This is a genomic window from Maritimimonas sp. 2405UD52-3 (assembly GCF_056591715.1).
On the sequence record NZ_JBWQOL010000002.1, the window covers coordinates 115,343 to 576,715 of the forward strand.

At 33.4% G+C, this 461,373-nt stretch carries 452 protein-coding genes, 5 tRNA genes and 3 pseudogenes (2 of these 460 only partly in view); 199 read left to right on the forward strand and 261 right to left on the reverse strand.

Going from position 1 to position 461,373, the window contains the following annotated elements:
* Positions 1 to 522, forward strand: the 3' end of a protein-coding gene (locus AC1EU5_RS04640; protein WP_480191196.1) for a peptide chain release factor 3. It extends 1,068 nt beyond the left edge of the window; only the last 522 of its 1,590 coding nucleotides appear in the window; its start codon lies beyond the left edge, outside the window; its stop codon occupies positions 520 to 522.
* Here AC1EU5_RS04640 and AC1EU5_RS04645 read toward each other — a convergent pair.
* On the reverse strand, positions 519 to 926 hold the full coding sequence (locus tag AC1EU5_RS04645; RefSeq protein ID WP_480191197.1) for a hypothetical protein: 408 nt from the start codon (positions 924 to 926) through the stop codon (positions 519 to 521). The two genes, AC1EU5_RS04640 and AC1EU5_RS04645, sit on opposite strands and share 4 nt — an antisense overlap.
* A gap of 250 nt (positions 927 to 1,176) precedes the next feature.
* Here AC1EU5_RS04645 and AC1EU5_RS04650 point away from each other — a divergent pair, with 250 nt between their 5' ends.
* Positions 1,177 to 1,410 carry a hypothetical protein gene (locus tag AC1EU5_RS04650; protein ID WP_480191198.1) on the forward strand — a complete coding sequence of 78 codons (234 nt, stop codon included), beginning with the start codon at positions 1,177 to 1,179 and terminating at the stop codon, positions 1,408 to 1,410.
* A gap of 56 nt (positions 1,411 to 1,466) precedes the next feature.
* Here the strand turns inward: AC1EU5_RS04650 and AC1EU5_RS04655 are convergent, their stop codons facing one another.
* Positions 1,467 to 3,086, reverse strand: a complete 1,620-nt coding sequence (locus tag AC1EU5_RS04655; protein WP_480191199.1) for an alanine/glycine:cation symporter family protein — start codon at positions 3,084 to 3,086, stop codon at positions 1,467 to 1,469.
* A 119-nt stretch (positions 3,087 to 3,205) separates the two neighbouring features.
* Positions 3,206 to 4,291, reverse strand: a complete 1,086-nt coding sequence (locus tag AC1EU5_RS04660) for a hypothetical protein (protein ID WP_480191200.1) — start codon at positions 4,289 to 4,291, stop codon at positions 3,206 to 3,208.
* Between the two features lie 76 nt (positions 4,292 to 4,367).
* Between AC1EU5_RS04660 and AC1EU5_RS04665 the strand changes: the two genes are divergently transcribed.
* The 4 genes from AC1EU5_RS04665 to AC1EU5_RS04680 all read left to right on the forward strand — a co-directional run bounded on the left by AC1EU5_RS04665 (position 4,368) and on the right by AC1EU5_RS04680 (position 10,024).
* Positions 4,368 to 5,450, forward strand: coding sequence for an AI-2E family transporter (locus AC1EU5_RS04665; RefSeq protein WP_480191201.1), 1,083 nt, complete (start codon positions 4,368 to 4,370; stop codon positions 5,448 to 5,450).
* A gap of 69 nt (positions 5,451 to 5,519) precedes the next feature.
* Complete coding sequence (locus AC1EU5_RS04670; RefSeq protein ID WP_480191202.1) at positions 5,520 to 6,722, forward strand: class I SAM-dependent methyltransferase; 1,203 nt, start codon at positions 5,520 to 5,522, stop codon at positions 6,720 to 6,722.
* A gap of 217 nt (positions 6,723 to 6,939) precedes the next feature.
* The gene (fdhD, locus tag AC1EU5_RS04675) at positions 6,940 to 7,734 is read left to right on the forward strand and encodes a formate dehydrogenase accessory sulfurtransferase FdhD (protein ID WP_480191203.1); all 795 of its coding nucleotides are present in this window, start codon (positions 6,940 to 6,942) and stop codon (positions 7,732 to 7,734) included.
* A gap of 1 nt (position 7,735) precedes the next feature.
* Positions 7,736 to 10,024, forward strand: a complete 2,289-nt coding sequence (locus tag AC1EU5_RS04680) for an FdhF/YdeP family oxidoreductase (protein ID WP_480191204.1) — start codon at positions 7,736 to 7,738, stop codon at positions 10,022 to 10,024.
* A 55-nt stretch (positions 10,025 to 10,079) separates the two neighbouring features.
* Here the strand turns inward: AC1EU5_RS04680 and AC1EU5_RS04685 are convergent, their stop codons facing one another.
* The 3 genes from AC1EU5_RS04685 to AC1EU5_RS04695 form a co-directional block, all read right to left on the reverse strand.
* Positions 10,080 to 11,633 carry a thiol-activated cytolysin family protein gene (locus tag AC1EU5_RS04685; RefSeq protein WP_480191205.1) on the reverse strand — a complete coding sequence of 518 codons (1,554 nt, stop codon included), beginning with the start codon at positions 11,631 to 11,633 and terminating at the stop codon, positions 10,080 to 10,082.
* 229 nt (positions 11,634 to 11,862) lie between these two features.
* Entirely contained in the window at positions 11,863 to 13,827 is a 1,965-nt protein-coding gene (locus AC1EU5_RS04690; protein WP_480191206.1) for a hemopexin repeat-containing protein, read from the reverse strand.
* Between the two features lie 25 nt (positions 13,828 to 13,852).
* Complete coding sequence (locus tag AC1EU5_RS04695; RefSeq protein ID WP_480191207.1) at positions 13,853 to 14,395, reverse strand: hypothetical protein; 543 nt, start codon at positions 14,393 to 14,395, stop codon at positions 13,853 to 13,855.
* A 298-nt stretch (positions 14,396 to 14,693) separates the two neighbouring features.
* Between AC1EU5_RS04695 and AC1EU5_RS04700 the strand changes: the two genes are divergently transcribed.
* Entirely contained in the window at positions 14,694 to 16,577 is a 1,884-nt protein-coding gene (locus AC1EU5_RS04700) for a hypothetical protein (protein ID WP_480191208.1), read from the forward strand.
* Here the strand turns inward: AC1EU5_RS04700 and hemF are convergent.
* From hemF to hemA, 9 genes are all read right to left on the reverse strand, one after another.
* A complete protein-coding gene (gene hemF / locus AC1EU5_RS04705; RefSeq protein ID WP_480191209.1) occupies positions 16,574 to 17,479 on the reverse strand; it encodes an oxygen-dependent coproporphyrinogen oxidase in 906 nt (301 codons plus the stop codon). The two genes, AC1EU5_RS04700 and hemF, sit on opposite strands and share 4 nt — an antisense overlap.
* A gap of 10 nt (positions 17,480 to 17,489) precedes the next feature.
* The gene (locus tag AC1EU5_RS04710) at positions 17,490 to 18,056 is read right to left on the reverse strand and encodes a GNAT family N-acetyltransferase (protein WP_480191210.1); all 567 of its coding nucleotides are present in this window, start codon (positions 18,054 to 18,056) and stop codon (positions 17,490 to 17,492) included.
* Positions 18,053 to 18,544: a DUF6973 domain-containing protein gene (locus tag AC1EU5_RS04715; protein WP_480191211.1), complete on the reverse strand. Its 492-nt coding sequence runs from the start codon at positions 18,542 to 18,544 to the stop codon at positions 18,053 to 18,055. The genes AC1EU5_RS04710 and AC1EU5_RS04715 overlap by 4 nt, the downstream gene beginning before the upstream one ends.
* Entirely contained in the window at positions 18,544 to 19,287 is a 744-nt protein-coding gene (locus AC1EU5_RS04720) for an EI24 domain-containing protein (protein ID WP_480191212.1), read from the reverse strand. The genes AC1EU5_RS04715 and AC1EU5_RS04720 overlap by 1 nt, the downstream gene beginning before the upstream one ends.
* A 30-nt stretch (positions 19,288 to 19,317) precedes the next feature.
* A complete protein-coding gene (gene hemE, locus AC1EU5_RS04725; protein WP_480191213.1) occupies positions 19,318 to 20,343 on the reverse strand; it encodes a uroporphyrinogen decarboxylase in 1,026 nt (341 codons plus the stop codon).
* A 128-nt stretch (positions 20,344 to 20,471) separates the two neighbouring features.
* Entirely contained in the window at positions 20,472 to 21,761 is a 1,290-nt protein-coding gene (hemL, locus tag AC1EU5_RS04730; RefSeq protein ID WP_480191214.1) for a glutamate-1-semialdehyde 2,1-aminomutase, read from the reverse strand.
* Between the two features lie 57 nt (positions 21,762 to 21,818).
* Positions 21,819 to 22,781 (reverse strand): porphobilinogen synthase, encoded by a 963-nt coding sequence (gene hemB / locus AC1EU5_RS04735; RefSeq protein ID WP_480191215.1) that lies wholly within the window; start codon positions 22,779 to 22,781, stop codon positions 21,819 to 21,821.
* A complete protein-coding gene (gene hemC, locus AC1EU5_RS04740) occupies positions 22,774 to 24,351 on the reverse strand; it encodes a hydroxymethylbilane synthase (RefSeq protein WP_480191216.1) in 1,578 nt (525 codons plus the stop codon). The genes hemB and hemC overlap by 8 nt, the downstream gene beginning before the upstream one ends.
* Complete coding sequence (hemA, locus tag AC1EU5_RS04745) at positions 24,348 to 25,601, reverse strand: glutamyl-tRNA reductase (RefSeq protein ID WP_480191217.1); 1,254 nt, start codon at positions 25,599 to 25,601, stop codon at positions 24,348 to 24,350. Before hemA ends, hemC begins: the two co-directional genes overlap by 4 nt.
* 206 nt (positions 25,602 to 25,807) lie before the next feature.
* On the opposite strand from hemA, the gene AC1EU5_RS04750 reads away from it, so the two are divergent.
* The 5 genes from AC1EU5_RS04750 (at position 25,808) to AC1EU5_RS04770 (ending at position 30,167) form a co-directional block, all read left to right on the forward strand.
* Positions 25,808 to 26,695 carry a helix-turn-helix transcriptional regulator gene (locus AC1EU5_RS04750; RefSeq protein ID WP_480191218.1) on the forward strand — a complete coding sequence of 296 codons (888 nt, stop codon included), beginning with the start codon at positions 25,808 to 25,810 and terminating at the stop codon, positions 26,693 to 26,695.
* Positions 26,696 to 27,202: a TrmH family RNA methyltransferase gene (locus tag AC1EU5_RS04755; RefSeq protein WP_480191219.1), complete on the forward strand. Its 507-nt coding sequence runs from the start codon at positions 26,696 to 26,698 to the stop codon at positions 27,200 to 27,202. It begins immediately after the preceding gene.
* 91 nt (positions 27,203 to 27,293) lie between these two features.
* The gene (hemH, locus tag AC1EU5_RS04760; protein ID WP_480191220.1) at positions 27,294 to 28,325 is read left to right on the forward strand and encodes a ferrochelatase; all 1,032 of its coding nucleotides are present in this window, start codon (positions 27,294 to 27,296) and stop codon (positions 28,323 to 28,325) included.
* Positions 28,326 to 28,880, forward strand: coding sequence for a CopD family protein (locus tag AC1EU5_RS04765; RefSeq protein ID WP_480191221.1), 555 nt, complete (start codon positions 28,326 to 28,328; stop codon positions 28,878 to 28,880).
* Between the two features lie 48 nt (positions 28,881 to 28,928).
* Complete coding sequence (locus AC1EU5_RS04770) at positions 28,929 to 30,167, forward strand: TCR/Tet family MFS transporter (protein ID WP_480191222.1); 1,239 nt, start codon at positions 28,929 to 28,931, stop codon at positions 30,165 to 30,167.
* A 16-nt stretch (positions 30,168 to 30,183) separates the two neighbouring features.
* Here AC1EU5_RS04770 and AC1EU5_RS04775 read toward each other — a convergent pair whose 3' ends face one another.
* Both AC1EU5_RS04775 and recR read right to left on the reverse strand, forming a co-directional pair.
* Complete coding sequence (locus tag AC1EU5_RS04775) at positions 30,184 to 30,351, reverse strand: hypothetical protein (protein ID WP_480191223.1); 168 nt, start codon at positions 30,349 to 30,351, stop codon at positions 30,184 to 30,186.
* 134 nt (positions 30,352 to 30,485) lie between these two features.
* A complete protein-coding gene (recR, locus tag AC1EU5_RS04780; RefSeq protein WP_480191224.1) occupies positions 30,486 to 31,103 on the reverse strand; it encodes a recombination mediator RecR in 618 nt (205 codons plus the stop codon).
* Between the two features lie 117 nt (positions 31,104 to 31,220).
* Here recR and AC1EU5_RS04785 point away from each other — a divergent pair, with 117 nt between their 5' ends.
* Genes AC1EU5_RS04785 through AC1EU5_RS04800 form a run of 4 tightly spaced genes read left to right on the forward strand, consistent with a single transcriptional unit; the run spans position 31,221 to position 34,795 of the window.
* Complete coding sequence (locus AC1EU5_RS04785) at positions 31,221 to 32,696, forward strand: sodium:solute symporter (protein ID WP_480191225.1); 1,476 nt, start codon at positions 31,221 to 31,223, stop codon at positions 32,694 to 32,696.
* Positions 32,696 to 33,343, forward strand: coding sequence for a pyridoxamine 5'-phosphate oxidase (gene pdxH, locus AC1EU5_RS04790; RefSeq protein ID WP_480191226.1), 648 nt, complete (start codon positions 32,696 to 32,698; stop codon positions 33,341 to 33,343). The genes AC1EU5_RS04785 and pdxH overlap by 1 nt, the downstream gene beginning before the upstream one ends.
* Positions 33,344 to 33,391: 48 nt before the next feature.
* Positions 33,392 to 33,895 carry a SixA phosphatase family protein gene (locus AC1EU5_RS04795; RefSeq protein WP_480191227.1) on the forward strand — a complete coding sequence of 168 codons (504 nt, stop codon included), beginning with the start codon at positions 33,392 to 33,394 and terminating at the stop codon, positions 33,893 to 33,895.
* Positions 33,896 to 33,898: 3 nt separating this feature from the next.
* Positions 33,899 to 34,795 (forward strand): Ppx/GppA phosphatase family protein, encoded by an 897-nt coding sequence (locus tag AC1EU5_RS04800; protein WP_480191228.1) that lies wholly within the window; start codon positions 33,899 to 33,901, stop codon positions 34,793 to 34,795.
* Between the two features lie 83 nt (positions 34,796 to 34,878).
* On the opposite strand, the gene AC1EU5_RS04805 is transcribed toward AC1EU5_RS04800, so the two are convergent.
* Genes AC1EU5_RS04805 through AC1EU5_RS04815 form a run of 3 tightly spaced genes read right to left on the reverse strand, consistent with a single transcriptional unit; the run spans position 34,879 to position 37,209 of the window.
* Positions 34,879 to 35,727 carry an alpha/beta hydrolase gene (locus AC1EU5_RS04805; protein ID WP_480191229.1) on the reverse strand — a complete coding sequence of 283 codons (849 nt, stop codon included), beginning with the start codon at positions 35,725 to 35,727 and terminating at the stop codon, positions 34,879 to 34,881.
* 45 nt (positions 35,728 to 35,772) lie between these two features.
* The gene (locus tag AC1EU5_RS04810) at positions 35,773 to 36,372 is read right to left on the reverse strand and encodes a TetR/AcrR family transcriptional regulator (RefSeq protein WP_480191230.1); all 600 of its coding nucleotides are present in this window, start codon (positions 36,370 to 36,372) and stop codon (positions 35,773 to 35,775) included.
* A gap of 51 nt (positions 36,373 to 36,423) precedes the next feature.
* Entirely contained in the window at positions 36,424 to 37,209 is a 786-nt protein-coding gene (locus tag AC1EU5_RS04815) for a sulfite exporter TauE/SafE family protein (protein ID WP_480191231.1), read from the reverse strand.
* Between the two features lie 62 nt (positions 37,210 to 37,271).
* Here AC1EU5_RS04815 and AC1EU5_RS04820 point away from each other — a divergent pair, with 62 nt between their 5' ends.
* From AC1EU5_RS04820 to AC1EU5_RS04835, 4 genes are all read left to right on the forward strand, one after another.
* Positions 37,272 to 37,526 carry a DUF4212 domain-containing protein gene (locus AC1EU5_RS04820; protein ID WP_480191232.1) on the forward strand — a complete coding sequence of 85 codons (255 nt, stop codon included), beginning with the start codon at positions 37,272 to 37,274 and terminating at the stop codon, positions 37,524 to 37,526.
* 3 nt (positions 37,527 to 37,529) lie between these two features.
* Positions 37,530 to 39,218 carry a sodium:solute symporter family protein gene (locus tag AC1EU5_RS04825; protein ID WP_480191233.1) on the forward strand — a complete coding sequence of 563 codons (1,689 nt, stop codon included), beginning with the start codon at positions 37,530 to 37,532 and terminating at the stop codon, positions 39,216 to 39,218.
* Between the two features lie 113 nt (positions 39,219 to 39,331).
* Positions 39,332 to 41,239 carry an acetate--CoA ligase gene (acs, locus tag AC1EU5_RS04830; protein ID WP_480191234.1) on the forward strand — a complete coding sequence of 636 codons (1,908 nt, stop codon included), beginning with the start codon at positions 39,332 to 39,334 and terminating at the stop codon, positions 41,237 to 41,239.
* Between the two features lie 151 nt (positions 41,240 to 41,390).
* Entirely contained in the window at positions 41,391 to 41,672 is a 282-nt protein-coding gene (locus tag AC1EU5_RS04835) for a hypothetical protein (RefSeq protein ID WP_480191235.1), read from the forward strand.
* A 41-nt stretch (positions 41,673 to 41,713) separates the two neighbouring features.
* On the opposite strand, the gene AC1EU5_RS04840 is transcribed toward AC1EU5_RS04835, so the two are convergent.
* Positions 41,714 to 42,616, reverse strand: a complete 903-nt coding sequence (locus tag AC1EU5_RS04840) for a histone deacetylase family protein (protein WP_480191236.1) — start codon at positions 42,614 to 42,616, stop codon at positions 41,714 to 41,716.
* On the reverse strand, positions 42,609 to 43,820 hold the full coding sequence (locus AC1EU5_RS04845) for a multidrug effflux MFS transporter (protein WP_480191237.1): 1,212 nt from the start codon (positions 43,818 to 43,820) through the stop codon (positions 42,609 to 42,611). The genes AC1EU5_RS04840 and AC1EU5_RS04845 overlap by 8 nt, the downstream gene beginning before the upstream one ends.
* Before the next feature lie 205 nt (positions 43,821 to 44,025).
* Between AC1EU5_RS04845 and AC1EU5_RS04850 the strand changes: the two genes are divergently transcribed.
* The 5 genes from AC1EU5_RS04850 to AC1EU5_RS04870 are packed head-to-tail and all read left to right on the forward strand — an operon-like array spanning position 44,026 to position 47,649.
* Positions 44,026 to 45,114, forward strand: coding sequence for an amidohydrolase family protein (locus tag AC1EU5_RS04850; protein WP_480191238.1), 1,089 nt, complete (start codon positions 44,026 to 44,028; stop codon positions 45,112 to 45,114).
* 10 nt (positions 45,115 to 45,124) lie between these two features.
* Positions 45,125 to 46,036: a hypothetical protein gene (locus tag AC1EU5_RS04855; RefSeq protein WP_480191239.1), complete on the forward strand. Its 912-nt coding sequence runs from the start codon at positions 45,125 to 45,127 to the stop codon at positions 46,034 to 46,036.
* 2 nt (positions 46,037 to 46,038) lie between these two features.
* Positions 46,039 to 46,725: a helix-turn-helix transcriptional regulator gene (locus AC1EU5_RS04860; RefSeq protein WP_480191240.1), complete on the forward strand. Its 687-nt coding sequence runs from the start codon at positions 46,039 to 46,041 to the stop codon at positions 46,723 to 46,725.
* Between the two features lie 36 nt (positions 46,726 to 46,761).
* The gene (locus AC1EU5_RS04865) at positions 46,762 to 46,989 is read left to right on the forward strand and encodes a zinc ribbon domain-containing protein (protein ID WP_480191241.1); all 228 of its coding nucleotides are present in this window, start codon (positions 46,762 to 46,764) and stop codon (positions 46,987 to 46,989) included.
* Positions 46,990 to 47,010: 21 nt separating this feature from the next.
* Entirely contained in the window at positions 47,011 to 47,649 is a 639-nt protein-coding gene (locus AC1EU5_RS04870; RefSeq protein ID WP_480191242.1) for a hypothetical protein, read from the forward strand.
* Here AC1EU5_RS04870 and AC1EU5_RS04875 read toward each other — a convergent pair.
* A complete protein-coding gene (locus AC1EU5_RS04875; RefSeq protein ID WP_480191243.1) occupies positions 47,643 to 48,503 on the reverse strand; it encodes a VOC family protein in 861 nt (286 codons plus the stop codon). The genes AC1EU5_RS04870 and AC1EU5_RS04875 overlap by 7 nt on opposite strands.
* Positions 48,500 to 49,075 carry a type II toxin-antitoxin system RatA family toxin gene (locus AC1EU5_RS04880; RefSeq protein WP_480191244.1) on the reverse strand — a complete coding sequence of 192 codons (576 nt, stop codon included), beginning with the start codon at positions 49,073 to 49,075 and terminating at the stop codon, positions 48,500 to 48,502. Before AC1EU5_RS04880 ends, AC1EU5_RS04875 begins: the two co-directional genes overlap by 4 nt.
* A 154-nt stretch (positions 49,076 to 49,229) precedes the next feature.
* On the opposite strand from AC1EU5_RS04880, the gene AC1EU5_RS04885 reads away from it, so the two are divergent.
* Complete coding sequence (locus AC1EU5_RS04885) at positions 49,230 to 50,333, forward strand: helix-turn-helix domain-containing protein (protein WP_480191245.1); 1,104 nt, start codon at positions 49,230 to 49,232, stop codon at positions 50,331 to 50,333.
* Positions 50,334 to 50,356: 23 nt separating this feature from the next.
* Here AC1EU5_RS04885 and AC1EU5_RS04890 read toward each other — a convergent pair whose 3' ends face one another.
* Positions 50,357 to 51,445, reverse strand: coding sequence for a M42 family metallopeptidase (locus tag AC1EU5_RS04890; protein ID WP_480191246.1), 1,089 nt, complete (start codon positions 51,443 to 51,445; stop codon positions 50,357 to 50,359).
* Between the two features lie 122 nt (positions 51,446 to 51,567).
* Between AC1EU5_RS04890 and AC1EU5_RS04895 the strand changes: the two genes are divergently transcribed.
* The gene (locus AC1EU5_RS04895) at positions 51,568 to 52,251 is read left to right on the forward strand and encodes a DUF4294 domain-containing protein (protein WP_480191247.1); all 684 of its coding nucleotides are present in this window, start codon (positions 51,568 to 51,570) and stop codon (positions 52,249 to 52,251) included.
* A 95-nt stretch (positions 52,252 to 52,346) separates the two neighbouring features.
* Positions 52,347 to 52,817: a hypothetical protein gene (locus AC1EU5_RS04900; protein WP_480191248.1), complete on the forward strand. Its 471-nt coding sequence runs from the start codon at positions 52,347 to 52,349 to the stop codon at positions 52,815 to 52,817.
* Between the two features lie 27 nt (positions 52,818 to 52,844).
* Here AC1EU5_RS04900 and AC1EU5_RS04905 read toward each other — a convergent pair whose 3' ends face one another.
* Both AC1EU5_RS04905 and AC1EU5_RS04910 read right to left on the reverse strand, forming a co-directional pair.
* Positions 52,845 to 53,705, reverse strand: coding sequence for a glucosaminidase domain-containing protein (locus tag AC1EU5_RS04905; protein ID WP_480191249.1), 861 nt, complete (start codon positions 53,703 to 53,705; stop codon positions 52,845 to 52,847).
* On the reverse strand, positions 53,706 to 54,602 hold the full coding sequence (locus AC1EU5_RS04910) for a 1-aminocyclopropane-1-carboxylate deaminase/D-cysteine desulfhydrase (protein ID WP_480191830.1): 897 nt from the start codon (positions 54,600 to 54,602) through the stop codon (positions 53,706 to 53,708).
* A gap of 112 nt (positions 54,603 to 54,714) precedes the next feature.
* Between AC1EU5_RS04910 and AC1EU5_RS04915 the strand changes: the two genes are divergently transcribed.
* From AC1EU5_RS04915 to AC1EU5_RS04925, 3 genes are read left to right on the forward strand one after another with little or no spacing between them, the layout of a single operon-like run.
* Positions 54,715 to 54,882, forward strand: a complete 168-nt coding sequence (locus tag AC1EU5_RS04915) for a C1orf53 family protein (RefSeq protein ID WP_480191250.1) — start codon at positions 54,715 to 54,717, stop codon at positions 54,880 to 54,882.
* 3 nt (positions 54,883 to 54,885) lie between these two features.
* On the forward strand, positions 54,886 to 56,922 hold the full coding sequence (locus AC1EU5_RS04920) for a urocanate hydratase (RefSeq protein WP_480191251.1): 2,037 nt from the start codon (positions 54,886 to 54,888) through the stop codon (positions 56,920 to 56,922).
* A gap of 19 nt (positions 56,923 to 56,941) precedes the next feature.
* Positions 56,942 to 57,532: a DUF4136 domain-containing protein gene (locus tag AC1EU5_RS04925; RefSeq protein WP_480191252.1), complete on the forward strand. Its 591-nt coding sequence runs from the start codon at positions 56,942 to 56,944 to the stop codon at positions 57,530 to 57,532.
* A gap of 74 nt (positions 57,533 to 57,606) precedes the next feature.
* Here the strand turns inward: AC1EU5_RS04925 and AC1EU5_RS04930 are convergent, their stop codons facing one another.
* Positions 57,607 to 59,511 carry an ABC-F family ATP-binding cassette domain-containing protein gene (locus tag AC1EU5_RS04930; RefSeq protein ID WP_480191253.1) on the reverse strand — a complete coding sequence of 635 codons (1,905 nt, stop codon included), beginning with the start codon at positions 59,509 to 59,511 and terminating at the stop codon, positions 57,607 to 57,609.
* Between the two features lie 127 nt (positions 59,512 to 59,638).
* Between AC1EU5_RS04930 and AC1EU5_RS04935 the strand changes: the two genes are divergently transcribed.
* Positions 59,639 to 60,007 (forward strand): DUF983 domain-containing protein, encoded by a 369-nt coding sequence (locus AC1EU5_RS04935; RefSeq protein WP_480191254.1) that lies wholly within the window; start codon positions 59,639 to 59,641, stop codon positions 60,005 to 60,007.
* A gap of 18 nt (positions 60,008 to 60,025) precedes the next feature.
* Here AC1EU5_RS04935 and AC1EU5_RS04940 read toward each other — a convergent pair whose 3' ends face one another.
* The 8 genes from AC1EU5_RS04940 to AC1EU5_RS04975 form a co-directional block, all read right to left on the reverse strand.
* Positions 60,026 to 61,069: an NAD(P)/FAD-dependent oxidoreductase gene (locus AC1EU5_RS04940; protein WP_480191255.1), complete on the reverse strand. Its 1,044-nt coding sequence runs from the start codon at positions 61,067 to 61,069 to the stop codon at positions 60,026 to 60,028.
* Positions 61,070 to 61,182: 113 nt separating this feature from the next.
* The gene (gene porN / locus AC1EU5_RS04945) at positions 61,183 to 62,079 is read right to left on the reverse strand and encodes a type IX secretion system ring subunit PorN/GldN (RefSeq protein ID WP_480191256.1); all 897 of its coding nucleotides are present in this window, start codon (positions 62,077 to 62,079) and stop codon (positions 61,183 to 61,185) included.
* Positions 62,080 to 62,119: 40 nt separating this feature from the next.
* On the reverse strand, positions 62,120 to 63,652 hold the full coding sequence (gene porM, locus AC1EU5_RS04950) for a type IX secretion system motor protein PorM/GldM (RefSeq protein WP_480191257.1): 1,533 nt from the start codon (positions 63,650 to 63,652) through the stop codon (positions 62,120 to 62,122).
* A 43-nt stretch (positions 63,653 to 63,695) separates the two neighbouring features.
* The gene (gene porL / locus AC1EU5_RS04955; RefSeq protein ID WP_480191258.1) at positions 63,696 to 64,331 is read right to left on the reverse strand and encodes a type IX secretion system motor protein PorL/GldL; all 636 of its coding nucleotides are present in this window, start codon (positions 64,329 to 64,331) and stop codon (positions 63,696 to 63,698) included.
* A gap of 125 nt (positions 64,332 to 64,456) precedes the next feature.
* Positions 64,457 to 65,863: a T9SS ring complex lipoprotein PorK/GldK gene (porK, locus tag AC1EU5_RS04960; protein ID WP_480191259.1), complete on the reverse strand. Its 1,407-nt coding sequence runs from the start codon at positions 65,861 to 65,863 to the stop codon at positions 64,457 to 64,459.
* A 134-nt stretch (positions 65,864 to 65,997) separates the two neighbouring features.
* A complete protein-coding gene (locus AC1EU5_RS04965) occupies positions 65,998 to 67,155 on the reverse strand; it encodes a formimidoylglutamase (RefSeq protein ID WP_480191260.1) in 1,158 nt (385 codons plus the stop codon).
* A 44-nt stretch (positions 67,156 to 67,199) separates the two neighbouring features.
* Positions 67,200 to 69,674, reverse strand: coding sequence for a type I DNA topoisomerase (gene topA, locus AC1EU5_RS04970; RefSeq protein ID WP_480191261.1), 2,475 nt, complete (start codon positions 69,672 to 69,674; stop codon positions 67,200 to 67,202).
* 114 nt (positions 69,675 to 69,788) lie between these two features.
* On the reverse strand, positions 69,789 to 70,736 hold the full coding sequence (locus tag AC1EU5_RS04975; RefSeq protein ID WP_480191262.1) for a lipid A-modifier LpxR family protein: 948 nt from the start codon (positions 70,734 to 70,736) through the stop codon (positions 69,789 to 69,791).
* A gap of 77 nt (positions 70,737 to 70,813) precedes the next feature.
* Here AC1EU5_RS04975 and miaB point away from each other — a divergent pair, with 77 nt between their 5' ends.
* The 7 genes from miaB (at position 70,814) to groL (ending at position 77,427) form a co-directional block, all read left to right on the forward strand.
* A complete protein-coding gene (miaB, locus tag AC1EU5_RS04980; RefSeq protein ID WP_480191263.1) occupies positions 70,814 to 72,265 on the forward strand; it encodes a tRNA (N6-isopentenyl adenosine(37)-C2)-methylthiotransferase MiaB in 1,452 nt (483 codons plus the stop codon).
* A gap of 107 nt (positions 72,266 to 72,372) precedes the next feature.
* Positions 72,373 to 73,611, forward strand: a complete 1,239-nt coding sequence (locus AC1EU5_RS04985; RefSeq protein ID WP_480191264.1) for a sigma-54 interaction domain-containing protein — start codon at positions 72,373 to 72,375, stop codon at positions 73,609 to 73,611.
* Between the two features lie 40 nt (positions 73,612 to 73,651).
* Positions 73,652 to 74,158 (forward strand): LptE family protein, encoded by a 507-nt coding sequence (locus AC1EU5_RS04990; RefSeq protein WP_480191265.1) that lies wholly within the window; start codon positions 73,652 to 73,654, stop codon positions 74,156 to 74,158.
* Between the two features lies 1 nt (position 74,159).
* On the forward strand, positions 74,160 to 74,963 hold the full coding sequence (locus AC1EU5_RS04995; RefSeq protein WP_480191266.1) for a tetratricopeptide repeat protein: 804 nt from the start codon (positions 74,160 to 74,162) through the stop codon (positions 74,961 to 74,963).
* Positions 74,964 to 74,965: 2 nt separating this feature from the next.
* On the forward strand, positions 74,966 to 75,316 hold the full coding sequence (gene secG, locus AC1EU5_RS05000) for a preprotein translocase subunit SecG (protein ID WP_480191267.1): 351 nt from the start codon (positions 74,966 to 74,968) through the stop codon (positions 75,314 to 75,316).
* Between the two features lie 150 nt (positions 75,317 to 75,466).
* The gene (locus tag AC1EU5_RS05005) at positions 75,467 to 75,745 is read left to right on the forward strand and encodes a co-chaperone GroES (RefSeq protein ID WP_480191268.1); all 279 of its coding nucleotides are present in this window, start codon (positions 75,467 to 75,469) and stop codon (positions 75,743 to 75,745) included.
* Between the two features lie 47 nt (positions 75,746 to 75,792).
* Positions 75,793 to 77,427, forward strand: coding sequence for a chaperonin GroEL (gene groL, locus AC1EU5_RS05010; protein WP_480191269.1), 1,635 nt, complete (start codon positions 75,793 to 75,795; stop codon positions 77,425 to 77,427).
* Between the two features lie 54 nt (positions 77,428 to 77,481).
* Here groL and AC1EU5_RS05015 read toward each other — a convergent pair whose 3' ends face one another.
* Positions 77,482 to 78,576: a DUF3179 domain-containing protein gene (locus AC1EU5_RS05015; protein WP_480191270.1), complete on the reverse strand. Its 1,095-nt coding sequence runs from the start codon at positions 78,574 to 78,576 to the stop codon at positions 77,482 to 77,484.
* An 18-nt stretch (positions 78,577 to 78,594) separates the two neighbouring features.
* Positions 78,595 to 79,536, reverse strand: a complete 942-nt coding sequence (locus AC1EU5_RS05020) for a transporter (protein WP_480191271.1) — start codon at positions 79,534 to 79,536, stop codon at positions 78,595 to 78,597.
* A gap of 263 nt (positions 79,537 to 79,799) precedes the next feature.
* On the opposite strand from AC1EU5_RS05020, the gene AC1EU5_RS05025 reads away from it, so the two are divergent.
* The gene (locus AC1EU5_RS05025) at positions 79,800 to 82,316 is read left to right on the forward strand and encodes a TonB-dependent receptor plug domain-containing protein (RefSeq protein ID WP_480191272.1); all 2,517 of its coding nucleotides are present in this window, start codon (positions 79,800 to 79,802) and stop codon (positions 82,314 to 82,316) included.
* Positions 82,317 to 82,397: 81 nt separating this feature from the next.
* Here AC1EU5_RS05025 and AC1EU5_RS05030 read toward each other — a convergent pair whose 3' ends face one another.
* From AC1EU5_RS05030 to AC1EU5_RS05045, 4 genes are all read right to left on the reverse strand, one after another.
* Positions 82,398 to 82,697, reverse strand: a complete 300-nt coding sequence (locus tag AC1EU5_RS05030; RefSeq protein WP_480191273.1) for a heavy metal-binding domain-containing protein — start codon at positions 82,695 to 82,697, stop codon at positions 82,398 to 82,400.
* A 23-nt stretch (positions 82,698 to 82,720) separates the two neighbouring features.
* Positions 82,721 to 83,071 (reverse strand): heavy-metal-associated domain-containing protein, encoded by a 351-nt coding sequence (locus AC1EU5_RS05035; RefSeq protein WP_480191274.1) that lies wholly within the window; start codon positions 83,069 to 83,071, stop codon positions 82,721 to 82,723.
* 4 nt (positions 83,072 to 83,075) lie between these two features.
* Positions 83,076 to 85,328 (reverse strand): TonB-dependent receptor, encoded by a 2,253-nt coding sequence (locus tag AC1EU5_RS05040; protein ID WP_480191275.1) that lies wholly within the window; start codon positions 85,326 to 85,328, stop codon positions 83,076 to 83,078.
* Positions 85,329 to 85,400: 72 nt separating this feature from the next.
* A complete protein-coding gene (locus tag AC1EU5_RS05045) occupies positions 85,401 to 85,808 on the reverse strand; it encodes an HYC_CC_PP family protein (RefSeq protein WP_480191276.1) in 408 nt (135 codons plus the stop codon).
* A gap of 93 nt (positions 85,809 to 85,901) precedes the next feature.
* Between AC1EU5_RS05045 and AC1EU5_RS05050 the strand changes: the two genes are divergently transcribed.
* A complete protein-coding gene (locus tag AC1EU5_RS05050) occupies positions 85,902 to 86,168 on the forward strand; it encodes an EF-hand domain-containing protein (protein ID WP_480191277.1) in 267 nt (88 codons plus the stop codon).
* Here AC1EU5_RS05050 and AC1EU5_RS05055 read toward each other — a convergent pair.
* Genes AC1EU5_RS05055 through xrtF form a run of 3 tightly spaced genes read right to left on the reverse strand, consistent with a single transcriptional unit; the run spans position 86,165 to position 87,886 of the window.
* Positions 86,165 to 86,884: a heavy-metal-associated domain-containing protein gene (locus AC1EU5_RS05055; protein WP_480191278.1), complete on the reverse strand. Its 720-nt coding sequence runs from the start codon at positions 86,882 to 86,884 to the stop codon at positions 86,165 to 86,167. The two genes, AC1EU5_RS05050 and AC1EU5_RS05055, sit on opposite strands and share 4 nt — an antisense overlap.
* 16 nt (positions 86,885 to 86,900) lie before the next feature.
* Positions 86,901 to 87,344 carry an exosortase F system-associated membrane protein gene (locus AC1EU5_RS05060; protein ID WP_480191279.1) on the reverse strand — a complete coding sequence of 148 codons (444 nt, stop codon included), beginning with the start codon at positions 87,342 to 87,344 and terminating at the stop codon, positions 86,901 to 86,903.
* The gene (gene xrtF, locus AC1EU5_RS05065; protein ID WP_480191280.1) at positions 87,341 to 87,886 is read right to left on the reverse strand and encodes an exosortase family protein XrtF; all 546 of its coding nucleotides are present in this window, start codon (positions 87,884 to 87,886) and stop codon (positions 87,341 to 87,343) included. The genes AC1EU5_RS05060 and xrtF overlap by 4 nt, the downstream gene beginning before the upstream one ends.
* A 52-nt stretch (positions 87,887 to 87,938) precedes the next feature.
* On the opposite strand from xrtF, the gene AC1EU5_RS05070 reads away from it, so the two are divergent.
* The 7 genes from AC1EU5_RS05070 to rodA all read left to right on the forward strand — a co-directional run bounded on the left by AC1EU5_RS05070 (position 87,939) and on the right by rodA (position 95,622).
* The gene (locus AC1EU5_RS05070; protein WP_480191281.1) at positions 87,939 to 88,406 is read left to right on the forward strand and encodes a GAF domain-containing protein; all 468 of its coding nucleotides are present in this window, start codon (positions 87,939 to 87,941) and stop codon (positions 88,404 to 88,406) included.
* A 100-nt stretch (positions 88,407 to 88,506) separates the two neighbouring features.
* The gene (gene purH, locus AC1EU5_RS05075) at positions 88,507 to 90,039 is read left to right on the forward strand and encodes a bifunctional phosphoribosylaminoimidazolecarboxamide formyltransferase/IMP cyclohydrolase (RefSeq protein WP_480191282.1); all 1,533 of its coding nucleotides are present in this window, start codon (positions 88,507 to 88,509) and stop codon (positions 90,037 to 90,039) included.
* Positions 90,040 to 90,093: 54 nt separating this feature from the next.
* Positions 90,094 to 91,125: a rod shape-determining protein gene (locus AC1EU5_RS05080; protein ID WP_480191283.1), complete on the forward strand. Its 1,032-nt coding sequence runs from the start codon at positions 90,094 to 90,096 to the stop codon at positions 91,123 to 91,125.
* A 12-nt stretch (positions 91,126 to 91,137) separates the two neighbouring features.
* A complete protein-coding gene (gene mreC / locus AC1EU5_RS05085; protein WP_480191284.1) occupies positions 91,138 to 91,965 on the forward strand; it encodes a rod shape-determining protein MreC in 828 nt (275 codons plus the stop codon).
* A complete protein-coding gene (mreD, locus tag AC1EU5_RS05090) occupies positions 91,955 to 92,461 on the forward strand; it encodes a rod shape-determining protein MreD (protein WP_480191285.1) in 507 nt (168 codons plus the stop codon). Before mreC ends, mreD begins: the two co-directional genes overlap by 11 nt.
* A gap of 1 nt (position 92,462) precedes the next feature.
* Positions 92,463 to 94,364: a penicillin-binding protein 2 gene (gene mrdA, locus AC1EU5_RS05095; protein ID WP_480191286.1), complete on the forward strand. Its 1,902-nt coding sequence runs from the start codon at positions 92,463 to 92,465 to the stop codon at positions 94,362 to 94,364.
* A complete protein-coding gene (rodA, locus tag AC1EU5_RS05100; protein ID WP_480191287.1) occupies positions 94,345 to 95,622 on the forward strand; it encodes a rod shape-determining protein RodA in 1,278 nt (425 codons plus the stop codon). The genes mrdA and rodA overlap by 20 nt, the downstream gene beginning before the upstream one ends.
* Position 95,623: 1 nt before the next feature.
* Here the strand turns inward: rodA and AC1EU5_RS05105 are convergent, their stop codons facing one another.
* The 4 genes from AC1EU5_RS05105 to proS form a co-directional block, all read right to left on the reverse strand.
* Positions 95,624 to 95,911, reverse strand: a complete 288-nt coding sequence (locus AC1EU5_RS05105; RefSeq protein WP_480191288.1) for a hypothetical protein — start codon at positions 95,909 to 95,911, stop codon at positions 95,624 to 95,626.
* Between the two features lie 127 nt (positions 95,912 to 96,038).
* Positions 96,039 to 96,290 carry a 30S ribosomal protein S20 gene (gene rpsT, locus AC1EU5_RS05110; protein WP_480191289.1) on the reverse strand — a complete coding sequence of 84 codons (252 nt, stop codon included), beginning with the start codon at positions 96,288 to 96,290 and terminating at the stop codon, positions 96,039 to 96,041.
* A gap of 25 nt (positions 96,291 to 96,315) precedes the next feature.
* Positions 96,316 to 96,387 (reverse strand) — tRNA-Glu (locus AC1EU5_RS05115).
* Between the two features lie 78 nt (positions 96,388 to 96,465).
* Positions 96,466 to 97,941 carry a proline--tRNA ligase gene (proS, locus tag AC1EU5_RS05120; protein ID WP_480191290.1) on the reverse strand — a complete coding sequence of 492 codons (1,476 nt, stop codon included), beginning with the start codon at positions 97,939 to 97,941 and terminating at the stop codon, positions 96,466 to 96,468.
* 101 nt (positions 97,942 to 98,042) lie between these two features.
* Here proS and AC1EU5_RS05125 point away from each other — a divergent pair, with 101 nt between their 5' ends.
* The 3 genes from AC1EU5_RS05125 to AC1EU5_RS05135 all read left to right on the forward strand — a co-directional run bounded on the left by AC1EU5_RS05125 (position 98,043) and on the right by AC1EU5_RS05135 (position 101,667).
* Entirely contained in the window at positions 98,043 to 99,323 is a 1,281-nt protein-coding gene (locus AC1EU5_RS05125) for a hypothetical protein (RefSeq protein ID WP_480191291.1), read from the forward strand.
* A gap of 25 nt (positions 99,324 to 99,348) precedes the next feature.
* A complete protein-coding gene (locus tag AC1EU5_RS05130) occupies positions 99,349 to 100,707 on the forward strand; it encodes an OmpP1/FadL family transporter (protein ID WP_480191292.1) in 1,359 nt (452 codons plus the stop codon).
* A 198-nt stretch (positions 100,708 to 100,905) separates the two neighbouring features.
* Complete coding sequence (locus tag AC1EU5_RS05135) at positions 100,906 to 101,667, forward strand: HEAT repeat domain-containing protein (RefSeq protein ID WP_480191293.1); 762 nt, start codon at positions 100,906 to 100,908, stop codon at positions 101,665 to 101,667.
* Positions 101,668 to 101,677: 10 nt separating this feature from the next.
* Here the strand turns inward: AC1EU5_RS05135 and scpA are convergent, their stop codons facing one another.
* Genes scpA through AC1EU5_RS05165 form a run of 6 tightly spaced genes read right to left on the reverse strand, consistent with a single transcriptional unit; the run spans position 101,678 to position 107,754 of the window.
* On the reverse strand, positions 101,678 to 103,735 hold the full coding sequence (gene scpA, locus AC1EU5_RS05140) for a methylmalonyl-CoA mutase (RefSeq protein ID WP_480191294.1): 2,058 nt from the start codon (positions 103,733 to 103,735) through the stop codon (positions 101,678 to 101,680).
* Positions 103,736 to 104,305, reverse strand: coding sequence for a SecDF P1 head subdomain-containing protein (locus tag AC1EU5_RS05145; protein ID WP_480191295.1), 570 nt, complete (start codon positions 104,303 to 104,305; stop codon positions 103,736 to 103,738). It abuts the gene before it with no gap.
* A gap of 5 nt (positions 104,306 to 104,310) precedes the next feature.
* On the reverse strand, positions 104,311 to 105,684 hold the full coding sequence (locus AC1EU5_RS05150) for a methylmalonyl-CoA mutase subunit beta (protein WP_480191296.1): 1,374 nt from the start codon (positions 105,682 to 105,684) through the stop codon (positions 104,311 to 104,313).
* A 1-nt stretch (position 105,685) separates the two neighbouring features.
* On the reverse strand, positions 105,686 to 106,003 hold the full coding sequence (locus AC1EU5_RS05155) for an FtsB family cell division protein (protein WP_480191297.1): 318 nt from the start codon (positions 106,001 to 106,003) through the stop codon (positions 105,686 to 105,688).
* 6 nt (positions 106,004 to 106,009) lie between these two features.
* Positions 106,010 to 106,615, reverse strand: coding sequence for a uridine kinase (gene udk / locus AC1EU5_RS05160; RefSeq protein ID WP_480191298.1), 606 nt, complete (start codon positions 106,613 to 106,615; stop codon positions 106,010 to 106,012).
* A 32-nt stretch (positions 106,616 to 106,647) separates the two neighbouring features.
* Entirely contained in the window at positions 106,648 to 107,754 is a 1,107-nt protein-coding gene (locus AC1EU5_RS05165) for a PQQ-dependent sugar dehydrogenase (RefSeq protein WP_480191299.1), read from the reverse strand.
* 326 nt (positions 107,755 to 108,080) lie between these two features.
* On the opposite strand from AC1EU5_RS05165, the gene AC1EU5_RS05170 reads away from it, so the two are divergent.
* Positions 108,081 to 108,155, forward strand: a tRNA-Pro gene (locus AC1EU5_RS05170).
* A 291-nt stretch (positions 108,156 to 108,446) separates the two neighbouring features.
* Here AC1EU5_RS05170 and AC1EU5_RS05175 read toward each other — a convergent pair.
* From AC1EU5_RS05175 to AC1EU5_RS05200, 6 genes are all read right to left on the reverse strand, one after another.
* Positions 108,447 to 109,529, reverse strand: a complete 1,083-nt coding sequence (locus AC1EU5_RS05175) for a hypothetical protein (protein WP_480191300.1) — start codon at positions 109,527 to 109,529, stop codon at positions 108,447 to 108,449.
* A 10-nt stretch (positions 109,530 to 109,539) separates the two neighbouring features.
* Positions 109,540 to 110,541: a hypothetical protein gene (locus AC1EU5_RS05180; RefSeq protein ID WP_480191301.1), complete on the reverse strand. Its 1,002-nt coding sequence runs from the start codon at positions 110,539 to 110,541 to the stop codon at positions 109,540 to 109,542.
* A 7-nt stretch (positions 110,542 to 110,548) separates the two neighbouring features.
* Positions 110,549 to 111,619 carry a hypothetical protein gene (locus tag AC1EU5_RS05185; RefSeq protein WP_480191302.1) on the reverse strand — a complete coding sequence of 357 codons (1,071 nt, stop codon included), beginning with the start codon at positions 111,617 to 111,619 and terminating at the stop codon, positions 110,549 to 110,551.
* Between the two features lie 3 nt (positions 111,620 to 111,622).
* Positions 111,623 to 112,657 (reverse strand): hypothetical protein, encoded by a 1,035-nt coding sequence (locus AC1EU5_RS05190; protein WP_480191303.1) that lies wholly within the window; start codon positions 112,655 to 112,657, stop codon positions 111,623 to 111,625.
* 177 nt (positions 112,658 to 112,834) lie between these two features.
* A complete protein-coding gene (locus AC1EU5_RS05195) occupies positions 112,835 to 113,833 on the reverse strand; it encodes a hypothetical protein (RefSeq protein WP_480191304.1) in 999 nt (332 codons plus the stop codon).
* On the reverse strand, positions 113,826 to 114,302 hold the full coding sequence (locus AC1EU5_RS05200; RefSeq protein ID WP_480191305.1) for a hypothetical protein: 477 nt from the start codon (positions 114,300 to 114,302) through the stop codon (positions 113,826 to 113,828). The genes AC1EU5_RS05195 and AC1EU5_RS05200 overlap by 8 nt, the downstream gene beginning before the upstream one ends.
* A 176-nt stretch (positions 114,303 to 114,478) precedes the next feature.
* Between AC1EU5_RS05200 and AC1EU5_RS05205 the strand changes: the two genes are divergently transcribed.
* The 3 genes from AC1EU5_RS05205 (at position 114,479) to AC1EU5_RS05215 (ending at position 117,974) form a co-directional block, all read left to right on the forward strand.
* Positions 114,479 to 116,263: a tetratricopeptide repeat-containing sensor histidine kinase gene (locus AC1EU5_RS05205; RefSeq protein WP_480191306.1), complete on the forward strand. Its 1,785-nt coding sequence runs from the start codon at positions 114,479 to 114,481 to the stop codon at positions 116,261 to 116,263.
* A gap of 6 nt (positions 116,264 to 116,269) precedes the next feature.
* Positions 116,270 to 117,010 (forward strand): LytR/AlgR family response regulator transcription factor, encoded by a 741-nt coding sequence (locus AC1EU5_RS05210; protein WP_480191307.1) that lies wholly within the window; start codon positions 116,270 to 116,272, stop codon positions 117,008 to 117,010.
* A gap of 283 nt (positions 117,011 to 117,293) precedes the next feature.
* Entirely contained in the window at positions 117,294 to 117,974 is a 681-nt protein-coding gene (locus AC1EU5_RS05215) for a WbqC family protein (protein ID WP_480191308.1), read from the forward strand.
* Positions 117,975 to 118,059: 85 nt separating this feature from the next.
* Here AC1EU5_RS05215 and AC1EU5_RS05220 read toward each other — a convergent pair whose 3' ends face one another.
* Entirely contained in the window at positions 118,060 to 120,210 is a 2,151-nt protein-coding gene (locus AC1EU5_RS05220; RefSeq protein WP_480191309.1) for a T9SS type A sorting domain-containing protein, read from the reverse strand.
* A 409-nt stretch (positions 120,211 to 120,619) separates the two neighbouring features.
* On the opposite strand from AC1EU5_RS05220, the gene AC1EU5_RS05225 reads away from it, so the two are divergent.
* The 3 genes from AC1EU5_RS05225 to AC1EU5_RS05235 are packed head-to-tail and all read left to right on the forward strand — an operon-like array spanning position 120,620 to position 124,616.
* Positions 120,620 to 121,381, forward strand: coding sequence for a polysaccharide biosynthesis/export family protein (locus tag AC1EU5_RS05225; protein WP_480191310.1), 762 nt, complete (start codon positions 120,620 to 120,622; stop codon positions 121,379 to 121,381).
* Positions 121,382 to 121,391: 10 nt separating this feature from the next.
* A complete protein-coding gene (locus AC1EU5_RS05230) occupies positions 121,392 to 123,758 on the forward strand; it encodes a GumC family protein (protein WP_480191311.1) in 2,367 nt (788 codons plus the stop codon).
* Positions 123,759 to 123,809: 51 nt separating this feature from the next.
* Positions 123,810 to 124,616, forward strand: coding sequence for a phytanoyl-CoA dioxygenase family protein (locus tag AC1EU5_RS05235; protein WP_480191312.1), 807 nt, complete (start codon positions 123,810 to 123,812; stop codon positions 124,614 to 124,616).
* Between the two features lie 102 nt (positions 124,617 to 124,718).
* On the opposite strand, the gene AC1EU5_RS05240 is transcribed toward AC1EU5_RS05235, so the two are convergent.
* The 20 genes from AC1EU5_RS05240 to AC1EU5_RS05335 form a co-directional block, all read right to left on the reverse strand.
* Positions 124,719 to 125,969: an InlB B-repeat-containing protein gene (locus AC1EU5_RS05240; protein ID WP_480191313.1), complete on the reverse strand. Its 1,251-nt coding sequence runs from the start codon at positions 125,967 to 125,969 to the stop codon at positions 124,719 to 124,721.
* A gap of 77 nt (positions 125,970 to 126,046) precedes the next feature.
* The gene (locus AC1EU5_RS05245; protein WP_480191314.1) at positions 126,047 to 127,039 is read right to left on the reverse strand and encodes an NAD-dependent epimerase/dehydratase family protein; all 993 of its coding nucleotides are present in this window, start codon (positions 127,037 to 127,039) and stop codon (positions 126,047 to 126,049) included.
* 1 nt (position 127,040) lies between these two features.
* A complete protein-coding gene (locus AC1EU5_RS05250) occupies positions 127,041 to 127,847 on the reverse strand; it encodes a glycosyltransferase (protein WP_480191315.1) in 807 nt (268 codons plus the stop codon).
* A gap of 5 nt (positions 127,848 to 127,852) precedes the next feature.
* Positions 127,853 to 128,815: an ATP-grasp fold amidoligase family protein gene (locus tag AC1EU5_RS05255; RefSeq protein ID WP_480191316.1), complete on the reverse strand. Its 963-nt coding sequence runs from the start codon at positions 128,813 to 128,815 to the stop codon at positions 127,853 to 127,855.
* Between the two features lie 64 nt (positions 128,816 to 128,879).
* The gene (locus tag AC1EU5_RS05260; protein WP_480191317.1) at positions 128,880 to 129,887 is read right to left on the reverse strand and encodes an ATP-grasp domain-containing protein; all 1,008 of its coding nucleotides are present in this window, start codon (positions 129,885 to 129,887) and stop codon (positions 128,880 to 128,882) included.
* Between the two features lie 8 nt (positions 129,888 to 129,895).
* The gene (locus AC1EU5_RS05265; RefSeq protein ID WP_480191318.1) at positions 129,896 to 130,690 is read right to left on the reverse strand and encodes a glycosyltransferase family 2 protein; all 795 of its coding nucleotides are present in this window, start codon (positions 130,688 to 130,690) and stop codon (positions 129,896 to 129,898) included.
* 1 nt (position 130,691) lies between these two features.
* Complete coding sequence (locus tag AC1EU5_RS05270) at positions 130,692 to 131,756, reverse strand: hypothetical protein (RefSeq protein ID WP_480191319.1); 1,065 nt, start codon at positions 131,754 to 131,756, stop codon at positions 130,692 to 130,694.
* Between the two features lie 69 nt (positions 131,757 to 131,825).
* Positions 131,826 to 132,725 (reverse strand): 6-hydroxymethylpterin diphosphokinase MptE-like protein, encoded by a 900-nt coding sequence (locus tag AC1EU5_RS05275; protein WP_480191320.1) that lies wholly within the window; start codon positions 132,723 to 132,725, stop codon positions 131,826 to 131,828.
* A 17-nt stretch (positions 132,726 to 132,742) separates the two neighbouring features.
* Positions 132,743 to 134,206 (reverse strand): MATE family efflux transporter, encoded by a 1,464-nt coding sequence (locus AC1EU5_RS05280; protein ID WP_480191321.1) that lies wholly within the window; start codon positions 134,204 to 134,206, stop codon positions 132,743 to 132,745.
* Positions 134,206 to 135,249 carry a pseudaminic acid synthase gene (gene pseI, locus AC1EU5_RS05285; protein ID WP_480191322.1) on the reverse strand — a complete coding sequence of 348 codons (1,044 nt, stop codon included), beginning with the start codon at positions 135,247 to 135,249 and terminating at the stop codon, positions 134,206 to 134,208. The genes AC1EU5_RS05280 and pseI overlap by 1 nt, the downstream gene beginning before the upstream one ends.
* Positions 135,250 to 135,253: 4 nt before the next feature.
* On the reverse strand, positions 135,254 to 136,204 hold the full coding sequence (locus AC1EU5_RS05290) for an ATP-grasp domain-containing protein (protein WP_480191323.1): 951 nt from the start codon (positions 136,202 to 136,204) through the stop codon (positions 135,254 to 135,256).
* Positions 136,205 to 136,213: 9 nt separating this feature from the next.
* Positions 136,214 to 136,912, reverse strand: coding sequence for a metallophosphoesterase family protein (locus AC1EU5_RS05295; protein WP_480191324.1), 699 nt, complete (start codon positions 136,910 to 136,912; stop codon positions 136,214 to 136,216).
* On the reverse strand, positions 136,909 to 137,583 hold the full coding sequence (locus tag AC1EU5_RS05300) for an SDR family NAD(P)-dependent oxidoreductase (RefSeq protein ID WP_480191325.1): 675 nt from the start codon (positions 137,581 to 137,583) through the stop codon (positions 136,909 to 136,911). The genes AC1EU5_RS05295 and AC1EU5_RS05300 overlap by 4 nt, the downstream gene beginning before the upstream one ends.
* 3 nt (positions 137,584 to 137,586) lie before the next feature.
* On the reverse strand, positions 137,587 to 138,159 hold the full coding sequence (locus tag AC1EU5_RS05305; RefSeq protein ID WP_480191326.1) for a GNAT family N-acetyltransferase: 573 nt from the start codon (positions 138,157 to 138,159) through the stop codon (positions 137,587 to 137,589).
* Positions 138,134 to 138,829, reverse strand: coding sequence for a pseudaminic acid cytidylyltransferase (gene pseF, locus AC1EU5_RS05310; RefSeq protein WP_480191327.1), 696 nt, complete (start codon positions 138,827 to 138,829; stop codon positions 138,134 to 138,136). Before pseF ends, AC1EU5_RS05305 begins: the two co-directional genes overlap by 26 nt.
* 3 nt (positions 138,830 to 138,832) lie before the next feature.
* A complete protein-coding gene (locus AC1EU5_RS05315) occupies positions 138,833 to 139,462 on the reverse strand; it encodes an LbetaH domain-containing protein (RefSeq protein WP_480191328.1) in 630 nt (209 codons plus the stop codon).
* Entirely contained in the window at positions 139,443 to 140,636 is a 1,194-nt protein-coding gene (gene pseC / locus AC1EU5_RS05320) for a UDP-4-amino-4,6-dideoxy-N-acetyl-beta-L-altrosamine transaminase (protein ID WP_480191329.1), read from the reverse strand. The genes AC1EU5_RS05315 and pseC overlap by 20 nt, the downstream gene beginning before the upstream one ends.
* Positions 140,637 to 140,638: 2 nt before the next feature.
* On the reverse strand, positions 140,639 to 141,649 hold the full coding sequence (pseB, locus tag AC1EU5_RS05325) for a UDP-N-acetylglucosamine 4,6-dehydratase (inverting) (protein WP_480191330.1): 1,011 nt from the start codon (positions 141,647 to 141,649) through the stop codon (positions 140,639 to 140,641).
* Between the two features lie 174 nt (positions 141,650 to 141,823).
* Positions 141,824 to 143,161, reverse strand: a complete 1,338-nt coding sequence (locus AC1EU5_RS05330) for an MBL fold metallo-hydrolase (protein WP_480191331.1) — start codon at positions 143,159 to 143,161, stop codon at positions 141,824 to 141,826.
* Positions 143,162 to 143,218: 57 nt separating this feature from the next.
* On the reverse strand, positions 143,219 to 144,454 hold the full coding sequence (locus AC1EU5_RS05335) for a glycosyltransferase family 4 protein (protein ID WP_480191332.1): 1,236 nt from the start codon (positions 144,452 to 144,454) through the stop codon (positions 143,219 to 143,221).
* Positions 144,455 to 145,254: 800 nt separating this feature from the next.
* On the opposite strand from AC1EU5_RS05335, the gene AC1EU5_RS05340 reads away from it, so the two are divergent.
* Positions 145,255 to 145,329: transfer RNA gene (locus AC1EU5_RS05340), tRNA-Pro, on the forward strand.
* Between the two features lie 278 nt (positions 145,330 to 145,607).
* Here the strand turns inward: AC1EU5_RS05340 and AC1EU5_RS05345 are convergent.
* A complete protein-coding gene (locus tag AC1EU5_RS05345) occupies positions 145,608 to 146,174 on the reverse strand; it encodes a fasciclin domain-containing protein (RefSeq protein WP_480191333.1) in 567 nt (188 codons plus the stop codon).
* A 156-nt stretch (positions 146,175 to 146,330) separates the two neighbouring features.
* On the opposite strand from AC1EU5_RS05345, the gene AC1EU5_RS05350 reads away from it, so the two are divergent.
* The 15 genes from AC1EU5_RS05350 to AC1EU5_RS05420 all read left to right on the forward strand — a co-directional run bounded on the left by AC1EU5_RS05350 (position 146,331) and on the right by AC1EU5_RS05420 (position 156,693).
* The gene (locus AC1EU5_RS05350; RefSeq protein WP_480191334.1) at positions 146,331 to 146,990 is read left to right on the forward strand and encodes a TetR family transcriptional regulator C-terminal domain-containing protein; all 660 of its coding nucleotides are present in this window, start codon (positions 146,331 to 146,333) and stop codon (positions 146,988 to 146,990) included.
* A 3-nt stretch (positions 146,991 to 146,993) separates the two neighbouring features.
* The gene (locus tag AC1EU5_RS05355; RefSeq protein WP_480191335.1) at positions 146,994 to 148,307 is read left to right on the forward strand and encodes an ABC1 kinase family protein; all 1,314 of its coding nucleotides are present in this window, start codon (positions 146,994 to 146,996) and stop codon (positions 148,305 to 148,307) included.
* Positions 148,304 to 148,924 carry a flavin reductase family protein gene (locus tag AC1EU5_RS05360; protein ID WP_480191336.1) on the forward strand — a complete coding sequence of 207 codons (621 nt, stop codon included), beginning with the start codon at positions 148,304 to 148,306 and terminating at the stop codon, positions 148,922 to 148,924. Before AC1EU5_RS05355 ends, AC1EU5_RS05360 begins: the two co-directional genes overlap by 4 nt.
* Positions 148,921 to 150,342 (forward strand): SDR family oxidoreductase, encoded by a 1,422-nt coding sequence (locus AC1EU5_RS05365; RefSeq protein ID WP_480191337.1) that lies wholly within the window; start codon positions 148,921 to 148,923, stop codon positions 150,340 to 150,342. The genes AC1EU5_RS05360 and AC1EU5_RS05365 overlap by 4 nt, the downstream gene beginning before the upstream one ends.
* On the forward strand, positions 150,335 to 151,825 hold the full coding sequence (locus AC1EU5_RS05370) for a cryptochrome/deoxyribodipyrimidine photo-lyase family protein (RefSeq protein WP_480191338.1): 1,491 nt from the start codon (positions 150,335 to 150,337) through the stop codon (positions 151,823 to 151,825). Before AC1EU5_RS05365 ends, AC1EU5_RS05370 begins: the two co-directional genes overlap by 8 nt.
* A 93-nt stretch (positions 151,826 to 151,918) precedes the next feature.
* On the forward strand, positions 151,919 to 152,353 hold the full coding sequence (locus AC1EU5_RS05375) for a hypothetical protein (RefSeq protein ID WP_480191339.1): 435 nt from the start codon (positions 151,919 to 151,921) through the stop codon (positions 152,351 to 152,353).
* Positions 152,353 to 152,625, forward strand: a complete 273-nt coding sequence (locus AC1EU5_RS05380; protein ID WP_480191340.1) for a TIGR03643 family protein — start codon at positions 152,353 to 152,355, stop codon at positions 152,623 to 152,625. The genes AC1EU5_RS05375 and AC1EU5_RS05380 overlap by 1 nt, the downstream gene beginning before the upstream one ends.
* A gap of 3 nt (positions 152,626 to 152,628) precedes the next feature.
* Complete coding sequence (gene folE, locus AC1EU5_RS05385) at positions 152,629 to 153,327, forward strand: GTP cyclohydrolase I FolE (protein WP_480191341.1); 699 nt, start codon at positions 152,629 to 152,631, stop codon at positions 153,325 to 153,327.
* Between the two features lie 12 nt (positions 153,328 to 153,339).
* On the forward strand, positions 153,340 to 153,570 hold the full coding sequence (locus AC1EU5_RS05390; protein WP_480191342.1) for a hypothetical protein: 231 nt from the start codon (positions 153,340 to 153,342) through the stop codon (positions 153,568 to 153,570).
* Position 153,571: 1 nt separating this feature from the next.
* A complete protein-coding gene (locus AC1EU5_RS05395) occupies positions 153,572 to 154,255 on the forward strand; it encodes an SDR family NAD(P)-dependent oxidoreductase (RefSeq protein WP_480191343.1) in 684 nt (227 codons plus the stop codon).
* Between the two features lie 2 nt (positions 154,256 to 154,257).
* Positions 154,258 to 154,719, forward strand: coding sequence for a TspO/MBR family protein (locus AC1EU5_RS05400; protein WP_480191344.1), 462 nt, complete (start codon positions 154,258 to 154,260; stop codon positions 154,717 to 154,719).
* Positions 154,720 to 154,722: 3 nt separating this feature from the next.
* Positions 154,723 to 154,881, forward strand: a complete 159-nt coding sequence (locus tag AC1EU5_RS05405; RefSeq protein WP_480191345.1) for a Lacal_2735 family protein — start codon at positions 154,723 to 154,725, stop codon at positions 154,879 to 154,881.
* A 5-nt stretch (positions 154,882 to 154,886) separates the two neighbouring features.
* Positions 154,887 to 155,366: an SRPBCC family protein gene (locus AC1EU5_RS05410; RefSeq protein ID WP_480191346.1), complete on the forward strand. Its 480-nt coding sequence runs from the start codon at positions 154,887 to 154,889 to the stop codon at positions 155,364 to 155,366.
* Positions 155,367 to 155,368: 2 nt separating this feature from the next.
* Positions 155,369 to 155,917, forward strand: coding sequence for a CIA30 family protein (locus AC1EU5_RS05415; RefSeq protein WP_480191347.1), 549 nt, complete (start codon positions 155,369 to 155,371; stop codon positions 155,915 to 155,917).
* Entirely contained in the window at positions 155,917 to 156,693 is a 777-nt protein-coding gene (locus AC1EU5_RS05420; protein ID WP_480191348.1) for an SGNH/GDSL hydrolase family protein, read from the forward strand. Before AC1EU5_RS05415 ends, AC1EU5_RS05420 begins: the two co-directional genes overlap by 1 nt.
* A gap of 23 nt (positions 156,694 to 156,716) precedes the next feature.
* On the opposite strand, the gene AC1EU5_RS05425 is transcribed toward AC1EU5_RS05420, so the two are convergent.
* A complete protein-coding gene (locus tag AC1EU5_RS05425) occupies positions 156,717 to 157,208 on the reverse strand; it encodes a hypothetical protein (protein ID WP_480191349.1) in 492 nt (163 codons plus the stop codon).
* 215 nt (positions 157,209 to 157,423) lie between these two features.
* On the opposite strand from AC1EU5_RS05425, the gene trxB reads away from it, so the two are divergent.
* Complete coding sequence (gene trxB / locus AC1EU5_RS05430; protein ID WP_480191350.1) at positions 157,424 to 158,374, forward strand: thioredoxin-disulfide reductase; 951 nt, start codon at positions 157,424 to 157,426, stop codon at positions 158,372 to 158,374.
* A 42-nt stretch (positions 158,375 to 158,416) separates the two neighbouring features.
* Here trxB and AC1EU5_RS05435 read toward each other — a convergent pair whose 3' ends face one another.
* From AC1EU5_RS05435 to AC1EU5_RS05460, 6 genes are all read right to left on the reverse strand, one after another.
* Complete coding sequence (locus tag AC1EU5_RS05435) at positions 158,417 to 159,070, reverse strand: hypothetical protein (protein ID WP_480191351.1); 654 nt, start codon at positions 159,068 to 159,070, stop codon at positions 158,417 to 158,419.
* Between the two features lie 431 nt (positions 159,071 to 159,501).
* On the reverse strand, positions 159,502 to 160,209 hold the full coding sequence (locus AC1EU5_RS05440; protein ID WP_480191352.1) for a head GIN domain-containing protein: 708 nt from the start codon (positions 160,207 to 160,209) through the stop codon (positions 159,502 to 159,504).
* A gap of 128 nt (positions 160,210 to 160,337) precedes the next feature.
* The gene (locus AC1EU5_RS05445; RefSeq protein WP_480191353.1) at positions 160,338 to 160,820 is read right to left on the reverse strand and encodes a nuclear transport factor 2 family protein; all 483 of its coding nucleotides are present in this window, start codon (positions 160,818 to 160,820) and stop codon (positions 160,338 to 160,340) included.
* A 1-nt stretch (position 160,821) separates the two neighbouring features.
* Positions 160,822 to 162,624: a PspC domain-containing protein gene (locus AC1EU5_RS05450; RefSeq protein WP_480191354.1), complete on the reverse strand. Its 1,803-nt coding sequence runs from the start codon at positions 162,622 to 162,624 to the stop codon at positions 160,822 to 160,824.
* Complete coding sequence (locus AC1EU5_RS05455) at positions 162,621 to 162,962, reverse strand: PadR family transcriptional regulator (protein WP_480191355.1); 342 nt, start codon at positions 162,960 to 162,962, stop codon at positions 162,621 to 162,623. Before AC1EU5_RS05455 ends, AC1EU5_RS05450 begins: the two co-directional genes overlap by 4 nt.
* 95 nt (positions 162,963 to 163,057) lie before the next feature.
* Positions 163,058 to 163,504 (reverse strand): DUF4870 domain-containing protein, encoded by a 447-nt coding sequence (locus AC1EU5_RS05460; RefSeq protein WP_480191356.1) that lies wholly within the window; start codon positions 163,502 to 163,504, stop codon positions 163,058 to 163,060.
* A 154-nt stretch (positions 163,505 to 163,658) separates the two neighbouring features.
* On the opposite strand from AC1EU5_RS05460, the gene AC1EU5_RS05465 reads away from it, so the two are divergent.
* The 9 genes from AC1EU5_RS05465 (at position 163,659) to AC1EU5_RS05505 (ending at position 170,730) form a co-directional block, all read left to right on the forward strand.
* Entirely contained in the window at positions 163,659 to 164,120 is a 462-nt protein-coding gene (locus tag AC1EU5_RS05465) for a DUF4442 domain-containing protein (RefSeq protein WP_480191357.1), read from the forward strand.
* 75 nt (positions 164,121 to 164,195) lie between these two features.
* Positions 164,196 to 164,879: a hypothetical protein gene (locus AC1EU5_RS05470; protein ID WP_480191358.1), complete on the forward strand. Its 684-nt coding sequence runs from the start codon at positions 164,196 to 164,198 to the stop codon at positions 164,877 to 164,879.
* A gap of 113 nt (positions 164,880 to 164,992) precedes the next feature.
* The gene (bla, locus tag AC1EU5_RS05475; protein WP_480191359.1) at positions 164,993 to 165,721 is read left to right on the forward strand and encodes a subclass B1 metallo-beta-lactamase; all 729 of its coding nucleotides are present in this window, start codon (positions 164,993 to 164,995) and stop codon (positions 165,719 to 165,721) included.
* Between the two features lie 106 nt (positions 165,722 to 165,827).
* Positions 165,828 to 166,754 carry a hypothetical protein gene (locus tag AC1EU5_RS05480; RefSeq protein WP_480191360.1) on the forward strand — a complete coding sequence of 309 codons (927 nt, stop codon included), beginning with the start codon at positions 165,828 to 165,830 and terminating at the stop codon, positions 166,752 to 166,754.
* A 305-nt stretch (positions 166,755 to 167,059) separates the two neighbouring features.
* Positions 167,060 to 167,905 (forward strand): hypothetical protein, encoded by an 846-nt coding sequence (locus tag AC1EU5_RS05485; protein WP_480191361.1) that lies wholly within the window; start codon positions 167,060 to 167,062, stop codon positions 167,903 to 167,905.
* 15 nt (positions 167,906 to 167,920) lie between these two features.
* Positions 167,921 to 168,718: a lipid II flippase Amj family protein gene (locus AC1EU5_RS05490; protein ID WP_480191362.1), complete on the forward strand. Its 798-nt coding sequence runs from the start codon at positions 167,921 to 167,923 to the stop codon at positions 168,716 to 168,718.
* Between the two features lie 238 nt (positions 168,719 to 168,956).
* The gene (locus AC1EU5_RS05495) at positions 168,957 to 169,322 is read left to right on the forward strand and encodes a DUF2200 domain-containing protein (protein WP_480191363.1); all 366 of its coding nucleotides are present in this window, start codon (positions 168,957 to 168,959) and stop codon (positions 169,320 to 169,322) included.
* Positions 169,323 to 169,368: 46 nt separating this feature from the next.
* Positions 169,369 to 169,884: a GNAT family N-acetyltransferase gene (locus AC1EU5_RS05500; protein ID WP_480191364.1), complete on the forward strand. Its 516-nt coding sequence runs from the start codon at positions 169,369 to 169,371 to the stop codon at positions 169,882 to 169,884.
* 45 nt (positions 169,885 to 169,929) lie between these two features.
* Positions 169,930 to 170,730, forward strand: coding sequence for a TIGR00266 family protein (locus tag AC1EU5_RS05505; protein ID WP_480191365.1), 801 nt, complete (start codon positions 169,930 to 169,932; stop codon positions 170,728 to 170,730).
* Positions 170,731 to 170,916: 186 nt separating this feature from the next.
* Here the strand turns inward: AC1EU5_RS05505 and AC1EU5_RS05510 are convergent, their stop codons facing one another.
* From AC1EU5_RS05510 to AC1EU5_RS05540, 7 genes are all read right to left on the reverse strand, one after another.
* Positions 170,917 to 171,606: a DUF4369 domain-containing protein gene (locus AC1EU5_RS05510; protein WP_480191366.1), complete on the reverse strand. Its 690-nt coding sequence runs from the start codon at positions 171,604 to 171,606 to the stop codon at positions 170,917 to 170,919.
* An 89-nt stretch (positions 171,607 to 171,695) separates the two neighbouring features.
* Positions 171,696 to 173,018: a DUF819 family protein gene (locus tag AC1EU5_RS05515; protein WP_480191367.1), complete on the reverse strand. Its 1,323-nt coding sequence runs from the start codon at positions 173,016 to 173,018 to the stop codon at positions 171,696 to 171,698.
* Between the two features lie 80 nt (positions 173,019 to 173,098).
* Positions 173,099 to 175,630, reverse strand: a complete 2,532-nt coding sequence (locus AC1EU5_RS05520) for a M14 family metallopeptidase (RefSeq protein WP_480191368.1) — start codon at positions 175,628 to 175,630, stop codon at positions 173,099 to 173,101.
* Between the two features lie 34 nt (positions 175,631 to 175,664).
* Entirely contained in the window at positions 175,665 to 177,887 is a 2,223-nt protein-coding gene (locus AC1EU5_RS05525) for a DUF5916 domain-containing protein (protein WP_480191831.1), read from the reverse strand.
* A 51-nt stretch (positions 177,888 to 177,938) separates the two neighbouring features.
* Positions 177,939 to 178,109, reverse strand: a complete 171-nt coding sequence (locus tag AC1EU5_RS05530; RefSeq protein WP_480191369.1) for a type II toxin-antitoxin system antitoxin — start codon at positions 178,107 to 178,109, stop codon at positions 177,939 to 177,941.
* A 16-nt stretch (positions 178,110 to 178,125) separates the two neighbouring features.
* Positions 178,126 to 178,638 carry a hypothetical protein gene (locus AC1EU5_RS05535; protein WP_480191370.1) on the reverse strand — a complete coding sequence of 171 codons (513 nt, stop codon included), beginning with the start codon at positions 178,636 to 178,638 and terminating at the stop codon, positions 178,126 to 178,128.
* Positions 178,639 to 178,716: 78 nt separating this feature from the next.
* A complete protein-coding gene (locus AC1EU5_RS05540; protein ID WP_480191371.1) occupies positions 178,717 to 179,577 on the reverse strand; it encodes an SPFH domain-containing protein in 861 nt (286 codons plus the stop codon).
* Between the two features lie 135 nt (positions 179,578 to 179,712).
* Here AC1EU5_RS05540 and AC1EU5_RS05545 point away from each other — a divergent pair, with 135 nt between their 5' ends.
* Positions 179,713 to 180,495, forward strand: coding sequence for a S1/P1 nuclease (locus AC1EU5_RS05545; protein ID WP_480191372.1), 783 nt, complete (start codon positions 179,713 to 179,715; stop codon positions 180,493 to 180,495).
* Positions 180,496 to 180,510: 15 nt separating this feature from the next.
* On the opposite strand, the gene AC1EU5_RS05550 is transcribed toward AC1EU5_RS05545, so the two are convergent.
* Positions 180,511 to 181,572: a hypothetical protein gene (locus AC1EU5_RS05550; protein ID WP_480191373.1), complete on the reverse strand. Its 1,062-nt coding sequence runs from the start codon at positions 181,570 to 181,572 to the stop codon at positions 180,511 to 180,513.
* 222 nt (positions 181,573 to 181,794) lie between these two features.
* On the opposite strand from AC1EU5_RS05550, the gene AC1EU5_RS05555 reads away from it, so the two are divergent.
* Positions 181,795 to 182,493: a M15 family metallopeptidase gene (locus tag AC1EU5_RS05555; protein ID WP_480191374.1), complete on the forward strand. Its 699-nt coding sequence runs from the start codon at positions 181,795 to 181,797 to the stop codon at positions 182,491 to 182,493.
* A gap of 37 nt (positions 182,494 to 182,530) precedes the next feature.
* Here AC1EU5_RS05555 and AC1EU5_RS05560 read toward each other — a convergent pair whose 3' ends face one another.
* A complete protein-coding gene (locus AC1EU5_RS05560) occupies positions 182,531 to 183,043 on the reverse strand; it encodes a YdcF family protein (RefSeq protein ID WP_480191375.1) in 513 nt (170 codons plus the stop codon).
* Positions 183,044 to 183,321: 278 nt separating this feature from the next.
* Complete coding sequence (locus AC1EU5_RS05565) at positions 183,322 to 183,672, reverse strand: DUF6249 domain-containing protein (RefSeq protein WP_480191376.1); 351 nt, start codon at positions 183,670 to 183,672, stop codon at positions 183,322 to 183,324.
* Positions 183,673 to 183,805: 133 nt separating this feature from the next.
* On the opposite strand from AC1EU5_RS05565, the gene AC1EU5_RS05570 reads away from it, so the two are divergent.
* Positions 183,806 to 184,399: an RNA polymerase sigma factor gene (locus AC1EU5_RS05570; protein WP_480191377.1), complete on the forward strand. Its 594-nt coding sequence runs from the start codon at positions 183,806 to 183,808 to the stop codon at positions 184,397 to 184,399.
* Entirely contained in the window at positions 184,377 to 184,766 is a 390-nt protein-coding gene (locus AC1EU5_RS05575) for a hypothetical protein (protein ID WP_480191378.1), read from the forward strand. The genes AC1EU5_RS05570 and AC1EU5_RS05575 overlap by 23 nt, the downstream gene beginning before the upstream one ends.
* A 135-nt stretch (positions 184,767 to 184,901) precedes the next feature.
* On the opposite strand, the gene AC1EU5_RS05580 is transcribed toward AC1EU5_RS05575, so the two are convergent.
* Positions 184,902 to 186,545 (reverse strand): serine hydrolase, encoded by a 1,644-nt coding sequence (locus AC1EU5_RS05580; RefSeq protein WP_480191379.1) that lies wholly within the window; start codon positions 186,543 to 186,545, stop codon positions 184,902 to 184,904.
* Between the two features lie 224 nt (positions 186,546 to 186,769).
* On the reverse strand, positions 186,770 to 188,698 hold the full coding sequence (gene htpG / locus AC1EU5_RS05585) for a molecular chaperone HtpG (protein ID WP_480191380.1): 1,929 nt from the start codon (positions 188,696 to 188,698) through the stop codon (positions 186,770 to 186,772).
* 170 nt (positions 188,699 to 188,868) lie between these two features.
* Between htpG and AC1EU5_RS05590 the strand changes: the two genes are divergently transcribed.
* Positions 188,869 to 189,876 (forward strand): 3-oxoacyl-ACP synthase III family protein, encoded by a 1,008-nt coding sequence (locus AC1EU5_RS05590; RefSeq protein ID WP_480191381.1) that lies wholly within the window; start codon positions 188,869 to 188,871, stop codon positions 189,874 to 189,876.
* A gap of 49 nt (positions 189,877 to 189,925) precedes the next feature.
* Here AC1EU5_RS05590 and AC1EU5_RS05595 read toward each other — a convergent pair whose 3' ends face one another.
* The 5 genes from AC1EU5_RS05595 to AC1EU5_RS05615 form a co-directional block, all read right to left on the reverse strand.
* Complete coding sequence (locus AC1EU5_RS05595) at positions 189,926 to 191,818, reverse strand: DUF349 domain-containing protein (protein ID WP_480191382.1); 1,893 nt, start codon at positions 191,816 to 191,818, stop codon at positions 189,926 to 189,928.
* A 134-nt stretch (positions 191,819 to 191,952) separates the two neighbouring features.
* Positions 191,953 to 192,708, reverse strand: a complete 756-nt coding sequence (locus tag AC1EU5_RS05600) for a shikimate dehydrogenase family protein (RefSeq protein ID WP_480191383.1) — start codon at positions 192,706 to 192,708, stop codon at positions 191,953 to 191,955.
* Positions 192,680 to 193,702 (reverse strand): DUF368 domain-containing protein, encoded by a 1,023-nt coding sequence (locus AC1EU5_RS05605; protein WP_480191384.1) that lies wholly within the window; start codon positions 193,700 to 193,702, stop codon positions 192,680 to 192,682. Before AC1EU5_RS05605 ends, AC1EU5_RS05600 begins: the two co-directional genes overlap by 29 nt.
* A complete protein-coding gene (locus AC1EU5_RS05610; protein ID WP_480191385.1) occupies positions 193,695 to 194,627 on the reverse strand; it encodes a polyprenyl-phosphate transporter in 933 nt (310 codons plus the stop codon). The genes AC1EU5_RS05605 and AC1EU5_RS05610 overlap by 8 nt, the downstream gene beginning before the upstream one ends.
* Before the next feature lie 77 nt (positions 194,628 to 194,704).
* Positions 194,705 to 196,096 (reverse strand): tetratricopeptide repeat protein, encoded by a 1,392-nt coding sequence (locus AC1EU5_RS05615; RefSeq protein WP_480191386.1) that lies wholly within the window; start codon positions 196,094 to 196,096, stop codon positions 194,705 to 194,707.
* Positions 196,097 to 196,257: 161 nt separating this feature from the next.
* Between AC1EU5_RS05615 and pyrR the strand changes: the two genes are divergently transcribed.
* From pyrR to AC1EU5_RS05640, 5 genes are read left to right on the forward strand one after another with little or no spacing between them, the layout of a single operon-like run.
* On the forward strand, positions 196,258 to 196,800 hold the full coding sequence (gene pyrR, locus AC1EU5_RS05620; RefSeq protein WP_480191387.1) for a bifunctional pyr operon transcriptional regulator/uracil phosphoribosyltransferase PyrR: 543 nt from the start codon (positions 196,258 to 196,260) through the stop codon (positions 196,798 to 196,800).
* Positions 196,801 to 197,733 carry an aspartate carbamoyltransferase catalytic subunit gene (locus tag AC1EU5_RS05625; protein ID WP_480191388.1) on the forward strand — a complete coding sequence of 311 codons (933 nt, stop codon included), beginning with the start codon at positions 196,801 to 196,803 and terminating at the stop codon, positions 197,731 to 197,733.
* An 11-nt stretch (positions 197,734 to 197,744) separates the two neighbouring features.
* Entirely contained in the window at positions 197,745 to 198,077 is a 333-nt protein-coding gene (locus AC1EU5_RS05630) for a ribonuclease Z (RefSeq protein ID WP_480191389.1), read from the forward strand.
* A gap of 16 nt (positions 198,078 to 198,093) precedes the next feature.
* Complete coding sequence (locus tag AC1EU5_RS05635) at positions 198,094 to 198,447, forward strand: T9SS type A sorting domain-containing protein (RefSeq protein ID WP_480191390.1); 354 nt, start codon at positions 198,094 to 198,096, stop codon at positions 198,445 to 198,447.
* A complete protein-coding gene (locus tag AC1EU5_RS05640; protein WP_480191391.1) occupies positions 198,444 to 199,400 on the forward strand; it encodes a ribonuclease Z in 957 nt (318 codons plus the stop codon). Before AC1EU5_RS05635 ends, AC1EU5_RS05640 begins: the two co-directional genes overlap by 4 nt.
* On the opposite strand, the gene AC1EU5_RS05645 is transcribed toward AC1EU5_RS05640, so the two are convergent.
* On the reverse strand, positions 199,397 to 199,759 hold the full coding sequence (locus AC1EU5_RS05645; protein WP_480191392.1) for a CoA-binding protein: 363 nt from the start codon (positions 199,757 to 199,759) through the stop codon (positions 199,397 to 199,399). The two genes, AC1EU5_RS05640 and AC1EU5_RS05645, sit on opposite strands and share 4 nt — an antisense overlap.
* Positions 199,760 to 199,886: 127 nt before the next feature.
* Here AC1EU5_RS05645 and AC1EU5_RS05650 point away from each other — a divergent pair, with 127 nt between their 5' ends.
* The 5 genes from AC1EU5_RS05650 to AC1EU5_RS05670 all read left to right on the forward strand — a co-directional run bounded on the left by AC1EU5_RS05650 (position 199,887) and on the right by AC1EU5_RS05670 (position 206,499).
* Complete coding sequence (locus AC1EU5_RS05650) at positions 199,887 to 202,343, forward strand: TonB-dependent receptor (RefSeq protein WP_480191393.1); 2,457 nt, start codon at positions 199,887 to 199,889, stop codon at positions 202,341 to 202,343.
* A 172-nt stretch (positions 202,344 to 202,515) separates the two neighbouring features.
* Entirely contained in the window at positions 202,516 to 204,120 is a 1,605-nt protein-coding gene (locus tag AC1EU5_RS05655) for an alanine/glycine:cation symporter family protein (protein WP_480191394.1), read from the forward strand.
* A 14-nt stretch (positions 204,121 to 204,134) separates the two neighbouring features.
* Positions 204,135 to 204,989: a ComEA family DNA-binding protein gene (locus AC1EU5_RS05660; protein WP_480191395.1), complete on the forward strand. Its 855-nt coding sequence runs from the start codon at positions 204,135 to 204,137 to the stop codon at positions 204,987 to 204,989.
* Between the two features lie 8 nt (positions 204,990 to 204,997).
* Positions 204,998 to 206,164, forward strand: coding sequence for an acyl-CoA dehydrogenase family protein (locus tag AC1EU5_RS05665; RefSeq protein ID WP_480191396.1), 1,167 nt, complete (start codon positions 204,998 to 205,000; stop codon positions 206,162 to 206,164).
* A gap of 14 nt (positions 206,165 to 206,178) precedes the next feature.
* A complete protein-coding gene (locus AC1EU5_RS05670; RefSeq protein WP_480191397.1) occupies positions 206,179 to 206,499 on the forward strand; it encodes a hypothetical protein in 321 nt (106 codons plus the stop codon).
* 1 nt (position 206,500) lies between these two features.
* Here AC1EU5_RS05670 and AC1EU5_RS05675 read toward each other — a convergent pair whose 3' ends face one another.
* From AC1EU5_RS05675 to AC1EU5_RS05710, 8 genes are all read right to left on the reverse strand, one after another.
* Positions 206,501 to 207,610 carry an efflux RND transporter periplasmic adaptor subunit gene (locus AC1EU5_RS05675; RefSeq protein ID WP_480191398.1) on the reverse strand — a complete coding sequence of 370 codons (1,110 nt, stop codon included), beginning with the start codon at positions 207,608 to 207,610 and terminating at the stop codon, positions 206,501 to 206,503.
* 24 nt (positions 207,611 to 207,634) lie between these two features.
* Positions 207,635 to 208,894, reverse strand: coding sequence for an ABC transporter permease (locus AC1EU5_RS05680; protein ID WP_480191399.1), 1,260 nt, complete (start codon positions 208,892 to 208,894; stop codon positions 207,635 to 207,637).
* Positions 208,895 to 208,896: 2 nt separating this feature from the next.
* Complete coding sequence (locus AC1EU5_RS05685; RefSeq protein ID WP_480191400.1) at positions 208,897 to 210,144, reverse strand: ABC transporter permease; 1,248 nt, start codon at positions 210,142 to 210,144, stop codon at positions 208,897 to 208,899.
* A gap of 96 nt (positions 210,145 to 210,240) precedes the next feature.
* On the reverse strand, positions 210,241 to 211,314 hold the full coding sequence (locus AC1EU5_RS05690; RefSeq protein ID WP_480191401.1) for a substrate-binding periplasmic protein: 1,074 nt from the start codon (positions 211,312 to 211,314) through the stop codon (positions 210,241 to 210,243).
* Positions 211,315 to 211,345: 31 nt separating this feature from the next.
* A complete protein-coding gene (locus AC1EU5_RS05695) occupies positions 211,346 to 212,767 on the reverse strand; it encodes a CCA tRNA nucleotidyltransferase (protein ID WP_480191402.1) in 1,422 nt (473 codons plus the stop codon).
* Between the two features lie 6 nt (positions 212,768 to 212,773).
* A complete protein-coding gene (locus AC1EU5_RS05700; RefSeq protein ID WP_480191403.1) occupies positions 212,774 to 213,334 on the reverse strand; it encodes an L-threonylcarbamoyladenylate synthase in 561 nt (186 codons plus the stop codon).
* Position 213,335: 1 nt separating this feature from the next.
* Complete coding sequence (locus AC1EU5_RS05705; protein WP_480191404.1) at positions 213,336 to 214,328, reverse strand: Stealth CR1 domain-containing protein; 993 nt, start codon at positions 214,326 to 214,328, stop codon at positions 213,336 to 213,338.
* Between the two features lie 9 nt (positions 214,329 to 214,337).
* Positions 214,338 to 215,099, reverse strand: a complete 762-nt coding sequence (locus AC1EU5_RS05710; RefSeq protein ID WP_480191405.1) for a glycosyltransferase family 2 protein — start codon at positions 215,097 to 215,099, stop codon at positions 214,338 to 214,340.
* A gap of 83 nt (positions 215,100 to 215,182) precedes the next feature.
* Between AC1EU5_RS05710 and AC1EU5_RS05715 the strand changes: the two genes are divergently transcribed.
* Positions 215,183 to 215,950 carry a lipopolysaccharide kinase InaA family protein gene (locus AC1EU5_RS05715; RefSeq protein ID WP_480191406.1) on the forward strand — a complete coding sequence of 256 codons (768 nt, stop codon included), beginning with the start codon at positions 215,183 to 215,185 and terminating at the stop codon, positions 215,948 to 215,950.
* Between the two features lie 4 nt (positions 215,951 to 215,954).
* Here the strand turns inward: AC1EU5_RS05715 and AC1EU5_RS05720 are convergent, their stop codons facing one another.
* On the reverse strand, positions 215,955 to 216,770 hold the full coding sequence (locus AC1EU5_RS05720) for a 2,3,4,5-tetrahydropyridine-2,6-dicarboxylate N-succinyltransferase (RefSeq protein WP_480191407.1): 816 nt from the start codon (positions 216,768 to 216,770) through the stop codon (positions 215,955 to 215,957).
* A 99-nt stretch (positions 216,771 to 216,869) separates the two neighbouring features.
* Here AC1EU5_RS05720 and ruvX point away from each other — a divergent pair, with 99 nt between their 5' ends.
* The 9 genes from ruvX (at position 216,870) to AC1EU5_RS05765 (ending at position 224,518) form a co-directional block, all read left to right on the forward strand.
* The gene (gene ruvX, locus AC1EU5_RS05725) at positions 216,870 to 217,280 is read left to right on the forward strand and encodes a Holliday junction resolvase RuvX (RefSeq protein WP_480191408.1); all 411 of its coding nucleotides are present in this window, start codon (positions 216,870 to 216,872) and stop codon (positions 217,278 to 217,280) included.
* 121 nt (positions 217,281 to 217,401) lie between these two features.
* Complete coding sequence (gene def / locus AC1EU5_RS05730; RefSeq protein WP_480191409.1) at positions 217,402 to 217,980, forward strand: peptide deformylase; 579 nt, start codon at positions 217,402 to 217,404, stop codon at positions 217,978 to 217,980.
* A 3-nt stretch (positions 217,981 to 217,983) separates the two neighbouring features.
* On the forward strand, positions 217,984 to 218,400 hold the full coding sequence (locus AC1EU5_RS05735; RefSeq protein ID WP_480191410.1) for a DUF5606 family protein: 417 nt from the start codon (positions 217,984 to 217,986) through the stop codon (positions 218,398 to 218,400).
* A gap of 1 nt (position 218,401) precedes the next feature.
* Entirely contained in the window at positions 218,402 to 219,181 is a 780-nt protein-coding gene (mazG, locus tag AC1EU5_RS05740; RefSeq protein WP_480191411.1) for a nucleoside triphosphate pyrophosphohydrolase, read from the forward strand.
* 135 nt (positions 219,182 to 219,316) lie between these two features.
* The gene (locus tag AC1EU5_RS05745; RefSeq protein WP_480191412.1) at positions 219,317 to 219,757 is read left to right on the forward strand and encodes a DUF3052 domain-containing protein; all 441 of its coding nucleotides are present in this window, start codon (positions 219,317 to 219,319) and stop codon (positions 219,755 to 219,757) included.
* A gap of 210 nt (positions 219,758 to 219,967) precedes the next feature.
* Entirely contained in the window at positions 219,968 to 221,038 is a 1,071-nt protein-coding gene (locus AC1EU5_RS05750; RefSeq protein ID WP_480191413.1) for an isoaspartyl peptidase/L-asparaginase family protein, read from the forward strand.
* Positions 221,039 to 221,041: 3 nt separating this feature from the next.
* Positions 221,042 to 222,136, forward strand: coding sequence for a Nif3-like dinuclear metal center hexameric protein (locus tag AC1EU5_RS05755; protein WP_480191414.1), 1,095 nt, complete (start codon positions 221,042 to 221,044; stop codon positions 222,134 to 222,136).
* A gap of 3 nt (positions 222,137 to 222,139) precedes the next feature.
* Positions 222,140 to 222,916: a zinc ribbon domain-containing protein gene (locus tag AC1EU5_RS05760; RefSeq protein WP_480191415.1), complete on the forward strand. Its 777-nt coding sequence runs from the start codon at positions 222,140 to 222,142 to the stop codon at positions 222,914 to 222,916.
* A 249-nt stretch (positions 222,917 to 223,165) separates the two neighbouring features.
* The gene (locus tag AC1EU5_RS05765) at positions 223,166 to 224,518 is read left to right on the forward strand and encodes an FG-GAP repeat domain-containing protein (RefSeq protein ID WP_480191416.1); all 1,353 of its coding nucleotides are present in this window, start codon (positions 223,166 to 223,168) and stop codon (positions 224,516 to 224,518) included.
* Here the strand turns inward: AC1EU5_RS05765 and AC1EU5_RS05770 are convergent.
* The gene (locus tag AC1EU5_RS05770; protein ID WP_480191417.1) at positions 224,495 to 225,145 is read right to left on the reverse strand and encodes a UbiA prenyltransferase family protein; all 651 of its coding nucleotides are present in this window, start codon (positions 225,143 to 225,145) and stop codon (positions 224,495 to 224,497) included. The genes AC1EU5_RS05765 and AC1EU5_RS05770 overlap by 24 nt on opposite strands.
* Positions 225,146 to 225,433: 288 nt before the next feature.
* Between AC1EU5_RS05770 and gcvP the strand changes: the two genes are divergently transcribed.
* From gcvP to AC1EU5_RS05795, 5 genes and pseudogenes are all read left to right on the forward strand, one after another.
* Positions 225,434 to 228,283, forward strand: a complete 2,850-nt coding sequence (gene gcvP / locus AC1EU5_RS05775) for an aminomethyl-transferring glycine dehydrogenase (RefSeq protein WP_480191418.1) — start codon at positions 225,434 to 225,436, stop codon at positions 228,281 to 228,283.
* 72 nt (positions 228,284 to 228,355) lie between these two features.
* Positions 228,356 to 229,351, forward strand: a complete 996-nt coding sequence (gene pdhA / locus AC1EU5_RS05780) for a pyruvate dehydrogenase (acetyl-transferring) E1 component subunit alpha (protein WP_480191419.1) — start codon at positions 228,356 to 228,358, stop codon at positions 229,349 to 229,351.
* A gap of 105 nt (positions 229,352 to 229,456) precedes the next feature.
* Positions 229,457 to 231,109, forward strand: coding sequence for a pyruvate dehydrogenase complex dihydrolipoamide acetyltransferase (locus AC1EU5_RS05785; RefSeq protein WP_480191420.1), 1,653 nt, complete (start codon positions 229,457 to 229,459; stop codon positions 231,107 to 231,109).
* 140 nt (positions 231,110 to 231,249) lie between these two features.
* The gene (locus AC1EU5_RS05790) at positions 231,250 to 231,618 is read left to right on the forward strand and encodes a DoxX protein (RefSeq protein ID WP_480191421.1); all 369 of its coding nucleotides are present in this window, start codon (positions 231,250 to 231,252) and stop codon (positions 231,616 to 231,618) included.
* A 128-nt stretch (positions 231,619 to 231,746) separates the two neighbouring features.
* Positions 231,747 to 233,666: pseudogene (locus AC1EU5_RS05795) on the forward strand (CocE/NonD family hydrolase).
* 103 nt (positions 233,667 to 233,769) lie between these two features.
* On the opposite strand, the gene AC1EU5_RS05800 reads toward AC1EU5_RS05795, so the two are convergent.
* Complete coding sequence (locus AC1EU5_RS05800; RefSeq protein WP_480191422.1) at positions 233,770 to 235,002, reverse strand: MDR family MFS transporter; 1,233 nt, start codon at positions 235,000 to 235,002, stop codon at positions 233,770 to 233,772.
* A 242-nt stretch (positions 235,003 to 235,244) separates the two neighbouring features.
* Here AC1EU5_RS05800 and AC1EU5_RS05805 point away from each other — a divergent pair, with 242 nt between their 5' ends.
* From AC1EU5_RS05805 to rluF, 4 genes are read left to right on the forward strand one after another with little or no spacing between them, the layout of a single operon-like run.
* Positions 235,245 to 235,865, forward strand: a complete 621-nt coding sequence (locus AC1EU5_RS05805; RefSeq protein WP_480191423.1) for a DUF1684 domain-containing protein — start codon at positions 235,245 to 235,247, stop codon at positions 235,863 to 235,865.
* Positions 235,862 to 236,800 (forward strand): pyridoxal-phosphate dependent enzyme, encoded by a 939-nt coding sequence (locus AC1EU5_RS05810; protein ID WP_480191424.1) that lies wholly within the window; start codon positions 235,862 to 235,864, stop codon positions 236,798 to 236,800. Before AC1EU5_RS05805 ends, AC1EU5_RS05810 begins: the two co-directional genes overlap by 4 nt.
* Positions 236,801 to 236,803: 3 nt before the next feature.
* On the forward strand, positions 236,804 to 237,292 hold the full coding sequence (locus AC1EU5_RS05815) for a hypothetical protein (RefSeq protein ID WP_480191425.1): 489 nt from the start codon (positions 236,804 to 236,806) through the stop codon (positions 237,290 to 237,292).
* Between the two features lie 7 nt (positions 237,293 to 237,299).
* Positions 237,300 to 238,031 (forward strand): 23S rRNA pseudouridine(2604) synthase RluF, encoded by a 732-nt coding sequence (rluF, locus tag AC1EU5_RS05820; RefSeq protein WP_480191426.1) that lies wholly within the window; start codon positions 237,300 to 237,302, stop codon positions 238,029 to 238,031.
* Positions 238,032 to 238,038: 7 nt separating this feature from the next.
* Here rluF and crcB read toward each other — a convergent pair whose 3' ends face one another.
* Genes crcB through AC1EU5_RS05835 form a run of 3 tightly spaced genes read right to left on the reverse strand, consistent with a single transcriptional unit; the run spans position 238,039 to position 240,054 of the window.
* Positions 238,039 to 238,410 (reverse strand): fluoride efflux transporter CrcB, encoded by a 372-nt coding sequence (gene crcB / locus AC1EU5_RS05825; RefSeq protein ID WP_480191427.1) that lies wholly within the window; start codon positions 238,408 to 238,410, stop codon positions 238,039 to 238,041.
* Positions 238,410 to 239,507 carry a BT_3928 family protein gene (locus AC1EU5_RS05830; RefSeq protein WP_480191428.1) on the reverse strand — a complete coding sequence of 366 codons (1,098 nt, stop codon included), beginning with the start codon at positions 239,505 to 239,507 and terminating at the stop codon, positions 238,410 to 238,412. Before AC1EU5_RS05830 ends, crcB begins: the two co-directional genes overlap by 1 nt.
* Position 239,508: 1 nt before the next feature.
* Complete coding sequence (locus AC1EU5_RS05835; RefSeq protein ID WP_480191429.1) at positions 239,509 to 240,054, reverse strand: DUF1599 domain-containing protein; 546 nt, start codon at positions 240,052 to 240,054, stop codon at positions 239,509 to 239,511.
* A 298-nt stretch (positions 240,055 to 240,352) separates the two neighbouring features.
* On the opposite strand from AC1EU5_RS05835, the gene folP reads away from it, so the two are divergent.
* The 3 genes from folP to AC1EU5_RS05850 all read left to right on the forward strand — a co-directional run bounded on the left by folP (position 240,353) and on the right by AC1EU5_RS05850 (position 242,616).
* Positions 240,353 to 241,126, forward strand: coding sequence for a dihydropteroate synthase (gene folP, locus AC1EU5_RS05840; protein ID WP_480191430.1), 774 nt, complete (start codon positions 240,353 to 240,355; stop codon positions 241,124 to 241,126).
* A 53-nt stretch (positions 241,127 to 241,179) separates the two neighbouring features.
* Positions 241,180 to 241,761, forward strand: a complete 582-nt coding sequence (locus tag AC1EU5_RS05845) for a biopolymer transporter ExbD (protein WP_480191431.1) — start codon at positions 241,180 to 241,182, stop codon at positions 241,759 to 241,761.
* Between the two features lie 72 nt (positions 241,762 to 241,833).
* A complete protein-coding gene (locus AC1EU5_RS05850; RefSeq protein ID WP_480191432.1) occupies positions 241,834 to 242,616 on the forward strand; it encodes a diadenylate cyclase in 783 nt (260 codons plus the stop codon).
* Here AC1EU5_RS05850 and AC1EU5_RS05855 read toward each other — a convergent pair.
* Both AC1EU5_RS05855 and truA read right to left on the reverse strand, forming a co-directional pair.
* Entirely contained in the window at positions 242,609 to 244,378 is a 1,770-nt protein-coding gene (locus AC1EU5_RS05855) for an ABC transporter ATP-binding protein (RefSeq protein ID WP_480191433.1), read from the reverse strand. The genes AC1EU5_RS05850 and AC1EU5_RS05855 overlap by 8 nt on opposite strands.
* 3 nt (positions 244,379 to 244,381) lie before the next feature.
* The gene (gene truA / locus AC1EU5_RS05860) at positions 244,382 to 245,128 is read right to left on the reverse strand and encodes a tRNA pseudouridine(38-40) synthase TruA (RefSeq protein ID WP_480191434.1); all 747 of its coding nucleotides are present in this window, start codon (positions 245,126 to 245,128) and stop codon (positions 244,382 to 244,384) included.
* A gap of 75 nt (positions 245,129 to 245,203) precedes the next feature.
* On the opposite strand from truA, the gene AC1EU5_RS05865 reads away from it, so the two are divergent.
* Complete coding sequence (locus tag AC1EU5_RS05865; RefSeq protein ID WP_480191435.1) at positions 245,204 to 245,701, forward strand: metallophosphoesterase family protein; 498 nt, start codon at positions 245,204 to 245,206, stop codon at positions 245,699 to 245,701.
* Here AC1EU5_RS05865 and AC1EU5_RS05870 read toward each other — a convergent pair.
* The 4 genes from AC1EU5_RS05870 to AC1EU5_RS05885 form a co-directional block, all read right to left on the reverse strand.
* Positions 245,698 to 247,491: a tetratricopeptide repeat-containing sensor histidine kinase gene (locus AC1EU5_RS05870; RefSeq protein ID WP_480191436.1), complete on the reverse strand. Its 1,794-nt coding sequence runs from the start codon at positions 247,489 to 247,491 to the stop codon at positions 245,698 to 245,700. The genes AC1EU5_RS05865 and AC1EU5_RS05870 overlap by 4 nt on opposite strands.
* A 41-nt stretch (positions 247,492 to 247,532) precedes the next feature.
* A complete protein-coding gene (locus AC1EU5_RS05875) occupies positions 247,533 to 248,207 on the reverse strand; it encodes a response regulator (protein ID WP_480191437.1) in 675 nt (224 codons plus the stop codon).
* Between the two features lie 124 nt (positions 248,208 to 248,331).
* Complete coding sequence (locus AC1EU5_RS05880; protein WP_480191438.1) at positions 248,332 to 248,721, reverse strand: hypothetical protein; 390 nt, start codon at positions 248,719 to 248,721, stop codon at positions 248,332 to 248,334.
* Between the two features lie 661 nt (positions 248,722 to 249,382).
* Complete coding sequence (locus tag AC1EU5_RS05885) at positions 249,383 to 249,814, reverse strand: DUF4293 domain-containing protein (protein WP_480191439.1); 432 nt, start codon at positions 249,812 to 249,814, stop codon at positions 249,383 to 249,385.
* Between the two features lie 197 nt (positions 249,815 to 250,011).
* On the opposite strand from AC1EU5_RS05885, the gene rho reads away from it, so the two are divergent.
* Both rho and AC1EU5_RS05895 read left to right on the forward strand, forming a co-directional pair.
* Complete coding sequence (rho, locus tag AC1EU5_RS05890; protein WP_480191440.1) at positions 250,012 to 251,607, forward strand: transcription termination factor Rho; 1,596 nt, start codon at positions 250,012 to 250,014, stop codon at positions 251,605 to 251,607.
* Positions 251,608 to 251,726: 119 nt separating this feature from the next.
* Positions 251,727 to 251,799: transfer RNA gene (locus tag AC1EU5_RS05895), tRNA-Met, on the forward strand.
* Between the two features lie 256 nt (positions 251,800 to 252,055).
* On the opposite strand, the gene AC1EU5_RS05900 is transcribed toward AC1EU5_RS05895, so the two are convergent.
* Positions 252,056 to 252,415, reverse strand: a complete 360-nt coding sequence (locus AC1EU5_RS05900; RefSeq protein ID WP_480191441.1) for a winged helix-turn-helix transcriptional regulator — start codon at positions 252,413 to 252,415, stop codon at positions 252,056 to 252,058.
* 104 nt (positions 252,416 to 252,519) lie between these two features.
* Between AC1EU5_RS05900 and AC1EU5_RS05905 the strand changes: the two genes are divergently transcribed.
* Both AC1EU5_RS05905 and AC1EU5_RS05910 read left to right on the forward strand, forming a co-directional pair.
* Entirely contained in the window at positions 252,520 to 252,897 is a 378-nt protein-coding gene (locus AC1EU5_RS05905) for a hypothetical protein (RefSeq protein ID WP_480191442.1), read from the forward strand.
* 18 nt (positions 252,898 to 252,915) lie between these two features.
* Positions 252,916 to 253,227: a monooxygenase gene (locus AC1EU5_RS05910; RefSeq protein WP_480191443.1), complete on the forward strand. Its 312-nt coding sequence runs from the start codon at positions 252,916 to 252,918 to the stop codon at positions 253,225 to 253,227.
* A 119-nt stretch (positions 253,228 to 253,346) separates the two neighbouring features.
* Here AC1EU5_RS05910 and AC1EU5_RS05915 read toward each other — a convergent pair whose 3' ends face one another.
* From AC1EU5_RS05915 to AC1EU5_RS05955, 9 genes are all read right to left on the reverse strand, one after another.
* The gene (locus AC1EU5_RS05915; RefSeq protein WP_480191444.1) at positions 253,347 to 253,838 is read right to left on the reverse strand and encodes a hypothetical protein; all 492 of its coding nucleotides are present in this window, start codon (positions 253,836 to 253,838) and stop codon (positions 253,347 to 253,349) included.
* 90 nt (positions 253,839 to 253,928) lie between these two features.
* Positions 253,929 to 254,729, reverse strand: coding sequence for a DUF4138 domain-containing protein (locus AC1EU5_RS05920; RefSeq protein ID WP_480191445.1), 801 nt, complete (start codon positions 254,727 to 254,729; stop codon positions 253,929 to 253,931).
* Between the two features lie 32 nt (positions 254,730 to 254,761).
* Positions 254,762 to 255,694, reverse strand: a complete 933-nt coding sequence (gene traM, locus AC1EU5_RS05925) for a conjugative transposon protein TraM (RefSeq protein WP_480191446.1) — start codon at positions 255,692 to 255,694, stop codon at positions 254,762 to 254,764.
* A complete protein-coding gene (locus tag AC1EU5_RS05930) occupies positions 255,675 to 256,301 on the reverse strand; it encodes a conjugal transfer protein TraK (protein ID WP_480191447.1) in 627 nt (208 codons plus the stop codon). Before AC1EU5_RS05930 ends, traM begins: the two co-directional genes overlap by 20 nt.
* Before the next feature lie 31 nt (positions 256,302 to 256,332).
* Positions 256,333 to 257,163 carry a hypothetical protein gene (locus tag AC1EU5_RS05935; protein WP_480191448.1) on the reverse strand — a complete coding sequence of 277 codons (831 nt, stop codon included), beginning with the start codon at positions 257,161 to 257,163 and terminating at the stop codon, positions 256,333 to 256,335.
* A gap of 5 nt (positions 257,164 to 257,168) precedes the next feature.
* Positions 257,169 to 257,750, reverse strand: a complete 582-nt coding sequence (locus AC1EU5_RS05940; protein WP_480191449.1) for a conjugal transfer protein — start codon at positions 257,748 to 257,750, stop codon at positions 257,169 to 257,171.
* Positions 257,751 to 257,785: 35 nt separating this feature from the next.
* Positions 257,786 to 260,185: a TraG family conjugative transposon ATPase gene (locus AC1EU5_RS05945; RefSeq protein ID WP_480191450.1), complete on the reverse strand. Its 2,400-nt coding sequence runs from the start codon at positions 260,183 to 260,185 to the stop codon at positions 257,786 to 257,788.
* A complete protein-coding gene (locus AC1EU5_RS05950) occupies positions 260,178 to 260,456 on the reverse strand; it encodes a hypothetical protein (RefSeq protein ID WP_480191451.1) in 279 nt (92 codons plus the stop codon). The genes AC1EU5_RS05945 and AC1EU5_RS05950 overlap by 8 nt, the downstream gene beginning before the upstream one ends.
* Before the next feature lies 1 nt (position 260,457).
* A complete protein-coding gene (locus tag AC1EU5_RS05955) occupies positions 260,458 to 260,745 on the reverse strand; it encodes a hypothetical protein (RefSeq protein ID WP_480191452.1) in 288 nt (95 codons plus the stop codon).
* 201 nt (positions 260,746 to 260,946) lie between these two features.
* Between AC1EU5_RS05955 and AC1EU5_RS05960 the strand changes: the two genes are divergently transcribed.
* Complete coding sequence (locus tag AC1EU5_RS05960) at positions 260,947 to 261,567, forward strand: N-acetylmuramoyl-L-alanine amidase family protein (protein ID WP_480191453.1); 621 nt, start codon at positions 260,947 to 260,949, stop codon at positions 261,565 to 261,567.
* A 66-nt stretch (positions 261,568 to 261,633) separates the two neighbouring features.
* Here the strand turns inward: AC1EU5_RS05960 and AC1EU5_RS05965 are convergent, their stop codons facing one another.
* The 34 genes from AC1EU5_RS05965 to AC1EU5_RS06130 form a co-directional block, all read right to left on the reverse strand.
* Positions 261,634 to 264,495 carry a tetratricopeptide repeat protein gene (locus tag AC1EU5_RS05965; protein ID WP_480191454.1) on the reverse strand — a complete coding sequence of 954 codons (2,862 nt, stop codon included), beginning with the start codon at positions 264,493 to 264,495 and terminating at the stop codon, positions 261,634 to 261,636.
* 15 nt (positions 264,496 to 264,510) lie between these two features.
* Positions 264,511 to 266,508 (reverse strand): hypothetical protein, encoded by a 1,998-nt coding sequence (locus AC1EU5_RS05970; protein WP_480191455.1) that lies wholly within the window; start codon positions 266,506 to 266,508, stop codon positions 264,511 to 264,513.
* A 115-nt stretch (positions 266,509 to 266,623) separates the two neighbouring features.
* Positions 266,624 to 268,375 (reverse strand): hypothetical protein, encoded by a 1,752-nt coding sequence (locus tag AC1EU5_RS05975; RefSeq protein WP_480191456.1) that lies wholly within the window; start codon positions 268,373 to 268,375, stop codon positions 266,624 to 266,626.
* A gap of 119 nt (positions 268,376 to 268,494) precedes the next feature.
* Entirely contained in the window at positions 268,495 to 269,172 is a 678-nt protein-coding gene (locus tag AC1EU5_RS05980; RefSeq protein WP_480191457.1) for an ATPase, read from the reverse strand.
* Positions 269,169 to 269,633 carry a hypothetical protein gene (locus AC1EU5_RS05985; RefSeq protein WP_480191458.1) on the reverse strand — a complete coding sequence of 155 codons (465 nt, stop codon included), beginning with the start codon at positions 269,631 to 269,633 and terminating at the stop codon, positions 269,169 to 269,171. Before AC1EU5_RS05985 ends, AC1EU5_RS05980 begins: the two co-directional genes overlap by 4 nt.
* A 68-nt stretch (positions 269,634 to 269,701) precedes the next feature.
* Positions 269,702 to 269,980: a helix-turn-helix domain-containing protein gene (locus AC1EU5_RS05990; protein ID WP_480191459.1), complete on the reverse strand. Its 279-nt coding sequence runs from the start codon at positions 269,978 to 269,980 to the stop codon at positions 269,702 to 269,704.
* A gap of 399 nt (positions 269,981 to 270,379) precedes the next feature.
* A complete protein-coding gene (locus AC1EU5_RS05995; RefSeq protein WP_480191460.1) occupies positions 270,380 to 271,867 on the reverse strand; it encodes a serine hydrolase domain-containing protein in 1,488 nt (495 codons plus the stop codon).
* Positions 271,845 to 272,456 (reverse strand): MarR family winged helix-turn-helix transcriptional regulator, encoded by a 612-nt coding sequence (locus tag AC1EU5_RS06000; RefSeq protein WP_480191461.1) that lies wholly within the window; start codon positions 272,454 to 272,456, stop codon positions 271,845 to 271,847. Before AC1EU5_RS06000 ends, AC1EU5_RS05995 begins: the two co-directional genes overlap by 23 nt.
* A 53-nt stretch (positions 272,457 to 272,509) precedes the next feature.
* The gene (locus AC1EU5_RS06005) at positions 272,510 to 272,773 is read right to left on the reverse strand and encodes a DUF2024 family protein (protein ID WP_480191462.1); all 264 of its coding nucleotides are present in this window, start codon (positions 272,771 to 272,773) and stop codon (positions 272,510 to 272,512) included.
* A gap of 138 nt (positions 272,774 to 272,911) precedes the next feature.
* Positions 272,912 to 273,634 (reverse strand): hypothetical protein, encoded by a 723-nt coding sequence (locus AC1EU5_RS06010; protein ID WP_480191463.1) that lies wholly within the window; start codon positions 273,632 to 273,634, stop codon positions 272,912 to 272,914.
* 68 nt (positions 273,635 to 273,702) lie between these two features.
* The gene (locus AC1EU5_RS06015; protein WP_480191464.1) at positions 273,703 to 273,936 is read right to left on the reverse strand and encodes a thioredoxin family protein; all 234 of its coding nucleotides are present in this window, start codon (positions 273,934 to 273,936) and stop codon (positions 273,703 to 273,705) included.
* A 136-nt stretch (positions 273,937 to 274,072) separates the two neighbouring features.
* Complete coding sequence (locus AC1EU5_RS06020; RefSeq protein WP_480191465.1) at positions 274,073 to 274,567, reverse strand: VOC family protein; 495 nt, start codon at positions 274,565 to 274,567, stop codon at positions 274,073 to 274,075.
* Positions 274,568 to 274,642: 75 nt separating this feature from the next.
* The gene (locus tag AC1EU5_RS06025; protein WP_480191466.1) at positions 274,643 to 275,455 is read right to left on the reverse strand and encodes a DUF6597 domain-containing transcriptional factor; all 813 of its coding nucleotides are present in this window, start codon (positions 275,453 to 275,455) and stop codon (positions 274,643 to 274,645) included.
* 164 nt (positions 275,456 to 275,619) lie between these two features.
* Complete coding sequence (locus AC1EU5_RS06030) at positions 275,620 to 276,342, reverse strand: hypothetical protein (RefSeq protein ID WP_480191467.1); 723 nt, start codon at positions 276,340 to 276,342, stop codon at positions 275,620 to 275,622.
* 10 nt (positions 276,343 to 276,352) lie between these two features.
* On the reverse strand, positions 276,353 to 276,982 hold the full coding sequence (locus tag AC1EU5_RS06035; protein WP_480191468.1) for a LysE family translocator: 630 nt from the start codon (positions 276,980 to 276,982) through the stop codon (positions 276,353 to 276,355).
* Positions 276,983 to 277,025: 43 nt separating this feature from the next.
* Positions 277,026 to 277,400 (reverse strand): DUF1801 domain-containing protein, encoded by a 375-nt coding sequence (locus AC1EU5_RS06040; protein WP_480191469.1) that lies wholly within the window; start codon positions 277,398 to 277,400, stop codon positions 277,026 to 277,028.
* Positions 277,397 to 277,675, reverse strand: a complete 279-nt coding sequence (locus AC1EU5_RS06045) for a hypothetical protein (RefSeq protein ID WP_480191470.1) — start codon at positions 277,673 to 277,675, stop codon at positions 277,397 to 277,399. Before AC1EU5_RS06045 ends, AC1EU5_RS06040 begins: the two co-directional genes overlap by 4 nt.
* A 536-nt stretch (positions 277,676 to 278,211) precedes the next feature.
* Positions 278,212 to 279,177: a DNA alkylation repair protein gene (locus AC1EU5_RS06050; RefSeq protein ID WP_480191471.1), complete on the reverse strand. Its 966-nt coding sequence runs from the start codon at positions 279,175 to 279,177 to the stop codon at positions 278,212 to 278,214.
* A 153-nt stretch (positions 279,178 to 279,330) separates the two neighbouring features.
* On the reverse strand, positions 279,331 to 279,870 hold the full coding sequence (locus AC1EU5_RS06055) for an SRPBCC family protein (protein ID WP_480191472.1): 540 nt from the start codon (positions 279,868 to 279,870) through the stop codon (positions 279,331 to 279,333).
* Between the two features lie 118 nt (positions 279,871 to 279,988).
* The gene (locus AC1EU5_RS06060; protein ID WP_480191473.1) at positions 279,989 to 280,678 is read right to left on the reverse strand and encodes a helix-turn-helix transcriptional regulator; all 690 of its coding nucleotides are present in this window, start codon (positions 280,676 to 280,678) and stop codon (positions 279,989 to 279,991) included.
* A 103-nt stretch (positions 280,679 to 280,781) separates the two neighbouring features.
* Positions 280,782 to 281,624 (reverse strand): RteC domain-containing protein, encoded by an 843-nt coding sequence (locus tag AC1EU5_RS06065; RefSeq protein WP_480191474.1) that lies wholly within the window; start codon positions 281,622 to 281,624, stop codon positions 280,782 to 280,784.
* Positions 281,625 to 281,748: 124 nt separating this feature from the next.
* On the reverse strand, positions 281,749 to 282,798 hold the full coding sequence (locus tag AC1EU5_RS06070) for a hypothetical protein (protein WP_480191475.1): 1,050 nt from the start codon (positions 282,796 to 282,798) through the stop codon (positions 281,749 to 281,751).
* Positions 282,799 to 282,890: 92 nt separating this feature from the next.
* A complete protein-coding gene (locus AC1EU5_RS06075; protein WP_480191476.1) occupies positions 282,891 to 283,187 on the reverse strand; it encodes a 2-hydroxymuconate tautomerase family protein in 297 nt (98 codons plus the stop codon).
* Positions 283,097 to 283,297, reverse strand: coding sequence for a DUF2798 domain-containing protein (locus AC1EU5_RS06080; RefSeq protein WP_480191477.1), 201 nt, complete (start codon positions 283,295 to 283,297; stop codon positions 283,097 to 283,099). Before AC1EU5_RS06080 ends, AC1EU5_RS06075 begins: the two co-directional genes overlap by 91 nt.
* A 3-nt stretch (positions 283,298 to 283,300) precedes the next feature.
* Positions 283,301 to 283,762 carry a nuclear transport factor 2 family protein gene (locus tag AC1EU5_RS06085; protein WP_480191478.1) on the reverse strand — a complete coding sequence of 154 codons (462 nt, stop codon included), beginning with the start codon at positions 283,760 to 283,762 and terminating at the stop codon, positions 283,301 to 283,303.
* A 76-nt stretch (positions 283,763 to 283,838) separates the two neighbouring features.
* A complete protein-coding gene (locus tag AC1EU5_RS06090) occupies positions 283,839 to 284,372 on the reverse strand; it encodes a carboxymuconolactone decarboxylase family protein (protein ID WP_480191479.1) in 534 nt (177 codons plus the stop codon).
* Between the two features lie 87 nt (positions 284,373 to 284,459).
* A complete protein-coding gene (locus tag AC1EU5_RS06095) occupies positions 284,460 to 285,143 on the reverse strand; it encodes a type 1 glutamine amidotransferase domain-containing protein (RefSeq protein WP_480191480.1) in 684 nt (227 codons plus the stop codon).
* Between the two features lie 9 nt (positions 285,144 to 285,152).
* Positions 285,153 to 285,677: a heme NO-binding domain-containing protein gene (locus AC1EU5_RS06100; RefSeq protein WP_480191481.1), complete on the reverse strand. Its 525-nt coding sequence runs from the start codon at positions 285,675 to 285,677 to the stop codon at positions 285,153 to 285,155.
* A 71-nt stretch (positions 285,678 to 285,748) separates the two neighbouring features.
* Entirely contained in the window at positions 285,749 to 286,054 is a 306-nt protein-coding gene (locus AC1EU5_RS06105; protein ID WP_480191482.1) for a YdhR family protein, read from the reverse strand.
* Between the two features lie 102 nt (positions 286,055 to 286,156).
* Positions 286,157 to 286,729, reverse strand: a complete 573-nt coding sequence (locus AC1EU5_RS06110) for a Crp/Fnr family transcriptional regulator (RefSeq protein WP_480191483.1) — start codon at positions 286,727 to 286,729, stop codon at positions 286,157 to 286,159.
* Positions 286,730 to 286,836: 107 nt separating this feature from the next.
* Positions 286,837 to 287,568, reverse strand: a complete 732-nt coding sequence (locus tag AC1EU5_RS06115; protein WP_480191484.1) for an SDR family NAD(P)-dependent oxidoreductase — start codon at positions 287,566 to 287,568, stop codon at positions 286,837 to 286,839.
* Positions 287,569 to 287,610: 42 nt separating this feature from the next.
* Positions 287,611 to 288,471: a bifunctional helix-turn-helix domain-containing protein/methylated-DNA--[protein]-cysteine S-methyltransferase gene (locus tag AC1EU5_RS06120; RefSeq protein ID WP_480191485.1), complete on the reverse strand. Its 861-nt coding sequence runs from the start codon at positions 288,469 to 288,471 to the stop codon at positions 287,611 to 287,613.
* Between the two features lie 274 nt (positions 288,472 to 288,745).
* Entirely contained in the window at positions 288,746 to 289,879 is a 1,134-nt protein-coding gene (locus AC1EU5_RS06125; RefSeq protein ID WP_480191486.1) for a serine hydrolase domain-containing protein, read from the reverse strand.
* Positions 289,880 to 289,962: 83 nt separating this feature from the next.
* Positions 289,963 to 290,466 carry a MarR family winged helix-turn-helix transcriptional regulator gene (locus AC1EU5_RS06130; protein WP_480191487.1) on the reverse strand — a complete coding sequence of 168 codons (504 nt, stop codon included), beginning with the start codon at positions 290,464 to 290,466 and terminating at the stop codon, positions 289,963 to 289,965.
* 242 nt (positions 290,467 to 290,708) lie between these two features.
* Between AC1EU5_RS06130 and AC1EU5_RS06135 the strand changes: the two genes are divergently transcribed.
* The 3 genes from AC1EU5_RS06135 (at position 290,709) to tenA (ending at position 293,293) form a co-directional block, all read left to right on the forward strand.
* Positions 290,709 to 292,202: a serine hydrolase domain-containing protein gene (locus tag AC1EU5_RS06135; RefSeq protein WP_480191488.1), complete on the forward strand. Its 1,494-nt coding sequence runs from the start codon at positions 290,709 to 290,711 to the stop codon at positions 292,200 to 292,202.
* Positions 292,203 to 292,226: 24 nt separating this feature from the next.
* Positions 292,227 to 292,538, forward strand: a complete 312-nt coding sequence (locus AC1EU5_RS06140) for a hypothetical protein (RefSeq protein WP_480191489.1) — start codon at positions 292,227 to 292,229, stop codon at positions 292,536 to 292,538.
* A 95-nt stretch (positions 292,539 to 292,633) separates the two neighbouring features.
* Complete coding sequence (tenA, locus tag AC1EU5_RS06145) at positions 292,634 to 293,293, forward strand: thiaminase II (RefSeq protein WP_480191490.1); 660 nt, start codon at positions 292,634 to 292,636, stop codon at positions 293,291 to 293,293.
* A 23-nt stretch (positions 293,294 to 293,316) separates the two neighbouring features.
* Here the strand turns inward: tenA and hxpB are convergent, their stop codons facing one another.
* The 11 genes from hxpB to AC1EU5_RS06200 form a co-directional block, all read right to left on the reverse strand.
* Positions 293,317 to 293,982, reverse strand: a complete 666-nt coding sequence (hxpB, locus tag AC1EU5_RS06150) for a hexitol phosphatase HxpB (RefSeq protein ID WP_480191491.1) — start codon at positions 293,980 to 293,982, stop codon at positions 293,317 to 293,319.
* A gap of 2 nt (positions 293,983 to 293,984) precedes the next feature.
* Entirely contained in the window at positions 293,985 to 294,680 is a 696-nt protein-coding gene (locus AC1EU5_RS06155) for a nitroreductase family protein (protein WP_480191492.1), read from the reverse strand.
* A gap of 76 nt (positions 294,681 to 294,756) precedes the next feature.
* Positions 294,757 to 296,202 (reverse strand): type IV secretory system conjugative DNA transfer family protein, encoded by a 1,446-nt coding sequence (locus tag AC1EU5_RS06160; RefSeq protein WP_480191493.1) that lies wholly within the window; start codon positions 296,200 to 296,202, stop codon positions 294,757 to 294,759.
* Positions 296,199 to 297,233: a MobB family relaxase gene (mobB, locus tag AC1EU5_RS06165; protein WP_480191494.1), complete on the reverse strand. Its 1,035-nt coding sequence runs from the start codon at positions 297,231 to 297,233 to the stop codon at positions 296,199 to 296,201. The genes AC1EU5_RS06160 and mobB overlap by 4 nt, the downstream gene beginning before the upstream one ends.
* Complete coding sequence (locus tag AC1EU5_RS06170) at positions 297,196 to 297,822, reverse strand: BfmA/BtgA family mobilization protein (RefSeq protein WP_480191495.1); 627 nt, start codon at positions 297,820 to 297,822, stop codon at positions 297,196 to 297,198. The genes mobB and AC1EU5_RS06170 overlap by 38 nt, the downstream gene beginning before the upstream one ends.
* A gap of 342 nt (positions 297,823 to 298,164) precedes the next feature.
* Positions 298,165 to 298,542 carry a DUF6876 family protein gene (locus AC1EU5_RS06175; protein ID WP_480191496.1) on the reverse strand — a complete coding sequence of 126 codons (378 nt, stop codon included), beginning with the start codon at positions 298,540 to 298,542 and terminating at the stop codon, positions 298,165 to 298,167.
* A gap of 72 nt (positions 298,543 to 298,614) precedes the next feature.
* Positions 298,615 to 298,971 (reverse strand): single-stranded DNA-binding protein, encoded by a 357-nt coding sequence (locus tag AC1EU5_RS06180; RefSeq protein ID WP_480191497.1) that lies wholly within the window; start codon positions 298,969 to 298,971, stop codon positions 298,615 to 298,617.
* A 634-nt stretch (positions 298,972 to 299,605) separates the two neighbouring features.
* The gene (locus AC1EU5_RS06185) at positions 299,606 to 300,052 is read right to left on the reverse strand and encodes a nuclear transport factor 2 family protein (RefSeq protein ID WP_480191498.1); all 447 of its coding nucleotides are present in this window, start codon (positions 300,050 to 300,052) and stop codon (positions 299,606 to 299,608) included.
* 39 nt (positions 300,053 to 300,091) lie between these two features.
* Positions 300,092 to 300,754: an ankyrin repeat domain-containing protein gene (locus AC1EU5_RS06190; protein ID WP_480191499.1), complete on the reverse strand. Its 663-nt coding sequence runs from the start codon at positions 300,752 to 300,754 to the stop codon at positions 300,092 to 300,094.
* A 112-nt stretch (positions 300,755 to 300,866) separates the two neighbouring features.
* The gene (locus AC1EU5_RS06195; protein ID WP_480191500.1) at positions 300,867 to 301,703 is read right to left on the reverse strand and encodes an AraC family transcriptional regulator; all 837 of its coding nucleotides are present in this window, start codon (positions 301,701 to 301,703) and stop codon (positions 300,867 to 300,869) included.
* A gap of 87 nt (positions 301,704 to 301,790) precedes the next feature.
* Positions 301,791 to 301,955 (reverse strand): hypothetical protein, encoded by a 165-nt coding sequence (locus AC1EU5_RS06200; protein WP_480191501.1) that lies wholly within the window; start codon positions 301,953 to 301,955, stop codon positions 301,791 to 301,793.
* Between the two features lie 402 nt (positions 301,956 to 302,357).
* Between AC1EU5_RS06200 and AC1EU5_RS06205 the strand changes: the two are divergent.
* A pseudogene (locus AC1EU5_RS06205) lies at positions 302,358 to 302,558 on the forward strand (recombinase); the annotation flags it as partial.
* 263 nt (positions 302,559 to 302,821) lie between these two features.
* Here the strand turns inward: AC1EU5_RS06205 and AC1EU5_RS06210 are convergent.
* On the reverse strand, positions 302,822 to 303,451 hold the full coding sequence (locus AC1EU5_RS06210) for a Pycsar system effector family protein (protein ID WP_480191502.1): 630 nt from the start codon (positions 303,449 to 303,451) through the stop codon (positions 302,822 to 302,824).
* 133 nt (positions 303,452 to 303,584) lie between these two features.
* Between AC1EU5_RS06210 and AC1EU5_RS06215 the strand changes: the two genes are divergently transcribed.
* The 15 genes from AC1EU5_RS06215 (at position 303,585) to AC1EU5_RS06285 (ending at position 314,565) form a co-directional block, all read left to right on the forward strand.
* Positions 303,585 to 303,818: a hypothetical protein gene (locus AC1EU5_RS06215; protein WP_480191503.1), complete on the forward strand. Its 234-nt coding sequence runs from the start codon at positions 303,585 to 303,587 to the stop codon at positions 303,816 to 303,818.
* A 68-nt stretch (positions 303,819 to 303,886) separates the two neighbouring features.
* On the forward strand, positions 303,887 to 304,396 hold the full coding sequence (locus tag AC1EU5_RS06220; protein WP_480191504.1) for an asparaginase domain-containing protein: 510 nt from the start codon (positions 303,887 to 303,889) through the stop codon (positions 304,394 to 304,396).
* A 163-nt stretch (positions 304,397 to 304,559) separates the two neighbouring features.
* Positions 304,560 to 305,378, forward strand: a complete 819-nt coding sequence (locus AC1EU5_RS06225) for a helix-turn-helix domain-containing protein (protein WP_480191505.1) — start codon at positions 304,560 to 304,562, stop codon at positions 305,376 to 305,378.
* Between the two features lie 94 nt (positions 305,379 to 305,472).
* Positions 305,473 to 305,979 (forward strand): hypothetical protein, encoded by a 507-nt coding sequence (locus AC1EU5_RS06230; protein ID WP_480191506.1) that lies wholly within the window; start codon positions 305,473 to 305,475, stop codon positions 305,977 to 305,979.
* Positions 305,980 to 306,006: 27 nt separating this feature from the next.
* Positions 306,007 to 306,189: a hypothetical protein gene (locus AC1EU5_RS06235; RefSeq protein WP_480191507.1), complete on the forward strand. Its 183-nt coding sequence runs from the start codon at positions 306,007 to 306,009 to the stop codon at positions 306,187 to 306,189.
* Positions 306,179 to 306,721: a hypothetical protein gene (locus AC1EU5_RS06240; RefSeq protein ID WP_480191508.1), complete on the forward strand. Its 543-nt coding sequence runs from the start codon at positions 306,179 to 306,181 to the stop codon at positions 306,719 to 306,721. The genes AC1EU5_RS06235 and AC1EU5_RS06240 overlap by 11 nt, the downstream gene beginning before the upstream one ends.
* A 33-nt stretch (positions 306,722 to 306,754) precedes the next feature.
* On the forward strand, positions 306,755 to 307,174 hold the full coding sequence (locus AC1EU5_RS06245; RefSeq protein ID WP_480191509.1) for a DUF2141 domain-containing protein: 420 nt from the start codon (positions 306,755 to 306,757) through the stop codon (positions 307,172 to 307,174).
* Positions 307,175 to 307,176: 2 nt separating this feature from the next.
* Entirely contained in the window at positions 307,177 to 308,079 is a 903-nt protein-coding gene (locus tag AC1EU5_RS06250) for a hypothetical protein (RefSeq protein ID WP_480191510.1), read from the forward strand.
* 9 nt (positions 308,080 to 308,088) lie between these two features.
* Positions 308,089 to 308,814 (forward strand): hypothetical protein, encoded by a 726-nt coding sequence (locus AC1EU5_RS06255; protein WP_480191511.1) that lies wholly within the window; start codon positions 308,089 to 308,091, stop codon positions 308,812 to 308,814.
* A gap of 2 nt (positions 308,815 to 308,816) precedes the next feature.
* Positions 308,817 to 309,923, forward strand: coding sequence for a WD40/YVTN/BNR-like repeat-containing protein (locus tag AC1EU5_RS06260; protein WP_480191512.1), 1,107 nt, complete (start codon positions 308,817 to 308,819; stop codon positions 309,921 to 309,923).
* A gap of 26 nt (positions 309,924 to 309,949) precedes the next feature.
* Positions 309,950 to 311,410, forward strand: a complete 1,461-nt coding sequence (locus AC1EU5_RS06265) for a serine hydrolase domain-containing protein (RefSeq protein WP_480191513.1) — start codon at positions 309,950 to 309,952, stop codon at positions 311,408 to 311,410.
* Positions 311,411 to 311,427: 17 nt separating this feature from the next.
* On the forward strand, positions 311,428 to 311,775 hold the full coding sequence (locus AC1EU5_RS06270; RefSeq protein ID WP_480191514.1) for a YciI family protein: 348 nt from the start codon (positions 311,428 to 311,430) through the stop codon (positions 311,773 to 311,775).
* Between the two features lie 25 nt (positions 311,776 to 311,800).
* Positions 311,801 to 312,331, forward strand: coding sequence for an SRPBCC family protein (locus AC1EU5_RS06275; protein WP_480191515.1), 531 nt, complete (start codon positions 311,801 to 311,803; stop codon positions 312,329 to 312,331).
* A gap of 237 nt (positions 312,332 to 312,568) precedes the next feature.
* Positions 312,569 to 313,102, forward strand: a complete 534-nt coding sequence (locus AC1EU5_RS06280) for a hypothetical protein (protein WP_480191516.1) — start codon at positions 312,569 to 312,571, stop codon at positions 313,100 to 313,102.
* A 38-nt stretch (positions 313,103 to 313,140) separates the two neighbouring features.
* Positions 313,141 to 314,565 (forward strand): serine hydrolase domain-containing protein, encoded by a 1,425-nt coding sequence (locus AC1EU5_RS06285; RefSeq protein WP_480191517.1) that lies wholly within the window; start codon positions 313,141 to 313,143, stop codon positions 314,563 to 314,565.
* A gap of 99 nt (positions 314,566 to 314,664) precedes the next feature.
* Here the strand turns inward: AC1EU5_RS06285 and AC1EU5_RS06290 are convergent.
* From AC1EU5_RS06290 to AC1EU5_RS06390, 21 genes and pseudogenes are all read right to left on the reverse strand, one after another.
* Positions 314,665 to 314,760 (reverse strand): annotated as a pseudogene (locus AC1EU5_RS06290) (single-stranded DNA-binding protein); the annotation flags it as partial.
* Positions 314,761 to 315,085: 325 nt separating this feature from the next.
* Positions 315,086 to 315,853 (reverse strand): carbonic anhydrase family protein, encoded by a 768-nt coding sequence (locus AC1EU5_RS06295; protein ID WP_480191518.1) that lies wholly within the window; start codon positions 315,851 to 315,853, stop codon positions 315,086 to 315,088.
* Positions 315,854 to 315,879: 26 nt separating this feature from the next.
* Positions 315,880 to 316,578 (reverse strand): DUF2490 domain-containing protein, encoded by a 699-nt coding sequence (locus tag AC1EU5_RS06300; protein WP_480191519.1) that lies wholly within the window; start codon positions 316,576 to 316,578, stop codon positions 315,880 to 315,882.
* 218 nt (positions 316,579 to 316,796) lie between these two features.
* Entirely contained in the window at positions 316,797 to 317,699 is a 903-nt protein-coding gene (locus AC1EU5_RS06305) for a pirin family protein (RefSeq protein WP_480191520.1), read from the reverse strand.
* A gap of 3 nt (positions 317,700 to 317,702) precedes the next feature.
* Positions 317,703 to 318,410, reverse strand: a complete 708-nt coding sequence (locus AC1EU5_RS06310; protein ID WP_480191521.1) for a mechanosensitive ion channel family protein — start codon at positions 318,408 to 318,410, stop codon at positions 317,703 to 317,705.
* 201 nt (positions 318,411 to 318,611) lie between these two features.
* Positions 318,612 to 319,109, reverse strand: coding sequence for a Dps family protein (locus AC1EU5_RS06315; RefSeq protein ID WP_480191522.1), 498 nt, complete (start codon positions 319,107 to 319,109; stop codon positions 318,612 to 318,614).
* 234 nt (positions 319,110 to 319,343) lie between these two features.
* Positions 319,344 to 320,411: a magnesium/cobalt transporter CorA gene (gene corA, locus AC1EU5_RS06320; RefSeq protein WP_480191523.1), complete on the reverse strand. Its 1,068-nt coding sequence runs from the start codon at positions 320,409 to 320,411 to the stop codon at positions 319,344 to 319,346.
* Complete coding sequence (locus AC1EU5_RS06325) at positions 320,412 to 320,936, reverse strand: DUF3124 domain-containing protein (protein ID WP_480191524.1); 525 nt, start codon at positions 320,934 to 320,936, stop codon at positions 320,412 to 320,414.
* A gap of 13 nt (positions 320,937 to 320,949) precedes the next feature.
* Entirely contained in the window at positions 320,950 to 322,287 is a 1,338-nt protein-coding gene (locus tag AC1EU5_RS06330; RefSeq protein ID WP_480191525.1) for a TrkH family potassium uptake protein, read from the reverse strand.
* 61 nt (positions 322,288 to 322,348) lie between these two features.
* Complete coding sequence (locus AC1EU5_RS06335) at positions 322,349 to 322,849, reverse strand: mechanosensitive ion channel domain-containing protein (protein ID WP_480191526.1); 501 nt, start codon at positions 322,847 to 322,849, stop codon at positions 322,349 to 322,351.
* Positions 322,850 to 323,238: 389 nt separating this feature from the next.
* Positions 323,239 to 324,540 carry a phage integrase SAM-like domain-containing protein gene (locus AC1EU5_RS06340; protein WP_480191527.1) on the reverse strand — a complete coding sequence of 434 codons (1,302 nt, stop codon included), beginning with the start codon at positions 324,538 to 324,540 and terminating at the stop codon, positions 323,239 to 323,241.
* Between the two features lie 162 nt (positions 324,541 to 324,702).
* Entirely contained in the window at positions 324,703 to 326,373 is a 1,671-nt protein-coding gene (locus AC1EU5_RS06345; protein WP_480191528.1) for an alpha-amylase family glycosyl hydrolase, read from the reverse strand.
* Between the two features lie 16 nt (positions 326,374 to 326,389).
* Positions 326,390 to 328,285, reverse strand: a complete 1,896-nt coding sequence (locus AC1EU5_RS06350; protein ID WP_480191529.1) for an alpha-amylase family protein — start codon at positions 328,283 to 328,285, stop codon at positions 326,390 to 326,392.
* Entirely contained in the window at positions 328,282 to 331,743 is a 3,462-nt protein-coding gene (locus AC1EU5_RS06355; RefSeq protein WP_480191530.1) for a TIM-barrel domain-containing protein, read from the reverse strand. Before AC1EU5_RS06355 ends, AC1EU5_RS06350 begins: the two co-directional genes overlap by 4 nt.
* A gap of 7 nt (positions 331,744 to 331,750) precedes the next feature.
* Positions 331,751 to 334,045 carry a glycoside hydrolase family 65 protein gene (locus AC1EU5_RS06360; protein ID WP_480191531.1) on the reverse strand — a complete coding sequence of 765 codons (2,295 nt, stop codon included), beginning with the start codon at positions 334,043 to 334,045 and terminating at the stop codon, positions 331,751 to 331,753.
* Between the two features lie 3 nt (positions 334,046 to 334,048).
* On the reverse strand, positions 334,049 to 334,705 hold the full coding sequence (gene pgmB / locus AC1EU5_RS06365) for a beta-phosphoglucomutase (RefSeq protein WP_480191532.1): 657 nt from the start codon (positions 334,703 to 334,705) through the stop codon (positions 334,049 to 334,051).
* Between the two features lie 265 nt (positions 334,706 to 334,970).
* Positions 334,971 to 335,996 (reverse strand): LacI family DNA-binding transcriptional regulator, encoded by a 1,026-nt coding sequence (locus AC1EU5_RS06370; RefSeq protein WP_480191533.1) that lies wholly within the window; start codon positions 335,994 to 335,996, stop codon positions 334,971 to 334,973.
* Positions 335,997 to 336,069: 73 nt separating this feature from the next.
* Positions 336,070 to 337,509, reverse strand: coding sequence for a Gfo/Idh/MocA family protein (locus AC1EU5_RS06375; RefSeq protein ID WP_480191534.1), 1,440 nt, complete (start codon positions 337,507 to 337,509; stop codon positions 336,070 to 336,072).
* A 12-nt stretch (positions 337,510 to 337,521) separates the two neighbouring features.
* The gene (locus AC1EU5_RS06380; protein WP_480191535.1) at positions 337,522 to 338,328 is read right to left on the reverse strand and encodes a 3-keto-disaccharide hydrolase; all 807 of its coding nucleotides are present in this window, start codon (positions 338,326 to 338,328) and stop codon (positions 337,522 to 337,524) included.
* 3 nt (positions 338,329 to 338,331) lie between these two features.
* Positions 338,332 to 338,922, reverse strand: coding sequence for a gluconate 2-dehydrogenase subunit 3 family protein (locus AC1EU5_RS06385; RefSeq protein ID WP_480191536.1), 591 nt, complete (start codon positions 338,920 to 338,922; stop codon positions 338,332 to 338,334).
* 2 nt (positions 338,923 to 338,924) lie between these two features.
* The gene (locus AC1EU5_RS06390; protein ID WP_480191537.1) at positions 338,925 to 340,622 is read right to left on the reverse strand and encodes a GMC oxidoreductase; all 1,698 of its coding nucleotides are present in this window, start codon (positions 340,620 to 340,622) and stop codon (positions 338,925 to 338,927) included.
* A gap of 336 nt (positions 340,623 to 340,958) precedes the next feature.
* Here AC1EU5_RS06390 and AC1EU5_RS06395 point away from each other — a divergent pair, with 336 nt between their 5' ends.
* From AC1EU5_RS06395 to AC1EU5_RS06415, 5 genes are read left to right on the forward strand one after another with little or no spacing between them, the layout of a single operon-like run.
* Entirely contained in the window at positions 340,959 to 341,828 is an 870-nt protein-coding gene (locus AC1EU5_RS06395) for a sugar phosphate isomerase/epimerase family protein (RefSeq protein WP_480191538.1), read from the forward strand.
* Positions 341,829 to 341,854: 26 nt separating this feature from the next.
* The gene (locus AC1EU5_RS06400; protein WP_480191539.1) at positions 341,855 to 343,084 is read left to right on the forward strand and encodes a nucleoside permease; all 1,230 of its coding nucleotides are present in this window, start codon (positions 341,855 to 341,857) and stop codon (positions 343,082 to 343,084) included.
* A gap of 8 nt (positions 343,085 to 343,092) precedes the next feature.
* Entirely contained in the window at positions 343,093 to 344,232 is a 1,140-nt protein-coding gene (locus tag AC1EU5_RS06405) for a Gfo/Idh/MocA family protein (protein ID WP_480191540.1), read from the forward strand.
* Positions 344,232 to 345,284, forward strand: a complete 1,053-nt coding sequence (locus AC1EU5_RS06410) for a sugar phosphate isomerase/epimerase family protein (protein ID WP_480191541.1) — start codon at positions 344,232 to 344,234, stop codon at positions 345,282 to 345,284. The genes AC1EU5_RS06405 and AC1EU5_RS06410 overlap by 1 nt, the downstream gene beginning before the upstream one ends.
* A gap of 10 nt (positions 345,285 to 345,294) precedes the next feature.
* A complete protein-coding gene (locus AC1EU5_RS06415; protein WP_480191542.1) occupies positions 345,295 to 346,038 on the forward strand; it encodes a 3-keto-disaccharide hydrolase in 744 nt (247 codons plus the stop codon).
* A gap of 50 nt (positions 346,039 to 346,088) precedes the next feature.
* Here the strand turns inward: AC1EU5_RS06415 and AC1EU5_RS06420 are convergent, their stop codons facing one another.
* The 10 genes from AC1EU5_RS06420 to AC1EU5_RS06465 all read right to left on the reverse strand — a co-directional run bounded on the left by AC1EU5_RS06420 (position 346,089) and on the right by AC1EU5_RS06465 (position 365,057).
* Positions 346,089 to 347,411, reverse strand: coding sequence for an MFS transporter (locus AC1EU5_RS06420; RefSeq protein ID WP_480191543.1), 1,323 nt, complete (start codon positions 347,409 to 347,411; stop codon positions 346,089 to 346,091).
* A gap of 33 nt (positions 347,412 to 347,444) precedes the next feature.
* Entirely contained in the window at positions 347,445 to 348,338 is an 894-nt protein-coding gene (locus AC1EU5_RS06425) for a GyrI-like domain-containing protein (RefSeq protein ID WP_480191544.1), read from the reverse strand.
* A gap of 17 nt (positions 348,339 to 348,355) precedes the next feature.
* Positions 348,356 to 349,714, reverse strand: a complete 1,359-nt coding sequence (locus AC1EU5_RS06430; protein ID WP_480191545.1) for a vanadium-dependent haloperoxidase — start codon at positions 349,712 to 349,714, stop codon at positions 348,356 to 348,358.
* Positions 349,698 to 352,946, reverse strand: coding sequence for a VCBS repeat-containing protein (locus AC1EU5_RS06435; protein WP_480191546.1), 3,249 nt, complete (start codon positions 352,944 to 352,946; stop codon positions 349,698 to 349,700). The genes AC1EU5_RS06430 and AC1EU5_RS06435 overlap by 17 nt, the downstream gene beginning before the upstream one ends.
* The gene (locus AC1EU5_RS06440) at positions 352,939 to 356,289 is read right to left on the reverse strand and encodes a VCBS repeat-containing protein (RefSeq protein ID WP_480191547.1); all 3,351 of its coding nucleotides are present in this window, start codon (positions 356,287 to 356,289) and stop codon (positions 352,939 to 352,941) included. Before AC1EU5_RS06440 ends, AC1EU5_RS06435 begins: the two co-directional genes overlap by 8 nt.
* Before the next feature lie 170 nt (positions 356,290 to 356,459).
* Complete coding sequence (locus tag AC1EU5_RS06445) at positions 356,460 to 358,007, reverse strand: RagB/SusD family nutrient uptake outer membrane protein (protein WP_480191548.1); 1,548 nt, start codon at positions 358,005 to 358,007, stop codon at positions 356,460 to 356,462.
* An 18-nt stretch (positions 358,008 to 358,025) separates the two neighbouring features.
* Positions 358,026 to 361,139, reverse strand: coding sequence for a SusC/RagA family TonB-linked outer membrane protein (locus AC1EU5_RS06450; protein ID WP_480191549.1), 3,114 nt, complete (start codon positions 361,137 to 361,139; stop codon positions 358,026 to 358,028).
* Positions 361,140 to 361,385: 246 nt separating this feature from the next.
* Positions 361,386 to 362,273 carry a carbohydrate kinase family protein gene (locus tag AC1EU5_RS06455; protein WP_480191550.1) on the reverse strand — a complete coding sequence of 296 codons (888 nt, stop codon included), beginning with the start codon at positions 362,271 to 362,273 and terminating at the stop codon, positions 361,386 to 361,388.
* A 2-nt stretch (positions 362,274 to 362,275) separates the two neighbouring features.
* Entirely contained in the window at positions 362,276 to 363,598 is a 1,323-nt protein-coding gene (locus AC1EU5_RS06460) for a sugar porter family MFS transporter (protein ID WP_480191551.1), read from the reverse strand.
* Complete coding sequence (locus AC1EU5_RS06465) at positions 363,588 to 365,057, reverse strand: glycoside hydrolase family 32 protein (RefSeq protein WP_480191552.1); 1,470 nt, start codon at positions 365,055 to 365,057, stop codon at positions 363,588 to 363,590. The genes AC1EU5_RS06460 and AC1EU5_RS06465 overlap by 11 nt, the downstream gene beginning before the upstream one ends.
* 220 nt (positions 365,058 to 365,277) lie before the next feature.
* Between AC1EU5_RS06465 and AC1EU5_RS06470 the strand changes: the two genes are divergently transcribed.
* From AC1EU5_RS06470 to AC1EU5_RS06515, 10 genes are all read left to right on the forward strand, one after another.
* Positions 365,278 to 366,510, forward strand: coding sequence for an MFS transporter (locus AC1EU5_RS06470; protein WP_480191553.1), 1,233 nt, complete (start codon positions 365,278 to 365,280; stop codon positions 366,508 to 366,510).
* On the forward strand, positions 366,507 to 368,369 hold the full coding sequence (locus tag AC1EU5_RS06475) for a trehalase family glycosidase (RefSeq protein ID WP_480191554.1): 1,863 nt from the start codon (positions 366,507 to 366,509) through the stop codon (positions 368,367 to 368,369). The genes AC1EU5_RS06470 and AC1EU5_RS06475 overlap by 4 nt, the downstream gene beginning before the upstream one ends.
* 136 nt (positions 368,370 to 368,505) lie before the next feature.
* Positions 368,506 to 369,105, forward strand: coding sequence for a TetR/AcrR family transcriptional regulator (locus AC1EU5_RS06480; protein ID WP_480191555.1), 600 nt, complete (start codon positions 368,506 to 368,508; stop codon positions 369,103 to 369,105).
* Positions 369,106 to 369,117: 12 nt separating this feature from the next.
* On the forward strand, positions 369,118 to 369,486 hold the full coding sequence (locus tag AC1EU5_RS06485) for a VOC family protein (RefSeq protein WP_480191556.1): 369 nt from the start codon (positions 369,118 to 369,120) through the stop codon (positions 369,484 to 369,486).
* A 5-nt stretch (positions 369,487 to 369,491) separates the two neighbouring features.
* The gene (locus AC1EU5_RS06490) at positions 369,492 to 369,998 is read left to right on the forward strand and encodes an SRPBCC family protein (protein WP_480191557.1); all 507 of its coding nucleotides are present in this window, start codon (positions 369,492 to 369,494) and stop codon (positions 369,996 to 369,998) included.
* A 106-nt stretch (positions 369,999 to 370,104) separates the two neighbouring features.
* On the forward strand, positions 370,105 to 371,586 hold the full coding sequence (locus AC1EU5_RS06495) for a Na+/H+ antiporter NhaC family protein (RefSeq protein WP_480191558.1): 1,482 nt from the start codon (positions 370,105 to 370,107) through the stop codon (positions 371,584 to 371,586).
* Positions 371,587 to 371,603: 17 nt separating this feature from the next.
* Entirely contained in the window at positions 371,604 to 372,485 is an 882-nt protein-coding gene (era, locus tag AC1EU5_RS06500; protein WP_480191559.1) for a GTPase Era, read from the forward strand.
* 22 nt (positions 372,486 to 372,507) lie between these two features.
* Positions 372,508 to 373,866, forward strand: a complete 1,359-nt coding sequence (locus AC1EU5_RS06505) for a TPM domain-containing protein (protein ID WP_480191560.1) — start codon at positions 372,508 to 372,510, stop codon at positions 373,864 to 373,866.
* Positions 373,867 to 373,909: 43 nt separating this feature from the next.
* Positions 373,910 to 374,353: a DUF1569 domain-containing protein gene (locus AC1EU5_RS06510; RefSeq protein ID WP_480191561.1), complete on the forward strand. Its 444-nt coding sequence runs from the start codon at positions 373,910 to 373,912 to the stop codon at positions 374,351 to 374,353.
* An 11-nt stretch (positions 374,354 to 374,364) separates the two neighbouring features.
* The gene (locus AC1EU5_RS06515) at positions 374,365 to 375,366 is read left to right on the forward strand and encodes an NADP-dependent oxidoreductase (protein WP_480191562.1); all 1,002 of its coding nucleotides are present in this window, start codon (positions 374,365 to 374,367) and stop codon (positions 375,364 to 375,366) included.
* Between the two features lie 82 nt (positions 375,367 to 375,448).
* Here the strand turns inward: AC1EU5_RS06515 and AC1EU5_RS06520 are convergent, their stop codons facing one another.
* Entirely contained in the window at positions 375,449 to 376,801 is a 1,353-nt protein-coding gene (locus tag AC1EU5_RS06520; RefSeq protein ID WP_480191563.1) for a UDP-N-acetylmuramate--L-alanine ligase, read from the reverse strand.
* Positions 376,802 to 377,040: 239 nt separating this feature from the next.
* Between AC1EU5_RS06520 and AC1EU5_RS06525 the strand changes: the two genes are divergently transcribed.
* The 4 genes from AC1EU5_RS06525 to AC1EU5_RS06540 all read left to right on the forward strand — a co-directional run bounded on the left by AC1EU5_RS06525 (position 377,041) and on the right by AC1EU5_RS06540 (position 384,760).
* Positions 377,041 to 383,460, forward strand: a complete 6,420-nt coding sequence (locus AC1EU5_RS06525; protein ID WP_480191564.1) for an alpha-2-macroglobulin family protein — start codon at positions 377,041 to 377,043, stop codon at positions 383,458 to 383,460.
* Between the two features lie 185 nt (positions 383,461 to 383,645).
* Positions 383,646 to 383,756 (forward strand): GIY-YIG nuclease family protein, encoded by a 111-nt coding sequence (locus tag AC1EU5_RS06530; protein ID WP_480191565.1) that lies wholly within the window; start codon positions 383,646 to 383,648, stop codon positions 383,754 to 383,756.
* Positions 383,757 to 383,851: 95 nt separating this feature from the next.
* Positions 383,852 to 384,433: a DUF1287 domain-containing protein gene (locus AC1EU5_RS06535; RefSeq protein ID WP_480191566.1), complete on the forward strand. Its 582-nt coding sequence runs from the start codon at positions 383,852 to 383,854 to the stop codon at positions 384,431 to 384,433.
* A gap of 135 nt (positions 384,434 to 384,568) precedes the next feature.
* Positions 384,569 to 384,760, forward strand: coding sequence for a cold-shock protein (locus AC1EU5_RS06540; protein WP_480191567.1), 192 nt, complete (start codon positions 384,569 to 384,571; stop codon positions 384,758 to 384,760).
* Positions 384,761 to 385,092: 332 nt separating this feature from the next.
* Here the strand turns inward: AC1EU5_RS06540 and dnaE are convergent, their stop codons facing one another.
* From dnaE to kdsB, 3 genes are all read right to left on the reverse strand, one after another.
* Positions 385,093 to 389,400 carry a DNA polymerase III subunit alpha gene (gene dnaE, locus AC1EU5_RS06545; RefSeq protein ID WP_480191568.1) on the reverse strand — a complete coding sequence of 1,436 codons (4,308 nt, stop codon included), beginning with the start codon at positions 389,398 to 389,400 and terminating at the stop codon, positions 385,093 to 385,095.
* A 182-nt stretch (positions 389,401 to 389,582) separates the two neighbouring features.
* Positions 389,583 to 390,284, reverse strand: coding sequence for a dipeptidase PepE (gene pepE / locus AC1EU5_RS06550; protein ID WP_480191569.1), 702 nt, complete (start codon positions 390,282 to 390,284; stop codon positions 389,583 to 389,585).
* A gap of 12 nt (positions 390,285 to 390,296) precedes the next feature.
* Positions 390,297 to 391,049, reverse strand: coding sequence for a 3-deoxy-manno-octulosonate cytidylyltransferase (gene kdsB, locus AC1EU5_RS06555; protein ID WP_480191570.1), 753 nt, complete (start codon positions 391,047 to 391,049; stop codon positions 390,297 to 390,299).
* 163 nt (positions 391,050 to 391,212) lie between these two features.
* Between kdsB and AC1EU5_RS06560 the strand changes: the two genes are divergently transcribed.
* The 3 genes from AC1EU5_RS06560 to AC1EU5_RS06570 all read left to right on the forward strand — a co-directional run bounded on the left by AC1EU5_RS06560 (position 391,213) and on the right by AC1EU5_RS06570 (position 393,164).
* Positions 391,213 to 391,722, forward strand: coding sequence for a 30S ribosomal protein S16 (locus tag AC1EU5_RS06560; RefSeq protein WP_480191571.1), 510 nt, complete (start codon positions 391,213 to 391,215; stop codon positions 391,720 to 391,722).
* 64 nt (positions 391,723 to 391,786) lie between these two features.
* The gene (gene rimM / locus AC1EU5_RS06565) at positions 391,787 to 392,311 is read left to right on the forward strand and encodes a ribosome maturation factor RimM (protein WP_480191572.1); all 525 of its coding nucleotides are present in this window, start codon (positions 391,787 to 391,789) and stop codon (positions 392,309 to 392,311) included.
* A 139-nt stretch (positions 392,312 to 392,450) separates the two neighbouring features.
* On the forward strand, positions 392,451 to 393,164 hold the full coding sequence (locus AC1EU5_RS06570; protein ID WP_480191573.1) for a tRNA1(Val) (adenine(37)-N6)-methyltransferase: 714 nt from the start codon (positions 392,451 to 392,453) through the stop codon (positions 393,162 to 393,164).
* Positions 393,165 to 393,167: 3 nt separating this feature from the next.
* Here the strand turns inward: AC1EU5_RS06570 and AC1EU5_RS06575 are convergent, their stop codons facing one another.
* From AC1EU5_RS06575 to AC1EU5_RS06585, 3 genes are all read right to left on the reverse strand, one after another.
* On the reverse strand, positions 393,168 to 394,097 hold the full coding sequence (locus AC1EU5_RS06575; protein ID WP_480191574.1) for an aldo/keto reductase: 930 nt from the start codon (positions 394,095 to 394,097) through the stop codon (positions 393,168 to 393,170).
* On the reverse strand, positions 394,090 to 395,460 hold the full coding sequence (locus AC1EU5_RS06580) for a saccharopine dehydrogenase family protein (protein ID WP_480191575.1): 1,371 nt from the start codon (positions 395,458 to 395,460) through the stop codon (positions 394,090 to 394,092). The genes AC1EU5_RS06575 and AC1EU5_RS06580 overlap by 8 nt, the downstream gene beginning before the upstream one ends.
* A gap of 61 nt (positions 395,461 to 395,521) precedes the next feature.
* Positions 395,522 to 395,743, reverse strand: coding sequence for a putative signal transducing protein (locus AC1EU5_RS06585; RefSeq protein WP_480191576.1), 222 nt, complete (start codon positions 395,741 to 395,743; stop codon positions 395,522 to 395,524).
* 67 nt (positions 395,744 to 395,810) lie between these two features.
* On the opposite strand from AC1EU5_RS06585, the gene AC1EU5_RS06590 reads away from it, so the two are divergent.
* Together AC1EU5_RS06590 and pckA are read left to right on the forward strand one after the other, a co-directional pair.
* Complete coding sequence (locus tag AC1EU5_RS06590; protein WP_480191577.1) at positions 395,811 to 396,188, forward strand: DUF423 domain-containing protein; 378 nt, start codon at positions 395,811 to 395,813, stop codon at positions 396,186 to 396,188.
* 78 nt (positions 396,189 to 396,266) lie between these two features.
* On the forward strand, positions 396,267 to 397,883 hold the full coding sequence (gene pckA, locus AC1EU5_RS06595) for a phosphoenolpyruvate carboxykinase (ATP) (RefSeq protein ID WP_480191578.1): 1,617 nt from the start codon (positions 396,267 to 396,269) through the stop codon (positions 397,881 to 397,883).
* On the opposite strand, the gene AC1EU5_RS06600 is transcribed toward pckA, so the two are convergent.
* From AC1EU5_RS06600 to gdhA, 3 genes are all read right to left on the reverse strand, one after another.
* Positions 397,880 to 398,347, reverse strand: coding sequence for a DUF6146 family protein (locus AC1EU5_RS06600; protein WP_480191579.1), 468 nt, complete (start codon positions 398,345 to 398,347; stop codon positions 397,880 to 397,882). The two genes, pckA and AC1EU5_RS06600, sit on opposite strands and share 4 nt — an antisense overlap.
* A 105-nt stretch (positions 398,348 to 398,452) precedes the next feature.
* The gene (gene dinB, locus AC1EU5_RS06605; RefSeq protein WP_480191580.1) at positions 398,453 to 399,544 is read right to left on the reverse strand and encodes a DNA polymerase IV; all 1,092 of its coding nucleotides are present in this window, start codon (positions 399,542 to 399,544) and stop codon (positions 398,453 to 398,455) included.
* Between the two features lie 101 nt (positions 399,545 to 399,645).
* Entirely contained in the window at positions 399,646 to 400,989 is a 1,344-nt protein-coding gene (gdhA, locus tag AC1EU5_RS06610) for an NADP-specific glutamate dehydrogenase (RefSeq protein WP_480191581.1), read from the reverse strand.
* A gap of 222 nt (positions 400,990 to 401,211) precedes the next feature.
* Here gdhA and pheS point away from each other — a divergent pair, with 222 nt between their 5' ends.
* Genes pheS through AC1EU5_RS06625 form a run of 3 tightly spaced genes read left to right on the forward strand, consistent with a single transcriptional unit; the run spans position 401,212 to position 403,847 of the window.
* Positions 401,212 to 402,231, forward strand: a complete 1,020-nt coding sequence (gene pheS, locus AC1EU5_RS06615) for a phenylalanine--tRNA ligase subunit alpha (protein ID WP_480191582.1) — start codon at positions 401,212 to 401,214, stop codon at positions 402,229 to 402,231.
* Complete coding sequence (locus tag AC1EU5_RS06620) at positions 402,232 to 402,669, forward strand: retropepsin-like aspartic protease (protein ID WP_480191583.1); 438 nt, start codon at positions 402,232 to 402,234, stop codon at positions 402,667 to 402,669. It abuts the gene before it with no gap.
* Entirely contained in the window at positions 402,666 to 403,847 is a 1,182-nt protein-coding gene (locus AC1EU5_RS06625) for an AIR synthase related protein (protein ID WP_480191584.1), read from the forward strand. Before AC1EU5_RS06620 ends, AC1EU5_RS06625 begins: the two co-directional genes overlap by 4 nt.
* A gap of 11 nt (positions 403,848 to 403,858) precedes the next feature.
* Here AC1EU5_RS06625 and nudK read toward each other — a convergent pair whose 3' ends face one another.
* Positions 403,859 to 404,437 carry a GDP-mannose pyrophosphatase NudK gene (gene nudK, locus AC1EU5_RS06630; RefSeq protein WP_480191585.1) on the reverse strand — a complete coding sequence of 193 codons (579 nt, stop codon included), beginning with the start codon at positions 404,435 to 404,437 and terminating at the stop codon, positions 403,859 to 403,861.
* A gap of 260 nt (positions 404,438 to 404,697) precedes the next feature.
* Between nudK and AC1EU5_RS06635 the strand changes: the two genes are divergently transcribed.
* From AC1EU5_RS06635 to AC1EU5_RS06720, 18 genes are all read left to right on the forward strand, one after another.
* On the forward strand, positions 404,698 to 406,170 hold the full coding sequence (locus AC1EU5_RS06635) for a DUF5687 family protein (protein ID WP_480191586.1): 1,473 nt from the start codon (positions 404,698 to 404,700) through the stop codon (positions 406,168 to 406,170).
* An 18-nt stretch (positions 406,171 to 406,188) separates the two neighbouring features.
* Positions 406,189 to 406,884: an ABC transporter ATP-binding protein gene (locus AC1EU5_RS06640; protein ID WP_480191587.1), complete on the forward strand. Its 696-nt coding sequence runs from the start codon at positions 406,189 to 406,191 to the stop codon at positions 406,882 to 406,884.
* A gap of 105 nt (positions 406,885 to 406,989) precedes the next feature.
* Positions 406,990 to 409,260, forward strand: coding sequence for a type IX secretion system periplasmic lipoprotein PorW/SprE (porW, locus tag AC1EU5_RS06645; RefSeq protein ID WP_480191588.1), 2,271 nt, complete (start codon positions 406,990 to 406,992; stop codon positions 409,258 to 409,260).
* Positions 409,261 to 409,287: 27 nt separating this feature from the next.
* Positions 409,288 to 409,713 carry a bactofilin family protein gene (locus AC1EU5_RS06650; RefSeq protein WP_480191589.1) on the forward strand — a complete coding sequence of 142 codons (426 nt, stop codon included), beginning with the start codon at positions 409,288 to 409,290 and terminating at the stop codon, positions 409,711 to 409,713.
* Positions 409,661 to 409,900, forward strand: a complete 240-nt coding sequence (locus tag AC1EU5_RS06655; protein WP_480191590.1) for an AtpZ/AtpI family protein — start codon at positions 409,661 to 409,663, stop codon at positions 409,898 to 409,900. The genes AC1EU5_RS06650 and AC1EU5_RS06655 overlap by 53 nt, the downstream gene beginning before the upstream one ends.
* Positions 409,897 to 410,304 (forward strand): DUF6168 family protein, encoded by a 408-nt coding sequence (locus AC1EU5_RS06660; RefSeq protein WP_480191591.1) that lies wholly within the window; start codon positions 409,897 to 409,899, stop codon positions 410,302 to 410,304. Before AC1EU5_RS06655 ends, AC1EU5_RS06660 begins: the two co-directional genes overlap by 4 nt.
* A gap of 67 nt (positions 410,305 to 410,371) precedes the next feature.
* A complete protein-coding gene (gene atpB, locus AC1EU5_RS06665; RefSeq protein ID WP_480191592.1) occupies positions 410,372 to 411,505 on the forward strand; it encodes a F0F1 ATP synthase subunit A in 1,134 nt (377 codons plus the stop codon).
* Positions 411,506 to 411,543: 38 nt separating this feature from the next.
* A complete protein-coding gene (gene atpE / locus AC1EU5_RS06670; protein ID WP_321234013.1) occupies positions 411,544 to 411,768 on the forward strand; it encodes an ATP synthase F0 subunit C in 225 nt (74 codons plus the stop codon).
* 77 nt (positions 411,769 to 411,845) lie between these two features.
* On the forward strand, positions 411,846 to 412,346 hold the full coding sequence (locus AC1EU5_RS06675; RefSeq protein ID WP_480191593.1) for a F0F1 ATP synthase subunit B: 501 nt from the start codon (positions 411,846 to 411,848) through the stop codon (positions 412,344 to 412,346).
* Positions 412,347 to 412,364: 18 nt separating this feature from the next.
* Entirely contained in the window at positions 412,365 to 412,922 is a 558-nt protein-coding gene (gene atpH / locus AC1EU5_RS06680) for an ATP synthase F1 subunit delta (protein ID WP_480191594.1), read from the forward strand.
* A gap of 19 nt (positions 412,923 to 412,941) precedes the next feature.
* Positions 412,942 to 414,519, forward strand: coding sequence for a F0F1 ATP synthase subunit alpha (gene atpA, locus AC1EU5_RS06685; protein WP_480191595.1), 1,578 nt, complete (start codon positions 412,942 to 412,944; stop codon positions 414,517 to 414,519).
* A gap of 71 nt (positions 414,520 to 414,590) precedes the next feature.
* Positions 414,591 to 415,451, forward strand: a complete 861-nt coding sequence (atpG, locus tag AC1EU5_RS06690; RefSeq protein WP_480191596.1) for an ATP synthase F1 subunit gamma — start codon at positions 414,591 to 414,593, stop codon at positions 415,449 to 415,451.
* An 89-nt stretch (positions 415,452 to 415,540) separates the two neighbouring features.
* Complete coding sequence (locus AC1EU5_RS06695; RefSeq protein WP_480191597.1) at positions 415,541 to 416,347, forward strand: hypothetical protein; 807 nt, start codon at positions 415,541 to 415,543, stop codon at positions 416,345 to 416,347.
* A gap of 62 nt (positions 416,348 to 416,409) precedes the next feature.
* Positions 416,410 to 417,348 carry a 2-hydroxyacid dehydrogenase gene (locus AC1EU5_RS06700; protein WP_480191598.1) on the forward strand — a complete coding sequence of 313 codons (939 nt, stop codon included), beginning with the start codon at positions 416,410 to 416,412 and terminating at the stop codon, positions 417,346 to 417,348.
* A 9-nt stretch (positions 417,349 to 417,357) separates the two neighbouring features.
* Positions 417,358 to 417,771: a response regulator transcription factor gene (locus AC1EU5_RS06705; RefSeq protein WP_480191599.1), complete on the forward strand. Its 414-nt coding sequence runs from the start codon at positions 417,358 to 417,360 to the stop codon at positions 417,769 to 417,771.
* 99 nt (positions 417,772 to 417,870) lie between these two features.
* Complete coding sequence (locus AC1EU5_RS06710; protein ID WP_480191600.1) at positions 417,871 to 418,338, forward strand: DUF4199 domain-containing protein; 468 nt, start codon at positions 417,871 to 417,873, stop codon at positions 418,336 to 418,338.
* Positions 418,339 to 418,349: 11 nt separating this feature from the next.
* Entirely contained in the window at positions 418,350 to 418,814 is a 465-nt protein-coding gene (locus AC1EU5_RS06715; RefSeq protein ID WP_480191601.1) for a DUF1801 domain-containing protein, read from the forward strand.
* A complete protein-coding gene (locus AC1EU5_RS06720; RefSeq protein WP_480191602.1) occupies positions 418,811 to 419,197 on the forward strand; it encodes a VOC family protein in 387 nt (128 codons plus the stop codon). The genes AC1EU5_RS06715 and AC1EU5_RS06720 overlap by 4 nt, the downstream gene beginning before the upstream one ends.
* A 3-nt stretch (positions 419,198 to 419,200) precedes the next feature.
* Here the strand turns inward: AC1EU5_RS06720 and AC1EU5_RS06725 are convergent, their stop codons facing one another.
* Positions 419,201 to 420,712, reverse strand: coding sequence for a hypothetical protein (locus AC1EU5_RS06725; protein ID WP_480191603.1), 1,512 nt, complete (start codon positions 420,710 to 420,712; stop codon positions 419,201 to 419,203).
* A 151-nt stretch (positions 420,713 to 420,863) separates the two neighbouring features.
* On the opposite strand from AC1EU5_RS06725, the gene yiaA reads away from it, so the two are divergent.
* Positions 420,864 to 421,355, forward strand: coding sequence for an inner membrane protein YiaA (yiaA, locus tag AC1EU5_RS06730; protein ID WP_480191604.1), 492 nt, complete (start codon positions 420,864 to 420,866; stop codon positions 421,353 to 421,355).
* A 91-nt stretch (positions 421,356 to 421,446) separates the two neighbouring features.
* On the opposite strand, the gene AC1EU5_RS06735 is transcribed toward yiaA, so the two are convergent.
* The 16 genes from AC1EU5_RS06735 to mraZ form a co-directional block, all read right to left on the reverse strand.
* Entirely contained in the window at positions 421,447 to 422,232 is a 786-nt protein-coding gene (locus tag AC1EU5_RS06735) for a zinc-dependent peptidase (RefSeq protein ID WP_480191605.1), read from the reverse strand.
* A gap of 408 nt (positions 422,233 to 422,640) precedes the next feature.
* Positions 422,641 to 422,714: transfer RNA gene (locus tag AC1EU5_RS06740), tRNA-Arg, on the reverse strand.
* Positions 422,715 to 422,724: 10 nt separating this feature from the next.
* Positions 422,725 to 423,174 carry a GatB/YqeY domain-containing protein gene (locus AC1EU5_RS06745; RefSeq protein ID WP_480191606.1) on the reverse strand — a complete coding sequence of 150 codons (450 nt, stop codon included), beginning with the start codon at positions 423,172 to 423,174 and terminating at the stop codon, positions 422,725 to 422,727.
* 89 nt (positions 423,175 to 423,263) lie between these two features.
* Positions 423,264 to 425,126 carry a cell division protein FtsZ gene (ftsZ, locus tag AC1EU5_RS06750; protein WP_480191607.1) on the reverse strand — a complete coding sequence of 621 codons (1,863 nt, stop codon included), beginning with the start codon at positions 425,124 to 425,126 and terminating at the stop codon, positions 423,264 to 423,266.
* Positions 425,127 to 425,189: 63 nt separating this feature from the next.
* Positions 425,190 to 426,500 (reverse strand): cell division protein FtsA, encoded by a 1,311-nt coding sequence (gene ftsA / locus AC1EU5_RS06755; RefSeq protein ID WP_480191608.1) that lies wholly within the window; start codon positions 426,498 to 426,500, stop codon positions 425,190 to 425,192.
* Between the two features lie 3 nt (positions 426,501 to 426,503).
* Positions 426,504 to 427,223 carry a cell division protein FtsQ/DivIB gene (locus AC1EU5_RS06760; protein ID WP_480191609.1) on the reverse strand — a complete coding sequence of 240 codons (720 nt, stop codon included), beginning with the start codon at positions 427,221 to 427,223 and terminating at the stop codon, positions 426,504 to 426,506.
* Positions 427,220 to 428,569 carry a UDP-N-acetylmuramate--L-alanine ligase gene (murC, locus tag AC1EU5_RS06765; RefSeq protein WP_480191610.1) on the reverse strand — a complete coding sequence of 450 codons (1,350 nt, stop codon included), beginning with the start codon at positions 428,567 to 428,569 and terminating at the stop codon, positions 427,220 to 427,222. Before murC ends, AC1EU5_RS06760 begins: the two co-directional genes overlap by 4 nt.
* Entirely contained in the window at positions 428,566 to 429,654 is a 1,089-nt protein-coding gene (murG, locus tag AC1EU5_RS06770) for an undecaprenyldiphospho-muramoylpentapeptide beta-N-acetylglucosaminyltransferase (RefSeq protein ID WP_480191611.1), read from the reverse strand. Before murG ends, murC begins: the two co-directional genes overlap by 4 nt.
* Positions 429,638 to 430,840, reverse strand: coding sequence for an FtsW/RodA/SpoVE family cell cycle protein (locus AC1EU5_RS06775; protein ID WP_480191612.1), 1,203 nt, complete (start codon positions 430,838 to 430,840; stop codon positions 429,638 to 429,640). Before AC1EU5_RS06775 ends, murG begins: the two co-directional genes overlap by 17 nt.
* Entirely contained in the window at positions 430,841 to 432,172 is a 1,332-nt protein-coding gene (gene murD, locus AC1EU5_RS06780; RefSeq protein ID WP_480191613.1) for a UDP-N-acetylmuramoyl-L-alanine--D-glutamate ligase, read from the reverse strand.
* Between the two features lies 1 nt (position 432,173).
* Positions 432,174 to 433,409, reverse strand: a complete 1,236-nt coding sequence (gene mraY, locus AC1EU5_RS06785) for a phospho-N-acetylmuramoyl-pentapeptide-transferase (RefSeq protein ID WP_480191614.1) — start codon at positions 433,407 to 433,409, stop codon at positions 432,174 to 432,176.
* 11 nt (positions 433,410 to 433,420) lie between these two features.
* Positions 433,421 to 434,884: a UDP-N-acetylmuramoyl-L-alanyl-D-glutamate--2,6-diaminopimelate ligase gene (locus tag AC1EU5_RS06790; RefSeq protein ID WP_480191615.1), complete on the reverse strand. Its 1,464-nt coding sequence runs from the start codon at positions 434,882 to 434,884 to the stop codon at positions 433,421 to 433,423.
* Positions 434,885 to 434,888: 4 nt separating this feature from the next.
* Positions 434,889 to 436,868 (reverse strand): penicillin-binding protein, encoded by a 1,980-nt coding sequence (locus AC1EU5_RS06795; RefSeq protein WP_480191616.1) that lies wholly within the window; start codon positions 436,866 to 436,868, stop codon positions 434,889 to 434,891.
* A gap of 4 nt (positions 436,869 to 436,872) precedes the next feature.
* On the reverse strand, positions 436,873 to 437,193 hold the full coding sequence (locus tag AC1EU5_RS06800) for an FtsL-like putative cell division protein (RefSeq protein ID WP_480191617.1): 321 nt from the start codon (positions 437,191 to 437,193) through the stop codon (positions 436,873 to 436,875).
* A complete protein-coding gene (rsmH, locus tag AC1EU5_RS06805; protein ID WP_480191618.1) occupies positions 437,194 to 438,087 on the reverse strand; it encodes a 16S rRNA (cytosine(1402)-N(4))-methyltransferase RsmH in 894 nt (297 codons plus the stop codon).
* Entirely contained in the window at positions 438,074 to 438,547 is a 474-nt protein-coding gene (gene mraZ, locus AC1EU5_RS06810) for a division/cell wall cluster transcriptional repressor MraZ (protein WP_480191619.1), read from the reverse strand. The genes rsmH and mraZ overlap by 14 nt, the downstream gene beginning before the upstream one ends.
* 236 nt (positions 438,548 to 438,783) lie before the next feature.
* On the opposite strand from mraZ, the gene AC1EU5_RS06815 reads away from it, so the two are divergent.
* Genes AC1EU5_RS06815 through AC1EU5_RS06825 form a run of 3 tightly spaced genes read left to right on the forward strand, consistent with a single transcriptional unit; the run spans position 438,784 to position 440,852 of the window.
* Positions 438,784 to 439,548 (forward strand): alpha/beta fold hydrolase, encoded by a 765-nt coding sequence (locus tag AC1EU5_RS06815; protein ID WP_480191620.1) that lies wholly within the window; start codon positions 438,784 to 438,786, stop codon positions 439,546 to 439,548.
* 9 nt (positions 439,549 to 439,557) lie between these two features.
* Positions 439,558 to 440,166 (forward strand): ribosome biogenesis GTP-binding protein YihA/YsxC, encoded by a 609-nt coding sequence (gene yihA, locus AC1EU5_RS06820; protein WP_480191621.1) that lies wholly within the window; start codon positions 439,558 to 439,560, stop codon positions 440,164 to 440,166.
* Entirely contained in the window at positions 440,166 to 440,852 is a 687-nt protein-coding gene (locus tag AC1EU5_RS06825) for an RluA family pseudouridine synthase (RefSeq protein WP_480191622.1), read from the forward strand. The genes yihA and AC1EU5_RS06825 overlap by 1 nt, the downstream gene beginning before the upstream one ends.
* Here AC1EU5_RS06825 and AC1EU5_RS06830 read toward each other — a convergent pair.
* Positions 440,849 to 442,393, reverse strand: coding sequence for a hypothetical protein (locus AC1EU5_RS06830; RefSeq protein ID WP_480191623.1), 1,545 nt, complete (start codon positions 442,391 to 442,393; stop codon positions 440,849 to 440,851). The genes AC1EU5_RS06825 and AC1EU5_RS06830 overlap by 4 nt on opposite strands.
* 150 nt (positions 442,394 to 442,543) lie before the next feature.
* On the opposite strand from AC1EU5_RS06830, the gene AC1EU5_RS06835 reads away from it, so the two are divergent.
* From AC1EU5_RS06835 to leuB, 4 genes are read left to right on the forward strand one after another with little or no spacing between them, the layout of a single operon-like run.
* Positions 442,544 to 443,716, forward strand: a complete 1,173-nt coding sequence (locus tag AC1EU5_RS06835) for a 2-isopropylmalate synthase (RefSeq protein WP_480191624.1) — start codon at positions 442,544 to 442,546, stop codon at positions 443,714 to 443,716.
* 1 nt (position 443,717) lies between these two features.
* Positions 443,718 to 445,115 (forward strand): 3-isopropylmalate dehydratase large subunit, encoded by a 1,398-nt coding sequence (gene leuC / locus AC1EU5_RS06840; RefSeq protein ID WP_480191625.1) that lies wholly within the window; start codon positions 443,718 to 443,720, stop codon positions 445,113 to 445,115.
* 1 nt (position 445,116) lies between these two features.
* Positions 445,117 to 445,707 carry a 3-isopropylmalate dehydratase small subunit gene (gene leuD, locus AC1EU5_RS06845; protein ID WP_480191626.1) on the forward strand — a complete coding sequence of 197 codons (591 nt, stop codon included), beginning with the start codon at positions 445,117 to 445,119 and terminating at the stop codon, positions 445,705 to 445,707.
* Positions 445,704 to 446,822, forward strand: a complete 1,119-nt coding sequence (leuB, locus tag AC1EU5_RS06850; protein WP_480191627.1) for a 3-isopropylmalate dehydrogenase — start codon at positions 445,704 to 445,706, stop codon at positions 446,820 to 446,822. Before leuD ends, leuB begins: the two co-directional genes overlap by 4 nt.
* Before the next feature lie 73 nt (positions 446,823 to 446,895).
* Here leuB and AC1EU5_RS06855 read toward each other — a convergent pair whose 3' ends face one another.
* From AC1EU5_RS06855 to AC1EU5_RS06935, 17 genes are all read right to left on the reverse strand, one after another.
* Positions 446,896 to 447,183 (reverse strand): hypothetical protein, encoded by a 288-nt coding sequence (locus AC1EU5_RS06855; protein ID WP_480191628.1) that lies wholly within the window; start codon positions 447,181 to 447,183, stop codon positions 446,896 to 446,898.
* Between the two features lie 86 nt (positions 447,184 to 447,269).
* Complete coding sequence (locus AC1EU5_RS06860; protein ID WP_480191629.1) at positions 447,270 to 447,998, reverse strand: Gfo/Idh/MocA family protein; 729 nt, start codon at positions 447,996 to 447,998, stop codon at positions 447,270 to 447,272.
* Positions 447,999 to 448,011: 13 nt separating this feature from the next.
* Positions 448,012 to 448,791 carry a glycoside hydrolase family 16 protein gene (locus AC1EU5_RS06865; protein WP_480191630.1) on the reverse strand — a complete coding sequence of 260 codons (780 nt, stop codon included), beginning with the start codon at positions 448,789 to 448,791 and terminating at the stop codon, positions 448,012 to 448,014.
* 130 nt (positions 448,792 to 448,921) lie between these two features.
* Positions 448,922 to 449,344, reverse strand: coding sequence for a VOC family protein (locus tag AC1EU5_RS06870; RefSeq protein ID WP_480191631.1), 423 nt, complete (start codon positions 449,342 to 449,344; stop codon positions 448,922 to 448,924).
* Between the two features lie 108 nt (positions 449,345 to 449,452).
* Positions 449,453 to 450,391 (reverse strand): LuxR C-terminal-related transcriptional regulator, encoded by a 939-nt coding sequence (locus tag AC1EU5_RS06875; RefSeq protein WP_480191632.1) that lies wholly within the window; start codon positions 450,389 to 450,391, stop codon positions 449,453 to 449,455.
* 55 nt (positions 450,392 to 450,446) lie between these two features.
* Positions 450,447 to 451,730, reverse strand: a complete 1,284-nt coding sequence (gene argH, locus AC1EU5_RS06880; protein ID WP_480191633.1) for an argininosuccinate lyase — start codon at positions 451,728 to 451,730, stop codon at positions 450,447 to 450,449.
* 65 nt (positions 451,731 to 451,795) lie between these two features.
* The gene (locus tag AC1EU5_RS06885; protein ID WP_480191634.1) at positions 451,796 to 452,860 is read right to left on the reverse strand and encodes a M20 family metallo-hydrolase; all 1,065 of its coding nucleotides are present in this window, start codon (positions 452,858 to 452,860) and stop codon (positions 451,796 to 451,798) included.
* Positions 452,857 to 453,633: an acetylglutamate kinase gene (gene argB, locus AC1EU5_RS06890; protein WP_480191832.1), complete on the reverse strand. Its 777-nt coding sequence runs from the start codon at positions 453,631 to 453,633 to the stop codon at positions 452,857 to 452,859. The genes AC1EU5_RS06885 and argB overlap by 4 nt, the downstream gene beginning before the upstream one ends.
* 93 nt (positions 453,634 to 453,726) lie before the next feature.
* On the reverse strand, positions 453,727 to 454,662 hold the full coding sequence (locus AC1EU5_RS06895; RefSeq protein WP_480191635.1) for an N-acetylornithine carbamoyltransferase: 936 nt from the start codon (positions 454,660 to 454,662) through the stop codon (positions 453,727 to 453,729).
* Between the two features lie 2 nt (positions 454,663 to 454,664).
* Positions 454,665 to 455,426 carry a glutamate 5-kinase gene (gene proB, locus AC1EU5_RS06900; protein WP_480191636.1) on the reverse strand — a complete coding sequence of 254 codons (762 nt, stop codon included), beginning with the start codon at positions 455,424 to 455,426 and terminating at the stop codon, positions 454,665 to 454,667.
* Positions 455,427 to 455,428: 2 nt separating this feature from the next.
* Positions 455,429 to 456,622: a glutamate-5-semialdehyde dehydrogenase gene (locus tag AC1EU5_RS06905; RefSeq protein ID WP_480191637.1), complete on the reverse strand. Its 1,194-nt coding sequence runs from the start codon at positions 456,620 to 456,622 to the stop codon at positions 455,429 to 455,431.
* Positions 456,623 to 456,633: 11 nt separating this feature from the next.
* The gene (locus tag AC1EU5_RS06910) at positions 456,634 to 457,761 is read right to left on the reverse strand and encodes an aspartate aminotransferase family protein (RefSeq protein WP_480191638.1); all 1,128 of its coding nucleotides are present in this window, start codon (positions 457,759 to 457,761) and stop codon (positions 456,634 to 456,636) included.
* Entirely contained in the window at positions 457,758 to 457,889 is a 132-nt protein-coding gene (locus AC1EU5_RS06915; protein WP_480191639.1) for a hypothetical protein, read from the reverse strand. The genes AC1EU5_RS06910 and AC1EU5_RS06915 overlap by 4 nt, the downstream gene beginning before the upstream one ends.
* A gap of 2 nt (positions 457,890 to 457,891) precedes the next feature.
* Positions 457,892 to 458,701 carry a pyrroline-5-carboxylate reductase gene (gene proC / locus AC1EU5_RS06920; RefSeq protein WP_480191640.1) on the reverse strand — a complete coding sequence of 270 codons (810 nt, stop codon included), beginning with the start codon at positions 458,699 to 458,701 and terminating at the stop codon, positions 457,892 to 457,894.
* An 87-nt stretch (positions 458,702 to 458,788) separates the two neighbouring features.
* On the reverse strand, positions 458,789 to 459,766 hold the full coding sequence (gene argC / locus AC1EU5_RS06925) for an N-acetyl-gamma-glutamyl-phosphate reductase (RefSeq protein WP_480191641.1): 978 nt from the start codon (positions 459,764 to 459,766) through the stop codon (positions 458,789 to 458,791).
* On the reverse strand, positions 459,763 to 460,950 hold the full coding sequence (locus tag AC1EU5_RS06930; protein WP_480191642.1) for an argininosuccinate synthase: 1,188 nt from the start codon (positions 460,948 to 460,950) through the stop codon (positions 459,763 to 459,765). Before AC1EU5_RS06930 ends, argC begins: the two co-directional genes overlap by 4 nt.
* Positions 460,947 to 461,373 carry the 3' portion of a GNAT family N-acetyltransferase gene (locus tag AC1EU5_RS06935; protein WP_480191643.1) on the reverse strand. 191 nt of this gene lie beyond the right edge of the window, so only the last 427 of its 618 coding nucleotides appear in the window; the start codon falls outside the window, past its right edge; it ends in the stop codon at positions 460,947 to 460,949. The genes AC1EU5_RS06930 and AC1EU5_RS06935 overlap by 4 nt, the downstream gene beginning before the upstream one ends.

The following is a 461,373-nucleotide window of genomic DNA, read 5'->3' on the forward strand; positions in this document are numbered from 1 at the left end:
TTTCCTGGTGATATTGTGGGCTTACATGATACTGGTAACTTTAAAATTGGAGATACGCTTACTGAAGGTGAACAATTAAATTTTAAGGGAGTTCCAAGCTTTTCACCTGAACACTTCCGCTATGTTAATAATGCTGACCCAATGAAGGCAAAGCAATTATATAAAGGTTTAGATCAACTAATGGATGAAGGTGTTGCGCAGTTATTTACATTAGAATTGAATGGCAGAAAAGTTATTGGTACAGTAGGAGCATTGCAATATGAAGTGATTCAATACCGATTAGAGCATGAATATGGAGCTAAATGTTCTTACGAAAATCTGCATGTGCACAAAGCTTGTTGGGTAGAACCTGAAGATGAAAAAAATGAAGAATTTGTTGAATTTAAACGTGTTAAACAACGTTTTTTGGCAAAAGACAAACAACAGCAATTGGTTTTCTTGGCAGATTCAGGTTTTACTATACAAATGACCCAGCAGAAATACCCTAGTGTAAAATTGCATTTTACGAGTGAGTTTTCTTAAAAAGTAAGTAATTCTGACTTGAACTGATCTTTCGAATTTACTACCCTAATTTTAAATGAAGCAAAGAAAGAAATTATTTCTACTGCAGCATGCACAGATAAAGAATCTGTAATTACCCAAAGTGTATCAATTTTATCCTTCGTGTTTTCTAGAAAGTCTTGCAGTTGATTTCTAGCGTCAAGACTATAATCAGACATTTGAAGACAATCCCAAACAACCAATTTCTTCTCTGAATTCGTGCAGATTGATCTAGCAAATTTAGATATTACAGTATTTACATGTTTTGCTTTTAAAAAACCACTAAATCTTACATAAGCAAATTCCTTATTGTGAATTTTTCTCTTATACACGGTAGGATTTTGATTAAAGTTTAAAATTGAAGCATTTTTTATAATTGAAATCATAAACTATTTATTAGTTACTATACAATAAACCACTCATTCAAACTTGTTATTCAACTATTTTGACACAAAGTTTCGTTAAAAGTCACTTTTTAAATTACTTAACCTTTAATTTGGCCTTATTTTTGACGTCTAAAGAATAAATATTAAGAATGAATATAGATTTTCATTATTAGGTTATAAGAATAAAATATTTGGCAAAATTTGCTATTAACAAAAGAATCTCTATATTTAAAAATGCAAACATTTTTTTATGAGTAAAAAAGATCATACACAAATCATAAAAGAGGCCTTAGAGTTTGAAAATTCTAAACCTCGTATTACAAGTACATCAGAACGTGTTATAGTTTCAAGAACAGCTAAAGAGCATATTTTGGCTTTGAATGAAATCTATAAAGAAACGAAGGATGTTGAGATTATGGATATTATGAAACGTTTAACTGCCATGAAACAGAGGGCAGAGAAACGACTAAAGATGCATGTTTAAGTAAATAATTATTTAAACATTAAAATCCTCGATGCTTATTGCATCGAGGATTTTTTTTAGTTTAATTTTCTTTGAATAGCATTCATGTATTTTTTGAGTTCTTGACGTACTTTAGGGAATAAAAACAAAAGCCCTATCATATTTGGAAAAACCAATGCTAAGATCATAGCGTCAGAAAACTTTATGACAGCATCTAATGTAACTGCTGCCCCCAGAATGGTAAATACTAAAAATATGATTTTATAAGTTAAATCTGTCCATTTTCCTCGTCCAAATAAATACTTCCAAGCCTGTAATCCATAATAGGACCAAGAAAGTATGGTTGAAAAGGCAAATAACACAACGGCAATTGCCAACACATATGAAGAGCCGGGTATAGCATTATCAAAAGCCATTGATGTCAGATTCACACCTCCTACTCTAGAACCATCAGCCATTAATGCTTGATTATTAATTACATCTCCATATACAAAGGCACCGTCAACATTAAACATTATGATTACTATGGCGGTCATGGTACAGATAACAACAGTATCAATAAATGGTTCTAATAATCCTACTAGACCTTCTGATGCGGCGTACTTGGTATTTACTGCTGCGTGCGCTATGGCCGCTGATCCAGCCCCTGCTTCGTTTGAAAAAGCAGCTCTTCTAAAGCCCTGGATCATAACGCCTATAAACCCTCCTGTGATGGTAGCCCTTGGCGTAAAGGCTTCTTTAAAAATAAGACCAAAAGCATCATCTACGTAACTGATATTGGAAAGAATGATAAAGAGAGCAGCAGCCACATACAAAACGGCCATAAATGGAACTATTTTTTCTGTTACTTTCGCAATGCGTTTGATGCCTCCTATAATGACAATACCAACAAAAATGGCAAAAATGAAACCAATAATACTACCTGAAGCAGAACCCTCAATTCCAAATCTCTCTATAATTTGAGCAGCAGCCTGGTTGGTCTGGAATGCATTTCCACCACCAAAAGATGCACCCACGCAAAGCAATGCAAAAATACCCGCAAGAATTTTACCTAAAGTTGAAAAGCCATTATCTTTCAATCCTTTTGACAAATAATACATAGGCCCACCAAATACACTACCTTCTTTGTCTATGTCCCTATACTTTACTCCAAGCGTACATTCAACAAACTTTGAAGACATACCCAATAAACCGGCTAAGATCATCCAAAAAGTGGCTCCAGGTCCTCCTATAGAAATAGCTACAGCCACCATTGCTATATTGCCTAAACCAACAGTGCCAGAAACTGCTGTTGCCAATGCTTGAAAATGATTCACCTCACCATGGTGACTTTCATCTTTAATGGTATCAACCAAGTCTCCTTCAACTTCATAAACATTAGATGAAAATTCTGTGTCTAGCTTCTCAAGATCATCATATTTACCCCTTACCACTTGAATAGCTGTTGGAAAGTGTCTAAGGTTAATAAAACCAAAATAGATGGTAAAGAAAAGAGCACCTGAAAGTAATAAGATAAGTACTATTGGAATACCATACCCCATAATATTAATTTCGGTAAAAATGAGATTTTCCCACCATATAGCAATAGGCATAAAAGCATCATTAATTTGCTCATCAAGCCCTTTTGATTGGGCATTTAAATTAAATGAAGAGAAAAGTACACTACATAGAAATAGACGTTTCAATTTAAGATTCATATACGTTGCTTTATAATTTTTTTGCAATTTGAATCTTGATTTGCAAGAAAGTTGAAAAAGTCTGAAAGAAGTAAAAAATGTCAGTAATACACTTACTGACAAATTTTAAAAAAGAAGTTTTAAATTGAAATATTTTCGGGTGGTAATGCCAATCGTATTTTCCGTTCTCTTTTCTCTGACATCTCAAATAATGTATTCTTTAAAGGATTTAAATGGTGATCGCGGGTCCAATTTTCTTTACCAAAAATACCATCCAACAAAGCTGTAATTAATCTTTTAATTTCATTATGATCATTAATGTCATAGTTCTTAGAAATATCAAAGTTCTTTGGTTTTATTTCTAGCCATTTATTATTTTCCTTTTTACGCTGGGCAAACTTTAAAAACAGATCATAAAGAGCTGGGGTTAAAATCACTTTACGATCTTCATTACCAGGCAAACCCTTAAGTAAGACAAACTGTTCTAATTTATCCCTCTCATTTTTCCGCTTGTCAAACTTTACATAAAAATGTTGTGAGTCAGGTATTACATTTTCTGCCAGTTCTTTTACCCAGCTCAGAGCTAATGCGAAAAACAGCATGATTAAGGAAGTTTTAAATATTGACGAAAATAAAGTTAAGTTGATAGATGCATCAGTAAGTTTGTATAATTGTGCAACCAACGTTACAAGTACTGTAACCAAAGAAAGCCAAGCCAGTATCTTTAACCTTCTTTTGGCAAATGATTCCCATAAAACAAAACCTAAAAACCCTAAGGTTAAAAACGCATAATATACATCCAGCTCACTAATCAAACTCAATGTCTTTCCAGAGATCATCTTACTAATGGTAGGTAATAAAGAAAACATAAATGGCAACCCAATTATATATACCCAGTAATTCGATTTGATGATATGCTCAATTGATTTTGGCAGGTATCGAAACCATGGAAGTGCTAATAAAATAAATAGACTATTAAATAATGACAGAATACTGCGCCAACCATCTAAAAGAAAGGCATTATCTAATCCTTGCCTTACAAAATATACTTCCACTACTCCAGAAATACTCCAACATAAAACAGATAAGGCCAACCAAACTTGACCAAAATCGTTTTGTCGTTTACCAATATGCCACCAAATTGCCAGTAGTGCTATGAAGGCAAATAGGCACACCGAAAATTGCCACCATCCGTAAAAAGTTAATATTTCATTTGCAGCGTCCAAAAACAAGTAATTATGAATTCAAATATAACCAAAAACGGACAGGTCAATATTTAGAAATTACCCTATATTTACCGGCATGAACTCAAAAACAATCAGCAACGGGATCTTAAGAGCTCTGGGTATAATTTTAGGCATTGGCCTCCTTATTTACTTTCTCTATCAAGTACGTTCCGTTATTATTTATATAGTCATTGCAGCCGTACTATCACTTATTGCTAGGCCTATTATTCGGTTCTTAAAAAGAAAGTTGAAATTTCCCAATACAATAGCCGTGGTTACCACCATGATTTTATTTTTAGGAATGTTGTTCGGTTTGATCTCTATGTTTGTTCCTTTAATTATTAAACAAGGGCAGAATTTATCATTATTAGATATCAATCAATTAGAATATAGAATTGAAAATTTACTGAATCAAGCTAATGACTACTTTACTTCTAGAGGAATTGACGTATTTGAGCAACTAAAATCAATCGACCTCTTTTCTAATTTTAAAGCTATTCCTAATTTATTTAATACCATTATTGGGGCAATTGGGAGTATAAGCATAGGACTATTCTCTGTTTTATTTATTGCTTTCTTTTTTATGAAGGATAGTCATTTATTGCATAACGCCTTGATGGTTATCGTTCCTGATAAAACGGAAGACAGATTTGCAGCCTCAGTAGAAAAAATAGAAGATCTACTGTCAAGATATTTTATTGGCCTTGTAACTCAAATTACAATCCTTTTTGTATTGTATACTATTATTCTACTCATTTTTGGTGTTGACAATGCCATTGTCATTGCTTTCTTGTGTGCATTATTAAATCTTATTCCATATGTAGGGCCACTCATTGGCGGTGCTCTAATGCTAATTTTAACAATGACAAGTCATTTAGGTGAAGATTTTCAAACACAAATATTACCTACTACTATTTATGTAATGATAGGCTATGTAATTGCTCAACTGGTTGACAATTTCTTTAGTCAACCTTTCATTTTTTCACAGAGTGTAAAATCACATCCCCTTGAAATTTTTTTGGTCATCATTATTGGTGGGTTACTCTTTGGCGTAACAGGCATGATTGTAGCTGTGCCAACATATACAGCATTAAAAGTAATTTTGAAAGAATTTCTATCAGAGAATAAAATTGTAAAATCACTGACTAAAGACCTATAATATTATTTCGAGGATTCCGATAGCTATCGGGAGACGTGGTAATTTCTTTAAAAGATTACTTCATCCCTAATGGGATTCGTAATGACGTATCGTTTTATGAATCAAAAAATTCTGCATACAGAAGTTCAAGATTTTATTAGCGAGAATTTGACTTCTGATATTTCAAAACTTTTGTTTAAAGGAAGCCCTTTTAAGAATATTTCTGTTCAAGAGTTGGTAGTACAAATAGAAACTAAAAAGAAATGCAAGCATAAACTACCCACTTGGTTTCAGACTCAAAACATTTATTATCCAAATAAATTAAACATAGAGCAAAGTTCTTCTGAAATTGCTGCTAAGCATAAAGCCGCTTTAGTTACTGGTGATTCCCTAATTGACCTTACAGGTGGTTTTGGTGTGGATGCTTATTTTTTTGCTCAAAATTTTAAAGAAGTTACGTATTGTGAAATCAATGCAGAATTGTCAAAAATTGTAACCTATAATTTTGAACAATTGAAAGTAACTAATGTAAAAATGATTCAAGCGGATGGAGTAAAGTATTTAATAGAAGAACATAAAAAATATGACTGGATCTATATAGACCCTTCAAGAAGAAATGATATAAAAGGAAAGGTTTTTCTTCTAGATGATTGCCTACCTAATGTTCCAGAAAATTTAAATGTGCTTTTTAAGCATTCTGAAAATATTATGGTTAAGGTGTCTCCTATCCTTGATATTTCAAGTGCCATTGATGAGTTACAATTCGTAAAAGAAGTGAATGTAGTTGCTATAGAAAATGAAGTAAAAGAACTATTGTTTATTCTGAAAAAAGATTTTTTAGGTTCTACTCAAATAAAAGCCATCAACATCAAAAAGAATTCTGAAGAAGTATTTCAATATAATTACGACCGCAATGTTACAGCTTCTTTTTCTAAACCTTTAAGCTATTTATATGAACCCAATTCAGCAATCTTAAAGAGTGGACTTTTCAATGAAGTGTCTAAACAACTCTCACTTCCTAAATTGCATCCTAATAGTCATCTATATACATCAACAAAACTTATTGATTTTCCAGGAAGGCGTTTCAGCATTAAGCATCAAATAGCATATGATAAAAAATTATTAAAACAACTAATTCTAGAAGGCAAGGCCAATATTACGACAAGAAATTTCCCTGAAACAGTTCAACAAATCAGAAAAAAAACAAAGCTGAAAGATGGAGGCCACCATTACCTATTCTTTACGACCAGTCATGACAATAAGCTAATTATATTAATTTGCGAAAAGGTATAAAAAAACCTCAGCGCTATAGACGCCGAGGTGAGCATCATCATAAATGCCTTTTCTCCCTTACTACTATGAGTTCCCTTGCCGAACTATTATTATGACACATAAATTTCAATAAGGTCACAATACTTTTTCATAATTTACTTAAAATATTGATTATCAAATTTTTAAATTAGAAATCATTAATTAAAAAAATACTAACTTTACTTGATTAACAGACATCATGCAATCATCAGTTTACGAAGCCATAAAAACAAAAGCAACTACTTCAAACAAGATTGAAGATGATCTTGTTATAGAAGCCGCTTTGCAAATAAATATAAATGATGAGGCCTATACAGTTGTTATGAGAACCCCAGGAGATGACGAAGAATTGATAAGAGGTTTATTATTTGCAGAAGATATATACAAAGAGCATAACCTATTAAATCTTAAAACTATAGAAATTAAAGAAAACGGATTTGCGATAATGAATGCCCATATTACTGAAAAAGCATTGGGAAAAGGTTATTTAAATAAACGTACTTTGCTGTCTGTTTCATCATGTGGTATCTGTGGTAAAAAAGAATTAGATGACATATACCTTAAAGGGGATGATTTAAAGGTTAAATCAAAACTAAAATTGATAGCTATTAAAAAAATGTATGCTCAGATGAAGCAAGAGCAATTATTGTTTGAGTCAACAGGTGGTTCACATGCCACCGCAGCTTTTGATTTTAATGGTAATTTATTAAGTTTGAAAGAAGATATAGGCAGGCACAATGCTTTGGATAAAGTTATTGGTGATCTTTTAAATAAAAACCTATTGAAACAAGTAGCTTGTATTCTGGTTAGTGGTCGCGTTTCTTATGAAATTGTTTCTAAGGCATTTGTGGCAAAAATTCCTATTATTGCGGCAGTATCTGCTTGTTCATCGTTAGCTGTTGACTATGCAAAAGAATTTGGTATATGCTTAATTGGTTTTAATAGAGATGATAAAGCAACTGTGTATTCAAATCCTAATTATTTAGATTTGTAACATGAGTACTAAACGAACCGATGCACAACCTCCTGAGGAGCTAACGGGAATTGAGTTAACAGAAATTCCTGAAACTGCGGCCGGATTTAAAGCTATTAAATCTACCTTTAAGCATATTAATAAAGAGGTAGGGGTTGCAAAGGGCATTGGTTTATTAGCCAAAATGAATCAGAAAAATGGGTTCGATTGCCCAGGTTGTGCCTGGCCTGACCCAGATGAAAAAAGAGCCTTTTTGACTGAGTATTGCGAAAATGGTGCTAAGGCAATTGCCGAAGAGGCTACAAAAAATAGAGTGACACCAATGTTCTTTGCTACGCATAGCGTATCAGAACTGGCTAAGCTATCAGATTATGAAATAGGAAAAAAAGGACGCATAACGCATCCTGTGATATTAAATCAGGGCAGCGATCATTACGAAAAAATTTCCTGGCAATATGCCTTAAACCTTATAGGAAGGGAATTAAATGCACTAAATTCTCCCAACGAAGCTATTTTTTATACTTCAGGAAGAACTAGTAATGAAGCTGCCTTTTTATATCAGCTGTTTGTACGGCAATTTGGCACTAATAATTTACCTGACTGCTCAAACATGTGTCATGAGTCTAGTGGCTCAGCTTTATCAGAAACTTTAGGTATTGGTAAAGGCTCAGTTACCTTAGATGATTTCAATCATGCAGAAGTAGTTATAGTCATTGGTCAAAACCCAGGAACCAATCACCCAAGAATGCTAAATGCCTTACGGGATACCAAAAAAAATGGTGGCAAGATCATTACTATAAACCCATTGCCTGAAGTTGGTTTAATGGAATTTAGAGATCCTCAAAACCCACTTAAATGGTTTTCCGGTGATCAATTAACCGATATATTTTTACAAATTAAGATCAATGAAGATGTTGCCTTACTAAAGGCAATGATGATTTTACTTCTTGAAAAAGCAGGATCAAATCCTGAAGTTCTTGATCTTGAATTTATTCAAGAAAAAACATATGGTTACCAAGAATTATTGGCAGATTTAAAAAACTACAATGTTGATGAGTTAATTTCAAGAACAGGCATTGATAAGAAGTTTGTGTTAGAAGCTGTTGATCTCATTGCGCAAAACAAGAAGATCATTATCTGTTGGGCCATGGGGCTTACACAGCATAAGAATGCGGTTGACAATATTCGTGAAATTGTAAACTTACTATTACTTAAAGGAAGTATTGGAAAAAAAGGCGCAGGCACATGTCCGGTTCGTGGTCATTCAAATGTACAAGGTGATCGTACTGTTGGAATTTGGGAGAAACCTAAAGCTACTTTTCTAGATGCGCTAGAAAAAGAATTTTCATTTCAAGCTCCCAGAGAACATGGTTATGATGTAGTGCATTCTATTGAAGCTATGCATTCTGGAAAGGCAAAAGTCTTTATTGGTATGGGAGGCAATTTTATTTCTGCCACGCCAGATACTGAGTATACCGCTGAAGCCCTTAAGAATTGCAATCTCACTGTTCAGATTTCTACTAAATTAAATAGAAGCCATTTAATTCATGGTAAAACGGCATTGATATTGCCATGTCTTGGAAGATCAGAAAAGGATATGCAAGCGAGTGGAGAACAATTTGTGAGTGTTGAGAATTCCATGGGTGTGGTACATCAATCTCATGGGCATCTAAAACCACTATCAAAAGAATTATTAAGCGAACCGGCTATTGTGGCTGGTATGGCAAATGCTACTCTAAAAGATTCAGAAGTTAATTGGAGTGACCTAGCTAATAACTATGATTTGATTCGAGACAAAATAGAAGCTACCATTCCTGGATTTGAAAATTACAACGAACGCGTACTGCAAAAAGGTGGATTCTATTTACCCAACAATGTAAGAGAAGGCAACTTTTCACCTACAAAAACCGGAAAAGCCAATTTCACTATTAATGAGGTTTCCGATATTCAGCTCAAAAATGATCAGTTTGTTTTAATGACCATTAGAACTCACGACCAATACAATACAACCATTTATGGATTGAATGACCGCTACAGAGGAGTATTGAATGAGCGCAGAATAGTTTTTATGAATGAACAGGATATGCAGCAACAAAGTTTAAAAAAGTTAGATCAGGTTGACCTCATTTCTCACTTTCAAGGGGAACAACGCATAGCTAAAAAATTCTTAGTTATTCCTTATTCCATTCCTAAACAATGTGTTGCTACTTACTTTCCTGAAGCCAATGTATTAGTACCTATCAAAAGTGTAGCGCATACCAGTAATACACCTGCTTCTAAGACAGTAATTGTAAGTATTGAAAAACATTAAAAAAAAGCGGTTTCCCGCAGCTTATATATGGTTAGTGTTATTATATTAGAATGCATTAATTAATACGCCAAACATAAAAATAGGCGCGCATATCACTTCCATAATCATCTTCCAAGTTTATACGTACATAATTTCGTTTCTCTTTCTTTGTTTCAGTGACATTTTTTAACAAGATTTTTCTATTAACAGCTCCAAAGTAATCATCATTTTTCACGTCCTTTTCACTAAATTTAGCATATAAATTAATATAATCTTTACCGAGATCGGGTTTATACACCTCTACTTCAATGCCTTTTTTAATACCATAAAATTTGTTTTCGTCCACACCAACAAACTTGCTTTTACTTCTACTCCAGCTAACATTCTTTATACGCTTTTTGTTCTGGTATAAACTGGCACTCATACTTCCAAATATTTCTACACGTCCAGTCTCATTATCATTATTAACACAGTTAAAGCCATAAATTTCAATGCCAAATTTTTGATAGGCTTCGTAACACGTTCTAATAGGGTATTCTGATGATAGCACTAATCTTGCAATTGGTGTTCCTTTTTTAATATAACGGAGCTTATATGATAACGGTGCTCCTGGGGAATCCTTAGAATAGTTTCCTCCTTTAGAAATAAACGTATATACGTCCTGTGGTGAATTAATAGCTTGAGCTGCCCCACCACCATCACCTCCAACTATCAAAGCTTTAATAGTTGAGGATTCTAAAGTTTTCTTATGTTTTCCATCAATATCAATACCCCCAGAACTAAAAGAGGCATTAAAAGCAGCATTGATTTCTGTTTCACTCTTATCTGTCTCTATAGTATAAATCACCATGCGTCCGTAAGCAACAGAAGCCACATACACAGGACTTGTTGCACCTAAACTTTCAAAGTCTGGTAACGTGGTAAACAAATCACTAGGTAGACTCGGTGGATCCATATCTATGGTATAGTACTTCTGAATATATTTCAAAAGGAACTTGTTTTTTTTGGTGTTAGAATTAAAATCAAAAGCCGCACTAACTTTTTGCCCTGCCGATTTATAATTAGCACCAATGGCTACATTAATTTGCTCTTCAGAAAATACTTGCTTGATCTCAAAATTAACACTCGCCACAGTAGAACCAGTGACTTCTTGATCCAATAATGATTTAATACCTTCTCTTACAGTTGATAGTTTAGGATCTTCAATTTTTATAACCGGACTACCACTAATATTGGTTAAAGATGCAGATAATGTTATAGGTGCCCTATTAACAGATATGGGTTTGTACTCACCAGTAGTAACAGAAGCGCCATCTAATAATGCTCCGGGAAAAATTACGTCGGTTGTAGGATCAAGTGTGATCATTTCGTTAAAACCTGCTGAAGCTTTATAGGTTCTAACAACACACTCTTGTGCATCATTATCTGGATTGCGAACAGCTTTAGCGCTATCTATTTCTACTGGAGCACTAGTTTCTTCCGGTTGATTAAATAAGCTTAAAGCATCTATTTTAGTATTGAATGCAATGATAGAAGCTTTGTCTTTAACACAACTACTATTTATAACAAATACTAAGAGTAAAATGCTTTTACAAATACGTGTGTAGTGCTTTGAAAAAAAACTCCTCATGATTAATAGTTTTAGCATAATGTTTTTAAATATACGAAAAGTGTAGGCATATACTGTTGGTGTACTTTAAATATGAAGGTTAAATAAAAACCAGGTTTAAGTTCAAAAACAAACTTTTATAGCTATTAATAAAGTTAAAAAAGCCGCAGTCTCCTGCGGCTTAGTCTAGCGTTCGATCAGCGCTAGGGAATCCAAAAAAATTCATTCGGATTTCTTCATGTCTTCAATCTTAATCAAACATTAAACCCTTCCAACCCGACTTACCAATCGATCTTGTTTTCGAAATTAAGCCTTTACCAGGTTGCCAAACGCAGTATTTTTTACCCTTGAAAAAATAAATTTTCTTACTGGCCGTATGACCCAATACACCATCAATATCATTTATGAATTCTTTGGGTAACCCTTTCCAACCGTCTTCTCCTATAATTCTTGTATTTGAAATTAAACCTTTACCAGGTTGCCACACACAGTATTTATTTCCTTTGAAGAAATAAATTTTACCATTGGTAGGATGCCCTAAAACGGCACTTAAATCTTTTTGAAAATCAACCGGTAGCTCACCCCAACCATCAACACCTATGACGCCAACTTTAGTTACTTTTTTCTTAGCAGAATTCCAGACACAATACTGATTTCCTTTAAAGAAATAGATCTTATTTTTATTTGGATGGGTAAAGGCTGCATCGATGTTATTTTGAAAGTCTTTTGGCAATGATTTCCATCCATCATTCGCTAAATTTCTTCTACTCCTATTGGTTTTAATGGTTTCTACACCTGCTCCTGGCTTCCATTTTACATAATTTGATTCGTTAAAGAAATAAGCCGCTTTATTTGGATGCATAAGTACCGCATCTATTTTCTTTATGCTGCTTTTGTATCTCAGCCTGTTCCAGTTCTTCAAGAGTGCATGATAAACTCCATCATCCTCCATACGCAATAAAGTTTCACTATTCTTAAGTTGCGCCGTATTGGTGTAATTTAATGAACCTGCAAATACTAATTTTCTACGTTTTACCTCAGCTCCGTTCGGATAATAAGCATCAACCAACATGTATTTGCTGTGAATTTTCCTATCAGTACCTGTTCCTTTTGGTGAAGCTTTTAAATACTTATACTTTACATTTGAATTTTTGAGCAGTTCTTCCACCTTTAGATAGTTACTTTTCCATGTATTACCATTTTTCCCTTTCGCAGCTTCGGCTTTTCGGTTGAATGTTCTAACAAGGGCCATCACATTATTCTTTTTGTTTTTTGCGATGTCAACCAACTTCTGCGCTGTTCTTACATCTGTAAAGTTACCTATGGCAATACGGATATCAACCGGTCCCTTAGCTTGGTGCTCGAGTACATTGTTAAGAATTGATGGCATTAACCTACCCGACCTCGGAAAGTCATATGATTTTATTCGGCCAAATTTTTTATCATTATCATAAATTGGAAAGGACTCATTTTTAATCTTAGATTTTGTTTTTGCAATATCCTTTTTTAAACGATTAAATTTTTTCAAGTTATAATCATAGAAATTTTTATCGCCATAATAAATGATCATCTGATTGGCCTGACTATATTGTGTATGAACGATGTTGGCCGATGACTGAATCACCACGTAATTTAACTCTTTGCCATTAAGCTCCTTTAAGATATCACTATTGTTAAATCTAAGTTTACTGAATAAAAAAGTTTTATCGTGAAACTTTGGATTCGCCTTTGCTTTCTTTCCAGGAGCTTTAAATTTTGGATAGAAACTTTGAATTCCACCCGCATCAAACTTTGCTGAAAGATCACCAATAATTTTCTTGTCGATATAATCAATATCAAAAGCCACCGCAGCATTGGCTTTCTTTGCTTGCACATTATTCACTAATGATTCAATAAGCGCCACTGGCGTATTTTTTACCTTTGGGGCATTGTCTAAATGCCACATATATATGGCAATATTGACATCGGATTCTTGAGTAATTGCATTAAAACAATCATTATAGGCATCGTGAATAGTAGGGTCAATTCCACTGGCATTATTAAAAGGATTGCTAGTTACAACAAGCATCTTTAATGCATTTTCGGCTATTTCTGGTTTTGATGTCTCTTCTGTAGGTGATGGAACTTGTGGATATACGCCACAACCAATACAGTGTAGGAAAATCCCTAAACCATATAAATAGATCTTTTTGCTAATGTTAAATAGTATTTTCATTTCAATTGGTTTTTGGAGAAACTACTTAACGGATACGCTCAACAGAAAACCACACAAGCATATATATACCATCAAATTCGGCGAGTCCATATCCTATTGGATATGGGTTTCTAACATCAGTCCAATCAATAAACTGTTGTGCTGAAATAAAACCTGATTTATTACCCAAATAATCATCGTCATTACCATCAGGATCTCGATCGTACATTTGCACATAAAAGCCGAACTTGGCACCATTCTGCACTTCTTCTTCTGTAAGGGTAACCGTATACTCAGAACCTTCAGAGTTAATCAAGAATGCTTCTGTACCAACAGAATCAAAAAAATCGCGGTTTCTCTCCCATAAAATGGACTCTTCGCTTTTACCATCAACAGTAATAGTTGAACTGATTCGTCCGTAAAGCTCTAAAGCATCTCCTTCAGTGTCGGGAAATTCACGTACCGTAATAGAATCTGCTTTTATAATAAATGATTCTGTCTGTACTTCTGGCACACTGTCATCACTACTGCAAGCAGTGATTAATAAGAAAAGTGAAAAAATAAAAGAAGTGAATTTTAGTGTTTTCATAATAGTTTGTTTTTTTGGATTCAACACTGCAAACCTAACTATGAAACCTACCTATCACCTAATTTTGACACTAGACAAAGTATAGACAACTTTTAAAAACGCAAACTAGACAGATCTAAAAATGAATTCTATTTTTAATTTTAACTTACTGTTTTTGTGTGCGTTAAAACAAATACAACACGTGTAAATACCTGACAAGGTATAGACATTCACACTTTACTGAATATTTAAGACTAGACATTTGAAAGTATTTCGACCCAATTAATCACTACCTTCGTAAAATCAATATTAATAACAAATGAATCGTACAATTCTAATTTTTGTTCTTTATTTTTTAAGTAGTGTTCAACTTGTTTCTTCTCAAAATCAAAAAAAAGTTGATAGCCTCTTACAAGAATTAAAAAATTCTCCCATTGATTCTTCTAGAACTCCAATATTGGTAAATCTTTGGCGTGCTCATATTAACAGTGATGTAGATAAGGCTATGACGTATGCAGATTCATTGATTAGTTTAGGTCAATTCTTAAAAATAGATGCTGTTCTAGCCACCGGTTACCAACGTAAAGGTATCGCGTATTTCTATTTAAACGACTTCAAATCTTCAACTGAATATTATAAAAAAACACTTGCTTTGAGCATAAAACATAACAAAATACCTCCAGTTGCGGCGATGCAGTTGAATATAGGCATGAACTTTCAGGCGACCGGAAATATAGACAGTGCTCTGGTATATAATAGAAAAGCAAAAGACAACTTTGCGCTCGCGAATGACAGTGCTGGAGTTGGTGCTACTTATAAAACCTTATCTGGGCTAAGAACAGATCAAGGATATTATAAAATGGCTTTAGAAAATGCTATTAGTGCTGCCAATATATTCGAGAAAGTTGGTGACTCATTTAATATGAGTGATTCTAATATACTTATTGCAAATAATTATTTGAAAATAGGAGATACCACATTAGCAATAAAATATTATAAAGACGCACTTGAAGTATATAAAGTAAAAAACGACAAACACTTTCAGGTTCAAAGTATGAATTACTTAGCTGGCATTTATCTAAATAAATCTACAAATTCTGATAAAGCACAACACTTAATAGATGAATCAATTAAAATGAGTAAAGAACTAAAATCTCCATTCTATCTTATACAATCGTATCAAAATCAGGGTCGGTTATTTATGAGACAAAAAAAATACAAACAGGCCGATACATTTTTAAAAAAGGCGCTTTTTATATCTGATTCTATTAGTGACAAATTTAATATTCAAACCTCATCACTAGGATTAAGCAAAGTTCATTTAGCCACAAAGAATGTGTATAATGCTAGAAAAAATGCCAATAGGGCATTACAAATTAGCACTGAAACAAATAGTCTATCTGGAAAAAGGGAAGCTTACAAGCTACTTTCTGAAATTGCCAAACTAGATGGTAATAATAATATGGCCCTAAACTATTTTCAATTATTTAAAGAAAAGAATGATAGTATTTACAACATTGAAAATGGGCAGAGATTGTCAGAATTGCAAATAATTCATGAAACCGAAAAAAAAGAAGCCGCCCTGGTTTTACAAGAGGAAGAAATAAAGACCTTGAATGCGCAAGCGAAAAATGACAAATTAACTAAAACCCTTTACGCCGGGGGTACTGCCGCAGGATTGGCATTATCTGGTTTACTATTTTTTGGCTTTCGGCAGCGTATGAAAAAGAACAAAATAGCACGTGAAAAACAAGAAGAAATCTACAAACAAGAAATCGCCTTTAAACAAAAAGAATTGACCAGTCAAACACTGCATTTGGTTCAGAAAAATACATTTCTTCAAGAATTAAAAGAGAATCTGGAGAAACTGAAAAATTCACCAGACAAGTTTAAAATGGAGTTTCGAAGAATTGTAATGCTCCTTAAAAAAGAAAGCGCCACCGATAAAGACTGGGAGGTCTTTAAATCGTACTTTTCTGAAGTGCATGATAACTTTGATAACAAGTTAAAAGCCATCAATGATTCTATAACTGAAAAAGATTTGCGCTTGGCATCGTTTATTAAGATGAACTTATCTACTAAAGAAATCGCCGCTTTATTGAATGTGCTACCAGAAAGTGTTTTAACCTCGAAATATCGCTTAAAAAAGAAACTTGGTATCGACAAAAAGACCGATGTTTATCATTTCTTGACGAATATTTAGTCTACCCAGTCTCTTGGGTTTCTAAGCACCTCTACGAGCTTCGCCTCTTCACTGTCTGGTTCGGGTTGATGATTGTAGACCCATTGTACATGCGGTGGCAAGCTCATCAAAATACTTTCAATACGCCCGTTGGTTTTAAGGCCAAATAAAGTACCCTTATCGTGCACCAGATTAAACTCGACATAACGACCTCGTCTGATTTCTTGCCAGTTTCTATGGTCTTGGTTATATACCGTATCCTTTCGACGCTCCACGATGGGTAGGTAAGCTTCTAGAAAGCTATCCCCCACTTCTGTCACAAAATCATACCAGTTTTGCATGGTCATTTCGTCTGTCTTTTTGCAATAATCAAAGAACAAACCACCTATACCTCTGGCCTCTCCTCTATGTGAATTGTGAAAATATTCATCACATTTCTTTTTATAATCAGTATAAAAATTTGGATTGTGTAGATCGCATGCTCTTTTACACACTTTATGGAAATGCTCGGCATCTTCCTCAAATAAGTAATAGGGCGTTAAATCTTGTCCTCCCCCAAACCAAGAATCGACAATTTTTCCTTCTTTATCGTACATTTCAAAATAACGCCAGTTAGCGTGCACTGTAGGTACAAACGGATTCTTTGGATGAATTACTAAACTCAATCCACAGGCAAAAAAATCTACATCATCTACCTTAAAGTAGGACTGCATTGTTTTTGGCAAAGGTCCGTGTACAGCAGAAATATTGACACCACCTTTTTCAAACACATTACCATTTTGAATAACTCTGGTTCTACCTCCACCACCTTCAGGGCGTTTCCATACATCTTCTTGAAACTTCGCTTTCCCATCAATTTCTTCTAATCTAGAGGTAATAGCATCTTGTAATTGTTGTATGTAGCTGTAAAATGTATCTTTCATTTTTTATCTTTTAGATGTTGGCTGTTAGCTTTGGTTTTTCTGGAATTTTATAAAGCTCATAGAGTTCCATATCTAAAGCATCTTCACCTGGCGGCGCAAAGCTTTTTAGTAATGTTTTTTTCCAAAGAAAACCATTTTTTTCAGCAACTTTGGTACTACTCAAATTATCTTTATTGACAATGATTTGTAATACTTCTAATCCCAAATTATCAGAGGCATATTTTGACAGCTCTTTTACGGCTTCACTTATGATTCCTTGATTTTCATATTGATATCCGATACAGTAGGCAAACTCACCTTGCTTTTTTTGCCAATTTAACTCCTTTATATAAACCAATCCAACCACACTTTTCGATTCTTTTTCTTTTAGAGTAAATAGAAATTCTTCCTTGTTATTAAATTCAGCTACTTTTTTTTTAACAAATATTTTTGATAAGGTAGGCGTTAAGTTTTGTTCCAATGTTTTTGGAAAATAGCGCTTGAATCTATCTTCATTGGATACCATAAAATTACAAAGATTCCATGTGTCATTCAGGGAAATCTCTTCAATTTTATATCTATCTAATAACTGTATCATTCTTCTTTTATATACACTAATTCAATAGGGTGATTCTCAATTTCTTTAATTGAATTGATCTTTTGAGCGTTATCCATTTTATCTTTAACTTTATCAGAGATTTGATCCAATGAAGTAAAGCTAGATGCTATAAACAAATTCCTCCCTATCTTATTATTATGTAAATCCATTTGTTCATCTAAAGGCTCATTGGGTGAAAGCTGTTCATGCTTGTCTGTGATTAATTTTGCCCAAGCCATAATTCGTCTTCTGTCCTTACTCCACTTATGACATTCATAACAAATGACGGCATTCCAATACGCATGCCTGTAAGCATTCGCTCTTCCCTTTCTTCCATGCGTTTCAGGAAATTCTTTTTTAGCCTTTAAAAAACTATGTGAAGTTGCTTTTAGTGTAGGGTACACATAAATAGGATATTTAATAGACAACAAAAATAACTGCCATAACTGTCCATACTTAAAACGCTTGATAATTTGCCAAACAGTCATTAATTATCTTGTTTATGAATTTCATTTACTGCAATTTTGGTAGCAGCAACCACCGAAAAGGGTAGCACAATAATAACACCAATAACGGGAATCAATAATAATAACATAAATATGATACCATTACCTATGGCTAACCCTTTGCGTTTCTTGACAAAAGAGATACTTTCTTTATAAGTAAAATGACGTTCTAGGGTATAGTCTATATTTCCAAAACCAGCATAGTATGCCTGCACCAAGAACAAGATAGCCGCCGATAAAACTCCAATAATCGGAATCAAGCCTAGTAATAAAATGGGAATAGTTAGGAGAAGTTCCCTGGTTAAATTCCTTAGATTAATTCGAATACCTCGCCATAACTGCTCATTAAAAGAAGTAATTCTGAATTCATGTTGTTCATCTGCAATTAAATGCTTTTCAATCTTTTCTGAAACCGGACTCATAAATGGTGCACTCAGGGCCATTACGATATGCCTGTACAAAAGGAGTCCAATAGCCACAATGGCTAAACCTCCTAAGACATTCCCAATAGTTGTAAATGTATCTTTGCCCCATTCCCAAATCCATATTCGTGAAATAAAGGCTCCTATATTATCAGAAAAACTATAAGTAATTAGACCTACGGTGACCGCCGTCAAAATGCTGATCAATATAGGAATAGCAAAATATCTCCAAAGCTTTAGCTTTGAAATCAATCTTAATGAATTAGGATACGCCTTAAGCCCCGTTATTATGTCTGGAATCATTGCTGATATGACTTAAAAACTCTAAAAATGTTACGCCTTGTATTCTTTTACAGCATCTATAAATGCTTTTGCATTTTCAACGGGAATGTTAGGTAAAATACCATGTCCCAGGTTTACAATGTACTTGTCCTTACCAAATTCGTCAATCATTTGATGCACCATTTTCTTAATAACGGAAGGTGGGGATAATAATCGCGAAGGGTCAAAATTACCTTGCAACGTCTTATTATGGCCTGTTAAATATCGTGCATTTCTTGCAGAGCATGTCCAATCTATTCCCAAAGCTGAGGCATTAGATTTTGACATTTCATTTAGTGCAAACCAACACCCTTTTCCAAAAGCAATGACAGGAGCATCATCTTTTAGTGCCTCAATGATCTGGTTAATATATTGCCATGAAAACTCCTGATAATCGGTCGGTGACAACATACCACCCCATGAGTCAAAAATTTGAACAGCATTTACACCAGCTTTTACTTTGGCTTTTAAATAGGCAATTGTTGTATCCGTAATTTTCTGCAGTAATTGATGTGCAGCAATAGGATTTGTAAAACAAAAAGCTTTGGCTTTATCAAAATTTTTAGACCCTTGTCCTTGTACCACATAACATAAAATAGTCCATGGTGAACCTGCGAAACCTATTAATGGAATTTCATTATTCAGTTTTTCTTTTGTAGCCTTTATGGCTTCCATTACATAACCTAATTCTTCATGCACATCAGGAATGATGACCTTATCAACTCCTTTTTGATCACGCACTGGATTTGGTAAATAAGGTCCAAAATTTGGTTTCATCTCGACCTCTATATTCATAGCCTGTGGAATCACCAAAATATCTGAAAAAAGAATAGCAGCATCCATACCATATCTTCGTATAGGCTGAACTGTAATCTCCGAGGCTAACTCAGGGGTTCTACACCGTGTAAAGAAATCATACTTTTTACGTATCTCCATGAACTCTGGTAAGTAACGTCCTGCTTGACGCATCATCCATACAGGTGGCCGGTCTACCGTTTCGCCTTTTAAGGCTCTTAAGAATAAATCGTTTTTTATCATATTCATTTCCCTAGAAAGCGGGAATCATTTAGTTCATATTTTATCTGTCATTGCGATCCACCAAAGGCGGAGAAGCAATCTGTTTAAAAGAGTGAGATTACCACGTCGCTTCACTCCTCGTAATGACATCACATTTTTGATACTGCTTCCATTCCTTTATCAATAGCATGCGTGGTTTTTTGAATATCCTTTTCGCTTAATGCGGATGACAAGAACCATGCTTCAAATTGTGATGGTGGTAAAAACATTCCATTTCTGATCATTTTCCAAAAGAATGTAGCAAACTTCTTGGTGTCTGATTGCTGTGCCTCTTCAAAATTGGTTACCTGGCCGCCTTTAAAAAACGGATTTAGCATGGAGCCAAATCGATTTATGATTACATCAACATTATACTGTTTTGCTTTCTCTTCTAAGATCACCTGCAGTATAGAACCATATTCCTCAAATTGGCTATAGGGATCTTGTTTCTTTAACTCTTTTAATGTAGCGATACCCGAAGCCATGGCTATTGGATTACCACTAAGTGTTCCCGCCTGATACATGCCCCCAAGCGGTGCTACATTTTCCATAATCTCGTTTCTTGCTCCGTACGCGCCTACAGGGAATCCACCGCCAATCACTTTACCCAAACAGGTAATATCAGCTTCTACACCTAACAACTCTTGAGCACCACCAAATTTTGACCTAAAGCCTGTCATGACTTCATCAGCAATCAATACGGCACCATTTTCATTTGCCAACGCTTTGAGTTCTTGCAAGAATCCATCTTTAGGAATTACAACCCCCATATTTCCACCAACAGGTTCTATAATAACTCCTGCTATGTCATTGTGTTTTTTGAAGTGTGACTTTACACTTTCAATATCATTATAATTGGCAATCAATGTATTCTCAACAGCTCCTTCTGGCACTCCTTTACTTCCTGGCAAACTCAATGTTGCCAGCCCTGAACCGGCTGCCACTAGCAAAGCATCTTGATGGCCATGATAGCATCCTGAAAACTTTATGATCTTATCCTTTCCTGTAAAAGCACGTGCCAAACGAATAGCACTCAATACAGCTTCTGTTCCTGAATTAACAAAACGCACCTTATCCATTCCAGGAAAGGCATCGCAAATAATTTTTGCAAGCTTTATTTCATTTTCAGTTGATGCGCCAAAAGAATAACCGTTTTTCAATGCTTTGGTAACTGCCTTTTGTACTTTCTTATGACGATGTCCTAAAATCATAGGGCCATATGACAGCACATAGTCCACATATTTATTACCGTCTACATCAATAATTTTACTCCCTTTTGCTTTTTTTATAAATAAAGGATTCCCTCCTACTGAGGCAAAAGCACGTACTGGTGAGTTCACTGCACCAACAAGGTTTTCAAGTCCTTTTTTATAAAGTTTTTGTGAGTTTTTGAAATTCATTTTTTTAGCTTTAGGCTCTTGGCTTTTAGCAATTGGCTAATCTCTAAAAGCTAACACTTACTTATTTAACAACTTTGCTGCTTCCTTCGCAAAATAGGTAATGACAATATCGGCACCTGCCCGTTTCATAGACAACAAACTTTCTAACATTACTTTTTCACCATCTATCCAACCATTTTCCGCAGCTGCTTTTACCATTGCATATTCACCACTTACATTATAACAAGCTATTGGTCTATCAAAATTATTTTTTAAATCCCTTATAATATCTAAGTAGGATAACGCCGGTTTTACCATTAAAATATCAGCACCTTCATCGTCATCAAATGTAGCCTCTCGCAAAGCTTCATCTCTATTCGACGGATCCATTTGATAGGTTCTCCTATCTCCAAAGCTTGGGGCAGAATCTGCAGCATCCCTAAAAGGGCCATAAAAGGCAGAGGCATATTTAACTGAATACCCCATTATAGGTAAATTAGGATATCCGGTAGTATCTAAACTCTCTCGGATCATAGCTATAGTACCATCCATCATACCAGAAGGTGCCACCATATCTACACCTGCTTTTGCATGCGAAATTACCTGCTTTGCAATGTTAACTAAAGTAGCATCATTATCTACATCATTCTCATGAATGATTCCACAATGACCATGAGAGGTATATTCGCAAAAGCAAACATCGGTTATTACGTATAAATTGGGGTAATTCTTCTTTATAAAACGTATTGCCTGTTGAATGACACCATTATCATTCCATGTTTCTGATCCTTCCTCATCTTTTTTTGTAGGAATGCCAAACAACAAAACAGCAGGAATGTTCAATTCAACAACTTCATCTAGTTCACTCGATATCTTATCTAATGAATAGCGCTTGATACCAGGCATAGATTCTATTTCTGTTTCAATATTCTCGCCTTCCTCTATAAACAAAGGATAGATAAAATCATCAACCGACAATTTTGTTTCTCGTGTGAGTCTACGAATGCTTTCTGTTTTTCGAAGTCTACGGGTTCTATACATAATATAAGTTTACCAACTCTATTACACTTTCTACTGTAGGTACTTTAGCAACTTCCACACTTTTAAAATGCTTCCTAGCTTCTTTTGCCGTGCTTTCACCAATGCAAAAAGCTATGTTATCTGTCGTATTCTTTTTAATATAACTCTCAACAGTTGATGGACTATAAAACAATACTCCCTTGATATGATCTTTTATATCTGACGGGCTATACATTGTTTTATATGCTTCTATTTCGTTAACCAAAATTCCATTTTCAGCCAATATTTTTGGTAAGGTATCTAAGCGCAAATCACTACAAAAATAAGTAACTTCTTTGCCTTTGATTTCTTCTATTAAAAATTCTGCCAATAGCTGCGCATTCTTTGCAGCATATTCAACCTTACCTATTCGTTGCTCAATTAGTTTCTTGGTACGTCTGCCCACACAATATATATTCTTGAACTGTAATTCATCAGAAGAAAAATTATTCAATAATGATTCAACACCATTTTTACTGGTGATAATGACATTTTCTAAAGATTGTTTTATTGCTTTGGGTGCAATCCTGTTATACCGAATCTTTATAAAGTCACTGCTTTCAATGGCTATATCATTATGAAATAGTTTCTCCTGTGCTTCTGAGAGTTTTTTGGTAGAAAATACAGATACCTTTTTAGGCAATACATTATCATCCTCAAGCATTAAACGCTTACCTCCTCTTGTAATTAAATCTTCTGCACATTGTTTCCCAATACTTCTCCAGCTTTTTAAATTAAAAGTATTGGTGCATTCAATCTTTTTAGTTCCATCTTTACTTAATAGAATGCCTTTAAAATGGACTTTACTTCCATTAATATATGCTAACGCTCCAATGGGTGCGGTACATCCTCCTTCAAGAGTTCTTAAAAAATCACGTTCTATTCTTGTGGTAATTTCACTTTCAATGTCATTCAATTTCTGAGAAGCTTCAACCGCAAATACATTTTCTTCTAAGGCTGCTATCATAATTGCCCCTTGGGCCGGGGCTGGAATCATCCAATCCAATTGAACAGCGTCTTTGGGTTTCTTCTTGATACGTTCTAACCCCGCGGAGGCGAAAATAGCTCCATTCCAATCATTGTTGGCTAATTTTTCAAGCCGCGTATTTACATTCCCTCTTAGATCTATAACGGAATGTGTAGGATATCTATTCAACCATTGTGCTCTACGACGAAGACTACCGGTAGCGACCACCGCTTCTTCTTGTGCTAAAAATTCTTCATTATTATTATAAACCAGTAGATCAGTAGTATTACCACGTTTTAAAACCGCTGTTTGTATAATGCCCTTGGGTAAAGCAGTAGGCACATCTTTCAACGAGTGAACCGCAATATCAATATCTTCATTTAGTAAGGCAATATCTAGATTCTTTGTGAAAATTCCAGTAATGCCTAATTCATAAAGTGGTTTATCTAAAACTAAATCACCTGTAGATTTTATTGGGACAATCTCTGTAGTATAACCTAAATATTCTAGTTGGTGCTGAACAGTTTTTGCCTGCCATAAAGCCAACTCACTGTCACGAGTGCCTATACGAATGGTTTTACTCATGAGTTTGCTTCCTCTAATTGAAACACCTTAGAAATCAGATCGATGCTTTCAGTTGAAGCATTATCTTCTTTAAGATGATTGGCGAAGTGTTTGGTTATTTTTTGAATGATTCTGTCTGAAACTATTTTAGCCTGTTCTTCGTCAAAATCATTTTGCTTTTTGCGCTGATAATCCAATTCCTGTAATTGAATTTCCTTCAGTTTTGATTTTAAAGCTTTAATGGTTGGTGCAAATTTTCTTGTTTCTAACCAAGAACTGAATTCCTGTTGAACCTCCTCAATAATCACTTGTGCTTTTGGCAATTCAAGTTTTCTTTTCTCTAAGGTTTGATCTGTAATTTGTGATAACTGATCTAAGTGAACTAAGCGAATATTCTCTAAATCACCCACCTCACTTGATACATTCTTAGGAATAGAAAGGTCTAAGATGAGCAACTCTTTGTTTTGAGTCAGATGATTCTTAGTAATGGTAGGCTTTTGAGCACCAGTAGCTACTATTAAAATATCAGCAACACTAATTTCATGTGATAACTCTTTGTAATCCTTTACGGTCAAATCAAATTTACCTGCAATTTGCTCAGCCTTATCTTTAGTACGATTGATAAGTGTAATATGTTTATTATCCGTGTGCTTTATAAGATTCTCACAGGTATTCCTACCAATCTTTCCTGTTCCAAAAAGGAGAATATTTCTAGTAGAAATATCTTGAACAGTATTCAAAATATATTGTACCGAAGCAAAAGAAACTGAGGTGGCTCCTGAAGAAATTCCGGTTTCATTTTTAATGCGTTTGCTTGCTTGAATTACAGCATTGATTAAACGCTCCAAAAACGCATTGATGAGATTGTACTTTTGCGATAACTTAAAGCTCTTTTTTAGCTGACTAATGATTTCAAAATCTCCAAGGATTTGACTATCTAATCCTGTACCGACATAAAAAAGGTGACTAATAGCATCTTTATTTTTGTGTACATAAGCTACCTGTTGGAATTCTTCAACGGTTCCAACAGTATTACCACATAATAATTGAATCAATTGAAAAGGATGCTCGGCAAAACCATAAATCTCTGTTCTATTACATGTAGAAATTATAACAACTTCCTCTAAACCAGCACTGGACGCCTGTTGAAGGATATCTTTTTTGGTCTGGAGATTTACTGAAAACTTACCTCGTATCTCAGCATTCGCTTTAATATAACTTAAACCAACACAGTAAAATGAGTTATGTTTTGAAATGTTATAACGCTTCATGTACTTCTAGATTCGCGAACAAAAATATCATTAGCAATGAAAAAAAAATAACGCTAGAAGAACTATAAATGTCGCTTTAGGTGTTTTGACCACTAAACAATGACAAATATCATAAAAAGCCGTAATTTTACAGTTAAATAAGGGCTTTAGAGTATATCTATATAGAATGATTCTAAATAAGAACCCTTTAAAAAGTGAATATTACAATGACAAAAAATGTCGCCGTAAGTACTTTTGAAGAAATAAATCTAGAAAACGGATTTCACCTATTACTGTTTCAAAATGTATCGAATAAAGTACAACGTTTTGAAAAAGATATAGATAGCACGTTCATTCAATTACATTTTTGTGTAAAAGGTCACACTAAGTTTTTATTCAATAATGGCAGTTATGTATTTGACGTTGCTGATAAGCATTCTATTTTGTTGTATAATCCACAGCAAAGACTGCCTATAAACTTAGAAATTCAACCCAATACGTCACTGGTATCTTTACTGGTTTCTATAAAAAAGTTTCATTCTTTATTTTCTAAAGAAGCAGGGTTCATCCATTTTTTACGAGAAGAAAATGCTGATAAAAAATATTATGATGACAGCATAATCAAACCAACAGTTTTAGTGGTATTACAGCAGATCATCAATTCTAATATAAATAGTTCTATCAGGGATTTATACATCAAAGGCAAAATTTATGAGCTTTTAAGTCTTCATTTCCAAAAAGATGAAGCTTCTGTTGGTGAATATTGCCCTTTTTTAGTGGATGAACAGAATGTGTTAAAAATCAGAAGTGCAAAAGACATCATAATAACTAGAATGACAGAACCACCTAGTTTACAAGAGTTAGCAAATGAAGTTGGTTTAACACTAAAAAAACTAAAAGAAGGCTTCAAACAAATTTATGGAGATACTGTATATAGTTTTCTGTTTGACTATAAAATGGAGCATGCCCGGCAATTATTAGAGAGTAATCAGTACAATGTAAATGAAGTAGGGCATAAAGTTGGGTATAGCACTGCCAGTCATTTTATAGCCGCTTTCAAAAAGAAATTTGGCACTACTCCTAAACGCTATGTAAGCTCATTGCAAAATAGTTAAATGAAACAGTTGCATCATAATGAAATACAAAACATGCAGCGAGACTTTCCTATTACTATAGTATGCGATGAACTAAGAACACCCGAAAATATAGGTATGTGTTTTCGTGTTGCTGAAAGTTTTGGTATTCAGAAAATATTTCTTCATGAAAACTCACCCTCAATAGAAAATAGGATTGTAAAAAGAACCGCTAGAAGTACTTTAAATAAAATTCTTCATGAAACCTATTCAGATTTTGAGGAATTAATTGATCAACTAAAAAAAGAAGGGAATACCGTAATTGGCATTGAAATAACTGACCAGAGCATAAAACTTCAAAATTTTGACTTTACCCCATACAAAAAAGTTGTTCTCTTGTTGGGTAGTGAGCGCAGAGGAATTCAAAATACTAGTTTGGCCGATACAAGTATTATGGTACCTATGTATGGTAATAATTCATCCATGAATGTCATCCATAGCCTATCAATAACACTTTATGAAATAACAAATCAATTTATTACTAGATAAAACTGGATGTAAAAATTTTTGTGATTTTGTAGTTAAAGCCATTGCTTAATTTCTATTCAAGAATCGTATTTTTGCAGCTGAATTATTTTTTATGAAAAAAGGAGTATTACTTGTTAATTTAGGATCACCAGACAGTACCAAGGTAAAAGATGTGCGTAAGTATTTGGATGAATTTTTGATGGATGAACGCGTCATTGATATCCCCTACTGGAAACGGTATTTACTTATTAAAGGTATCATTTTAAATACCCGTCCAAAAAAATCTGCCGCCGCCTATAAAAAAATTTGGTGGGATGAAGGTTCACCATTGATTGTTATTTCAGAACGATTTAAGGAGAAAGTGACTGAGAAATTGCATATTCCTGTAGCACTAGGAATGCGATATGGGTCAATGAGTATTAAAAAAGGAATTCAAGAACTAGTTGATCAAGGTGTTGAAGAGATATTGTTAGTGCCTCTATATCCTCATTATGCAATGAGCTCCTATGAGACGGTCGTTGAAAAAGCGAAACAGGTCAACAAAGATGATTTTCCAAATATAAAAATGGTAACACTACCCGTATTCTATAATAATAAAGAATACATTAGAGTGATGGCCGATAATCTTAAGAATCATCTTAACGGATTTGAGTACGACCATATACTTTTTTCATATCACGGTATTCCTGAACGGCATATTTATAAGTCAGACACTACACAATCACATTGTAAAATAGATGGAAGTTGCTGCGAGACTGCTTCAAAAGCACATAGAACTTGTTATAGACATCAATGTTTTGAAACAACTAAAGCTATAGCGCAAGAGTTAGAACTAAAAAAAGGTACCTATAGTGACTCATTTCAATCACGATTATTAAAAGATCCTTGGCTAAAACCTTATACAGATTTTGAATTGGAAAAATTCCCTAAAGAAGGAAAGAAAAAATTAGCGGTGATCACGCCAGCGTTTGTAGCAGATTGTCTAGAAACGCTTGAAGAAATCGCCATGGAAGGAAAAGAAGAATTTTTAGAAGCTGGTGGTCAAACTTATAAACATATACCTTGTTTAAACGATAATGATGATTGGGTAGCCGTCATGGTGGGTTGGATTGAGCAATGGCATGAAAAAACTATTCTGATTTAAATGGATTTTTTAAACCTAAAAGCACTACATATTATTTTTGTGATTACTTGGTTTGCAGGCTTATTTTATATTGTTAGGTTGTTTATTTATCATGCCGAAGCTGAAGAAAAACCAGAACCATATAAAGGTATTTTACAAACACAATATAAATTAATGAGTAAACGCTTATGGTTTATTATCACCTGGCCTTCAGCCATACTCACTAGCATTTTTGCTTTTTGGATGTTATATCAAAATCCAATCTATCTTGAAATGCCATGGATGCATGTCAAGTTAGGGTTTGTGGGGTTGCTTTATATCTATCATCTACTTTGCCACAAAATCTATGGTGAACTACAACAGGATATTGTAAAGTATTCTTCCAATAAACTCCGCATTTGGAATGAAGTTGCTACCATTATTCTCTTTGCTGTAGTCTTTTTAGTGACCTTAAAAAATGCTGTGAATTGGATTTACGGAGTTGTGGGACTTATATTGTTCTCCGTGATTTTAATGCTAGGAATCAAATTATACAAAAGACTTCGTGTCAAGAAAGTTTTGGAAAACGAGAAATAAAAATATCTAATTAATCTTTTCCTTTTCTTTGCAGCTTACAATTGACCAATGAAACAACCTAAAAAGAAATCAGCTGCATTAGGCTTTATTTTTATTACCATGTTGCTTGATGTCATAGGTTGGGGTATTATCATTCCGGTCATTCCAAAATTTATTGAAGAACTTACAGGAGGTACTATTAGTGACGCTGCAAAAATTGGAGGTTGGTTGACTTTTGCTTATGCTATAACACAGTTTGTATTTGCTCCTGTAGTAGGTAATTTAAGTGATAAGTTTGGCCGAAGACCTATCATTCTTATTTCACTTTTTGGTTTCTTTTTAGATTATCTATTACTAGCGTTTGCACCCAATATCACTTGGTTATTTATTGGTAGAATTATTGCAGGTATTACAGGAGCTAGTATCACCACTGCATCTGCCTATATTGCTGATATCAGCACGCCAGAAAACAGAGCTAAAAATTTCGGCTTGATTGGTGCTGCTTTTGGATTGGGCTTTATTATAGGTCCAGTAATCGGAGGGCTTCTAGGACAGTACGGGCCACGTGTACCGTTTTATGCCACTGCTATTTTGTGCCTGCTTAATTTCTTATATGGGTACTTTGTGTTACCAGAATCTCTTACTAAAGAAAATAGAAGAGGTTTTGATATCAAAAGGGCAAATCCCCTTGGCAGTCTTTTAAACTTAAAGAAGTATCCTACTCTTATTGGTTTAGTATTGGCCATTTTTATACTCTACACGGGCTCCCATGCCATACAAAGCAACTGGGCATACTTTACCATGTATCAATTTGATTGGGATGAAAAAATGGTAGGTATTTCATTGGGCGTTATTGGTGTACTGGTAGCTTTGGTACAAGGTGTTTTAATACGATGGGTAAACCCAAAATTAGGTAACGAAAAGAGTATTTATATAGGCATGGCTCTATATGCTATTGGCATGTTCTTATTTGCCTTCGCTACCCAAAGCTGGATGATGTTCTTATTTCTAATTCCATACTGCTTGGGGGGAATAGCTGGCCCTGCATTACAAGCCATTATATCACTGCAAGTTCCTTCAACGGAGCAAGGGGAAATACAAGGTACTCTAACCAGTCTTATGAGTGCATCTGCTATTGTAGGGCCACCACTCATGACTGGTATTTTCTATTATTTTACAAACAAAGATGCGCCCTTTATTTTTGGGGGCGCACCGTTTGTATTAGGAGGTATACTCATGATCATAAGTACCATATTGGCCTACAATTCTCTAAGAGTGAAGGCCAAACCTCATTCTTCTAATAACTAATCTTGTTTTTAAAGCTTTATTTCATTTCAAGGAATAACAGCAAAAAGGCTGTAATAGTTGGTAATGAAAGTAGCAATGCTGAAAAGTATAAAATTACTTCCAGGTTTTCTTTTTTTCTAGCTTCCCTTTTTTTACCAACCAAAAAATCTTGAAATGAATCTTTTCTGTTCATAACACTTTCCATGATTATATAGTTTTAAATTATCCACTGCAAACTTAAGACTAGATAAGAGTGCTAAAAACAACAAAATTAGCGAGTTTTTATGCTATTTTAACCCAACGATTAAAAGTGACTGAAAATGAGAGATTTAAATAGTTTTAAGCTTTCATACTATTCTCAAAAGGTATTCTATTTAATATACTACGGCCAAGAGTGACTTCATCGGCATATTCTAACTCATCACCCACAGCAATACCACGGGCAATCGTAGATACTTTTATATCGTACTTCTCTATTTGGCGATAGATATAGAAATTGGTCGTATCACCTTCCATAGTAGAACTTAATGCAAAGATGATTTCTTTAATCAAACCATTGGCAACTTTATCAACTAACGATTCTATACTTAAATTTTGAGGGCCGATACCTTCAATAGGTGATATTTTACCTCCAAGCACATGATACATACCTCTAAACTGCGCAGTACTCTCAATAGCCATTACATCGCGAATATCCTCAACAACGCAGATAATTTCTTCATTTCTATTCTTATTTGAACAAATCTCACAGATATCAACATCAGAGATATTATGGCAATTCTTACAAAGCTTGATCTCATTTCTAAATTGCTCTAGGGCTTGCGTCAAATAACTAGTTTGCTCTTTAGGTTGTTTGAGTAAATGCAGTACCAAGCGTAATGCCGTACGCTTACCAATTCCAGGTAATTGTGACACCTCATTCACAGCATTTTCGAGCAATTTTGAAGAAAAATCCATAGCTGCGAATTTACAACTTTGAAGGCGAAAAGAAAACCTGTTCAAAGTCTTTTCTCTTGGTTCTTTTGTCTAGTTACTAAATAAACTATATTAGCACAACTAACATCAAAAAAGACAATGCAACCCATTCATATTTTACTGCTCATAGCTGCCTACTTTGGCTTACTGATTCTTATCTCCTACTTTACTGGTAAAGACGATAGTAATGAAGTATTTTTTAAGGCCGAACGTAAGTCACCTTGGCACATAGTAGCTTTTGGCATGGTGGGTGCTTCGTTGTCAGGTGTTACCTTTATTTCCGTCCCCGGATGGGTAGGTGATACCCAATTTAACTACATGCAGATTGTTATGGGCTATGTAGTTGGTTACTTTATAGTGGCCTATGTTTTAATGCCTGTATATTACAGATTGAATGTTACTTCTATCTACCAGTATTTAGAACAACGTTTCGGCATTGTTAGCTATAAAACGGGGGCAGCTTTTTTCTTTATTTCCAGAGTATTGGGGGCCTCGTTTAGATTGTTTCTAGTAGCTTCAGTATTACAATATTTGATTTTTGATAGTTGGGGGGTTCCATTTGAAATCACGGTTGTGCTCTCAATTCTTCTAATCTGGATTTACACCTACCGAGGCGGTATCAAAACCATTGTATGGACAGATACGCTACAGACCTTATTTATGATCTTGGCCTGTGTAGCAGCTATTTATTTTATCAATCAAAAATTGGAGTGGTCTTTTGGAGAATTTTTAGCCTCAGAAGAACTGAAAGGATATAGTAAAACTTTCTTTTTTGATGATATTTTGGCGAAGAATCACTTTATTAAATCATTTATTGGTGGCATGTTTGTTACTATTTGTATGACGGGGTTAGATCAGGATATGATGCAGAAAAATCTAACCTGTAAAAACCTAAAAGATGCACAGAAAAACATGGTTTCATTTAGTTTGGTTTTAGGTTTAGTAACTTTTGTGTTCATGTTACTAGGCGCCTTGCTTTTTATTTATTCTAATAAATTTGGAATTTTAACACCAATAGTTGATGGACAAGTAAAGACCGACTTACTATTTCCGGAAGTGGCTTTAAATAGTGGATTAGGTTTAGGAATAGGCATTGTGTTTATTTTAGGATTAATAGCCGCTGCCTATAGTAGTGCAGATAGCGCTTTGACTTCTTTAACCACATCTTATTGTATTGATTTTTTAAATATTGAAAAGAAGCCTAAAGAACTACAAAAAGGCATCAGAAAACGAGTGCATATCTGGATGAGTGTTTTACTTGTTGTTGTTATTATCATATTCAAATATGTATTAGAAGACAATGTGATTAGTAGCTTGTTGCAAGTTGCATCATATACATATGGACCTCTTTTAGGTTTATTTGCTTTTGGTATTTTTACAAAACACCAAATAAAAGATCAATATGTATGGCTTATTGCTATACTTTCGGTAATTCTAAGTTATATTTTAAACAAGTATTCACAGCAATGGTTTGGCGGTTATATTTTCGGATTCGAATTGCTGGCTGTGAATGGATTGATTACTTTTATAGGATTATTATTAGTACGTAAAGGAAGGTTAGAAGTGACTGTTTAATGGAAAAGGATCTTAGTAATTACCGTCAGTCCTATGAAAAGGATGCTTTGCTTGAGCAAAACACGCCTGAAAACCCAATTGAGTTATTCAGAGATTGGTTTTTATTAGCCGATAAAGCAGAAAACGTGAGTGAAGCTAATGCCATGAATATTGCTACTATTGGCTTGGATGGCTATCCTAAAAACCGCATGGTTTTGCTCAAAAGATTCACTTATGAAGGTTTTATTTTTTATACCAATTATAATTCAGAAAAAGGAAAGGCTATCAGCAAAAATGAAAATGTCTGTTTATCCTTTTTTTGGCAGGCTTTAGAACGTCAGATCATTATTAAAGGAAAAGTAGAAAAACTAGCCGAAAATTTATCTGATGGTTATTTTGAATCGCGACCTGACGGTAGTAAGTTGGGTGCTTGGGCGTCTAATCAAAGTGAGATAGTATCTTCTAGAGAAGAGCTGGACAATACGTTAAAAGCTTACGAAGATAAATTCCATGAAAGCGAAATTCCTAGACCAAAGCATTGGGGTGGCTATTTGGTGAAACCTGTTTCTATAGAATTCTGGCAAGGTAGGCCTAATAGAATGCATGACAGAATTCGATATACGCTGTTAGCAAATTTTGACTGGAAAAAAGAACGATTAGCTCCTTAAATAATGTATATTTGATTGCATAAAAAGTTAATCTTGCTTCGCTAAATAATGAAAACACTTTACATTGTTCGCCACGCAAAATCTTCATGGGAATACCAAGGCGTAAAAGACATTGATAGACCACTAAAAAAACGAGGAATTAATGATGCCTACTTAATATCGGGTATATTACAGAAAAAGATAGAAACACCTGATGTGTTTATGTCTAGCTGTGCCAATAGAGCATTGCATACTGGTATGATCTTTAGTTATACGTTTAATTATCCGCTAGCAAATTTAAAGATAAGTAAAGCCCTTTACAGCTTTAGTGACGGATATCTTATTAAATCTGTAAAAGCCTTAGATGACGGATTTGATTCTGCAATTATTTTTAGTCATGATCATGGCATTAGTACCTTTGTTAACAAATTTGGCAATAAGTTTATTGGTCATGTCCCAACTTGTGGTGTAGTTGGAATAAAATTAGATATTAAACATTGGAAAAATCTGAAAAAAGGTGAAACCTTTATTGTCGAGTTCCCTAAACATCATAAACCACCTAAAAATAAATAGGTTTTGAATATACAAAAATATGCTGCAATTGATATCGGCTCCAATGCCATTCGATTATTAATTGCAAATATTATTACAGCAAAAAACAGAGAGCCTCAATTTAAAAAATCCTCACTTATAAGGGTGCCAATACGCCTAGGTGCAGATGCTTTTGTAAGTGGAATTATTAGTAAGGAGAATACAGAACGAATGATTAATGCTATGGCTGCATTCAAACTGCTAATGGATGTTCATGGTGTTGAAAAATACAAGGCTTGTGCTACCTCAGCTATGCGCGAAGCAGAAAATGGAAAAGATGTAGCTGAAAAAATCAACAAAAAAACTGGTATTGCCATTGAAATTATTGATGGAAAAAAAGAGGCAGCCATTATTTCTTCAACTGATCTTAATGAATTAATTGATAGTAAGAATTCCTATTTATATGTAGATGTTGGTGGTGGTAGTACTGAATTTACCATTTTTTCTAAAGGAAATATTACAGCTTCAAAGTCATTTAAAATGGGTACTGTGAGATTGATGAATAATACTAAAGAACAGAATAAAACCGTATTTGAGCAGGCTGAAATCTGGATCAAAAAAAATACCAAAGGGCTAAAAGGAATCTCATTAATTGGTTCTGGTGGAAATATCAATAAACTTTTTAAAATGTCAGGCAGAATGCCCGATAAACCTTTATCATTTATTTATTTGAAAGCGCACTATAAGTTTTTGAAAAATATGAGTTATGAAGAGCGTATAAGTGAGTTAAGTTTAAACCCTGACCGTGCTGATGTAATAATACCTGCCACAAAAATTTACTTGTCTGCCATGAAATGGAGTGGTGCCAAGAAAATATACGTACCAAAAATTGGACTTTCTGATGGTATTATTAAAAGCTTGTATTTAGGTATATTAAAATGAAGCCATTGCAAAAGTGAGTAGCAAAAATAGTTAACCACAACATTATGAATCTGTTACTCTTATCTTACAATGGCTTCCCCAAATTATTTTGTTCCTATAAAAGATAAGGCATCTTCTACAACACTATCATTCCATAGCATACGATAATGGCCAATCTTATTATATACTTTTAACTCAGCTTTTTCTGTATTGCTTTGTTTTATTTTTTCAGAATTCTTAATGGGTATGATCTTGTCAAACCTGTCATGTACTAAAAGTAGTTTTGAGTACGATATTTTCTTTAACTTCTCATCAACATTTACATTTTTTACATCCTCACTTAATAAGGTGGTTGCTTTACCAAGAACATAGGTAAACGATTTATCAGAAAGACCTATAAACTTCTTAAAATTGTGAAACACTTCAAATAAAGAATTAGGGGATGTTAGAAAAATGAACTTATCAACTTCATAATCTAGTTGAGACAATGTATACGTAGAAACTGCTGAGCCAAATGAATGTGAAACCACAGTAAAAGGTTCCTTAGGATCAACAAATTTTAGTACATCTTTAAAAGCTTCTTTACATTCAAATAAGTTGGTATAATTTGATTTTGTTTTAGCATGCGCGGGTAAATCAAAACTAATAATCCTATAGCCTTTTTCTGCAAGGTCAAATGCAAAACGTGACATACTACCGGCATTCGACTCCCAACCATGAACCAAAAACACTAAACTTCCTTTTACATCACCAAATTGATAACAGTGTATATCTTCTTTCAATGACGGAATCTTGAAATGTTTCGCTTTATTATAAAATTCTTCTTCCCTTTTTCTAACACTTTTCTTTCGTACTTTTTGAAATAATTTAAACGCCTGAAATCCGCTTAACCTAGGAGAAAAAAGTGAAGCTATCTTAAAATAAACACGCAATATTTGTAATTGAAAATTCATATTTATATATTTTATACCAATTGGTATATTTTGTAATAAAAAAATTTACTTCTTTAATTCCGTTTGAATCATATGATCTACATGATTCATCATATCCTTCAAAGACTGTTCATCTTTTGACATCATTGATGTGAATACCGCGCCTTGAATCAATGAATAAATTCGCACTCCATACTTCATAGCGTTAATGTCATCTTTGATCTCACCTTTAAAAATACCATCCTCAATGATGGAAGTAAGACTACCTTGCATTTTATCAATTACATGTTTTACTCTTACAAATAAAGCCGGATTGGTATGATTAGCGTCAACACCAACATTTACAATAGGACAACCTCCATACTCAACGAGTTTATGATAATAATTTCTGTGAAAATTTGTAATAGCAAAAAGCTTAGCTAATGGCGACTCTATAGTATGTATAATTTCCCTGATCTCATCTAACTGATATTGCACCGTATAGTTAAAGGCAGCTACAGCTAATTCCTCCTTATTCTTAAAATTTCCATAGATCGCCCCTTTTGTTAATCCTGTAGCTTCAGTAATATCTGAAAGGCTTGTACCTGTATACCCATTTCTATTAAAAATAGGAGCTGTTTTTTCTATAATAAATTGAGTGGTTTTCTCGGCTTTCGTGATAATCATATACCAAATATATAAAAAATATACCAAGTAGTATATTTTAGATTAAAAAAATTAACTTATATATTTCAATAAAATTCTAACTCCAACAAAAGCAATTAATAAAGCTGTCATTCTTTTAATAATAAATGGTGAAATTTTAGTTGCACTGAGCCTAGAGCCAATTTGACCTCCAAAGAACACGGTAATTAATAAGAGAAATGCAATATTGGGTTCAAAATAAAATTCAGGGTTTTGCATTTGTCCAATTAGTCCGGCCACAGAATTCATCAATATAAAAAAGCTAGCAGTAGCCGCAATTCGTTTGGGAGTATCCCAATTCATCAAGTGCAATACAGGTGCTAAAAAAATCCCTCCCCCTATTCCAACCATTCCAGATAAAAAACCAATACCAGCGCCAATGAATCCATCAAAGATTTTAGGCTTTGCGCCTCTACTTTCTTTGGCATCACTCACAAAATATCTCGACAACCACATCAGCACTGCTGCTACAATCAAAGTCATACCCAAAAGAATAAAAAAGAAAGTCTCGCTAATTTTAAGGTAACCTCCTAAAAATGCCATTGGTACGCTTAATATTACCAAAGGCACAACCTTCTTCCAATTATAATGTCCTTTTTTAGCAAAAATATAAGTACCACCTGAGACTACTACGATGTTGCATAACAATGCAATAGCTCTCAGTTCTACATAGGTCATACCTGTAAAAGCCAAAATAGCAAGGTAACTTGAACCTCCTCCAAAACCCACTGCAGAATATAAGATAGCCACTACAAAAAAGAGGCTTACGACTTCCCAATTATCAATAAGTACTTGTAAAAGACTAGAAAATTCTATCATAGAAAATGTAAGGCGTACTAAAATAGAAAATAAATTTTATCTTGCTTCAAATATCAATTCTGATGGACAAAGAACTGCAAAAAAAATACTGGAAACAAAACTTGAAATATCTCGCCTTGCTGCTTTCAATTTGGTTTTTAGTTTCCTATGTATTTGGAATTTTGCTAGTTGAACAATTAAATACTATCCGATTAGGTGGCTTTAAACTCGGATTTTGGTTTGCCCAGCAAGGTTCAATTTACGTTTTTGTGATACTCATCTTTGTGTATATCCATCTTATGAACAAACTTGATAAGAAGTACCAACTAGATAAATAGACTATGGATATTCAAACCTGGACGTGGGTCTTAGTAGGTATTACTTTTACATTATATATTGGAATCGCCATTTGGTCTCGTGCAAGTTCCACAGGTGAATTTTATGTGGCTGGAAAAGGCGTACACCCTATTGCAAATGGACTGGCCACGGCCGCCGATTGGATGTCTGCCGCATCGTTCATTTCTATGGCAGGAATCATTTCTTTTAGCGGCTATGATGGCTCTGTATATTTAATGGGGTGGACAGGTGGTTATGTATTGTTAGCACTTCTATTGGCTCCCTATCTGAGAAAATTTGGAAAGTTTACTGTACCCGATTTTATTGGAGATCGCTACTATTCTGATATTGCCCGCGTAGTAGCTGTACTCTGTGCATTATTGGTTTCTTTCACCTATGTAGCGGGGCAAATGCGAGGTGTTGGCTTAGTATTTTCACGGTTTTTAGAAGTAAATATTAATACCGGAGTTATCATCGGGATGTTTATTGTATTGTTTTATGCTGTTCTGGGTGGAATGAAAGGTATTACCTACACGCAGGTAGCTCAATACTGTGTATTGATCTTTGCTTTTATGGTACCTGCTATATTTATTTCTATTCAAATGACAGGAAACCCTATTCCTCAATTAGGATTTGGAGGTACAGACGCTAATGGAGTTTACCTGCTAGATAAACTCGATGGACTTCATCGGGAATTGGGTTTTCACGAATATACCAATGGTAGTAAATCAAAAATTGATGTCTTTTTTATTACTGCCGCTTTAATGGTCGGTACTGCTGGACTACCACATGTAATTGTTCGATTTTTTACTGTTAAAAAAGTTAGTGATGCTCGCAAATCGGCGGGATGGGCATTATTGTTTATAGCTATCTTATATACCACTGCTCCTGCAGTTGCTGTTTTTGCCAGAACAAATATGATTGAGACTGTAAATAATAAAACAAGAGAAGAATTACCTGAGTGGTTTAACAATTGGGAAACCACTGGTTTAATTCAATTTAACGATAAAAACAGTGATGGTAAAGTGCAATATGTAGCTGACGCTTCTAAAAACGAGTTAACAGTAGATAGAGATATTATGGTGCTGGCCAACCCAGAGATTGCTAAATTACCGAATTGGGTAATTGCTTTGGTAGCCGCAGGTGGTTTAGCTGCAGCTTTATCAACTGCAGCAGGTTTATTATTGGTAATTTCTTCTTCCATTTCTCATGACATTATCAAAAAAATAATCAATCCCAAGATTTCTGAAAAAGGCGAATTGATTGCTGCCCGTTTTTCAGCAGTGGTAGCTGTAGTCATTGCAGGTTACTTTGGCATCAATCCTCCTGATTTTGTTGCTGCAACAGTAGCCCTAGCTTTTGGGCTGGCCGCAGCTTCCTTTTTTCCTGCCATTGTATTGGGAATCTTCTATAAGCGCATGAATAAAGAGGGAGCTATTGCCGGTATGGTAGTAGGTATTCTTTTAATGTTATACTACATGCTTCGATTCAAATTTGATTGGTTTGGCGGTGGTGCGAAAGATGATTGGTGGTTAGGCGTTTCACCCGAAGGTTTTGGTACAGTTGCTATGGTCGTTAATTTTATCGTATCAATTGTTATATCCTCATTTACGCCAGCTCCACCAAAAGAAGTACAAGAAATTGTAGACACCATTAGAATACCTTCAGGCGCAGGAAATGCTATTGACCACTAGATAACTTTTAACGAATGACTTATGTTGTTCAGAGAAGCTCAAGCTTCTTTTAGCTTCATTTTTTGTGCAATGAAATCAGATGTTATATTTTTAAGCAATCAATTTGTAAAACAATGAGCAACTACCATATTAAACAATTAGAAGAATATTTTCAAGTATATAGAAAGTCTGTTCGTGATCCTGAGACCTTTTGGGCCGAAATTGCTGAAGAGCATTTTTTATGGCGAAAAAAATGGAAAAATGTTTTGAGTTGGGATTTCACAAAACCTGAAGTTAAATGGTTTGAAGGAGCTCAATTAAATATTACCGAAAATTGCATTGATAGGCACTTGACAACTAGAGCAAATAAAACGGCTATTCTATTTGAGTCAAATGATCCTAATGAAGATGCTCAGCATATTTCATATAAAGAATTACATGAGCGCGTGAATAAGTTTGCCAATGTTTTAAAATTAAAGGGTATTAAAAAAGGTGACCGAGTATGTATTTACTTACCAATGATTCCTGAATTGGCTATCTCAGTTTTGGCTTGTGCGAGAATTGGCGCCATTCATTCCGTTGTTTTTGCCGGATTTTCATCTACCGCGTTAGCAACACGTATTAATGATAGCTCTTGTAAAATGGTCATTACAAGTGATGGATCTTATAGAGGTGCTAAAACCATTGACCTTAAGGGTATTGTAAATGAAGCTTTACAGAGATGTGATTGTGTAGAATCCGTCTTGGTAGCCAAACGAATTCATAGTGATATTACTATGCAAGAAGGTCGTGATGAATGGTTACAGCCTTTACTAGATGAAGCCTCCTCAAAATGTGCTCCTGAGATTATGGATGCAGAAGATCCTTTATTCATTTTATACACATCTGGTTCAACCGGAAAACCAAAAGGCATGGTACATTCTACTGCCGGCTATATGGTCTATACTGCTTATACATTTAAAAATGTATTTCAATATAATGAAGAAGACGTGTATTGGTGTACCGCTGATATTGGGTGGATTACCGGTCATAGTTATATAGTATATGGACCACTAGCTAATGGTGCTACTACTGTTATGTTTGAAGGCGTACCAAGCTATCCTGACTTTGGACGCTTCTGGCAATTAGTTGAGAAACATAAGATCAATCAATTTTATACGGCACCAACGGCTATTCGTGCACTTGCCAAGCAAGGATTAGAGCATGTAGAATCATATGACCTCTCTTCAATAAAAGTCTTAGGAACCGTGGGTGAGCCTATTAATGAGGAAGCTTGGCATTGGTACAATGATAATATTGGTAAAAAGAAGAGCCCTATAGTAGATACATGGTGGCAAACTGAAACTGGAGGTATTATGATTTCCCCTATTCCATTTTCAACACCCACGAAGCCTACCTATGCCACGCTACCCATGCCAGGAATTCAACCTGCGTTAATGGATGAAAATGGAAATGAAGTGAAAGGAAATCAGGTGGATGGCCGATTATGTATAAAGTTTCCATGGCCCAGTATGGCGAGAACCATTTGGGGAAATCACCAACGTTATAAAGATACCTATTTCTCAGCTTTTGAAAACAACTATTTTACTGGTGACGGTGCTTTGCGAGATGATGTAGGCTACTATAGAATTACCGGACGTGTAGATGATGTAATTATTGTTTCAGGGCATAATCTGGGTACAGCTCCCATTGAAGATGCTATTAACGAACATCCTGCGGTTGCTGAATCTGCTATTGTTGGTTTTCCTCATGATGTAAAAGGAAGTGCCTTGTATGGCTATGTAACCCTAAAAGACACTGGAGAAAGTAGGGATCATAATAACGTGCGTAAGGAGATCAATCAGTTAATCACAGAACGTATTGGGCCTATCGCCAAGTTAGATAAGATTCAATTCACACAGGGTTTACCCAAAACGCGTAGCGGTAAGATAATGCGTAGAATTCTTAGAAGGATTGCCCATAAAGACACTAGTAATTTAGGAGACACGTCCACACTTTTAAATCCCGAAGTAGTTCAGAATATCATGGATAATGCTTTATAACAATCTTCCTTTATAAATTATTAACACCATCAATATTCTAATTCATTTATTATCAAAGCTTAACCATACTTTGACTATGTTAATTATTTAAAATATGTATGCATTTAACAGGAATTTAAGGAAGATGGTTGTTTCATTATAAAAGGATTAAATGATACAAACAACTACACCTACGTATGTGCTTTTTGGTAAAGAAGCTATTTCACTCTATAAGATTTCTATTAAGTTACTGATCAAATCTGGTGGTGTAAAATATACTACTGGTGCTTATACAGATGTATACTCTTTTGTTGCAGACCAAAATTGCTGGGATGACTTTGCTATAATTAACAAGAGAGATTATGCAAAACTTTCAAAACATTCAGGAGAAAATAAAAACGATTTTCAGTTCATACCATTTTTTGATACGTTGAGAAAAACGTTTTCTTTCTAAACATAATAATGAATCATGTTTATTAGCATTTTTTGCTTCAATCAGAAGAAAATTTCTTGTGCTAATCTGTAGGTGTTTGCGTGCGCTTCAATTATATCTTTGATGTCAGGTGAATAGCTACCACCCATAGAGGCTACTATAGGCGTGTTGAGTCTTTTAGCGATTTTAAGAACGATCTCATCCCGTTGTTTGCAACCATTTAAAGTCAATGCTAACTGACCTAATTTGTCACTAGCAATAACATCTACACCACTTTGAAAAAAGATAAAATCAGGAATAAAATCATTTAGAATCGTATCTAAACTTTGCCTTAATAAATAGAGATATTCTTGGTCTTGCATACCTTTATCTAGAGGTACATCTAAATCAGATTGCTCTTTATAAAATGGATAATTGTTTCTACCATGCATAGAGAAGGTAAATACATTAGGGTTGTTTTTAAAAATCTCCGCAGTACCGTTTCCCTGATGTACATCCAAATCAATAATTAATATTCTTTCCACAAGTTTTTGGCTTAATAAATAATTAGCGGCAACCGCATTGTCATTTAATAAACAGAAGCCTTCACCTCTATCGGTAAAAGCATGATGCGTACCTCCAGCAATGTTCATAGAGCATGCATATTGCATAGCATAGTTTGCACATTGTACGCTACCTCCTACTAAGGTTCGTTCTCTATCAATTAATTGTTGTGATTGCGGAAAGCCTATTCTTCGTATCTCTTGTTTTGATAAAGACAATTCTATTAGCTTTTTCCAATATTCATCAGTATGTGTCAACAAAACGGTATCTTTTGAAACCATTTCTGGGGTAAAAAAGTTATAGTTAGTTAATGTACCCTCCAACAACAATTGCTGCGGTAATAACGAATACTTTTCCATTGGAAATCGATGATTCTCTGGTAACGGATGGTGGTAAATGGGATGTAAGGCAACTTTAAGCATAACCTAATTTAGCTCTGCTACGTTGCACATACAAGAAAATAAAAAATGACACTAACCCAAAAACTGAAAACCCTATAAATAATGGTAAGACAGAATCCTTTACAAAACTACCTATATAATTAGCTATTGGCACTGCCATGACGGTAGAAACAAATCCATTAATAGCGGCTCCTATTCCTGCAATATGACCCAAAGGATTCATTGCCAAAGCACGAAGATTCCCAAATAAAAACCCAATGGCAAAAAATTGAAGTGCAAAAAAAACTAATAATATTTCAATACTCGGGTTCTTTCCTGACCAAAATAAAGCAATGTATGCTAAAGAAATAATTACATAAGCTACACAAGCAGTATAGGCAATCTTCCACATACCAAATCGCACTACCAATCTACTATTTAAAAAGGTAGATAAACCTACTGAAATTGCCAAACTCGCGAAAATATAGGGGAACAATTCAGCCATATCATATTGTTGCTCGAAGATCTGCTGCGAAGTACTCAAATAGACCATAAATGAGCCTGTGATGAATCCTGAAACAAAGGTAAAGGCAATCGCCTCCTTATACTTCATAAACTCTTTAAGACCATCTATAAATAGAGTTCCTGTAAAAGGGATTTTGTTTTGTAGTTTCAATGTTTCTGGTTGCCGTTTCCAAAACCAAAAAACAATGATTAACCCAAAAAGCATATTGATATAAAATATATATTTCCAGTGGTAAAAATTCAAAATAAACTGGCCTAATGCAGGCGCAATGACTGGTATCAAAATAAAAACCATCACCACAACAGAAACGATCTTCGCCATATAATCGCCGCTATATTTATCGCGTATAATTGTAATAGCCATGGTGCGTGGGGATGACAAGCCTACTCCTTGTAATACCCTGCCAAAAATCATCATTTCAAAACTCTTGGTAGTTACACATATAATACTTGCTATAATAAAAAGTACAAATCCAGCATATACAATAGGTTTTCTACCAAAACTATCAGATAGAGGACCAAATAGGAGCTGCCCAAAACCTAAACCTAAAAAGATCATAGTAATGAGCAATTGATTATCATTGGTTTGTAATACTCCTAATGAAGAACCTATTTCAGGTAAAGCAGGTAACAAGGCATCTATTGAAAGTGCAACAATAGACATAAGAGATGCCATTAGTGTAACGAATTCCAGTTCAAGTTTTGGTTGGTTAGATTGCATTGCGTAAATGTAGGTATATTGTGTCATTCCTGCGTAGACAGTAATCTTTTTATCAAATTTTGAATTATAATGGATTCCGCATCAATCCGAATAATTATCCGGACGGAATGACAAATAAAGATGATTTTGCATTGTTAAACATTTATTAAAATCTTCTTTACTAATAGATCGATTGGGTATCTTTAAGAACTATTAATTCACAGCAATGAAATTCAAACTAATAACTACAGTAACTCTTTTATTTTTCTTATTTACTTTTTTAAATTGTCAAAACTTGTCTTTTGAAGAATACAACCCCAAGTCCACCTTGGTAGTTCCAGGTGGAATTGTAAAAAAAGCCAAGTTCCCTTTCATTGATGTACATGGTCATCAATACCAAATGTCTGAACAAGACCTCGCTCCTGTTATAGCAGCCATGGATACCTTGAATATGAGTATCATGGTAAATCTAAGCGGAAGATCAGGAAATGATCTCAAAAAATCAGTTAAAAATATAGCTGACCACTACCCTAATCGATTTGTGGTTTTTGCTAATGTTAATTTTAATGGTGTTGGTGAACCCAAATGGGCAGCAAATGCAGTTGCTCAATTAGAAGAAGATGTAAAAAGTGGTGCTCGCGGGTTAAAAGTCTATAAGAGTTTAGGAATGCATAAAACTGATACTGATGGAAATCGGATTGCTGTTGATGATCCAAGACTTGACCCAATTTGGGCAAAATGTGGTGAATTGGGTATCCCTGTACTCATTCATACTGCCGACCCAAAATCGTTTTGGGATGATTTTGACGCTGATAATGAGCGCTGGTTAGAATTAAAAACCAAACCAAGAAGGAAACGCGGACCTAATAATCCCGCCCCATGGGAACAACTCATCAGAGAGCAACATAATATGTTTAAAAAACATCCAAATACCAAATTTATCAATGCACATATGGGTTGGTTTGCCAATGATTTAGAAAGATTGGGGCAGTTACTAGATGAAATACCAAATATGAATGTAGGTATAGGCGCTATTATTGCTGAATTGGGACGTCAACCTCGTTTTGCAAGGCAATTCTTTATCAAATACCAAGATAGAATTCTATTCGGAAAAGATAGCTGGAAACCAAAAGAGTTCCCAACCTATTTTAGAGTATTAGAAACCGCTGATGAGTACTTTCCGTATCATAAAAAATACCATGCTTTTTGGGCTATGTATGGATTGGACTTACCTGATGATGTGCTTAAAAAAGTGTATTATAAAAATGCCCTAAAACTAATCCCAGGATTGGATAAAAGCTTATTTCCTAATTAAATATTTAACTGTGAAGATTAGAACTGCAACCTTACTTTTCTTGATTACAACTTTTAGCTTGGCTCAGCAGGAACCGGATAGAAGTTATAGTCCTGTCATCAAAGACCCAATGTATTCGTCTGGAGAGGGCCCTGTGATTTTTATTGATGAAGGACATCATAATTTTCATACTAAAGATGGTAATTATTGGGCGTTTGCCAACTTATTAAAAAGGGATGGTTATGTTATTGATGGATTCTTAGGAGAATTCAATAAGAAGAAGTTATCAAAAGGGAAAATACTTGTCATTTCAAATGCATTGAACAAACTAAATATCGAAAAGTGGTATTTACCAAATCCGTCTGCATTTACCAAAGGAGAAATAGAAATAGTGAAGCAGTGGGTAAATGATGGAGGTAGTCTATTTTTAATTGCTGATCATATGCCCATGGCTGGAGCAGCTAAAGATCTAGCACAAGCATTTGGGTTTGAATTCACAAATGGGTTTGTTTTTAATACTAAATCCAATAGAGGTACTGCGCATTTTACCCGAGACAACAACACCCTTTCCAAAAATAATATTACTAATGGCAAAAATGCCAGTGAAACCATAAATAAAGTTGTTTCGTTTACAGGTCAAGGTTTTAAGATTCCAAAGGATGCTACTTCAGTATTAACCTTTGATAAAAATTATGTTAATGTTTTACCAGATACAGCATGGGTTTTTAAAGGTATTCCCAGAACACCTGTAAAAGGTTGGTCACAAGGAGCATATAAAAAATATGGAAAAGGCCGAGTTGTTGCATGGGGAGAGGCTGCCATGTTTACTGCGCAACTGGCTGGGCCTAATAAACGCAAATTTGGTATGAGTCTTGACATAGCCAAAGAAAATTATCAGTTACTGCTTAACATTATTCATTGGTTAGATGGTAAAATTGAATAAACATGAAACGTCTTGAACGTCTTACAGCATTATTATCTTTATTGCAATCGAGAAGATTTACAAGAATAGAAAACATTACGGATCGGTTTCATATAAGTGAACGAACCGCTTATAGAGATTTGAGGTCTCTTGATGAAGCGGGCATTCCTATTTCTTTTGAAAAGGAAAAAGGCTATTTCATACTAGATACTTTTTTTCTTCCACCACTATCCCTTAGCGTTGACGAAGCTAAGTCTTTCATCTTTACTGATCAATTGGCAAAAAAATATATAGATAAAAATATCTATAAACATTTTGAAAGTGCACTTGAAAAAATTAGAAACAAGCTTAAGAATCATCAATTAGAAAGTTTAGAGTACTTAGATTCTAATGTGAGGAGTTATGTAGATTCTAAATACATTAATAAATATTTGCAAATAGCAGAACAAGCTTGTAGCAATAAACATGTATTGTATATTATCTATAAAGACAATTTAGGCCGAGAAACTACAAGAGTCATAGAACCTATAGGTATTACATTTTACAGTCAAAGTTGGCACCTTATTGCATATTGCAGATTGAGGCAAGATTACAGAGATTTTGTTTTAAATAGAATTCATAAAATTAATCCCACAGGTAAAAAGATCACTGAAAAACGATTTGATTTAAATACATATATAAAAAAATTGCAAATGAGCGAAACTAACTGACAATAGGCTGTCAGTAACCTAGACTACATTTGTATTATGAAAACATATAAAAATTGTCAAAGTTGTGCCATGCCCTTAAAAAAGGACCCCAAAGGCGGCGCTAAAAATTTAGATGGTAGTTTAAATACTATGTACTGTAGTTTTTGTTTTGAAAACGGTGAATTCAAACAACCTGATATCACCCCCGAACAAATGCAAGATTTTGTGAAATGGAAAAATGAAAGAAATGGGCTTCACTGGATTTTTAGCTGGATTCTTTACTAGAAAAATACCCAAGCTCAAAAGATGGAAAAAATAAACATTCTTGACAGTATTTCTTCTGCTTTCGGCAGAAGAGATGAACAGCCAAACATTAAACTAGCCAAGCACATAGTAAAGCAGACTGACAAAAGTGCTGTAAAAGTTTTGATTGAAAATCTATTAAATAAGAATAAAGCAATTCAAAACGATTGTATTAAAGTACTCTATGAAATTGGTGCATTAGAACCTAAACTTATTTCACCTTACATTTCTAACTTTTTACAACTCTTACATCATAAAAATAACCGATTGCAATGGGGGTGCATGACAGCTTTGAATTATATTAGTAAAATTAAACCTAGTGATGTTTTTGACAGCAGATCAATAATATTAGAAGCTGCTGAACAAGGATCTGTCATAACACGTGATCAAATGATTAATATTTTAATCAATCTGGCAGCTATTAAAAAATACAAAGATGAAATGTTGGCACTGTTAGAAGAACAAATACTTACTAGCCCAATAAATCAATTACCTATGTATGCTGAAAGAATAGTAGCTGTTATAGATAAAAAACATGCTGAATTGTTCATCAATGCACTTGAACTACGCCTAGGTGACATAGAAAAAGAGAGTAAGCAAAAACGCATTAAAAAAGTAATTCTTAAATTAAGTACTTACTGATGCTGGTCTATTAAAATAGGATTCCCGTCAGGATCTGTGATCATAAAAGATGCCTTGCCAGTGTTTTTATCCATACCTATTGTCATTTGTGTATCAATTTTCCCACTAACGCGTTGATTATAAATTTTCCTGACATCCTTAGGATTAAGTGTAATTGTATTCTTTGGAAACATTCCTTGAAAAAGGCCAATCTTGGCAGCTCCATTTTTTAGAATTAACCATTTTTGATCAATATTACCATCAATGATAGAAAATCCTAAGCTTTCATAAAACTCTTTTGACATTTTAATGTCTTTTACAGCCAATGAAATAGAAAATTCACCTAAATCACCTAGAGGAAGGTGGCGGTGCCATGTATATGTTCTGTTTTTTTTCCAATTTCCAAAACCATCAACTAAAAAAGAACTTGATGTAAAGGCATCACTAGTTAAAGAAGAGCGATGACCGTGATTTGACTGCTTCCCATCTGGAGATGTAAAAACCTGAATCATTTCAAATTGACCTTCACCTTTTGGAGTTACAGGCCCAACACCTATAGTTCCATCCGGTGAATATTGCACTATCATTCCTTTATTCTTTTTAAAATCCCAGTACTGTCTAAATTCCCAAAAAGGACCTACCTTTTTACCTTTTACAAATCCATACAATTCACCTACTATAGATTTCTTGCCAATGGCCCATTTCCAATCCATACCATATGACTCCATATGTTCTTGGTCATTTTGATACTCTTTATTATTTGTTATCCAAGTCCCTAAGGACTGTTCCATATTTTCCTGAAACCATTCAGGGATTTCTTGAGCAACAACCTTATTTGTAATAAAAAGTAATAGTATTAGTAAAAATCGTATCATTTTTTTGCGTTTAAGTTATATCTCACATCTTCTGCCATTTGTTGCCAATTATCTAATAAATAGTCAGCATCTTTTTGAGCTTGTTCTTGTCCCATTCCTAAAAACAAACCTGCGACAAAGGCATTTTTAAATTCGTAACTAAAATCAAGTGTGATCTTCGTTTTATTTTGGGTGATCGAATCTAATTTCCATGTACCGGAAAGTGATTTGAAAGGTAGTGGATAATCTTCTTTTTGGGTGTTTACTTCAAATTTAAATTTCTTGCCTGATTCCCAAATAGTACAGGTTTCCTCCGAACTATTTCCATTAGGATCTGAACAAACACGTTTTAACCCCAACCCCTCTCCAGATATAATTTTCACATTATGAATTCCCTCCGCTGTTACTTTGTGATAGTTTTCAATATCAGAAATAATGCCCCAAACTTTATCCTTTGGAGCATAGATCATTCTTTCAGAAACAAAATGTTGTACTCCTTTCGCTTTAGGGTACTGAATGAATCCGTAAACAAGTGTTAGCCCAATTAGCGTAATTAATACAAGTGATATCCATTTCAAAATTTTCCGAATCATGCTATCAAGATTTTGACTCGAAATTAATTATTAAAGAAAGATATTTCTGCTATAAAGAGGCACACTTTATTAAATGAAACTCATTTAACCTTTTAGATTACATATTGCAGAGTAACAATTAATGTAGGCTTACTATCTTAGCAAAATTATTGTTATGGACAATCTAGGAACTTCATCATTTATACTCACTTTTTTATTAGGAGGTACCATTTTAATAGGGTCATTTGTTATCTTGATATTATTAAAAAATAAAGCCTTGAAAATATCAAGATATTTTTTGGCTGCAGTTCTATTCTTTCTCATGCTGCATCTTGACACCTTTTTACTTTTTACAACTCAATTTATCAGAAAATACCCTCATTTGCTTGGCGTAAGTTTTCCAACCTTATTCTTAATAGGCCCTGCATACTTTTTTTTCATTAAAAGCTTTAACAACCAAAAGTTCAGATTAAAAAAAATGGATCTTTTACATTTAATTCCTTTTTTAATCATGACAGGGTTTCAAGTTTACTTTTACATTAAACCATTATCATATAAGAAACAAGTAGTCGAATACTACTATACCCACATACCCGAAAAAAACTTATCTTTCTTAGATTGGTTTAATGCCAATCTTTACATGTTATTCTTATTTATGTATGCTGTTGTTTCACTTCGATATTTAAATAAAAATGATAAGCAAAATAGTACACTGCTAAAAAAAATCTCTAAAGTATTGATTACTCTATCCTTGGTTTATATGCTTTTACAAACCGGTTTTATCGTTCAAGGAAGTTCAGTAATTATATCTGAAATAGCATTGGCAAGTTTACTCGCAATAACCATATTACTATTAGGTTATTGGATTGTTGACATCAAATCATTACTTCCTAATATCTCTAAAAAATACAAAACATCACCTCTGGAAGAAAGTGAATTAAAAGCACTTCGAGAAAATTTAAATCATGCTGTTATTGATAAAAAACTATATCTAAATCCTAAATTAAAGATCAAAGACATAGCAATTTCTATGCAAACACCATCACATCATATCTCACAGGTTTTAAGTGAACATATGAATACTAATTTCTATGATTTCATCAATACCCTGAGAATTAAAGAAGTCAAAAAGATGCTATTGAGTGGAGCGTTAGAAAAACTATCTATTCACGCCATAGGTCTTGAATGTGGGTTTAGTAATAAAACTAGTTTTTACCGCGCTTTTAAAAAATATACAGGTATAACTCCAAGTGAATTTATTAAAGAAAAAGACCGATAGAAATCTATCGGCTTAAAACTTTTTTATTCAAAATAACTAAAGGTTTCTCCTTCTTTGATATTTAAGAGTGACTCATAAATCAGTCGAATCACATTTTCTACATCATCCTTGTGCACCGTTTCTACAGTGGTGTGCATATACCGTAATGGCAATGAAATCAAAGCTGAGGCCACACCGCTATTACTATAAGCAAAAGCATCAGTATCTGTACCAGTGCTTCTAGATAAAGCACTTCTTTGAAAAGGAATTTTCTTAGCTTCGGCTGTATCAGTAATCAGATCACGTAGCTTCTGTTGTACCGCTGGTGCATAGGCTATAACCGGGCCTTTACCTATTTCACAATGTCCTTGTTTCTTTTTATTGATCATAGGGGTGGTAGTATCATGCGTAACATCAGTTACAATGGCGGCATTGGGTTGAATGCGTTCCGCAATCATTTGCGCACCTCTCAATCCTATCTCCTCTTGTACAGCATTTACAATGTATAAACCAAAAGGGAGTTTCTTTTTATTTTCTTTTAACAAACGAGCTACTTCGGCAATCATAAATCCGCCCATACGATTGTCTAAAGCACGGCAAACAAAATTGGTCTTGTTTAGAATGTGAAATTCATCAGGGTAGGTAATAACACATCCTACATGTACTCCCAATTTTTCAACTTCATCTTTCTTTTTACATCCAACATCTATAAAAATATTATCTGGCTTTGGCGGTTCTTCTTTCGCTCTACTACGTGTGTGTATAGCTGGCCATCCAAAAACACCTTTTACAATGCCTTTTTTGGTGTGGATATTCACTACTTTACTTGGTGCAATCTGATGATCTGAACCTCCATTTCGCACTACGTAAATCAATCCATTATCTGAGATATAATTCACATACCATGAGATTTCATCTGCATGTCCTTCAATAACAACTTTATATTCAGCTTCGGGATTTATAACTCCAACAGCAGTTCCATAGGTATCTGTAATGAACTCATCTACATAAGGTTTTAAGTAATCCATCCAGAGTTTTTGCCCATCCCATTCATAGCCAGTAGGAGAAGCATTATTTAAATATTTTTCTAAAAAAGTAAGTGACTTTTTCGTAAGAATTGTCTTCTTTGCCATCGTTAAAATTTTGGTATACGAATGTACTAATTTATACCTAAATAAACGTTAATCTTTATTATGAGTCTAAGAAATATCCTACTTTTGGAATGGTTATTGAAACCTGTTTTTTAAAAATTAAAATGAAGAGAATTTTATTCATAATATTCCTTATTGCATCTCAATTTACTTTCACTCAAAAAGTAGAAAAGGATACTATTTTATTAGAGGAAATGGTTCTTATTGAAGGGGATTCTGTGACTATACCTTTGGATGAAGTTTTAGTGCTTAAAAAACTCAAATTCAAGACTACAAAAGAAAAGCGTTATTATTACTGGTACTGGAAGAAAGTTCACAAAGCATATCCCTATGCCAGACTAGCTGCTGAAAGGCTACTTCAATTAAACGAACAACTTTCAAAAATACGATCAAATCGTAAGCGAAAGAGGCATACTAAAAAGATGCAAAAATATATGGAAGAAGAGTTTACCGATGAACTCAAAAAAATGACGCGTACTGAAGGTAAAATATTAATTAAATTATTACATCGTCAAACTGGGTTAACTGCTTTTGATCTAGTAAAAGAGTATAGAAGTGGCTGGAAAGCATTTTGGTACAATAGTACCGCAAAGCTTTTCAAATTATCATTAAAAAGTGAATACCACCCTGAAAATGATCCATTAGATTTTCTGGTTGAAGATATACTACAACGTTCCTTCGCTTTGGGAAGATTAGAACCCCAGAAAGCACGATTAGCATTTGATTATTTTGAAGCAACAAACGCACACAAGGATATTGATGTTATTGCCGTGATCAATAACCGATAGTTAAAACTTTGTTAAAGCGGAAAACAATATTAAACCTTCCACTATTACTACTGTCTTAAGATCAAAATATATTAATTGTTAAAAATTTTAAACAAATGAAAAAAGTATTAAGCCTAGCGTTAATAGCATTATTTTCTATTAGTGCTTTTGCACAAGGATCTGAAGATCTTAGACATAAGCGTCCAAATTTTACAACAGATCAAATTACAGAGTTAAAGACCAAAAAAATGACCTTACTACTTGATCTTGACGCTAAGCAACAAGATGAAATCTTTGAGATTAACCAAAGGAAAGCGGTTGAACGCAAACAGAAAATGGAAGATCGTAAAGCTGCTAAAGAAAAAAGAAAAGAACTTTCTAGCGATGAACTTTTTCAACTAAAAAGTGAACGTTTAGATAAGCAAATTGCTCATAAAGCAGAAATGAAAAAGATCTTAACCAAAGAGCAATATGAAAAATGGGAAAAAGCGAGAAAGCATAAAGCGCATCAAATGAAAAAAAGAGCTGCTAAAAAGAAGATGCGCCAAAAAAGAAATCAAAGAAAAGAGTTAAAGAAGAAGGAGTAAATAAAAAGCGCGATTAATTCGCGCTTTTTATTTTATATATAGTTTCTGCCCAATATCTATTTCATTAGATTTTAAACCATTTAACCATTTTAACCGGTCAACAGTCAAATTATTACGCTTTGCTATTGAGTACAACGTATCTCCCTTTTTAACTACTATGAAGGCCCCATTTCTCTTTGGGTCTTGCCGGGTAACTTTTGTAACACTACCAGCATATTTCTTTTTATCGAAAAAATCATCGTATTTATATAACTCGTAATCTTCAATCAAGTTAATCAATTTTACAGGATACTTAGGATCTGTAGCATAACCTGCTTTTTTTAAACCTCTAGCCCATGCTTTGTAATTTTTCAATTTAAGATCAAATAGGGCTGCATAACGTTTACGCTCAAATAGGAATAGAGAATGATCTCTAAACGACTGTAATGGGTGCTCATATTTTCTAAAACATTCTTGTCGAGCATCGTCATCATGATAAATACGCTTGCCTCTCCAGCTTTTATGGCATTTAACACCAAAGTGATTATTTCCTTTTACTGTAAGTCTACTACGCCCACTATTAGATTCTAAAATACCTTGTGCCAAGGTAATACTCGCAGGAATTTTGTAACGAAGCATCTCTGCGATGGCTATATCATTATATTCCTCAATATAATCTTTTGTACTATTACTTAATCTTGGTTTTCGTTTTCTAAGATCATCAATTAGGTCATCTGCTTTATCAACTTTAACCACCTGAATATTCTTATTCTCAATACTATTGTCAGTTGGTTTTGTTGCCACTGTAGGTTTTGATGTTCTATGAGAGGAAGTTACTCTCTTTTTAGAGCCGCAACTGGCTAAAAAAGAAAGTAAAACAACATTTGCAATAAAAAAATAACGTTTCATTTACACTTGAATTAATGGCAAACTCTTTTGCCTTAATTTTTCATTCATTCCTTTTATACCCTGCAATCCCCCTGTATGGATCACAAGAATTTTGCTTTCTTTTTCGAAGTATTTTTTGTGTATCAAATCAACAAGACCGTATACCATTTTTCCTGTATAAACAGGATCAAGAGGTATACCAGTTTGTTCCCTGAACTGATTGATAAACGTAATGAGTTCACTATTTATTTTACCATACCCGCCAAAATGATAATCAGTAATCAACTTCCAATTGTTTTTTGACACAAATCGTTCAATTTCTTCGCTTAGAAAATCGCCCTTTAAAGCAGGGAATCCTATAACTGTTTGATGTGATTTGGATGAATTTATAATTCCAGAAATCGTTCCACCAGTTCCTACTGCAACGCATATATAGTCAAAATCTGTATCTCCTTCAGTTAAAATTTCTTCACAACCTTTAACAGCTAATACATTATTTCCACCTTCGGGTATCAAATAAAAATCTCCGAATTGTTTTTGTAGATTCTTTAAAAAATCTTTCTCATTTTTTTTACGATAGGTTTCTCTGGTGATAAAATCAAATTGCATACCACATTTTTGAGCATAACTTAATGTTGGATTATTACTAACCTTGTTTTTTATTTCTTCACCCCGAATAATTCCAATGGTTTTAAAACCATTTTCTTTTCCAGCTGCAGCCAAAGCAGCAATATGGTTGGAGTAAGCACCTCCAAAAGTTAATAGGGCCTGCTTTCTTACTTTTTTAGCCTCCTTAAGGTTGTACTTTAGCTTCCTATATTTATTTCCTGAAATAATTGGGTGTAGCAAATCCTCCCGTTTAATGGTAAAATTTATTCCTTGAAATACTATTGTTTGATTCCTACTATTCACAACCAGATAAACACAAATGTACTTAAATGCACATAGAGAAAAACGTAGCTAAAGAGTAAAAATCAACAATATTATTAACGCATAATTGCGTAATTTTATGAGCTCAATTCCGTAAAAAATGTATAATCAATTACCTGAACTAGAACCTGATGATTTTTACTTTAATGAGCAAGGATATAAAGTCTTTACAGAAAAATACCATCTAAAACGTGGATATTGTTGTCAAAGTGGTTGTAAACACTGTCCCTACGGATTTGATAAAAAAACCAACTCAATTAAAAAATAGTTCATGACCTTTCAACAGGAAATTTTACAAGGTATTCCTAATAAGTTGCCAACGCCTAAACCGTATGATACTTTTATCAATCACGCACCAAAACGTAAGGATATCTTATCTAAAACCGAAAAGCAACTAGCTACACAAAATGCTTTACGCTATTTTAATGAAAATCACCATGCGGTATTGGCTCAAGAATTTGCACAAGAGCTAAAAGATCATGGGCGCATTTATATGTATCGATTTCGCCCAGATTACAAACTGTATGCACGGCCAATAGATGAATACCCGGGTCAATCTTTACAAGCTAAAGCCATTATGCATATGATTCAAAATAATTTGGATGATGCTGTGGCGCAACACCCTCATGAATTGATTACCTACGGAGGTAATGGTGCTGTATTTCAAAATTGGGCGCAATATTTATTGACTATGCAGTATTTGGCGCAAATGACTGATGAACAAACCTTGGTAATGTATTCAGGTCATCCTATGGGTTTATTTCCTTCACATAAAGAAGCTCCAAGAGTGGTGGTAACCAATGGTATGATGATTCCTAACTATTCAAAACCCGATGATTGGGAAAAGTTTAATGCACTTGGGGTTACGCAATACGGACAAATGACTGCAGGGAGTTATATGTATATTGGGCCGCAAGGTATTGTGCATGGTACTACCATTACGGTCTTAAATGCTGGTAGAAAAATAGCAAAGAAAGATGAAGGTTTGGCTGGAAAATTGTTTGTTACGGCCGGTTTAGGAGGCATGAGTGGTGCGCAACCCAAAGCAGGTAATATTTCAGGGTGCATTACCGTATGTGCTGAAGTAAACCCTAAAGCTGTAGAAACACGCCATTCACAAGGCTGGGTAGATGAAGTTACTTCTGATTTAGATGACTTAGTGAGTCGAGTTCAACAAGCAAAACAAGAAAAAGAAATTGTTTCAATAGCTTATTTAGGAAACATTGTTGATGTGTGGGAAAAATTTGACAAAAGCAATGTATATGTAGATCTAGGCTCTGATCAAACCTCTTTGCATAATCCTTGGGCGGGGGGATATTATCCTGTTGATATATCTTTTGAGGATGCCAATACCATGATGGCTGAAAATCCTCAACTGTTTAAAGAAAGCGTACAAAAAACATTGCGAAGACATGCAGCTGCGATTAATAAACACACCGCAAAGGGTACTTATTTCTTTGATTATGGCAATGCTTTTTTGCTGGAAGCTTCCCGTGCAGGTGCCAAAGTACATCTTGATGCCAATGGTAATTATTGCAGTAAGAGTGATGCAAAGTCGGGTGGTGAAGCATTCGCCTATTCGAGTTATGTACAAGATATCATGGGACCCATGTGCTTTGATTATGGCTTTGGTCCATTTAGATGGGTATGTGCTTCTGCAAAGCCTGAAGATTTGGCTAAAACAGATGCTATTGCTTGTGAGGTATTGGAAGAAATTATGCAGAACTCACCTAAAGAGATTCAACAACAAATGGCGGATAATATACGATGGATTAAAGGCGCACAAGAAAATAAATTAGTAGTGGGTTCACAAGCAAGAATTCTTTATGCCGATGCCGAAGGTCGGATAAAAATAGCGGAGGCTTTTAATAAAGCCATTGCTAATAGTGAAATTGGCCCTGTTGTTTTGGGGAGAGATCATCATGATGTTTCAGGCACAGACTCACCGTTCAGAGAAACTTCCAATATCTATGATGGTTCACAATTTACTGCAGATATGGCCATTCATAATGTGATTGGCGATAGTTTTAGGGGTGCTACCTGGGTATCTATTCACAATGGTGGTGGTGTTGGCTGGGGAGAGGTTATCAATGGTGGTTTCGGCATGGTTCTTGATGGTAGTTTAGAAGCTGATAAACGTCTGAAAGCCATGTTGTTTTGGGACGTAAATAACGGAATCGCAAGACGAAGTTGGGCACGAAATGATGAAGCTATTTTTGCTATCAAGCGCGCCATGGAAGTAGAGCCTAAATTACAGGTAACACTCCCCAATAAGGTTGACGATTCTTTAACACAAGATTTGTTTTAACATAATTATCTACCGAAAAATGAAAATATTAAAACTATTACCCTTGGTGATTTTATTTATTGCCACATCATGTGTCTCTGTACGCGTGACCTCAGATTACGATCAAAAAACCAACTTTAATGAATATAAGACCTTTGCTTTTTATAAAAAAGGTATTGATAAATTGGAGTTGTCTGATCTTGATAAACGCAGGATATTAAAGGCTATAGAAGGTCAATTAGAAGCGAAAGGAATGACAAAATCATCAAACCCTGATGTATTAGTAAATATCTTTACCAAATCACGTGAAAAAGTAAACGTATATAACAACAACTTCGGTTGGGGTGCCTGGGGTCCATGGGGATGGGGTCGCTGGGGCGGTCTTGGATGGGGCTGGGGAGCCTGGGGTCCATGGGGTATTGGTTTAGACTACGGACCTAATGTTTCACGATCAACAGAAGGCACTTTATTTATTGACTTGATAGATGCAGATAAAAAAGAATTGGCTTGGCAAGGAAAAGGAACTGGACGTTTAACGACTTCTGGTGATGTAGCCAAGAAAAAAGAACGCATTCAAGAGTTCGTGAGTGAGATCATGTCAACGTATCCTCCAGGTAGTGGCGGTAATTAATTGAAATTTATATTTTCTGTTTATATAAATCTGAAAATCCCCGAAAGGCAGTAATGCTTTTTGGGGATTTTCTTTTAATCTTGTAAATTTTCCCACTCTTCCATAAATGCTACAATTTTATCTTTTTTAGCCTGATACTTTGTAAAAAAATCAGGATCAGAAGTTAGTTGAGCATATTTATCCGAATCTAGAAGATCTTGATCCAATTTAGAAATTTCCTTTTCCAAATCAGCTATTTGGGTTTCTAGCTTACTTATTTTATTTAATCGCTTCTTTAAAGCTTTTTCTTCTTCATAACTTAACTTATTTGAAGAGGTTTCTTTATTATTGACCTTTTCAACTTTCGTTCTTTTTTCAGCTTCACGAAGACTTTCGTAATTATGCTGCTCTAAATAATAATCTATATCACCCAAATATTCTTTAATTCTTCCATCTTTGAATTCATAGACTGTACTTGCCAAGCCTTGTAAAAACTCGCGATCATGAGAAACTAAGATCAATGTACCTGCAAAATTCTTGAGTGCTTCTTTTAATACATTTTTGGAAGCAATATCCAAGTGATTGGTAGGTTCATCAAGCACCAGCACATTAAACGGTGTCAATAACATTTTACATAAGGCCAATCTGTTTCGCTCACCACCTGATAGTACTTTTACCTTTTTCTCTACATCATCACCACTAAATAAAAAAGATCCTAACATATCACGAACCTTAACACGATTGGTATCATTTGCAGCGTCTTCCATGGTTTGCAAGATGGTCTTACTACCGTCTAAATATTCGGCTTGGTTTTGTGCGAAATAGCCTATCTGCACATTGTGACCAAGTTTTAAATCACCTTCAAATGAAATTTCCCCAACAATCATCTTTGCCAGAGTTGTTTTTCCCTGTCCGTTTTGGCCAACAAATGCAATTTTACTATTACGTTCAATTAATAGATCAACATTACTCAGCACTTTCTTGTCACCATAGCTCTTGGCAACATTTTCGGCCTCTACAACCACTTTTCCGGGATTTACAGAAATAGGAAAACGAACATTCATAACTGAATTATCTTCTACATCAACTGCTATGCGTTCAACTTTATCCAATTTTTTAATTAGTGATTGAGCAAAGGCTGCTTTGCTAGCTTTATAACGGAATTTTTCAATCAGCTGCTCAGTATGTTTTATTTCCTTTTCCTGATTTTTCTGTGCCTGTAGTTGCTTTTCCATCAACTCCTTGCGTTGCACCAAATATTTAGAATAGGCATATTTATAATCGTAGATCTGTCCTAAGGAAATCTCAACAGTTCTGTTGGTTACATTATCTAAAAACATTTTATCGTGCGAAACCAACATGATAGCACCAGGATATGACTTTAAAAACTCCTCCAACCAAATAATGGATTCAATGTCTAAGTGGTTAGTCGGCTCATCAAGTAGTAGAATATCATTATTTTGAAGTAATAACTTGGCTAGTTCAATACGCATACGCCAGCCGCCTGAAAAAGTATCTGTTAGTTTATCAAAATCTTCACGCTTAAAACCTAAACCTTGCAGTATTTTCTCTGTATTTCCCTGATAATTATACCCTCCTAAAAGCTCATAGCGCTCTGTCAATTCATTTAAATCAATGATTAACTGATTGTACGACTCACTTTCATAATCTGTACGCTCGGATAACTGTCTGTTAATTTCATCAAGACTTGTTTCTATTTCTTTAATCTCGATAAAAGCCTCATAGGCTTCTTCTAACACAGTTCTTCCTTTTACAAAATCAATATCTTGCTTTAAAAAACCGATACGGATATTTTTCTCTAAAGCTAGCGTGCCTCCATCAATTTCCTGTTCTTTGGCAATGACTTTTAGTAATGTAGATTTTCCAGCTCCGTTTTTACCTACTAAGCCAACCCTATTACCTTTATCAAGTTTAAAAGTAATACCTGAAAAGAGGTCTTCACCTCCAAAAGAAACAGTTATGTTATGAGCGTTTAGCATAGTGTCTTTTTACTACTGGATTCCTGCATTCGATGGAATAACAAATCAATGGAAACTTCAATGCTATTGCATCGAAGAGTATTTTTTAAATTAACTTTGCAAAACTAAACTATTTTAGCAACCAATCATGTTTAAAAAAGGCACAAAACTATATAGTATTTTCAATAATAAATGTCCGCGTTGTCAAGAAGGAAATTTTTTTGAGGACAACAATCCATACAACTTGAAGAAAGTGATGAAAATGAACGAACATTGCCCAAACTGTGAATTAAAATATCAGATTGAACCTTCTTTTTTTTATGGTGCCATGTATGTTTCGTACGGTTTGACAGTTGCAATATCTATAGCTACTTTTCTGGCTTTGTATTCATTAGGTTTTAATCTTATCAAAATTTTCATTGGTATTATTATAGCTTTAGTGCTATTTACACCATTAACTCTTAGATTAGCAAGATTAATTTATATAAATATTTTCGTTAAGTATATTCGAGAGTAGGTTGTGAAAAAAGAGCTGTTACTTTTTAAATCTTGAAATATTTATTTCTGAAATAAGCTCTTTTTTATGCTCTAGATGATCAAATAATTCTTTAGCCATTGATGGTGATAGCATAACACCTCTAGTTCCTAGACCATTTAAAATTGCAAGTTGTTTATGCCTTTCATGTATACCAACTAATGGTCTTCTATCTTTTACTGTAGGGCGAACACCGGCAACATGATCTACTACGCTATAGTCAGTAGTTATAATCTTATCTAACTTTTTGAGTAATTCTTGCTTTCCTTCTGAGCTTGGTTCAGATGACTTATCATCCCTGTTAAATGTGGCACCAATTTTATAATGATCATCTCCTATTGGTAAAATAAAAACGGAAGATTTAATTATAGTATCTAATTTCAATTTAGGCGCGTGAATTGTAATAAGTTCACCTTTTATACCCGGCAGCGGCAACTCATTAAAGAAAGGGTTCTTTTTAAGCCCATATCCCTCACAAAAAACTATTCTACTTGTCTTTAGGTTGTTATAAACAACTTTCTTATCAATAAACTTTATTTCTTTGTAATTAAATGATTGATTTATAAGCAGCCCTTTATTTATGAGGTAGTTTCTATATTCTGAGATCAATTTTTTGGTAGTAATGATTCCTGTTTTATTTACTTTACCATAACCATATGAGGCATTAATTGCTTTATTTTCGTTCTGAATCACTTTAGAACTCATGAATGGCTTCAATAAGGGTTTGTCTGAAGCTGTAAACCAATTATTTTGTTCTTCAATGGAATTAAACAATCGGAGGATAGGAATTTTTGTATCGAAATGTGAGTTTAATTTTTTTTCTAAAGCAGCGTAAAAAGGGAAAGCTACTTCTAATTGTTGCTGAGCATTCCAGACAGGAGAAAATCGTTTTAAAATTACCGGATTATAGGTGCCGGCAGCCACCAATGATGACTGTTGAGATTCATCTTCAAAAACAATAAATGATTTTTGATTGTTTTCTAACATTTCGGCGAAAGCCATACCCGCCAGGCCCAAACCAACAATTAAATAATCTACTTGCATAGAGCAAATGTATACAATGATTCTAGCCTTTAAAGGATTAACATATAAAAAGATTAAATAAAAAACTCCTGCCTAAGAAGACAGGAGTTTAAAATTTTAAAATAATTAGGAAACTAGTAGTTCCACATATCTAATTCTTTGTTTCTAATATTGTCTTTTAGACGATCAGCTTCAAGAACCTGGAACAAAGCATTTCCTTTAATATACTCTGACACATCTCTATTGCCATAAATATTCTCTTCTCTATAAATGCTGGCTACAAATCGGCGTGCATTTAGCAAGTGGTCATATGATAATGGGTATGCTGAGTTTTGCTGATTGAACACTTTCATGTCATGAGTGATCTCTCTTACGCCTGGGTACCACACCCAGAACATTTCGATTAAATCATCCTCAGCGCCATCAGAACCAATAAAGTTAACATCTGGAGCTACCGGAGCAATACCTAACAAACGGTATTTTAACTCTCCTTGCCTTTTATCAAAGTACCATACGCCTTTGATTTTAAGACCTGCAATATCTCCTGCAGTAATATCTGTTCTGTCAATATATTCTTCTGTTAATTCAGAGCCTTCATTCAGTAATTCAATACCTGCATCACTGGTGTCAACTCTTGATAAACGACCTTGAATATCATTGAACGTCAACTTATTCTCAAAATATGAGTCGTCATACACATCTACAATCTCACCACTTTTTATTCCTCTTAATAAAGTATCATAAAGAGATCTTCTGCTAGAACTTATGTTAGAAGTGTCTACTGGATAGTAGAAAGGTAAATTGATCTTTTCATTTAAATCAACATACTCCCACACTACTTTTGACCATAAGATATCTCTATCATCTATATATCCATAAGGCAACGGTTTGTCATTATCAGCTGCCAACTGCTCAGCAGTTTTCACACCTATTTCCTCAGGAATTTTTGCATTTAATAAGTTGGCTTGAGCGCTGATACTGTTTGTTGCCAAAACTAGAGCACACACAGCAACTAAAAATTTCCATTTCATGATAAATACTTTATTAAGTTTACTAATACTATATTAATTCTTACTTTATCTGTACGTTTAATGGAGCCACTTTCTTTAAACGGTATCCATTACCACCTACTAACGATGTTTTAACATCAAATATTGTTACAACATCACCTTTTCTTGCCTTATTCAATGCTCTGATAGCAGCACCATTGAACTTACGACCTTTAACAATTACTGTTGGTGAACCAGGTACTTTTACGCTAAACCCAGATACATTCAACTTTAAATCGAATACAAAGTCAGGTAGTATTGCACCAATCGTAACTTTTTGCAAAGTAGTTTTAGGCATTTTGATCATACCATACTGACCTCTTGCAGATGCTGACGGCGCAGGAATATCTTTAATTCTAAAGTTCTGACTAGAAGTAACAGGTGTTCCATCTGGTAATGTAGCAGAAACATTAATTCTTACTTCTTTACCTTTACCAGGACTCATCATATATTTTCCTAAACCGCTTACTTTACGCAAGCCAGGTGCAGATGGTTTTACTCTATTATCTGGTACACCAGGAACAGAGATAGTAATTGGGTTTTGTACACCTCTATATACTACATTCATCTTATCAGCTGAAATTACAGCAGAACTAGGTTTTGCAACAACTGCATATGTAGATTTAATAGGAATACTTACGTCTTCACCATTTTCTTTGAAAACAAACTCACCAACTATTTCATTTTCACCTACATTACCTGCAGGAAAGTCTAATACTGCTCCACCATCTTTAATATCTTTAACTTCTTTTCCATTAACGATTACTTTAGATGGCTTTAAACTAGCATCATAACGTCCTAATACTATCTTACCTTTAAAATTACCTCCTTGTAACGTAGCAGGATTGTCTGGTATTAAAATAGTTGAATAGTTGCTCATTGAAACTTCACTTTCTAACTGACCTTGTAACATAGCTGCTAACATTTCTGTTTCAGTAGTTTTTACATCAGCCTGAATTTGAGAAAGATTTGTTAATGTTGTAATTAATGGAAATCCTTCATAACGGTTGTTCAACCAAGGTTGTGTACCGTCTTCAGTCTTTTGATCTGAAGTATCAAAACGCTTATCTACATTTTTAGTAATACTTTTGTACTTATCTCCCAGAATCTTAGAAACCTCAGTTCTATAAGCAGTCATTTTTTCAACAAATGCCTTTCCTTCTGGAGTAAAGCCTTCTCCTTTAAAGAAGTATGTATTACCTTTATCTTCACCGTCCATAGATTCATAATCAGTTTTATCTTCAATATCAGCTGTTAAAGCATCCTTCATTTGCTGAATATGAGATGAAAATTCTGAAGATAACTCTTGAACTTTTTTTGCTTGTACGTTCAACGCTGAATATTTATCAGGTTGATCTGAAGCTTTAGTCGCTAAATTTGCATACGTAGCGATGTTCTTACTTGTCGCTGACAGATTTGAATCTGTCAGTTTTTCATTCATGAAACCAAAAGCAGATAATACTTGTTTTGACATATTCATTGCTAACATCGCGATGAATACCAAATACATCAAGTTAATCATTTTCTGCCTTGGTGATAAATTGCCTCCTGCCATTTCTAATAGATTTTAAGGTTAAAGTTTTGGTTAGTACTTCTAATTAAGCTCTATTATTAGACATTGCAGACAACATTCCGCCATACACACCATTCAATGATGATAAGTTAGTGGCTAATGATTGCATTTGATCTTTTAATTTCTCAGTATTTTCAGCAATAGCATCGCTCATTTGCGCCTGACGCTCAGCGCTGTCATACTGTACTTTATATAAACTGTTCAATGATTCCATTTGCGTAGCAGCAATAGATAATTGCTCACTATACTTACTAGTTGCAGCAACAGAGTTTGCAGCAGGTGCAATATTTTCAGCAGCACCAGCAAAACTTTCAATGCTTGTAGCTAAACGACCCATTTTATCTGAATCTAATTGAGCCTCAGCTAACATTTCGTCTAATTTATCTGATAAACCAGCTCCTTTAATTCCTTTTTCACCAGATTCTCCACCAGCTAATTCTGGGTATACTAAAGACCAGTCTAAATCTTCTTCTACTGGCTCAAAAGCCGAAAGTGTAAAAATAATTGCTTCTGTTACCATACCTACAGTTAACATAACTCCACCAGTTAATGGACCGATGCTAAAGTGTAAGATTTTAAATAATGCTCCAACTAATACGATTGCAGCTCCAAGGCCGTAAGCCATGTTCATCATTTTCTTTTGTCTAAGTGATTGTGCCATAATTTTAAAATTTTAAGTTTTTGGTTAATTTTAATTTTTAGGGTTAATAATTTTATTTGTTTTTATTTTGTTTACGCTTCTAAAACAACTGTCAAGTTTAAATTCCCGAAAATTGTTAATAACTTCTATTTTTCTCTCATTTTAGTACCCATGTAATCCTGTACTGTTCTGAAGCCAATATAACTTCTAGCAGAGTCTCCATATTCATAATCTCTGGTACTTACCTCCAAGAAATATGCTACATCTTTCCACGAGCCACCACGTACAACTTTACGCTTATTAGAACCATCATCTACATTAGGATTCATTGTAGATCCTAGGTAATATGAAGCAGAGTTATATGAGGTATTCGTCCATTCGGCCACATTACCTGCCATGTTATAAAGTCCATAATCATTTGGTGTGAATGACTTTGCTTCCATAGTATACAATGCACCATCAGCAGCATAGTCTCCTCTTTCTGGTTTAAAGTTTGCCAAGAAACACCCTCTATCATTTACAGTATAAGGGCCTCCCCAAGGATATTTAGCATACTCTAGACCTCCGCGAGCAGCATACTCCCACTCAGCCTCAGTTGGCAATCTAAAGTTTGGAATCTGACCTCCACCTTTTGTATTCGATAAGAACTTATTTTTCTTTTGAGTTCTAAAGTCACAAAAAGCTCTAGCCTGTTCCCACTGAACACCAACAACAGGATAATCATTATATGCCTGATGCCAGAAATAATCCTGATGCATAGGGTCATTATATGAGTAGTTAAAGTCTCTTACCCAAACCGTAGTATCAGGATATACTTCAACAACATTCTTCTTTACGAAATCTTTTCTGTTACCACTATTTCTAGCAGCACCTTCTCTATCAAACGTAAAGAATAAATATTTTAATTTTTGAGTATTTATGATACGCTTACCATCATATGTTTCTGAAATTGGTAGGTACATACTATCCATTGCTTCAGCATAATATTGATCAGGAAATGCATTTACATCCCAAATTAGATCAACATCCCAATTCAAAGCTCTACCTTCTGTAGGAGAATTCAAATCACCTAAGCTACCGTAGTTGTCCATCATATACTTATAATAGACATTAGCAGTAGTATCTGGTTCTGCGAATTTATACTTCTGAATTCCGTCTCCTTCACCACCCCCAGCTTGAGCACCTGCACCCAGATCAGCACTTTCTGCACCAAATCCTTGCTCTTCAGCAAGCAATGCTAATTGTGTTCTTACTACAGAATCTCTAACATACTGAACAAACTCTCTATACTCAGCGTTTGTTATTTCTGTTTCATCCATATAAAATGGTCTAACAGTTACAGTACGAGAAGGTGTATTAAAAGCACCTGCAACATCCTCATCTGTTTTACCCATAGTAAAGGCACCACCTGGTATTAATGTCATACCTAAAGGTCTCTCTGGGAAAAATTTCTTTTTTGATCTAGCGCCAACCAATTCTCCTTTGTCGCTAGAACCACAACTTGCTAAAATCACAGCTGCTGTTAGTAATAAAAATACGGTTACTTTTCTCATAAATTTAAAATTTACTTCTCCGTAAAGGGAGCTAATACTATTCGTTTCTTTCTACTCTTTTTTAATTAAAAATAACTTCGATCTCGACGTTGAGATCACTTTAAGAACGCTAAAAAATTATGTTTAGTGTATAACTAATTTAATTTTCTAAACGTTTTATACCACCTGTCTGGAATTACCTGGTTATTTGCATCCAAATAATCTTGGTAGGTACAGGGTATTAACGTGCGTTTTGGGAGTTTAGTATTCTGGTGTGAAACTTCCATCCACCAGCGGTCAGATCTATTACTCTTAAAGAAGTTAATGGTAATATCTTCAACCGGAACTATATACTTTTTATAATCTTTTTTTGAAGTAAACGGATATTCATTTGTTCTGAAGTTGTAGCCTTCAATGAAATACCAAATGATTTGAGAAATTAATTGAGCTGTTTGATCTTGCTCATCATATTTTGAATTGTATTCGTAGATACCAAAAGAGGACACTTTATCACTAATGCCTGCATAGCGAGCTACGGCACAAATGACTTCACCATAAAATCCATTTGGAACAGCATTATTATTTGCCGGTGCTTCCGTTCGTCTTATAGCACCAATATCTATACTCACAATATCAGCATCACGCATAACCGGTTCTACTATTTTTACATCAGTAGCAACTTCGCCCAACCTATAAGCATCAAAATACAATTTCTCTAATAAAGTAATTTCCTCTTGAGAGTTGAAAAAAGTTTGATATCCTATATTATTAAAATTGAAAAGGTTGTTAGGTTTTTCCATAACAATCTTACTCAAATATGATTGAGAAGAAAGATCATCATCTATACTTCCTAAATCAAACCTATTGTCAACAACCGTTAAATTGACTGTCTGCTCAAGATCATCATAAGCTCTATAATTTATATAGGTAAGATCTTGTCCTCCTCCTATAATAATAGGTACTATATTTTTCTTTACGAGTTCAGTTACAACTTCTTTTAAGGCAAAATATGTGTCGTCTATTTGGTTTCCTTGTGGAATATCTCCTAAATCAACAATCTTAGAAAACCAATTACCAGGAAAGAGATCATAGATGTTTTTTCTAACATCAGAAAGGTCATTACCACATCCTATATTATTAATGGCATTTCTATCTTCAAGCACACCAACAATTGCAAGGTGCACATCATCAATATCTGGAACACCAAATTGTTTAGAATGAATATCTATGTATTTCCCTAAAGATTGATCAGGTAATAATTGTGTATGTGCTACTAAAGCTTCACTTACGGGTTGAAGAATTTCAAAACTCATTGCATCTAGGAAAATGCAAAACTAATATAAAAATGCTAATAGTATTACTTTTTTTTAGCTGTTGCTCGTTTCTTCTTAGGAGCCTTCTTTTCTATCATTTCCTTTACCTGATCTAAAGTCAATTCTTTAGCATTAGTAGTCTTAGGTAATTCTATTTTTGTTTTACCTTTTATGATATTAAAACGTCCCCAACGTGCTTTTTCAACACGAATACCTTCTTCTTCCCAATGATGGATAAGTTTGTCTTTCTCTTTTTGGATCTTATCTTCAATCAATTCAACGATATCATTTTGAGAGAGGTTCTCAAAATCATATTTCTTATTAACATTGATGAACATATTGTTCCATTTTATAAAAGGTCCAAAACGTCCTTTTCCTTTTTGCACTGGCAAATTTTGAAAAGTGGCAATTGGTGCATCAGCTTCTTGCTTTGCTTTAATAAGTGCGATGGCTCTGTCCATTTCAACCGAAAGTGGGTCTTCACCTTTATCTAATGATACAAATAATTTATCAAACCTTATAAAAGGTCCATAACGACCGTTTGACACTACTACCTCTTTGCCCTCATATTCACCAATTGTTTTAGGTAATTTGAACAAATCCATGGCTTGCTCAAAAGTAATATTGCTCAAAGTCTGCTCTCCTTGTAAGCTGGCAAATTTTGGTTTTTCTTCATCAGAAGCCTCCCCTATTTGTACCATCGCTCCAAAACGACCCAATCTGGCGTATACATTTTTACCGGAGTCAGGATCAACTCCTAATAGACGCTCTCCTTTGGCACGCTCAGCATTCTCAATAACATCTTCTACACTTGGATGAAAATCATGGTAAAAATCCTTGATCATTTCTGTCCAATTCTCCTTGCCGTCGGCTATGGTATCAAATTCTTCTTCAACCTTGGCGGTAAATCCGTAATCTAAGATTGATTCAAAATTCTCAACCAAAAAATCATTTACTATTTTACCAATATCCGTTGGTACTAGTTTTCCTTTATCTGAACCTACCTTTTCCGTTAGGGAAGTATCAATAATCTGGCCATTTTTTAATTTTAACTGTATGTAATCTCTAGGATTTCCTTCAACAGTACCCTTAACCACATATTCTCTACGTTGTATGGTAGAAATAGTAGGTGCATATGTAGATGGCCTTCCAATACCTAATTCTTCTAATTGTTTTACCAACGAAGCTTCAGTAAAACGAGCAGGCGGACGGGTATACCTTTCTGTTGCAGTAATATATCCATTGGCCACTTGTTCGCTAACAGTTAATTGAGGTAACATACCTGCTTCTTCCTCTTCAGTATCTGTACCTTCAAGATATACTTTTAAGAACCCCTCAAATTTAATTACTTCTCCATTAGCAGTTAGAACTTCACCATTTCTATTGTTGGCTATTTTAACATTAGTACGTTCTAATTGTGCCTCGCTCATTTGCGAAGCAATGGTACGTTTCCAAATGAGATCATACAATCTATTTTGATCATAATCAACAGAAACTGAATGTCGTCCCATATTGGTAGGTCTAATAGCCTCGTGTGCTTCTTGAGCACCTTTAGATTTAGATTTAAAATTTCTAGGTTTACTATACTGTTCACCATATGATTTAGTAATCTCATCTTGTGCAGCATTTTTAGCATCATCTGACAAGTTAACACTATCAGTTCTCATATAAGTAATGAGACCTGCTTCATATAAGCGTTGCGCCATTAACATAGTCTTGGCTACAGGAAATGATAATTTTCGTGAAGCTTCTTGCTGTAATGTAGAAGTTGTAAAAGGTGCAGCCGGAGATTTTTTAGCGGGTTTCTTCTGCAAGTCAGCAATCGTAAATGTGGCATCAGCGCATGATCTTAAAAAATTTTCAGCTTCTTCTCTGGTTTTAAAATTCTTAGGAAGCTTCGCTTTGAATTTTTTACCATTCTTATTAATAAACTCAGCATCTATTCTATAAGAAGCAACTGGGTTAAAATTTTCAATTTCACGTTCACGTTCTACAATTAAACGAACTGCGACTGACTGGACCCTCCCTGCTGACAACCCTCCTTTTACCTTACGCCATAATACGGGAGATAATTCATAGCCCACTAATCTATCTAATACGCGCCTTGCTTGTTGTGCATTGACCAAATTATAATCAATACTTCTGGGGTTTTCAACCGCCCACTTAATGGCTTTTTCGGTAATTTCGTGAAAAACAATACGTTTGGTCTTCTCACGCTCAAGCTTAAGTTGCTCATAAAGATGCCAGGCAATTGCTTCCCCTTCACGATCCTCATCAGACGCCAACCATACCATCTCTGCTTTTTTAGCTAGGTCCTTTAGCTTTTTAACCACAGCTTTTTTATCTGTTGATACTTTATATTTTGGCATGAAATCACCTTCAACATTAATACCTAACTCTTTTGAAGGGAGATCTGCAATATGACCAAAACTAGACTCTACCTGAAAATCCTTTCCAAGAAATTTCTCAATGGTTTTTGCCTTTGCAGGTGACTCAACAATTACTAGATTTTTTGCCATTCTGTGGTTAATTTTAAGGGTACAAATGTATATGAAAAATATTGTATGCTCAAAATCTGCCGATTTAAGAGGTAATTTTTAATGTTAATTTATGACAACCAACAATGCATGAAATTAGAAATTTATACTATATGAAAAAGAACCAAAACCATGAAACGAATTAGTAGCTATCTCTTTTGTATTTAGACTATAAATAAGTTTTAAAGTTGTTCTTCTATATTTATATACAATTCCAAACTTAGGTTTAAAAACATGCTTTACAGCATCCTCAGTGTATAAAATATCATTTCCATCTAAACTACCTTCAATGAGTGTATTATGTTCTACAAAACGATGACCCAAAGAAATAAATCCAAACAACTCATCTGATCTGTTAGAATCTACAACTCCATTTCTGGAAGAATTTTTTAAATTATTAAATCTACCAATATAAAAATTGATAGCATTTTCTATGAAAATATCCTTAGTGCCTACTCTTGATAAATTTTCATACAACAATGAATAATATTTTCCTGATACTATGGTCGTAAAATAATTCACTTCTAAATCAAACAACCACTTGTATTCTATTTGTTCTACCCAAGTTGCTCGTTTACCCAAGTTAAATGAAGTATGTATCCAATTTTGAAAATCTTGAGCTAAAGATTCCTTTCCCGTAATTCCGGTTTCAGCACCTAGAAAGAAAGCTGATTTATCTTTGATTCCCCCAAACCTTAGTTTTGCAAAGAGCCATCCGGCATAAGGGCGATCTAAATCAATTATTTCAGTTCGTTTGATTTTACTTGGAGTATACATTTGCTGCCCTACACTTAACTCATATTGTAACTTGAATGAGTCTTTATTAAAAAGTAAAACTCCATTTTTCAATGCTCTTTTATAGGTCAAGAATATTCCATTCGTGTAATATTGATCCATAAGTAAAAATTGATCATTATCTATCCTCAACTCAATTTGCTGATTATCTTTTTGACTATAAAGGCAATTACTACAAAAAAATAGAAGAATTATAACACGATTTAAAACCAAGTATTTAGCATTTGTAAGGAGCCCTAAATTTAACAAAACTACAACACAAAAAGACTGTCAGTTTGTCAGTATATCTAATTTTTGGTTGTATATTTGCAACCCAATTTGAACCAATGCGCGAGGAAAAAGTAATAGAAGAAAAAAAACAAGGCAAAGCCTTAGTTACAGAACACGTTGAAGGAAATCGTAAAAAGTTATTTATAGAAAGTTATGGTTGCCAAATGAACATGAATGATAGTGAGATTGTTGCTTCCATATTGGCTAAGGAAGGCTTTAATACTACGCAACAATTAGAAGATGCAGATCTTGTATTAGTGAATACCTGCTCTATACGTGACAAAGCAGAGCAAACTGTACGTAAACGTCTTCAGTATTACAATAAGATAAAAGACATTAATCCTACTATGAAAGTTGGAGTTCTAGGATGCATGGCAGAAAGGCTTAAGTCAAAATTTTTAGAAGAAGAAAAAATTGTTGATTTGGTTGTTGGTCCTGACGCGTATCGTGATTTACCCAATTTAGTTCAGGAAGTGGAAGCAGGTCGGGATGCTGTAAATGTTATTCTTTCAAAAGATGAAACCTACGGTGATGTCTCACCTGTGCGTTTGAATACAAATGGAGTTTCGGCTTTTGTCTCTATCACAAGAGGTTGTGACAACATGTGCACTTTTTGTGTTGTACCCTTTACACGTGGACGTGAACGTAGTCGCGATCCTAAAAGTATCCTTCAGGAGATTCAAGAATTAAAGGATAAAAACTTTAAGGAAGTTACTTTATTGGGTCAAAATGTTGATAGCTATCTTTGGTATGGTGGTGGGTTAAAAAAGGATTTCAATAAGGCTTCTGAAATCGCTCAGGCTACTGCAGTAAATTTTGCGCAGTTGTTAAACTTGTGCGCGATGGAATTCCCAAAAATGCGTTTTCGTTTTTCTACATCTAATCCTCAAGACATGACTTTAGATGTTATCCATGTAATGGCTAAGCATAAAAATATATGCAAATACATTCACTTACCTGTTCAAAGTGGCAGCAATAAAATGCTTAAAGCTATGAACCGACAGCATACACGTGAAGAGTATATGCAATTGGTGAATGACATCTACAAAATCATCCCAGAAATGGCATTAAGCCAGGATATGATTGCAGGTTTTTGCGGTGAAACAGAAGAAGATCATCAAGATACATTAGATATGATGAACTTTGTAAAATATAGTTTCGGATTTATGTTTGCTTATTCTGAGCGCCCTGGAACATTAGCCGCAAAGAAAATGGAAGATGATGTGCCTCTAGAAGTTAAAAAGCGTCGCTTACAGGAAATCATTAATCTTCAACAGGAACATAGTTTATATAGAACTAAAGAACACGTTGGTAAAACCCAGGAGGTTTTGATTGAGGGTACTTCCAAGAAATCTGATGCCTATTGGAAAGGACGTAATACACAAAACACTGTTGTTGTCTTCCCAAAAGAGCATTACAAACTAGGTGATTTTGTGAATGTGAAAATTGAAGATTGCACCTCAGCTACGCTGATAGGAACTGCGGTGGGGTACTCAGAAAATAATTGATAATCGATTGCTATTTCGTCTCGATAGTCCCGATAGCTATCAGGATCGGTATTGATACGGAGTCTTATAAAATAAAAATAGATTCCCGTTTTTACGGGAAATAAATGATGGAAAACTTACAAAGCATAAAACAACGGTTTGGTATCATTGGTAACGATGAGTTACTAAATCGTGCTATTGAAAAAACATTGAGGGTTGCTCCTACTGATATTACGGTTTTGGTAACTGGTGAAAGTGGTGTAGGTAAAGAAAGTATTCCAAAGATTATACATCAACTATCGCATAGAAAACATGCAAAATACATAGCGGTTAACTGTGGAGCGATTCCTGAAGGAACGATTGATAGTGAACTTTTTGGGCACGAGAAAGGAGCCTTTACTGGTGCTACCCAAACCAGAAATGGTTATTTTGAAGTTGCTGATGGAGGTACCATTTTTTTGGATGAAGTTGGTGAATTACCATTAACTACTCAGGTGCGCCTATTACGTGTATTAGAAAACGGTGAATTCATAAAAGTGGGTTCTAGTAAAGTGCAAAAAACCAATGTGCGAATTGTTGCGGCTACCAACCTAAATATGCTAGAAGCCATTCAAAAAGGAAAATTTCGTGAAGATCTTTACTATCGTTTAAGCACAGTTGAAATAAATCTACCAGCGCTCAGAAAGCGTAAAGAAGATATTCATTTATTATTTAGAAAATTTGCTTCAGATTTTGCACAGAAATACAATATGCCAACAATTCGCTTGGAACCTGATGCCATTGGTATTTTACAAAATTACGTCTGGAGAGGAAACATCCGCCAGCTGCGCAACATAACAGAACAAATATCTGTTATAGAACAAAACAGGACTATTTCAGCAAATACACTTAGAAATTATCTTCCAGATAGCACTCAGAACTTTCCTGCACTTGTTGAACAGAAATCATCGTCAAGTGATTTTGCTAATGAACGTGAGATCTTATATAAGGTCTTATTTGATATGAAGAATGACATTAATGACCTTAAGAAATTAACCATGGAATTGATGGAAAGTGGTAATGGTGTACAATTCAAAGAAGACAATGAACGACTCATTCAAAAAATATATGGTGATGAACATGAAAATGATGACACTAGCAATCTGGTAGAGATCATTCAACCTCAAAAAAGAGACACTTTTGAAGCTCCGGTTGACCGCTATCAAGAAGTTGAAGATGTAGAAGAAAGCTTATCATTGCAGGAAAAAGAATTTGAGATGATTAAAAAAGCACTTGAACGAAATAATAACAAGCGTAAACTAGCTGCTAAAGAATTAGGAATCTCCGAAAGAACCCTTTATCGAAAAATTAAACAATTCGATTTGTAATTCAGTTAGTTTAATTGTTTATTTGTTGAGGCTCAAATCAATGAAAAAAGTATCGTACTTATTTTTATTATTATTTACACTTACCCTAATTGGTTGTAGTGTAAATTATTCGTTCACTGGTGGTAGTACTGGTGATGCAAAAACCATACAGGTTGATTATTTTCCTAATAACGCTCCTTTGGTTGAGCCAACATTGAGTCAGACATTTACTTTGGCTTTACAAGACCTCTTCCTAAGGCAAACAAATTTGGATTTAGTTCAATCAGGAGGTGATTTACATTTTGAAGGTGAAATAACTGAGTTTAGAACACTTCCCGTAAGTGCTACAGCAGAGCAAACAGCGGCACAAAGTAGGTTAACAATTACGGTTAGAGTACGTTTTTATAATAGACTTGTACCCGATGATGATTTTGACCAATCTTTTACATTTTTTTCTGATTTTGATGCTAACTCTCAGTTAACAGGTAGTGTTTTGGAGGATGCCGTTACAGAAATTTTTGATCGCATAACGCAGGATATTTTTAATGCTTCAGTAGCTAAATGGTAATATGAAATTATCAGAATTCAATCAACTCATCAAAGAACCTTGCTCTATTACCAAAGAGCAAACTAGCACTATTGAAAATATTACGAAAAGCTACCCCTATTTTCAGGTGGCACATGTCATTCATCTAAAAGGTTTAAAAAAGCAGCAGAGCTTTCAGTACAATAAAGCTCTTAAAAAAGCAGCTGCATATACTACAAATAGAACTATTTTATTTGACTTTATTACCAGCGATACGCTTGATGTAGAAAAAGAGCAGCAAAAAGAAGAAACACAGATTCAGGATGCTGAAGTTGTTGATCTTGAAGTTCTTGAAACTGAAACTATAATGCCTGAAGAGGTATATGTAGTAGATGCTGTTCAAATCAAGAAAAAGCCAATTCTTGAGAGTCTTCAAATTGGTGAACCTCTTGAATTCGATAAGTCAGAAAAATATTCTTTTAATGAATGGTTACAATTAGCATCATTTACTCCAATTGAACGAGAAGAAATAGCTGAGCAAAAAGAACATAGTGAAGAATCTGTAGTTCAAAAGAATAAAAACTTTGAACTTATAGAGCAATTTATTGCAACCAAACCTAAGATCAAACCTACTGCAACTACCAAAATTTTTGACATTTCTTTAGAGAGTACTCAAGAAGATGAAAGCTTAATGACTGAAACACTAGCAAGGGTTTATTTAGAGCAAAAAAAGTATGGTAAAGCCATCAAAGCTTTTAGAATTTTAAGTTTGAAATATCCAGAAAAAAGTGGTTTCTTTGCAGACCGAATTAAAGCGGTCAAATTTTTACAAAAAAATAATTCTTAATTATGTTCAACATATTTTTAGTCTTAATAATTATAGTAGCTATATTGTTAATACTTATTGTGATGGTACAGAATCCTAAAGGAGGTGGTTTGTCGTCTTCTTTTGGCGGACAAGGAACTCAGAATTTAGGTGGTGTTCAAAGCACAACCAATTTCTTAGATAGAACTACTTGGACATTGGCAATTTCTTTATTTGCTTTGATCTTATTATCAAATTTTGCAATTGAAAGAAATACAGTTGATACAAATTCGCAGTTGGAAAACACTATAAACGATAGAGAAGTAAGAGATGATGTTCCTACATTAGATGATGTTCAGAATGGAGCTACTTCTCAACCAGACTCAACGAACTAATTCAAATACTTTATATTGATGGAAATGCCAATGTGAAATGACACGTTGGCATTTTTTATTTTCAGAAGAATTACAAAATGTCATATTTCATCAATTGGCATACTTTTAGTAAAAACAAGAAAAGAAAATTAACAATAAACTAATACTAAAATGAGTAAACTAAACATCAAACCATTGGCTGATAGAGTGGTTATAGAAGCAAAGGCTTCAGAAACTAAAACTGCTTCTGGTATTTACATACCAGATTCTGCAAAAGAAAAACCTCAACAAGGTAAAGTAGTAGCCGTAGGTAAAGGCACGAAAGATGAGCCAACTACAGTTAAAGTTGGTGATACCGTTTTATATGGTAAATATGCTGGCACCGAGCTAAAACTAGATGGCAAAGACTACCTTATAATGAGAGAAAGCGACATTTTAGCTATCATCTAAATCTTAAATCAAATCTTAACGAATAACATTAAAACATTTAAAATAAAATGGCAAAAGATATAAAATTTGACATAGAGGCACGCGACGGACTTAAACGTGGTGTTGATGCATTGGCAAATGCAGTAAAAGTAACCTTAGGACCTAAAGGGCGTAATGTTGTAATTGGCAAAGCTTTTGGAGGTCCAGCTATTACTAAAGACGGGGTTTCTGTAGCTAAAGAAATTGAGTTAGAAGACAACCTAGAAAATATGGGAGCTCAAATGGTAAAAGAAGTTGCTTCTAAAACTAATGATCTTGCCGGAGATGGTACAACAACCGCTACGGTATTAGCACAAGCAATTGTAAAAGAAGGTTTAAAAAACGTAGCTGCTGGAGCAAACCCAATGGATTTAAAACGTGGTATTGATAAAGCAGTTGATACTATTGTTTCTGATCTAGCAAAGCAATCACAAGTAGTAGGTAATAAGATTGATAAAATCAAGCAGGTGGCTTCTATTTCAGCAAATAATGATGAGTCAGTAGGAGATTTGATTGCCGAAGCTTTTGAAAAAGTAGGTAAAGAAGGTGTGATTACGGTAGAAGAAGCCAAAGGTACTGACACGTATGTGGATATTGTTGAAGGTATGCAATTTGACAGAGGATATTTGTCGCCTTACTTTGTAACAGATTCAGAGAAAATGATTACAGATCTTGAAAGTCCATATATTTTATTGTATGATAAGAAGATTTCTTCAATGAAAGATCTGATGCCAATATTAGAGCCGGTAGCACAAACTGGAAAACCACTTTTAATTATTGCTGAGGATGTTGAAGGTGAAGCTCTTGCTACATTGGTAGTAAATAAATTAAGAGGTGCTTTAAAGATTGCTGCTGTAAAAGCACCTGGATTTGGTGACAGACGCAAAGCAATGTTAGAAGATATTGCTATCCTTACAGGTGGTACTGTTATTTCTGAAGAAAGAGGATTTACTTTAGAAAATACTACAATTGATATGTTAGGTACTTCTGAGCGTGTTACCATTGACAAAGACAATACTACTGTTGTAAATGGAAGTGGTAAGAAAACTGATATTAAAGGTAGAGTAAACCAGATTAAAGCTCAGATTGAAACGACGACTTCTGATTATGACAGAGAAAAACTTCAAGAGAGACTAGCTAAACTTGCCGGTGGTGTTGCAGTATTATATGTAGGTGCTGCATCTGAAGTAGAAATGAAAGAAAAGAAAGACAGAGTTGATGATGCATTACACGCAACCAGAGCTGCTGTTGAAGAAGGTATTGTTGCAGGTGGTGGTGTTGCCTTAGTGCGCGCTAAAGATGCTTTAAACGAAATAAAAGTAGAAAACGCAGACGAATCTACAGGTGTAAGCATTGTAGAAAAGGCACTCGAGTCTCCTCTTAGAACTATTGTTGAAAATTCAGGTGGTGAAGGTTCTGTTGTAGTAGCTAAGGTTATTGAAGGTAAAAAAGACTTTGGTTTTAATGCTAAAACTGATGAGTATGTAAACATGCTAAAAGCTGGAATCATTGATCCAACTAAAGTAACACGTATTGCCTTAGAGAATGCTGCTTCTGTGGCTGGTATGATCTTAACTACAGAATGTGCTTTAGTAGATATTAAAGAAGATACTCCTCCAGCTATGCCTCCAATGGGCGGTGGTGGAATGCCAGGGATGATGTAGTATCAAATTATTATTTATAATAATAAAACGCAACCAATATGGTTGCGTTTTATTCTAAAATATTTGAGCTCCAGGATAAATAGCACCAATTGAAAACCAATAAGCCATAAAAGAATTAGCTGATTTTAATTTTTGACCTCTTCTTGGTCCAGAAATTGCTTCGCCAAACACATTCCAATTACTACCCATATCATCTCTAAAAAAGGCTTCAGAATCATTAAATATATACTCAAATTCTAAGTCATTATTTTCTTCAAGTTCAAAAGAGATAATGGTCTTTCCGTCACCAATTACCAATATATTTTTACCGTTGAGCCTATCATTAATTACTTTATTATTATTAAAAGCATTTAGTCTATAAACTTTGGCCATTCCATCAACAATCACTGTATGTACTCTTTCTTTTCTAGGAAGTCTCTTATCATCTCTACTTAAAGGGAAAATTAAGTTATTGTGATTAGTACGATAATCACCGTATGGATACACGCCATAGCTTCTATCAAAACCTGTATCAGTACTTAACACTTTAGTACCAGGGTACATATTCTTCCAAATAAACCAATTAGTCTCTACAACTTGAATCAACTTAGGCTCAGTTCCAATTAAGCTTCCATTGACACATTTCAGTTCCAGTTGAGACCAATTACTGTTTGTTAATCTATCAAATGGAATAACATTACCATTGTATAATAAACCTGAGACACCAAAAGTTGTTTTTCTACCATCAACACGTCGATCCCATCCAATAGCACTACCTGTTAAAGGACAGTAGGTAATAGCTACAGATTCACTACCCAGATCATCATTAACTATCTCATGCCAATCTAAAATATAATGTGGATATGCCCTAATATTATTTCCAACCTTGACACCGACAATCCTTGCTTCATCTCGTAATAGCTCTGTTACTTGATCAACTTCAAGAAAAAGAGGATTATCAATTGAAGGTATTCCATCCCTCCCAGGTCCACCATCCCTAACTTGAGATATTGGTATAAGCCATTCATTCGCAGTGCTTCCATCGCCTTGATCAGAATTTGAACCTACGGGATTAGCAACGGTGTTCCCAGCATCCGAATCATCTTCACCAGTACTACATGCTAAAGTAAAAAGACTAACTAAAAGTATTATAAATCTATTAATTTTCATGATCTAGAGTTATTTAAATTAATTTTCTTTTCTTTTTAGGTTGAAATTGATTAAAAAGCCACTTGTTAACCTATACGTTGGGGTCAACTGTGTGCCATCAACATTGCTGATAATAGGAAATTCTCCATTTGCTATAAAAGAAATATTTTCAGAAAGTCTAATAGACAAACCAGGAATTATAAAAAGCCAATTCCCGCCTGTATTATTCAACTCAATTGCATCTATTCTATCTCTTTTTGCATTTCTATATTTAAATGTAAGATTTGGAGACACAAGTGCTTTTTTTAAAAAAAAGAATTCATCTGAAATCCCAAAAAATAGTTGTAGTTCATTTCCATACTCATAGGTCTGGGCACCATTTAAATAATCTGTATTCTTGCCTGTTGCTCTATAAATAAACCTACCAGAAAAAGTAGTGGTGGGTCTAAAATTAAAATTCTTTGCTAACGATGCAAATATAATTGCATCCCATGCTCCGCTTCCAGGCTGTAAATCCGCTATATAAGTTATCCCTATATCATTTGTTTCTTCATGTGAACCTAATGGTATTTTAACTCCTAGACCTAAGGTTATATTACTCGATTTTCCTAAAACTTCAAAAAAGCCATACTTTGCTAAAAAAACTGCATCGCCTATACCATTTGTTTCTTGAAGATCTACATTGCCAAATTGATCAATTCTTCTTCTTTGATTTACCCATGTCAATAAAGTTTCAATTGAAAAATTATCAGTAAACGCATATGAAGAATTGAACAACAATGAATGTGTAATTCTTCTTCTTGAGCTATCATCTAAAGTTCTGGTACCTGCATTTAACGTATTAAGATTATTATAATCATAGTTAACGCTAATAATTAAATTACCTTTATTTAAATTTTCAAACCCTATGTTATTTGATAATGGAATACCCCCAGAACAACAAGTTTGAGCATAACCAAAACCCATAAAAAAAAAAAGCACGAGAAAAGATCTGAAAAACATTTCACTTTCATGTTTACTTTACTAATGGTCGTAATCAAGTCTACTAACTTACTTTAAAAACATATTTTATACATATATGAGCTAAACAAAGCCTACTACTATTATTCAAGAATAATAAGAAATATTCGGTATAGTTATTGATGAATTTTAAAAAATAAAACCCTAGCCATATGCTTTCTCTTCAGGTCTTTAAATTCAAAAAAAAGCTTTTTAATTTGTTATTGATATATATATTTACTCAAATGTTCATTACAGAAATACACGGTATCAATTTAGAGTATTCTTCGACCAACTTCTTCTATCTAGACTCTATAAATTATACAGAAAAGGTTTTTATTCATTTTGACAAACCTTATTATTCTTCAGGAGAGATGATGTGGTTTAAAGTATACCTGGTTAGTGCAAACACAAATAAACCAAATGCCAAAAGCAAAATAGTAAATGTTGAGTTAATAGATACTACCAATAAAATTATTAACTCTCGGAAAATAAGAATAATTGATGGCGGTGGCGAAGGTGAGTTCTATCTCCCTAAACAATTAAATGCTGGTATATATACTATAAGAGCATACACTAATTTTATGCGAAATTTTGATGAGTCATTCTTTTTTAGAAAAAAAATTAATGTAGGTAGTGAAAATAAGTTAAGCAATGACCCAGCACAATTCGTAAAAAACAGTAGCGATAATAATCCTAAAAATGACTTTTATAGTTTAAGACCTGATATACAATTTTTTCCTGAAGGGGGCTATATGGTTCAACGTAAAACAAGTAAAATAGGTTTTAAGGCTATTGATCAAAATGGTAGAAGTATATCAATTTCAGGCGTAATTTTAGACGCAACAGGCAACAAGGTTACAACCTTTGAAACTTCTAAATTTGGGTTAGGTGTCTTTGAATTCACTCCAGATACGAATCAACATTACAGGGCAATTGTTGAATATAACAATAATGATTATACATATGATATGCCAAAGGCTATTGATAAAGGCGTTGCAATGGAAGTTCTAAATCATCAAGATGAATATCAGGTGATTTTACAATCTTCACTACCTAGAGGAGTGCACCGATTGACTTTATCTGCATTACAAAATGGTAAAATGGTTGCTGTTAGACAATTAATAGGTTCCTATAAAAGTGGTTTGATTAAAATTCCAAAAGCTTTTTTAAAACAAGGTATCGTACAGTTCATAATTTCAGATAAAAAAGGAATTCCCTTATGTGAACGATTGGTATTTGTTGAAACCTCTAAACTAAAACCAAAGGTTACTATTTCATCAAACAAAAATAAATATCAAAAAAGGGAATTGATAGAGTTAAGCCTGGGTTTAGATTCAATCACTCAAGCCAATATGTCATTAGCGGTTACTGATTTATCTGTTGTTAACAAGGGTGAGTATGCCTCAAACATAAACTCTTATCTTCTATTAAATTCAGAATTAAAAGGCGAAATAGAAAATCCTGATTATTATTTTAACCCAGAAAATAAAGACAGAGAGGAATTGTTAGATATATTGATGATGACTCAAGGCTGGAGACAATTCATATGGAATTATTCTCAAGATGATCAAACTGATGAAATTAAAAATAAATACGATCATGAAACTGGTATTCGCATTAGTGGAATTATAAAGAACAAACCTGATCTTGAAAAGACTGCGGCAACAGAAGTATCGTTAACATACATGAATAATGATGAATTAGTAGAAGATAAAATGCGATCAACTAAGTATGGGATATTCAAATTTGGTGATTATGACTTTGCAGATAGTACATCTATTATTATTCAAGCCAAAAACTACTTAATAAAGAAAAAAAAGAGGAAAAAAGATATCAAAAAACTTATTATGCAGTATAGTATTGAACTAGACTCATTTGTTCCTCATACTATTTCTCTAAATGAGCCCAAATACAACCTATTAAACCCTGAATATAATGTTGAAAACGACTATATCATACGATCAAAATTGATACGTGAAAATGCGGTCATTCCATTTGATGACGGTGATGCAGAACGACTAGATGAAGTTGCCCTAAAAAATATTCGAATTGAGAAAGAACAAAAAGAAAAATTTAAAAATAGATATTCAATTTATGGTAAACCTTCACGGAGGTTGGATTTTGATGATATACAAACTTTTGGCAACAATAATGTACTTGCTGCTTTGCATGGTAAAGTGCCCGGATTAATAATAAGAGGAAATATTAACAACCCCATAACTTGGACAACAGATTCGGGACAAACAGAAAGAAATTATAGCATAAGGATAGCTGGAGGAGGATTATCAATAAGTGGGGGTATAATACAACCTCTTATTCTTATAGATAATATTCCTGTAAATGATATTTCTGCTATCATAGCAGGCGATATTAGCTATGTTGATATTTTGACTCCTGCTAAGTCGGCTATTTTTGGTTCAAGAGCAATGGGCGGAGTACTTTCTATTCATACGAAAAGGGGTATAAATGAAGTCTCTAATTTAAAAAAAGATAGAGATGGAGTCATCAGTTTTATTCATCCAGGCTATTATAAAGCCAGAAAATTCTACGAACCTAATTATAAAGTCAAAAAACCCGAACATCAAAAGTTTGACTATAGAACAACTCTTTATTGGAATCCAATGATAAAAGTAACTAATAATAAAGTTAGAGTTTCTTTTTATGCAGCAGATATTGATACCACTTACCGAATAGAATTGCAAGGAATATCAAAAGAAGGAGTACCTATTGTGAGCGAAATTAATGTTGATGTAAAGTAGTATATAGTTTAACAGAAAACATACAAAAAATAAAAAACACCTTAAATTCAGCGTTTTTTTACTTAAAAATCTTCTTAAAAATTATTTGACAGAATCTTTTACTTCTTCAGTTTTTTCTTCTAAGTCAACTTTCTTTTCCTTTAGATCCATTTTACAAACCGGGCATTTTCCAGGCTCTGTATAACTCTTTCCCTTTTCACAATCCATTGGACATTGATGCAATACATCATTAGAAGCCAATACTTCTTTTGCTTCTTCCTTTACATCATCCTTAGTGGCTTCTACTTTAGTTTTCACCTCTTCTTTTTTATCCTTTTTACAAGAAGTAAATGAAACTGCTGTTATGCAAACCACAGCAATAACTAACATTAGTTTTTTCATTTTATGTTTGATTTTAATTAATATTAATGTTTCTCTAATTCTCTATATCTGCAACAGTCATCCAAGCTATTATAAGCTTCTTCAGTAGCCTTAATCTCTTTAGTATCATGACCAGCTTTAGCTAGCGCTTTTTTAATAGCAGTCTCAGATGTTTTCTTGTTGTTATAGATACAATATAACTCTTTTGTATCTAGATTCCATGAGGCAAATTTTACGCCTTTAGTCAACAAAACCGTTTTTTCAATTCGGTCTTTGCACATTTTACAAACTCCATCAACCTCGAATTTTACTTTTGAAGTTTTTGATTTTTTTTGTGCTTCCGCGGAAAGCGAAAAAACAATTACTGATATTACAATAAATAGTATTCTTTTCATCTCATTAAATTTTAAATCGTAATCCTGCATAATACATACTTTTCAATATGGGCGCATATACAATACTACTATCAAAATTCGCTCCAAACGGATCATCATTTGCTAAGATAGGATTTTCTTGTATATATCCGGTTAAATTCTCGCCTCCCACATACACTTCAAACTTGTCTGAAAACACTTTATTGATTTGTGCGTTCATTAAAACATAACTCGGTGCGTATTGGCCGAATTGATACTGAGCTGGGTTTGTATTTGTAAAAGGTAATCGTTGTTCACCTAGCCAATTCAAGGTATAATCAAATCGCCATCGAGCACCATTAGCTTTTCTTTTTGTTGCATAGCCTAGATTGGCAAAAAAGCGATGTTCCGGCAATAAGGCTTTTTGTAATTTACCTCTTAAATAGTCAGTTTTTACATCATAATATTTATATGCCAAGCGGACTTCTACACGTTCAAACGGTTCATAATTAAGTTGAACCTGTAAATTATTTGAATACGAATCTCCTTCAAGATTATAAAACAATACTTGTTGTGGACTTTGATCAACATCAACTATTATTTGATTTTCAAAAACAGTACTATAAAAGTCAATGGTTAGATCAGCTTTTTTACCAAATAAATTAAATCCTTGTAAGTAACTTATACCATAATTCCATGCAATCTCTGGGTCAAGCCCATAAATATCACCATCAGTATTTAAAATTGACATATTTCTTGAAGAACCAAATAAGTGTTGGTTTTCTGCAAAAATATTAGCACTGCGCTTACCTCTACCAACTGAACCTCTAATAACTCCTTTATTCCAAGGTGCATATCGCACGTGTAATCTAGGAGTTAAAAATGTTCCTAGTAAATTATGAGCATCAACCCTTATACCGGCAATCAAACTAAAATCATCAAGATTATCATAAGCGTATTCAAAAAAACCTCCAAACGAATTTTCATCTCTCTCAAAATTATTGACGGCATTAGGAACTTGAACAAACTCATCGTAAGTATCATACGTAAAACTGATTCCTGTTTTGAACTTATGCAATGTACTCCCTAAAATAGAATTGAACATAGCATTTGAATAAATACTCTTGTGATTGATGTTATATTGATTTAACCCAAAATAAGATTCCTGTTCATGATCGCTATATGCTATTTGAAACCCAATACTGTTATAAGGTGTCTCAGGGAATACGTAACCTAACTTAGCTGATGCATCAAAGCGTTCGGTATCTATTTCTGATCCGTAAATAGTATTTGTTAACCTATGTATATCAGGATCAAAATCTACCTGACCAGTTTGCTTATCATCTTTCAAATATCTAAGGTTAATAAAGCTAACCAATCCAGATTTGGCATTGGTATATTGCCATCGGTTCATAATATTTACCTGCTGTGCTAAGGGAATATCCAAAAAGTCATCATTGTTATTATCAATTTCAGCACTTCTAAGATTTCCATGAATAAACAAACTCGTGTTCCATCTATCCGAAACTTTTTGGCTGAACTGCGTATTCAATTCCAATCGGCCATTTAAAGATGAATAAGCGTTAATGAATAATTGGTCATCATTTAATGGCTTTTTAAGCTCCGTATTAATCTGCCCAGCAATACTTTCAAAGCCATTCACAACAGAACCAGCACCCTTAGATATCTGAATACTTTCTATCCATGTGCCGGGAGTATAGGTTAACCCAAAAGCTTGTGAAGCACCACGTACATTTGGAATATTCTCTTGCGCAATTAAAATATAGGGGCTAGTTAATCCTAATAATTTAATTTGCTTTGTTCCTGTTAGGGCATCTGAAAAATTTACGTCAATGGAAGGATTTGTTTCAAAGCTTTCAGATAAGTTACAGCATGCAGCTTTTAGTAACTCACCTTCATTAATGGTTACTACATTAGCCGATTGTAAATAAGAAACAGTAGTATTTTTCTTTTTGCCCGCTACAGAAACTTCATCTAATGTTCCTTCTTCTGTCATAAAATGATGAATTTCTCTAGTATTTTTGACAGTTATGGTATCAGTTTTATAGCCAACAAAACTAAATACTAACTTTTTATATTCGGGTTTATATTTAATGGCAAACCACCCATTGTCATTGGTGGTAGTACCTACATTAGTATTCAACCAGTATACCGAAGCTCCCGGTAGTCCTTGATGTTTACCCTCTTTGGTTTTGATCATAGCCATACCTCTAATAACATCTTGAGATGAAGCTAATAGCGGAAAGATGATCAATATTATTTTTGCTATATTTTTCATGATTTGATTTTTAAACTTTTGAGTAATATAATTGTGTTACTTCAGTATTTCACTAAAGCATTAACTCAAAAATCAAATCAAATACGTCTCGTAAAGAATAGTAATGTCTTTGGTAAGTGAGGGCGGCGAATGACCCTTAAAAGGAATATTATTTTCCTGAAGACCTTCAAAAAGATTTATATAAGTATAGAAGAAAGTTGTAATAAACTGAACTTGTTCCAGCTCTAGTTCTTTAACAACCTTCAATTGCGTATTAGTACCCTCTATAGTTTCAGTTACATCACTACAACAGGGTATATTTTCGATTTCATCCTGTAAGTCATTCAAATCATCTTCGCCTGGCATCATACAACGCTCAAGATTTCCTAAAAATGAATAATCAGCAACCTCTCCCATGCATAGATGCTTTTCTATAGTAAAGGAAAATGTAGAAAACAACACTAGAAGTGCCAGGACAACTGATAATATGTTATCAAACATTTTTTTCACATTGCAAAATTATGAATTTCAAGCATGTACCTAATAAACGAAATGTTAAAATAATATTGTATTTTTAAATAAACTAAAAAAATTATGAGTACCAAAAAAGAGATCGTAAATAAAATTAGAATTATATTAACCAATCACTTTGAAACACCTGAAAAAGCTTTTGGTTTTTTTGACAAAAACAGTGATGGAGCATTATCTAAAAAGGAAATAGTTAAATTATTAAAGCAGGCTGAAGTCAGCGGTTTTTTACGTGGCATTGTAGCTTCAAAATTAGTGAGTGGTTATGACTTTTCTGATGACAATAAGGTTGACTGGAAAGAATTCAGAAAAGCACTAAAAGAAATGGGTTAGTATATCATTAACATTACTACTGCCATCACCAACATAACGGAATTCTCAATAAATGTAGCCTTGGTCATTGGTAATTTGAGTGCCGTACCCAAACAAGCACATTGAATACTTTTTTTATCTAACAATACTTTGGTTACACCTGCGGTAGTTATTCCCAAAATTATTAGCGTAATAATAAGTGCTATGTTTATTTGAGTTCTTGTCAAAAATAGAATACCAAGCGCCAACTCTATAAAAGGATATACCCAACCATACATAGGTATTTGTTTTGCCAACGGATCATACATTCTAAAAGAATCAGGAAAACCTTTTAAATCTAAAAACTTGAAGAAGCTAAATACTATATAAAACAACCCCATAAAATCAAGCATAAATCCCGATACAAATTCCGGAGTATTGTAATTGAGTAATATTGAAGCAGCTATTAAGTAGGTGAAAATTAAAAATAATGGAAACAATTGTTGAAAATCACTTTTTGACTCAGCTTCAACTAAAGGTGCTTGAATTGTTTTCTGTACTTTAGAAATGGTATACTTATTCGGTAGACTTTGTTGGAGTTCAGAAATAGGAATATTCTTATTCACTTTGATAGTAGCTCGACTATCTTCAAGGTTGACTTTTACCTCTTTAACACCTTCAATCTTTGCTAAACTTTCTTCCACAGATTTCTTACAACCACCGCAAGTCATTCCAGAAATTTGATACACATGTTTCATATACCAAAATTACAAATTAGCGGTTAGAAGAGCGGACTAATTTTTTCTGGTAGTAAAATGCAGGTAACAACACTAAAACAAATACCGGATGAATTAAAAAGCGACGTATGTAAAAAGCAAAAAGATGTCCATTGGTCATTTCCATTTTAAGTAAGATGAAATAAGTGACACTTAATACAACAAAAGCGGCGATGAAAAATTTAATTGAAAAGCGTACCAATCCTTTTTTCTGAAAAGCTAAATAAATAATAGCTAATGATATTAGTGCGTTTAATATAAATCTTAAAAAGATATTTGCAAAGAGTTTAAATGTATGATACTCCGGCATAGGCTTACTTAAATAGTCCTTTTTGAAATATTCAATAAATGGATCATAAAATAAACCCTCGCCAAAAGCCCTTACTAAAATGAGTGCAAAAAAGAGTAAAATGATTAACGGTATACGTATTCTCTTTTTCATTTTTTTGGCTTTTTTAAATATGAGAATTTATTTACCCAAACAATCCACAATACTAGCACTGTTCCATAAATAATAGCAGGGAAAACCAATCCATGTAAAGTTTCTTGATGTTCAGGAAATAAAAACATCAATTTACTTAAGGCCAATATTCTGAGAATATTGACAAAATATATGATACCAACTCCTATTATACCAAAAATAATGGTCGCTTTTAAACCACCAGAAAAAGCTATAATGAATGATAAAAATAATATTATAACACTTACCGCATTACAACCTTCAACAATTGGTACAGCATATCTTTCTCCTATTATATACATTATTGATAATTCATCATCACTCTGATATAATCTACCTTGAACTCCTATTAAACTAGCTAATTGTTGCACATGTTCTGCAACAGTTCTTGTAATTGGCGAACATTGAAAAACATCACCTTTAAGCTGTGTTTGTTTTAAATAAATGGAATAAATACCCAATAATAAGAAGTAGGTGACAAAAAATTTAATAAGAAATTTTATAATTGTTTTTCGTTTCTTCAAGTGAAAGTATTTTAAATTTGTTCAACAAATATCTCAAATTTACATATTGCTTATGCAGCTCTATTTATTAAAAGAAAAAATTATCAACATAATAGATAACAATTCGTTATATCAAGAAAAATTACAAAATATTTGCGATTATTTAAAAGAAGAAGTAGAGCATTACGATTGGGTAGGTTTTTACTTTAGAAATGGAGATAAAGAGGAATTAAAACTATCTAGATTTGCTGGAGAGCCTACTGAGCATACTATTATTCCCTTTGGCAAAGGTATTTGTGGACAAGTAGCTGTTAGTAATGAAAATTTTATTGTTCAAGATGTGACTGAACAAGAAAATTATATTTCATGTGGTTGGAAAGTAAAAAGTGAAGTTGTCATCCCTATTATTGTTGGTGGTGAGAATATAGGGCAAATTGATATTGATTCTCACACTTTAAATCCTTTTACAGATGCGGATACGGAGTTATTGGAATTTGTATGTAAAAAAGTTGCTCAACTACACTCAATTAAAACAGCATAAGGAGATTAATGTTGATAAATTGTTTATTAATTCTACGGTTTCCTTCATTGATTTAGGGGGTTGGTTTTAGTAGCTTTGCGCGAAACACAGATGGCTACTCATGAACACAACCAAAAAAGCAACTTCCGCATTAATTTCAGTATTTCATAAGGACGGTTTAGCACCAATTGTTAAAAAGTTAGACCAATTAGGAATTACTATATATTCTACTGGCGGAACCGAAAATTTTATTAAAGATCAGGGTATTGATGTTGTACCTGTCGAAGACCTTACCTCCTACCCTTCTATCCTTGGTGGGCGGGTAAAAACATTACACCCTAAGGTGTTTGGCGGCATACTTTCTAGAAGAGAATTAGATAATGATGTTGCGCAGTTGGATGAATATGAAATTCCAGAAATTGATATTGTAATTGTTGATTTATATCCTTTTGAAAAAACCGTAGCTTCTGGAGCTCCAGAACAAGACATTATCGAAAAAATAGACATTGGAGGTATTTCATTGATAAGGGCTGCTGCTAAAAATTTTAAAGATGTCGTATGTATATCCTCAATGGAACAATATGATGAATTCTTAAAAATTATATCTGAACAAGAAGGAAGTACTACACTTGAGCAACGTAAACTTTTTGCTGCTAAATCATTTAATGTGTCTTCTCATTATGACACCTCGATTTTTAATTATTTCAATGCTGATCATAGCATTGCCTCATTAAAAATAAGTGAAACTCAAGGCAAAGTATTGCGCTATGGTGAAAACCCACACCAAAAAGGATTTTTCTTTGGTGATTTTGATGCTATGTTCACCAAATTACATGGCAAGGAGTTAAGTTATAATAATTTGTTAGACGTAGATGCTGCTGTTTTATTAATGAATGAATTTAAAAATGAAGCACCAACTTTTGCTATTTTAAAGCATAACAATGCTTGCGGATTCGCTCAGCGATCAACTATTAAACAGGCATATTTAGATGCTTTGGCTGGAGATCCGGTTTCAGCTTTTGGAGGTATCCTTATTGCCAATACAGAATTAGATAAAGCAACCGCTGAAGAAATTCATAAATTATTTTGCGAGGTAGTGATAGCACCATCATTTACTAATGAAGCATTAGGAATATTAAAAGGCAAGAAAAACAGGATTGTTCTTATCTTAAAAGAGGTTGAACTCTCAAAAACCATTATGCGAAGTTGCCTGAATGGTGCTTTGGTTCAAGATAGAGATTATAAAACTGATAATAAATTAGATTTAAATACTGCAACAAGTTTAGTTCCGTCTGAAACAGAAATTGAAGACTTACTTTTTGCTTCAAAAATTTGTAAGCACACAAAATCCAACACAATTGTGTTAGCAAAGAATAAGCAATTATGTGCTAGTGGTACTGGGCAAACATCGCGTGTAGACGCATTAAATCAGGCCATTACGAAAGCCAAACACTTTAATTTTGATCTTAGTGGTGCAGTCATGGCAAGTGATGCATTCTTCCCATTTCCTGATTGTGTTGAGATTGCTAATAACGCAGGAATCAATGCGGTTATACAGCCAGGTGGCTCAATAAAAGACCAATTATCTATTGATTTTTGTAATGAAAATAAAATGTCAATGGTATTTACTGGTACCCGTCATTTTAAACATTAATTTTATTAACTTTGGCAATTGCAAAAATTCACCTAACCCAAATTTAATAACTCTATGGGATTTTTTGACTTTATGACCGAGGACGTTGCTATCGACCTCGGAACTGCCAACACGCTTATCATTCACAATGGTAAGGTGGTTATTGACAGTCCTTCTATTGTCGCCAGAGATCGCTCTACAGGTAAGATCATAGCAATAGGTAAGAAGGCTAATTTAATGCAAGGTAAAACACATGAAAACATCAAAACCATTCGCCCTTTAAAGGATGGTGTTATAGCCGATTTTGAGGCATCTGAACAGATGATTCGTGAATTCATAAAACAAATTCCTTCCATAAAAAAACGTTTTTTCTTCCCTCCTTCTCTACGGATGGTTATATGCATTCCCTCAGGAATTACGGAAGTTGAAAAGCGCGCTGTTCGTGATTCTGCTGAACACATGAATGCTAAAGATATTTATCTTATTCATGAGCCTATGGCAGCTTCTATTGGTATTGGTATAGACATTATGCAACCCAAAGGGAATATGATTATAGACATAGGTGGTGGTACCACAGAGATTGCAGTTATTGCTTTGGGTGGAATTGTATGTGATAAGTCAATAAAGGTTGCTGGTGATGTATTTACTAATGATATTGCCTATTATATGCGAACCCAACATAACCTATATGTAGGGGAAACTACTGCAGAAAAAATAAAAATTGATGTTGGTGCTGCTACAGAAGATATTGAAGATCCACCAGAAGATATATTAGTACAAGGTAGAGATCTTTTAAGCGGTAAACCTAAGCAAATAAAAATATCATTTAGAGAAATTTCTAAGGCATTGGATAAGTCAATTTTAAGGATTGAAGATGCCGTAATGGAAACACTTTCTCAAACACCTCCAGAATTGGCGGCAGACATTTATAACACAGGTATTTATTTAGCTGGTGGTGGTTCTATGCTTCGTGGACTTGACAAACGTCTTTCAAGAAAAACAGACCTACCTGTATATGTTGCAGAAGATCCTTTAAGAGCTGTTGTTAGAGGTACTGGTATTGCGTTAAAAGACTTAGAGAAATACAAAAGCGTATTGATGAAGTAGTAAACTCCTTCTATGCAACAAATTGTTAGTTTCTTAACCAAGTATAGGTACTTTTTATTCTTTTTGTTGTTAGAGGTTATTGCACTGTCTTTCACTATTAAAAGTCATTCATATCACAATAGTAAGTTTTCAAATTCTGCCAACTTTGTTTCAGGAGGTATTTATAAAAGAATTAATAGGTTTTCTGAATTAGGTGAATTGCGTAAATACAATCAAGAACTGCTTGATGAAAATAGTCGCTTAAAAAACCTTTTGCAGCAGCAAAAAAAAGATACTCTTCTACGAGCTCTTGAGTTTGTTGACACTACAAAATATCATCAGAAATTTCAATTTATCCCTGCCAAGATCATTGCGAATCAGTACCATAGAAAGTTTAATTATTTGTTGATTGATAAAGGAAGTAAACAAGGTATCTCTTCTGAAATGGGTGTTGTAAATAGTAATGGTGTAATTGGTATTACAAAGAATGTATCTAACCAATATACTACTATTTTATCTATACTCAATGAGAATGCCAAAATCAATGTTCGCCTTACAAAGAGTCTACATTTTGGCACACTTGAATGGGATGGTAATGATTATAATGTACTACAGTTGGTTGATTTACCTATACAAGCAAATATTCAACAAGGAGATTCTTTAATCACTGGTGGTAGATCAATTATTTTCCCTGAAGGTATTCCTGTAGGTACAGTTGAAGATTTTGAGGTTGCTAATAATAACTATCGTTTTATTAATATTCGACTTTTTAATGATATGAGTGCTATTGGTCCGGTACATATTATTTCAAATCTTGACAAAACCGAAATAGAAACATTACAACAAGAGAATGACCAGTAGCATATTACAAAATATTACTCTTTTCATTGTACTTGTTCTATTGCAAGTTATTGTACTAAATAATGTATTACTATTTGGTTATTTAAACCCTTTCTTATATGTACTATTTGTCATCCTTTTTCCGTTAAGAAAAGATAGAGGATTAATACTTTTATTAAGCTTTTTAATGGGATTTATAGTTGATGTTTTTTTGAACTCTGGAGGAACAAATGCTGCAGCAACGCTTTTTATAGCATATGTACGATTGCCAATACTAAAATATGTATTGAGGAAATCAGAAATTGACTTTGTAGTTTTTGATATTACCAAACAACCTTTCTTAAAGGTATTATCTTATGTATCAATATTGGTCTTTTTGCATAGCTTGATTGTATTTACATTAGAGTATTTCAAATTTTCACATTTTGGAACGATCATCAGCAGAACAATTACGACCAGCATTTTTACAATTATTTTAATCATGTTTAGTATCACTTTGATGACTCGAAAAAAATAGTATGGAGCGCAAGTATTTGGCATATTTTTCAACAATCATTATAAGTATCATCTTTATATTGAGGCTTTTTTACTTACAAGTTATTGATGACTCTTATAGAGCGTCTCCACTTAATAATTCTGCAGTTGCAGTAAAATATGATTATCCGCAAAGAGGGTTTATATATGATAGAAATGGCAAGTTACTTGTGGCCAATCAACCCTCTTATGATATTATGGTTGTACCTAGAGATGTAAGACCTCTTGATACACTTGAATTTTGTAATCTACTTAAGATTTCTAAAGAAGATTTTATTAAAAAATATAATCGTGCCAGACGTTATTCACCTATTATACCTTCAGTTTTTGTTGCGCAATTATCAAAAGAAAACTATGCATATCTACAAGAAAAAATGTACAAGTATGAAGGCTTTTTTATTCAAAAAAGGTCGCTGAGAGAATACCCAATTAAAAGTGCGCCTAATGTGCTTGGTTATTTAGGAGAAGCTAATGAGGATTTTCTAAAGAAGAACCCTTACTACCAATTAGGAGAAATTATAGGGATTAATGGTATAGAAAAAGAATATGAAGAAATATTAAGGGGTGTAAAAGGTGTAAAATTTGTCCAAAAAAACAGATTTAATAAAGAAATAGGCCCTTATAAAGAAGGAAAATATGATACACTTGCCATTATTGGAAAAGATCTTACTGTAACACTTGATATTAAACTTCAGCAATATGGTGAACGCTTAATGGCCAATAAACGTGGTGGTATTGTGGCCATTGAACCAAAAACTGGTGAAATTTTATCGTTAGTCTCAACTCCAACATACGACCCAAACCGTATGGTAGGTAGAAAGCGTAGGGTCAACTCAACTATTTTACTTGGTGACACCATTAATAAACCAATGTTTGATAGAGGATTACTAGCTCAATATCCTCCAGGTTCTCCATTCAAAATTATTAATGCATTGATTGGTTTACAGGAAGGAGTTATAACTCCTGACACACATTTTTATTGTTATGGAGGGTATCGCTATGGAAGAAGTGCCAATAATTTTATGGGGTGTCACTGCGGGGTTTATGGAGCCCCAATTCGTTTAGATAGAGGTATTTACAAATCTTGTAATGCCTACTTTGCAAATGTATATAGACGAACGATAGAAAACCACGGTAATGCAGCTAAAGGTACAGATGCTTGGAATAAACATGCTGAGAGCTTTGGATTGGGTAATTTTTTGGGTTATGATCTTCCTACTGGTAAGAAAGGATTGATTCCTAATGGTGATTTTTATAATAAGTACTACCCAGGTGGTGGTTGGAGAGCCCCAACCATAATATCAAATTCTATAGGTCAGGGTGAAGTACTAACAACACCCATACAATTAGCAAATATGACAGCTGCAATTGCCAATAAAGGGTACTATTACACACCACATATTTTAAAACAAATAGACCGAAAACCTATTGAAATTGAGGCATTCACAAAACCCAAGTACACCACTATAGACAAAAAACATTTTGAACCGGTAATACAGGGCATGTTTAATGTTTTCGAAAAGGGAACAGCCCTTGGCTCTAAAGTAAAAGGTATTAATATTGCTGGAAAAACCGGAACTGCAGAAAATTTCTGGAGCTTTAATGGTAAACGTTTGCAGTTTGAAGACCACTCTGTTTTTATTGCTTTTGCACCTGTTGAAGATCCAAAAATTGCCATTGCTGTTTTTGTTGAAAACGGCTACTGGGGTTCGCGCTGGGCTGGCCCTATCGCTACTTTAATGATTGAAAAGTACCTGAAAGGAGAAACAACGAGGTCGTGGTTAGAACAACGAATGTTTGATGGAAGTTTACAAGATAAGTATGATGAACAACTGTTGCAGAAGCGACTTTTAATGGAACAAACACTTGCGCAAAAGGAAGACTAACATACTAGCAGGCATTGACTGGGGGTTGATTTTGTTATATGCTATTCTCGTTTTTATGGGATGGGTTAGCATTTATGCTGCTACTGTTTCACAAAATGAAGTTTCTTTATTTGATTTTTCAACATTGCAAGGCAAGCATATTCAAAAGATTATATTTGGGCTTGTTTTAGCTGTTATTACCTTATCTATTGACTCAAAGTTTTATGAGCGTTTTTCAGGAGTTATATATATTCTAACCTTACTTTCATTAATTGGATTATTCTTATTTGGATCAACTATTAATGGGGCAACCTCTTGGTATAATTTTGGAGGCTTCAGCATACAGCCATCAGAATTTGCCAAAGTAGGAACTGCATTAGCGCTGGCTAATTTTTTAGCTGAACCCAATAGAGATTTATCAAACTTCAAAACACAACTAAATGCTTTTGCTATCTTATTAATACCAACAATATTAATTGTATTGCAGCCAGATGCAGGATCAGCGTTGATATTTATCTCATTAATTTTTGTAATGTATCGTGAGGGATTACCAGCCTATTACATACTAATTGGTGTTGCTGCAATTGTATTATTTATTATTACACTGGCGTTAGGTTTAAAGATTACTCTTTTGGTCATATTTGGGTTGATTGCTTTATTTTTTGCTTATCTCTTAAAAACTGGTAATATTAGTATACAAAGAGAGTGGCCAAAAATGTTGGCTGTTTATATGCTTACCGGTTTATTCATTTTCAGTGTTGATTACATTTACAATAACGTTTTTGAGCAACGACATCAAGACCGGTTTAACATTTTACTTGGTAAAACAGCAGACACCCAAGGCATTGGTTATAATACCAACCAGTCTATGGTTACAATTGGCTCGGGTGGTTTTTTGGGTAAAGGTTTTTTAGAAGGAGATAGAACTCAAGGTAAATTTGTACCTGAGCAACATACAGACTATATATTTAGTACAGTAGGTGAAGAATGGGGCTTTTTAGGAACAACCGTGGTAATACTCATTTTTACCATATTCATGTTACGCATATTTACAATTTCTGAACGTCAAAAATCAATCTTTAGCCGGGTATTTGGATATGCCACTGGTGTTATATTTCTCTTCCATTTTATGATAAATATTGGCATGGTTATAGGACTATTACCCACCATTGGGATACCATTGCCTTTCTTTAGCTATGGAGGTTCTTCTCTTTGGGGGTTTACATTGATGCTTTTTATCCTGATTCGTCTAGATGCAGATAGGACTTACGAATGGTAAGTTAAGACTTAAAAAATTTGAATAGAGAGGCTAGCTTTGAATTCCCATTACTTCCCAATTTTCTTAAACTATCTTGATTTTTAATTGCTAAATAATCTTGTTCAGTAATTTCAATAAAGCCATCCCAGCTTTTAACATCTTTCATAAATGACTTTACATCATCATACCCTTCTATCTTGTAATGAAGGTTAGTTGATGAAAGTAACATATCTATAGAAACTTTATATAAATTAATAGCTTCTCTTCCAAATAACACATAGGTATAACCCTCTTCCTTATAAGCTGTCATCGCAATTTTTCTTTAGCATATACATATAACAACTAACACCTAAGAAATTCCCAATAAGAAACTTTTTGAAAACAAAAAAACCATCTGAAATCAGATGGCTTTTTGTGTACTTTAAGAGCGCAGTATACTAGATAGCTGCTACATGTTTTGTTAGCTTAGATTTTAAATTAGAAGCCTTATTCTTATGAATAATATTGTTTTTAGCTAATTTATCAATCATTGCAATAACAAGAGGAAGCTGCGATTCTGCATCTTTCTTCTTAGTAGCTGCACGTAAATTTTTAATAGCGTTTCTAGTCGTTTTGTGTTGAAATCTATTTCTCAAACGCTTGGTTTCGCTACTTCTTACCCTCTTTAATGCTGACTTATGATTTGCCATTTATTTTTTTGTTTAAAAACTTTTGTAGCCCGTAGGGGAATCGAACCCCTGTTACCAGGATGAAAACCTGGCGTCCTAACCCCTAGACGAACGGGCCATTATGTTGCTTTAACTTTGTTAAGCGAGTGCAAAAATAAAACAAATTTTATTCTCTGCAAGTACTTTTTAAAAATTTTTAATATGCCTTTGCAAAAAGTACTTTTCTAGTTGATTTTTCTCCTGAATACACGCAACTTCCTTCTTCCTTTTCTGCATTTAAAGGTATACAACGTATCGTAGCTTTTGTAAGCTCTTTAATTTTTTCCTCAGTTTCAATTGTTCCATCCCAATGTGCTAATACAAAACCACCTTTACTATCAATTACATCTTTAAATTCATCAAAAGTACTTACCTGGGTAATATGTTCGTTTCTGTAATTAAGTGCTTTCTTATATAGATTTTCTTGTATTTCTTTTAGAAGACCTTCAACAGTATCTACTATATCTTCTTGAGAAATCGTTTCTTTGGATAATGTGTCCCTTCGAGCTAACTCAACTGTTCCATTTTCCATATCTCGTTGCCCCATAGCAATTCGTAATGGCACCCCTTTTAGTTCATATTCTGCAAACTTCCAGCCTGGTTTGTGTGTATCTCTATTGTCAAATTTCACCGAAATTCCTTTGGCTCTTAAATCAGAAATAATTTGTTTTGCTTTTACTGAAATAGTTTCTAGTTGTTCTTGACCTTTATATATAGGTACAATTACAACTTGAATTGGTGCTAAGTTAGGAGGCAATACCAACCCGTTATCATCAGAGTGAGTCATAATCAATGCTCCCATTAATCGTGTAGAAACCCCCCAAGAAGTTGCCCATACATATTCTTGCTTTCCTTCTTTAGTAGCAAATTTCACATCAAATGCTTTGGCAAAATTCTGACCTAAGAAATGGGAAGTACCAGCCTGTAATGCTTTACCATCCTGCATTAATGCTTCAATAGTATATGTTTCTAATGCACCTGCAAAACGCTCACTTTCTGTTTTGGTACCTTTTATTACTGGTACGGCCATAAAATTCTCAACAAAATCTGCATAAACACCTTGCATTTGTTCTGCTTCAGCTATGGCTTCTTCTTTTGTTGCATGCGCTGTATGGCCTTCCTGCCAAAGAAATTCAGCAGTTCGCAAAAATAGACGTGTGCGCATTTCCCACCGTACTACATTCGCCCATTGATTCACTAAAATTGGTAAATCTCTGTATGATTGCACCCATTTTCTATAGGTATCCCAGATAATAGTTTCAGAAGTTGGTCGTACAATTAGCTCTTCTTCAAGCTTTGCATTTTCATCAACCACAATGCCTTTTCCATCTTCGTCATTCTTCAACCTGTAGTGAGTTACCACCGCACATTCTTTAGCGAATCCATCAACATGACTCGCTTCTTTACTGAAATAAGATTTAGGAATGAATAACGGAAAGTACGCATTCTCATGCCCGGTTTCCTTAAACATTCTATCCAATTCTGCTTGCATTTTCTCCCATATAGCAAAACCATAAGGCTTAATGACCATACAACCTCTTACTCCAGAATTTTCAGCTAAGTCAGCTTTTACCACTAATTCATTATACCATTTAGAATAATCTTCAGCTCTTGTCGTTAATTTTTTACCCATATTTAATCTTTGGCACAGATATTGTGTTAAATAAATCACAAATTTTAATGCTGCAAAGCTAGTTATAATTTGTAATTTACAATAAGAAAAAGCCATTAGATATGAAAATTAATAATTACGCGATCCGCTCCCTATTTGTATCAGTCATAGGATTGATACTCTTAAGCTCCACAACATCTTGTATTGTATATAGAGATGCAAATACAACTTCAGAAGATGATGGTATTTATGCTGATGATCAAAGGAAAACTAGTGATCAAAGAGAGGTTGTTGTGGTTAGAGAAGAGAAGAAATCATCTAAATATGAGGATTACTTCAAAAATGAAGCTGATAAATATGCGGATATTACTGATGAAGATATCTTTACAGATATAGATTCTTTAGGTTATGGTGATGAAGAGCCTTATGTTGAACAAAAATATGTTGATGGAAATACACCTTGGGAGTATACAGATAATGTAGATGTAAACATCTATAATAATGGCTTCGGATGGGGTGGTTTTGGTAGACCTTTTGGCCTTTGGGGAGGCTGGGGCTGGGGTGCCGGATGGGGCGCTGGCTGGGGAATTGGCGGCATTTACTGCCCTCCTTATTATGGCGGATTTTATGACCCATGGTTTTATGGTGGATATGGATGGGGTGGTTTTTATGGATACAATAGATTTGGACGTGGTTTCTATGGTAGAAATTATTACAGAAGTCCTTACTATAATACAACATATGGCAGACGTTATGCTTTCAATACCAACAGAAGAAGTACAAGAACTGGTGTAAGCAGAAGGTCATCTTTGGCCAGTAGGTATACAAATACATCAGGCCTTTCCAGAAGATCAAGTTCTGGTGTGCGCAGAGGCGTAGCCAGCAACTCATCAATAAGGCGTTCTAGTGGAGTTACCAGAAGAAATAGCTCTGGTGTTAGAAGAAGTACTTCACAAGTTAGACGTGGCTCAGCAGTTAGAAGTTCAAGTAGCATTAGAAGATCTAATACTATTAGACGAAGTACTTCTAGAGGTACGACATCTAACTATGGAGTGACTAGAAGCGGTACAAGAACCTCAAGAGCCGGCACCGCTAATAATTCTAATATTAGAAGAAGTTCATCAAGTACACGAAATAGGGTTTCCTACTCTAGAAGCACTCCTCAAAGAAGAGCTTCAAGTAGTGGAACAACTAGAACTTATAGTAGAAACTACAGCAGGCCTAGTACATCAAGGTCTAGAAATTATAATACCCGAAGTTCTAGCTCTAACAGAACTAGAAGTTACAGCAGACCTTCGTCTCCATCAAGATCAAGATCTTCAGTTAGAAGCGCACCTTCTAGAAGTAGTTCTTCAAGATCAGCAACCAGATCATCAAGTAGAAGTTCATCAAGAAGACGTTAATCGAATAAATTAAAGAAGACATTTTATGAAAAAGCTATTTTTTCTAATAGGAGGAATTCTATCCTCCTTAGCAATGAACGGCCAAGTTTTAAGTAATGCAGATGCCGCAGTACTATTCTCAAGAGGTGATGTAAATGGTACAGCTCGCTATAATGCCATGAGCGGGGCCTTTGGAGCTTTAGGCGGTGATTATTCAGCAATGGATGTGAATCCTGCAGGTATAGCAGTGTTTAAAAAAACGGGATTTGCTGGTACCATAGGTGTAAGAAATACTGATATTGAAACAAATCTTTATGGAGATATATTAGACAACAACGATAATTATTTCAATTTTAATCAAGTTGGTGGTGTATTTGTTGTTGGTGGTGGAAGACATTCACATTTAAGAAAATTGGCAATAGGTTTTAACTATTCGATTAGTAAAGATTTCGAGAACAATTGGTTTGCGGATGGTTTACCAATAGATGATTTTGATCAGCCTATTGCGCCTATTTCTAATTTCTATGACCCTGATGGAGTTTATGAGTTTTTTGAAGGTACAAATTTCAGAAATTTTACCGATGGCAGGAATGATAAGTTGGTATTAGCATTGGCCACTCAACCCAGTGAAAAGATTTATATAGGAGCTTCTGTAACTGCATATGACCTAGATTTTTATCAGTTAACACAAGTTCGAGAGTTTAATAATGATGGTAATGAAAACACATTTGATGCTTTGGCGGAAGAGGAATTGTTTACAACAGGAAACGGCGTTTCATTTAGTGTTGGGCTCATTGCAAAACCATCACAATATATACGGCTAGGTGTCTCATATCAGTCGCCTACATGGTATCAGCTCTCAGAAGAATTTATTGGTTATGATGATACCTTATTTTTCAATGGAGACCCAGATATCGACCCAGGTATAACTGAGAATAGCATTTTTGATTATGATATCACAACTCCTGGAAAATTAACAGGAAGTTTTGCTTACCTATTCGGTAAAGAAGGCCTTATTAGTTTTGATTACATCTATAGAGATTTTAATAATTTAAAACTAAAACCTACTGGCACATTTCAAGATGATAATACTTCATTTTCAAATGATTTACAAGGAACTTCTGAGTTTAGAGTTGGTGCTGAGTGGCGTATTGACAATATAAGCTTACGAGGTGGTTATAATTTTCAGGAAAGCCCTTATAAAGATGCAATAGACTCTGACCATGTTTCAGGTTATTCTGTTGGCCTAGGTTTTAAATTTAAAGGCGGCGCCAAATTAGATTTTGCTTATCAAAGAACTGATAATACTGATTTTTATAATTTCATTGATGATGCATCTGCACTACCTGCTGAATTAGATATTACGAACGATAGATTTACAGCTACATTAGGATTCAGTTTTTAATTTAGAGTTTTAACTAATTTTTAATGTACTGTAAACAATAAAAAAGGATAAAGTCAAGTTATTACTTATAGATTTGATTCCCTTTAATGGCAAATAACGGAAATCACAGTTATCAATATAATTTAGAGTTTTTATACAAAAGCCCGAGTTTTACTCGGGTTTTTCATTTTTCAATTGTTTACTTCTAAATTTGCAGTAATGAAATTCTATGACCTACCTAAAGTAAAACGACTTGAATTAGTTAATAAAATTCATCATGAAATCAACATTGATCTCCAGAAAAATGATTTTCTAAATATTATCAAGTACTTCTCAAATGAAGATACTTATATTAGAAAGACAGCCTATCAAACTATAGGAAAACTCTTTTTTAGTAAACGAGATTTAAGAGCTACCATTATTAATCAACTCAAAGAATTACTAAAGTCTGAAAATGAGCTTATTCGTCAAACTACTATTAATGCAGCAGGAGAAATAGGAAAATTTTATTTTGATAAAGTGACATATTTCTTTGATATAGGCTTATTTGACACACACCATAAAGTTAGAAATGCCGTCATAGGTTCTCTTAAAAAAATGGGAGAGAAAGATCCGGAACCAGTTTTGAAATGGGCTGAACAGTATTTGAAGCATCCTGACAAAGAAATAAGAAGAGAAATATGTCATGGTTTAGAATTAAGAGGCAGAAAGTATCCTCAAGACATTCTTCCATTACTTAAACTTCTAGAATATGATGAAACACCAAGAGTAAGAAACACGTTAATACATGTGCTTGGACAAATTGCATATAAAAAAGGGTGTTTAGAAACGATCATTCAACATTTGAATACCTGGAAAAATAAAGAGCTCGTACAGCATGCCTTAGATGAAATTATTGACGTGCATTCCAGATATGCGAAATTTTCATATTTAACACAAAAGCAAGCCATTCAATATATAGACAAGTACTACTTACCTTAGCCCAATAAGACTATTCAGTACTATCAATTAAAATTTCCAAAATTTCAATGGCTGCTTTTGCAATTTTGGTACCGGGACCAAAAACACCTACTACGCCGGCATCAAATAAGAATTGATAATCTTGAGGCGGAATGACGCCTCCAGCAATGACCATAATATCTTCGCGTCCATAATTTTTCAATTCGGCAATCACTTGAGGCACCAATGTTTTATGACCTGCGGCAAGCGATGATATACCTAAAATGTGCACATCATTTTCTACTGCTTGTTTTGCGGCTTCTTTTGGAGTCTGAAATAAGGGGCCGATATCTACATCAAAACCCAAGTCAGCAAAACTTGTTGCTACTACTTTAGCACCTCTATCATGACCATCCTGCCCCATTTTTGCTACCATTATCCTTGGGCGTCTACCTTCTAAATCCGCAAATTGATCTGCTAAATCAGTAGCTTTTTTAAACGTATCATCTTCTTTTATTTCTCTACTATACACTCCTGTAATTGAATTTATGGTTGCTTTATACCTACCAAAAACGGTCTCTAGTGCATTTGATATTTCCCCCAGTGTTGCCCGTTCTCTTGCAGCTTCAACAGCTAAAGCTAATAAATTTCCACCACCCGTTTCAGCACATTTAGTTAATTCGCTTAATGCCCTATTTACCTTACCAGAACTTCTTTCAGTTTTAAGTGTCTGTAGTCCTTCAATTTGAGATTGCCGCACAGCTTGATTATCTACTTCTAAAATATGTAAAGGATCCTCCTCCTTTAATTGATATTTATTTACACCCACTATCACATCTTGACCACTGTCAATTCGCGCTTGTTTTTTAGCTGCTGCCTCTTCTATTCTCAATTTAGGAATTCCTTTTTCAATCGCTTTTGTCATTCCACCAAGATCTTCCACTTCCTGAATTAAGTCCCATGCTTTGGACGCCATATCTTCAGTTAATTCCTCAACATAATGAGAACCTGCCCAAGGATCTACTGTTTTTGTAATTTTTGTTTCCTCTTGAATATAAATTTGTGTGTTACGCGCTATTCTTGCAGAAAAATCGGTAGGTAGCGCAATAGCTTCATCCAAGGCATTGGTATGCAAGCTTTGAGTACCTCCAAAAGCTGCTGCCATAGCTTCAATAGCCGTTCTTGCAACATTATTAAACGGATCCTGAGCTGTTAAACTCCAACCGCTCGTTTGGCAATGTGTTCTTAAGGCTAGTGATTTGGGATTTCTTGGGTCAAATTGCTTCACAATCTTTGCCCATAACATCCTACCAGCTCGCAGTTTAGCAATTTCCTGAAAATGATGCATCCCTATAGCCCAAAAGAAAGATAAGCGAGGTGCAAAACTGTCAATATCCATCCCTGCTTCAATACCTGTTCTTATATATTCTAACCCATCTGCCAAGGTATATGCCAGTTCAATTTCAGGAGTGGCACCCGCTTCTTGCATATGATACCCAGAGATAGAAATAGAATTGAACTTGGGCATATTTTTGCTGGTATATTTAAAAATGTCAGCAACAATCTTCATAGAAGGAGTTGGAGGATAGATATATGTATTACGAACCATGAACTCTTTTAGAATGTCATTTTGAATTGTGCCTGAAAGTTTTTCAGGAGCTACCCCCTGCTCTTCTGCTGCCACAATATAAAAAGCCATAATTGGAAGCACAGCTCCATTCATGGTCATAGACACTGACATCTGATCTAAAGGAATTTGATCAAATAATATTTTCATATCCTCAACTGAGTCTATAGCAACACCAGCCTTGCCCACATCTCCTTGTACACGTTCATGATCAGAATCATAACCTCTATGTGTTGCCAGATCAAATGCCACAGATAACCCTTTTTGACCGGCAGCTAAATTTCTTCTATAAAAGGCATTACTCTCTTCGGCGGTAGAAAATCCGGCATATTGACGAATTGTCCACGGGCGACGTACATACATAGTTGAATAAGGACCACGCAAGTTAGGAGCAATACCAGCAACAAAATTCTCATGCTCAAAAGTTTTTGACTTTGCATCTTTTGCTTCAATTTGAATATGTTGAATGTCTTTTCTAATCATTTAATTTTTACAATAAATTAATGCATCTATGGCGTCGTACAGCTCATTTACCTCTTCTTGCGTAAAATTCCCAGAAATTTCAACCTTTCCTCCACCAATTGCAGCTAAAATTTTAGGTGCTGCGATCAATTTATCATTTATAATTATCGCTATTTTTTTGTTTATGTTTTGTGTTGTAAACTCTTCAAAAATCAATTTACCATTCTCTGTAAGAGTGACAAGTAGACTAGGGTTTCCCATATAATCAAAGATCTTAGCTACTGTAGCAAAGTCATTACTATTGATCATAGCACTTTCTAAAACTTTAAGGCTATCTTTTTTTGAAGGTGTATTTAACGTAAATAGTTTACCATCTTCTACTGTTTCATAAAAACCATTGTATTTATATTCTAATAATTCAGAACAATCTATATTGCGAACTACGGCTGGCGCAGCAATTGTTTCCGTACTTGAATCTACAGGTGCGGGATCATATGCTGTGTAACTTTTATCATAAAAATCACATCCAAAGGATTGTAATAATACCACAAATGGGAAAAAATATTTTATTAAAGAGTCTGTAGTTTCCATAACTATTATTCTTTTTTTAATCGCTTTTGCTCTAATTTTTCAGCTAGTCGCTTTGCAATTATTGGCTGAATTAATGTTTTTCTAGGTTTTGTTTTTACAAAAGGATACAACTCCAAATTATCTTTCATTTTATCATTAGCATTAGGGTGTTTGTTTGTTCCCAACAAAATTTCCTGTCCAGCATCAAATTGTATTTGTTCCTTTGAAGCGCTTTCTTCTATTTTTCGCTGAATAGTACCTTCAAACAACTGTTTTAAAAATCCACCTGATTTTTCTATATCCTTGAAAAGCTCCAGCGCTTTTTCAGCCAGTTGTTTGGTTAGTGATTCTATATAATAAGACCCTTCTGTAAATCTTGAAGCCTCTTTAAAATAGCTCTCCTCTTGTAATACCAATATTTGATTACGTGCTATACGTTCACCAAATTCATTTTTCTTATGATAAATACTATCATAAGCCACATTAGAAATAGTATTTGCTCCTCCTAACAATGCACTCATACTCTCAGTAGTAGTTCTAAGCATATTTGTATTATAATCATATAAGGTTTTATTCCGTGAACTAGGTTGTGCAAAAATATGAGGCTCAATAACAAGGTCATACTGTTCACATAACAATTTCCATAGATATCTGAATGCTCTCAACTTGGCAATTTCGAAGAAGTAATTGCCACCAATCGCAAAGTTAAATTGGATTGACTTTATAGATTGCTTTGTTTCACTCGCAATGATGTTGAGATATTCATTTGCATGTGCCAAAGCATAGCTAATTTGTTGTACCATATTAGCACCAGCATTTTGATACAAACTCGCATCAACACCTATTACATTTGCGCTTTCAGAAGTTGAGTTTTGTAAATTAACCATCATTTCTAAATCAGTCTGCTTTTTACCCGAGAACCAATTCCCCTGTTTCGCTAAGTTTCCAATGGGGTCAAGATTTAAAAAAACTTTATGATTTTTCGTTTTATCAATTAAATCTGTAAAGAAACTTTCAGACCAGAAACCTAATTTAAAATGGATAGACCCTTCAACTGCGTTCAGGGTGACATCTTGTAAAAGGGTAGTTATATCAAACGGTTCATTTGCTTCAAATAGAAGTGAGTTTGCTCCTCTATTTAGAGCATCTTTTGCTAAAAAATTAGCCGTTTGCTCATCAGAAATGAAAATGAATTGACAAATAGCAGTAAAACCATTAATATCAGGAATATCTAATGCTTGATATTCGTCTTTATGATAAAAAGGTTTTACTTTAATTCCCTCGTTTGATTCCCAGACTAAGGCATCATTATAATCTGCCCCTTTAAGATCAACCTGAATCTTCTGTTTCCATTGCTTTGCTGATACTTCATCAAACTCCTTAAATATAAATGAACTCATATTACTTTTTCAGAGTATCAAACTCAATAATATAGATGTCTTCATCTTTCTTTTTCATCCTATATTCTTCACGAGCAAAGCGCTCTAATGAATCAGGATTTTGTAAGTTCTTAATAATCTTCTTGTCATGGGTGATTTCTTTTTCAAAATACTCATTTGATTTTTCAAGCTTATCAAGCTCTTTATTAAGTTCTCTATGATTCAAAAAAGAATTTTCATCAAAAAACACCATCCATACAATAAAAAGTAAAAGAATAATCACATAACGATTGCTTAAAAACTTCGTTACTGGGTGCTTTAAAATATCTTTCAATGCCATCAGTGGCTATAACTTTTCGTTAATGATCGTCCGTACAATATCAACAGCAACTGTATTGTATTTATTATTAGGAATAATAATATCTGCATACTCCTTCATAGGCTCTATAAATTGCTCATGCATAGGTTTTAATGTTTCTTGATAGCGATTTAAAACCTCATTCATATCTCTGCCTCTATCTTGAATATCGCGCTTTAATCTTCTTATCAATCGCTCATCAGAATCAGCATGCACAAACACCTTAATATCCATCAAATCACGCACTTTACGTTTTGAAAGTATCAAAATACCTTCTACAATAATAACTTTGCTAGGGTGTGTTTTAACGGTATCTTTTGTGCGGTTATGTGTTGCAAATGAATATACCGGTTGATCTATAGATTTTCCTTCTTTTAAATCTAACAAATGTGCTACTAACAATTTAAAATCAATAGCTCTAGGATGGTCAAAATTAATTTTTGACCGCTCTTCATAGGTCAGGTTATCTGTTGCCTTGTAATATGAGTCTTGCGAAATGACAGTAACATCTTTGTCTGGTAACTCATTAATAATTTGGTTAACAACTGTAGTTTTACCACTTCCAGTTCCACCGGCAATCCCTATAATTAGCATGAAATTAGTTTAATAGTTTGACAAATTTACTATTATTTCTTTGGAATAATTTTAACAATTCCTAGATTTTCAACCCCTACATAAACGTAACCGTCCGGACCTTGTTCCAAACTACGCACTCTACCAATTCCATCCAACAATCTTTCTTCCTTTATTACCTTCTCGTCATCTAATTTACAAAGATTCACATACTGAAATTTCAATGAGCCCACCAATAAATTTCCCTTTAGCTCAGGGTATTTATCGCTGGTTACAAATACCATTCCACTAGGTGCAATAGAGGGAGTCCAGTAATGAACAGGTTGTTCCATTCCTGGTAAGTTAGTATTATCAGTTATTTTAGAGCCACTATAATTAATTCCATAGGTAATTTTGGGCCAGCCATAATTTTTTCCTTTTTGAACCACATTGATTTCATCACCTCCTCTGGGCCCATGTTCATGTGTCCAAATTTTTCCTGTCTCTGGGTGTATTTTCATACCTTGTGGATTGCGATGCCCATACGAATAAATAGCCTTCTTAGCATTATTTTTATTTGTGAAAGGATTGTCTTTAGGAATAGAACCATCATCATGTAATCTATAGACCTTACCTCCGTCTCTTGAAATATCCTGAGGATTAACATCTCTATTTCCTCTATCGCCAATAGTGAAATATAAATAACCATCATTATCAAATTCTATTCTTGAACCAAAATGTTGCCCTTTACCAGTATTTGGAGTTGCTTTATATAGCAGTTCTTTTTCTTTCATTTCTGCACCTTCTAATTTAAACCGCATTAGGGCGGTATTTGCACCTCTTCCACCACCTGTATTAGAAGCATAAGTAATATAGACCCAACCATTTTTCTTATAGTTAGGGTGTAGTTCCACATCCATTAAACCGCCCTGCCCTAATACTTCTATTTCTGGTAATCCTTTTATTTTCTTTTTTACTCCATTTTTAAAATGAATAAGTGAACCAGATTTTTCAGCAATCAATATAGACTCATCTGGCAAAAACGTAAACCCCCATGGAATGTATAGGTCAGGCACTACTTCTTCAAAAGAATATTTAGTATTCTTTTGAGTTTTGCTTTGGGAACAAGAAGAAACATAAACAAAAAACACAATTACAAAAGGAAAATAATACAACTTCATTTGATATAAATTACTGATGTGAATTTACTAATTATTCACTAGTATATCTGTTAAGAAAAAGTATATTTGCACGCTTCTTTTTTTAGAATATCTATTACAGATATTTATTCTATGAAAGAAATAAGGTTTGAGTTTAATGAAAGCCTACCCGCTGGCTGGCCCTTTCGTTAAAAATGTCTACTAGACATTTTCTTAACACTCAATTCGGGGTGTCGTACCGTGTCAAGCACGGCATAAACTCCGCCCGGAACCGGGCTACTCAGTTTGGGTTAGTTTTGTGTTTTGGAATTTATTTATTGAAATTTTATAGTCTAAAGACTATTTTTCGGGGTGTAGCGTAGCCCGGTTATCGCGCCGCGTTTGGGACGCGGAGGTCGCAGGTTCGAATCCTGCCACCCCGACAAAGTAAACAAGAGTTCTCATAGAAAATTTATTTTCTTAAGAGGACTTTTTTAGTTTAGAGCAGTCATTAAATTTGATTTGATTAAATATACTCACAAATAAATCAACACATTCAAAAAATTACAAGTATTTATAATTATGAATTAGTAACATCGCGTAGCGTGTTACCCTCTTGCTCTACAATCTAGATATGATTTGTATATCAAAAATCTTAGACAGTCTAACTAAAGCCAGTTCCTTTTAAATAGATAGAATAGGTTTAATTCCAATTATAACATTAAAAATCAAAATTATTTTTTGCTATAGAAAGGGCTTTCTAACGAAATTTCTCCTATTTTTTTTGTTAATTCAATATCCTTATAAAACTCTACTATTGGGTCCTCAAACTGGTACGTAAATTTAAGCTGAGGAGACATAATATTATTTGTTTCTAATTTTTTATAAACAATACGTACTTTAATAGCAGAATAAATAAATTCAGAGGGTCTTCTGTCCGAAAAGCTTATATCTCTATTATTTAGGAAATCTTCTGCTTTATCAGCAGTCATAGGTAATAATACTTTTGGAAATGTGTTCTTAATACTATTCAAATACGTATTTTCAAAAGATTCTTCGGGCAAAAATTCAAAGAAGAAGGCTTCGTCTGATGAATTAAATCCAAAAGGTTTTTCATGATGAGGAGGCAATTTCACCCAAAAACCACCTTTATCAAAATCATATTGCCCAAATTTATGACGTGTAACGAAATAGCCTATTTCATTATCATCTTTAAAAAAAGAAGTACTCCATTTTCTAAGTTCTTCTAAGTTTTTTGCAACAAAAGCTGCATATTTTTCTTGTGCTACAAATTCATCTCTAGTGCCACCCCACATTCCTGTATATCTGCACTTTGGGTTTGTGGAAACTTCACAAAAATAGGCGTGTAAAAGTTCGTTAGAAGCTAAAGTATGCATTAACGTCAACAAATGTTTTTGTGCTGCTGATGAATGAATGTCTTTTTTGTTATCTCGATTTTCTCGTGTAAGCGCAGTTAAATATATCTTGTCTATATCATTAAAATATGAAGCCATATATTTCATTTTAATCATATTGTGATAATTTTTAAAGCCATCACTTAGCAATGTATGTTTGGATTTATCTACTTGTAATCCTCCATATTTACCAATAAAACGGTATTGATTATGTGTTCCAAATCTTGGTAATCCTTTATGCGTTTGAATGTGTATGGACTTAAATTTATATGATGACGACTTAATCGTAAGAACATCAGTCATATCTATACTTTCGCTAGTAGATTGAGCATGTACACTATTTAGTGATATTGTTAATGATAAAATAAATAATAGATAAGTAACTAATTTTTTGCGATTCATAATGTTAATACTATTTAGTGATAAGGTTATCCATAGAGATTTCTCCTATTTTATCGGTTAACGTTTTGTCTTTATAGACCTCAATAATTCTGTCTTCTAATCTAAAAGATAGCTTTAGTTTACTAAACTCAGTTTCAGATGCAGTTATTTTCACTTTATAAACTAAGAAAATTGGACTCCCTTTTTGAAGCTTTAACACTTTTGCCTTTTCGGGAGACATTGGTAAAAAGATACCATTACTGCTACTATACTTTAATTTTTTCTCATTTTCATCAGTCGCTTCAAAACAAGAAGAATGAAGAAATTGTTTACCATTCATTTGGTTAAAAATAAAATAGCCTTTTTTCTTAAAGTCATAAGGGCTTTGACCGTATCTTGCACTTATACCTGCTCTACTAACATAATATGCAATAAGTTCATCCTTTGGGAAAAATGTTTTGCTCCATATCTGTAGTTCTTCTAAGTGATCTTTTATAAAACTGGTATAACTGCGATGTTGTTTAAACTCGCTTACATTAAAATTACGTACACCTCCCCAATAAGATGGTCTAGGGCGCTGTCCATATTTATCGACTGCATAAGAACATGGTTGAGTACTTGAATCATCACAAAAATATTTTTTTAAAATTTCTTCAGAACATACCATGCCAGCCAATCTTAATAAATGACTTTGTGCAAAAACTGAATTATCATTTTTTTTATCACCAGCTTGTGAACGGTCTTTTTTAGTTAGCTTGTTTTTATCCATATCTGCATAAGCTGCAGACATGTATTTCATTTTAACTAGCTCTTCAAACGCCTTTTGAGTACTTAATTCTTTATTTATCTTTTTAAAAAGAAGGTTTCCGAATCTTGGTAAGCCCTTATGAGCTTCAATTTCTACATCTATAAAGTTAGAAGAAGGTGCTTTGAATGATATATAGCTATTATTTGCGTCTTTAGATTGTGCACGTAATTGTATAGTAATAATGCAAAAAATAATAATTTTTAGAAAAAAATTAGCTGATTTCATATTTGATTTATTTAACTGATAAATTTTCGTCTATCAGAATTTCTCCAATTTTAGTTTTTAAATCTTCGGTATCATACAATTCTATAATCGAATTTTCTAAAGAAAAAGATGATTTAATAGCCTCCCTATATGGGTCAATACCCTTTAGTAATATTTTTACTTTAAAAACCATATAAATAGTTTTTGTTTTTTCGGAAAATTTTTCTGCTTTATCTGGTGCCATTTTATATAAAACAGATGAGGCATTAGAATTTGTTAGTTTTCGTTCATGGATTGTATTAGGAGCCAAATCGAAAAAGCGAAGAAAAAACCAACTGCTTTGACTACTATGGTAACTCAACCAAAAACCTTTATTTTTAAAATCATACCTGCCAAGTCTAGATGTTAATACCACATAACCGTTTATGGTATTATCTATAAATAAATCGGCACTCCATTTCTGTAATGGCTCTAGGTACTGTGACACATAGCTTGTGTAACTGTTTAATTTCTTAAACTCATTTGCTCCTTTACCTCCCCAATGATTAATGTTGCGAAAGCCTCTGTAAAAGTTTTCGGAATTATAATTACAGTTATCTATTTTAGAATTACAGAAATACTTAGACATAAGTGGAATACTACTAATAGCATTTGCAAGTTGTAACAATTGTTCTTGTGCTTGCAACGAATTTTTCTCTTCTTTATACATACTACTGGCATGTACTGTAAACGATTCTTTATCTAAATCTTTATACTCATCTACCATATATTTCAGACGAAGTAGTTGTATAAAAGCTTGTCTACTCTCGTTAAGTTTGGTGTTTTTTTTATCGATGCCTTTTGCTTGAACTATTTTATGACTTAAATGGCTTCCGTTCGGCAATAAGGAGTAGCTATTTTGTCTCCCGAATCTTAAAAGCCCTTTATGTGTTTGTAATGTTATAGATATAAAATTTTGAGAAGGCGCTTTGAATATTTTAGTGTCTTCATATCCTATTTTTTTAACAGAGGCGATTGAGTTCTCTTGAGCATTTATGATATTGTAAAACACTAAAAACTGTATTACAAATACTATTTTAAGACTTCTTATATGTGTCATGGTTTAATTTTCTGTAATTAAGTTTTCTAAAGAAATTTCGCCTACTTTTTCTGTTAAAGCTGCATCTTTATATAATGTAATTATTGGACTTTCAAAATGATGCTCAAAATATGGAACATTTGGATTCCCCATATTCTTGTCTACACTAAACTCTTTAAGTATAACTTTTACTTTTGCTGTCATAAATAAGATATTTGCAGTAGGAGCATTTCTAACATTTCCACTATGTTTTGGTTGTATTTTTTCTGCTGCTTCTAGCGATATTTTAAATAACACTTTTAGTGGAGGTGTTATACCTTTTCTATTTTGATTTAAAGGCAGCTTTTTTTCATAACTCATTTTTGGAGTAAAATTTGAGAAAAAACTATGATGACTTTTGCGTTGAGGTCTTGTAGCTAGTGTGATATAAATCCAATACCCTTTCTTATCAAAGTCATAATCTGTTAGGCTTATTCTATTTACCCAATAGCCTGTAATACTATTATTTTTCAGTAATGTACTACTCCATTTTATTAAACCATTTAAATTATTGGCAACAAAGTCTTTGTAATTTCTTCTGCGTTCAAATTCATTTGTGCCAGCATTTATATTTCCTGCTTCTTTCGTGCAAATATTACGTGATAGTTCTCGAAAATGTCGTTGAGCAATAACTGAGTTTTTTTCTTTTTGACTCATATTACTATTAGATGCATACGTAAAAACGTCTCTGTTAAAATCATTATATATAGATTTCATATAATCCATTTGAATTAATCCCATATAACTTGAGTAGCTTTTACCTATTAATTTTGATTTTTCTCTTGTATTAGGTGCTATTTTACCACGAGATATAATATATCTGTTTAAAACACCAAATCTTGGTAAACCTTTATGACTCTGTAACAAAATGTCTTTATAATTTTTTGAAGGAGACTTTATGATAATGACATCATCTATGTCAAAACTGTATGTGTTGGTTTGTGTATTAGCAGAAATACTGAAAAGAAATAAACAGATTATACTATATAACAGCTTTTCTTTGTTGTAATGACGCATCATGATTTTTCATTTTTACAATTCTTACTATGTATATCCGTTTTTTGCCATAATTACTGTCACGTTACCTCGACTTATTTCAGGAGCCCATTTACAAATATTATTTGCAGCACTATGAGATTCAGAAACAAGTTCAGAACAATGTCCTTTCTCACTTTATGAAGTTTTACGGATAATCGATTATTGCTTTTTATATTTTCCTTGTGCATACGAAGCCACAATACTGCTATTTGGTGTTTTACAATTATTTGGAAAATCAAAAAAGTACATACAGTCTGGCAAGCCATTTTTAAAAGTAACTTTTACCCAACCTTTACTTTTATTACCAAAACCACTGTATATATAGTTTGCTTTTAATGCTTTAGCTCTACCATTATTATCTTTTGAAAGTATGGTTACACCAGAGATACTGTTGGGCGTATATTTATTTAAAGCCCATGTTTTTGACTGATTAACTACTAGATCATTAATTAACTTACTAAAATCTTGTAAACCCACAGGGCCTCCTGATTCTTTCATAGTAGCATATTTACTACTCGTTTTCATTCTTATACCGGGCTTATTAAGTGCAAATAATTTAAGATTTTCTTCAAAGCGTTTTACGCCTAAACTATTGCATTTGTTCATCTCAAAAAATTGAATCATGTCGTTATTTAAGCCTTTACGCCTATGCAGTAAATCTACAGAGTTACCCATGGCATTAGGGTTAGTTACCATATCAACAAATGTTTGCATCCCTTTTTGCTTCTGTATATTTTCAAGTTCCATTTTAGCATCATATAAATCTGGTTTTGCAAATAAACCTGTGCCATCCCATCTATACTTTACACAGGTTCTTCTAATGACATCTCCATAAGCGTTATAACCAATCTCCTCTTGAGCACAAACCAGTTCCATAATTTCTACCTTATTTGGTGGTAAATAATTGTGACATTTTGATCCAAAAGTTCTTAAATATTGTTCGAAAACCATTAAAAACGCTACACCTTCTCTTTCAAGTTTAATATTTTCAAAATGTCCCCTAAAAATATAATCGTAAAATTCAGCATAGTAAAGCCCATCTGTATTTAGTTCAATATTTTGAGAATTAACATAAGGCTTCCCTATTGTATTTTCAGCAAATGAAAACACAGTTAAGAGCAAAAATGCCAGACTTACCAATTTAATTTTTCTATTCATTTTCTGCTTTGCTCTTTAATGAAATAGTAACGCTATTTTCTTCAATAGATAAAACCTTAAACTTATTGGTGACTTTTGCGGGTAATGCTTGCCATAATTCGTCTGCACTCTTTTTGTAATTCATTGAAAATGTGGCAGAATTATTTTGATATTTTTTTATTACATTTTTTGTGTTCTTTGCATTTTTAATAGCCTTATGAAGCTCATTTAAAATGGCATTTCCATACGCAACACTATTTAAAGTAATTAGTATCGTTTGCTTAGGTTTGTTTTTTTTCGATTTAAAAATTGAGCCAATATCTTTTAAAGTCTCTTTTGCTGTACCTACAGCTTCTTTAGTTTCAGAATTTGTTTTCTTTACCTTTTCGGATGCTTTAGAAATTTCACTCTTTTCTTCTTTCTGTTGTGTAAAAACAGTATTAAAACATAAAAGGAGAAGAAAACATAAAAGCAATTTAATTGTTTTCATAACTTTTACCTAGTTAGCATTCTAAATTTAGCTATAAACTTTAAGGCTTGTTTTTATAATTAGTATTCGGTAAGTTTCCGTTTGTATTCGGAAAATTAACTAGCTTAAATATTTTCTTTTCCAATTAATAAATTGAAAATCAAAAGGATTACATTTATATTTTATAAGCCGACTTAGTGAAATTCTTAAAAATTAAAATAGTACTCTTAGCACTTCTTTCTTTTCAAGTTGGTTTTACACAGGAAAAAGATTCTATTTCAGACCTTTTAGATAAATACATTATTAAGGACACAGTTAGAAGTCAACAACTAATTAATGCTTCAAATTATTTTACATACAGCAACCCGCAAAGAGCTTTAGAATACATTAATGAAGGCCTAATCATTGCAAAAGATAAACAATGGAAAAATGGTACTGCCATAGCTTTAAACCAAAAAGGAAGTATCTATTATACAATGGCAGACAACCTTAAGGCTTTGGATTTTTTTTTAGAAGCATTAAACATTTCTGAAGATATTAAAAACGAAAAATTAACCATTAATCTATATAACAACTTAGCTAATATTTATGCCGATATGAAGGATTTTGATAAGGCATTAGTTAACTATAACAACTGCCTGAATATATCTGTTCAACTAAAAGACACTATCAATCAAATAAGAGCTTTTAATAATATTGGCAATGTATATAGCGAAACCAATAGCGTTGATAAATCGCTGACTTATTTTGATAAGGCTTTATCTCTGGCTAATAATTTGAATAATACGTTTTTTGTAGCTGCCATTATCAACAATAAAGGGTTGGCTTATAAAAGAAAAAAAGACTACAAAAACTCTTTAAAGTATTACAAAAAAGCACTTCAACTCTCTCAAAAGATTAACAATAAGTACATAGAAGCTTCTGCCTTAAACAGTTTAGGGAAAATTTCTGTATTACTAAATGAACATCAAAAAGCTAAAACTTATGCAGAAAAGGCATTGGTTGTTTCAAAAAGCATAGATGCTGTAGAGTGGCAGGCAGATTCTTGGCAAGTACTAAATAAGGTATATGAAAATGATAAAAATTATGAAAAATCTTTAATAGCTTATAAAAAACATATTCAACTAAAAGACAGTGTAACCACAGAAGAAAAAAAGGCTGAGTTAACTAAAAAAGATATGCAGTATCAGCTCGATAAGCAAGATACGCTTGCCAAAGCCGAAATACAACGTCAATATTTAATAAAAAATACTGCCATTGGCATTGGGAGTTTTTTGTTGCTGTTTTCAGTGATAGGATATTTTTTATACAAACGAAAACGAGATGCAGAGGCGCAGAAAAATATTGCTGAGTTTAAAACAAAAATGGCAGAAACCGAATTAAAAGCATTACGTTCACAAATGAATCCTCATTTTATCTTTAATTCACTAAACTCCATAAGTAATTACCTTATAAATAATGATGTAAAAAAAGCAGACGAGTATTTGGCAAAGTTTTCGAAACTAACACGTTCTATTTTAGAAAACTCCGAAAAGCAATGGATTCCCCTTAAGGAGGATTTAGAGCTTCTAAAACTGTATATAGAAATAGAATCTTTAAGATTAAAAAATAAATTAACGCACAATGTACAAATTGATACATCAATAGATTTAGGCAATACTTTAATACCACCTTTAATTTTGCAACCACTAATAGAGAACAGTATTTGGCACGGTATTTCAAAAAAAGAAACTGGGGGAACTATTTTAATTGAAATAAAAAGAAAAAACGAAAAATTGATTTGCGCTGTTGAAGATGATGGTGTTGGTAGAAATGGATCAACTAAAAATGAAAATGGCAAAAATTCTATGGGAATAAAAATTACCAATCAACGATTGGACATCATTAATAAAACCAAGAAAGTAATGGGAACTATTAATTACATTGATAAAGAACAAGGTTTAAGAGTTGAAATTTCGCTCCCTCTTGAGCTTAAATTTTAAATTTTAATGATAAAAGCAGTAATAGTTGACGATGAAAAGCATTGTACCGAAAGGTTACAGTCTTTATTAGTAAACCATACCCATATATTGGAAATTACAAGTATTTGTCATACAATTGAAGATGCAAAAAATACTATAGAGAAGTTAAGGCCAGATTTAATTTTTCTAGATATTCAATTAAATGAAAAAACGGCTTTCGATTTATTAAGATCTATAAAGAACATAACATTTCAAATCATATTTACTACCGCTTATGATGAATATGCCATTGAAGCTATTAAATTTAGTGCTTTTGATTATTTATTAAAGCCTATTGATAGAAATGAACTTACTGATACATTGAACCGGTTAAATAAGACTCTTAAGACAAACCCATCGATAAAATTAGATGCATTATTTCATAATACTTCGAGCAAAGACGAAAAAAAGATAATTATTGCTACTGAGAAAGAGACTATTTTTTTGGATGTATCAGGCATTATAAGATGTGAAGCAGACGGTAGCTACACTAGAGTTTATTCAACTGGCAACAAGACTATATTGGCATCTAAAACATTAAAATATTTTGATGAATTGTTAAATTCATATAGTTTTTTTAGAGTGCATCAATCTCATCTTATCAATATTAAATTAATAAGCAAATACATAAGAGGGACAAATGCTTATGTAATTATGAATGGTAAAAATGAAGTGCCTGTTGCTAAAAGAAGAAAGGATGATTTTTTAAAAGCATTGGACGGTTTGTAAGACAATAATTTACTGAGATTAAAGTAAGACTATTAAAATAATAGGCGATTAACGAAATTTAATTTTCCATAAACATCTTCTATTATTTGGAGTTTGTTTTATTTACTATCTAAAATTCCTTAGTTTTGCTTAAGTTCAACTGCAAAACCCTCAAGCAGAAATTAATACCAATTAAATCCCCTTTTAGTTGCTAAAAATGATAATTAAAAACCTAGAAAGTTTCTAAATTTAGTTTTTACAACTATCACATCTGTTTATTTAGTTAAATTAAAAGAATATGTAAATGAAAATAAGCATTTCTCAACCTACTCTATTTCCTTGGATAGGTTATTTTAACATGATTAATAATTCAGATGTTTTTGTCTTTTTTGATAATGTAAAATTTCAAAAGCGCTCATGGCAAATGCGGAATAGGGTAAAATCTAGATCTAAAAATAGTGAATCAGAAGTTTGGCTTAGAATTCCTACAAATTTATCAAAAAGCAACACCCTAATTAAAGATGTTTTAATTGATAATACTATAGATTGGAAAGCAACGCACCTTTACACGTTTAAAAGTAATTATGGAAAAAAATATGAAGAAATTACTTTCTTAAAAGAGCTTTATGAAAAGGAATGGGAGAAAATTGTTGACTTTAATATAGCGTTTATCACTAAATGTTGTGAGTATCTTGAAATATCTACAAAGTTGGTTCGTGCATCTGAATTAAAGGTAAATGGAAAAAAAAGCCACCTGTTATTAGACATTTGTAAAAAATTCAAGGCAACTGAATTTATTCCAAATAAGGGAGCTAAAATTTATTTAGAACAAGACAAAGAAATTTTTGAAAATGAAAACATAAAGATTGCGTACCATCATTATGAACATCCAAAATACAATCAAAATGGAGATCAATTCATTGAGAACCTTTCTGTACTAGATTTGCTCTTTTCTGAAAATAAGAATTCAAAGCGTTTTATTTAGATTAAGATAATTTTATCAATAAAAAAAGTACATTACTATTAAAGTGATGTACTTTTTTTATAAAAAGGGAAATCTTAATTTATACTTATTGTTTTATAAGCTTAACCGTACTTTTAGCACTGTTAGATGATGATGTTAATCTTGCAAAATAAACACCGCTGCTAAAGTCTGAAATATCAACAGTTGCTTGTAAAGACTTTGGTTGAATGCTTTTTACCTGTTTTCCTAAGACATTGTAAATTGAAATATCTGTAATTGTTTCTTTTGCTGATATAAAGTTCCAACTACTATCTGAAGGATTGGGGTACACTTTTAAATTTTCAAATTCAACGTTATTAGTACTTAAAACATTGCCTTTATACAGATAAAAATTATCATACCATGCATTAGGTAAATTAGAAGTAATATGTATCTGTGCAATGTCACTTCTTGTCAAGTTACCTGCAACCATGCCACCAAGAGAAGTTATATCAACATCCACCGAAACCCAAGTACTAGTAATTATTCCTGGGTTTGTACCATCATTAAAATTAACTTCTAAACCTGTTGCTCCAGCTTCTGTTGGATTTCCTGCCCAATCAACTAATTTTATATTAAAAACTTTACCTATTAAGTCATCTCCGGATACATCTGTATAAAAATCAAAATGAATATTAGTAAATTCTGACAAGTCTAACCTATTTGTCTCAATGCTTATCCCTTGACATCCAGATCCAAGATAATTTTGTGTTGCATTACCTGCAATCATTACTTCTGATACAGCAAGATTAGGAACACCACCGTTGCACAAACCAAAATCAAAATTATCAATAGTAATAGCAGCATAAGCATCACTATAAATAGAAGCTACATCAGCAGCAGCTCTGGCTGGTGGTGTTGGTGCAGCGACAGTAGGAGGTCCGGTACACGGTGCACAATTTAGCCCGCCACAATCAATACCAGTTTCACCACCGTTTTGTATTCCATCAGAACAAGTCCCACATTCTTCGCAAGGTCCTCCACAATCTATGCCTTCTTCTCCTTGATTTTGAATACCATCATCACAAGTAGGAATTTTTTTATACAAATACAAATTGTCATACCATGCATTCGACAAATTTGATGTAATGTGTATTTGAGCAATATCACTTCTAGTTAAATTACCTAAAACCATACCACCTAGAGAGGTTATATCAACATCTACTGAAACCCATTCATTTCCAACCAATGCAGGATCAGTACCCGCATTAAAAATAACTTCTAAACCAGTTGCTCCAGCCTCAGTAGGATTACCCGCCCAATCAACTAATTTTATATTAAAAACTGCTCCATCTATTGCATCATCTGTGTAAAAATCAAAATGAATATCAGTAAAATCAGACAAATCCAATCTGTTTGTCTCAATACTTATTCCTTGACAACCAGCACCCAGATAATTTTGTGTTGGATTACCAGCAATCATAACTTCTGTTACTGCAAGATTAGAAACACCACCAGTACATAATCCAAAATCAAAATTATCAATAGTAACATCTGTATAAGCATCACTGTATATAGAAACTACATCCCCCGGTTCTCTTGCAGGTGGTGTTGGTGCAGCTACACTTGGAGGTGCTGCACAAGGAGCACAAGTTGCCCCACCACAATCTATACCTGTTTCATCTTGATTCATAATACCATCACTACAAGTTTCAGGAGGTGAAGCCGCTATTGCAGTTATATTATCTACATAAGTTGTGCTTACAAGAATTGGATCATTCCAACCAGAACCTGTCCAATTAGGAAAAAAAAGTATTCTTGAATATACTTCGCTACCCGCTGGAGTATTGTCCTTTGGATTGTTAAAATCGAAACTAAGTGTTTCCCAACCATTTCCTGAATGGCTAGCATCCGTTGCTGATTCAGTTGGCAATCCCCCTGGTCCGTCTACAGCTTTTGCCAGCATCGTAAAAGCAACATCTGAATAAACATCAACAGTAACAGTCTTGTTCGCAGAAGATAAATCTATATTATCACCCTGCAAAAAAAGTTGAGCATTTTGCCATGGAGCGCCAGTAGAAGAAGTAGTTATTTGGCCTACAAGACCATTGGTACCTCCAGCAGCAGGATCAGTAACAACAGTAACTGAGCCTAGCCCATTATCTGCAACCCAATTATTACCAGCTACAATTCCAGACTCAAAGTCTTCGAGGTTGGTTTGAGCAAACCCCAATGATATGGTCAAAAGGATAAGCAGTAAAGTAATTTTTTTCATCATTGTATACATTTATTTAGTTAAGAATGGTAAGAACAATAAAAGTACAACTGTAATGGTAGAAAAGCCTTACAATTTTGATATATAAACTATACAGAAGAATGAAACTATACAATGTAGGGCTCACTAAAGGTTGTAGCTAGTGATTTTTTTCATAAAATGCTTTTATACATAACCTTTCATAAGGGCGAAATTCACATCTATACATCAAAAATGTTGTGGTAATGTTAAGTCAATTATCAGATAGCCTATTAACTATACGTATCGAATCCATTTTTAAAAGAACAATCATTGATACAAAATAGTAAAATATAGTTTACTTTTGCCTTCATTATATCAGTTTAAATACTTGATTTGTTGTTTTTTACAAAATCATAATTTATTTTACACTATGAATACCTATAGGTCATTAATGATATTAAGACAAAATTATATCCGATTATTTTTTGTTAGTATATGTGCACTACAATTTTCAGGTTGTGTATCTGCAAAAAAAATCACCTATTTTCAAGATGAGCAAAATCAAAAAATGGAAGAAGAAATCGTTAATTTTGAGCCTACTCTTCAAATAGGTGATATATTAAATATAAATGTATCTTCTATAACCCCTGAAGCGGCAATACCATTTAATATATATGAAACACAAGGAAATGCTTTTCCTAGACCTTTACCCTACATAGTTAATGCAGACGGGGAAATTAATTTTCCATCTATCGGTAAATTAAAAGTAGCAGGTTTAACAACCAAGCAGGTAACCAATAAAATTCACGAACTGCTCTTGCCATATTTAAATAACCCAATCGTAAATGTTCGTCTTACCAACTTTAAAGTTACAGTATTAGGAGAGGTTAGGTCTCCTGGAAGTTATTCTGTTGAAAATGAACGCATAACTATTGTTGAAGCCATCGGTTTGGCCGGTGATTTGAATATTCAGGGAAAACGGAAATCTATTACTCTTATTCGTGAACAAAACGGAAAAAGAGCATATATTCCTATTGACATAACAAATAAAGACATATTTAAATCACCTTATTATTACCTATCACAAAATGATATTATTTATGTTGCTCCAAACAAAGCTAGAATTAATTCTTCTGGCGTAGGTACAAATACTACTGTAATTATTTCTGCACTATCAATCTTAATTTCAATTGTAGCGATTATCGTTCGATAAAAAAACTAGTATGCAAGAAAAGAGGAAAGTAAATTCAACTCCTTCTAATGAAAATGAAATTAATCTGAGGGAAGTTATAAAAAAGTACAGCTATCACTGGAAGTGGTTTTTATGGGGCATTTTAATTGCATTAGTAAGTGCCTTTTTGTACTTACGTTTTGCCACCTATGAATATGAAGTATCTTCTACTATTTTAATAAACGATGAAGAGAATGATGGTGGTTCAACTTCTGAGATTTCTGTTTTTGAAGATTTGGGTTTGTTTGCCGGACCAAAAACCTCTTTGGATACAGAAATAGGTATACTAAAGTCAAAAACCTTAATTGAAAGGGTTGTTAAAGAGCTTGGGCTTAATATTACTTATTATACTAAAAATGGCTTTAGTTTAAATGAGATTTATAAGAATGAAATACCTTTTAAAATTAATTTATTTGCAAAAGATTCTATTCTAAATAAGTTAGATACTACTTTTTCAATTAGCGCACAATCTAAAACTAAATATACGCTTTATAATAGTGATGGTGACCAAATAAGTGAAGGTTCTTTTGGTGAAAAAGTTTCTTGTGAATTTGGAGATTTAATAGCTACACCTATAGCATTTAATAAAGTTCAAGTAGGGCAAAAAATTCTAATAAAGATAAATCCTGTAGAAGATGTTGCAATTAACTTTAAAAGTCGTATTAAAGTTACCCCAGACAATATTAAGTCTAACCTTTTAATTCTTAAACTTCAGGACCCAATAAAATTAAAAGCTCAGGAGGTCTTAGACAATTTGGTAAATTATTATAATAAAGACGCCATAGAGTATAAGAGTGAGATAGCCAAAAATACCAATGAATTCATTGATAATAGAATTGGTGACATATCTGTTGAATTAACAAGTTTAGATCAGGGTGTGGAAACCTATAAAACACAAAACCAATTAAGCGACCTTGATTCTGAAGCTGGATTAGTACTTGCCTCAAATGCTGAAATAGCAAATCAAATAGTAGAATTGAATTCGCAAATCAAATTGATAGATTATGTAACCAATTACATGAAAACAAATAAAGGAGATTTGATTCCCGCTAATTTGGGTTTATTAAACGGAAATACAAATCAAGATGCTCTCAATTATAACAATCTAGTATTAGAGAGAAATCGATTGTTAAGAGGTGCTAATAAAGAGAACCCTGTTATTGTTAATTTAAATGACCAGATTACGCGTTTAAGAGAAAGTATAGATAGAAGCTTAGTAAACACGAGGTCATCTCTTATAATCTCTTTAAATGAAGCTAGACTTCAGGAAAATAAATTAGGCTCAAAAATTTCTGCTACCCCAAGAAAAGAAAGAGAAATAAGAGATATACAACGTCAACAACAAATTATTGAAACATTATACTTGTATCTGTTACAGAAAAGAGAAGAAAACTCAATTTCTCTTGCTGTAACAGCACCTAATGCAAAAATAATTGACAAAGCTTACGGTAGCAATATACCAGTTGCTCCCAGAAAAATAATAGTACTAATAGCTAGTATGTTGCTGGGACTTTTAATACCAGCATTACTTATCGCTATTAGATCATTATTTGATAACAAAGTACACACAATTAATGATATAGAAAATACGCTTGAAATTCCGGTTATTGGAGATATACCCAAGTCAACATTTAACAATGGTATAGTTCAATTCGAAAGTGATGGAAATAATATTGCAGAATCGTTCCGTTTACTCAGAACCAATGTCAGTCATATGTTACCTGATACAATAAAAGAAGCAAAGACTATTTTCATCACTTCAACTCTAAGAAATGAAGGTAAAACGTTTATAGCTATTAATTTGGCAAAAGCTTTAGGGTTATCCAATAATAAAGTTTTGCTAATCGAAGCCGCTATTAGAAACCCTAAAATTAACGATTACTTAGATATAGAAGAAGGAAAAGGTTTAACAGATTTTTTAACTGATCATGGTCTACAGTCCCCTGAAATTATAAAGTCTTACCAAACGGCCAACTTTGATCTGTTAAAAGCCGGCTCAATAACATCATCTCCTTCAGAATTGATAAGTACTGGTAGATTTAACGCTGTGCTAGAATATGCTAAAGAACATTATGATTATATAATTGTAGATACAACAGCAATAAATGTTGCCACAGATACTTTATTGATAAGTCAACATGCTGATCTTTTTATTTATACCATAAGAGCTAATTACTTAAGTAAAAAAATGTTGGCCATACCAAAAAAAATGTATCAAGATAAACGCTTACCAAACATAACTATTCTATTGAACGGCACAGATTATATTAAAAGTGGGTATGATAGCGTTTACGGTTATGGTCAAAATGGAATAAAAAAACCATGGTGGAAAAGACTTCTACCAAAAACCAATACTTAATATTATTTTGAGTTCTAATACAATACCCAAAAAAAGTAAATTAAAATAATTATGACTAAAAAAGAACAGATTGATAAAAATGGTTGGCTAATTTTTAAGAATGTCTTTTCCAATGAAGAAATTAATACATTTAGAGAATATGCAGAAAAGAGTAAGGATCATAAAGGAGATCTTTTATCTAGTGAGTTACTTTCTAAGATTATATTAGATGAAAGAGTAATTAATATTTTTAAGGAATGTTTAGGAAGAGATAACTTAGTTTATTTTGGTGATAGCGCTTTATCATATAATACGAATCAAAGTGGGTTTCATAAAGACTCTAAAGATCGATTTAAAAAGGATAGCATTGAATTTAAAGATAAAGATTACTCTCTATTAAGGGTAGGTATTTACCTACAAGACCATTCTGAACATTCAAAAGGATTAGCCTTAAGAGATAATTCACATCTACACCAAAGCATTCGTAAAGGAAAAATAGTTAATGTGAAAAGTGAAGTTGGTGATGTTATAATTTGGAAGCTTACCACTACTCATTCTCCAAATGCAGAAATATTATCATTGTTGCCAAATCATTCTTTCAATCCAAGGTTAGTTAGACATTTACCTGACTTTTTAAAGAAAAAATCTATTTCTCCTAGATTGGCTTTATTCATGGGTTTTGGAACAGAAGATCATTACACTGAAGAGTATATTGAGTATCTAAAAACAAGACAATATGCCATAGATAGATGGATGAGTTCAAAGTATAGCGAAGAAGCAATTGCTGCAATGCAAAAACAGAATGTAAAAGTTCATACTGATTTTAATTTAGAAGATATTGATAGAGAAAAACTAAATATTAAGTTTGAACAGGTGTAAACTTACACTGTAAATAGTAAAATATTTATAAGTACAAGCCATCCCAAATTAAAAAATGCTCGTTTAATAAACGAGCATTTTTTATACTGTAATTCTTTAGTATCAATTACAATTTTCTGAATATATTGTAGCGGCATCTTTAACCCAAACATCATAAGGTACTATACCTGCATTTGCATTAACCTCATTATCTACCTGAATACAACCTAGACCGGCATTGCCCGTAACATTAAATTCAGTTATAAGCGCGTTGTTACCATTTTTTGCATTTAGACTTAACAATTCATTTTCAGAAGCTTTCAATGTTGTTAAAGCCATATTTTGACTTAAATCTAAGCTTGAGATTTTATTCTCATAGCATACTAAAAAAACTAAATCTGTATTTTGAGTTACATCCAAATTTGTAAGTTGATTATTAAAACAATCTAGTTTTGTTAAAGATCTATTCTGACTTACATCTAAACTCTGAAGCAGATTAAAAGGAGCATATAATTCTATTAAATCTTGGTTTTGACTTACATCTATATCTGTTAGCTGATTGTTAGAAAGATATAGTTCCAATAAAGATGTATTTTGAGTTACATCTAAACTCGTAAGAAGATTATCATTACAATAAAATCCTGTTAAAGCAATATTTTGAGTTACATCTATGCTTGTAAGCTGATTATTAGAACAACCTAACGTAGCTAAAACAGGGTTTTGAGTTACATCTAAATTTGTAAGTTGATTATCAAAACAAACTAAGGAAGTTAATGCGCTATTTTGACTTACATTTATATTCGTCAATTGATTGCTATGGCAATCTACCTCTCTCAAGTTTGCGTTTTGACTTAAATCTAAACTTGTAAGTTGATTATTATAACAATGTAATTTGATTAAACTTTTGAAATTTTCTATACCAGTTAAATCAGTAATGTTGGCATCAAATACAGGTAAATAAACAACATTACTAATATCAGAAGTTAAAACTCTACCATCTAAAATACCTTCAGAATCAATAGCCATATCAATTAACACCTGTTCAAAATTATCATCAGGAATCAATGTATATTTTATTTGAAAAACTGCAGTAATGTTTTTATTCGTATCCATGGTCAGACTAACAGTACTTGAAATACCTGTCAAACTACCCTCCCATTTTACAAATTCATAATCAGTAGCAGGAGTTGCAACTAATGAAATTTCAGAACCGTCTTCAAAAGTGCCAGATGAAGGTGTTACTGAACCACCATCAGTCGGCACAACCGAAACTGTCAATTGTCTATCATCAGGTGTAATAACCACAAAATCTTCAGAACATGAATTAAATAAAAAAGAAAATGAAAAAATATAGAATATGTATTTCTTTAGCATAGTAATCAATTTTTTGTCAAAACTACAATTATTGATTGAATTATAAAACTTATTGAGATATTCTACTCAGTATTAAGTTATTCGCTAATAAATGTTATATCATCTTTTCTGGGTTCTACAAATTCAAACTGCAATGTTTTGTCAAGTGCCTGTAAAATTGTATTTGTTGCTTGAAAACCCGAATTATGCACGGCGGTTGAATCAAATTGAGTAGTAGCGCAAAACTTTTTGACTCGCACCGAACTAACGGCAAACTTTTTATTAGTTATCTTACTTAAAATATCAAAACCATACCCTCCTAACATACCTAACCAGTATGGCAAACGAGTAGCTGGCACTTTTTTATTTAAACTTTTTTCTACTTGCGCAACTAAATCATTCATATTCAAATCACCTTTGTCTGTATAGTTATATAAATAATAGCCTAAATTATCAGTACTTAACTGGTACTTAATAAATGCCGCTACATTACCCACATAGGCCATAGATTTATAGTTGGTACCTTTTCCAACCATTAAAAATTTTCCAGAACCAATTTGTTTCAACAAATTGTATACATTACCTCTATTACGTTCACCAAAAATAACGGTAGGACGAATAATGGTTAATGAACGATTTTTTTGATCTTTATTATGCCACTCACGTAAAGCTTCTTCTGCTTGCCATTTACTTTTACCATAATGATTAAAGGGGTCAACAGGATGTTGCTCATTTGGATTCTTTTTGTTTAATCCATATACCGCCACAGTACTTATAAAAATTATCTTTTTTATATTGTTTTCATCCATAGCTGATAATATATTCTTTGTACCCAGTACGTTAACATCATAATAAAGTGATGTAGGGTTAACATCATCACGATGTTCAGCAGCAAGGTGAACAACATAATCTTGCCCTTTTAATTCTTGTACCAATATCTCTTCATTTCTTATATCAGCAATAGATGTAATTTCAGGGTGAAAAATACTTTGTTGTTTATCAATGTTTTTAAGTTTAAAATCATTCTTTATAATATTAACTAGGCGTGTTCCAACAAATCCAGATGCACCAATTAGAGCTATTTTTTTCATTTTAACGAGGGTCTATTTTTTTTAATTGTGAAAATAAGAAAGGCGGAACAAAAGCTAAAGCAAGTGATATTAAAGCATAATGGTATTTATACCATGGAAGCCTAATTAATTTGTAACCATCTAATTTAATTTTAAATTCATTTAATCTATATTTAAATGACTTTCTAGAGATATAATCATCATCCATTCTATATTGAAACAATATAATGGGTATATTACATATTTTTAAGCCACTTCCTATTGCTTTATACCATAAATGAAAATCTTGTGATGTTCTATATCTTTCATCATATCCTCCTATTTTCTTTAATGAAGAGGTTCGAAACATGACCGTAGGGTGTGATAATGGATTTAATTTAGGTAACAGTTTTACAATATCACTATGTGAAACAGGAACTTTACGCTCGCCAATAACGGCTCCATTATTAGAAATATTCTCAGAAAAAGTTCCGATAATATCAATACCAGGATGACTCTCAAAGTATTTTATTTGCTCCTCAAATCGTTGGTCAAGAGAAATATCATCAGCGTCCATTCGAGCTATATACTCTCCTTTCGATAATTTAATGAGCTTATTTAAATTTTTTGTTAATCGTAAATTCTCTTTATTAGTAAAGATTTTTATTCTAGAATCTTTTTGAGCATACACGTTTAATATTTCTTTTGAATTGTCATTTGAACAATCATCTATAATCAAAAATTCGAAGTCAGAAAAAGATTGGTTTAAAATGCTTTTTATAGCCTCTTCAAGAAACTCTTGTGCATTATAGACCGACATAATAACGCTTATTTTTGGTTTTACATCCATACTATTCAAGAATCTATTTTTTTTAATAATTCTAAATTGTGATTAGGTGTTGGAAGATCAAGATGAGAGCCTAACAATTCATCAAAATTGTTTTTAACAGGTATTAACGGAAGTAAACCACTACCAGGAAAATAAGTTAATTCACCAAAAATAATTTCATCTGGAGGGTTATAAAAATCAACCCTTACATACGGGAAAGGTGCACTTAATTTTCTTGCAAGTTCTTTCATCTCTTCAAACTTTTGAGGAAGAGGCAAGACGTGACTAGATTGTGCGTAATTTTTATATGTAAAATCAAGCTTATTCCAATTGATGTCATAAAAATCTACATAATGTACACCTTCATAATCATTATTGATTTGTAAAAATTTTGGTTTACCATTAAAACACATAAATTTATAATCAATTAAAGGTTGATGATCAATAAACTTTTCAATAATAATTCTAGGTTTAATGTGCTTATAATTCCACTCTCTTCCAAAGACATATACATTTAACTTTAACCAGGTATTCATTATTTTGGTCCACTTTTCCCAATCTATTTTTGTTTTCTCTTTGCACAATAAATTCCAACCACTTCCATGTGTAGTTTTAGCTACAAAATTATTTGGTAACGCATCAAAATTGATGTCATCTGCATTTTCATAAACACCTATAACCTCATTTAGTAAACTTTGGTATCCTTTTTCCTTTAAATATTGGTGAACCTCATATTTGTCTGTTGTAATAGGCATCTCATTATGTCTATAGAATAATTTCAACCATTGAAGCTTCTCAGTATATGTTTTTGGTTCTTTCAAATTAATGTTTCTTCCAAACCTTTTTTTATAGGTAACTCGTATGCACTGTTCATCATCAAATCTTGATAAAGATATTTTTTCAAATATTAACCGAATACGAGAATATAAATGAATACCAAATGGAGATTTAGAAGCTTTATCTTTTATAAATTCTTTATATTGAGACATATTATAATTTCTTTTTTGTTATGGCATTTTGCCCAAATTCTTTTCCTTATTCAAAGAAAAACTGTTATTCATTATTTTTTATGTATTCATAAATAGCTTCTCCCATATAATGTTCTAACTCATGTACTATTTCCTTTTTTCTCCAATTTCCATTCTCTAATTCATAATAGTATTTAGGGTCTCCCTCTAATAAAGAAAAGTGCATTGTTTGATATTCAAATAGTTTTAAGTCTCCCTTATTTTCTGAAATATCCATAGAAACATTTGGTGAATTTAATTTCCTCTTACAATCTAGAGCAAAATTTAAAATGTTATCTGAAGGATCCTCATCCAACACATATAACTTGCTTCCTGAAGCTCTAAAATCATTTTTTCTAACCAACCTTTTTCCGCCTAAATATCGATTCCCCATAGCAACAACTTTCCAATCATAAGTAAGATCTGGAATGAACTCTTGAATAATAATCTTTCCAAATCTCTTAGGATAATGTTGTCTATTCTTTAATCTTCTGTAAAAATAATAGAGGCTATCAGTATCAAATCTGAAATTTTTATCTAACATTTTATACAGCAATTTTTTACCCTCATTAATATTATTAGCAAGTTTTACATTACGGCTTCGAAATCCAGTTGATTTTTTAAGTACAACAGGGTATTTCACTCCATTAAGAACTTTTACCCCTTCCTCATATGTTCCAACAGGTATACCATAGGGGCTTTTAATTTCTACCCTTATTTTTTCTAACTCTTGAAAGTTTTTGTTTTCGTGCGCAATGAAATGCCTAAGCTCTGGAATTAATATTCCTCCTCTTAATTTAATTTGAATTAGTACATCTAAAATGAAACTCTTGTAAATGGGGTATTGGCTGCTAGCATAAAAAAAATAAATCCCTTCAATATTTTCTTGCTTATTGAGATCTTCAATAAATAGGTTTATATTTCTTTCTTGACATAGAAAACCTTCATCTTTTAGAATTTTTGAAATTATATCTAACTTAAGCCCTTCAATTTCATGATTTCGTTGAGGAATCAAGTTTTTATAATTGGTTAGAAAAATTATTTTTTTCGTCATATTCTAAATTACCTATTTTCTATTTTTCTATATACGGTGATTAAACCAGATGCAAATTCTTTAATCTTAAATCTAAATCTAGTTTCAGCCATAAAAAAAAACTTCAAAATTGAATTATGACAATATTTATTTAATATTCTTTCTTTCTCTAATAAAATTTGCTTTACAATGCCCTTAGAGTTTGATATGCCTCCATCTGTCATTATAACCAGAGGTTTATTAATAAACTCAAAATTATAATTCGCTTTAAACATTCTAAGCATTAATTCAGCATCAGCTGCTATCCTATACTCTAAATTGAATAATCCAATTTTATCATATATAATCTTGGGCACAAACGTTGCAGGATGTCTAACCCCATTTTTATATAGTTTCATTTTTCTCTTGAACCTTTTTTCGCTTGTTTTTAACAGTTGTGTACCAGAGTCACTCTTAAAAATAAGCGCTCCAGTAATTACGCTCTTTTTATCTGAATTTTGATAAACTTCATTAACTATTGATAACGTGTTTTCAAAATAGTAATCGTCAGAATTTAATAAACAAACTACTTTACCCCTTGCTAACGAAATTCCTTTATTCATTGCGTCATATATGCCATTATCTGGTTCAGAAATATGGATAATACCATTCTTAAAATACCCTTTATAGCTATCAATTATGTCATTTGTTCTATCTGTTGAACCACCATCTATAAGAATATATTCATAATTCTTATATGATTGATCCAATACTGATTTAATAGTTTGCTCAATGGTGTTCTCACTATTATATGATACCGTTATTATTGAGAAATTTGGATTCATATTAATCAGTTTTTATCCAATAAAAAGTCGTTATAAGAAATATAAAGTCAAAATTACCTACGAAAATATCACTATCAAAAAAAGCTCTTAGTGTCAGTAACATGAGAAGACTTAGTATAAAATATTTTCTTTGATATATGTACTTAAAAACAGAAATAAAAAAAAGTACCACAAAAACAATACTTCCTAAACCTACTCTAGAATGAAATTTAAGAAAAGAATTATGCGGATTGCTCCCATATATATCATATTGAGGAAGTTTAGTAACATCAACACCTACAAAAAAATTAGTAGCATTTATGTTTTCAATATAAATCCTCCATAATTTATAACGAGAAGTTTCAAGACCTTCGCTTAAATTAGTTTCTTCTGTTAAAACAGAGCCAAATTTCAACCATAAATAATAAGACACCCCTAAAAAAATAGATGTCAAAATTATACGTACTACTAGATTATTCTTAAACTTATAAAAGAAAACAACCAATAATAATATTGAGCTAACTATTATACTAGTTCTTCCAAATAAAAAAAATGATAATATTATTGCTATAATAGCAGGAATAATTAGAATGCGACTATATGTTTCTTTTAAATGAAAAAGTAAAAATATGGTCCAAAAAACAACTGCAAAACCGGCATGATTTCTGCTTAATCCTTCATATATAAAATTAGCAGGCGTTTTTAAAATGAATAAATGATAGCTAATAAATGTAATAGTTATTAAATAAGCTATTACAATCCATAATGTTAGTTTTTTAGTATCTAACTGAAAGTAAAGAAATGACAAGAGTAAGTTACCTATTAATGTTAAAGAACCTCCAATTCCGTTTTGAGTAAAGAAAAGATTTACTAGAGATGTTGTCAGCAGAAAAAGAATAAAAAGCATTGACTCAGAAAATAAGTTCTTATTCTTAATGGGAAAGTAAAAAACAAAGGCCATAATAGCTAATAAAGCTGTAGCGCCAATTAAGCTTTTGGAGCGAGCTATATCACTTAATGCCATAAGAACAAATAGAATACCTGTAAAATGACTTAAATAATTATCCTTATTTATTATAGCTTTCATCAACAAATAAAACGGTTAATATTAGTATTCTTTAACATAATTGAATATATATTGAACACTTTAAAAAAATTAATCTGAAAATAATTTATCATAATCGACACGTGGCATAAAATCTAATGCACCATGCTCTGATGCATTCAGTAATTTTGCGTTTTTTGCTAAAGCATTCTGTTGCATTATTTTTAAGTGTTCAAATGTTTTACCAAAGTTTTTTAAATAAAATTCATTATCAATTTTATGTTTATTTCTAAATTTATCTTCTTTTTCTCGGTCTTCTTGTGATTTGTCATAAAAATGTCCTCCATCCTTATTAATCTTATTATATTCATAATTTTCTAAGAAACCTGTCATGTCTACACCTAACAGATAAATTTCTTCAAACCCCATATAAAGTGCTATATTAATTGCATAAGTGATCACATTTTGAAATGCAGGAGTATTTCGATGCAGAGACGATGCATTTTTCAAGAAAGATGTATAAATTTTATTATTGTTCAAAAAATGAGAATTAAGAGATGGAAACAATTTAATGAAAGTTGATTTTAGACGGTATGAACAAAAACAAATCATTTCTGGGAATAATTCAAGTGATTTTCGTATCGCTCTCATTTTGTTTTTTTCATCTTCATTTTTTGGATTTACATGAAAAAAGAAATTGAAAAAATCTGGGTCAAAGAATAGGTGAAAATTTGGCTTCAATATTTTAAAATTATCAGTTGCCATCATATTATTTACAGTAAAAACATATTCCTCAGACAATTTACTTAAGTCATGATACTTTAAAGAGGGGCCATTACCAATAATGAAACATCGCTTACCTTTATATGCATTTTTAAATATTTTATTTCTTGACATTTCTCTCCTTAAATCCTTATCAAATATCCATTTTAAATAGAACTGAATATCACGTCTATAATTATCAATAAAATTCACAAATGACATAACTACTGTTTCTCTTTTTCCAAACATTGTTGAATGGTTTAGCTCTATATATTAATAAAATCAGGCTTCAAAATGATCGTTCTTATGATATCTTTCAATTTTAACAAAACTTTAAAGTTGAGTATTATAAATAGCATTAATGAAAAAATAAAATAATTATCAGGTAATGAAAAAAGTATTAAGCCAAAACTTAATAGATAAGGTAACAAAAGACGCACTGGATACATATCTTTAATAACTTCTAAAATAGATGTGTTTAATTGTAACATTTTTCGCCCAATATAGCCGAGCATAAAGACATAGATAAAATAGCTAACCATAGTAGCTATTATAACCAGTGTAAATGGTACATGTACTAGTTTTATTAATACAAGTGCTATCGCGATATTTATTATAAGAGCTGAAAATGAAAAAATTCCTAATTTTTTTTCATACCCCTTAGCAATTAGCAAACTAGAATAACCAAAAGAGTTTGTATAAAGCACAACTGATAAAGCAATTAATTTGAAGGCTTCAGATGCGCTTTCATATTGAGGAAATAACAATAAAAATATGGGGAAAAATAAAATGGCAATATGTACTAGTAGATGAGAAGTAGTTACATATGCATTTCTTAATTTCTCTAACAATTCTGCATTTTGACTTTGAGATGCAGAAGCAAAACGATTTAATAATTTTGGTAAAATTAAATACGAAAAAGCCTGTAATAATAATAGAATTACATTCGCAAGTGAAAACGCGAAAGTAAAATATCCGAACTCTTCTACACTATAGAAGCCGCTGACAAATGAACGTATAGAAATAACAATAAAATAAAAGGATGTATTATATATAAACAGGTGCCATCCTCTTACTTGTATTAATTTAAATAAGTGATAGATAAATATTGGTTTTAGCTTTACAGGGCTTTTAATTAAATACAATACAAATGAACATATAAATGCTATGAAATTTGCTATTACAAGTGCCCATAATAATTTTTCATTTCTAAAAAAAATAATAGCAAGAAGCATTAAAACAGGAAATATAGTTTGGTTAAAAGCAATTTCAAAAAGTCTGCCATATACCCTAAAGATATGATTGAATAAGGTATTAAAATAACCCAAAATACCTATTAAAACCACAATGTATGCATAGGTAGAAAAACTATATTTTTGACCTAAATTAAGATCAAAAGCTTCATTAACTGCAAAGAACAGTATAAGTATTATTGAAAGCCCTATGAGCATTGTTAATGCAGTGCCAATAATTTTTTGGACATAAAATTCTTTATCTTTTTTAACAGAAATAATAGCCGTTACTGAATCAGAAATTCCAAAACTTAAGTGATTTATATATTGTGTAACTAGCATAATGAACCCCCATATTCCTAAATAATAAGGCCCTAAATAAACCGCAATAAATAAGGAATTTATAAAATGAATAAAATAAGTTCCATAACGGCTAAAAACAAATAAGATCACTTTATTCTTAAATACAGCCTGAATGGTTGTTGAAAAGCTACCCATTATTTAATTATAGAATCAAAATGCAGAGGATCACCCTTATCTATATTTTTTGCTACTCTTTTTCCAAGTATTTCTTTATAAAATTTAGGGTGCATTCCGAATCCGGGTCTAACAGAGCGAACATTATTTTCTGTTATAATTTCACCAGCCTTTATATTCTCTACAACGTATAGCGAACGTGCAAAGTCTTTGCCTTTTAACTGCTTTTCTGTCAATTTATAGTCAACAGTACCAATAGCGCTTTCGGCTTGTCTAACAGCTTTCACCATCTCTGTAAACTCAACTTCTGTCATAGAAAAAGAGGCATCTGCTCCTCCTACCGATCTATCTAGAATAAAATGCTTCTCAATAATTTTTGCTCCTAAGGCAGTGGCAACTACTGGCACTGTACTTCCAATTGTATGGTCTGAAAGTCCACTAATTACATTATAACGTTGAGTTAAATCTTTCACCATACACATATTAGCCTCTTCAATTGGGGCTGGATAACTTGATGTACACTTTAATAATGCAATGTCATGATTACCCATTCTTCTGCATGCATCTAATGCCAATTCAATATCTTCTTCTTCTGCTATACCCGTAGAAATAATAACCGGTTTTCCTTTAGATGCAACAAATTCTATTAGTGGAATATCTGTAATTTCAAATGAAGCAATTTTATAGGCTGGCACATCCAATGTTTCTAAAAATTCTACGGAAGTAGGGTCAAATGGAGAAGAAAAACAAATTAAGTCTTCTTCTTTAGCCACTTCCATAATCTTTTTATGCCATTGCCATGGTAAATGCGTTGTTTTATATAAATCATGTAAATACTGCCCATCCCATAGCGTACCTTGTTTGATTTTAAAATCTTCTTTTTTAGAATCTAAAGTAATAGTATCTGCGGTGAATGTTTGTAATTTAATACAATCTGCACCCGCTCTTTTTGCCGCTTTTACAGTTTCTATAGCAGTATCTATACTTCCATTATGATTGGCAGATAATTCAGCAATGATGAAGACTGGTGAATTTTTATCTATAGTATAATTTCCTATTTTCATATGCTCATTTTATATATTCTTGGTACCCTTTATAAAACTTTTTACCAGTAGCATTTTGTCTATTGTCAGATAATTCATATCCTAACTTATCTTCAATAGACCATATTAAATCCTCAAAACCAAAGAGGTGTCTGTACAATACTGTACTTGAAAACCTTGGATTAATTTCAAAAACCTTAGGGGTATTTTCTGTTAATCTAAGTTGCACATTAATACTTCCTGTTAAATCTATCTTAATAGCAAGTTTTTCTAAAAGCTCAGTTATATTTTCATTTTCAACAACTTCACCATATCCGCTATAACCCCCATGGAGTTCTCTCTTAAAAATTTGAGATCTTATTTCACCTTTACTGCTACGAAACAAACCACAAGTAAATTCCCCATTTTTATTGGTTACAAATTCTTGAACAATGTAGTCTTCAATAATATGTCTGGTATAAAAAGAAAACTCTTCCATAGAATTTATTTTATGGATATCCTTACTGCCAGAACCTGTTCTTGATTTTAAAATAACAGGGAAAGACTCTATCGTTTTTAAATCTTTTGCTAAGAATGTTTTTGGAAAAGGTAAATTATTAGACCTTAAAAATTCTGCAGTCTTAAATTTATCAAAACCTATTTTCAGTGCTTGAGATGAAGCCGTTATCATTTTTGCAGCACCTATTTGATTTAAAATGTTTTTTTTAGAAAAAAAACGTAATTCAGGCTCGGCAATAGGTATTACAAGGTCAATAGCATTTTCCTTAACAAATAGCTCAAGTTCTTTCAAAAAATCTGGATGTGAATAAGGTAAACCAACCATGAAATTTGGGAAAATGAATTGTGCTGCATTCTTATTTGAAATATCAATCCCGAATAAGTTTTTAGTGTATGGTGACCTTAATAAAATCTTACCGAGACTCTGACCAATATCACCTCCACAACCCGTGACTAATATGTTAAATGCTTTACCCATTACAATGAATCATTTTCTTTTTAAAATTTTTGTAAGATAGGCTATATCACTATCCTTTTCTTCTATTTCGCTTATTAGTTTTTCAACATTATAATCAGTAGTCAACAATTGAAAACAACTATTAGTCGTATCAATTATGACCCAGGAAGCCTTACCTCCTGCTTGTCTTGATTGCCCTACGGAACCAGGATTAATTATAGTGCTATTTTCATTTCTAATTGCAAAAGCATAATGTGAATGGCCTATCAAAACAAAATCGTGATCTTTAGAATCACATCTAAGTACGATTTCTTTTTCACAATCAGGATAAATATAATAATCATTAGACCAAGGGCTTCCATGACACATTAATATAGAAACGCCATTAAATTGTACTGACTTTGTTTCTGGTAAATAACTCAAAAACTCTAATTGTTTGCTGGTTAACTTATTTATAGCTTCTTGATGACCACTGCCATATTTTAGTCTAATAGATTTGCTAAGAGATGAATCTGCTATGAGATCTTCCATTATTTTTTCGTGGTTGCCTTTTATAATGTCAAAGTTCCATTCTGAAAGTACCTTTAATACTTTATCAGGATGATAATAATAACCAACAATATCTCCAAGAATTAATAAATGCTCAACACCTTCTCTTTTAGCTTTATTTAAAACTGCAACTAATGCATCGTAATTACCATGTATGTCAGAAATAATGGCAATTTTCATATGCTTATGATGACTTTTCTTAGTATTTCTTTGGCAACATCAATTGGTGACTTTAATTGTCCATCCCTTTCTAAATTTTTAAAATTTTCAACATCTGGAAAATCGCTTTCACGAAGTGTTTTTTGCATACCCGTATCCATGACACCTGGATCTATATTAAAAAACTGATGTTGTTTATATTCACTCTCGGCTACATTGAAAAACATTTGTGTAAAGGCTTTAGACGAACAATAAAGAGACCAATTATTAATTGGTCTGTTAGCTGCACCAGAGCTCATATTTGCAAAAGTTAACTGGTTAGGTTCAAAGTTTTTCAGTAAAAATTTAGTGATTAATACTGCCGATTTTATATTCACAGAAATCGTTTTGTCTATTGCAGCTTCTGTTAAATTTTCAATCTTTACAACAGGATCAATAATACTCGCATTATTTATAAGGTATACAGGTTCTTCGTCTATTACATCTTTTAAGGCAATGAGTTTTTCTTCAACATTATGCTTTGCAAAATCAATTTCCAAAAAGTGGAATCGTTTTGGGGAATACGTTTGCTGTTCTTTGCTTAGACGCCTTGATATAGATATAATAAAACAGTCTTCGTCTTTGATCAAAACATCAACAAAGGCTTTCCCCAATCCTCTATTTGCACCTGTTATAATGACTGTTTTCTTCATATTTTAAACCGCAGTATTATCATTTACATTAAACTTTCTATGTATAATGACATCTTTATATTCTCCGTTAAACAAGCAATGCTCTTTCAAAGTTGCTTCTTTAACAAATCCAGCATTTTCTATTATTTCATAGATATGAGGTCTTAAATCAAAAGCATAGGTAAAAAGCTTATGAAAGTTTAACTCCTTAAACGCAACCTCCTCAATTAGGTTTAAAAAAACAGCCCAGTGTTTAGAGAAATAGTCTTTTTCTAATTCCGTATTCATAATAAATGAAATCTCTGCGTTTTTGTCTACCCAATTAATGTGAACCAAGCCACCGTAACCAATACAAGCATCATTTTCTATATACGAAAACAATATTTGACTAGGCTTTTCTTGACTAAACAAACCAGCAACTACTGTATCAAAATAAATATCTTGTTCCTCTTTAGTTAATGGTTTATTTTGCCTTAAATGGAATAATTGTTCGTTACGCCATTTCATAATAACATATCGATCTTCCATACGGATGGGGATAATTGAATAATTACCCTGAGCAAATTCCTGCCTATTTAAAACTTTGTACAAGCTCATACTTCAATTCTGCTAATTTCCAATCTATATTAGTATCAATATCTTGACCTTCTATCTCTGAAATGACAATACTCCCTACATTATCTGTTAGTATCGCTTTCTTTTTTAAACATTGTTCTGTATTCATCCAATAAAATTGACCAGCATCATGATATCTTTCTTCAAGATCTTGTGACCTTGTCAAATTAAATTCTGGATGACAACTACTTAATTTATTATTGCTATCCTTTTTTAAGGCTCTCTGAATGGGAGAGCCAAATGCGATTACAGGAAATACCGTATCAAAGTTGCCATTTTGAAGAACTTCAAAAGCCTCAATTAATTTATGAGATGTTACAAAAGGTGCACATGCGTAGAGACAGCATGTATGATCAAAATTCTTATTTATTGCTTTATATTTTAAAACTACCTCTTCAACTACATCATACGTTGTTGCAAAATCATCTGCATTTTCTTGACTTCTTAAAAATGGAACTTCTGCTCCATAACTTTTAGCAGTTTCGGCAATTTCATTATCATCAGTAGACACCATAATTTCATCAAATAAATTTGATTTTAGAGCTGCTGCTATAGAATATGCAATAATAGGTTTACCTAAAAAATCCTTAATGTTTTTTCTCGGTATTCGTTTACTACCTCCGCGAGCAGGAATAATTAACAAATTTGACATGTTTCAACTTCTTTCTTTAATTATCAAATTTGGTGAACTACCAAATACAATTGAATTTTCAGGTATATCTTGATCTTTAATACATGCCCCTGCTCCTAAAATTACGTTATTACCCACTTTAGAATTTCCTAATATAGTGGTATTTGCTGTCATAGTAACATGTTTACCAATAACAGGAAAAATATCATTATTATTACCTACAGTACAGTTTTGACTAAAGGAAAAATAATCCCCAAATTTAGCTCTACCCATTACGGAACCCAAAGGATGATCTAACATAAATATTTCTGGTAATTCTACTTCATAAAACAAATCGCAAGCATTCATAACTCTATTCAAATAATATAGTTTATCAGCTAACCTTCTATAAGTCTTATCCTTCTTAAAAACGGTATTTGAAAAATAATATAAGAAAATGGTGTATTGACCTGAGTGATACGGATTAAAATAAGTCTCACCTTTCTTTGAATAGTATTTATTTTCGTTATTAGAGAAACAAATATCACATCGTTGAAATACATCTTCAACTATTGCATTTATAACGCTAATTTCATCTGTAGAAATACTAAAAAAAGATGTTAATTGGTGTATTAACTGTTGTATTATAGCATCTTTAGGAATTTCTAATATCATTATAAAAAGTGTTAACTTCATTTATAACATACCTTTGTTCTTCATCTGTCAATGTAGGATACATCGGTAAACTTATACAGTGTTCATAATACTTTTCTGAAGCAGGCATATCACCTTGTTTCCACCCAAATTCTTGATAATATGGCATTAAATGGCAAGGTATATAATGAATCTGAGCATAAATATTTTTCGTGCGTAAATAATTATATAATTCTAGCCTATTCTCAACTTCTATTACATACAAATGATAGGCATGACCTTCAATTATACCAGATTGACCTTTTATGAATTTTTTATCTTTAAAAGCATTAAAGTAATTTGATGCAATTTTTCTTCGTCTTTGAACACCATTATTAGCTTTAGACAATTGACTTAACCCTAATGCGGCTTGAAAATCTGTAAGTCTATAATTATATCCTAAATTCTGCATTTCCATGTACCACCCTGGATAGTCTTCTTTTCCACCGGCTAAATCAATTGAATTTGAATATGAATCGGTATTCTTAGTAATACCGTGTGTACGTAATTGTAATAATTTTTTATAAAGAGATTCATCATTTGTAGTGATCATGCCACCTTCACCTGAGGCAATATGTTTTACCGGATGAAACGAAAAAATTGCCAAATCTGCAAATATTCCATTTCCACAATGTTGGATTTGATTCGCACTATCTTTGAAGCTACCTCCCGGAGCATGACAAGCATCTTCTATAATCCAAAGGCCAAATTCATCTGCTAATTCTCTAAATACTTCCAAATCATTTGCTCTACCAGCAAAATCAACTGGAATAATACCTTTATATGTTCCTTTCGGAGCATTTTCCAATAAAGCTCTAACTTTAAGAGGAGCCAAAAGATATGTTTCAGGGTCTATATCAGAAAAAACAACTTCACCACCACAATATCGAATGCAATTCGCTGAGGCCGCAAAGGTTATTGGTGTTGTAATTACATTATGGCCTTTTTGCACTCCTAATGCTAATGCACAAAGATGAAGTGCTCCCGTTCCATTAGACACGGCTATTGCAAATTTACTACCTACATAATTAGCAAAAGCTTCTTCAAATTCGCCTATTTTAGGCCCTTGGGTTAAATAATCAGCTTTTAATGTTTCAACAACTGCTTGAATATCTTCATCAGTAATATTTTGGCGACCATAGGGTATTGCTTTCATTACTACACTTTAAAATTCAAATCTACATGTTCTTTAATTAGAGCACGTAAAGATTCTACTGTTTCCCATTCTGAATTGGTTCCCGAGTTATATGCAAACCCAGCTGGAACCATTTCTGCATTGAAATGAGTTATGAAATCATCAACATTCCATACAGGAGTTTGAGGAATAATAACAAAATACTTCCCTAAATTATAAGTGAAAAATGAATCTGAAGACGTAATCATTTCTTCATGAATTTTTTCTCCAGGTCTAATACCAATAACTTTATGTTCACAATTTGGGCCAATAGCTTCAGCTACATCTGTAATTTTATAAGATGGTATTTTTGGAATAAAAATTTCTCCTCCCCAAGCAGTTTTCATAGCGTGTAATACCATATCTACACCACCTTGGAGAGATATATTAAACCGTGTCATAGTTTCAACGGTTATAGGTAAAACACCTTCGGATCTCTTATTTAAAAAAAAAGGAATTACAGAACCATTAGACCCCATTACGTTACCATATCTAACAACTGAAAATTTAATATCATGTTTACCTCTTATATTATTGGCAGCCACAAATAATTTGTCTGAGGCTAATTTGGTTGCTCCATATAAATTAATTGGAGCACATGCTTTATCTGTAGAAAGTGCAACTACATTTTGAACACCGGTTTGAAATGCTGCGTGTATTACATTTTCAGCACCCGCAACATTCGTTTTCACACACTCGCTAGGATTATACTCAGCAATATGAACATGTTTCATAGCCGCAGCATGAATAACATAATCAATATCTTCAAAAGCTCTTACGAGCCTCTCTCTATCGCGTACATCTCCAATAAAAAAACGTATTTGAGGATATTTTGAAGTAGGATAATCTTGAGCCATCTGAAATTGCTTCTGCTCATCTCTTGAAAAAATTACAAGACGTTTAACATTTGGCCATTTTTTTAAAATATTTTCGGTAAGTGCTTTTCCTAAAGAACCTGTTCCACCGGTAATTAATATTGATTTGTTATTAAGCATTAAATATGTTGTTTTTTTAAAAGCACTTGCTAAATATAATTATAAATATTAGGTAATTCTTTTTTTAATCGTTCAAGAATTAAATCTTATTTTTCTGGCATAGTCAAAACCAAGTTCTATATAAAAATATCATCATTTTCACTTTGAAATTTTATTAATAGTTATATGCTGATCTTATGCATGAAAAAAACACATAGCGTGATAAAGACCACGTTCAAATTTATTTGGATTTCTATTGAATTTAATATGTGAACCTATTTCCGCGTTATTCCAATGTGCAAACCTTGGGCCTTTTAATATTCTTGTTAAAAGCTTTAGGTCAAGGTCGTACATGACATATGGGCTGTATATATGAGTGTTTTTTACTATTTCATAGCCAGTTCCATCCATGCTAATCTTTACAAATGAATTATCTTCCAAACTAACTAACACGCTAGTATCTGTAGAAAAATTAATTTCCTTTCTTTTTTTGTCCATTCTATTGTAAGCCGCGGGTATCAACTCTAATAATTCTTCTTTTGTAGGGTTTACATCATCATCAAAGTCAAACTTTCTTTTTGATAAAATCTCTTCAATATACTTTTCTTTTTCTTCTTTATTGAGAAGTAGATATCTTTTTGAAGGTTTTTCAGTAATAAGATCAAAATATTCATACGTGTTTAATAGTACGCTTTTTGAATTTTTATGATTAATTTCATTAGAAGAATCAAAATAATTCTGAGCTTCCTCTAACTCAGGAATTCCTCTTAAATTTTGCAATTTAGATAGTTTACCTGCAAGTGTATAGGTTCCCGCAAAGGGCATATAAAACTTTGGGGATATGAGATTAATAAATTTTTCTCCTTGACTAAGAAATTGAATTTTCTTTCTTTCTATAGCTTTTTCTCTTTCCTCATCAGACAATTCAAAACATTGTGGGTAAGGTCCTGCTCCACCATAACCAACAAGTAAGAAATCTATTTTATCATAATTTTTTTTCAATGACGTAATTGCTTCTTCTGCTAAATCATATGGGCAATCGTTTGTATTCAAAACGGCATGTTCTCCATCATCTATTACACAAAGAGAATCTATCTGTGTTGATTTAAACTTCGTTTCAACTATACCGCATCCCATAAATTTAGCACACAATTCGGGATCACAATTATCTGCTGCTAATATATTAATAAAAACACCATTCTTTAATTCTGTCCTTTTATTGTGGGGCAACTCGGTTACTTCAAAACCCAATCGTTCAATATTCATTTTTAAGAATGGGCTTGCATATTGATGAATTAATACTGGTATCCTCTTATCTAAAAGTTCAAATGATTTTTTGCTAAAATGATCAGGATGAATATGACTAATATAAATATAATCAATATTATCAAAATATTCTTTGTCAAATTCTAGTTGTGGAAAATGACACCACGACCCATAATACTCTCCATCAACTACCCAAGGATCTGTAAGGATTTTAACATCTTTAGACTCAACAACTACACAGGCCGATTTAATATATCTAATTTTCATTTTTAAATAAAGGAATTTATAATACTAAATATTATAGGAGGTTTTATGATGTTGTGATTAAAAAAAGAATCTAATTGCTCTAACCAAGTATTTAAATTCATTCTCTATTTTGACATTACTTTTAAGTTTATAAAATACACCCAATAGCAATAAAGTGCTGGTAACAAATATCCAAAGCATTTGAAAACTATTGAAATATAACGAAAGAGAAATGAATGCTATTGATAAAACCAAACTCAAAAACCCTAAAAACATACTAACCTTGACATGTGGTAATCCGGAATCAATTAAAATATGATGAATATGGTTATTGTCAGGAGAAAAAGGGCTTTTATTGTTTAATAGACGAACCCCTATTACTCTAAAAGTATCAAATAAAGGAATGTATAAAAGTGCGGCAATGATAAAAAGTTTATTTTCAGGATTAAACGAAAAATCGCTTAATGCAAAAGATTCTAGCGATAAGAATTTAAGAGATAATACGCCAATACAGAATCCTATAATCAGAGATCCTGTATCACCCATAAATATCTTTTTTGAAATCGATAAATTAAAACGAAGATAACCCAACTGCATACCAACTAAACAAACACATAACATAAAATAAAAATGTTCTTTAGCGAGTAAAAAAATAAATCCAAAAACACAAAAAATAACAATACCTACAGTCGATGCCAAACCATCTATACCGTCAATTAAATTATAAGAATTGATAATTGTTAATATCATTAGTGTAATGAATATATAAGAAATTAAAGGAGGAACACTTTGAATACCCAAGAAACCTTCAAAAGAACTTATTTGCATACATTCACATGACAAAATAAATAAAACAGCAAGTATTTCAGCTCCAATTTTAGCTCTTGGTGTAGAAATTACCAAATCATCTTTTAAACCTAATGCAAATATTAATGTAAGCGCAGATATTAGATTTATACCAACTCGATCAATATCCAAATGATCTATAAAGTTTAAAACAAAAACTATAGTTATGAAAAACGATACACCTGCCATCGTAGGTGTTGAAACTTTATGAGAACTTCTATCATCTGGATTATCAATTAACTTCCTGCGCTCAACTATATGTTTGATCTTTGGAATCAAAACTAATACTAGTACAAATGATCCAACCAACGTAACAAGAGCAGTTAAATACAAGCTATTAATCATGCCATTACCTTTAAAAAAGCAGATTGCTGTATTCTCGCTATTTGGGTTAGTGACATTACGGCCTCTGCAATAAACAGAAAAATATTTTATAATTGCATCAAATATAATTTTGTTTTGTTTCACTGCAAAAGTTTATACCCATAGAATAACCATACACTATTCTTTGAACAAGACTAATTTACCTTATCAAATAGTTCAATTTCAATAATGGTTAGGACTACAGCTTATGAAATAGCTTGCTAAAAAGTGTTGGAAACCAGAATGAAACTTAATTAATCGACTTAAATCTCTATAATGTTGTATTAATGTTGTGGTAAATTTTATATATGTATAGTTAAATCAAATCACTAAAATGTTCTCAAATGACCTTTTAGAGAGATTTTCAAGTTGTTAGTCGAAAAATTTGTTATTTTTAATCAAACCTACGTATAGTTAAATTATACTTTTTAAATTTAGATAATATCAACTTGTTTCGCATTTATTTTTGTGAAATCAACTCTTAAAATAAATATGTTAAGTCTTTTACTCAAAAATTTAAATTACTTCTTATAGTTCCTCTAAGATTTGAGATGCCATTTCATCAATTTTGCAATATTATATTATCTCGAATAATACCGTGACCCGCTCATTTATTGTTAACAATATAACTGCTCAATTCATCTGGTAAAAGTTTCAGTGCAGAACCGATCATAGCAAGTAAAATTTGTAATACTGATTAGTGACCAAATATTACCTAGCTCAAGTATTGTGTAACAGACGGGTAATCAATTCCCATTTTTAGGGATTTTGAAAATGAAATATGCAATTATAAAGCTTGAAGTTTTATGCTTTTAAAGGCTTAAGAATGTAATCATAATTTTAGCTTGAAAGTATTCGTAAAAATCTATTTTTAGAAAATAACTTTTACTATTTTTGCCCCCATTCGGGGCGTAGCTTAGTCCGGTTAAAGTGCTGGTCTGGGGGACCAGAGATCGGAGGTTCGAATCCTCTCGCCCCGACAAATAAAAGGCTGATTTTCTGTAGAAAACTTGTTTTCTTAAAGAAATAAAGGCTTTTATTTACGATCCTATTTCAGAAGATCAGCGAACAAAGTGAGCTAATCCTTCAATGCCAACAAGCGAATATTAAGAAGACTTCCTAGAATAAAGACTTTTATAAAGATTGAGTTTTCATAAGATCGGTGAACGAAGTGTACCAATTCTAAAAACAAAAAATAAACCGTCACCATTTGTTTGATAATGATAACGGCTTATCCAACCAACTAACCAGACGCATGTTATGGCATTACTACCGTATCTATGGCGTGAATTATTCCATTTGATGCAGCAACATCAGTTAATACAACCTTCGATGTATTTCCTTTAGTATCTGTAATAATAACATTACTTCCGTCTAAAGACACAGTTAGTGTTCCGCCTTGTACAGTTGTGATAGCAAAACTACCATTATTGTCTTTAATTGCTTTTACCACATCAGTAGCTTTAAATTCTCCAGGAACTACATGGTAGGTCAAAATAGCAGTTAATGATTCTTTGCTTTCTGGCTTTAAAAGTCCTTCTACCGTTCCTTCAGGTAACTTATCAAAAGCAGAATTTAAAGGGGCAAATACAGTAAAAGGACCTGAACCATTTAAAGTTTCAACTAAGCCAGCAGCCTTTACCGCTGCAACAAGTGTAGTAAAATTCTCATTACCTGCTGCTACACCAACAATGGTAGGTTGCTCTTTTTTAATTTCTTTAGCAGATTCCTTTTCAATTTGATTTTTACTTTTTGATTCGTTAAAAGCATATGTAAACACAACAGCAAACATGACCAAAATGACAATTAAATTTCTTTTTTTCATAATAAAATAGAGTTTAAGTTTCCTCAAAGATACATTAGGGGGTACTCATTTTGTTTAATTTTTTGTTAAATAAATTAAACAAAATGTTAAACTATAAAAAACACTACTCTCAAGGAATCTTTATTTCATAAATTTACCATAGTTTAAAACCGTTAAATGTCTAAAAGAAAAAAAGTAGAAAAATTAGAGCTTATTACTCACTACATGGAGTATGTGGTTGAGTATAAAAAAGAGCCTATTTCTATTACTGATTTTGCTACCATTAACGAATTTGATGAAGATGAATTTTACGATCATTTCAGTTCTTTTAAAACATTAAAGCAAGAGATATTCAAAATATTCTTGACAAATACTTTAAGTATTTTAGAACAAAGTGAAGAATACTTCAACTTTGATGCTAGAGATAAGCTTTTAAGTTTTTACTATACCTTTTTTGAAAATCTAACGGCAAATCGTGAATATGTTGAATTTACCTTAAACCAACATAAATATAGTTTAAAGTCGTTAGCAGAACTCTCTTTACTTAGAAAAGCATTTTTGAAGTACGTGAAAGATTTGGGAATCGAAACCTTGAGTTTAAATCAAGAAAAAATAGAAAAATTACAACACAAAACTATTCAAGAATCGACTTGGTTTCAGTTATTATTCATTTTAAAATTCTGGCTAGATGATAACTCCAAAGAATATGAAAAAACAGACATTCTTATAGAAAAAATAGTGAATACAGGCTTTGACCTCTTGGATACTAAATTTTTAAAGAGTGCTTTAGACCTTAGCAAATTTATCTTTAATGAAAAAGTAAAACCCTATTTCTAGACTATGAAGAGCATTGATAAAATACCAACCTCAAAAATTCAAAGAGCTACCAAGCTGGTAAAAACTGGAGCGAAAGTGGGTGTAAACTATTTAAAATATTATGGAGATAAATTGGTTGGTTCTGAAGAAGAAGCGAAAGAACGGCTAGATCAAAATAATGCCGATGACATATATGATAGTTTAAAGCAACTAAAAGGTAGTGCTCTAAAAGTAGCACAGATGCTCAGCATGGAAAAAAGCATCCTGCCAAGGGCATATGTAGAAAAATTTTCACTAGCTCAATTCTCTGTACCTCCTTTATCAGCTCCTTTGGTAAAAAAGACTTTTAGAAAATATTTTGGCAAGTCACCATCTGAAATCTTTGACACATTTAATCCTAACTCGGTAAATGCAGCCAGTATTGGCCAGGTACATATTGCTGAGAAAGATGGTAAAAAATTAGCAGTCAAAATTCAATATCCGGGTGTAGCACAAAGTATTGCTTCTGACCTTGCCATGGTAAAACCCATTGCCATTAAAATGTTTAACATAAAAGGTAAAGATTCTGATAAATACTTTCAGGAAGTTGAAAATAAATTGATTGAAGAAACTAATTATGTATTAGAACTTGAACAAAGTAAGGAAGTAGCAAAAGCTTGCAAAAAAATACCCAACCTTAAATTTCCTGATTATTATAAGGAATTTTCGTCTGAGCGCATTATTACAATGGACTGGATGGATGGCATTCACCTCTCAGAATTTGTTAAGGTTAACAGCAATGAATCTTTAGCGACAAAACTAGGTCAAGCTCTATGGGATTTTTATATGTATCAAATACATATTCTAAAGAAAGTGCACGCAGATCCACATCCCGGAAATTTTTTAATTTCTGAAGATCAAAAATTAATTGTACTTGACTTTGGGTGTATGAAATCAATTCCTGATGACTTTTATATACCCTATTTTGAATTATCTCAAAAAGAAACTATTGACAACCCAAAACTCTTCAAAGAAAAGTTATACCAATTAGAAATCCTTAGAAAAGACGATTCTAAGGAAGAAATTGAATTTTTCTCAGCTATGTTTCATGAGCTTTTGTCTTTATTCACACAGCCTTTTCATCAAGAAATTTTTGACTTTTCTAATGAAGATTTCTTTAATCAGATTAGTGCTCTTGGTGAACGATATAGTAAGGATACAGAACTGAGGAAAATGAATGGTAACAGAGGTTCTAAGCACTTTATTTATATCAATAGAACTTTTTTTGGGCTATATAATTTGATGTTTGACCTAAAGTCAAAAGATGTTAGAATCCATAATTTTGAGATGTTAGTATGAAACGATTTTCATCTAACAAAATACGCGACTTATCAAAACTATTCAGAATAAATTTGATTAATAGCTGCTCTGGGTATAAGTCAGCAAATTTAATCGGAACTATTTCAAAAAATAAGATTGAGAATGTTGCCGTTTTCAGTTCTCTCACACACTTAGGGTCAACTCCTCCCCTTATGGGATTTATCCTAAGGCCTACTTCTGTTCCTAGACATACCTATACCAATATAAAAGATAATGGTAACTATACCATAAATCATATTTACCAAGACATTTTGGTGGATGCACATCACACCTCAGCTAAATACAACAGTAGTATTTCTGAGTTTGATGTCACTAAACTTGAGTCTGAGTATAAAGATAATTTTAAGGCCCCATTTGTAAAAGGAGTACCCGTACAATTAGCAATGCAATACGTTGAAGAATATCATATTAAAGCTAATGATGTAATTCTAATTGTTGGTGAAATTCAAGATATTTATGTTGATAGAACACTAGTCAAAAAAGATGGCTTTATCGATTTATCTGAAGGAAAAATTGCCACAATAAATGGATTAGACGGTTATGCTATACCAGTACTGAAAGAACGATTTGGGTATCAAAGACCAAAAGGTATATGAAGATTCTAGTAACAGGTACTACAGGATACATAGCAAAAAGACTCGCACTTAAACTTCTTGAAGAAGGTCATACTTTAATTTGCTGCGTTCGTGATATGAATCGTATTCCAGATGAAATTGAGAATCACCCATCAGCAACTTTTATAAAAGTTGATTTCTTAAACCCACAAAACCTAGACATTCCAAAAGATATAGAAGTAGCCTATTACCTTATTCATTCTATGGCCACAAACAAGGGGGATTTTGAATCTCTAGAGGAAAGATGTGCCACCAATTTCAAAAAACTAGTATCAAAAACTAGTTGTAAGCAGGTAATTTACCTTAGCGGAATTGTGAATGATGATTCATTATCTAAACATTTAAAATCAAGATTTCAAGTAGAGCATACCTTGAGATCAGAAAACTATGCATTGACCACCTTTAGAGCAGGAATTATTGTCGGTAGTGGTAGTGCTTCCTTTGAAATCATAAGAGACATTGTTGAGAAATTACCAATGATGGTAACCCCAAAATGGCTAAAAACAAAATCGCAGCCCATTGCTGTTAGAGATGTACTCTCCTTTTTGTCAAGAGGTGCAGACAAAAAAGAACTCTTTAATAAGTCGTTTGATATTGTGGGTCCTGAGGTACTGACTTATAAAGATATGCTACTTCAATTTGCGGAAGTGCGTAAACTAAAACGGTATATTCTTACACTACCTGTTCTTACTCCAAAATTATCATCCTACTGGCTCTATTTTGTTACCTCAACTTCCTTTAATCTTGCTTCTGCCTTGGTTGACAGTATGAAAGTAGAGGTTATTGGTAAACCGAGTAATATTAATCAAATTCTTGATATCAACCCAATAACGTATAAGGAGGCTGTTCAATTGGCATTTCAAAAAATAGGACAAAACTCAGTAGTTTCAAGCTGGAAAGATGCCATGAGTAGTGGTGTTTTCAATACCCAATTAGCCGAACACGTAACAGTACCTCAGTTCGGTTGTTTCAAAGATGTACGTTCAAGGCAAGTTAGTAACGAAAGTTATACAATCAACAAAATTTGGGCCATTGGTGGAAAAAATGGCTGGTATAGCTACAATTCATTATGGCGCATTAGAGGATATTTTGATAAACTTGTGGGTGGTGTAGGTCTTAGAAGAGGAAGAACTCATGATGATTATCTCGAGCCCGGTGATCCTTTGGATTTTTGGCGTGTGCTACTAGCCGATAAAGAACAAAAACGATTACTGCTCTTTGCTGAAATGAAATTACCCGGAGAAGCCTGGCTTGAATTTAAAATAGTGAAAAATAAACTCTACCAACGTGCTGTGTTTAGACCTCATGGTGTATTAGGAAGACTATACTGGTATTGTGTATTACCATTTCATGCCTTTGTTTTTAATGGAATGATCAATGCTTTGGTAAACATTGAATAAGGAGAAAAAACATATTAACCTCGTTTGGCTTAAAAGAGATTTAAGATTACATGACAATGAAGCCATTTTTAGTGCTTTAAAGGATGGTAGGCAAGTACTTATACTCTATGTCTTTGAAAATTTACTCTTGAATGATGTGCATTATAGTGAGCGCCATTTTAATTTTATTAAAGAATCTCTAGTAGACGTCAATAAACAATTAGAGCAATATAATACCAAAGTGTTGATTGTGCAATCAGATATTATTGCTACTATTAATAAATTACTAGATAAGTATAGGATTACAGATATTTTCTCTCACCAGGAAACTGGTGTATTGATCACCTATAACAGAGATAAACAATTCAAACGTTTTTGTAGAAATAATTTAATTACCTGGCATGAAACTATTAATAATGGTGTTTTTAGGGGCTTAAAAGATCGTGAGGAATGGATGGAATGTTGGAAAGAGTATATGACTCAAGAGCAATTACATTTTAATCCTAGCCAAGGTCAGATGACCAATATTGAAGAAATTGATATTCTTGAACGCATATTTAACATACCCAGTTTAACTACTGATAAAGATTCACTTTTTCAAAAAGGAGGTAGATCAAATGGGTTGCGATATCTGGATAGCTTTTTATCAGAACGTCATAAACAATATATGTTTAACATATCAAAACCTCATGAATCAAGAAAGAACTGTAGTAGGTTATCTCCATATTTAGCTTGGGGTAATCTTTCAGTACGTGAAGTTTGGCAAAAAGCAAACGAAGTCAAAAAGCAACATAATAATAGACATCTTAGCGGGTTTATATCCAGACTGCGATGGCAAGCCCATTTCATTCAAAAATTTGAAATGGAAGATACTATGGAGTTTGAAAGTGTGAATGTGGGCTATCATAAACTCAAAAAAAAGATTTCTACAACCTATCAAAAAGCATGGCGTAACGGTCAAACAGGCTTTCCATTAATAGATGCATGTATGCGTTGCCTTCAAGAAACGGGTTATTTAAACTTTAGAATGCGTGTCTTAGTAGTTTCTTTTTTTACACATAGCCTATGGCAGCCATGGCAAGATGCTTCAAAACATTTATCAAAGGTTTTTCTTGATTTTGAACCAGGCATTCACTACCCACAACTACAAATGCAAGCCGGTGAAACTGGAATTAATAATTTGAGAATTTATAATCCGATAAAAAATAGTATTGAGCATGACCCTGAAGGGAAGTTCATTAAAAAGTGGGTTCCAGAACTGACCCATTTAGATCTTCCTTTTGTACATGAACCATATAAAATGACGTTGCTAGATCAACAATTTAACAATTTTAAACTAGGCAAAGATTATCCGAAACCCATCTTAGATATAAAAGAAGCCCGAAAACAAGCAAGTGATATTCTTTGGTCTATGCGCTCAGATGAAGAAGTTATAAAAGATAGTGGTAGAATAATTAAAAAGCATACAGTACCGGACAGAAAAAGGATGCTAAAAGGCGACTAATTCACGTTTAATTCTAAAAATTTCGTTAAAATGTTTAACTTTTATAAAAAATAGTTAAACATTTTTTATATTTGAGTGTTTTTAAATGCTAAAATGGTTCTTGACACCTCATACTATAACAAAAACAACACTGAAATCATTAATGATTTAGTGGGGAAGTCATTTCCGTTATTTACTAAGTTCAGAATGGGTGGCGTTGGCTCCAAGCGAATGATTATTGATAGGGTAAGCCCCAATCTATCTTATATAATGAATAAGGTTTCAGATGTGAACTATGCAAATATTGAATTACGACCTGGAGGAATTTTGATCAGAATTAATAAAGGACTTCAAAATTTCACTTGGATTATACCCTACTACCAACTGGTAATTTATAAAACCAATGGTTCAAGCATTCATGCACAAGGTAAATTCATCAACTTTAAAAACAATACGCTATTCAAAGAAAATAAAAAGTTCTTTTACAAGCTTTTAGGGCTCAAAGTAGATTATGATATGGAATATAAATCGCCAACAATGTCATTCTAATGTTTGATCAAGTCAGAAGAATTGATAGAATCATTGAGATGGCATGGGAAGATAGAACACCATTTGAAGCAATTAAGTATCAATTTAATCTAGGTGAACAAGAAGTTATTGCCTTGATGAGAAAAAATTTAAAAAGAAAAAGTTTCAAATGCTGGAGAACCAGAGTACAAGCTAGAAATACCAAACATGTACAAAAAAGAGCATATAGAATAGGAAGATTTAAATGTTCAAGGCAAAAAAATATATCAAATAACCGAATAAGTAAAAGATAACAGATGAAAATAGAAACAGAAACAGTACTTGAAAATGACACGATAAGCTTGAATGGTCTTTCTATAGAATCTATAGGTGATGATCATCTATTCACAGGGTTGGAAACACCAATGAAGGACAATGCCTTTGAATTGTCTAATCAACAAAAAAAAGAAAAAATAGCCTACCTATTTGCTGAGATTATGGATACATTAGGATTAGACTTAACAGATGATTCTTTAAAAGGCACACCAGATCGAGTGGCTAAAATGTATATAGAAGAAATTTTTTCGGGTTTAAACCCAAAAAGTAAACCTAAAATAGCATTGTTTGATAATAAATATCAATACAACCAAATGTTGGTAGAAAAGAATATTACTTTTTATTCTAATTGCGAACATCATTTTGTACCCATTATTGGCAAAGCGCATGTAGCCTACATATCATCAGGCAAGGTAATTGGGCTTTCAAAGCTGAATAGAATTGTACAATATTATGCTAAAAGACCTCAAGTACAAGAACGATTAACAAACCAAATAGCCGAAGAACTAAAACGCGTTTTAGAAACTCAGCATGTTGCAGTTATTATAGATGCAAAACACTTGTGTGTTGCATCAAGAGGTGTTAAAGATGACACTTCTTCAACAGTCACAAGTTATTATGGCGGCTCATTTAGATCACCGTCAAAAATTAATGAATTACAGAATTATTTAAACAATTAAAATTGAGCTATTATGGAAATTATTAACGAAGCACTACAGTTTGAAAAAAGAAAATTTTCTTTAAGAACCACAGATGATAGAATACATATTGGCAGAGAGGCTAAAAAATTAATTCTGGCACTTAATGAAATTTATAAGAGAAATAAGAACCCTGAGATTATGGCTATTATGAAGCGTCTTACTGCAATCAAACAACGTGTTGAAAAGCGATTGAAACGAAAACTCACGCTTGATTCCTTATAACGTGCGAAAAGTACTCATCATAGGTGGAAGCAAAGGAATAGGCAATGCTATTTTAGATAAGATAGTGAATACCCACACTATTATTAATATCAGTAGAACCCAACCTAAGCAATCACATAATAATTTAATGCATATTAATTGTGATATTTTGAATGATGCATTGCCTGAAATTGATTCGGCTGATACACTTATCTATTGTCCAGGAAGTATTAATCTAAAACCTATATCAAGACTTAGTATAGAGGAATTTAAAACCGACTTTGAAATTAATGTATTGAGTGCTGTTAAAGCTATTCAGAAATACCTTCCTTTACTTAAGAATGGAGAAAATCCTTCTATTTTATTATTCAGTACTGTTGCCGTAAAATTAGGAATGCCCTTTCATACAAGTATAGCCGCCTCAAAAGCAGCGGTTGAAGGTTTAGCAAAATCTTTAGCAGCGGAACTAGCACCTACAATAAGAGTGAACGCCATCGCTCCTACTATTACCAATACCGATTTGGCATCTAAATTATTAAGAAGTGAAAAAGCCATAGAAAACATGAAAGAAAGACATCCACTTAAAAACTTTTTAGAACCACAAGAAGTGGCAGATATGGCAACCTTCTTAATTTCTAATAAAGCCAAATCAATTTCAGGACAGGTCTTTCAAATGGATGGTGGCATTGTAAGTATTAAAGCATAAATATGAAAAAGCTTAGCTATATCATTCTTTTTTTAGTCATTAATTTTGGAGCACTTTATCTAGGCACCTTGTTGATGGATGGTGGCCCTTCAAAAGCTTGGTACCTGAACTTAAATAAGGCTCCATGGACGCCTCCAGGGTGGGTATTCGGCGCTGCTTGGACTGCAATTATGATCTGTTTTTCAATTTATATGGCATATCTGGTTACCATAAATAACAATCTAAAAGTACTTGGTTTATTTGGCATTCAGTTTTTATTAAATATAAGTTGGAATTATATTTTTTTTAATCAACATCTAACAAGTTTTGGTTTTGTTACCATTTTAGTTCTAACCATGATTGTATTCTATTTCCTAATAGCTTATAGAAATCAGCTTAAATTAAAAACACTATTAATAGCTCCCTATGCCATTTGGCTTTGTATTGCTACCTCTTTAAATCTGTATATAATTCTATATAACTAAATGATGTTTAAACTATTCAAAAAATCAAAAAAAGAAATTTTAGAAAAGAAATATAAAAAGCTTTTGAAAGAAGCTTTTGATTTGTCTAAAACAAATAGAAAATTAAGTGATACCAAGTATGCGGAAGCAGAGGTTGTTATGTCTCAAATTGAAAAATTATAGGTGATATGCCTCTTTATCAATTACATAAAGAACAGAAAATTAATGCTTCTATTGATGAGGTATGGGATTTTATTTCTTCACCTAAGAATTTAAAAAAAATTACACCTGATTATATGGGCTTTGATATAACCTCTAAGAATCTACCTGAAAAGATGTATGAAGGAATGATCATTAGCTATAAAGTGAGTCCTCTTTTAGGCATTAAAACCACTTGGGTTACAGAGATCACACACGTAAGAGATAAAGAATACTTCGTTGATGAACAGCGAGTAGGACCTTACAGCATATGGCATCATCAACATCATATTGAATCTATAAAAAATGGAGTATTGATGAAGGATATTGTTTCTTATAAACCTCCAATGGGAGTTTTAGGAGCTATTGCCAACACATTAATTATAAAAAATAAGCTAAAAGAGATATTTGACTACAGAACAGAAGCTGTCATTAAAAAATTTGGATCATACCAAGAACACATTAACTAAAAATGAAAATAATAACCTTTATATTATTATTTATGATTTTAAACGGTTCTTCTAAACTTACGATTAATTTTGGAAAAGAAAAATCAGGCTCAAATTGGTACATAGTCAATGATGGCGTTATGGGAGGCCTATCAAAATCTAATGTTACTTTTAAAGACAATAGCATTATCTTTAGTGGGGAGGTTTCGTTGGAAAACAATGGAGGTTTTGCTTCCGTTAGGAGTGCTAAAAAGAAAGTTGATCTTTCACATTATAAAAAAGTAAAGATCAGATTTAAAAGTGAGGATACCAATAGAACATTTTCTTTGCGGTTAAATACAAATGATCGTTACTATTTACCCAATTATAATTATCGTTTTACACCTATAAAAGATGATTGGCAAACATTAGAATTTGATTTAAATGATTTTGAAGAAACTGTTATGGGAAAGATTACAGGAAATAAGATGAGTGATGAAGAATTATCAGAAGTTATAAGAGTAGGTATTATGTTAAATGATAAAAAGGCTGGGGCTTTTGAAATAGAAATAGATTTTATATCTTTTGAGTAATGAATACAAGCTATATACTAAACACCATTTCTAACATTCCGTATTTACCCCTATTATACTTTCATGGAGTACAAATACGAAAAAAAGTACCTAAACTACCAGAGGCCAAACTACCTTATGGCTATGTAGATGTAGAAAGTACTAAAAGTTTGTCTATAGTTACTATTGGAGAAAGTACTATTGCCGGTGTAGGCGTAGCAACACATGAGGAGGGTTTTACCGGAAGTTTAGCTCAAGAAATTGCTGAAACAAGTAACGTAAATGTAGACTGGAAAGTCTATGCCAAAAGCGGTTATACCGCTAAACAGGTTGTTCAAAAAATCTTACCTAAAATAAATGATAAGAACGTTGATCTTTTTGTTATTGGTTTAGGCGGAAATGATGCTTTTACATTTAACTCACCTTATTTTTGGAGGAAGAATATTCAGAAACTCATTTCTACAATACGACTAAAACATAAGAAAACACCCATAGTTTTTGTCAATATGCCACCAATAAGAGAGTTTCCTGCTTTTACAAAACTTATTAAGAAAATATTAGGCACCTTGGTAGAAACACTTGGTAAAGAACTTGGCAAACAAATACAAGGTCAGAAGAATGTTTACTATAACTCTGAGGTAATTACCATAGACTCCTGGACTAAAAAATTTAATATTGCCAATAACCCTCAAGATTTTTTTAGTGATGGTGTTCACCCTTCTAAATTCACCTATCAAGTCTGGGCAAAAGACACCGCAGATTTTATTTTTAATAAGAATATTATAAAAAAAGCCTAGCAAGAATGCCAGGCTTTATTATATTAAAATTGATAGCGTATACTTAATGCTAAATCAAGATTTAGATCATCATCTGTAAAATCATTGATGATTCCTATTTCCGGTCTAAAATCAATAGCAATCAATAAGGGAATATTAAAGTTATACTCAATGCCAACATTCCCATTGGCATTTAAGAAGAAACCATCATCATCCTCTCTTACTAGGTAGTCATTTATATTTACATTTCCAATACCTGCACCAAATCCCCAGAACCAATTAAATCTGCCATCTATAGGCCATACCCATTGATGCACTCCCGTTAACTTCCATGCTTCATAATTTCTATTATCTCTAAAACCTAAGTCAACTTGTAAGCGTCTATTGTCACTCAACTTTCTTTGATAAGAAATTTCTGCTCCAAAACCATCATTGTCACCAAAGCGAAGACCAATCGCATTTTGTGAAATTTCCTGAGCTTCACTCGTAAATACAAAACCGCAGATTGCTATTACAACTAAAGTTAATCGTTTCATACGTTTCATTTTTAAGAATTTTTAATGCTAATTCCTTGTATGAAACAATTACTGTGCCTTAGTTTATCATTTTGTAATTAAATACTTTTTTTTCGACTAAAACCGAGCTTAGAATATATAATTAGGTTTACCTATTTGTTAATTATTAAAAGTTATCAGGTAGCCTTTTTTAATAGTATAAATAACATAAATTTGCGACCAAATAAATTAAGAAGATGTCAGAAACAATAGAACGCGTAAAATGCTTAATCATAGGTTCAGGTCCTGCCGGTTATAGTGCAGCTGTATATGCTGCAAGGGCAGATCTTCATCCGGTAATGTATACGGGAATGGAACCAGGTGGCCAATTAACTACCACTACTGAAGTTGATAATTATTTAGGGTATCCAGATGGTGTTGACGGTACTGCCATGACCGAAGATTTTAAAAAGCAAGCCGAGCGATTTAACACAGATGTACGCTTTGGTTTAGTTACCAAAGTAGAGTTTAGTAATGAGCCCGGCGGCATTCATAAAGTACTAATTGATGGTTCTAAAGAATTAGAAGCTGAAACCGTAATTATTTCTACAGGTGCTACTGCCAAATATTTAGGATTAGAAAGCGAAGAACGCCTAAAGGGTGGTGGTGTGTCTGCATGTGCTACCTGTGACGGATTCTTTTACAAAGGTCAGGATGTAGTTGTAGTAGGAGGTGGTGATACGGCTGCTGAGGAAGCAACTTTTCTTGCTAAGCTATGTAAGAAAGTTACCTTGTTAGTAAGACGTGATGTAATGCGAGCTTCTAAAGCGATGCAACACAGAGTGAACAACACACAAAACTTAGAAGTGTTATACAATACTGAATTAGATGAAGTCTTAGGTGACAATGTAGTTGAAGGTGTTCGTGCAATCAATAATCAAACTAATGAGAAACATGAAATTCCAGTAACTGGTGTATTTATTGCTATTGGTCATAAGCCTAATACTGATTTGTTTAAAGGTATTTTAGATATGGATGATGTTGGCTATATAATTACCAAAGGTAAGTCTACAAAGACTAATATTCCTGGTGTTTTTGCTTCTGGTGATGTTCAAGATAAAGAATATAGACAAGCAATCACCGCGGCAGGAAGTGGTTGTATGGCTGCTTTAGATGCTGAGCGCTACTTAGCAGCTTTAGAAGCTTAAGCTACTTTTTAGAAAAATGAGAAAGCCTCCAGATGGGGGCTTTTACTTTTTTACCAATTTCTCACCATGGTATGGGCAGAAACTCCAAGAACCATTTAATAAAGCATTGTCTACAGCACATCTTTTTGGTGGTAATAGTGAGCCTAAGGGTAGCTTAAATTGGAAGTTTTCTTCATTTATTTTTACCGTGAACTGTTCATCTTTTTTGGGGTCAACTATTTTATTGAGCGGGTCATTTTTACGTTGAAATAAAAAGAAATACATGTTCTCCCCCACTTTTCCTAACATATTATTTAAAACCGGTTTCATAAAAGTGATCAAACGCTTGGTGTCTAAATCAATTTCATCCTCGTATAAAGGGCTAAATTCTTCTGTGGTATCATTAATAACTTTTAGCTTTTCAAAAATAGCATCCTTAGAGGTATAAGCTATATTACCAAGTTCATCAATGTCTCCATCTATTGCAGCGATCATAGTATACTTCTCAAACTGACTTAACATAATATCAGTCTGCTCTCTTGAAATAGATTGATCTTGTGAGAGCATGGCCTCCCAAAAATCAGTGGGTATCCACCAAACCAATCTCATCTTATCAGGTGATTCTGATAATAGCTGTGTTTCCTCTGTAAGTTTATTGATGTTTATTTTAAAATCTTGAGCATATATTGCAGTGGTCAAAAATAAGTATATGACCATTAATAAACATTTTTTCAACATAATCCGGAATTATTTAATGGTATTACAACTCATTTAAGAGCTATTTTATTTTAATTACATGCCACTTTTTGTTCTTGTTATTCAATTTTATCACATAATGACTCCCTAAACACAATATTAATGTAAATTTAATGTTAACTAAATGTAAATTAATTGTAAATATATTGTATATTTACACTATTAAAAGGGTATTATGTTAGTAAAAAAAATTCAAAAACTATTTGAAATTTCAAACAGTAAGTATTCGGATTTAATGATTCGTTTAAAGGTCTATGCATCTAAATGCAGAAAGGCTTATGAGGTACCATACTTATAATATAAGTAAGGAATTAGTTGAACAAAAAATGGCTGCCCTCTCGGGCAGCCAACCATTTAACAAAAAAATGGAAAACAACTCAATTTTTATATTTTTAAGTGCTAATACCGCCTCCTGAAGAACTGCTCTTTCTTACAATTTCTGGATCTCCTGAACAATTAATATGTCCGCCACTTGTGGCTCTGGCGTCTAACTCATCGGTAACATAAACTTTAATATTGGCACCACTTGTTACTGAAGCATTACACGTTTTAGCTTTTAGGTCTCTGGCTCTAATATTACTACCACTGGTAGATTTAGCTGTTAAGTTTTGTGCTCTACCCTCTAGTCTGGCTTCTGCTCCACTGGTTGTTGAACAAGAAAGGTTCACCACGTCTAATTCAAGATTTACATGAGCACCACTGGTAGTTGAAACGGTTAAGTCTTCTGTAGAGATCTCATTTTCTGTACGTATATGCGCACCACTTGTGGCTCGTATTGAAGTAATATCTTCAGCAGTTAAGTATACTTTTCGCTTTTTTGCACTCCAAATATTTCTATCAGAATAAATTTTAAGCACACCATCTTCAACTTCTGTCATGATATGATCATGTAAGTTTTCATCTGCTTCCACTGTGAGTGAAACATTATTACCCATCCGTAACTCTACATCTATTCCTGTACTTACTTTAATGGCGTCAAAATCATCAGAAATATTTCTGTCTTGTGTTACTACATTTCTATTGCCTTTTACACCATCAAGAAAACACGAGGTTGTTAAAAACAGTAGAAATACGGCTGAAATTTTTAAGAGATGTTTCATAATTTGCTAGTTTTTTGTTGTTGTTAATTTTGGTTGATTCTTGGTTTGGTTAATCTTAGGTTTGGTTTGATTTTCAGTTCAAATGTCTTTTATTGCTATCAATTCTTAAACTAATATATACTGAACTGTCATTTTTTAGGGATGAATGGTTGATGGTCATAACTTAAGACTCTTTTTAATAGCCATTGCTTATCTTTTAGAATCCACAAATGATTAAATTTCGCCACACCTACCTTCACACCATTCTCATGAAAATAATGCATTCCCTTTTGAATTGCAGCATACAAACTTCCATCACTTTTATACATAGGGTACACCTCTAAACTATTCTCATCTAGTTCTCGTTTTAATTCATTTTGCGATTTACACAAACCATTCTTGGTGATCTCTATAAATGTGTCCTTACCTTCTTGAAACCCACCTTTATCATGATAGAACTCAAAGTCATCATTAATCAATGTTGCTAATGCTTTTAAGTTGCAGGTTTCAAAACTTGATTTGAAAATAACACTGTCATTCTTTTTTAATATTGAATACAATTCTGATGATCTTTCTACCTGTGAAAATCCTATAAAAGGGATTAAAAGTATGGCAATAATTAATGTTTTCATTTTAAACGGTTTGGTTGTTTGAAACACTATCCGTTTCGATTTTATCTTCTTCCTGAAGAGTTTCAGTTTCTTCCTCGTTAATCTCTTTAGTTTCCTCTATCTGCCACTCATTTTCTTCAGTATTCTTCTCCTTTTTATCCTTTTCTTCTTCTTTACAATCCAGACATGTTAAGCCTTTGTCTGTCATTTGCATCAAATGACCTGACAATTCATAGCTTTTCAAACCACTAGTATTCTTTGCAAATCGTAAGTACCTAGAAGTGTTCTTATCAAGTTTTAAATATTGCCCTTCTTTCAGAAAAAGATCTATACGAACGCCAGAAGCTCTATAACCTAAGCCTTCATCTATTACAAGCTGGCCATCTAATAATAATTTATTAAATTCTTGATTGCTGTTATATACTATTTTTTCAGCATTTTCTCTTGCTTTTAAACGGGTTCTACCAAAAGCTCTTTTTCTAATTCTAAGATCAGAATCATCCTCATTAGCCAATTTTATATACAAATCAACATTGTTTGAGTAGAACTTCTCTTTGTTATCATCATCTATGAATTTTTTAAAAGCAAAATCAGAATGAAAATAACTGTTTTCAGGAATGTTGGTATTAAATTTCATTTTGACACTCAATGTGTCATTTGGTTGGATTACCAATTCATTACTTTCAGTAAACATTTCTTCCTTAGCGAAATGAGATCCTGTTCTTAATCCAATATATATAGTTCCTAGCAAGGCCAAAAGCCAAATACCTAACAATACCAATTTACCCGTTCTACTAATGGTTTTTGTTTTACTGGAGATGATGAATAATCCTAAAAAGAATAACATCAATAGTGGAATTCCGGCAAGGACTAAAATCAACAAAGAAATGATCCATGTGGGTACTCCGGTAGGATTGATGATTTGAATATCTTCATCAAACATACCTTCAATACCCATAAAGTCAACAGCACCGGCCGTAAATACGCTTACAATAACCGCTATCAAAGCAACGGCAGCAGAAAATATAAGGATGACCCCAATAAACTTGCCAATGATCATAAAGAACGTAACGATGATCTTTCCTAGAACATCTATAAGGTCTTGAATACCTGAACGGGTTTTACTCCCGTTCCCTATTCTCTTTTTTTTTAAAGAGCTGGTTACATTTTCATAGCCTTCTTTTACAGCTTCAGAAACTTCGGTTGCTGCACCTTTAATGCTCTCAGACGCACTTTCAAATTCTGCACGCACTCTTTTCTCTATATTGCTGATGTTCACTGGCTCACCTTCCATTTGTAATTTGTCTGCAGTGGTCTTTGCTTCAGGAAGTAAAATCCATAGTACGATGTACAATAAGATTCCGAAACCAAATCCTGCAAATACACTGATCAAGAAAGCAATACGTATCCATATAACATCAACATCAAAATAATACGCAATACCAGAGGCTACACCTGCTAAGAATTTATCTTCACCATCACGAAATAATTTTTTAGAGGTTGAACCATAATTAGACTTGGTATAACTCTTTCTGTCTTGCTCATTGAATAGTTCTTCATCAACCAGATAATCTTCAGGCTGCCCCATAACAGTAATCACCTCGTCAATATCAGACTCGCTTATGACTTGGCGAGCATCCTTAACTTTTTCTGACAACAATTCACCAATACGCAATTCTATATCAGAAATTATCTCATCTCTGCCTTTTGGGTCATCACTTAATGATCTGCGAATAGCATCTAAATATCTTTTTAATTTTTGATAAGCGGTTTCATCAATATGAAAAAAGATTCCTCCCAGGTTTATATTTATTGTTTTGTTCATTTTTTTGTTGGTTTTTTGCTAGTTACGGTCTTTACTGCACTTACAAGTTCACTCCAGGTAGTATTTAATTCTTTTAAAAACAAGATACCTGTTTCTGTTAAGGCATAATATTTTCTTGGCGGCCCAGAGGTAGACTCCTCCCATCTATAGCTAAGCAGTCCGGCATTTTTAAGGCGGGTAAGTAACGGATATACTGTACCCTCTACCACCAGTAACTTAGCGTCTTTTAGTCGCGATAGAATTTCAGAAGTGTATGCATCTCCATCTTGTAAAATAGAGAGTATGCAAAACTCTAAAACTCCTTTACGCATTTGCGCCTTTGTATTTTCTATCTTCATAATTATTCGGTTCTTTTAGATTGTTGCGAATAGTGTCATGAGTACATTCATGACAAAAACGATAATGGCGGTTAGTATTGACAACATAATTTGGTTTATTTTATAAATTTTATGGTTAAAGGGTAGTTATATTCTTCTCCTCTACTGGCTTTAACAGCAGCTACGATGGCTAATACAAACCTGATGAATATAATAGCTGATATAATAGTACCTATACTGAGGATACCAAACAGATTATCAAAACCATAACTTAAATCAAAGTGAAAGTCTAAATGATCTAGATCATCTATATGGCGAATATTACTAAAGATGGTTCCTAGTGCAAACGGGAATGCCAAAATACCCAAGGCAAACACATACAATACATAGCTCAGGTTAAAATTCACTGCTTCTACTCCACTTTTGTCTATAAATTCACTTCTTTCTTTATTTATAGACCACATAATCAATGGTGCAACAACGCCCCCAAATGGAAATGCAAAACTGGCAAATGCCGATACGTGTGTTAAAAAAGCTGTATTTTTTTCTCTTTGAGTCAACATAATTTTAATCTTTATAATACTTGACAATGCAAATATATAAACAAAAAACAGTATTATGCAATACAAAGTACTATAAATTTACAAAATTTAACAATTCGTTAACATTTATAGAGTCATATATTTTGGTTAAATTGTGGCATTATTCTTATGATATATGCCTAAATACACTGTTAGTAATCTCAATAAGTTTTTACTGCTAAAACTGCCCTCTGCCTATCTTTCCGGAGTGCGCGTTAAGTCAATTTCTGATAATGAAGCAGTAGCTACTGTTAAGCATAGATGGATCAATCAAAACCCTTTTAGATCTTTATACTGGGCTACGCAAGGTATGGCTTCTGAATTGGCTACAGGTGTCTTGGTGATGAAGAAAATACGTGAAAGTGGTCACAACATATCAATGCTGGTGCGTGAACAAAAAGGAGAATTTACTAAGAAAGCTACGGGTCGTATCAATTTTGTATGTAATGACGGGTACCTAATCAATGAAGCTATTCAAAGTACTATTGAAACGGGTGAAGGGCAGACAGTCATGTTGACAGCAGAAGGTATTGATGAACAAGGTGATTCCGTATCAAAATTTACCTATACATGGGGGATAAAAGTGAAGAACAATTAAGTTGTTCTCAAAAATGCACTGCGTAGAATTATGAATAATCGATTGCCCTTATGATAATAACAAATAACCATTAAAATGAAACAGATTTTAGTAATCATTGTTTTTACAGGAGTTTTAATCTCTTGTAATACTTCCAACAAAACCAAAAATACAATTGAAGAATCCTCTAAGAAAGAAACCGTAAAGGATAGTACATCTGATGATGTCAAAAAACAACTAATTGCAATTGATACGGATGAAGCATTAATTGCTACTGCCTTAATGGCTGCTCCTGAAGCAAGTAGGTCCGGATGTAAAGTAATAGGCTATAATATGGCTGGTGAATTTGTGACACTAAGGGAAGGAAATAATGAATTTATTGTTATTGCAGATAATCCTAAAAAGAATGGATTTAACGCTGCCTCTTATCACAAAGACCTGGAACCTTTTATGGCAAGAGGACGGGAACTAAGAGCAGAAGGAAAAACAGCAGCAGAAATCTTTGATATCAGGGAAGCAGAGGCAAAATCAGGCAAGCTAGATATGGGAAAACCAGGCTCTACTTTACATATTTATTATGGACCTGATCAATTGTACGACCCCATGACTTCTGAGGTAGAAGGAGCGCAATACCGGTACGTTGTCTATTTACCTTTTGCCACCGCTCAATCTACGGGTCTACCAGAAAAACCTATTAGTTCTAACCACCCTTGGATAATGAATCCCGGAACACATAGAGCTCATATTATGATTACACCTTTATCCGAAAATAGAAAATAACTTAAAAAGTAACAAAAACGAGCACCATACATAATTAGCTATCCCAGACTACAACAGAATATTATTGTGAATCATATCAATACGAAACAATACGCTCATCTTCGCTCGTAATTATGAAAAACCTAGCGCTCATAGTATTAATTGCTATTCTTTTGAGTAGTTGCAAATCAAAAACATCTGAATATGACAACTACACATCTGACACATTAAAAATTAAAAAGGTAAGTGAAAACACTTTTAAACATATTTCTTATTTAGATACCAAAAGTTATGGAAAATATCCTTGTAATGGAATGATCTATCTTAACGGAAATGAAGCCATCGTTTTTGATACGCCAACTAATGGTAAAGCATCAACTGAATTAATCAATTGGATAGGAAAAAAGCGAATAAAAGCAGTTGTTGTTACCCATTTTCATATTGACTGCCTAGGTGGGTTGCAAGAATTTCACTTAAACAATATTAAATCGTATGCTAGTAATAAAACAATCAGGCTAGCTAAAAATGATCATAAAATTCTACCTCAAATTGGCTTTGATGAAAAGACAGAGTTTGTAATAGGAAATGAAGTTGTTCGAGCTAAGTTTTTTGGAGAAGGTCATACAAAAGATAACATTATAGGTTACATTCCAAGCGAAAAAATTATGTTCGGAGGGTGTTTAATAAAACATATAAATGCCACAAAAGGAAATTTGGCAGATGCAAATACTGATGATTGGCCTAAGACTGTTGAGAGAATAAAAAGAGAACTACCTGAAGTAGAAACCGTAATTCCAGGACATGGAGATAATGGTGGAGTAGAGCTTTTGGATTACACAATTAATCTTTTTAAAGATAATTAAATATATTTTTAGAGGCGTACTTGAAATTTAAAAGAGTCTAACTTTTTGAAAATAAAACACCTATATGAAGAGCACTATTTCTAATTCTTATTATGAACGATAACAAATGAAACTATCAAAAGAAAACTATTCTAAAGCAAGAGATTTTATATTGACAAATGCAAGAATGATAGAACGGCGTTTGTTTGAATATCACTTTGTAAATGGAAATAAAGAAGGGGTTTTTCATGCTGTATATGCTTACAGAAATGCTGATGGTGGTTTTGGGCATGGCATGGAACCTGACACCGCATCACCTGAAAGTCAACCACTCTTTAGTATTATGGCGCTCGAAATACTTGATGAAATTAGTTATTTGACCAAAGAAATCATACTAAAAGACTTTATGCCCTATTTTGAAAGCATCACAACAGAAAAAGGTGGTATTCCTTGGATGTTTAGACCTAAAAATGATTATCCATGTGAAGGACATTTTAAGACGGTTAAAGAATGGGCAGCTCTAAGCACTACTGCACCACTACTTGGAATTTTGGAGAAACACAATATTGAGATCCCTTGGATGCAAAAAGCTGAAGAATTTATTTGGAATGAATTTGAACGAATTCAAGACAAACACGTTTTTTGTTATTTGTGTGTGCCAAGATGGTTAACATTTTTGACCAATACTAAAAGTAAAGAGAAAGCAAATAAAAGAATCAATAACTTAAAAAAGTGGATATTGGCAGATGGTGTTATGTGTAAAGACACTTCAGGTGAAGGTTGGGGACTCTATGAAAAACCACATAGCCTAAATTATGCACCTTCACCAGAGAGTATTTTAAGCTCAATTTTTTCTAAAGAAACGATTGACTCTGATTTAGAAGCCTTAATCAAACGTCAACAACGTGATGGAAGATGGGATACCTGGTATGGTATTAGTGAAGGTACAAAATTAGAATGGGCAGGTATACAAACCTTGTGGACTTTGAAGGTTCTGAAAAATTATGATAGTATTGAAAAGCAAAAAACTATGCAAAACAACACTTTGCAATAATTACATTTAATTTTCCTTTAAAGAAATTATTTACAATGTATTTTATTTTCTAAATACTGCTAACAATACAAGTCAATCACAAACTATTTTAATAAAAGGCAACTTCTCTAATGCCGCCTCACCCTATTTCACTATATTTCCATAAAATTGCTTAGCTCATCACAACTACCAAGGTAATTGAGAAAAATTCTATTGAAAAAATGAGAAAATTAATTACCAAATTTGATTCCATTCTATTTAACAAATTATATTCCTTTATTAAAAGAAAAAAACAATTGTTGACTTCACAATCTAGGTTAAAAATTATGCAAAGAAACGTTACTCGTTTTAAACATGATATGACATTAAATGATTTAGTTGTCAAGCCCAAAACTGATGTTTTGAGATGTTCACAACTTCTAAAAGAGAATGGAATTGTAGTCATAGAAAACTTCTTAGATCATAAATTGGCACTTAATGCCGGTAAGGAATTTTTAGAATTTATAAGAGTCAAAAGAATCAAAGAGAAATTAGAAGATACAAGCTATATAGAAACAGAAGATTTTCTGCTACAAAATGATATTTCTAAACTGAAAGGATATCATGAATTTTCTAATTACCATAAACCAGTAATTGTGCTAAGAAGAAAAGAAAAAAATGAAATAGATGGGGGAATGCTGGATGCATTTGGATTTGACAAATTACTTATTAAAAAATTTCCTTATTTGTTAAAGTGTTATTCAAAAATTTCAAGTGATTATATTAAATCTATTATTTCGGGTCAATCAAGAAAAGGAATTCAACAGCAACAATTAAATATCTATTTAAATGAATCTGTAGAGAATACAAGAAGTTGGCATATTGATAGTCTATTTGAGTCATACAAAGTATTCTTATACCTAAGAGATTGTGAACATACAGAAGATGGCCCTTATGGGTACGTACCAAAATCTCAAATAAAACGTAAGAAAATTAAATCTAATATAAAGAATAACCTGAATTACAATGGGCTTTATTCTCATGAGGACATTCTTTTACCAGATACAGCTGGAATTCCAATTTTAGCCAAAGCTGGCACATTAGTAATATCAGCACAAAATGGAATTCATAGAGGGTTTAAACAAGCAAATGGCAAATGTAGAATAGTAATGGTAGACAGTTATTATAAATAGAAAAATGAGTAGCAAATGACTATACAAATAGTACTTGTACTTCTTCTTACATTTATTATTCATTTGATTGGTACATTGTCTTATTCTGTAAGAATTGCAGGAACTAGGACCCGGAAAATTGCAGTTTCATTAGCTGTTTTCAATATCATGGTGCTTATTTCAAGAACTTCAAATTCTTTTCAAGCTCCTTTATTAGCAAAATGGATTGAAAATAATATTAATCAGAATATTAATCCCGGAACCTTTGAAATAAGATTGATTTTATTAGTGACCTCAGTAGCTACAGTTTTTGGAGCACTTTTAATTCCAACTTTTCAAAGAGTACTATCTAAAGCTGTTTTAAAATTTAGTGTTCATAAATCAATTCCAAAATTAATTTTACATAGCTTTACTAAAACTGGAATTAGGCAATTTGCTAGTGAAATCAGTTTACCAAGCAAGAAGAATTTAACGGTACATACAGCTGGGAAATTTCCATTAAAAATGTTTATTTTTAACTGTATTGCAGTTGCCCTTTTTACCGTTGGTGTATTATCGGCACTCTATGCAGGGTTTATTACTCCTGAATTAAGAACCACAGCAAGTTCATTGTCAGCTATTGTTAATGGGCTTGCGAGTATCTTAATATTTGTAATAATTGACCCTTATTTATCCATTCTCACTGATGAAGTTGTAGAGGGAAAATATAGCGAAACTGAATTTAGAGCAAACATAAGGTATATGGTACTTTCCAGATTAATAGGCACTGTTTTAGCTCAATTTTTATTAGTGCCATTTGCTAACTTTATTGCATGGGTAGCTGAAATAATCTAAGTGCAAAGCATAACAAAATCTAAATTAAGATACATTTATCAACGGCTCCATAATTTATTACTACAGTTATTTTATTGGATTGTTGCAGAATTTCAAAGCTAGAAATTCATATGCTAAAGAACTATTAGCCGTTTTATTTATTAAATTAGTCGCAAAACCCAATGCTAGAAATCTTATAAAAAAAGTTTGTTTCGGATAGAGCCAAAAAATAATACAACAAGCTTATAAATAAAATACCATGAGTAACACTAGCCACCACGATGAACGTATTGCAACTATGAGTTTCACTTCAGTATACCCTCATTATGTAACAAAAGTCGAAAAGAAAGGTAGAACCAAAGAAGAATTACATCAAGTAATTGAATGGCTCACCGGTTATAATGAGAAGAAGCTGCAACAACTTATTAAAGAAAAAACAACTTTTCAACTATTCTTTCAAAATGCCAAGCTGAACCCTAATGCACATCTTATTAAAGGTGTTATCTGTGGCTACAGAGTAGAAGAAATTGAAAACCCCTTAACTCAAAAAGTCAGGTATTTAGATAAGTTAGTGGATGAATTGGCAAAGGGGCGCAAAATGGAAAAAATATTACGGACAGTGTAGTCATCTTATATTTAAAGAACTGTCAAACAATATAAAACCGTATTCATTGAATTTTAAAAAACTACCAACAGAACGGTTATTGTTAAGAACACTAAAAGAAATGGACTGGAAAGCCCTTCAATTTTTGCGTTCAGACCCTAGCGTAAATGAATTTGTAATACGTCCATTAACCCGTTCAAAAAAAGAAGCTTTAGCATTTATTCAAGAGAAACAAACTGGTACAAATAAACAAGAGTATTTTTATTGGGTGATTACACGTAAAGGAAATGATACAATGATTGGTAGTATTAGTCTTTGGAATTTTTCTAAAAACAGAAAAACAGCAGAAGTAGGTTATGACCTGCATCCTGATCATCACAAGAAAGGAATTATGAATGAAGCCTTACAAAGAGTGATAGTTTTTGGTTTTAATAAGCTAAAATTGGATACTATTGAAGCTTACACGCACAAAGAAAATATAGCTTCTAAAAATTTATTGGAAAGAAATGGTTTTGAATTGGTTCCAAATAGAGCTGACCCTGAAAATGAAAATAATATTATATATTCATTGAGGAGAATGTAACAAAACAATAAACGCATCAACATATAAATACTAAACTTAAACAAAATGACAGCACACGAAATTGACTATACCATCTACGGTGAAGAAATGCAATACGTAGAAATAGAGTTAGACCCCCAAGAAGCCGTAGTGGCTGAATCAGGTAGTTTTATGATGATGGAAAGCGGCATTAAGATGGATACCATTTTTGGCGACGGTTCAGGGCAAACAAAAGGTGTATTAGGTAAAATATTCTCTGCCGGAAAACGTATACTAACTGGTGAGAGTTTATTTATGACTGCTTTCTTAAATGTTGATCAAGGGAAAAAGAAAGTTTCATTTGCATCGCCATATCCTGGAAAGATTATTCCTTTAGACCTTACCGACTTTGGTGGTAAATTTATTTGCCAAAAAGATGCTTTTTTGTGTGCAGCAAAAGGGGTTTCTATAGGCATAGAATTTTCTAAAAAACTAGGTAGAGGACTCTTTGGTGGTGAAGGATTTATCATGCAAAAATTAGAAGGTGATGGTATGGCCTTTATGCATGCAGGCGGTACTGTTGCAAAGAAAGAATTGCAAGCAGGTGAAACATTAAAAGTTGATACAGGATGTATTGTAGGCTTTGATCAGACTATAAACTATGATATTGAATTTGTAGGCGGTATTAAAAATACAGTTTTTGGTGGTGAAGGGCTCTTCTTTGCTACCTTACAAGGACCAGGTACAGTTTATGTACAATCACTACCATTTAGTCGTTTGGCCGGTAGAATCATTATGTCTGCACCCCGCACAGGAGGAAGAGATAAAGGTGAAGGAAGCATTCTTGGCGGACTTGGTGATATTTTAGACGGAGATAACCGATTTTAGAAACTGAATATCATTCTGAACTTTTGGGACAAAAGTGTGAGAATCTGTTAAAGCAGAACTAGAAATTGACAGGTTGGTACGCTTTACTTGAAATGACAAATATTAAATAACTGTTATCTTGAACGAAGTGAAAGGTCTCAATTCAGATAATTTTAACTCATTTATATGTAATTGCACCCATTGATATTATTCCTTACTCTTAATATCAGCGATAAATTTCTCTAATTGCTGACCATATTTAGAGGCTTTAACCTCATCGGTCAAAGAAGTATTTATAGTATCTAATAACTTAATATTTGCGTTATACAATTCAGAGATGGCCAAATAAGGTGCCAATTCAGAGTCTGCATTTGTTACTGCAAAATTAGTAGTGTATAAATATCTTCTCTTTATCAGGTTATTCTTTAAATTAACAATAGAGTCCAATTTTAACGAATCATCTCTACTTTCAAATTCTGCTTTGATAAGCTCAAGATTCTGTTCACTAAATTTACCTACTATACCGTTGTACTCATCTAATAACTGCTGATTCTTTTGGCCTTCAATTTTTGCCGCAACTACAAACTTATCCAATTTAGTATTGATCTTAATCTCACCTTGTTCACCAAAGAAAGGAATTCGTTTTTTAGTATCTGAACCTAGTGTTAAGTAGTATACTTCAGGGCTTTCAATTTCATCGTTTAGATTAAATACACCAACACCATCTAACGTAATTGAGTCTACTGAAACTATGGTTGTATCTTTCATTTTTTGTAGATACAAGGTCCCTTTTTTCAATCCCTTTACCTCACCTGTTACCAACATTGATTCTTTTTTATCAACACCACAGGCAGTGAAAAGAATAGCAATAAGAACTAAACAAATTATATTCCTCATCATCAAATTTTAATGGTTGCGAATATAGAGATTTTATAGATTCCTGCCTACGCAGGAATGGCAAGCTTTACAAAGAATTTAATATTAAATTACCCTCCAGCAGCAATTTGCATAAGGATAGTACACCCTATAGCAGCAACAGTACCAACAGCATAGCCAAATACAGCCAATAGTACACCAACTGTTGCTAATGAAGGATGAAAAGCCGCAGCAACAACCGGTGCAGAAGCTGCTCCACCTACGTTTGCCTGACTACCTACAGCTAAGAAGAAATAAGGTGCCTTAATCAATTTGGCTACTAAAATAAGTAACAAGGCGTGTATTGCCATCCAAACAAATCCAATTGCTACGAGGCCTAGATTATCAAATATTAATCTTAAATCCATTTTCATACCAATACTTGCTACTAAAATATAAATGAAGACACTACCAATTTTACTTGCTCCTGCACCTTCATATTTACGCATATTCGTAAATGATAGTGCTATAGCTATGAGTGTTGAAATACTTACCATCCAAAAGAATTGTGAACCTAAAAATGTAAAAATATTTTTAGTTGTTGCGTTTTCAATACCAGCAACAAAGGTTTCAAAATAGGTGCTCAAATAATTTGCTGCAAAATGAGCAATACTAACAGACCCAAACGCAATAGCCGCTAATATCATCATATCAGATAAACTTGGGTTCCGTTCTACCTTTTTAGAAAAACTAGAGACCTTTTCTTTTAATTCTTCAATTGCCGTAGTATCTGCTTTTAACCATGTATTAATTCTTTTTGATTTGCCAATCCCTATAAGGATAATAGCCATCCAAACATTAGCTACAACAATATCAACAAAGACCATCCCTCCATATAGTTTTTGATTATAACCATAAATCTCCAACATGGCAGCCTGGTTTGCTCCGCCACCAATCCAACTTCCTGCAAGTGTAGATAACCCCCTCCAAACTGCATCTGCTCCTACTCCACCAACTGTTTCAGGTGAAACCAAAGAAATCAATAAAATAGCAATTGGCCCTCCAATCACAATGCCAATAGTTCCTGTAAAAAACATAGCCAGCGCTTTCCAACCCAAGTTATATACCGCCTTTAAATCAATGCTCAAAGTCATCAATACCAAGGCTGCTGGCAACAAATAACGGCTCGACATATAGTATAAATTAGTTTTATGCTTGGTTACTTCTCCTGCTTCATTTACCGTTTCCCAATCTGGAGCAATTAACCCCAGTGTAGTGAACAAGGCCGGTATCATATAAGCCAAAAACAAAGCAGGTATTATACTATAAAATTTCTTCCAAAAACCATCTTTTTGAGAGGAAGTGTAGAAAATAAAGCCCAATGCAACCATTAAAAGACCAAAGACTATGGTGTCTTGTGTAAATAAAGGAGATGTATCTTTAGTTTGAAGCATGCTTAAAGAAATAAATACCGAATTTAAAATCATAATTTTAACCTAAAAATATATCTCTACTCTAATTAATATAATCTGAATTATTGACCTACAAAGAAAATAGCATTACAAAATGCCAATTTACCATTTTCCCAAAAACTTCTGAATAAAGGATTGTCTGCCAAATAAATTACTTCTCCACTACCTATAGATTCAACACCAAACACTAAAGATTTATCAACATTCTTAAGCGCATTAGCTCCCGCAAAGCCGCTTACTTGATCTTTCTTATCTTTAATAACACTTACATTTTGTCCATCTTTTAAATAGGCATAGTGATTATTATTTAAACGTAGTGTATGATAGTGTTTATCATATCCAAATCCTAAAGGATTTGTATTGTCCATTATAGCTTTAAAAACACTCCCTGTAATTAGATTAGAAATAGATTGACGCTCTAGATTATCAAAAGCTTCCAATTCCAATTTTTCTTTCAGTTCTTTCTCCTTTTTCTCAACCGCTTTTTTCTCATCATCATCTTTAAACTTAGAAAGTTTAAATTCTTTACTTGAAGCAAATTTATTGAGCGCTCTGTCAACGGCTATAAGCCTGCCACCTTGCTTTACCCATTCTTTTAATGATTTTAACCTACTTTCACTCAATGTATTACCATACCATCCATTTGGTAAAATAAGCACATTATATTTATTAAGGTTTATGCTGCTAAAATAATCAGCATCTAAAACGGTTACAGGGTACTGTAATTGTTGCTCAAAGAAATGCCATATTTCTCCAAAACTTAGTGTAGATACACCTTTACCAGATAAAAGTGCCACTTTAGGAGGTTTTATATATCGAACCGTTGATGAACCAAAATCTTTTCCTTTACTTACCATTCCTGTGGAAACAGCATTTAAATTTCTACCATGTTCTTTTGCAATTTTTCTAACTTTTTCGTCAAATTGGTCACCCAATTTTTCATTGCCTGTTCTAGTTATAATTAATGACCCAGGTTTATAATCCTTACCTTCGACACTAAACGCCTGTGATGCGAAGCGAACCTTAATCTTATGTTTTAACAAGTCTCCTAAAAAGGAAGCATCTGCAACACTGCTCCATTTGGAAATGTAGGCATACGGTTTTGAAACACCATCGACTTTTCCTTCAATATCTATTTCAGTTGCATCTTTTACTGCCACTGTATTCTGTAAGGCATAGGCTTTTAATCCACGTGCATAAGGTAAAGACCATGCTGTTATATCATAGGTTAATGAATCCTTTAATTTAGCTTGAGGTTCAAATAATGATTTTATCAAATTTGACTTCGGTTGATTCATATTAATCACCAAATCGTTACCGGAAAGTTTAATCGTCTGGTTTTTATTTGATACATAGTCAAATCCTTTTACTGAAGATGTTGAAGTAGAGTTGCCATATTTTATATCATGTCGGTCTAATAATTTTCGCAAACTATTAATCTTATCTATATCATTTGAACCACTTATAACAAAACTCTTATACTTTCCTTTAGGGCTGCTTTTCGCCTTACTGAAATAATCTTTATATTCTTTTTTTAATTTATCCGCTTTGGTAGATGCTACCTCTATGGTAGATAAACCAGTTGTATAATGATGTTGAATTCTATCTTTTAAGGATAACTCATTCCCTTCTGAATTTGTAATTCCCAAACCTGCTCTACCATGACCAGCTTGCTCATAGGTCATACCTATAGCTCCGTTAAAAGTAGGATAGGTATCACCATAACTAGGGTACAGTAAATCAAACCATTCTTTTGTAAAATATAACCACCCGTTCTTGTCAAAATACTTTGCATGATTTTGACCAATTGTCTTTTGAAAATCACGTTGAAACTGTGTAATCACTTCGTGGTATGGCTCTGCAGCTGGCGCAAAATAATATGGATTATCAACGCCTTGCTCATGAAAATCAACATGTATATGGGGTAGCCATTTATTATATTGCTTTATGCGTTGTTGTGATTCTATCTGAGTAGCCCATGCCCAATCTCTATTCAAATCAAACATATAATGGTTAGGTCTACCGCTTAACCAAGGTTCATGATGTTCTTTTGCATCAGGATTCACATTATAAGGGCTATTTCCATATTGGTTGTACCAATTTGCATAACGATCTCTCCCGTCTGGATTGATACATGGGTCTATAATAATAATGGTGTTTTTCAACCATTCTTTAGTTTGCTGATTATTAGGGTCTACTAAAGCGAATAATGTTTTCATAGAGGCCTCAATACTAGAGGCTTCATTACCATGTACATTATAACTTAACCAAACCACTGAAATATCATCATTCGGTGTTCCTTCTATAACTCCAGCATTCTTCAAATGATTTTGACGTAACTCTTCTAACCTTGAAAAATTTTCTGGTGCAGTGATATAAGCCAAATATAAAGGGCGATGCTCATAAGTCTCCCCATATTTTTCAAGCTTTACATTACTATTGGTCTCCGCAACATGCTTAAAATAATCTACTACTTGATGATGACGTGAAAAGCGTTCACCCAATTCATAACCTAAAAATTCTTTTGGTGATTTGGTTTGAGAAAAAATTGCAAAAGAAACTAATAAGGTAAATAGAAAAGAGAAGTTTTTCATTGTAAAATTGAGTTAGAAATTCAAAGATATTGAATTATATATTCAACCAATAGGTAAATTTTAATGTAAGTGATCTGGTTTTAGGTGCAAAATCATTCACAAAATAATTGTCGTTATAAACAATAAACAGATCAGATAAAGGTCTAAAACGCCATTGCAGACGACTGTTAATACCAATATTATCTCGTTGATTGCTATACTGCACCAAGGTTGTCCAGAATAACTTTTTATTAAAAGTTACATCAAACCGTGGTCCTACCAACCAAATGGAAGCATCTGGGTAAGGTTCTGGCAAGTCTATATTATCATAATTAATTTGTGCTGACGCCACAAAATAGGGTTGTAATCGCAAATTTAAATTTCCTTCAAAAGAAAATCGTTCCCCATTGAAGAAAGTGCCATAAGAAGGATTTAAAGAATACGAAAATTTCTTACGCATATCTGAACGGAATTCGATTTCATATTGTGTGTAATCATATTCTGATCCTTGAGGCAATTCAATAGCATCATCAGTGTCAGTGGGGTCAAAAGAATCATTTACCAATTTGGTAAAACGATGATTCATTGAAAATGAAATTTCGGATTGATTGTTAAAATTACTCTCCCATCTCAAAATATGTAAGCGGTCTGAAACCCCAAAGTTCAGTGCATCTGGTCTAAAGATTGTGATGGGAACAAAAGCTAAACTATGCCTGTTAAAAATTCCTTTTTTAGGCCAAAATTTTACTTCTAAATCTAAGACGGTTTTGAAAATATCGGTACGCCGCACAAATCCCAATTCAGACCGATAATCATCGCCAGTATAAACTCCGCTCAATCTCGCATCAAAATAACGGCTGTTAAATTGTGTAGTAGCACCAGCTGAAAGGTCCTTATTTCTGGTATTTGGTGTGAATGATTTATGTAAAAAATACTTTCCTGTCCATGTATTATCTTTTGAAGCTAAATTATAATCTAATCCTATTACCCTATTGTAAGAATTATTATCAGTCTCATCATCATTATCATTTAAGAAGTCATAGTTCTTGGTTGCTTGCTTATTGATGAATAAAAAACTCAGGTTAGACCTGCTAAATAATTTATGTTGTAGCGCAATAACCGCATTATTGGTAGCCGCAATTTCGTTCGTTTCATCTTCTTCAGTTTGCATATTTAATAATCCAATTCTAAAATCGTTCGTAAGCTTTCCACTTAATCGTGCACCGGCAATAATATCGTTAACTATGGTTTCATCATCTATGTCCTCTGCAATTCCTATTCTTCTTGAAAAAAAGGCTCTTGATTCTCTAAAATCACCAAAACTCCCAAAAAGATCACTATTTTCTATAAAAAACTGACGTCTTTCAGGTAAAGCAACACTGAATCTGGTTAAATTTGTTATTTGCCTGTCAACTTCTACTTGAGAAAAATCAGGATTAATGGTCAGATCTAGATTCAAACTATTACCTATTGTAAACTTAGCATCACCGCCAATTTTAAAATCAGTGCCGTCTGTATCTTCTTCAAAATCTTGAATTCCGCTAGAATTGATGTAAGGAATAATTGCTATAGGCGATTTAGATTTACCCAAAGGTTTTTCAAAATACATATCACCCATATAGGCCAGATTGAAAATAAATTGGTTTTGAGGAATATTAATCCAAGTATTTCGCTCATTGTCTTGTGTATCAAAATGATAACTATTGAATCTCCATTTGGTTTCACCTTCTCTATACTTAAATGCATATAATGGTATTGACCATTCACAGATGTAATAATTCTCATGAATCTTTGACTCTCCTTGCCACTTTACATCCCATGAACCGTCAAAATCACGTACATCAGTACCACCATTAGCTAATAAAATTTCACGCAATACGCCATAAGGATTAGAACCAAAAATAAAGGCGTTGGTGGCATCATTAAAGGTGTCAAACATCAAGGTAATATTATCACTACCTCCTGCCCTAAAATCTCGCCGCAAAGAAGGTACTATGAAGTCATTGCCTTTAGCATGTACTTTTATACCTACATATAGATTGTCATCATCAAACAGCATTTTAATTTCTGTCTGAGCCTTTGCTTGTAGAGAATCTGTTGGAAATTGTTGCCAAAAATTGGTAGCGATATCAGCTGTTTTCCATACTTCTTCGTTCAGTACGGCATCCACCTCAATTGGGGCGTTAATATATTTGACAGTAAACTTCTTTTCTTGAGAAAAAAGCTGGCAAAAAGTAAGGAAAATGGCTATGTAAAGGAAATGATATTTTCTAAGCATTCCGCAAATTGACTTCAATCAAATATAGAATATTTAATTGTTAAAGAAGTCTTAATTATCTTCTGTTTTCCTCTTAGGTTCACGCCTTGCCTGTTTCAAACTTTGGTTCAGCATCCACTCTATTTGACCATTGGTACTGCGAAATTCATCTGCAGCCCATTTCTCAACAGCTTTTAACATTTCTTCATTTATGCGTAGAGCAAAAGCCTTTTTCTTTGCCATCTATATTTTAGATTTATCAATTGTAAGAAACGATTTTGTCATAATATGTTTCTAACACTTTTTTCGCTTCATGTTCTTTTTGTGTTCCGATCAATATCTTTTTTCCATTTTTTAATATGAGTTGTATCCCTATATTTCCTTTTATATTATACGCAATACCTTTATTCTTATTAAATAGGTTTACAGATCGTATACCCCAACCCCAGAACTCAGAGATAGGGCTATATTTTCTAACATAAACTTTTTCTATAGCATTCCATTCAACTAATTTTTCCTTGAAATGAAATGGCAAGAAACGAAAACTGATACCTTTTTCATCAATTCTGGTTCTTAATTTCAAGGAGAAAACAACAACAAGCGAAAATGCTACTGTTAATAGGGTAATCATTAATCCAATCAATGCCTCAGATTTATTATCAGAACTTATATAATCATTGATCATAAATATAAGAGATATAAATAATGAACCTCCTAGTAAAAATAAAACCCAAACTTTAATAAATTGTTGTTCTTCTACAAAAACCTTCATTAAAATATATAATTTATTATACCCAATAATAGTAGAATTATATTCAGAATTAATAAGATCATCATTTTGTATTATTTTCTAGTGATTTAATGTACCTGCATTCAATACAGGTGTTGCATCCTTATCGCTACAAAGCACCACCATTAAATTACTTACCATTGCTGCTTTACGTTCTTCGTCCATATCCATTATTTCATTCTTCGCTAACTCTTCTAAAGCCATATCAACCATACTTACAGCTCCTTCTACGATTTTATGACGAGCAGCTACAATAGCTGTAGCTTGCTGTCGCTTTAACATAGCATTGGCTATCTCTTGAGCATAAGCCAAATAACCAATACGTGCTTCAAGTACTTCAATTCCCGCAATAGACAAACGCTCTTCAATTTCTTTTTCTAGGGTTTCACTAACCTCATTTACACTAGAACGAAGTGTTATATCTTCTTCAAGACCTTCATCAGCAAAATTATCATAGGGATACATGCTGGCTAATTTTCGTACTGCGGCATCTGTTTGAACACGTACAAAATTTTCATAATTATCTACATCAAATGCCGCTTTATAGGTGTTAGTTACCCTCCATACCAAAATGGTACTGATCATCACCGGATTACCTAATTTATCATTTACTTTTAAGCGTTCACTATCAAAATTACTTGCCCGCAAGGATATCTTCTTCTTTGTATAAAATGGGTTTACCCAATAGAAACCATTTTTCTTCACTGAACCCACGTACTTTCCAAATAATAACAACACACGTGAGTTATTAGGTTGTACCATGATAAATCCAATAGCCAGTAGTATGCCAGTAAAAATTGCAAGAATATATAAAGGATTTTCAGTTCTTATAAGTGTTGCAATGCCACCAAAAAATAAAACCAAAGTAACCAATAGCATTACATAACCATTGGTAGGAACAATTATTTTCTCTTCTTTCATTTGTTATTGTTTTTGTTTGTTAAATATGATTTTGAATTGATATCATTTTAATATCATAAAGATATAATAAAAAAAATTAAATTTCCAAATTTTTAACAAACAATTTTTATATTTTAGCCGGAAATCAAAAAATTCATGAGGATTTTAATTATCTATTTATTCGCATTCACAATAAGTACTTCTTGTTGGGCAAATACAGTTAACATTTGGGGACCAACAGGGCATAGGGCTACAGGACAAATAGCAGAAAAGCATCTAACTAAAAAGGTCAAAAAGAAGATAGAAAAACTGCTAAAAGGTCAAAGTTTGGCTTTTGTATCTACCTATGCTGATCAAATAAAGTCTGACAAAGCTTATGATAAATACTACACTTGGCACTATGTAAACATGCCTTTTGATAAAACGTATGAAGAATCAGAAAAAAACTCAAGGGGTGATATTATAACTGGAATCAATAAATGTATTGAGGTTTTAAAGAGCGAAAACAGTTCTGATGAAGACAAGGCCTTTTTTTTGAAACTATTAGTTCACTTTATTGGTGATCTGCATCAGCCATTACATATAGGTCGTGCAGAAGATAAAGGTGGTAATGATATTCAAGTGCGCTGGTTTGATGAAGGTACCAATCTTCACAGGGTTTGGGATGAAAACATGATTGATGAATGGGATATGAGCTATCTTGAATTAGCAGATAATGCTGATGATTTATCAAAAGAACAGATAAAAGCAATTCAAAAAGGTACTATATTAGACTGGATGCGTGATACCAGAAAATTGACTAAACCAGTGTATGAATCGGCTAAGGTTGGAGAAAAATTACGTTATAAATATTCTTATGACCATTTTGAAACTGTAAGGAAGCAATTACAAAAAGGAGGGTTGCGTTTGGCTAAACTCTTAAATGAAATTTTTGGTTGATCTTATCTCAATAAATTAACTAATAATGTAGGGATTTACATTCTTATAATTTCTGATTATAAAATCTAAAGCGCTATCTAAAATATCTCCCATATTTTTAGAGCGTTTGAAATTAACATCATTCGTTAGCTTATAAAGTCCCATTTTTAATTCCCTTACTTTTTCAGGAGGCGAGATCACATCTTTTTTCATACAGTCTAATAACAAATTCAAACGATCATCTTCACTAGAAGCACGCTTGGCAAGTAACGAACGTTCTTCTATTTTATATTGCTCTATCGATTCTTTACGTAGCATATTCATGGTCATTTCTACCAATTTATTATTATCTTTTAAAAATTGTGGTTTGTATACTTTAGGATTCCCTTCATAAGATTGTTGATCAAAATCAATGGCTCTGATTCTATATTGAATTCTATCAAAATCATGCGTAACAACCATAACATAGTTATAGGCGCGCATATCACCTAATAACCGTACAAAAGATCGTTCGTTGAACTTTACAAATTCTTTGGCAATTGCAGCTTTATCCTGTTCAGAAATGGTATCAAGCTGCTCATTAATAAAAATATCACCAGGAATACCAGAAATATGCTCTTCAATGAGCGTGTCTTTATGAACCAAAAAATTAATATGATTTGGAGATAACATATGTTCTAATTCTAAGCCATAAATTCGCGACGCGTCTGCTTTTTTTATATAGAGATAGATATAATTATCATTTAAGATGTTTCGAACTTTAATTCTGAAGGGTTTTGAATTTCCAAATGTGCAGAAATCAATAGCGTCTATACTCAAAAAAGGAAAAGCTGCGTCACTACCATCAGCATGTAATATGGTATACATTTGTTTTAAGCTATACTCTATTTCCGCTCGCTCATGTTCTGCGAAATAAGTACTTATCCATAAAGTATCATTTCCTTCTTTGTCATAGATCTCTACAGCCCCTTGAAAACGTAAGAGATCCTCATAATAAATGGGAATTTTAATATTCCTACTATGATCAGTTAAATATGAAGATAACTGCTCAGTAATGGGATAGGCAGGCTTCTTTTTTGATATTAGTTTTTCATTCATGCATTCACTTATTAACTACTGAAGTACTAAAAATACTACGATTTTATTAACTACATTTAAAAATCTGGGAATTTGTCTGTTTCATTTGTTTTTAAGCTGCTTAAATATTAATTATACAGAATATTTAAAGAAACTCTACGTTTAGTATGTGTAAAATTTTTAATACGAAGCAAAAATTAGTACTTTTATCAATTGTAAAGTGTTGCTAAAAAACCCTGCATAATGAGAACATTAAAATTTATAAAAGCTATATTGGTTTTTACTTTTATAACTACTCTTAGCTCCGTTAATGCTCAAGAGGCTTTGAAAGAATTACCGGAAGGTTTTGTATATGCTAAAGAGGTAATACCAAATCTAAGATCAGATTTGCGCTATTATTCTTCTAATAATTTTCTTGGAAAGCCAGTTGATGGCTATATAAAACCTAAATGTATATTGACAAAACAGGCCACTGAAGCTTTAAAAAATGTGCAAAATGAATTAGGACGACTAGGTTTTGGTCTCTTAATTTATGATGCCTATAGACCACAAAAAGCCGTAGATCAGTTTGTAGCATGGACCAAAGATTCTGCAGATACTGCTACCAAAGAACAATATTACCCAAACATACCTAAGAAAGATTTAATTACTGAAGATTATATTGCCGAAAAATCTGGTCATAGCAGAGGAAGTAGTGTAGATTTAACCATTGTTTCTTTGACTACTGGTCACATTTTAGATATGGGGAGCCCTTATGATTTGTTTGATGAAAAGTCAGGTATAGCCTATCAAGGGATTACTAGAAACCAAAGGGCCATACGTCTACTTTTAAAAAGACGCATGGAAAAACATGGGTTTAAATCACACCCAAAAGAATGGTGGCATTTTACATTAGCTAAAGAGCCATATCCTAATAAATATTTTGATTTTCCTGTGGAATAAATAATAAAACTTCTAAGTCGCTTAATGAGCGGCTTTTTTAATTGCCACTTTTTCTTCTTTCAAGATAATCAGACTCAAAAGTTAAAAAGGTTTCATACATATAAATAGGGAACTGTTTTATGAATCCAAAAAAAGTTTGATCTGTTGTTTGTACAATAAAATCAGAAATAAAGTAAGAAAACGTCTTTTTACTTCTCATTGCATGTACATGCGACGTAATAATTATAGGCTTTCTAAGTCTTAAATCTTTTAATAATTTAGTTGAATACAAGGCATTCTCGTATGTATTTCTTGCTTTGTCTTCTATAATTATTCTGTTAGACGGAATACCATTATCTATAAGGTACTCTTTCATTACTTCAGCTTCAACAAATTCATTATGTACTGCTGAGCCAGTCACAATTATACTAGAAATGTTATTTTTTTCATAAACCTGTAAAGCTTTATCTAATCTAGATTTAAGTATTTTACTTGGCTTACCATCTTTAGTTGCCGGGTTGCCTAATACAATCATCGTGTTTTCTGAAGATGTTATTTTTTGCTGTTTCACATTAAAGATTATAAAACTAAATAGCATTATACATAAATATACTAAAGGAGTTAAAATCAGCGCCTTTTTAGCAGTAGAAAATTTTGATGAAATTTTTACTTTTTTGACCTTCTTTCTAAAGTGAAGTATCAAAAAAATAATGATAAACAACTTTATGTTCAAGCCAATGAAACTTATCCAAAACAATTGTTCCATAAAAAAGGTATCTACTTCAAGAGTTAACATAAAAAAACCGCTCTAATTTAATTAAAGCGGCTGTAGACAAGGTTAATCAGTTGTTAATTTTCTTTATCTAAGTTTTTGGTTTGATTAAAACCTATTAATAAACCTACACCAGCCATAGTAAATATAACGCCAGGATATAAGGCTTCTTCATCTAATGTAGTATATGTTTCCAGAATACTTGCTATAAAAATACCTATACCTACCCCCATAAGTACTAAGGCTAAATTCAAAATCAACACCTTCCAAACGGGAGCTGTTCTTTGAATTCCTTTATTAAATATACTAGCATCTGCACCTTTTTCTATGAGCGACATTCGTTCTTTGTGTCTGGTTGAAAAATATAAATAGATAATTCCAAAAAAAGTGGCAAATACTATTGGTATAACAATTACTTCTGATCCCATAATTTATGTTTTGAATGATTAATTAATTATTGTTGTTTTGTCTTATGACGATCGTTTTTTAAATCAGGTTACAGATTTTTATATTTTTTTAATTCTTGTAACCTATAATACTTTTCTATCGTCTTACTCATAAATGAACCTCAACCAAACTGACCATATTTTAATAAAGGCTATTGTATCTGGTGATACACGCGCTTTTGAAACGCTGATAGAACGCTATAAAAATTTAGTGTACAACTTAACGTTACGTATGGTGAATGAAGAAGACGCACAAGAAGTTGCACAGGATGTATTTTTAAAAATATATCAGTCACTGGAGAATTTTAAAGGTGAGTCAAAACTTTCTACGTGGATTTACAAAATAACGTACAGAAAGTGTTTAGATGCTATCAAGAAAAATAAAAGAAAACAGAATATCATTGAAACTAATGAATTGAGCGATTATAAAATTGTGGATTTAGATAATGCTTTTGATCAATTGGAGTATGAAGACAAACAGCAATGTATACAACAATGTTTAAAAAAATTACCAGAAGAAGATAACTACCTTATCAATTTATATTATTTTGAGGAGTTATCTTTAGAAGAAGTAGCAAAGATTATTGAAATATCTCCTAATAATGTAAAAGTAAGATTATTTAGAGCCCGTAAGAAATTGGCAATTGTATTAAAACAATATGTAGCACCTGAAATATTAGAAGGTTATGGAAGACAACAACACAGATAAAAAATTAGATCTACTCATAAAAAAAATGGCTAATAGGCTGGAAATAAAAGAAACTCCAGTGGATTTTACAAAAAACATTATGAGCAAGGTCAGAGCTCAAAAGACTAGTGTAGCACAACCATTAATTGCAAAACACAGCTGGTACCTCATTGCTATTTGTTTATTAATACTAGTAGTTTTTGGGTATTACAACATAGAAAGTGCCGGTTGGTTTTCTTACATAGAGATGCAAAGCAAATTTAATTTTGAAATATCTCTTCCTACCTTAGAGCTATCAAACACCTTGGTATGGAGTATTGCTTTAGCAGGACTTTTTATACTAGTTCAGATTAGTTATTTAAAACATCTATTGGACAAGAAAATTTAAAAGTGGCTGTCTAAAAAGATTTAAAATTGTCATTTTGAGCGTAGTCGAAAAATCTCAATACGCTGTAAACCATGCAATTGTACAGCATAAGATTCTTCATATGCATTCAGAATGACACTTTTTAGACAGCCTCTTTTAATTCTTCCGTTTTCCTGGCATTTTTTGTCCGTTTTGATACAAGAAACAAGAGCTATAATTCCCTGCGTTATCTTTTACAAACTCAACTTTTGCTGGAACTTCTTTTAAAAAGAATATTTCATTAGATTCTGCATGCAATTGCAACTTTGGTTGCCCGGTAGCCTGAATAAATAATTTTTCATCTTCTACGGTAATATTTAAGTCAAAACCTGGCTGTAGCTCATAAGCCCCAATATAATTCTTCAGAATGTCTTCATTCACATTAATCCCTTCACGTTCAGAAGCTGGTTTCTTATTGGTCTCTATTCCTTTCGTTTCATTACTCATATTGGTCATGTTAACTTGTTTCTTACCAGTCTTATCTTTAGAAAAATGATAGGCAATTGTTCCTTCATCAAAAATAAAATGAGTTTCAGACAGTGGGTAAATATCAAAAGGAGTACTACCATCACGCTGACTAACCAGCTTACCGTCTTTAAAGGTGATTCTTCTGATTGCTCCTCCTTCAAACTCATAAGCACCGGTCCATTGTTTTAATTTATCTTCAGAAAGTGAAATAGCATCCTTTTTATTTGGGAATGGCTTTCCTAAAGCCACAGCTGCCACACGCTGCGTAAGAGCGCCTACGTCATTACAGCTACAGTTACTCAAACCTATAACATATATATCCTCCTTAGGAAAATAAATACCATTTGTTGAATACCCAAAAATACCTCCACTATGCATATATAGTTTAGATCCTTTTAAATCACCTTTTGCTAGACCATAACCATAATCAATTTCTTCACCATTGTTTAATTTTGATCCATTAATGGCTTTTGCTAATGTTTCTTTTTTTATGAGTCTATTATCCCGTAGTGCTAACTGCCATTTCAGCATATCATCAACCGTTGACATTAATGAGCCTGCGGCATAAGGCAAGGTTAAACTTAAATAATCAGCGTTTCTAAAACCATCGTCATTCGTCATATATCCTGAAGCACGGTTGGGTATGATATCTACCATGTTTCCGTAACGAGAATTTGTCATCTCTAAAGGTTTGAAAATTTCTTGCGCTATAAAATTTTCATAGCTTTTCCCTGAAACCTTTTCAATAATATAACCCAATAGTATATAACCAGAGTTATTATATAAGAAACGCTCCCCCGGGTCAAAATCCATTGGTTGATCTTTAAAAATATCAATGATTTGCTTCGGGGTTTTATCCATTCGAGCTAGGCTATCAATGTTCATAGAGGTATAGCTCTTAATACCAGAGGTATGGTTTAATAATTGATGAATAGTGATCTTCTTATCTTTGGTAGGGTAGTCTGGAATAAACTTTGTGATCTCATCTTCTACTTTCAATTTTCCTCGTTCTTCAAGCATTAAAATGGCTACCGAAGTAAACTGCTTGGTAATAGAAGCCAATTCAAATACATTTTCAAGTTTCAAAGCCACATCTAATTCTAAATTAGCCATACCTGCTGTACCTCGATAGATGGGTTTACCGTTTTTAGCAACTAATAAGGCTACCCCAGGCTCGTTAGCTTTATAACTAGACTTTACAATTTCATCTATATCTTTTGCTAAATCTTGTGCGTGAATTGAAAAGGTAACGCTTACTATAAAAAGTGATACCCAAAGTTTAAGATGTTTCATAAGCTATAATATTTGTGTAAAGATAAGACGATCTTTATATAAATCGGTTACAGTTAATTATTGGTTTCGTAATTTGTAATTTTAATACAAAGCAAATCTCATTTGACCTATTTTAGTCAACAACAACAAGTTTTTTCTATTTTCTTTATTTAAAAAACCACTTCAAAAATTTGAAGTGGTTTTATTATTTATGCGATGCTGAAACAAGTTCAGCATGACGTAATTTATTTCATAAGCTCAAAACTGCGCTTGATAAAATTTGTTAAATCTTCACCTTGCAATAGGTTCTGAGATAGCTTTGCTAAATCTAATGCTTGATTTACATATTCTTCCTTCTTTGTTTTGGCTTTCAAAATTTTCTGCATTAAATCATTATTAGTATTCACTACAAGATTATACATTTCAGGAAAGCCTCCCATCCCCATGAATCCGCCACCACCTGTCTGCTGCATTTCTTTCATTCTGCGCATAAACTCAGGTTGTGTAATGATAAACGGATTGTTACTGGAATCTAATGCTTCTAACTGCACTGTATATTTATCCTTTGGCACAATACCTTCAACAATCTCTTTTAACTTCTCTTTTTCTTCATCAGATAATTTTGAAATTTGCTCTTCATCTTTCTTAATCAAATTATCAACATGATCAGAATCTACACGGGCAAATTTAATAGGCTGTTTAGCATCAGATAATTCCATATTTTCACCTTCAATTTTTTGAATTAAATGCGAAATTATTGGAGAATCAAGTGACAATACTTCATATCCTTTATCTTTTGCCGATTGAATATAACTGTGTTGCTCTTCTTTACTTCCTGCATAAAGAATTACTATGTTTTTATCCTTATCTGTCTGTGCAGGTTTGATCTTTTCAATTAATTCATCAAAAGTTAAATACTTTCCATCAACTGTTGGGTATAAAGCAAACTTCTGAGCTTTCTCATAAAACTTCTCTTCAGAAAGCATTCCGTATTCAATAACAATTTTGATATCATTCCATTTCTTTTCAAACTCTTCGCGGTCCTTTTTGAATAGCGACTGTAATTTGTCAGCTACCTTCTTAGTGATATACGAAGAAATCTTCTTTACCGCACCGTCTGCTTGTAAATAGCTACGAGAAACATTTAATGGGATGTCTGGTGAATCAATAACACCTCTAAGCATCTGCAAGAAATCAGGCACAATACCCTCTACATTATCTGTTACAAAAACCTGGTTCTGGTATAATTGAATTCTATCCTTTTGAACATCTAAATTGGTCGTTAACTTCGGAAAGTATAAAATCCCGGTAAGATTAAATGGATAGTCTACATTTAGGTGAATATTAAATAATGGCTCTTCAAACTGCATTGGATACAACTCTCTGTAAAACGATTTGTAATCCTCGTCTTTTAAATCTTTAGGTTGCTTTGTCCAAGCCGGATTTGGATTGTTGATGATATCATCAACAGTAATTTTCTTTTGTGGCTCTTTTGTTTCCTTGCCATCTTCTCCTTTAATTGTTTTTGGCTCATGATCCGGATCATCTACTTCTTTCGTTCCAAACTTAATTGGAATTGGCATAAACTTGTTATACTTGGTCAATAGCTCTCGGATTCTATGTTCTTCTAAGAACTCTGTAGAATCTTCAGCTATATGTAAAACAATCTCTGTACCCCTATCTATCTTATCTGTTTTCTCTAAAGTGAACTCCGGAGAGCCGTCGCACGTCCAATGAACAGCAGCTTCTTTATCATTATGAGACTTCGTTATAATCTCTACTTTGTCTGCAACCATAAAAGCAGAATAGAAACCAAGACCAAAATGACCTATGATACCTGCGTCTTTTGCAGCATCTTTGTATTTATCTAAAAACTCTTCTGCACCTGAAAAAGCAACTTCATTGATGTATTTCTTCACCTCTTCTTCACTCATACCCAGACCTTGATCAATAATATGCAGTTTTTTTGCATCCTTATCAATCTTTACCTCTATTTTAGGATCTCCATATTTGGCTTTAGAATCACCTACTGAAGTCAAATGCTTTAGTTTAAGAGTTGCATCTGTTGCATTTGAAATGAGTTCTCTTAAAAAAATCTCGTGATCAGAATACAAGAACTTTTTAATTAATGGAAATATGTTTTCAACTGAAACATTAATTGTTCCCTTTGCCATAATTTATATTTTTAGTTTTTATTGATTTTCAAAATTTAATAGTCAAAAAAAATACCAAGTCTATTCGTTCTGACAAGATGACAGCATTTGCGCTTTCTATTAATGAATACTATTCGCTGCATAATAAAATTCTATATATTTGATTAATTAAACTGACTACAGAAATAACTATGTATACTTCAAAAATTACAGGACTGGGCTACTATGTTCCTGAAAATGTTGTGACCAACAACGACCTTACAAAATGGATGGATACGAGTGATGAATGGATTCAAGAACGCACTGGAATTAAAGAACGTCGTTGGATAGACCCAAAAACAGGTGATAATACTTCTTCAATGGGAGCGAAAGCTGCCCAAATTGCTATTGAGCGAGCAGGATTAACAAAAGATGATATTGATTTTATTGTGTTTGCAACCTTAAGCCCTGATATGTATTTTCCCGGCGGCGGTGTGCGTGTTCAAGATATGTTGGAGATGCCTACCATAGGTGCTTTAGATATTAGAAACCAATGCTCAGGGTTTATCTATGGATTGTCTGTTGCCGACCAATTTATAAAAACTGGTATGTATAAAAATATATTGGTTATAGGTTCTGAAAACCACTCTGGTGGTTTAGAACGTTCTACTCGAGGACGTGGGGTGACTGTTATTTTTGGTGACGGAGCTGGTGCTGCTATACTGAGTAGAAGTGAAGAAAAAGAAAAAGGTATTCTATCATCGCATTTACATTCAGAAGGCAAACATGCAAAAGAGCTTTCATTAGAAGGCCCTGCCACAGGACGCTGGGTGCCTGAAATCATAGAAGCCAATGACCCGGATGACACTTCGTATTTTCCGCATATGAATGGGCAATTTGTTTTTAAACATGCTGTGGTGCGATTCTCGGAAGCCATTATTGAAGGCTTACAAGCCAACAACTTAACTAAGAGTGATATTGATATGTTGATTCCTCATCAGGCGAATTTGCGTATCTCACAATTCATTCAGAAAAAATTTGGCTTAGATGATAGCAAAGTATATAATAACATTCAGAAGTATGGAAATACTACAGCTGCATCAGTAATTATTGCTTTAACTGAAGCTTGGGAAGCAGGAAAGATAAAAGACAATGATCTTATTGTTTTAGCCGCTTTTGGTAGTGGTTTTACCTGGGGGAGTGTCATGATACGGTGGTAAAATAAAGCTTTTAAAATACAAATAAAAAAGGCACTAGATAGTGCCTTTTTTAATACTCTAATTTTGTTAAGTAATCCAATTTTTGTTTCCAGATATCTAAGTCTTCAGAGTGGTTTTCAATATTACTTTGTACGTTTTTAAGCAATGGGTTGTCATCTGAAGCGCTAGAAATAAAACTGATATTATTTTCAAGCTGTTTGATTTCTCTGGTCAATTCATCAATCTTCTTACGCACAAATAACTGTTCATCATTTAACTTTTTAATTTGATTAGAAGCCATATAACCATCTACAATATTTTTAAATTTTAGCATGGCTATTTCTTCTTTACCTAAATTCAACTGTCCATATAACTTATCAGTTAGTTTATTAAACTTAGATTCTATATGACGCATATTAAACGGAACAGCACCCAATCTTTTCCAATCATCTATATACGATTGAATCAATTCTAAAGACAACACCTTATTATCATCAGCTTGACTTTTTAAATTTTCAAGCAGGTCTTTCTTTTTATTGAAGATTTCTATTTGCTCTTTATTTGCTTCATCCTGTACATTATGTAATCGGTCAAAGTAATGATTGCATGCATCTTTAAAACGTTTCCAAATCGTATCAGAAAACTTTCTCGGCACATGACCTATACGTTTCCAATCAGCCTGTATCTGTTTCATGATAGGTGTTGCACTTTCCCAATCATCACTATCCTTTAATGATTCGGCTTGTTCTACCAAGGTTCTCTTTTTGTCCAGATTATCTTGCTGTTGTTTTTTTACTCCTTTATAAAAGGTGTTTTTCTTTCTGTTAAAATCAGAGGTAGCACTTTTAAAATCACTCCATACAGTTTCATTCTTAGCACGCGGAACTTTACCAATCTTAAAGAATTTTTGGCGCAAGCCTTCAAGCTCTTGAATTTTCTTTTGCCAACCACTATGTGAATCGGGCAAACTATCATTTAGCATGTTCTTAATTTCATCTATGACCAAATACTTCTTACCTACATTCTCTTCATATCTACTCTCTAGTGTCTTTTGAAACTCATGGCGTCTTTCATGTATTTTCTTTGTAGCTGTACTAAACTTTTGCCATACATCTTCTCTCAATTCTTTTGCAACAGGACCAATATCTTCTTTCCATAACCTGTGTAGAATTTGCAATTCCTTAAAGGCTTTATTTATATCAGATTCTTCTATTAAGGCCTCTGCCCTGCCAACAAGCTTTAGTTTCTCTTCAAGATTATGCTTAAAATCGAGATCCCTAAAATCTTTATTTAAATGTAACAAGTCATAAAAGCGTTCTACATGATGATGATAGGTACGCCAGATGTTGTTGTAATTGGCATAAGGTATCTTACCAACTTTTCGCCATCTATCTTGTAAGTCTCTAAACTTATTATACATACTTGAAGGCTCAGCAGTATTGATCAAACCTTTTAGTTCATCAATCAACTCACGGCGCTTTTCAAGGTTGGCTTGTTGTTCGACTTTTTGTTGCTTGTAATACTTCTCTCGTTTTACTTTATACTCAAAAAGCAAATCATTGTATTGAGATTTTATAGGATTTCGATATTGAAAATCTACTTCCTCTCCTCCTCCATCAATAAACGCTTTTTTCTTTTCCTGTAAAAGTTCACCAAATTTTTTATTGAATGACATTTTTAACTGCTCTACATCATTTTTAATTGCATGAATAGCATCTGTCTTAAGTAGTTTTTGAAGTTCTTTGACCAATCCTTCTAGGTCAAGCTTTGAATAATCTGTTTTTAGAGCTACAGATTTTACTTCAGAAGTTGAAGTTTCTTCGGGCTGTTCTTCCTTGGTAATTTCTTCATTGACAACATTATTTTCAGGTATAGCTTCTTCTGAATGCGGGTTATCAATATTTTCTAGTGCGTCATTGGTATCAACATCCTCAACAGGATTTTTATCAGTATCGCCTAACATATAAAAAATGTTTAAAGTTCCTCTTTTGGTAGTAAAAGTCTTGAAAGATACTAATAGATATACAATTAATCAAAACTTGCCTACGCTAATTGGATGCAGAAATTAGCAATTAGTTGCTTTTAAAAAGGTTAAAATTATGCATTCCAGATTTTCCAGGCTTTTTCCGCTTGCAATTCCAGCATACGTAAACCATTACAAATGGTTGCATTCTCTTCTAGACCCTTACTTAGAAACAATGTCTGAGGCGGATTGTAAATAAGATCGTACATCAAATGTTTTGAGGTTAAATGTTTATATGGAACATCAGGACATTCGTCTAAATTAGGATAGGTACCTACGGGAGAACAGTTCACAATAATCTGGTGTGATTTTAATATTTTTTTCGATAGTTCTTCATAAGAAATAGTATGCTCATTCTTTAGATTTCTGGAAACAAATAGTACTTCAATTCCCATTTTTCTGAAGACATATTCTACCGCTTTTGAGGCACCCCCTGTGCCTAAAATCAAGGCACTGTTATGACGCTTTTTCAGAAAAGGTTTGATAGATTGCTCAAAACCATACACATCTGTATTAAAACCTACTAGCTTCTTTTCTCTAGTAATCTTGATTGTATTTACAGCACCAATCTCTTGCGCTTCTTCATCAATTTCATCCAAAAATTTAATGACATCTTCTTTATAGGGAATGGTAACATTCAAACCTTTAAGGTTTTTTTCTTTTAACACCTTAGGAAACTCTTCAATTGATTGGATATCAAAATTTTCATAGGTATAATTTGGCAATTCTAATTCCTTAAACTTCTCTGAGAAATATCCTCTGGAAAAGGAATATGAAATATTCTTACCTATTAAGCCAAACTTATACTTTTCTTCCATTTCTTCTTGCATAGTTATCAATCAGTAAAATAATTCCAATTCCAAATAGTATAAAAAGGATAGCTATCCAATTTTGAGTATCTCCTAAATCAGGGAAAAAACGTTTATAGTTTTCCAATACCTTATTTCCTTGTGAGTCTAATAAAAAATCACCTGTTTCACTTTTCTTAAAAATTTTCTCCTTCCATGGCCAGACAATCCCTAAAGATCCTGAAATAAATCCTATAATAAGAGCAGTTACTATCTGATGCCATCGTTTTAAAACAAAACCTAAAATCTGAGAGGTAACAACCAATCCAAAAGCTGACCCGGCACCAAAAGAAGCAATAATTTTCAAATAGCGAATTCTATCAGGGTCATTCAAAAAATCAAAATTTCCTGTTAAAACATCTGTAATAGAACGGTATAGCATATTTACCGAATCTACCAAAAGAAGCACGTAATTACCCATTAAAATCAAGATAAAAGAACCTGATAATCCCGGCAGTGTCATACCTGAAACACCCACAATACCGCAAAAAAACACAAACCAAAGGTTATCATTTTCTTTGGCAGGATTCATAAAACTAATAGCAACACCACACACAATACCAATAATGATAGCTATAATATTTTGCCTACACCAATCATTAAAACCTCTTGATATATAATAAATAGAACCTATGATCATCCCAAAAAAAGTAGACCAAACCAAGAGTTCATAATTACGAATTAAATAATCTAAAAGGAGTGATACACTAAAATAGCTGAAGATACTACCTGCAAAAAGTATAGCAATGAATTTACCGTTAATATACCTGTAAAAACTCTTGAACCTGCCATTGAAAAGTAATTTAAATGCTTTACCATTGATCTTTTGAAACGAATAGATCATCTCTTCATAAAAACCAACTACAAACGCAACCATACCTCCTGAAACACCTGGTACTTTGTTTGCTGCACCCATAGCTACTCCTTTTATAAAAAGTAAGACTCTATCAGTAAGTGTTCTTGTCTTTTCAGGCATGTTGTGATGGTTCTTTAACTGCTAATTTTTCAAGAAGTAAGATCAACAAAAAACCTATAACCATAAAAACAATAGCCATTAGCACTTGTGGATCACCCTCAAACTGACTCGGTAAGATACTTTTATCAGTAACAGGAACCTCAACTCCTTTTGAATTCGTTCTCCATGTTAACACTTCTTTCCAAGGCCAAATCTTATTTAAGGAACCAATAATAAATCCGGTTAAAGCAGCTAATGTAATATTCTGATGATTATCAAACATCCACTTTAAAATTCTTGAAAAGGTAAGTAGACCAATAATAGCACCCAAGCCTAACAGTGCAATAGTTTTTAAGTCGAATTCTTCAATAGCATCTACGGCCGGTTTATAAGCTCCTAAAAGCAGGAGAATAAATGCTCCTGAAATACCTGGCAAAATCATTGCACAAATAGCCAAACTACCTGCAAAAACTAAATACAAACTAGAGTCATTTGTGGCTAGTGTAGGCAATGTGGTAATGTAAAATGCTACTAAAGCACTAATGAGCAAAGCGATGATGGCACCTATACTCCACTTTTTTATTTGACGAGCTACATAAATAATACTGGCAATTACAAGACCAAAAAAGAAAGCCCATAACAATACTGGTTGGTTTTCTAATAACCACTTAATTAATTTTGCCAGTGTCAAAACGCTAATGGCTATACCCACAACAAGTGCCAATAAAAAATTGCCATTAACCGATTTCCAAAATGAAATAAAGCCATCCTCTTGTAATACCTTCAAACTTTTTAGGTTTACTTTATTGATAGATTCTATCAACTCTTGATAGATGCCAGAAATAAATGCGATAGTTCCACCAGAAACTCCAGGAACAACATCTGCTGCTCCCATTGCCATACCTTTAAGTGAAATGATTAAGTAATCAAGAAATGATCGGTTCATTAAAATTGAAATTGCCCATCAAATATACCAATCAAAATTGGGATGAAGACACAACCTCTAATTTTAAATTATAGAAGTTATTTTTGATGTTTCTTGATAAGTTCATGTACCTCTCTGGCATCAAACATAGAAGGGTACAATTCTTTAATAACCTGATGATATTCAAAATCAAGTTGTAATGCATTTTTGAGGAAGGTTAATGATTTCTGATGTTGCTGTAATAAAAAATGAATTCCGCTTAAGCGATATTCTATTTCAGCAAACTCTACATATAATTTTTTAGCTTTTTTCAAGATTTCTAACGCATCTTTAAAATCACCAATAAAATGCAATACATCAACTAGAGCCACAAAGATATCAAGTCTAAAATCTTCAAGGTCTATACACTTTTGAAATGCTTCTGAAGCCTCTTCAAAGAAGTTCAATTTTAAATTTATCTGGGCAAATACGGCCCAATATTGAGCATTTTCATCATCAATTTGAATAGCCTTATTTATAAAATACAGTGCCTTTTGATAATTCTTCTGCTCTATGTATAAATTAGTCAAGGCAAGCCAACCTTTATCCAATAACGGATCTTCTTTAACAGTTAAATTATAATACTTTAAAGCGGTTTTGTTATCATCTATTTTTTCATAGCACTTACCTAAACGCAAATATGTAAAAGGTGTACCATCATCTAAATGTATAGTAATCTTATAATTATTAATGGCTTCTTCATACCTACCCAATGCTTCCAAGGTCTTGGCTTTCTCGAGATAAGCACCAATAAAGCCTTCATCTATCAACACAGAATAGTCAAAAGCATTTAAAGCCTTTTTGTACTCTTCTATAATATAGAACTGACGACCCAATTGATGCCATGCTATCTCACAATAAGGGTCTTTTTCAATATAGTCTTCTAAGTAATTAATTGCTTCAATATGTTTGTGTTCCATATCATAGCAATAGATCACATTGTATAAAGAAGAATAATCATCATATTCAACTTCAAGGCATTTGGCAAAATTGAGTCTTGCTGTTTCAAAATCATCTAAGAAAAGATACTCCATTCCAATCAATGCCAGTATGTCTACTTCATCATCGGTAAATAATAGAGCTTGATTTAGTGCATTAATAGCCTCTTTATGCAAATCTTTTTTTGAGAGTAATGAAGCTTTTTGGAGGTATAATTTGTCATTTGATGGTTCTATTTCTTGAAGCTCATTAAGTAACCTTTCTGCTCTATCTAGCTTGTCTTCAAAAATCAACAATTCAACCGACACTAATTTTAGTGCTACTGATGTTGGATGCTGCCTTAAACCCAGTTCAATAGCCTTTTTAGCGAGTGAGATTTTACCAGTATCCATGTAATACGAAACAATGTCTTCAAACTCAGTTGCGTCAAAGAAATAAACATCATTTGACTTTAACATAGATTCGAATTTGGTTAAAGGCAAGTTCTCATTAGGATCAGAAAATTGATGCATAAAAAAAGCTTTCGGTTATCTTGTACTAAAAGTATGAGATGCTTCTTTTTCAATGAGCATGTTACAGAAATGTTTTTAACAAATTAATTAACAGCAACTAAAACAAACGAATTTTAAAAAATAATGTACTTTTGTACCCCAAACAATGTTTGGATAACTGCATGGCTCAAAAGACCTTATTAAACTCGAATGATATACATATTATCCTTCAAAGATTAGCCTGCCAGCTTCTTGAAAACCACCTTGATTTTTCTAACACTGTCTTAATCGGTTTACAACCAAGAGGTACTTTTTTAGCCAACAGAATTGCAGCTATTTTAAAGGATGACTACAAAATTAAAAACGTGCAATTAGGTCAGTTAGATATTACCTTTTTTAGGGATGACTTTAGAAGGCGTGATGAACCTCTGGAAGCCAATTCAACCAATATCAATTTTACCATTGAAGATAAAAAAGTAGTCTTAATTGATGACGTCTTATTTTCTGGTAGAAGCATCCGATCAGCACTTACAGCTATTCAATCTTTTGGAAGACCTGAATCTATTGAACTAATGGTGTTGATTGACAGAAGATTCAGTAGGCATTTACCCATTCAACCTAATTATAAAGGAAGGCAAGTAGACGTTATTAATTCTGAAAAGGTGAAGGTAACCTGGCAGGAAAATGATAAAAAAGATGCCGTTTATATCATAAATAACAACTAAATGAAGCGACTTAGCGTAGATCATTTATTAGGAATTAAATACCTCAACAAACAGGACATAAACCTTATTTTTGAAACAGCAGACCATTTTAAGGAAGTGATCAATCGTCCCATAAAAAAAGTTCCTTCGCTTAGAGATATTACCATTGCCAATTTATTTTTTGAAAACAGTACTAGAACCAAACTTTCTTTTGAACTAGCAGAAAAAAGACTTTCTGCAGACGTCATCAATTTTTCAGCGTCACAGTCATCCGTAAAAAAGGGTGAAACACTTATTGATACGGTAAACAATATCCTATCTATGAAGGTTGATATTGTTGTGATGCGACATCCAAATGTTGGTGCTGGAGTCTTTCTTTCAAAACATATTGATGCCAAAATTATAAATGCGGGCGATGGTGCTCATGAGCACCCTACGCAAGCCCTACTAGACACCTATTCAATTAAAGAAGAATTGGGTTCCGTTAAAGGAAAAAAAGTGGTGATTGTTGGTGATATTTTGCACTCAAGAGTGGCACTTTCAAATATATATGCGCTAAAATTACAAGGAGCAGAAGTTATGGTTTGTGGCCCTACTACCTTATTACCTAAATATATATCAGGTCTTGGTGTAAAAGTAGAGACGAACTTAAAAAACGCTTTACAGTGGTGCGATGTGGCCAATATGTTACGAGTTCAACATGAACGCATGGATATTAAATATTTTCCTTCCGTTCGTGAGTATACACAACTTTTTGGTATTAATAAGGCTCTACTAGATAGTCTTGGCAAGAAAATTGTTGTTATGCATCCGGGGCCAATAAATAGAGGTGTTGAAATTACCAGTGACGTTGCAGATTCTGACCAGTCTATTATTTTAAACCAAGTTGAAAATGGGGTAGCCATTAGAATGGCTATCATTTATTTATTGGCACAGCAAATAAAACCTAATTAAGATTTTTGCAAATGATTGTAGAAAAAAATAATGATGAAACCCTTTTAAAATGTGATGAAAAGAGCGTTTCAGATTTTTTTGTTGCATTTAAAGAAAATTATACTACTTTTAACTCGGATAATTTAATTTTAGACTTTTCTGGTTTACAAAGGGTTGAAACAGAAGATATCTTAGTATTTTTGCAGCATGCAACAGAACATAAACAAAATGGCATGTCTTTTGTGATAGTTGTAAATGAGATAGATTATAATAATTTACCAGATGAATTGGTGGTTGTACCCACAGTTTTGGAAGCCAGAGACATGATTGAAATGGATAAAATTGAACGAGATCTAGGATTTTAATGAACCAAAATTGCGTATGATAAAAAAGCTACTATTTTTACTTATTGTTACACTTTCAACTACTGTTCTGGCTCAGCAACAGGAGCAAGATAAGATAGTTAAAGACACTACCTTGGTGTTGAAAGATATTGTAGCATCTCCAAACCCTTTTAGCGTTACTACTAAGATAAAGTTTCGCGCTTACAAATCTTTTGAGTTAGAATTTACTGTAAAAGATTTGATAGGTAATACTGTGCATTATAAAAAGTATACCACTAAAAGAGGATTGAACTATATTCCATTCTACAGAGATAAGCTAGATTCAGGAATTTATATATACTCTATTAAAACAAATAACGAAGTAATTTCTAAACGGATTGTCATTAAATGAGCTTACAGTTAACCATATTAGGATGTCACTCAGCTACTCCTAGAACTTTTGCTCATCCAACATCACAATTTTTAGAAATTAACAATCGCCATTTTTTAATAGATTGTGGAGAAGGAACACAGGTGCAACTGAGAAAATACAAGATCAAATTTTCAAAGATCAATCATGTATTTATTTCTCATTTGCATGGTGATCATTTCTTTGGATTGATTGGATTGATTTCTACTTTTGGTTTGCTCAATCGCCAAAATGATTTTCATATTTACGGACCTAAAGGCATTCAGGAAGTTATTGAAGTTCAACTTAAAGTTTCTAAAAGCCTGTTAAAATACCAATTGATCTTCCATGAATTAAGTTCTAATGAAAGTGAACTAATTTATGAAGATGAGAAAGTTGAAGTCTACACTATTCCCTTAGATCATAGAATTTATACTAACGGTTTTCTATTTAAAGAAAAGACTGGTGAACGTAAATTAAACATTGATGCTATTAATGAAGTTTCTGAAATTGAAATATGTGATTACCAGAATTTAAAAAACGGTAAAGACTATATATCAGATAATGGTACCATCATAGAGAATAATGTGCTCACCTTTAACCCTCCAAAGCCCGTGAGTTATGCTTATTGTAGTGATACGTATTATAAGCCAAGCATTACAACAATTATAAAAAATGTTGACCTTTTATATCATGAATCTACCTTCTTAAAAGATAAAGAAGAGCTAACAGTAACTACAAAACATTCTACGGCTGAGCAAGCTGCTTTGATTGCAAAAGAAGCGAATGTCACAAAATTACTATTGGGGCATTATTCAAGTAGATATACTGACCTAAGTTTATTTGAGAAAGAGGCCAAAACACAATTTAAAAATGTAGAGCTGGCTATAGAGGGTAAATCTTTTAAGACAGAAAATAAAGTATCAGAAGAGCTCCTCATCGCTCACCAAAACTAATAAGCTCCTATAGATAGTAACACTAATGTACAAGCTACTTCGGCTATAATCTTATTTTCCCTCAATAATCTGATGAATTCTTCATTTTCGGTTCCCGGATTAAAAATAACACGTTTTGGTTTTAATGATAGAATATAGTTGTAGTAAGCTTCTTGCCTTCTAGAATTGAGATATAATGTAACTGTATCAATATTGTCAAAATTTGGCTCTCCTTTAACTATTTCTACTCCCGCAACCATACCTTTAGTAAGACCTACTGCCACAACTTCATGATTCTTTTCTACCAATCTATGAATAGCAATATTTGAGTATCTATTGGGCTTTAGTGAAGCACCAAGTACCAGTGTTTTTTTGTTCATGTGTTAAAGATATGTTAAGCAGTGTTAAAAGTTGTTACGAATAATTTTTTACGGCGTCTTTATGGTATTACTAAAAAGTGGCAAAACAACTCAACAAGTAATACTAAACTAACAAAAATCAAATCTAATGAAAAATGCACTGTATGCACTTTGCTTTTTAGTAAGCATGTCTTTATCCGCACAGCTCGCCAAAGATAAACTTCCAAGAAACGGAAGTGTTTCTGGAAAAGTAATAGATGCCAACACAAAAGAACCCATTCCATATGCCACCATAGTCATTAAAGATACTACCGGTAAAACGGTAACGGGAGGAATTAGTGATGATAAAGGGATGTTCAATATCACAAAAATTCCTGAAGGGAAAAATATGGTTGAAGTTCAATTTATTGGCTATAAAACACATGCTCAAGAGGTTAATTTGGTATCAGGAAAACTAAAGCAAAATTTGGGCACAATAGGTTTAAGTGAAGACAGTACTACTTTAGAAGAAGTAAACGTGGTTGCAGAAACTTCAACTATAACTCAAAAAGTTGACAGAAAAGTAATAAACGTTGGTAAAGATTTAACTGCCGCTGGAACCACAGCTTCAGAATTATTAAATAATGTACCCTCAGTAAGTGTAGACTCCCAAACAGGAAATATTAGTTTAAGAGGTAATGAAAATGTTCAAGTGTTTGTTGATGGAAAACCTACTAATATTGACGCTTCACAATTATTGCAGCAAATTCCCTCAACATCTATTAAAACAGTTGAATTAATAACCAACCCTTCAGCAAAATACAATCCTGAAGGTATGTCAGGTATTATTAATATTGTATTGCATAAAAATGCGAATCAAGGATTCAATGCTAGCATCAATACCGGTGTTGAAGCAGGTCACTATGTTAGATATAACGCATCTACTAATATGAATTACAAAACCGGAAAAGTAAACTTTTTTGGCAATTACGGTTATAATGGTGGGGAGCGTTATAATTTCGGGTTTGTAGATCGCCCTGGAGCAGATATATTTCAAGATTTTGTATTCAGCAATGACAATCAATCGCATTTAGCCAAAATAGGTGCCGATATTTACATAAATGACAAAAACACCATATCAATTTTTACAACACAAAATTGGTTCACAAATGATGGTTCAGGAAGAACAATCGTTTCGGAGAATCAAGACATCACAAGTTTTGCAAATAACATTCAAAATATAGAAAGCCATGCGCAGACCTATAACTTTAATTACACACGTGATTTCAAAAAAGAAGGGCATAATATAGAGTTTGAGGTTAATTATACAGATACTGATGCACCTGAAGATGCTGAAAATACTGACCGTGAAGATAATATTATCGACTTTGATTATAGGTTAAGAAACTTTGTGAACTTCATAGAAAATGATAGGGAGAATGTCTTGGTAAATCTTGATTATACGAATCCTGTTTCAAAGAATGGAAAATTAGAATTGGGTGTTGAATACAGATTAGATAAAACAGTTAATGACAATTTAACCAATCAGGAAAGATATGTTTTTGATGATGACTTTAATATAACAGGCACTACACGAATAGGAAATTCATCTTTTGATTACGATAGAAATATTTATTCAGCCTATTTTAATTACAATCATAAGTTCGGTAAATTGAGTGCACAAATAGGTGCTCGTTTTGAACAGTTTGAAATTGAAGGTAATTTCAGACAAGAAAATCAAGATAATGAAGGCGTTACTGATGAGATTTTCTCAGTTTACCCTTCAGCCTTTTTTACCTATTCCCCATCAGAGAAGAATCAATATCAGTTAAGCTATAGCAGACGTGTTGATAGACCTTCTATTCGTCAGGTAAACCCTATTCGTGAATGGAGTACTCCGTTAATCACATCCATTGGTAACCCCGAACTAGTACCACAGTTTACAAATTCAGTAGAGCTAAACTATACAAGAAAAATAAAAAATGGCTCGTTAACATTTGGCGCATTCTACAGAAATATTAATGATGTTATTTCAAGAATAACTTTCAGTGATCCAGCCGATCCCGAAAATGTTCAACAAATTCTGACATTCACAAATTTTGAAGATACTGATGCTTTTGGGTTAGAGTTTTCAACCAATTATAAAGTGGCTAAATGGTGGAGAATTAATGCCAGCATGGATTTCTATTCTCAGAAACAGTTTGGCATTGTTGACCCCTTTAATCCTAACGCTACTCCTATTGAAGTTACCAATGAGGTTTTTAATGCACGAATCAGTAATAGTTTTAAAGCAAGTAAAAAATTACGCTTTCAACTCTTCGCTATGTATAGAGGCCCAAGAGAAGACATTCAATGGGATGTGGACGAGATGTGGATGATTAATGTAGGAAGTAGTTTAAACGTATTAAAAAATAAAGGAACTATAACCTTGAGAGTAAATGATATCTTTCAAGGAATGAAATTCGCTTTTAACTCAGTAAATCCTTATGTACAGAATGGTAGATTTCAATGGGAAAGCCGTACTACCTACTTAGGGTTCAACTATAGGTTTGGCGGAGGTAAAAATAAAGCAAAGAGGCGTAGAAACCGAGATAGCAACGAAAAACAAAGTAGCGGATTCTTCTAAAAACTTTTTCATTTTTTGGTTATGTAAAACTCCTGTAACATCCTTTTGTTCAGGAGTTTTATTATTTTAACAAATTCATTCCTCATTTATATTTAACTGGCAAAATTTGTGATGCCACCATTTTTTTATGATATTGCATGTCTGAAAAAAAGTACTAACTCAATTATTATTTATGAATAAGCGACTACTGTCATTATTACTTTTGGTAATTCCCTACATGACATTTGCCCAAGAAAAAGGTCTAGATCAACGTATTGATGAAGCTTTTAAGCCTGTTTCTGATTTTTTTAATAACGTAATTTTCTTTCCCGTATGGAAAGACCCTGACATACCTTTTGTACTCTTCCTATTAGTAGGTAGTGCCTTGTTTTTTACATTATATTTTAAGTTTCCTAATATTCGTCACTTTTTTACAGCTATTAATGTAGTGAGAGGAAAGTATGATGATGTTGATCATCCTGTTTTAGAAGCTGCTTATGGCGATGTTACACCCGGTGGTGATGCCATTGAAACTATTAGAGATGAAAGTCAAGAAGGCGAAGTATCGCATTTTCAAGCATTGGCTACAGCCGTTTCGGGTACGGTAGGTAATGGTAATATTGCCGGGGTTGCTTTAGCAATTGCATTAGGTGGGCCAGGCGCCACTTTTTGGATGATTGTCTGTGGTCTTTTGGGTATGTCAACAAAATTTGTAGAGTGTACCTTAGGTGTGCAATATCGTGATGTTGATGGAGAAGGAACTGTATATGGAGGACCTATGTATTATATTAGTAGAGGGCTTAAGGAAAGAGGCTTTGGCATGCTTGGAAAAATTGCAGCCGTGTTGTTTGCCGTTTTCTGTATTGGTGGTTCTTTTGGTGGTGGAAATGCTGCTCAATCAAACCAAGCAACAATTGTGGTAAAAGAATTATTAGGCCTAGAGAGTACCGGTGCAGGTTTTTGGATTGGTGTGGTAATAGCTATAATAGTTGGTATTATTATTATTGGAGGTATCAAACGTATTGCTTCAGTAACGGAAAAAGTAGTGCCTTTTATGGCATTATTGTATTTAATTGCTTGTCTATACATTATCCTTAGTAATTTCAGTTTGATTGATAATGCATTCGGCTTGATCTTTACTGAAGCATTCAACCCAAGAGCAATTGGTGTGGGAGGCGTTATTGGTGTATTATTAGTTGGTTTTAGGCGTGCAGCGTTCTCAAATGAGGCTGGTGCTGGTTCAGCTTCTATTGCGCATTCAGCAGTAAAAACAAATTACTCTGCTTCAGAAGGGTTGGTAGCATTATTAGAGCCATTTATTGACACTGTAGTTATTTGTACAATGACGGCATTGGTAATTATCATCTTTAACTTTGGCGGTTATTTTGAGTATGGTGGTGATGGAACAGGTACTGTGATGATTGACGGACTTCCTTATGAAGGGGCTGGTATCACTTCAAAAGCATTTGCTCAATATATTCCTTACTCAAATGTATTCCTAACTGTAGCTGTTTTCTTATTTGCTGTATCTACAATGATCTCTTGGTCTTATTACGGTTTACAATCTTGGAAGTTCTTATTCGGCCGTGGTAAAACTGCTGATCTAGTATATAAGCTATTATTCTTAACTTTTATTGTAATTGGTGCAGCCGCAAGTATGAATTCTATCTGGGCCTTTTCAGATGCAATGATCTTTGCAATGGTTTTCCCCAACATGGTAGGATTATACTTCTTGTTCCCAGTAGTTCAAAAACAACTAAAAAGATATTTGGCAGCTATAAAAGCCAAAAAAGAGTAATTAATTCAAGTATTATGTTTAAATCCCATTTCAGGTATACTAAAAGCCAACGAAATGGGATTTTGTTTTTAACCTCCATTATTATTCTTTTACTATTCCTGAACTTCTTTATAGATTTTTCATCAGAAAAAACAATCGATTTAAATAGTTCTGAAATTACTGAATTCCAGCAAAAAATAGATTCTATTAAGCAGGTAAAATCGGAAAGTCAAAAACCCAAGATGTATCCTTTTAATCCAAGTTTTATTACTGATTTTAAAGGGTATCAACTTGGTATGTCTATAGATGAAATTGATAAACTATTAGAGCATAGATCAAAAGGAGAATACATAAATTCAACTAAGGAATTTCAAGAAATTACTGGTGTTTCTGATAGTCTACTAAATGTAATTTCTCCGCATTTTAAATTTCCGGATTGGGTTAGCACTAAACAAGTAAGGTTTAAGAATAAGAAATTAACAAAGGTTGGCATTCAAGATTTAAATTCAGTTTCAGCCAATGAACTTAAAATAATTAATGGTATTGGAAATAAACTTTCTGAACGGATTATAAAGTACAGAACGCACCTCAAAGGATATTCTTTTAACGATCAGCTTTATGAAGTTTGGGGATTGAAAAGAGAAATTGCAGATAGAGTTTTAGTTAATTTTAAAGTACTTTCTATACCTAGAATCAGCAAACTAAATGTAAATACTGCTTCTTTTAAAGAAGTCTTAGCACTACCCTATATTGATTATGATTTAACAAAGAAAATCTTTGATTTTAGAGACGAAGTAGCAGAGTTACAATCACTAGAAGAATTAAAGCAAATAGAAGGTTTTCCCCTAGATAAATATGACAGAATAGCCGTATATTTGTTAGCTAAATAAACATCTTCATGCAAAGCTTATATTTTACCGAAGAGCACGATTCTTTTAGGCAAAGTTTTCGCGAATTTCTACAAAAAGAAGTGGTGCCTCATATTGAAAAATGGGAAAAGGAAGGCACTATTGAACGCTTCATCTGGAAAAAAATGGGTGAAATGGATTATTTTGCGTTAAATGTACCTGAAGAATATGGAGGCTTGAACCTTGATTTTTTCTACACCGTTATTTTCTTAGAGGAGCTACAAAAGATAAATTCAGGAGGTTTTGCCGCCGCCATGTGGGCACATGCATATCTAGCAATGACCCATCTGAATAAGGAAGGCGATGACCGTATTAAACAAGAATATCTAGTGCCAAGTGTTGAAGGTGAAAAGATAGGTTGTCTTTGCATTACAGAACCTTTTGGCGGTTCTGATGTGGCTGGAATGCGAACAACAGCTATAAAAAATGGTAATCATTATATACTTAATGGCTCTAAAACATTTATCACTAATGGGGTCTATGCAGATTATATGGTAGTGGCTGCAAAGACACAACCTGAATTAGGCAATAAGGGTTTAAGTATTTTTGTTCTTGACAGCAATTTACCGGGAGTTACAGCTACCAAATTAGATAAACTTGGTTGGCGTGCTTCTGACACAGCTGAAATTGCTTTTGACAATGTAAAGGTACCCGTTGAAAATTTGATGGGTGATGAAGGCAAAGGCTTTGCTTATATCATGCAACATTTTGCTTTAGAGCGTTTATTAATGGGCATCAATGCCCATGCACGTTCTGAATATGCATTAGAATATGTATTGCAGTATATGGGTGAACGTCAGGCTTTTGGAAAAACTATTGACAAATTTCAAGCTTTACGTCATAAGGTTGCTGACATGGCTAGTGAAGTTGAGGTATGCAAAACCTTTAATTATACCGTAGCAAAACGATTAAATGATGGCGAATATGTAGTAAAAGAAGCAAGTATGTCCAAATTAGTTTCCACTAGGGTTGCTGATGAAGTCGCCTATGATTGCCTACAACTTTTGGGAGGTTACGGTTATATGGAAGAATATCCGATGGCGCGTTTACTTAGAGATAGCCGATTAGGTCCAATTGGTGGCGGAACTTCCGAAATACTTCGTGAGATTATTGCTAAAATGATCATTGATAAAAAAGAATATAAACCTGCCACTTAAGCAAACTTCTCAACTTGCATTTCATTTTCAAACACAAAAAAATTATTGCAGCAAGCATTGCTGTTGTTATCTATTTCTTTTTAACCTACGGAGTTCAAATACAAGAAAAAGCGATTGAGCAAGAACTTATTGAACTAGACAAAAACAATGATGGCATCTACAGTGAAAATGAAGTGACTAAGGAACAAAAAGAAACTATTGACAAAATACAAAATGATGATAGCCGAAGTGCGGCGCCTTATACACTTATTCCTTTTGCTTTTTTTTGTGGTATTTTTGTTTTCTTTGGATTAAGAGCCCTAGAAAATTTTAAGAAAAAGGATTCAAATAAATAACTTAGCCATTATTTTCTTCTTCTTTGATCTTATTCCATACTTTTATTTCATCACCTTCGGCAATACCCTCTTTAATCTCTACATGTATGCCATCACTAATACCTAGCGTAATATCTTTTCTATCAAAACCTTCACCGTTTTTTATCTCCACGTAAGGGGCTTTGGTTTCTTTATCAAACTGTACTAAAGCCTCCTTAATAGCCATTACACTATCTGCTTTTCCTAAAATAATAGATGCATTGGCACTTAAGCCTACTCTAACAAAAGTAGTATCTTGTTTATTCAGCGTACCTTTTATCTCAAACTGTATAGCTCCATTTTCTAAAACACCTTTTGGAGCTATATAATCTAAAACAGCATCAAAAACAGTATTCTCTACAGCTCCAACAGTAATCTCTAATGGTAAACCTTCTTTTACTTTTCCAACATCAGACTCATCAATCTTTCCTTCAAAAATTAACTTGTTGACATCTGCTAAAGATGCTATAGTAGTACCTTCATTAAAATTATTTGCTTGAATTACCTGATTCCCCACTTCAACTGGAACATCTAAAACCATACCTGATACAGTAGCTCTAATGAGTGTTTGAGCAGCATTACCTAAACCTCTTGTTGAACCCGTTCGAACAATATCATAGCTTCTATTAGCAGCATTATAGTCTTGTTGTGCTTGCTTATAGTTTACATCTGCTTGTTCCAGGTCTTGCCTTGAAATAACTCCTTTGTCAAACAAGGCTTTTTGACGATCGTAATTACGCTGCTGATCATCAAGTGCAATCCTTGTAGTTTGGATTCTATTTTTAGCATTATTTAGAGAATTAAGATCTGGAATCACTTTAATTTTAGCAATCAAATCACCTTTCTTTACATTATCACCACCTTTAACATATACTTCTTGAATAACACCAGAAATATTAGGCTTGATTAAAACTTCCTCTAGAGGTAAAATACTTCCGGTAGCAACCGTCTTCTTGACGATATTCTTTTTTTCTGGTTTTTCAGTTTTATATACTACAGGATCTTCTGCATTTTTTGTGTACAAATAATACATAGCGCCTGCAAAAGTGACAACTATAAAAATTAATATAAAAATGGTTACTGATTTTTTCATTTGTGTTTGTTTCTGGTTTATATATTAATCTGTTCTTAATGCTTCAATAGGTCTTATTTTTATGGCATTTTGAGCAGGAATAAAGCCTGCTAATAAGCCTGAAATAATAAGTATGGTTAAAGCTATAGATACTATACCTATATTTACGCTTGGATTGGCAAACATGTCTACAGGTCCACTACTATCAATAGCCAAATTAATTAAGTAAATCAGTAAAGAGGAAAATACAATTCCTGCCATACCTGATATTATTGTTAGGAACACTGACTCTGTTAAAATTTGACTTCTGATGTTCCACGGTGAAGCTCCTAAAGACCTTCTGATACCAATTTCTTTGGTACGCTCTTTTACCACAATCAACATTATATTGCTTACACCAATAATACCTGATAACAAGACCAATGTACCTACAAAATAAGCAATAACTCTAATGGCCACAAAAAGACGTTGCACCCTACTATATTCTTCATGAAGATCAAAATGACCCACTGCTCTTTCATCATCAGGATGAATTTTGTGGTTTTTCTTTACAATGTTAAATATCTTCTTTTTAATATTGGTAATAGGCGTTTCATCCACCGCAGTAATAGCCATCCAACCTACTTTATCTCCTCTATTAAAGGCTTGTGAAAATGCCGTAAAAGGCACAAAAACCTGCTTCTGATCTTCTTCACCATCACCACCACTATTTTTCTTTTTATAGGTACCAATCACCATAAAATTAACACCTTGAATTTTTACATAAGTGCCTAAAACCTCTTCATCTTTATCATATAATTCATTTCGCACCCCTTCTCCAATTATTGCAACTTTTCTATTTTGATTGATGTCATTATAGTTAATAAACCTGCCAGAAGTTATATCCATTGGCTCCTGCTTAATAATCTCAGGATAATCTCCGTAAACATCATATGCTCCCGTCTTAATTCCGCGTACTACATTGTTAGATCCATTGAAGCCTCCTAATTGATTTCGTGGTGATATAAATTGTAAATCAGATACATTTCTTCGAATATCTTCTACATCAGAAAGGCGATAACTGAAGCGTCTATCTTTAGGCATACCTTGATAGGCTTTGGTCGCTGTGCGCGTCCACATAAACATGGTATTAGTTGCTGTGTCACCAAATTCCATGTTTACACCATTTTCAAATCCTTTTCCCGCTGCCAATAATATGATCAGTATGAAAATGCCCCAGAAAACACCAAAGGCCGTCAATACAGTTCTGAACCAATTACTTGACAGTACTTCTATTATTTCTTTCCAACGATCTCTACTAAACATATTTATTCGTCTCTTAACGCTTCTATGGGTTGAACTTTCGCTGCCCTCCAAGCCGGGAAAAATCCTGCAATTGCACCAGCAATAATTAATAAAATGACCATCGTCATAGCTATGGAAAAATTCACCGTTGGGTTTGACACATAATCAACTTCAACGTTAGGCCCAACTAATTCTAATAAACCCATACTAAATATCAACCCCGCAAACCCTGAAACTGCTGTTACAAAAATTGCTTCATGTAATATCATACCAATTATTGACCAGGGTTTAGCTCCCAAAGCTTTGCGAATTCCAATCTCACGTGTTCTATCTTTTACAATAATTAACATGATATTACTAACACCAACAATACCTGCTATAATAGTACAAATACCAACAAACCAAAAAAACATAGCTATATTATTAGTTAAAGTAAAATAACGTTTTGCCTCTTCTTCTGCGCTGTAAACATTAATTGCACTATTATCATCAGGTGCTACTTGATGTGAATTCTTTAAATACTTCTTTAGCTTTTCAGTAAATCTATTAGCAGCAAAAACGGATTCATCAAACGTCTCTCTTGGGGTTAATGTAAAAGACATATTTGCTAATTTATTTTGACCGTTGAACACATTCTGCGCAGTGGTCATAGGTATGTAAATCCTATTTTCTTCACGTTCTCCACCTTCGTCAGCATATACACCTATAATTTTAAAGTTGATACCCGATAGTTGCAAATATTCATTTAACGGATTCTCAACTTCCTTCATCATCTCTCGTTTAATCTTTTTGGAAATTACCACCACTTTTAGGCTAGCATCCATATCCAATTGGTTCAGATAACGACCAGATATCATTTTCATATTTTCAATTCGTTGATAATCAGGACTCACACCTTGCACCCCATAAGCACCAGATTCTTTCTTATAGTTTATGGTTACCCCACGTACTCTGAACACACCAGAATTATATTCTAAATCTTCCGCAAAAGCTTGATTAGAGTATTCAAGATTTTCATTTTTTAACTGTATTGTCCTTCCTGGATTCAATCCGTTGTGTTCTTTAGTAGTAACCTGTGTCCAAACCCAAACACGATTTGTAGCATCTGCTTCAAATTCTTTTTTGATACCATTTTGAAAACCTTGACCAAAACCCAATAAAATAACCAGAATAAAAATTCCTGAAGCAACAGAAAGACCTGTAAGAAAGGTACGAAGCTTGTTCTTTCTGATAGTATCAAATATCTCTTGCCAACGATCGATATCGAACATAAGAAGGGGTTATGGTTTTAAAATTGAAGAGTTGTTTTGCTAATAGACGAGTTCAACTATTACTTTGTTACAGTTTTCATAAATAAAAATGAAAATTTATAATTCATTAAGTCCGTGCTCATTTAAAACTACTCGCCATTCATGGCTTTCTGTAATTTCTAATATTTTTTGCGAAATCTTTTGTTCTAATACAGCTCTTTTTTTAGGAAGACCAAATGCGTAGAGTTGTAAGTCAAATTGAACAGGTAACAACTTAAGATTATTGAACGCTTCATTTTGTTTAATGCGATATTTCAAAATAGGTTCATCGTATAAAAAAGCATCAATTTTCTTAACACTTAAATCTTCTAAACCATCTTCAACACTTCTATACAATTCTATTTGTTTGAAAAAATGATCCTTTAAAAAACCTGTAGAACTAGAATTCTTCACACTGCCAACCGGACGTTCTTTATATTCGTTGAAATCTTCAGTAGAATTCGATAATCTGTTTACCGTCAAACTAGATGCTACACTTGCAGTTAAACCAGATATAAATAACAACCCACAAAACATCCAAATTAAAGCTACAATTTTGCCCCCTCTGCTCTTAGGGTACTTGTCTCCATAGCCTACAGTGGTCATTGTAACAACCGACCACCACATACCATCAAAAACACCTTTTAACCCTGGACGAAAATGATGTGCATTCTCCTTTCGCTCAAAGGTCCAAGCTAACAAACCGAATAGCATAATAATAAAAAGCAATACTAGTAAGCCTCTTAAAAAATCAACGCTAAAAAAAGATCGTAAAAACTCAAAAAATCTTGTAAAAGAACCTGTTTTAGCTACTGCAATAGTAGAATTAGAGGCAAAAAATGAATGAGTGAATTCCATAGTTTTACTCCGTTCACTAGTAATGGTCAATGGATTGATACTCACATCAACGCTACCATCTCTAAGTCCTTGGAGCATTTCTGCAAATCCCATTTCAACAAATCTATATTCTATATTAAGATCATCAGCCAAACGTTCCCAAAGCCATATATTAATACCAGATAATTTATCTTCATTTTGAATAATAAAAGGGGCTGCAGGTGTATAAGCAATAAGTAATGTGTCTTTTAGTTGTTGTGAGGAAGTTGGTAAAATATTAAAAACGAAAAAGAAGAAAAATATTAGTTTTTTCATTGATGATTTATCCTAATAAAGGCTAAATATACTATTTTTTTATACCTAATTGTCTAGCTTTTTCTAACATAAATTGGTAAGAAGCTTCGTAGTCATTAGGTATTTTGCCGTCTAAAATTGCATTTTTGATTGCTTCTTTTATTTGACCAATCTCTCTGCAAGGTTTCAGATCAAAAGTTTCCATAATCAATTCACCAGAAATGGGAGGTTGGAAATTACGAATGCGATCACGTTCTTCTACTTCTTTTATTTTTTGACGAACACGTTTAAAATTATTTAGATAGCGTTGTTGCTTTTTAGGATTCTTAGTGGTGATATCTGCTTCGCAATGTGTCATTAGATCATCTATATCATCGCCTGCATCAAATAACAAACGACGAACTGCAGAGTCAGTTACTTCATCTTCAGCTAAGATTACTGGGCGAGAACTTAACAATACCATTTTCTGAACGTATTTCATTTTGTTGTTTAATGGCATATGCAATCGTTTAAAAATTTTATATACCATTTTAGAACCTACAAATTCATGTCCATGAAATGTCCATCCAATTTTTTTCTGAAACTTTTTTGTTGGCGCTTTCCCAATATCATGCAGTAAAGCAGACCATCTTAACCAAATATTATTAGTGTTTTTTGAGATATTATCTACAACTTGTAAAGTGTGATAAAAATTATCCTTGTGTTTCTGACCTTCAACTTCTTCAACACCTTTTAAAGCAATAAGCTCTGGCAATATTCTTTTTAATAACCCCGTTTCTTCCAATAATCGAAAACCAATGGATGGTTTTTCAGACAACAATATTTTGTGCAATTCATCTACAATACGTTCTCTGGTTATAATATCAATACGCGCAGCATTTCTTGAAATTGCTTTCAAAGATTCTTCTTCTATCTTAAAATTAAGTTGAGTAGCAAAACGAATGGCTCTCATCATTCGTAAAGGATCATCAGAATACGTTATATCAGGATTAAGCGGTGTGCGGATAACCTTATTTTTTAAATCTTCAATACCGTTAAATGGATCGAGTAATTCTCCGAATGAATTTTCATTTAAATTTAACGCTAATGCATTAATGGTGAAATCCCTACGATTCTGATCATCCTCTAATGAACCTGATTCAACCTCTGGATTACGACTATTCTCTGAATATGATTCTTTACGTGCACCTACAAACTCTAATTCAATATCTTCATAGCGTAACATTGCCGTTCCATAGGTTTTAAATACCTGAACTTTAGGAGTATTTGGTAATAAAGAAGCAACTTTTTGAGCTAATTTTATACCACTACCAACCGTTACTACATCTATATCCTTAGCACCTCTCCTACCTAAAATATAATCACGTACAAATCCTCCAATGACATAACTCTCTAAAGCCAACTCTTTAGATGCTCTAGAAATGATCTTAAAAATTTGAGGCTTTAAAGCTTCCTTATAAAATATTTGTCGCATGTAATTTCAAGCTCTTATCACTTCTATTTCTCCATTTTCAAGTACTCTTAAAATTTGAGAAGATTTATTAGACGTTTTTTCGCAATGCAAATTTACCACATAATCAACGGCCTCCAAAATAGCAGTATCTATTTCTTGAAATGATATGGGAGTAGCAAGGCCACTAATATTAGCTGATGTAGAAACTATAGGTTTACCGAATTCTTTAATCAATTTTTGACAGAATTCATTTTGTACTATTCGTATAGCTACTGTATTATCCGAAGCAAATACATTTTTTGCCAGCCTTTTAGGATTACTATAAATAATGGTAGTTGGCCTATCTTCATTTATTAGAATTTCAAGTGCTTTAGCTGGAATTTTTGAAATATAAGTACTCAGCATTTCAATTGAGTCTACCAAAATGATTAAGCTTTTACTCTCATGACGTTGTTTAATTTGGTATACTTTTGAAACAGCTTCTTCGTTGGTAGCATCACAACCTATGCCCCAAACAGTATCCGTTGGATATAAAAGCACACTTCCTTTACGGATAGTTTTTAATGATATTTTAATTTCTTGATCCAATCTATTTCAATCTATTTTCAACCCAATCTAATATATACCTCTGTGTTTCTTCATCAGCCAACTCAAGACTTTGAAAAGTCATAAATATGTCTATTTTGTTTTTCAAAAATTGTGAAAGTTTCTTTCTAACCTTTCCTGGCTTTTTATATGATCTAAAATAGGTTAACTTAGTATCTTTCTCATAAACAAATGTACCATTCTTAACTTCCAGATGATTTGCTAAAGATTCAACCAGAAACTGCTCATTACTTCTAAATCTATGTTTTATATTGTTTACTAAAAGCTCTTCATTTGTATTTAAAAAAGCAGCTATAGTGGACCTGCGAATTGGAATAGGGTTGTGAAATCTTCTAATATATTTTTTTGCACCTGCCAGTTTAGCACTTTTTTGCATTGCCTCTTTAAAGCCTACTTTGTCTTGTTTATTATTTTTACCTATTACTGAGAGAAAATCATAATATATTTTACGTAGTTTTTGATCTTCATAAAACTTCTTCCATTTCCCTCTTAAGATGGGTAATCCGTTTTCAAAATAATCATTAATTGAAGTCTCTCTCATTATAAAGGTATCATCATTGAAGATGATGAAATGCTCAGAGAGATTTGGTATTCTATATAAAACCGTGGCTATTGATCGCGAATTAAAGCATGGCAAATACTCTTCAAACTCCCTAAATATTACTTTATGGTCTACTATCTCTAAATTTATATTCTGCTTTTTAGCTAATATTTCAAGCTTATCGTAAGTATCAGGAACTTGCTCATCAGTTACTAAAAAAAGATTTCTTATAAATGGGGCAAACTTAATAATTGATCGAATCGCTATATCTATTTCGCCGATTGAATTATAGCGTATGCTTTCTTTTTTCTTTTGAAAATCAATTTTAACATCTGAATATCTGTTAATTTTCTTTTGCCATTCAATATCATTACCATTAACCCACATTATAACAATATCAACTGGGAAATAGTTTACATCTTCTTCTAACAACATATTAAGACATCATTTTTCATCTCTATAAAGCAACCATAACTTAATATAGCGTGACATTACACCGTAAGAATGATGAGCAGCTAAAACAAAACCAGGAAAACCGTCGAGAAATCCTCTACGAATTATGTAATGTGAAAAGAACCTAAATATAGGTTTAATGGTAACGTGAAAAATAGTTACCCTTTTTCTTCTCTTGTACAAAGCTTGGGCTTGTAAAGAAGTATATTGATCTAACTTACTAGAATAGTAATCATAATTCTGATACGAATAATGATCTACTTTGTTCTTTAAAAAACCTACTTCACCCTCGTATGCAATCAACTCATGCACTAACTTGCCATCATATTTGCATTTATCTTTTCTAAAAAGCCTAATCACTTTATCACGTCCCCAACCTCCATGAGTGATTTGCTTATTAAAAAAATAAAATGTGCGATAAATATAAAATCCAACAAAACCTCCAGGGTTGTTAACGAATTTAACAATTTCATCCCTTAATTCATCATTTACGCGTTCATCAGCATCTAGTATATATATCCAGTCATTCTTTGCTTGATTAATTGCGTAGTTCTTTTGGGAAGAGAAATTGTCAAAATCTCGCTGTATAATTCTTACGTCATGTTTTTTAGCTAAATCCACTGTATTATCATCACTAAAAGAGTCAATAATTATAATTTCATCTGCAAATCCTACGGACTTTATTGCAGCTTCAATATTTGCTTCTTCGTTTAAAGTTGGAATTATAGCAGTTATCTTTGCGGAATTAATCAAATAGCCTTTTTTCAGTTGGTAAATTTACTATTTGTTTTAGTATTCTAACTGCAGAATTATAACATAAATAGTATTTTTGTCTAATGACAATTCATTTTAATAATCAATACTCAAATTATAAGGATGGGCTTTTATCCATCCTTTCTAATTTTGATACTTATAACGCTTCATTTGATACAGGCAAACGCAATTCCATTAAAAAGATAACTTCTAATGAAAAAATATTCGTTATCAAGTCTTTTAAGAAACCCCTTTTTATAAATCAAATTGTCTACAAATACTTCCGTAAATCAAAAGCTAAACGTTCATTTGAATATGCTAACATTTTATTGACTAAAGGTATAAACACACCTCCACCTGTTGCATATATTGAAAATTTTAACAGTATAGGCTTACAAAAAAGCTACTACATTAGCGAGTTTGTTAATTATGATCTTACATTTAGAACATTGATTGATGAACCCAACTATAAAGATCATGAAAAAATTATTGAGGGGTTTACCAATTTCACATTCAATCTACATGAAAAAGAGGTAGAGTTCTTAGATCATTCGCCTGGTAATACGCTCATTGTAAAAAAGGAAAATGACTATAGTTACTATCTTGTTGATTTAAATAGAATGAAATTTCATTCCTTGAATTATCAGCAAAGACTTAAAAACTTTGCAAGACTAACGCGTAAAAAAGAACTTATAGAAAAAATAAGTAAACATTATGCAAAGCTCATAGATAAACAACCTTCAGAAGTTTTTGATCTTATGTGGTTTTTTAACAAGCAGTTTCATAAAAAATTCGATAATGAAAAACGAATTAAAAGTATATTGTTTAATAAAAAATATGACTTAAAATAGTTTGCTATACTGCAACATCATATTCACGTAAAGCGTCGTTTAATGAAGTTTTTTTATTGGTACTTTCTTTACGCTTGCCAATGATCAATGCGCACGGAACCTGGTATTCTCCCGCCGCGAATTTCTTCGTATAACTTCCTGGAATTACAACGGATCTAGCAGGAACTCTTCCTTTCATTTCAATAGGCTCATTTCCTGTAACATCAATAATTTTTGTACTCATTGTTAGCACTACGTTGGCGCCAAGTACAGCTTCTTTTTCTACTCTAACGCCTTCCACCACAATACATCGAGAACCAATAAAACAACCATCTTCTATAATTACTGGAGCCGCTTGTAAAGGTTCTAGCACCCCACCAATACCAACACCTCCAGATAAGTGTACATTTTTACCTATCTGTGCACATGAACCCACTGTTGCCCATGTATCTACCATAGTACCTTCATCAACATAGGCACCAATATTTACATAACTAGGCATTAAAATCGTACCTTTTGAGATATACGCTCCATGACGTGCTACAGCATGCGGTACAACGCGAATTTCTTTTTCTTGGTAGCCTCGTTTTAACGGAATCTTATCATGATACTCAAAAATACCAGCCTCTAATACTTCCATTTTTTGAATAGGAAAATACAGTACTACGGCTTTCTTTACCCATTCATTTACCTGCCAACCATCACTTTTTGGTTCTGCAACTCGCAACGTACCCACATCCAATAAATCAATTACTTTTCTTATAGCTTTTTGGGTTTCCCTTTCTTTCAATAAATCACGATTTTCCCAAGCAGATTCAATAGTTTCTAGTAAAGCTGTCATATCAAATTTTAATTTTAAGCAAATATAAAGGCTTACTAATTATTGGCACAACTTTAGCTAAGTAAAAACAGAAAACTTACTTTTGTTTAAATTTTTAATGTGGCAAGAATACTGGCGATAGATTACGGAGAAAAAAGAACGGGTATAGCTGTTACTGATGAATTACAAATCATAGCATCAGGTCTAACTACTATTCCTACTACAACTATTTTTACATTCTTAACAAATTATTTAAAAAAAGAAAATGTTGAATTGATTTTGGTTGGCGAACCAAAGCAGTTAGATAATACCCCTTCTGAAAGTGAAATACTTATCGCTCCTTTTTTAGAAAAATTGAAAACAACATTTCCTGATATTCCGATCAAGAGAATTGACGAACGATTCACTTCAAAACTAGCCTTTCAAACTATGATTGATAGCGGACTTAAAAGGAAAAAACGCAGAAATAAAGGGTTGGTTGATGAAATAAGTGCAACTATTATTCTACAATCATATCTTTACAGTAAATAACCAAAAACTTTAGTAACTAAAACATAAATTCCAATCGTAAGAATGAAAACTTTGGATTTTGTTATTCTATGTTTGCATTTTATTATTTGTACTTTTGCGACCTATAATTTAAAAGAACTATATGGTTTTACCCATTGTTGCATATGGCGATCCTGTGCTACGAAAAGTAGCCCAAGAAATAGATAAGGAATACCCCAATCTCAAAGAGCTTATAGAAAATATGAAAGATACGATGAAGAACGCTCGCGGTGTTGGTTTGGCAGCTCCTCAGATAGGCAAAGCTATCCGTTTATTTTTAGTAGACACTTCTCCTTTTGCCGAAGATGATGAATTAGATGAAAAAGAGCGTAATTTTTTAAAAGACTATAAAAAGATATTCATCAATGCAAAAATCTTAAAAGAGGAAGGTAAAAAATGGGCATTTAGTGAAGGATGTTTGAGCATACCAAATATAAATGAGGACGTCACCAGAGAGGATAGAGTAACCATTGAGTATTTTGATGAAACCTTTAAAAAACATCAGGAAACTGTAAAAGGTTTAGCCGCTCGGGTTATTCAACATGAATATGATCATATTGAAGGCATTTTATTCACAGATAAGTTATCTTCACTAAAAAAACGCTTGCTTAAGAAAAAATTAGATAATATTTCAAAAGGAAAAGTTGATGTTGATTACAGAATGAGATTTCCTAAAAAATAAGATATGAGTTTAGAGAAAATTGTTGCCGTTTCAGGAAAGCCAGGATTATTTGAGATTGTATCTCAATCAAAGTCAGGATTGATTGTTGAGTCATTACTTGACAAAAAACGTCTTCCTATCAATGCTATGCATAATGTAAGTGTATTGAATGACATAGCGATTTATACTTACGAAGAAGAAGTTCCTTTGCGAGATGTATTTAAAAATATTGCGGAAAAAGAAAGTAATAAAGAAACTATTAGCCATAAAGAAAGTAATGACAAGTTGCTTTCATTTTTTGGTGAGGTACTTCCCAATTTTGACGATGAACGGGTATACCCTTCTAACATCAAAAAAGTGGTACAATGGTATAATATCTTAGCTAAAAAAGGATTCGATTTTACAGAGATAGACAAAGATAATTCAGAGGAAGAAGAATAAGGTGAATTCTCGAAAAGAACAACTTGCTGCTTTTGAAAGGCTTTTAGATATAATGGATGAGCTCCGTGTAAAGTGTCCTTGGGATAAAAAACAGACATTACAATCGTTACGTCATCTTACTATTGAAGAAACCTATGAACTTGGCGATGCTATTCTTGATAATGACTTACAGGAAGTAAAAAAAGAATTAGGTGACTTGCTATGCCATATCGTCTTTTATGCCAAAATAGGTTCAGAAACTGATGATTTTGATATTGCCGATGTTGCTAATTCCATTTCAGAAAAATTGATAGATCGTCATCCACATATTTATGGAGACATAGAAGTAAAAGATGAAGAAGAAGTCAAACAAAACTGGGAAAAATTAAAGCTGAAAGAAGGTAAGAAATCTGTTTTAGAGGGCGTTCCAAAAAGTCTACCTGCTATGGTAAAAGCGAATAGAATTCAGGATAAAGTCTCCGGAGTTGGGTTTGACTGGGAAGAACCACATCAAGTATTTGACAAGGTAAAAGAAGAACTTTTTGAGTTGAATGATGCTATTGAATCTGGTGAACAGCTAAATACAGAAAAAGAATTTGGCGACGTCTTATTTTCTATGATCAATTATGCCCGTTTTATTAAGGTAAATCCTGAAAATGCCCTGGAACAAACAAATAAGAAATTCATCAAACGCTTTCAATTCTTAGAAGAAGCTGCCAAAAAAGAAGGAAAACAACTTGCAGAAATGACCCTCGCTGAAATGGATGTGCATTGGAATAATTCAAAGAAATTATTCCAATAGTATTAATTTGGAAAAATCAAAAGATTTTTCCAAATAGAATCAACTGGAACGCTTCGAAAAAGCATTTTAAATAATTTGTCATTCCGCACCTGATGGGGAACCCAAGAGATTAAATGGATTCCTGCTTTCGCAGGAATGACAGATATCTTTCGTAATTTTAGCTCCATGGCTGGCTATTCACAAACTCCACTTGCAAAAAAACTAGGTATTAAAGAAGGCTTCACCGTAAAATTGTTGAATGAGCCGAATTATTATCTAAACCTTTTCTCAGATTTCCCAACTTCTATTGACCATATAGAGTCCGAAGAAAAACACAGTATTGATTTTATTCATCTATTCTGTAAAACTTTTGAAGAGTTAAAGAATAATGCAGAATTCCTAAAAGAACAATTGAAAACGGATGGGCTTTTATGGGTGAGTTGGCCCAAAGGAAGTTCTGGCATTAAAACTGATTTGAAGAGAGACTTAATCCGTGAACATTTACTTGATCTTGGTTTGGTTGATGTGAAAGTATGTGCTGTAGATGAAAAATGGAGTGGACTTAAATTTGTATATCGACTCAAAGACCGTCAATAAAAAATTTCTTAAAACAGTCCTATTTCCAATGAAATTAGGGTAACACAATATTTAATCCCTTCATTTTGAATACCAAAAATTGAAAATTGAAATTTTGTATTTGGATTCCCGTTTTCACTGGAATAACAATTTTAAGGAAATCTTGAGGCTTAACCTCAATGAATTCTTTTTGAGTAAAATATTCAGTAATTTTAGCTGAAATTCTTGACCATGAAACGTATTCTATTTTTTACTTTAATCTTAACTCTCTTTATAATTTCTTGCAAGAAGGAATCAGTTGAGAATCAGACTTCTGAAAATACTACTTCTATAATTGAAACTCCTCAAGAAAGAGTTTATGCAATTGTCATTCACGGAGGTGCTGGCACTATCAAAAAGGAAAATATGACTCCAGAACAGGAAGTCGCTTACAGAGAGAAGTTACAAGAGGCACTTAATGCAGGTTATAAATTGCTGGAAGAAGGGCAGTCAGCTATAGATGCCGTTCAAAGAGCAGTAAATATCATGGAAGATTCTCCACTCTTTAATGCAGGAAAAGGAGCGGTATTTAATAGCGCGGGTAAGAATGAATTAGATGCTTCCATTATGGATGGAAACACTTTAAATACAGGCGCTGTTGCTGGGGTTAAACGTATTAAAAACCCCATTAATGCCGCAAGAATTGTTATGGATAGCACTAGACATGTACTAATGGCTGGAAAAGGTGCTGAAGATTTTGCTAAACTCAATGGAATAGAATTTGTTGACGATAAATACTTCCATACAGAAAAAAGGTACAAGCAATTATTAAAAGCCCAAGAACAGGAAAAAGTGATGTTAGATCATTCTGCTATGATAATTGAAAATAAAGAACTCATAGATGACCATAAATATGGAACTGTAGGTGCAGTTGCTATAGATAAAAATGGAAATATAGCTGCAGCCACTTCAACCGGTGGTATGACTAATAAAAAATATGGTCGTGTTGGTGACTCCCCCATTATTGGTGCAGGCACCTATGCCAATAACAAAACTTGTGGGGTTTCAGCAACCGGAACAGGAGAATATTTTATAAGAACTTTAGCCACTCATGAAGCATCGAACCTCATGCAATACAAAGATCTATCCTTAAAAGCATCACTTGATGACGTCATGCAGCAAATTGGTGATTTAGGCGGTAGCGGCGGTCTGGTAGCTCTTGACAAAGATGGAAATGTAGCCTGGTCTTTTAACTCTTCTGGTATGTATCGTGGCTATAAAAAATCGAGTGGTGAAAACGTTGTGAAATTTTACGAAGAATAATTAATGAAAATTAAAGACATTACTACCGCTATTGAAGAAATAGCACCCTTAAAGTATGCTGAAGATTTTGATAATGTTGGGTTACTTATTGGAGACTATCAAACTGAAGTTACAGGAGTTCTAGTGACATTAGACACTTTAGAAGAGGTTGTAGATGAAGCCATTGATAAAAAGTGTAATCTCATTATAAGTTTTCACCCCATCATCTTTTCAGGCCTTAAAAAAATTAATGGTAAAAATTATGTTGAGCGTGTTGTTTTAAAAGCCATTAAAAACAATATTGCCATTTATGCCATTCACACCGCATTAGACAATTCCATACAAGGAGTTTCAGCTAAAATGGCGGAAGTATTAGGATTACAAAAAACCAAAATCTTGCTACCAAAAAAAGGGTTGATAAAGAAACTGACCACCTATGTTCCTGAAAAAGATGCTGAAAATGTAAGAAAAGCCTTACATGATGCTGGCGCTGGAGATATAGGAAATTATAGTCATTGTAGCTTTAATATTCAAGGTCAAGGTACGTACAGAGGTAATGAAAACTCAAATCCTACTATAGGCAAAAAAGGCAAATTGCATACTGAAAATGAAACTTTTATCAGTGTGATTTTTGAAAGTTATCTTGAACAAAAACTACTTAGAGCATTGTTTGATGAACATCCATATGAAGAAGTAGCCTATGATATTGTTGCTACGGACAATACACATCAACATATAGGTATGGGCATGGTTGGCGAATTAGAAAATAAAGTTTCTGAAAATGAATTCTTTACGCTATTAAAAGAGAAATTTAATTTAAAAAGCATTCGTCATTCAAAATTCTTACAAAAATCGATTAAAAAAGTGGCTGTTCTTGGTGGTTCGGGTGCTTTTGCTATTGAAGCTGCAAAGCGTTCTGGAGCAGACATTTATATTTCTGCCGATTTTAAATATCATGAGTTCTATAAAGCCGAAAATAAGTTTATTATTGCTGATATTGGGCATTATGAAAGTGAGCAATTTACAAAAAACCTATTAGCTGATTTTCTTACAAAAAAATTCCGTAATTTTGCAGTCGTTTTATCGGAAACCAATACAAATCCTATCAATTATTCATAAGAGATGGCTAAGAAAACAGAAGTTACAGTTGAAGAAAAATTAAGAGCTTTATATGATCTACAACTGATTGATTCTAGAATAGATGAGATCAAAAATATGCGAGGCGAATTACCTCTTGAGGTTCAAGATTTAGAAGATGAAATAGAAGGATTAAATACCAGACTTGCAAATTTCAACAACGATATTGAAAATTTAGAGACGAGCATTAAGAATAGAAAGCAGACTATTGAAGAAGCAAATGCGCTTGTAAAGAAATATACTACGCAACAAAAAAATGTTCGCAACAATCGTGAGTTTGACTCTTTAAGCAAGGAAATTGAATACCAAGAGCTTGAAGTGCAATTGGCAGAAAAACATATTAAAGAATTTTCGGCTAAAATTGAACAGAAGAATGAAATCATAGATGCTGCTAAAGAAAAAATTAAAGAAAAGGATACGCATTTAAAGTTAAAGAAAGAAGAGCTTGATGAAATCATGGCTGAGACAGAAAAAGAAGAAAAACTTTTAAACAAAAAGTCTGAAGAGTTCAGCAAGTTGATAGATGATCGTTTATTATCTGCTTATAAAAGAATACGAACTAAAGTTCGTAACGGTTTAGCTGTTGTAGCAATTCAACGGGGCGCATCTGGTGGTTCTTTCTTTACAATTCCCCCACAAAAACAAATGGAAATTGCTAATCGTAAAAAGATCATTGCTGATGAGCATAGTGGTAGAATTCTAGTTGATGCTCAGTTGGCCGAAGAAGAAAAGAAAAAAATGGAAGAATTATTTACCTCTTAAGAAGCAAGTATTTTTTTAATCAGTATACAGAAAGCCTTTCAAAAAGATTATACTGTATGCATAACCTGCATACCTATGAATATTTCCAGAATACTTCTTTGTACAATACTTATAAGTTTATTTTCATGCTCTCAGTCAACCCAAAAAAAACAAGAGGCACTTTTTCAAAATCAATGCGCAAGCTGTCATATTGCTCCATCTATTGATCATCTTACTAAAGAAGTTTGGGCAACTCAAATACTGCCCGATATGGGTGCAAGAATGGGTATTAAAGATTCTACCTATAATCCTGTAAAAGGATTACCATTCGATGAAATAGAAGCTATCTATAAATCAGGAATTTATCCAATTAGACCTACCATATCAAAAGAAGACTGGAAACTTCTTAAAGACTATATTATTTCATTGGCCCCTGATACTTTAAAAGTAATTGAGTATGAAAAGAAAGCAAACAGACTAGATCAGTTTACAGCAAAACCTATATCATTAGATAGTATAGGTGGTTCGTTTACCACTTTTTTAAAATATAATATTAAAGAAAACCAGCTTATAAATGCTGATATTAGAGGTAACCTTTTTAAATACGATTTCAGCAAAAATGTAAACACTCCTATTAAACAATTAAGCAGTGCTATTGTAGATTATAGTGAAAGAGAAAATGCTAACTATATAACCACCATAGGAAAGCTAAACCCAACCGAGTTATCATCTGGTCAAGTTTTCATGGTTAAAAATGATTCAATAGAACCAATCTCTAACTTATTACATAGACCCGTTCATAATTTGGTTACTGATTTAAATAAAGACGGTATTGATGAATTTGTAATTTCTGAATTTGGTAACCTTACGGGAAAATTATCAATGTTGGTGAAATCTAAAGACTCGCAATATGAAAAACAAATTCTTCTGAACCAACCAGGTACTATAAGGGTTCTTGCAAAAGACATGAATAAGGATGGTAAAGAAGACCTTATAGCGCTTACCTCACAAGGAGATGAAACCATTACAATTCTTTACCAACAAGATGATCTAAGTTTTATCCCTGAAAAGGTATTGCGTTTTAGCCCAATTTATGGGAGTAGTTGGTTTGAATTAGTTGATTATGATAGTGATGGTGATCAAGATATTATTACTGTAAATGGAGATAATGCTGACAAGTCATACATACAGAAGCCTTATCACGGGTTGAAAATCCACATTAATGATGGTAATAATGAATTTAAAGAAGCCTATTTCTACCCATTAAATGGTGCAACTAGAGTGATTGCAAAGGATTTTGACCAAGATAATGACATTGATTTTGGAGTAATTTCTACATTTCCTGATTATAATAATTATCCTGAACTTTCATTTGTATATCTTGAAAATACAAATTCTAAAACGTATGATTTTGAAACCTACACATTAGAAAATGCTAACTCGGGTAGGTGGTTTCTCATGGATTCAGGAGATATTGATAAAGATGGAGATGAAGATATTATCTTGAGTACATTTACATATGTTTTTACACCTGTACCCAAAGAATTATCCGAACTCTGGAGCAAAGAAAATGTGGATATTATGATTTTAGAGAATAAATTAAAAAACAATCATCAGCAATAGCCAGATTATTGGTATTGATTCCACAAAAAAAGCGCTATAATATTTGTTTTGGTTATCATTAGAGCGAATTAAAAAGAACATTGTAATAAGTGCAATCACAAATTCCACTCTCATTTGCTGTATATCTAATCCCTTTTTTAGAAAATTCAGTCCTACAAAAAGCATTAGTAAAAAAATGCCAAATCTTTTTGCTTTAGGCAATCCAATCAATTGAGGAATTGTCTTTAGCTTGTCACTATCAAACTGAAGATCTCTAATATCAAAAGGAATTGTTAGTGCTATCACAAATAAAAATCGTTGTAAGAAAATTAGTATCTGATTCCTACCGATTGTATATTCTTCATTTAATAATGGTAATAGAACAGTAATACCAGCCCAGCAAAAAGCAATTAAGAAAATTTTTAACCCAGAAAGCGTCCTCAGAGATTTCCTTTTATTAGCAAGTTGATTAAACGGAATTACATAAAAAAATGTCAATAAGATAAAAGGGATCAAGTATATATATAAAGAAGTCTGTAGTTTCAAGCCAAAGTATAAGGCGCCCGTACCAGAGATAAACATCAAAATATATAGATACTTCTTATTTTTTGCAACCCATTCAGATCTCCAAGACTTAATCTCAGACATTCTGGACAATCTAATAAAATTGTAAGCTAAAATTGTGCTAAAGAAAACGAAGAACGGAAACACTTCTGAACTAAAATTCGCCTGTATTAATGTGATATTAGTTAATGAAAATACTGCAATAGCCACATGGATATTCCCAAAAACATAAAAATCAAAGCATCTTTTAAGTAACCGCATCCTACAAAAGTAACTAAAAGAGGTGCTAAAATATTCTTTCAAGCGCGTATTTTAATCGCTGCTTTTTGTGTATTTTTGATATCCATATTTGACTACTATTATTTTGCTTAAATGAACACAGATTCTTTCGCGTTAAGGCATCTTGGACCCAGAGAAAAAGATGTAGATAACATGCTAACTACCATAGGTATAGATTCATTAGATGAGTTAATTTACAATACCATTCCTTCACATATTAAATTTAAAAAAGACCTTGATTTGCCTAAGGCAATGAGCGAATATGAATTCAGTGCACATGTTGAAGATTTAGCATCAAGAAACAAACTATATAAATCGTATATAGGTTTAGGATATCACCCAACAATTTTACCAGCTGTCATTCAAAGAAATATTTTTGAGAATCCAAGTTGGTACACTTCTTACACTCCGTATCAGGCTGAAATTTCTCAAGGTAGATTAGAAGCATTATTGAACTACCAAACCATGGTCACAGAATTGACAGGAATGGAATTGGCAAATTCCTCTTTATTAGATGAGGGTACAGCTGCCGCCGAAGCAATGGCTTTATTATTCGCTGCACGTTCAAGAGATCAAAAAAAGAGGGATGTTAAACAATTTTTTGTTGCAGAGGATGTATTACCCCAAACCATATCTATTCTAAAAACAAGGGCTTTGCCTATAGGCATAGAATTGGTATTTGGTAATCATGAAACCTTTAATTGTAACGATAAAGTTTTTGGAGCTCTTGTTCAATACCCAAATAAAAATGGGCAACTTTATGATTATACAGATTTTATTTCTAAAGCAAATGAATATGGAGCAAAAGTTGTAGTAGCTGCTGATTTGTTGAGTCTCACAATTTTAAAAGCTCCAGGTGATATGGGAGCTGATGTGGTAGTAGGAACTTCTCAACGTTTTGGTATTCCTCTAGGATATGGAGGGCCGCACGCAGGCTATTTTGCTACGAAAAAAGAGTATAAAAGATTAATTCCCGGACGAATTATTGGAGTGACCAAAGATGCTAATGGGAATCGTGCTTTGCGTATGGCTTTGCAAACAAGAGAGCAACATATAAAACGTGAAAAAGCAACATCTAATATTTGCACCGCGCAGGTATTATTGGCTGTTATGGCAGGTATGTATGCTTGCTATCACGGCCCAGATGGACTAAAATATATTGCAAATAAAATACATTCACTAACGAATGTGTTGAATGGAGCAGTTCTACAAATGGGATTTGAGCAACTCAACACTTCAGCATTTGACACCTTACAGATCAAAGCAACTTCTGCAGAAACTGTGAAAAGAATTGCTGAAGAAAATGAAGTTAACTTCTATTACCCTGATGACACCACAGTTTGCATTTCATTAAATGAAACTACCTCTTTAAAAGATATCAATCAAATTATTGATATTCTAGCCAAAGCTGAGGGTAAAGAGCCAGTAATAGTAAACGAATATGTTTTTACTTCCTCTATTCCAGATGATTTAAAACGTAAGATATCGTTTATGTCAAATGAAGTTTTTGAAAGCTATCATTCAGAAACCGAGATGATGCGTTATATCAAAAAACTCGAACGTAAAGACATTTCATTAACAGACTCTATGATATCATTAGGATCTTGTACTATGAAATTGAACGCTGCATCAGAAATGATTCCATTGAGTTTAAGTTCATGGAACAACATCCATCCTTTTGTTCCCATTGAACAAGCTCAGGGTTATCAAGAAATGCTGCAAGAATTAGAACGATCATTAAATATCATTACTGGTTTTCATGCTACTTCATTACAGCCTAATTCAGGTGCTCAAGGAGAATTTAGCGGACTCATGGTTATTAAAGCCTACCACGAATCAAGAGGTGACCATCATAGAAATATTTGTTTGATTCCTGCATCCGCACATGGTACGAATCCCGCTTCTGCTGTTATGGCCGGCATGAAAGTGGTCGTAACAAAAACCTCAGATGATGGTAATATTGATGTAGAAGATTTGAAAGAAAAAGCTGAACTTCATAAGGGGAATTTAGCGGCTTTGATGGTTACGTATCCATCTACGCATGGCGTTTTTGAAAGTGCCATTCAAGATATTACGAAAATCATACATGATAATGGAGGACAAGTGTATATGGATGGTGCTAATATGAACGCCCAAGTTGGTTTAACAAACCCTGCAACTATTGGTGCAGATGTCTGTCATTTGAACTTACACAAGACATTCGCTATTCCTCATGGTGGTGGTGGCCCGGGTGTGGGCCCCATTTGTGTAGCTAAACATTTAGCTGAATTTTTACCAACCAACCCTATTATTAAAACCGGAGGTAAAAATGCTATTACTGCCATTTCAGCAGCTCCTTGGGGGTCTGCATTGGTTGATATCATCTCTTATGGTTATATTAAAATGTTAGGCGCCGACGGGTTGAAAAAATCGACTATATATGCCATCCTAAATGCAAATTATATAAAAGCAAAACTCGAAAAACACTATAAGATTCTGTACACAGGTGAAAAGGGCTATGCAGCGCATGAAATGATTGTTGATTTTAGAGAGTTCAAAGCAAAAGGGGTGGAAGTTACTGACATAGCTAAACGTTTAATGGATTTTGGTTTTCACGCCCCTACTCTGTCATTTCCTGTTGCTGGTACTTTGATGATTGAGCCAACGGAAAGTGAGAGTAAACAAGAACTTGATCGTTTTTGTGACGCCATGATCCAGATCAAAACTGAAATAGATGCCTATATAGAAGGTGAAGATTCAGTATTGAAAAATGCACCGCACACACAGGCCATGCTAACCACAGACGATTGGTCATTTAATTACTCAAGACAAGAGGCTGCTTTTCCATTAGATTTTGTTTCAGAAAATAAATTCTGGCCACCCGTTAGACGTGTTGATGATGCTTACGGAGACAGACATTTGGTATGTACTTGTAATCCCATTGAAGATTATATAGAAGCTTGATAATAACTTGTTTTTTGAAAAAACCTAAAACACTATATTTGTATTTCATTTTTCTTAACAGAAAATTACATTATGAAAAAAATCACTAAAGAAACCTACCTACAATGGTATAAGGACATGTTGTTCTGGCGTAAGTTTGAAGATAAACTTGCAGCTGTTTACATTCAACAAAAAGTAAGAGGTTTCTTACACTTATATAATGGTCAGGAAGCTGTATTAGCAGGCGCACTTCATGCCATGGATTTGACCAAAGATAAGATGATCACAGCTTATAGAAATCATGTACAGCCTATTGGAATGGGTGTAGACCCTAAGCGTGTAATGGCAGAATTATATGGTAAAGCTACAGGAACCTCACAGGGTTTGGGTGGTTCAATGCATATCTTTTCTAAAGAGCATCGTTTTTATGGTGGTCACGGAATTGTTGGTGGACAAATTCCTTTAGGTGCTGGTCTCGCTTTTGCGGATAAGTATAAGGGTTCTGATGCCGTAACCCTAACTTATTTTGGTGATGGTGCAGCTCGTCAAGGGTCACTACATGAAACATTTAACATGGCTATGTTATGGAAATTACCTGTGGTTTTTATTGTAGAAAACAATGGCTATGCTATGGGAACTTCAGTAGAAAGAACAGCAAATCATGAGGATATCTGGAAATTAGGATTAGGTTATGAAATGCCTAGTAAACCGGTAGATGGTATGAATCCTGTTAAAGTGGCAGAAGCAGTATATGAAGCTATTGAACATGCTCGTAGAGAAGGACCTTACTTCTTAGAAATGAAAACCTATCGTTATCGTGGGCATTCTATGAGTGACGCGCAACATTATAGAACAAAAGAAGAAGTTGCAGAATATAAAAAGATTGATCCTATTACCCAGGTGTTAGATATCATCAAAGCAGAAAAATATGCTACCGATGAGGAGATTGATAAAATGAACAAAGAGGTGAAAACAAGGGTTTCTGAATGTGAGAAGTTTGCTGAAGACTCTCCATATCCTGAAAAGAATGTGATGTATGACGTGGTTTATGAACAAGAAGACTATCCGTTTTTAAAACATAGATTGTAAAAAAATTCAAAATTTCAAACACCAAATTTCAATAATATTAGTTGTGATTTGGCCCCGATAGTTATCGGGATTGAGATTTATTTAATTTTAAAAAATTAAATTCTTATGGCTGAAGTAATAAATATGCCTCGACTGAGTGACACCATGGAAGAAGGTGTGGTTGCAAAATGGTTAAAAAGCGTTGGTGATAAAATTGAAGAGGGAGATATTTTGGCAGAGATTGAAACTGATAAGGCCGTTATGGAATTTGAGTCTTTTCATGAAGGTATCTTACTACATATAGGTATTAATGAAGGTGAGTCAGCTAAAGTAGATACACTTTTGGCTATTATTGGAGATAAAGGAGAAGATTTTTCAGCCCTCTTAAATGCAGCTCCAGCTGCTGAACCTACTCCAGAGGAGAAGAAAGAGAACAAATCTACACCAGAAAATACAGGAACTGAAGAAGTATCTGAATCAGCCGATAAAGATTCTGGTTTTGACCTACCAAATGGTGTAGAGATTATTACTATGCCACGATTAAGTGATACAATGACAGAAGGTACAGTGGCTTCATGGCTAAAAAAAGTAGGAGATAATATTAGCGAAGGTGATATTCTAGCTGAAATTGAAACTGATAAGGCTACAATGGAATTTGAATCATTCTATGAAGGCACATTATTGCATATTGGCGTAAATGAAGGAGGATCTGCAGCTGTAGATAGTGTACTTGCCATTATAGGCAATAAAGGCACAGATATATCAGGTGTAGTTGAAGCCATTAAAAATGGAGCGTTTTCAAAAACAGAAGAAAAGACTGAAACAAAAAAGGAACAAATACCTCAATCGCAGCCAGCAACTGTCAAAAAAGAAGAGCCAGCACCTATTATTGCAGAACCTATAGTATCAAAAGCAAATGATGGAGATAGAATATTTGCTTCTCCTTTAGCCAAAAAAATTGCTCAGGAAAAAGGAATTGATTTAGCCCAAGTAAGAGGTTCTGGTGAAAATGGAAGAATTGTAAAAAGTGATGTAGAAAACTTTACTCCTAATACTGTAGGGTCAGCCTCTGGCATTCCATTTACTCCTAAGGGTCAAGAAAGTTCTGAAGAAGTACCAAACTCACAAATGCGAAAAGTCATTGCGCGTAGGTTGGGTGAATCTAAATTTACAGCACCACATTATTATTTGAATGTTGAGTTTGATATGGATAATGCAATCGCCTTTAGAAAGCAGTTCAATTCTATACCAGATACTAAAATTTCATTTAATGATATTGTTGTTAAAGCAACTGCCTTAGCTTTAAAGCAACATCCACAAGTAAATTCCCAATGGTTTGATGATAGAATCAAAAAGAATCATCATGTACATATTGGTGTGGCGGTTGCAGTTGAAGATGGCCTATTGGTTCCTGTGGTTCGTTTTGCCGACGAGATGACCTTACCTCAAATAGGTGCTCAAGTAAAAGAATATGCAGGTAAAGCGCGTAATAAAAAGCTAACACCTCAAGAAATGGAAGGTAGTACTTTTACCATTTCTAACTTAGGGATGTTTGGTATAACCGATTTTACCTCAATTATCAATCAGCCTAATTCTGCCATTTTATCTGTTGGTACTATTGTACAAAAACCTGTTGTTAGAGAAGGACAAATAATAGTTGGAAATACTATGAAATTGACTATGGCATGTGATCATAGAACTGTAGATGGGGCCACAGGTGCACAATTTTTACAGACATTGAAAGGATATATTGAAAATCCGGTTACTATGCTGGTCTAAATATAGACTTAAAACAATCTAGAAGCCACTCTTTTTGAGTGGTTTTTTTATTTATAAAACTGAGAGTTTATAAATTACTTTGTCAGATTTGCTTAAATTGTACCTCAAATAATATAGTATTAACTAAATTTTTAAGTTTTATGAGTTCAAAAGTTAATATGATCCTTAGGGTCATTTTAGGTTTGTTACTGGTCGTTTTTGGCGCCAATAAATTTGGAAACTTTATGCCCATGCCTGAGTTAACAGGTGATGCTGCCGAATTTATGGGTGCTTTAGGTAAAGCTGGATATTTTCAATTATTAGGTATACTTGAAATTGCCATTGGTTTATTATTAATTACCAATAAATGGGTAGGATTAGCATTGGTTGCTTTAGCTCCGCTAGTTGTAAACTTTTTAATTTTCCATTTAAATTATGACATTGCAGGAATTGGAGGTGCCGCCCTTTCCGCCGTATTAACAGTAGCATTATTTTATGCCAATTGGGGTCGATTTAAAACCCTGTTTTAGTTTACATCCCTACAAGTTTAAAAGCAAAACTTTTGAACTTATTAATTAGAAAAACCGCTGCAATAGTAGTGGTTTTCTATTTTATATAAATTTATACCTTTATTTAGAACTATCTTTTTTCTTAATGTATGAAATACTTAATTAGAATTACACTTTTAGTCATCTTAGTCTTTTTGACTTTTAATTGTCGAAAAAAAACTACTCAAGAGAAATCTAAAAATTATGTAGCAGAGAATTACAATAAGGAAGAGGTATACATCACCATGCGAGATAGTGTGAAATTATTTACTACTATCTATTCACCCAAAGACAAAAGTAAAGAGTATCCTATTCTATTAATGCGTACGCCTTATAGTTGTAAACCATATGGTACTGATACATCTAAGGTGAAAATTGGTCCTAACGAACATTTAATGAAAGAAGGTAATATTATTGTCTATCAAGATGTTCGTGGCAGATGGATGAGTGAAGGCATCTATGACAATATGCGCGCATACATTCCAAACAAAAAATCAAATAAAGATATAGATGAAGGCTCAGACACTTATGACACTATTGAATGGCTTGTCAAAAATATTGAAAACAATAATGGCAATGTTGGTACATGGGGTATTTCTTACCCAGGATTTTATACCACATATTCCGTTATAGATGCACATCCTGCATTAAAAGCAGCTTCACCACAAGCATGCATTGGTGATTTTTATTTTGATGACTTTCACCATAATGGAGCTTTTTTATTAAGCTATTTTAGGGCTATCTCGCTCTTTGGAACTCCAAAGGATGAACCCAGAGATTCTGCTTGGTACAAATTACCTGAACTAGGTACACAAGATCAATACCAATTTTTTCTGGATGCAGGACCTTTAAGTAATCTCAACCGTTATTTTCAGTATGAATCATTAGACAATCCTAAACTAAAAAGTAATGATGACATAGACGATTTCTTTTGGAAAGAAATTGTAGAACATCCTAATTATGACAGTGTTTGGCAGAGCAAAGGTATTATTCAACATTTAAAAAATATTAAACCTTCGGTCGCGACTATGATTGTTGGTGGTTGGTTTGATGCAGAGGATCTTTATGGACCACTAGAAACTTATAAGGCTATTGAAAAAAATAATCCTAATAACTATAACACGTTGGTTTTCGGTCCTTGGGATCACGGTGCGTGGGCACGCTCTCGGGGTAAAAACATAGTTGGTAATTATTATTTTGGAGATTCTATATCAGAATTCTTTCAAGAAAAAATTGAAACTAAATTCTTTAATCATTTCTTAAAAGATAATGGTAAAAAGGAATCTGGATTACCAGAAGCTTATGTATATGATTCTGGTAAAAAAGCCTGGAAAACTTATGAAAGTTGGCCTCCACCTAATACTTCCAAACAAACCATGTACCTATCAGAAAATAAAGAATTAACAACAACTTTTAAATCTAACACACCCATAAAATTCATTAGTGATATTGAAAGACCTGTCCCCTACTCAGAAGATATTAAAACAGTTTTTACACCTAGAAAATATATGACAGACGATCAGCGTTTTGCTTCCAGAAGACCTGATGTTTTGGTTTTTGAAACTGATATTTTAGATGAAAATCTTACGCTATCAGGAGATATTATTGCTAACTTAAAGGTAGCAACTACAGGTACTGATGCTGACTGAATTGTTAAGATAATAGACGTACACCCTCCAGATACCAAAGAGCATGGAGAAGGAATGCAAGATCACCTAAAAATGAGTAACTATCATTTGATGGTTAGGAGTGAGGTAATGCATGGTAAATTTAGAAATAGTTTTGAAAAACCAGAACCTTTTGTACCCAATAAACCTACAGATGTAACTATTAAATTACAAGACGTTTTTCATACTATTAAAAAAGGACATAAACTCCAAGTGCAAGTACAAAGTACATGGTTTCCTCTAATTGACTTGAACCCGCAGACCTACGTAGATAATATTTTTAAAGCGAAAAAAGAAGATTTTAAAACGCAAACGCATACTGTGTATACATCATCAAAAATTGCGTTTTCTGTTTTAAAATAAAATTAGCCCCATTCACTCTTAGGAAAATCACCCAAGCAATTATAAAAAATTAATAAATCTTATTGAAGGTTCTAAGCCGTTGCAATGCAACGGCTTTTTAATTCTAATTAATTTTTACCAATTCCTTTTTTGTAACGCTTCCTAGTCGTAATAATAAAAGAATACATAATAAAGAAAGTGCTGTCATTAAATACCAAGTGGCTTCATAACCAACTTTATCCACTAATTGCATTCCAGCATTATGACCAAATATATGCGCAATTGAAAATGAAATGGTATACAAACCCATGAATTCTCCCTGTTTACCATTTTTAGCTCTGTCCATTACAAATGAATTAGAAAATGGGAATAATATCATTTCACCAATGGTCATCAATAACATACCTATGATTAGAATTCCTATCCATCCACTGAAATTCAATACAAGAAAGCTAGCCCCAATTAAAATTGTACCTACAATCATTAAATAGATCTTTGACCTTTTTCCATCTTCTAGCTTTTTTATAAAAGGCATTTCTAAAAGAAATATTAAAAATCCGTTCATTCCCATCAATAATCCTATTTCAAATTCTGTTAATGATTGATCTTTATAATAAAGCGGTATTGTTGAAAAATATTGTAGGAACACAAATCCAAACAATGTCATAGCGCCTAAAAAAATAATAAAAGGCTTATCCCCATAAGCTGAACTTGGGTTTTTAACCTTGATATCATCTTGAATTCTTGCTTTTTTAGGGTGTAAAACATTCAATAATAAAATTCCCGCCAAAAAACAGGTAATGCCATCTATCCAAAATAAACCGTTATATCCTATAGAAGTTATGATTAAACCTCCAACCGCTGGGCCAGCTGAAAAGCCCAAATTGATAGCTAGCCTAATTAAGGTTACAGACCGTGTCTTGTTTTCCGATTTACTATAAGTGCTTAATGCCACAAACATTGCAGGTCTAAAGGCATCAGCAACCAACATAACGGTAAAGATTCCCAAAATTATGGTTTCAAATGTCTCAATAAATTGTAAACCTACAAATAGAAATCCGGTAGCAATCAAACTAAATACCATTACCTTATAATAGCCAATTTTATCAGTTAGTTTTCCGCCTAACCACGAACCAACTACAGATCCTAATCCAAATGCACTCATGATCCAACCTACCTTACCAAGGCTAAAACCAAGGTGCTTGGTTAAGTATAGTGATAGAAAAGGAATGACCATTGTACCTGCCCTATTAATAAGTGTAATTAAGGCAAGCCACCAAACTTCTCTTGACAAACCTTTAAATGTATTAAAATAAGGTTGTATAACTTTTCTATTTAAAAAACTTACTAAAACCATAGTTCATTAGGTTACTTCTAAAAATAAAAAACCCGGCGTTAAGCCGGGCATCTATTCTATTGTTAATACTTATTTCTATATAGCTACAACAAATACATACCCGTATATCTCGGCTTCACCGAAAATTGAATGTTCATGGTACGATATGTTGTTCTCATTTTTTACTTAATTTGATTCAAAGCTACAAAATATTTTAAAACCTAGACATTATCTAATTCTTATCTTTGAATAAATTATTATACATGCAACGATTTATTGGTTTTTTATTTTTTATTACTTACTTGTCGGGATGTTCTCAATCTGAAACTCCAAGATCTTATATAGATCAAATAAAAAAGCATCGATATGAGCAAAATGTGAAGTTTGCTGATAAAAAGACCACTATACTTACCAAAAAAGATTTTAAAAAATTTTCTTCTTTGGAGTACTTCCCCATAGACTCAAATTATAATATCAAAGCTCAATTTATCCTCAATGAGAACCCTATTCTTTTTGAAATGCCAACCACAACAGATAGATTACCTATTTATAAAACTTATGGAATAGCCCGTTTTGAATTAAATGGCAAAAAATATGTACTTCAGGTTTACCAAAATCAAGAACTCATTAAAAAACCAGGATATAAGGATTATTTGTTTGTTCCTTTTATGGATACTACAAATGGTAATGAAACTTATGGTGGTGGAAGATACTTGGATGTTTCTCAATCTAAAAATGGCATTATTGAGCTAGATTTTAATAAGGCATACAACCCATATTGCGCTTACAATGATGCATACTCCTGCCCTATTCCTCCTAGAGAAAATCATCTGGATGTAGCTATAAAAGCAGGAGTAAAAGCCTTCAAATCAAAGATCAAATGAAAATTGAAAAAGACATTTTAGCGGCTGCTGAACGTTTAGCTCCTTATATGCATAATACACCAGTATTGAGCTCACAAGCTATCAATCAAATGGCTGGTGCTGATCTATATTTTAAATGCGAGAACTTTCAAAAAATGGGCGCTTTTAAAATGAGAGGTGCTACCAATGCGATTTTGCAATTATCAAAAGAGCAACAACAAAAAGGAGTTGTTACACACTCTTCAGGAAATTTTGGTCAAGCTTTAACCTTGGCCGCCAAAAACATTGGAATCACTGCTCATATTGTGATGCCAAATGATGCACCACAAGTAAAAAAGGATGCTGTTAAAGGCTATGGTGGTCAAATCACAGAATGTGAGCCTACATTGGATGCTCGTGAAACAACAGCACAAAAAATTCAAGAGAAAAAAGGAGCAACTTTCGTACATCCGTTTAATGATTTTAATGTGATATTAGGTAATGCAACTGCTGCTAAGGAATTTTTGGAAGTGTATACAGATTTAGATTATATAGTTGCTCCAGTTGGTGGTGGGGGATTGATATCTGGCACGGCGTTGAGTACTTTAGCATTTAGCACTAATTGTAAGGTCATTGGTGCTGAACCTTTTGAAGTAGATGATGCCTATAAATCAATACAAAATGGACAACTAGAAAAGAATGCAACTACCAATACTATTGCTGATGGATTAAAAACCTCCTTAGGAGATATTACCTTTAGTATCATTCATCATTATGTTGAGGAAATTATTAGAGTAACCGAAGAAGAAATTATAGATGCAATGCAAATTATCTGGGAGCGAATGAAAATTATTGCAGAACCTTCTTCTGCTACCGTGCTTGCTGCAGTTTTAAAATCAGAATCTAAATTTTCTGGTAAAAAAGTAGGCTTAATCTTATCAGGTGGTAATGTAGATTTAAAAAATTTACCCTTTTAGTCTATGGGGAAAAAATCGCTCATTACAAAAACAACTAAAACTGTAAAAGATAGTACTGATCAGGTTTTAGAACAGCTTAAAAGCGGGCTTTCAAAAATTGGAAATATAGGAGCGAGTACAAAACGAAAGTTTGTAAATTACGTTAAAAGTGTATTTGATGTACTTCCTATCATAGAAAAAGCCGGATTTAGAACAAACAGACTCATTGTTGGTATTTCAGTGCCTCCATCTATAGAAATTCACGTAAATAGATTTAAAGAAGTAGATGACGAAACTATAGAAAAGCTTTATGCTGAATACAAGAACAAAAAGATGTTTAAACTATTATTAAAATCATTGCTAACGGCAAATGACTTTCAGTCTAAGCTCTCGTCAGAAAGTTTAGTTTTTAGTGAAATTTGTGTAGAAATCTCGATTCCACCCAAAGTAAGTATTAAATACCTGAACAAAGAAATTGCTAATCTCACCAAGATTGAACTAGATTTTAACTAATACATCTATGGAACAAAATAAAGAAACCCGTATTAATAAATATCTCAGTGAAGTAGGTTATTGCTCCAGAAGAGCAGCTGACAAATTAATTGAACAAGGACGGGTAACTATTAATGGTGTTATTCCAGAAATGGGTACTAAAATAAATGCTCAAGACGAGGTACGAGTAGATGGGAAACTAATCTCTGAGTCTAAAGATAAGGCCATTTATATTGCTTTTAATAAACCAATTGGTATTGTGTGCACAACCGATACACGAGTTGAAAAAGACAATATTATTGATTACATCAATCACCCTAAACGTATATTCCCTATAGGTAGATTAGATAAACCTAGTGAAGGTCTCATTTTTTTGACGAATGATGGAGATATAGTAAATAAAATTTTGCGTGCACGTAACAATCATGAAAAAGAATACATTGTTACTGTAAACAAACCTATTAATAAAGATTTTGTTCAAAAAATGAGTAATGGTATTCCTATTTTAGACACGGTTACCAGAAAATGCAAAGTAGAACAAATTGGTAAAAATAAATTTAAAATTATCCTTACGCAGGGCTTAAATAGACAGATAAGAAGAATGTGCGAGTATTTAGACTATAGAGTGACCAAGCTCAAGCGTATTAGAATTATGAATGTTTCATTAGACATTCCTGTTGGAAAATGGAGAGATCTAACCAAAAATGAGTTAAAAGAGATCAATAGACTTGTTACAGACTCATCAAAAACCTATAATTAACTTAGCCCTAAAAGCTTTTTACTAAGAACATCCCTAAAAAAACTGCTGCAAATCCAAGTACAAAACTTCCTACAGCATACATAAAGAAATTCAGAAAATCACCTGACTTTAGAAACACATGGTTTTCATATGCAAATGTTGAAAATGTTGTGAATCCACCACAGAAACCTGTTGCCAATAGCAACGTTTGACTTTGTGATAGAGTATCATTTTTAGCAGCCACCCCAAGGATAATACCTATCAGTAAACTACCTAACACATTAGCTAAAAAAGTACCATAAGGTATACCGCTAGCCTCACTATTAAAGTATTTTGCCAGTATATATCTGGCTATACTACCAAACCCACCACCAACAAAAACCAATAGCACTTGCTTCATTATAGTTTTATTTTATCAGCATCGTTTATGTTCCATTTACCAGTAATTGTGCCTTTACTTATTGTTACAATTCCTGGGTTAGAGCGTACAATAGTTTTTAAGGTAGTTTCATCGCAAAAAAGCAAATCAAATTCAAGCCCATATTCCTGCTTTACTTTTTCATAATATGCTTCCGTTGAAGCTGAAAAAGCAAACACATCATACCCTTGTTGCATTGCCTTTTCTGCAATGGTATTTAACTCTTTAAGACCTTCTTTATCTGCTTTTTCTAAATTGTACATCACGAAAAGTAATAGCTTTTCACGTTGCATTAATTCTTCAGTAAGATCTTTTCCACCCCTCTCCATTGTAAAATCATGAATAGGAGGTTCATAACCTTTTTCTATAAGTTTTGTTTTTCTATTCACGAAAGTGGCACCCTCAATCTCCCAAGGTTTTTCTTCAGTAGTAAACTCTTGATCTACCCCATTCACCTTATAAATCCAAGTGTCTTTATATACCGCCTGTTTTGCATTTTCAGGATAAATCATTCCCTCAGGGATATTCTTACCAATGGCATAAGCTCTAAAATCTATTGGTGGTAAATGCTGCAAGGCATAATAGGTGACAAACAGAAAAATTAATAGTGAGGCGTAGGTGATCGCCTTTGTAATTTTATCTGAAAAAACAGATTTTATATCCGTATAACGAACTACCAATAATATAATTAAGATAATTAAGACTATGTTTTTATAAAAAGTCTCCCAAGGTGTTAAGGTAATGGCATCACCAAAACAACCGCAGTCAGTCACTTTGTTATAATATGCAGAATACCAAGTTAGGAATAGAAATATAAGCGTAATAAAAAAAAGACTATAGGTTGTAAACTTTGGTTTGAATCCTATTAACAATAGTACCCCCAGCATAATTTCAGCGATAATCAAAAAAATAGAAAAGGCTAATGCATACGGAGTTAAAAACTCCAAATTCAACACATCGGCTCCAAAGTATTCTTCGAACTTATAAGCTGAACCCAACGGGTCTACCAATTTCACAAAGCCAGAAAAAATAAAAGTAATGGCTACCAGAATTCGTGCTACCTGAACTAAAAATTTCATTTTAATTTTGATTTTCTTCAATAAGAATTAATGCAAATACAGCGTAGTTGATCATGTCTTGATAATTGGCATCTATACCTTCTGACACTAATGTTTTGCCTTCATTATCTTCAATTTGCTTTACACGCAATAATTTCTGCAAAATCAAATCAGTTAATGAACTTACGCGCATATCTCGCCAAGCCTCTCCATAGTCATGATTCTTATTTTCCATCAAGGTTTTGGTTTCTAACACATGTTTATCATATAATTCAGTAGCTTGTTTGGTATTTAAATCTGGCTGTTCTACTACACCTAATTCTAATTGAATCAAAGCCATTACTGAATAATTAATGATACCAATAAATTCCGAAACCTCATCTTCATCTACTTTACGTGCATCATTTTCCTGAAGTTGACGGATACGTTGAGCCTTGATGAAAATTTGATCAGTTAAAGAAGGTAAACGCAAGATACGCCATGCACTTCCATAGTCTTTCATTTTATTAATAAACAGCTCTCTACATTTTGCTATTATAGCATCATATTGAACTTTGGTGTTATGCATATAGGCTTATTTAAATTATCGACGAATTTATAAAAAACAAGCTACTTATTATGGAGTAAATAAGTATTTTTACTGAGGTATGTAAGCGATTCAATAAAAAAAGGCTACAATAATGTAGCCTTAAGTATTATATGTCGCTAAACATTTATTCTCTCACGATAGGAGATATGAGAAGAATACTCAAATTTACAAAAAAAATGAGTTCTAGCTGTTAATTTTTTCACAAAAACATATAATAACCCCTATGTTATCAATTAATTGCAAAGGAAATCTAATAAACCTTTCAACCCCAAAAGTAATGGGGATTCTAAACATCACCCCTGATTCTTTTTATGATGGAGGAATCTATAAAGGTGATGTTAGCATTTTAAATCAGGTAGAAAAAATGTTACATGAAGGAGCAACATTTATAGATATAGGTGCTTATTCTTCCAGGCCTGGAGCAGAACATATTAGTGAGCAAGAAGAGAGTGAACGCATTTTACCAGTAATTGAATTACTCCTAAAAGAATTTCCTGAGATATTAATCTCTATTGACACCTTTAGAAGTGGTATAGTAAAAAAATGTGTTGATATGGGTGCCAGTATGATCAATGATATTTCTGGTGGTTCTCTAGACACCAACATGTTTCAAACCATTGCAAACTTGCAAGTACCTTATGTTTTAATGCATATGCAAGGCACTCCTCAAAATATGCAATTACAACCTAACTATGATGATATGGTGAAAGAAGTATTACTTTATTTCTCTAAAAAGGTTGCTGAATTACAAAAATTTCATGTGCATGATATCATTATTGATCTTGGTTTCGGTTTTGGAAAAACGTTAGCGCATAATTATGAGCTACTGAGTAAAATGGATTTCTTCAAAATATTAGAACTACCCATACTCACTGGAGTTTCTCGAAAATCTATGCTCTATAAATTATTAGATATTACTCCAAAAGAAGCATTAAATGCAACAACAGTTGCAAATACAATTGCACTACTTAATGGAACCAATATTTTGCGTGTTCATGATGTAAAGCAAGCAATGGAAGCAATTAAGATAGTTGAAGCTTTAAAGGGATAATGCTTCGGCATCGTTTTTGCGCGATTTGTAGTATAATCTTAATTTTCTATACTATGAGTGCAAGAAATAATCCTGAGATAAATGCTGGTTCTATGGCTGACCTAGCTTTTTTACTATTGATCTTCTTTTTGGTAACCACTACAGTTGATACAGAAAAAGGTATCCTAAAGAGAATTCCACAAAAAATCAATTCACCTATAAAAGATGTAAATGATCGCAACGTCTTAGAAATTAGTTTGAACGCAAACGATGAGGTACTTTTAGAAAATCAAAATATAATTCCATTAGAAAAGTTGAAACAATATGTAATTGATTTTATAGATAATGGTACAAATTGTGACTGGTGTTTTGGCAACAAAGACCCTCTATATTCTGACTCACCTAAAAAAGCTATTGTACAATTAGAAGCTAGCAGAAATACTTCTTATAAAACATATATAGCTGTGCAAAATGAAATTTCAACAGCATATTCAGAATTAAGAGATAAGTTATCTATAACACTATATGGAGTTTCCTTTAAAAACTTGAAGAACCAATTCAAAAACGATAGGAAGAATTTAGTTCTTAAAAATAAAATTAACCATATAAAATCAAAATATCCAGTCAATATATTTGAGCCAGAACCTGTGAATTAAATGGTTAATTTCTTTAAATTTTTGCAAAAAATGTACTCATAAAATATTAGTACATTTACCAAAACCTAAGACTTGGACGCATTCGATTTTTTAAACTTTAGAATTTTAGACATTCTCGATATCGTTCTTGTAGCCCTTCTACTCTACTATGTCTATAAACTTATTCGTGGTACTGTAGCCATTAATATTTTTTTAGGAATTGCCATTATTTACCTTATCTGGAAACTGACTGAAGTACTTCAAATGGAATTACTCAGTGATATTTTGGGTAAATTCCTTGGCGTTGGTTTTATAGCCATGATTATTGTTTTTCAACAGGAAATTAGAAAGTTTTTATTGATGATAGGCTCCACCAATTTCGCATCCAAAAAAGGAGTGTTAAAAAATTTAAACTTTTTAAAATCTGATGATTTCACCATTACTGATGTTGAAAGTATTGTCAACTCTTGTTTAGATATGGCAAAAACTAGAACTGGTGCCCTCGTAGTTATTGAACGAAATAATAGTCTTGACTTTGTAAAACATACGGGAGATCAAATGAATGCCGAAGTAAATATGCCATTGTTGAAAAGCATTTTTTATAAGAATAGCCCGTTGCATGATGGTGCTATTATTATTGAGGACAATATCATTACGGCAACAAGAGTGATTTTGCCTGTAGAAGATAATTTAAAGATTCCTGGAAGGTTTGGTTTACGTCACAGAGCTGCATTGAGTATTACTATGAAGTCAGATGCGGTAGCATTGGTTGTTTCAGAAGAAACCGGGCAACTATCTTATATAAAAAATGGAGAATTTGTTTTGTTTGATGATCCCAGTAAACTTATTGAGATCATAAAAGAAGACCTTAGCTAGCTAATGCAGTTGTAAACTGAATTTCGTATAACTTACTGTAGTATCCTTTTTGTGCTAATAATTCTTTATGCGTTCCTTGTTCAACAATCTTACCTTTTTCCATTACGATAATTCTGTCAGCCTTTTTTATAGTGGCCAATCTATGCGCAATAACAATAGATGTTCTACCTTTTGTAATTTTATTCGTAGCCGTTTGAATAAGTTTTTCAGATTGAGAATCTATTGAAGATGTTGCTTCATCTAAAATTAATATGGCTGGATTACTAACATAGGCTCGTAAAAATGAAATTAGCTGTCTTTGCCCAGCAGAAAGCATCACACCCCTTTCTTTTACATTATAATTATAGTTGCCAGGTAAACTCATAATAAAATCATGAACTCCGATAGATTTGGCAGCTTCTTTTACCTCATCAAGAGATATATCATTGTTGTTTAAAGTAATATTGTTGTAAATGGTATCTGAGAATAAGAATACATCTTGAAGCACTACGGCTATATTATCGCGTAAGGATTCCAACGTGAAATCATATACATTTACATCATCAATTAATATCTGACCTGAGTCAATATTATAGAATCTATTTAGCAAGTTTATAATGGTAGATTTCCCTGCTCCGGTAGCTCCAACAACGGCAATAGTCTCTCCTTTCTTAACATCAAAAGAAATACCTTTCAATACAGGTTCATCTTTAATATAACTAAAGTGCACATCCTTGAATGCGATATTTCCATTAATAGTTTCAATTTGTAAAGTACCTTCATCAACCTCCTGAACATTTTCATCTAAGATCTTAAATACTCTATCTGCAGCCACCATACCCATTTGTAGTGTATTGAATTTATCTGCTATTTGCCTCAATGGTCTAAACAATTGCTGACACATGGTTATGAATGCAATAATATCACCCGCTTGAATAGAGGTATCTACCATGAGTATTTGTAAACCACCATACCATACAATTAAACCAATCACAATAGATGGAATGATCTCCGCTATGGGGAAGAAAATAGAATTGTACCATATAGTACGTACCCAAGCTTTTTTATGTTTGTCATTGATTTTTTTAAAAGTTTCATATTCTATCTCTTCACGTGTAAATAGTTGTACTATTTTCATGCCTGTTACACGCTCTTGTACAAAACTGTTCAAATTAGAAACTTCATTACGCACATCAGTAAAAGCCGATTTCATAGCCTTTTGAAATACTTTAGTAGCGTACACCAAAATAGGCAAGGCAACAAAAGCAATAAGCGCCAAGCGCCAATCCATCCATAACATCACTCCGGCAATGACAATCATTTTTAGTAAATCACTAATGATCATGAACAAGCCTTGTGCAAAAATACTGGCGACAGTTTCTATATCAGATACCACTCTTGTTACCAATTTCCCTACTGGAGAATTATTAAAATACTGCATTTTGAAGCGCAGCATATGACTAAAAAGCTGTGTTCTGATATCTTTAATAATATTCTGTCCTAGCCAATTGGCAAAGTAGATGAATAAAAACTGAAATAACACTTGAAATAAGAGTGCTAACAACATCAATAAAATGAAGTTTAACAAACCTTGTGCATCCTTATTCGTAATAAAGTTATTAATAATCTCCCTCAATAAAACAGGAGTAACTGCCGTAAGCAGAGCCCCTAAAATGACGGAAAATGAAGCAATAAAAAAGTATAATTTATACTTCTTGGCATAATTCATCAATCTTTTGAATAACTGATAATCAAATATTTTACCTGTTACTTTTTCTGCCATGGGTTATATAAATAATTCACTATCATAAACAACTTCTGTAAGGAATAATCCTTGAGGTGGTACCGAAAATCCTGCTTGCCTTCTGTCTTTACTTTTAATTATATCTTCAAAATCTTCGACTGATTTCTTTCCTAAGCCAACATCTATAAGGCTACCAACAATTGCCCGTACCATATTACGTAAAAAACGATCAGCGGTAATATAAAATATCAATAAGTTGTCACTCAATTTCCACTCAGCATTTGTCACTTTGCAATTGTAGGTCTTGACATCGGTTTTAGATTTAGAAAATGACTTAAAATTGTCATAGCTCAATAACAATCTTGCTGCCTTATTCATACTCCTGATATCTAAATTCTTTTGATACAGTTGCCAGGTAGTTTCCAAAAAAAACGGACTTCTACCCAAATAAATTCGATACTCGTAACTTCTACTGCGAGCATTAAACCTTGTATGTGCATCTTCTTTCACAGAAGAAATTTGCTTTATAACTATGTCATCTGGTAAAAAGGCATTCCATTTATCTCTTAGCTCATTGACATCCACTTCGGTATCCAAATCCATATGAGCAAACATTTGCTCTGCATGCACCCCAGTATCTGTCCTACCAGCTCCAACTAAATCAATCGCAGTTCGTAGAATGGTTGAAATTGTTTCTTGTAATACTTGCTGAACTGAAAGTGCATTTGGTTGTACTTGCCAACCATGATATGCTTTTCCGTTATAAGACAGCTCAATAAAGTACCTCAAGAAATCGTATTTTTACCAACAGACAAAGATATGAAATAGCCATTTTCTAAATCTTAATTATACTATAAAATACCTTTGACCAAAATACTACTACTTTCTGATACACATGGATTCATCAATGAACAAATTTTAAAGTTTGTCCGTCAAGCGGATGAGGTCTGGCATGCAGGTGATATAGGAGACCTTAAAGTGACAGATGCAATTAAAAAACTAAAGCCACTAAGGGCTGTGTATGGCAATATTGATAATGCTCAAGTTAGAGCAGAATTTCCTTTGGATAGTGAATTCATGGTAGAAGGTATTTCTGTTTTTATAACGCATATAGGTGGTTACCCCAGAAAATATTATGCAAGAGTTAAGGAAAAATTAGAAAAATTAAAGCCTGACCTTTATATCTGCGGACATTCACATATTTTGAAAGTTATGCGTGATAGAAAGCTGAATTTGTTACATATGAATCCGGGAGCTTGTGGAAAACACGGTTTTCATTCAGTTCGCACAATGCTTAGATTTACGATTGATAAAAAAGAGATTAAGGATCTAGAAGTTATTGAGCTAAGTAAACGAGCTTAAATCTCTCTCGGTACAATAGGTACCAAAATAAAAATACTGGTACCATTATCTTTAGAGGAAACGATATTAAAAACACCTTTCATTACTTTGATACGAGCTTCAATATGATTCAACCCCAAACCACCATTTATTTTTGCTTTTTCAGCATTAAAACCAACTCCGTCATCATTCATACGTATACTTAACATATCGTTTTCACGATGTGCCAACATAATGGTTGCATTCTTTGCTTTACTATGCTTTAATATGTTATTGATTAACTCTTCAATGATACTATGGATCTTGATTTCAAAATCTTGTTCATAACGTTTGATTCCATCGTCATCACTTAACAAAGTAATTTCAGAATTAGAATATTTCTGACACATATCATGAACTGCAAATGCCAGTCCGAATTTTAGTAGCACTGATGAAATAAGATCGTGCGATAAATCACGAATTTTTACAGAAGCTTCATTTACTATGGTTTGTGCCTTTGTAATTTCTTGAGGATAGCCAGATTTTAACTGTGCCTTAGTAGCCTGTAAATGTAAATTTGCAGAAGATAATAATGCACTTACACTATCATGTAAAATTTCGGCAATTGATTTACGTTCTTTTTCTTTCGCATCAATAGTAGCGTTAATAATCTTTATCTGATTTTCATTAATGACTTTATCAAACTTTTGCTGCTGTTTTAAACGGTAGTTTCTATAGAAAATGTAACCCAGCGCAAGTAATGTTATAAATAAAAATAAAGTGCTATAGAAATAGAATTGTGTCCGTTGGCGTTTTGATTTTTCTTCTTCAAATTTTTGCGCTTCTTTAGCTACATTGTATTTAGCTTCAATTTCAGAAATGTTTTTTGCAACATTGGCTTGAGACAAACTATCTGTTAAATCAGTTGCCCTTTCCAAGTATTTATAAGCTTCTTCAAATTTTTTAAGTTCCTCATTAACATATGCCAAGTTGTAAAGAGCAAACTCTTTTATATTTAAGCCCTCTTCAGTCTTTACATTTTTTATATAATCATAAGCTTCTAAATACGCTCTCTTAGCAATATTAAATTCACCTTTTCTATAGTATACACCACTCAAATTAAAAAGAACCTTTACTCTTCCTATAGTATCTTTCTGTCTCTCTTTAATTTTCAATGACCTAGCACCATACTCATTTGCTAAATCGTATTCATCTTTTAAAACATGTATGCCGCTTAAACTAAGTAAAGATTGTGCAATAATATCTTCATTCAATTCATTTATCGGGTAAGAAATTGAATTTTCATAGTATATTCTCGCACTATCAATTTCTTCATAATTATTAAGTGCTTTGGCTATAAGAAAATTTGACTCTATAATGTTAAGGGTGTCTTTTAAATCTTGAAAATTCTTCAAAGCTAACTTGAAATAATGGATAGCACGGTTATAATTTTTATCTTCTTGAAATATCTTTCCCAGATATTTTGCATATTCTCCGTATAACTCATTTTGTTCAGACTTTAACTTTCCAAAAGTTGTCAATAAAATATTCATCGCTTTCTCTTGATTACCACTCTCAAAATGAGCTTTAGCTTCTTTCAAGTTTAAGCTATATAAATTATCATTTTGCGAAATATACTCTTCATAAGTTTTTAGTAGTTCAATTTTGCTTAGAGCAATTTCATTTCTTCCCTGTTGAATATTACTATCGATTGACTTTAGCTCTTTTCTAATATGGCCTTTTAATTCATCACTTTGAGCTGCTGAATAATTTGTGTTTATGAGTAAACATAGAAAAAGAAAAATTAGGAAGTAATTGTTGATTAATTTCATTTAAAGGTAAAAATTCAAATATTCTTTGCTCAACTTAACCGTTAAATAATCTCGTTTCTCATCGCAAAGATAGCAAGGCCCACACTATTTTTTACATTTACTTTTTTGATCAGGTTTTTACGATGTGTTTCAACAGTGCTATGACTAATATGAAGTGTTTCGCTTATTTCTCGTGTTGTATATTGCTGGGCAATTAATTTTAATATTTGATATTCTCTTCGTGTTAATGAATTAATGAGCATACCCTCAACATTCGATTCATCTTGCTTTAAAGGTTTACTCATCAATGTTTTCATCATTTTCTCTTTGATCTCATCACTAAAGTATTGTTCACCGTTATGTACTTTACGGATGGCCTTCACAATATGTTCTCCAGCCGATTTTTTGGGTACAAATCCGCTTGCTCCCATACCCAATACTTCTTTTACCAATTTAATATCATCATAACTGGATAGTATAATTACATAAGGTACATCTTCCATTTTGGCAAACTCCTGCAAAACCCCTATTCCATCTAACTTGGGCATATTGATATCTAAGATTAATACATCCGCACTATGTTCGTTAAACCAATCAATCACCTGAGTACCATTTAATGAAAAACCGATCACTTCTATACCTTCCTCAATCTCCAAGACGGCCATCACCCCATCGATCAGTATTTGATGGTCATCTGCAATATGAACTGTTATTTTATCATCAATCAAGTCGTCCATTTATTAATAATCTTATTTTATAATAAACAATAAATATCAATATATATTGTACAAAAAAAATCGAAGTTTTAAACTTCGATTTTTCAAAAAATATTTTTAACCAAGTGTTATTATTAAGCATAGTTTATTTAAATACCCTGGGCTTATTTTTCTTAAAATATAGAGAAGTAAAAGCTTCAAAGTTAGAATCATTGCTAGCCACATCATAATAAGATTCAAAATAATGATCGAAACTCAAGCTTGAAAATTCATTAAACTTCAAAGTATGTTTTATACTTTTACCAGAATTGCCATTTTCAATCAAAAATACCTTTACGGTACCATTTATTATTGTTGATGATACTGTAGTATTTGCATCCGTCTCAAATGTTACAGTATTCAATTCGTCATCAATTACAACATACGATTGTAATAGTGTACCTTCAATATCTTTTAAAATAATCTTTTCACTTTTATCGGCCGAAAATGAAGCCAATAATACAACAGCAACTAAAGCGAGTAATGCTTTTCTCATGATTAGGGGATTTTAGGAGTTATTAATTGTTTAGAGTTATTCAGTAAATTACCTTGAACTTACCGTTCAAAGGTATTTTAAAGAGTACCTGTAAAACAATAGTGAAAACAAGGATTTTTAAAAATACCCAGAAACCATGAGTCACTACCCAGAAACCATGAGTTTTCCCTTCCTTTCTTGGCAAAGAAAAGAAAAAATTGTTAATAACTTGAGTTATTTGTTGATAAAGTCGATCAACTAAATATTTAAATCGTTGAAAAACTGACATTTAGCCTTTTACTAAATTTGTTAAAAAAAAGACATTAAAAGTTAATTTAAGTCAAATTATTTAGTAATTTAGCCAATGAGATTAGGAAACTCCTAATTATGCAAAGGAGAAAAGCTAATGTATATTAGTTTTCCCCTTTCTCCCCTTCCTTTTCTCCCCTTATTAAGGAGTGTATTATAAATGTTTAGCGACGATTAATACTCCAAATGTATTGCAAAACATGAATACCAGTCAATAGTTGATTCAGGTATTTTTAAAAATCATGGAAAACCATGAGTTTTGCAAAAATCTTAAGACCTTGAGAAATCAAGGTCTTTTACTTTTAACACAAAGCATAAAAAAGCCACCTTTAAAGGTGGCTTTTACACACATAATATAACTAAGATGTTAGAACTATCGTAATCTATCAACAGATTTCACAAGGTTTTCATCTTTCTGAATAGCCTTATTTGCCAAAACCAACAACAAAACATTCACTATTGGAAGAAACACCCCAATACCCTTCTCAGAAATTTTACTCTCTCCAGGTAACATTAGTAAATAGTATAACAACACTCCTAATAAAAAAAGGTTGATCAAAATATTAATTCTATTTAGCACAAATTGCAACTTTCTATTTTTAAACAAAAAAATAGTTATAAAAGCTAAAGCAGCCGAGGCAGTAAATAAAAAGGGCACAGTTTTCAATAATACTTCATCTGAAGTCAATAAATCAAATGCATATAACTCACTGTCATTTTGATTCCATAAATTAAGCACAAAAATTAAGCCGCCAGATACAATAGCACTTAACAATAAATATACAGACTGTATTCTTTGAATCATTTTTACTAAATAGCGGCACAAAAATACATCAATCTTTTTAAGATTTAAAGTTTCTATTTTAAAATAAATTTGTATACTTGCAGCATATTGTACATGAATACTTCTATACAATAATTCAATTACAACTCAAATTTAAGTTTACATTATAGGCCTTTTAAAAGGTTATTTTACGTTTTTAATCACATTTACACATTCTAATGTTCGAAATTGAAGCACTGAAAGAAAAAAAGCTTCCTGAGTTACAGGAAATTGCAGAAAAAATTGGCGTTCCTAAATTCCGCCAACTAAAAAAATTGGATTTAGTTTATCAAATTCTAGATGTTCAAGCTAGCAATCCAGCTGTCAGAGAAAACACTCCAAAACCAAAAAGAACTCCCAGAAAAAGAATCCATAAGGCAACTGTTCCTTCAAATACTAAAGAAGAACAAATAGAAAATACAACTTCTAAAGAAGAAACAAAATCTCCTCCTGTGGTCGTTGAAGAAAATAAGCCAACGGAAAAACCCAAACAGAACTCTGAAAACCCTAAACAAAATACCGAAAACCCTAAGCAGAAACAGAAAACACAACAATATCAGAAAAGAGAGCATAGAGACAACAGACAACATCAAAATAAACAAAAAGGTAATACCGGAAATGGAAAACGTCATGGTAGATACCGTGATCCTGATTTTGAATTTGATGGCATTATAGAAAGTGAAGGGGTATTAGAAATTATGCCTGACGGCTACGGCTTTTTACGTTCTTCAGATTATAATTATTTATCATCTCCTGATGATATTTACGTGTCGCAATCACAAATAAAATTATTTGGTTTAAAGACAGGAGACACTGTAAGAGGAAATGTTCGTCCACCAAAAGAGGGTGAAAAGTATTTCCCATTGATTCGCGTTTCTTTAATTAACGGGTTAAACCCGAGTATTGTTAGAGATCGTGTTGCATTTGAACATTTAACACCTTTATTTCCAAAAGAAAAATTTAATCTTGCTGAAAAGGGAAGTTCAACATCTACCCGAATTATTGATTTGTTTTCACCCATAGGTAAAGGACAGCGTGGCATGATCGTTTCACAACCAAAAACCGGTAAAACAATGTTATTAAAAGACATTGCAAATGCCATTGCCGCAAATCATCCTGAAGTATATCAAATTGTTTTATTAATTGATGAGCGACCTGAAGAGGTTACTGATATGCAGCGCAATGTAAGAGGTGAAGTTGTTGCTTCTACCTTTGATGAACCAGCAGATAAGCACGTGCGTGTAGCTAATATTGTGTTGGAAAAAGCAAAACGTTTGGTTGAATGTGGACACGATGTAGTGATTTTATTAGATTCTATTACACGTTTGGCAAGAGCCTATAATACAGTTGCACCCGCTTCGGGTAAAATTCTATCGGGTGGTATTGACGCTAATGCATTGCACAAACCAAAACGTTTTTTTGGTGCCGCTCGTAAAATAGAAAATGGAGGTTCACTTTCAATTATTGCAACCGCATTGACAGATACCGGGTCTAAAATGGATGAGGTCATCTTTGAAGAGTTCAAGGGAACTGGTAATATGGAACTGCAATTAGATAGAAATATAGCGAATAGAAGAATTTATCCTGCTGTTGACCTTGTTAAATCAAGTACGCGTAGAGATGATCTATTACTAGACGAGAAAACTATTCAACGTATGTGGGTAATGCGTAAATACTTGGCGGATATGAACCCTATTGAAGCAATGGAATTTATTAGCGAAAAAATTAAATTCACTCAGAATAATCAAGAATTTTTGATTTCTATGAATGGATAATCATTAAAACATACTAATTCAAATTACTGAAGACCAGACATACTATATATGTTTGGTTTTCTTTTTTTAGTAAAAACTTGCAATATATAGATAAATGTATGTATATTTGCCACCCAAATCGCGGGATAGAGCAGTAGGTAGCTCGTCGGGCTCATAACCCGAAGGTCACTGGTTCGAGTCCAGTTCCCGCTACTAGTAAACAAAGGGCTTTCAGAAATCTGAAAGCCCTTTTTAATTCTCAGGTAAAACATAGGTAAAACATTTTACCTTTTAAATTTAATTTGCATCTTTCTACTGCCTTTTAATTCTTTAAGCTCAATTTTCATGTTTTTACTGTTACTCACAATACTTGACTGAGTAATACAAACTAATAGATTTAATTGTTTATTCAAGGCTAAAAATCAAATAAACGCTAATTCACTAATAAAATCATCTTAACTTAATATGATTACTTTTGGATAATTTCTATTCTGTGATTTTGTCCCCAATGAATAATTTCTCCTATCAAGTTATCTAATGTTTTACCATGTTCAGTCAAAGAATATTCAACAGTAATTGGTTTAGTTTCTTTAACCGTACGAGTAATTAGTTTATTTAATTCAAGTTCTTGTAAGTCGTTTGATAATTTTTTTGGAGCAATCCCATTTAGGCTTCTCTTTAATTCCATAAATCGCATTGTTCCACCACGAAGTAATGTGCCTATTATTTGTATTTTCCATTTACCAGATAATAATTCCATCGTGTCCCTAATAGCTAGTAATTGTGCAACACATTCTTTTGATAATGGTTCTCTTTGTTGTACTTTCATTGCTAATTAACAGTTTCCTAAATGATACTAGTATCTTTTTGTTAATAAGTATCAAAAGTAAACTAATCTTTTTTAAATTTGTAGTGTAAAACAAAAATATAGATATGAATACTAAAACTTTTTTAACAATTCATGGAACTATTTATGCCATTTTTGGGTTAGCTTTATTTTTTATTCCAAAACTCTTATGGCCTATTTATGGGTTGGAGTTAAATGATGAGTATGCAGTGTTCTTATCGCAACACACTACCATATTTTTAGGAGGAATCGCAATTATTAGTTTATTATTTAGAGATGTTAAAGAAAAAAGTATTCATGCAAGGAAAATTTTAATTGGGTTATTATGGACAAATATTTTAGGCGTAGTAATTACACTTTACGCTATTTATAAAGGAATTTTTTACGGTTTTGGATGGTCAGATCCAGCTTTTTTTGCCTTACTATCTATCTTAAGCTACTTACAATTAAAGAAAAATCAATAATCTTAAAAACAGTATATTATGAGTACACAAAAAATTTGGGACTTACATTTAAAGTATGATGGTCCTGTTACACAAGAGTTTATGGATGGTAATAAAGCTTTAGCCGAAAGTATAGCCGAAGAGGAAGGCGTTATTTGGAAAATATGGACATATGAAGAAGGTACTAATCATTATGGTTCTACATATTTATTCAAAAACCTTGAATATTTAAAGAAATATAGAGAAATGCATATCAAGAGATTAAATGCTATTGGTATAACTGATATCACAGATCATACTTTTGATATTTTTGAAGATTTAAGTAAAATTGATAATGCTCCTATTGGTTAGAGCAAAAGATTAGAGTTAATCCTCGAATTTCAATTTCCAAACCTTACGATGGGCTTTTCAATTTAAAAAGAGAATTTAGTTTGCGCCCAACGTTGGTGTATGGTTTGTTGTTTATAGTTTTATTCGATTACCAGTTCAACTCTTATTTGTCCGTCTTGGGCTCTAAAATCCCGATTAAATACTTTTTTTCCAATAATTTCTTTTGCCTCTATCATCTTATCGAGATACCCTCCGAATTCAAAAATATACTTATTAGAGTTCAGCTCATTTTTAGATTCCAAAAAATCCGAAACGTGCATTAAATATTTGTCTAAAATATCCTCTAGAGGATATTGGTTGTTAGTTTCATCAGATTCCAATTCATAAGATAAAGTCATTCTATACTTGGCTTCATGTTCATCATTTAAGTCCATATAAATACCATCCTCAATTTGTTTGTACCGTTTTTGATTTTTATATTTCTCAAGTTTCACCAATGTAATGTTCTTCATCACACTATATTCTAAACGCAGCTCTTGATTAGCTGAAGAGTTGGAATCTTTTTTTTCCGATTGCCCAAATAGATTACTGAATAGCCCCATAGTAATAATTAAAGCTAATATTTTACTCATTATTCGTGTTTTCAAATTACACACAACTTATTATATCTCTAACAAATATACTATTACTCTTTAAATTTACGGAATAAGAGCAATAATACATTACTCATATCTCAAAATCAGTTTTCGATTTCCCCTCGACTCTTTTATTTCCAATACCAACTTCTCATTATCCCCCAATACAAACTTTGGAAGTACAAAAACGAACCTCTTTGATTGTTTACTATTAAGAACTGATGGGAATTCATATCTATAAATAACATCTTGCTGTAGTTTTTGATAAGATGCCTTACGCTTTTTGTTACCATTAACTCGGTAAACGTTTAGGAAATCAATCTCAAAATCAATTCCAGAATTGTTGGTAAATTCCATTACCAAATAGACTTCATCGCCTTGATATACCATTCTTTGTAATCGTAACTTTAAACCTTTATTTCGTTTTGTCTTTAGATTCTCTGGCTTTAGTTTTAAAAGATATTTACTGAACTTTTCAAAGAACAAAACTCTTTTCTGTTCTTCAGATATAGACGGAACACTTGGTTTTTCCTTAATTGTTTTTCTTACTTCATTGCCAATACTTTCAACTCCTGCTACAAAGTAATTCAGCTTGTCGAGCTCTTTTCTATATTTTAAAATATAGGAATATACTTGTCCATCATTAGTAACTGCGAGCAAATTACTTTCTACTCCTTGTTGTGCTTGTAGCAATCCGAAATATTGTTCCTTTTCACGATTGTACGTGAACACAAAATGTGAAGCTCCAGTTATTCCTTGCCGTATGGGTTTTGGAAAAAACAGTGCTACATTTTTATGTTCATTGGCGTAAATGGTGTCTAATTTTTGCTGTGCATTTAAAGAAGTACTAACAAGTAGTATTGCGAATATGTATAAAAACCTTTTCATAAGAGTGAGTTTAATAAATGCCTTTTAAAGGCTCATTGTTTTAGCTTTAAGATTAATTGATAGTTGTCTGTAATCGTAACTTTAACATTGCGATTATTACGTTGAAATAACTTTTTGATACCAGAAACTTGTGGAACACCTGCGATATTGATATCGTTTATGGCATCACCAACCAATTGTTGTCTGACTTCAGCTCTAAAACTGTTTTCGATATAAATGCCCTCACTACCATCTTGATAATCATGTGCTGTTAGTTTTACGGGTTGATGATTGATATGCTCAATAGAAATCATGGTGCGATTGGGTTGAAACTTTACAAAACCATAAATTGATGTGTTCTTGGGTAAACGTTTTCCGTTTATGGTAGCTTCTTTTATCAATCGCATTTCTAACCTGAAGTTCTGTTGAACAGTTTGTTTGCCGTCAACTCGAACGAAAATTTGAGCATCAGTATTCTGATTTATGAGGATGTCATTCTTTATAGGATTAGATGCAAAAAAGAGTTGATGTTCTAAACCCAATTCTTTCGCTTCAACTAATGTTACCTGCTTCTCAATTTTTGAAGTTGTTTCTTTTTGTTCTTTGATTACAGGCTTAATATTGAGCTTCGGTTTTCGATAGGAAGCTTCTGTATAATTGATTTTTCCTTGATTATAGATACTATCAATCATTCGCATCTTCTCTTTCTCTAACAAATCTTCATCATACACTCCTGTGGAGTCCAGTAAGCGTTCATCATAAATACTGGGCGCATTGGTTTGGCGTACTTCTTTTAAATCGTCCAGGGCTTCTAATTTGGACTTGTATTCTTTCTGTTCATCTTCCAATTCAGGAACTGGAATTTGACTAGTATCAACAGTCGGTTCTTCATTATCGCTAAAATTGATGACATAGTACGAACCAATGAACAATACCACGCAGAGTATCAATCCCGCAAAGACAATTTTATTCTTTTCTATCTTCATAGCTTTCTATTTTTTTAAGTTGATTTTCAAAAAAGTTGGTAATGAGTAATCCGTGTGTGTTCTTCGGAAAGTTGCGATTGACGTGGATTAGATTTCCCGATGTTGTTAACTCATAAGTATCAACAACAGATCCTCGATTTATTTGAAAAATAGTTTTGGTTTCGAATTGATATGGCTCTTGCTGAATGTCAATCTTAGAATCAACACTAACCACTTTTTGAACTAATGAATATTGTAATAAACGATTGTAAACACCGTCGGCTTTTTTCTGTCTATACAAGGCATCTACAGAACTATTCCCTAACCACAATGCCTTTTCTAAATTCTTTTCATAATTACTGGCATCGATGTTATAGAAATAATTGTGAAATACGTCTAAATGAGCAAGTGCTTCCACGCCTAAATTCTCCAGTTGGGAAACCATTTTAAGAGGAATCACACTACCATCACTATTTACTACAAAGGCATTATTGACAGCTTCCTTATGCAGCTTCACAACCATCAGTACAGAAACAATACAGGTAGCAACTGTTGCAATTACTACAGTCAACACAATGAAGCGATTTAGCTTCAGAACGTTGTAAATATTTTTATAAGGTGTTTTCATATTTGAGTTGAGTTTTGATGCCAAATGCACTTTAAGTGCCAAAAAGCCTAAAGACAAAAGAAGTAGCACGGCGATAGAGTTTGAATTTTAGGAACACGATAAATCCTAATGAACCAAATTCAATGAGTGGTGCAAAGAATTCACTTCCCCAATTTGTTCCGAATAGGTCATTCCAGAAATTGGTATTGATTTCCGTATAGAGATTATTGACAAAGACATTCACCAAAAAGAATGCAGGAACGAGCATATACACTCCAGCATAGAGCTTAAAAAAGTTATAGGCTAATCCTCTGAACTTTTCAAACACAGCCAAACTAATTACCAATGGAAAAAAGGCTTGCATAATCCCTAAAAGGAAGAAACGCTCTGCCAGAAACAATGGATAGATAAACAAGTCTATCAACCAAAGGAAGATTGCCATGATAAAGGACAAAACCTTAAGCCCATACAAAGGTGTTACCAAAGCTTCATATAACATTGCTAATGCTTTTTTGGCGGCTTCCAAGGCACCCACATCCTGTTCCAAATCTATATCCTGCATCTGCAAAGGAAGGAGTGCCGGAGCCGTGTCTCGGTATTGAGCTTCGATAGCTACTAAAATGGAATCGAAAACACCCAATACCTGTGTTGAAAAAATGACTATAATGACAATAGCGAAGTTCTTCGCCAGTTCGGTTGGTGTTAATCCCCAGGTATGCCCATCTGTTGAAGCAATGCCCTCGTTGTACTTCTTTAGGATATTGATTAGGAAAAATAGAATAGCCAAAGTCTTCATCCCAGTAATGGTATACTGCGAGAAGTCACTATTTTTAATCGTAGTGAAAACCGTGTCTATATATTCTAACCCTATTCCTAAAAACATCTTTTTTAATAGCCTGTTTCTCTGTTATTGATGATGTCTTGCATTTTTCTGAAGGAAATAATCTCACGATAACGCTTTGTTTTCGCTTGTACTTCGGCTACCATCTCCTGTGATTTTAATTCGTGTTCTTTTAAGACTTCCGCACGCTCGGCATCTGTCATTTTCATGCTGCCACTTGATAATATCTGATTGATATAATCTACAGTTGACATCGAACTTTCAATGATTTGGGTAAAAGATTCTGTCACGCGATTGACTTCTTCAGGTTTGATATATTCCGAGTTTAAAATCTCTTGTAAATCGCCTTGAACCATATTGAATAATTGCTGATTATTCTGAATAATGTCTTGCACCGCATTTAGTTGCTGAATAACATTACTTACTTGTTCAATACGTTCTTTCTGTTGCTTTAAAAAGTCAACCGTTTTCAGTAATTGAGACGTTTGCTTGCCAGCTTCAAACAGCTGCTTTGCTAAACTGATAAAATTGGTATTGTCATAAACTGGCATTCCCTGGGCAGTGCCAGTGGCACTAACAAGTATGAGCAACGCTGCGGATAAAATTGTTTTCTTAATTCTGTTCTTCATTTTTTTACGTTTTAAAGATTAATACTAAATGCAGTCTATGACTGCTTAATAAATATTTGAATGGCTTTTTCCATTGAGCCATATTTTTCGAATAATGCCATTATTTGCTCGCTTTCCTTACCATCTGTGAGGTATGCAGCAAAGACTTCTTTAGGTACTTCTAATCGGAAAATGTTACTTTCCTTTCCAATCTTGATAAACATTTCGGTGTATTTACGTTCACCTGTTAGATTGTTTCGGATGGACTTTAATTGGTTTAAATCGTGACTAGAGAGGTTCAATCGCTTCTGTAATTCGGCATAGCCTTTTTCATTCCGAAGACTATAGACTACTTGTGTGTTTTCTAGAATACTCGCTGATGTAGAGTTATTTGGAAGCTGATTTATTGATTGCAGAATAATACCAATCGCCCCATTTTGTTTTCTAATAGCCTGGTAATAGAACTCTACACTTTCAAGAACGTTATCGAATTTCAACTGTTTGGCAAACTCATCAAAAAGTATAATTCCACGTTCGGAACGATTACGCCAAATGGTACGCTGAATAGCCGATTTAATCAGTTTTAACATTACTGATAAGATTTCTTTATTGTCCTTAACTTCATCGAGTTCAAAGACAATCATTTGTTTGTCTTCAATTTTATAGGTTTGGTCTTCACTTACATTGAATAAGAAACTGTATAAACCATCATCTACATATTCTGAAAGGATGTGCAAAAAGTTATAGACACTAAAATGCTCTTCCTGTATGCCAAGAGTCTCAATGAGACTGTCTTTTTTATCATCGATAAATTGATACAAAGAAGCCAGGGAATAATTCCCATTTATCATTTGATAGTAATATCGAAGTACCTTTTTAATAGCCACTTCATGCGCTTTGGTAGCACCCTTTAGAGCTAACAACTCCAATAAGAACACTCCTAAATCCTCTAATCGTTGTGGTGTTAGGTCTTCTAGTGAAGAAATATAAAAAGGATTGATACCAAGGTTCTTTCCTTGCTCGTAACGTAATATGATATGGTCGTCTGGATAAAGCTTTGCAAATTTGGAATATGAGCCTCCCAAATCGATAATCACCAAGCGAACTTGTTGTTCAAAATACTGGCGTAGAATATTGTTTGCTAAAAAGGATTTTCCCTCACCCGTAGGTGCAAAAATTGCAAAGTTTCTTGCCTTGATGCGTTTCTTTTTTTCATCCCAAACATCTTTTAAAACAGGAATATTGTATTGTCTGTCGTTAAAGATAATTCCTGTTTTGTCGGACTTGTAATTGCTGTTATTGATGTATAAACACAGTGCGTGTTTTAAATCCGTGACGTACAAATCCTCATTAGAAAAGTTGGATGAAAAGCAGGCATAAGAGTTTAGGAAAAAGTTCTTTCGCTCTTCGCCTTTTGGATAATACGGAACAATGTCCAATTCCTTAAACTCTGTTTTGATTTTGGATGCAATTCTGCCTAACTCTTCGGCTTCCTTACTCCAGAAAATGACGTTTAGATGTCCTCTTATGATTCTTGAAGCATCATCCTCATTAATTTGATTTACGATATGCTGAATTTTCTTCAGAACTACTTTGTTCTGTGAACCAAAATTGGAGCTTTTATTAAGTTCTTCGATTTTCTTATCGAGTAGTTTTCGCCATTTATGTTTGTCATCCAAATAGATGATTTGATTAACAATGTGATTTTCATTGAGATTCAATCCTAAGCCATCAATAAAACCTTGATGGAACACAAAATCATCTGATGTAAATTTGTCGTTGGTTTTACTGCTCTGCACCACTTCACCAAAACAGAGTTCACTATTTACAGCCAATACATCAAAACTATAATCACCAATATCAATGTGTTTCTTCTTTAGTTGTACATCCGTATCAAATCCTTCATTGAAACCATTGAAATAACTATTGGTGTATTCCAATATTTCATCTTGATTCATGGGCTTCATCAGCATCTTTCGGCTATTATTAATAAAGGACACAGCATCATTTACCGAAGCCATAAACTCGGTAATGCTGTGGTCCATTTTTTTATGGATGCCTTTTTCAACTTTCCGGAAAGGATTCACAAACTTGGCATTGTTCAATGCCTTATTGAGTGGCATTATGAAGAACAAATAGCTTTGATGCTTTAAGTAATCTCTTCCTTTGAAGTGGTTGTATGTCGCCTCTTGAAGAAAAGTATTTTTGGGTAGCCTATCTGCCACATAGTGGCCTTTTTGATATACATCTTGTTTATGAATAATGATGCTAGTGGGCAAGGATTTAAAAGCTTGAAACCAGGCTCCGTGAATGTCCTCAAAGTCTTTTTCAGACAAGGAATAGATTTCTGGCAATTCCCCCTTAAAGCATAATACCACATTACCATTGTTGGCGAACACCAAATGGTTTTGAATATCTAATATGGGGTGGTATGCAGATAGGTTTATCTTACTCATAATAGAGACGACTTTCTTTTTTATTACTAATGGTTAGCGGAAACACCTTTTTAATGTGAAGTAATGCTGGGTTTCTGGTGATACGCGTAAGTGCCACATATAAAACAGCATTAATGGTAAATACCGAAATGATAACAGCAAAGCTGAACGAAAAGATGATGAATAATAGCGAACCTATTACGGATGTCATCATCATAGCGAACAATGAAATGGGTAAACCCATTATCATTGCACGCTTTCGTATGTTTTTATAGACTTCGTAGCGTTTCATACTAAACTACGATGCTAATTAGATAGGTAAAGATGCCAACTACTGCGCCTGCAATAAGTACAAACACTAAGACTCGTGTGATTCCCTTTTTAAGGTCTGCGTTTTCGCCAAAGAAATGTCCTGCATTAAAGAGGAAGCCAACGAGGAAAATAACACCTAAAAGAATTGGGAAAATAGAACGAATGGTATCTGAAATGTCATTTACCGAATCTTCAATACCACCAATTTGTGCAAAAATGGTATTTGAAATAAGCAATAATAGTAAAGTGATATACAGTGATTTTTTCATATCGAAATAGATTTAAAATTTGCTTGATTTTACTTTTCTGAAAATACTGTATATTGTATTTCAAATAATTGATAATCAGTTATTTGTTAATAAAATAAATATTGAATTTGATTGTCCCTTTTTGATGTCAAATGGCATCAAATAGTATGAAAAAATGAAGTGACTATGTTAATAACTCAAAAACTTTTAAAGTATCGAAGATTGAAAAACGTCGTTTTTGTGATTTTACTACTAAAAATCTGTCTGATTTTTGGTCAACAGAAAGTAGTTGTAATTGATGTTGGACATGGCGGAAATGATACTGGTGCAATCGGTATTAATGGTACAAAAGAAAAGGATGTGGTTTTAGCTATTGCCGAACAAATAATACAGCTAAACAAAACTGTTTTAAGTAATGAGTTTGATATCTATTTAACCAGGTACACTGATACGCTGATTCCATTGGGTGACAGAAATAAATTGGCTAAAGCTTTGTATGCTGACGTGTTTGTATCGTTGCATTGTAATGCTTCACTAGTTGTATCGAAAGGTGTTGAAGCTTATGTACACAATTCGGATAGAAAAAATACCAAAGACTCAATTGGTTTGGGATTGTCAATCTTAAATGAAGCAACTGAAAAATTAGATTTTAAAAAACGAGGTGTAAAGTTTGCAAACTTTCAAGTCTTACGAGAAGCTAAAGATTATCCTGCTGTTCTTGTTGAAATGGGGTTTATGACAAATGCAGATGAAGCAGAATATCTTAAACAGCCTAAAAACTTAAAAGCCATGGCGCTTTCAATATTAATGGGAATTACTAATTACTTAAAACTGGAATTATGAGGGAATTTTTTGTTGAGATTGTGAAAAATTTAAAAGATTTATTTCACCTACTATATAAAACACTAGTTAAGACTCGTAAGCCTTGAATAGTTCAATTTTTTCTTTCATTAGAGTTTCTTTTTCTTCTAAATTTAGGTATCTATATAAGTTTATAGAAATCTCATACATTGTAAGCAAATAGCTGCTATTATTTAATCCCATATCTTCCAAAATTTTAATTCCTTTTTCTTGGTGGTCTATTGCTTTATTAAGCTCATTTGCCGTAAGGAATAAATTAGACAATTCATTATGGTAAGCAGCTAAATAGAAATCATTTCGTTGGTTTTTATTTAAAGACTCATGTAATTTTATCCCTTCCCTTAAAAATTTAATAGCTTTTTCATAATCGCCTACAAGTGAATATGATTTTGATAATATTCGATATTCTATGCTTAATTGTTGATCGTCATAAAGCTTGTATTGCCTTCTTATTTTTTGAACTTTTTTAAAGTTCTCAGCCATTTTTGGTAAATCATTATCAAGGAGATAGATATTTGATAAGTTATTTAAGGTAACAATTCTATATCCTGAAATACTTCTATCTTTATCAGCATAAGATTCTAGCGCTTTTTTAAAATATAAAATAGCCAAATCTTTTTCATCATTTTCCGCATAACAAAGTCCTAAGTTATTATAAATTACTCCTAAGCTGTTTTTATTTAAAGGTGGATAATTTGATGCCCTCTTTGCTAAATCGATCAACCTATCTAAATTGCTCTTTGCCCCTGTATAAAAGCGTTTGGCATAAAGAAATTCGTTCTCTAACAACAAAAGAGGTTGATATATACTTTGTCTATATTCCTCTTTTATAGAATCAAGAATAGATTCAGCATATCTTAAATATTTGAAAGAGTTTTGAGGCTCATTGTAACCCTCTTCAATTCTCCTGATAAGCCAATTAATGGAAAACATATTTGAAATAAATGGGCTTATTCCTTCTCTCTGCTTATAGATGATTACCTCTCTTATAATCTTGTGAATATCAACTTTTTTTCTATTCTCACTTACAACTAAAATTCCTTTTTTATCTAGTGAATTAATTATGTTAATTATTTCAACTTTATTCTTTTCGTAAAAATCTTTACCGTTAATTAGAATTAAATCCTCAATTATTATATTGTTTGAGGGTAGAAGTGCTAAAAAATCAAGATAATTTTTCTCATTGCTTTTAAGATTTGGCAAGCTAAATTTTTCTAATAGATAACTAAATATTTTAATAGGCTCGTCTTCACTGGAAATATCTATATCTATCTTAAATTTTGTCTGATTTAGGCTTTGTTCAGAATATGATTCCAAAAATGATTCTAGAGTTAAATCAAAACTATTGTGGATTGTTTTGGCTATTAATTCTACAACTAAGATATTATAACCTACTAGGTCAAATAACTTTTTAAGCAATTCATCACTCGATTCTGACGTGCAGTTCTTTGAATAAATTTTCTTCAGATTAGAAAAAGTAATCTTAGGTAGCTTTATATTGGGAATTGTCTTAAAGTTAGTACGAGTTAATATGAGCTTTTCCCAATTTTTAGAAAGTCCTAAGTTTTGAAGTTCTCTTATCTCATTCACTGAACTTTGGATATCTAGAATGAGCAGATTAGTTCCTTCTAATGTATTTAGTTTGCTCAAAATGAGTTTAAAAACCTCTCTATCATTTTCATTCTTGGTTGCCTTTATTTCTTGCAAATTCTGTCTTAAAGTGTTATCCAATATGAATGAAGATTGAATAGAACCTTCAACACCAAGCCATATAATATGATTATATTTCTCATAATATGCCGACAAAAACTTTTTCCCAAAAGTGGTTTTCCCCATTCCTCCAGGAGCACTAATTGAGAGTATTTTTTTATCCTTTAAACTTAGGCTAACTTCATCTAAAAAGTTATTCCAATCAAAAACCTCAATAGATGAAAAATCAGGAAGAATATTTAATTCTTTGATTTCATTAATTCTTTTTGATTTAAGATCCTCTTTTAAAGTTTTTATTTCCTCAGATTGAAGGTCTTGTGTTTTGCGTATTTCATTGACACTTAATTTTAAAGACTCTATTTCAATATTTAGAAGTTTGATAAATCTTTTATCTATCAGCTCGGTAATTTCATCATTTGTGCGGCTTAGAATTTGATCAATAAAATCGTTAGTCAAAAATCTGTCAACCTTATCCTTTCTTTGAGATGCTCGATAAATTTCTGACAATAAAGAACTGAATAGTAAGTGTCTTGGAATCTCCCCGAATCTTGAGTTTTCAAGTAATTCATAAATTTCGTTTGTAATAGAGTCAATAGCAACTTCTGGAGGTTTACTTTTAAAATCCCATTTGATACTTTTCACAAATGATTCAGTGCTATTATTATTTATTTCTTGAATCACTGATTCATAAGCAGTTTTAATTTCTTCTTTTTTATTACTTGTAGTAGCCTTAGAAAATACTTTGTTCTTTCTTATTTTGAATTCTTTACTAAGAATCATCCTAACTTTATTAGTGCAAAGTGCAAAAAGTTCATCATCTCTAAGAGGAATTTCTTGAACCCATCTTGATAAAAGCTTTTCTTTAGTAGATATTTTTGAGTTGGTAGTAAAATGAAAGGATGTTTTTTCATTTAAATCTAAATGCTTCAAATAAAGCAAATAAAAATTAAATAATGTTTTTTTAACTTCGGCAGAATGTAAACTCAATGAGGAAGTATAACACTTAACTTGTGTAAATATGAGTTCTTCTCCTACCTCTTTAATATCATCGTCAACTTCTGTAGCGGTAGAAATATCTTTATTATTTATATAATTGTTAATCCACTTTTTTAATACTACTAAATATTGATAATAGAAACCGCGATTAGTTGCAATCGCATCTGTATTTACTTCAAATATTTTTATAATTTCTTTAGTCATATTGAATTGTGCAATCTAGTATATCGGTTTATCGGTCCAATAAAAACTTAATCCGCTTACTTTTTCTACAATTTTGTGCACATCGCTATCTAAAAATTTCGAATACGGACTTTCACTATATTCAAGATTCGTTTTACTGCACGTTTGTTTATCTATAATATAAGCCATTACTGGTCTTATACTCCCGTCCTTCAATAAAGAATACTTTTCTTCTTCTTGGTTAGGTATTCTATATTCACATACTAATGAATTATCTTGTTCTTTTGGAATTGGGTTAAATTCTTCTCCAACTATTTGCCTTTTTAAATAGATTACACCGTCGAACTGTACAATATCTAATATTCTTGGCTTATCTGTTACTGGTTGAAAATAAGAATTCAAATACTCTCTCTGCTTTTCAAGCCATTTTTTAAAATCATTTCTAATAGTCGGTATACTGCTAAAATTAGAAAGCCATTGATGAAGTAGCTCTATATGTCCATACACGCTAACTCTAACTTCTTTATCTTCCATATTCCATGCTAGCGTAAATGAAATAATTGAGTCCAATTCTCTTTCAATCATTCTAGAGAATACCAATTTCAAGGCTGAAATTGTGAGTTCTAAGTCTTTTTGAGGATTCTTGTCGCTATGAAAAATGCAAGGAATGTTCCAGTAGCTATCTTTAATATTTCCAAATAGAGTGTCTTCTTTTATGTGGAGGTTTTTGCCCAAACGTTTTAGTGCCTTTTGTATTTCAAGAACATCAACCTCTAATGTAGAATAACTAGTATCTCCCATTTGTACAACATCATAAATAGAGACATTATGTGAGCTACAATAATTATCTTTATTTTCTTTATGGTAAGTAACCAATAAACGAATGCCATCTTCCTTCTCTAAGGTATGTGGCACAAGTTCTTCTATCAAGTTTTTTGATTTAGGTAGCTTATCAAATTGAGAAGCTGGTTTTTCAATTTTAAAATATTCATAGACGAGAGGGTTTCCTTGCATATATTTAGTGATAAGGCTTTTCCAGTCTTTTAACTCTAAACTACCATCAATTCTGAACAACTTTTTATAATTACTTCTTCTACCAAACTCTGTCAATTTCTGTTCTATTCTCTCAAAATATAGCTCAGTGCTATAACCGCGAATTGCGCCATCAAAATGTACAAATGTCCTTTTGTTCGTATCATAAATAGAATGAACATATCTACATCCATAAAAATCTTCGATCATCGGTGCTTCATTTTCTTTTAACTCCTCTAATTCGAACTCCTTGTAATTATTATTATTCTTCCAATAAAACTCAGTTGAAGAAACCTCATAATAATACTTTTCAAATTCACTACTAGAATGTTTAGTCAGCCCTGGTGAAATCTTAGAAATATCATCATTGTACTTAGGTCCAAACCAATATTCAAATTCAAGGGTTTGTCGAAAGTCAGGAGCATAACCAATCATATCACGATCGATTGCAATTCTGAGCATGACATTTTCTTTTCCTCTATGAGACATAAATTCATCCAAAAACAGATGATGAAAATTATTTAGCCTAGAAAGGGATTTTCTAAAATAATCATGTGAATAAATACAAAGAGGTAATTCATTATGAATGAATACTCCATGATACTTATAAGTAAACTTTTTTTCAATATCGGATATCTTAATTAATCCGTTTTTGTCTGTTTCATGAAAAAGTTCGGGAAAGTACTTACTCGTAATTTCTTTATCACTTATGGCCAATGTTCCCGCTCCAACATATTTAAAATCGTCTGATAGTTTATCCTTTAGTAATTCCAACAATTTTCCATCGTTTTTGGTAATGTCTTCTTTTAAATTTTGGAGCTGAGAATACTGTTTAAAATCAATTATTTCCTTTGATTCTTCATCAGATTCAGGAGCTAAGGAAAGTCCTAATTGCCTAACTAAATGAGGCTTAAAATATAAACCATATGGAATCATGCAACCGATAGGCCTATGCATATTATGTCCAAGATGCATTGGTACACCAACGTGGCCTTTTCCCACATCATATCTTCCATTACAGAAACGGGAATTAGGTATCCATATTTATTGACTTGATCAGAATTGAGTATTGAAAAGGACTTGCGCATTGAGCTTAAATTTAATTTTTGACTTGTTATTATGACTCAAACAAACCATATGTTTTTTCTTTAAACTCTATTGGAACATCTCTTAACCCTTTTCGGTCAATCAAATCATCTAGATATTCTCCAAATGGAATTAAAGAATTTTTTTGAGCTTGAGTTGCTTCTTCTTCACTTCTATATTTCTTTCCTTTAACAGAAAAGTTTATATAATTTTCTTGATAATATTGCAGTACTTTTTCTAATGATATTTTTCTTCTACTAAATACATCTTTATTAAAAATAAGAGTATCAATATCAATTAACACCAATGGTTTTATTTTTGAGATGTTGAAACCTTCTTGCTTTAAGTTATAAAGTTCATCTTGAAACCAATAGTTAATCCATTTATTAAGCCCCGCTGTGTTGAATATTCTATAATGAAGAACTAAAATCGGATGGACTATAACATTTCGGGAGTTATAATTAGAATCAAAGTCTAAGGTTTTAGATAAAATTTTTCGTACGTTATTTATCAATTGCAAAACAGCTTTCGGCTTCCCTTTTTCATTCTGAAAAAGCTTTATAGATAATTCTTCATTGATAGCATTGAAATCTGATGATTGCTTTACTTTAGCATTTATTAAAATATCTTTAGACTCAAACAAAAAAACTCTTTTACCATTTCTCACATAGTAATCTGGGGCTCCTTCAAATTTACCGTCTAACTCATCACCGTTTCTTTGAAAGTATCTATTCCCAAAATATTGTTTTAAGACTGTGTGTAAAATATATTTCTCCGAAAATTGATAAGTCTTCAAGCCATATAAATCTTTTACTCTTTGGGCTTTTGGAAGTTGGTCATTAATAGACTTAAACTTAAAATATAGTCCATTGCCAATTAATTCAAGAACAAATAAGGGATATGTTATTCTAAATGTGTTCTCATCTACTTGATAGATTGGACTAGCTCTCATATTTCTAAAATCAAAGTCTTCAAGTAATTCGGACTCAACAATAGAAAATTTTTGTAAAAATGCTATGCTGGAGTCTCGATTCTGCTCATCCGAAATAACTATATCTGTATGTGCATCTCGTTCCTTTTTAACAACAGCCAATTTCACAGGAAGGAACCCTTTAATATATTCTTCATACGAAGAGACTTCATAGTATCTATAGAATTTCTTAAGTAATTCTTTTGCTTCTTCAATTGACTCTAAAAAATTGAAAAACGAGATTGCCCTTATCGTCTGGGTTACAAAAATCTTACCCATATCATAATTTGAAAAGTCTGAGCTATTTAAAAACAAACCTAAGCAATATGCTACAGCATACTTGGAAATATCTTTTTTCAAATGTTCGGTTGTTCCATTTAGAATAGGTGTTCTATCTGTCGTGTTCTTTTGATTAAAGAGTAAGTACGCTTTAAAAATCCTAATTTCAATCTCTTGATTCGTATAGTTTTTTGATTCCCCATATTCTTTATCGTACGCATTTTCAAAAAAGGATAAGCTACTTACTATAAATGGAAAACTGCATGTATCAATATCATATTCGGCTTTACTTACAAAGTTTTTCAATCCTTCAAATACCTCTTCAACAAACTTTGAATTTTCTCTTGAAAAAAACATATTCAAAAACACGACTGGGTTCTCATATTCTGAGTTTCTTGAGAAACCCATTATAAAAGAACCAAACTTGAGAAGCATTTCTTTATCTATACCTTCAAGATAATCGTTAATGGCTAGAGATTCTTCCTCAGGGAATATATCTTTAAATGTTATGACTATTTTGCCTGTTAATTTCATTTTTAACCAATAAAAAAGCCAATGAATTAACATCAGCCTCTAGTATTTCGATGTAATTTGCAATTATTTTGAAACTTAAAGATACAAATTATGCAGTTAGTTTCTTACGGAAACCCATATTACTTCCTCTTATCTTTACTCCTCTTATCTTTACTCCTCTTATCAAACCCAATTAAATTAAATAGCTCACGCATTCGTGAGCGTACTCGGTTACCATAACGTTCTTCTAGTTCCTGGGCATTTAGATTGGTTGTTCCATGTGTTTTTATACGATGATTTAATAACAAATCGTGGCGAGAGAGTAGGACTTCACCCATTACATTACAATCTTTCCCAAAGAAGCGTCCTGTGGGTTCAACACCTAAATCGTCAAAACAATAAAAACGGTTATCGCCATATTGCTCGATTGTGGAATAGCCAATATGATTAAAAACAAACGTTACATTGCGAGTAGGAATCATTTCATAGGCTTTGTAATGTGGTGTGATATGACGAATGAGTTTCATTAAACTGGTTTTGCCACAGCCTACTGGTCCAGAAAGTAAAATGCCTTTTTTAAGGCTAATGCCTAATTTTTTACACGTATGGTAATCTCTAATTTGATAATTGCAGAGTTTGTAAAGTATGCTTCTATCTTCTTTGTAAATCTTGAACTTGTCACCAAACAACAATTTTCCTTTGACATCCAAATAGACTAAAACTTTATCAAAGTCATACAAGATTTGATTGCCTTTTAGCTTACCAAGTTCATAATATTTGTCGGCTTCAAAAATGATATGTGGTGTTGGACTTTTCATAAAGGTTCGTTGTAATTCTTGTCGGTACTTGTCTTTAGGTTGTCCTGATATGGCACAGTTGTTTTAAGTTTCTCACTTTTATCAAAATTCTTTTTTTTAATATTTTTTTGTTTTGAGTTGTTTGTACTGTTTCTTCCTGTTTTGATAAGTTTATCTTTAGATACCACTACTTGTTCGTAAGTTGCCTCGATATTGGTATGGGAAGCGTCCAAGGGTTGTTCAGAAGTTGTCCCGAAATAGAACATCCTAATTTTACTACCTCGAAAAGGGTTGTGTGATGGTTCGTATAAGATGTATTTCCAATGACTTAATTCTTTGATACATCTATGATAAGTGGTTTTTGAACCTAACTTGGATAAATCCATTGTTTCGGCACGATTGATATAAAAAGAAGATTTAAAATGATAATCATTCCATATTTGAAACAATGCCATATACAGACTAATATGACTTGGATTCAATCGATTATCTTTTGAAAATAAAGCTAAGACACTATTAAGGTGCTTGATGTAGTTTATACCTTCCAAAATCAGAATTTATTATGTACTCTGTTCTTTTCCAGCACTTCCATGATTTCCTGATAATCATAATACAACACACCACCAACTTTGGTGTAAGGTATTGTACCGTTGATTCTTAAATTTTGTAGAGTACCTGGTGAAATGCCCAGTAGTTCACGTACTTCTGGTGATTTCATCCACTTCTTGGTTACGTTACCTGAATTTTGATTGAAAAGTTGTTTGATTTCTTCTATAAGCTCCATTTTGAACTCATACAAATCTTCTGTAGTTATAATTGTTGCTGCCATAGTAAAACGATTTAAAATGGTAAAGCTGCCAAGGTTTATCATTTTTAAATGACAGCTTTACCACGATTTGACTTTCGTTTTACAAAGTTGAAGTGATTTGGTGGGTTTTATTCACAAGATTTGTCATCTTGGGTGTTATTTTTTACTCGTTTTCAAGGCATTACATTATGTAGATTTGATTTACATGATTCTTTGTTTAACTAAAAAACAAATCAATAAAAATTAAAGAAGTAGTTATAAACCGAAACACCCAAGATATAGAACTTGGGTGTTTTTAGTTATTAAGAGGATTTAAAATTTATAACAAGCTTAAAGCTGTAACAGTAAATTAATTCAAGTAAATTTTCGAGAAAGGCACTCCTCTTCATTTAGTTATACTCCTAGTAAATACTGTTCTATTTACCTTATTTTTTTATACTCTCTTTTATTATTTACGAGAAGCATAGGGCTATTGCTTTCTTGATCAATAGTGAACTTATACTCATTTAAAGTAGATGTATCTAAAAATAAACTATCTGAAATTTGAGTTAGATAAGAAAAATTTCCATTCCAATTTCTTTTCATTAACAATAAACTATCACTGGGTTCTATAGTAATAACATATTTATTTTTGGCATATTGATATTTACCTTTTAAATAATTTAAGCTTCTTCTATTCCTTATGTCTTGTCTGAATTCGACTATATCTTTTGCAAAAGGGTATCTCCAATCATGGTGATTAGAAACCGATCGTAAAACTTCTTGAATTAAATATCGACTTGCATAAGAATTTGTCATTATTACCGCACCATTACTATTACCATTTTCTGTAAACCCGATAAATTCACAGCGATACCCTTTATTTGTTCCTCTAAAAGAAAAAACTGTCGGGCTTTTCTTAGTATCTATAAAAAGCCCTAAGTCTAGCATAGCATTTGCACTTTCGACAGTTAGGGGGCTATCCTGTTTTTTATTTAACGATTCATTGATTGCCTTGATAAACCTTACTATATCTGATGGGATTGTCCATAATCCTGCTGCTGCTGATTCTGGGTAGAATCTCCAGCCATTATTAACCAAGCTCTTATCATAGTTATATCCTTGAGCTACATTTTTTGTTTTATCATCAAAAGTTGGATCAAAAAAACTTGAATTCATTTTTAGAGGTTTAAATACTATCGAATCCATAGCATTTTCGTATTTCATCTCTAATACATCTTCAATAAGTTTTTGAACAACTACATATCCTCCTCCTGAATATGCCCAATCTGTACCCGGCTCGAATTTTAGCTTCACGGCATCGTTATTTGCCAGACTAGTCCCGTTTAATATATTTATTATATCAGGCAAACTATCACGATTTTTATACCCTTGAAATCCGCCAACAGTTAGCCCAGATTTATGGGACATTAATTGACGAAGCGTAACTTTAGCAGAGTCTGAATAATTGGAATAATCTATTTTCCAGTTTTTTAGATACATATTCACGTCGGTATCTAAATCGACAACATTTTTTTCTGCCAATTTTAATATGGCAAAACAAGTAATTGGTTTACTAACAGATGCAGCTTGAAATATAGTATTGGTATCGATAGAATCTTTTAGCAAAACACTCTTAACTCCATACCCTTTTTTTATTCGAATGGTGTCATTTTCTAGTACCGCTATGCTCACTCCCGACACACCATAATAGTCCATTCTGTCGTATATGTTATACTCTCCATTTCTACCATTTACAGTTGCTGTGCTTACTAAACTATTTTCAATTTTTAATGCATCAAGGTTAGCTTGAGGATTAATTATGTCTTTACATGACAAAATTGTTAACCCAAATATAAATATCACTACTTTGATAGATATTTTCATATTCAAATTGGTGCTATAATTAGTAACTGATTTTTTCTTCATATTCCGGGCAATCTAATCGGATTTCTTGTGTCATTAATTCCTTTTGAAGTAAGTTACAATAGTTAACTTCTTGATGCTTTTCGTAAAACTTACATCCATAACAAGTTCTCTGAACGTTTAAAATACCACTGCGATTTAGCTTATAAATTAATTGACTCAAAGTCTCGAATAAGCTTTCTAATTCTGGTTGCGAAAAATTATCAATTTGCTTTTTTAGCGGATTTGAAAAATCATACGTTTGAGAAATTATATCCCGTCCTGAGTCGGATAATACTATTGAATAACTGCGACTGTCTGAAGATGAAAAATCTTTTACAATCAGCCCTTTTTTGTCCAAAGCTTTTATAGCATCACTTACCGTTGGTTTAGTAACATTAAATTCTTTGGCAATATGGCTAACATTACACAAGCTCTGCTTATGATAAGCTATAAAAATAAGTATCTGAATTTGAATTGGACTTAAGCCAATCGATTTCGCTTTTTTCCATAACAGTATTTTAAAAACTTCTGATATGCGTTCCAATCCGGCAACGATTTTATCTGAAAGGTTCTTTTCTTGTTGTTGTGGGTTAAATGTACTTTCTTTCATAAACGAACCTGCCGAAATTTGTTCGACAGGTAAAGTTAGTAATCCTAATTAAATTAATTGCAATTTTCCATTTCTATAATGAAATATCCTTTTTGTTCAATTGACAAAGTAATCTCTTGGGTTGCTTGTTCTATATGACAAAAGCGACACTCATTTGCTGATAACACACCCGTTAGAAATGGTTTCTTTTTTAGATAAGCCGCACCATAACCAAAAATAATTTTTTCATCTGTTACACTATTTGGTACTAAAATATCAAAATGCATTACTTTGCCATCTTCTCTTGTTACATAGGTATCCCAAACTGCTATTTTCATCTGTTTAAAATTTTGTAAATTACTGTAAATGAAGTTATTCCAAAATTTATCATAGATGGAACCACTTCGCTTTTGTATAAACTATTTTAATCTAGTCGGTAGGATATGCTCAAAATAGTTCATACGCATTTCATCATCTTATTTTTTTACTTTATAAGGTAATGATAGATCGCCACTGGCAACGCTAAAAACTTCGTAAACGCCCAACATTGGAAGATTTTCTTTACTCGTATTTACCTGCATAAATGCTGTTACGCCATCATAGTTAAAATCTGTTTTGTTATTCATTCGATAATCTGGAACTATAACTTTTATCGTATTATTTTTAGTGGTAACAGGATAACCAGGTGAATCCATATACATTTGCATTCCTGGGTTGGTTGGTGGTAAAACAACGGTTTTGTCTGCCTTTTTAAATTGTTTAACCGAGAGTCCTCCCGCAACACGTTTATCTTCGTGCAGTATTACCCAATGTGGATGCCAAACAACGCCATCGTTATTGTATATGTTGTCGCTATTTTCATCCCAAAGCGGTGTATCATCAAAGTCTGGATGTGATGTTAAAGCGAGGGCTACAATTCCCGCTGTTTGATTAAATCCAACATCAGTTGGTTTTAAATTTGTTGGAAATACATACCCCAAAACCGGTGCTCCATCCAATTCTCCTGCTTTTGTCGGTGTTGTTTTTCCTGCGGTTCCGTTTACGCTTATTTCCCAAATAGTAATTCCTAAATCGGGTTTGTGGGTTACACTAACTTTTTTAATATTAAAATCGTCATTTTTGTATTTACCATCTTGTGCACTAGCAAAGTTTGCGCTTAAAAGAATGGTTGCTGTAAATAATAATAGTATTGATTTCATTTTAAATTGATTTAAAAAGTTAGGATTCTGTTCGTAAATTAGGAATCCTAACTATAGAGTTTAAAAAATTAACCTTTTACATCTGCCATAGAAGCGCCAAAATTAATATGTAATGCGTTGCCGTTTGGTGTTACTAAAGCTGGAACCGATGTTACGCCTGCTTTCTCAGCTTCTGCAATTCGTGCTCTGTTTTCACCAATGTTGACAACTTCTACATTGTCTGCTCCTACTAAATTAACTATGTCGTGCTCTGCGCTTACGCAAACAGGACATCCTGCGTGATAAAAAATTGATTTACTCATGTTATTAAATTTTATGTTGTTGCATTATTGCAATGCAAATATAGTAAGGATTCCTAACTAAGTATAATTTTATAAGACTTTTTTTTGATGCATACTATAAAATCGTTGAAGTAGGAGTTTAGCTTTTTCCTGAAAATTAGTTAGGCGAATTCAGTCCCAGCTTGTTTCCTTCTGTATCTAAAAACAGAGCAAAGTAGCCACTTTCGTCTGCGTGAGCTGTTTTGGGAACAATAATTTTTCCTCCATTTGGCTCAACTTTGTCAAGTATGGTTTGAAGATTATCCCCTCCGTTTAGATATATAATTACACCATCAGCAGAAGGTTTATACCCTTCTACTTTTGATATAACTCCTGTAACCATTTGATTTTCATACGGGAGAATTCCCATTTCCATTCCTGGCATTTCCATTTTTTCAATGTCAATACCTAAAATCGCTTTATAAAAATTAATTGCTCTTGAAATATCTGTAGCTGGTATTTCAAAAAGGGAAATAAAACTATTCATATCACTTATATTTTCTTTAACCTGTAAATTTTGCTTTTCTGTTTCTAAATTGGATTTACTTTGCTTATTACAAGCAATAAAACCCATAGCAAACAGCATGGAGACACCTAGTAGTATTCTTTTCATTGATCTTAACTGGTTTGAAACAGTAAAACTATTTTCAATGAGTGACATGAAATTGTAAAAATGCGACACTTAAATTTATTTATAGAAAAGGGTAGATAGCGCCATATTTTCATTTCCTAAAAACTCTTTTGGCGTGGTTCCGATAAATTCTTTAAAGTCCTTAATAAAATGTGCTTGGTCGAAGTAGTCACTTTCATAAGCAATATTTGTTAGGTTTTTATTATTATTAAGTAACATGTTTAAAGCTGTCTGTAAACGCAATACTTTGCCTAACTGTTTTGGGCTAATGCCTATCTGTTTTTTGAAGTTTCTTTCGAGTTGTCTTCTTTTTGATAGGTTATCTTTTAATATTTTAGTTATTGAACTACTTCCGTTAGTCGCAAGAAGGGAATCTACAGTGGTTTTTACCAAATTTTCGATAGTTGCGTTTTGATTCAATTTATCTAAAAGAAATGTTTCAATGATTTCTATTCGTTCTTGAGTGCTGACAGCTTGAAGGATTTTTTGCTCTAACTCTTTTGCAGGAACTTCTCCAAACAAATTTTCGATTGGCGTTTCAATATCTACCAAATTTTCAAGAGGAGTACAGACAAAGTTTGCGAATCCGTAAGGATAGAAGCAAATTGCAAATGAGTCAACATCTCCTAGAGGTTCTATATAGTAGGATTTTGTTCTTTGCCCCATTACCATAGCGCATGGATGCGTAACAAACTCATTTTCTGATATGTATCGCTTAATTTTATCTTTAAGATTAAATGTCATCTCTATACATCCATCAGGAATAATTTTCTGCTTCTGATTATTTGAATCAAAAGGGACTTCTAGAGTCCAATAAAATTTAACAAATGCTCTTAAATCTGGATGTGGTTGAAATGTTTGATAGTTCATTAATGGTTTGTTTTTCTAAGCAATACATAACACTAGATGTAAATGTCTGTAAGGAAAAAATATACTAGTTTTTTTGGATGACGCATCTAATTTAGCGAAACGAGTTGAATTTTAGATTAGGAAATTCCGGCGTAACTAATTATACAAACTGTTAGTAGTAGTTATTATTCATCAGTGCATAATAATTCATAGTCATCTGCAAGTTTTCTTAAATTCTTACCATATCTTGGAAAATAAGCACCGTCATTAATTTTTTCTAGAATTTTTGGGCACTTTTTAAAGAGTCGCTTAGCAGAGCGTTTAAAAGCTTTATGATTATTGTAATTTAAATAGTAGGTGTTACTTTTATAAATAGGTAACTCTGTAGTTTGAAAGAAAACCAGTGGGTGAGGCACATAGTAATTTTCCCACACTATAGCGCCAAATAACCTCACTTGCGCATTTTTATAAATCAAAGTATTTAATCCATTGGCAACACCACTTCTCATCTTTCTTAACTTATAAATTCTTAGTGTGTCGAATGCTGTTGATTCTTTAGGAGTATTGTTTTTTATCTTAAGAGAATCTTTGTTGCTTTTTGCCTTTAATAACCTTAGTAGTCTATTTGAAGATTTATCTTTATATATTTCAACGTATTTTACAACTAATTCTGTCCAATCTCTTGTTTTATCTCCTGTAGGCTTGTCTTTAGAAAAAACGATTGAACTGTAGTTTGTAGGGTTTGGGAAACCGTATCCTGTCCCGATACTATCATTAAGAGTTTGATATTTAAGTTTAAAAAATGCATCGCTAGATTGTTCTTTTTTTAAAACTCTATATCCAAATTGTGCGTTCGATTTCCCAATCCAACAAAATGATATTAATAATACAATATATATTTTATGCATTCTATTCACTTTAATTATTTGTTCTTTTCACCATTGATAACATTATTCCGCTTAAAATGAGTAAGCCACCAACAATTCTATTTTGCAAGTGCACCTTCTCCTGATTTTCAAGATAGGATTTTAGCTTTTCGGCAAACATAGCATAGCTAAATAATGAAAGTCCATCTATTACTAAAAAAGTACTTGCCAGAATAATTATTTGCGGAATTATTGGATACGTTTCATTTAAAAATAATGGGAAAAGTGCTGCAAAGAATACTATGGCTTTTGGATTTGCCGCCGACATTAAAAAGCCTTCAATAAATAATTTTGAGAAACTCCTATCCTCAAGTTTATCAGCTGTTAATTCTATATGCGGTTTGGCCATGATCTTTGTTATTCCCATATATATAAGATATACCACCCCGAACCATTTGATTAACTGAAATAATTCACCAGAAGAAATTATTATTGTAGCTAGTCCAACCGAAGCAAGAATTATTTGACACAGATTTGCAGTCAAATCTCCTGCAATTGTTCCAACAGTTTTAGTTTTACCATACTTCATACTATTTGCAGTTGCCAATAGAACACTTGGGCCCGGCGTAATTGCTAAGACAATTACCGTACCAATAAATGATAACCATGTTGCTATTTCCATAATTTATTCATTTACTTTTTCCTAATTATACATAGTTTCATTTTCATTTTGATTTCCTTTTTGACTCATAAGATTTGGTTTCGTCAAGTAAAATTGCCTCTTGAATGATTTCATTTATTTGTTGAGTTGGTATTTCAGAAACTTTTTCAAATTCAATACTGTAGACTTGTTTTCTTCCTTTATTATCTAAAATCCCCTGATAGTTAGAAAGTTCATTCCCTCTGACAAAAGCAAACTCAATTTTATCATTTTTAATAGGATTTAAATAACATATCCAACTTTTTCCATAATAAAAAGGAATTTTAAATCTTATCTTCTCTGTCAGATTTAATTCTGTTGTCAAAATCTTATGAAAATAAAACATGACGTCACGTTGATTATTTTCGTACTGATAAATGAAATCTTCAACTTCTGTCATTTTAATTGTTTTTTTCGATTAATCCAAAGCCCAAATATAATAGTGTAAATCAAAGCAAATATTCCTCCTAAATACATTTTATCTTGAATCAATTCGTCCACTCCATATTGGTATAAATACAAACCTATAGAAATAAAAAACACAAATATTCCGTACGCAATATTCGATTTTAAGCTCTTGCCAAATGGATTTAAAACTTTCACTTTCCAAATAGCAAAAGAAAGATGAAACAAACTACCCATTAACATTATACCGATAACAAAGTCAATAATCATATCATTTTTTTATTTATTACCGTCAATGTGCTTGTATATGAGTCGTATCGAATTAAAAGCATTACATTTAGGAAAGTAAATTACAAAATAAAAAAGAATAGCGACTTGAATTAAGACTTAACACCCTATTACTTATAGGGCATTCTGTTAGTCACTGGTTTTGTTGGCTAATAGAAGAAGGTTAGCAATTTACATACAATGTTAGCAAATCTTTTAATCTGCAAATTGCACTCTCATAAGAGGACTCTTTAAAAGCCCGTATACTATTTTCACATTCATATGAAAACTACATCGTGCTTTATTGGTGGCTCTAATTTTGGCATCGGCCACAATAACGCTGTAATAACAATTATAATTATTAATAGAAATATTGCAGATAATATTTTAAGAAATTTAAATGTTTTCTTTTTCATACTTAGAGGAATAGGTTAGAAAAGGATGACGATTAGGATAGGAAATTGTTACCAGAAATTCTTAACATGTTTACTAACCAATTATGACTATAATAAAGGCTTCAACTCCTTTGATTTCAGTTCTTACTTCTCATTATTAACCAGTTCAAATTTCTTTTTCTCGAATTCTTTCCCGTTTATAATAATCGATACTTGATGTTCTCCAACATGGAACTTTCGAGTTGTAATTACTTTAAAAGATTGTTTTCTACTGATTTTAGTCTTTGAGTTTTCGGCGTAGTCTTTCTCACTTATTTTAAACACTTTTTTTGATAAAGAACCATTTGCCTTTTGATAATACAAACCATATTCTAAACGGATTTTTGATGCTGAGTTATTACTATTTATAATATAAAACGAGAATTTCAAGATTCCGCCTATTTTAACTTTAGGTGCAAAGACTTTAAAATTGGATATTTTAATTTTATCGATGGAACCGAAACCAAACAATTCCATTATTTCTGAGTTTCCTTGTTTTAAGAGCGTTCTACAAGCATGCTTAATCAAAGCGTCAGTTTCTTTTGTTTCACCCTTCCATTTTTTAACAAGACTGATTACGATTTGTGGATTGTCTTTAGAAATGTCATTTAGGTTATTTGCCACACTTCTTCTTACCGATTCACAAACGTCATTTTTTAGATTTTCTAGAATTGGTATTATGGGTTGGGCATTTTCTTTTAAAATTGGTATTCCTATTGCCCAAGGAAGTCGTGGCCGGCAACCTTCGGTGGCCAATCGTCTTACCATTGGGTGCTTGTGGTTAGTCCAATCGAGCATCTGCCTCATCATTTCTTTTTCATTATTAATAATAAAAGGTCTAATAGCGAACTCACAACTTGTAAACTGAGTAACTCTTTCCATAAGCTTAATAGATATGTCAAAATGGTCTATCCCGAACACTTCTATAAAATCTGGAAGGAACATGAATTCCACACTTATTTCTTTATAACCTTTTTGTTCTAACTTGTTAATTAGTAATTCAATATAAATGGCAGATTGATGGAATTCTTTTGGAAAAAAATCGCCAAGAACAACGGTCGTATGTCGCATTCTTTGTTTTAGTTCCAGTTTATTCCAATCATAATTGAAAATGCGGTTTATAAATGCCTTCTTGTTAAAGCTTGGTAGAAACTCATTTAAACAATCGGAAAGGTTGTTGAAAAATGTCTTGGAGTATATATTTTTGAGTGCTGTACTCATTTATTACTTTGATGGTTCCACATAATTCTCAATAATTTTTCCATCAAATTTTGCAATTAATTGTTTCGCTATATCGTTAAATACTTCTACTAATGTATTTTTGTTCATTTCTAACATTTCTATATTGTCGTGATTATAATGCATAAACCATTTTAGTATGGTTTTACCATCTTTGTCTTCAAGCATTGTTAACGAAAAACTTTCGGTAAAGCCAAATTCTGTCGCATCTATTTTCGCTGAAGCCCACCCAAGATTAGTTTCTTGCCAAACAACTTCTTCTGAATGAACAACACCTTTTTCGCCTTCCGCTAATGGCTTAAAATAGCATGTATATGATATGCATTTTCCATTTTCCATAATAGTTTCTACTTTTTCTAGGCCAGCACTAAATTTTGGCATATTAGCGGGGTCACCTACTAATGCATAAACTTCTGCACGAGACTGGTTTAATTCTAATATCATACGGTTTCTTAAGGGGCTTTTTACAAAGTCAATTGCTTTTGGGAAAATTACTATTGTTTTGATTTCTTTTTTCTGATTCATTTTTACTTTGCTTTGTTTACCGCAACTAATTAAAAGTATTAGTATCATTAATAATCGTCTCATTTCTGTTAAAAAAATATTTGAAACAAAGGTAAATTAGACAGGTGACAACCCTATGTCAACTATGGCTGAGTAATTCGGTAAAATAATCTGAAATATTAAATTCTTTTTGATAATCAAAGGTTTGAGAAGTAATATTTAATTCTAAAATTCGGTCGGTTCTAAATTCTCTAACTTCATTCCTCAATCTACAATATGCAATTACAACCCATGCTTTTTCTGTAAAGTAAATTCCTAAGGGTTCTATTTGCCTTAGGGTGACTTCATCTTTATAAAGTGAATGATACATAATTCGTACGACTATATTATTCGTGATTGCTTTTTGAATTATCGATAACGAATTACTTTCGAACGATTCTCTTTCATAAGAAGGCGTTATTCTACTTTCTAGTTTGAGAAGCTTATCTTTCTGAAAATTTCTTAGTATAGATTTTATCTTTAAAAGTAACGAGTTGAAATCTTTTTTAAGCGAGGTATCTCCTTGATTTAAAATTAGCTTTTCTGAAATGATTAGGGCATTGGCTTCTTCTTCTGTAATCATTAGTGGTGGAAGTGAATATCCGTCAACGATATAATATCCTTTACCATTTTCTGAACCAATTGGAACTCCGGATTCTTGAAGTGTTTTAATATCTCTATAAACGGTTCGTAAACTAATTTCAAATCTATTTGCAATTTCTTTAGCAGTTACAATTTTTTTAGATTGCAAGTGAATTAAAATTGATGTGATTCGAGTTAGTCTATTCATCTTTTGTTATTAACTAAAATTACTTATTCTATAATTGATAAACTGTAAAAATAATGCCCTATAATTTAGTAACTACGTTTCACTATTTTCAAACTTTATTATTTTAATTGTCTATTTCATTCATTCGTTTTTCGAGATTCTCTTTTAGTAAATCGAGAAACTTAGTTCTTCCTTTTTTACGCATTCGTATTTCTAAGAATGCCCGATAATAATCTCCCAAATCTATTTTAAAGATGCGTTCAACCACACGCGCTATGTCCTTAATATCTACAGTACCATTGTTTATCACATCTGTACTGTGAAGTGCATAAATCAATTCTATTAAGTTTACTTTTTGACTAGTCCAGGTTATTCTTGATTGCTTCTGTAATTGATTAAGACTCATATCGAAATTGTTATCTTCTAGTTTGTCTATTTCTCTCTTTAAATAGACAATGAGCACGTCATAGGCCATAATTGTTGCGACAATTTCATCATGGCTTGTAGAAAATTCATCATCTATAAAAGAATGGAAGGATTCTGGATGCATTCTAACGCTACCCTTACCACGAACGAAATAATACTCATCGAACATAGTAGCGCCTCTTCTATAATAGTGGTAGAAATCTAAATTGTCGTTAAAGAAAACCTGCAATTTTTCTACCTGACAATTAAAGTATTTTATTTGAGTCTTTCGTGAGCCTCTTGGATGCTTGCTCTCAATGTTGAAAAGTTTGATATAATAAATGAGCTTGCTGTATATTAAAGGTTTTATTGTTTTGAAGAATTGAATTTCTTCTTCAACACTATTAAAACCGTTGTCATAAACTATCCTTTTTACGGAATCTATTGCTACTTTACAGGCTTTAACACATCGCTCGGAAATCAACAAAATATCGTCATATTCCAGCTCGATACTTTGTAATTGTTGTTCGAGCTTTTTAACAATATTTAAATACTCTTTCAACCTTTATTGCTTTTCTAAATAACATATGTTACATGTATGTCTCTACCTGTTGATAGTAGTATTACTTCTAATTTGCTTTTTAATAAGTATTTTACTTGTCCGAGGTGATAAAAGTTCTGTATAATTAATTATCATTTTTGTATAAATAATCCGCGGCAGCTTTACTCATTTCTCTGAAATCGTGGCCTATGTTTGGAACAATTTCAATTTGCCAATTGAATTCAGTATTTAATTCTGATGCAATTTTCTTTGATTCATTGTAAAAATAGATTCCCCTTTCTAATCGATGAAGCCCTTGTTTATCAACCTCTGGCGATCGTCTTAAGCTACCCCTCTTCTCATCGGCATTATCTTTCTCTCCAAGAAATAAGACTAGATTTTTACTGAAATCCACATCCTTTCCTGATTTATAACTACCTCTTAGGCCAGTGGGAAAGTCTTCGTTATCATCGGGAACAGTATACCAACCTGAATTTGATGATAAAATTCTTCTGACTTTACTATCCGACTTAAAAATTGCAAGTCTATGTAAAATTTGTCCACCAGCTGAATGCCCAAATAAATCGTAAGTGTCCGTTTTTAGATTAAGGTTTTCTTTAACTGTTTGGAAAATTCGGTCAAAATCATTGAAAATCCATTCATTAGGGTTTTTACTTATTTTAAAACTTTCCATAGCCGTTCTTTCGTCATTTATTTTCACGTCTTTAATCATTCCTGCTAGATTATAGCTCCAGAATTCCGGATAATATTTATCAGAATATTCAGGTGAGACTACCATTATATTATACGTTTCTGCTTTTTCAATCCAAGCATCTCGATATTCATCCCCATCTCTTCCAGCACCAGGTATAACTAATAAAATCGCAGATTCTGGCTTAATGCTTTTAGGTTTATAATAATGAATGATTATTCGCTTCTCCTTTTGTAAACCTCCGTCAATTAAAAATTTCCCGCTTCCATTTTCAATTTTTATTTCATTAATGATTAGTTTCTTTTCAGAAATTGCCTCACTTTTTTTAATTAAGTCCATTTTACAATGAGAGCAAGTTCCTGGGGCATTGAAAATCATCTGGTCACATGGTAAATCACAGGGTTTACAAACATATTCTTCCGTTTTGTTTTTACAAGAAATAAGAGCAAATAGAATTAGAATAGATAAAAGTTTTGATTTCATTGTTGATTTATTTTAAATAATTGTTGTTCTAATTCTAAATTATGTACAAGTTTCTTCTTAATATAATTACAATAACCACAATCTTAGTTTAATTAGCCCTTTACTTTTCTCCTTACGGTAACTTGTTCACCTTGTATACCCCAATTGTCAGTATCCACTTCTTCTATTATGACAATAGTCGTTCTGCTGTTAGGGGGTAAAACGTTTTCTATTATTTCTGTTGTGCCTTTAATGAGTTCAGCTTTTTGTTTTTGTGTCAACTCTTCTTTGGTAACTTTAATATTTACGTATGGCATAATTACATTTTTAACTTTTTCCTTACAACTGGTGAAATTAAAAGTAGAGAAGGAACTGCTAGCAGATAAGTGATTCCACTGCTTCTTAGCCATAACGATAGAAATCTATGATTATAACCAGCATTTTTCAATACTAGAATCAGACTTATATAACTCGTAATAATAAAGGCCGTTATTAGAGCAAACTTAAGGTTTTGTTTCATATTTTATTTCTTAACAGAATTTTGATACTGCTGTAATAACTTTGGGTTTTCTATAGAGCCGTGATGTTGTAACTGTTTCCAAACACTATTTTGTTTTATAAATACAGGTGAAGTTCTAATAGCTAAAGAAATTGTACGGTTAGCTGTTTTGAAGTGTCCACGTTCTCTTCCAGTAGCTAAAAACATATTGTCAGTTTTATGTATAGTGAAATCATAAAACTCAACATAAACATTTGCTTTCCCATTAAATATATTGTCATACACCGTTTTAATTTCATTCCAAGTACGCATAATTCCACCTAAAGGATTGTTCATTGAAGCTTCAGAGGTATTTAACCAAACAGATTGCATTAAATTAATATTTCCTTCATTAAATGCTCTATAAAATTTATGTAAAGCTATTAACTCACCGTTTTTTAAAGTATCAGACTCTTTTCCTGTGATGACTAAATTTTCGGTATTCATTTTTTCTTGTTTTTGACAACTTACTATAGTCAGTCCTACTCGCAATGTGGTATAGAAGTGAAATATGGTTTCATAATTATATTTCTTTTACTAGGGGAAAATCTATAGGTACTTTCGCTAAAGCGAATAGATAATTGGTAATGATTTTGTCGCCTACTATAAATACAACATCAATCAAATTTTCTGTGGTATAGCCAGCATTAAAAAAGTCAGACTTAATATTCTCAGATACTTCTCCTTTATGTTCTGTTATAGCCTTTGCAAATACCACGAGTGTATTTAATTTTGAATTAAAAGAAGCAGTTCCTTTTCTAATTTCAAGTATTTGCGCCTCTGTAAACCCTATCATTTTACCTATTGATGAATGGGCAGACTTACAATAACGACAGTTATTTAGTTCACTTACTACTAAGTTTATAGCTTCCTTTTCCTTATTATCTAAAGATGTTTTTCTGTTCTGAAATGTGAGATAATCTCCTAAAGCCGAAGGTGAATTAGCCATAAAAGCATACATATTAGGCACAAAACCTACTACTTCTTCTAAGTTGTCAAAAAGAGATTGATTATTTTTCGTCACATTTTCTCTTGCAGGTACTGTCATTTTTTCCATTTTTATTATTTGATTTTTGCTTAAGTGTATTGATTTTACAAAAATGCGATGTTATTCCGCTTATTAAATTAGATATTCTTCTAACTCTTACTTGCCATTCTTATCAATAAGAATAATCATTGCTTTCGCTACTCCTGCAGCCGATGCTGGGTTTTGCCCAGTAACCAGTTTTCCATCAACAACGATTTCAGGCTCAAAAGGTTTAGTATGTATAAATATTGCACCTTGAGTTTTTAATGCATCCTCTAACATAAAAGGAATAACTTCGCCCAAATGATGTTTTTTTGCTTTTTCTTCTGCTTCTGTAAATGCGTTTACATTTTTGCCTTTTAAAAGATATTCACCATTTGACAGCCTAACATTTAATAAGGCTACGGGCCCATGGCATACTGCACCAACAATTCGTCCACTTTCATAAACTTTTTTAATGGTATCATTCACAATTGAATTGTTCAACATATCTACCATAGGGCCTAGCCCTCCTGGAAAGAAAATTGCATCATATGCCTCAATATCGACATCTTCTAATCTGTGACTAAAATTCAGCCTTTTAAACCCATTACTTTCTTTAAATCTATGACTGTTTTTATGTGAAGCGTCATAACCATCTTCAGGTGGTTTTCCTCCTAAGATACTTGCGAAATCAACTGTAAACCCTTTTTCGGTAAACTCGAAATAAGGGTCGGCTATTTCAGAAAACTCGTAGCCTGTAGAATGTTTGGCACTACCTACTTTAGCAGCGCTTGTTACTATAAATAAAATATGTTTCATTTTAAAAAATTAGCTTAGGAATTGAACGTTAATGTTTTCTCTGTCAAGTATTGCTACATTTACTCTTTCATTATAATGTTTGGCTAATCCTTTAACAGTGCCGGCGAATAATTCTGTCAAGTCTCGAGGTGATTTATAACCTACAACAACGGTATTCTCATCTTTCCATTTGTAAGTCAACTTTGGGGGTTTTGCATTGGGAATTCTTTCTCTTATTTCACTATGAATATCATCTAGTTTCACTAGAAACTCTTTGGCAGAGCTTACGCCTTCATAAAATTCCGGATAATGCTTCTTAGTATAATGACTAACCCAAAATTCACCAAAAGCTTCACAAGCTTGTGTAAATTCCATACCAGCAGTTTCGCAAGTACTTCCAAACATTTTTAGAACAAGATCGTCTTCGACATCTTCGTTCATTGCAAAGCTTTTAATTGGATCTACTTCTGATTTAACCAGAATGTTATACCACATTCTTGATCCAAAATTTGTTATTACCAACTCTTTTAGGCAATCTACTACTAAACCTTTCATATGTATTTGTTTTTAAACAATTGAATTGAAGCCAATGCCAAGTATTTGACATTGACTTCAATCAAACGCTATTAATAATGAGGTGAATTCATATCTCTACTTGCTTCTTCAGCTACGTCACCATCAAAAATTTTGGTTTGAAAACTTACGCCAAATCCTCTAGGCTCATTAGGAAAATAATCCCATGCGAATTTTTGTGCGTTTTCTAAAGAGTCGAATTCATAAAAACCACCTACGCTATTACTACCTACACCTGACAACCATGTTTTACGTATAAAACCAGGTTGCTTTTTAATACCCTCATTAATTTTTTGCCATGGAACGCTATCAAAAGGAACCGCGGCTTGTAATTCTGTATAAACAAAAACCTTACTCATTGTTGTATTTTTTTAGATTAAACAATACATCAAAATTGGGGTATATATAAAAAATAAACGTTGTCATATGACAACGTTTTGTATAGCGTAAAGAAGTAAAAACTACTTGAGTTTAGCTCGTAATTTGCTGAGTGTAGAATTAGTCATTCCTAAATAAGAGGCAACCGCTTTGCTTGAAATTCTTGAGAGTAGTTTGGGTTCGTGTTCCATTACCCATTTTAATTTATCAATGCCTTCCATACCTAAGAAACTATAGATGCGCATTTGAGAATGGATAAATGCAAATTCTAAAAATTGGTGATATACGCTGGCAAAAGCAGGAACTTCATTTACCAACTTATAAAAATCATTGCGCCCAATGACTAATAACTCTGAAGGCTCTAAAGAAACCAAACAATCTCTTGATGGTTTTTGGAGCATAAAACTAGTATTAGCAGAAATAATACTATTCTCTAAAGCAAAATAACCTGTAATATCGTTTCCTTTTTCGTCAATTTCATAGAGTCTTAAACATCCTTTTTTCACAAAGTAGAAATGATTACATACTTGCCCAATATTACAAAGCATTTCATTTCTTACTGTTTTTAAAGGCTCGAAATATGAGGTTATCTGTTCAAGGTCTTTTTTAGTAACCGTGACTTGCCCTTTTATATAATCTTCTAGTTCTCTATACATTTTATAACTTTAATAAAACTCAACGAAATTAGTAACCTTAAATTTTTCAAAAATTGTTTTATGACAATGTTTTCATAATCGAAGATAAAAATTAAAAAAAATCATTTTTATTCTGCGTAATACATGTTATAAAATATATTATCTAATCTCGAGGGATCGTCTTTGAATGACTCATACATACCAATTCCCATTTTATCAGGTATAATATCTAATTCATTCGCCTCAACTTTGTTCAATATTATTTCTGCTATTTCATCTGAAGTTGGCATATCCCAATCACTGCCTTTGTTCATATCTGTATCTATTGCTCCAGGATTTACACTATGCACCTTAATACCTTTTTTTGCTAATTCTATTCTAACAGATCTTGTGGCAGAATGAAGGGCAGCTTTGGAGGCAGCATATCCAGCTATAAACGGTAATGGTGAATATGCTGCAATAGAAACGATATTAACTATTCTGGATGGTGCATTTTTCTTTAAAGTTGCTACAAAAGCACGCATCATATTAACCGTTCCATAATAATTGGTGTTCATGTTAAATTTCATACTATTTATTTGGCCATCTAATATATTTCCGTCATATAATACACCAGCGTTATTAATAAGTATTTCCGTGTCTTTAGTTCTTTTAACAATTTTGGAAATTTGAGACTCTTTAGTAATGTCTAGTTCAAGCCAGATTATCCTGTCATCATCGAATACGGGTATTTTAGTACGATCTCTTACAGTAGCATAAATCTTGTTTACACCCTTTTTAAGGGCTACTTTTACCAAAGATTTACCAATACCTCTATTCGCTCCAGTAATTAAAACGGTTTTATTTTCTAAACTTTCCATTTTTATAATTAAATATATTTTTATATTACGATTTAAAACATTTCAAATGATATCAATTCCTCGAGAGTTAATTTGCGATGCTTCCCAACCCATAATTGCAGTTTTTCTAGTTGATCCCCACATATATTCACCTAAAACGCCAGTAGATTTTATAACTCTGTGACATGGTATTAAGAAAGCAATCGGGTTGTAACCGATAGCAGTACCTACAGCTCTAGATGCCTTTGGTTTTTGAATTGATTTAGCTATTGTTCCGTAGGTAACTAAGTTGCCTGTTGGTATTTTTAGGAGGGTTTCCCACACCTTTAGTTGAAAATCTGTTCCTTTTAAGTGCAACTTTATTTTTTCCAATTTATTCCAGTCTCCAGCGTAAATTTTTATAGCATTAAGCTGAATTTGATCTGTTTGCTGAATAAAGTTAGCATTAGAAAATCGATTTTTTAAATCAGATAAAGCTACATCATAATCACTCAAAAACCCCATGAAACAAATACCTTTATGAGTGGAAGCAACCAGAATTTTGCCAAATGGACTATTGTGAAAGCTGTAGTTTATAGAAAGGTTTTCTCCTTTGTTTTTATATTCACCAGGTGTCATTCCTTCTATCTTCACAAATAGATCATGCAACCTACCTGTACCAGAAAGTCCAATTTCGTGGGCGGTGTCAAATAAAGTGGTGTTTGAACTTCTTAAAATCTGTTTTGCATATTGTACACTTATATATTGCAGAAACTTCTTGGGACTTACACCAGCCCAAGTTGTAAACAAACGCTGAAAGTGGTATGGGCTCAAATGTATTTTTTCTGCAATATCTTCTAATGATGGTTGATCAGGATAATGTTGCAGAATATAATTTATGGCATCAGCTATTCTCCTATAGTTAACATTAGATTGTTGGTTCATTGAAAGTAAAAAATTAGAATGGTAAATATATAATGGGTATATATCCCTCAAAACCCAAAACTTGCTAAATGTTTACAATAAAATATGTTGGATTCAACTATCCGTTTTGAGATGCGTCATCATTTTTTTAAGTAACTTTGAAAGCTCTTTTTTTTCTTTCGCTGTAAATATATCAATGGCATCTTCAGCTTCTTTAAAACGAACAACGATGGCCTCATCAATAATCTTTTTACCTTTTTTAGATAAACAAGCGAGCTTTATACACAGATCGGGTTTATTGAGCGCTCTTTTCTAATACACCTCTTAAAACAAAACTAACAACCGTACTCCATTCTAATCCATTGTACTTGCCTTGTCCTTCGTAAAGTCCAGCATTAGAAAGTACAATCATTAAGTTTCCATTATCGTAGAACCTGATCATACTATTATGTCCTACACTTGCATCTTCGGCACCACCATGTCTGGTTTCTATAAGCTTGCCCTCCTTAAATTGTAAAAACCAACCATATCCGTATAGTGTGCCATTTATTGTATCGCCTCTAGCAGCAATGTAAGGTGTCAATAGTTGCTTAGTGCTTTCTTGATGTAATAACGAATCGTTATGTATTGTTTTGATCCATTTATATAAATCTTCAACTGTACTGTAAATTCCTGTTGCTCCTTTATATCCATAATTTTGAACGCTCTTTCCTTGGCTATAAATTGTTTCCGGAAACAAATGCATGGAATCAACATTTTTGAAAGACGCTACATTTTTAGATTTTTCGTTGTCAACACCCCAAAATCCTGATTGCTTTAAACGTGCTGGAAGAAACAATTGTTTAGAAACATAGTTTTCGAACGAATCACCTGAAACCAATTCGACTATAATTGCCAAAAGGTTATAACCTTCAGCAGAATAACTAAATTTCTCTCCCACATTATATTTTAATGGCGAAGATAAAATTACGTTTATTGCCTCGTTTCTATCTGTAATACCATCTACTATATAGTTGTTTGCTAGTCCAGAGCTGTGCGTAAGAAGATGATGAATGGTTACTTCTTTTTTATCTGCTGGTACATTATCGATGAATTTGGATATGGAATCGTGTATAGCTAGTAAACCATCTTCTTGAAGTTTAAGTATAGCCGTAGCCGTAAACTGTTTGGATATAGAGCCAATCCAAAATGGGGTTTTAGTTCTGTTATGATAATCACCAAAGATTTTATTGAAAATGACAGTATCTTTTTTAGCAACCAAAACAGCCCCCTTAAAACCTTTAGTATTATATTGACTAACAAGAGAGTCAATTTTTAAAGTTAACTCGTTATCTGAACTTTTAATTTCGGATTGTTTTTTTTGAGCACAAGAGGTGAAAACAATTGCACTTAACAAAATTAGTTTTATTATGACATGAAGTTTTTTCATGTAATCTTCTTTATGAATTAGTAAAATGTTCGCAAAATATAGTGTCTTTATCTTTAAAAGTTTGTCATATGACATTATTTCAATTAATTTTCCTTGAGATGAAACACCATTTTTTTAAGCAATTTTGAAAGCTCTTTTTTTTCTTTCGCTGTAAATATATCAATGGCATCTTCAGCTTCTTTAAATCTAATTGCAATGGCCTTATCTATAATTTTTTTTCCTTTAGCAGATAAACATGCCAATTTTATACGTCCATCGGTAGCATCAGGTGCTCTGTGTATTAGTTTCATCTTAGTAAGTCTATCAAGCAAAGCTGTCATAGCGCCCGAAGTAATTAACACAGACTCCATAAGCTGTTTTGGGGATAACGTGTAAGGTTTACCCGAACGCCTTAAAGTAGCAAGAACATCTAAATCGGTATAGTGTATTTTACTGCTAGACAGTGCCTTACCAGCTCTTTTTTCTAAAATTCTTCCGAGCTTTAAGATTCTACCAACTATCAACATAGGCGAAGAATCTAAGTCTTGACGCTCACGTCTCCATTCATTGACTAAAGTATCAATAATGTCTTGCTCTGATGGCTTCATAAAAGGTTAGTAATAATAATTTGAGTAAAAATATAAAAAATATCTTTATATGAAGATAAAATTGTATGTTTGCATAAATATCTTGATGTAAAGATAGTTTTTAAAAGTACAACTGCTTGAAATTTTGATAACACATTGTTTAAAAGATTGTCTTATGACAACATTTTATTATTTAAAGCTAGATAAACTTGCACAAAACTTCTTTATACCCTGGTAAGTATAAATTTGAGAAAATAAAAAATATGAAGCTTTTTAAATTAATTGGTATCGTTGTAATACTGATAAGTTGCAAAACCCAAGATAACTTAAAATCAAAACAAATCACAACGTTCATAGAGAGGGCTATGGATAGCGTGAAAGTAGTACCTGGCTTAGCAATCGCAGTTGTAGATAGTAGTGGTGTCGTTATGAAAAAGGCTTTTGGATATGCAGATACAGAGAAAAATTTATTAGCAACAGAGGCCACTAATTTTTACATCGCTTCTACCACCAAATCTTTTGTTGGATTATTGGGAACTATATTGGATTACGAAGGTCTCATTGATCTCGATAAAAATATTAGTGATTATAAACCCTTCAAAAACTTTAATAGAAAGGACGTGTTTAAAAATATTACTGTTCGAGATTTACTCACTCATCAAACAGGTATAGATAATGACTTCTTATCATTTAGATTGTCTTACACCGGTAGTTATACTCGAGAAGATATATTAAGAATCATAGAAGATTATACTTATTTTAAAGAAGAGGGTAAGGAATTTGAGTATACTAATTATGGATATTATCTCTTTGGCGTTCTATTACAAGAAGAGCTCGGTAGAAAATGGCAAGATCTTCTTGATGAAAAAGTATTTACACCTCTACAAATGGATAAGGCTTCTGCCTATATTTCTGAGAGTGAAGAAGGGTTATTTGCTCAACCTTATTATGGTACTTTTACCAATACGGTTAAGAAAGCCGTAACGCATAAAACTGACGCCACAATGCACGCTGCAGGTGGTCTAATTATGAATACTGATGATGTAGCTAACTTTTTACTCTTTTATTTAAATAATGGTGAACTAAATAATAAACAAATATATCCTGTAGATGTAGTAAAAAACAGTTATAAAAAGTATGCGGATACTGGTGATGATATCCCCGTTTTTAATACTCATGGTTATGCCATGGGATGGATACTTGGCACTGAAAAAGATCAAGATATTGTAAACCATCAAGGGGGGTATATTGGATACAAATCTACGATCACTTTTTTTCCTAAAAATAAATTAGGTGTTGCCGTATTTGCGAACCATCAGGAGTTAGGACGTACTTTAGGTAATACCATTGCAGATTACGTTTATGAGCTCTATCTGGGTGATGCCAAGAATATAAATAACTATGCAGATAGTTTAATGGTAAAGCTAAATGAACGCATTGTAAAAGTTCAAAAAAGAGAGTTGGATGAAAATGAGGAATGGGGAAATCCTGAATGGAACCTTTCTTTACCAAAAGAGGCCTATACTGGTGAATTTTATAATGATAAAGATGGTACTTTGACTATTGCTTACAACAATAACAATTTTAAAATTTCTAACGGTAATTTAGCCTGCATAGCAGAGCCCTACAAAGACAGAGATTGTTTTAAAGTAGAATTAATATCTACTTCAAGAAAAACCATGTGTTTTACCATAGAAAACGACGCAGTAGAAAGTGTTTATTTTAGGGATAAGGTGTTTAAAAGGGTAAGTGAATAAGTAAAGTTTTCCAAAATAGTTTTTATGATAAATTCAGAAAGAATTTTTGATGATATAATAGAAAAAATACCGAATGCTTTAGAGAGCAAAATGTTTGGTGCAAAATCTATAAAAGCAGAAAACGGAAAAACTGCTGCTTTTTTGTGGCAGGATCACATGACTTTTAAATTAGATGAAGCTTCTCAAGAAGAGGCTCTTAAATTAGACGGTGCTAAAGTTGGTACACATCTTTACGCCAAAGATCGAATAATGCGAGGATGGATTTTAATATCACAGAGACATTACAGAAAATGGGAATATTTTACTATAAAAGCACTTGAATTCGTTAATCAATAAAACTAGTTTCTTAAAACGGATTATAATTGAGATAAAAATCAATAAGTGAAGCTTCTGAGTTAATTTAATCCTATTAAGAAAAAATACCCCGCCATATGACTTGGTCTACATCATCTTGGAAAACAATTCGTCCAATTTTCAACTCTATTTTAGAAATGCCATTTATTTCTGAATTGATGGATGGAACATTACATAAAGAAAAGTTTAAATTCTACATGCAACAAGACTCTAAATATTTAGAGAATTTTGGAAAAACCCTATCACTTATAGCTTCAAAAAGTTATGAAATTAGTGAAACTATTGCCTTTATAAATTTTGCTGAAACCGCCATCGTAGCTGAAAGAAAATTACACGAATATTATTTTAAGGATTTTAATATTGTACCTAGCCAGGTGATTGAACCTGTATGCCACCATTATACAAGCCATATTAAATCTGTTGCCGCCTATGAATCAGTAGAAATTGCAATGGCTGCCGTATTACCCTGTTTTTGGCTCTATAAGAAGGTTGGTGAATATATTTACGAAAATCAAACTTCGGTAAATAATCCTTACATAAAATGGATTGAAACGTATGCTGGTGACGATTTTGACTTATTAGTTAAAGAAGCTATAGGAATTTGTGATAACGCTGCATTAAATGCTTCCACAAGAGTTAGAAAACGTATGACAGAAGTCTTTGTTATTTCCACACGATTAGAATATGAATTTTGGGATTCGGCATACCAAATAGAAAAGTGGAAAACATTTAATTAGAATTCGCAATAAAATAGAAAACGTTAATTCAATAATAATTTTAGGTAGTCATCATTAAAACTACTTAACTCAGAAATTCTTAAGTCGGCTAAATTAAATTTGTCATCATAAAACTCTTCTTCTAAGCAAAGAACCACTGCTTTCATATTTGCATTTTTAGCAGCGCTTAAACCTGAAGGTGAATCTTCAAATACCAGGCATTTATCTGGTGATACTCCTAATTTTTTTGCTGTAGTCAGATAAATTGAAGGGTTTGGCTTCCCTTCTTTTTCAAATTCGGAAGATGAAATTACATCGAAGCAATCAGCTATCCCAACTTTGTTTAAAACAAGCGGAATAAGTTTATAAGGTGAGTTGGTTGCTAAACCTATTTTAAATCCTTTTTGTTTAAAAAAGTATAGTAATTCTCTAATGCCATCTATTGCTTTACCCTGGGTACTTATTAAATTACTGACTAAATCTATTACTTCGTTTTCAACTTCATTTTGTGTTTTACCTTCCCATGGCATATAATTATACCAAAAGTCAGTTACTTCTTTAGTGGTTAATGATTCTGTGATTTTTGATAATTCTTTATCTACTTTTACCCCCACAGCACTAAACACTCTTTCTTCTGCTAGCTTCCATAAAGGCTCAGAATCGATGATGATTCCATCCATATCAAAAATTACAGCTCTTTTAGTTTTCATAATCATTCATAAAATACACCAACTTCATCTAGCTTTTTTCTTTTTAAGTCTGGAACGTAAGTAGGATATTTTGGATAGCCAACCGGAAACAAGATGTATGCACGTTCATTATTTGGCCTGTTCAAAAGTTTACCTAAAAAATTCATTGGGCTAGGTGTATGAGTCAAAGTAACCAATCCTGCATTGTAAATGGCTGTAATCAAAAATCCGCAAGCAATGCCCACAGATTCATTCACATAATAGTTATTGTGTTTTGTTCCGTCTTCATCGAGTTCATATACTCTTTTAAAAGCAATAATTAACCAAGGTGCCTCCTCTAAAAAAGGTTTGTGCATATCGGTGGCTAGTGGTGCTAAATCGCGTTTCCAACGATCGCTCATACGAGAGTTATAGTTTATCTCTTCTTCTATTTCAGCGGCTTCACGAATTTTCTTTTTTAATTCTTGGTTTGAAATTGCACAAAATGTCCATGGCTGTTTATGTGCTCCTGATGGCGCGGTGGAAGCCACTTTTATTAAGTTTTCAATTACTTCCTTTGGCACATCCTTATTAGAAAAATCGCGTACCGATCGTCTACCATCTATCCAAGAATAAAACGCCTCGCTTTTGGCTTTCATTTCTTCATTTTCGTATGATTTATCGGAACGAAAACTATTATGCTTGTAGCCATTTATAAAAATATGTTCTTGAAGTTCCATATCTATAATTTTAGATACTAAAAATAATAAAATCGTTGCGCTTTACGTCTATATGAATCACATCATTTAAATAATTCTATATTGACGTACCGATTTTTTTAACTAATAAATAAAAGTTATTGTAGATACTCAAGATATCCTCATCAGAATAATTAATCTTCAATGGAATTGCTTTCTTAGAAATTTTCTGTAGTTTAAATTGTATTTTTTTATCCTTACCGTCAGCAAAAGCAATAAACTCACCTTGTTTTAATTTAAAGAATATTTCTGCTCTACGTTTAGGAATCTCTTTTTCACCTTTTGTAATTCTCGCATCCCAAGAAAGCCCTGTACCTTTACTAACACTTCGTGTAGGATTCTTTATAATTTCAAAGAAACGTTCATAGTATTTCGCGGTGTCTGGGTCGTTTACCTTACCAAAGAATTGGTAAGATAGATTACTTAAAATAGCTTTACTTGCTTTATCTCCGTAGAGCATATCGTTCTGTATTTTATCCTGCATGACATAAATAGTTGCAATATCATAACTACGTAATGTTGCCGGAATGCGGTGCATATTGAGTAATTTTATAGTTGGTGCTTCTTCCATCAATACAAATGATGATTCTCGGTTTCGAACGCTCATTTGTTTGATTACAGTATGAATTATGGTCGCAATTATTGGTGAATAAGCAGATTCATATTGAGGATTATTTACGATTGAAATAACAGCTTTATTGTCGGGGTTGTTTATATCCAATGGTACTTCATCTACAGACAACACCATGAATATTTTTTGAGAACTTATCTTTTTAAAAGCATTTGCCAGTGTACTTTTTACACCAGCGGTTTGTTTTTCCGATTCTACACCGTTAATGAAAGCACTTGCCATAGCTCTAGAAGTAAAATCTGAAGATAAAAAAGCTACTAGTTTTTTGGTATTCATCGTTTGAAACAATGCGATTAAATGAGGTAAGGTGCAATGTTTTGGGTAGGCTGTTTTTAGTTTCCAAATGAGCCCACTTAATAAACCCTCAACAGCATCAATAAAAAACTTTGAACTTCCTGAAGTGTCAGAAAAATTCTGTTCCAGTAAATTTTCAATTAAAACTTTTGAAACTTCATTAACACTTTCTTCATTGGGTAAATATCTTGGTGCTATTGGATTTACACAATGTTGAATTTTATCAAACGAAATTGTGTAGAAATTTACGTCTTTATCCTTGAAAAGGGGATAGGCAATTTCGGTGAGTTCAAAATCTTTGTAATCGTGAATGATTCCGCAGAAGTTATATTTAGCAAAATGTTGTAATAGATTGTAAACAACACTTTCTGTTTTGCCACTTCCTGCCGAACCTATTATAGAAACACCACGCCTAATATTATCAATTTTAAACTTCCCATTCTTCAATTTAAAATGAACTTGATATTTTTTATTTGAAGTAACAGGTGTTTCAGTGCAATAGAATACATAGAAAATAATTCCTAGGATGATTATTGGAATGATGATATATAAAATGATATGTGCCAATGTCCAACTCATATTCCTATAGAACTTGACTTAATGGCAACATCAAAGCCTCGCTTCAACTGCTTAATCGTCTTTAAAGCGAGTTGTACCTTATTGGTTGGAATACTCATTAAAGATGTATTAACTCCTGTTTTACCTAACAGTTTAAACGCCATCGCTTTTTGATGGGTTGGTAAACCCGTAATGCTGGCAAAGTATTTCTCGGGATGTTTGATGAATGTCTTTCTAGCCTTATAAGTTTCTACATAATTGCGTTTATAATTAAATAATCTGTCAAATGCCTTTTCAGAATTTTTAAAGAATTTGTCTCTATTAAAACCTCGCTTTATGTTTTTACCATGCATTTCAACTTGTGAAGCTTTATGTTTACTTCCAGGTGACAAGCTGTATTTGTTTGTCATGTCTTTTCTGCTCACAATAATATGAATATGAGATTGCGAACCCTCTTTTTGCATTCCTCTAACAATGCGTTTACCATTAATTTGGTGTGGCGCTTCTTTTTCTAGCTTCGCTATTTGCTTTTTAAGAGTTTTTATATTCCCGTTTAAGTCGCCTTCTTCAATTTTTCTAATCTCATTTTTTAATTCCAAAATTTTAGTTGCATAAGGTTGATTTTCGACAATCGCTTTGTCTGTTCCTTTGTAGGTACGTTGTTGTTCTATTTTGGCATAATACTTAATATCATCAACTGTTACAGCCCGTCCATTAATCTCTCTATTAAAAGCTTTGGCATACTCTTTCATGAGTTCCCGAGTATATTGTTTTAGTTCTTTAGAGTGATTCTGTAATCTTTTCAATTCTCGTGCACTTGGATTTACCGTTATAGAATAAAATCGAGGCTCCGTTTTTTTGAGCTTTGCTGCATTACCATCAATTTCTCGTATAACTTCTTCAGAAGAAATTTCCTCGCCATACTGATTGAAAAAAAGTTCTTGTTCATCAATCGTTTTTCCTTCATTTTCCTTTTCGAGATAAGAGACAAAGTCCGAAGAACTTTGCACATAATTACCTCCCATTTTCTGTGCTGTTATGGTTATGTACATTGTTTATTCTTTGTTTTAATTCTTCGAATTCCTTGGTTGTCATTTCTAATTTGAAATAACTATTTCCAAAACTTCCTTTTACATATTTTATGTTATTTAAAACCGTTTCTAATTCATTATTGACTGAATTCAGTTTCTGTTGATATTTATAATATTCCTCTCTGTAATAGGCGAGTTCTTCATTCTCAGTTATTAAAGTCGGTGTCCCAAAATCATAGGTTTCCTCTTCTTCAATGTTGCTTTCTGAAGTACCTTCAAGCAATGCTTGTAAAATGGCAGTTGTTGGTTTGGTTTGGCTTTTTTCAATGTCTCGAATAATGGCAATAACTGCATTAAATCGTTTTTGCATTTGATACTTTAAACTTGAAATTGTTTCACCCAAACGTTCATTTGGTGATACTTCATTGACTTCAAAAAAGTCGAGCATAGCCAATAATGTCATGGATTGCGATTTAGAAAATTTCTTGCTGAATTTTCTAAACCGTTTAGCAACAGACATCTTAATTCGCATTCCTGCGAACTTCTCATTTTCATACCCTACATCCATTTTTTCATCAAAAATTCCTTGATTATACTGAGTTGAACACATTTTTTCATAAAAAACGAAGCATTCAGCTTTTTTCCGAAATCTTTCAATCCCTTATTTTTAAAGGAATTTCGAGATAAATAGATATCGTAACACCGCGTGAGCGTGTTACCCTCTTGCTCTTCGATTTTCGTCCCACAGGGACAAAAATTTTCAGACAATCTGATTCTAAAATCAGTTGCCAGATTTCATATGATATGGAAATTTTAGGCTGTTTTTGAAAGTCAAAAAATGAAAAATGACAACCTAAAAATGATGCAGGAATATTACACCGTAAATATACGAATAGACGCCCTAGAATCAACAAAAAGACTCAACATTTAATTTGAGCCTTTTTGGTTTCATTTAGTACTCACTTGGCAGCATCAACGTATTGTCAACAAAGAATAATCGCAGGCTATCCAATGGAAAATCGGTGACATAGTATTTATGGGTTTCAAAGACTTTACCATTACCATCGCTGTATGTGATTTCGGCTTCATAGCCCTTTTTCTTTCTTATTTTTTCAGGTAGTCGCTTAAAATCAATAGTGATAAATGGACTTCTATTCATTAAACTTTTTGCAATCACGGACGTATCGGTAATCAGCCAAAAACACTCGGCAGCATTTACCAAATATTTCAATCCGTTTGTAAATCGCGTACGTATTAATGGAATTTGATACAACATTTCCGAACCTTGAAAATGTTGCAATCCAAGTTTTATTTTGTTAGCTTTAACCATCTTTAAATTCATTATAAACATGATGAAAAAGAGGGCAAGACTTTAGACAGTAGTGCCCTCTTTATTTTTTAATTATACTGCTTTTGATAAAGTAGTTTTACTTCCTAGTAGTAGTATTTCGCTTGCCACCACTTCCGTTACATATTTTTTAACACCCTCTTTACCCTCATACGAACGAGAATTGAGTTTTCCCTCAATGGCGATTTCCTTACCCTTATCGGCATATTTGTCAATAATCTCCGCGGTTTTACCCCAAGCCACTATAGTATGCCATTGTGTGCTTTGCACTTTTTCGCCTTTGGCGTTCTTGTAAAATTCATTTGTAGCCAATGAAAAACGGGTTACTTTCTTTCCGCTTTCCAATTCCGTTGTTTCTGGGGTTCTGCCCACGTTTCCAATTAACTGTACTTTGTTTCTAATCGTACTCATAACTTAAAGATTTAAAAAATTAAACATTGATTTACTTATTATATCCAGAAGCGTTTTCCTTTTTGTTTTTTTAGTGTCACTTCCTTTTTGGATATTTTGAGATGATTTCATAATCTGTTGTTTTTGATTTACTTCCCATAGAGCCGTCAGCCGTTACCTTTTTTGTTGCTTACACGAGTTCAATATTTAGGCTTGATAAGGACTTATAAAAAGAGCGAGGGTAGCCTGCGCTGAGCGCAGTCGAAGTGAGCCTGATTATGCAGTCTGTTCAAGGTTAAATGTTGGTGTTTTGGTGGCAAAAAAGGGAATAAGAGCTGTTCGGCTCGAGAGTAACTCAAAAATGGATTTCGAAGAATGGAATAATATTAGGAAGTGAGACTAATTAAGAAATTGAAATTCCGATTAAGCGGACTCTATTCACAATTTTGTGTAAAATGTAATGTTCCTTTCCAGCGCAGCGGCAAGGGTTAATGGAATGGAATGCCAAAATTGTGGATTGTGTCCAAGACTTCTTTAAGGGAAGCTCTTTTCCCGAAATGAAGAACAACGAAATGTAGGGAAATGTGCTTAACGAAATCTGACTAAAGATTTTAATTTAGTAAGAATGTAATACTTTGACAAGTATTACGAATATTTATAAACTACTTAAATGTGATGCAATTACTTGCCATTTACCATCTTTAAACAAATAGGTATCTGTATAACGTCGCCTTTGGTAAAACTTATCGTTGCCACCATCACATTCAGTTGTAACTACACCACGTAAAATAATAACATTTCCATAGTCTTTCGCATAGGTTTGAGTAGTATATAACTTCATATTTTTACAAGAATCATCATCACTCTTTATATACTCTATAATATCTTGCTTTTTTTGGTTGTAACCGTTCGGATATGTGATTTCAAAATCATCATCAACTATGGTATTCATTTGCGACGTGTCTCTTTCTTCATAGGCTTTTAACCAATCTTTTTCAAGTTGTAACACTTTCTTTATTTTGTCTGATTGTTTGTAAGACGGTTCTTGAGAGGCACAAGAAGTTTGAAAGATTACAATGATTATTGCTAGAATTATTTTCATTTTCATTTTGATTTGAAGACGTTTTAACTTATACTCAACTTATTTCTTAATCAAACCAGATAAATATTCTTCCACTTCTTTATGCTTCTCTTTTTTAGCAATATCTAATACTGTATCTCCATTTTTCATTTTTAAAGAAATATCTGCACCATTATCTACTAACAGCTTAATCATTTTTAGATTGTTGCGATGAACAGCTGAATGAAGTGCCGTAACGCCGTCCATTTGTATGGCATTTACATCAACATTATTTTCTATAAATAGCTTGCAGAGTTCTAAATTCTCTTTTGCAACAGCCGAATGAAGAGCATTTACTTTTGAAGCATTTGTTGCTGGTATATTGGGGTTTGCTTTATGTTTAATTAAGAGTTTGCCTATTTCTGTTTGACTGAAGAAAGCTGCAAGTGAAAGGGGCGTAAAACCATCATTAGAGTAGGTGTTTACAATATTATCTTTTTTGTTTTTTATGTAATCTTCAACCACATCAATTTTACCACAAACAATGGCCTCGTGAAAGGAAAAGTTTTTCTTTAGACTAACTGCTTTGGATAAGGCTTCATCCAACCCGCTGTATGCAATAAGCATTAATCCATTACTTCCGTTAGCATCCTTTAACTCTAAAACTTCAGGGCTGTCTTGAATTAATTCAATTACTTTCTCAACTGCTTTGTTTTTAATATGTGTTTTTAATACCTCTATCATATTGTCGTTTTTAGCTGTGAAACAGATAGTTGCACAAAAAATTAATGTAATTAGTGATTTCATAAGAAAAATATTTTCAACAAATGAAATAACAAATTGTAAGTCTTACTTACTATATATCACTTTTTCTAAAATCAGTTGGCGATTTACCAGTAATCGATTTAAAAAAATGGCTAAAATTACTCATACTTGAATAGCCAACACCTGTTGCTATTTCTGCAATTCCTTTGTTAGTGTGCATCAATTGATTCTTTGCTTCAGTAATTCTTTTATTAGACAAATATTGAAAAGGTGTTATACCAAAAATCTGGCGAAAATTGCGCAACAAATGATTTTCAGAGAGCAAACTAATTTGTGCTAAAGTTTTTAATGTGAGGTTTTTGCTAAAGTTACTATCGATATAGTCTTTAGAGTATAACACTCTTTGATAAATTTCCTCTCGTGTAGATTTCTTCTTTGAATTTAATAGTGAAGCTTGGTAAAAATTGCCATTGTTTTGTTGTAAAATGGCTTGTAAAAGGTAGTGATAATACTCTTCTTTTTCAATGTCCTCAAAACCTAATTTAGATTTTATTCGGCCATACTTTAAAAGTTCAGAAACTAATCCGTTGTGATAATAGTTTCTTTCATAAAACTTAAAACCTTGATTAATTTTTGTTTTAAAATCTAATAAGTTCTCATCAGAAGTTTTTAAGGATGAAATGAAATTTGACACAAAATCTGGCGAAAAAAACACGCAGAAAGATTCGGTTTCTTTTAAAGTATCGATTGTCAATCGATATTTAGTGCACTCGTTTAAAACTAAAAAATTACTTTGGTTTACGTTGTATTCACGTTGTTTAACTTTATAGTTTGCCTGTCCATCATAAAAAGATTTGACAGATAAAAAACAATCGCCATACCACTCGTATTGCTTTGCTTTTTGATGTATTATGAAGTTTTGTATCACATAATAAATATATATAAAAACTTCTTTAGTAATTCTTATATCAAAATTGAGCTGAACTTTATGCTAATTTTCCATAATACCTGAATTTTATTTGTTGTATTTGATTAATAATTTGAAGTATAAAGGATGTTTATCCTTGTAATACGCCAAATGGCTTTCGCCACTTTCAATATCATAATTAGCTCTGCTTAATTGATAGTGTGCTTCCAGAGCCTTTGGTGAAATGTCTTGATTTAAGGATTCTCGCTTCATAATTGTAAGTTTTGGTTAAACAATATTTTAAGCTACAACCAAACGAAAGCTAAAATCACAGCTCAAAAGGAAACGGAATAAATAAGCAGTGGAAGCAGCGTGGACTTTATGCCGTAGTCTTTTGATGGGTGATTTTACGTGTTTAACTTGCTGGGATATTGTATGATAATAAACTCTCAATCGAAGAACTAAGGTTGAAAAAACGTAAAATTTATTAATCCCTATTGGAAGAAATAAGGTTTGATTTTCAAATGAAAGCATACAGCATCAATCTATAATTCGTCTTAAAAAAAGTGAAAAATATTGTACTTATGTTGTACCTAAAATGGCTTATTAATTACTACCTTTTAAATAGGCAAAAGATATACTTGATTTGACTTTCGCAATTAATACTAATCAATGATGTCATCAAGTGCAAAAATCAATAAGAAAATAACAATGCATATAGCACATCATTCTTTTAGAAATATTGCTAGTGATTCCATTCACCCTTTGATGCTCCAAAAACTCTATCGTCATAGTGATTTAAAAACCACTATTAACTACCAAGCCAATTTTATACATAAAGAGGCAGATGATGCTCTTGAAAGTATTTTAAATTTCTTACAAAAACAATTCCGCATTATACAAAAGAAGCTATTCTTAATACAGTACCTGTTATTTTAAAAAAATGGATATCTTAAATGTAGATATCAAAGTAATCCAATATAATCTAGGTTCGTTTTATAATTTCTTCAAACCTAAAGAGAACTTTATCAACAAATTGTTTATGTAATTATCTTTAAAGTAATTTAGGCTTTGTCAATGACAAAGCAGAACAATTTATAAATTTTCACCAAAGTCAGTAGTTTTTAATTCTGTTTGGTTTAAAAGTAATTCATGTAGATATATGAAATCGTAACTATTAGAAAGGTAATTAAAAAAGCTGTATACGCTATTTCCAATTGCACATAATTTCTTGAAATGCTTTTACTCATAAAATAGTTAAATCTTGTCAGGTTACCTATTTGTAAGTTTTGACTTTTCAAGACTTCTTTCATTGAGGATTCGTATTCTTCGAATTCAGGTAATTCAAACAGCATAAAGTTATTTTCTTCTAAATTTGGATATTTTTTCTTTATGGTTTTATTAAATACTTTATACATAGTATAGCTAAAAGGTTTAGCCGCAAGAATTGCAAAAATTAATGAAATAGAAAGCCCAATAATTAATATCGGAATTATTTGATGGCCGAAAGACGAATTTCCTTCAAAATAACCTTCAAAAACTATCAACGCCGAAATTATTGCAGTATTTATTCTAATCAATATTGCTGCTTTTTTATCAGCAATAGCAATCGAACTCATTATTAATCTATTTTGATTCTTTAAATAAACTCCGAATGATTTTCTTGGCTCTTTTTTTGTATCATAAGTAAAATTATTTTTCTCTTTTGAGATAAACTGCTCACGATTCATCTCATTAGTTATTGGTTTTTCATTTTCCATTGTTTTCATAATTTGAATTGCAAAATAGCTTTTTAGGAATTCTTAAACCAAACATTAATATTATAATTGAAAATTAGACGTAAATATTTTTCTTAGATTATGGTAAAAGTTCAAAACGGATACATTTTTTAAAATGACACTTTTGCCGAAATTTTTGGCTTTACTTGAAAAGTATCAATACTATCGAAAAATCTTTCAAAATGAAAGTGGAATACTTAAAAGAGATACAGACTTTTTGGCATCAAAAAAACCTACCTTTCATATGTCTAGATATGTATTTTCCACCACTCAAATTTATACCCATGTTTTAGATAGAAAACTGAGCGATGATATGGATATTTTAAGAGCCAAATTAGGGAATCAAGAAAGTGTTTGATTTGCTAAATTTAGGATAATAGGAAAAATAGTAACTTATCGACTTTAAACCAATTTTTAATAAATCATTTGAAAAAGGTCAAAATTTTTACAACAGGTGGTACTATAGTAGGACTTGAATATACTGACGAAACTGAAAGACAAAATCAGAAATCGATAAGTATTGAGAATTATCTCGTCCGAATGAATATTCAGTTTAATTATGAAATAGAGTCTCTTTTTAGTAAGGATAGTCGTTTAATAACAAAGAATGATAGAGATTTTTTGACAAAAAAGATAAAATCCACGGAAGCGAACCACGTACTAGTTACTCACGGTACTTTCACTATGGCAGAAACAGCAATTCATTTGGGCAAATTGAGTTTAAAAAAAGTCATTGTTTTAACGGGGGCTTTTGTTTTAGGCACTCAACCAGAAACTGATGCAATATTTAATCTTGGCTTCGCTTTATCTGCCATCCAATTTTTAAACGAAGGTGTTTATATCTGTATTAATGGAAAAGTCTTCAATTGGGATAATGTTAGAAAGAATACTTCACTTAATATTTTTGAATCCATTAGACCTAATCTAAGAAATTAAGTAAACTCAGGGATACAATTTTTTAAATCTTTGAAAGGAAGAGCTCGTCAAATCGTTGATAAAAAAGTTATTTGTAACTTACTAGGCAAAATGAATGCGTTTTATAAGTTTAAATAATCACTAAATTTTGAAAGTTTTTAATAGGAGTGTTAATGGTGTCCATATGTCCGAGGTTAGAACTTCGTTAGGTGATATAAATGTATCAACTTCATTTTCAAAATCGGTAATCGGTAGGTCTACACCTGGCTTAGCAATTAAGTATGTTAAAAATGGTAAAGAAAAGTATAGTGTAAAAAACAAAGTCTTATCTGTAAATAGAGGTGAATTTATTGTTTTAAGAAATGACACCCACTTTCAAGCATATAACGAAACAAATAAATTAGGCACTAAAGGGTGCTGTATAAACCTTAATATAAATCATTTTTCTTCTATAGATAGAATTTTAAATAACGATATATTATTTGAAATTCCCTTTTCTACTTCAAACTCTACCAATATAGGAAAGAACTTATTCGAAATATCCAATGATAGTCGTTTTTATTCTAGTAATATTCATCAAAAAGTCACAGATTTTTCTGATTTACTAGAGTTTTTCAGTGAAAGAATTTACGAGTTTGACGAAAGGCTATCTGCATCGCAGAAAAAACTAATTACAAGACAAAATATTCTTAAAGCATTATTTAAATCTAAAGACTATCTGTATAAAAATTACACAAAAAAAATTACTTTGGATGATTTAGTATCTGTTTCAGGAATTTCAAAATATCATTTTCAAAGGTTATTTTCGAGATGCTTCGGACAAACACCTTTGCAGATACAACAAGATTTAAGAATAGATAAAGCAATTAGTATGATTGGTCTACAAACTTACAGCCTTTCAGATATAGCATTTCATTTAGGATATAATGATTTAGCCTCTTTCTCTAATCATTTTAAGGATAGGCTAAATACTTCGCCATCAAATTATCTAAAGTCACTTTAGAAATTAGCAAGATTTTACAAATTCTTCCTTTCACATCAATTTACATTTGGTTATAGCGAGAAATGTTTCTTGCCTTAATCAATAATTGATGACTATGAACAAATATTTTTCACTAATTCTTTTGCTTACTGTTGTAGTAGGCAATGCACAAACTGATACTACAGCTGTAAAAACTATCAAAGGCATAACGGATAAAATGCTAGAGCTTATATCCGTGCCTATTGGTGAAAATCCTGATTGGGAAGAGTACAGAAACCTCTTTCTGCCTACCTCACAGAAATATTCATTAAATCCAAATGCTAGGCCAGGACGTGAGGTGCGCGCATGGAATTTAGAGGAGTTTATAAGAAATGTGGGGCCATTATTTGGACGCGATGGGTTTAAAGAAATTTCAATTGGCTTAACTGTGCATGAGTACAATGGTATCGCCATAGCGTTCCAAGCTTACCATTCAAAAAACTTGAAAGGTACTTACGAAATGCGAGGTGTCAACACTTACCAATTAGTTTACAAACAAAATCGTTGGTGGATTGTTAATGGTCTTTTTGTCAATGAAGACCCTAAAAATAAAATCCCAGAAGAGTATATAAAAAAGAAATAAAAATATAATATAAAATGAATGCGCATAATGAATAGTAAAACAAAATCAACAAATCTAATAGCAATAGTCATAGGATTCATTAGTATTTGTATTGGTATTTACAACGTACTCAAAGGTGATGCGTTTAGTTTATATTTCTTTCCGTTGTTTTTAGGAATTTCATTAATAGGAACAGGTTTAATAAATAACAGTGACCAAAATGCTAAATAAACGAGATTGGTTTGAGATTTTTGAAACCGCCATTACGTGGATTGTAGTTTTAGGAATGCTCGTTTATGCTGCTGCCAAAATAGTACAATTTGACAATGGTAAAATACCAGATGTTAAAGTCAGCGAACTTACAGGGACGCAGTTAATGTGGACGTTCTATGGCTACTCAAAACCTTTTGTATATGTATTGGGAACCTTTGAAATTATAGGAGGGTTACTCTTGTTCTTTAAGAAAACTCGTTTGTTAGGTTGTTTATTTACAACAACAATACTTGTTAATGTCATTCTTCAAGATGTTTTTTATAGTGTCCATCTTGGTGCACTAAAGGCAGCAATTATCTATCAAACAATTATCATAGTAATTCTTTGGATACATAAAAATAAGGTTCTAAAAATTATTAAAATACTAACTCAAAACACATCTATAAAGCAGACCAAAAGTAAGTGGTTTCTGAAACTTGCATTAGCATTTAATGTGTTTGCAATTTTAAGAATCTTAGAATACTACATAACTACTAAATGGAGTAATTAAAAATCTATAAAACACATATCAAATATGATATATATGATTAGAATATTAGTGTTATCAGTTTTTGTACCTGCAATACCATTTCAAAAAGGTAATACTGAAAAGATAATACAAGGGCATACACTTTCTATTCAATTTTCCAATCTAAAATTGGAGGGAACTATTTATTTAGAATTGCTTAATGACAACGAAGAAACAATAAAAGAAATTAAGCAATTAGTAGATGGTAAAGACTGTAAAATTAGCATTAGCGGAATACAGAAAGGTCAATATGCAATTCAATATTATCATGACCAGAACAACAACGGTAAAATGGATACGAATATGTTTGGTGTACCAAAAGAGGGCTATGGTTTTTCTAATAATGCGAGAGGTTTTATGTCTGCGCCAAAATTTGAAAAACAACTCTTTCTTATAGAGAATGATACTACCATAACGTTAAAAACTAAATATTAAAAATGAAAGTAAAAGTAAAAGTTACAGTCACGCTACTTCTGGTTATTGGCCTAAGTTTAAAAGCACAAGAAATTGACATAAACTATTATCCGGATTACAATGGTGAAGTCAAAAAATCAGAATACAACAGAGGTTTAGAGATTTTAAAAAACTCATATCGACAAATAATTGAAATTAGTAATCGAGAACCTAATTATGCCGATTATTGGAATGTCGCAACTGCATTTGCTATTATGCAGGTGAATAAAGAACAGGTTTGGGAGTTTTTGAAAAAATCAAAGTCTATGAATAATGAAAGCTTCTGCATCGTCGCCAATTCTTCGACCGCAACTAACGATGGATTAAAAGGCACAACATTTTATAAGTTTCTAGGTGATGAATATGTGGAGTTTATTTCAGACTGTGAAGGAATTACAAATACACCTGTATCCATCGAGAAGAAGATGAAAATAAAAGAAAGTTTAGACCTTAAAAAATTAAATGAAACCCTTATAGATAAACTAATTGTTCTTTCAGAAAAAGACCAAAGATATAGATACGATAGAAAAAAATATTATGATAATGTAGAAAAACAAAGACGCTTAGATAAGGAAGTACAAGAAGAAATGGTACGTATTCTAGATGAATATGGTTATCCAGGTAAAGACATGGTGGGCGAACCTTTTATGAATCAGGCATGCATGTTTATAGAACATTTTGTATCGCTTGAATATCTTGAAAAATACCTACCTATGGTTGTAGAAGCTTATCATAATAATCAATTGGAGAAGAACTATGTAACAATGCTTATTGACAGAAAATATAATAGAAAAAGAGGAAAACAAATATTTGGCAGTCATGCAGGTGTGCCATTTGAGTCACCGGAAGAATTGAAGCGAATTAAAGCTAAATACGGACTGGATTAAAGGTAAATCATGAATAATAAACAAAGCTTCATTGTTTTTTTTGCTTCGATACTCATAACATTTGTTTGTCTCTACATAGTGTTTAAAGAAAAATCATACGACTTATCAGAATTAGATAAGGAAGAATTAAAAAAAGAGCTAAATGTAATCGTAGAAGCCGACCAAAAATACAGAAGTTACATGGCTGTAGGCACTTTAAATGATTCGATTATAAAACTAGATAAGGATAAGGGAAATACTTTGCCTCTCATCGAATATTTAAAGTTTAGAAAATCTATAAAGAGAGAACTTACAGAATATCAAATCGATTCTCTTTGGGAGTTGCAGCATCAAATAGACTATGATAATTATATAAAAACAAAAAGCATTATTAAAGAATACGGATATCCATCGAAAGAACGTCTAGCCATGGAAAGCGATAAACTTTTTCCGATTCTCTTGCATCCGCCAAAAAGTATAAATCCACAAGATTATTTGGATGAAATGGTTAAAATTTTAAAGCCTGAAGTTTTAGATAAAAGAATGGCACCTAAAAGCTATGCTATGTTCTATGATGATATTATTCATAAAATATTAAAACAACTTCAATTATACGGCACAGGCAAGGAGTTTAATGAACAAACAATGACTTTAGATTCACCAACAATAGAAGATATCGAAAAAACGAATAGAGCACGGAAAGAAATAGGTTTGGAAGCATTAAGAGAAGGTGAATATCGATTAAAAAACAAATAACTATGAATATAAAAACCAAAATCACCATTTTAATCAGTTTATTATTACTTATCGTATCGTGTGCAACTGTACAAAATAAAAAAGCTGACAGTAACCAAAACCTTAAATGGCAAATTCTCGAAACTGAGCCTTACAGAGGTAAACAAGACGACATCATTTTTACAGACAAAAACACAGGTTGGTACGTTAATGGCTATGGAAAGATTTTCCATACCAAAGATGGTGGGACAACTTGGGCAAAGCAATTAGAACAAAAAGGTACATTTTTTAGAACCATTGCCTTTATTGATGAAAATGTAGGTTTTGCAGGTACAGTAGGTACAGAATATTTTCCAAACGTAACCGATACCATTCCATTATATGGAACAAAAGATGGAGGCAAAACATGGAAACCAATTAATTATTCCGGTCCTTATGTTAAAGGTTTATGCGGAATGGATATAATTGAAGAAGAATACATCAATCATGGCGTATTAGATACAAAGTATCACATCTATGCAGTTGGCAGAGTAGGGAGTCCTGCAAACTTTATGGTATCTCACGATTCTGGTAAAACATGGACATCAAAGTCCATGATGGACGATTGCAAAATGTTATTTGATATTAAAATGTTTAATAAAAATGAAGGCATAGCGTGTGCTGGTACCAATGCAAATGTAGCTGAATCTAATGCATTAATCCTTAAAACCTATGATGGTGGTGAAACTTGGAAAAAAGTGTATCAATCTACTAGGCCTTTCGAAGGGACTTGGAAGGCATCCTTTCCAACAGATAAAGTGGGTTATGTGACCATACAATCTTATAACAGAGACCCAGATGTGGTACAGCAACGTATTGCAAAAACTACAGATGGTGGTGAAACGTGGACAGAAATCAATTTAGTTAAAGATAACGCAGCACGACAATTTGGGATAGGTTTTATTGATGAAAATCATGGCTATGTTGGTACGTACAATATTGGTTATAAAACTACAGATGGTGGAAAAAGTTGGGAACGCTATGACTTAGGGCAAGCCTGTAACAAAATAAAAATTTATGAAGACGAAAAAGGAAAACCTTATGGCTATGCTATTGGTGTAAATGTGTTTAAGCTCATTACAGAAAATTAAATACTGGTAAAGTCATATTAAAAGACATGAAAGAAGCACTTAAATTATTACTCATTCTATTACTTACAAGCCACCTTAGCTGCAGTGATAACGATAATACTATAGAAAAAAGAATAGACGCTTTATTTTCAGAGTATAATTCTAAAACGCCTGGTGTGGCCATTGGAGTTGTAAAGGATGGTGAATTGATTTTTAAAAAAGGGTATGGTTCTTCATCACTAGAATATGATGTGCCGATAACATCAACCACAGTGTTTCCTATGGCGTCTGTTTCCAAGCAATTTACGGCATTCGCAATATATCTTTTAGAAAGTGAAGGTGAACTTTCGTTAGAAGATGACGTTCGTAAATATATTCCTGAATTGCCAGATTATGGAACTACTATAAAAATTAAGCATCTATTGGCGCATACAAGTGGTTTAAGAGACCAATATGCATTACTTACTTTGGCTGGTTGGAGAATGGACGATGTCATATCCACAAGGCAAATTACGAACTTGGCCTTACGGCAAAAAGCTTTGAATTTTGAACCGGGAACAGAATTGGGATATATCAATACAGGCTATACATTTTTGGCTATAATTATTGAGAAAATTACTCGAAAATCCTTTGCAGAATATACAAAAGAGCAAATTTTTAATCCTTTGAAGATGTATGATTCTCAATTTTATGACAATTATAGAAAGGTTGTTAAAAACCGAGCGCATCCTTACGAAAAAACTAATGACACAACCTATTTAAAACAGGATATCAGCTACCAGAATGTTGGCCCAACAGGCTTATATACAACCGTAGAAGATTTGGCAAAATGGGTTAACAATTTTGAAAATCCCATTGTTGGTGATAAAAAGGTATTTGATAGATTCAACGAGTTCTCAAGATTAAATAATGGTGAGAAGGCAGTTATTAGAGTTATGGCAGATGGTGACACACTTTTTCATGCCAAAGGTCAATATAGAAGAAAATATAGAGGTCTAAAGTTGTTAAGTCATGGAGGGCATCATGTTGGTTTTAGAACATTTTTAGGAAGATTACCAGATGAAAACTTGTCGATAATAGCTTTAAGTAATGACGAACATTACGATATACTAGAAAAGAATTTTGCAATCGCTGATTTTTATCTTGAGGATATACTGCTTCCAAAAAAAGAAGAAAAAGTAGCTAACCAGCAAGTTACTAACAATACACCACCAAAGACATTTACAAACGATTTACAACAATTCGAAGGTAATTATTATAGTGATGAATTAGCCACAAACTACAACATAAGGGTTAAAAATGGAAAATTAGTAATGCAGCATAGAAGGTTGAGTGACATGGTATTATCTCAAAGTGATGATAGTGTATTTTCTGGCGCGAATTACTTCTATTTTCAATTAAAATTCATCAAGGAAGAAGCTGTTGTATCTGGTTTTGAAATATCAACTTTTGGTATCAACAAAATGAAATTTAAAAAATCACCTGAAACTGTAAAAATTGAATATTAATCTAAAATTTAAATAAAATGAATGAGTCAAAAGAATTTATGCTGCTGTTTAGATATGAACCAAGCAACGAAGAACCAACACAAGAACAATTACAAGAAATGCAACAACTTTGGGGAGAATTTATTGGAGGAATTGCAGCGCAAGGCAATCTTGTAAGTACGCATCAATTAGGATTTGAAGGCAAAAGAGTTTCACCAGACCTATCTACACAAGATGGATTCTATATTTCAGATAATCAGATTATTGGTGGAAATATGATATTAAAAGCAGCATCTTTTGAAGCCGCATTGGAATCAGCTAAAAACTGTCCGATACTTAAAATGGGAGGCAACATAGAAGTAAGAGATATTATACCTATGAACTAATAACCACTCAAAAATGAATAAAAAAATGATATTTACAATAATCGCAATTGTACTTGGAGTATTTATAGCTCTAGGACTTTTTAAGGCAAGCAAACTACAAACCATTGAAATCAAAAAATCGGTAACAATAAATGGAAATATGGAAGAAGTTTTTGATATGGTCAAATACCTTAACAACTTTCCAAAATGGTCACCATTTTTAGCGCAAGACCCAGAACAGAAATATGAAGTCAAAGGGACAGATGGAACAATTGGCGCACAGTATCATTGGGATGGGAATAAAGGAAAAGACCTTGGTTATCAAGAAATTGTAAAAATTATACCCAATAAATTTATTGGAATGAAATGTGATATTCAAAAACCCTTTAAAGCACAGCCTACATTCGATTATAGTTTTGAAAAAACATCAAATGGTATTAAAGTTACCCAAGATTTTAAAGTTGAATCAGGAATGATGGATGCATTTTTTATGTGGCTATTTGGCGCGAAAAAAGGAATGGAAGAAACCAATCAACAAGGGATGGAATTATTAAAGAAAGCTGTTGAGAATAGTTAAATTTAAAATAATTAACGCAGAAATTATATGAATATGTTAGAAGAAGCGATAAACCTATATTCATATAAATAAAAGACTCTCTTCATACATTTTTTTGGATTTTCAATAATATTTTGGAATTAGCATTAAGGTTTTTTATGGTTATCAAAATTTTGTTAAAGGCTTTTTCGTGTGGTATAAATATAATCACGACAATTAAAGGAATTTTAAATGGTTTTATATATAAGACAGTATGATATGAGAAAATTAACGTGTTGCTTTATTTTATTAATAAGTTTCTACTCTTGTAATAAGAATGATACTTCAATTCAAGAAAATTTGTTTGCAGGATTTTATACTATCGAATCTATAAAATCAAAAGAGTTTGTGGATTTAAATGGTGATTTACAACAATCTATAGATTTAAAAATTGAAATTGACCAATACTTCATTGATGAGGATTACGATTTAGAGATTAGACCCAATTTTACAAACGATTCTGAGTTTCAATTAATTTTATTGTCTTTACCAGAACCCTATCTTTCATTTGATTATCCTAGTCATCCAGATGGATATGTGGAGCATGCGCGAGGTGGTTCAGCCTTTCAATATGAGTTAAGAAATGAAAATATTTTAATTTACGAACCTACCAATGAATTTGTTACTATCGATAAATTTCAAATGGAAGAAACAGGAGCGATTAATGCAACTATTTTAAAAAACTATTACGATTTTGCTACTCAAAGTTGGAGAGAACTAGAAATAGATGTCATTTATAAATTATTGCAATAACCTTATGTTGAGTAGTAAGTTTAAACATTACATGCCGCATGATTAGAATTATAAATATTGTCTTATATATAGTAGTTTTTGCGCCAATAGTTAGTTTTTCACAAAATGAGCTTACAATTAATGAAAATTTCCCTAGTGGGAAGCAAGGTGAAACGATTAATAAGTTTATTGATTGTGTTAATTATGACACACAATTATTTTCTAAAACTGATACTCTATTATTAAAACAAATTCATCAATTAAAACGATTAACAGGCGGTATTGTATTTAAAGGAATTTTTAAATCAAGAAGACTAAAAGAAAATCAAACAATACTTATAGTTGAAGATAAGAATTATAACCTCTGGAGAGGTGTCACTATTGAGTTTAGTAATGATGATAAAGTGAAAATTGAAAGCATACAATCCAGACTTTTTCCTAAACCCATTTCTACCTATAAAATTTCAGAAAAAGAAATGCTAAAGCGTTTATCTCATAAGATTCAAAGCCTAACACAAAACGATTTGTTTTCTGGTACTATTCTTATCGCAAAAGGAGACAAAGTATTGTATAAAGATGCAAAAGGTGAAGCAAGTAAACGTTTTAATGTTAAAAATAAACTAGATACCAAGTTTAATATCGCTTCAGTTGGTAAGATGTTTACCGCAGTTTCTATTATGCAGTTAGTAGAACGAGGTAAGTTACGTATAGACGACACTATTCATAATTATATTGATAAAAGTTGGTTAGCAGAAGAGATTGCCAAGAAAGTTACAATTCGTCATTTGTTAAGTCATACCAGCGGATTAGGAAGTTATTTTAACGACAAGTTTTTTGATAGTTCTAAAGAAAAATACATAACACTAAATGATTTTAAACCTTTAATAGCAAATGACTCTTTGCAATTTACACCTGGTACAAAGCACAGTTATAGTAATTCAGGCTTTATGTTACTAGGTGTAATTATTGAAAATATTACCGGAAAGACCTATGAAAACTATGTGAATGAATTTATATACAAGCCATCAGGAATGATTAATTCTGGTTTATATAAAATGAATACACCTGTAGAAAACTTGGCAATTGGTTATATAAAAAGTGATATCGATAAATCTACTTGGGAGAACAATTTGTATAAACATGTCATTAAAGGAGGCCCTGCAGGTGGTGGATATTCTACAGTTGAGGATTTATATAAATTCATATTAGCATTAAAGCACAATAAACTAATAACCAAAAAAAGTAAGGATATCCTTTGGACCAAACCATCAAACATAAGAGCATCATACGGATTAGGATTTTATGTTTTCGAAAATCCTTTAGGTAAACAAATAGGGCATTCGGGTGGAGCGCCTGGAGTTAGTGCCTCAGTACTGTATAATTTAGATAATGATTACATCATAATAATTTTATCTAATTATGAACAAGGTGAACAGTTTTCTTTCTACTTAAAAGATATGATTGAACAAACTAAGGTTGAATAGAATTTTAATATCAAAGTGAATGTTAATTAGTATAATATGTTAAAATGATAATTTTTTACAATTTCGGCAGTCTTTGTAATACTCATTTGTCGCCTATTAAAAACGGGCTACTTTCTTTCCGCTTTTAAGGTTTGTAATTGTTGATTCTTGTTCAACGTTTCCAATTAACTGTAAGTAATTTTTAATGGCACTTATAATAAAAATTAATATTTGTTTGATTTATTATATCCAGAGCATTTTCCTTTCGTGGTTTTTTTAACTTTTGTTCCGCTTCTTTTTTGAAGTGCAAAAGTATTGAAAATGGTTAACGGAATGGAAAACTAAAATTGTGAATTATGTCCAAAATTAGCGCAGTGGAGCTTTTTTCCCGAAATGAAGAGTAACGAAATGTAGGGAAATGTGCTGAGCGACAACTAGAAAACCTAACTTTGTTATTAATGCACTTTAATAAAACAAAAAAGCGGTTTTAGAACTCAAACCGCTTTTATTATGAACTACTTTATATCTATGATTCAAATGATTAATCATTATTGAAAACAACTTCTCCACTCTCCATATCATAAACCGCAGAAACTATCATGATTTCCCCTTTATCTTCCATGTTCGCCATAGTTGGTGAGGCTGTTCTAATGTTTTTTACTGTTCTCATAGCGTTATTAGTTATTACATCATTTGTAAATGCAGTGTTTTTTGAACTACGAGTTCCTTCAAGTTTTGTTTCGACTACAGCTGGTTCAATTTCTTCCATTAAATCTGCCAGCGATTGCATACCTAAAGATTTGGCGTCTACTTTATCAATGGTTGATTTTACGGCACCACATGCAGAATGTCCCATTACGATTACAACTTTTGAGCCGGCTACTGCAGTAGCAAATTCCATTGAACCAACGATATCTTCATTCTCAATATTACCAGCTACCCTGGCGACGAAAATGTCACCAATTCCCAAGTCGAAAACGTCCTCAACAGGTACGCGACTATCAACACAAGACAAAACTATAGCTTTTGGAAATTGGCCAATCATTGCCTTTCTGCGTTGCTCGGAATGGTCGCGTTGGGTAAGGTTGTTATTCATAAAATTTTCGTTCCCTTTTTTTAAACGTCCAATTATTTCTTGGGGCGACATATCGGCTTGTTCTTCAGCAGTTAAAATACTTTTGACTACTTTTTCTTCAACAAGTTCTTGCTGCGAATTTTGTGTTTTGGATTGTTCTTGTTTTGTCTCTTGACAAGATATTAATAGCAATACTATTGATAATGTGATTAATGGTAAGCTAAATTTTCTCATATATCTATTGTTTAAAGTTAAAATTCTTAAAGTGTATGGTGCAGACTGAATTGTAATTGTCCTTTTTGCCAACTTACAGTCGTTTGTTCCATCCATCCTAGCTGCACTCTTAATTTATTATTTATAGGATAACCAAGTCCTAGATAGGTTCTATTACGGTCAAAAAACTGTACTTCACGTCCATCTCCAATCTTAAGCTCGCCATTGATAAATAATTCATTGTAAAAAGCGAAATATGGTGTGCCCTTGCTTAAAGTGGTTCCTTTAAAAGGCACATTTATAAAAAGATTGTAACGATAGCGTGTTCTGAAGTCTTGATTTTCTACCCATCTTTGCTCATAACGAAACCTGTGCGTCAGTAGTAGTTTTTTCAGAATAGTATTAGAGAATAATGCCTCTTGATATATACGATTCTCTGATACTGGATTGTCAATGTCTGTTCCAAATTGCCCTGTTTTAATGTTAGCAAAACCGAGAGTGAATTTTACACCAGAATCCGTTGGCTTGTACGTAATACCAGAACGTAATAATAACTGTTCTCTATCACCAAGTCCACGCCAATCACGATATTGAAAATCCCCTTGAATTCCCCAGTTTGAGTTTTTGAATGTTGTATTGTAAAAATACATGTACCAAGCTCCCAGTTGATTTTCATCTGGTCCTTGCGCACTGGTAATAGTTATGGTTAAAAAGCAAAATGTAAATAAGTAAAAAAATTTCTTCATATTGTTTAATTATTTTCAGTAAATATTAAACAAAAATCTAGCCAAGTTATAAGCCCATGATTAGTTTTAACAAAGTTTTAATAGTAATATTATTAAATATTAATGTCTTACTATTAAAATAAATATTATGGTATTAGTTTAGCTACGTAGATAAAATAGAAAACAAAAATTTAGGGTGGAAAAGACGAATATGGTATATCGAATTGAATTAGTTCGCACTATGATTTTCCTAATTTAGGCTCGGGCAATGGTACATATTCTTTATGGTCATCTGGTATCCTTGGAAACGCATCAAGGTTTTGTTGTTTCCAATTTTCTTTGGCTTCTTCAATTACAGCCTTATCACTTTGAACAAAATTCCAAAAAATAAATCGCTCTTCAGGAAAAGGTTCACCACCAAAGAGATATAACGTTGTATTATCATTCGTTTGAAATTCACACAAAGAAGCGCTTTTGGCGACAAGTAATTGCTTGCTTCCATATTCATTATTTTCTATGGTAACGGTTCCCTCTAGAACATACATACCAACTTCACCAAATAGCTTATCGCCTATAGCTATGGTTTGTGCGGCTTTGATATGTATTTCAATAAAAAATAATGGACTGTGGACATCAACTGGTGATTTCTTTCCTTTTATATTTCCAGCAATGAGTTTGTAATAGACGCCATTATCTTCCCATTGAGGAATCTCTTCTTTATTGTAATGTTGAAAACTAGGCTGCGCTCCTTCAAGGTGCTTTGGTAGTGCTATCCAAATCTGAAAACCATGTAGAAATTTATCGTTTTTCCGTAACCGTTCAGGTGTCCTCTCAGAATGTACAACACCTTTGCCTGATGTCATCCAATTCACTTCACCAGGTAAAATTTCAACCGTGTTACCCATACTGTCACGATGCATAATAGCACCATCCAATAGATAGGTCAGGGTGGAAAGCCCTATATGTGGATGTGCTGGTACATCTAAATTTTCAAACTCCTCCAGACATGCAGGCCCCATGTGGTCAATAAATACAAAAGGGCCAACGGCACGCTTTTGGCGAAAAGGTAATAGTCTACCTACCATAAAATTGCCAATATTTCTGGCACGCTCCTCGATTATTAAGCCTATATTAGATTGCATTGGCTATTCCTCATTTTCATTAGTATTAGCATGTATAAGCGTACGTATCGGAAAAGGAATATTGATATTATTTTCATCAAAAACCTCTTTTATTTTTATGATAGCTTCACTTTTCACTTCTAATGCAGTTAAATTTTCCTGTGCATCTACCCAAAAACGCAATAGAAAATCTATTGAACTTCCTCCAAAATCTGTGTAATAGAACTCTATTTGCTCACCCATGGTCGGCGGATAAATTTCCCTTATGGCATCCATTGCGAGAGTTCTTACTTTCTTTAAATCTGAGCTATAGTCTACACCGCAAGTGATAGTAGTACGAATTCGTTTAGTTAAGCCATAGTTTTTAAAGGGGTTTTCTAAAATTAATTTGTTAGGAATAACGACTATGTTATTATCTGCTTCTTTAATTTTCGTATTACGCAAGTCAATGCCTACTATCTTCCCTGAATAACCATTTGTTTCTATCCAGTCACCAATGTTTAACTCATCTTTAATGGCTATGAAGACACCAGAAAATGTATTAGATAGCGTTCCTTGTAAAGCCAAACTTATGGCAAGTCCAGCGATTCCGGCACCTGCAAGTAAAGATTTTAGCGTGCCATCTAAATTCAATATAGCCAACGCCATTATAATCCCGAGCACAATCATTACAATTGATGATACGTTTGCAATAAGTCCTCTTATCGCTGGTTGTTTTATTAACTTTTTCAAATATTTGTTTATCCAAGCATGTAAATTTCTAGATAACCAATAAATCGTGACAAAAACTATTAGCGCCAATAAAAAATTCGGTAGATTAAGTATTAATGAATCTAGCCAACCCGATAATTTTTCCAATAAATTTGTCCACGATGATTCCAACTGTTTCTCCATATTTAAATTTTGTTGTGCATTTCCTCTAAATTACTATTCTTATTTCATCCAAGATGTATACATCCAGTTTCTTTTTTCAAGGCTTCTCATAAAGTCAGTAATAATCTGTTCAGTTACATTATCACCAGAGTCCAAGGCAGAGTTTACAACATCAAGCATTTTATCATGCAATATATCATAGTCTTTTAAAACTTCCGCTACCATAGCTACTGGCGACATTTTCTTTGATTCTACTTCATTAATTTCAGCCATTTCAAGAATTTCTTTTATGCTCATTGATGGCTTCAATCCAAAGGCTCGAATTCTTTCAGCAAGGACATCTATTTGTTCTTTTGTTTTATTGTAATCATTTTCGAACTCTTCGTGTAATTCAAAAAACTCTCTACCCTCAATATTCCAATGAAAGTTTCTCAATTTAAAATAGTGAACATAAAAATTCGCTATTAATTGATTGATATTTACAACAATATCTGCTGTTTCTAAATAAGTAAATCCTAATTTTCGATAAGATTTTTTAGTTTTATGTAAGGTTTCCATATTATATGTTTTTAATGTTAATAAAATGAAGTATGCCCCAAAAAATTGAGGAATACTATTGTTTAAAAAGAATTTGATTGTGTGTAATTAGCAGCACAGAAACTATAGGCCCTATTAAAGCCTAGATAACCGAAGAATTATGTGATGATATTAATTTCATACTCTATTTAATATAAGAAAATTCTTATAAATTCCAAATCTTTAACTTATATTAACATTATTTAAAAAGCTAGACTAAAGCCATTTTTTGTGACGAAAGTAAATCAAAAGTGATACAAAAATTACTATCATAAACCCCCAAACAACAAAATAACCATTATCTGATTGTAGCTCAGGCATGTTTTTGAAGTTCATGCCATAAACACCCACTATAAATGTTAATGGAATGAAAATGGTTGCTATGATAGTCAACACTTTCATTATAGTATTCATCTTATTACTGATAGTGGTCATGTACATGTCCATTAGTCCCCAAATCATTTCACGATATACATCTATATTCTCGTTTATATGGACAATATGGTCTTGTAGGTCTCTAAAGTAGTCTTTGGTCTTATCTTGAATTAAATCTGTTTCTGATTTTACAATCCTGACTATTACCTCTCTTGAGGGAACAATACTTCTTCGAATCCTCAGAATTTCATGCTTTAATAGTTGTATGTCCTTAGTAATTGCTTCGGTATGATTTTCGGTAAATAATTTATCTTCAATCAGCTCTATTCTATCACCCATCTCATCAACAACTGAAAAATAATTATCTACAATGGCGTCCATTAGGGCAAAGGCCAAATAATCTGCACTAGAATTGCGCAATCTGCTTTTTTCGTTTTTCAATCTCTGTCTAATGCTGTTAAAAATATCATCTTCGGATTCTTGAAAGGTAAGTACGTAGTCCTTACCCAAAACAAAACTAACATGTTCTATAGTAGACTTCTTGTCTTTGTCGAAATAGAGCATCTTAAGGACAATAAAAAGATAATTATCATACTCGTCTATTTTTGGCCGCTGGTCAGTATCAACAATATCCTCCAAGATTAGTGGGTGTAATTTAAAATACTCACCAATCTTTATTATTTCTTCGGTGTGTCCGAGGCCATCAATATTTATCCATGTAACTTTATTATTACCCTTAAATTTAAAGACATCTTCAATTAAGTCTGTTTCTAAAGACTTTATGGAACTTCCATCATAATCATAAACTTCAAGTTTAGTAGGCTTTGACTCTTTTTCACCAACATATATCACCTGTCCAGGTGCCTTACCTAGGCTTTTATTTACCTTCCTTTTTTTTGTTCTTTTCATTTATTTTACTGAATAGCCGTCTGTAGCAAAAGAGAAAGATTTATTACTATACTGACCAATCATGATGGCTTGTATAATTGGTTTAACATTATTTGTCCTAGCACTCAATTCAACAACAAAATTTGCGCCAGAGCCACCAGAATTATCTTCCTTTTCTATCACGTAATTGATAGTTGCCATTGGTGGTAAGCTTATGGTGCCATCAATAAACTTCTTTACAAGGTCTCCTTTAGTATTAAAGTAGTCAATCTTAGAAATGAAAAGCGAATCTTGAAAACTGGAATTTCTTATGCTGAGTGTTGCGGACAGTAGATGATTTTGATTTTGAGAGTCTATGTAAATGTCAGAATATATAGGTACGTAAACCATATCATGAAATTCAACATCTTTTTCATTTAAAGGTTCTGAAACCTCCAGGGATTCCAGTTCATCTTGTCCGGTAGCATCTACATTCGGGTCTTTAGTGTCAATGCAACTAATGCATATTAAAAAAAGAGAGAGTAAAAGTAAATTTTTTAAGTTCATGGTATTCTAAATATTATATAGCTATATCTTCAATTTTTATGTCATCATTTAATAATGGGGCTTCGGAAATAAGTGCAAATCCAAAGGTCAGCACGCCTAAACGTCCAATAAACATCAATATAGCAATTATTATTTTACTACTATCAGACAGGTCTCCAGTAATTCCGGTAGATAGTCCTACAGTGCTTAGAGCAGAGCTACATTCAAAGACTATTTTATCTAAAGTGAAATTAGAACCATCAAAAAGTAAAATGCTCCATATACCTAAAGCGAGTATTACTGTATAAAAAATTCCTGATGCCACAGCGAGGTATATTTTAGAAGCTGGAATTTGTCTCGTGAGAAAAGTGATGCGTTTTCTCCTTTTTAGAATGGCAACAAGAACAGCCCATAACGCTGTAATCGAGGTAGTCTTTATGCCACCACCTGTGCCAGCGGGTGAGGCACCAATTATCATAACAATTATGAAAATAAAAATCGCGGAAGTACTTAAAATACTAAGATCATAATTATTAAATCCAACAGTACTATGCGCCGATAAGGCCTGAAAAAAGGAAAATTTAAAACCATCCCAACCATTGAGCATCAAAGTTGAATCAGATAAAAAGATTAACACTGTTGGAATTATTATAAACGCCAATGTGGCAATTAATATGATTTTTGAGGTAAGCGTAATCTTATTTTTCTTTCGAATGATACTGAGCCAAATATCAAGTAAAACGATAAAGCCTATAGAACCTAATAGCGATAATATTAGAATGGTATTCGTAATTAGATTATTATGACTGAAACTTGACATCGAATCTCCAAATAGACTAAATCCTGCAGTGCAAAAAGCCGATACACTATGAAAAATAGCATTCCATAGTGGTTGGGCAATACCTTCTTGCTTAAAGCCGAAGTAAAGTATGATTGCACCTGCTACTTCAATTAGAATTGTAAAAATAAAAACGCTATATACAAAAGCCAGTAGTGGATACTTTTGAGGTAGATTAAACTCTAACCTCAATAGTTTTGCAGATATTGTGGGTACTCGACTAAGCTTTTTAAGAATAATAAATGAACTCAGTGCCATATATCCTATACCACCAAGTTGAATAAATATCAGACTAATAATTTGTCCAGTCAACGAATACGTTTCGGCAAAATTCAAGGGCGCAAGTCCTGTAGTACTTACCAAAGACACTGAAAAGAATAAATGATCAATGAAGGTTATTGAATCATTTCTTGAAATAGGAAGAATTAGTAATAAAAAGCAAATCAATGTTAAGAAGAAATAACCGCCTATCAAAAAGAGAATGATTGATTTGTCACTCTTACTTAGTCTTTTTAAATGGGATGTTATCTTCAATGGTGAAAACGCTTTTGTTTAAAATTAATAATTAGGCATTTTATCGATGTGACAGTCAGACTCATAAATTAGTATTTTCCTCCTTAAGAATTTCTATTCCTTTTTGAATAACAATGGAAGTAGGAATGGAAATATCTTTGCCATTATCGGTTTTCATAAAAAGATAAAAGCCGGTTATATCTTTAACTTCCCCAGTCCAGTCAAAATCTTTCTCGAAAATTTTAATACGATCTCCTATACGTAAAGGATGATTAAAAAACAGTATGACACTTGCCGTTAAATTGGACAATATACTCCATTGCGCAAAAAAGCCGACTCCTAAAATTGCCAATACTGACGAAATAAAAACAGTAAATTGCTCTAGATTGATTCCCCAAATAATGGCTAATCCTGCAATACAAATTAGATAGAATAGAAGATAAACAAGATTCAAAATGATCTTTCTTCTATTAATATCTATTTTATTGATTATAGTAAATCGTCTTAATATAAATTTTAAAATTTGGGCTACAACGACAAAACTTACTAAAAGAACTAACGTCTGAACAATTTCGATTTTCATTACTTAATAACTTAAAAAGTAAATTTAAAGAAATTGACTATAATTTATGTAAATGGAACAGTAATAAAAAAATTGGGACTAATCAAATTAGTTCCGTTTGAGATTAATTGGTTTTAAATGAAATGAAAGGTCTGAAAATACCAAAATGTTGTACCTACGTTGTGCCTAAGATTTTTTTGAGAAGATTTTTAAACAAAAAAAGCTCTCAAAAATTTGAGAGCTTTTAGTGCGGATGAAGGGAGTCGAACCCCCACGCCTCGCGGCACCAGATCCTAAGTCTGGCGTGTCTACCAATTCCAATACATACTCATTTAATAGTTTTATGAACTTTTTCTTACTTAATTCCTAAGTTTAAAAGTATGATTAATAAGTATGATTAATAAGTATGATTAAAAATTTACAACTTTATCTAATGCTGTATCTGCAGATTTCTTCATAAAATTCGCTTGATAAGTTATAGTCGTAGTAACTGAAGAATGGCGATATAATTTTTGAAGCATTTGAATTGGTATCTTATCACCCGAAATATTGCCAAAAGTGTGTCGGGCTATATGCATGCTAATTTTTTTATTGATTTTTAGCTTATCTGAAACTCTTTGTAGTTTTCTGTTTACATTCCTTGTAACGGATTGCGTTCTTGATAAAAGAACTCTTTTATCATTTAAGTTAATAGCTCCTAAATCTGGGAAAACTAGATTGTTTTTATTTGATTCTTGTCTATAAATTTTAAGAATTGCTTTTGCTTTTTCAGGTATTTTTAAGGAATCAAATTTTTGGTTTTTATTCATTCGATAGTATAACCTATCGTCTTTAAAATCAGTCCATTTTAGTTGTAATAAATCTCCAATTCTAATTCCTGCAAAATAAAAGCTAAACAACCATAGATTTACGGCATGTTGTTGTGGTGGACTTAATTCTTTGGTATTTTCAAGAAGTTTGACTTCTTCAATACTTAAACCTACTTTTTCAGATTGAGGAAACTTAATTTGAATCTTACCTTTACCAAAAGGATAGGTCTCTTTATTAATTATGGAATCAACAACGGCACGATTATAAACAGTCCTAATAATCATTAGGTAATTCACAACGGTTCGAGGGGATTTGTTCTCTTTGTGTAAAAGATGTGTTTCAAACTTTCTTAATAAAGAAACCGTTATGTCTTTAAATTGTAATTCTGATTTACCAACAAAGAGCTTAAATTTTTCAATTCTACCTTTTTCAGTTTTATATTGGCGATACTTTTCGCTTTTTTCTAGGTTGTCTAAATATTTATTTGCAATTGCAAAAAAGTCAATCCTATCTCTTTTTACTATTCTTTTTTTTATACTTGAAATAGGTTCATATTCATTTTTAGTTTCTGCTTCTAAAATTTTGTCGTTTGCCTCTGCAAGTTTTGTTAGTATTAATTGATTCAATCGAGTAGCATTAGGATGAGATTTGCGAACTCTTCTGTTTCTCTCATCCCAAAATTTTTCATCGATATATTGTCCAGTATATATATAAGAAGGTTTCCTATCCTTTGTTATTCTTATAACAATAGGATGAGGGCTAGGGCGATTCTTTTTTTGCCATAATAAAACTTTAACTGAAGCCATATACCATATATCTAGTATAAAGGTAAGATAAATTTGGTAAAACATAGGTAAAACATTTTGTGCTTTTACTTGCTTTATTTTGATTTTATTTGACATCAAAAAATATGTAACTAATTGATTTTAAGATGATTTATGTTTTTATGATTATGATAGATAATAGCTCATAACCCGAAGGTCACTGGTTCGAGTCCAGTTCCCGCTACTAAAAAAGCCTCATAAATTTATGAGGCTTTTTCTATAATATATCTATTAAATTTTCTATTCCTTCTCTAAAAGCACAATATCAAAATCAGATGTTAATTTAACTTTACCATCTTTTACCTCAGTACTTACATTTGAATAGGCATCGTGAACTTTACTACCATCTTCAAATACTTTTGAAACAGCGACAGTTTTTTCACCTTTTGGTAAATTCAACCCTACGACTACGATATCTTGAAAATTGTCTTTACTGAACTTTCTACTAAATATGTAAGGTGATTCAGACATAAGCTCATGTCTTCCAGCACCAACAGCAGGGTGCATTGCTCTAAATTTTCCTAATTTTTGCCAATGTGCTAGCACTTCTTTCGTTTTAGAATCTTTGGCTATACTATCCCAGTTCATAAAAGAACGTAATGTGGCATCACCTTCGGTTCCTTCTATAACTAAAGAACGTGCTGATTCATCTCCATAATATACTTGTGAAGTTCCAGGAGTCAATAATAATAATGTACCCGCTTCAAAAGGCTTTTCACGCTTCGCATCAAAAGGTTGTCCATCATCATGAGAACTTAAATAATTAAGTGTACCATAGTCTTTTAAATCCGTACTTAAAATAGTATCGTATTTTTCAAATACATCATTTATAGGCATCTGCCTGGCATTCCATTTAAGCTCAAAATTGATCAAACTATGAAATGCCTTATCAAAATAGTTTACCTTCTTGTCACCAAAGTCAAAGAACTGACCTCCTGAAATATTATAATTATAGACTTCACCTACCAAGTAGAAATTATTATTATCTAATACTTTGTCGGGATTGCTTTCTTTCCATTTTGCAAATGCATGATCACATTCTACTTTAAACTCCTGCCATACGTTTTCTTCTGTATGTTTTACAGTGTCTACACGATATCCATCAATGCCGAACTCAGTGATATAATCTGTTAACCATTTCATGATATAAAATCGAGGGGCTCTTGGATATCCTGTACGCTCAAAAAATTCATTTAATTCCTTTACTTCCTGTTCATAACGACCTTCAGCTTTCCATTTGTCAACCAATTGCGGAGGAAGCTCAACATTGTCATTACTTTCCGTTAAAATATCCGGTAGGTTCTTCACCAAAGTACAGCTAGTAGTATTCTCGTAATTATCATAGGTACACTCTGGACCTGTGCGCACCCAATCACTAGGCCAAACAGGATCTTTCTTTGTAACGGGTCCTGTATGATTGATCACCGCATCTAGTAAAACTCTAATACCTTTATCATGTGCGGCTTCTACCAATTCTTTTAAATCTTCTTTAGTACCAAAATTCGGATCAATATTTGTCCAATCTTTTGCCCAATAGCCATGAAATCCGTACGAAAGACCCGTTCCTTCATCTGTACCCCCATGAATTTGTTCAACAACAGGTGTCATCCAGATAGCATTAATTCCTAAATCAGTAAAATACCCTTCATTTATCTTTTGGGTGATTCCTTTCAAATCTCCTCCTTCAAAACCTCTTAACTTGCCAGGCTTTTCAGTTCTATCAAAATTTACATCGTTTGACTCATCACCATTATTAAATCGGTCTGTTAGCAAGAAATAGAGGTTCGCACCTTCCCAAATAAAAGGAGTCTTCACTTCAGGTTTTTCATTTTGAGCTATCTGTTCTGTCTCTTTTTTCTCTTGACATGCCATGAGTACTATTACTAGGATGATAAATGCTATTTTCTTCATGATTAGGTTTTGAATATTATTCTATTTTTAGGATGAACGATTCTAGAGATTTTATATCAATTCGCACCCTTGCCTGACCATCTTTTACTTTTAAGGTAGATTGATAGGTATTATATAATTGATCTTTCAATTGATATTCCCCTTCCTTTAAATCCCATTTTTTAATAATGTCTTGAGGTAACTCTAATTCAAATCCAAAGGTGTTTTCTGCATTAAAGTTAGAAACTATAATTAATTTTTCTTGATTATTCCATCGCACAAACGAGTGAACTTTATCATTATACCATTCTGTATTTTGCTTATTGAAAGCATGTAAGTCTTGATATTCACCCGTTAAAGCCGGGCTGTTGATTGTAAAATTGAGCAGTCTTTTATAAAAATCTCGCAACGACTTTTCAGCGTCAGTTGATTGGCCGCCATCAAATTGTTTGTTGTTCACCCAACGCTGTAAAGTAGGAACACCTATATAATCAAAGATAGAAGTACGTGTAGGTTTACCAAAACCAGCATTCTCTGCTCCAGGTTCTCCAAATTCTTGCGCAAAGTAAATCATGGTTGGTGAAGTACTTATTGTTGCTGAAGTCACCATTGCAGGTTTTCCTTTTTCTGCACTACCTGCAAAGTCAGGACTCGCAATACGTTGCTCATCGTGATTCTCTAAAAAATGTAACATATGATGTTCAATATCTTTTAAACCTTCTTGAATGGGAGCAATGTGATCTGTAGAACCATGACCTTGCATCACCTTTTTTATAGTATCATATAGTTCAACTTTATCATAGAGATAGTCCATTTTACCTTTACGTATATAATCTCTATATAAATGTGGTTGATACACTTCCGCCAATAGAAAGGCTTCAGGATTTTTCATTTTGATATGAGAATTCATATAACTCCAAAATTCAACGGGCACCATCTCAGCCATATCAAACCGAAATCCGTCGACACCTTTTTCAATCCAGTATAAAGCGATATCCTTAAATTTTACCCAAGAATCAGGCACAGTTTTATTTCTCCAGAATTCGCAATGTTTTTTATAATCTTCATTGCCAAAACCCTCTGGCAATTCGTCAAAATCCTTGCTACCTTCCGGTGAAATACCATAGTTTACCTTTACCGTTTCATACCAATCATAAAATCCGGGTTGCGAAGCTCGCGAGCCGTTACCTGTCCATTTAGCTGGAGTTTCATCAAACTTTTCGTCAGCCATTGGATGTTTTTCTCCTCCCAAAGGAAGATAGTTTTCTTTCCATTCGGGCACCTTAAAACTTTGTCCAGGATTGTAATAGAAATTATTATTGACATCATAAGTAACTTCTGTATTATCATTTGCTCCAAAATCAACAACACCTTCAGGATTTGTCAAACTTTTGTAATTTCTAGCAACATGATTCGGCACGATATCAATTAATAATTTTAATCCTGCCTTGTGCGTGCGATCGATTAATGCTTCAAATTCTTCCAATCGCTTTGACGGATCAATCGCCAAATCAGGATTGACATTATAATAATCTTTTACGGCATAAGGAGATCCAGCACGTCCTTTCACCACATCAGGATCATCATTTGATATCCCGTATTGCGTATAATCTGTAATAACATCATGATGTGGCACACCCGTATACCAAATATAAGTAACACCTAAATCTTTAATTTCTTGTAAGGCCTTGTCAGTGAAATCATTAAACTTACCTACTCCATTTTCTTCTAAGGTACCCCATGGTTTATTTGTAGTATTAGTATTTCCAAATAGCCTTGTAAAAACCTGATATACAACCTGTTTTTGCTTCATCTTTGTAGTACTTGAATTTGTGAGCACTTCATTTTGTTTTATGTCTTTACCATCTCGTTTGCAATTCCAAATAAAAATGGATGCCAGTATCAAGAGCATACTTATTTTAATTCGTTTCATAATCGGATGATATTAATTTGCATGGTCTTTTCTTTTTTCCAATTGAAGGTTATCGTAGCCTTTTTTTGTAAATCATCCCAAATAAAATTTGCTTTCTTTTTATTGATCTTAATTTTTTTGGGCTTACGCTCTAAATTATGCAGTACTAATTCAATTTTTCTGTCTTTTTCTTCATAGGATTTTCCACCTTCATTACTAAAACTTAAAAAGGTAAAGTTTCGGTAAGTATCGTTGGTTAATTTCAATAATTCATAATTTCCTTTTTCATAAGCATTCGGTGTTTTTCCATCGTCATTATAAACTATTGCATTACTTTTAACAACATTAGGGTCATAATAAAAATGCACTATCAAATTAGAAGATTCATACTCTTCTGTTGATTGCATTTTTTTTGCCATGGGAATAAAAGCGCCACCACGTACATAGGTAGGAATGTACTCAGGTTTGGTAGCAATCTCTTTTACTTGCCCTCCTTTAATCTTTTCATCAGAATAAAAGTCAAACCAATTATTCCCTTTCGGAAAATGAACTATTACCTTTTCAGATCCTTTATTGGTTATTGGTGTCACCAAAAAGTCTTTGCCCCATAAATAAGTTGTTGCTAAATTTTGATAGGTTTTATTCTCAGGCTCTTCAAAAAAAAGAGGCCGCATCAAAGGTGTGCCCTTTGTATGATTTTCAAAGGCTAGTGTATAATTGTAAGGCAATAACTGATAGCGAAGTTCTATTGATTTCTTGGCTAACTCTTTTGTTTCTGCCTCACGATATACAGGTTCACTAGGCACTGATTCTTGCGCATGCGGCCTGTAAATAGGTTGAAAAACGCCATATTGCAACCATCTGGTATACAATTCATCATCTAGGTTGGCTCCGGCAAAGCCTCCCAAGTCAGAATGCATATAACCTAAACCTTGCATTGCCATCTGTAGTGCTATTTCAGTTTGTGACTTTAAGCCTCCCCATGTTCTATTAACGTCTCCAGACCAAGGAATTAAACCGAAACGTTGAGAACCTGAATATCCAGCACGCATCAAAATAAAGGGTCGCTCATTTGGAAAATCCTTTTGATATCCTTCATATACCAATCTTGCCCAGTCATGACCATATGTATTGTGAACCTCATCAGCAGTTCCTGTGGCATGTATCAAATCAGAAGGGTGTACTTCTGGTTCACCTAAGTCACCCCAAACACCATCAACTCCCATTTCGGCTATTTCTTTATAGACATTCCAAAACCAGTTTTTCCCTTTTTTACTGTAAACATCAATCAAGCCTGTATTACCAAAATAAAAATCATAGGTATATGGATTTCCTAATGAATCTTTTGCCAGCACATCTTGACTGACTGCTTCATCCCATTTTTTTGAAGTTGTTAAGACAAAAGGCTCTGTAATTAAAACTGTTTTTACATTGTTATTTTTAAAATCTTGAATCATCTTCTTTGGGGTAGGAAATGAATCTTTGTAGAATTCAAAATTTCCCATAGCACCTTTAATGTCTTTACCAAACCAGAAGATATCCAATATTACAGCGTCTAAAGGAATCCGCTCTTCTCTGAATTTTTCAACCGTTGAACGTGTTTCTTCTTCTGAACGGTATCCAAACCTACTGGCAAAATTACCCAATGCCCATCTTGGCGGTAAGGGTTGCTTTCCGGTAAGGTCCGTATAGTTATCTAGTAGATCATACCAAGAATCACCTACAATAACTTGATAGGTTTTTCGTCCAGAAATTGTTTCATAGGTCAAAGTATTTTCTTGATAACTATCTAGGTCTAAAAAGCCAATAGGTGCATTGTCAAAATGGATCATGTATTGATTTGAAGAAAGTACAATTGGCATACTATAATTCAATAATGTAGAATACGATTCATAGCCGTAATCTGCCTTGTTATATAATCTCAGCTTATGGCCTCTGCGATTCATCCCCAAAGCTCGCGCTCCTGCACCGTATAGAACCTCATCTTCATTTAAGCTAAACTGAATGGTCTCAAGATCACCTATTGTGCGATAGCCATTCTTTTCTGAGGTGATTTCCTTTCCTTTATAGTTATACGAAATCTTGAAAGGTTGTTTTTGAATATTTACGGAGACCCCATCTGTTTTGATAGAGTATAAATTAGAAGAATTATTGAGTGTTGTATTTACAAATTCTGGTTTTAATATAACAGCATGAGATTCTTTTTTAGGTTGCTGTCCTTGAGGAATAAATGTAGTTTCTACAATTTCTTCATTATAAAACTTGATATAATATGTACCATCACTAACTACAATATTATAGATACCATCTGAAATTTTTGAAATGCTTTTAAAACTCCTAGCGTCTTTTTTTGCTTCAGGGAAAAGCCATAGAATGGCTTCTTCAAATTCTTGTTGCCAAAATTGTTCATTATGATTAGCCTCTGAAACAATCTTTTTATACATATTCGATTCTTTAAAGCCTTCAGACTTCATAAGATCAAACATCTTGTTCATGTCAGATACCATTTGAGGGCCTTCTAATCCACCCATTAAAAAGTACATCTTTGAGTTACTCTCTTTACTTTTTGAACGTGCCAGTTCAAAAGCCTCTTCTGAATACCAAAAAGAAGGTGAAAAAATGCCAATTTTTCCAAAAACTTTCGGATACTTCAGACCTGCATAATGTGAAATGAACCCCCCCATTGAACTACCTAGAATACCAGTGTGCTTAGCATCCTTCAAGGTTCTAAAATTCTCATCAATATGAGGTTTTAAATTTTTGATTATAAAATCAACATATAGTTCACCTTCACCTTTACCAAAGCGTTCATTATTCCAAGGAGAATATTCTGTCATACGATGATCTCCACCATTATCTATTCCAACAATAATGAGTTTAAAATTATCGGTTCTAAACAAGCTATTTAGTGTTTCATCTACACCCCATTCATCTGCATATGAAGTGAGTTTATCGAAAATATTTTGCCCATCATGCATGTAAAGCACTGGATAGCGCTCGTTAGAATTAGTATAACCTGGTGGAAGATAAATCCAAATACGTCGTTCTCTATTTAATTGAGGAATTTTAAATGCTTCTGAAATGATAGATACATTTTTAGCAGCGGTTGATTTATTACCTCCACCCTGGTCGTCCCAACTTGCAATTTTTACAAAAACAGTGTCATTTTTTTTCTCAAATTTATGCGTTCGATTATCTGTTTGATTACCATTTTTATCGCGTTCAACTTCTTGCCATGAACCCAATGTAAACTTAAAAAGCATTGTCTGATCTTTTTGAGGTAAAGAAATTGAGTAGATGTTATCTTTCAGTTTTAATTTATAAGCATCTATACCACCTGACCAACCTTCAAAATCACCTGAGATATATACAGACTTTTCATAATCATGATTTGCAGGTAACTCATCAACAACAAAAGTTACTTGACTAAAAGTAAATTGAATAAAAAAAAGAAAAGAAGTAAAGAGAACTTTTCTCATAAAGTGATTACATTTTGGGTCTTACAGTTAATTTTTTACCATTTACTTTAATATCAATCACCTTGTCACCTTCTAATTCAAATTTAGTGTCGTCTTGGGTAACACTAACTTTAAGAATTTGTCCTCTGAAATTTACCTTAAACGAATAACCTTGCCATTGTTTTGGTATTTGTGGTGTAAAACACAACGTATCATTTTTAACACGCATACCTCCAAAACCTTCCACTATACTCATCCATGTGCCAGCCATAGAGGTAATATGCAATCCCTCCTCAACTTCCTTATTATAGTCGTCTAAATCTAGTCTTGAGGTTCTTAAATAAAAGGTGTATGCTTGTTCCATTCTACCCAATTTTGCAGCTTGAATACTATGTACACATGGTGACAACGAACTTTCATGTACTGTAAAAGGCTCATAGAAATCAAAATGACGCTCTAACTCTTCTTTTGAAAAATGATCTTCAAAGAAATAGAATCCTTGTAGCGTGTCAGCCTGCTTAATATAAGGAGAACGTAAAATACGATCCCAACTCCATTTTTGATTGATAGGACGTTCCGATCTATCTAGCTTATCTACAGTAATCAACTCTTTATCTAAAAACCCATCTTGCTGCAAATAGACATCGTGTTTTTCTGAATATGGGAAGCACATATTATCAGCCACTTTCATCCAATGATACATCTCTTCTCCTTTTAAATTTGTGGCTTCAATAATGCGCTTAAAATCATCAGGGTAATCGCTCTTTACTTCCCCTATACATTCTACAGCATACTCTAAACACCATTTAGCAATATAATTAGTATACCAGTTATTATTGATATTGTTTTCGTATTCATTAGGGCCTGTCACCCCTAAGATGACATATTTTTCTTTGTGTTTAGAATAGGTCGCTCTTTGGTTCCAGAAACGTGCTATCCCAATTAACACTTCTAACCCTTTTTCTGGGATATAACTGAAGTCGCCTGTATGACGATGATAGTTGAAGATAGCAAAAGCAATAGCTCCGTTTCTATGAATTTCTTCAAAAGTAATTTCCCATTCATTATGACACTCTTCACCATTCATGGTTACCATAGGATAAAGAGCAGCACCATCTTTGAAACCTAATTTCTCAGCATTTTCAATCGCTTTGTCTAACTGATTGTATCTATACGTTAATAAATTTCTGGCCACTTGTTGATCTTTAGTAGCCATATAGAAAGGAATACAATAGGCTTCAGTATCCCAATAGGTACTACCTCCATATTTTTCACCGGTAAATCCTTTAGGCCCAATATTTAATCTAGAGTCTGTCCCAAGATATGTATGATTTAATTGCAAGATATTAAAGCGGATTCCCTGCTGAGCTTTTATATCTCCTTCAATGGTAATATCTGCCATCTCCCAAATCTTTGCCCAAGCTTCTTTTTGTTTTTCTAATAAAGTATCAAAACCTAACTCAAGTCCTTTACTTAAAACCTCTATTGCTGCATTCACCAGCTCAGACTTATCATGATTTCTGTCAACAGTATAGCCCGCATATTTTTGAATACTTAAAGTTTCACCTTTAGCAGTTTTACGCTTGTATGTAAATGAAACCCTGGTTTCTGAAGCGTTTGATTCTGGCGTTAACGTTAATTTATTTCCATTTAAATATACTTGAGATTGCATGAACGTACAGGTATGAAAATTAGTTTTCATTGTATGCGCCTGAACAAATGCTTGTTCTCCTTCAATAGTAACATCAAAGGTATTCCAGAACTGATCATCCCAGTTTGAGTCTTCATTGTGAATACCACTATCTAAGTATGGTTCAAAAGTTATTACTACATCTTGATTGACCGGAGTAATACTATAATTAATAACACCTAACTCATCTAAGTCAAGACTTAAAAATCGCTTAACTTCAATTTTTACTTGTATATCATTGGGTAAAGTAGCAGTAAAGCTTCTTGATAACCAGCCTTCTTGCATATTTAGTTCACGACGGAAATCGGCTACTTCTTTACAGGTGTTTAAATCCAATACCTCGTCATTTAAATGAACGTTAATACCTATCCAGTTTGGAGCATTCAACACTTTTGCAAAGTATTCCGGATACCCGTTCTTCCACCAACCTACTCTGGTTTTATCAGGGTAATAAACCCCAGCAATATAACTTCCCCGAAAAGTATCACCAGAATATTGTTCTTCAAAGTTAGCACGTTGTCCCATAGCGCCGTTACCAATACTAAATAAACTTTCAGATGATTTTACACGCTCCTTGTCAAAACCTTCTTCAATAATTGACCATTCGTTTGGTATGATATAATCTTGATTCATTTCTTAATTAGTTATTAGTTGCTCAATAAAATTAGCTTCAAATTCGGTAAAATCTTTATATACTTGGTTGGCATGCCCTAACACATCTTCGCTTCCTATACCAATAGATATCATACTTGCCGCATTAGCAGCTGTAACTCCGGCTACAGAATCTTCAAATACTATACAATCTTCTGGGGCAACTCTCAATTGTTTTGCACCAATCAAAAATACCTCAGGGTCTGGTTTAGCCTTGGTTACACTATTTCCATCTACAATGGTATCGAACATATGTAATAAGCCCACTTTTGCCAAAATAGTAGTAGCATTCTTACTTGCTGATCCTAATGCTATTGGGTGTCCTTGCTTATTAAGCTTATTCAAAAAATCTTCAACACCCACAAGAATATCTTTTGTGTCCATGTTATTAACATACGTTAGATATTCTATGTTTTTTTCGGCTGTAAGTTTATCAAACTTTTCTTGCTCAATAGAAACCCCTGCCCAGTCTAATATTTTTTGTAAAGAACCAATTCTACTTACACCTTTTAACTGCTCATTTAATTCTTCAGTTAAATTGAAACCTAGCTCAGCTGCTGTATTCTTCCAGGCTAAGTAATGAAAGTGTGCTGTATCTACGATGACACCATCTAAGTCAAAAATAAATCCCTTTTTATTCATTAATTTTATGTTTGTTTTACATTTAATTAAATTGATTCTTAATAGGAAATCAGTTTTTAATTTTCTTTGTTTAAATTTTGTTTTTTGAAGAATACTAATTTAAAATTTCTTTAGAGAAGGCTTATAATTTAGATTCAGATTTTTTCACACGAAAACGGAATAGTGCTATTTTTTAGTTTTAATTACATTATCATATTATTTTCAAGAATCTTTGAAAAGCCTTATCAATGCTTTCCTATTAATAATACAATAAAGCCCGCATTATTTATTTTGTAGACTGTCTCAATTTTAAGTTGGTAGACAATACCTTTTTTTGAAAAGCTATTTCTTCTTCTTTGTTTTCTATTCTATGTATAAGTAATTCTACCGCTTGTTTACCCATTTCAAAACCGTGTTGAACCAAAGCTGTCAGTGGCGGAGAAGAGTATTTAGAAATCAAACCATCAGTAAAAGTAATAATGCTTATATCATCAGGAACTTTCAGACCTTTATCCTTTGCTAATTGCATAGCCGTACTTGCAAAAATTTCTCCATTAGATGCCAATATGCCATCAGGATATTGTTCAATATTTTCAAATAGGACAGAAATTTTTTCCTGAATATTTTCATCCTCACTGACATCTATGATCAATTCTTCATCAAAAGAGATATTGTGTTTTGTTAAGGCTTTCAGGTATCCTTTTTTACGTAAAGCTCCTATTCTAACATAATCAGGAGACTTCAACAATGCAATACGTTTACAACCAGATTCTATCAATTTCTCAGTAGCCTTTTGTGCGCCACCCTCATCATTGATAATTACTTTATCACAAACCAAATCTTCAACAACATTATCAAATAAAACCACCGGAAACTTCTCGTCAAGCAGTTTTTGTATATGTCTGTAATCTTTTTTATGTTGTGTTTCTAGAGCCGTAGATAAAAGCATACCATCTACACTACCATCCAATAGCGTTTCTATACTTTTTACTTCTTTTTCATGTGATTTATTAGAAAGACATATCATCACATTATAGCCTTTACTATTTGCAAAATCTTCTATTCCTCTAAGTACTGTTGAAAAAAAATGATGTACAATTTCAGGAATAATTACACCTATCGTCAAGGTTTTTTGACTTCTAAGCTTCAGTGCTAGACTATTTGGTTTGTAATTGTGAAACTTTGCAAAAGCTTTGATACGTTCACGAGTTTCTATACTTATTTCATGGCTATCTTTTAATGCTTTTGAAACAGTAGAAATAGAAACATCAAGCTCACGAGCAATATCTTTAATCGTTAATTTGGGTTTCATCTATAGATTGGTGCTTGAGTACATAAACCTGCCCCAAAGTACGAAACATTTTAGCAATACTAAATTAAAATTATCATAAACTCCATCCTTCTCTATACTCGCGTTTTACAAACTGATTGGCAGCATCAAAATTCGTGATTTGCATGTTTTTACCATCCCATAACAGCTTTTTTCTACCCGGATAATTATGGCCTCTACCATCCCTTCTTGGTTTACGCACCAAATAACTTCTAATAGCCAGATTACCCATTAAAACTGACTCTGTTAAAGGGCCTGCAAAATTAAATGAAGAAGTTAGTGCTTTATGTTTTGACTTACCAAAACCTTCTTTACAAGCTTCAACCCAACTGACTTGATGACCGTGCTCAGGAAGAGCACTCTCTTTGTGTTCATAAGTTAAAACTTCACCATTATTAAAGTATATTTTTGGATTTTTTCCATATGTACCACAAGTCATAATACCCTTTTCACCAATCATGATCACACCATTAGTACTATTATTATCTCCAATAGAATGATCAGCTGGAATCAGTTCCGGATGGAAAGGCCGTAACCCTCCATCAGTCCAAGTCATCGTAACATCCACTGGATTTTTATCCGTAGCTTTAAACTTTAATTGCGTCCTAGATGATAGTGGGCACGATTCGGGTAAATACTCAGGCACCCAATCTTTAATATAGACTGCTGCTACACTACTTTCCACTTCTGTAGGATACCCTAATCCTAAAACTCGATATGGCGGATCGATTAAATGACAACCCATATCTCCTAAGGCTCCAGTACCAAAATTCCACCAACCCCGCCATTTAAATGGATGATATAAGGGATGGTAATCAACCATTTTGGCTGGGCCTATCCATACGTCCCAATCTAACCCATCCATCATTTTTGATGTATCAGTTGGTGATGGTATTCCTTGTGGCCATACGGGTCTATTTGTCCATACATGCACCTTTTGCACATTGCCTAATTTTCCTTCATCAAACCATTTTATCATCTGTTGCACCCCATCACCTGAGGCTCCCTGATTGCCCATTTGTGTTACTACTTTATATTCATTAGCAGCTACGGTAAGTTTTCGTGCTTCATAAATATTATGGGTTAACGGTTTCTGTACATATACATGTTTTCCTAATTTCATAGCAGCAATAGCAATGACAGCATGCGTATGATCTGGAGTAGAAATTGTTAAAGCATCAACTTCCTTTAACTCGTCTAATAACTTTCTAAAATCTTTATACTTCTTGGCTTTAGGGAATTTCTTAAAAGCGTTTGCAGCCATATTCCAATCAACATCGCAAATAGCTACCATATTTGATGTACCATTATTCCATGCATGAACAGCATCAGAAAATCCTTTACCTCCACCCCCAATAGCTGCAATATTTAGCTTATCACTTGGCGGGATGAATCCTTTACCTAAAACATGCCTTGGCACTATACTAATTCCTGCAAAAGCTAATGAAGCACTTTTAATAAAATTCCTTCTTGAAGTAGTATCTTTTTTCCGCATAATGATATCTTATTAATCAAGCTTTAGCAGCTCTATATTTCTAAATTCTATAGGGTGACTTTCACTTTGTAAAGCAATATATCCATGTTGAAGCGGTTGCCCATCTCTAACTTTCCATTGCTTTTTGTCAGGCGTAAAGTCTCCGCCATAAACAGGTTTAGAATAACGTATGACTTCTTTACCATCAACGGAATGAGTAATCAAAGAATCACCTAAAACCAATGCTTCCATTTGCACCCAGCGACCATCGTAAATGGTTTTTGAAGAAGAATTAATACAATGTTCAGTAATCTGTATGTCATCTATTTCCACATGCGTTCCAGGAGTACATAAATTTGCAGTAGGTCTTTCCTTACCTTCCTCTACTCCACCTAAAAATTGTGCTTCTAAAGAAATTGGAAACCCTTGATTTAAACCCATGCTTTCAGGAGATTGCGCATGCAACATCACTCCACTGTTTTTTGTTGCCCAAGCTTCTCCTCCTGGAGCTTGATCACTCACAAATCGATATTCTAATTGTAACTTGTAATTTGAAAATGGTGTTTTATAGAAAATATGCCCATATAATTCACCAAAATCTTGGTAATTTTCGTATGATACTTTCATCACCCCATTCTCAACTTGAAATGTATTAAATACATTTTCCCCAACAGGATACCCGTTGATCTTTACTACCCAATCGGTCAAATCTTTACCATTAAAAAGGGAAATCCAATTTTCAGAAGTGCTTACTTTTTCTGCAATAGTACTTTCATTTTTCTCTTTGCAACCCCAAATGAATATTAGAAAAGAGATTGTTATGAGAGAAAAGTGTTTCATTTTTTAAGATAATGACCAAACTTTACCTCCGGTAGCTTCTTCTAATGAAACACAACCTATATACTCACCTGGTACTGGGTCATATGGTAATATTTCCATTCCTACTTTCTGATTTGTCTTATAACCCCAGATAGAGATTTCTCTGAGCCCAATTAAAGCTTCAAAAACAGCTTTTTCATCTTCGTTTTCTTGAAATGCTTGTATTTGCTCAGGAGTAGCTTTCAAATATTTAGCTAATAATTTATTATAGTCGTCATCAGATGCCTTGCCAATAGGTTTACCCGTGGCTTTAGCTATTGCTATTAGACCTTTCTTAAAACCTTCTTGATCTTCTTTACTAGCAACCTGTGAAGCATATTTATCAATAAATTCAGGTACATTCACATCAGTAGCTCCGGGTAAAACTTCCGTTTTCGGTAAAATCAACTCAACCAATTTCTTAATAGTTTGTCCTTCTTCAGGAGAGAAAAACTCAGGAGTCCAATCAATTTTTGGCTCGCTTTTACAACTTTGTAGTAGGCTTATCACTGTAGGAGTAGCAACCACCAAACCAAATGACAGTCCTAAACCTTTTATTGCTTCTCTTCTATCCATAATTATGCTTTCATTTTTTTGATTTGTTTCGCAGCATGGTCGGCTGCTCTGGCCGTTAAGGCCATGTATGTCAATGAAGGATTTTGACATCCTGCAGAGGTCATACAGGCACCATCAGTAACATAAACATTAGGAACTGTGTGTACTTGATTAAATTCATTTAATACAGATGTCCTGGGGTCTCTACCCATTCGAGCCGTTCCCATTTCATGAATTCCCAATCCTGGCGCTCCTGGTCTATCCATAGGTTGTATATCTTCAAGTCCTGCTTTTTCAAGCATTTCTATAGCTTGTTGAATCATATCCTTACGCATTTCCCATTCGTTTTCTTTCCACTCAGCATCAAAGGTAATTGTGGGTAAGCCCCATTCATCTAATTTATCATAATCTAATGTCATTTTATTTTCATGATAAGGCAAACATTCACCAAAACCGTTCAAGGTCATTCTCCATTCTCCAGGCTTTAAGATTGCTTCTGTAAGTTCAGGGCCATAGGCAGCTTCAGCAACATATTCTGATGCTCCCCAACGTCCGGCACCACCTTGATAACCATACCCTCTAGAAAATTCTTTCTTGGTATCCTCATCACCTAAGTTTCTAAAACGAGGAATGTAAATGCCATTGGCTCTTCTACCCTTATAATATTTATCATCAAAGCCATTATACTTACCCGAGGCACCAGCTGTAAAATGATGATCCATAATATTGTGACCTAACTCTCCTGAATCATTCCCCAATCCATTAGGGAAACGCTCTGATTTAGATTGCATTAAAATAGAAGCAGAGGCAATAGCAGAGGCGCACAAGAAAATAATTTTTGCATTAAATGTAAGTTTCTCCTTAGTTTCTGTGTCAATAACACGCACTCCTGTAGCTCGTTTTAATTTATCATCATAAATAGCCTCATAAACAATTGAGTTAGGGCGCAGTGTCATGTTACTTGACCTCTCTGCTGCCGGTAAAGTACAAGAATTACTACTGAAATAACCTCCAAAAGGGCATCCGCGTATGCACCTGTCTCTGTATTGACATTTTCCACGGCCTTCGTATTCTTTATCACCTGTAATATGAGCGGTTCTTCCGATAGTAAGCACTCTGTCTTTATAATTTTCAGCAATCTTATCCTTTACATGCGTTTCTAAACAATTCAATTGCATAGGTGGACCAAATTTACCGTCAGGTAACTGTGGTAATCCTAAATTTTCTCCACTTACTCCTATATATTCTTCTACATAATCATACCAAGGTGCAATATCTTTATAACGAATAGGCCAATCAACAGCAATACCTTCCTTTTTATTAGCTTCAAAATCAAGGTCACTTAATCGATAGCTTTGTCGCCCCCACATAATTGAACGACCTCCTACATGATATCCACGCATCCAGTCAAAACGTTTTGTTTCGTTATAAGGGTGTTTTACATCATCAACAAACCAGTGTTTGCTCGCTTCTCGTGTAGTATACCCTGTTCTACTTTGCTTTGCTTTTCGTTCCCTGGTCTTCTCTGTAATAACATTTGCACCAGGCTCAAAATCCCAGGGGTCTTTATTCATTGTTGGGTAATCTTGAATATGCTTTACCATACGACCTCTCTCTAACACGAGGGTTTTCAAACCTTTTTCACATAATTCTTTAGCAGCCCAGCCCCCACTAATACCTGTTCCTACTACAATAGCATCATACTCTTGTTGAATGTTCATTTTTATTTAGTTATTCATTAGTTAGTATATTCCAAAAACTATTATTTTTGCATTTTTACCCAACTATAATTGTCAATGTGTAAAAATTCAAGCCTAAATGTAAAGAATATTCCAAAAAATACCGCTTTTTTTAACAGGCATTTTTTACTAAAACGTTTTCGTAATTCGTATTAGACGTTCTTTATATAAATAGTAACTTTAGTACCTCTACTAAATAATTTAACACTTATGAAATTATCCATAAATTATCTTCGAAAATTTTGTTGTCTTTTTTTGCTAAGCTTCTTAATTTTTGCTTGTAAACAAGATAAAAAAACAGCAAAAAATGAAGAACCAATGAAAAAAGAAACAATCAAACCATTTTTCAAACTATCACTAGCACAATGGTCATTAAACAAGGGCATTAGATTTGAAGGAGCAGATCCCACAGATTTTGCTCAAAGGGCAAAGGAGTTAGGTTTTGAAGGATTAGAATATGTTAGTCAGCTTTATAATAAGCAACTTGAATCTATTGGTATGGATTCATTACTGGTTATGTTAAAAGTAAAAAGTAAAGAACACAACATGAAGAACCTTATTATTATGGTGGATGGTGAAGGTGATCTCGCTGCTATTGATGAAAAAGAGAGAGATCAGGCTGTTGAAAATCACAAAAAGTGGGTGGATGCTGCTGCACATTTAGGGTGCCATTCCATACGCGTGAACACCTTTGGCACCAATGATTCTGACATATGGTTAAAAACTGCTGAAGATGGCTTACGAAAATTATCTACCTATGCTACTACCAAAAATGTAAATGTATTGGTAGAAAATCACGGTTGGTTATCTTCTGATGCACCTAAAGTAGTTCAAGTAATGAAAGCGGTAAATATGGAAAATTGCGGCACACTACCTGATTTTGGCAACTGGTGCATCAAGCGAAAGGATGGTGAAAAATGGGGTGAGTGTGTTGAGGAATATTCTGATATGTATAAAGGGATTGAGCTTTTAATGCCATTTGCGAAAGCAGTAAGTGCTAAGTCATATGATTTTGATGAAAATGGAAATGAAACCAAGATTGATTATAAAAAAATGCTACAAGTAGTAAAGGATGCAGGTTATACTGGCTATATTGGTGTGGAATATGAAGGTAGTAGACTCAGCGAAGAAGAAGGTATAAAAGCCACTAAAGATTTACTGCTAAAAGTTGCTAAAGAATTGAATTAACCCCCTCATATAACTAACTCAATATAATGAAAAAAACTATACAATTTCAGCTCTCTTTTATGATGTTCCTTGAATTTTTTATTTGGGGAGGCTGGTTTGTAACGCTAGGTTCTTTTTTAGGAAATAATCTTAAAGCCACGGGAGCAGAAACAGGAATGGCATACTCCACCCAATCTTGGGGAGCAATCATTGCGCCTTTTATCATTGGTCTAATTGCTGATCGTTTTTTTAATGCTGAAAGGATTTTAGGAGTACTCCATTTAGTAGGTGCAATTCTAATGTATCAAATGTCTCAAACAACTGAGTTTAGTACATTTTACCCATATGTATTAGGTTATATGATTGCATATATGCCCACATTGGCTCTGGTAAATTCAGTATCATTTAATCAAATGAGTGACCCTGCAAAACAATTCCCTTTTGTCAGAGTTTTTGGAACAATAGGTTGGATCGTAGCCGGTTGGATCATTAGCCTTGCTTTTAAATGGGATTCCATTGAGAATATTCAACAAGGTCAATTGTCAAACACTTTTTTAATGGTGGCTATCGCTTCAGCTATACTAGGATTATTTAGTTTTACATTGCCAAAAACGCCTCCAAGTGTTAGAAAAGGTGAAAAAGTTACCATTTCAGATATTCTAGGGTTAGATGCACTCAAACTATTAAAAGATAAAAATTTCTTAATCTTTTTTATCTCTTCAGTACTTATCTGTATTCCTTTAGCTTTCTATTATCAAAATATAAGCTTATTTCTAACAGAAAATAAAGTTGAAAACTCTACAACATGGGCGTCATTAGGGCAGATCTCAGAAGTGGCCTTTATGTTACTATTACCTTTTTTCTTTAAAAAATATGGGTTTAAGAAGACTATTCTATTCGGTATGTTAGCTTGGGGCATCCGTTATTTATTGTTTGCTTATGGAAATGCAGGAGATCTATTCTTTATGCTTGTAATAGGAATAGCATTGCATGGTATTTGTTATGATTTCTTTTTTGTGTCTGGACAAATCTACACCGACTCGAAAGCTGGAGAGAAAGTAAAAAGTGCTGCACAAGGGCTAATAACATTAGCAACATATGGTGTGGGTATGCTCGTTGGTTTTTGGGTTGCCGGAAAAATAGTTGATAGAAATCTGATTTCTGAAGGAATTCATAATTGGAGTGGCGTTTGGATTTTTCCTGCAATATTTGCTGTTATAGTACTTATTTTGTTTGCAGTATTATTTAAAAATGAAAAAGTTGAATATAAAGAATAAGAAAATCAATGAGTAATAAAATACGTTTAGGTATTCTTGGTGGTGGTGGTGATTCTCTAATTGGTGTTCTGCATCGAGTGGCTTCAGCCATGTATGATAGGTATCAAATTGTTGGAGGTGTTTTTAACCCGAATTTCAATGATAATGTTGATTTTGCCAAGAAAATTGGCCTAGCTACAGATAGGGTTTATAAAGATTTTGATACACTAATAGAAGAGGAAAATAAGCTTCCTATTTCTGAACGAATGCAAGTTGTCTCTATACTTACACCCAATTTTTTGCATTTTCCTATGGCTAAAAAGCTTCTTGAGAATGGGTTTAGTGTTATTTGTGAAAAGCCTATGACCATGAATTTTGAAGAAGCAAAAATACTTCAAGAAACTTTAGCAATGACAAAAGCTGTTTTTGCAGTAACATATACCTATACCGGCTATCCAATGGTACGGCAGATGCGTAAAATGATTGAAGAAGGAAGACTTGGAAAGCTTCAAAAAATAGATGCACAGTATTATCAAGGTTGGATCAACCCTATTATTCACGACAAAGAAAAGCGTTCTACAACATGGCGTTTGAATCCTGAAAAATCTGGTATAAGTTGTTGTATAGGTGATATTGGCACACACGCTTTTGATATGTTAGAATATGTTACACAACTGAAAATAGATACTGTACTTGCAGATTTGAATTATTTATACCAAGACAACAAAATGGATATTGATGGCACTGTTCTAATTAGATGTGAAAATGGTGTAAAAGGCACGATCTGCACGAGTCAAATTGCTACAGGTGAAGAAAATAGTTTTATTGTTAAAGTATATGGTGATAAAGGTGGGTTAAAATGGGAACAAGAGAATCCTAATTATTTATATTTCCTTGAAGAAGATGGAGTGCAACAAATAATGAAGCCTGGCCATAGTTATAATAGCGAACTTTCTTTAGAAGGCACAAAGCTACCACCAGGGCATCCTGAAGGCATCTTTGATTCAATGGGTAATATTTATAAAGGTGTAGCCAAGGCTATTTCGGGTGAACCTTATGATCATGGAGAATTTCCAACGCTATTAGATGGACTTAGAGGTATGAGTTTTATAGAAAAAGCTGTAGAATCTCATCAAAAAGGAAATATCTGGATAAAAATTGAAGAATAATGAAGACTATTAAAGGACCTGCGGTTTTTCTTGCTCAATTCATGGATGATAAACCACCATTTAATTCTTTAGATGGTCTTTGTAAATGGGCATCAGAGTTAGGGTATAAAGGTATTCAAATTCCTACTTGGGAATCAAGATTGATCGACCTTGATCTTGCCGCCAATAGTAAAGACTATTGTGATGAACTAAAGGGAAAAATAAACTCTTACGGTTTAGAAATCACAGAACTCTCAACACACTTACAAGGACAATTGGTTGCGGTGCATCCTGCCTACGATATCATGTTTGATAATTTTGCTCCTGATAATTGTAAAGGCAATCCTAAAGCTAGAACAGAATGGGCTATACAAACTGTAAAAAATGCTGCCACAGCAAGTAAACATTTAGGATTAAAAACACATGCCACATTTTCTGGGGCTTTATTATGGCATACTTTTCATCCTTGGCCGCAGCGCCCTCCTGGACTTGTAGAAATGGGCTTTGAAGAATTAGCAAAGCGTTGGCTGCCAATTTTAAACCATTTTGATGAACAGGGTGTTGATGTTTGTTATGAGGTACATCCTGGTGAAGATATTCATGATGGTGACACGTTTGAGCGCTTTTTAGAAGCAACAGGCAATCATAGACGTGTAAACATTTTATATGATCCATCACATTTTGTATTACAGCAGCTGGATTATATTGAATACATAGATCACTATCATGAGTTTATAAAAGCGTTTCATGTAAAAGATTCGGAATTTAATCCTACAGGAAAAAAAGGAGTTTTTGGTGGCTATAATGACTGGGGGAATCGCGCTGGGCGTTATCGTTCTCCTGGTGATGGGCAAATAGATTTTAAAACCATCTTCTCAAAACTCACACAATATGGTTGTGATGTTTGGGCTGTTATGGAATGGGAGTGTTGTATTAAATCACCTGAACAGGGTGCACGCGAAGGTGCTAAATTTATTCAAGATCATATTATTGAAGCTACAAAAAAGGCTTTTGACGATTTTGCAGGTGCTGAAGTAGATAAAACACAATTAAAAAATATATTAGGACTCTAATTTTAAACAAATGAAAAAACTTATTGGCTTAAGTATCCTTTGCATAGCTTTTATTGTATCCTGTAAAAAGGATAAAAAAGAAAGTGTAGCAGAAAAGACAGATGAAAGAATTGAACAAAAGATGGAAAAAGAAAATGATTGGATAGTACTCTTCGATGGTAGTTCCTTAGACAACTGGAGAGGTTATTTATCTGATAGTATTTATAAAGAGTGGACGATAGATGGTGATGCTATGAAATTTACACCAAGTGATAAAGGAGGTAAAAATATTATTTCAAAACAGAAATTTAAAGACTTTGTGCTGTCATTAGAATGGAAAGTATCAGAAAAGGGAAACAGTGGTATTTTCTGGAGTGTTTTTGAAGATGAAAAATTTCCTGAAGCCTATCAAACAGGCCCTGAAATTCAAGTTTTGGATAATGAACTGCATCCTGATTCATTTGTAGCTGAAGGTACACATAAAGCAGGTTCTCTATACGATATGATTGCCTGCCCAGATGATTTAATTAAACCTGCGGGAGAATGGAATGAATGCATTTTAAAAGTCGATCATAAAAATAATGTAGCTTCTGTTACCATGAATGGGGAGGAAGCATTTACATTTCCGGTTCATGGAGAGAAGTGGGATGCTATGGTGGCCAATTCAAAGTTTAAAGACTGGGAAGGTTTTGGAAAATACCATAAAGGACATATAGGTTTACAAGACCATTCTGACATTGTTTGGTTTCGAAATATTAAAATTAAAAAGCTATAAAATAAAAGGGCATACTGCTACATAAGTGTGCTTTTTCATGATTACCTTTTTTATGCTTCAGATTCTGCAGTTTTAGGGATATTCAATCTCATTGCTAATATTGCCGCTATGGCAAAAAATACACCTGCGAATAACATCGCGTTGATTGCATTGCCTCCTAGTAAAAATTTATAAATAGGTCCAAATGTTAAGGTTTCTATACCCATTGGAATAACAATCATCATATTCAAAATTCCCATATAGACACCTCTTCGCTCTTGTGGAACCACTTTTGAAACCATAGTATATGGAATTCCCATCATAGCTGCCCACCCGATGCCAAACAAAACCATTGGTGCCAATACTAACAGTGGATCAGTTATGAATGGAATTGAAAATAACGCAATTGCCGTTCCAACTAAGCTTAATGCATATACCTTTTTCCCACCGTACTTCAACGTTAGAGGAACCAAAGCTAAAGCAACTAGCATTGTTACAATGTTATAAGTAAGGCTCATTTGAGCTGACTGTGAAGCTGCTTCTGAGGTAGAATAACCCATAGTTAACTTAAATAGAGGCGTTATATATTGCCAATAAACAAACAAGGCATACCATTGAAATAAATATACAGCAGCAACCTTCCACATAAATTTCGGCATTTCTTTAATGGCATCAGCTATTTCTTTAAATGGTTTACCAATACGAACTCCCAATGGTTGGGCCTTATTATGATTAATCTCCGCCAATTCTTCATCACTTGGTGGTATTTCTGGAGTTTTAAGAACGGACCATAAGATGGTTGTTATTGATAGAATACCTCCTATATAAAACGAATAATACAACCATTTAGGAATAGAACCAGCTACTTCAATTGACTCATCACCTAATAACTTTTGAAAAAGCACAATAGAGCCATTAGCTAAGAGAATACCAGCTCCTACAAACAGACTTTGCATTTGGTAACCTAAACTCAATTGTTTTTCTGGTAGTTTATCACCCACAAACGCACGATAAGGCTCCATGGCCATATTATTACCAACATCTAATATCCATAACAATCCTACAGCAAACCATAAAAATGGGCTTGTTGGAAAAGCAAATAAGCATAAACTGCCAATGATAGCTCCTATCAAAAAATAGGGTTTACGTCTTCCCCAACGAGCTGACCATGTTTTATCAGACATAGCTCCAATAATAGGTTGAACGATTAAACCGGTTACCGGACCTGCAATATTCAAGATAGGAAGCATTTCTTCAGAGGCACCTAAATAAAGAAAAATTGGATTTATCGCGGTCTGCTGTAAACCAAAACTATATTGAATCCCCAAGAATCCAACATTCATATTTAAAATTTGCCAAAAGGAGAGTTTAGGCTTTATAGGGCGTAAGTTCATTTGAGTTAGATTTCTTTTAAAAGTAGGAAATTTTTACCGAATTGGCATATAAACCTCTGTTTTCCAATTTAATTCGTCACCCATACTTGGGTTATTATTATAAACTTCTATTATTGGCGGCGGCACAACCTCTATTTTCTTCCGTTCAGCATAATCCATAAGAGCATACCAAGTTCTGTCCGAAGTGATATAGTTACCGATATATTCTGCCTTCAAAGCAGGCCCGCTATTTAATTGTTTATATTTTATGATATCATGATCTGGCAAAGAATCTGATTTTACAATTGGATAGCAAAAGTTGTAGTATATACTATCTGTATTTTGATCCCATTTTGTAATTTCAACCATGGGAGTGCCATTTAATTCAATACCATTTTTGGCAACAAAAGCACTTAAAAAGGCATAATTCTGTTTCATTCCATTTGCTTTGTGTAACTGAATATTTTTTATAGGAACATAAGCACAATAGGTGCCAGCAAAGGTATCCTTGCCAACAATGCTTAGCTTAATCTTGTTAAGATGATCTCTAAGTTGATCATTGAATTTTAATAAAGTTTTCTTAGTTGTTTTTTCAAAATCAGTCTCAAAAAAAGGGATTCTAATTTTGTTGATAAGACTATTTTCTACATCTTTAACATATACTTTTATTTTAGATGTAGAATCAGTTAGTGCTTGTAATTTCCAGTTGTAAATATAAGTTGTATCATTGATTGTTAACTCTTGGGTGATTCGTGTTATATCATTTGGTAATTGAGTGACTTTCGAATCCTTCAATGTTGTGTTCCAGGCTTTTATAGATTGATTAATTGTTCCTGGAAACGTATTGGCATTAAATCTCACCAAATAATCATAGGGCTTCACAAATAGATACCAGATCAATAATACAGTTAAAATTATACCTATAGCTAGCGAAATTTTTTTCTTCATGCTCTAAATGAAATTTGTTAATTAGAAGTTTGAAGCATAGTTAAATTATCAACCACAAATTTCCCTAAATCTCTACCTTGTTTTACACCAATTTCAACTGCCGCTCTATAGTGAATCCCACCATACATTCGACTTATTGCTGCTTCATCGGCAGCGTCAGCAAAAGAATTAAATCTTCGGATAGGTAACCCGTAAGCCAACTCTGTATCATCAGCAAAAGCAAAATTGTCACCAAAAATTTCTGTTAAAGCAACTGAAGCTGCCCCTGAAACCACAGAATGACCACTTACATATTCAGGAAATGGGGGTGTTTGTAAAATGGGTTTCCAATTTTCGTCAATATGCTGATTTATCAATGTTTCTGGCCTAATCAGATTACTGCGGTATTTTTCATCCCAACAACTAATAAATGCATCTGCTATCGCCATTGAAGTCTTAGTATAAGCATACACAGTTTTGTCAAAATCTGAGTTTGTTTTTCGTGAAGCTATCTTTACAATACCTATCCAATGTGCACCAGGTGTTATCTTTTTGGTTGCGAACATCAAATGTCCTCGTGTTACCGAAACATAAGGATTACAATCCCAAAACTGAGCAATTTCTATTTCTTCAGATTCATCACCATTTTTAGTGATATCGACACTTATATCATATACTTCTTTAAGTTCTTTATAAAAAAGAGATTTTTCCTCCATGGAGAATTTCGGTGGAGGTTCGGGCTTAAATTGTGCTGCTGAATCTATAACAAAAGGTCTAATTTTATTCCAGTGAGGTTCTATACCATCCATATATGATGGAGGAGTGGGCTGCCATCTAGACGGATCGTTCGTGTTCACCGTAAATTTGGGCATGGTACGTGTTTGTTTGTAATTGTCTTCGTCCATCCAAGAAGCAATGTATTCGGCAACTCTTAAACCATAGGCCTTTGCAGTCTCAAACTCGGTGGCATTTTTATTCTCCCAAATCTGGTACAGGCTGTCTCGGTAAGTTTCAATTCTGTCTTCAGAAAAAATTAATCTTTTACTTATGTCCAAATGAGCAATCAAAGCCGCTAACCGATAATTTAATGATTCAGAATCATTTTTAGGAATAGCTTTTAAATCTGTCAATTGATTCTCAAGAGATTTATAAGTATCATTTTGTTGTGCAATAATTTCATATGCGGCAATGTTAGGATAGGCATATATTCTACTTGCAACCGGTGGCGAGAAAATATCATGAACCATAATTTCTGTTACCTTGTCAACCGAATAATGGTAGTCATCAGGAGAAATTTCTATCGAATCATTTTTAGTTGTACATGATATTGATACGAGTAAAAATACAGCAATTAGTGGTCTGATCATTTTTTCAATTGTTTTACTTGCTAATTTCATATACCTGAACCTTATCATTATTAAAAGTGATCATTAAGTAGTTTTTACTATTCAAAGTAATAATATTGATATGTCTAGCTGATTTTTGCGTGAGATCTAAACCAAGTTTATTTCCCAAAATTACATTATTTTCATTTTTTATCAATGCTCCGGAAAAGGAATCAAAGCGTCCGTGATAGGGTTTTACACCAAAATAATTACCAACAGCAAGAACTTCTTCTTTACCATCACCATCAAAATCAAAGTTCAAAAATGCTCTAACAGGGGCTACCTGTAATTCTTTTTGAAACGCTATAAATTCGTACTTTCCATTAATATTTTTTAAATAACCTGATGCTAAGGTATTTACTTTAAGGATGTTTGAGTTCTTTAATTGTTGCTTGTTTAAGACTTCTTCGATAGTTTTTCCTGTATAATCTTTATATGAAGGAAACTTCTTTTTTAAGCTAACCATCTGTTCTGATAATGCATCTAGGCTTGCTAATGGGTAATACTTGCCATTTTTTTCAGTAGTTACTATCGTTTCCGTAGTACCATTTGAATCAAAATCAGAATAATACATTTTCATAGGATACTTGTCCGTAGCTTTGAATTTAGTATTGATTCCCCAATTCCCTAATAAATAGTCTTGGTCTCCATCATTATCAATATCAAATGGAATAATAGCCTGCCATAATCCATTGAGATTTTTATTAAGTAGCTTGGTTTCTATGAAAGTACCATTTTCATTTATAAAAAATGTGGGTTCCATCCATTCACCCACAACAATTAAATCATTAGTACCATCGTCATTGAGATCATCCCAAACAGCGTCGGTGATCATTCCTTTATTTTGAATGGATTTATTTTTTGTAATGGAGAACTTACCATTATCATTTTTTAATAAGTATGAATTTGGAATCTTACCAAAATCATTTGAAACAGCGTTGCTCGCAACAAATAGGTCTAAATCACCATCATTATCAAAATCATAGGGTTTGATCACTGAGGCATTTTCAAAGTAATCGGGTAATGCTGCAGTCACAAAAATAGTGTCTTGATTAATATAGTAAGAATCTAATAACGGCTTCATTTCATTATAGAAATCTGCTCCTCCGGAGCCTAAGAAAAGATCATTCTTTCCATCTGAATTGAAATCTTCTATTACAGCGGAAACATCCTCTTTAACGGAATCTTTAGCGATTGAAGGGATTACTTGTTCACTGAAGGTGGTATCTTTTTGAATATAAATTTTCGAGGGTTTAAATTTTGATCCGCCAAAGAAAATATCATGCTTCCCATCATTATTTATATCACCTATTGCTAGCGCAGGGCCTCTATCCGAAACCTGATATGGAATGAGTTTTTGACGATTAAAATCTATATAGTTGTCTTCTATATGTGTGAAGTCAATACCTAAATTATTTTCAGCTTTTTTGAATATAAGGTCTAATTTTGGCTTTAAAGATTCGTAGTTAAATGGAACCGTATTTTCAGGTGAAATAGTTAAGGTTTGGTTAACATCAATATTCTTTACTACTTGAAATTTTTTATCCGGCCAAATAATTTTTAATGAATCAACGGTTTCTACTTCACCATAACCAAAATGAACAATAGGTTCTGATGATGCTTGAAACCCCCTCACCGTATAAAGCTCTTTATACTGTTGATTACCATTATGATAAGAAAATACTTTAGTACCTATACCAAATCTATTTTTACCAGTGTAATTAAATTTTAATTTTAAATAGTTACTGTTTGAATTCGTTACATTTACATATAGCGAGGCTGGGCTATTAATATTATTTGATATGATATCTAAATCACCATCATTGTCTAAATCGGCCAAGGCTGTGGCTGCTGAAATTAATGTATCCTGAGTAATCCATTCTTTGGATTTATCTTCAAATTTTAAATTTTGATTTCCTTTAAAAATATAATTGTGTATGGCTCCTGAGGGCATTAATTCTAAAGCTTCTTGATCAACTAATTTTGTGGTACTGATCTTTTTTCGAATTTCATTGCTCGAAACAAACTTTATGTAGTCGATATCATTCGGCCTTTTTGGAATACCATTTGAAATAAATAAATCTTGCCATCCGTCTTGATCATAATCTGCAAACAAACCACTCCAACTCCAATCTGTGGCGGCTATGCCGTTCATTAGCGCGGTTTCATGGTAGGTGCTATTTTGCTGATTTATGAACAACATATTTCGAGTAAACTGGTAATGGTAACCGAACCGTTCTATACGTAATTTTTGCGTTTGAATATTGTCATCTCCTTCAGAAGATTTCAATACCTTCTCATCTTCGGGTAACATATCAAGAGACAAAATGTCTTGCCAACCATCATTATTTACATCAGCAACGTCATTACCCATTGAGAATCTTGTTGTATGCCCAAAATAATTTTTAAGGCTCTCGGTAAAAGTACCGTCACCATTATTAAGGTAGTAGTAGTCATCTTCATGAAAATCGTTACCAACATAAATATCAGGGTATCCGTCATGATTAAAATCTGAAATAGCGATGCCTAGTCCATAACCATTAATACCACCATATATACCTGCTGCTTCACTTACGTCTGTGAATTTATCTCCATCATTACGCATTAATTTGTCACCGGTTTGGTAATTTCGATTTTCTCTTAGATCGGCATGGCCAAAAGATTCTTGCGTATGTACCGCATGATTTAGAATATAAATGTCCAAGTCACCATCAAGATCATAGTCTAAAAAGGCAGCATTAGAACTATAGGAGTCAAAATTTAGTCCATATTTTGCAGCGCTTTCAGTAAAAGTCGTATCTCCATTGTTTATATAGAGTTCATTAAACCCAACAAACCCTTTCATACCAACTACTGCACAAACATAAATATCTAAAAGTCCATCGTTATTGACATCCCCCATTACAGCACCGGTGTTCCAGCTACTATTTCCTGCCACATCTGCCTTTTCTGTAATATCTTCAAACTCAAGATTTCCTTTATTGAGGTATAATTTATTTTTTACTTGATTTCCGGAAAGGAAAATATCGGGTAAACCATCATTATTGATATCACCAACGGCTACACCACCACCATTATAAAAATATAGGTAATCTAAAATATTCAGTTCATCAGTTTCTGTAATTGTGTTTGTAAATGCAATTCCCGTTTCTTCAGGTCCTGGGTTTTTAAATAAGCTACCTTGTTTTTTTGTGCAGCCTATTAGAAGAATAAGAGATATTAGAAAAAAGAGGTATTTATTCATTGATCTCGTATATTTTTGGCTTACCATCGTTAATAGCTGTAATAATATAGGTTTTACCGTTTTTATCTTTAAACTGACCAATGTGTTTAATTTCACCTTTGACAAAAAAGCCACTTTCGTCATAATTTTGCCACTTAAAATTTAGTTTTCCGTCATTAAGTAAAACGCTACCATAATTGGCGTCTAGGCGAGAATACTGGGGTTTAAATTCAAAATTATTTCCGCCTAAAATAATATCCAGATGGCCGTCGTTGTTGACATCTGCACAGGTAATACCGCAAACACATGAGAGTTGTACCCTGGCTGGCAATTTTTTTATGGTAAAGTTTCCATCACCATTATTAATTGCAATCACTGACTCTGCAATAATTGCTTTTTTCTCAATAGAGTTTTTGAAAATATCTTCCGGAAATAATTGATCAACAGTTTTTTTAGCATATTCAGAAGCCTTTAAATTTTGTTTTTTAAGTGATACCATTTGATTCGTCAGCTCCTTTTTTTGATGGATGGGGTAATCTTTACCATTATGATGCTGCGTAACTATTTGCTCAATAGTTCCATTATTATCGAAATCATTGATCCACATTTTCATAGGATTCGTTTCTGATGCTTTATAGTGCGTATTACTGCCTTCATTGCCAATGATAAAATCTAAATCACCATCCTTATCCAAATCAGCTGCTTCAATAGTATTCCACCACCCATGCAAATCGTTCAAGTTGGTCTTAAAATTAGACAGCCGTCTACCTGAATTTTTATAGATAGTTGGTACACCCCATTCTGAAACCGTTACGAGGTCTTTCTTATTATCGTTATCAATATCTATCCATTTTGCATCAGTGATCATTCCGGCATCTTTGAGGCTATATGCTATTTTCTCAGTTGCATCTGCAAAAACTCCGCTGCCACTATTCTCTAAAAATAAATGATTGGGGCTTACCCCATAAGTTCCTACAACACTTCTTGAGCCTATAAAAATATCGACATCTCCATCATTATCAACATCATATGGAGCAATGACCGAAGTGTTTTTGAAGTTTGAAGGGATCTTATTCGCGGATTTAGAAAAATTACCTTTTCCATCATTTAAATAAAGGCGTATTTTATAATTTCTTTCTTCTTTTACTTGGTTACCACCACTTCCCACCATTAAGTCTAAATCTCCATCTCCATCTGCATCAAAAAATGCCGAAGCTGTATCTTCAAAAGACGCCTCATTCTTAAAAATATCCTGAGGTTTTACTTTTAACTTACCATTGCCATAGTTTAGGTAAAGTGATGCTTGCTGTTGCTTAGCTCCACCTATGAAAATATCTTCATTGCCGTCACCGTTTACATCAGCAATTGCGAGTGCTGGCCCTTCTTGAGATATTTTTTTTGAGATCAAACCTTCATAATCAAAATCATTATACTCATTTTCTTTGTGCGCAATGAGTTTAGCATTACTTACTTCTTTAAGTAAGGGGCTAGTGTTTTGTTTTTTTATTGGGATGTATTTGGTTTTGGCTTCATCTTGATTGAATTTTAACGTTTGATTGACATCTATATTTGTGAGCTTTTGGGTGGTGTCATCGGGCCAAATAATTCGAATCGAGTCAATCGCTTTAGCTTGCCCCAGCCCAATAGTCATAGTATGTTCCATTGACGACTGAAACCCTCGAGAAGGTATGAGCTCTTGAAGTACCGTATGGTCTTCATAATATAATTTTACTATTGTTCCAATGGCAAATTTATTATTGCCTTTTCCTTTAAATTTTAGTTTAATATAGTTGTTGTTGGTAATGGCTTCGGCATTATTTCTATAGACAAATGCTTCCATATTCACGTTGTTAACCACCATATCTAAATCTCCATCATTGTCCAGATCCCCATATGCAACGCCATTCGACTGACCCGGTAGTTCTAACCCCCAGTCCTTCGTTTCATTACTAAAAGTGATGTCCCTATTATTCTTGAAAGCGTAATTTGATTGCGGAGATACGGGCATTTTATTAATAATGGAGTCAATTGCCTGCTTTTTACCGGTTAACACCATGTCTTGGATAATTTCATTAGCAAAGAAGTCCACAAAATCGAGATCAGTCAGATCATGGTTGATTCCGTTTGTGACATAAATATCTCTGAAGCCATCATTATCCATGTCGAATAAAATTCCTGCCCAACTCCAATCGGTAGCGTCAACACCACTATAATAGGCTATCTCAGAAAAAGAACCATTACCATTATTTAGTTGTAATGTGTTTTGAATATACTGCTGATAAAAATCTTTACTTTGCTTTAGTTTAAAAATGTTATATCCTTCAAATTCCATCACAGATTTTACTCGCTGGTCTTCTTCTGGTAGCATATCTGTAATAAAAATATCGGCATTACCGTCATTGTTAATATCAGCTATATCAACACCCATAGCCGAAAGGCTTAGGTGAGAAGTCCACTTTTTTATTTCCTCTTTAAAAGTTCCATCTTGGTTATTAATATAAAGATAATCTCTCTCATAAAAATCATTGGAGACATAAATATCAGGGTATAGATCCTTATTAATATCTGTGATCATCACCCCTAGTCCAAACCCTATAAGGCTACCATAAATTCCTGCTTTTTCACTAACATCCACAAAATTTCCATTATCATTTCTGAGCAACATATCACCCACCCCTCTGAATATTTCAGGAACACCTTCCCAATCTTGTGCTCTTACCTGACGTTGCTCTGCGTAACCAAGACTATTCACCGGAATGTTACTATTATTTAAAATGTATGCATCTAAATCTCCGTCTTTATCATAATCGAAAAAAGCTGCATGTGTACTAAAACCGGTTTTTGCGAGATTGTATTTTTCCGCACTTTCGGTAAACGTAAGATCACCATTATTTATATAAAGGTCATTATCATGATTGTTACCCTTCATGTTTCCTGCATTACTTACATAAATATCTAAAAGACCATCTTGGTTTATATCTACCATATTTACACCAGTAGACCAAGGCTTATTTCCTGTTACGCCTGCTTTTTCAGAAATATCTTCAAAAGTAAAATCACCTCTATTTAGGTAGAGCTTGTTCGCATCCATATTACCTGTCATGTAGATATCTGACAGGCCATCATTATTGATATCACCAATAGCAACACCACCGCCATTATAAAAATTGCGATACATGAAAATATTGAAGTCCTTTTGATTTTCAACTCTATTTACCATATCTATTCCTGTTTGTTCAGAACCCATTAATGTAAATAGCTTTATTTCATCTTTTGGGGAAGACTTATCAGTATTTTCGGTTTTCTTACAGTTTACAAGCATCAATAATAAAACTATTGAAACTATGATTCTTGATGTATTCATCAATTTATTAATTTTATAAAAGTTTGTTGTAATTATCCAGCAGGTTTCAAATCTACTCAAACAACTATTAATTTCATAGATAAAAGAGTAAAAAAGTGTGTTAAAGTTACAATTAAAAAACGCCTTTAGTAAATTACTAAAGGCGTTTTTAATTCAAATAAGTTTAGTCGTTAGTATCCTGAATTCTGATTAAGATTAGGATTCGATAATATAGCCGTAATAGGTATCGGGAATAAATTTCTATCAGGATTACCTACAGCTGCAGGATCTTTAAATTCCCAATCTTTTGTGAACTGCCCAAAACGTAATAAATCATTCCGTCTCCAATACTCAGCATACAATTCACGTACCCTTTCATCCAAGAGTTCATCTAAGTCTAATGAAGCTAAAGGAGATGCTTCCCTTAAGTCTCTTAAGTCATTAACCATTGTTAAAGGATCACCTGTACCTAACCTTAATAATGCTTCAGCCTTCATTAAATAAGCATCTGCATATCTAAATAAAATCATATGTTGTCTTCTAGAACCAGCATCACTACTTGGGTGATACTTTATTACTCTTACGCCTGTTCTTTCATTATTACCAACTAACCCTGGGAAATCTTTTGTAAACACAAGAGGGTTTCCAGGTCTGTCTGTTAAGGGTGTACCATCTTCCTCATACTGTTGGTTAATTAAAAAACCGTACCCAATACCTAAATTATCGGCACTTGCCGTAGTAGCATCAGGAACCCATCCTCTTCGTTCTTCTTGACCATCCCCTATATAATTAGAATTTGGATCCCCTTCGAATAGATCATAAATTTCTGCTAAGGTTGCAAATCCATTCCAACCACCTCCACCATTATCAGGCGAATTAAGATTATAGTGCAATGTATTCCAAATTCTTGTTCCAACATCACCTCTAATCACAAAAACACTCTCGGTATCCGAAGTAGGTTCAAAAATATCAAAATAGTCATCTTCTAATGCGTAACCATCAGCTGTTATAGCATCAACAGCATCTATTACACCTTGATAATTTGCCGATTTACCATATCTATCCGCATTAAGATATAACTTAGCCAATAAGAAATTAGCAGCTGCCTTAGATGCTAAAAATGGGTCTCCTCCAGGTGTAATTGTTGGTAAATTTGGCAATGCCTCATTTAAATCTTGAAGCACAAAATCATACGCCTCTGAAGCACTTAACACCGTTGGGTTTATTTCTGGTCCTTCATCAACTTCTCTAAAAGGAGCTTGCCCCCAAAGGTCTAGTACAAAATATACATTCAAGGCTCTTAAAAACTTGGCCTCAGCACGTTCTAGGTCAGTTGCTGAAGTTCTACTATCAATAATTTCAGAAGCTCTAAAAATAGCCTGATTTAAGTTGTTCCAAGCATCTAAAATAAAACCATGGTTAGAATCCCAAGTATGATTATGATATGATCTCCATATACCATTGTCTCCCCAATCAGTTCCCCTTGTAGGCACTAACATTTCATCTGAACCTACGATACTCATACCGTACATACGCTCTTGATTTCCAAAGTTCCCTCCTACATCATTGTAGAGCTGGCTCAATGAACTGGAAGCATTTGCTAAGCCAGAGAAACCGCCTTCACCTCCTTCAGAGATGATAGAGTCTGTACCTTCTACTTCTAAATCAGTACATGATACAAAAACTAGAACCGCAAAAATCGATAATGTCCATTTAATATATCTTAACATTGTTTTCATCATTAATAAATTTTCTAATTAAAATGTTGCATTAATACCAAAAGTTATGGTTCTTGGTCTAGGAAAAGCCGTGTAGTCTATACCTGCTACCGGCAAACCATTTAAAAGATCATTTTCAGCTCCATCTGGTATAGGAGACACGCTTACTTCAGGGTCTAGACCACTATAATCAGTAATTACAAATAAGTTCTGCCCCGTAAGTGATAATCTAATACTGTTAAATGCACTCTTCTCTTTAAGAGGCACATTATAGCTCAAAGAAGCTGTTTGTAATCTTACAAAGTCACCTTTTTCCAAGAAGCGCGTTGATACAGCTGCTTCAGCATTTCCAGATTCACCACTTGTAAGAACATCTGAAGTAACATTTCTTGCATTGGCAATAGCACCAGCGGTAAAGAAGGCATTGGCTGTGTTATTATAAACATAATTACCAAATTGACCATTAAAGTACATATTAAAATCCCAGTTTTTGTAGTTCACGCTAGTAGATAGACCACCTGTAAAATCTGGTAATGCACTTTTATCTACGAAAGTTTGTATGTCACCTATTGGTTGTCCATTTTCATCAAACCCTTCAAACTCTCTCACAAAGAAAGCGAACAAAGGTTGTCCTCCCGCTAAAATTTGAGAAAACGCCCGTGAAAGTCCCTGACCCCTAATAGTACCTGCAGGAATTAAACCATCAAAATCTTGGATTTCATTGTCATTATAAGCAATATTGAATCCGGCTGTCCAATTTAGGTCGTCAGATTGTATAAAATCATAATTCAAGGCCAATTCAAATCCTTGATTTATTACTGAAGCATCCAAATTTTGAAAGAAAAATGGTTGTGGTGAAGGCTGAGCTGCATTTACACTCAATAATAGATCTTGAGTATCCTTATAATATACGTCAAAACTACCATTTAAACGATCATTGTTAAACCCGAAATCAATACCTGCGCCATATTGCGTAGTTTCTTCCCATTTTAAGTCTGGATTTGCGAAAGCTACAGCGGTTAGACCAGGTGGATTAATATTTCCATTGTCCTGAATTGTAGCACTATTTCCCGCAAATCGTTCTCTATTAACAAAATTGGCATACCCTAAACCATCTTGGCTACCTGTAAGACCATAATTCAATCTTAATTTAAGCGTGGAGACAGCATCACCAAAAAAGCCCTCCTCGTTAATCTTCCATGCAAAAGCCGCGGAAGGAAAATAACCATACTGATTATTCTCACCAAATCTAGAAGATCCATCCGCCCTTACCGTAGCGGTAAATAGATATTTGTCTGCAATCGTATAGTTAACCCTAGCAAAAAATGATTGTAACTCATCTGTAAAATCGAATGTATCAGCAAATATAGATTGCACACTTTTATTAACACCTGCTAAAGCGACAGTCTCAGAAGTTGCTTCGGGAAACAACCTATTTATAAATACATCAGTAGCCCCAACCTGACTTCCGTACTGCTGATAACTCCCTGAAATAAGTCCTTCTATAGCGTCTGCAGTTCCTCTAAGATCACTAGCCATCTGATCAAGACTATTGGTGTTATAGCCCCAACCATAAACAGTCCGTCCTCTTCTATTGAAATCTTGAAATGAAAAACCGACAAGAGCATCCAACTTAGAATTTTCAAATTCCTTATTATAATTTAATGTGACTTCAAATAATCTGTTCTCAGTAATTAAGTCTGCCAAAGCACCCCTACCGTTATCTTGAGCACCCCTATCTACGTTTCTTGCAAGTGGAGATAGTGATCCCTCTCTTTCCGAATCAGAATTATCATAACCTACATTCAATTTAGCAGCTAAATCACTTGTAATATTATATTCTGCTGAAAAATTCAATAAGAATCTTGTTGCTCCTGCTTCGTCCTGAAAATTAGCCAATAAGTTTGCTGGGTTAGTAAGGTTTCCAGAATCAAAATTAGGGTCATTAGGCCAAGTCGGATTTGCCGAATAAGCAGCACCAAGAAGATCTCCTCTAAATCCTGCGCTACCGCTTAACGGAGCTGATTCGTCATTTATTCTTGAAACTGTAGTTTGAAGGCCTAACTTGAGTTTATCATCAAAAAATCTATGATTTAAATTTAATCTCCCTGTTATTCTTTCTTGCGAAGTATTCTCAATAATACCTTCCTGATTGGCATAATTAATAGTAGCTCTTACCGAACCAGCACCGTAATTTCTAGAATAGGCAAAATTTGTGTTCGATGAGACTGTATTTCGAGTAACTACATCCTGCCAGTCTGTGTTAGCACCAGAATCTTGAGCTGCAGCATCACCTCCAAATTGGGCAACACCATCAAGAAATTCATTTCTATTTAGTAGATCATATTCGTCGGCAGGTGAAGAGAAACTTATATCAGTAGAAAATTCAAAATTATTACCACTACCTTTACCCGACTTAGTAGTTATAATAACTACACCATTTGCGCCCCTAGATCCATAAATAGCCGTCGCAGAGGCATCTTTTAAAACACTTATACTTTCGATATCATTAGGATTCAAGAATGCTAAGGGATTTCTATTGGTACTTGAACCAACACCAATATTTGCACCTCCTCCTGAAGTATCATCTCCAGCTAATGGAACACCATCAACTACAAACAGAGGATTGTTGTTAGAACGTATTGAGGAAGTACCCCTAATCCTAATGGCAACTCCAGCTCCAGGCTCACCACTTCCTTGTACAATTTGCACACCTGCAGTTTTACCCTGAATTAATTGTTCTGGAGAACTAATAACCCCCTTATTAAAATCTTCTGATGTTACCGCAGCAACTGAACCAGTTGCGTCCTTAACGGTGGTTTGACCATAACCAATGATTACAACTTCATCTAATGCTTGCGCATCTTCTTGTAATTGCACATTAATAGTACTTTTACCGTTAACGGGCACTTCTTGAGTTGAATAACCCACAAAACTAAATACCAGAACGGCATCTGAGGGTACATTTTCAATTGTGTAGTTACCATCAAAGTCGGTAGTAACACCTTGAGTTGTACCCTTTACAACAACATTTACCCCAGGCAAAGGCCCGTTTGCATCTGTTACCGTACCACTTACTGTTTGTGCAAATAAAATGCCTGAAAAAAGCATTGCACTTAAAAAAAGTAATTGTTTAAGTAATTTGAATTTCATAATTATTAAAATTAGTTAATTGTTCGTGTTTAAGAATTATGTTGATTTTTAAAACTTCATAAAAGTGAAACATTTAACAATGCAAAAAAACTACACTTCTAAAATGCTGCATTCTTAATTAGAATTAATAAAAACTATCGAATTCTTAAAAATCTAAGTTGAAAGATAGTTTAATTTCATGTTCGCTTCACATTTTTTTAACACACGAAAACGTTTTCGTGTTAATAACTTTATTACGAAAACGATTTAGCTATAATTAATGAATATTTCTTCAATTTCGAACTGATCAAGTAAAGCATTGGCCCCTTCTTTACTAGCTACTAAAGAACCAACAGCACAAGCAAAAGAAAGTGCATCATTGGGATTTTCATTTGAAAATAACTTATAGATCAAGGATGCTAAGAAAGAGTCACCAGCTCCGACAGTGTCCTTCACTACAACTTTATAACTTGGGTGATTATAAAGTTTACCATTCCATAAAAGTGAAGCTCCATCGCCTCCTTTAGTGACACAAATAGTTTTAGTCTTTGTTTGATCAGACAAATACTCTATCATTTCATTAAAACCCGAACCTTCAAAATTTAAATGCTTGCAGACCTCAACTAATTCTTCATCATTTAGCTTAATAAGATCAGCTTTCTTCATTAATTGCAGCAGTAAGTCAAAAGAATAATGCGGTGGTCTTAAGTTAACATCAAATACTTTAAACGAAGCATACTCCAAAAGCTCAAAAAGTGTATTTCTAGATACCTCATCTCTGCAAGCTAAACTTCCATAGACAAAAGCACTTGATTCTTTAACCATATTAATAGCTTCCTCTGTAACTTTGATCTTATCCCACGCCACAGGATATTTTATTTCGTAAGATGCTGAACCTTTACTATCTAATTCAACATTAACTACTCCTGTTTCGAATTGTTTGTTAACCTGAATGGTATTCGTATTTAATCCTTTATCCTGGATATACTTTATGGCATTCTCACCGTTATTATCGTTCCCAACTCTACTTATGATTGATGCATCAACTCCAAAAGAATTCAATCGTAACGCCACATTTAGTGGAGCCCCTCCAATATTCTTTCTATCAGGAAATACATCCCATAAAATTTCACCAAAGCAAGTAACTTTTAACATAACTAATCTTTTAATAATTGTTTTTGTAATTCTTCCAAAGGAACTCCCTTGGTTTCAGGCATCATAAAATGTACAAATATCAATTGCAACACCATCATACCAGCAAATACTGAAAACACAATACCAGGACCAATGCTAGCAAATAGTAATGGTATGAGTCCAGGAATTAACCATGCCAACACCCAATGTGTAGATGATCCAAATGCTTGACCAGATGCTCGTAAATGATTCGGGAAAATCTCAGAAATAAATACCCAAATAACAGCTCCTTGCCCAATGGCATGTGCTGCAATAAATATGAATAAAAATATAGGGACCTCTAGTCCCTTCCAATCCAAAAAGAAGGCTGATGCAACCAAGGATAATGAAATAATATATCCTAAAGAGCCAATGTACATCAATTGGCGTCTACCCAATTTGTCAATTAAAGCAACACCCAACAATGTAAATATTAGGTTAGTAATACCTATACCTATACTACTGAGTAACGCTGTGCTCTCTCCAAGGCCGGCTTCTTCAAAAATTCTTGGCGCATAATATAAGAAGGCATTGATACCCGAAAACTGATTGAAGAATGCAATCAAAAATGCTAAGAGCAATGGAAATCTATATTTTTTTATGAAAATGGACTCTGAGCTTTCTTTTGCTTTGCTTTGAACCTTATTTAAATTAGCAATTAACCCTTCTATATTTTCCTTTGGGTTTGCCAATTGCAATACCTGCTTTGCTTCACCAATCTTACCTTGTGTCAATAACCAACGAGGACTCTTAGGAACGGTAAATACTAAAAACGTATATATAATTGCAGGTAAGGCTTCAACACCCAACATCCACCTCCAAGCATTTGCCCCAATGCCATTCAACAAATAATTAGATATAAAAGCTATTAAAATACCCAACACAATATTGAATTGATATAAAGCCACTAATCTTCCTCTATCTTTTGCAGGAGCTATCTCAGAAACATAAGCTGGTGCAGCAATAGTGGAGGCACCTACGCCCAATCCTCCTAAAAATCGAAATATAGCAAATGCGTAGGGGTCATTGGCCATAGATGACCCTATTGCAGAAATGGTGTACAAAACACCAATCCATATCAATGTTTTCTTTCTACCTAATTTATTTGTAGGAACTCCGCCGAAGATGGCTCCGAAAACGGTTCCAAAAAGTGCTGTAGACATTACTATAATACCGTGAAAAGCATCCGACGAACCCCATAAGGTTTGTAATTTCTTATCAGCACCTGAAATTACTACAGTATCAAACCCGAATAGAAATCCGGCCAAGGCAGCAACTATAGACCAAAAAAGTACCTTATTTTTCATTCCAGATAGATCTTATTGGCTGAATTTTAAAATTCTTTAATTGTTGACTTATAACACCTTTGATAAAAATCTTATTGAAAGGTTCGTTTGGAAAAATCTGATCAGTCATCGAGTATAGCCCGTTATCAATTAGTAGTTCCACAGATGATCTATCAAAAAATATTTGTACGGTTATTTCTTCATCATGAATATCAACAGGCATAAAATGTCTAGCTGCAAAACTGGACTGAAAATCTATCTTGCCACAATGAGTTCTATCTAAATACACTTGTTGTTTTTCAGCATCAAAGCCAAATACTAATTTGTCTTTTTTATTATTTGTGAACTCCAATTCAAAATCATTGGAGGGATTTACAGAAAAAGTGACTAATGACTCATTAATATTTTCGTTTTCAATACTCTCCGCAGCGTCTGTTGAAAATGTAATTTCCCTCTCAAAAACAGGAGCATCTAAATAATTACTTATAGAATTAAGAATCTCCGTTTTAATTAAATAATCTTCGTCTTTTTTCACTAAAGAGAGCTTACGAGGAAGTGTCATTGCACCACGCCAATTTTGGGTAGGTGTATCTCTGGCATAATCCCAATTACTCATCCATGCAATAAAAATCCGATCACCATTAGGCACATTATTATAGGTGACACCAGCGTAATTATCAGTACCATAATCTAGCCATTTGATATCATCATGGTCAGCAGTAAACGTTTTACCATCAAAATCACCAACAAAATATTGTGTACCTGAACCTCCATTAGGAGCACCAGGATTGATACTAATGATTAGCACCCATTTTTCTTCATCAGTGCCATCAACTGGTAATTTAAAAAGATCAGGGCACTCCCATACACCACCGTGTGCGCCTTTATCTTTTCCGAAATCACTCAAGAACTTCCAATCTTTCAAATTTTGAGAGCTATAAAATTTGGCATGATCTCCCGCAACCAATGCCATAACCCATTTATTAGACTCCATATCCCAAAAAACTTTAGGATCTCTAAAGTCTTTCATACTGCCATCATTGCCAATCACAGGATTACCACCATACTTTTCCCAGGTATCTCCATTATCTAAGCTATAGGCAATTCCTTGTGTTTGAAAATCTGTTCTTCCTGCTTCCTCGCCCTCCATCAAGTGATAGGTGAAAAAGGCAACAAAAGGTGGATTTTCCTCAGTACCAAGACTTGAAGTATTATTCTTGTCAACTACGGCACTCCCCGAAAATATAAGTCCATGTTCATCAGGGTACAGTGCAATAGATTTATGTTCCCAAGAAATCATATCTTTACTTACAGCATGACCCCAATGCATGGGACCCCAAACAATATCATCAGGATAATATTGATAGAACAAGTGATATACTCCATCATGATATACCAATCCATTTGGGTCATTCATCCATTTTTTAGAAGGTGTAAAATGGAATTGAGGTCGGTATTGTTCATTATATTTTTTGGTCATAGAATTTGAAGCTATTTGATTGATTTTTTGTTGTTTTTGTCTCTTATTTTCTGAACATGAAAATAACAGGAAAATCATATTCAAACATATCATCTTGACGAAATTTTTGTGCATTAATAGATGATTAATTGATTAGTTAAGCTTGCTAAAGTTATCAAATTTTTGATACTGTACTTAATTGTTATGTTATATTTGTTAGACTAACTAACTCGTTCTTACCATGAAAAACCTCGGTATAAAAGCTTCTATTTATATCAATTATTTTGTGTTTGCCATCTTATTAAATAGCGTAGGAATTGTCATTGCAAAATCTATTAATGTATATGGCGTAAGTGAATCACAAGCGTCTGTTCTAGAAGCTTTCAAAGATTTACCTATTGCCATCGTTTCTTTTTTTATTGCTTCTTTTTTGCCAAGATTTGGATACAAAAAAGCAATGCTTACCGGATTAGCTATAGTATTTGCAGGATGTTTATATATGATTTTTGGTAACACTTTTTTTCATACCAAGGTTCTTTTCTTATCAATAGGCGTCAGTTTTGCACTCATAAAATTATCTGTGTATTCTTTAATTGGAATTATCACAAACTCTAAAAAAGAACACTCTGCATTGATGAGCTCAATAGAAGGATTCTTTATGGTTGGTATTGCCATAGCTTACTTTTTATTTCCTGCATTTTATTCAGATACCAACCCTGATGCTTGGTTAAATGTTTACTATGTATTATTAGGATTGATAGCAGCATCATTTATTTTTCTATTATTTTCAAAAACGGAATATGAAGTAGAGTCCGCCGGTTCAAATTTTAAAGAAGACCTCCTATTTTCTTTAAAACTCATTATCGTTCCGCTGGTACTGGTTTTTTTGGCTTCAGCCTTCTTTTTTGTCATGATTGAGCAAGGCATCATGACTTGGTTACCAAGATTTAATGAGAAAATATTCATGTTTACAGATACATTAAGCGTTCAAATGGCATTTATTTTTGCATTGTCTCTAGCGTTGGGGCGCTTTATGGCAGGGTACTTAACCAAAAAATTCTCATGGGTATATCTCGTTATTGTTTGTATCATCATTTCAGGTGGTATTTTACTGAGTGTATTACCACAATTGAAAGAAGGAACAGGTAATTTATCAGAAATTTCTAGTCTAGGTGATGTTCCCATGCTTGGGTTTATACTGCCCTTAATAGGATTGTTTATTGCACCTATTTATCCTTTACTAAATTCTACTGTATTAAGTTCTTTACCCAAAAGTTTGCATTCACCTATGTCAGGTTTGATTATCATTTTTTCGGCCTTGGGAGGTACTTTAGGATCAAGGATTGTGGGTGAATTATTTGAAAGTATAGGTGGCGCCAATGCTTTTTATTTTCTTTTGATTCCGATGGCATTGCTAATTGTTTTTGTATTGTTGATTGATAAATTATCTAAAAAAGAAATCCAGATTCAATGAGTCAATTCAAAATAGACATTGAACAAACATTACAAACACTTCTAAAGCAAGAAGATACTGATGGTGATAAAAAAATAACTTCAGAAGATAAAGGGCCGAAATCTTTTTTAGTTACTTGTATAGAGAGTGGTAATAAAGTTATAATTGAAGGGACATATCACCTTTCTAATTTATTACAGGAATTAATCCTTGCCAAAGAAGCAAACACAAACTTAATTAATACCAAACTTATTATTGAAAAACCTATTGTCCGCTTTAAGCGAATGATAGAAGAGTATTATTGGGATGGATTGACTAGGACTATTGATAGAAATGGGTTGCAAAAAGTGTTGGCAGATGAAAAATCTGATTCTGAAATTCAGCGAATCTATGTCCCGTTTCAAGATGAAGTTGGCTACAACTACTATGAGGATTTGAAGTCAGAATTTTCTAATCTAGAAGTGGTTCGCCTTCCGGAAAATATAACTCCAGAATACGTGTCAAGTATTAATGAAAAACCAGGTATTCTTTCCCTAAAATTAGAATATAATAACAACGAATTAAAAGGTGTACCTTTTGTTGTTCCCGGTGGGCGATTTAATGAAATGTATGGCTGGGACAGCTATTTTGAATCAGTTGGACTACTCCTTGGTGCAAAGAAGCATTTAGCCAAAACTATGGCTGATAATTTTCAATATGAAATTGAACATTATGGAAAAATCTTGAATGCAAATAGGACTTATTACCTTACCCGTACACAGCCTCCTTTTTATAGTTCCTTAATCAGAGAAGTTTTTGAAACGGGTGTTGAAGGAGCAGATATTAATTGGTTGTCCTCACATCTTAAAACAGCAATTAAAGAATATGAAACCGTTTGGATGGTTCAAGGAAAACGGCAAACCGAAAACGGATTGAATCGTTATTTAGCCGAGGGTATTGGTTTACCCTCTGAAGTGGAAGAAGGACATTATAATGCTGCTATAAAACCACACGCTGAAAAAGCTGGAAAGTCAATCACTGAATATGAAAAAGCTTATTATAAGCGTGAGTTAAAAAATGCAGCTTTAGATGATTATTTTATTCATGACAGAAGCGTTCGTGAAAATGGTCATGATACTTCCTATAGACTTGAAGGTAGGTGCGCACATTTGAACTGTGTGGAATTAAATACATTCTTGTACAAATACGAGTTAGACTTTGCATATCTAACCAAGAAATATTTCAGCGATTCCTTTGATTCCAAAAACAGTACTTATTGGGAGCAAAGAGCAGCTGAAAGGAAACAATTAATTGATCAATTTTTATGGAATGAAAATGATGCTTGCTATTACGATTATGATATTGCTGAAAAGAGACAAATCCCATTTATAGCTGCCACTTCTTTAGTGCCTTTATGGGCAGGCATACCGAGTAAGAATCAAGCAGAAAAATTAGTGCAAAATATACTACCAAAACTTTTATGCTTAGGTGGTGTTGCCGGGTGCACAGAAGAAGCTAGAGGTAAATTATCAGAAGATCGACCTGCCCGTCAATGGGACTTTCCCAATGGTTGGGCTCCTCATCAAATGATGATCTGGAAAGGTTTATTGAATTATGGATTTGAAAAAGAAACTCAAGAATTGATTTATAGATGGCTCTGGATGATCACCAAAAATGCAGTGGATTATAATGGTACAATTCCTGAAAAATATGATGTCATGACTGCTACGCATAAAGTATTTGCAGAATATGGAAATGTGGGAACCGAATTTGAATACATCACCCGAGAAGGTTTTGGCTGGATGAATGCTTCTTATATTTATGGATTAAGTTTGCTAAACGAAGAATTGAAAAGTCCACTAAATGAATTGACACATCCAGATAAAGCGTTGTATAATTAATTTATCTTAATTTCTCATTTTCTAAGTAGTATCATATAATCGCTTTTCTTCTTAGCTCCTAATTTATGAATTGTTCAATTTCATAAAATTTCTTGAAATAATTTGTAAATTATACGAACGTTCGTATATTTGAATCATGAAGAAAAAAATTTCTAATGAAAAAATGCTAGAAATAGCGTTTAAAACCGTCTTAATAAATGGCTATTCAAATACAAATGTTCGTAGTCTCATGGAAGCCGCCGGTTTAGGAAAAGGATCATTTCCAAATTATTTTAGCTCAAAAGAAGATATGGTAATGACCGTTTTAGACGCATTCATTACAAAACAAAAAGATTGGCAAAATGAAGCTTTAAGCGATAAAGATTTATCTCCTCTAAACAGAATCAAAAAATATTTTGCTGCGCTCATCACTTTTTTTAAGGAGACCACAAACTGTAGAGGTGGGTGTCTTGCAGGAAATCTAAGCCTAGAGTTGGCTGACTCAAATGAAAAGTTTAGAGATAAGCTTAATTCATTTTTCACAGATTTGAATTTTGCATTCTCTAAATGTATTGCCGAAGGTCAGGAAATTGGTGAAATATCTAATGTTATGCATGCAGAAGATTTCGCTGAACTTGTTATGATAACCTGGGAGGGAACTCTTTTAAGAATGAAAACCATGCAATCAGATTATGCTTTAGACATGTACATTAACAACTTCTTTGATTTGATTAAAAACCCTAATTATAAACATTAAAATTTTAAACTTATGAAAAACGCTATTAATTGGTTTAGTATTCCTGTAGAGAACTATCAACGTGCAAAAAAATTCTATGAAACTATTCTAGAAATTAATTTACTTGATGTCCCTATGGGAAATGAAAAAATGGCATTCTTTCCTACAGAAAGTGATGGCGTGGGTGGTTCACTAAATGAAAAATCTGAAAATTTTGTTCCATTAACAAATGATCATATTTCTGTGTATCTTAATGCTAACAACTTAGATTTTTCGCTAGATTCAGTGGAAAGCGCAGGAGGTAAAATACTAGTTAACAAGACGCAAATTTCTCCTGAGTTTGGGGCTTTTGGGGTAATTATTGATACTGAAGGCAATAAAGTAGGGCTCCATTCAAACTAGTATCAATGAAAAGGAAAATTATAATTACATTGATTGCCCTTTTTTCAATTATCACTATTTATATGTTCTCAAGTAAAAAATTCTACACAGTTCAAGTTGTTGATTCGATAGATGCTCCCATTGAAAAAGTTTGGCATGTTTTAGCTGAAGAATATGGTAGTATTCATAAATATTCAGAATTTGTTGCCGATGTTGAAATTTTAGGAGATAAACCTGTAGGATTGGGCTGCGTGAGAAAATGTACATTAGAAGATGGTGGGTTTATAAAAGAAGAAATTCAAATATGGGAGGAAAATGAAAAGCTTGAAATAGTAATTCAAGATTCTAGCATGCCAATGGTACCTGGCACTAGCGTATCATTTCATTTAAACGAAAAAGATGGCAAGGTACAGATTACCGCTATTGGAAAATATAGGTTAAAGTATATAGGGCCCTTATCTCCTATTATTGCGAAGTCTAAGTATACAGATCTTATAGCGTACCTCGTTGATATCGTAAAAAACAATGTCTAATTAATCGTAAAAAATGCCTTTTAAATTTATTTAAGGGGCTTTTTTATTTCTTAGCTAGCTATTCTTTTTAATATCTTTAGTCTCTCCAAATCTAGCCAAATAATCTATGGATAATTACGGATTCCTATCTATTTTACCACCAGTTGTTGCAATTATTTTAGCATTAAGAACCAAACAAGTTTATATATCGCTGTTATTTGGAATTTGGTTTGCCTGGATTATTTTAAGTGATTGGAATTTCTTTGCAGGTACTTTAGCCTCCATTGAAGCCATAATTAATGTTTTTAAATCAGCAGGAAATACCCGAACCATTATTTTTAGTGCCTTGGTAGGAGCTTTGCTCCTATTAATTCAATATTCCAGAGGTGTAGAAGGCTTTATTCTCAAACTTAATAAGATTATTCAATATTTTGAGAAAAAAGAGGCAGGTTATAGTAGAGTGATCATTCAATTATTGGCATTACTTACTGGAGTTTTATTATTTGTAGAAACTACCATCAGTTCCTTAACGGTAGGCACTCTTTTCAGACCTGTATTTGATAAACTCAAAATACCACGTGAAAAATTAGCCTATATAGCAGATTCTAGCTCATCACCTACATCTATTTTAATTCCTTTTAATGCTTGGGGCGCTTTTATTATGGGATTGCTATTAACACAAGGATTAGAAAATCCGTTTGGATTATTACTATCATCCATAAAATATAACTTCTACCCTATTCTTGCGCTAATAATTCTTTTCCTAACGATTGTGTTTAAAAAAGATATTGGTTTCATGGCAAAAGCTGAAAGGCGCACAAGAGAAACTGGAAAATTAATGAATGATGGATCAAAACCTATGCTTTCAGATACAGTGACCTCCCTTGACCCTAAAGAAGGTATTCCGGCTAAAGCCAGAAATATGATTATACCATTAGCAACCATGGTATTTTTAATGCCTGTTTACCTAGCCTATACGGGTTGGAACGAAATAGAAAATTACACTTCTTTTTCTGATCATTTATTTCAATCAATAAGTGCAGGATCAGGATCATCAGCAGTTTTATACGCAGTGATTACGGCCATCTTGGTTTCTTTTGTTTTCTATAAAATCCAAGGGATTATTAGAACCAAAGAGATGGTTGACATTACCTTGAAAGGCATTAGTGAATTAATGCCACTGGCTTTATTAATGTTATTCGCATTTGCTATTGGCGATGCTTGTAAAGCCCTGGGAACTGGAGAGTTTGTAGCCAATTGGTCAAAAGATTGGCTCTCGCCTACTTTTTTACCAGCAGTCGTTTTTGCTATCAGTTCATTCATTGCATTTTCTACAGGGACTTCCTGGGGTACCTTTGCAATCATGCTGGCTATTTCAATTCCTATGGCAGAAATCCATAGCGCTCCCGTTACACTAGTAATAGCAGCCACACTGGGAGGTGGTATTTTTGGCGACCACTGCTCCCCTATCTCAGATACATCCATTATTTCTTCTATGGCATCTGCTAGTGATCACATAGATCATGTAAAAACGCAGTTGCCTTATGCATTAATTGGGGGCGGAATTGCTCTGATTTTATATCTTATTCTTGGTTTTACCCTGATTTAAAAACATACTTTTGCAATATGAAGCACAAAGCAGGTTTTGTAAATATTATTGGTAATCCAAATGTGGGAAAGTCTACCTTAATGAATGCCTTTGTTGGTGAACGATTATCTATTATCACATCAAAAGCACAAACTACACGTCATCGTATCTTGGGTATTGTAAATGGTGATGATTTTCAAATAGTGCTTTCAGATACACCGGGTATTATTAAGCCAGCATATGAATTGCAATCATCAATGATGGACTTCGTAAAGTCGGCTTTTCAGGATGCCGATGTTTTGGTTTACATGGTTGAAATAGGTGAAAAAGATTTAAAAGATGAAGAATTTTTCAAAAAAATAACCAACACAAAAATCCCTGTGATTTTGTTATTAAATAAAATTGATAAATCATCACAAGAGCAACTAGATAACCAAGTGGATTATTGGAAGGAAAAAGTACCCAATGCAGAAGTATATCCTATTTCAGCATTAGAAAATTTTAATGTGCAGAATGTTTTTAATAAAATTGTGGAATTACTGCCAGAGTCGCCTCCTTTTTATCCGAAAGATCAATTAACAGATAAACCTGAACGCTTTTTTGTAAATGAGGCCATTCGCGAAAAAATCTTGCTGCACTACAAAAAAGAAATTCCATACTCAGTTGAAATTGAAACCGAAGAGTTCGTTGAGGAAAAAAATATCATTAAGATCCGTTCAGTGATTATGGTAGAACGTGATTCTCAAAAAGGTATTATTATCGGCCATAAAGGTTCTGCATTAAAACGCGTTGGCGCAGAAGCAAGAAAGGATTTAGAAATATTTTTTGATAAAAAAATCTTTCTTGAATTGTATGTGAAAGTGAATAAAGATTGGCGCTCAAATAAAAATCAATTGCGTAGATTTGGGTATCAAGAATAATCAAATTCTACCTAGAATTGTAATGTCTACGCGTGTTATAACCTTACTTTTTGCATTTCTGTTTTTTAATTGTCTTCTGGCACAAGATTCAACGCTTGTAAAAAAAGTAGATTCTATTAAAGGAGCCATAAACTCTCTAGATGACAAGGTGTCTAAAACTCCATTCTTTGTAAGCCCGAATTATCAAAATAAAAAGGAGCGCTATGAAGTTGACCAAGTACCTCATCCAAAAAAGAATGGTGCCAATGGTTATATTTCAGATCCTAACGACTACCTATCAATAATTGATGAGCATGAAATAAATACAATGATTTGGCAAATAGAGCAAAAAACTACAGCTCAAATTGCTATTGTAATGCTTCCGAGCATAGGCAATGAAGTTCCTAAAAGTTTCGCCGTAGATCTTTTTGAAGAATGGGGCATCGGCCAGGCAGACACCGATAATGGCTTATTGATTTTAACAATCATGGATCAACGTCGTACTGAATTTGAAGTGGGCTACGGACTTGAACCCATACTAACAGATGTGGTATGTTATAAAATTGGTACTGATGAAATTGTACCTCATTTTAAACAGACGCAATTTGGACAAGGAATTCTTGCCGCTTTGCAACGTATTCAACAATTTCTTGAAGACCCAGAGGCTATCAATGAGATTTATTCATCAAGTGTAAGTCACACAAATGAGTTTAAAATAAATCCGATATTCTTAATTATTCTGCTCACTTATTTGCTAATCACGGCTATTTTATCCATTTGGAAATATGGTGTTGCCTATGACATTGAGCGCTCAAAAGATGATTATTATGATAAATATCAACGCCTTAAAAAGCAGAAAGTTGGATGTTTGGCTTTTCTATTTCCGCCACCGCTTTGGTTTTTCAGCAAAATGGTACAGAAACGATTAAAACGATACCGCTATGCTAAACGTTATAGCAAGGTAAATGGAAAATTACTCTTCTTAAAAGATGAATGGGCAGAAAACGAATTTTTGGAGCAGGCTCAAATATTAGAAGAAAAATTAAAATCTGTTCGTTATGATGTTTGGGTAACTGCAGATGAAAGTGATATTTTGATTTTAGAATATGAAGGTTCTAGTAGAAAGTACTCAGATTGTAAGGAATGTGGTTATAAAACCTTTGGTAGAGAAAAAACATTGGTACTTATAACAGCCACATATAACAGAAGTGGCAAAAAAAGAGTGCATTACAATTGTAGAAACTGCCATTATAAAGAGCAAATAGAAAGTATTATTCCACAATTGGTAAAAAGTAGCTCGTCATCCTCTAGCTCTTCTTTTGGAGGTTCAAGCTCTGGTGGGGGATCTTCAAGTTTTGGTGGGGGCAGTTCAGGTGGTGGTGGAGCTGGTGTTAGTTGGTAATGTTTAATTCCTTAAATTTGAAATTAACTCTAACCTTCTTTTCATGAAATCTCTTTTTGATCAGGATGCTTTCTCGGAAATTGAGCGACGAATAGATAAACTCACACCAGACACCAAACCGTTATGGGGCAAAATGAATGCTGGGCAAATGCTTTGGCATACTCAAGGTCCATTAAATATTATGCTCGGCAAAAATGATTATGGTTTAAAACCAAATTGGTTTTTAAAAATTTTCTTCAAGAAATCTTTTTATAACGATAAGCCTTGGAAGAAAAACTTACCTACAGTTCCTGTACTAAGAGCTAAAGAGTCAAAAGATTTTGACAAGGAAAAAGGTCAACTAAGAGAGTTGTTGAATGAATTTGGATCTCAACGAGAAAAAAATGATTGGGGGCCTCATCCAGCATTTGGCCATTTTACTAAAGAACAATGGGGTAAAATGCAATACAAACATTTAGATCATCACTTACGTCAGTTTGGCGTCTAAACCATTTTAATTTGAAAAACAAACAAGTAGTACTTAAAGAACGTCCGGTTGGTTTACCTACAGAGGATACCTGGCAATTAACTGAAATCGAAACTCCAAAACCTGGCGAAGGTGAATTTTTGGTGCAATGCGAATATATTTCATTAGACCCCGCTATGCGTGGATGGTTGGATGACAGACCTTCTTATATTCCACCTGTTCAGATTGATGAAGTCATGCGTGCAGGAGGAGTGGGCAAAGTCATTGAATCAAATCATCCTGACTTCAACGTTGGCGATTGCGTATATGGTCAAACAGGTGTACAACAGTATATAGTTTCTAACGGAAAAGGATATCATAAGGTTGATCCCAATTTAGCGCCTCTACCCATGTATACCGGTACTTTAGGAATGACGGGCATGACAGCCTACTTTGGCATTTTAGAAGTAGGTGAACTTAAAGAAGGCGACAATGTTTTTGTTTCAGGAGCCGCTGGTGCAGTAGGTAGTGTGGTAGGACAAATTGCAAAGATCAAAAATTGCAATGTCGTTGGTATTGCCGGTGGACCTGAAAAATGTAAATACTTGGTTGAAGAACTTGGTTTTGATGCCGCCATTGATTATAAAAATGATGATATTTCCGCCAAGTTAAAGGAATACTTTCCTAAAGGAATTGATGTCTACTTTGATAATGTTGGTGGTGACATTTTGGAATTAGCCTTAAGTAAATTAGCTATGCATGCACGCATTGTAATTTGTGGTGCCATTTCTCAATACAACAACACCAAACCTGTAAAAGGTCCTTCTAATTATCTTTCATTATTAGTTAACCGGGCTTCTATGAAGGGGATGGTTGTATTTGATTATGCCAAAGATTATGAAAAAGCTGCAATGCAAATGGGACGATGGTTACTGCAAGGAAAACTTAAATCTAAAGAGGATGTGTATGAAGGTATTGAAAACTTTTACGACACATTCTTACGGTTGTTCTCAGGTGAGAAATTAGGAAAGTTAGTATTGAAAGTGAGTGAGTAAACTTTCTCTGTCATTGTGAACGAGTTTACGATGTGAAGAATCTTTCAATAGTTAGATTCTTCGCTTTGCTCAGAATGATAAGTTAAATTAAGTTTTTGATTTCTTCAAAATCGAGTCCACCATAATTACCTGAACTCATCAACAGCAAAGCTGTATTTTCTAAATTTTGAGAAAACAGAAATTCTTTGAATTCAGTGGGCTCAGTATAAATTAGTAGATCATCTCGTTCAAAAGCCAGCGCTATTTGCTCAGAAGTAACTTTATCTAGTTTCTTGATTTCTACTGCATGCGGTGAATAAAAAACAACAGCTCTATCTGCTGAGTCTAAAGCACCTTTATATTCTTTTAAAAATTCAGCATTTAAACTACTATAGGTGTGTAATTCTAAACAAGCCAACACTGTTCTTTCTTTGTATTGTTCTTTTACAGCTTTGGTAGTGGCGGCAACTTTACTTGGTGAATGCGCAAAGTCTTTAAAGACAACCATTGAATTATTTTCTATAATCTTCTCTAAGCGTTTACTAGCTCCTTTAAAACTAGCAATGGCTTCGTAAAAATCGTCCTCATCAACGCCCATGTGCTGACAGATCCATTTAGCACCAGCCAAATTTTGCAAGTTGTGTTTTCCAAAAATTTCTAAAGGTAGCATTCCATCAGAAGTATCTAAATAAGTCGTTCCGTTTTCAATAGTATATTCAGGTGTTTGGTAGGGATATCTCTTTATATGATTTGTACTCTCTTCTACCACTCTTTTTACTTCGGTATCCTCGGTATTGTAAACCATCGCTCCACCATTGGTGATTGAATCTACAAAAATTTTGAACTGCTCCACATAATTCTCATAGGTAGGAAATACATTAATGTGATCCCAGGCAATACCACTCAGCAAGGCAATATTAGGCTTGTATAAATGAAATTTAGAGCGTCTGTCTATTGGTGAACTTAAATACTCATCACCTTCTAAAACAATAAACTCATTCTCTTTAGTCAAATGTACCATCGTATCAAAACCATCTAGTTGTGCACCTACCATATAGTCTACTTCCCTTTCATGGTAATGCAATACATGTAAAATCATAGAAGTAATAGATGTCTTTCCATGAGAACCACCAATGACAACTCGTGTTTTATCTTTAGATTGTTCATATAAAAATTCAGGATACGAATAGATTTTCAATCCTAATTCTTGTGCTTTTAACAATTCAGGGTTATCCATCTTAGCGTGCATCCCTAAAATTATAGCGTCTAAATTTTTGGTAATTTTTTCAGGAAACCAACCAAATATTTCCGGTAATAAACCCTTTGATGCTAATCTAGATTTTGAGGGATCATGAATGGTATCATCACTTCCTGTAATTTGGTATCCTTTTTGGTGTAAAGCTAAAGCGAGGTTGTGCATGGCAGCACCACCAATAGCAATAAAATGTATGTTCATTTGAATAACATTACGTCATAACGAGTAGAGAGCGGTTATCTCATAAAACAGATTGCTCCACTAAGTTCGCAATGACGATTAGATCAACCAAAAATACAAAATCAATGCACAAAAAATCGGTATCTTTAGATCAAACTCAACGAAAAAAGGCTTTTACTTCTAAATTTAGATCATTCCCTAACTTTTAATTGGAATGTTCCTTTTTTTAAAAGTAATTTGAGTTTAATAAATAGAAAGTTATGCAAAAATCAATCACTATAACACTCATGACCATCCTGTTCTCATTGTATACGAATGCTCAAACCGACAAATTTGATAATTATCAAAAGGAATGGAAAGTGGTGGAGCAATTTGAGATCAAAGGATTACCAAAATCTGCCTTAGAAGAAGTGGAGAAGATCTTTAAAAAAGCTAAGAAAAAAAAGAACCATCCCCAAATCATAAAGTCATTGATTTACAAGTCAAAATTTGCATTAGCTCTTGAAGAAAATGCACAGTTAAAAGTGATCAATAAACTAAAGGATGAAATCAATGAAAATTCATTTCCCACAAAAAATATTTTAGAAAGTATATTGGCCGATCTCTATTGGCAATATTTTCAACAAAACAGATGGAAATTCTATAATAGAACTAATACTGCCGAAAAAGTAGATTCTACCGATTTTAGAACTTGGGATCTACAAACCATCTTTGAAGAAGCACATACCCATTATCAAAAGTCATTAGATAATACCTTGGTGCTGCAAAAAACTTACCTAGGAACATATGGTGAACTTCTTAATGCCCAACAAGGATCTATAAAACTAAGGCCAACACTTTATGATTTTTTGGCACATAGAGCCATAGACTTTTATAAAACAGGAGAGCAAAATTTACAGCAACCTGAATACAAATTCGAAATAGAGAATAAGGGTTTACTGGCGGATAATACCGTCTTCATAAAACAAGAGTTAACCTCAAAAGACAGCCTATCACAGCAGTTAAATGCATTGAAAATCTATAAGAACTTGACATTGTTTCATTTAAAAGATGAATATCCTGATGCATTGGTTTACCTTATCCTACAGCGTTTGGAATTTGTAAAAACCAATGCCATTTTTAATGATAAAGAAGATATCTATTTAAACACTCTAAAAAAACTCTTTGAACATCATAAAGATCATGAAATTTCAACAGAAGTAGCCTATCGAATTGGACTTGCTTTACATGAAAAAGCAAATTCCTATATCCCTTTAGAAAAGGAAGAAAATCGTTGGAAAAATAAGGAAGCATTAGAGTTTTTAGAAACTGCTATTACCAAATTCCCAAAATCATCAGGTACAAGAAAATGTAAAAGCCTGCAACAGCAAATTCGTAATAAAAGTCTCAGTCTTACAAATGAGAAATTTGCAACTATTGATGTTCCCTCGCGATTATTGGTTAGCTATAAAAATATGGATGAGTTGTATTTTAAAGCGTATCAAATTAATGAAAAACAGAAAAAAGTATTTCATGAAATTTATAATGACTCTGCAAGAGTAGCCTTTATCAATGAATTGAAGATAGCGAAAACTTGGAGTGCTAAACTTAAAAACGAAAAGGATTATCAAACACACAAAACGGAAGTCGTTGTTCCAGCATTAAATCAAGGTCAATATATCATCGTTGGCTCTACCAATGACACTTTAAACAAAGATAAAACCTTCGGTTATAGTTTTGTACAAGTAACAAACATTGCATTGATAGACAATTCAAAGTATGGTAATTATTCCTATCAGGTTGTGGACCGCACTACTGGGAAACCTATTCAAAATACTACTGTTCATATTAAAAATTACAATGTAGGCAGGTATAACAAATCTTATGAAAATACATTAATCACTAACAGTAATGGGTTTGTTTCCTTTAAAGTAGATCAGCGATATAGCAATGTAGTGGTAACAGTCACTAAAGATAAGGATAAAGCCATTTTTGGTGACTATTATTTAAGTAAAGGATATAAACCAAAATACGATAATAAGACCTACGGCAACATATTTCTATTTACAGACAGAAGTATTTACAGACCCGGTCAGACGGTTCACTTTAAAGGAATTGCCGTTGCTATGAAGGCTAATAAATCTGAAATTATTGCAGATAAAAAAGTGACTATTACACTTAAGGATGTCAACTACCAAGAAATAAAGACATTGGAGTTAGCAACCAATGAATTTGGTTCGTTTAGTGGTGAGTTTATATTACCAAATACGGGTTTAACAGGAAACTTTTATATGGAAGCTCAAGGAGCTAGTGGTTTATTTAACCGGTTCATGAACGGCAGTACTTATTTTTCTGTTGAGGAATATAAACGCCCTAAGTTTGAAACTGAATTTAAACCTGTAACTGAGACCTACCGCATCAATGATAGTATTACAGTCAATGGATTTGCAAAAGCTTTTGCTGGAAGTAATATTACAGACGCTAAAGTAGTTTACAGAGTATATAGAACGGCGCAATACCCAAAATGGTATTGGTATTACAGGCCTCAAATTTCTTCGGAAAGTCAGGAAATTATGCATGGAGAGAGCGTCACTGACGCATTAGGTAATTTCAGTATTATGTTTAAAGCTATTCCTGATTTAAAGGTAAACTCTTCAACCCAACCTACTTTTAATTATAGAGTTACTGCTGATATAACAGATGTAAATGGCGAAACACGTAGTGCTGAAACCACGGTAAACGTGGGTTATCATGCCTTAGATATTTCAATGACTATTCCTGATAAATTGGATAAAGCTAAGAATCATAAATTATTCCTTTCTACCAATAATTTAAATGGTGAGTTTGTACCTGCCAAGGGAGCCTTAAAAATTTACAAGCTCAAAGCCCCAGAGAACGTGCTGCGAAAAAGACCTTGGATTGCACCTGATTACCAAACTATTCCTAAGGAGGAGTTTAAAAAGTTATTCCCTCATGATGCTTATACTGATGAAGATAATATACAGAAATGGGAAAAAGGAGAATTAGTCTTTGAAACGAAAATAGATACTGAAAAATCAAAAGAAGTTGATTTAAAGTATATTTCAAAATGGCTTTCTGGTAAATATATTGCTGAATTTGTTTGTAAAGACAAATTCAATCAGGAAGTGCGTGATGAAGTCCTGTTTGATGTTTATGGAACGAATGACAAAAAAGTAGCTGACAACCAACTATTTTTCATAAAAACCAATAAAAATGAATACAAACCTGGTGATTATGTTCGAGTTACACTGGGGTCAGCTTCAAAAGACGTGTATATTACTTTACAAGTAGATAAAAATTACACAACAGTAGATACAGAGGTTATCCATTTATCTAATGAAGTAAAAACTATTACAATTCCAGTTAAGGAAAAAGACCGGGGTGGATTTGCAATTCAATATCAACTGGTGAGTTACAATTCATTTGAAAACGGAATGTTGCCTATATCTGTTCCCTATCCTAAACATGAGCTGGAAATCGAAACCGCAACATTTAGAGATAAGCTGCAACCGGGTCAAGAAGAAACATGGAGTTTTAAGATTAAAGGTAGTAAAAATGATAAAGTAGCTGCTGAGATCTTAGCATCTATGTATGATGCGTCATTAGATCAGTTTAGAACACATCAATGGGGTATCAATGCCGTAAATTATAGATACTATTATCCTTACAATGCAAGCAATGCTAACTATAGTTTTGGCACTACTAATTTTAACGTGTTTAATCTAAATAATGCGTATTACGGCTTTAGTCAACAAGTTTATGACCAATTAAATTGGTTTGGATTTTCATTTGGTAATAACCATTGGGCTAATAGAAACTATATTCAAAATTTAAAACAAGATCGCGATAAATGGGATAAGATAATTACCGGAAATGTTACAGATGAAAGTGGGCCTTTACCAGGTGTTAATATCATTATTAAAGGTACAACCTACGGTACTGTTACTGATTTTGATGGCAACTACAACATTAAAGTAAAAAATAATGATGTGCTTATTTTCAGTTTTGTTGGAATGAATACTCAGGAAATAAAAGTTGATCGCAAAAAAAGTATAAACGTTAGGCTAGAAACAGATCATGAATCTTTACAAGAAGTAGTTGTAACCGCTTATGGAAATGCCAAACGAAGAAAACTAGAAAGAAGTGCTGCTCCTATGCAAAGCTTAGAAGGAAAAGTGGCAGGAGTGCAAGCTGAGGCGGATATGGCTGAGATGGTTGAGGAGGAAGCGGCAGGTGCGCCGTTTTCCATATCTCAAAATGGGCCTAGAAAAGAAATTGAAAAGGTAGACTTAAAACGCATTGTAGCTCGTAAAAACCTGCAAGAAACTGCCTTTTTCTATCCCCATTTAATGACAGATACCAAGGGAAATGTGAGTTTTAATTTTACCATTCCTGAGAGTTTAACACGATGGAAGTTACAATTATTAGCGCATACTAAAGATTTACAAACGGCTACACAGCAATTCACAACAGTTACACAAAAAGATTTGATGGTGTTACCAAATCCACCAAGATTCTTTAGAGAGGGTGATCAAATTGTTTTCGTATCCAAAATTGCAAACCTATCTGATAAAAAATTAGAAGGTATTAGTGAATTGCAATTGTATGATGCGTTAACTAATAAACCTATTGATAGTAAATTAGGCAATAGTGAGAATCAGAGATCATTTACTGTTAATGCCAAAGGAAATACCAGCGTAAGCTGGAACTTGCAAATACCAGATGATGTCCAAGCAATAAAATATAAGATCGTTGCCAAAGCAGGAGATTTTACAGATGGTGAAGAAAATGCCTTACCTGTGCTTTCTAATAAAATGTTAGTGACTGAAACCTTACCTATGTGGTTACGTTCGGGTCAAATCAAAACATTCACTTTAGAGAAGTTAAAAAATAATACCTCTGCAACATTAAAAAATCATAATCTAACGTTGGAGGTTACTTCCAATCCGGCATGGTATGCAGTGCAAGCACTGCCTTATTTAATGGAGTATCCTTATGAATGTGCAGAACAAACGTTCTCAAGATATTATGCCAATGTATTGGGTAATCATATTGCGAATTCAAATCCTAGAATTCAAGAAGTCTTTAACCAGTGGAAATCGAGTGATGCGTTGCTTTCTAACTTGGAGAAAAATCAAGAATTAAAATCATTGATCATTCAAGAAACACCTTGGGTGCGTGATGCACAATCTGAAACTGAGCAGAAAAAACGAATTGCTTTGTTATTTGACCTAAATAAAATGAATAATGAATTGTCTTCTGCATTGCGAAAGTTGAAGCAAATGCAAATGAGCAATGGTGGCTTCCCATGGTTTAAGGGTGCTCGTTATCCTAATAGATATATCACACAACACATCGCTTCAGGCTTTGGTCATCTTAAAAAATTGAATGTCACCCTGAGCGGAGTCGAAGGGTCTATGCTTACAAAAGCTGTAAAATTCTTGGATGACGAAATCTTGGAAGACTATCGTAAGCTTGAAGAGCAAGCCAGACGCATTCGCGAAAGTGCAAAAAACAAAAAAGTAGGCACCAAAAAAGAAGCTGAATTCTGGAAGCAAAATCACACAGGCAATTATCAGATTCAATATCTGTATATGCGTAGTTTTTATAAAGACATTGCCATAAATGACAAGGTGCAAAAAGCGGTAGATTATTATACCAAACAAACTTACAACTTCTGGTTAGACAGAAACCTATATACCAAAGGTATGATAGCACTAATTGCAAAGCGAAATGATAATGCTGTTGCTGAAAAAATATTGACTTCGTTAAAAGAAAATGCGGTAACCAGTGAAGAATTAGGTATGTATTGGAAAGAAAATACTGCTAGTTGGTATTGGTACCAAGCACCAATTGAAACGCAAGCTTTATTAATTGAAGCGTTTAGCGAAATATCTGATGATACCAAAACCATTGATGAATTAAAGGTTTGGTTGCTAAAAAATAAACAAACAAATAGATGGCAAACCACTAAGGCAACCACAGAAGCAGTGTATGCTTTGTTGCTGCAGGGAACCAGCTGGTTAGAAGTGACCGATTTTGTGGATGTGAAAATTGGTGCTCAAAAGATTGATCCGTTGGCTTTAGAGGATACAAAAGTAGAAGCTGGTACCGGTTATTTTAAAACTTCATGGAAAGGCAATGAAATTGAACCTGAAATGGCAGAAGTAAAACTAGCCAAAAAATCAGATGGTATTGCCTGGGGAGCATTGTATTGGCAATATTTTGAGGATTTAGATAAGATTACTTCAGCTGAAACTCCTTTAAAGTTAAAAAAGAAACTTTTCTTAAAAAAGAACACCGATAAAGGTGAAGAACTAACGAAAATAGATTCAAGTACTGATTTGAACTTAGGGGATCTGGTTCGTGTTCGTATAGAATTGCGCGTAGATAGAGCCATGGAATTTGTACATATGAAAGATATGCGCGCTGCCGGGTTTGAACCTGTAAATGTATTGTCGCAATACAAATGGCAAGATGGTTTAGGTTATTATGAAAGTACAAAGGACGCAGCTACCAATTTCTTCTTTGACTATTTACCTAAAGGTGTGTATGTTTTTGAGTATGACTTACGCGTCAATAACAAAGGTGATTTCTCCAATGGTATTACTACCATACAAAGTATGTATGCCCCAGAATTTAGCAGTCATAGTGAGGGATTAAGAGTTAAGATTGATTGATTGTTAGGTGTTAGGTGTTAGGTGTTAGGTGTTAGGTGTTAGGTGTTAGGTGTTAGGTGTTAGGTGTTAGGTGAAATTATATATTTTGCCATGACGAAGTAATTTGTTCAATTGGTACTAAAAATAAACAGATTGCTTCTCCACCTTTGGTGGATCGCAATGACGGTAAACATTATAATTAGAAAATGAATAAATCATTTGTATACTTTGTGACTAATAAAAATAATACTGTCATTTATATAGGAGTTACAAGTGATTTAGTAAAACGAGTATATCACATAAAACAAAACATATAAAAACAACGTCATTACGAGGAGTGAAAACGACGAAGTAATCTGTTTATCCATAGTGAGATTGCTTCACTATGTTCGCAATGACGAAAAAGAGAACTATGAAGAAAATATATTTAATCTTATTCTTGATCGCCAGTGTTAAAGGCTTTAGCCAAATAACTACTCAAACGCTAAGTTTACCGGATGCAGCTTTAGAGCTTACCAAGGATAAAGTAGTGTACGATGGTAGTTATTTTTCCATTGGTTACCCAAATGGAGATGTGCCAAGCGACAAAGGCGTATGCACAGATGTTATAATACGCGCCTATAGAAAACTAGGTGTTGATTTACAAAAGGAAGTACATGAAGATATGAAAACGAACTTTAGCGAGTATCCAAAAATCTGGGGATTAAAATCAACTGATAAAAATATAGACCATCGTCGTGTACCCAATTTAATGACCTATTTTAAACGAAAAGGAGCTTCAAAAACCATTACCCAAAATGCCACTGACTATAAACCAAGTGACATTGTCGCTTGGCGATTAGCAAACGGACTTACTCATATTGGTATTGTTGTGAATAAAAAATCTAGAGATGGTAAACGCCATTTAATAGTGCATAATATTGGTGCCGGGCAAGTAGTAGAAGATTGTTTATTTGACTTTAAAATTATAGGGCATTATCGATATCATCCATAATACTTGCCATTCCGCGCTTGTTGCGGAATCTGGAAATGCTCAAAATCTAGATTCCTGCCTGCGCAGGAATGACGCAATAATTTCTTGGCACCATTCTTGACTACTACTAAGTAATTAATAATTAAATTTTTAAAAATGAGTAAAGGAACAGTAAAATTCTTCAACGAGTCAAAAGGATTCGGATTTATAACAGAAGAAGGTTCAAACAAAGAACATTTTGTTCACGTGTCTGGTTTAATCGATGATATTCGTGAAGGTGATGATGTAGAATTCGAATTAACTGAAGGACGCAAAGGATTAAACGCAGTAAATGTAAAAGTTATTTAACACTATATTGAGTTCAATTTTTAAGAAAGCTTCTCTATTGAGGAGCTTTTTTGTTTTTATATCTCTGTCATTTTGAGCGCAGTCGAAAAATCTCTTATAAATAAGATTCTTCCCCAAAAAACTCGGGTCAGAACGACAAGTAAAATTCATTTTTTATTTTTGACAAAGTGAGGAACGAACCACGAGAAATTTTTCTAAAGATTCTTCACATTCGTTCAGAATGACACTTAAAATCCCTTTGTCATTCCATCCCGATAGCTATCGGGATTGATGCGGGAATCCATTTACACTTTAATGTGATCCTGAATCAAGTTCAAGATGATATAATCTACCTAATTCAGCTTATATAATACCTGTTGTGTTTCTAATGTGCTCAGCAATTCTTGAGATATCTTTACTTTAGAAGTACGACTAGGCATGGTTAATTTCATTTTTTCTTCAACGTCATAAACCACAAAATTCAACACATCCTTGCCTTTATGGTCTTCTACAATTCTTTCTATTCTACCTATCTTTTCATCATTCAATTCATCAATATTTAACTGTAGCGTCAGTTTTTTCGCCATCGTCTCTAAAATATCTTGTAACATCTGCACTTGATTGAATTGAATACGAATATCACCTTCACGCCATCCGGGTCTTACAGACATTTTGATATGTAAAAATGAATTAGGAATTAAAAAGTGTTTGAACTTTAAATAGTCTTCGCCAAACATTCTAAATTCATGAGCTTCGGTATAATCTTCAATAGTAAATGCCGACCAACCTTTTCCATTTTTAGAAATGCGATGCTGTACATCGGTTATGATACCTCCAATAGATAGGTCTTTACCTAGTAAGTCTTCTTCATTGGTAAAAGCACTGATGGGCGCATTACAGAAGTATTTTATTTCTGTTTTATAATCATCTAACGGATGACCAGAAATATACATACCAATCACCTCTTTTTCCTTGGCCAGTTTTTCCATGATACCCCAAGGTTCACAATCTGGAAGTGAAGGTTCTTCAAATTGCACTTCAGAAGCTTCACCAAACATAGAAATCTGTGCTGAATTCTTGTTCTCCTGGTATTTATTACCAAAACGGATGGCACGTTCTATAAATGTTTGTCCGCGTTCATCAATTTCAAAATACTGTGCTCTATTAGAATCAAAAGAATCGAAAGCTCCTGCAAGTATTAATCCGTCAAAAGCCTTTTTATTGGCTGATCTTAAATCTATACGCTTAGCAACATCAAAAATGGATTTATAATTTCCATTTTCTTTACGCTCTTTAACAATAGCCTGAACAGCACTTGCTCCTACTCCTTTTATAGCACCCATTCCAAAACGTATCGCACCTTGTTTATTTACTGCAAATTTGTAGAATGACTCATTAATATCTGGACTCAATACTTCAATACCAGCACGCTTACATTCATCCATAAAGAAAGATACCTGCTTGATATCATTCATATTATTAGACAGTACTGCAGCCATATATTCAGCAGGATAATGTGCTTTTAAGTAAGCCGTTTGATAAGCAATATATGCGTAACAGGTGGAGTGTGATTTGTTAAATGCATATGCAGCAAATGCTTCCCAGTCTTTCCAAATTTTTTCTAATATTTCTTCAGGGTGTCCATTACTTTTTCCTCCTTCAATAAACTTTGGTTTTAGCTGTTGCAGTAAAGCAAAGATTTTTTTACCCATGGCTTTACGAAGTACATCTGCTTCACCTTTGGTAAAACCGGCAAGCTTTTGAGACAGTAACATTACTTGCTCTTGATAGACCGTAACACCATAGGTTTCTTTGAGGTATTCTTCCATTTCCGGAAGGTCATACTCAATAGCTTCTATACCATGTTTACGCTGAATAAAAAGTGGAATATACTCCATGGGACCCGGACGATACAAAGCATTCATAGCAATGAGATCAGCAAACTCAGTTGGTTTGAGATGCTTCATATGCTTCTGCATACCTGGAGATTCATACTGGAATATACCAACTGTTTCACCTCGTTGGAATAATTCATACGTCTTAATATCATCTAATGGAAACGAATCGGGATCAAGCTCAACATCATGTAATGCTTTTACTATCTTACAGGTATCTTTTATTAAAGTCAAAGTTTTTAATCCCAGAAAGTCCATTTTTAGGAGACCGGCATCCTCAACTACATAGTTATCAAACTGAGTAACATACAGGTCGGAATCTTTGGCCGTTGCTACCGGAATCAAATTTGTAATATCTTCAGGAGTGATGATCACACCACATGCATGAATGCCTGTATTACGCAGTGATCCTTCCAGCTCAACCGCTTGTTGAATAGTCTGGGCTTCAATACCCTCTCCATCAGCCAAATTTCTTAATTCATTGACTCTTAAAATCTCATCTTTACGAAGCTCTTCAATCTTCTTGACACTTTTTTCGTCTTCACCAAAAATAGTCTTCAGCTTAGTATTGGGAATTAACTTGGCGATTCTATCTGCATCGGGCAAGGGTAAATCTAATACTCTAGCTGTATCGCGAATAGAAGACTTAGCTGCCATGGTACCATAGGTTACGATTTGTGCTACCTGATTAGCTCCATATTTATTAATTACATAGTCCATGACCCTACCTCTTCCTTCATCGTCAAAATCAATATCAATATCTGGTAGCGATACGCGATCTGGATTGAGAAAACGCTCAAAAAGTAAGTCATACTTAATAGGGTCTATATTGGTAATCCCTAAACAATAAGCTACCGCAGAACCTGCTGCAGATCCACGACCAGGTCCAACAGAAACATCCATTTTACGAGCCTCAGCTATAAAGTCTTGTACAATCAAAAAATAACCCGGGTACCCCGTATGCTCAATAACGCCTAATTCAAAATCAAGACGTTCTATGATCTCATCGTCTAGCTCTCCCCAACGCTTCTTAGCACCTTCATATGTTAAATATCTTAAGAATGCATTCTCCCCACGTTTACCGCCATCATTGGCATCTTCCTTATGAATAAACTCATTTGGAATTTCAAACTCAGGTAGTAATACATCACGCGCCAACTCATAGGGTTCTACCTTATCTATGATCTCTTGAATATTGATAATGGCTTCAGGAATGTTCTTGAACAACTCCTTCATTTCATCAGCACTCTTAAAGTAGTATTCTTCATTAGGCAAGCCGTAACGGAAACCTCTACCTCTACCTTTTGGTGTGGCCAACTTTTCTCCATCCTTAACACACAGTAAGATGTCATGCGCCTGGGCACTTTCTTTATCAACGTAATAGGTATTGTTAGCAGCAACCACTTTTACATCATGCTTTTTTGAAAACTCAAGCATTGTTCTATTGACATTTGCCTCATTAGCTTGCCCATGATCATTCAATTCCAAGTAAAAATCATCTCCAAAGGTTTCTTTCCACCAAAGAAGAGCATCTTCCGCTTGCTTTTCGCCTACATTTAATATTTTACTGGGAATCTCACCATACATATTTCCGCTTAAAGCGATAACATCTTCCTTGTATTGCTCAATAACCTTTTTATCGATTCGAGGTACATAGTAAAAACCATCTATATAAGCGATAGATGCCATTTTTGCTAGATTGTGATAACCCTTTTTGTTCTTAGCCAGTAAAACTATCTGATAACCATTATCTTTAACGGACTTATTCGTATGGTCTTCACAAACATTAAATTCACAACCAACAATCGGTTTTAGAGGATGCTCAGTATCTTTATTATGCTTTAAAATCTCCTTTACAAAATTGAAAGCTCCCATCATATTACCGGTATCCGTCAAAGCTACTGCAGGCATTTGATGTTTGATAGCCGCATTAACTAACTTAGATATACTAGCGGTTGACTGTAAAATGGAAAATTGAGAATGATTATGTAAATGTGCAAACGCAGCATCGGCTAGGTCTAAAGCTGCACCTGTTGAAATTGCATCAGAAACTACCTCTTCTTTCTTTTGGAACTTTGCACTTTCTTTCTTGAGATTACGATGTTTTAATCCTACTGATTGAATTGGTTCTGGGTGCTCTTCTTGAAAAGACTTAAAATAATCTTCCGTAACATCCAGCTCATCTTTTGTATAAATTTCTTGACGTATCAATTCAAAGAAACATCGTGTTGTAGCCTCAACATCTGCTGTAGCATTATGCGCTTCGGCAAAAGGAACTTTGAACAAATGTTCATGTAATTCTGTTAGTGTTGGTAATTTGAATTTACCCCCACGACCTCCTGGAATTTTACATAATTCAGCAGTGGTTTCTGTACATGTATCTAAAACTGGTAGGTCATTTAATTTAGTTGTGATTCCCATTCTATAGAATTCGCAACCCATTATATTCAAATCAAATTCTACATTTTGTCCAACTACATAGTCCGTCTTTGCTAGAGCTTCATTGAACAATTGCAATGCCGTTTCTAGAGTCTCACCTTGCTGCTCAGCCAGTTCGGTTGATATTCCGTGAATCTGTTCTGAATCATAAGGAATATTAAATCCATCTGGTTTAATTAAAAAATCTTGATGCTCTATTAATTCACCATATTTACCATGCAATTGCCAAGCTATTTGCACACATCTTGGCCAATTGTCTGTATCGGTAATTGGTGCATTCCAGCTTTTAGGTAAACCTGTGGTTTCGGTATCAAATATTAAATACATCTAAGAATTTTTAAGTAGAAAAATAAAGTTTAAAAGTACATAAAGAGGTACTTTAATACAGTATAAGAAAGCAGCTTTTTATTAACAGTATTTAATAAATAGAAATGATAATTATGACAACAATCTAAATCTTTAGAAAGGAGATTTACGGAATAGTAAAGTGATCAAAACGAACTTGTTAACTAAATCTTAATCAAACTATTGCTTGTAATTTCTGAAGGTTCTTCATTTTTAAAGAATAAGCGTGCAGATAATTCTCCTTTTAGATAAATAGTAGTATCTAAAACTTCAAGCCAACTTCCTTCTCGTAATCCCAACACCGGTGTGTCATTGAAAACATGAAATTCTTTAATTCTAGTTTCTCTTGTTTCCCCCATATGTTTCAAGCCTTCAATGGGATCTAAGTAATGTGCATTAATATTAAATGGAATAAACTCCAACGTATCAAAACTTGGAGGATACACAATAGGCATGTCATTTGTGTTCATCATAGTAACTCCAGCTATATTACTTCCAGCACTTGTTCCCAGATAAGGAACTCCTTTTTCAACAGCCTCTTTTAAATCTGGAAAAACATCTTGTTCATATATTTTTCTAACAAGCTCAAAGGTATTACCTCCTCCAATATAAATTGCCTCTGCTTCTTGTATGGCTTTTTTTTCATCCTGTAGTTCATGTATACCAATTACGTTCTTATTAATTTTCTCAAAAGCAGCCCTAGCAAATGAAGTATACTCATCATAAGTTTTACCGCCGGGTCTTGCATACGGAATAAACAAGATGGTCTTACTTTCAGTAAAGAAATCTTCTAAAACTGGAAATAGGTATTCTAAAAAGCCACTTCCGTAGATTGTGGATGTACTGGCTAAAATTAACCTTTTCAATAGATTTTTGAATTACGAATTATTTTTTTGCAGTAGAGCTCTCACTTTCTCAACGTCCGCCTGAGTATCAACCCCCAGAGTTTGAATATGTGTTATTTCTACTCTTATTTTTTTTCCATTCTCTAACCATCGGTTTTGCTCCAAAGACTCTGCTTTTTCTAATGAAGTTTGTTGCAGACTGGCAAATGCATTTAAGGCTCTGGGTTTAAAAGCATACATACCAATATGTTTATAAAATGTATGCTTTTTGGTCCAATCAGTTTTTTTTGCATCACGCAGAAAAGGAATAACCGAACGACTAAAATATAAAGCATTTTTCTGTTTATCAATAACAACAAATACACCCGTTTCTAGGTCTTCCCCTTCTTTTACGGGAATCACCAACGTCGCCATCGGAATCCTGCCATTATAAAAACAAGAAACTAATAATCGTATTTGCTCAGGGTCTAATAAAGGTTCATCACCCTGAATATTAACAACTACATCAAAGCTAACATCAGCCCTTTTCTTATAAACACGGTATGCTTCTAAACATCTATTTGTACCAGTATTATGATCTGGTGATGTCATCACAGCTTCACCGCCAAACTCTTGTACAGCTTGTACAATTCGTTTATCATCTGTAGCCACAACAACATGGTCCAATATTTTCTTTGCCTGTTCATACACATGTTGAATCATAGGTTTGCCATTTAAATCAATAAGAGGCTTACCTTCTAATCGTGTTGAACCGTAGCGGGCAGGGATGATTCCTAATACATTCATCAAGTCATTTTTATTAAGACAAATATCTACAAAAATCAATCAAATAAATAATAGATTGCTAGCTAGTTATATTTAAAAAACATTGTATCTTTGCGCCCACTTATCACGAGATGGTAAGATTTTTAATAACCGAGGTCGTGTACCTCAAATAATTAACAAAACAATGTCAGTAAAAATTAGACTACAAAGACACGGAAAAAAAGGAAAACCATTTTATTGGATCGTTGCTGCTGATGCACGTGTAAAAAGAGATGGTAAATTCTTAGAGAAGTTAGGTACTTATAATCCTAATACTAACCCTGCAACTATTGATTTAAATGTTGATGGTGCTGTTAAGTGGTTACAAAATGGAGCACAACCTACAGATACTGCCAGAGCAATTTTATCTTACAAAGGTGCTATGCTAAAAAAGCATTTAGCAGGTGGCGTTGCTAAAGGTGCTTTGACTGAAGAACAGGCTGAAGAAAAATTCCAAGCTTGGTTAGAAGAAAAAGCAGGTAAAATTACTTCAAAAGCTGATGGATTAGCTAAAGCTAAAGCTGACGCTAAAGCAAAAGCTTTAGAAGCCGAAAAAGAAGTAAATGAAGCACGTAAGGCTACTGCTGCACCTGTTGTAGAAGATGCCGCAGAAGAAGTTGCTAAAGATACTGAAACTTCTAACGAAGAGGAATAAAAAAATTTACTTTTTTATAATTTTGAAACCTGACTAATTAGTCAGGTTTTTTTATATCCGACTTATGCAAAAAAAAGATTGTTTCTTTTTAGGGAAAATTTCAAGAAAGCACAGCTTTAAGGGTGAATTAGTGATCTCATTAGATACCGATGAGCCCGAGTTATATTCAAATATGGACGCAGTTTTTGTTGACATGGGTAAAAGTTTGTTACCTTTTTTTATCGAAAAAAGTTTATTGCAAAAAGGGAATAAACTTCGTGTAAAATTTGAAGATGTAGATTCTGAAGGTGATGCTGAAGCACTCTTAAAACATGATGTATACCTACCATTAGATTTATTACCTAAACTAGAAGGTAATAAATTCTACTATCATGAAGTCATTGGGTTTACTGTGAAAGACACCAAGTATGGCTCTGTTGGTGAAATCGTTAGTATTAATGACAGTAGTGCACAGCCACTCTTTGAAGTCAAAAAAGGTGATATAGAATTATTGATACCCATGATTGATGATTTTATAAAAAAAGTAGATAGAGATAACAAGACGATTATAGTTGAAACTCCTGAGGGGCTTATAGATATGTATCTTTAGGTGTTAGGTGTTAGGTGTTAGGTGTTAGGTGTTAGGTGTTAGGTGTTAGGTGTTAGGTGAAAAATAAAAAATCTGCCAAGTTGGGGGCATTTCAGTACTAACTAAAAATAGATACCCGTCTTCGTAGGAATGACAAAAAATGAACAAGCCATTTAAATTCAAAGAGTTTACGGTTCTTCAAGATAAATGTGCTATGAAAATCGGTACTGATGGTGTGTTGTTAGGAGCCTGGACCTCTTTAAAAAACAACCCAGAATCAGTTTTAGACATTGGTACGGGCACTGGTGTTATTGCTTTACAATTGGCACAACGAAGTACTGTACCAACAGTTGATGCAGTAGAGATTGATGATAATGCTTATGAACAAGCGGTAGAGAATTTTGAAAATTCAGATTGGGGAGATCGCTTATTTTGTTATCATGCTTCTTTACAAGCGTTTGTAGAAGAAATAGATGATAGCTATGATTTAATTGTTAGCAATCCACCTTTTTACACTGATAAATTTAAAAGTAATAATAAGGCACGTAATAAAGCGCGATTTACATCTTCACTGTCGTTTGAAGATGTAATTGATTCTGTCAATAAATTATTATCCAAAGATGGAATTTTCGCTGTCATAATTCCGTTTAAGGAAGAAGAAAATTTTACAATGCTTGCGAAGCTAAGGAAGCTTTATCCTGTACGGATTTGTCATGTAAAAGGAACACCAAATTCGGAGGTTAAACGTAGTCTACTAGAGTTCTCTTTTAATAAAACAACCATTAAAAAAGAGGAATTAGTTATAGAAACAGCTAGACATCAATACACGCCAGAGTATATTAATTTAGTTCAAGATTTTTATTTGAAAATGTAACAATTAGGGTATTTTCTCGCCACGCGCGGTAACCCATAAGTTATACCAATCTTTTCTTGTCAATTCAATAGTAAGAGACTCAGCACAGGCTTTAATTCGATCAGGGTTTGTAGTGCCTATTACAGGTTCTATAGCTCCGGGGATTTTAAAAAGCCATGCCAGTGCAATTGCTTCTTTAGAAGTGTTATATTTTTCAGCTAAACTTTTTACCAATTTTCTGGTTTCATGATCCTCTTTAGAACTATCATTGGTAAATCTTCCTCCATCTAATGAGCTATATGCTTGAATAGAAATATTGTTTAATCGTGAAAATTCCAACAAACCTTCAACACCATTAAAACCAACATTATTAACCCTATCCACCAAAATACCTGTTTCTAAAAGCAAAGGGTGACCCAGACTCAGTTGTATTTGATTTGTAACCAATGGATCGTCACAATACTTCTGAATAAATTGAATTTGGTGTAATGACATATTACTTACACCAAATTCTTTAACTTTTCCAGCTCTTTTCAGTTTCCTAAACGCATCTGCAATCTCCTCAGGTTCCATTAGTGGATCTGGTCTATGCAATAAAAATGTGTCTAGATAATCTGTTTGCAATCTTTCAAGAATGATATCAACTTGTTGCAAAAGATACTCCTTACTTAGATCATAGATACTTGAGTCACCAAGCTCATGATGTCTTATTCCAGCTTTTGATTGTATAGTTATTTTATCTCGTAATGAAGGGTTGTTCTTTAAGATTTTTCCAAAAACTACTTCAGCCTTGCCCTTTGTATAGATATCTGCATGATCAAAAAGAGAAATTCCAACTTCCACAGCAGTTTCTATAGCGACTTCAGCCTTAGCTAAATCATTTTTGGTAATAGGGTTAGTATTCCAACTTCCTCCAAGCCCCATACAACCATATATTAATTGCTTTTTAGCCATTTACATTATTTGGGTTATATCCTAAATAAGGCACCTGTTTTTCTACAAAACGAATACCATGAGATTCTAACTCTTTTAAAATGGGCTCATATACTTCCTTGGTAATAGGAATTTGAACTCCTGGCGTAGTAATCTCCTTATTCAAAATCTTTAATGTCGCGATTGCAACCGGCAATCCAACAGTTTTTGCCATTGCAGTATAAGTTTGATCATCACCAATAACTACCAAACTACTATCAATTTGTTTCTGTTCACCTTTATACTCATATCCAAATTTGTGTTGCATCACAATCATGTCTTTATCATCTTCTTTCAGCGTCCAGCTATCCATCAATATTTTTTGAAGCATTTGTGCAGGAGTAGCATCTTTAATACCAATCTTCTTATCGGCATTAAAAATATCAAGTTCTAATAACTTTTCCCACATAATATCGTCTTGATCAATCTTAAGATATGAGCGCAACTTCAACTCTACCGAATCACTCGGGCTATAGGCCAAAAATAAATTAGTAAAATCGCGATAGCTCATATTTTCTGAGTTCTCAACAGTATAGGTATCATCGGTCATACCCAGTTGTACAAATACATTCCATGCCCTAGAAAATCCTATTTTTCTGACAGTACCCCTATACATTGTAGGAACAGTATCCAATCCATACACACTTCTATATTTCAGTGAATCTCTATTTGCATAGGCCTCAAATTTTCCTGCACCATTTATAGTTAAAAATTCGGTTCGTCTGAATAATTTATGATAGGGAATATATTTATACGTGCCTTCCTGAATGAATTTAGCTGCACCACCCTGTCCAGCTACAACCACATTTCTCGGGTTCCACGTGAATTTATAATTCCATAGATTATCATCGCTTTCTGGAGCTACTAGTCCTCCGGTAAATGATTCAAACAGTAATATCTTAGCACCATTATCCCTAATTTTATCTATGACTTGCATAGCACTCATATGATCTATGCCAGGATCAACACCTATTTCGTTCATAAAGACTAAGCCCTTAGCTTTGACTTCAGCATCTAAGGATTTCATTTCTTCAGACACATAGGATGCCGTAACTAAATTTTTACCAAATTCAATACAATCCTTTGCTACCTCCATATGAAATCTTGCCGGCAGCATTGAAATAACAATATCTGCATTTTCAACAGCAGCTTTTCTTGCTTTTTCATTAAAAATATCTAAGGCAATAGCTTCACCATTTTCATGTGAACCAATTCTATCTTGAGCTGTTTCTAAAGCAACATCGGCTACTACAACTTTTAATTGCTCACTATTAGATTTCTCAAGTAAATATTTAATTAAAGAAGATGAAGACCGACCGGCTCCAATGACTAGTATTTTTCTCATTAGATGCTAAAGATTTACACAGCGAATGTATAAAATAGCAATGGTAAAACGCAAAAAATTATCAGGTTTTATACAAACTTAAAATGGTTCTTGCATTTTCATAATCTGTATTCGCTACGTTTAATTTATAACCTTCAACTAAGGCAGTACCAATGATTGAATTTAAGTTTTCATCTATAATATAACTCTCAATACCTTTACTTGCTAATTTAGCCTTGGCTAAATGGATTTCATGAATGAACGTAGCAACAAAAACTGTTTTTAAACTCTTATCTTTATACATTAACAAACACTTTTTGTAAATATAAAATTTATCCATACAAGCAAAAAATCAACTTATAAAATTTTGAATGAAAAAATATTTAATTATAGCTTCCTTTTTGGGAGTAATCGCCATCCTTTTAGGTGCTTTTGGTGCACATGGTTTAAAAGATAAACTAACTCCAGAGTCTTTAAAGAGTTTTGAAACTGCAGTCGATTATCAGGTTTACCATGTCCTAGCCATTCTTTTTGTAAATAGTTTTCAAAGATTCTCAAATAAATCTAAGGCACTAATTAGTCAACTTTTCATAATAGGCATACTCTTATTTTCTGGATCTATTTATCTCATTACCACCGGAAATATACCCGCCAAAACTATTTGGTTTGTAACTCCAATTGGCGGTATAATTCTTATTTCAGGATGGTTATTACTGTTGTATTCAGTATACAAATTAAAAGAAGCCTAATTCTTAAAAACTTTATTTCAAACGTTTGAGTTATAAAATAATGTGTATTTTTGGTCCCTATTTACAGAACACAACCAAATGGAAAAAATTGCGAACACCGTAGATAGAACTTTAGAAAGCTACGGTATAAAAAATGCCAAAACAAATTGGAATCTATCTCCTGAAACTTTGGCGCAAATTACTGTTGAAAGAGAATTAGGAAAATTTGCAAATACTGGCGCTCTAGCTATTAATACTGGAGAATTTACTGGTAGATCACCTCAAGATCGTTTCATTGTAAAAGATAATATTACTAAAGATAAAATTTGGTGGGGTGATATTAATATCCCTTTTGATACTGATGCTTTTGAAAAATTGTACAATAAGGTTACTAATTACTTATCAAACAAAGAGCTTTATGTTCGCGATGCTTATGCTTGTGCAGATGAGAATTATCGTTTAAATATTCGTGTTATCAATGAGCTACCATGGTCCAATATGTTTGCTTATAATATGTTCTTAAGGCCTACTGAAGAAGAACTTGAGAATTTTGAACCAGAATGGACTATTGTAAATGCGCCAACCTTTATGGCAGATGCTTCAATTGATGGAACACGCCAGCATAATTTTGCGATTTTAGATTTCACGCGAAAAATAGCTTTGATAGGCGGTACAGGATATACTGGTGAGATGAAAAAAGGCATTTTTTCAGCCCTGAACTTTATTTTACCAGTATTTAAAAATACTTTACCGATGCATTGCTCTGCCAATGTGGGAGAAAATGGTGAAACGGCCATCTTTTTTGGATTGTCGGGAACCGGAAAAACAACATTATCTGCAGACCCTAATAGAAAATTAATTGGTGACGATGAACATGGCTGGACAAGTGAAAATACTATTTTTAATTTTGAAGGAGGGTGCTATGCAAAAGTGATTAATCTTTCACAGGAAAATGAACCAGATATTTATAATGCAATTAAATCTGGTGCCCTATTAGAAAACATAATTTTCAAAGAAGGAACCAATGAGGTTGATTTTGCTGATACATCTATTACACAGAATACGAGAGTTAGTTACCCTATTCACCATATACAAAATATACAAACACCTTCATTTGCTGGTAATCCGAAGAACATCTTTTTCTTAACGGCGGATGCTTTTGGAGTACTGCCACCTATTTCTAAGTTATTACCCAATCAGGCAGCCTATCATTTTATTTCTGGATATACGGCTAAAGTTGCAGGTACAGAGGCTGGAGTTAATGAACCCTTACCTTCTTTTTCAGCCTGCTTTGGCGCTCCTTTTATGCCATTGCACCCTGCAGTATACGCTGAAATGCTAGGTAAAAAAATGAAAGAAGCTGGTGTGAATGTTTGGCTTGTAAATACCGGTTGGTCAGGTGGACCCTATGGCATTGGTAAGCGTATTAAACTGAAATACACACGCGCTATGATTAATGCTGCGTTAAACGGTGATCTTGGTGAATACTCCTATGAAAAATATCACTTGCATTCTGTATTTGGAGTAGCGCAACCAAGAGAATGTCCAGGCGTTCCAACGCAAGTATTAAGCCCTAGAGCTACATGGAACAATGATGAAGCTTATTATAAAATGGCTTTCAAATTGTCGAATGCATTTAGAAAGAACTTTGATAAGTTTGAATCGTTTACCAATGAGGAAATTCGTCGCGGCGGACCACAACGGTTTGCATTTTAATTATTGACAAAAGCTGGTGATACAACGGTACCTCCGGGTCCATACACTCTAAAAGGCCCCAGGCTCATGCGATATTTTCTCTGGGCAAATTGAAAATACCAGAAAAGTTTATAGTTTACATCTAAACCATAATCTACATGTGGCTGATAGTCTATAATGTTCTCATAAATCAACGGATTGAATTGAGAAGGATTCCGCGCTCTCATATTCCAGTTAGTAACATAAATCTGGTTACGGTTTTCAAGAAAACTTTGTGAATAGTAAGATTTTGGAAGCGCCACACTATTTAAGTATGTATAAAAACCAGGGTCGATAATTATAACCTCATACTCTAAACTATCATTAGCTACTCTTACTGGAGTTTCATCTTGTGAATTTTCACCTGATGCCACAGTTTTATTCTGAGTACCACAGCTAAAAATTAAAAAACTTATTACTGTTAAAATGTATACTATGTTTTTCATTTTATAAATTTTTTGTTACATCAAAATTACCAAACTCAACCGCCTAAAATCAAACATGATTGAGTAATAGTTCCTAAATACATGGTGAAACATACTTTTTACTTACTAAAACTCAAATTTTAGCTGTACATTCATCACTGGTTCTTTCTTTTTTGTTTGGGTATTTAGATTTGTAACAGAAATACCCAACAATCGTACCGAATTTTTCACTTTTTCCTGATAAAGCAATTCTTTTACAGTTTCTAATAAAAGACTTTTATCTGTAATAAAATATGGTAGTGTCTTACTACGTGTCTGCAATGTAAAATCACTATATTTTATCTTTAAAGTTACTGTTTTTCCTGCTACTTCAGATTTTTTTAACCTTTTTTCTAATTCATCAGCTATTTTTTCAAGCTTTTCAAGCATATAGATCTCTGAAGTCAGGTTTTCCATAAAAGTACGCTCGGCTGCAATAGACTTTCTAATCCTATCTGTTTTAACTTGACTTCTATGAATACCTCTTACAATATTATAATAGTACCCTCCTGATTTTTTAAAGTGCTTAGTTAAAAATTCTAATGACTTTTCCTTAAGGTCACTTCCTTTAAATATTCCTAGATTATACATCTTTGCTGCTGTTACTTTACCAATACCATAAAACTTAGCGATGTCTAATTCCTCTAAAAAAGAAATAACTTCTTCAGGTGGAATGGTTTTTTGCCCATTAGGCTTATTGATATCTGAAGCTACCTTAGCCACAAACTTATTAATAGAGATTCCTGCTGACGCCCTTAAGCCCGTTTTTTCATAAATAGCATTGCGAATTTCTGTTGCTAATAGAGTGGCCGAAAGATGTCCTTTTTTGTTTTCAGTAACATCTAAATAAGCCTCATCTAACGAAAGTGGTTCTACTAGTTCAGTATATTCATAAAATATACTTCGTATTTCTTTAGAAATTTCTGAATAACGTTTAAAATTTGGACGTACAAAAATAAGGTGTGGGCATTTTTTTCTTGCTAAGACACCACTCATTGCAGAGCGTACACCAAACTTCCTGGCTTCATAACTTGCTGCTGATACCACGCCTCGCTCTCCTCCTCCACCTACCGCTATTGCTTTACCTTGAAGTTCAGGGTTATCCAGCTGTTCTACAGAAGCATAAAATGCATCCATATCTACATGAATGATCTTTCGGTATGGTGGCTGTAAGTCCATACTCAAAAATATGAAAAGCTCATCTTAATCTTCAAGATATTGAGAAACAAAAAAGCACACCTAAAAGGTGTGCTCTCTATAGTTTCATTAGCGTTTTTGATCTAAATAACCCCTTGCGCTAACATTGCATCTGCTACTTTTACAAAGCCAGCAATATTTGCTCCAGTAATATAATCAACAGAACCATCTTCTTTAGTTCCATATTTTACGCATGATTCATGAATGTCTGACATGATCTGTTTCAGTTTATCATCAACTTCCTTTCTACTCCAACTTAAGCGAAGCGAGTTCTGACTCATTTCCAATCCGGAAGTAGCTACCCCTCCTGCATTTGACGCCTTACCTGGTGCAAACAAAATATTTGCTTTTTGAAATTCATGAATAGCCTCTGGCGTAGAAGGCATATTAGCCCCTTCAGCTACACAAATACATCCGTTTTCAACTAATACCTTTGCGGCATCTCCGTCTAATTCATTCTGCGTTGCACATGGTAATGCAATATCGCATTTAACGCCCCAAGGCTTTTCTCCTTTAAAGAAAGTAGCAGACGAATATTTTCCTGCATATTCATGAATACGTCCTCGCTTTACATTCTTTAACTCCATTATAAATGCCAATTTTTCTGCATCTATACCATCGGCATCGTGAATGTAACCAGAAGAGTCAGACATCGTAACTACTTTTCCACCTAATTGTGTGGCTTTCTCACAAGCATATTGTGCCACATTTCCAGAACCAGAAACCACAACCGTTTTTCCATCAAATGAATCACCCTTCGTTTCTAACATATTTTGCGCGAAGTACACATCTCCATAACCAGTTGCTTCTGGACGAATTAATGAACCTCCCCAAGTAGCACCTTTACCTGTTAATACACCGGTAAAAGTGTTGTTTAATTTTTTATACATACCAAACATAAACCCAATTTCTCGGGCACCCACACCTATATCACCTGCAGGCACATCTGTATTGTGACCTATATGCCTAAATAATTCAGTCATAAAGGCATGACAAAAACGCATAATTTCATTATCCGATTTCCCTTTTGGGTCAAAATCTGAACCTCCTTTACCACCACCCATAGGAAGTGTAGTCAACGAATTCTTAAACACCTGCTCAAAAGCCAAGAACTTAAGAATACTTGCATTAACTGTAGGGTGAAAACGTAAACCGCCTTTGTATGGGCCAATTGCTGAATTCATTTGAACTCTGTATCCTCTGTTTACTTGAATTTCTCCACTATCATCAACCCAACTTACACGAAATGAAATCAAGCGTTCAGGTTCAACCATGCGCAGTAAAATGTTTTTACCGTGATAGATATCATTCTTAACAATATAAGGTATTACCGTTTCGGCTACCTCTTGTACTGCTTGTAAAAATTCTGGTTCATGGCCGTTACGCTTTTTAACTAGATCCATGAAAGCATTAATTTTCGATTCCATAAATTGTTATGATTTTTTATAGTGATTTTTAACAAATATTCAATGCAAATGTAGGTAAATTACCATTATAACAATTTAAAAAAATAGTTTATTTAGCTTTGAAATAATGTGAATCGAAAACGTTTGAATTAAGGCAGCTTATGATTCTTGTTTTCCTACTAGTTTCTGGGCTATTTTCTGATGAAAAAGATGTAAATTTGCCGCTTACTATTTTGATTTTGCATGCTAGATAAAGTAAAGGAACTGATTGGCGAAGTAGAAACATTTAAAGTTTCCAATGCTGAAGAAATTGAAAATTTCAGAATTAAATTTTTAGGCTCTAAAGGGATCTTAAAAGGATTGTTTGCCGAGTTTAAAAATGTTTCTAATGATCAGAAAAAGGAATTTGGCCAAACCATCAATCATCTAAAGAAAGCTGCTGAAGAAAAAGTTGAAGCTTTAAAGGAATTGCTTGAAAGTCAAGTTGAAGAAAAAGGTGTATACGGAGACCTTACTAGACCTGCTGAACCTATTGAGCTTGGAGCAAGACACCCTATTTCTATTGTAAAAAATCAAATTATCGATGTGTTTTCACGGATTGGATTTACTGTTTCTGAAGGTCCAGAAATTGAAGATGACTGGCATAACTTTACAGCTTTAAACTTGCCGGAATATCATCCGGCAAGGGATATGCAGGATACTTTTTTTATTGAAAAAGACCCTGATATTTTATTACGTACACATACCTCATCAGTGCAGGTGCGTTATATGGAAAATAACACCCCGCCAATTCGCACTATTTCTCCCGGGCGTGTTTTTAGAAATGAAGATATTTCGGCTAGATCTCATTGTATATTCCATCAAGTGGAAGGTCTTTATATAGACACTGATGTTTCTTTTGCCGATTTAAAACAGACACTTTTATATTTTACAAAAGAGATGTTTGGCAAATCTAAAATTAGATTGCGCCCTTCGTATTTTCCGTTTACAGAACCGAGTGCTGAAGTGGATATTTATTGGGGATTAAAAACGGAAACAGATTACCGAATCACTAAGGGCACCGGCTGGTTAGAGATTATGGGATGCGGTATGGTAGACCCCAATGTGCTTCAAAACTGCAAAATAGACCCTGAGAAATATAGTGGATTTGCTTTTGGTATGGGTATAGAACGAATTGCTATGCTGCTATATCAAATACCAGATATCAGAATGCTATTTGAAAATGATATTCGCTTCTTGAGCCAGTTTAAATCCGCCCTTTAAATGGCATTACGAAAGCATCTTAAAAAGCAAGGTTATCATAGTGTTAAGCTTAAGAAAACAAAGACCAACCACTTTGAGGTAAAAGCAAAAATTAATGGTGTAAAAGGCAGTTTTATCATAGATACCGGGGCATCAAATTCTTGTGTTGGTTTTGAAGAAATTGAAAAATTTCACCTTGAAACTGAAGAATCAGATCATAAAGCCGCAGGAGCAGGTACCACTGAAATTGAAACTCAATTATCTACGCACAATAAACTGGAAATTGGCGATTATAAGCTCAAAAAAGTAAACCTTATTTTGCTAGACTTAGCTCATATTAATAGCGCACTGGTAAAACAAAAAGCAAAACCGGTAAACGGGATCATTGGTGCTGACATCCTTGAAAAAGGAAAAGCTATTATTGATTATAATAAAAAACGAATTTACCTCTACAAATGAGCCAATCAGCTGACAATCGGTATAAACTACGAGGCGTATCTGCTGCTAAAGAAGATGTGCATAATGCCATCAAGAACATAGATAAAGGTCTTTTTCCGAAAGCTTTTTGCAAGATTATTCCTGACTACTTAACAGGAAGTGAAGAGCACTGCATTATCATGCACGCTGATGGTGCCGGCACAAAATCTTCACTAGCTTATATGTACTGGAAAGAGACTGGAGATTTATCTGTTTGGAAAGGTATTGCTCAGGATGCCTTGATTATGAATATAGATGATTTGTTATGCGTTGGGGCTACCGACAATATTTTACTTTCCTCTACCATTGGTAGAAACAAAAATTTGATTCCGGGTGAAGTACTTTCTGCTATTATTAATGGAACAGAAGAATTGCTAACCGATCTTAAAAGATTTGGAGTAACTATTCATTCTACAGGAGGTGAAACTGCTGATGTAGGTGATTTGGTACGCACGATTATTGTGGACTCTACAGTAACAGCTAGAATGAAACGTAGTGACGTTATAGATAATGCCAATATTCAAGCTGGCGATGTCATTATTGGCTTGGCTTCCTTTGGACAAGCTACATATGAAAGTGAATACAATGGTGGCATGGGTAGCAATGGTTTAACTTCTGCACGTCATGATGTTTTTCATAAATATCTAGCTTCAAAATATCCAGAAAGTTTTGATGCTGCTGTTCCAGAAGATTTAGTATACTCCGGAAATATAAAGCTGACCGAAGATATTGAAGACTCACCCATAGATGCAGGTAAATTGGTACTCTCTCCTACCCGAACATATGCACCTATCATTAAAGAGATTTTATCAAAATATTCTTCCAAAGAAATTCATGGTATGATACATTGCAGTGGCGGAGCTCAAACCAAAATCTTACATTTTATTGACAAGCTGCATGTCATTAAGGACAACCTATTTGAAATGCCTCCTTTGTTCAAACTCATTCAAGAGCAGTCAAATACAGATTGGCGAGAAATGTACCAGGTATTCAATTGTGGCCATAGAATGGAACTTTACGTGTCTAAAGAAATAGCTGATGACATTATAGCTATCTCGAAAAGCTTTGATGTGGATGCGCAAATAGTTGGGAGCGTAGCATCTGCATCAAACAAAAAACTCACTATTAAAAGTGAGTTTGGAGAGTTTGTGTATTCATAGGAAGAATTCAGTTACAAAATCTCTTTCAGCTTCATATACTGCAACAACATAATTGTTTTACCATCTTTAATTTCTCCAGTTTCAATCATCTGTATGGCATCATCTATATGATATTCTAGTACTTCTATTTCTTCTTGCTCTTCCTCAAGACCACCTCCTAATGTTCTTTTCATAGAAGCATCATATTCAGCAATAAAAAAATAAATCAACTCAGTAACTGAACCTGGAGACATATACACTTCAAAAACTTTTTCTACTGAACTTAAATGAAAACCGGTCTCCTCTTCTGTCTCTTTTTTGATACATTCTTCAGGATTTTGATCATCTAGCAAACCGGCACAGGTTTCTATCAACATTCCTGTTTCGTTACCGTTAATATAAGTTGGTGCTCTAAATTGTCTGGTTAAAATAACCGTTTTCTTTTCTTTGTTATACAATAAAATAGTAGCTCCATTACCCCTGTCATAAGCTTCACGCTCTTGAGCTTCCCAAGTTCCGTCTTTTTTTAAATAATCAAAATACAATTTGCGAAGTGTATACCAATTGTTAGATAAGATTTCTTCTCGTAAGTTCTTGACCTTATTATTCATAGATGTTTTTAAAGCGAAGTAAAGAAATATTTTAAAACTAGCTATTCTATAAACAAGCATACCAGGTATTTTACTTATTTTTTGACTTTTAAGCAAAAAATCAATATTTCTTATACTAGATTCCTGCCTTCGCAGGAATGACAGATTTAATGGAAACCTTGATGCTTAGCATCGAGGAATACTTTTTTTATTTATTATTAATTTTAAACCTTCTGTAACAAAATTAGCTTTATCCGCACTTATTATTCAAACAACTCAACATGATTCTGAAATTCTTATCACTAGAATGGAAGCAATATTTCCGTTCCTCCTACTGGCAAAAAGGTATTGCTATAAAATTGCTCATGGGTTTCTTTGCCTTATACCTAATTGTATCTTTTTTATCCATTGGCATAGGCGGGTACTATTTATTAAAAAAAGAATTTCCGAATCTGGATCCACTACAAATAGTAAACTCCTATTTGACCTTTTTCTTTTTAGGTGATCTTATTTTTAGATACCTCATGCAGAAATTACCCATTATGAATATTAAGCCAATGCTTATTTTACCTATTAAAAAAAGCAAATTGGTTCATTTTGTCTTAGGTAAATCAGTTTTTTCATTTTTCAATATCGCCTCGCTTTTCTTTTTCATTCCTTTTTCGTTGGTATTGATAAAGGAAGGCTATTCAATCCCAAACATTTTAGGATGGTTGGCAGCAATGCTTTTGTTAATTCTATCAAACAACTTCATCAATTTTTTGGTCAATAAAAACAATACAGCATTCATTTTAATAGCAAGTCTTGTTGTGGGGCTGATTTCATTGCAATATTTTAACATCGTTGACATCAAAAGTTATAGTCAGCTAATATTTGATACAATTGTAGTTAATCCTTTATTGGGAATTACGCCAATAGTATTAATACTAATTACTTACTATTTGAACTACATTCAATTAAAAGACAAAGTTTATCTAGACGATGCTGTTCAGGTAAAAGCAAAAGAAGCAAATACCTATAGTTTATCATGGGCTGATAGACTTGGAGACGTTGCTCCTTTTATAAAGAATGATATTCGTTTAATTTGGAGAAATAAACGAACAAAGACCGTTTTCTTAATGTCTTTTCTTTTTTTGTTTTACGGACTGATATTTTTTGACAATCCTGTTTACCGCGAAAAAATGCAGGGCTTTATAGTTTTTGCTGCATTATTTGTTACAGGTGGATTTGCGTTAAACTATGGTCAATTTATTCCTGCTTGGGACAGCTCTTATTACAAAATGTTAATGAGTCAAAATATACGTTATCGTAAATTTTTGGACAGCAAATGGTTTCTGATGGTGACCATGACTAGCATTCTATATGTACTCAGCATACCTTATATATTATATGGTTGGGATATTTTTTTGACTATTTCGGCTTGTGCAATCTTTAATATTGGTTTTAATTCCTTATTCTTACTTTTTGCAGGCTCATTTAACAGAAAGCGTATTGATTTAGAGAAAAGCGGGTTTTCAAATATGCAAGGCACAAGTGCCACACAATTTATAATCATTATTCCTTTAATGCTGTTTCCAGTCTTTCTATTCTGGATTTTCAATAAATTTTTTGGATTTAATGCAGGTCTGCTGGCAATAACTGTTGTAGGACTCGTTAGTTTATTCTTCAAAAATTATTTCATGAACCTTATTGAAAAAAAATACATTAAATATAAGTATGCTACCATTCATGCTTTTGACCAAAAAGCATCATAACCAAAAACAATGCAACTCATGATACAAACAAAAAATATTTCAAAAAAATACGGACAAACTGAAGTCTTGAGTATTCCATCACTAGAAATTCCTACGGGAGAAAGTTTTGGATTGGTGGGAAATAACGGAGCAGGTAAAACTACCTATTTCAATATGCTACTTGACCTTATTACACCAACCTCAGGAGAAATTAGTAACAATAATATTATAGTTAATAAAAGTGAGGATTGGAAACCATTTACCAGTGCCTTTATTGATGAAAGTTTCTTAATAGGTTATCTTACTCCTGAAGAGTATTTTTATTTTATTGGTGACCTTCGTGGAATGAATACAGCTGATGTTGATAATTTCTTACATCAATTTGAAGAATTCTTTAATGATGAAATTATAGGCAAAAAGAAATATTTAAGAGACCTCTCTAAAGGAAACCAAAAAAAAGCAGGTATTGTGGCTGCTTTAATGGGTAATCCTAAGGTAGTTATATTAGATGAACCTTTTGCCAATTTAGACCCAACCACACAAATACGTTTAAAAAAGATTCTAAAAGAAATTACTGATAATCGGGAAGTAACGCTGTTAGTTTCTAGTCATGATCTTAATCATGTAACTGAAGTATGCGAGCGCATTGTGGTATTAGATAAAGGATTGGTTGTAAAAGACATTCAAACTTCACAAAAAACATTAAAAGAATTAGAGGATTACTTTGCTGTATAACACCTTTTATTTTAACTATATCAATAGTAATTAATTCGTACTTTTACCACCCCAATTGACAATATTCATTGTAAATTGTAGTTACAGTATAAAATAATATCAACGTTGAATAAAAGGCTTTTAAAAGGTAGTTCATTTCTTAGCATACTTGTGCTTTTTTTAGCCTGTTCTACACAAAAAAATTCTGTTGTCAACAGAGGCTTTCACTCTCTTACCACAAAATACAATGTACTTTATAATGGTCAGATAGCTTTTGATCAGGAAAAGCAGCAAATTGATGATAATTATAATGATAATTGGTGGGAGCGTTTACCTATAGAACCTTTAAAAATTGAGGAAGAGAAAATAGAACTCCCTGCGTTACCCGGACAAAAGAAAGAGCCTGAGGAAGAGTCATTACAGGGTTTCGAAAAAGCAGAGCAGAAAGCTATAAAGGCCATCAAAAAACATTCAATGGATATTGATGGTTTTGAGAGAAATAGGCAAATAGATGATGCATACCTTCTATTAGGAAAGACCAGGTATTATCAACAGCGTTTTGTCCCAGCATTAGAAGCCTTTAATTTTATTTTAGGTAATTATACTGATGCGCGGTTACGTGATGAAACTAAAATATGGCAGTCCAAAACCCTGGTGCGTTTACAAAACGAAAAGTTAGCCTTAGAGACCTTAGATATCTTATTGAAAAATGATAATCTTCCTTTAGAGACTATTGAAAATGGCTATACCACCAAAGCCATGGTTTATGAGTCATTAGATAGTACTCAAAGAATTATTGAGAACTTAAATCAAGCCGTTTTATATTCGGTAAACCCAAAATTAAAATCTAGAAATCTTTTTATTCTGGGCCAACTGTATAGGGAGCAAAATAAAATTGATTCTTCAAATATTGCCTTAGAGGCATTGATCAATTACAAAAAAGCTCCTTATAGATATAAGATTCATGCAGAAATTGATCGCGCTAAGAATTATAGCAAAACAGATAGTGCTTCTTTAATGCTAGAAAAATTATACAAGCTCATTAAAGATCGAGACAACCGACCTTATTTAGATGAATTATATTATCAGGCGGGATTAATAGAACTTCAAAATGATAGTGTAAAAACCGCTATTGAAAATTTTAACAATTCATTAAACACACCAGACGCAAAATTGTATCAAAAAGAATTATCATATGAGCAATTGGGTAATATCAATTTTGATAGGGCAAATTTTAAAGTTGCGGGTGCTTACTATGACAGTGTTCTGACCGCTGCTGTTGAAAAAAATAACAAACGAATTAGACGGCTAACGCGTAAGCGGAAAAGTTTAGACGAGGTTATTAAGTTTGAAACCATTGCGCAAAGCAATGACAGTATCTTAAGAATAGCTGCCATGAGTGAAGATGAAAAAAAGGTCTATTATCAGGAATATGTAGATAAATTGATAGCAGAGGCCGAAGAAGCCAAACGTAAGGAGGAAGCTCTTGCGCAGACTACTGGATTTGGAAACTTTGCATCTTCAAACAGAAACAATAATACAGATGGTAGTTTCTATTTTTATAACGTGCAAGCCGTAGGTTTTGGCGAGCAGGAATTCAAACGTATATGGGGAAACAGGCCTCTTGAAGATAATTGGCGTTTATCTGATAAACAGTCGTTTACTATTTCATCTAATGACGTAAATACAAATTTGGCCACAAACAACACCTTAGTTGATTCCCTTAAATTTGATGTGAATTACTACATCAGTAAGATCCCAACAGATCAGAAAGTATTAGATAGCCTAAAAGCAGATAGAAATGATGCCTATTATCAATTAGGATTAATCTATAAAGAACAGTTTAAAGAATATGAATTAGCAGCAGATAGATTAGAGACATTATTGACATTTCCCCCAAAGGAAAATCTCATTTTACCCATCAAATATCATCTTTTTAAAATCTATGAAAATTTAGATGTTACCAAGAGCAATAAATACAAAGATGAAGTCGTTACTAATTATCCAGATTCAAGATATGCAGCCATTGTTTCGAATCCGGAAGAAGTTCTTTCATTTGATGATAAAAGTCAAACACCTCAAGGGGTGTATAATGAAATTTATTGCCGATATGATTTTCAGCATTATGAGGAAGTTGTTGAACGTATTGAATTGGCTATTAAGCAGTTTGAAGATTTACCAATTATTCCTAAATTTGAACTCCTTAAAGCCTATTCTTTAAAACAAACAACAAGTACAGATGTCTTTAAAGATGCCTTGAATTACATTGCATTAAGTTATCCAAATACAGAAGAAGGCAAACATGCAATTGATATATTAGATAAAGGAAAAGAAAAAGAAAACGCTACCGATAAAGAAAAAAGAAATGCTCCCCTACAACCAAAGAACAAAAACTAAATGGAGTATTAACTAAAAACTTAAACTATGTTTTCTGAAAAAAGATCAACACCAGGAGCCCAAACATTAGAACGCAACATTATCGGTAAAAACACTTCTTTTGTAGGTGACGTAACTTCTGAAGGCGATTTCAGAATTGACGGCCATGTAAAAGGTACCATTAAAACTTCAGGCAGAGTTATCATAGGTCAAGCCGGAACTGTTGATGGTAAAATTGAATGTACAAACGCAGATATAGAAGGAAAATTTTCTGGCAACCTGAACGTTGATCAGTTATTATCTTTGAAATCAACAGCTAACATCTCTGGTGAAGTTATCTTAGATAAGCTTTCTGTAGAGCCGGGTGCTACATTCAATGCTACTTGTTCAATGAAAGGTTCCGTTAAGGCATTGAAAAATAATGAGCCAAAACCACAGCAACAACAACAAAAAATCGCAGAAAAAACGGCTTAAGAACTGGGCAGTTTTTTCAGGTATCGGTCTGCAAATGGGACTTACCATTTTTTTAGGAAACAAACTTGGATCCTGGATTGACGGTAAGTATCAAACTACATATTGGGAAGGAATCATCACTATTTTTGCAGTTTTTGGCGCTATGTATATGATTATTCATCGGGTAAACAGCATGAATAAACAATGATTAAGAAATTGCTGACTTACGTTTTTACGTTCATTGTAATTACACTTATAGTATATTTTTTTCACACTGAATTTTTTGAAGATTTTGCCACAAATTCCAGTATACCTTTAGTAAAGGTATATTTCTTTTTGGCAGGATTCTCCTTACTTCTATGTTTGGCCCTTTTTTTTGTTTCTAAACGTGAAAAATTCAAAGACCAAGTAGGCAATTTTTACCTACTTAGTGTAGCCTTAAAAATTATTCTGTTTTGTTTGATATTTAGGCACTATATTTTTACTCCCACTCCCTTTACCACCCAACAAAGCGCTAACCTTTTGATTCCTATATTATTAACCTTATTTCTAGAAGTGATTTTCGTTGTTCAAATACTTAAGAATTCAGACCCTTTAAAAAATGTAAAATAAGGTCTTTTTAGTCAAAAAATAATATCTATATTTGCGCCGAATTTTAGACCTCATTATTTTAATAAATATGAACTTTAGAGGAGCGAACGTAGTTTTGAGAACCATTACCACCTTAAGCCTTATTTTTTTAGTATGCTTCGCAACTTTTGCAGATAATAGCAAAGGCGATGAACAAACTGGTGAGATAAATCCGGTGAATACTATGGAAGAAGTTAAAGAGTATATACAACATCACGTAAAAGATACTCATGACTTTCATTTATTTACATATTATTCAGATAAAGGTGAACATCATATCGGGTTCCCGCTTCCAGTTATTGTATGGGGTAAAAATGGCTTAACTGCATTTATGTCTTCGGCATTTCATCACGATGATAGCGGTCAAGTTGTTGTTGAAAAAAATGGCAGCCGTTTTGTGAAAAATCATGGTGTCATCTATGAACTTGAAAGTGGCGCTGAAACTGTTAAATTTGATGAAGAGCACCATCCAGTAAATGCTGCAAAGCCTTTTGATTGGTCTATCACCAAAAGTGTTTTTGGAATTTTCGTATTCGGATTATTGATGTTTCTATGGTTCGGAAGATTGGGTAGACAGTATAAGAAAAAAGCAATACCCACAGGTTTTGGTCGTGTACTTGAGCCATTGGTTATTTATGTAAGAGATGAAATAGCAAAACCTAACATTGGCCCTAAATACAGAAAATTTACTGGTTATTTAATGACAGTATTTTTCTTTATTTGGATCTCTAATTTAGTTGGTTTAATGCCTTTTGGATTTAATATTACAGGTCAATTGGCCGTAACCGCTGCATTGGCACTTATCACTTTAGTAATTTACTTATTTAGCAGTAATGGTCATTTTTGGAGTCATCAATTATGGATGCCTGGTGTACCTTATCTTATTAGACCATTATTAGCCATTATAGAGCTAGCAGGAACATTGTTAATCAAACCATTTGCTTTAATGGTTCGTTTGTTTGCTAATATTACTGCTGGACACATTGTGGTAATGAGTTTAATTGCAATTGGTATTACAAAGCAACATGAAATGACCGCATTTGGGTCTACAACATTATCATTAATATTATCATTATTTATAACGCTTATTGAGGTGCTTGTTGCATTTCTGCAAGCCTACATATTTACAATGCTTTCAGCATTGTTTATAGGTATGGCTGTAGAAGAGCCCGAGCATCATTAATAAATTTTAATTTTTTGTTTAACTATATATTTTAAATTATGGCTTTAGCAATGCTTCAAGAGGCTACTTCATTAGTTCCAAACTTAGTTGGTGCTGGATTAATTGTAATCGGTGCTGGTATCGGTTTAGGACAAATTGGTAGAGGTGCCATGGAAGGTATCGCTCGTCAACCTGAGGCTACTAACAAAATACAAACTGCAATGATTATTATTGCAGCTCTTTTGGAAGGTCTTGCGTTTGCGGCAATTTTCTTAGGAAAATAATACTTAAAAGCTCATTTTCCTGCAACGGTTGGTTGCAGGAAAATGTTTTAAATTAAAATTTAATTACAACATTATATATGGAACAATTACTAGAGAATTTTTCATTAGACTTATTCATAAAGCAGACAATTCTTTTCGTGGCACTTTTACTTTTAATGGTGAAATTTGCCTGGAAACCTATTCTAAATGCATTAAATGATCGTGAGGAAGGAATTCAAGATGCTCTTGATAAAGCAAAGAAAGCTAGAGAAGAAATGCAAAATATCAATGCTGATAATGAACGCATTTTAAAGGAAGCGCGTGCTGAAAGAGATACTATGTTAAAAGAGGCAAGAGAAATTAAAGATAATATGGTTTCTGAGGCAAAAGAGGAAGCAAGAGAGCAAGCTAATAAAATGATAGAACAAGCAAAAGCTACTATTCAAAATGAAAAACTTGCTGCTATTACTGACCTTAAAAATCAAGTTGCTGACCTTTCTATAGATATAGCTGAAAAAGTTGTAAAGAAAGAACTTTCTGGTAAAGACAAGCAGCTAGAGTTGGTTGAGGAAATGTTGGGTGATATTGAATTGAACTAATCTTTTGATTAATTATAAATGAAAGAAGCAAGAGCAGCCCTTAGATACGCCAAAGCACTTCTTAAATTAGCTATAGAGCATAAAATGGCTGATGAAGTAGATCAGAATATGATTCATATGTCTGAGACTATAGAGGGTTCTAAGGACTTACAGATAATGTTAGGGAGTCCTGTTATTAAATCTGACGCTAAAAAGAAAGCTCTCACTACAATTTTTAAAGATGATATTAACAATATCACAAAAGGATTGATTGAACAATTAATCGAAAATAAAAGGCTTCCTATTTTAAATGATATAGCAAAGCAGTATGTAATTATATATGATCACTATAAAGGTACTGAAGCGGCTAAAGTTACAACAGCCGTTCCTTTAACAGATGATCTTAGAAATAAAATACTTGTTAAAGTAAAAAGCTTGATTGGTAAAGAAGTTCACTTAGAAAGTGTAGTTGACCCTTCTATTATTGGAGGATTTATCTTACGTGTAGGTGACAAGCAATTTGATGCGAGTATTTCAGGAAAAATGAACAATTTACGTAGAGAGTTTGAAGATAACTTATACGTACCAAATTTTTAAAATAGCATAATTTAATAAGATGGCAACAATAAAACCAGCTGAAGTATCAGCAATTTTAAAACAACAACTTTCAGGTTTTGACAACAAAGCTACATTAGATGAGGTTGGTACCGTATTACAAGTAGGTGATGGTATTGCACGTGTATATGGTTTGGCCAATGCGCAATATGGTGAATTAGTTCAATTTGAAAACGGCCTTGAAGGGATTGTATTGAACTTAGAAGAAGATAATGTAGGTGTTGTATTATTAGGTCCTTCAACTTCAATTAGAGAAGGCGCAACTGTTAAACGTACTGAGCGTATTGCATCGTTGCGCGTAGGTGAAGGCATTGTAGGTAGAGTTGTAAATACCTTAGGTGAGCCAATTGATGGTAAAGGCCCTATTGAAGGCGAAACGTTTGAAATGCCATTAGAACGTAAAGCACCGGGTGTAATTTATCGTCAACCAGTAAATGAGCCTTTACAAACGGGTATTAAAGCTATTGATGCCATGATTCCAATCGGTAGAGGTCAGCGTGAATTAATTATTGGCGACCGTCAAACAGGTAAATCTACAGTTGCGCTAGATACCATCTTAAATCAAAAAGAATTTTATGATGCTGGTGAGCCTGTTTACTGTATCTATGTTGCCATAGGTCAAAAAGGTTCTACTGTTGCTGCTATTGCAAATATGTTAGAAGAAAGAGGTGCCTTAGCGTATACTACTATTGTTGCCGCAAACGCTTCTGATCCAGCTCCAATGCAGGTATATGCCCCTATGGCAGGTGCTTCAATTGGTGAATATTTTAGAGATACTGGTCGTCCTGCTTTAATTATCTATGATGATTTATCAAAGCAAGCGGTTGCATATCGTGAAGTATCATTATTATTAAGAAGACCTCCAGGACGTGAGGCTTATCCTGGTGATGTATTCTATTTACACTCTAGGTTACTAGAGCGTGCTGCTAAGGTCATTAACGATGATACTATTGCGGCACAGATGAATGATGTACCTGATGCTCTAAAAGGAAAAGTAAAAGGTGGTGGTTCACTAACAGCATTACCAATTATTGAAACTCAGGCAGGTGATGTATCAGCATATATTCCAACAAATGTAATTTCTATTACTGATGGACAGATCTTCTTAGAATCAGATTTATTTAACTCTGGTGTGCGTCCTGCAATTAATGTGGGTATCTCTGTATCACGTGTGGGTGGTTCTGCACAGATCAAATCAATGAAGAAGGTTGCAGGTACGTTGAAGCTAGATCAAGCACAGTACCGCGAACTAGAAGCATTTGCTAAGTTCGGTTCTGATCTTGATGCTGCTACAATGAATGTAATTGAAAAAGGGAAGCGTAATGTTGAGATCTTAAAGCAATCTCAGAATGATCCATTTACGGTTGAAGATCAAGTAGCAATTATCTATGCAGGTTCTAAGAATTTATTAAGAAACGTTCCTGTTGATAAAGTGAAAGAATTTGAGAAAGATTTCTTAGCTTATTTGAATGCTAAGCATAGAGATACATTAGATACGTTAAAAGCGGGTAAGCTTACTGATGAAACTATTGCTGTATTAGAAAATGCTGCTGAAGAACTATCAGCTAAATACGCTTAATTAATTTTGAATTTTAAGTATTGAGTTTTGAATTACTCATCACTTGACACTTATAACTCATACCCTGAAAAATGGCAAACTTAAAAGAAATACGTAACAGAATTACATCTATTGGTTCAACCATGCAGATTACAAGTGCTATGAAAATGGTATCTGCCGCTAAGTTGAAAAAAGCCCAAGATGCAATTACTGCTATGCGTCCATATTCAAATAAATTAACTGAGTTATTACAGAACTTGAGTGCTACTTTAGATAGTGATTCAGGTGGAGTTTATGCAAACGAACGTGAAGTAAACAAAGTTTTACTGGTTGCGGTTACTTCAAATAGAGGGTTATGTGGTGCTTTTAATTCTTCTATTATTAAAAAATCTATTGACGTTATAACAAATGACTTTGATGGAAAAGAGGTAGATGTATATAGCATCGGTAAAAAAGGAAATGATCTGTTATCAAAAGAATATAATGTTGTTGGTAACAAAAGTGAATTGTTTGATGAATTAACATTTACCAACGCTGCTACTATTGCTGAAGAATTGATGCATTTGTATGCAGAAGGAAATTACGACAAGATTATTTTAGTCTATAATAAGTTTAAGAATGCTGCAACACAAATAACAACTGTTGAGCAATTCCTACCGATCGTTCCTGCGGAAAAAGATACCAGTGCTAACTTAGATTATATTTTTGAGCCTTCTAAAGAAGAAATTGTTCAAGGATTGATTCCTAAGTCATTAAAAACACAATTGTACAAGGCAGTTCGTGACTCTTTTGCTGCGGAACATGGCGCGCGTATGACTGCCATGCACAAGGCAACAGATAATGCTACAGAAATGCGTGATGAACTACTATTGAGTTATAACAAAGCTCGTCAAGCTGCTATTACCAATGAAATTTTAGAGATTGTTAGTGGTGCTGAAGCATTGAACGGATAAACAAAATCAAAAAATAATTCTTAAAAACCCAAACAATCAATTGTCTTGGGTTTTTTTATTTTATTTGTCTAACTTTTAGATAAAACGCTATGAAGAAAACTCTATTTATATTATTTGCTCTATCACTATTTTGTTGTAATTCAGATGAATCTATTTCTGAAGAAAAAAGTTGTGAATTAAAAAACTCTCATTTTTCTTTTCTCGAACTTACGGATAATGGTTCTATTCTTAATAACCCAGAGAATGATGGTTTAATAGAATTTATTCGAGATAAACATGGTAAAATTACAAGAACAAATGGTGGGATTATCTCATTAGATCCTTCATTAGGATTTAGTAGTTTTTTTTCAAAAACAATCTATGACTCAATTGCACATTTCAAAGATTCCATTAGAATTTATAAAAAAGAGCTTGGTGACCCTTATTTTTATAGTGACATCTCTTTCAAATTAAATGACCTTGGAAGTGTTATTGAAATGAACAGAACTTTTCCTTATAAATCTTTCTCTTTTAAATATTTAAACAATAAAATTGTTGAGGGTGTAGATAAAAAGTCAAACGTTATACATTCATATGAATATATAAACGATAATTTGATAAGAATTGAAGCTATTCTTTATGACCGAACTTTTCAAGATAATACGAGGATTGTTAGGAGAGCTGTTCACACTTTTGAAGAATATGATGATAAAGAAAATCCTTTCGAGGGTTTATTTTACTTGAGAGGTGCCTTCTACAGGTCTTTATCTAAAAACAATTACGGAACTCATAAATATGTAGTAGAAAGCCAAACTAATAATGAGGATTGGCACATTGAAGAAAGTTATTTTTATACTGTTAATTTTGAGTATGAAGAAAACAACCTTCCAAAATTCGGTGAATATGATTGTAACTAAATATAACTTAAATTTTTAACACCCAGAGTTTCTTAACTTTGGGTGTTTTTATTTTTAATAAAATGAAAGTACTCCTACTTGACACCAATCATGAAATTTTAAAAACCGGATTAGAAAATCTAGGCTTTAAATGTGATGAAGATTATGCTTCCTCAAAAGATGTTGTTCAACAAATAATTGCTGATTATGATGGTATTATTATTAGAAGTCGATTCACCATAGATAAAGCTTTTTTAGACAAAGCGACAAATCTAAAATTCATAGGTCGCGTAGGTGCAGGGTTAGAAAATATTGACTGTGATTATGCTAAATCTAAAGGAATAGCATTAATCGCCGCTCCTGAAGGTAACAGAAATGCCGTGGGGGAGCATGCATTGGGACTGTTACTGTCACTATTTAATAAACTCAATAAAGCTGATAGAGAAGTTCGTGAAGGTAAGTGGCTACGTGAAGATAATAGAGGTATGGAACTTGACGGAAAAACTATTGGCCTAATTGGCTATGGAAATATGGGTAAAGCTTTTGCCAAAAAGCTTCGTGGTTTTGACGTTGAAGTACTTTGCTTTGACATATTGCCTAATGTTGGAGATAAAAATTGTAAACAAGTTTCTTTAGAAGAACTTCAAGAAAAGGCAGATATTGTCAGTTTGCACACACCTCAAACCGAGTTGACCATCAATATGGTTAACACCAACTTTATTAATACTTTTAAAAAACCTTTTTGGTTAATTAATACCGCACGTGGTAAATCTGTTGTAACAAAAGATTTGGTTAAAGCTTTAAAATCAGGTAAGGTTTTAGGAGTTGGCCTAGACGTACTCGAATACGAAAAAGCGTCCTTTGAAAATTTATTTACAGATGATGCACTACCGGAAGCATTTGAATACCTGATTCATTCTGATAAAGTGCTTTTATCACCTCATGTTGCCGGATGGACAGTTGAAAGTAAAGAGAAATTAGCACAAACGATTGTCGACAAAGTAAAAACAAAATTTTGCTAACTTTCTGGCATGAAGAAAACGATTCTTGTTTTCGGTTTACTTATCCTAGCATTGCTGCTATTGTTTCATTTTAGTAAATATGCGCTGATTTCAAATAATTTAGAAATAGAATTTGTTATTGCTTTTATTGCCGTTGTTTTCTTTTTTGTTGGTACATATATTAACAAGAAGAGTCTTAGTAGTTCTATCGTAGAAACTCGTAAGGAAATTGATCATCAAAAAATTAAAGAATTAGATATCAGTTCTAGAGAGTATGAAGTACTCCAAAAAATTGCAGAAGGACTTTCTAATAAAGAAATAGCCGATTCCTTGTTTTTATCAGAAAGTACGATTAAAACACACGTTTCAAATGTACTCTTAAAACTGAATGCAAAACGACGTACTCAAGCTGTACAAATAGCTAAATCAAATCGTATTATTTAATTTTAAACTAAAGTATGAGTAGTTTGGTACTTTAGTATGAGTATTAAAAGTAACCATAAATCTACTTTAGCACTCATTAAACGTTAAAAACAAATTTCAATGAAAGCAACAGTTTTAAAATATGGTGCTTACGGATTAATAACCGGATTCATTATTTTCACCCTACACCTAGTTTTAGGAATTGACAATTTAGATTTTAAAACAAACGAAATACTGGGTTATGTTTCTATACTATTATCACTTTCATTTATTTTCTTTGGTATTAAACATTATAGAGATCATGTAAATAATGGTAGCCTAACAATCGGAAAAGCAATCGTCATTGGTGTTCTTATCTCATTACTCGTTGGTCTGGGAATAGCAATTGCCGATTTCATCTATACCAAATTTATAGATCCTTCTTTCTTTAGCAATTATGAGCAGATGCTTATTGATCAAGGAAAAGAAGATGAAATTATTGAGATGACGAGCACTACCGCTGCACTATTTATGTTCGTTCTTGTTACGATTATAGGATTTATTATATCTTTAATATCAGGATTAATTCTACAACGTAAACCCTCTTAAAATCAAATAATATGCAATACGAAGCAACATCAGTTGATCATTATATAGAGCAAATTCCGGAGGAAAGGCAAGCTGCTGTAAATAAATTAAGAAAGACCATTTTAGACAATCTTCCTAAAGGATTTGAAGAAGGCATCAATTATAAAATGATTGGCTATTATGTGCCTCATTCTAAATACCCTGAAGGTTATCATTGTGATCCGAAGCTACCCCTGCCTTTTATGAATGTAGCTTCACAGAAAAACTCTATAAATCTGTACCATAGTGGTATTTATGCTGATAAAAAACTGCTAGATTGGTTTGTATCAGAATTCCCAAAACATAGTAAGCGTAAACTAGATATGGGTAAGAGTTGTATTCGCTTTAAACATATTGATGAAATCCCGTATGAATTGATTGCAGAGTTAGTAACAAAAATGACAGCTGATCAATGGATTGATCTTTATGAAACAAATGTAAAAAATAGAAAAAAATGAAAAATAGAGTTACCGGTATAGGTGGATTATTCTTTAAAACAAAAGATCCAAAAGCGGCGAAAGATTGGTATCAAAAACATTTGGGTTTCAACACAGATGATTGGGGTTGCACCTTCTGGTGGAAGGATAAAGAAGGAAACGATTGCTCAACACAATGGAGCCCTTTCAAAGATGACACAACTTATTTTGAACCTTCAAAGAAAGATTTCATGTTTAACTATCGCGTAGAAAACTTAGTTGAATTACTAGAAGAACTCAAAAAGGAAGGTGTTACAATTGTAGGAGAAATACAAGAGTTTGACTATGGAAAATTCGGTTGGATCGTTGACCTTGACGGTAATAAAATTGAACTATGGGAGCCTAAGGATGCGGCATTCTTATGACAATTATAGTTCCTGTGCTTTTCTCACAAGATTCAGCGTAGTTTTATAAATTGAATTTTGTTCCATTTTACTTTTGAGCCAAGCGTAGAAACTCATAACAAAAATATCTTCACGTTTCGCGCCTATCCAATCAAAAGAAGATTCTACAGTTTTATAGAATGTAGGTGTATTAACTATTTCTTGGTTCTTATAATACATTTCAACTAGTTTCAAGAAAGTAAGCACGCGCTCTTGATCAATTTCTTTTAAATAATTGGAATAGTTCCTTTTGAAGCTCAGGAGTTGTGATTCAAACAAGTCAAAATATTCTAACTCAAGAGATAAAAGAATAGCAATTAAGTTCTTTTTAATTACCCATTCTTTCCCTGCTTTCTCTATATACCATTTATCAGTGTGGTACAACTTAGATAACATACTATATGCCTTGGCTAATTCCTTTTGTTGAAAGTAGAAAACCAATAAGCTCAAATAAATGTCTAAATGTGTTTCTAGGTGTTTGTATTTTTTACCAATAAAAGAGCTCAATAGTTCAATTGCCTCTTCAAAGTTTCCAGAATAATTAAGATTCAAAGCTCTAAGTAAATTATATTTAGTTAAGAATCGTTTGTAATATTTGCCTTTCCCTTCTTGCATTTCTTGCAGCATAAGATTTAAGTAATATTGTGACTCATCAAACTTTTTATTTCTGAATAACATGTTCGCCATGATATATAGCACCTGTATGTGATAATATGGTTGCCTATTCCTTCCTTTATTATTCTTTAATAGGTTATAGATTTCTAGCATAAAAGATTCAACCTGAAGATAATCCTTGCTCACAAAAGCTGAAATATTAGCTATGGTTAACAATTGATACAGAGATTTGAAAGAAATGGAGTCATTTAAGCTAATATTATGTTCATTTAATACTTGTTCTAAAACAACTTGAAAATTTATAACCTCACCTTCATGCATTATATTTTTTAAACTCTTTCTGACTTTAGCATATACTAAATTGAGCTCTTCTTCAAGATAATAGAGCTTTTGGTTTTGCTTAAACTCTGATATGATTGCGTCTATTTCTTCAAAAGGATAGGTATGGGCGAACTGAATCTTAATATGATATATTTCATTCAAATAGTTATAGAAATACTCTTCCTTTGCTATAGCCTCAACTTTATTAAGCAATTTAAAAGCTAATTTATGTTGACCTTGCTCAAGGAGAAATCGTGCCGTAGATATATACTTAATGGTCTGCATCCTTTCAGAATTCTCTTCTTCAAGGTTCATGATAGCAATAAAATCAATAATCGAATTCAATAAGCGCTTCCTTAAAGCATGATAGGCATCCTTATTTCTACTGCTCCCGTATAAGATTCTAAAAGTCTCTTTTGAACTAGTATTACTACTTGCCAATAAGCTAAAAAGTTGAATATTTTTAGTACTCTTTCTTCGATTCTTTTCTTTTAAATATTTTACAAAACGCTTCTGTTCATCCTCTGAAAATGTAGAAACAACCGTTTTAATATCAATCATTATATCATCAGTTTTAAAACATATAAATTGTTTATTATTAATAAATTAAAAATTTATAAAATAATTTTATTCATCAGTTTAAATATAAAAAAATATTCTTTATCAACTCACTTCATCACATATTTGCTCCATAATCATTAAAAAATAAAAAATGAATTATCAAACTACAGTCACATTAAAAGAAGACTCAAAACAGAAAAAGAAGCAAGAGACTAAAAAAAGCTTTGATCAAAAGCCAACTTCAGCATTTATTGGAGCTTCATGGTTTGTACTTTTAATAGGAATAACCTCATATTGCATTGGTTTATGGAATGCAGATATGTTACTCAATGAAAAAGGCTATTATTTCACCATACTTTTATTCGGTTTATTCTCTGTAATCTCGGTTCAAAAAGCAGTACGTGACAAACAGGAAGGTATTCCGGTAACAGAAATATATTACGGAATAAGTTGGTTCACCACAATTACCTCGGTTTTATTATTAGTCATTGGTTTATGGAATGCTGATTTATTATTAAGCGAAAAAGGATTCTATGGAATCTCATTTGTATTAAGTATGTATGCTGCCATAGCCGTTCAGAAAAATACGCGAGACATAGCCTACATAGACAGCAAGAAAGAAGAAACTACAGAAGAGGAATAAAGCTGTTTTTTAATGATTGGCTTTTGCCAAAAAAACCCGATACTTTTATAAAAGTATCGGGTTTATCTTCCATAACAATTAACTTTTCTACTTATGCAGAACTCAGTAGTATGCTCTTAAAAAAAACCACTTTTTTAGAATATTCAGCCGTATCTAGGCTCAACATCCCTTTTACATGTTTATATAGTTCAGGTAGCTTTTCTTTAAACTCTTCAGGTGTCTCAAAGAAATGCTCCACCGTTACCGCTAAGAATTCATACTTATTTCTAAATCCGTATTTTCTCAGATAGCCCGTTGCTGCTATTTTACGTTGTAGTTTTCTATCCTTCAACTCTTCTAACATAGCATCAAACTTTTTCATAAAGTTGATAGCTGTAATGCTTCTTCTCCTGGCAAAAGTAAGGTGCAATGCATGTGTCAATTCATGCAAGCCTAAGTTTAAATTATCATTTTCAACTTTAATACCATCCATAAAGTCTTCCCATGAAAATACGATAGTTCTATATTTAGGGTTTGCTTCTCCTTTATGTCTTAGTTTGGTAACCTGAGACAAGTAATTTTTAGGATAAATGATAATATTATCAAACTGAGAAAACAGATAACGGCGCATACCAAACGTCAGCATAATAGCAGAAGAAGCTATTAACAATTTCATCTTCTCGGTAACCACAACACCTTCCCTACCTACAAAGTTATGCTTATCTATAAATTTACGTACTCTGTGTTCAAATCTTCTCTTATCTGAATCTGAAAGTTTTTTGTAAAATGCAAAGTAACGCACAATGAGCCCTCGTTGAAAATCATTCAACTCTCTTTGATTTATAGCCCTGTCAGCTAAATCATTTCCTTTAACCCATAAGTTGAATAACTTAAACATATTTCAAGAGTTACGTTACAATGATAGCCTCAAAAAGTGAACCATTTTAAAAAAAGGCCTAAAAATACGGTTAGTTTAGTTAATGGGGTTTAGGGGCTATTCTCACCAAATATAGCAAAAATAGCCTTAAAAACAAGTTAAAATCAATAAAATGAGCTTATTGCTAAATAAATGGTCAGGATATACGAATTAACCTCAATTAACTTTGCTCACTCTACAAAACCCTACTCGATAGTTATTGGGATTGAAAATAGTTCAAGTAAAAAACACTCAAGCAAACACCAAGTTTAATTTCAAGAATTAACATCGCTTCGCTCGTTGATCCATCAAAGCGCAGCTTTGAAAATCAAAAAGCCGCAAAAACAAAAAAGCAAGCTTTGTATTTTTGCTCGCTTTTTGATTTATTCGTGACCACGGAGGGATTCAAACCCCCGACCGCTGGAGCCGAAATCCAGTGCTCTATTCAGCTGAGCTACGTGGCCTTTTCTCTCTTTAAGATAAATTCTTCTTGACTATTGTTGATATAGTTTTGCCGTCTGCCTGACCTACCAGTTCATTGCTCACTATCCCCATTACCTTACCCATATCTTTCATACCTTCTGCTCCTATAGATTCTATGGTAGCTATTATAACACCTTCTATTTCTTCTTCACTAAGAGCCTCAGGCAAAAATTGCTCAATAACCTCGGCTTCACCCAATTCGGGCTCTGCCAAATCTTTACGGTCTTGAGCTTCATAAATTGCAGCACTGTCCTTACGCTGCTTTACCAACTTCTGAAGAATCTTCAGCTCTTGTTCTTCTGTTAACTCACCACTAGCACCACTTTCAGTCTTTGCCAATAAAATAGCAGATTTCACAGCTCTTAATGCTGTTAAAGCAGTTTGATCTTTAGCTTTCATAGCTTCTTTCATTGCTATGGTAAGCTCTTGTTGTAAACTCATTTCTTATTTTTTGAGGAAAGCAAAGATACTAAAAAACCCAAACCTGCAGAACGCAGATTTGGGTTCTAACAAACAAAAACTAAATAGTGTTAATCAACGTTATCATGCAAAAATGAATTGTTTGATCGCAACTGAATATCATTATTATCATCAGTACCTAAAGAGGTTCTTGATTGACTAGTAGATGTTTCTGATGAAGGTTCAACATCTTCTAGATCAACACCCATTCTCTTATACGCGGGCTGACTTTCAATTTCTTCTATATTTTTATTCATCCTATTAATGAATTTGTAATTGAATTCTTTCATTTTCTGTCTCCGCTCATCTGCCTTTTTCTCAAGTTCTGCAATTGTTAAATTTAAAGGAGAAATTTCTTCTTCAGGAACCTCATTGGCATCAACAACAGGTTTCTTCTCAACTCGCAGGTCAAATTGCAATTCTTCATCCTGCATTTCTTGTTTAGGGGCTTGAGTCACTTTTTCATTTTCATTGACCATAAAATCCTCTAAACCATATCTAATTTTACCATCGTCTGTATGCTCAGCCTTCACCCTGATAGGATCAACCACTTTTATCTCATCAATATTAGAAATTAACTCATGTGTTGTTACTTGATGCTCATTATCCTCTACGACGCTTTTCTTAGGTGTTAACGGAAGATCAAATGTTAATGTAATTTGATTTTCTTCTTCTATTTCTTCTTCCTGAATTTCTTCCCTTTTTGTTACCGGAGTAATGATAAAATCATCAACATACTCAGGAACTACTTCTTCATAAACTACATCTATATTATTGATCAATTCTGTTGTAGGAATCAAGTCTAATGGTTGTTCATACACTTCATCCTCTAAAACATGTTTGATTACTTTTTTTTCAGACTCAGGCTTTTTTAACTCAGCAATAGACTTTGAAGGTTCATCCTCTAAAGTATGAATGACTCTTTTCGACTCCGTAGCGCTTATCTCCATTTGTTGTTCCATATTAAACCCCGTTGCGATTACTGTAACAGCTATGGCATCACCTAGTGAATCATCTTCACCAACACCCATAATGATATCAACATTACTCTTAGCTTCACTTTGCACATAATCATTGATCTCACCTATCTCATCAATTGTAATTTCAGTAGTACCTGATACAATTAAGAGCAATACATTCTTAGCACCTGTTATTCTATTATCATTCAATAATGGAGAATCTAATGCATTGGTAATAGCTTCCTGAGCTCTATTTGATCCCGAAGCAGTAGCAGACCCCATAATTGCAGTTCCACTATTAGCTAATACTGTTTTCGCATCTTTTAAGTCAATGTTCTGAGTATAGTGATGTGTAATTACTTCTGCAATTCCGGTAGCCGCTGTAGACAGCACTTCATCTGCTTTTGAAAAACCAGCTTTGAAACCAAGATTACCATAGACTTCTCTAAGCTTATTATTATTAATAACAACCAATGAGTCAATATGCTCACGAAGTTTTGCAATTCCGTTTTGTGCTTGTTCATTACGCATTTTGCCTTCAAAAGAAAATGGAATTGTTACAATCCCAACTGTTAATAAATCCATTTCTTTTGCTATTCTTGCAATAACAGGAGCAGCACCGGTTCCTGTTCCACCACCCATGCCTACGGTGATAAATACCATTTTAGAATTTGTGCTTAGCATGGCTTTAATATCTTCCATACTTTCCATAGCGGCTTGCTCACCCACTTCAGGATTTGCACCTGCCCCTAAACCTTCAGTTAATGAAACCCCTAACTGAATTTTAGTAGGCACCGGACTATTATGTAAGGCTTGTGCATCTGTATTACATACCACAAAATCAACACCTCTGATACCTTTTTCATACATGTGATTTACGGCATTACTACCTCCGCCGCCTACACCAATAACCTTGATAACGTTAGATTGGTTTTTTGGCAAGTCGAATGAAATACTTTCAAATTCTGTACTCATAACTTATTTTTTTGGGATTGTATTTATTATAATTTTCGTTTGTCTTGTTTCTTTTCCTCAGTCCTACTCTGCGTTATCTAAAAACTCTCTAAACTTCTCTGCCCATTTCTCAAAAATAGACTTACGTTCAACAATAGATTTTTCCTTTACTTTCTTATCTTCTTGATATTCAGTGGTGTCAAAATTTTCAGCTGGAGCTTGATATTCTTTCTGCTTTTGATTCAAGCCTTTCATCAACAGACCTACTGCCGTTGAAAAAGAAGGGCTTGACATATCTATATCAGAATTTCCAGATAAATGCTCATTAGGATAGCCTATTCGCGTATCCATACCTGTAATATATTCTACAAGCTGTTTGATATGCTTTAATTCTGCTCCACCACCTGTCAAGACAATTCCAGCAATTAGTTTTTTCTTAGCCTCTTCATGACCATAATTCTTAATTTCCAGATAGACCTGCTCAATAATCTCAACTACCCTTGCATGAATTATCTTTGAGAGGTTTTTCAAAGTAATCTCTTTAGGCTCCCTTCCGCGTAAACCAGGAATAGAAACAATCTCATTTTCTTTATTTTCTCCTGGCCAAGCAGAACCAAATTTGGTTTTTAATAATTCCGCCTGCTTTTCTATAATAGAACATCCTTCTTTAATATCTTCAGTAATCACATTTCCTCCAAAAGGAATAACAGCTGTATGACGGATAATACCATCCTTAAAAATGGCTAAGTCAGTTGTTCCACCTCCTATATCAATTAAAGCCACACCCGCTTCTTTCTCTTCTTGGCTTAATACTGCATCAGCTGAAGCAAGTGGTTCTAATGTAATATTGGATAATTCTAGACCCGCACTTTTAATACATCTACCAATATTTCTAATAGAAGACACCTGACCAACTACCACATGAAAATTAGCTTCTAATCTGCCGCCATACATACCAATTGGCTTTTTGATCTCAGCTTGCCCATCAACTTTATAATCTTGTGGGAGTACATGAATAATTTCCTCACCTGGTAACATAACCAACTTATGAACCTGACTAATAAGCTTTTCTATATCAGCATCATCAATAACTTTTTCTGAATTAGGTCTGGTGATGTAATCACTATGATGTAAGCTTCTTATATGTTGACCGGCTATACCCACCACAACATCTTTGATCTTGTATTCGGCAATACTCTCGGCTTCCTCTACAGCCTGTTGTATAGACTGAATGGTCTGGGTAATATTATTTACTACACCTCTGTGAACACCTAAGCTTTTGGCTTTACCAATACCAAGCACTCCTATCTTGCCATACTCATTGGCCTTACCAATCATAGCAACTATTTTTGTGGTACCTATATCAAGACCTACTGCTATATTTTCGTGTTCCATGGTTTAGTTTTTTGTACAAACAACTTGATTGTAATATTTCAAGTTGATCGTTTGGTATGTATCTAATGTTTTATCTTTTAAAACCTTTTTATAAAAAGCTTCTAGTTTCTTAAATTTTGCATCAATGTTATCTAAGCTTCCTAACTCAATAGATTGATTGCCCACTCTTGTTCTTAATATGAATTCATTTTCAGGATTCGCTTCAATTGCAATTATTTGCTTTTGTAAAAAAGGGTCTCTAAAAATTATATTTGCTAACTCATGCAAATCTTTAGCGTTATTTGAATTCAAGCCACTTACCAATGGAACTCTGGCGGAATAGTTAGATGACAATGGCATTTTACCGCCCTTATCGTCTAAGTAATAAGCCACACCCTCGTCTACAACTCTGGCTATGGGAGTTTTTTGAGTAATGGTAGCGCACAACTTATGATCAACCGTTAAGAAAACATTAACACTTTCAATCATTTCATTTGATTGCAGCGTTTCTTCCAAATGTCTCAAAATTATAGTTTCTTTTGGCTGGGTTTTAAGCGCGCCATAATTTTGTATTAACAATTTATTAACCGTTTCATAGGTAATAAAAAGGTTGTCTCCGTTGGTGAATTTTATGTCTATATCGCTTACTTTTTTGATGTTATTTCTATAAGAGGTAAATCCAAAAAGGAAAACCAAAACACCTACAAACAAAATGATTTTGATATAAATAAAATATTTTCTCATGATGCTCTTTTCAATAAAATTTCTTTAACCGGATCGACTAACTCACCTATATCACCTGCACCAAGCATTACAATTATCTTTGATTTTAATTCTAATACTTCATCCATCAAATTTTCCTTACTGGCTAATTTCTTATGAACAGTGTTAATCTTACTCAGCAACCAAGAAGATGTTACTCCATCTATCGGAAGTTCCCTTGCCGGATAAATATCTAACAACACTACCTCATCAAAAACTTCAAGACTTCTGGCAAAATCATCAATAAAATCTTTTGTTCTGCTAAACAAATGCGGTTGAAACACAACTGCTATACTCCTTTTAGGATATAGTTCTTTTACAGCATTCGAAACCGCATTAATTTCTGTAGGATGATGCGCATAATCATCAATCAATACTAAATCTTTTGTTTTAATTTTGAAATTAAACCTACGCTTAATCCCTTTAAATGTTTTTAAAGCTCTGGCAATATCCTGGAGTTTTATTCCGTAATCATGAGCCATTGCCAGAGCTACCAAAGTATTTAGCACATTATGTTTTCCTGGTAGTGTTATTTCAATATTTTTGAGGCTTTCAGCTGATGTAAAAACATCAAAATAATAGCTACCCTGTTGTATTTTTATATTTTTTGCCACGTAATCAGCTTCCTCATCTATTCCATATGTAATGCCTTCAATGGGCAACCCTTTTTTAACAAAAATCTTATCTGTTACTAATTTTGAAAAGTCTATAAAAGATGCATCTAACTCCTTTGATTCTCCATAGATATCTAAGTGATCTGCATCCATAGAGGTGATACAGGCAATGTTAGGTGATAGTCTTAAAAAAGAGCGGTCAAATTCATCAGCTTCAACTACACTAATTTCATCACCCCCTAAAATCAGGTTAGAATTATAATTTTCTGAAATACCTCCTAAGAACGATGTTGCATTAATTCCACATTCCGTTAAAATATGACCTAAAATAGTTGATGTGGTTGTCTTGCCATGCGTACCAGCCACAGCAAAGCAAAATGTATTTTTTGTGATCTCGCCTAAAATTTCTGAGCGTTTGAAAATTATAAATTTCTTTTCTTTAAAATAATTAAGTTGTTTGTGATCCTCGGGGATGGCGGGTGTATATACCACCAATGTATTTTTTACATCCAAAAAAGAATCTTCAATATGACGCATCTCATCTTCATAATTGATCTTCACTCCTTGGGTTTCTAAAGCATCTGTTGTAATGCCATGTATTCTGTCATAGCCAGAAACATGCTTACCATTTGTATGAAAATAGCTAGCTAAGGCACTCATACCAATACCACCAATACCAATGAAATAAATGTTATGTATATCCTTTAAATTCAATGAATCAATTTTTCTATTTCATTTACAATGTCCCTCGTAGCATTAGGCAATGCCAATTTCTTTATATTTTCACTTAAAACTGATTGCTCCTCTTCATTACCTATTAAATTTTCAAGTACCGATTGAAAAGAATTGAGTTCAGATTCTTTAACCAATAATGCAGCATTTTTATTTACCACGGCCATTGCATTTTTAGTTTGATGGTCTTCTGCTACATTTGGTGAAGGAATAAAAATGACAGGCTTTCCAACAATACATAATTCAGAAATTGAACCTGCCCCAGCTCTGCTAATAACAATATCTGCAGCAGCATACGCTAAGTTCATATCATTTAAAAAAGCATGTGTTTGAATAGCATTTTTATGATACTTTTTATACTCATCATAATAGAGCTTACCCGTCTGCCATATTAACTGAATATCATTTTTATAAAACCAATCAATCTGGCTTTCTATTAATTGATTAACAGCTCTGGCACCTAAACTTCCGCCTAAAACCAATACGGTCTTTTTATTGGGGTTCAACCCGAAAAAATCTTGCCCTTTGGTACGATGATGATCAATCTCCAACAAATCCTGACGTACAGGGTTCCCAGTTTTTACAATTTTTTCTCTCGGGAAAAACCGTTCTAATCCATCATAAGCCACACAAATAGTCTTTGCTTTTTTTGACAACATTTTATTTGTAATTCCCGGATATGAATTTTGTTCTTGTAACACCGTTGGAATACCTTTTCTATTTGCCATTTGCAATGTGGGCCCAGAAGCAAACCCTCCCGTGCCAATAACCACATCAGGTTTAAACTTTTTCACAATACCTCTTGCTTTCCATAGACTACTCATCAACTTAAATGGAAATAGTAGGTTCTTTAATGTTAACTTTCTTTGAATTCCCGAGATCCAAAGACCTTCTATATCATAACCTGCCTGTGGTACTTTTTCCATTTCCATTCTATCCCTAGCACCCACAAATAAAAATTTAGCATTCGCATAGCGTTGCTTGAGTTCATTTGCAATAGCTATGGCAGGGTAGATATGCCCTCCTGTGCCACCACCACTTATTAATATATTAACCGATGGCTTCATGCAATATTTTTAACGGATTATCATCATCCAATTTCTTATGCTTGCTCATGTCTACCTCTCGTTTTGCACTCACACTCAGCACAATACCAAGAGCGAAGCAAGTCATCCATATGGAAGTACCTCCTGCGCTAATAAGCGGTAAAGGCTGTCCCGTAACCGGAAACAATCCCACCGCAACAGCCATATTGATAAATGCTTGAAACACAATGGGAATACCTACACCTAAGACTAAAAGCGTTCCGAAAATGGATTCTGTTTTATTCGCCACAATAATTACTCTAAAGAGTAACCCTAAGTAAGAAATCAACAAAAAGAATGCTCCAAAAAGTCCAAATTCTTCGACAATAATGGCATAAATAAAATCTGATGAAGATTGTGGTAAAAAGTTCTTTTGCACACTTTTACCAGGACCTTTACCCTGGATTTCTCCAGAAGCGATTGCAACCTTAGCTTTTTCAGCCTGATAATTTGCTTCTTCATCTGGTTCTGCAAAATTTTCAATCCTATTCACCCAAGTATCTATTCTACTTCCTTCAAAAGCATCAGGAAAGGCTTTGGCAGTTAAAATGAACAAAGCAAAGACTAAAACGCCTAAGCCTATTATTGATGCTAAATATTTTATGGGGTATCCTCCTATAAACGTCAAGATTAAAACAGAGGTAAAAATGATTGCCGTTGTTGAAAAGTTAGCGGGTAAAATAAATATCAAAACCAGGGCTACCGGCAACCATAATTGAAAAATACTTTCTTTAAATAATATTTCTTTATTCTTATTTTTTGCAAGATAGCGAGCCACATACATCATAATAATCACGCCTGCCAAAGTAGAAGTTTGGAAACCTATCCCCACAAAAGGGATTCGTATCCAACGACTTGCATTCACCCCACTTATGGTCTGGCCTTGCATTAATGTATAAATAAGTAGCAGTATAATGACAGGTATCAATAAAACAGAAAGGCCACTAAAATATCTGTATGGAATTTTATGGGTAGCATACATAATAACAAACCCTAGCACCAATAACATTCCATGCTTCAATAAGTGGCCCCATGTAGTACCATTTTCTACTACATATACCAAATTAGTACTTGCGCTATACACTGGGAGAAAGGAAAATATTGCTAATAAAGCAACTATAGCCCAAATAGTTCTATCACCTCGTATGTTTTTGAGGATTCTGGTCATTTACAACTGTCTTACTGCTTCTTTAAATTGTCTACCTCTATCTTCATAATTATCAAATAAATCAAAACTGGCACATGCAGGAGATAGCAAAACAGCATCGCCTTTTGTCGCCAATTTATAAGCTACTTTTACAGCTTCTTCAGCGCCTTGTGTCTCAATCATAAAATCAACCACGTTACCAAAAGCTTCAATAATCTTAGAGTTATCTACTCCTAAACAAATTATAGCTTTCACTTTTTCATGTACAAAAGGCAAAAGATCTGAATAGTCATTACCTTTATCTACCCCACCAACTATCCAAACAACATCTGTCTGCATACTATCTAAGGCATAAAATGTTGCATTTACATTGGTGGCTTTTGAATCATTTATGTATTGCACACCATTGATCTTCAAAACCGGCTCCAGACGGTGCTCAACACTCTCAAAATCTTCTAAACTCTCTCTTAAGGTTTCATTTCTAACCTTTAATAATTGTGCCACCATACCAGATGCCATAGCATTCTTAATGTTATGACTTCCTTGTAGTGCTAGATTTGTAATACTCATTGTAAATCTGTTTGAATTGGTTTGTATTATGATGTTATTATTCTCTTTATATGCTCCTTTACGGAATGATTTTGTTAGTGAAAAAGGAAGAAGTTCAGCCTTGGTTTCATTTTTTTTCAACCAATTTGTTATGGCTTCATCATCAGCATCATAGATTAAATAATCAGATGCCTTTTGATTCATGGTAACCCTAAATTTTGATGCGATATAATTTTCATACTTGTAATCATACCTATCCAAATGATCGGGAGAAATATTGGTGATAATTGCTATATGCGGTGCAAAATCAACTATACCATCTAACTGAAAACTACTGAGTTCTAACACGTAGTTTTTATGATCATTTTCTGCTAATTGCAAAGCAAAACTGTCGCCAACATTTCCAGCCACCCCCACATTTAATCTTGCCTTTTTCAGGATGTGATGCGTCAATAATGTTGTGGTAGTTTTACCATTACTCCCTGTTATCCCAACTACAGTAGCATCTGTAAATTTGCCTGCAAATTCAATCTCTGAAATCACCGGAATACCTTTTTCTTTTAGCCGCTCTATTAGAGCCACTTTATCAGGAATACCCGGGCTCTTCATGACCACATCTGCATCAAAAATCTGTGATTCTGAATGCTTACCTTCTTCAAAAACTATTTCATTATGTAAAAGAACTTTCTTGTATTTATCCGCAATTGTTCCTTTATCAGAAACAAAAACTTTATAATCTTTTTGTTTTGCCAATACTGCTGTACCCACACCACTTTCTCCTCCTCCTAATACAGCTATCTTCATGCTATCTCACTTTTAAAGTGATGATTGATAACACTGCCAACATGATTCCAATAATCCAGAACCTGGCAACTATTTTACTTTCATGATATCCTTTCTTTTGAAAATGATGATGCAAGGGTGACATCAAGAAAATACGCCTGCCTTCACCAAACTTCTTTTTGGTATACTTGAAATAACTCACCTGTAATACCACCGATAAATTTTCTGCTAAAAAGATGCCCGCAAGGATGGGAATCAATAATTCCTTACGAACCGAAATGGCCAACACAGCAATGATTCCTCCTATTGTCAAACTGCCTGTGTCTCCCATAAAAACCTGAGCGGGATATGTATTGTACCATAAGAACCCTATCAAGCCCCCTACAAAAGCACTTATAAAAACAGTCATTTCACCGGAATGAGGTATATACATTACATTCAAATAATTGGCAAAAATGAGGTTACCCGATACCCATGCAAAAATGCCTAGTGCCATTACCATAATCGCTGAAGAACCGGCTGCCAATCCATCAATTCCATCCGTCAAGTTGGCTCCATTAGACACTGCTGTAATGATGAATACAACAATAATTACAAACAATATCCAGCTGTAATTTTCAGCTTCATCACCTAACCAGCTTACCAACGACGAATAATCGAATTCGTTATTCTTAACAAAAGGAATGGTAGTCTTTAACGATTTGTGTTCTTTTTCAAATAAATCTGATGGGCTTTTTTGTTGGATTTCGGCTTGAACCGTCGCCGGCAATTCTTTCTTCTCTTTTACAGTAACACTTGGTGAGAAGTACAACATACAGCCCACAAAAACTCCTAAACCAACCTGTCCTAAAATTTTAAATCGCCCTTTTAAACCTTCTTTATCTTTTTTGAAAACTTTGATATAATCATCAATAAATCCAATAAGACCCATCCATAAGGTAGACACCAATAGTATGATGATATACACATTACTTAGTTCTGCAAAAAGCAACACAGGAATCACTGTTGCCAGAATGATAATGATACCGCCCATTGTTGGTGTACCTGTCTTTTCCTTTTGCCCTTCTAAACCGAGATCGCGAACGGATTCACCCACCTGCAATCGACGCAACTTATCAATGATACGACGCCCAAAAATGGTTGAAATGAGTATTGAAAAAACAAAAGCTGCAGCAGAACGAAAGGATATATATTGAAATAGTCCCGCTCCAGCTAGGTCATAATGTTTTTCCAAGTATTCAAATAAGTAATACAACATGGTTTAGCGCCTTATTTTTCTAATTCTTTTAAAATGTCTTGTACTATGGTATAGTCATCAAAATCTGTTTTTACACCATTGATTTCCTGATAGGTTTCATGTCCTTTACCAGCGATCAATACGATATCTCCTTTTTCGGCCATTTTACTGGCAGTTTTGATGGCTTGTTTTCTATCTACAATAGAAATGGTCTTTTTATAATTCTGAGGTTGAACACCCGCTTCCATATCCTCAATGATGATCTGCGGATCTTCAGTGCGCGGATTGTCTGAAGTAAAAATGGCCTGACTTGATAGTTCAGAAGCAATATGTGCCATTTTAGGACGTTTCGTCTTATCTCTATCTCCTCCGCAACCAACTACTGTAATCACCTTTTCATTGTGCGTTCTGATAGTATTAATGGTTTCTAGCACATTTTTTAAAGCATCTGGTGTATGTGCGTAATCTACAATAGCTGTAATACCGGAATCAGAGACCAAATACTGAAAACGACCACTTACGCTTTCTAGCCCGCTCAAAAGACGAAGGTTTTCTATCTCTTCAATACCCAGAAGATCAGCTGTGGCATAGATTGCCAATAAGTTATATGCATTGAAATTGCCAATAAGCTTGGTCCAAACTTCATTGTTATTAATATTTAGTAGTAACCCACTAAGTTGATTCTCTAAAATTTTTGCTTTGTAATCTGCTATCGTTTTCAAAGCATATGTGTATTGTTTAGCTCCCGTATTTTGAAGCATTACCTTACCATTCTTATCATCAATGTTTACCAAGGCAAACGCTGATTTTGGTAGGTCATCAAAGAATTTCTTCTTTACATCTCTATATTCAGCGAAAGAATTATGATAGTCTAAATGATCATGTGAAAGATTTGTAAAAATCCCTCCCGTAAACTGTAATCCTTCAGAGCGCTTTTGATCAATACCATGAGAACTCACTTCCATAAAACAGTATTCAATACCTACTTCAACCATTTCATTTAAATAGCGATTGATAGTAATTGAATCTGGTGTAGTATGAGTTGCGGAAAATTCATTGTCACCAACCATCACTTTTACTGTTGACAAGAGTCCCGTTTTATACCCTGCTTTTTTAAACATTGCATAAAGCAATGTGACAATTGTAGTTTTGCCGTTAGTACCTGTAATACCAATCAGCTTTAATTTACTTGAGGGATTCTCAAAATAATTAGCTGAAAGAATTGCCAATGCTTCATTTGAATTAGAAACTAATACATAGGTAACTTTCTCATCTCTATGAGCAGGCATTTCCTCACAAATGATTGCAGCAACATGTTTAGACGTAACTTCTTCAATAAATTTATGCCCATCAACAACAGTTCCTTTAATTGCCACAAACACGTCGTCTTGAGATATTTTTCTAGAATCAAAGTGAATTTCAGAAACATTAATATCCGTTGGGCCATAAACAGCTTCGACAGATACTTTATATAATATGTCTTTTAAATTCTTCAACTACTTATGATAAATTGAGTTTAATGATTGACCCTTTTTGTATTTGTTTACCTGATTTTATGGATTGTCTTTTTACCGTTCCCACTCCATTTGTTTCTACACGAAATCCTAAGTTTTCCAATAATGCCACTGCATCCATACCCGACATGTTCTTTACATTAGGCACTTTCACATGACTTTTTCTGGCAACCTCCATGTATTTTTCAAAATCCTTTTCTACAACCGCATATTCAAATTCATTGTGATTTACCTCATCTAATAAAGGTGTGTCTGTATAAATTTTCTGTGCAATCTTTTTGAATACAGGAGCCGCCACCACATTACCATAGTACCCTTTCTTTTTATTGGGTTTATGGATAACAACAATGCATGAATACTTAGGATTATCAGCTGGGAAGTATCCTACGAATGACGAGATATATTGGGTATTGCCAGTCCAGTAATCTGTTTGGCATGTTCCTGTTTTACCAGCCATAGAATAGTTCTTATCATAGATATTAGCAGCTGTGCCTCGCTTCACAACATTTTCCATCATTACTTTCAGCTTATCTATGGTTTCTTGAGAACATACTTGCTGCTTAATAATCTCTTTGTCAAATTGCTCAATAACTTTATCTTGTGCTTTTACCTCTCTGATAAACCGAGGTTTTACCATTTCACCATTATTGGCCACTGCGTTGTAAAGTGCTAGTGTTTGTAATGGGGTTATATGCACACCATAACCATGTGTCATCCAAGCCAATGACGTACCATACCATTGTTTCTTATTCTCTGGATTGGGAATCACAGGTAAACCCTCACCTTTAATAGGCACATTCAATTTATCTCCTACGCCCATTTTATTCAATCCAGCAATGAACTTTTTAGGGTTGTTTCTGTAGTTTTCTTCAATAATTTTTACAATTCCCACATTTGATGATACTTCAAACACACGCGCAGTAGATATTTTTCCATACCCACCTCTATGTGAGTCTTTTACCCTTCTATCATAAATTTTAAGCGTTCCATCTTCAGTATCTATGACCTTACCTGTATCTACTACCTTATCTTCTAAAGCAACGATCATACTCATTAATTTGAATGTAGAGCCCGGTTCATGAGACTCGCCTACAGCATAATTCAAACGCTCATAGTACTTACCTTCTTTATTTCTACCAAGATTAGAAATGGCTTTTACTTCTCCTGTCTTGGTTTCCATCACCACAACACTTCCGTGATCCGCACTATACTTTTCCAGCTGCTCCAAAAGTGCATGGTGTGTAATGTCTTGAATATTTAAATCAATGGTAGTGTAGATATCTTTGCCATCAATAGGCTCTACCTCATTGTTATCATTCAAAGGTTTCCATTGTCCTTTTGCAATTTTTTGTTTGAGGCGTTTTCCATTTTTACCCTTCAAATAGCTATGAAAATTACCTTCAATACCTACTCTCCCTCTATAATCGTCATAACCTATATAGCGTTCTGCTATTTTACCTATGGGATGTTCACGCACGGTGCGTTGTTCAGTTATTAATCCACCTTTATAGGCTCCCAATTTGAAGATTGGAAACTTTTTAACACGCTGGTATTGGTTATAACTGAGATTTCTGGTGATAAATAGATATCTGTTCTTATTCTTTCTAGCTTTTCTTATTTTGTTTTCCCATTTACTAGAAGTAGCACCCAGCATACTCGCAAGCTCTTTACTCAATCCTTTAATACCCTTTTCAAATTCATCAGATGCTACCGTTACAGGGTCCATTCTGATATCAAATTTTGAAACCGATGTTGCTAATAAACTACCATCTGCTGTGTATACATTTCCTCTATTAGCAGGAATATCAAAATCACGAATGGTACCCTCCTGAGCCTTTTGCCGGTAGAACTCTCCTTTTAGGAACTGAATATCGACAAGCTTATAAGTAATTGCCAGAGCGAACAAGAACATAAAAGCTGAAATGAGATAAAGTTTGTTAAGTATGTTCTTTTTTTCTGTTGCCAATGAGTTAGTTTGTTACTTTAATTTTTTGCGGTGGATTTTCTGAGATATACAATCCTTTTTCTGCTAATTTTTTGGTGATTGATGATTCCATTTTTAACTTCATCAAATCTGAACGTGTTGCTACAAATTGTGACCGCAACTCACGTTTCTTTTTATTTAATTGCGCAATCTTCTGTACCTTATTATCTATGCTGTGTGAACTGGCAATCATGATCAAGGCTAGAAAGGCTAGAAAGATGAGTAAGCGCCAATTTTTTGGTGCATCTTCATCCACTAAAAATTTTCCTTTTAGCAGATCATACATTCGTTGTTTTACTGATGCCATTTATAATTTGGTTGCTATTCTTAGTTTGGCACTTCGTGCCCTATTGTTCATTTTTATTTCTTCTGCTGATGGTACAATGAGCTTTCCCTTTTTAAATGGAACTTGCACATTACCGTAAAAATCTTTCTCAGGCTCTCCTTCAAATAATCCACCGCGCACAAACCGTTTTACTAACCTATCCTCAAGGGAGTGGTAAGAGATAACACTCAACTTCCCTCCTTCTTTTAACAAGTCAACCGTTTGCTCTAAAAACTCTTTTAACACTTCTAATTCTTCATTTACTTCAATTCGAATTGCCTGAAATACCTGCGCTAATATTTTATGTTCTCTGTTATTAGGAAGGAATCGTTGCAACACTTCTTTTAATTGGAAACTGGATTTAATTTCTTGATCACTCCTAGCCTCAACGACTGTTCTTGCCATTGCTTTCGCATTTCTTAACTCGCCATATAAAAACAGTATACTTGCCAGCTTTCCTTCGTCATAATCATTGACCACATCATATGCTGAGATAGCGCCTTGCTGATCCATGCGCATATCTAAGTCTGCTTCAAAGCGAGTAGAAAAACCGCGCTCAGCTTTATCAAACTGATGTGACGACACACCCAAGTCTGCAAGAATACCATCCACTTGTTTTATTCCATGAAACCGTAAGAATCGTTTGATATACCTAAAATTCTCACTAATCAATGTAAATCGAGGATCATCAATAGTGTTTTGCAACGCATCAGCATCCTGATCAAAGGCAAATAGATGACCATCCTCACCCAACCTTTTCAAAATTTCTTTTGAATGACCACCTCCGCCAAAAGTGACATCCACGTAAATTCCGTTCGGATTAATTTCTAGACCATCAACACTTTCAAAGAGCAATACCGGATTATGATAACTCATCATCCGTCATATTTTCACCACCCATCACCTCTTCAGCCAATTCGGCAAAATCAACAGCTGCATCATCAATGGCTTTTTCATATCGCTGCTTATCCCAAATTTCAATGATGTTGACTGCTGATGACAACACCACTTCTTTAGAAATACCAGCAAACGAATGCAAATCTTTGGGTATTAATAACCTTCCGGCACCATCAAGATCTACCACTTTTACCCCTGCTGTAAATCTTCTTATGAAGTCATTATTTTTCTTCACAAACCGATTCAGCTTATTCACCTTTTGCATTAGGGTATTCCATTCCCTCATCGGATACAATTCCAAGCAGGGCTGAAAAACCGCACGCTTTAATACAAAGCCATCTTGAAGCACCGTAGTTAATTGTTTCTTTACCGGAGAAGGCAATAACAAACGTCCTTTTACGTCTGCCTTACATTCATATGTTCCAATAAGATTTACCACTTAATTACTTTTTGCTGAAGATTTTAATGACAAATATATAGATTTTTACCACTTTTTACCATATTTTACCACTTTGTTAATAACTTTTTATTTTGAGAAATATTGTACTGATTATGAAATAGTTAGAGAAGTTGTCTTTTAGGGAGAAGTAAAAGGCTTTCTATATTTAGATAAAATCTGTACTTTGACCCAAAATAGTTACTTTTGCCACTGACCACTTAACCGAGAAATATTTAATGGGAGACAACTACAAAAAAGAAGGTAAATTCAGTTACTTAGAATCTGGTGAAGGAAGACCTATTATTATTCTCCATGGCCTCATGGGCAATCTGAGTAATTTTGACAGTGTTTTTGATACTTTTTCTCAGAAAGGATATCAAATTTTAATGCCAGAGTTGCCTATTTATTCGTTGCCTTTGTTGAACACTAATGTAAAGAACCTAGCCAAGTTCATTAAAGAATTTACCGCATTCAAGCAACTAGATGATTATATACTTCTAGGAAATTCTTTAGGTGGTCATATCTCATTGTATTACGCTAAAAATTATCCTGAAAAAGTAGCAGGTATTGTCCTAACAGGAAGCTCTGGATTATATGAAAATTCTATGGGAGAAAGCTACCCAAAAAGAGGAGATTATGAGTACGTAAAGAAGAAGGCACAAGATGTTTTTTACAATCCAGAAATAGCCACGAAAGAGATCATTGATGACGTATATGATTCTATTAATGATAGAAATAAATTGATTAGAACATTAGCCATAGCTAAAAGCGCCATCAGACATAATATGTCAAAAGACTTACCAAATATGGAAATGCCCGTTGGTCTTATTTGGGGTAAAGACGATACGGTTACACCCCCTGACGTAGCTGAAGAATTCCATAAACTGTTACCCAATGCCACTCTGTATTGGATAGATAAATGTGGGCATGCCCCTATGATGGAACGCCCTGAAGAGTTTAATGTCTTTTTAGAAGAATGGCTTACTAAGGAACAACTCTAGTTTCTTCCTATGAAAATAAAATCTGCCGAGTTTATCATTAGCAATACTGATGTTGCTAAGTGCCCAAAAGAAATGCTGCCTGAATATGCCTTTATTGGTCGGTCCAATGTGGGAAAATCTTCGCTTATCAATATGCTGACAAATAGAAAAAACTTAGCAAAAACATCAGGCAAACCAGGAAAAACTCAACTAATCAATCATTTTAAAATAAATGGTAATTGGTTTTTGGTGGACCTGCCTGGTTATGGATATGCGCAGACTTCAAAAGATAAACGTAAAGTTTTTCAGAAGTTCATCACAGAATATTTCTTGAAAAGACAACAACTTAGCTGTGCATTTGTATTAGTGGATTGCAGACATGAGCCTCAGAAAATTGACTTAGAATTCATGCAATTCTTAGGTGAAAAAGGCATTCCGTTTTGTATTATTTTTACAAAGTCTGATAAACTAAAACCCGCACAACTCAACAAAAACCTTCAGAAATATCAGACGCAAATGCTGCGAAGTTGGGAGGAAATGCCCCAGTACTTTATTACTTCATCAACAGCAAAAGCAGGTCGAGAAGAATTGTTAGGCTTCATTGAGGAGATCAATCTTGATTTAAATTCTAATGAATAATGCCTTCATCGGTTTCAAATCTTGAAGTGCTTTACGAAGACAATCACTTGATTGTAATCAACAAGAAAGTGGGCGATATAATTCAGGGCGATAAAACAGGAGATACTCCGCTCAGTGAAGTCGTTAAATGTTACATTAAAGAAAAATACAACAAACCAGGAAAAGTATTTCTAGGTGTTGTACATCGGCTCGACAGACCGACAAGTGGTATTATTATTTTCGCTAGAACTTCAAAGGCGCTAGAACGCCTCAACAAAATGCTACGTAACAAAGAAATTAAGAAAACATATTGGGCAGTGGTAAAAAACCAACCACCAAAACGTTATGATTCCCTAATTCATTATTTAAAAAAGAACCCTAAAAATAACAAATCAACTGCCTATAGTAGAGAGACTGAAGGTAGTAAAAAAGCCACTTTGCAATATAAAATTATAAAAGAACTTGACAACTACTACTTATTAGAAATTGATTTAGAAACTGGTCGTCACCATCAAATACGTGCGCAACTTTCATCAATTGGGTCTCCTATAAAAGGAGATTTAAAATATGGTTTTAATAGAAGTAATAAGAATGGTGGTATTCATTTGCATGCACGAAAAATAGCCTTTACACACCCAGTTTCAAAAGAAAAAATATTTATAGAAGCTCCTTTACCAAAAGACCCTATTTGGGATAGTTGCACTTAATTTTTTAGTTTTTTAGATTTCTCTCTTATGATCTCAGCTACAGGTTTATTATCTATTTTACTCTCTAGCCATGATAAAAAATCTAAATACAAAAATGATCTTCTTTCATAAGGATCATTTTCAAACTGCTTTAATTTATTATATAACTTAACAAATTCTCCTTTCAGTTGATGCGGATAAATATCACCCAGTCCTCTTAAAAAAGAAATGATCTCTTTTTGAACATCATGCAAATCGTTCATTTTGATGAGAAACTTATAAGTGCTTTTTAGTTGAACTTCTAAATGATAATCAAGTCCTGCTTCATAATGAGCAATCAAACTTAAAATCCTAGAAAAACACATTAAGTCTTCACGCATTTTTAAAGTCCGGTTATTGATAATGATTTCCAGATATTCAATACACTTTTTGTAATCTCCCAATCCAAAATATAAACTCGCTATTTTATAATAGAAGAGCATTACATGATGTTCATCTATCCTGTTTCTGTATTTCTTTATTTTCTTTATAACATCTGGCACCAAAGCAACACCCTCTTCAAAAGCTCCTTGTAAAAAATAGAGATGAAACTTATTATTATATATGTATAGAAAACTAAGTACTTCTACATTGTCATCCTTTGGAAGTTCATCAGAATCTGTAATCGCTTCCATCTCTTTAAGTGCTCGCTCAAAGCGCTTAGGATACTGCAAAAAGAATAATGATTCTAACAAATAATTATTACCTTTTAAAAAGAAAACCGGATTCAAATTTATCATTGCTCGGTATTCATAAAATAAATCTACCCACTTGCGTGCGTATTTATAGCTAGAGAGAAAATCCTGCGTTAAAAAGCTATACCATAAATGCGATTTATAGAGCCACAATTTTTCTCTAAATCCTAGTTCGCTAAAAGTATATTTTGGTAATCTATCATTAAAATAATTAGTAATTACCTGATATTCTTCATCATTCTTTACATAGCCTTGCTTCAACAAGATACCATAGAGTTGCAATGACAAGTTTGAAAGTTTACTAGCAATTACATTCTGCATGCTCAACTCTTTAGCTTGTATTGTTAGTTCATCTGCCCTACCGCTAATACTTCTAGTAATGTATTGCGATTCAATAATTTTCTCAAGTTCTACTATTTCATAGGCTATATTTTTCTCTTCATGATCAACAGCCATGTTCTTAGCCTTATCTAAAATTTTCAATGCCTGTTTATACAACCCCTTGTGATATAAGATGGTTGCAAAATCTAACTGCTCTCTAATTTGAATCCTAATATTCTGATGTGATGGATTCAGACGCAAACTAATAAGAATTTGCTTGTACAAGTGCGCCTTTAGATTTGAAAGTTGTGCTTTTTTGACAATTCCTGCCTTTAAAATCTCAGCTTCATTGTACTTAGGTATCTTTTCTAAAAGATTAAACAACGCCAAAAATTTTGATTCAGCATTTCCCCCAATCCTATTGACATATAGCTTAAATTGGCGTTTTTCTGACTTAGAAAGCGATTTTACCAATACAAACAAATTATCTTTTTGTGTATTAATCATTGTACCAATTAAGAGGTTAAAATATTGACAAACAAAACGTTAAATAAAGGTAAACTTAGTTAAGCATTGTAAAAAAAATGAAGCTCCTAAGAGCTTTCATAAAACCAAAATATAAATTCGTACTCATAAAAAGAAATATTTCTTTAACTAATGAATACAGATAAGGTTCAAATTTTTGATACCACCCTACGTGATGGTGAGCAAGTACCCGGCTGTAAATTAAATACAGAACAAAAATTGGTCATTGCCAGAAGGCTTGATGAATTGGGTGTAGATATTATAGAGGCAGGATTTCCTATTTCAAGTCCTGGTGATTTTAACTCAGTCGTTGAAATTTCAAAAGTGGTAAATAATGCCACTATTTGCGGGTTAACGCGATCAGTAAAAAAAGACATAGAAGTTGCGGCAGAAGCACTAAAGTATGCTAAGAAACCAAGAATACATACAGGTATTGGCACTTCAGACTCTCATATTCAACATAAGTTCAAGGCTACAAGAGAAGAAGTTCTAGAACGTGCTGTTTCAGCTGTAAAATATGCTAAGTCTTTTGTGGAAGATGTAGAGTTTTACGCTGAAGATGCTGGAAGAACTGATAATGAATTTTTAGCACGTGTTTGTGAGGAAGTCATAAAAGCTGGTGCAACTGTTTTAAATATTCCCGATACTACTGGTTATTGTCTTCCAGAAGAATATGGCGCTAAAATGAAATATTTAAAAGAAAATGTAAAAGGTATAGATAAAGCTACTTTGTCTTGCCACTGCCATAATGATCTTGGTTTGGCTACTGCCAATTCAATTTCGGGTGTTATTAACGGAGCTCGTCAAATTGAGTGTACAATAAATGGCATTGGTGAGCGCGCAGGAAATACCTCTCTAGAAGAAGTAGTTATGGTATTGAAGCAACATCCATATCTTAACTTAGACACCAATGTTAATACACAGCTATTGTATAGTACTAGCAGGTTAGTTTCTGAAAGTATGGGTATGATTGTTCAACCTAACAAAGCTATTGTAGGTGACAATGCTTTTGCGCATAGTTCAGGTATTCATCAAGATGGTGTGATTAAAAACCGCGAAACTTATGAAATCATAGATCCAAAAGACGTTGGTGTTACTGAGTCGGCTATTGTTTTAACAGCAAGAAGTGGAAGAGCAGCTTTAGCATACAGAGCCAAAAAAGTTGGATATGAATTGACCAAGGACCAATTAGATGAAGTCTATGCAACCTTCTTAACTTTTGCTGATAGAAAAAAAGAAATTCAAGACGTAGATATTCATGAGATCATGAAGGTCTGTGAAAGTGTAAACTCAATACCTGCTTAACATGGGTAAGACATTATTTGATAAGGTGTGGGATAGTCATGTGGTAGACACGATTGAAAATGGACCACAAATCATCTATATTGATAAACATTTAATTCACGAGGTCACCAGCCCCCAGGCATTTCAGGAATTGGCACAGCGTAATATTCCAATATTCAGACCACAACAGATAGTAGCCACCGCCGATCACAATACTCCTACTATAGATCAACATCTTCCTGTAAAAGACTTACTCTCAAGAAATCAACTAAAACAACTTACTGAAAACTGTAAAAAGAACAGCATAGAACTCTATGGTTTAGGGCACCCTAATAATGGCATTGTGCATGTTATTGGTCCTGAATTGGGCATTACGCAACCAGGCATGACCATTGTTTGTGGTGATAGTCATACTTCTACACATGGTGCTTTTGGCACTATTGCTTTTGGTATTGGTACTAGTCAGGTAGCTCAGGTTTTTGCCAGTCAATGTTTATTGATGAGTAAACCTAAAAAACTGAGAGTTAATGTAAATGGCTCACTTAAAAAAGGTGTTTTACCTAAGGATGTAATCCTCTATATTATTTCAAAACTAGGCACGAATTCAGGTACCGGTTATTTCTGTGAATATGCGGGAAGTGTATTTGAAGAAATGTCTATGGAAGGCCGTATGACCGTATGCAATATGAGTATAGAAATGGGTGCCAGAGGAGGTATGATTGCCCCTGATGAGACCACTTTTGAATACATTAAAGATCGTGAGTTCGCCCCAAAAGGTTCTGAATTTGATAAAAAAGTAGCCTATTGGAAAACGTTGAAAACGGATGAGGATGCTGTCTTTGACCAAGAATATCATTTTGATGCCAAAGATATTGAACCAATGATTACCTATGGTACAAATCCAGGTATGGGTATAAAGATTTCCGAAACAATTCCACAGGAATCTGATGCTTCTTTTGAAAAGTCATTGGCCTATATGAATTTTGAAAAAGGTCAATCTTTATTGAATCATCCAATTAATTATGTATTCATAGGTAGCTGTACGAATTCAAGAATAGAAGATTTTAGGATTGCTGCAGAATATATTAAAGGTAAACAAAAAGCTGCGAATGTTACTGCCTGGTTTGTACCGGGCTCAAGGCAGGTAGCTAAACAGATTATAAGCGAAGGCTTAGACACTGTTTTTACGGAGGCTGGTTTTCAATTGAGGCAACCAGGCTGCTCTGCTTGTTTGGCTATGAATGATGATAAGATTCCTGAAGGTGAATATTGTGTATCTACCTCTAACAGGAATTTTGAAGGACGGCAAGGTCAAGGTGCTAGAACCATTCTGGCAAGTCCGTTGGTGGCTGCAGCAACGGCTGTGGCAGGAAAAATAGTAAATGTATTAGATGAAATTGAAACTTTAGAATTGGTGTAATATGGAAAAGTTTAAACGATTTACATCAACAGCAGTGCCCTTATCAACTGAAAATGTAGATACTGACCAAATCATTCCGGCACGTTTCTTAAAAGCAACCGATAAGAAGGGATTTGGCGACAATGTGTTTAGAGATTGGCGTTTCAATAAAGATGGTAGTGTCAACACCTCTTTTGTCATGAATAATCCGCTATATGGTGGAAGTATCTTAGTGGCAGGCAACAATTTTGGTTGTGGTTCGAGTAGAGAACATGCTGCATGGGCATTAGCAGGATATGGATTTAAAGTAGTTATAAGTAGTTTTTTTGCTGATATCTTTAAAGGAAACGCTTACAATAATGGCATTTTACCCATTCAAGTATCTCCTCATTTTTTGGCAACTCTATTCTCTGAAATACAAACAAGCCCAAAAACTCAGTTAGATGTTGACCTTGAAAATCAAGTAGTGAGCATTGTGGGTAAACCCATTCTAGAAAAGTTTGAAGTAGATATGTATAAAAAATTATGCCTCATCAATGGTTATGATGATATTGACTATTTAGTGAGTAACAAAGAAAAAATAGAGGCATACGAAAAACAACGAAGCATATGAAATTAGATATTGCAGTATTAGCAGGTGATGGTATTGGTCCTGAAGTTACACAGCAGGCAAAAAAGGTATTAGAAGCCATTGCTTTTAAATTTGATCATACTTTTTTGTATAAAGAAGCTCTGGTAGGTGCCATTGCAATTGATAAAACAGGTGACCCCTTGCCGTCAAAAACACTAGATGTATGTAGCAATGCAGATGCTATTTTATTTGGTGCTATTGGCGATCCTAAATATGATAATGATCCTTCAGCCAAGATACGACCTGAGCAAGGATTATTAAAATTACGCAAGTCACTAGGGCTGTTTGCAAATATTCGTCCTGTAAAAGCATATGAAACCCTATTAGACAAATCTCCACTAAAGAAAAATATCATAAAAGGAACAGATATTAGTATTTATCGTGAGCTAACAGGAGGCATCTATTTTGGGGAGAAGAAATTAAGTGATGATGGCCAAATGGCTTCTGACCTTTGTATGTATACCGCTGATGAAATTGAACGTATTTCACATTTGGCATTTAAAGCAGCGCAAAGTAGACGTAAAAAATTAACATTGGTAGATAAGGCTAATGTCTTGGAAAGCTCTCGTTTATGGCGCAAAGTGGTGACAGAAGTTTCAAAAAAATATACAGATGTTGATTTAGATTTTCTATTTGTAGACAACGCCGCAATGCAATTGATATTGAACCCTAAGCAATTTGATGTGATCTTAACAGAAAACATGTTTGGCGATATTATTTCTGACGAAGCCAGTGTTATTGGGGGCTCCATAGGATTGTTGGCTTCAGCTTCTGTAGGTGAAAAATTTGCCTTATTTGAACCTATTCATGGATCTTATCCTCAGGCTAAAGGTAAGGGCATTGCCAACCCTGTAGCTTCTATATTATCGGCTGCCATGTTATTAGATCATTTTGAATTGTATGAAGAAGCCGATCTTATAAGAAGAGGTGTAGAGCGTTCATTAAAATTAAAGATCTCTACACCTGATATTAATACGGAGCATGATAATGTGACCACAGATAAGGTAGGTGATTTTATTGCCGATTTTATTGAGCACCCAGAAGATACAAACATTAATTTTAAAAATATTCACATAGGACAATCCACCATTATTTAATTGATTATTTGAATTAGTACGTTAGATAGTAGTTGATTTTAAAGAAGTACATGTTGACTCATGTACTTCTTTTTCATTCAGCCAATTTTACTGTTTTTTGAAGCTTTGCACTTTTGATAGCAGCTTCCAGTATTTCCATAACCAACATATTATTTTCTAAAGAAGATAAATCATAGGGTTTGAGCATTACTTTTCCTCTTACGACTGCTGCCAATAAAGAAAAAGGATCATTATATGGACTCTTTAACTCTGGTAATTTCTCTTTTTCTTCCTGAAAACCATCATAACCTTTAGCAATACGAATACGCAAATCATTTCGATTATCAGCATATACTGCACCAGTAAGGCCATACACTTCCATATCCTTTCTTCCTATAGGCCAGTTCCAGGAAGCTTGAATAATGACTTGACTATCATCATAAGCAACAATGATCGTTGCTTCATCATCTACTTTAGGTTATTTTCTTTTTGCAATTGTTGGGTAATTGCAGTAACTGAAATCGGCCGCTTTCCACCCTGCAACCAGGTCATCAAGTTGGCACCATAACAACCAAAATCCATTAAGGCTCCTGCTCCATTTTCTTCAGGATCTAATAACCAATCTAAAAACTCTTGATTAATCCCTAGTTTAACGGGACCTCTATGACCATCCCTAACAATCACTTTTCTCAAATCACCTATGCTTCCAGATTCCAAAATATCTTTTACTTTGTGATTGGAAGGATACCAAGTGGTTTCGTAATTAGTCAATAAATGAATATTGTGCTTTTGAGCTAAAGCTTTCATTATCTTAGCATGTTCTAAACTGACTGCCAATGGTTTCTCTACCATTACATGAATGCCTCTGGGAGCACAAATTTGTACTACTTCCAAATGTTCTTTAATACTTCCAAAAGCCGTGATTGCCTCAGGTTTCTTAGCTTTGATCATTTCCTCTAAGGAATCATAGACCAAGTCCATAGAAAAACCATGTTGCTTGGCATAGCGTTCGGCAAGAGCGCGATTGGGTTCAGTAATACCTACAATTTCTATATGTCCTATATCATCACGGCCTAGGATCCAATGAACATGGGTATGTGTAAGTCCAGCAATACCAACTCGCAAAGGTTGTTCTTGAGCAAAGTTGATAGCACTCGTTAAAAGAACTATTAGAACAATTATTCTTCTAGGACTCATAAATTAACGTAGATTATTCATTCTTTTGATATACTCGTATCCAATCTACATACATATACTGAGGAAAGGTAGTAGTATCATCAGGATAATCTGCATAAGTACCTCCAACAGCAATATTTAGCAACAGAAAAAACTCATGATGAAATTCAGAGAATTCATCAGAAGTAATAGAAATTGACGCATACTGTTTTCCATCAACCGACCAACTGATTTTTTCTTTATCCCATTCCAATTCAAACACATGAAAATCATCGGAGAATTTGCCTTTTGGTAATTTGTAGCCTTTTGCTCCCATCATAGCATGAGAGCCCGATTTGTCAGCATAGTGTAAATTGGCCTCTATCAGCCCATTATCTTTAGAACCGTAGAGCTCTAAAATATCTACTTCACCACAAAATGGCCAGGGTGTATCACCTCCATTTTCATCAATGTTGTTACCCAGCATCCAAAAGGCAGGCCAAATACCTTGACCCTCAGGCAACTTGATGCTAGCAACTATCTTACCATATTTCCAAGCCTGTTTATTAGCAGTATTTAAGCGTGCTGAAGTGTACTGATTAAGACCATGGGTATCACTTTCATGAATGGCTTTAATGACCAGCTGTCCATTTTCTACATAGGCATTTTCGTCACTGTTGGTGTATCGCTGCCATTCTTCATTAAAACGTCCAGCTTTTTCAACTTGAAAATTCCAATTATTGCTATTGAGGTTACCTTTTTCAAACTCATCTGACCATACTAATCGCCATTCTGAATCAGAATTATGAAAGTTATTTTTCTTTTCTTTTTTCATGCAAGATATAGTAAGTATTAATAGCAATAATGCAAATGCAATAGAGAACCTTTTCATTTCATTGTTGAATTAAATATAAAGATAACACTAAAAACATTTTAAATTTAGACAAAGATTCCTCTTTTTGTAATTAGTGATTATAACTATTCTTTTCTTCTACCACCTCACTTAGGTATTGCACAAACTCATACTGGTTTCCATCAGCATCAGCAAAATAATCTCTAATCCTGAATTGTTCAACTTGTTTAGGATAATCTCTCTTATAACCATTTTTTAATAAGTTCTCAGCAATTTCTTCAACGTCCTGAACTACAAAACCCAGGTGGTTAATCCCAATTTTATCATAGTTTTTTTCAACTTTTAAATCACTTAGTTTGGCTTGGTTAATTGCGATATACGTATTATCATCACCTAGATGAACCCACTCTCTCATATCATTACCACCCCCTCTTATTTTGAAATGTGGAAATGCTGTTTGAAAAAACTTTATTGTTTCCTGCAAATCATTCACTGTAATGTTTGCATGTTCAAGGTATATTTTCTGTGTTCTCATAATAGTTTATTTGAGTACAAATATCACTACTACGCATAAGGTGTAAAACGAACCTAAGTACAGATTAATACCTGTACTAACGTACAGCAATAGAAGAGTTGACGTAAACTAAATACCAATAAGTCCTCTTTTTAAACCTATATCAACTGCCTCGGTACGATTGCTAGCATCAAACTTGGATAGAATTGAAGTAATATGAAATTTAACAGTTCTTTCGGTAATGAATAATTGCTCACCTATCTGTTCATTAGTTAGTCCTTTTTTTATAAGGTTAAGAACTTGAAGTTCACGTTTTGTAATGGGTTGTCCAGGATAATTAAACTCATTAATTGCCTTATTATCCTCTTGAGATTTTCCTGTTTCCTGGATAAGAGTTATTAATTCTCTCTTAAGGTCAACTATTTTTTCATAAGCTTCGGTCATCTTATTTTTATCGCTCTTTGAGCCTTCCAGATCAGAAATTATGGTTTCTATTCTTGGAAACAATACCGTTTCTAAAATTCTACCAAAAGCTGTTTCTGACATCAGATTTTTGCTCACATAAGGACGTTGTATACTTGTTCGCTGAATAGCAGTTCCAACCAACTCGCTAATAGTATTCAGAATAGTTAGTTCCTTTTCATCTAATTTTCGAGTTTCTTTACTTAATAAGTTTATGAGCCCCACCTTTTGATCACTAACAATAATAGGAATAGTTGCGTGAAACTTAAGGCCTTTTGTTCCTGAGCTAATGTCCTTCAATCGTGAGCAAGCAATTTCACTAATGTTCAGAGCCTCATTTATATCATCAGACAAGTATTGTTTTATACAATAACACCAACCGGATAGTCGTTCAGGATGTTTACTTAAGGCGGGAGGAAGGTTATAGGAAGCTGCTAAATACACGGATTTATTGCCTGGTTCCGTAAGCCAAATCCAACCTGTTTCTACGGCTAGTATTTCTGCTGTTTTTTCTAAAGACTTTCTAAGAACAGCATGAAGAGTGAATTCCTTGTTTAATAGACTAGCAATTTCATAAAGGTGAAACAAGTATTCTTTAGTATCCATTTGTATACTATTATTCCGGATTTATGTTATCGCCAATATACCTATTTCTTATTCACTATTTTGTAATAGTTGGGAATTTACTTCGTATATCATCCAAACACAATTTATGAATACTGCCCACATGACTATGCTTTTTTGAAGTATCTGGTGTATAAATTCCTTCTTGTACCTGCTGCCCTATTTGTTGGTAGGCTTCTCTAAAAGAAAGCCCGCTCTCTACTAATGTATTAATATTATCAACAGTAAAGAGATATTTATACTTTTCATCATATACATCCACATCCTTAACAACAACTTGCTGAATGCTATAATTAAAAATATCAAGGATATGCAGCATATCTACAATTGCATTGATCATGTTTTCTTTGAGTAGCTGAAAATCTCTATGATAACCACTAGGTAAGTTATTTGTAATGAGAATCATCTCGATTTGTAATGCTTGTATTTTATTACATTTCCCACGAATCAACTCAAACACATCCGGATTCTTTTTGTGAGGCATAATACTGCTTCCCGTTGTTAACTCATCAGGAAAAGAAATAAAGTCAAAATTCTGACTCATATACAAACAAATATCCATAGCAAATCTACCTAGTGTATTCGCAAGGCTTCCCAAAGCGGCAGCAATGGTACGTTCATTTTTACCTCTACCTAATTGTGCGGCTACTACATTATACTTTAAGGTTTCAAAACCTAGTTCTTTAGTCGTAAATTCTCTATCAATGGGAAAAGAACTACCGTAACCTGCAGCCGAACCCAGAGGATTTTGATCTACCGTTTTTTGAGCTGCCTGTAATACATAGACATCATCAATCAACAACTCAGCATAAGCAGAAACCCATAAACCAAAAGAAGAAGGCATAGCAACCTGTAAATGTGTATATCCTGGTAATAATTTTTCTTTGTGAGTTTCTGCTAAATTTAATAAGGTATCAAAAAGATCTTTTGTTTTAGACTTAATTAATTGCAGATGTTCTTTATAGTATAATTGCAATGCAACCAAAACCTGATCATTTCGAGAGCGTGCCGTATGTATCTTTTTTCCAACTTCGCCATAATGTTTAGTCAGTTCAAATTCTATTTTTGAATGTACATCTTCAAACTGATTTTCTATAGTAAATGTGTCATTTTCAATTTGCTCTTTTAGCTCGGCCAAACCTTTTTCTAACAAAGACAATTCATTATTAGTGATGAGTCCAACATGCGCTAGCATTTTGGCATGTGCTAAAGATGCTTGTACATCATATTTAGCAATATGCAAATCAATCTCACGATCATTTCCAACGGTAAATTGTTCAATTTTTTGATCTATAGAGAATCCTTTATCCCAGAGTTTCATTTTCTAAATGTTTATTTGTTCATATGTTAAGTTGTTGAATCGTTCATTTATATGATCTTATGCATTTAAACAATTACACGATTTAACAAATCAATATAAATCCGTATGCCTTCCTTTATTTCATCTATATAAATATACTCATCGGCAGTATGTGAACGCGTGCTATCTCCCGGACCTAACTTTAGAGACGGACAGCTTAGGGCTGCTTGATCAGATAGTGTTGGTGAACCATAAGTTTCCCTTCCTAATGCAATTCCAGCTTGCACCAAGGCATGCTCTTCCGGTATTGATGAAGAATTCAAGCGTAAGCTTCTTGGTTCAATACTGTCACAAGGTGATTCTTTTTGCAACAGTTCTGCTATCTCAGCATTTGAATATTGATCATTTACACGAACATCTACCACTAATTTAACATCAGCAGGAACTGCATTATGTTGTTTTCCTGCACTGATTTGGGTAACCGTCATTTTCACATCGCCCAACACTTTTGATGTTTTTTCAAATTGATATTCCTGAAACCACTTCAACACATCTATGGTATTGTAAATGGCATTATTATCATTAGGGTGCGCTGCATGACTAGGTGTTCCTTTTACCACAGCGTCAAAAACCACTAATCCTTTTTCAGCAATAGCGAGTTGCATTAAAGTAGGTTCACCAACAATAGCAACATCTATCTTTGGAATAACAGATAACATGCTATTCAAGCCATTTTCACCACTGCTTTCTTCTTCAGCAGAAGCCACATACACCAAATTATATTTCAAATTAGGACTTTCATAAAAAAAAGTAAATGTTGCTAACAAGGACACCAAAGCACCACCTGCATCATTACTTCCTAAACCAAATAGTTTCCCCTCTTCTACTACTGGTTCAAACGGGTCTTTAGTATAACCATTATTAGGTTTTACAGTATCATGATGTGAATTCAGCAGTAGGGTAGGCTTTGAAGTATCAAAATATTGATTGGTTGCCCACACATTATTTTGATTTCTCTTGTATAAAATATCATGTTTTACAAACCATTGTTCAATTAATTCAGCTGTTTGATCTTCTTCAGACGAAAACGATTGTGTAGCAATAAGCTCCTTTAATAGTGAAATAGCTTTTTCCGTGAGTTCCTTGATCATAGTTGTATCGTTGTATATTTTTCATTTGTTTCAAACAACATTGCTGGTTTACCTATACATACCTTTTCTACCTTGTTTTCTAACGCATGAAAGCAATTGGTCATTTTAGGGAGCATACCATCAGCAATTATTTTTTGTTCTAATAGTGATTCATACGATTTGGAATCGATTCTTTCGATCACAGAATTTTCATTTGCCACGTCAGTCAATACACCACTCTTTTCAAAGCAATAATACAATTCCGTTTTAAATGATCTGGCCAATCCAATGGCTAATTCAGCAGCAATAGTATCAGCATTGGTGTTTAAGAGCTGTCCATTTCCATCATGTGTAATAGCACAAAAAACAGGTGTGATTCCAGTATTTAATAAGAGCGTAAGTACCTCAGGGTTTACCTTGGTAACATCTCCTACGTAACCAAAATCGATATCTTTAACAGGACGTTTTACTGAAACAATGCTATTACCGTCAGCACCCGTAAATCCAATAGCATTGCTTTTATACTTTTGTAATTTGGCGACAATATTTTTATTGATCTTGCCTGCATATACCATAGTAATAATATCCAAAGTATCTTCATCAGTAATACGTCTACCATTCACCATCTTTACTTCTACACCCATTTGATCAGCCAATTTGGTAGCTAATTTCCCACCCCCATGTACTAATAACTTCGGTACAGGTAGATTTGCAAATTGCATCAGAAAATCATCCAGCGCTTTTTCATCATTAATGATGTTTCCGCCTATCTTTATAACCTTTAGTGTTTTCATTTTATCGTCAAGCTGAACTTGTTTCAACTTCTCATTTATATATCCTTCTGTTAATAAGATGTTACCCTGAAACAAGTTCAGGGTAACAGTCATTTATAAATTTTCTAATATTTTTTTAAGTACAAGCTGTGCAGCGTAAGTTCTGTTATTAGCTTGTTGAATTACAAGTGAGTTTTCACTATCTAAAACTGCATCTTCCACAATTACATTTCTTCTTACTGGTAAGCAATGCATAAATCTTGCAGCACCCAATTTTTCTTTCGTTACCATCCAGCTCCTATCTTTAGACAGCACTTGACCATAGTTGGTATAACTACTCCAGTTTTTAACATAGACAAAATCTGCATCAGCAAAAGCCTCTTCTTGATCATAAACTATAGGAGTTTTGCCTGTAATTTTAGGATCTAATTCATATCCTTCCGGGTGTGTAATTTTAAAATCTACATCCATTTTTTGCATGGCTTGTACAAAACTATTGGCCACAGCATGCGGAAGCGCCTTCACATGAGGTGCCCAACTTAAGACCACTTTGGGTTTAGTACTCTTCGCATGCTCAGAAATGGTAATCGCATCTGTCAAGCCTTGTAAAGGATGTCCAGTGGCACTTTCCATGCTAACAATGGGTACAGTAGCATATTTCATAAACGAATTGATAACATGCTCACTTTCATCCATCTCCTTATTCGTTAAGGATGGAAAAGCCCTGACTGCAATGATATCACAATATTGAGATACCACCTTGGCCGCTTCTTTAACATGCTCAGCAGTTGAGCCATCCATAATAGTTCCATCTTCAAACTCTATACCCCATGAATCACCATATACGTTCATAACGATAGGATTCATTCCTAAATTCAATGCCGCTTTTTGAGTGCTTAATCTAGTACGTAAGCTGGAATTAAAAAATAATAAACCAATAGTTTTATTCTTTCCTAGCGCATTATTATTGAGTGGATTTTCCTTTAGTGTTTTAGCTTCTTCAATCCAATCATTTATATTGTCAATATCATTTATAGAAGTGTAATTCATAGCTATCTTATTTTCGTAAATGGCATAGTATTACTGAAAGCATTTTTTATAAAATTATCATTCAACCCATTGACAATCCAAGTTTCAATATCTGCTTGTTTTGTAAGCGCAATGGCATCAATTTTAGATTGCATTCCGCCAGTGCCATGCGTCGATTTATAGTTTACCACCTGATGTATTAATTGATTTAAATCTGATACCTCCTCAATGGTTTTTGGATACTTCTCTTTAATCGATTCTTTGGTATAAATACCATCCGTATTTGTCGCAATGATACATAAGTCAACTTTTAGTAATGAGGCTGTTAATGCAGCTAATTTATCATTATCTCCAAACTTTATTTCATCAGTAGCCACGGTGTCATTCTCATTAATAATTGGAATGTAATTATTTTGAACAAGCACATTTATGGTATTGACGATATTGGTTCTACTTTCCTCTTTTTCAAAATCTGAATATGACAATAAGCATTGTGATGTCAACAACCCATATTCTCTGAAAATTTCTTGATAAATCCTGATAAGGTGCGGCTGACCTATTGAAGCTAACGCTTGCTTCACAAGTACCTCTTGTTGCTTACTCTCTAATTTTACAAATTGCTTGGCAACAGCTATTGCACCTGAACTTACAATTATAAATTCACAGGTATCTTGAAGCTGCGCAATTTGGTTTGCAATATCTTCAATCTTACCTCTTGAAATGTTATTAGTTTCTTTGGTAAGCGTATTAGACCCAATTTTCAATAAAACTCTTTTCTTTTTCATAGCTACCTTATTTGTCCCTCGCCGTGAATGTACCATTTGTTAGTTACCAAATGTTGCAATCCTATAGGGCCTCTTTGATGTAATTTATCAGTACTTATAGCCAGTTCACCTCCCAGCCCTAGTTGACCACCATCAGTAAATCTGGTAGACGCATTATGGTATACTGCAGCAGCATCTACATTCTCCATAAACAGCTGAGCAGTTTCATTATTTTTTGTGATAATAGTTGAAGAATGCCCTCCGGAATACTTGTTTATCATTGCAATAGCATCATGACTTGACTCAATCTCGCCAATCAAAATTTTATAATCTAAAAATTCTTTATACCAAATATCATTACTTGTAATGGCCTTCACTTCATCATAATTTGATACCACCATATCTCCTAAAATCTCCACATCAAATCCTTTTAATTTAGCAATTAGGGTCTTTATAAAGCCTTCCTTTCCCGAAAGGTATTTATCAACGAGTACTTTATCAACTGCATTACACGCTGATATTTTAGAGGTTTTACCGTTAACAATTATGTTCAATGCCATTTCTAAATCTGCCTCGTTATGAACATACACGAAGTTATTTCCACGTCCGCTTACAATGACCGGGCAGGTAGCATGTTGCTTCACAAATGTAATGAGCTTCTCACCTCCTCTTGGAACAATTAAGTCTACACTTTGTGTAGGGTTTTCCAAAAATGATTGTGTTTCTTCTCTACTAAACTCTAAATATGTAATCCAGTCTTTTGAAGCATTATTTTCTTGTAAGGCTTGGTGCCATAAATCAACTATCTTAAGATTAGATTTCAAAGATTCTTTACCGCCCTTTAGCAAAATTTTATTTCCAGATTTAAATGCAATCCCAGCTGCTTCAATTGTTACATCAGGCCTTGATTCGTAAATAATCAATACGGTACCAAAAGATGCAGTTCTATTATACACTTGCATTCCATTGTCATGTTGAAAATGAAAGCGTTCAATACCCACAGGATCCTTCTGAGCAGCTAAATGTTTCACAGAAGTAATCATGCCTTCAATTTTTAAATCATCAACTTTTAAGCGATCATACATAGCAATATCACCACCATCATAATTCGTCAAGTCCTCCTTATTAATCTTGATAATATTCTCTCGCTCCTGACCTAGTAAATCTGCCATTTTTAGCAGTACCGAATTTCTTGTTTCTATAGATAATTTATTCATTAGAAATACATTTATAAGGCTTCTTTTAATGCTTCAAAAAATTGATCAATATGTTCCTTTTGAATGGTTAACGGCGGTAAAATTCTCAACACCATAGGGTTTTTAGAACTGCCTGTAAATATTTTATGATCATAAATTAGTTTTGCCCTTAATTCCTTAATTGGAAAATCAAATTCTAACCCCAACATTAACCCTCTACCTTTTATTCTTCTTATCTCTGGGACTTCCTTTGCTTTTTGAACAAAATACTCTGAAATCTCAGCAACGTTTTTCATCAAATTTTCCTTTTCTAAGGTCTCAAGAACTGCTAATGAAGCTGCACAAGCCAAATGATTACCTCCAAAGGTGGTTCCCAATAATCCATGTGATGCTTCTATCTTAGGGTGAATCAAAATTCCTCCAATAGGAAACCCATTACCCATCCCTTTGGCCATAGAAATAATATCAGGTTGTATATTATGTTTTTGAAAAGCGAAAAAGTCACCTGTTCTTCCAAATCCACACTGAATTTCATCAGCAATCAATAATACACCATACTTTTTTGTTAATTGAGCTAAACCTTGGTAAAATTCTGACGTGGCTTCATCCAATCCACCTATCCCCTGAATTACCTCAATAATAACAGCACAGACATCCTCTTTGACCAATTCTCTTTCAACACTTTTTAAATCATTAAACTCTAACAAAACAACTTCCTGTTGTGCATTGATAGGAGCTATGATTTTTTGATTATCTGTAGCCGCAACGGCTGCCGATGTACGTCCATGAAATCCATTTTTAAACGCAATAACCTTACTCTTATCTGTACGAAACGAAGCCAATTTTAAAGCATTTTCATTGGCTTCAGCTCCTGAATTACATAAAAATAATTTATGGTCCTCACATCCAGAAAGCTTCATAAGTTTAGTGGATAATTGTAATTGTAAAGGATTCTGGATGGAGTTACTATAAAAACCAAGTTTTGACACTTGATCACTAATATATTTTACATATGCTGGATGCGAGTGCCCAATAGAAATTACCGCATGACCACCGTATAGATCAAGGTATTCTACACCTTTTTCATCATATACAAAGACATCCTTTCCCTTTACAGGAGTGACATCAAATAATGGATATACGTCAAACAAATTGCTCATTTCTTATCTTCTCTTTCTTTATAATTCTCCACAAAGTGTGGCATCGCTTTTTCTGCTTTACTATGTTCTTTCACTTTTAATTTAGCATCAGCTTTATCAAAAGAAGCTTTAAATATGAAATGACTCATCATCATAATTGATTCGTTTTTATGGCATTGATCTTTTCAAAAGATGTTACAATGCCTTTAATAAGTGATGAACTTAACCCTTGATGCTCCATTTCATTTAAGCCTTCAATGGTACAACCTCTTGGTGTGGTTACACGATCTATTTCTTCTTCTGGGTGTTTTCCTGATTCTATTAATAAACTTGCTGCTCCAAAACATGTTTGCATAGATAATTCATGCGCCTCATGCGCTTCAAATCCAAGTTGTATAGCTCCTTGTGTTGTTGCTCTAATTAAGCGCATCCAAAAGGCAATACCACTAGCACAAATTACCGTAGCTGCTTGCATAAGCTCTTCCTCTATACACATGGTTTTACCTAAAGCTTCAAAGATCATTTTAGTTTCTTCTATTTTCTTCTTCCCTTTTTCATTTGCACTTAAACAAGTCATTGATTGCCCAACAGAAATAGCAGTATTAGGCATGCACCTTATTACCGCAACATCTTCACCAACGTTACTCTCTATTTGATGAATTTTTCTACCGGTAACTACAGATACAACTGTATGACGTTTAGGGTTTATAAAATATTTTATCTCCTTTAAGACTTTATCTAGTTGACTAGGTTGAACTGCAATTATTATTAGCTCAGACTTTTTAACCGCTTCTTTGTTATCTGTTGTAATATGCACTTTTGGCAGCTCTTTCCAAGCAGTTAAAGAACCTACATTACGCTTTGATAAATACAATGATATGTATGATAGGTTTTCTTTACTCAAAATCCCTTCGGCTATTGAATAGCCTAAATTACCTACGCCTATTATTGCTATTTTCATCTGTTTCCTTTTGTTGTCATTACGAAGGAGGTACGACTGAAGTAATCTGTTTGAAGAGATTGCTTCGTTATACTCGCAATGACGTTGTTAAAAATAATTCGCTTTTAGTTTTAATCCTTCTTTTTCTTCAAATCCAAACATGAGATTCATGTTTTGAACTGCTTGTCCTGAAGCTCCTTTTAGTAGGTTATCAATACAACTTGTTATTAATAATTTGTTTTGGTATTTATGTAAATGGATCAAACATTTATTCGTATTTACCACCTGCTTTAAATGCAATTCATTCTCTGAAACAACAGTGAATTGCGCATCTTTGTAATAGGATTTGAATAACTCTTTTGCTTCTTCGACATCCCCTTTAAAATCAGTATATGCAGTAACAAAGATGCCTCTAGAGAAATTTCCTCTATTAGGCATAAAATAAATTTCATTATTAAAACTACCTTGTAATTGTTTTACCGATTGATTGATCTCACCTAAGTGTTGATGCACAAAAGGTTTGTAATATGAAAAATTGTTATCACGCCATGTGAAATGCGTTGTTTTTGATAACGAAACACCTGCTCCCGTGGCTCCTGTCACAGCATTCACATGAATATCGCTCGCAAGTAAATTTCCATGTGCTAATGGCAACAAGGCTAGTTGAATAGCTGTAGCGAAACACCCTGGGTTTGCTATATAATTGGCTTCTTGAATCGCTTCTTTTTGTAATTCAGGTAAACCATAGACAAATTCTTTTTCTTGAAACTTCTTTCCAGATTCCAATCTGAAATCGTTACTCAAATCAATAATCTTGGTATGCAATGCAAACTGATTCTTTTCTAGGAATACTTTTGAATTACCATGCCCCAGGCATAAAAACAATACATTTACCTCGGGGTTTATTTCATTTGTAAAGTAAAGATCCGTAGAACCTACCAAATCTTGGTGAACCCTGTCTATTCTATTTCCTGCATTGGATGTACTAAATACAAAGTCGAGTTGCGTCTCACTATGAAATAGCAGTAGTCTAATCAGCTCACCAGCAGTATAGCCTGCACCACCTATAATTCCTACCTTAATCATTTTGTTGAATTTACTTGTTGATAGATCTTATTTTGATTCCCCAAAATCTTAATAAACCCTTTGGCTTCATCAGCCGTCCAACCTTTATTCATTTCTCCATAGCTTCCAAATTTGGCCTGCATCATATCATGATCTGAAGTGATCCCATCCAATGAGAAATGGTATGGCTTTAAACTAACAACTACGTCTCCATTAACCTTTTCTTGGCTACTTTCTAAAAAGGCCTCAATATCTCTCATAACAGGATCTAAATACTGTCCTTCATGCAAGTGCATTCCATAAAAGCTAGAGAGGTATTCTTTATGCTGTAATTGCCATTTGGTAAGTGTATGTTTTTCCAATAAATGATGTGCTTTAATGGTGATCAGAGCGGCAGCCGCTTCAAAACCTACTCTACCTTTAATGCCTACAATGGTATCTCCTACATGGATGTCTCTACCAATAGCATATTGAGAAGCACTATCATTCAGTAATTCAATATTCTTTTCTGGTGTATTCTTTGCTCCATTAAAAGCAACTAGCTCTCCTTTTTCAAAAGTCAACACCGCCTTTTCCTCATTCTTTTTTTGTAACTGTGATGGATAGGCATCATCTGGTAAAGGTTTCTCAGAAGTCAGTGTCTCATCACCACCAACACTGGTTCCCCAAAGCCCTTTATTCACAGAATATTTAGCTTTTTGCCAAGACATATCAACTCCATTTTCAATGAGATAATCAATCTCTTCTTGTCTAGATAATTTATTATCTCGTATAGGGGTTATGATCTCAATTTCTGGCGCTAATGTTTGAAAGATCATATCAAACCGAACCTGATCATTTCCTGCACCGGTACTACCGTGTGCAATACAATCAGCTTTTATACGCTGAGCATATTCTACAATCTTAATAGCCTGTACAATTCGTTCTGCACTTACAGATAACGGATAGGTATTATTCTTCAAAATATTGCCAAATACCAAATACTTTATCACCTTTTGATAGTATTCTGAAATGGCTTCAACATTTGTATAAGAAGCTACACCCATTTGTATGGCTTTAGCTTTTATTTCTTGGATTTCCTGCTCAGTAAAGCCACCTGTATTTACGCTTACAGCATGTACTTCATATCCTAAATCTTTTGAGAGGTGCACAGCACAATAAGATGTGTCTAATCCTCCACTATAGGCTAATACCAATTTTTTCATTTTTTATTCTTTTTTAAAAACCTAGCTTGTTTTATTTTTTTCAATCTTTGAAACACATTAGGTTTCACTTCTTCAACTTTACCATTCCTTTTGGAATTTGGATCATATAGCATTCCGGTACATAAACACATCGTTTGTTTTGTACGTTGTAAGACATCATAATTTTTACAGGTTTGACAACCTTTCCAAAATGTTTGGTCGTCCGTTAACTCAGAAAAAGTAACAGGCTTATATCCAAGATCACTGTTCATTTTCATTACTGCCAATCCTGTGGTAATACTAAAGACTTTTGAGTCAGGAAACTTTGCTCTGGAATGTTCAAATATCTTTTGTTTTATCTTTTTTGCATACCCTTTTCCTCTATAGTCAGGATGCACAATAAGTCCTGAATTAGCCACAAACTTGCCATGACCCCAAGCTTCA

Bases quoted from the DNA above. Each gene is read 5' to 3' on its own strand.
- AC1EU5_RS04645 (WP_480191197.1), bottom strand. From the start codon at position 926: ATGATTTCAATTATAAAAAATGCTTCAATTTTAAACTTTAATCAAAAT.
- AC1EU5_RS04650 (WP_480191198.1), top strand. From the start codon at position 1,177: ATGAGTAAAAAAGATCATACACAAATCATAAAAGAGGCCTTAGAGTTT.
- AC1EU5_RS04655 (WP_480191199.1), bottom strand. From the start codon at position 3,086: ATGAATCTTAAATTGAAACGTCTATTTCTATGTAGTGTACTTTTCTCT.
- AC1EU5_RS04665 (WP_480191201.1), top strand. From the start codon at position 4,368: ATGAACTCAAAAACAATCAGCAACGGGATCTTAAGAGCTCTGGGTATA.
- AC1EU5_RS04670 (WP_480191202.1), top strand. From the start codon at position 5,520: ATGGGATTCGTAATGACGTATCGTTTTATGAATCAAAAAATTCTGCAT.
- fdhD (WP_480191203.1), top strand. From the start codon at position 6,940: ATGCAATCATCAGTTTACGAAGCCATAAAAACAAAAGCAACTACTTCA.
- AC1EU5_RS04680 (WP_480191204.1), top strand. From the start codon at position 7,736: ATGAGTACTAAACGAACCGATGCACAACCTCCTGAGGAGCTAACGGGA.
- AC1EU5_RS04685 (WP_480191205.1), bottom strand. From the start codon at position 11,633: ATGAGGAGTTTTTTTTCAAAGCACTACACACGTATTTGTAAAAGCATT.
- AC1EU5_RS04690 (WP_480191206.1), bottom strand. From the start codon at position 13,827: ATGAAAATACTATTTAACATTAGCAAAAAGATCTATTTATATGGTTTA.
- AC1EU5_RS04695 (WP_480191207.1), bottom strand. From the start codon at position 14,395: ATGAAAACACTAAAATTCACTTCTTTTATTTTTTCACTTTTCTTATTA.
- AC1EU5_RS04700 (WP_480191208.1), top strand. From the start codon at position 14,694: ATGAATCGTACAATTCTAATTTTTGTTCTTTATTTTTTAAGTAGTGTT.
- hemF (WP_480191209.1), bottom strand. From the start codon at position 17,479: ATGAAAGATACATTTTACAGCTACATACAACAATTACAAGATGCTATT.
- AC1EU5_RS04710 (WP_480191210.1), bottom strand. From the start codon at position 18,056: ATGATACAGTTATTAGATAGATATAAAATTGAAGAGATTTCCCTGAAT.
- AC1EU5_RS04715 (WP_480191211.1), bottom strand. From the start codon at position 18,544: ATGACTGTTTGGCAAATTATCAAGCGTTTTAAGTATGGACAGTTATGG.
- AC1EU5_RS04720 (WP_480191212.1), bottom strand. From the start codon at position 19,287: ATGATTCCAGACATAATAACGGGGCTTAAGGCGTATCCTAATTCATTA.
- hemE (WP_480191213.1), bottom strand. From the start codon at position 20,343: ATGATAAAAAACGATTTATTCTTAAGAGCCTTAAAAGGCGAAACGGTA.
- hemL (WP_480191214.1), bottom strand. From the start codon at position 21,761: ATGAATTTCAAAAACTCACAAAAACTTTATAAAAAAGGACTTGAAAAC.
- hemB (WP_480191215.1), bottom strand. From the start codon at position 22,781: ATGTATAGAACCCGTAGACTTCGAAAAACAGAAAGCATTCGTAGACTC.
- hemC (WP_480191216.1), bottom strand. From the start codon at position 24,351: ATGAGTAAAACCATTCGTATAGGCACTCGTGACAGTGAGTTGGCTTTA.
- hemA (WP_480191217.1), bottom strand. From the start codon at position 25,601: ATGAAGCGTTATAACATTTCAAAACATAACTCATTTTACTGTGTTGGT.
- AC1EU5_RS04750 (WP_480191218.1), top strand. From the start codon at position 25,808: ATGACAAAAAATGTCGCCGTAAGTACTTTTGAAGAAATAAATCTAGAA.
- AC1EU5_RS04755 (WP_480191219.1), top strand. From the start codon at position 26,696: ATGAAACAGTTGCATCATAATGAAATACAAAACATGCAGCGAGACTTT.
- hemH (WP_480191220.1), top strand. From the start codon at position 27,294: ATGAAAAAAGGAGTATTACTTGTTAATTTAGGATCACCAGACAGTACC.
- AC1EU5_RS04765 (WP_480191221.1), top strand. From the start codon at position 28,326: ATGGATTTTTTAAACCTAAAAGCACTACATATTATTTTTGTGATTACT.
- AC1EU5_RS04770 (WP_480191222.1), top strand. From the start codon at position 28,929: ATGAAACAACCTAAAAAGAAATCAGCTGCATTAGGCTTTATTTTTATT.
- AC1EU5_RS04775 (WP_480191223.1), bottom strand. From the start codon at position 30,351: ATGGAAAGTGTTATGAACAGAAAAGATTCATTTCAAGATTTTTTGGTT.
- recR (WP_480191224.1), bottom strand. From the start codon at position 31,103: ATGGATTTTTCTTCAAAATTGCTCGAAAATGCTGTGAATGAGGTGTCA.
- AC1EU5_RS04785 (WP_480191225.1), top strand. From the start codon at position 31,221: ATGCAACCCATTCATATTTTACTGCTCATAGCTGCCTACTTTGGCTTA.
- pdxH (WP_480191226.1), top strand. From the start codon at position 32,696: ATGGAAAAGGATCTTAGTAATTACCGTCAGTCCTATGAAAAGGATGCT.
- AC1EU5_RS04795 (WP_480191227.1), top strand. From the start codon at position 33,392: ATGAAAACACTTTACATTGTTCGCCACGCAAAATCTTCATGGGAATAC.
- AC1EU5_RS04805 (WP_480191229.1), bottom strand. From the start codon at position 35,727: ATGAATTTTCAATTACAAATATTGCGTGTTTATTTTAAGATAGCTTCA.
- AC1EU5_RS04810 (WP_480191230.1), bottom strand. From the start codon at position 36,372: ATGATTATCACGAAAGCCGAGAAAACCACTCAATTTATTATAGAAAAA.
- AC1EU5_RS04815 (WP_480191231.1), bottom strand. From the start codon at position 37,209: ATGATAGAATTTTCTAGTCTTTTACAAGTACTTATTGATAATTGGGAA.
- AC1EU5_RS04820 (WP_480191232.1), top strand. From the start codon at position 37,272: ATGGACAAAGAACTGCAAAAAAAATACTGGAAACAAAACTTGAAATAT.
- AC1EU5_RS04825 (WP_480191233.1), top strand. From the start codon at position 37,530: ATGGATATTCAAACCTGGACGTGGGTCTTAGTAGGTATTACTTTTACA.
- acs (WP_480191234.1), top strand. From the start codon at position 39,332: ATGAGCAACTACCATATTAAACAATTAGAAGAATATTTTCAAGTATAT.
- AC1EU5_RS04835 (WP_480191235.1), top strand. From the start codon at position 41,391: ATGATACAAACAACTACACCTACGTATGTGCTTTTTGGTAAAGAAGCT.
- AC1EU5_RS04840 (WP_480191236.1), bottom strand. From the start codon at position 42,616: ATGCTTAAAGTTGCCTTACATCCCATTTACCACCATCCGTTACCAGAG.
- AC1EU5_RS04845 (WP_480191237.1), bottom strand. From the start codon at position 43,820: ATGCAATCTAACCAACCAAAACTTGAACTGGAATTCGTTACACTAATG.
- AC1EU5_RS04850 (WP_480191238.1), top strand. From the start codon at position 44,026: ATGAAATTCAAACTAATAACTACAGTAACTCTTTTATTTTTCTTATTT.
- AC1EU5_RS04860 (WP_480191240.1), top strand. From the start codon at position 46,039: ATGAAACGTCTTGAACGTCTTACAGCATTATTATCTTTATTGCAATCG.
- AC1EU5_RS04865 (WP_480191241.1), top strand. From the start codon at position 46,762: ATGAAAACATATAAAAATTGTCAAAGTTGTGCCATGCCCTTAAAAAAG.
- AC1EU5_RS04870 (WP_480191242.1), top strand. From the start codon at position 47,011: ATGGAAAAAATAAACATTCTTGACAGTATTTCTTCTGCTTTCGGCAGA.
- AC1EU5_RS04875 (WP_480191243.1), bottom strand. From the start codon at position 48,503: ATGATACGATTTTTACTAATACTATTACTTTTTATTACAAATAAGGTT.
- AC1EU5_RS04880 (WP_480191244.1), bottom strand. From the start codon at position 49,075: ATGATTCGGAAAATTTTGAAATGGATATCACTTGTATTAATTACGCTA.
- AC1EU5_RS04885 (WP_480191245.1), top strand. From the start codon at position 49,230: ATGGACAATCTAGGAACTTCATCATTTATACTCACTTTTTTATTAGGA.
- AC1EU5_RS04890 (WP_480191246.1), bottom strand. From the start codon at position 51,445: ATGGCAAAGAAGACAATTCTTACGAAAAAGTCACTTACTTTTTTAGAA.
- AC1EU5_RS04895 (WP_480191247.1), top strand. From the start codon at position 51,568: ATGAAGAGAATTTTATTCATAATATTCCTTATTGCATCTCAATTTACT.
- AC1EU5_RS04900 (WP_480191248.1), top strand. From the start codon at position 52,347: ATGAAAAAAGTATTAAGCCTAGCGTTAATAGCATTATTTTCTATTAGT.
- AC1EU5_RS04905 (WP_480191249.1), bottom strand. From the start codon at position 53,705: ATGAAACGTTATTTTTTTATTGCAAATGTTGTTTTACTTTCTTTTTTA.
- AC1EU5_RS04915 (WP_480191250.1), top strand. From the start codon at position 54,715: ATGTATAATCAATTACCTGAACTAGAACCTGATGATTTTTACTTTAAT.
- AC1EU5_RS04920 (WP_480191251.1), top strand. From the start codon at position 54,886: ATGACCTTTCAACAGGAAATTTTACAAGGTATTCCTAATAAGTTGCCA.
- AC1EU5_RS04925 (WP_480191252.1), top strand. From the start codon at position 56,942: ATGAAAATATTAAAACTATTACCCTTGGTGATTTTATTTATTGCCACA.
- AC1EU5_RS04930 (WP_480191253.1), bottom strand. From the start codon at position 59,511: ATGCTAAACGCTCATAACATAACTGTTTCTTTTGGAGGTGAAGACCTC.
- AC1EU5_RS04935 (WP_480191254.1), top strand. From the start codon at position 59,639: ATGTTTAAAAAAGGCACAAAACTATATAGTATTTTCAATAATAAATGT.
- AC1EU5_RS04940 (WP_480191255.1), bottom strand. From the start codon at position 61,069: ATGCAAGTAGATTATTTAATTGTTGGTTTGGGCCTGGCGGGTATGGCT.
- porN (WP_480191256.1), bottom strand. From the start codon at position 62,079: ATGAAATGGAAATTTTTAGTTGCTGTGTGTGCTCTAGTTTTGGCAACA.
- porM (WP_480191257.1), bottom strand. From the start codon at position 63,652: ATGGCAGGAGGCAATTTATCACCAAGGCAGAAAATGATTAACTTGATG.
- porL (WP_480191258.1), bottom strand. From the start codon at position 64,331: ATGGCACAATCACTTAGACAAAAGAAAATGATGAACATGGCTTACGGC.
- porK (WP_480191259.1), bottom strand. From the start codon at position 65,863: ATGAGAAAAGTAACCGTATTTTTATTACTAACAGCAGCTGTGATTTTA.
- AC1EU5_RS04965 (WP_480191260.1), bottom strand. From the start codon at position 67,155: ATGAGTTTTGAAATTCTTCAACCCGTAAGTGAAGCTTTAGTAGCACAT.
- topA (WP_480191261.1), bottom strand. From the start codon at position 69,674: ATGGCAAAAAATCTAGTAATTGTTGAGTCACCTGCAAAGGCAAAAACC.
- miaB (WP_480191263.1), top strand. From the start codon at position 70,814: ATGCGCGAGGAAAAAGTAATAGAAGAAAAAAAACAAGGCAAAGCCTTA.
- AC1EU5_RS04985 (WP_480191264.1), top strand. From the start codon at position 72,373: ATGGAAAACTTACAAAGCATAAAACAACGGTTTGGTATCATTGGTAAC.
- AC1EU5_RS04990 (WP_480191265.1), top strand. From the start codon at position 73,652: ATGAAAAAAGTATCGTACTTATTTTTATTATTATTTACACTTACCCTA.
- AC1EU5_RS04995 (WP_480191266.1), top strand. From the start codon at position 74,160: ATGAAATTATCAGAATTCAATCAACTCATCAAAGAACCTTGCTCTATT.
- secG (WP_480191267.1), top strand. From the start codon at position 74,966: ATGTTCAACATATTTTTAGTCTTAATAATTATAGTAGCTATATTGTTA.
- AC1EU5_RS05005 (WP_480191268.1), top strand. From the start codon at position 75,467: ATGAGTAAACTAAACATCAAACCATTGGCTGATAGAGTGGTTATAGAA.
- groL (WP_480191269.1), top strand. From the start codon at position 75,793: ATGGCAAAAGATATAAAATTTGACATAGAGGCACGCGACGGACTTAAA.
- AC1EU5_RS05015 (WP_480191270.1), bottom strand. From the start codon at position 78,576: ATGAAAATTAATAGATTTATAATACTTTTAGTTAGTCTTTTTACTTTA.
- AC1EU5_RS05025 (WP_480191272.1), top strand. From the start codon at position 79,800: ATGTTCATTACAGAAATACACGGTATCAATTTAGAGTATTCTTCGACC.
- AC1EU5_RS05030 (WP_480191273.1), bottom strand. From the start codon at position 82,697: ATGAAAAAACTAATGTTAGTTATTGCTGTGGTTTGCATAACAGCAGTT.
- AC1EU5_RS05035 (WP_480191274.1), bottom strand. From the start codon at position 83,071: ATGAAAAGAATACTATTTATTGTAATATCAGTAATTGTTTTTTCGCTT.
- AC1EU5_RS05040 (WP_480191275.1), bottom strand. From the start codon at position 85,328: ATGAAAAATATAGCAAAAATAATATTGATCATCTTTCCGCTATTAGCT.
- AC1EU5_RS05045 (WP_480191276.1), bottom strand. From the start codon at position 85,808: ATGTTTGATAACATATTATCAGTTGTCCTGGCACTTCTAGTGTTGTTT.
- AC1EU5_RS05050 (WP_480191277.1), top strand. From the start codon at position 85,902: ATGAGTACCAAAAAAGAGATCGTAAATAAAATTAGAATTATATTAACC.
- AC1EU5_RS05055 (WP_480191278.1), bottom strand. From the start codon at position 86,884: ATGAAACATGTGTATCAAATTTCTGGAATGACTTGCGGTGGTTGTAAG.
- AC1EU5_RS05060 (WP_480191279.1), bottom strand. From the start codon at position 87,344: ATGAAAAAGAGAATACGTATACCGTTAATCATTTTACTCTTTTTTGCA.
- AC1EU5_RS05070 (WP_480191281.1), top strand. From the start codon at position 87,939: ATGCAGCTCTATTTATTAAAAGAAAAAATTATCAACATAATAGATAAC.
- purH (WP_480191282.1), top strand. From the start codon at position 88,507: ATGAACACAACCAAAAAAGCAACTTCCGCATTAATTTCAGTATTTCAT.
- AC1EU5_RS05080 (WP_480191283.1), top strand. From the start codon at position 90,094: ATGGGATTTTTTGACTTTATGACCGAGGACGTTGCTATCGACCTCGGA.
- mreC (WP_480191284.1), top strand. From the start codon at position 91,138: ATGCAACAAATTGTTAGTTTCTTAACCAAGTATAGGTACTTTTTATTC.
- mreD (WP_480191285.1), top strand. From the start codon at position 91,955: ATGACCAGTAGCATATTACAAAATATTACTCTTTTCATTGTACTTGTT.
- mrdA (WP_480191286.1), top strand. From the start codon at position 92,463: ATGGAGCGCAAGTATTTGGCATATTTTTCAACAATCATTATAAGTATC.
- AC1EU5_RS05105 (WP_480191288.1), bottom strand. From the start codon at position 95,911: ATGACAGCTTATAAGGAAGAGGGTTATACCTATGTGTTATTTGGAAGA.
- rpsT (WP_480191289.1), bottom strand. From the start codon at position 96,290: ATGGCAAATCATAAGTCAGCATTAAAGAGGGTAAGAAGTAGCGAAACC.
- proS (WP_480191290.1), bottom strand. From the start codon at position 97,941: ATGGGTAAAAAATTAACGACAAGAGCTGAAGATTATTCTAAATGGTAT.
- AC1EU5_RS05125 (WP_480191291.1), top strand. From the start codon at position 98,043: ATGAAAATTAATAATTACGCGATCCGCTCCCTATTTGTATCAGTCATA.
- AC1EU5_RS05130 (WP_480191292.1), top strand. From the start codon at position 99,349: ATGAAAAAGCTATTTTTTCTAATAGGAGGAATTCTATCCTCCTTAGCA.
- AC1EU5_RS05135 (WP_480191293.1), top strand. From the start codon at position 100,906: ATGAAATTCTATGACCTACCTAAAGTAAAACGACTTGAATTAGTTAAT.
- scpA (WP_480191294.1), bottom strand. From the start codon at position 103,735: ATGATTAGAAAAGACATTCAACATATTCAAATTGAAGCAAAAGATGCA.
- AC1EU5_RS05145 (WP_480191295.1), bottom strand. From the start codon at position 104,305: ATGGAAACTACAGACTCTTTAATAAAATATTTTTTCCCATTTGTGGTA.
- AC1EU5_RS05150 (WP_480191296.1), bottom strand. From the start codon at position 105,684: ATGAGTTCATTTATATTTAAGGAGTTTGATGAAGTATCAGCAAAGCAA.
- AC1EU5_RS05155 (WP_480191297.1), bottom strand. From the start codon at position 106,003: ATGGCATTGAAAGATATTTTAAAGCACCCAGTAACGAAGTTTTTAAGC.
- udk (WP_480191298.1), bottom strand. From the start codon at position 106,615: ATGCTAATTATAGGGATTGCCGGTGGAACTGGAAGTGGTAAAACTACA.
- AC1EU5_RS05165 (WP_480191299.1), bottom strand. From the start codon at position 107,754: ATGAAGTTGTATTATTTTCCTTTTGTAATTGTGTTTTTTGTTTATGTT.
- AC1EU5_RS05175 (WP_480191300.1), bottom strand. From the start codon at position 109,529: ATGAATCGCAAAAAATTAGTTACTTATCTATTATTTATTTTATCATTA.
- AC1EU5_RS05180 (WP_480191301.1), bottom strand. From the start codon at position 110,541: ATGAAATCAGCTAATTTTTTTCTAAAAATTATTATTTTTTGCATTATT.
- AC1EU5_RS05185 (WP_480191302.1), bottom strand. From the start codon at position 111,619: ATGACACATATAAGAAGTCTTAAAATAGTATTTGTAATACAGTTTTTA.
- AC1EU5_RS05190 (WP_480191303.1), bottom strand. From the start codon at position 112,657: ATGATGCGTCATTACAACAAAGAAAAGCTGTTATATAGTATAATCTGT.
- AC1EU5_RS05195 (WP_480191304.1), bottom strand. From the start codon at position 113,833: ATGAATAGAAAAATTAAATTGGTAAGTCTGGCATTTTTGCTCTTAACT.
- AC1EU5_RS05200 (WP_480191305.1), bottom strand. From the start codon at position 114,302: ATGAAAACAATTAAATTGCTTTTATGTTTTCTTCTCCTTTTATGTTTT.
- AC1EU5_RS05210 (WP_480191307.1), top strand. From the start codon at position 116,270: ATGATAAAAGCAGTAATAGTTGACGATGAAAAGCATTGTACCGAAAGG.
- AC1EU5_RS05215 (WP_480191308.1), top strand. From the start codon at position 117,294: ATGAAAATAAGCATTTCTCAACCTACTCTATTTCCTTGGATAGGTTAT.
- AC1EU5_RS05220 (WP_480191309.1), bottom strand. From the start codon at position 120,210: ATGATGAAAAAAATTACTTTACTGCTTATCCTTTTGACCATATCATTG.
- AC1EU5_RS05225 (WP_480191310.1), top strand. From the start codon at position 120,620: ATGATATTAAGACAAAATTATATCCGATTATTTTTTGTTAGTATATGT.
- AC1EU5_RS05230 (WP_480191311.1), top strand. From the start codon at position 121,392: ATGCAAGAAAAGAGGAAAGTAAATTCAACTCCTTCTAATGAAAATGAA.
- AC1EU5_RS05235 (WP_480191312.1), top strand. From the start codon at position 123,810: ATGACTAAAAAAGAACAGATTGATAAAAATGGTTGGCTAATTTTTAAG.
- AC1EU5_RS05240 (WP_480191313.1), bottom strand. From the start codon at position 125,969: ATGCTAAAGAAATACATATTCTATATTTTTTCATTTTCTTTTTTATTT.
- AC1EU5_RS05245 (WP_480191314.1), bottom strand. From the start codon at position 127,039: ATGAAAAAAATAGCTCTAATTGGTGCATCTGGATTTGTTGGAACACGC.
- AC1EU5_RS05250 (WP_480191315.1), bottom strand. From the start codon at position 127,847: ATGGATGTAAAACCAAAAATAAGCGTTATTATGTCGGTCTATAATGCA.
- AC1EU5_RS05255 (WP_480191316.1), bottom strand. From the start codon at position 128,815: ATGTCTCAATATAAAGAATTTATAAAAGATAAAGCTTCTAAATCTCCA.
- AC1EU5_RS05260 (WP_480191317.1), bottom strand. From the start codon at position 129,887: ATGACGAAAAAAATAATTTTTCTAACCAATTATAAAAACTTGATTCCT.
- AC1EU5_RS05265 (WP_480191318.1), bottom strand. From the start codon at position 130,690: ATGAATCCAAATTTCTCAATAATAACGGTATCATATAATAGTGAGAAC.
- AC1EU5_RS05270 (WP_480191319.1), bottom strand. From the start codon at position 131,756: ATGAAAGCTATAATAAATAAGGATAATTATTTAAGTCATTTTACAGGT.
- AC1EU5_RS05275 (WP_480191320.1), bottom strand. From the start codon at position 132,725: ATGTTTGGAAAAAGAGAAACAGTAGTTATGTCATTTGTGAATTTTATT.
- AC1EU5_RS05280 (WP_480191321.1), bottom strand. From the start codon at position 134,206: ATGGGTAGCTTTTCAACAACCATTCAGGCTGTATTTAAGAATAAAGTG.
- pseI (WP_480191322.1), bottom strand. From the start codon at position 135,249: ATGAAAATAGGAAATTATACTATAGATAAAAATTCACCAGTCTTCATC.
- AC1EU5_RS05290 (WP_480191323.1), bottom strand. From the start codon at position 136,204: ATGGGTAAAGCATTTAACATATTAGTCACGGGTTGTGGAGGTGATATT.
- AC1EU5_RS05295 (WP_480191324.1), bottom strand. From the start codon at position 136,912: ATGAAAATTGCCATTATTTCTGACATACATGGTAATTACGATGCATTA.
- AC1EU5_RS05300 (WP_480191325.1), bottom strand. From the start codon at position 137,583: ATGAAGAAAACAGTCATTATAACAGGTGCAAATAGAGGATTGGGGAAA.
- AC1EU5_RS05305 (WP_480191326.1), bottom strand. From the start codon at position 138,159: ATGAGCTTGTACAAAGTTTTAAATAGGCAGGAATTTGCTCAGGGTAAT.
- pseF (WP_480191327.1), bottom strand. From the start codon at position 138,829: ATGTCAAATTTGTTAATTATTCCTGCTCGCGGAGGTAGTAAACGAATA.
- AC1EU5_RS05315 (WP_480191328.1), bottom strand. From the start codon at position 139,462: ATGATATTAGAAATTCCTAAAGATGCTATAATACAACAGTTAATACAC.
- pseC (WP_480191329.1), bottom strand. From the start codon at position 140,636: ATGAAAGCAATACCCTATGGTCGCCAAAATATTACTGATGAAGATATT.
- pseB (WP_480191330.1), bottom strand. From the start codon at position 141,649: ATGCTTAATAACAAATCAATATTAATTACCGGTGGAACAGGTTCTTTA.
- AC1EU5_RS05330 (WP_480191331.1), bottom strand. From the start codon at position 143,161: ATGAAAATTAGATATATTAAATCGGCCTGTGTAGTTGTTGAGTCTAAA.
- AC1EU5_RS05345 (WP_480191333.1), bottom strand. From the start codon at position 146,174: ATGAAAAAAAGAAATTTAATTGTCATTTTGGTCATGTTTGCTGTTGTG.
- AC1EU5_RS05350 (WP_480191334.1), top strand. From the start codon at position 146,331: ATGTCTAAAAGAAAAAAAGTAGAAAAATTAGAGCTTATTACTCACTAC.
- AC1EU5_RS05355 (WP_480191335.1), top strand. From the start codon at position 146,994: ATGAAGAGCATTGATAAAATACCAACCTCAAAAATTCAAAGAGCTACC.
- AC1EU5_RS05360 (WP_480191336.1), top strand. From the start codon at position 148,304: ATGAAACGATTTTCATCTAACAAAATACGCGACTTATCAAAACTATTC.
- AC1EU5_RS05365 (WP_480191337.1), top strand. From the start codon at position 148,921: ATGAAGATTCTAGTAACAGGTACTACAGGATACATAGCAAAAAGACTC.
- AC1EU5_RS05375 (WP_480191339.1), top strand. From the start codon at position 151,919: ATGGTTCTTGACACCTCATACTATAACAAAAACAACACTGAAATCATT.
- AC1EU5_RS05380 (WP_480191340.1), top strand. From the start codon at position 152,353: ATGTTTGATCAAGTCAGAAGAATTGATAGAATCATTGAGATGGCATGG.
- folE (WP_480191341.1), top strand. From the start codon at position 152,629: ATGAAAATAGAAACAGAAACAGTACTTGAAAATGACACGATAAGCTTG.
- AC1EU5_RS05390 (WP_480191342.1), top strand. From the start codon at position 153,340: ATGGAAATTATTAACGAAGCACTACAGTTTGAAAAAAGAAAATTTTCT.
- AC1EU5_RS05400 (WP_480191344.1), top strand. From the start codon at position 154,258: ATGAAAAAGCTTAGCTATATCATTCTTTTTTTAGTCATTAATTTTGGA.
- AC1EU5_RS05405 (WP_480191345.1), top strand. From the start codon at position 154,723: ATGTTTAAACTATTCAAAAAATCAAAAAAAGAAATTTTAGAAAAGAAA.
- AC1EU5_RS05410 (WP_480191346.1), top strand. From the start codon at position 154,887: ATGCCTCTTTATCAATTACATAAAGAACAGAAAATTAATGCTTCTATT.
- AC1EU5_RS05415 (WP_480191347.1), top strand. From the start codon at position 155,369: ATGAAAATAATAACCTTTATATTATTATTTATGATTTTAAACGGTTCT.
- AC1EU5_RS05420 (WP_480191348.1), top strand. From the start codon at position 155,917: ATGAATACAAGCTATATACTAAACACCATTTCTAACATTCCGTATTTA.
- AC1EU5_RS05425 (WP_480191349.1), bottom strand. From the start codon at position 157,208: ATGAAACGATTAACTTTAGTTGTAATAGCAATCTGCGGTTTTGTATTT.
- trxB (WP_480191350.1), top strand. From the start codon at position 157,424: ATGTCAGAAACAATAGAACGCGTAAAATGCTTAATCATAGGTTCAGGT.
- AC1EU5_RS05435 (WP_480191351.1), bottom strand. From the start codon at position 159,070: ATGGTCATATACTTATTTTTGACCACTGCAATATATGCTCAAGATTTT.
- AC1EU5_RS05440 (WP_480191352.1), bottom strand. From the start codon at position 160,209: ATGAAACATCTCTTAAAAATTTCAGCCGTATTTCTACTGTTTTTAACA.
- AC1EU5_RS05445 (WP_480191353.1), bottom strand. From the start codon at position 160,820: ATGAAAACATTAATTATTGCCATACTTTTAATCCCTTTTATAGGATTT.
- AC1EU5_RS05450 (WP_480191354.1), bottom strand. From the start codon at position 162,624: ATGAACAAAACAATAAATATAAACCTGGGAGGAATCTTTTTTCATATT.
- AC1EU5_RS05455 (WP_480191355.1), bottom strand. From the start codon at position 162,962: ATGAAGATAGAAAATACAAAGGCGCAAATGCGTAAAGGAGTTTTAGAG.
- AC1EU5_RS05460 (WP_480191356.1), bottom strand. From the start codon at position 163,504: ATGTTGACTCAAAGAGAAAAAAATACAGCTTTTTTAACACACGTATCG.
- AC1EU5_RS05465 (WP_480191357.1), top strand. From the start codon at position 163,659: ATGCCTAAATACACTGTTAGTAATCTCAATAAGTTTTTACTGCTAAAA.
- AC1EU5_RS05470 (WP_480191358.1), top strand. From the start codon at position 164,196: ATGAAACAGATTTTAGTAATCATTGTTTTTACAGGAGTTTTAATCTCT.
- bla (WP_480191359.1), top strand. From the start codon at position 164,993: ATGAAAAACCTAGCGCTCATAGTATTAATTGCTATTCTTTTGAGTAGT.
- AC1EU5_RS05480 (WP_480191360.1), top strand. From the start codon at position 165,828: ATGAAACTATCAAAAGAAAACTATTCTAAAGCAAGAGATTTTATATTG.
- AC1EU5_RS05485 (WP_480191361.1), top strand. From the start codon at position 167,060: ATGCAAAGAAACGTTACTCGTTTTAAACATGATATGACATTAAATGAT.
- AC1EU5_RS05490 (WP_480191362.1), top strand. From the start codon at position 167,921: ATGACTATACAAATAGTACTTGTACTTCTTCTTACATTTATTATTCAT.
- AC1EU5_RS05495 (WP_480191363.1), top strand. From the start codon at position 168,957: ATGAGTAACACTAGCCACCACGATGAACGTATTGCAACTATGAGTTTC.
- AC1EU5_RS05505 (WP_480191365.1), top strand. From the start codon at position 169,930: ATGACAGCACACGAAATTGACTATACCATCTACGGTGAAGAAATGCAA.
- AC1EU5_RS05510 (WP_480191366.1), bottom strand. From the start codon at position 171,606: ATGAGGAATATAATTTGTTTAGTTCTTATTGCTATTCTTTTCACTGCC.
- AC1EU5_RS05515 (WP_480191367.1), bottom strand. From the start codon at position 173,018: ATGCTTCAAACTAAAGATACATCTCCTTTATTTACACAAGACACCATA.
- AC1EU5_RS05520 (WP_480191368.1), bottom strand. From the start codon at position 175,630: ATGAAAAACTTCTCTTTTCTATTTACCTTATTAGTTTCTTTTGCAATT.
- AC1EU5_RS05525 (WP_480191831.1), bottom strand. From the start codon at position 177,887: ATGCTTAGAAAATATCATTTCCTTTACATAGCCATTTTCCTTACTTTT.
- AC1EU5_RS05530 (WP_480191369.1), bottom strand. From the start codon at position 178,109: ATGGCAAAGAAAAAGGCTTTTGCTCTACGCATAAATGAAGAAATGTTA.
- AC1EU5_RS05535 (WP_480191370.1), bottom strand. From the start codon at position 178,638: ATGAAGGTTTTTGTAGAAGAACAACAATTTATTAAAGTTTGGGTTTTA.
- AC1EU5_RS05540 (WP_480191371.1), bottom strand. From the start codon at position 179,577: ATGAAAGAAGAGAAAATAATTGTTCCTACCAATGGTTATGTAATGCTA.
- AC1EU5_RS05545 (WP_480191372.1), top strand. From the start codon at position 179,713: ATGAGGATTTTAATTATCTATTTATTCGCATTCACAATAAGTACTTCT.
- AC1EU5_RS05550 (WP_480191373.1), bottom strand. From the start codon at position 181,572: ATGAATGAAAAACTAATATCAAAAAAGAAGCCTGCCTATCCCATTACT.
- AC1EU5_RS05555 (WP_480191374.1), top strand. From the start codon at position 181,795: ATGAGAACATTAAAATTTATAAAAGCTATATTGGTTTTTACTTTTATA.
- AC1EU5_RS05565 (WP_480191376.1), bottom strand. From the start codon at position 183,672: ATGGGATCAGAAGTAATTGTTATACCAATAGTATTTGCCACTTTTTTT.
- AC1EU5_RS05570 (WP_480191377.1), top strand. From the start codon at position 183,806: ATGAACCTCAACCAAACTGACCATATTTTAATAAAGGCTATTGTATCT.
- AC1EU5_RS05575 (WP_480191378.1), top strand. From the start codon at position 184,377: ATGGAAGACAACAACACAGATAAAAAATTAGATCTACTCATAAAAAAA.
- AC1EU5_RS05580 (WP_480191379.1), bottom strand. From the start codon at position 186,545: ATGAAACATCTTAAACTTTGGGTATCACTTTTTATAGTAAGCGTTACC.
- htpG (WP_480191380.1), bottom strand. From the start codon at position 188,698: ATGGCAAAGGGAACAATTAATGTTTCAGTTGAAAACATATTTCCATTA.
- AC1EU5_RS05590 (WP_480191381.1), top strand. From the start codon at position 188,869: ATGTATACTTCAAAAATTACAGGACTGGGCTACTATGTTCCTGAAAAT.
- AC1EU5_RS05595 (WP_480191382.1), bottom strand. From the start codon at position 191,818: ATGTTAGGCGATACTGATAAAAATCCTGTTGAGGATGTTGATACCAAT.
- AC1EU5_RS05600 (WP_480191383.1), bottom strand. From the start codon at position 192,708: ATGCAAGAAGAAATGGAAGAAAAGTATAAGTTTGGCTTAATAGGTAAG.
- AC1EU5_RS05605 (WP_480191384.1), bottom strand. From the start codon at position 193,702: ATGCCTGAAAAGACAAGAACACTTACTGATAGAGTCTTACTTTTTATA.
- AC1EU5_RS05610 (WP_480191385.1), bottom strand. From the start codon at position 194,627: ATGAACCGATCATTTCTTGATTACTTAATCATTTCACTTAAAGGTATG.
- AC1EU5_RS05615 (WP_480191386.1), bottom strand. From the start codon at position 196,096: ATGCATCAATTTTCTGATCCTAATGAGAACTTGCCTTTAACCAAATTC.
- pyrR (WP_480191387.1), top strand. From the start codon at position 196,258: ATGGCTCAAAAGACCTTATTAAACTCGAATGATATACATATTATCCTT.
- AC1EU5_RS05625 (WP_480191388.1), top strand. From the start codon at position 196,801: ATGAAGCGACTTAGCGTAGATCATTTATTAGGAATTAAATACCTCAAC.
- AC1EU5_RS05630 (WP_480191389.1), top strand. From the start codon at position 197,745: ATGATTGTAGAAAAAAATAATGATGAAACCCTTTTAAAATGTGATGAA.
- AC1EU5_RS05635 (WP_480191390.1), top strand. From the start codon at position 198,094: ATGATAAAAAAGCTACTATTTTTACTTATTGTTACACTTTCAACTACT.
- AC1EU5_RS05640 (WP_480191391.1), top strand. From the start codon at position 198,444: ATGAGCTTACAGTTAACCATATTAGGATGTCACTCAGCTACTCCTAGA.
- AC1EU5_RS05645 (WP_480191392.1), bottom strand. From the start codon at position 199,759: ATGAACAAAAAAACACTGGTACTTGGTGCTTCACTAAAGCCCAATAGA.
- AC1EU5_RS05650 (WP_480191393.1), top strand. From the start codon at position 199,887: ATGAAAAATGCACTGTATGCACTTTGCTTTTTAGTAAGCATGTCTTTA.
- AC1EU5_RS05655 (WP_480191394.1), top strand. From the start codon at position 202,516: ATGAATAAGCGACTACTGTCATTATTACTTTTGGTAATTCCCTACATG.
- AC1EU5_RS05660 (WP_480191395.1), top strand. From the start codon at position 204,135: ATGTTTAAATCCCATTTCAGGTATACTAAAAGCCAACGAAATGGGATT.
- AC1EU5_RS05665 (WP_480191396.1), top strand. From the start codon at position 204,998: ATGCAAAGCTTATATTTTACCGAAGAGCACGATTCTTTTAGGCAAAGT.
- AC1EU5_RS05675 (WP_480191398.1), bottom strand. From the start codon at position 207,610: ATGAAAAAATCAGTAACCATTTTTATATTAATTTTTATAGTTGTCACT.
- AC1EU5_RS05680 (WP_480191399.1), bottom strand. From the start codon at position 208,894: ATGTTTAGTAGAGATCGTTGGAAAGAAATAATAGAAGTACTGTCAAGT.
- AC1EU5_RS05685 (WP_480191400.1), bottom strand. From the start codon at position 210,144: ATGTTCGATATCGATCGTTGGCAAGAGATATTTGATACTATCAGAAAG.
- AC1EU5_RS05690 (WP_480191401.1), bottom strand. From the start codon at position 211,314: ATGAAAAAACTAATATTTTTCTTCTTTTTCGTTTTTAATATTTTACCA.
- AC1EU5_RS05695 (WP_480191402.1), bottom strand. From the start codon at position 212,767: ATGCGACAAATATTTTATAAGGAAGCTTTAAAGCCTCAAATTTTTAAG.
- AC1EU5_RS05705 (WP_480191404.1), bottom strand. From the start codon at position 214,328: ATGTTGTTAGAAGAAGATGTAAACTATTTCCCAGTTGATATTGTTATA.
- AC1EU5_RS05715 (WP_480191406.1), top strand. From the start codon at position 215,183: ATGACAATTCATTTTAATAATCAATACTCAAATTATAAGGATGGGCTT.
- AC1EU5_RS05720 (WP_480191407.1), bottom strand. From the start codon at position 216,770: ATGACAGCTTTACTAGAAACTATTGAATCTGCTTGGGAAAATCGTGAT.
- def (WP_480191409.1), top strand. From the start codon at position 217,402: ATGGTTTTACCCATTGTTGCATATGGCGATCCTGTGCTACGAAAAGTA.
- AC1EU5_RS05735 (WP_480191410.1), top strand. From the start codon at position 217,984: ATGAGTTTAGAGAAAATTGTTGCCGTTTCAGGAAAGCCAGGATTATTT.
- AC1EU5_RS05745 (WP_480191412.1), top strand. From the start codon at position 219,317: ATGACAGATATCTTTCGTAATTTTAGCTCCATGGCTGGCTATTCACAA.
- AC1EU5_RS05750 (WP_480191413.1), top strand. From the start codon at position 219,968: ATGAAACGTATTCTATTTTTTACTTTAATCTTAACTCTCTTTATAATT.
- AC1EU5_RS05755 (WP_480191414.1), top strand. From the start codon at position 221,042: ATGAAAATTAAAGACATTACTACCGCTATTGAAGAAATAGCACCCTTA.
- AC1EU5_RS05760 (WP_480191415.1), top strand. From the start codon at position 222,140: ATGGCTAAGAAAACAGAAGTTACAGTTGAAGAAAAATTAAGAGCTTTA.
- AC1EU5_RS05765 (WP_480191416.1), top strand. From the start codon at position 223,166: ATGGGTGCAAGAATGGGTATTAAAGATTCTACCTATAATCCTGTAAAA.
- AC1EU5_RS05770 (WP_480191417.1), bottom strand. From the start codon at position 225,145: ATGTCTGAGATTAAGTCTTGGAGATCTGAATGGGTTGCAAAAAATAAG.
- gcvP (WP_480191418.1), top strand. From the start codon at position 225,434: ATGAACACAGATTCTTTCGCGTTAAGGCATCTTGGACCCAGAGAAAAA.
- pdhA (WP_480191419.1), top strand. From the start codon at position 228,356: ATGAAAAAAATCACTAAAGAAACCTACCTACAATGGTATAAGGACATG.
- AC1EU5_RS05785 (WP_480191420.1), top strand. From the start codon at position 229,457: ATGGCTGAAGTAATAAATATGCCTCGACTGAGTGACACCATGGAAGAA.
- AC1EU5_RS05790 (WP_480191421.1), top strand. From the start codon at position 231,250: ATGAGTTCAAAAGTTAATATGATCCTTAGGGTCATTTTAGGTTTGTTA.
- AC1EU5_RS05800 (WP_480191422.1), bottom strand. From the start codon at position 235,002: ATGGTTTTAGTAAGTTTTTTAAATAGAAAAGTTATACAACCTTATTTT.
- AC1EU5_RS05805 (WP_480191423.1), top strand. From the start codon at position 235,245: ATGCAACGATTTATTGGTTTTTTATTTTTTATTACTTACTTGTCGGGA.
- AC1EU5_RS05810 (WP_480191424.1), top strand. From the start codon at position 235,862: ATGAAAATTGAAAAAGACATTTTAGCGGCTGCTGAACGTTTAGCTCCT.
- AC1EU5_RS05815 (WP_480191425.1), top strand. From the start codon at position 236,804: ATGGGGAAAAAATCGCTCATTACAAAAACAACTAAAACTGTAAAAGAT.
- rluF (WP_480191426.1), top strand. From the start codon at position 237,300: ATGGAACAAAATAAAGAAACCCGTATTAATAAATATCTCAGTGAAGTA.
- crcB (WP_480191427.1), bottom strand. From the start codon at position 238,410: ATGAAGCAAGTGCTATTGGTTTTTGTTGGTGGTGGGTTTGGTAGTATA.
- AC1EU5_RS05830 (WP_480191428.1), bottom strand. From the start codon at position 239,507: ATGAAATTTTTAGTTCAGGTAGCACGAATTCTGGTAGCCATTACTTTT.
- AC1EU5_RS05835 (WP_480191429.1), bottom strand. From the start codon at position 240,054: ATGCATAACACCAAAGTTCAATATGATGCTATAATAGCAAAATGTAGA.
- folP (WP_480191430.1), top strand. From the start codon at position 240,353: ATGGGGATTCTAAACATCACCCCTGATTCTTTTTATGATGGAGGAATC.
- AC1EU5_RS05845 (WP_480191431.1), top strand. From the start codon at position 241,180: ATGAGTGCAAGAAATAATCCTGAGATAAATGCTGGTTCTATGGCTGAC.
- AC1EU5_RS05855 (WP_480191433.1), bottom strand. From the start codon at position 244,378: ATGGCAGAAAAAGTAACAGGTAAAATATTTGATTATCAGTTATTCAAA.
- AC1EU5_RS05870 (WP_480191436.1), bottom strand. From the start codon at position 247,491: ATGAAATTAATCAACAATTACTTCCTAATTTTTCTTTTTCTATGTTTA.
- AC1EU5_RS05875 (WP_480191437.1), bottom strand. From the start codon at position 248,207: ATGGACGACTTGATTGATGATAAAATAACAGTTCATATTGCAGATGAC.
- AC1EU5_RS05880 (WP_480191438.1), bottom strand. From the start codon at position 248,721: ATGAGAAAAGCATTACTCGCTTTAGTTGCTGTTGTATTATTGGCTTCA.
- AC1EU5_RS05885 (WP_480191439.1), bottom strand. From the start codon at position 249,814: ATGATTCAAAGAATACAGTCTGTATATTTATTGTTAAGTGCTATTGTA.
- rho (WP_480191440.1), top strand. From the start codon at position 250,012: ATGTTCGAAATTGAAGCACTGAAAGAAAAAAAGCTTCCTGAGTTACAG.
- AC1EU5_RS05900 (WP_480191441.1), bottom strand. From the start codon at position 252,415: ATGAAAGTACAACAAAGAGAACCATTATCAAAAGAATGTGTTGCACAA.
- AC1EU5_RS05905 (WP_480191442.1), top strand. From the start codon at position 252,520: ATGAATACTAAAACTTTTTTAACAATTCATGGAACTATTTATGCCATT.
- AC1EU5_RS05910 (WP_480191443.1), top strand. From the start codon at position 252,916: ATGAGTACACAAAAAATTTGGGACTTACATTTAAAGTATGATGGTCCT.
- AC1EU5_RS05915 (WP_480191444.1), bottom strand. From the start codon at position 253,838: ATGAGTAAAATATTAGCTTTAATTATTACTATGGGGCTATTCAGTAAT.
- AC1EU5_RS05920 (WP_480191445.1), bottom strand. From the start codon at position 254,729: ATGAAAAGGTTTTTATACATATTCGCAATACTACTTGTTAGTACTTCT.
- traM (WP_480191446.1), bottom strand. From the start codon at position 255,694: ATGAAGATAGAAAAGAATAAAATTGTCTTTGCGGGATTGATACTCTGC.
- AC1EU5_RS05930 (WP_480191447.1), bottom strand. From the start codon at position 256,301: ATGAAAACACCTTATAAAAATATTTACAACGTTCTGAAGCTAAATCGC.
- AC1EU5_RS05935 (WP_480191448.1), bottom strand. From the start codon at position 257,163: ATGTTTTTAGGAATAGGGTTAGAATATATAGACACGGTTTTCACTACG.
- AC1EU5_RS05940 (WP_480191449.1), bottom strand. From the start codon at position 257,750: ATGAAGAACAGAATTAAGAAAACAATTTTATCCGCAGCGTTGCTCATA.
- AC1EU5_RS05945 (WP_480191450.1), bottom strand. From the start codon at position 260,185: ATGAGTAAGATAAACCTATCTGCATACCACCCCATATTAGATATTCAA.
- AC1EU5_RS05950 (WP_480191451.1), bottom strand. From the start codon at position 260,456: ATGAAACGCTACGAAGTCTATAAAAACATACGAAAGCGTGCAATGATA.
- AC1EU5_RS05955 (WP_480191452.1), bottom strand. From the start codon at position 260,745: ATGAAAAAATCACTGTATATCACTTTACTATTATTGCTTATTTCAAAT.
- AC1EU5_RS05965 (WP_480191454.1), bottom strand. From the start codon at position 264,495: ATGACTAAAGAAATTATAAAAATATTTGAAGTAAATACAGATGCGATT.
- AC1EU5_RS05975 (WP_480191456.1), bottom strand. From the start codon at position 268,375: ATGAAATTAACAGGCAAAATAGTCATAACATTTAAAGATATATTCCCT.
- AC1EU5_RS05980 (WP_480191457.1), bottom strand. From the start codon at position 269,172: ATGAAAAGTCCAACACCACATATCATTTTTGAAGCCGACAAATATTAT.
- AC1EU5_RS05990 (WP_480191459.1), bottom strand. From the start codon at position 269,980: ATGGCAGCAACAATTATAACTACAGAAGATTTGTATGAGTTCAAAATG.
- AC1EU5_RS05995 (WP_480191460.1), bottom strand. From the start codon at position 271,867: ATGAAGAAAAAATCAGTTACTAATTATAGCACCAATTTGAATATGAAA.
- AC1EU5_RS06000 (WP_480191461.1), bottom strand. From the start codon at position 272,456: ATGAAAGAAAGTACATTTAACCCACAACAACAAGAAAAGAACCTTTCA.
- AC1EU5_RS06005 (WP_480191462.1), bottom strand. From the start codon at position 272,773: ATGAAAATAGCAGTTTGGGATACCTATGTAACAAGAGAAGATGGCAAA.
- AC1EU5_RS06010 (WP_480191463.1), bottom strand. From the start codon at position 273,634: ATGAAATCAATACTATTATTATTTACAGCAACCATTCTTTTAAGCGCA.
- AC1EU5_RS06015 (WP_480191464.1), bottom strand. From the start codon at position 273,936: ATGAGTAAATCAATTTTTTATCACGCAGGATGTCCTGTTTGCGTAAGC.
- AC1EU5_RS06020 (WP_480191465.1), bottom strand. From the start codon at position 274,567: ATGAAAAGAATACTACTAGGTGTCTCCATGCTGTTTGCTATGGGTTTT.
- AC1EU5_RS06025 (WP_480191466.1), bottom strand. From the start codon at position 275,455: ATGAACTATCAAACATTTCAACCACATCCAGATTTAAGAGCATTTGTT.
- AC1EU5_RS06030 (WP_480191467.1), bottom strand. From the start codon at position 276,342: ATGCATAAAATATATATTGTATTATTAATATCATTTTGTTGGATTGGG.
- AC1EU5_RS06035 (WP_480191468.1), bottom strand. From the start codon at position 276,982: ATGGAAATAGCAACATGGTTATCATTTATTGGTACGGTAATTGTCTTA.
- AC1EU5_RS06040 (WP_480191469.1), bottom strand. From the start codon at position 277,400: ATGACAGAAGTTGAAGATTTCATTTATCAGTACGAAAATAATCAACGT.
- AC1EU5_RS06045 (WP_480191470.1), bottom strand. From the start codon at position 277,675: ATGATTATTGACTTTGTTATCGGTATAATGTTAATGGGTAGTTTGTTT.
- AC1EU5_RS06050 (WP_480191471.1), bottom strand. From the start codon at position 279,177: ATGCGACATACGACCGTTGTTCTTGGCGATTTTTTTCCAAAAGAATTC.
- AC1EU5_RS06055 (WP_480191472.1), bottom strand. From the start codon at position 279,870: ATGAATCAGAAAAAAGAAATCAAAACAATAGTAATTTTCCCAAAAGCA.
- AC1EU5_RS06060 (WP_480191473.1), bottom strand. From the start codon at position 280,678: ATGAATAGACTAACTCGAATCACATCAATTTTAATTCACTTGCAATCT.
- AC1EU5_RS06070 (WP_480191475.1), bottom strand. From the start codon at position 282,798: ATGAAATCAAAACTTTTATCTATTCTAATTCTATTTGCTCTTATTTCT.
- AC1EU5_RS06075 (WP_480191476.1), bottom strand. From the start codon at position 283,187: ATGGCTAAGAAGCAGTGGAATCACTTATCTGCTAGCAGTTCCTTCTCT.
- AC1EU5_RS06080 (WP_480191477.1), bottom strand. From the start codon at position 283,297: ATGAAACAAAACCTTAAGTTTGCTCTAATAACGGCCTTTATTATTACG.
- AC1EU5_RS06085 (WP_480191478.1), bottom strand. From the start codon at position 283,762: ATGAATACCGAAAATTTAGTCATCACAGGAAAAGAGTCTGATACTTTA.
- AC1EU5_RS06090 (WP_480191479.1), bottom strand. From the start codon at position 284,372: ATGGAAAAAATGACAGTACCTGCAAGAGAAAATGTGACGAAAAATAAT.
- AC1EU5_RS06095 (WP_480191480.1), bottom strand. From the start codon at position 285,143: ATGAAACATATTTTATTTATAGTAACAAGCGCTGCTAAAGTAGGTAGT.
- AC1EU5_RS06100 (WP_480191481.1), bottom strand. From the start codon at position 285,677: ATGAAAGGTTTAGTAGTAGATTGCCTAAAAGAGTTGGTAATAACAAAT.
- AC1EU5_RS06105 (WP_480191482.1), bottom strand. From the start codon at position 286,054: ATGAGTAAGGTTTTTGTTTATACAGAATTACAAGCCGCGGTTCCTTTT.
- AC1EU5_RS06110 (WP_480191483.1), bottom strand. From the start codon at position 286,729: ATGTATAGAGAACTAGAAGATTATATAAAAGGGCAAGTCACGGTTACT.
- AC1EU5_RS06115 (WP_480191484.1), bottom strand. From the start codon at position 287,568: ATGGAAAGTTTAGAAAATAAAACCGTTTTAATTACTGGAGCGAATAGA.
- AC1EU5_RS06120 (WP_480191485.1), bottom strand. From the start codon at position 288,471: ATGAACCAACAATCTAATGTTAACTATAGGAGAATAGCTGATGCCATA.
- AC1EU5_RS06125 (WP_480191486.1), bottom strand. From the start codon at position 289,879: ATGAAAAAACTTCATGTCATAATAAAACTAATTTTGTTAAGTGCAATT.
- AC1EU5_RS06130 (WP_480191487.1), bottom strand. From the start codon at position 290,466: ATGAAGCCATCAGAGCAAGACATTATTGATACTTTAGTCAATGAATGG.
- AC1EU5_RS06135 (WP_480191488.1), top strand. From the start codon at position 290,709: ATGAAGCTTTTTAAATTAATTGGTATCGTTGTAATACTGATAAGTTGC.
- AC1EU5_RS06140 (WP_480191489.1), top strand. From the start codon at position 292,227: ATGATAAATTCAGAAAGAATTTTTGATGATATAATAGAAAAAATACCG.
- tenA (WP_480191490.1), top strand. From the start codon at position 292,634: ATGACTTGGTCTACATCATCTTGGAAAACAATTCGTCCAATTTTCAAC.
- hxpB (WP_480191491.1), bottom strand. From the start codon at position 293,982: ATGAAAACTAAAAGAGCTGTAATTTTTGATATGGATGGAATCATCATC.
- AC1EU5_RS06155 (WP_480191492.1), bottom strand. From the start codon at position 294,680: ATGGAACTTCAAGAACATATTTTTATAAATGGCTACAAGCATAATAGT.
- AC1EU5_RS06160 (WP_480191493.1), bottom strand. From the start codon at position 296,202: ATGAGTTGGACATTGGCACATATCATTTTATATATCATCATTCCAATA.
- mobB (WP_480191494.1), bottom strand. From the start codon at position 297,233: ATGTACATAACCATAACAGCACAGAAAATGGGAGGTAATTATGTGCAA.
- AC1EU5_RS06170 (WP_480191495.1), bottom strand. From the start codon at position 297,822: ATGTGTTCAACTCAGTATAATCAAGGAATTTTTGATGAAAAAATGGAT.
- AC1EU5_RS06175 (WP_480191496.1), bottom strand. From the start codon at position 298,542: ATGGTTAAAGCTAACAAAATAAAACTTGGATTGCAACATTTTCAAGGT.
- AC1EU5_RS06180 (WP_480191497.1), bottom strand. From the start codon at position 298,971: ATGAGTACGATTAGAAACAAAGTACAGTTAATTGGAAACGTGGGCAGA.
- AC1EU5_RS06185 (WP_480191498.1), bottom strand. From the start codon at position 300,052: ATGAAAATAATTCTAGCAATAATCATTGTAATCTTTCAAACTTCTTGT.
- AC1EU5_RS06190 (WP_480191499.1), bottom strand. From the start codon at position 300,754: ATGATAGAGGTATTAAAAACACATATTAAAAACAAAGCAGTTGAGAAA.
- AC1EU5_RS06200 (WP_480191501.1), bottom strand. From the start codon at position 301,955: ATGAAGCGAGAATCCTTAAATCAAGACATTTCACCAAAGGCTCTGGAA.
- AC1EU5_RS06210 (WP_480191502.1), bottom strand. From the start codon at position 303,451: ATGAAAACAATGGAAAATGAAAAACCAATAACTAATGAGATGAATCGT.
- AC1EU5_RS06225 (WP_480191505.1), top strand. From the start codon at position 304,560: ATGTCCGAGGTTAGAACTTCGTTAGGTGATATAAATGTATCAACTTCA.
- AC1EU5_RS06230 (WP_480191506.1), top strand. From the start codon at position 305,473: ATGAACAAATATTTTTCACTAATTCTTTTGCTTACTGTTGTAGTAGGC.
- AC1EU5_RS06235 (WP_480191507.1), top strand. From the start codon at position 306,007: ATGAATAGTAAAACAAAATCAACAAATCTAATAGCAATAGTCATAGGA.
- AC1EU5_RS06240 (WP_480191508.1), top strand. From the start codon at position 306,179: ATGCTAAATAAACGAGATTGGTTTGAGATTTTTGAAACCGCCATTACG.
- AC1EU5_RS06245 (WP_480191509.1), top strand. From the start codon at position 306,755: ATGATTAGAATATTAGTGTTATCAGTTTTTGTACCTGCAATACCATTT.
- AC1EU5_RS06250 (WP_480191510.1), top strand. From the start codon at position 307,177: ATGAAAGTAAAAGTAAAAGTTACAGTCACGCTACTTCTGGTTATTGGC.
- AC1EU5_RS06255 (WP_480191511.1), top strand. From the start codon at position 308,089: ATGAATAATAAACAAAGCTTCATTGTTTTTTTTGCTTCGATACTCATA.
- AC1EU5_RS06260 (WP_480191512.1), top strand. From the start codon at position 308,817: ATGAATATAAAAACCAAAATCACCATTTTAATCAGTTTATTATTACTT.
- AC1EU5_RS06265 (WP_480191513.1), top strand. From the start codon at position 309,950: ATGAAAGAAGCACTTAAATTATTACTCATTCTATTACTTACAAGCCAC.
- AC1EU5_RS06270 (WP_480191514.1), top strand. From the start codon at position 311,428: ATGAATGAGTCAAAAGAATTTATGCTGCTGTTTAGATATGAACCAAGC.
- AC1EU5_RS06275 (WP_480191515.1), top strand. From the start codon at position 311,801: ATGATATTTACAATAATCGCAATTGTACTTGGAGTATTTATAGCTCTA.
- AC1EU5_RS06280 (WP_480191516.1), top strand. From the start codon at position 312,569: ATGAGAAAATTAACGTGTTGCTTTATTTTATTAATAAGTTTCTACTCT.
- AC1EU5_RS06285 (WP_480191517.1), top strand. From the start codon at position 313,141: ATGATTAGAATTATAAATATTGTCTTATATATAGTAGTTTTTGCGCCA.
- AC1EU5_RS06295 (WP_480191518.1), bottom strand. From the start codon at position 315,853: ATGAGAAAATTTAGCTTACCATTAATCACATTATCAATAGTATTGCTA.
- AC1EU5_RS06300 (WP_480191519.1), bottom strand. From the start codon at position 316,578: ATGAAGAAATTTTTTTACTTATTTACATTTTGCTTTTTAACCATAACT.
- AC1EU5_RS06305 (WP_480191520.1), bottom strand. From the start codon at position 317,699: ATGCAATCTAATATAGGCTTAATAATCGAGGAGCGTGCCAGAAATATT.
- AC1EU5_RS06315 (WP_480191522.1), bottom strand. From the start codon at position 319,109: ATGGAAACCTTACATAAAACTAAAAAATCTTATCGAAAATTAGGATTT.
- corA (WP_480191523.1), bottom strand. From the start codon at position 320,411: ATGAAAAGAACAAAAAAAAGGAAGGTAAATAAAAGCCTAGGTAAGGCA.
- AC1EU5_RS06325 (WP_480191524.1), bottom strand. From the start codon at position 320,936: ATGAACTTAAAAAATTTACTTTTACTCTCTCTTTTTTTAATATGCATT.
- AC1EU5_RS06335 (WP_480191526.1), bottom strand. From the start codon at position 322,849: ATGAAAATCGAAATTGTTCAGACGTTAGTTCTTTTAGTAAGTTTTGTC.
- AC1EU5_RS06340 (WP_480191527.1), bottom strand. From the start codon at position 324,540: ATGTCAAATAAAATCAAAATAAAGCAAGTAAAAGCACAAAATGTTTTA.
- AC1EU5_RS06345 (WP_480191528.1), bottom strand. From the start codon at position 326,373: ATGAAGAAAATAGCATTTATCATCCTAGTAATAGTACTCATGGCATGT.
- AC1EU5_RS06350 (WP_480191529.1), bottom strand. From the start codon at position 328,285: ATGAAACGAATTAAAATAAGTATGCTCTTGATACTGGCATCCATTTTT.
- AC1EU5_RS06355 (WP_480191530.1), bottom strand. From the start codon at position 331,743: ATGAGAAAAGTTCTCTTTACTTCTTTTCTTTTTTTTATTCAATTTACT.
- AC1EU5_RS06360 (WP_480191531.1), bottom strand. From the start codon at position 334,045: ATGAATCAAGATTATATCATACCAAACGAATGGTCAATTATTGAAGAA.
- pgmB (WP_480191532.1), bottom strand. From the start codon at position 334,705: ATGAATAAAAAGGGATTTATTTTTGACTTAGATGGTGTCATCGTAGAT.
- AC1EU5_RS06370 (WP_480191533.1), bottom strand. From the start codon at position 335,996: ATGAAACCCAAATTAACGATTAAAGATATTGCTCGTGAGCTTGATGTT.
- AC1EU5_RS06375 (WP_480191534.1), bottom strand. From the start codon at position 337,509: ATGCGGAAAAAAGATACTACTTCAAGAAGGAATTTTATTAAAAGTGCT.
- AC1EU5_RS06380 (WP_480191535.1), bottom strand. From the start codon at position 338,328: ATGAAACACTTTTCTCTCATAACAATCTCTTTTCTAATATTCATTTGG.
- AC1EU5_RS06385 (WP_480191536.1), bottom strand. From the start codon at position 338,922: ATGGATAGAAGAGAAGCAATAAAAGGTTTAGGACTGTCATTTGGTTTG.
- AC1EU5_RS06390 (WP_480191537.1), bottom strand. From the start codon at position 340,622: ATGAACATTCAACAAGAGTATGATGCTATTGTAGTAGGAACAGGTATT.
- AC1EU5_RS06395 (WP_480191538.1), top strand. From the start codon at position 340,959: ATGAAAAAAGAAACAATCAAACCATTTTTCAAACTATCACTAGCACAA.
- AC1EU5_RS06400 (WP_480191539.1), top strand. From the start codon at position 341,855: ATGAAAAAAACTATACAATTTCAGCTCTCTTTTATGATGTTCCTTGAA.
- AC1EU5_RS06405 (WP_480191540.1), top strand. From the start codon at position 343,093: ATGAGTAATAAAATACGTTTAGGTATTCTTGGTGGTGGTGGTGATTCT.
- AC1EU5_RS06410 (WP_480191541.1), top strand. From the start codon at position 344,232: ATGAAGACTATTAAAGGACCTGCGGTTTTTCTTGCTCAATTCATGGAT.
- AC1EU5_RS06415 (WP_480191542.1), top strand. From the start codon at position 345,295: ATGAAAAAACTTATTGGCTTAAGTATCCTTTGCATAGCTTTTATTGTA.
- AC1EU5_RS06420 (WP_480191543.1), bottom strand. From the start codon at position 347,411: ATGAACTTACGCCCTATAAAGCCTAAACTCTCCTTTTGGCAAATTTTA.
- AC1EU5_RS06425 (WP_480191544.1), bottom strand. From the start codon at position 348,338: ATGAAGAAAAAAATTTCGCTAGCTATAGGTATAATTTTAACTGTATTA.
- AC1EU5_RS06430 (WP_480191545.1), bottom strand. From the start codon at position 349,714: ATGAAATTAGCAAGTAAAACAATTGAAAAAATGATCAGACCACTAATT.
- AC1EU5_RS06435 (WP_480191546.1), bottom strand. From the start codon at position 352,946: ATGAATAAATACCTCTTTTTTCTAATATCTCTTATTCTTCTAATAGGC.
- AC1EU5_RS06440 (WP_480191547.1), bottom strand. From the start codon at position 356,289: ATGAATACATCAAGAATCATAGTTTCAATAGTTTTATTATTGATGCTT.
- AC1EU5_RS06445 (WP_480191548.1), bottom strand. From the start codon at position 358,007: ATGAAAACAATGTTAAGATATATTAAATGGACATTATCGATTTTTGCG.
- AC1EU5_RS06450 (WP_480191549.1), bottom strand. From the start codon at position 361,139: ATGAAATTCAAATTACTTAAACAATTACTTTTTTTAAGTGCAATGCTT.
- AC1EU5_RS06455 (WP_480191550.1), bottom strand. From the start codon at position 362,273: ATGTTAAAAGTTACTTGCTTTGGTGAAATTTTATGGGATGTATTTCCT.
- AC1EU5_RS06460 (WP_480191551.1), bottom strand. From the start codon at position 363,598: ATGAAAAATAAGGTACTTTTTTGGTCTATAGTTGCTGCCTTGGCCGGA.
- AC1EU5_RS06465 (WP_480191552.1), bottom strand. From the start codon at position 365,057: ATGACCAAAAAATATAATGAACAATACCGACCTCAATTCCATTTTACA.
- AC1EU5_RS06470 (WP_480191553.1), top strand. From the start codon at position 365,278: ATGAAAAACCTCGGTATAAAAGCTTCTATTTATATCAATTATTTTGTG.
- AC1EU5_RS06475 (WP_480191554.1), top strand. From the start codon at position 366,507: ATGAGTCAATTCAAAATAGACATTGAACAAACATTACAAACACTTCTA.
- AC1EU5_RS06480 (WP_480191555.1), top strand. From the start codon at position 368,506: ATGAAGAAAAAAATTTCTAATGAAAAAATGCTAGAAATAGCGTTTAAA.
- AC1EU5_RS06485 (WP_480191556.1), top strand. From the start codon at position 369,118: ATGAAAAACGCTATTAATTGGTTTAGTATTCCTGTAGAGAACTATCAA.
- AC1EU5_RS06490 (WP_480191557.1), top strand. From the start codon at position 369,492: ATGAAAAGGAAAATTATAATTACATTGATTGCCCTTTTTTCAATTATC.
- AC1EU5_RS06495 (WP_480191558.1), top strand. From the start codon at position 370,105: ATGGATAATTACGGATTCCTATCTATTTTACCACCAGTTGTTGCAATT.
- era (WP_480191559.1), top strand. From the start codon at position 371,604: ATGAAGCACAAAGCAGGTTTTGTAAATATTATTGGTAATCCAAATGTG.
- AC1EU5_RS06505 (WP_480191560.1), top strand. From the start codon at position 372,508: ATGTCTACGCGTGTTATAACCTTACTTTTTGCATTTCTGTTTTTTAAT.
- AC1EU5_RS06510 (WP_480191561.1), top strand. From the start codon at position 373,910: ATGAAATCTCTTTTTGATCAGGATGCTTTCTCGGAAATTGAGCGACGA.
- AC1EU5_RS06520 (WP_480191563.1), bottom strand. From the start codon at position 376,801: ATGAACATACATTTTATTGCTATTGGTGGTGCTGCCATGCACAACCTC.
- AC1EU5_RS06525 (WP_480191564.1), top strand. From the start codon at position 377,041: ATGCAAAAATCAATCACTATAACACTCATGACCATCCTGTTCTCATTG.
- AC1EU5_RS06530 (WP_480191565.1), top strand. From the start codon at position 383,646: ATGAATAAATCATTTGTATACTTTGTGACTAATAAAAATAATACTGTC.
- AC1EU5_RS06535 (WP_480191566.1), top strand. From the start codon at position 383,852: ATGAAGAAAATATATTTAATCTTATTCTTGATCGCCAGTGTTAAAGGC.
- AC1EU5_RS06540 (WP_480191567.1), top strand. From the start codon at position 384,569: ATGAGTAAAGGAACAGTAAAATTCTTCAACGAGTCAAAAGGATTCGGA.
- dnaE (WP_480191568.1), bottom strand. From the start codon at position 389,400: ATGTATTTAATATTTGATACCGAAACCACAGGTTTACCTAAAAGCTGG.
- kdsB (WP_480191570.1), bottom strand. From the start codon at position 391,049: ATGAATGTATTAGGAATCATCCCTGCCCGCTACGGTTCAACACGATTA.
- AC1EU5_RS06560 (WP_480191571.1), top strand. From the start codon at position 391,213: ATGTCAGTAAAAATTAGACTACAAAGACACGGAAAAAAAGGAAAACCA.
- rimM (WP_480191572.1), top strand. From the start codon at position 391,787: ATGCAAAAAAAAGATTGTTTCTTTTTAGGGAAAATTTCAAGAAAGCAC.
- AC1EU5_RS06570 (WP_480191573.1), top strand. From the start codon at position 392,451: ATGAACAAGCCATTTAAATTCAAAGAGTTTACGGTTCTTCAAGATAAA.
- AC1EU5_RS06575 (WP_480191574.1), bottom strand. From the start codon at position 394,097: ATGGCTAAAAAGCAATTAATATATGGTTGTATGGGGCTTGGAGGAAGT.
- AC1EU5_RS06580 (WP_480191575.1), bottom strand. From the start codon at position 395,460: ATGAGAAAAATACTAGTCATTGGAGCCGGTCGGTCTTCATCTTCTTTA.
- AC1EU5_RS06585 (WP_480191576.1), bottom strand. From the start codon at position 395,743: ATGTATAAAGATAAGAGTTTAAAAACAGTTTTTGTTGCTACGTTCATT.
- AC1EU5_RS06590 (WP_480191577.1), top strand. From the start codon at position 395,811: ATGAAAAAATATTTAATTATAGCTTCCTTTTTGGGAGTAATCGCCATC.
- pckA (WP_480191578.1), top strand. From the start codon at position 396,267: ATGGAAAAAATTGCGAACACCGTAGATAGAACTTTAGAAAGCTACGGT.
- AC1EU5_RS06600 (WP_480191579.1), bottom strand. From the start codon at position 398,347: ATGAAAAACATAGTATACATTTTAACAGTAATAAGTTTTTTAATTTTT.
- dinB (WP_480191580.1), bottom strand. From the start codon at position 399,544: ATGGACTTACAGCCACCATACCGAAAGATCATTCATGTAGATATGGAT.
- gdhA (WP_480191581.1), bottom strand. From the start codon at position 400,989: ATGGAATCGAAAATTAATGCTTTCATGGATCTAGTTAAAAAGCGTAAC.
- pheS (WP_480191582.1), top strand. From the start codon at position 401,212: ATGCTAGATAAAGTAAAGGAACTGATTGGCGAAGTAGAAACATTTAAA.
- AC1EU5_RS06620 (WP_480191583.1), top strand. From the start codon at position 402,232: ATGGCATTACGAAAGCATCTTAAAAAGCAAGGTTATCATAGTGTTAAG.
- AC1EU5_RS06625 (WP_480191584.1), top strand. From the start codon at position 402,666: ATGAGCCAATCAGCTGACAATCGGTATAAACTACGAGGCGTATCTGCT.
- nudK (WP_480191585.1), bottom strand. From the start codon at position 404,437: ATGAATAATAAGGTCAAGAACTTACGAGAAGAAATCTTATCTAACAAT.
- AC1EU5_RS06635 (WP_480191586.1), top strand. From the start codon at position 404,698: ATGATTCTGAAATTCTTATCACTAGAATGGAAGCAATATTTCCGTTCC.
- AC1EU5_RS06640 (WP_480191587.1), top strand. From the start codon at position 406,189: ATGATACAAACAAAAAATATTTCAAAAAAATACGGACAAACTGAAGTC.
- AC1EU5_RS06650 (WP_480191589.1), top strand. From the start codon at position 409,288: ATGTTTTCTGAAAAAAGATCAACACCAGGAGCCCAAACATTAGAACGC.
- AC1EU5_RS06655 (WP_480191590.1), top strand. From the start codon at position 409,661: ATGAGCCAAAACCACAGCAACAACAACAAAAAATCGCAGAAAAAACGG.
- AC1EU5_RS06660 (WP_480191591.1), top strand. From the start codon at position 409,897: ATGATTAAGAAATTGCTGACTTACGTTTTTACGTTCATTGTAATTACA.
- atpB (WP_480191592.1), top strand. From the start codon at position 410,372: ATGAACTTTAGAGGAGCGAACGTAGTTTTGAGAACCATTACCACCTTA.
- atpE (WP_321234013.1), top strand. From the start codon at position 411,544: ATGGCTTTAGCAATGCTTCAAGAGGCTACTTCATTAGTTCCAAACTTA.
- AC1EU5_RS06675 (WP_480191593.1), top strand. From the start codon at position 411,846: ATGGAACAATTACTAGAGAATTTTTCATTAGACTTATTCATAAAGCAG.
- atpH (WP_480191594.1), top strand. From the start codon at position 412,365: ATGAAAGAAGCAAGAGCAGCCCTTAGATACGCCAAAGCACTTCTTAAA.
- atpA (WP_480191595.1), top strand. From the start codon at position 412,942: ATGGCAACAATAAAACCAGCTGAAGTATCAGCAATTTTAAAACAACAA.
- atpG (WP_480191596.1), top strand. From the start codon at position 414,591: ATGGCAAACTTAAAAGAAATACGTAACAGAATTACATCTATTGGTTCA.
- AC1EU5_RS06695 (WP_480191597.1), top strand. From the start codon at position 415,541: ATGAAGAAAACTCTATTTATATTATTTGCTCTATCACTATTTTGTTGT.
- AC1EU5_RS06700 (WP_480191598.1), top strand. From the start codon at position 416,410: ATGAAAGTACTCCTACTTGACACCAATCATGAAATTTTAAAAACCGGA.
- AC1EU5_RS06705 (WP_480191599.1), top strand. From the start codon at position 417,358: ATGAAGAAAACGATTCTTGTTTTCGGTTTACTTATCCTAGCATTGCTG.
- AC1EU5_RS06710 (WP_480191600.1), top strand. From the start codon at position 417,871: ATGAAAGCAACAGTTTTAAAATATGGTGCTTACGGATTAATAACCGGA.
- AC1EU5_RS06715 (WP_480191601.1), top strand. From the start codon at position 418,350: ATGCAATACGAAGCAACATCAGTTGATCATTATATAGAGCAAATTCCG.
- AC1EU5_RS06720 (WP_480191602.1), top strand. From the start codon at position 418,811: ATGAAAAATAGAGTTACCGGTATAGGTGGATTATTCTTTAAAACAAAA.
- AC1EU5_RS06725 (WP_480191603.1), bottom strand. From the start codon at position 420,712: ATGATTGATATTAAAACGGTTGTTTCTACATTTTCAGAGGATGAACAG.
- yiaA (WP_480191604.1), top strand. From the start codon at position 420,864: ATGAATTATCAAACTACAGTCACATTAAAAGAAGACTCAAAACAGAAA.
- AC1EU5_RS06735 (WP_480191605.1), bottom strand. From the start codon at position 422,232: ATGTTTAAGTTATTCAACTTATGGGTTAAAGGAAATGATTTAGCTGAC.
- AC1EU5_RS06745 (WP_480191606.1), bottom strand. From the start codon at position 423,174: ATGAGTTTACAACAAGAGCTTACCATAGCAATGAAAGAAGCTATGAAA.
- ftsZ (WP_480191607.1), bottom strand. From the start codon at position 425,126: ATGAGTACAGAATTTGAAAGTATTTCATTCGACTTGCCAAAAAACCAA.
- ftsA (WP_480191608.1), bottom strand. From the start codon at position 426,500: ATGGAACACGAAAATATAGCAGTAGGTCTTGATATAGGTACCACAAAA.
- AC1EU5_RS06760 (WP_480191609.1), bottom strand. From the start codon at position 427,223: ATGAGAAAATATTTTATTTATATCAAAATCATTTTGTTTGTAGGTGTT.
- murG (WP_480191611.1), bottom strand. From the start codon at position 429,654: ATGAAGCCATCGGTTAATATATTAATAAGTGGTGGTGGCACAGGAGGG.
- AC1EU5_RS06775 (WP_480191612.1), bottom strand. From the start codon at position 430,840: ATGACCAGAATCCTCAAAAACATACGAGGTGATAGAACTATTTGGGCT.
- murD (WP_480191613.1), bottom strand. From the start codon at position 432,172: ATGAAGATAGCTGTATTAGGAGGAGGAGAAAGTGGTGTGGGTACAGCA.
- mraY (WP_480191614.1), bottom strand. From the start codon at position 433,409: ATGTTGTATTACTTATTTGAATACTTGGAAAAACATTATGACCTAGCT.
- AC1EU5_RS06800 (WP_480191617.1), bottom strand. From the start codon at position 437,193: ATGGCATCAGTAAAACAACGAATGTATGATCTGCTAAAAGGAAAATTT.
- rsmH (WP_480191618.1), bottom strand. From the start codon at position 438,087: ATGAGTTATCATAATCCGGTATTGCTCTTTGAAAGTGTTGATGGTCTA.
- AC1EU5_RS06815 (WP_480191620.1), top strand. From the start codon at position 438,784: ATGGGAGACAACTACAAAAAAGAAGGTAAATTCAGTTACTTAGAATCT.
- yihA (WP_480191621.1), top strand. From the start codon at position 439,558: ATGAAAATAAAATCTGCCGAGTTTATCATTAGCAATACTGATGTTGCT.
- AC1EU5_RS06825 (WP_480191622.1), top strand. From the start codon at position 440,166: ATGCCTTCATCGGTTTCAAATCTTGAAGTGCTTTACGAAGACAATCAC.
- AC1EU5_RS06830 (WP_480191623.1), bottom strand. From the start codon at position 442,393: ATGATTAATACACAAAAAGATAATTTGTTTGTATTGGTAAAATCGCTT.
- AC1EU5_RS06835 (WP_480191624.1), top strand. From the start codon at position 442,544: ATGAATACAGATAAGGTTCAAATTTTTGATACCACCCTACGTGATGGT.
- leuC (WP_480191625.1), top strand. From the start codon at position 443,718: ATGGGTAAGACATTATTTGATAAGGTGTGGGATAGTCATGTGGTAGAC.
- leuD (WP_480191626.1), top strand. From the start codon at position 445,117: ATGGAAAAGTTTAAACGATTTACATCAACAGCAGTGCCCTTATCAACT.
- leuB (WP_480191627.1), top strand. From the start codon at position 445,704: ATGAAATTAGATATTGCAGTATTAGCAGGTGATGGTATTGGTCCTGAA.
- AC1EU5_RS06855 (WP_480191628.1), bottom strand. From the start codon at position 447,183: ATGGAAGTGTATGGCCTTACTGGTGCAGTATATGCTGATAATCGAAAT.
- AC1EU5_RS06860 (WP_480191629.1), bottom strand. From the start codon at position 447,998: ATGAGTCCTAGAAGAATAATTGTTCTAATAGTTCTTTTAACGAGTGCT.
- AC1EU5_RS06865 (WP_480191630.1), bottom strand. From the start codon at position 448,791: ATGAAAAAAGAAAAGAAAAATAACTTTCATAATTCTGATTCAGAATGG.
- AC1EU5_RS06870 (WP_480191631.1), bottom strand. From the start codon at position 449,344: ATGAGAACACAGAAAATATACCTTGAACATGCAAACATTACAGTGAAT.
- AC1EU5_RS06875 (WP_480191632.1), bottom strand. From the start codon at position 450,391: ATGGATACTAAAGAATACTTGTTTCACCTTTATGAAATTGCTAGTCTA.
- argH (WP_480191633.1), bottom strand. From the start codon at position 451,730: ATGAAACTCTGGGATAAAGGATTCTCTATAGATCAAAAAATTGAACAA.
- AC1EU5_RS06885 (WP_480191634.1), bottom strand. From the start codon at position 452,860: ATGATCAAGGAACTCACGGAAAAAGCTATTTCACTATTAAAGGAGCTT.
- argB (WP_480191832.1), bottom strand. From the start codon at position 453,633: ATGAAAACACTAAAGGTTATAAAGATAGGCGGAAACATCATTAATGAT.
- AC1EU5_RS06895 (WP_480191635.1), bottom strand. From the start codon at position 454,662: ATGAATTACACTTCTATAAATGATATTGACAATATAAATGATTGGATT.
- proB (WP_480191636.1), bottom strand. From the start codon at position 455,426: ATGAAAAAGAAAAGAGTTTTATTGAAAATTGGGTCTAATACGCTTACC.
- AC1EU5_RS06905 (WP_480191637.1), bottom strand. From the start codon at position 456,622: ATGAATAAATTATCTATAGAAACAAGAAATTCGGTACTGCTAAAAATG.
- AC1EU5_RS06910 (WP_480191638.1), bottom strand. From the start codon at position 457,761: ATGAGCAATTTGTTTGACGTATATCCATTATTTGATGTCACTCCTGTA.
- AC1EU5_RS06915 (WP_480191639.1), bottom strand. From the start codon at position 457,889: ATGAGTCATTTCATATTTAAAGCTTCTTTTGATAAAGCTGATGCTAAA.
- proC (WP_480191640.1), bottom strand. From the start codon at position 458,701: ATGAAAATAGCAATAATAGGCGTAGGTAATTTAGGCTATTCAATAGCC.
- argC (WP_480191641.1), bottom strand. From the start codon at position 459,766: ATGATTAAGGTAGGAATTATAGGTGGTGCAGGCTATACTGCTGGTGAG.
- AC1EU5_RS06930 (WP_480191642.1), bottom strand. From the start codon at position 460,950: ATGAAAAAATTGGTATTAGCCTATAGTGGAGGATTAGACACATCTTAT.